395 protein-coding genes, 6 tRNA genes, 2 other RNA genes, 3 pseudogenes and 1 riboswitch (1 of these 407 running past the window's edge) are annotated in these 461,373 nt (G+C 44.5%); of the genes and pseudogenes, 165 read left to right on the top strand and 241 right to left on the bottom strand.

Annotation, left to right across the window (positions count from 1 at the left end):
* From FNC98_RS05275 to FNC98_RS05255, 5 genes are all read right to left on the bottom strand, one after another.
* Positions 1 to 572 carry the 5' portion of an SDR family oxidoreductase gene (locus FNC98_RS05275; RefSeq protein WP_143580276.1) on the bottom strand. The gene continues 190 nt to the left of window position 1, outside the view, so 572 of the gene's 762 nt are visible here — the first part of the coding sequence; its start codon is at positions 570 to 572; the stop codon falls past the left edge of the window.
* A complete protein-coding gene (gene mmsB / locus FNC98_RS05270) occupies positions 572 to 1,462 on the bottom strand; it encodes a 3-hydroxyisobutyrate dehydrogenase (protein ID WP_143580275.1) in 891 nt (296 codons plus the stop codon). The genes FNC98_RS05275 and mmsB overlap by 1 nt, the downstream gene beginning before the upstream one ends.
* 102 nt (positions 1,463 to 1,564) lie before the next feature.
* Positions 1,565 to 2,704, bottom strand: coding sequence for an enoyl-CoA hydratase/isomerase family protein (locus FNC98_RS05265; protein WP_143580274.1), 1,140 nt, complete (start codon positions 2,702 to 2,704; stop codon positions 1,565 to 1,567).
* Entirely contained in the window at positions 2,701 to 3,858 is a 1,158-nt protein-coding gene (locus FNC98_RS05260) for an acyl-CoA dehydrogenase family protein (RefSeq protein WP_143580273.1), read from the bottom strand. Before FNC98_RS05260 ends, FNC98_RS05265 begins: the two co-directional genes overlap by 4 nt.
* A 95-nt stretch (positions 3,859 to 3,953) precedes the next feature.
* Positions 3,954 to 5,138 carry a thiolase family protein gene (locus tag FNC98_RS05255; RefSeq protein WP_143580272.1) on the bottom strand — a complete coding sequence of 395 codons (1,185 nt, stop codon included), beginning with the start codon at positions 5,136 to 5,138 and terminating at the stop codon, positions 3,954 to 3,956.
* A gap of 325 nt (positions 5,139 to 5,463) precedes the next feature.
* Between FNC98_RS05255 and FNC98_RS05250 the strand changes: the two genes are divergently transcribed.
* The 6 genes from FNC98_RS05250 to FNC98_RS05225 are packed head-to-tail and all read left to right on the top strand — an operon-like array spanning position 5,464 to position 12,500.
* Entirely contained in the window at positions 5,464 to 5,907 is a 444-nt protein-coding gene (locus FNC98_RS05250) for a MerR family transcriptional regulator (protein ID WP_143580271.1), read from the top strand.
* A gap of 9 nt (positions 5,908 to 5,916) precedes the next feature.
* Complete coding sequence (locus FNC98_RS05245; RefSeq protein ID WP_143580270.1) at positions 5,917 to 7,086, top strand: isovaleryl-CoA dehydrogenase; 1,170 nt, start codon at positions 5,917 to 5,919, stop codon at positions 7,084 to 7,086.
* Between the two features lie 28 nt (positions 7,087 to 7,114).
* Positions 7,115 to 8,722, top strand: coding sequence for a carboxyl transferase domain-containing protein (locus tag FNC98_RS05240; RefSeq protein WP_143580269.1), 1,608 nt, complete (start codon positions 7,115 to 7,117; stop codon positions 8,720 to 8,722).
* 1 nt (position 8,723) lies between these two features.
* Positions 8,724 to 9,530: an enoyl-CoA hydratase/isomerase family protein gene (locus FNC98_RS05235; RefSeq protein ID WP_143580268.1), complete on the top strand. Its 807-nt coding sequence runs from the start codon at positions 8,724 to 8,726 to the stop codon at positions 9,528 to 9,530.
* Between the two features lie 2 nt (positions 9,531 to 9,532).
* A complete protein-coding gene (locus tag FNC98_RS05230; RefSeq protein WP_143580267.1) occupies positions 9,533 to 11,536 on the top strand; it encodes an acetyl/propionyl/methylcrotonyl-CoA carboxylase subunit alpha in 2,004 nt (667 codons plus the stop codon).
* 40 nt (positions 11,537 to 11,576) lie between these two features.
* Positions 11,577 to 12,500 carry a hydroxymethylglutaryl-CoA lyase gene (locus FNC98_RS05225; protein WP_143580266.1) on the top strand — a complete coding sequence of 308 codons (924 nt, stop codon included), beginning with the start codon at positions 11,577 to 11,579 and terminating at the stop codon, positions 12,498 to 12,500.
* Between the two features lie 100 nt (positions 12,501 to 12,600).
* Here FNC98_RS05225 and FNC98_RS05220 read toward each other — a convergent pair whose 3' ends face one another.
* Positions 12,601 to 13,005 (bottom strand): VanZ family protein, encoded by a 405-nt coding sequence (locus FNC98_RS05220; RefSeq protein ID WP_143580265.1) that lies wholly within the window; start codon positions 13,003 to 13,005, stop codon positions 12,601 to 12,603.
* Between the two features lie 167 nt (positions 13,006 to 13,172).
* Between FNC98_RS05220 and katG the strand changes: the two genes are divergently transcribed.
* From katG to FNC98_RS05195, 5 genes are all read left to right on the top strand, one after another.
* Positions 13,173 to 15,374: a catalase/peroxidase HPI gene (katG, locus tag FNC98_RS05215; RefSeq protein ID WP_143580264.1), complete on the top strand. Its 2,202-nt coding sequence runs from the start codon at positions 13,173 to 13,175 to the stop codon at positions 15,372 to 15,374.
* Positions 15,375 to 15,567: 193 nt separating this feature from the next.
* Complete coding sequence (gene recN / locus FNC98_RS05210; protein ID WP_143580263.1) at positions 15,568 to 17,232, top strand: DNA repair protein RecN; 1,665 nt, start codon at positions 15,568 to 15,570, stop codon at positions 17,230 to 17,232.
* A 119-nt stretch (positions 17,233 to 17,351) separates the two neighbouring features.
* Positions 17,352 to 17,702, top strand: coding sequence for an outer membrane protein assembly factor BamE (locus FNC98_RS05205; RefSeq protein ID WP_143580262.1), 351 nt, complete (start codon positions 17,352 to 17,354; stop codon positions 17,700 to 17,702).
* A gap of 115 nt (positions 17,703 to 17,817) precedes the next feature.
* Entirely contained in the window at positions 17,818 to 18,189 is a 372-nt protein-coding gene (locus FNC98_RS05200; protein WP_143580261.1) for a hypothetical protein, read from the top strand.
* Entirely contained in the window at positions 18,190 to 18,501 is a 312-nt protein-coding gene (locus tag FNC98_RS05195) for a hypothetical protein (RefSeq protein ID WP_143580260.1), read from the top strand. It begins immediately after the preceding gene.
* Between the two features lie 55 nt (positions 18,502 to 18,556).
* Here the strand turns inward: FNC98_RS05195 and FNC98_RS05190 are convergent, their stop codons facing one another.
* The 12 genes from FNC98_RS05190 to ppc form a co-directional block, all read right to left on the bottom strand.
* Positions 18,557 to 19,480: a hypothetical protein gene (locus tag FNC98_RS05190; protein WP_143580259.1), complete on the bottom strand. Its 924-nt coding sequence runs from the start codon at positions 19,478 to 19,480 to the stop codon at positions 18,557 to 18,559.
* Position 19,481: 1 nt separating this feature from the next.
* A complete protein-coding gene (locus tag FNC98_RS05185; protein WP_143580258.1) occupies positions 19,482 to 20,165 on the bottom strand; it encodes an anti-sigma factor family protein in 684 nt (227 codons plus the stop codon).
* Positions 20,158 to 20,706: an RNA polymerase sigma factor gene (locus FNC98_RS05180; protein ID WP_143580257.1), complete on the bottom strand. Its 549-nt coding sequence runs from the start codon at positions 20,704 to 20,706 to the stop codon at positions 20,158 to 20,160. The genes FNC98_RS05185 and FNC98_RS05180 overlap by 8 nt, the downstream gene beginning before the upstream one ends.
* Before the next feature lie 126 nt (positions 20,707 to 20,832).
* The gene (locus FNC98_RS05175) at positions 20,833 to 21,738 is read right to left on the bottom strand and encodes a LysR substrate-binding domain-containing protein (protein ID WP_143580256.1); all 906 of its coding nucleotides are present in this window, start codon (positions 21,736 to 21,738) and stop codon (positions 20,833 to 20,835) included.
* A gap of 15 nt (positions 21,739 to 21,753) precedes the next feature.
* Positions 21,754 to 23,145: a DUF3943 domain-containing protein gene (locus FNC98_RS05170; RefSeq protein WP_185968073.1), complete on the bottom strand. Its 1,392-nt coding sequence runs from the start codon at positions 23,143 to 23,145 to the stop codon at positions 21,754 to 21,756.
* Positions 23,146 to 23,632: 487 nt separating this feature from the next.
* Positions 23,633 to 24,898: an inorganic phosphate transporter gene (locus FNC98_RS05165; protein WP_143580254.1), complete on the bottom strand. Its 1,266-nt coding sequence runs from the start codon at positions 24,896 to 24,898 to the stop codon at positions 23,633 to 23,635.
* 17 nt (positions 24,899 to 24,915) lie between these two features.
* The gene (locus FNC98_RS05160) at positions 24,916 to 25,593 is read right to left on the bottom strand and encodes a TIGR00153 family protein (protein ID WP_143580253.1); all 678 of its coding nucleotides are present in this window, start codon (positions 25,591 to 25,593) and stop codon (positions 24,916 to 24,918) included.
* Positions 25,594 to 26,019: 426 nt separating this feature from the next.
* Positions 26,020 to 26,727 carry a phosphate signaling complex protein PhoU gene (phoU, locus tag FNC98_RS05155; RefSeq protein WP_143580252.1) on the bottom strand — a complete coding sequence of 236 codons (708 nt, stop codon included), beginning with the start codon at positions 26,725 to 26,727 and terminating at the stop codon, positions 26,020 to 26,022.
* Between the two features lie 18 nt (positions 26,728 to 26,745).
* On the bottom strand, positions 26,746 to 27,570 hold the full coding sequence (pstB, locus tag FNC98_RS05150; RefSeq protein WP_143580251.1) for a phosphate ABC transporter ATP-binding protein PstB: 825 nt from the start codon (positions 27,568 to 27,570) through the stop codon (positions 26,746 to 26,748).
* Between the two features lie 37 nt (positions 27,571 to 27,607).
* Complete coding sequence (gene pstA, locus FNC98_RS05145; protein WP_143580250.1) at positions 27,608 to 29,242, bottom strand: phosphate ABC transporter permease PstA; 1,635 nt, start codon at positions 29,240 to 29,242, stop codon at positions 27,608 to 27,610.
* A gap of 24 nt (positions 29,243 to 29,266) precedes the next feature.
* Positions 29,267 to 31,498: an ABC transporter permease subunit gene (locus FNC98_RS05140; protein ID WP_260680473.1), complete on the bottom strand. Its 2,232-nt coding sequence runs from the start codon at positions 31,496 to 31,498 to the stop codon at positions 29,267 to 29,269.
* A gap of 341 nt (positions 31,499 to 31,839) precedes the next feature.
* Positions 31,840 to 34,395, bottom strand: coding sequence for a phosphoenolpyruvate carboxylase (gene ppc, locus FNC98_RS05135; protein ID WP_143580249.1), 2,556 nt, complete (start codon positions 34,393 to 34,395; stop codon positions 31,840 to 31,842).
* Positions 34,396 to 34,766: 371 nt separating this feature from the next.
* On the opposite strand from ppc, the gene FNC98_RS05130 reads away from it, so the two are divergent.
* The 3 genes from FNC98_RS05130 (at position 34,767) to FNC98_RS05120 (ending at position 37,651) form a co-directional block, all read left to right on the top strand.
* Positions 34,767 to 35,864, top strand: coding sequence for a 6-bladed beta-propeller (locus tag FNC98_RS05130; RefSeq protein WP_143580248.1), 1,098 nt, complete (start codon positions 34,767 to 34,769; stop codon positions 35,862 to 35,864).
* Positions 35,865 to 35,876: 12 nt separating this feature from the next.
* Positions 35,877 to 37,328: a decarboxylating NADP(+)-dependent phosphogluconate dehydrogenase gene (gene gnd, locus FNC98_RS05125; protein WP_144035464.1), complete on the top strand. Its 1,452-nt coding sequence runs from the start codon at positions 35,877 to 35,879 to the stop codon at positions 37,326 to 37,328.
* A 137-nt stretch (positions 37,329 to 37,465) separates the two neighbouring features.
* A complete protein-coding gene (locus tag FNC98_RS05120; RefSeq protein WP_143580247.1) occupies positions 37,466 to 37,651 on the top strand; it encodes a DUF2986 domain-containing protein in 186 nt (61 codons plus the stop codon).
* A gap of 45 nt (positions 37,652 to 37,696) precedes the next feature.
* Here the strand turns inward: FNC98_RS05120 and FNC98_RS05115 are convergent, their stop codons facing one another.
* Together FNC98_RS05115 and FNC98_RS16935 are read right to left on the bottom strand one after the other, a co-directional pair.
* Positions 37,697 to 38,005, bottom strand: coding sequence for a 2Fe-2S iron-sulfur cluster-binding protein (locus FNC98_RS05115; protein WP_143580246.1), 309 nt, complete (start codon positions 38,003 to 38,005; stop codon positions 37,697 to 37,699).
* A gap of 88 nt (positions 38,006 to 38,093) precedes the next feature.
* Positions 38,094 to 38,228 carry a hypothetical protein gene (locus FNC98_RS16935; protein WP_260680472.1) on the bottom strand — a complete coding sequence of 45 codons (135 nt, stop codon included), beginning with the start codon at positions 38,226 to 38,228 and terminating at the stop codon, positions 38,094 to 38,096.
* Between the two features lie 104 nt (positions 38,229 to 38,332).
* On the opposite strand from FNC98_RS16935, the gene FNC98_RS05110 reads away from it, so the two are divergent.
* Complete coding sequence (locus FNC98_RS05110) at positions 38,333 to 38,947, top strand: GntR family transcriptional regulator (RefSeq protein ID WP_143580245.1); 615 nt, start codon at positions 38,333 to 38,335, stop codon at positions 38,945 to 38,947.
* Positions 38,948 to 39,032: 85 nt separating this feature from the next.
* Here the strand turns inward: FNC98_RS05110 and galK are convergent, their stop codons facing one another.
* A complete protein-coding gene (gene galK, locus FNC98_RS05105; protein WP_143580244.1) occupies positions 39,033 to 40,178 on the bottom strand; it encodes a galactokinase in 1,146 nt (381 codons plus the stop codon).
* Positions 40,175 to 41,221, bottom strand: a complete 1,047-nt coding sequence (locus FNC98_RS05100) for a UDP-glucose--hexose-1-phosphate uridylyltransferase (RefSeq protein WP_143580243.1) — start codon at positions 41,219 to 41,221, stop codon at positions 40,175 to 40,177. Before FNC98_RS05100 ends, galK begins: the two co-directional genes overlap by 4 nt.
* A 180-nt stretch (positions 41,222 to 41,401) precedes the next feature.
* On the opposite strand from FNC98_RS05100, the gene FNC98_RS05095 reads away from it, so the two are divergent.
* The 3 genes from FNC98_RS05095 to FNC98_RS05085 all read left to right on the top strand — a co-directional run bounded on the left by FNC98_RS05095 (position 41,402) and on the right by FNC98_RS05085 (position 45,065).
* Positions 41,402 to 42,412, top strand: coding sequence for a LacI family DNA-binding transcriptional regulator (locus FNC98_RS05095; RefSeq protein WP_143580242.1), 1,011 nt, complete (start codon positions 41,402 to 41,404; stop codon positions 42,410 to 42,412).
* 80 nt (positions 42,413 to 42,492) lie between these two features.
* A complete protein-coding gene (gene nhaD, locus FNC98_RS05090; protein ID WP_143580241.1) occupies positions 42,493 to 43,743 on the top strand; it encodes a sodium:proton antiporter NhaD in 1,251 nt (416 codons plus the stop codon).
* Positions 43,744 to 43,979: 236 nt separating this feature from the next.
* Positions 43,980 to 45,065: an acyltransferase family protein gene (locus FNC98_RS05085; RefSeq protein WP_185968072.1), complete on the top strand. Its 1,086-nt coding sequence runs from the start codon at positions 43,980 to 43,982 to the stop codon at positions 45,063 to 45,065.
* On the opposite strand, the gene FNC98_RS05080 is transcribed toward FNC98_RS05085, so the two are convergent.
* On the bottom strand, positions 45,034 to 45,684 hold the full coding sequence (locus tag FNC98_RS05080; RefSeq protein ID WP_185968071.1) for a cupin domain-containing protein: 651 nt from the start codon (positions 45,682 to 45,684) through the stop codon (positions 45,034 to 45,036). The two genes, FNC98_RS05085 and FNC98_RS05080, sit on opposite strands and share 32 nt — an antisense overlap.
* 326 nt (positions 45,685 to 46,010) lie before the next feature.
* On the opposite strand from FNC98_RS05080, the gene FNC98_RS05075 reads away from it, so the two are divergent.
* From FNC98_RS05075 to FNC98_RS05065, 3 genes are all read left to right on the top strand, one after another.
* The gene (locus tag FNC98_RS05075; RefSeq protein ID WP_143580239.1) at positions 46,011 to 48,185 is read left to right on the top strand and encodes a M3 family metallopeptidase; all 2,175 of its coding nucleotides are present in this window, start codon (positions 46,011 to 46,013) and stop codon (positions 48,183 to 48,185) included.
* 86 nt (positions 48,186 to 48,271) lie between these two features.
* Entirely contained in the window at positions 48,272 to 48,841 is a 570-nt protein-coding gene (locus FNC98_RS05070; protein ID WP_313904119.1) for a GNAT family N-acetyltransferase, read from the top strand.
* Positions 48,822 to 49,400, top strand: coding sequence for a 3D domain-containing protein (locus tag FNC98_RS05065; RefSeq protein ID WP_185968070.1), 579 nt, complete (start codon positions 48,822 to 48,824; stop codon positions 49,398 to 49,400). Before FNC98_RS05070 ends, FNC98_RS05065 begins: the two co-directional genes overlap by 20 nt.
* A gap of 23 nt (positions 49,401 to 49,423) precedes the next feature.
* Here the strand turns inward: FNC98_RS05065 and FNC98_RS05060 are convergent, their stop codons facing one another.
* Positions 49,424 to 50,041 carry a LysE family translocator gene (locus tag FNC98_RS05060; protein WP_143580237.1) on the bottom strand — a complete coding sequence of 206 codons (618 nt, stop codon included), beginning with the start codon at positions 50,039 to 50,041 and terminating at the stop codon, positions 49,424 to 49,426.
* A gap of 57 nt (positions 50,042 to 50,098) precedes the next feature.
* On the opposite strand from FNC98_RS05060, the gene FNC98_RS17020 reads away from it, so the two are divergent.
* On the top strand, positions 50,099 to 50,323 hold the full coding sequence (locus FNC98_RS17020; RefSeq protein ID WP_313904118.1) for an Lrp/AsnC ligand binding domain-containing protein: 225 nt from the start codon (positions 50,099 to 50,101) through the stop codon (positions 50,321 to 50,323).
* Between the two features lie 22 nt (positions 50,324 to 50,345).
* Here FNC98_RS17020 and FNC98_RS05050 read toward each other — a convergent pair whose 3' ends face one another.
* Positions 50,346 to 53,273 carry a response regulator gene (locus FNC98_RS05050; RefSeq protein WP_143580236.1) on the bottom strand — a complete coding sequence of 976 codons (2,928 nt, stop codon included), beginning with the start codon at positions 53,271 to 53,273 and terminating at the stop codon, positions 50,346 to 50,348.
* Positions 53,274 to 53,746: 473 nt separating this feature from the next.
* Here FNC98_RS05050 and ettA point away from each other — a divergent pair, with 473 nt between their 5' ends.
* From ettA to FNC98_RS05035, 3 genes are all read left to right on the top strand, one after another.
* Complete coding sequence (gene ettA, locus FNC98_RS05045) at positions 53,747 to 55,423, top strand: energy-dependent translational throttle protein EttA (RefSeq protein ID WP_143580235.1); 1,677 nt, start codon at positions 53,747 to 53,749, stop codon at positions 55,421 to 55,423.
* Positions 55,424 to 55,620: 197 nt separating this feature from the next.
* Positions 55,621 to 58,053 (top strand): M13-type metalloendopeptidase, encoded by a 2,433-nt coding sequence (locus FNC98_RS05040; RefSeq protein ID WP_185968069.1) that lies wholly within the window; start codon positions 55,621 to 55,623, stop codon positions 58,051 to 58,053.
* A 350-nt stretch (positions 58,054 to 58,403) separates the two neighbouring features.
* Positions 58,404 to 58,850: a hypothetical protein gene (locus tag FNC98_RS05035; protein ID WP_143580233.1), complete on the top strand. Its 447-nt coding sequence runs from the start codon at positions 58,404 to 58,406 to the stop codon at positions 58,848 to 58,850.
* An 884-nt stretch (positions 58,851 to 59,734) separates the two neighbouring features.
* Here FNC98_RS05035 and FNC98_RS05030 read toward each other — a convergent pair.
* Positions 59,735 to 60,106 (bottom strand): ribosome recycling factor family protein, encoded by a 372-nt coding sequence (locus FNC98_RS05030; protein ID WP_185968068.1) that lies wholly within the window; start codon positions 60,104 to 60,106, stop codon positions 59,735 to 59,737.
* Between the two features lie 340 nt (positions 60,107 to 60,446).
* Here FNC98_RS05030 and FNC98_RS05025 point away from each other — a divergent pair, with 340 nt between their 5' ends.
* From FNC98_RS05025 to FNC98_RS17015, 5 genes are all read left to right on the top strand, one after another.
* Entirely contained in the window at positions 60,447 to 61,352 is a 906-nt protein-coding gene (locus tag FNC98_RS05025; protein WP_143580231.1) for a MipA/OmpV family protein, read from the top strand.
* Between the two features lie 13 nt (positions 61,353 to 61,365).
* The gene (locus tag FNC98_RS05020) at positions 61,366 to 61,749 is read left to right on the top strand and encodes a DUF3019 domain-containing protein (protein WP_185968067.1); all 384 of its coding nucleotides are present in this window, start codon (positions 61,366 to 61,368) and stop codon (positions 61,747 to 61,749) included.
* Entirely contained in the window at positions 61,750 to 62,454 is a 705-nt protein-coding gene (locus tag FNC98_RS05015) for a response regulator transcription factor (RefSeq protein ID WP_143580229.1), read from the top strand.
* Positions 62,455 to 62,457: 3 nt separating this feature from the next.
* A complete protein-coding gene (locus tag FNC98_RS05010) occupies positions 62,458 to 63,762 on the top strand; it encodes an ATP-binding protein (protein WP_143580228.1) in 1,305 nt (434 codons plus the stop codon).
* Between the two features lie 271 nt (positions 63,763 to 64,033).
* Positions 64,034 to 68,956 (top strand): S8 family serine peptidase, encoded by a 4,923-nt coding sequence (locus tag FNC98_RS17015; protein ID WP_143580227.1) that lies wholly within the window; start codon positions 64,034 to 64,036, stop codon positions 68,954 to 68,956.
* A gap of 119 nt (positions 68,957 to 69,075) precedes the next feature.
* Here the strand turns inward: FNC98_RS17015 and rdgC are convergent, their stop codons facing one another.
* Complete coding sequence (gene rdgC, locus FNC98_RS05000; RefSeq protein WP_143580226.1) at positions 69,076 to 69,999, bottom strand: recombination-associated protein RdgC; 924 nt, start codon at positions 69,997 to 69,999, stop codon at positions 69,076 to 69,078.
* A 60-nt stretch (positions 70,000 to 70,059) separates the two neighbouring features.
* On the opposite strand from rdgC, the gene FNC98_RS04995 reads away from it, so the two are divergent.
* Positions 70,060 to 70,404, top strand: a complete 345-nt coding sequence (locus FNC98_RS04995) for a phage holin family protein (protein ID WP_185968066.1) — start codon at positions 70,060 to 70,062, stop codon at positions 70,402 to 70,404.
* Between the two features lie 79 nt (positions 70,405 to 70,483).
* On the opposite strand, the gene FNC98_RS04990 is transcribed toward FNC98_RS04995, so the two are convergent.
* The 4 genes from FNC98_RS04990 to FNC98_RS04975 all read right to left on the bottom strand — a co-directional run bounded on the left by FNC98_RS04990 (position 70,484) and on the right by FNC98_RS04975 (position 74,332).
* Positions 70,484 to 70,777 carry a DUF1428 domain-containing protein gene (locus FNC98_RS04990; protein ID WP_409574575.1) on the bottom strand — a complete coding sequence of 98 codons (294 nt, stop codon included), beginning with the start codon at positions 70,775 to 70,777 and terminating at the stop codon, positions 70,484 to 70,486.
* A 414-nt stretch (positions 70,778 to 71,191) separates the two neighbouring features.
* Positions 71,192 to 72,523, bottom strand: coding sequence for a phosphate regulon sensor histidine kinase PhoR (gene phoR, locus FNC98_RS04985; RefSeq protein ID WP_143580224.1), 1,332 nt, complete (start codon positions 72,521 to 72,523; stop codon positions 71,192 to 71,194).
* 6 nt (positions 72,524 to 72,529) lie between these two features.
* Positions 72,530 to 73,222 carry a phosphate regulon transcriptional regulator PhoB gene (phoB, locus tag FNC98_RS04980; protein WP_143580223.1) on the bottom strand — a complete coding sequence of 231 codons (693 nt, stop codon included), beginning with the start codon at positions 73,220 to 73,222 and terminating at the stop codon, positions 72,530 to 72,532.
* A gap of 168 nt (positions 73,223 to 73,390) precedes the next feature.
* The gene (locus FNC98_RS04975) at positions 73,391 to 74,332 is read right to left on the bottom strand and encodes a porin (protein WP_143580222.1); all 942 of its coding nucleotides are present in this window, start codon (positions 74,330 to 74,332) and stop codon (positions 73,391 to 73,393) included.
* 349 nt (positions 74,333 to 74,681) lie between these two features.
* On the opposite strand from FNC98_RS04975, the gene FNC98_RS04970 reads away from it, so the two are divergent.
* Together FNC98_RS04970 and FNC98_RS04965 are read left to right on the top strand one after the other, a co-directional pair.
* Positions 74,682 to 75,650, top strand: coding sequence for a PstS family phosphate ABC transporter substrate-binding protein (locus FNC98_RS04970; RefSeq protein WP_143580221.1), 969 nt, complete (start codon positions 74,682 to 74,684; stop codon positions 75,648 to 75,650).
* A gap of 166 nt (positions 75,651 to 75,816) precedes the next feature.
* Positions 75,817 to 76,374: a hypothetical protein gene (locus FNC98_RS04965; RefSeq protein WP_143580220.1), complete on the top strand. Its 558-nt coding sequence runs from the start codon at positions 75,817 to 75,819 to the stop codon at positions 76,372 to 76,374.
* Between the two features lie 1,057 nt (positions 76,375 to 77,431).
* Here the strand turns inward: FNC98_RS04965 and FNC98_RS04960 are convergent.
* Positions 77,432 to 77,932, bottom strand: coding sequence for a glycine cleavage system protein R (locus tag FNC98_RS04960; RefSeq protein WP_143580219.1), 501 nt, complete (start codon positions 77,930 to 77,932; stop codon positions 77,432 to 77,434).
* Positions 77,933 to 78,463: 531 nt separating this feature from the next.
* On the opposite strand from FNC98_RS04960, the gene FNC98_RS04955 reads away from it, so the two are divergent.
* Together FNC98_RS04955 and FNC98_RS04950 are read left to right on the top strand one after the other, a co-directional pair.
* A complete protein-coding gene (locus FNC98_RS04955) occupies positions 78,464 to 80,116 on the top strand; it encodes a dipeptidyl-peptidase 3 family protein (RefSeq protein WP_144035459.1) in 1,653 nt (550 codons plus the stop codon).
* 294 nt (positions 80,117 to 80,410) lie between these two features.
* Entirely contained in the window at positions 80,411 to 82,819 is a 2,409-nt protein-coding gene (locus FNC98_RS04950) for a penicillin acylase family protein (protein ID WP_143580218.1), read from the top strand.
* A 122-nt stretch (positions 82,820 to 82,941) separates the two neighbouring features.
* Here the strand turns inward: FNC98_RS04950 and thiI are convergent, their stop codons facing one another.
* Positions 82,942 to 84,405 (bottom strand): tRNA uracil 4-sulfurtransferase ThiI, encoded by a 1,464-nt coding sequence (gene thiI / locus FNC98_RS04945; RefSeq protein WP_143580217.1) that lies wholly within the window; start codon positions 84,403 to 84,405, stop codon positions 82,942 to 82,944.
* Positions 84,406 to 84,656: 251 nt separating this feature from the next.
* On the opposite strand from thiI, the gene xseB reads away from it, so the two are divergent.
* The 5 genes from xseB (at position 84,657) to FNC98_RS04920 (ending at position 90,113) form a co-directional block, all read left to right on the top strand.
* Positions 84,657 to 84,905 (top strand): exodeoxyribonuclease VII small subunit, encoded by a 249-nt coding sequence (gene xseB / locus FNC98_RS04940; RefSeq protein WP_143580216.1) that lies wholly within the window; start codon positions 84,657 to 84,659, stop codon positions 84,903 to 84,905.
* The gene (ispA, locus tag FNC98_RS04935) at positions 84,905 to 85,795 is read left to right on the top strand and encodes a (2E,6E)-farnesyl diphosphate synthase (protein WP_143580215.1); all 891 of its coding nucleotides are present in this window, start codon (positions 84,905 to 84,907) and stop codon (positions 85,793 to 85,795) included. Before xseB ends, ispA begins: the two co-directional genes overlap by 1 nt.
* A 12-nt stretch (positions 85,796 to 85,807) precedes the next feature.
* Positions 85,808 to 87,670 (top strand): 1-deoxy-D-xylulose-5-phosphate synthase, encoded by a 1,863-nt coding sequence (gene dxs, locus FNC98_RS04930; RefSeq protein WP_143580214.1) that lies wholly within the window; start codon positions 85,808 to 85,810, stop codon positions 87,668 to 87,670.
* A gap of 61 nt (positions 87,671 to 87,731) precedes the next feature.
* Complete coding sequence (locus tag FNC98_RS04925) at positions 87,732 to 88,676, top strand: DUF808 domain-containing protein (protein ID WP_143580213.1); 945 nt, start codon at positions 87,732 to 87,734, stop codon at positions 88,674 to 88,676.
* Positions 88,677 to 89,309: 633 nt separating this feature from the next.
* A complete protein-coding gene (locus FNC98_RS04920) occupies positions 89,310 to 90,113 on the top strand; it encodes a vWA domain-containing protein (RefSeq protein ID WP_144035458.1) in 804 nt (267 codons plus the stop codon).
* A gap of 72 nt (positions 90,114 to 90,185) precedes the next feature.
* On the opposite strand, the gene ribBA is transcribed toward FNC98_RS04920, so the two are convergent.
* The 14 genes from ribBA to trmJ form a co-directional block, all read right to left on the bottom strand.
* Complete coding sequence (ribBA, locus tag FNC98_RS04915; protein WP_143580212.1) at positions 90,186 to 91,295, bottom strand: bifunctional 3,4-dihydroxy-2-butanone-4-phosphate synthase/GTP cyclohydrolase II; 1,110 nt, start codon at positions 91,293 to 91,295, stop codon at positions 90,186 to 90,188.
* A 33-nt stretch (positions 91,296 to 91,328) separates the two neighbouring features.
* Positions 91,329 to 91,988: a riboflavin synthase gene (locus tag FNC98_RS04910; RefSeq protein ID WP_143580211.1), complete on the bottom strand. Its 660-nt coding sequence runs from the start codon at positions 91,986 to 91,988 to the stop codon at positions 91,329 to 91,331.
* A gap of 12 nt (positions 91,989 to 92,000) precedes the next feature.
* On the bottom strand, positions 92,001 to 93,131 hold the full coding sequence (gene ribD / locus FNC98_RS04905) for a bifunctional diaminohydroxyphosphoribosylaminopyrimidine deaminase/5-amino-6-(5-phosphoribosylamino)uracil reductase RibD (protein ID WP_313904117.1): 1,131 nt from the start codon (positions 93,129 to 93,131) through the stop codon (positions 92,001 to 92,003).
* A 39-nt stretch (positions 93,132 to 93,170) separates the two neighbouring features.
* On the bottom strand, positions 93,171 to 93,632 hold the full coding sequence (gene nrdR / locus FNC98_RS04900) for a transcriptional regulator NrdR (RefSeq protein ID WP_143580210.1): 462 nt from the start codon (positions 93,630 to 93,632) through the stop codon (positions 93,171 to 93,173).
* Positions 93,633 to 93,749: 117 nt separating this feature from the next.
* Entirely contained in the window at positions 93,750 to 95,006 is a 1,257-nt protein-coding gene (glyA, locus tag FNC98_RS04895; protein WP_143580209.1) for a serine hydroxymethyltransferase, read from the bottom strand.
* Positions 95,007 to 95,147: 141 nt separating this feature from the next.
* Positions 95,148 to 95,486: an ISC system 2Fe-2S type ferredoxin gene (gene fdx / locus FNC98_RS04890; RefSeq protein ID WP_143580208.1), complete on the bottom strand. Its 339-nt coding sequence runs from the start codon at positions 95,484 to 95,486 to the stop codon at positions 95,148 to 95,150.
* Between the two features lie 2 nt (positions 95,487 to 95,488).
* Positions 95,489 to 97,351: a Fe-S protein assembly chaperone HscA gene (hscA, locus tag FNC98_RS04885; protein ID WP_143580207.1), complete on the bottom strand. Its 1,863-nt coding sequence runs from the start codon at positions 97,349 to 97,351 to the stop codon at positions 95,489 to 95,491.
* A gap of 16 nt (positions 97,352 to 97,367) precedes the next feature.
* Positions 97,368 to 97,895: a co-chaperone HscB gene (hscB, locus tag FNC98_RS04880; RefSeq protein WP_143580206.1), complete on the bottom strand. Its 528-nt coding sequence runs from the start codon at positions 97,893 to 97,895 to the stop codon at positions 97,368 to 97,370.
* Between the two features lie 26 nt (positions 97,896 to 97,921).
* Positions 97,922 to 98,245, bottom strand: coding sequence for an iron-sulfur cluster assembly protein IscA (gene iscA, locus FNC98_RS04875; protein ID WP_143580205.1), 324 nt, complete (start codon positions 98,243 to 98,245; stop codon positions 97,922 to 97,924).
* Positions 98,246 to 98,261: 16 nt separating this feature from the next.
* Positions 98,262 to 98,642, bottom strand: a complete 381-nt coding sequence (gene iscU / locus FNC98_RS04870) for a Fe-S cluster assembly scaffold IscU (RefSeq protein ID WP_143580204.1) — start codon at positions 98,640 to 98,642, stop codon at positions 98,262 to 98,264.
* Between the two features lie 25 nt (positions 98,643 to 98,667).
* Positions 98,668 to 99,882, bottom strand: a complete 1,215-nt coding sequence (locus tag FNC98_RS04865) for an IscS subfamily cysteine desulfurase (protein WP_143580203.1) — start codon at positions 99,880 to 99,882, stop codon at positions 98,668 to 98,670.
* A gap of 28 nt (positions 99,883 to 99,910) precedes the next feature.
* Positions 99,911 to 100,417 carry a Fe-S cluster assembly transcriptional regulator IscR gene (iscR, locus tag FNC98_RS04860; RefSeq protein WP_143580202.1) on the bottom strand — a complete coding sequence of 169 codons (507 nt, stop codon included), beginning with the start codon at positions 100,415 to 100,417 and terminating at the stop codon, positions 99,911 to 99,913.
* A gap of 169 nt (positions 100,418 to 100,586) precedes the next feature.
* Positions 100,587 to 101,396 carry a serine O-acetyltransferase gene (gene cysE / locus FNC98_RS04855; protein ID WP_185968065.1) on the bottom strand — a complete coding sequence of 270 codons (810 nt, stop codon included), beginning with the start codon at positions 101,394 to 101,396 and terminating at the stop codon, positions 100,587 to 100,589.
* 27 nt (positions 101,397 to 101,423) lie between these two features.
* Positions 101,424 to 102,200, bottom strand: coding sequence for a tRNA (cytosine(32)/uridine(32)-2'-O)-methyltransferase TrmJ (gene trmJ / locus FNC98_RS04850; protein WP_143580200.1), 777 nt, complete (start codon positions 102,198 to 102,200; stop codon positions 101,424 to 101,426).
* A gap of 368 nt (positions 102,201 to 102,568) precedes the next feature.
* On the opposite strand from trmJ, the gene suhB reads away from it, so the two are divergent.
* A complete protein-coding gene (gene suhB, locus FNC98_RS04845; RefSeq protein WP_143580199.1) occupies positions 102,569 to 103,375 on the top strand; it encodes an inositol-1-monophosphatase in 807 nt (268 codons plus the stop codon).
* Positions 103,376 to 103,453: 78 nt separating this feature from the next.
* Here the strand turns inward: suhB and FNC98_RS04840 are convergent, their stop codons facing one another.
* The gene (locus tag FNC98_RS04840) at positions 103,454 to 104,839 is read right to left on the bottom strand and encodes a M24 family metallopeptidase (protein WP_260680471.1); all 1,386 of its coding nucleotides are present in this window, start codon (positions 104,837 to 104,839) and stop codon (positions 103,454 to 103,456) included.
* A 321-nt stretch (positions 104,840 to 105,160) separates the two neighbouring features.
* Here FNC98_RS04840 and cobA point away from each other — a divergent pair, with 321 nt between their 5' ends.
* Positions 105,161 to 106,003 carry a uroporphyrinogen-III C-methyltransferase gene (gene cobA, locus FNC98_RS04835; RefSeq protein WP_221932919.1) on the top strand — a complete coding sequence of 281 codons (843 nt, stop codon included), beginning with the start codon at positions 105,161 to 105,163 and terminating at the stop codon, positions 106,001 to 106,003.
* Here cobA and FNC98_RS04830 read toward each other — a convergent pair.
* The 7 genes from FNC98_RS04830 to FNC98_RS16775 form a co-directional block, all read right to left on the bottom strand.
* Positions 106,000 to 106,356 (bottom strand): rhodanese-like domain-containing protein, encoded by a 357-nt coding sequence (locus tag FNC98_RS04830; RefSeq protein WP_143580197.1) that lies wholly within the window; start codon positions 106,354 to 106,356, stop codon positions 106,000 to 106,002. The two genes, cobA and FNC98_RS04830, sit on opposite strands and share 4 nt — an antisense overlap.
* Positions 106,357 to 106,671: 315 nt before the next feature.
* Positions 106,672 to 107,619, bottom strand: coding sequence for a protein translocase subunit SecF (secF, locus tag FNC98_RS04825; RefSeq protein WP_143580196.1), 948 nt, complete (start codon positions 107,617 to 107,619; stop codon positions 106,672 to 106,674).
* 14 nt (positions 107,620 to 107,633) lie between these two features.
* Positions 107,634 to 109,484: a protein translocase subunit SecD gene (secD, locus tag FNC98_RS04820; protein WP_143580195.1), complete on the bottom strand. Its 1,851-nt coding sequence runs from the start codon at positions 109,482 to 109,484 to the stop codon at positions 107,634 to 107,636.
* Between the two features lie 10 nt (positions 109,485 to 109,494).
* Positions 109,495 to 109,827 carry a preprotein translocase subunit YajC gene (yajC, locus tag FNC98_RS04815; RefSeq protein ID WP_143580194.1) on the bottom strand — a complete coding sequence of 111 codons (333 nt, stop codon included), beginning with the start codon at positions 109,825 to 109,827 and terminating at the stop codon, positions 109,495 to 109,497.
* A 46-nt stretch (positions 109,828 to 109,873) separates the two neighbouring features.
* On the bottom strand, positions 109,874 to 111,013 hold the full coding sequence (gene tgt / locus FNC98_RS04810; RefSeq protein ID WP_143580193.1) for a tRNA guanosine(34) transglycosylase Tgt: 1,140 nt from the start codon (positions 111,011 to 111,013) through the stop codon (positions 109,874 to 109,876).
* Positions 111,014 to 111,134: 121 nt separating this feature from the next.
* Complete coding sequence (gene queA, locus FNC98_RS04805) at positions 111,135 to 112,190, bottom strand: tRNA preQ1(34) S-adenosylmethionine ribosyltransferase-isomerase QueA (protein WP_143580192.1); 1,056 nt, start codon at positions 112,188 to 112,190, stop codon at positions 111,135 to 111,137.
* Positions 112,191 to 112,381: 191 nt separating this feature from the next.
* Positions 112,382 to 112,552 carry a hypothetical protein gene (locus FNC98_RS16775; protein WP_185968064.1) on the bottom strand — a complete coding sequence of 57 codons (171 nt, stop codon included), beginning with the start codon at positions 112,550 to 112,552 and terminating at the stop codon, positions 112,382 to 112,384.
* Between the two features lie 425 nt (positions 112,553 to 112,977).
* Between FNC98_RS16775 and FNC98_RS04800 the strand changes: the two genes are divergently transcribed.
* A tRNA-Trp gene (locus tag FNC98_RS04800) sits at positions 112,978 to 113,054 on the top strand.
* A gap of 16 nt (positions 113,055 to 113,070) precedes the next feature.
* Here FNC98_RS04800 and FNC98_RS16770 read toward each other — a convergent pair.
* Positions 113,071 to 113,244, bottom strand: a complete 174-nt coding sequence (locus tag FNC98_RS16770) for a hypothetical protein (protein ID WP_185968063.1) — start codon at positions 113,242 to 113,244, stop codon at positions 113,071 to 113,073.
* Between FNC98_RS16770 and FNC98_RS04795 the strand changes: the two genes are divergently transcribed.
* From FNC98_RS04795 to FNC98_RS04770, 6 genes are all read left to right on the top strand, one after another.
* Complete coding sequence (locus FNC98_RS04795) at positions 113,243 to 113,713, top strand: hypothetical protein (protein WP_143580191.1); 471 nt, start codon at positions 113,243 to 113,245, stop codon at positions 113,711 to 113,713. The genes FNC98_RS16770 and FNC98_RS04795 overlap by 2 nt on opposite strands.
* A gap of 26 nt (positions 113,714 to 113,739) precedes the next feature.
* The gene (gene rimI, locus FNC98_RS04790; protein WP_143580190.1) at positions 113,740 to 114,201 is read left to right on the top strand and encodes a ribosomal protein S18-alanine N-acetyltransferase; all 462 of its coding nucleotides are present in this window, start codon (positions 113,740 to 113,742) and stop codon (positions 114,199 to 114,201) included.
* Positions 114,202 to 114,424: 223 nt separating this feature from the next.
* Positions 114,425 to 116,005 carry a peptide chain release factor 3 gene (gene prfC, locus FNC98_RS04785; protein ID WP_143580189.1) on the top strand — a complete coding sequence of 527 codons (1,581 nt, stop codon included), beginning with the start codon at positions 114,425 to 114,427 and terminating at the stop codon, positions 116,003 to 116,005.
* A gap of 2 nt (positions 116,006 to 116,007) precedes the next feature.
* Positions 116,008 to 117,747 (top strand): arginine--tRNA ligase, encoded by a 1,740-nt coding sequence (gene argS, locus FNC98_RS04780; RefSeq protein ID WP_143580188.1) that lies wholly within the window; start codon positions 116,008 to 116,010, stop codon positions 117,745 to 117,747.
* 188 nt (positions 117,748 to 117,935) lie between these two features.
* Positions 117,936 to 118,160 (top strand): hypothetical protein, encoded by a 225-nt coding sequence (locus FNC98_RS04775; protein ID WP_143580187.1) that lies wholly within the window; start codon positions 117,936 to 117,938, stop codon positions 118,158 to 118,160.
* Between the two features lie 128 nt (positions 118,161 to 118,288).
* Positions 118,289 to 119,050: a TatD family hydrolase gene (locus FNC98_RS04770; RefSeq protein WP_185968062.1), complete on the top strand. Its 762-nt coding sequence runs from the start codon at positions 118,289 to 118,291 to the stop codon at positions 119,048 to 119,050.
* Here the strand turns inward: FNC98_RS04770 and FNC98_RS04765 are convergent.
* The gene (locus tag FNC98_RS04765) at positions 119,036 to 119,620 is read right to left on the bottom strand and encodes an AhpA/YtjB family protein (RefSeq protein ID WP_185968061.1); all 585 of its coding nucleotides are present in this window, start codon (positions 119,618 to 119,620) and stop codon (positions 119,036 to 119,038) included. The two genes, FNC98_RS04770 and FNC98_RS04765, sit on opposite strands and share 15 nt — an antisense overlap.
* 139 nt (positions 119,621 to 119,759) lie before the next feature.
* Here FNC98_RS04765 and serB point away from each other — a divergent pair, with 139 nt between their 5' ends.
* The 3 genes from serB (at position 119,760) to FNC98_RS04750 (ending at position 124,684) form a co-directional block, all read left to right on the top strand.
* Complete coding sequence (gene serB / locus FNC98_RS04760; RefSeq protein ID WP_260680470.1) at positions 119,760 to 120,821, top strand: phosphoserine phosphatase SerB; 1,062 nt, start codon at positions 119,760 to 119,762, stop codon at positions 120,819 to 120,821.
* Positions 120,822 to 120,908: 87 nt separating this feature from the next.
* Positions 120,909 to 122,273, top strand: coding sequence for a DNA repair protein RadA (gene radA / locus FNC98_RS04755; RefSeq protein WP_143580184.1), 1,365 nt, complete (start codon positions 120,909 to 120,911; stop codon positions 122,271 to 122,273).
* Between the two features lie 131 nt (positions 122,274 to 122,404).
* Positions 122,405 to 124,684: a S9 family peptidase gene (locus FNC98_RS04750; RefSeq protein ID WP_143580183.1), complete on the top strand. Its 2,280-nt coding sequence runs from the start codon at positions 122,405 to 122,407 to the stop codon at positions 124,682 to 124,684.
* Positions 124,685 to 124,744: 60 nt separating this feature from the next.
* Here FNC98_RS04750 and FNC98_RS04745 read toward each other — a convergent pair whose 3' ends face one another.
* Positions 124,745 to 125,602 (bottom strand): MBL fold metallo-hydrolase, encoded by an 858-nt coding sequence (locus FNC98_RS04745; protein ID WP_143580182.1) that lies wholly within the window; start codon positions 125,600 to 125,602, stop codon positions 124,745 to 124,747.
* A gap of 144 nt (positions 125,603 to 125,746) precedes the next feature.
* The gene (dinB, locus tag FNC98_RS04740; RefSeq protein WP_143580181.1) at positions 125,747 to 126,793 is read right to left on the bottom strand and encodes a DNA polymerase IV; all 1,047 of its coding nucleotides are present in this window, start codon (positions 126,791 to 126,793) and stop codon (positions 125,747 to 125,749) included.
* A gap of 207 nt (positions 126,794 to 127,000) precedes the next feature.
* On the opposite strand from dinB, the gene FNC98_RS04735 reads away from it, so the two are divergent.
* Entirely contained in the window at positions 127,001 to 128,977 is a 1,977-nt protein-coding gene (locus FNC98_RS04735) for a BCCT family transporter (RefSeq protein WP_143580180.1), read from the top strand.
* A 6-nt stretch (positions 128,978 to 128,983) separates the two neighbouring features.
* Here FNC98_RS04735 and FNC98_RS04730 read toward each other — a convergent pair whose 3' ends face one another.
* Positions 128,984 to 129,280: a hypothetical protein gene (locus FNC98_RS04730; RefSeq protein WP_143580179.1), complete on the bottom strand. Its 297-nt coding sequence runs from the start codon at positions 129,278 to 129,280 to the stop codon at positions 128,984 to 128,986.
* 334 nt (positions 129,281 to 129,614) lie between these two features.
* Between FNC98_RS04730 and FNC98_RS04725 the strand changes: the two genes are divergently transcribed.
* Together FNC98_RS04725 and FNC98_RS04720 are read left to right on the top strand one after the other, a co-directional pair.
* Positions 129,615 to 130,397 carry a MaoC/PaaZ C-terminal domain-containing protein gene (locus FNC98_RS04725; RefSeq protein ID WP_143580178.1) on the top strand — a complete coding sequence of 261 codons (783 nt, stop codon included), beginning with the start codon at positions 129,615 to 129,617 and terminating at the stop codon, positions 130,395 to 130,397.
* An 88-nt stretch (positions 130,398 to 130,485) separates the two neighbouring features.
* A complete protein-coding gene (locus tag FNC98_RS04720; RefSeq protein WP_143580177.1) occupies positions 130,486 to 131,067 on the top strand; it encodes a DUF4136 domain-containing protein in 582 nt (193 codons plus the stop codon).
* A 111-nt stretch (positions 131,068 to 131,178) separates the two neighbouring features.
* On the opposite strand, the gene nqrM is transcribed toward FNC98_RS04720, so the two are convergent.
* From nqrM to FNC98_RS04660, 12 genes are all read right to left on the bottom strand, one after another.
* Complete coding sequence (gene nqrM / locus FNC98_RS04715) at positions 131,179 to 131,400, bottom strand: (Na+)-NQR maturation NqrM (RefSeq protein ID WP_143580176.1); 222 nt, start codon at positions 131,398 to 131,400, stop codon at positions 131,179 to 131,181.
* Between the two features lie 13 nt (positions 131,401 to 131,413).
* Positions 131,414 to 132,460: an FAD:protein FMN transferase gene (locus FNC98_RS04710; RefSeq protein WP_260680469.1), complete on the bottom strand. Its 1,047-nt coding sequence runs from the start codon at positions 132,458 to 132,460 to the stop codon at positions 131,414 to 131,416.
* A gap of 433 nt (positions 132,461 to 132,893) precedes the next feature.
* Entirely contained in the window at positions 132,894 to 134,117 is a 1,224-nt protein-coding gene (gene nqrF, locus FNC98_RS04705) for an NADH:ubiquinone reductase (Na(+)-transporting) subunit F (RefSeq protein ID WP_143580175.1), read from the bottom strand.
* 55 nt (positions 134,118 to 134,172) lie between these two features.
* Positions 134,173 to 134,796, bottom strand: coding sequence for an NADH:ubiquinone reductase (Na(+)-transporting) subunit E (gene nqrE, locus FNC98_RS04700; RefSeq protein WP_143580174.1), 624 nt, complete (start codon positions 134,794 to 134,796; stop codon positions 134,173 to 134,175).
* A 6-nt stretch (positions 134,797 to 134,802) separates the two neighbouring features.
* Positions 134,803 to 135,432: an NADH:ubiquinone reductase (Na(+)-transporting) subunit D gene (locus FNC98_RS04695; protein ID WP_143580173.1), complete on the bottom strand. Its 630-nt coding sequence runs from the start codon at positions 135,430 to 135,432 to the stop codon at positions 134,803 to 134,805.
* The gene (locus tag FNC98_RS04690; protein ID WP_143580172.1) at positions 135,432 to 136,202 is read right to left on the bottom strand and encodes a Na(+)-translocating NADH-quinone reductase subunit C; all 771 of its coding nucleotides are present in this window, start codon (positions 136,200 to 136,202) and stop codon (positions 135,432 to 135,434) included. The genes FNC98_RS04695 and FNC98_RS04690 overlap by 1 nt, the downstream gene beginning before the upstream one ends.
* Positions 136,195 to 137,406, bottom strand: coding sequence for an NADH:ubiquinone reductase (Na(+)-transporting) subunit B (locus FNC98_RS04685; protein WP_143580171.1), 1,212 nt, complete (start codon positions 137,404 to 137,406; stop codon positions 136,195 to 136,197). The genes FNC98_RS04690 and FNC98_RS04685 overlap by 8 nt, the downstream gene beginning before the upstream one ends.
* A gap of 2 nt (positions 137,407 to 137,408) precedes the next feature.
* Complete coding sequence (locus tag FNC98_RS04680) at positions 137,409 to 138,746, bottom strand: Na(+)-translocating NADH-quinone reductase subunit A (RefSeq protein WP_143580170.1); 1,338 nt, start codon at positions 138,744 to 138,746, stop codon at positions 137,409 to 137,411.
* A gap of 355 nt (positions 138,747 to 139,101) precedes the next feature.
* Positions 139,102 to 140,295: an enoyl-ACP reductase FabV gene (gene fabV / locus FNC98_RS04675; RefSeq protein WP_143580169.1), complete on the bottom strand. Its 1,194-nt coding sequence runs from the start codon at positions 140,293 to 140,295 to the stop codon at positions 139,102 to 139,104.
* A 130-nt stretch (positions 140,296 to 140,425) separates the two neighbouring features.
* Positions 140,426 to 141,520, bottom strand: coding sequence for a TRAP transporter substrate-binding protein (locus FNC98_RS04670; RefSeq protein ID WP_143580168.1), 1,095 nt, complete (start codon positions 141,518 to 141,520; stop codon positions 140,426 to 140,428).
* Positions 141,521 to 141,571: 51 nt separating this feature from the next.
* Positions 141,572 to 142,939 carry a TRAP transporter large permease subunit gene (locus FNC98_RS04665; protein WP_143580167.1) on the bottom strand — a complete coding sequence of 456 codons (1,368 nt, stop codon included), beginning with the start codon at positions 142,937 to 142,939 and terminating at the stop codon, positions 141,572 to 141,574.
* On the bottom strand, positions 142,939 to 143,484 hold the full coding sequence (locus FNC98_RS04660; RefSeq protein ID WP_143580166.1) for a TRAP transporter small permease subunit: 546 nt from the start codon (positions 143,482 to 143,484) through the stop codon (positions 142,939 to 142,941). Before FNC98_RS04660 ends, FNC98_RS04665 begins: the two co-directional genes overlap by 1 nt.
* A 92-nt stretch (positions 143,485 to 143,576) precedes the next feature.
* Here FNC98_RS04660 and FNC98_RS04655 point away from each other — a divergent pair, with 92 nt between their 5' ends.
* Entirely contained in the window at positions 143,577 to 143,831 is a 255-nt protein-coding gene (locus FNC98_RS04655) for a hypothetical protein (protein ID WP_143580165.1), read from the top strand.
* 5 nt (positions 143,832 to 143,836) lie between these two features.
* On the opposite strand, the gene FNC98_RS04650 is transcribed toward FNC98_RS04655, so the two are convergent.
* Positions 143,837 to 144,148: a BolA family protein gene (locus tag FNC98_RS04650; protein WP_143580164.1), complete on the bottom strand. Its 312-nt coding sequence runs from the start codon at positions 144,146 to 144,148 to the stop codon at positions 143,837 to 143,839.
* Between the two features lie 34 nt (positions 144,149 to 144,182).
* Complete coding sequence (locus FNC98_RS04645) at positions 144,183 to 144,833, bottom strand: alpha-ketoglutarate-dependent dioxygenase AlkB family protein (protein WP_143580163.1); 651 nt, start codon at positions 144,831 to 144,833, stop codon at positions 144,183 to 144,185.
* Positions 144,834 to 145,078: 245 nt separating this feature from the next.
* On the opposite strand from FNC98_RS04645, the gene FNC98_RS04640 reads away from it, so the two are divergent.
* The 3 genes from FNC98_RS04640 (at position 145,079) to FNC98_RS04630 (ending at position 147,486) form a co-directional block, all read left to right on the top strand.
* A complete protein-coding gene (locus FNC98_RS04640; RefSeq protein WP_143580162.1) occupies positions 145,079 to 146,293 on the top strand; it encodes a methyltransferase in 1,215 nt (404 codons plus the stop codon).
* Between the two features lie 65 nt (positions 146,294 to 146,358).
* On the top strand, positions 146,359 to 146,856 hold the full coding sequence (locus FNC98_RS04635; RefSeq protein WP_185968060.1) for a YajG family lipoprotein: 498 nt from the start codon (positions 146,359 to 146,361) through the stop codon (positions 146,854 to 146,856).
* A 3-nt stretch (positions 146,857 to 146,859) separates the two neighbouring features.
* On the top strand, positions 146,860 to 147,486 hold the full coding sequence (locus FNC98_RS04630) for a peptidylprolyl isomerase (RefSeq protein WP_143580160.1): 627 nt from the start codon (positions 146,860 to 146,862) through the stop codon (positions 147,484 to 147,486).
* 423 nt (positions 147,487 to 147,909) lie between these two features.
* Here the strand turns inward: FNC98_RS04630 and FNC98_RS04625 are convergent, their stop codons facing one another.
* The 6 genes from FNC98_RS04625 to FNC98_RS04600 form a co-directional block, all read right to left on the bottom strand.
* Complete coding sequence (locus FNC98_RS04625; protein WP_143580159.1) at positions 147,910 to 148,614, bottom strand: hypothetical protein; 705 nt, start codon at positions 148,612 to 148,614, stop codon at positions 147,910 to 147,912.
* 93 nt (positions 148,615 to 148,707) lie between these two features.
* On the bottom strand, positions 148,708 to 149,097 hold the full coding sequence (locus FNC98_RS04620) for an energy transducer TonB (RefSeq protein ID WP_143580158.1): 390 nt from the start codon (positions 149,095 to 149,097) through the stop codon (positions 148,708 to 148,710).
* 164 nt (positions 149,098 to 149,261) lie between these two features.
* Entirely contained in the window at positions 149,262 to 150,308 is a 1,047-nt protein-coding gene (locus tag FNC98_RS04615) for a tetratricopeptide repeat protein (protein WP_143580157.1), read from the bottom strand.
* A 586-nt stretch (positions 150,309 to 150,894) separates the two neighbouring features.
* Positions 150,895 to 151,359, bottom strand: coding sequence for a hypothetical protein (locus FNC98_RS04610; protein WP_143580156.1), 465 nt, complete (start codon positions 151,357 to 151,359; stop codon positions 150,895 to 150,897).
* A gap of 88 nt (positions 151,360 to 151,447) precedes the next feature.
* Entirely contained in the window at positions 151,448 to 151,801 is a 354-nt protein-coding gene (locus tag FNC98_RS04605) for a hypothetical protein (RefSeq protein WP_143580155.1), read from the bottom strand.
* A gap of 82 nt (positions 151,802 to 151,883) precedes the next feature.
* Positions 151,884 to 152,261, bottom strand: coding sequence for a hypothetical protein (locus FNC98_RS04600; RefSeq protein WP_143580154.1), 378 nt, complete (start codon positions 152,259 to 152,261; stop codon positions 151,884 to 151,886).
* A gap of 79 nt (positions 152,262 to 152,340) precedes the next feature.
* Here FNC98_RS04600 and istA point away from each other — a divergent pair, with 79 nt between their 5' ends.
* The 4 genes from istA (at position 152,341) to FNC98_RS04580 (ending at position 157,283) form a co-directional block, all read left to right on the top strand.
* A complete protein-coding gene (gene istA, locus FNC98_RS04595) occupies positions 152,341 to 153,867 on the top strand; it encodes an IS21 family transposase (protein WP_143580153.1) in 1,527 nt (508 codons plus the stop codon).
* Positions 153,857 to 154,609 (top strand): IS21-like element helper ATPase IstB, encoded by a 753-nt coding sequence (gene istB, locus FNC98_RS04590; protein ID WP_143580152.1) that lies wholly within the window; start codon positions 153,857 to 153,859, stop codon positions 154,607 to 154,609. The genes istA and istB overlap by 11 nt, the downstream gene beginning before the upstream one ends.
* Before the next feature lie 608 nt (positions 154,610 to 155,217).
* Positions 155,218 to 155,550: a hypothetical protein gene (locus FNC98_RS04585; protein ID WP_143580151.1), complete on the top strand. Its 333-nt coding sequence runs from the start codon at positions 155,218 to 155,220 to the stop codon at positions 155,548 to 155,550.
* Between the two features lie 146 nt (positions 155,551 to 155,696).
* A complete protein-coding gene (locus FNC98_RS04580) occupies positions 155,697 to 157,283 on the top strand; it encodes an AmpG family muropeptide MFS transporter (RefSeq protein ID WP_143580150.1) in 1,587 nt (528 codons plus the stop codon).
* Between the two features lie 591 nt (positions 157,284 to 157,874).
* On the opposite strand, the gene FNC98_RS04575 is transcribed toward FNC98_RS04580, so the two are convergent.
* The gene (locus FNC98_RS04575; protein WP_143580149.1) at positions 157,875 to 161,996 is read right to left on the bottom strand and encodes a hypothetical protein; all 4,122 of its coding nucleotides are present in this window, start codon (positions 161,994 to 161,996) and stop codon (positions 157,875 to 157,877) included.
* 217 nt (positions 161,997 to 162,213) lie between these two features.
* On the opposite strand from FNC98_RS04575, the gene FNC98_RS04570 reads away from it, so the two are divergent.
* Positions 162,214 to 163,593 (top strand): DEAD/DEAH box helicase, encoded by a 1,380-nt coding sequence (locus FNC98_RS04570; protein ID WP_143580148.1) that lies wholly within the window; start codon positions 162,214 to 162,216, stop codon positions 163,591 to 163,593.
* A 152-nt stretch (positions 163,594 to 163,745) separates the two neighbouring features.
* Positions 163,746 to 164,474, top strand: a complete 729-nt coding sequence (locus FNC98_RS04565; protein WP_143580147.1) for a ferredoxin--NADP reductase — start codon at positions 163,746 to 163,748, stop codon at positions 164,472 to 164,474.
* 9 nt (positions 164,475 to 164,483) lie between these two features.
* On the opposite strand, the gene FNC98_RS04560 is transcribed toward FNC98_RS04565, so the two are convergent.
* The 13 genes from FNC98_RS04560 to FNC98_RS04500 form a co-directional block, all read right to left on the bottom strand.
* Complete coding sequence (locus tag FNC98_RS04560) at positions 164,484 to 164,879, bottom strand: hypothetical protein (RefSeq protein ID WP_143580146.1); 396 nt, start codon at positions 164,877 to 164,879, stop codon at positions 164,484 to 164,486.
* A gap of 86 nt (positions 164,880 to 164,965) precedes the next feature.
* Entirely contained in the window at positions 164,966 to 165,322 is a 357-nt protein-coding gene (locus tag FNC98_RS04555) for a VOC family protein (RefSeq protein WP_143580145.1), read from the bottom strand.
* Between the two features lie 174 nt (positions 165,323 to 165,496).
* A complete protein-coding gene (locus FNC98_RS04550) occupies positions 165,497 to 166,627 on the bottom strand; it encodes a sodium ion-translocating decarboxylase subunit beta (protein WP_143580144.1) in 1,131 nt (376 codons plus the stop codon).
* 10 nt (positions 166,628 to 166,637) lie between these two features.
* Complete coding sequence (gene oadA / locus FNC98_RS04545) at positions 166,638 to 168,419, bottom strand: sodium-extruding oxaloacetate decarboxylase subunit alpha (RefSeq protein ID WP_143580143.1); 1,782 nt, start codon at positions 168,417 to 168,419, stop codon at positions 166,638 to 166,640.
* 9 nt (positions 168,420 to 168,428) lie between these two features.
* Positions 168,429 to 168,695 carry an OadG family protein gene (locus tag FNC98_RS04540; protein WP_143580142.1) on the bottom strand — a complete coding sequence of 89 codons (267 nt, stop codon included), beginning with the start codon at positions 168,693 to 168,695 and terminating at the stop codon, positions 168,429 to 168,431.
* 282 nt (positions 168,696 to 168,977) lie between these two features.
* Positions 168,978 to 169,054, bottom strand: a tRNA-Arg gene (locus FNC98_RS04535).
* 118 nt (positions 169,055 to 169,172) lie between these two features.
* Positions 169,173 to 169,249: transfer RNA gene (locus tag FNC98_RS04530), tRNA-Arg, on the bottom strand.
* Positions 169,250 to 169,349: 100 nt separating this feature from the next.
* Positions 169,350 to 169,426, bottom strand: a tRNA-Arg gene (locus FNC98_RS04525).
* 33 nt (positions 169,427 to 169,459) lie between these two features.
* A tRNA-Ser gene (locus tag FNC98_RS04520) sits at positions 169,460 to 169,551 on the bottom strand.
* A 136-nt stretch (positions 169,552 to 169,687) separates the two neighbouring features.
* The gene (gene csrA, locus FNC98_RS04515; protein WP_136736177.1) at positions 169,688 to 169,882 is read right to left on the bottom strand and encodes a carbon storage regulator CsrA; all 195 of its coding nucleotides are present in this window, start codon (positions 169,880 to 169,882) and stop codon (positions 169,688 to 169,690) included.
* Between the two features lie 128 nt (positions 169,883 to 170,010).
* Positions 170,011 to 171,231 (bottom strand): aspartate kinase, encoded by a 1,221-nt coding sequence (locus FNC98_RS04510; RefSeq protein ID WP_143580141.1) that lies wholly within the window; start codon positions 171,229 to 171,231, stop codon positions 170,011 to 170,013.
* A gap of 9 nt (positions 171,232 to 171,240) precedes the next feature.
* Positions 171,241 to 173,862, bottom strand: coding sequence for an alanine--tRNA ligase (gene alaS / locus FNC98_RS04505; RefSeq protein ID WP_143580140.1), 2,622 nt, complete (start codon positions 173,860 to 173,862; stop codon positions 171,241 to 171,243).
* Between the two features lie 2 nt (positions 173,863 to 173,864).
* On the bottom strand, positions 173,865 to 174,338 hold the full coding sequence (locus FNC98_RS04500) for a regulatory protein RecX (RefSeq protein ID WP_185968059.1): 474 nt from the start codon (positions 174,336 to 174,338) through the stop codon (positions 173,865 to 173,867).
* A 239-nt stretch (positions 174,339 to 174,577) separates the two neighbouring features.
* On the opposite strand from FNC98_RS04500, the gene FNC98_RS04495 reads away from it, so the two are divergent.
* On the top strand, positions 174,578 to 177,877 hold the full coding sequence (locus FNC98_RS04495) for a S41 family peptidase (protein ID WP_143580138.1): 3,300 nt from the start codon (positions 174,578 to 174,580) through the stop codon (positions 177,875 to 177,877).
* 241 nt (positions 177,878 to 178,118) lie between these two features.
* Here FNC98_RS04495 and metH read toward each other — a convergent pair whose 3' ends face one another.
* Positions 178,119 to 181,796 carry a methionine synthase gene (gene metH, locus FNC98_RS04490; protein WP_143580137.1) on the bottom strand — a complete coding sequence of 1,226 codons (3,678 nt, stop codon included), beginning with the start codon at positions 181,794 to 181,796 and terminating at the stop codon, positions 178,119 to 178,121.
* Positions 181,796 to 182,740, bottom strand: a complete 945-nt coding sequence (gene metA, locus FNC98_RS04485; RefSeq protein ID WP_143580136.1) for a homoserine O-succinyltransferase — start codon at positions 182,738 to 182,740, stop codon at positions 181,796 to 181,798. Before metA ends, metH begins: the two co-directional genes overlap by 1 nt.
* Positions 182,741 to 182,928: 188 nt before the next feature.
* On the opposite strand from metA, the gene FNC98_RS04480 reads away from it, so the two are divergent.
* Positions 182,929 to 184,863 carry an alpha/beta hydrolase family protein gene (locus FNC98_RS04480; RefSeq protein ID WP_143580135.1) on the top strand — a complete coding sequence of 645 codons (1,935 nt, stop codon included), beginning with the start codon at positions 182,929 to 182,931 and terminating at the stop codon, positions 184,861 to 184,863.
* Between the two features lie 329 nt (positions 184,864 to 185,192).
* Here FNC98_RS04480 and recA (FNC98_RS04475) read toward each other — a convergent pair.
* Positions 185,193 to 186,035, bottom strand: a pseudogene (gene recA / locus FNC98_RS04475) (recombinase RecA); the annotation flags it as partial.
* A 193-nt stretch (positions 186,036 to 186,228) separates the two neighbouring features.
* Between recA (FNC98_RS04475) and FNC98_RS04470 the strand changes: the two are divergent.
* From FNC98_RS04470 to FNC98_RS04445, 6 genes are all read left to right on the top strand, one after another.
* Positions 186,229 to 186,792, top strand: a complete 564-nt coding sequence (locus FNC98_RS04470) for a recombinase family protein (protein ID WP_185968058.1) — start codon at positions 186,229 to 186,231, stop codon at positions 186,790 to 186,792.
* Between the two features lie 3 nt (positions 186,793 to 186,795).
* Positions 186,796 to 187,251, top strand: coding sequence for a VPA1267 family protein (locus tag FNC98_RS04465; protein ID WP_185968057.1), 456 nt, complete (start codon positions 186,796 to 186,798; stop codon positions 187,249 to 187,251).
* 71 nt (positions 187,252 to 187,322) lie between these two features.
* Complete coding sequence (locus FNC98_RS04460; RefSeq protein WP_260680467.1) at positions 187,323 to 189,470, top strand: ATP-dependent RecD-like DNA helicase; 2,148 nt, start codon at positions 187,323 to 187,325, stop codon at positions 189,468 to 189,470.
* Between the two features lie 187 nt (positions 189,471 to 189,657).
* Entirely contained in the window at positions 189,658 to 190,398 is a 741-nt protein-coding gene (locus FNC98_RS04455) for an ATP-dependent RecD-like DNA helicase (protein ID WP_143580132.1), read from the top strand.
* 187 nt (positions 190,399 to 190,585) lie between these two features.
* Positions 190,586 to 190,873 carry a hypothetical protein gene (locus FNC98_RS04450; protein WP_143580131.1) on the top strand — a complete coding sequence of 96 codons (288 nt, stop codon included), beginning with the start codon at positions 190,586 to 190,588 and terminating at the stop codon, positions 190,871 to 190,873.
* A gap of 129 nt (positions 190,874 to 191,002) precedes the next feature.
* A complete protein-coding gene (locus FNC98_RS04445) occupies positions 191,003 to 191,587 on the top strand; it encodes a recombinase family protein (RefSeq protein WP_143580130.1) in 585 nt (194 codons plus the stop codon).
* 530 nt (positions 191,588 to 192,117) lie between these two features.
* Here FNC98_RS04445 and FNC98_RS04440 read toward each other — a convergent pair.
* The 10 genes and pseudogenes from FNC98_RS04440 to recA (FNC98_RS04395) form a co-directional block, all read right to left on the bottom strand.
* The gene (locus FNC98_RS04440) at positions 192,118 to 193,047 is read right to left on the bottom strand and encodes a hypothetical protein (protein WP_143580129.1); all 930 of its coding nucleotides are present in this window, start codon (positions 193,045 to 193,047) and stop codon (positions 192,118 to 192,120) included.
* Positions 193,048 to 193,162: 115 nt separating this feature from the next.
* Positions 193,163 to 193,588 (bottom strand): hypothetical protein, encoded by a 426-nt coding sequence (locus tag FNC98_RS04435; RefSeq protein WP_143580128.1) that lies wholly within the window; start codon positions 193,586 to 193,588, stop codon positions 193,163 to 193,165.
* Between the two features lie 262 nt (positions 193,589 to 193,850).
* Positions 193,851 to 194,267 carry a hypothetical protein gene (locus FNC98_RS04430; protein ID WP_143580127.1) on the bottom strand — a complete coding sequence of 139 codons (417 nt, stop codon included), beginning with the start codon at positions 194,265 to 194,267 and terminating at the stop codon, positions 193,851 to 193,853.
* Between the two features lie 100 nt (positions 194,268 to 194,367).
* Complete coding sequence (locus FNC98_RS04425) at positions 194,368 to 194,670, bottom strand: hypothetical protein (protein ID WP_143580126.1); 303 nt, start codon at positions 194,668 to 194,670, stop codon at positions 194,368 to 194,370.
* A gap of 844 nt (positions 194,671 to 195,514) precedes the next feature.
* Positions 195,515 to 196,723, bottom strand: coding sequence for a site-specific integrase (locus FNC98_RS04420; RefSeq protein WP_143580125.1), 1,209 nt, complete (start codon positions 196,721 to 196,723; stop codon positions 195,515 to 195,517).
* On the bottom strand, positions 196,723 to 197,193 hold the full coding sequence (locus FNC98_RS04415) for a hypothetical protein (RefSeq protein WP_143580124.1): 471 nt from the start codon (positions 197,191 to 197,193) through the stop codon (positions 196,723 to 196,725). Before FNC98_RS04415 ends, FNC98_RS04420 begins: the two co-directional genes overlap by 1 nt.
* 3 nt (positions 197,194 to 197,196) lie before the next feature.
* On the bottom strand, positions 197,197 to 199,449 hold the full coding sequence (locus FNC98_RS16765; RefSeq protein ID WP_185968056.1) for a hypothetical protein: 2,253 nt from the start codon (positions 199,447 to 199,449) through the stop codon (positions 197,197 to 197,199).
* A complete protein-coding gene (locus FNC98_RS04405) occupies positions 199,449 to 201,464 on the bottom strand; it encodes a hypothetical protein (protein WP_143580123.1) in 2,016 nt (671 codons plus the stop codon). Before FNC98_RS04405 ends, FNC98_RS16765 begins: the two co-directional genes overlap by 1 nt.
* Positions 201,465 to 201,485: 21 nt before the next feature.
* On the bottom strand, positions 201,486 to 202,517 hold the full coding sequence (gene recA, locus FNC98_RS04400) for a recombinase RecA (protein ID WP_313904127.1): 1,032 nt from the start codon (positions 202,515 to 202,517) through the stop codon (positions 201,486 to 201,488).
* A gap of 121 nt (positions 202,518 to 202,638) precedes the next feature.
* A pseudogene (gene recA / locus FNC98_RS04395) lies at positions 202,639 to 202,827 on the bottom strand (recombinase RecA); the annotation flags it as partial.
* A 355-nt stretch (positions 202,828 to 203,182) separates the two neighbouring features.
* Between recA (FNC98_RS04395) and mutS the strand changes: the two are divergent.
* Positions 203,183 to 205,756, top strand: coding sequence for a DNA mismatch repair protein MutS (gene mutS / locus FNC98_RS04390; RefSeq protein WP_143580121.1), 2,574 nt, complete (start codon positions 203,183 to 203,185; stop codon positions 205,754 to 205,756).
* Positions 205,757 to 205,780: 24 nt separating this feature from the next.
* On the opposite strand, the gene tviB is transcribed toward mutS, so the two are convergent.
* The 25 genes from tviB to FNC98_RS04265 form a co-directional block, all read right to left on the bottom strand.
* Positions 205,781 to 207,055, bottom strand: a complete 1,275-nt coding sequence (gene tviB / locus FNC98_RS04385; protein ID WP_143580120.1) for a Vi polysaccharide biosynthesis UDP-N-acetylglucosamine C-6 dehydrogenase TviB — start codon at positions 207,053 to 207,055, stop codon at positions 205,781 to 205,783.
* 199 nt (positions 207,056 to 207,254) lie between these two features.
* Positions 207,255 to 208,151, bottom strand: a complete 897-nt coding sequence (gene rfbD / locus FNC98_RS04380; RefSeq protein WP_143580119.1) for a dTDP-4-dehydrorhamnose reductase — start codon at positions 208,149 to 208,151, stop codon at positions 207,255 to 207,257.
* A gap of 135 nt (positions 208,152 to 208,286) precedes the next feature.
* Complete coding sequence (gene rfbA / locus FNC98_RS04375; RefSeq protein ID WP_143580118.1) at positions 208,287 to 209,207, bottom strand: glucose-1-phosphate thymidylyltransferase RfbA; 921 nt, start codon at positions 209,205 to 209,207, stop codon at positions 208,287 to 208,289.
* Positions 209,208 to 209,538: 331 nt separating this feature from the next.
* Entirely contained in the window at positions 209,539 to 210,096 is a 558-nt protein-coding gene (locus FNC98_RS04370) for a hypothetical protein (protein ID WP_143580117.1), read from the bottom strand.
* Positions 210,097 to 210,142: 46 nt separating this feature from the next.
* Positions 210,143 to 212,434 carry a GumC family protein gene (locus tag FNC98_RS04365; protein WP_185968055.1) on the bottom strand — a complete coding sequence of 764 codons (2,292 nt, stop codon included), beginning with the start codon at positions 212,432 to 212,434 and terminating at the stop codon, positions 210,143 to 210,145.
* Positions 212,435 to 212,443: 9 nt separating this feature from the next.
* Positions 212,444 to 213,007 (bottom strand): polysaccharide biosynthesis/export family protein, encoded by a 564-nt coding sequence (locus tag FNC98_RS04360; protein ID WP_143580115.1) that lies wholly within the window; start codon positions 213,005 to 213,007, stop codon positions 212,444 to 212,446.
* A 68-nt stretch (positions 213,008 to 213,075) separates the two neighbouring features.
* Positions 213,076 to 214,332 (bottom strand): outer membrane beta-barrel protein, encoded by a 1,257-nt coding sequence (locus tag FNC98_RS04355; protein WP_185968054.1) that lies wholly within the window; start codon positions 214,330 to 214,332, stop codon positions 213,076 to 213,078.
* Positions 214,333 to 214,433: 101 nt separating this feature from the next.
* Complete coding sequence (locus FNC98_RS04350) at positions 214,434 to 215,909, bottom strand: O-antigen ligase family protein (protein ID WP_143580113.1); 1,476 nt, start codon at positions 215,907 to 215,909, stop codon at positions 214,434 to 214,436.
* A gap of 58 nt (positions 215,910 to 215,967) precedes the next feature.
* A complete protein-coding gene (locus FNC98_RS04345; protein ID WP_143580112.1) occupies positions 215,968 to 216,273 on the bottom strand; it encodes a hypothetical protein in 306 nt (101 codons plus the stop codon).
* Positions 216,274 to 216,467: 194 nt separating this feature from the next.
* Positions 216,468 to 217,631 (bottom strand): nucleotidyltransferase family protein, encoded by a 1,164-nt coding sequence (locus FNC98_RS04340; RefSeq protein ID WP_143580111.1) that lies wholly within the window; start codon positions 217,629 to 217,631, stop codon positions 216,468 to 216,470.
* A 146-nt stretch (positions 217,632 to 217,777) separates the two neighbouring features.
* Complete coding sequence (locus FNC98_RS04335) at positions 217,778 to 219,109, bottom strand: hypothetical protein (protein ID WP_143580110.1); 1,332 nt, start codon at positions 219,107 to 219,109, stop codon at positions 217,778 to 217,780.
* 29 nt (positions 219,110 to 219,138) lie between these two features.
* Complete coding sequence (locus FNC98_RS04330; RefSeq protein WP_143580109.1) at positions 219,139 to 219,354, bottom strand: hypothetical protein; 216 nt, start codon at positions 219,352 to 219,354, stop codon at positions 219,139 to 219,141.
* 197 nt (positions 219,355 to 219,551) lie between these two features.
* Positions 219,552 to 221,627 (bottom strand): M13 family metallopeptidase, encoded by a 2,076-nt coding sequence (locus FNC98_RS04325; RefSeq protein ID WP_143580108.1) that lies wholly within the window; start codon positions 221,625 to 221,627, stop codon positions 219,552 to 219,554.
* A gap of 157 nt (positions 221,628 to 221,784) precedes the next feature.
* A complete protein-coding gene (cysC, locus tag FNC98_RS04320) occupies positions 221,785 to 222,384 on the bottom strand; it encodes an adenylyl-sulfate kinase (RefSeq protein WP_143580107.1) in 600 nt (199 codons plus the stop codon).
* A 56-nt stretch (positions 222,385 to 222,440) separates the two neighbouring features.
* Entirely contained in the window at positions 222,441 to 224,171 is a 1,731-nt protein-coding gene (locus FNC98_RS04315; RefSeq protein ID WP_143580106.1) for an SLC13 family permease, read from the bottom strand.
* 168 nt (positions 224,172 to 224,339) lie between these two features.
* Complete coding sequence (cysN, locus tag FNC98_RS04310; RefSeq protein ID WP_144035452.1) at positions 224,340 to 225,746, bottom strand: sulfate adenylyltransferase subunit CysN; 1,407 nt, start codon at positions 225,744 to 225,746, stop codon at positions 224,340 to 224,342.
* A gap of 93 nt (positions 225,747 to 225,839) precedes the next feature.
* A complete protein-coding gene (cysD, locus tag FNC98_RS04305; protein ID WP_143580105.1) occupies positions 225,840 to 226,739 on the bottom strand; it encodes a sulfate adenylyltransferase subunit CysD in 900 nt (299 codons plus the stop codon).
* A 214-nt stretch (positions 226,740 to 226,953) separates the two neighbouring features.
* Positions 226,954 to 228,216: a tetratricopeptide repeat protein gene (locus FNC98_RS04300; RefSeq protein ID WP_143580104.1), complete on the bottom strand. Its 1,263-nt coding sequence runs from the start codon at positions 228,214 to 228,216 to the stop codon at positions 226,954 to 226,956.
* Positions 228,216 to 228,842: an energy transducer TonB gene (locus FNC98_RS04295; RefSeq protein WP_143580103.1), complete on the bottom strand. Its 627-nt coding sequence runs from the start codon at positions 228,840 to 228,842 to the stop codon at positions 228,216 to 228,218. The genes FNC98_RS04300 and FNC98_RS04295 overlap by 1 nt, the downstream gene beginning before the upstream one ends.
* A 1-nt stretch (position 228,843) precedes the next feature.
* On the bottom strand, positions 228,844 to 229,248 hold the full coding sequence (locus FNC98_RS04290; RefSeq protein ID WP_143580102.1) for an ExbD/TolR family protein: 405 nt from the start codon (positions 229,246 to 229,248) through the stop codon (positions 228,844 to 228,846).
* Between the two features lie 12 nt (positions 229,249 to 229,260).
* Complete coding sequence (locus tag FNC98_RS04285; RefSeq protein WP_143580101.1) at positions 229,261 to 229,785, bottom strand: MotA/TolQ/ExbB proton channel family protein; 525 nt, start codon at positions 229,783 to 229,785, stop codon at positions 229,261 to 229,263.
* Positions 229,785 to 231,134, bottom strand: a complete 1,350-nt coding sequence (locus FNC98_RS04280; protein WP_143580100.1) for a MotA/TolQ/ExbB proton channel family protein — start codon at positions 231,132 to 231,134, stop codon at positions 229,785 to 229,787. The genes FNC98_RS04285 and FNC98_RS04280 overlap by 1 nt, the downstream gene beginning before the upstream one ends.
* Entirely contained in the window at positions 231,134 to 231,916 is a 783-nt protein-coding gene (locus FNC98_RS04275; RefSeq protein ID WP_143580099.1) for a DUF3450 domain-containing protein, read from the bottom strand. The genes FNC98_RS04280 and FNC98_RS04275 overlap by 1 nt, the downstream gene beginning before the upstream one ends.
* 1,262 nt (positions 231,917 to 233,178) lie before the next feature.
* Positions 233,179 to 234,102 (bottom strand): class I SAM-dependent methyltransferase, encoded by a 924-nt coding sequence (locus FNC98_RS04270; RefSeq protein ID WP_185968053.1) that lies wholly within the window; start codon positions 234,100 to 234,102, stop codon positions 233,179 to 233,181.
* A 156-nt stretch (positions 234,103 to 234,258) separates the two neighbouring features.
* Positions 234,259 to 236,889: a TonB-dependent receptor gene (locus FNC98_RS04265; protein WP_143580097.1), complete on the bottom strand. Its 2,631-nt coding sequence runs from the start codon at positions 236,887 to 236,889 to the stop codon at positions 234,259 to 234,261.
* Positions 236,890 to 237,459: 570 nt separating this feature from the next.
* Here FNC98_RS04265 and FNC98_RS04260 point away from each other — a divergent pair.
* Together FNC98_RS04260 and priC are read left to right on the top strand one after the other, a co-directional pair.
* On the top strand, positions 237,460 to 238,233 hold the full coding sequence (locus FNC98_RS04260) for a TSUP family transporter (protein WP_143580096.1): 774 nt from the start codon (positions 237,460 to 237,462) through the stop codon (positions 238,231 to 238,233).
* A gap of 14 nt (positions 238,234 to 238,247) precedes the next feature.
* Positions 238,248 to 238,862 (top strand): primosomal replication protein PriC, encoded by a 615-nt coding sequence (priC, locus tag FNC98_RS04255; RefSeq protein WP_143580095.1) that lies wholly within the window; start codon positions 238,248 to 238,250, stop codon positions 238,860 to 238,862.
* A gap of 62 nt (positions 238,863 to 238,924) precedes the next feature.
* Here the strand turns inward: priC and ffs are convergent.
* The 13 genes from ffs to pspA form a co-directional block, all read right to left on the bottom strand.
* Positions 238,925 to 239,021, bottom strand: an RNA gene (ffs, locus tag FNC98_RS04250) — signal recognition particle sRNA small type.
* A 467-nt stretch (positions 239,022 to 239,488) separates the two neighbouring features.
* The gene (locus FNC98_RS04245; protein WP_143580094.1) at positions 239,489 to 240,079 is read right to left on the bottom strand and encodes a lysophospholipid acyltransferase family protein; all 591 of its coding nucleotides are present in this window, start codon (positions 240,077 to 240,079) and stop codon (positions 239,489 to 239,491) included.
* Between the two features lie 24 nt (positions 240,080 to 240,103).
* Positions 240,104 to 240,979, bottom strand: a complete 876-nt coding sequence (locus tag FNC98_RS04240) for a DUF3014 domain-containing protein (RefSeq protein ID WP_143580093.1) — start codon at positions 240,977 to 240,979, stop codon at positions 240,104 to 240,106.
* A 296-nt stretch (positions 240,980 to 241,275) separates the two neighbouring features.
* A complete protein-coding gene (gene maiA, locus FNC98_RS04235; protein WP_143580092.1) occupies positions 241,276 to 241,920 on the bottom strand; it encodes a maleylacetoacetate isomerase in 645 nt (214 codons plus the stop codon).
* Between the two features lie 59 nt (positions 241,921 to 241,979).
* Complete coding sequence (locus FNC98_RS04230) at positions 241,980 to 242,966, bottom strand: fumarylacetoacetate hydrolase family protein (protein ID WP_143580091.1); 987 nt, start codon at positions 242,964 to 242,966, stop codon at positions 241,980 to 241,982.
* Between the two features lie 338 nt (positions 242,967 to 243,304).
* The gene (tyrR, locus tag FNC98_RS04225) at positions 243,305 to 244,855 is read right to left on the bottom strand and encodes a transcriptional regulator TyrR (protein WP_143580090.1); all 1,551 of its coding nucleotides are present in this window, start codon (positions 244,853 to 244,855) and stop codon (positions 243,305 to 243,307) included.
* 108 nt (positions 244,856 to 244,963) lie between these two features.
* Positions 244,964 to 245,305, bottom strand: coding sequence for a 4a-hydroxytetrahydrobiopterin dehydratase (locus FNC98_RS04220; RefSeq protein WP_143580089.1), 342 nt, complete (start codon positions 245,303 to 245,305; stop codon positions 244,964 to 244,966).
* Positions 245,306 to 245,308: 3 nt separating this feature from the next.
* Complete coding sequence (gene phhA, locus FNC98_RS04215) at positions 245,309 to 246,112, bottom strand: phenylalanine 4-monooxygenase (protein WP_143580088.1); 804 nt, start codon at positions 246,110 to 246,112, stop codon at positions 245,309 to 245,311.
* A 391-nt stretch (positions 246,113 to 246,503) separates the two neighbouring features.
* Positions 246,504 to 247,535, bottom strand: a complete 1,032-nt coding sequence (locus FNC98_RS04210) for a YcjF family protein (protein ID WP_143580087.1) — start codon at positions 247,533 to 247,535, stop codon at positions 246,504 to 246,506.
* Positions 247,532 to 248,974, bottom strand: a complete 1,443-nt coding sequence (locus tag FNC98_RS04205; RefSeq protein ID WP_143580086.1) for a YcjX family protein — start codon at positions 248,972 to 248,974, stop codon at positions 247,532 to 247,534. The genes FNC98_RS04210 and FNC98_RS04205 overlap by 4 nt, the downstream gene beginning before the upstream one ends.
* Positions 248,975 to 249,093: 119 nt before the next feature.
* Positions 249,094 to 249,525: an envelope stress response membrane protein PspC gene (gene pspC / locus FNC98_RS04200; RefSeq protein ID WP_143580085.1), complete on the bottom strand. Its 432-nt coding sequence runs from the start codon at positions 249,523 to 249,525 to the stop codon at positions 249,094 to 249,096.
* Entirely contained in the window at positions 249,522 to 249,734 is a 213-nt protein-coding gene (pspB, locus tag FNC98_RS04195) for an envelope stress response membrane protein PspB (RefSeq protein ID WP_144035451.1), read from the bottom strand. The genes pspC and pspB overlap by 4 nt, the downstream gene beginning before the upstream one ends.
* A 41-nt stretch (positions 249,735 to 249,775) precedes the next feature.
* A complete protein-coding gene (gene pspA, locus FNC98_RS04190; protein WP_143580084.1) occupies positions 249,776 to 250,474 on the bottom strand; it encodes a phage shock protein PspA in 699 nt (232 codons plus the stop codon).
* A gap of 221 nt (positions 250,475 to 250,695) precedes the next feature.
* Between pspA and pspF the strand changes: the two genes are divergently transcribed.
* From pspF to FNC98_RS04160, 6 genes are read left to right on the top strand one after another with little or no spacing between them, the layout of a single operon-like run.
* Positions 250,696 to 251,787, top strand: coding sequence for a phage shock protein operon transcriptional activator (pspF, locus tag FNC98_RS04185; protein WP_143580083.1), 1,092 nt, complete (start codon positions 250,696 to 250,698; stop codon positions 251,785 to 251,787).
* On the top strand, positions 251,777 to 253,429 hold the full coding sequence (locus tag FNC98_RS04180; protein WP_143580082.1) for an ABC transporter substrate-binding protein: 1,653 nt from the start codon (positions 251,777 to 251,779) through the stop codon (positions 253,427 to 253,429). The genes pspF and FNC98_RS04180 overlap by 11 nt, the downstream gene beginning before the upstream one ends.
* The gene (locus FNC98_RS04175; RefSeq protein WP_143580081.1) at positions 253,426 to 254,457 is read left to right on the top strand and encodes an ABC transporter permease; all 1,032 of its coding nucleotides are present in this window, start codon (positions 253,426 to 253,428) and stop codon (positions 254,455 to 254,457) included. The genes FNC98_RS04180 and FNC98_RS04175 overlap by 4 nt, the downstream gene beginning before the upstream one ends.
* Positions 254,444 to 255,337, top strand: coding sequence for an ABC transporter permease subunit (locus FNC98_RS04170; protein ID WP_143580080.1), 894 nt, complete (start codon positions 254,444 to 254,446; stop codon positions 255,335 to 255,337). Before FNC98_RS04175 ends, FNC98_RS04170 begins: the two co-directional genes overlap by 14 nt.
* Positions 255,337 to 256,326, top strand: coding sequence for an oligopeptide/dipeptide ABC transporter ATP-binding protein (locus FNC98_RS04165; protein WP_143580079.1), 990 nt, complete (start codon positions 255,337 to 255,339; stop codon positions 256,324 to 256,326). Before FNC98_RS04170 ends, FNC98_RS04165 begins: the two co-directional genes overlap by 1 nt.
* Positions 256,326 to 257,105, top strand: coding sequence for an ATP-binding cassette domain-containing protein (locus FNC98_RS04160; protein ID WP_143580078.1), 780 nt, complete (start codon positions 256,326 to 256,328; stop codon positions 257,103 to 257,105). The genes FNC98_RS04165 and FNC98_RS04160 overlap by 1 nt, the downstream gene beginning before the upstream one ends.
* A 163-nt stretch (positions 257,106 to 257,268) precedes the next feature.
* On the opposite strand, the gene FNC98_RS04155 is transcribed toward FNC98_RS04160, so the two are convergent.
* Together FNC98_RS04155 and FNC98_RS04150 are read right to left on the bottom strand one after the other, a co-directional pair.
* Entirely contained in the window at positions 257,269 to 257,916 is a 648-nt protein-coding gene (locus FNC98_RS04155) for a PEP-CTERM sorting domain-containing protein (RefSeq protein ID WP_143580077.1), read from the bottom strand.
* A 752-nt stretch (positions 257,917 to 258,668) separates the two neighbouring features.
* On the bottom strand, positions 258,669 to 259,328 hold the full coding sequence (locus FNC98_RS04150) for a PEP-CTERM sorting domain-containing protein (RefSeq protein WP_143580076.1): 660 nt from the start codon (positions 259,326 to 259,328) through the stop codon (positions 258,669 to 258,671).
* A 480-nt stretch (positions 259,329 to 259,808) separates the two neighbouring features.
* Between FNC98_RS04150 and FNC98_RS04145 the strand changes: the two genes are divergently transcribed.
* Positions 259,809 to 260,192: a hypothetical protein gene (locus FNC98_RS04145; RefSeq protein WP_143580075.1), complete on the top strand. Its 384-nt coding sequence runs from the start codon at positions 259,809 to 259,811 to the stop codon at positions 260,190 to 260,192.
* A gap of 65 nt (positions 260,193 to 260,257) precedes the next feature.
* Here the strand turns inward: FNC98_RS04145 and FNC98_RS04140 are convergent, their stop codons facing one another.
* Together FNC98_RS04140 and FNC98_RS04135 are read right to left on the bottom strand one after the other, a co-directional pair.
* Positions 260,258 to 260,608 (bottom strand): RnfH family protein, encoded by a 351-nt coding sequence (locus FNC98_RS04140; RefSeq protein ID WP_143580074.1) that lies wholly within the window; start codon positions 260,606 to 260,608, stop codon positions 260,258 to 260,260.
* A gap of 2 nt (positions 260,609 to 260,610) precedes the next feature.
* The gene (locus tag FNC98_RS04135; protein WP_143580073.1) at positions 260,611 to 261,042 is read right to left on the bottom strand and encodes a type II toxin-antitoxin system RatA family toxin; all 432 of its coding nucleotides are present in this window, start codon (positions 261,040 to 261,042) and stop codon (positions 260,611 to 260,613) included.
* A gap of 162 nt (positions 261,043 to 261,204) precedes the next feature.
* Between FNC98_RS04135 and smpB the strand changes: the two genes are divergently transcribed.
* Complete coding sequence (gene smpB / locus FNC98_RS04130; protein ID WP_143580072.1) at positions 261,205 to 261,687, top strand: SsrA-binding protein SmpB; 483 nt, start codon at positions 261,205 to 261,207, stop codon at positions 261,685 to 261,687.
* Positions 261,688 to 261,763: 76 nt separating this feature from the next.
* On the opposite strand, the gene FNC98_RS04125 is transcribed toward smpB, so the two are convergent.
* Positions 261,764 to 262,237 (bottom strand): hotdog fold domain-containing protein, encoded by a 474-nt coding sequence (locus FNC98_RS04125; RefSeq protein WP_143580071.1) that lies wholly within the window; start codon positions 262,235 to 262,237, stop codon positions 261,764 to 261,766.
* A gap of 248 nt (positions 262,238 to 262,485) precedes the next feature.
* Here FNC98_RS04125 and ssrA point away from each other — a divergent pair.
* Positions 262,486 to 262,836, top strand: a transfer-messenger RNA (tmRNA) gene (ssrA, locus tag FNC98_RS04120).
* A gap of 309 nt (positions 262,837 to 263,145) precedes the next feature.
* On the opposite strand, the gene FNC98_RS04115 is transcribed toward ssrA, so the two are convergent.
* The 10 genes from FNC98_RS04115 to FNC98_RS04065 form a co-directional block, all read right to left on the bottom strand.
* Positions 263,146 to 264,612 carry a class II fumarate hydratase gene (locus tag FNC98_RS04115; protein ID WP_143580070.1) on the bottom strand — a complete coding sequence of 489 codons (1,467 nt, stop codon included), beginning with the start codon at positions 264,610 to 264,612 and terminating at the stop codon, positions 263,146 to 263,148.
* Between the two features lie 29 nt (positions 264,613 to 264,641).
* A complete protein-coding gene (acnA, locus tag FNC98_RS04110; protein ID WP_143580069.1) occupies positions 264,642 to 267,392 on the bottom strand; it encodes an aconitate hydratase AcnA in 2,751 nt (916 codons plus the stop codon).
* Positions 267,393 to 267,435: 43 nt separating this feature from the next.
* Positions 267,436 to 268,779, bottom strand: a complete 1,344-nt coding sequence (nhaA, locus tag FNC98_RS04105) for a Na+/H+ antiporter NhaA (protein ID WP_143580068.1) — start codon at positions 268,777 to 268,779, stop codon at positions 267,436 to 267,438.
* 4 nt (positions 268,780 to 268,783) lie between these two features.
* Positions 268,784 to 268,993 carry a hypothetical protein gene (locus FNC98_RS04100; protein ID WP_143580067.1) on the bottom strand — a complete coding sequence of 70 codons (210 nt, stop codon included), beginning with the start codon at positions 268,991 to 268,993 and terminating at the stop codon, positions 268,784 to 268,786.
* Between the two features lie 34 nt (positions 268,994 to 269,027).
* Positions 269,028 to 270,047: a protease modulator HflC gene (gene hflC, locus FNC98_RS04095; protein WP_143580066.1), complete on the bottom strand. Its 1,020-nt coding sequence runs from the start codon at positions 270,045 to 270,047 to the stop codon at positions 269,028 to 269,030.
* Positions 270,044 to 271,099 carry an FtsH protease activity modulator HflK gene (gene hflK, locus FNC98_RS04090; RefSeq protein WP_143580065.1) on the bottom strand — a complete coding sequence of 352 codons (1,056 nt, stop codon included), beginning with the start codon at positions 271,097 to 271,099 and terminating at the stop codon, positions 270,044 to 270,046. Before hflK ends, hflC begins: the two co-directional genes overlap by 4 nt.
* Positions 271,100 to 271,640: 541 nt before the next feature.
* The gene (locus FNC98_RS04080; protein ID WP_143580064.1) at positions 271,641 to 272,396 is read right to left on the bottom strand and encodes a HesA/MoeB/ThiF family protein; all 756 of its coding nucleotides are present in this window, start codon (positions 272,394 to 272,396) and stop codon (positions 271,641 to 271,643) included.
* A gap of 90 nt (positions 272,397 to 272,486) precedes the next feature.
* Positions 272,487 to 273,065, bottom strand: coding sequence for a hypothetical protein (locus FNC98_RS04075; protein ID WP_143580063.1), 579 nt, complete (start codon positions 273,063 to 273,065; stop codon positions 272,487 to 272,489).
* 29 nt (positions 273,066 to 273,094) lie between these two features.
* On the bottom strand, positions 273,095 to 273,445 hold the full coding sequence (locus FNC98_RS04070; protein WP_143580062.1) for a glycosyltransferase family protein: 351 nt from the start codon (positions 273,443 to 273,445) through the stop codon (positions 273,095 to 273,097).
* Positions 273,446 to 273,721: 276 nt separating this feature from the next.
* Positions 273,722 to 274,507, bottom strand: a complete 786-nt coding sequence (locus FNC98_RS04065; protein ID WP_260680460.1) for a DUF3313 domain-containing protein — start codon at positions 274,505 to 274,507, stop codon at positions 273,722 to 273,724.
* A 171-nt stretch (positions 274,508 to 274,678) separates the two neighbouring features.
* Between FNC98_RS04065 and FNC98_RS04060 the strand changes: the two genes are divergently transcribed.
* From FNC98_RS04060 to FNC98_RS04045, 4 genes are all read left to right on the top strand, one after another.
* The gene (locus tag FNC98_RS04060) at positions 274,679 to 274,918 is read left to right on the top strand and encodes a YdcH family protein (RefSeq protein ID WP_143580061.1); all 240 of its coding nucleotides are present in this window, start codon (positions 274,679 to 274,681) and stop codon (positions 274,916 to 274,918) included.
* 379 nt (positions 274,919 to 275,297) lie between these two features.
* The gene (locus FNC98_RS04055; RefSeq protein WP_143580060.1) at positions 275,298 to 275,981 is read left to right on the top strand and encodes a hypothetical protein; all 684 of its coding nucleotides are present in this window, start codon (positions 275,298 to 275,300) and stop codon (positions 275,979 to 275,981) included.
* The gene (locus FNC98_RS04050) at positions 275,978 to 277,459 is read left to right on the top strand and encodes a hypothetical protein (RefSeq protein ID WP_143580059.1); all 1,482 of its coding nucleotides are present in this window, start codon (positions 275,978 to 275,980) and stop codon (positions 277,457 to 277,459) included. The genes FNC98_RS04055 and FNC98_RS04050 overlap by 4 nt, the downstream gene beginning before the upstream one ends.
* A gap of 73 nt (positions 277,460 to 277,532) precedes the next feature.
* Positions 277,533 to 280,997, top strand: coding sequence for a PAS domain-containing hybrid sensor histidine kinase/response regulator (locus FNC98_RS04045; RefSeq protein ID WP_143580058.1), 3,465 nt, complete (start codon positions 277,533 to 277,535; stop codon positions 280,995 to 280,997).
* A gap of 319 nt (positions 280,998 to 281,316) precedes the next feature.
* Here FNC98_RS04045 and FNC98_RS04040 read toward each other — a convergent pair whose 3' ends face one another.
* Entirely contained in the window at positions 281,317 to 283,965 is a 2,649-nt protein-coding gene (locus tag FNC98_RS04040; RefSeq protein WP_143580057.1) for a TonB-dependent receptor plug domain-containing protein, read from the bottom strand.
* 444 nt (positions 283,966 to 284,409) lie between these two features.
* On the opposite strand from FNC98_RS04040, the gene FNC98_RS04035 reads away from it, so the two are divergent.
* Positions 284,410 to 285,912, top strand: coding sequence for a CoA-acylating methylmalonate-semialdehyde dehydrogenase (locus FNC98_RS04035; protein WP_143580056.1), 1,503 nt, complete (start codon positions 284,410 to 284,412; stop codon positions 285,910 to 285,912).
* A gap of 66 nt (positions 285,913 to 285,978) precedes the next feature.
* On the opposite strand, the gene FNC98_RS04030 is transcribed toward FNC98_RS04035, so the two are convergent.
* Positions 285,979 to 288,849 carry a M14 family metallopeptidase gene (locus FNC98_RS04030; RefSeq protein WP_143580055.1) on the bottom strand — a complete coding sequence of 957 codons (2,871 nt, stop codon included), beginning with the start codon at positions 288,847 to 288,849 and terminating at the stop codon, positions 285,979 to 285,981.
* Positions 288,850 to 288,952: 103 nt separating this feature from the next.
* Positions 288,953 to 291,205: a diguanylate cyclase gene (locus FNC98_RS04025; RefSeq protein WP_143580054.1), complete on the bottom strand. Its 2,253-nt coding sequence runs from the start codon at positions 291,203 to 291,205 to the stop codon at positions 288,953 to 288,955.
* A gap of 264 nt (positions 291,206 to 291,469) precedes the next feature.
* Between FNC98_RS04025 and FNC98_RS04020 the strand changes: the two genes are divergently transcribed.
* Together FNC98_RS04020 and FNC98_RS04015 are read left to right on the top strand one after the other, a co-directional pair.
* Positions 291,470 to 293,578 (top strand): cation:dicarboxylate symporter family transporter, encoded by a 2,109-nt coding sequence (locus FNC98_RS04020; RefSeq protein WP_143580053.1) that lies wholly within the window; start codon positions 291,470 to 291,472, stop codon positions 293,576 to 293,578.
* Positions 293,579 to 293,679: 101 nt separating this feature from the next.
* Positions 293,680 to 293,898: an EF-hand domain-containing protein gene (locus tag FNC98_RS04015; RefSeq protein ID WP_143580052.1), complete on the top strand. Its 219-nt coding sequence runs from the start codon at positions 293,680 to 293,682 to the stop codon at positions 293,896 to 293,898.
* Positions 293,899 to 293,993: 95 nt separating this feature from the next.
* Here FNC98_RS04015 and FNC98_RS04010 read toward each other — a convergent pair whose 3' ends face one another.
* Both FNC98_RS04010 and FNC98_RS04005 read right to left on the bottom strand, forming a co-directional pair.
* Positions 293,994 to 294,854, bottom strand: a complete 861-nt coding sequence (locus FNC98_RS04010) for a DUF2189 domain-containing protein (protein ID WP_143580051.1) — start codon at positions 294,852 to 294,854, stop codon at positions 293,994 to 293,996.
* A gap of 79 nt (positions 294,855 to 294,933) precedes the next feature.
* Positions 294,934 to 295,641, bottom strand: coding sequence for an SOS response-associated peptidase family protein (locus FNC98_RS04005; RefSeq protein WP_143580050.1), 708 nt, complete (start codon positions 295,639 to 295,641; stop codon positions 294,934 to 294,936).
* A gap of 163 nt (positions 295,642 to 295,804) precedes the next feature.
* On the opposite strand from FNC98_RS04005, the gene imuA reads away from it, so the two are divergent.
* Genes imuA through FNC98_RS03985 form a run of 4 tightly spaced genes read left to right on the top strand, consistent with a single transcriptional unit; the run spans position 295,805 to position 301,401 of the window.
* A complete protein-coding gene (gene imuA, locus FNC98_RS04000; protein WP_185968052.1) occupies positions 295,805 to 296,482 on the top strand; it encodes a translesion DNA synthesis-associated protein ImuA in 678 nt (225 codons plus the stop codon).
* 4 nt (positions 296,483 to 296,486) lie between these two features.
* On the top strand, positions 296,487 to 297,896 hold the full coding sequence (locus FNC98_RS03995; RefSeq protein WP_143580048.1) for a Y-family DNA polymerase: 1,410 nt from the start codon (positions 296,487 to 296,489) through the stop codon (positions 297,894 to 297,896).
* Between the two features lie 31 nt (positions 297,897 to 297,927).
* Positions 297,928 to 300,996, top strand: coding sequence for an error-prone DNA polymerase (locus FNC98_RS03990; RefSeq protein ID WP_143580047.1), 3,069 nt, complete (start codon positions 297,928 to 297,930; stop codon positions 300,994 to 300,996).
* A gap of 12 nt (positions 300,997 to 301,008) precedes the next feature.
* Positions 301,009 to 301,401: a hypothetical protein gene (locus FNC98_RS03985; protein WP_260680459.1), complete on the top strand. Its 393-nt coding sequence runs from the start codon at positions 301,009 to 301,011 to the stop codon at positions 301,399 to 301,401.
* Between the two features lie 350 nt (positions 301,402 to 301,751).
* Here the strand turns inward: FNC98_RS03985 and FNC98_RS03980 are convergent.
* From FNC98_RS03980 to FNC98_RS03925, 12 genes are all read right to left on the bottom strand, one after another.
* A tRNA-Phe gene (locus FNC98_RS03980) sits at positions 301,752 to 301,827 on the bottom strand.
* Between the two features lie 267 nt (positions 301,828 to 302,094).
* Entirely contained in the window at positions 302,095 to 302,412 is a 318-nt protein-coding gene (locus FNC98_RS03975) for a DUF1289 domain-containing protein (RefSeq protein WP_143580046.1), read from the bottom strand.
* A 148-nt stretch (positions 302,413 to 302,560) separates the two neighbouring features.
* Positions 302,561 to 302,833: a hypothetical protein gene (locus FNC98_RS03970; RefSeq protein ID WP_143580045.1), complete on the bottom strand. Its 273-nt coding sequence runs from the start codon at positions 302,831 to 302,833 to the stop codon at positions 302,561 to 302,563.
* Between the two features lie 90 nt (positions 302,834 to 302,923).
* Complete coding sequence (locus FNC98_RS03965) at positions 302,924 to 304,480, bottom strand: SulP family inorganic anion transporter (RefSeq protein ID WP_143580044.1); 1,557 nt, start codon at positions 304,478 to 304,480, stop codon at positions 302,924 to 302,926.
* A 303-nt stretch (positions 304,481 to 304,783) separates the two neighbouring features.
* A complete protein-coding gene (locus FNC98_RS03960; protein WP_143580043.1) occupies positions 304,784 to 305,521 on the bottom strand; it encodes a hypothetical protein in 738 nt (245 codons plus the stop codon).
* Positions 305,521 to 306,363, bottom strand: coding sequence for a hypothetical protein (locus tag FNC98_RS03955; protein WP_143580042.1), 843 nt, complete (start codon positions 306,361 to 306,363; stop codon positions 305,521 to 305,523). Before FNC98_RS03955 ends, FNC98_RS03960 begins: the two co-directional genes overlap by 1 nt.
* 15 nt (positions 306,364 to 306,378) lie before the next feature.
* On the bottom strand, positions 306,379 to 307,395 hold the full coding sequence (hemH, locus tag FNC98_RS03950; protein ID WP_143580041.1) for a ferrochelatase: 1,017 nt from the start codon (positions 307,393 to 307,395) through the stop codon (positions 306,379 to 306,381).
* A 73-nt stretch (positions 307,396 to 307,468) separates the two neighbouring features.
* A complete protein-coding gene (locus FNC98_RS03945; RefSeq protein ID WP_143580040.1) occupies positions 307,469 to 308,059 on the bottom strand; it encodes a glutathione peroxidase in 591 nt (196 codons plus the stop codon).
* Positions 308,060 to 308,154: 95 nt separating this feature from the next.
* The gene (ccmI, locus tag FNC98_RS03940; protein ID WP_143580039.1) at positions 308,155 to 309,423 is read right to left on the bottom strand and encodes a c-type cytochrome biogenesis protein CcmI; all 1,269 of its coding nucleotides are present in this window, start codon (positions 309,421 to 309,423) and stop codon (positions 308,155 to 308,157) included.
* A 32-nt stretch (positions 309,424 to 309,455) separates the two neighbouring features.
* Positions 309,456 to 309,926: a cytochrome c-type biogenesis protein gene (locus FNC98_RS03935; protein ID WP_260680458.1), complete on the bottom strand. Its 471-nt coding sequence runs from the start codon at positions 309,924 to 309,926 to the stop codon at positions 309,456 to 309,458.
* A gap of 9 nt (positions 309,927 to 309,935) precedes the next feature.
* Positions 309,936 to 310,493, bottom strand: coding sequence for a DsbE family thiol:disulfide interchange protein (locus FNC98_RS03930; protein ID WP_143580038.1), 558 nt, complete (start codon positions 310,491 to 310,493; stop codon positions 309,936 to 309,938).
* Between the two features lie 5 nt (positions 310,494 to 310,498).
* On the bottom strand, positions 310,499 to 312,565 hold the full coding sequence (locus FNC98_RS03925) for a heme lyase CcmF/NrfE family subunit (protein WP_143580037.1): 2,067 nt from the start codon (positions 312,563 to 312,565) through the stop codon (positions 310,499 to 310,501).
* Positions 312,566 to 312,910: 345 nt separating this feature from the next.
* On the opposite strand from FNC98_RS03925, the gene ccmA reads away from it, so the two are divergent.
* The 8 genes from ccmA (at position 312,911) to FNC98_RS03885 (ending at position 321,326) form a co-directional block, all read left to right on the top strand.
* Positions 312,911 to 313,552 (top strand): cytochrome c biogenesis heme-transporting ATPase CcmA, encoded by a 642-nt coding sequence (ccmA, locus tag FNC98_RS03920; protein WP_143580036.1) that lies wholly within the window; start codon positions 312,911 to 312,913, stop codon positions 313,550 to 313,552.
* A complete protein-coding gene (gene ccmB, locus FNC98_RS03915) occupies positions 313,552 to 314,238 on the top strand; it encodes a heme exporter protein CcmB (RefSeq protein WP_143580035.1) in 687 nt (228 codons plus the stop codon). The genes ccmA and ccmB overlap by 1 nt, the downstream gene beginning before the upstream one ends.
* Position 314,239: 1 nt before the next feature.
* A complete protein-coding gene (locus FNC98_RS03910; protein ID WP_143580034.1) occupies positions 314,240 to 314,983 on the top strand; it encodes a heme ABC transporter permease in 744 nt (247 codons plus the stop codon).
* 2 nt (positions 314,984 to 314,985) lie between these two features.
* Positions 314,986 to 315,222: a heme exporter protein CcmD gene (gene ccmD, locus FNC98_RS03905; protein ID WP_143580033.1), complete on the top strand. Its 237-nt coding sequence runs from the start codon at positions 314,986 to 314,988 to the stop codon at positions 315,220 to 315,222.
* Entirely contained in the window at positions 315,219 to 315,680 is a 462-nt protein-coding gene (ccmE, locus tag FNC98_RS03900) for a cytochrome c maturation protein CcmE (protein ID WP_143580032.1), read from the top strand. Before ccmD ends, ccmE begins: the two co-directional genes overlap by 4 nt.
* A 477-nt stretch (positions 315,681 to 316,157) precedes the next feature.
* Entirely contained in the window at positions 316,158 to 317,963 is a 1,806-nt protein-coding gene (locus FNC98_RS03895) for a polysaccharide lyase family 7 protein (RefSeq protein WP_260680457.1), read from the top strand.
* Positions 317,964 to 318,487: 524 nt separating this feature from the next.
* Positions 318,488 to 320,959, top strand: a complete 2,472-nt coding sequence (locus tag FNC98_RS03890) for a TonB-dependent receptor plug domain-containing protein (protein WP_143580031.1) — start codon at positions 318,488 to 318,490, stop codon at positions 320,957 to 320,959.
* An 88-nt stretch (positions 320,960 to 321,047) separates the two neighbouring features.
* Entirely contained in the window at positions 321,048 to 321,326 is a 279-nt protein-coding gene (locus tag FNC98_RS03885) for a hypothetical protein (protein ID WP_143580030.1), read from the top strand.
* 124 nt (positions 321,327 to 321,450) lie between these two features.
* Here FNC98_RS03885 and FNC98_RS03880 read toward each other — a convergent pair whose 3' ends face one another.
* Both FNC98_RS03880 and FNC98_RS03875 read right to left on the bottom strand, forming a co-directional pair.
* A complete protein-coding gene (locus FNC98_RS03880; protein ID WP_143580029.1) occupies positions 321,451 to 321,849 on the bottom strand; it encodes an ExbD/TolR family protein in 399 nt (132 codons plus the stop codon).
* 135 nt (positions 321,850 to 321,984) lie between these two features.
* Positions 321,985 to 322,701: a response regulator transcription factor gene (locus FNC98_RS03875; protein WP_143580028.1), complete on the bottom strand. Its 717-nt coding sequence runs from the start codon at positions 322,699 to 322,701 to the stop codon at positions 321,985 to 321,987.
* 134 nt (positions 322,702 to 322,835) lie between these two features.
* On the opposite strand from FNC98_RS03875, the gene FNC98_RS03870 reads away from it, so the two are divergent.
* The gene (locus FNC98_RS03870) at positions 322,836 to 323,381 is read left to right on the top strand and encodes a DsrE family protein (protein ID WP_143580027.1); all 546 of its coding nucleotides are present in this window, start codon (positions 322,836 to 322,838) and stop codon (positions 323,379 to 323,381) included.
* 9 nt (positions 323,382 to 323,390) lie between these two features.
* Here the strand turns inward: FNC98_RS03870 and FNC98_RS03865 are convergent, their stop codons facing one another.
* The gene (locus FNC98_RS03865; protein ID WP_143580026.1) at positions 323,391 to 324,056 is read right to left on the bottom strand and encodes a response regulator; all 666 of its coding nucleotides are present in this window, start codon (positions 324,054 to 324,056) and stop codon (positions 323,391 to 323,393) included.
* A 119-nt stretch (positions 324,057 to 324,175) separates the two neighbouring features.
* On the bottom strand, positions 324,176 to 326,542 hold the full coding sequence (locus FNC98_RS03860) for a TonB-dependent receptor (protein WP_143580025.1): 2,367 nt from the start codon (positions 326,540 to 326,542) through the stop codon (positions 324,176 to 324,178).
* 298 nt (positions 326,543 to 326,840) lie between these two features.
* On the opposite strand from FNC98_RS03860, the gene FNC98_RS03855 reads away from it, so the two are divergent.
* From FNC98_RS03855 to FNC98_RS03835, 5 genes are all read left to right on the top strand, one after another.
* A complete protein-coding gene (locus FNC98_RS03855) occupies positions 326,841 to 328,136 on the top strand; it encodes a GntP family permease (RefSeq protein ID WP_143580024.1) in 1,296 nt (431 codons plus the stop codon).
* A gap of 65 nt (positions 328,137 to 328,201) precedes the next feature.
* Positions 328,202 to 329,365 carry a homoserine O-acetyltransferase gene (locus FNC98_RS03850; RefSeq protein ID WP_143580023.1) on the top strand — a complete coding sequence of 388 codons (1,164 nt, stop codon included), beginning with the start codon at positions 328,202 to 328,204 and terminating at the stop codon, positions 329,363 to 329,365.
* A 3-nt stretch (positions 329,366 to 329,368) separates the two neighbouring features.
* Positions 329,369 to 330,136: a 3-hydroxybutyrate dehydrogenase gene (locus tag FNC98_RS03845; RefSeq protein WP_143580022.1), complete on the top strand. Its 768-nt coding sequence runs from the start codon at positions 329,369 to 329,371 to the stop codon at positions 330,134 to 330,136.
* A gap of 37 nt (positions 330,137 to 330,173) precedes the next feature.
* On the top strand, positions 330,174 to 330,875 hold the full coding sequence (locus tag FNC98_RS03840; protein WP_143580021.1) for a CoA transferase subunit A: 702 nt from the start codon (positions 330,174 to 330,176) through the stop codon (positions 330,873 to 330,875).
* 8 nt (positions 330,876 to 330,883) lie between these two features.
* On the top strand, positions 330,884 to 331,543 hold the full coding sequence (locus tag FNC98_RS03835; RefSeq protein ID WP_143580020.1) for a CoA transferase subunit B: 660 nt from the start codon (positions 330,884 to 330,886) through the stop codon (positions 331,541 to 331,543).
* 60 nt (positions 331,544 to 331,603) lie between these two features.
* Here the strand turns inward: FNC98_RS03835 and FNC98_RS03830 are convergent, their stop codons facing one another.
* Together FNC98_RS03830 and FNC98_RS03825 are read right to left on the bottom strand one after the other, a co-directional pair.
* Positions 331,604 to 332,083: an NUDIX hydrolase gene (locus tag FNC98_RS03830; RefSeq protein WP_143580019.1), complete on the bottom strand. Its 480-nt coding sequence runs from the start codon at positions 332,081 to 332,083 to the stop codon at positions 331,604 to 331,606.
* A 6-nt stretch (positions 332,084 to 332,089) separates the two neighbouring features.
* Positions 332,090 to 332,977 (bottom strand): polyphosphate kinase, encoded by an 888-nt coding sequence (locus FNC98_RS03825; RefSeq protein WP_143580018.1) that lies wholly within the window; start codon positions 332,975 to 332,977, stop codon positions 332,090 to 332,092.
* A gap of 636 nt (positions 332,978 to 333,613) precedes the next feature.
* On the opposite strand from FNC98_RS03825, the gene pdxH reads away from it, so the two are divergent.
* Entirely contained in the window at positions 333,614 to 334,267 is a 654-nt protein-coding gene (gene pdxH, locus FNC98_RS03815) for a pyridoxamine 5'-phosphate oxidase (protein ID WP_143580017.1), read from the top strand.
* A 332-nt stretch (positions 334,268 to 334,599) separates the two neighbouring features.
* On the opposite strand, the gene FNC98_RS03810 is transcribed toward pdxH, so the two are convergent.
* Positions 334,600 to 336,231, bottom strand: coding sequence for an electron transfer flavoprotein-ubiquinone oxidoreductase (locus FNC98_RS03810; RefSeq protein ID WP_144035445.1), 1,632 nt, complete (start codon positions 336,229 to 336,231; stop codon positions 334,600 to 334,602).
* 364 nt (positions 336,232 to 336,595) lie between these two features.
* Here FNC98_RS03810 and FNC98_RS03805 point away from each other — a divergent pair, with 364 nt between their 5' ends.
* The 3 genes from FNC98_RS03805 to FNC98_RS03795 all read left to right on the top strand — a co-directional run bounded on the left by FNC98_RS03805 (position 336,596) and on the right by FNC98_RS03795 (position 338,713).
* Positions 336,596 to 337,345, top strand: a complete 750-nt coding sequence (locus FNC98_RS03805) for an electron transfer flavoprotein subunit beta/FixA family protein (RefSeq protein ID WP_143580016.1) — start codon at positions 336,596 to 336,598, stop codon at positions 337,343 to 337,345.
* On the top strand, positions 337,345 to 338,271 hold the full coding sequence (locus FNC98_RS03800) for an electron transfer flavoprotein subunit alpha/FixB family protein (RefSeq protein WP_143580015.1): 927 nt from the start codon (positions 337,345 to 337,347) through the stop codon (positions 338,269 to 338,271). Before FNC98_RS03805 ends, FNC98_RS03800 begins: the two co-directional genes overlap by 1 nt.
* A gap of 115 nt (positions 338,272 to 338,386) precedes the next feature.
* Complete coding sequence (locus FNC98_RS03795; protein WP_143580014.1) at positions 338,387 to 338,713, top strand: translation initiation factor; 327 nt, start codon at positions 338,387 to 338,389, stop codon at positions 338,711 to 338,713.
* A gap of 87 nt (positions 338,714 to 338,800) precedes the next feature.
* Here the strand turns inward: FNC98_RS03795 and FNC98_RS03790 are convergent, their stop codons facing one another.
* Entirely contained in the window at positions 338,801 to 339,409 is a 609-nt protein-coding gene (locus FNC98_RS03790; protein ID WP_143580013.1) for a fumarylacetoacetate hydrolase family protein, read from the bottom strand.
* A 114-nt stretch (positions 339,410 to 339,523) separates the two neighbouring features.
* On the opposite strand from FNC98_RS03790, the gene FNC98_RS03785 reads away from it, so the two are divergent.
* Positions 339,524 to 340,333: a class I SAM-dependent methyltransferase gene (locus tag FNC98_RS03785; RefSeq protein WP_143580012.1), complete on the top strand. Its 810-nt coding sequence runs from the start codon at positions 339,524 to 339,526 to the stop codon at positions 340,331 to 340,333.
* Positions 340,320 to 341,444 (top strand): hypothetical protein, encoded by a 1,125-nt coding sequence (locus FNC98_RS03780; RefSeq protein ID WP_143580011.1) that lies wholly within the window; start codon positions 340,320 to 340,322, stop codon positions 341,442 to 341,444. Before FNC98_RS03785 ends, FNC98_RS03780 begins: the two co-directional genes overlap by 14 nt.
* A gap of 3 nt (positions 341,445 to 341,447) precedes the next feature.
* Here the strand turns inward: FNC98_RS03780 and FNC98_RS03775 are convergent, their stop codons facing one another.
* On the bottom strand, positions 341,448 to 343,037 hold the full coding sequence (locus tag FNC98_RS03775; protein ID WP_143580010.1) for a sigma 54-interacting transcriptional regulator: 1,590 nt from the start codon (positions 343,035 to 343,037) through the stop codon (positions 341,448 to 341,450).
* Positions 343,038 to 343,297: 260 nt separating this feature from the next.
* Here FNC98_RS03775 and megL point away from each other — a divergent pair, with 260 nt between their 5' ends.
* A complete protein-coding gene (gene megL / locus FNC98_RS03770) occupies positions 343,298 to 344,530 on the top strand; it encodes a methionine gamma-lyase (RefSeq protein ID WP_143580009.1) in 1,233 nt (410 codons plus the stop codon).
* A 699-nt stretch (positions 344,531 to 345,229) separates the two neighbouring features.
* Here the strand turns inward: megL and FNC98_RS03765 are convergent.
* The 5 genes from FNC98_RS03765 to FNC98_RS03745 form a co-directional block, all read right to left on the bottom strand.
* Complete coding sequence (locus FNC98_RS03765; RefSeq protein WP_143580008.1) at positions 345,230 to 346,075, bottom strand: RluA family pseudouridine synthase; 846 nt, start codon at positions 346,073 to 346,075, stop codon at positions 345,230 to 345,232.
* A gap of 118 nt (positions 346,076 to 346,193) precedes the next feature.
* Positions 346,194 to 346,817 (bottom strand): protein-methionine-sulfoxide reductase heme-binding subunit MsrQ, encoded by a 624-nt coding sequence (msrQ, locus tag FNC98_RS03760; RefSeq protein ID WP_143580007.1) that lies wholly within the window; start codon positions 346,815 to 346,817, stop codon positions 346,194 to 346,196.
* Positions 346,818 to 346,835: 18 nt separating this feature from the next.
* Complete coding sequence (gene msrP / locus FNC98_RS03755) at positions 346,836 to 347,870, bottom strand: protein-methionine-sulfoxide reductase catalytic subunit MsrP (RefSeq protein WP_143580006.1); 1,035 nt, start codon at positions 347,868 to 347,870, stop codon at positions 346,836 to 346,838.
* Positions 347,871 to 348,099: 229 nt separating this feature from the next.
* Positions 348,100 to 348,465, bottom strand: coding sequence for a glutaredoxin family protein (locus FNC98_RS03750; RefSeq protein WP_143580005.1), 366 nt, complete (start codon positions 348,463 to 348,465; stop codon positions 348,100 to 348,102).
* Positions 348,466 to 348,572: 107 nt separating this feature from the next.
* Positions 348,573 to 349,121, bottom strand: coding sequence for a DUF2058 domain-containing protein (locus FNC98_RS03745; protein WP_143580004.1), 549 nt, complete (start codon positions 349,119 to 349,121; stop codon positions 348,573 to 348,575).
* A 344-nt stretch (positions 349,122 to 349,465) separates the two neighbouring features.
* Between FNC98_RS03745 and pheA the strand changes: the two genes are divergently transcribed.
* Both pheA and FNC98_RS03735 read left to right on the top strand, forming a co-directional pair.
* The gene (pheA, locus tag FNC98_RS03740) at positions 349,466 to 350,677 is read left to right on the top strand and encodes a prephenate dehydratase (RefSeq protein WP_260680451.1); all 1,212 of its coding nucleotides are present in this window, start codon (positions 349,466 to 349,468) and stop codon (positions 350,675 to 350,677) included.
* 314 nt (positions 350,678 to 350,991) lie between these two features.
* Positions 350,992 to 353,391 (top strand): TonB-dependent receptor, encoded by a 2,400-nt coding sequence (locus tag FNC98_RS03735; RefSeq protein ID WP_143580003.1) that lies wholly within the window; start codon positions 350,992 to 350,994, stop codon positions 353,389 to 353,391.
* Positions 353,392 to 353,460: 69 nt separating this feature from the next.
* Here the strand turns inward: FNC98_RS03735 and FNC98_RS03730 are convergent, their stop codons facing one another.
* The 3 genes from FNC98_RS03730 to FNC98_RS03720 form a co-directional block, all read right to left on the bottom strand.
* Complete coding sequence (locus FNC98_RS03730; protein WP_143580002.1) at positions 353,461 to 356,256, bottom strand: M16 family metallopeptidase; 2,796 nt, start codon at positions 356,254 to 356,256, stop codon at positions 353,461 to 353,463.
* Positions 356,257 to 356,750: 494 nt separating this feature from the next.
* Entirely contained in the window at positions 356,751 to 359,849 is a 3,099-nt protein-coding gene (locus tag FNC98_RS03725) for an efflux RND transporter permease subunit (protein WP_143580001.1), read from the bottom strand.
* Positions 359,849 to 360,928 carry an efflux RND transporter periplasmic adaptor subunit gene (locus tag FNC98_RS03720; RefSeq protein ID WP_143580000.1) on the bottom strand — a complete coding sequence of 360 codons (1,080 nt, stop codon included), beginning with the start codon at positions 360,926 to 360,928 and terminating at the stop codon, positions 359,849 to 359,851. Before FNC98_RS03720 ends, FNC98_RS03725 begins: the two co-directional genes overlap by 1 nt.
* A 150-nt stretch (positions 360,929 to 361,078) precedes the next feature.
* On the opposite strand from FNC98_RS03720, the gene FNC98_RS03715 reads away from it, so the two are divergent.
* Both FNC98_RS03715 and FNC98_RS03710 read left to right on the top strand, forming a co-directional pair.
* The gene (locus tag FNC98_RS03715) at positions 361,079 to 361,810 is read left to right on the top strand and encodes a hypothetical protein (RefSeq protein ID WP_143579999.1); all 732 of its coding nucleotides are present in this window, start codon (positions 361,079 to 361,081) and stop codon (positions 361,808 to 361,810) included.
* A complete protein-coding gene (locus FNC98_RS03710) occupies positions 361,811 to 361,993 on the top strand; it encodes a hypothetical protein (RefSeq protein WP_143579998.1) in 183 nt (60 codons plus the stop codon).
* A gap of 325 nt (positions 361,994 to 362,318) precedes the next feature.
* On the opposite strand, the gene FNC98_RS03705 is transcribed toward FNC98_RS03710, so the two are convergent.
* Entirely contained in the window at positions 362,319 to 363,359 is a 1,041-nt protein-coding gene (locus FNC98_RS03705) for an IS110 family transposase (RefSeq protein ID WP_260680384.1), read from the bottom strand.
* A 99-nt stretch (positions 363,360 to 363,458) separates the two neighbouring features.
* Here FNC98_RS03705 and FNC98_RS03700 point away from each other — a divergent pair, with 99 nt between their 5' ends.
* Complete coding sequence (locus FNC98_RS03700; protein WP_185968051.1) at positions 363,459 to 363,887, top strand: hypothetical protein; 429 nt, start codon at positions 363,459 to 363,461, stop codon at positions 363,885 to 363,887.
* 82 nt (positions 363,888 to 363,969) lie between these two features.
* Here the strand turns inward: FNC98_RS03700 and FNC98_RS03695 are convergent, their stop codons facing one another.
* The 8 genes from FNC98_RS03695 to rpsP all read right to left on the bottom strand — a co-directional run bounded on the left by FNC98_RS03695 (position 363,970) and on the right by rpsP (position 371,784).
* The gene (locus FNC98_RS03695) at positions 363,970 to 364,470 is read right to left on the bottom strand and encodes a TlpA family protein disulfide reductase (RefSeq protein ID WP_143579997.1); all 501 of its coding nucleotides are present in this window, start codon (positions 364,468 to 364,470) and stop codon (positions 363,970 to 363,972) included.
* Entirely contained in the window at positions 364,470 to 365,606 is a 1,137-nt protein-coding gene (gene tyrA / locus FNC98_RS03690) for a bifunctional chorismate mutase/prephenate dehydrogenase (protein ID WP_143579996.1), read from the bottom strand. The genes FNC98_RS03695 and tyrA overlap by 1 nt, the downstream gene beginning before the upstream one ends.
* 3 nt (positions 365,607 to 365,609) lie before the next feature.
* A complete protein-coding gene (locus tag FNC98_RS03685) occupies positions 365,610 to 366,680 on the bottom strand; it encodes a 3-deoxy-7-phosphoheptulonate synthase (protein ID WP_143579995.1) in 1,071 nt (356 codons plus the stop codon).
* An 868-nt stretch (positions 366,681 to 367,548) separates the two neighbouring features.
* Positions 367,549 to 369,486 carry an acetate--CoA ligase gene (acs, locus tag FNC98_RS03680; RefSeq protein WP_143579994.1) on the bottom strand — a complete coding sequence of 646 codons (1,938 nt, stop codon included), beginning with the start codon at positions 369,484 to 369,486 and terminating at the stop codon, positions 367,549 to 367,551.
* Positions 369,487 to 369,830: 344 nt separating this feature from the next.
* Entirely contained in the window at positions 369,831 to 370,181 is a 351-nt protein-coding gene (rplS, locus tag FNC98_RS03675) for a 50S ribosomal protein L19 (protein ID WP_143579993.1), read from the bottom strand.
* Positions 370,182 to 370,209: 28 nt separating this feature from the next.
* A complete protein-coding gene (gene trmD, locus FNC98_RS03670; RefSeq protein ID WP_144035442.1) occupies positions 370,210 to 370,959 on the bottom strand; it encodes a tRNA (guanosine(37)-N1)-methyltransferase TrmD in 750 nt (249 codons plus the stop codon).
* Between the two features lie 19 nt (positions 370,960 to 370,978).
* Positions 370,979 to 371,500 (bottom strand): ribosome maturation factor RimM, encoded by a 522-nt coding sequence (rimM, locus tag FNC98_RS03665; RefSeq protein WP_143579992.1) that lies wholly within the window; start codon positions 371,498 to 371,500, stop codon positions 370,979 to 370,981.
* Between the two features lie 35 nt (positions 371,501 to 371,535).
* Positions 371,536 to 371,784 (bottom strand): 30S ribosomal protein S16, encoded by a 249-nt coding sequence (gene rpsP, locus FNC98_RS03660; RefSeq protein WP_044835858.1) that lies wholly within the window; start codon positions 371,782 to 371,784, stop codon positions 371,536 to 371,538.
* A 229-nt stretch (positions 371,785 to 372,013) separates the two neighbouring features.
* On the opposite strand from rpsP, the gene FNC98_RS03655 reads away from it, so the two are divergent.
* Positions 372,014 to 372,982 (top strand): DMT family transporter, encoded by a 969-nt coding sequence (locus tag FNC98_RS03655; protein WP_143579991.1) that lies wholly within the window; start codon positions 372,014 to 372,016, stop codon positions 372,980 to 372,982.
* Positions 372,983 to 373,083: 101 nt separating this feature from the next.
* Here the strand turns inward: FNC98_RS03655 and FNC98_RS03650 are convergent, their stop codons facing one another.
* The 3 genes from FNC98_RS03650 to ffh form a co-directional block, all read right to left on the bottom strand.
* The gene (locus tag FNC98_RS03650; protein WP_143579990.1) at positions 373,084 to 373,479 is read right to left on the bottom strand and encodes a nuclear transport factor 2 family protein; all 396 of its coding nucleotides are present in this window, start codon (positions 373,477 to 373,479) and stop codon (positions 373,084 to 373,086) included.
* 178 nt (positions 373,480 to 373,657) lie between these two features.
* Positions 373,658 to 374,773, bottom strand: a complete 1,116-nt coding sequence (locus FNC98_RS03645) for a hypothetical protein (RefSeq protein WP_143579989.1) — start codon at positions 374,771 to 374,773, stop codon at positions 373,658 to 373,660.
* A 177-nt stretch (positions 374,774 to 374,950) separates the two neighbouring features.
* A complete protein-coding gene (ffh, locus tag FNC98_RS03640) occupies positions 374,951 to 376,333 on the bottom strand; it encodes a signal recognition particle protein (RefSeq protein ID WP_143579988.1) in 1,383 nt (460 codons plus the stop codon).
* Between the two features lie 249 nt (positions 376,334 to 376,582).
* Between ffh and FNC98_RS03635 the strand changes: the two genes are divergently transcribed.
* The 4 genes from FNC98_RS03635 to FNC98_RS03620 all read left to right on the top strand — a co-directional run bounded on the left by FNC98_RS03635 (position 376,583) and on the right by FNC98_RS03620 (position 382,005).
* On the top strand, positions 376,583 to 377,794 hold the full coding sequence (locus FNC98_RS03635) for an SO_0444 family Cu/Zn efflux transporter (protein ID WP_143579987.1): 1,212 nt from the start codon (positions 376,583 to 376,585) through the stop codon (positions 377,792 to 377,794).
* Between the two features lie 140 nt (positions 377,795 to 377,934).
* Positions 377,935 to 378,729 carry an inner membrane protein YpjD gene (locus FNC98_RS03630; RefSeq protein ID WP_143579986.1) on the top strand — a complete coding sequence of 265 codons (795 nt, stop codon included), beginning with the start codon at positions 377,935 to 377,937 and terminating at the stop codon, positions 378,727 to 378,729.
* A 73-nt stretch (positions 378,730 to 378,802) separates the two neighbouring features.
* A complete protein-coding gene (locus tag FNC98_RS03625) occupies positions 378,803 to 380,074 on the top strand; it encodes an HlyC/CorC family transporter (protein WP_143579985.1) in 1,272 nt (423 codons plus the stop codon).
* 296 nt (positions 380,075 to 380,370) lie between these two features.
* Complete coding sequence (locus tag FNC98_RS03620) at positions 380,371 to 382,005, top strand: GMC family oxidoreductase (RefSeq protein WP_143579984.1); 1,635 nt, start codon at positions 380,371 to 380,373, stop codon at positions 382,003 to 382,005.
* Positions 382,006 to 382,053: 48 nt separating this feature from the next.
* Here FNC98_RS03620 and FNC98_RS03615 read toward each other — a convergent pair whose 3' ends face one another.
* Positions 382,054 to 382,671, bottom strand: coding sequence for a hypothetical protein (locus tag FNC98_RS03615; protein WP_143579983.1), 618 nt, complete (start codon positions 382,669 to 382,671; stop codon positions 382,054 to 382,056).
* A gap of 516 nt (positions 382,672 to 383,187) precedes the next feature.
* Entirely contained in the window at positions 383,188 to 384,159 is a 972-nt protein-coding gene (locus FNC98_RS03610) for a transposase (RefSeq protein WP_143579982.1), read from the bottom strand.
* A gap of 601 nt (positions 384,160 to 384,760) precedes the next feature.
* On the opposite strand from FNC98_RS03610, the gene FNC98_RS03605 reads away from it, so the two are divergent.
* The gene (locus tag FNC98_RS03605) at positions 384,761 to 385,294 is read left to right on the top strand and encodes a hypothetical protein (RefSeq protein WP_143579981.1); all 534 of its coding nucleotides are present in this window, start codon (positions 384,761 to 384,763) and stop codon (positions 385,292 to 385,294) included.
* Here the strand turns inward: FNC98_RS03605 and FNC98_RS17055 are convergent.
* From FNC98_RS17055 to gshA, 3 genes are all read right to left on the bottom strand, one after another.
* Positions 385,291 to 385,524, bottom strand: coding sequence for a cupin domain-containing protein (locus FNC98_RS17055; protein ID WP_409574574.1), 234 nt, complete (start codon positions 385,522 to 385,524; stop codon positions 385,291 to 385,293). The genes FNC98_RS03605 and FNC98_RS17055 overlap by 4 nt on opposite strands.
* A gap of 210 nt (positions 385,525 to 385,734) precedes the next feature.
* Positions 385,735 to 386,070: a tRNA-binding protein gene (locus tag FNC98_RS03595; protein ID WP_143579980.1), complete on the bottom strand. Its 336-nt coding sequence runs from the start codon at positions 386,068 to 386,070 to the stop codon at positions 385,735 to 385,737.
* A 29-nt stretch (positions 386,071 to 386,099) separates the two neighbouring features.
* A complete protein-coding gene (gshA, locus tag FNC98_RS03590; protein WP_260680446.1) occupies positions 386,100 to 387,671 on the bottom strand; it encodes a glutamate--cysteine ligase in 1,572 nt (523 codons plus the stop codon).
* Positions 387,672 to 387,912: 241 nt separating this feature from the next.
* On the opposite strand from gshA, the gene FNC98_RS03585 reads away from it, so the two are divergent.
* Positions 387,913 to 388,587 carry a pseudouridine synthase gene (locus tag FNC98_RS03585; protein ID WP_260680445.1) on the top strand — a complete coding sequence of 225 codons (675 nt, stop codon included), beginning with the start codon at positions 387,913 to 387,915 and terminating at the stop codon, positions 388,585 to 388,587.
* A gap of 317 nt (positions 388,588 to 388,904) precedes the next feature.
* Here FNC98_RS03585 and FNC98_RS03580 read toward each other — a convergent pair whose 3' ends face one another.
* Positions 388,905 to 390,251, bottom strand: coding sequence for a sodium-dependent transporter (locus tag FNC98_RS03580; protein WP_143579977.1), 1,347 nt, complete (start codon positions 390,249 to 390,251; stop codon positions 388,905 to 388,907).
* A 176-nt stretch (positions 390,252 to 390,427) separates the two neighbouring features.
* Between FNC98_RS03580 and FNC98_RS03575 the strand changes: the two genes are divergently transcribed.
* On the top strand, positions 390,428 to 391,468 hold the full coding sequence (locus tag FNC98_RS03575) for a sulfotransferase family protein (protein ID WP_143579976.1): 1,041 nt from the start codon (positions 390,428 to 390,430) through the stop codon (positions 391,466 to 391,468).
* An 8-nt stretch (positions 391,469 to 391,476) separates the two neighbouring features.
* The gene (locus FNC98_RS03570; RefSeq protein ID WP_143579975.1) at positions 391,477 to 392,631 is read left to right on the top strand and encodes an aspartyl/asparaginyl beta-hydroxylase domain-containing protein; all 1,155 of its coding nucleotides are present in this window, start codon (positions 391,477 to 391,479) and stop codon (positions 392,629 to 392,631) included.
* Positions 392,632 to 392,653: 22 nt separating this feature from the next.
* Here the strand turns inward: FNC98_RS03570 and FNC98_RS03565 are convergent, their stop codons facing one another.
* Positions 392,654 to 394,252 carry a tetratricopeptide repeat-containing sulfotransferase family protein gene (locus tag FNC98_RS03565; protein ID WP_143579974.1) on the bottom strand — a complete coding sequence of 533 codons (1,599 nt, stop codon included), beginning with the start codon at positions 394,250 to 394,252 and terminating at the stop codon, positions 392,654 to 392,656.
* A gap of 59 nt (positions 394,253 to 394,311) precedes the next feature.
* Positions 394,312 to 394,794, bottom strand: a complete 483-nt coding sequence (locus FNC98_RS03560) for a YajQ family cyclic di-GMP-binding protein (RefSeq protein WP_143579973.1) — start codon at positions 394,792 to 394,794, stop codon at positions 394,312 to 394,314.
* 169 nt (positions 394,795 to 394,963) lie between these two features.
* On the opposite strand from FNC98_RS03560, the gene FNC98_RS03555 reads away from it, so the two are divergent.
* Together FNC98_RS03555 and FNC98_RS03550 are read left to right on the top strand one after the other, a co-directional pair.
* Positions 394,964 to 395,362, top strand: a complete 399-nt coding sequence (locus tag FNC98_RS03555; protein WP_143579972.1) for a VanZ family protein — start codon at positions 394,964 to 394,966, stop codon at positions 395,360 to 395,362.
* Positions 395,359 to 396,258 carry a ketopantoate reductase family protein gene (locus FNC98_RS03550; protein WP_143579971.1) on the top strand — a complete coding sequence of 300 codons (900 nt, stop codon included), beginning with the start codon at positions 395,359 to 395,361 and terminating at the stop codon, positions 396,256 to 396,258. The genes FNC98_RS03555 and FNC98_RS03550 overlap by 4 nt, the downstream gene beginning before the upstream one ends.
* 38 nt (positions 396,259 to 396,296) lie before the next feature.
* Here the strand turns inward: FNC98_RS03550 and FNC98_RS03545 are convergent, their stop codons facing one another.
* The 10 genes from FNC98_RS03545 to dsbC all read right to left on the bottom strand — a co-directional run bounded on the left by FNC98_RS03545 (position 396,297) and on the right by dsbC (position 407,154).
* On the bottom strand, positions 396,297 to 396,728 hold the full coding sequence (locus tag FNC98_RS03545; RefSeq protein ID WP_143579970.1) for an HIT domain-containing protein: 432 nt from the start codon (positions 396,726 to 396,728) through the stop codon (positions 396,297 to 396,299).
* Positions 396,729 to 396,762: 34 nt separating this feature from the next.
* A complete protein-coding gene (gene ylqF / locus FNC98_RS03540; RefSeq protein ID WP_143579969.1) occupies positions 396,763 to 397,698 on the bottom strand; it encodes a ribosome biogenesis GTPase YlqF in 936 nt (311 codons plus the stop codon).
* Between the two features lie 87 nt (positions 397,699 to 397,785).
* Positions 397,786 to 398,070 (bottom strand): hypothetical protein, encoded by a 285-nt coding sequence (locus tag FNC98_RS03535; protein WP_143579968.1) that lies wholly within the window; start codon positions 398,068 to 398,070, stop codon positions 397,786 to 397,788.
* A gap of 110 nt (positions 398,071 to 398,180) precedes the next feature.
* Positions 398,181 to 398,465, bottom strand: a complete 285-nt coding sequence (locus tag FNC98_RS03530) for a hypothetical protein (protein ID WP_143579967.1) — start codon at positions 398,463 to 398,465, stop codon at positions 398,181 to 398,183.
* A gap of 113 nt (positions 398,466 to 398,578) precedes the next feature.
* Positions 398,579 to 400,483, bottom strand: coding sequence for a monovalent cation:proton antiporter-2 (CPA2) family protein (locus FNC98_RS03525; RefSeq protein ID WP_143579966.1), 1,905 nt, complete (start codon positions 400,481 to 400,483; stop codon positions 398,579 to 398,581).
* Entirely contained in the window at positions 400,480 to 401,151 is a 672-nt protein-coding gene (locus tag FNC98_RS03520; protein ID WP_143579965.1) for an NAD(P)H-dependent oxidoreductase, read from the bottom strand. Before FNC98_RS03520 ends, FNC98_RS03525 begins: the two co-directional genes overlap by 4 nt.
* A gap of 624 nt (positions 401,152 to 401,775) precedes the next feature.
* The gene (gene lysS / locus FNC98_RS03515; RefSeq protein ID WP_143579964.1) at positions 401,776 to 403,314 is read right to left on the bottom strand and encodes a lysine--tRNA ligase; all 1,539 of its coding nucleotides are present in this window, start codon (positions 403,312 to 403,314) and stop codon (positions 401,776 to 401,778) included.
* Between the two features lie 13 nt (positions 403,315 to 403,327).
* A protein-coding gene (gene prfB / locus FNC98_RS03510) for a peptide chain release factor 2 (RefSeq protein ID WP_143579963.1) occupies positions 403,328 to 404,426 on the bottom strand; the annotation gives its coding sequence in 2 pieces (ribosomal slippage) (positions 403,328 to 404,350 and positions 404,352 to 404,426; 1,098 coding nt in all).
* 145 nt (positions 404,427 to 404,571) lie between these two features.
* On the bottom strand, positions 404,572 to 406,296 hold the full coding sequence (gene recJ / locus FNC98_RS03505; RefSeq protein ID WP_143579962.1) for a single-stranded-DNA-specific exonuclease RecJ: 1,725 nt from the start codon (positions 406,294 to 406,296) through the stop codon (positions 404,572 to 404,574).
* A 93-nt stretch (positions 406,297 to 406,389) separates the two neighbouring features.
* Positions 406,390 to 407,154, bottom strand: a complete 765-nt coding sequence (gene dsbC, locus FNC98_RS03500) for a bifunctional protein-disulfide isomerase/oxidoreductase DsbC (protein ID WP_143579961.1) — start codon at positions 407,152 to 407,154, stop codon at positions 406,390 to 406,392.
* A 268-nt stretch (positions 407,155 to 407,422) separates the two neighbouring features.
* Here dsbC and fldB point away from each other — a divergent pair, with 268 nt between their 5' ends.
* Together fldB and srmB are read left to right on the top strand one after the other, a co-directional pair.
* Positions 407,423 to 407,944 carry a flavodoxin FldB gene (fldB, locus tag FNC98_RS03495; RefSeq protein WP_143579960.1) on the top strand — a complete coding sequence of 174 codons (522 nt, stop codon included), beginning with the start codon at positions 407,423 to 407,425 and terminating at the stop codon, positions 407,942 to 407,944.
* A gap of 121 nt (positions 407,945 to 408,065) precedes the next feature.
* Positions 408,066 to 409,325 carry an ATP-dependent RNA helicase SrmB gene (gene srmB, locus FNC98_RS03490; protein WP_143579959.1) on the top strand — a complete coding sequence of 420 codons (1,260 nt, stop codon included), beginning with the start codon at positions 408,066 to 408,068 and terminating at the stop codon, positions 409,323 to 409,325.
* 1,653 nt (positions 409,326 to 410,978) lie between these two features.
* On the opposite strand, the gene yaaA is transcribed toward srmB, so the two are convergent.
* The gene (gene yaaA, locus FNC98_RS03485; protein ID WP_143579958.1) at positions 410,979 to 411,755 is read right to left on the bottom strand and encodes a peroxide stress protein YaaA; all 777 of its coding nucleotides are present in this window, start codon (positions 411,753 to 411,755) and stop codon (positions 410,979 to 410,981) included.
* A 248-nt stretch (positions 411,756 to 412,003) separates the two neighbouring features.
* On the opposite strand from yaaA, the gene tal reads away from it, so the two are divergent.
* From tal to FNC98_RS03465, 4 genes are all read left to right on the top strand, one after another.
* Complete coding sequence (tal, locus tag FNC98_RS03480; RefSeq protein WP_143579957.1) at positions 412,004 to 412,957, top strand: transaldolase; 954 nt, start codon at positions 412,004 to 412,006, stop codon at positions 412,955 to 412,957.
* A gap of 153 nt (positions 412,958 to 413,110) precedes the next feature.
* Complete coding sequence (locus FNC98_RS03475) at positions 413,111 to 413,278, top strand: DUF3545 family protein (RefSeq protein WP_143579956.1); 168 nt, start codon at positions 413,111 to 413,113, stop codon at positions 413,276 to 413,278.
* 209 nt (positions 413,279 to 413,487) lie between these two features.
* The gene (trhA, locus tag FNC98_RS03470) at positions 413,488 to 414,153 is read left to right on the top strand and encodes a PAQR family membrane homeostasis protein TrhA (RefSeq protein WP_143579955.1); all 666 of its coding nucleotides are present in this window, start codon (positions 413,488 to 413,490) and stop codon (positions 414,151 to 414,153) included.
* Between the two features lie 729 nt (positions 414,154 to 414,882).
* The gene (locus FNC98_RS03465) at positions 414,883 to 415,959 is read left to right on the top strand and encodes a ketoacyl-ACP synthase III (RefSeq protein WP_143579954.1); all 1,077 of its coding nucleotides are present in this window, start codon (positions 414,883 to 414,885) and stop codon (positions 415,957 to 415,959) included.
* A 25-nt stretch (positions 415,960 to 415,984) separates the two neighbouring features.
* Here FNC98_RS03465 and FNC98_RS03460 read toward each other — a convergent pair whose 3' ends face one another.
* The 3 genes from FNC98_RS03460 to FNC98_RS03450 are packed head-to-tail and all read right to left on the bottom strand — an operon-like array spanning position 415,985 to position 420,376.
* Positions 415,985 to 416,992, bottom strand: coding sequence for an ABC transporter permease (locus tag FNC98_RS03460; RefSeq protein WP_143579953.1), 1,008 nt, complete (start codon positions 416,990 to 416,992; stop codon positions 415,985 to 415,987).
* A gap of 2 nt (positions 416,993 to 416,994) precedes the next feature.
* The gene (locus tag FNC98_RS03455) at positions 416,995 to 417,876 is read right to left on the bottom strand and encodes an ABC transporter ATP-binding protein (RefSeq protein ID WP_143579952.1); all 882 of its coding nucleotides are present in this window, start codon (positions 417,874 to 417,876) and stop codon (positions 416,995 to 416,997) included.
* A gap of 16 nt (positions 417,877 to 417,892) precedes the next feature.
* A complete protein-coding gene (locus FNC98_RS03450) occupies positions 417,893 to 420,376 on the bottom strand; it encodes a GNAT family N-acetyltransferase (RefSeq protein WP_143579951.1) in 2,484 nt (827 codons plus the stop codon).
* Between the two features lie 229 nt (positions 420,377 to 420,605).
* On the opposite strand from FNC98_RS03450, the gene napE reads away from it, so the two are divergent.
* Genes napE through FNC98_RS03420 form a run of 6 tightly spaced genes read left to right on the top strand, consistent with a single transcriptional unit; the run spans position 420,606 to position 425,162 of the window.
* Positions 420,606 to 420,800 (top strand): periplasmic nitrate reductase, NapE protein, encoded by a 195-nt coding sequence (gene napE, locus FNC98_RS03445; RefSeq protein WP_143579950.1) that lies wholly within the window; start codon positions 420,606 to 420,608, stop codon positions 420,798 to 420,800.
* Entirely contained in the window at positions 420,800 to 421,327 is a 528-nt protein-coding gene (napF, locus tag FNC98_RS03440) for a ferredoxin-type protein NapF (protein ID WP_143579949.1), read from the top strand. Before napE ends, napF begins: the two co-directional genes overlap by 1 nt.
* Positions 421,324 to 421,575, top strand: a complete 252-nt coding sequence (locus tag FNC98_RS03435; protein ID WP_143579948.1) for a chaperone NapD — start codon at positions 421,324 to 421,326, stop codon at positions 421,573 to 421,575. Before napF ends, FNC98_RS03435 begins: the two co-directional genes overlap by 4 nt.
* 14 nt (positions 421,576 to 421,589) lie before the next feature.
* Positions 421,590 to 424,085, top strand: coding sequence for a nitrate reductase catalytic subunit NapA (gene napA, locus FNC98_RS03430; RefSeq protein WP_143579947.1), 2,496 nt, complete (start codon positions 421,590 to 421,592; stop codon positions 424,083 to 424,085).
* Between the two features lie 11 nt (positions 424,086 to 424,096).
* The gene (locus tag FNC98_RS03425) at positions 424,097 to 424,561 is read left to right on the top strand and encodes a nitrate reductase cytochrome c-type subunit (protein WP_143579946.1); all 465 of its coding nucleotides are present in this window, start codon (positions 424,097 to 424,099) and stop codon (positions 424,559 to 424,561) included.
* Between the two features lie 13 nt (positions 424,562 to 424,574).
* Positions 424,575 to 425,162 (top strand): cytochrome c3 family protein, encoded by a 588-nt coding sequence (locus FNC98_RS03420; protein WP_143579945.1) that lies wholly within the window; start codon positions 424,575 to 424,577, stop codon positions 425,160 to 425,162.
* 607 nt (positions 425,163 to 425,769) lie between these two features.
* Here FNC98_RS03420 and FNC98_RS03415 read toward each other — a convergent pair.
* Both FNC98_RS03415 and glp read right to left on the bottom strand, forming a co-directional pair.
* Positions 425,770 to 426,351, bottom strand: coding sequence for a hypothetical protein (locus tag FNC98_RS03415; protein ID WP_260680438.1), 582 nt, complete (start codon positions 426,349 to 426,351; stop codon positions 425,770 to 425,772).
* A 37-nt stretch (positions 426,352 to 426,388) separates the two neighbouring features.
* Positions 426,389 to 427,633, bottom strand: coding sequence for a gephyrin-like molybdotransferase Glp (gene glp, locus FNC98_RS03410; protein ID WP_143579944.1), 1,245 nt, complete (start codon positions 427,631 to 427,633; stop codon positions 426,389 to 426,391).
* A gap of 243 nt (positions 427,634 to 427,876) precedes the next feature.
* Positions 427,877 to 428,021: riboswitch (molybdenum cofactor riboswitch) on the top strand.
* Between glp and moaA the strand changes: the two genes are divergently transcribed.
* From moaA to modC, 9 genes are all read left to right on the top strand, one after another.
* On the top strand, positions 428,009 to 428,980 hold the full coding sequence (gene moaA, locus FNC98_RS03405) for a GTP 3',8-cyclase MoaA (protein ID WP_143579943.1): 972 nt from the start codon (positions 428,009 to 428,011) through the stop codon (positions 428,978 to 428,980). (Overlaps the previous riboswitch by 13 nt.)
* Before the next feature lies 1 nt (position 428,981).
* Complete coding sequence (locus FNC98_RS03400) at positions 428,982 to 429,668, top strand: molybdenum cofactor guanylyltransferase (protein ID WP_260680437.1); 687 nt, start codon at positions 428,982 to 428,984, stop codon at positions 429,666 to 429,668.
* Positions 429,658 to 430,197, top strand: a complete 540-nt coding sequence (gene moaB / locus FNC98_RS03395; RefSeq protein WP_143579942.1) for a molybdenum cofactor biosynthesis protein B — start codon at positions 429,658 to 429,660, stop codon at positions 430,195 to 430,197. Before FNC98_RS03400 ends, moaB begins: the two co-directional genes overlap by 11 nt.
* Before the next feature lie 2 nt (positions 430,198 to 430,199).
* A complete protein-coding gene (gene moaC / locus FNC98_RS03390) occupies positions 430,200 to 430,670 on the top strand; it encodes a cyclic pyranopterin monophosphate synthase MoaC (protein ID WP_143579941.1) in 471 nt (156 codons plus the stop codon).
* Positions 430,651 to 430,923 (top strand): molybdopterin converting factor subunit 1, encoded by a 273-nt coding sequence (moaD, locus tag FNC98_RS03385; RefSeq protein ID WP_260680434.1) that lies wholly within the window; start codon positions 430,651 to 430,653, stop codon positions 430,921 to 430,923. The genes moaC and moaD overlap by 20 nt, the downstream gene beginning before the upstream one ends.
* Positions 430,924 to 430,956: 33 nt before the next feature.
* Positions 430,957 to 431,409 (top strand): molybdopterin synthase catalytic subunit MoaE, encoded by a 453-nt coding sequence (gene moaE, locus FNC98_RS03380; protein ID WP_143579940.1) that lies wholly within the window; start codon positions 430,957 to 430,959, stop codon positions 431,407 to 431,409.
* Positions 431,403 to 432,176: a molybdate ABC transporter substrate-binding protein gene (gene modA, locus FNC98_RS03375; RefSeq protein WP_185968050.1), complete on the top strand. Its 774-nt coding sequence runs from the start codon at positions 431,403 to 431,405 to the stop codon at positions 432,174 to 432,176. The genes moaE and modA overlap by 7 nt, the downstream gene beginning before the upstream one ends.
* Positions 432,163 to 432,858, top strand: coding sequence for a molybdate ABC transporter permease subunit (gene modB, locus FNC98_RS03370; RefSeq protein WP_143579938.1), 696 nt, complete (start codon positions 432,163 to 432,165; stop codon positions 432,856 to 432,858). The genes modA and modB overlap by 14 nt, the downstream gene beginning before the upstream one ends.
* A 5-nt stretch (positions 432,859 to 432,863) precedes the next feature.
* Entirely contained in the window at positions 432,864 to 433,976 is a 1,113-nt protein-coding gene (gene modC, locus FNC98_RS03365; RefSeq protein WP_185968049.1) for a molybdenum ABC transporter ATP-binding protein, read from the top strand.
* A gap of 323 nt (positions 433,977 to 434,299) precedes the next feature.
* Here the strand turns inward: modC and rmf are convergent, their stop codons facing one another.
* Positions 434,300 to 434,473 carry a ribosome modulation factor gene (gene rmf, locus FNC98_RS03360; RefSeq protein ID WP_143579936.1) on the bottom strand — a complete coding sequence of 58 codons (174 nt, stop codon included), beginning with the start codon at positions 434,471 to 434,473 and terminating at the stop codon, positions 434,300 to 434,302.
* Between the two features lie 339 nt (positions 434,474 to 434,812).
* Entirely contained in the window at positions 434,813 to 435,031 is a 219-nt protein-coding gene (locus FNC98_RS03355; RefSeq protein WP_143579935.1) for a DUF3820 family protein, read from the bottom strand.
* Positions 435,032 to 435,120: 89 nt separating this feature from the next.
* Here FNC98_RS03355 and msrA point away from each other — a divergent pair, with 89 nt between their 5' ends.
* Entirely contained in the window at positions 435,121 to 435,660 is a 540-nt protein-coding gene (msrA, locus tag FNC98_RS03350; RefSeq protein ID WP_143579934.1) for a peptide-methionine (S)-S-oxide reductase MsrA, read from the top strand.
* A 203-nt stretch (positions 435,661 to 435,863) separates the two neighbouring features.
* Here msrA and FNC98_RS03345 read toward each other — a convergent pair whose 3' ends face one another.
* On the bottom strand, positions 435,864 to 436,700 hold the full coding sequence (locus FNC98_RS03345) for a tetratricopeptide repeat protein (RefSeq protein ID WP_143579933.1): 837 nt from the start codon (positions 436,698 to 436,700) through the stop codon (positions 435,864 to 435,866).
* A 261-nt stretch (positions 436,701 to 436,961) separates the two neighbouring features.
* Here FNC98_RS03345 and hmgA point away from each other — a divergent pair, with 261 nt between their 5' ends.
* Complete coding sequence (gene hmgA, locus FNC98_RS03340; protein WP_143579932.1) at positions 436,962 to 438,269, top strand: homogentisate 1,2-dioxygenase; 1,308 nt, start codon at positions 436,962 to 436,964, stop codon at positions 438,267 to 438,269.
* Positions 438,270 to 438,581: 312 nt separating this feature from the next.
* Complete coding sequence (locus FNC98_RS03335; protein ID WP_185968048.1) at positions 438,582 to 439,814, top strand: DUF1254 domain-containing protein; 1,233 nt, start codon at positions 438,582 to 438,584, stop codon at positions 439,812 to 439,814.
* Positions 439,815 to 439,822: 8 nt separating this feature from the next.
* Here FNC98_RS03335 and FNC98_RS03330 read toward each other — a convergent pair whose 3' ends face one another.
* Positions 439,823 to 441,838 (bottom strand): ADP-ribosylglycohydrolase family protein, encoded by a 2,016-nt coding sequence (locus tag FNC98_RS03330; protein WP_143579930.1) that lies wholly within the window; start codon positions 441,836 to 441,838, stop codon positions 439,823 to 439,825.
* Positions 441,839 to 442,480: 642 nt separating this feature from the next.
* Here FNC98_RS03330 and FNC98_RS03325 point away from each other — a divergent pair.
* The 6 genes from FNC98_RS03325 to FNC98_RS03300 all read left to right on the top strand — a co-directional run bounded on the left by FNC98_RS03325 (position 442,481) and on the right by FNC98_RS03300 (position 451,389).
* Complete coding sequence (locus tag FNC98_RS03325) at positions 442,481 to 445,537, top strand: TonB-dependent receptor (protein WP_143579929.1); 3,057 nt, start codon at positions 442,481 to 442,483, stop codon at positions 445,535 to 445,537.
* 245 nt (positions 445,538 to 445,782) lie between these two features.
* On the top strand, positions 445,783 to 447,336 hold the full coding sequence (locus FNC98_RS03320) for a tryptophan halogenase family protein (RefSeq protein WP_143579928.1): 1,554 nt from the start codon (positions 445,783 to 445,785) through the stop codon (positions 447,334 to 447,336).
* Positions 447,337 to 447,384: 48 nt separating this feature from the next.
* Complete coding sequence (locus FNC98_RS03315) at positions 447,385 to 448,125, top strand: SapC family protein (protein WP_143579927.1); 741 nt, start codon at positions 447,385 to 447,387, stop codon at positions 448,123 to 448,125.
* A gap of 12 nt (positions 448,126 to 448,137) precedes the next feature.
* A complete protein-coding gene (locus FNC98_RS03310) occupies positions 448,138 to 449,154 on the top strand; it encodes a cupin-like domain-containing protein (protein ID WP_143579926.1) in 1,017 nt (338 codons plus the stop codon).
* Positions 449,151 to 450,641 carry a tryptophan halogenase family protein gene (locus tag FNC98_RS03305; RefSeq protein ID WP_143579925.1) on the top strand — a complete coding sequence of 497 codons (1,491 nt, stop codon included), beginning with the start codon at positions 449,151 to 449,153 and terminating at the stop codon, positions 450,639 to 450,641. The genes FNC98_RS03310 and FNC98_RS03305 overlap by 4 nt, the downstream gene beginning before the upstream one ends.
* A 40-nt stretch (positions 450,642 to 450,681) precedes the next feature.
* A complete protein-coding gene (locus FNC98_RS03300) occupies positions 450,682 to 451,389 on the top strand; it encodes a DUF6445 family protein (protein ID WP_143579924.1) in 708 nt (235 codons plus the stop codon).
* Positions 451,390 to 451,443: 54 nt separating this feature from the next.
* Here the strand turns inward: FNC98_RS03300 and FNC98_RS03295 are convergent, their stop codons facing one another.
* The 3 genes and pseudogenes from FNC98_RS03295 to FNC98_RS03285 form a co-directional block, all read right to left on the bottom strand.
* The gene (locus tag FNC98_RS03295) at positions 451,444 to 452,553 is read right to left on the bottom strand and encodes a glycoside hydrolase family 16 protein (RefSeq protein WP_260680432.1); all 1,110 of its coding nucleotides are present in this window, start codon (positions 452,551 to 452,553) and stop codon (positions 451,444 to 451,446) included.
* A gap of 138 nt (positions 452,554 to 452,691) precedes the next feature.
* On the bottom strand, positions 452,692 to 455,280 hold the full coding sequence (locus FNC98_RS03290) for a glycoside hydrolase family 3 protein (RefSeq protein ID WP_143579923.1): 2,589 nt from the start codon (positions 455,278 to 455,280) through the stop codon (positions 452,692 to 452,694).
* A 12-nt stretch (positions 455,281 to 455,292) separates the two neighbouring features.
* A pseudogene (locus tag FNC98_RS03285) lies at positions 455,293 to 456,546 on the bottom strand (sugar MFS transporter).
* 280 nt (positions 456,547 to 456,826) lie between these two features.
* Between FNC98_RS03285 and FNC98_RS03280 the strand changes: the two are divergent.
* The gene (locus FNC98_RS03280) at positions 456,827 to 458,158 is read left to right on the top strand and encodes a GH1 family beta-glucosidase (protein ID WP_143579922.1); all 1,332 of its coding nucleotides are present in this window, start codon (positions 456,827 to 456,829) and stop codon (positions 458,156 to 458,158) included.
* A gap of 94 nt (positions 458,159 to 458,252) precedes the next feature.
* Positions 458,253 to 459,257, top strand: coding sequence for a LacI family DNA-binding transcriptional regulator (locus FNC98_RS03275; RefSeq protein ID WP_143579921.1), 1,005 nt, complete (start codon positions 458,253 to 458,255; stop codon positions 459,255 to 459,257).
* Between the two features lies 1 nt (position 459,258).
* Here FNC98_RS03275 and FNC98_RS03270 read toward each other — a convergent pair whose 3' ends face one another.
* From FNC98_RS03270 to FNC98_RS03255, 4 genes are all read right to left on the bottom strand, one after another.
* Positions 459,259 to 459,957, bottom strand: a complete 699-nt coding sequence (locus FNC98_RS03270) for a hypothetical protein (protein ID WP_143579920.1) — start codon at positions 459,955 to 459,957, stop codon at positions 459,259 to 459,261.
* A gap of 111 nt (positions 459,958 to 460,068) precedes the next feature.
* Entirely contained in the window at positions 460,069 to 460,383 is a 315-nt protein-coding gene (locus tag FNC98_RS03265) for a hypothetical protein (RefSeq protein ID WP_143579919.1), read from the bottom strand.
* On the bottom strand, positions 460,383 to 460,931 hold the full coding sequence (locus tag FNC98_RS03260; RefSeq protein WP_143579918.1) for an RNA polymerase sigma factor: 549 nt from the start codon (positions 460,929 to 460,931) through the stop codon (positions 460,383 to 460,385). Before FNC98_RS03260 ends, FNC98_RS03265 begins: the two co-directional genes overlap by 1 nt.
* A 39-nt stretch (positions 460,932 to 460,970) precedes the next feature.
* On the bottom strand, positions 460,971 to 461,321 hold the full coding sequence (locus tag FNC98_RS03255; RefSeq protein ID WP_143579917.1) for a DUF6249 domain-containing protein: 351 nt from the start codon (positions 461,319 to 461,321) through the stop codon (positions 460,971 to 460,973).
* Positions 461,322 to 461,373: the final 52 nt, after the last annotated feature.

Below are 461,373 nucleotides of genomic sequence, written 5' to 3'. Positions count from 1 at the left end.
ATAGCACCGACGCGAATACCGTGGCGTCCAAGTTCACGAGCCCAGGTAACAGTCATCGCAACAACGCCTGCTTTTGAAGCTGAGTAGTTGGTTTGGCCCATATTACCCTGACGCGCAATCGACGACATATTAATGATCACACCCTTGCGATTGTGCTTAATCATTTGCACAGATGCTTCACGACCACACAAGAATACGCCTGTCAGGTTTACATCAATGACTGACTGAAACTGCTGTAACGACATTTTTGCGGTAACTTCACCATCTTTCGCTTTGACAAACATACCATCGCGAAGAATACCGGCGTTATTTACCAGACCATCAATGCCATCAAAGTCACTGGCGATTTGCTCAAAGGTACGCTCGACGTCAGCTTCATCGGTAACATTGGCTCCGTAAGCTTTAACATCAGCGCCACTTTGTTTTAGTTCAGCAACAATATCCTGCAGTGCGTCTTCGGTCATATCGATTAACGCCAGGCGAGCACCGTGATTGGCAAAATCTTTTGCCATTTCGCTACCTAAGCCACCGGCAGCACCAGTGATAACAATTACTTTAGCGGATAAATTCATTAATCTTCCTTTGCGTACATCTTAAAAATACTGGAAAAATCCAGTTTGCCGTTACCCTGGCCAGCATGAAGAGAAAACAGGTTTCTCGATAGTGCGCCCATTGGCGTCGTTGACTGACTCTGCACCGCACAATCCATGGCAAGCCCTAAATCTTTTGCCATCAAATCGACCATAAAGCCGCCTTGATATTCATTACTGGACGGTACATTGTCCATCACATCCGGACATGGATTGTATAGCTCTAAGGTCCAGTTGCGACCAGAGCTTTTTAGCATAATTTCCGATAAGACTTTCGGGTCAAGATCGTTATTGATACCTAGCTGTAGCGCTTCTGCAGTCCCTGCCATCAGGATTGACAACAACATGTTGTTGCATACCTTAGCAACCTGACCGGCGCCGTGACCGCCGGCATGGAATATGTTTTTGCCCATGGCTTCAAGGAACGGCTTCGCGCGATTAAACTCAGCGTCACTGCCGCCTACCATAAAACTCAAGGTGCCAGCAGCAGCTCCCGCGACACCACCGGATACCGGAGCATCGACAAACTCCATCCCTTTTGCCTGCAAGGCCGCGGCGACCTTTACTGCAGTCGCTTTATCGATTGTTGATGAATCAATCGCCAAGGTGCCAGCTTGCATCGAATTGATGATGCCGTTTTCTGACAGGTAGCAAGTTTCCACATGCTTACCCGCTGGCAGCATCGTTACCACAACCTCAGCTAATGCAGCACAATCGCCCGCGTCCTGATGGGCAGTCGCGCCCTGTTCAACCAATGCATTCATCGCATCAGCACTTAAATCAAAAACATGAACCTGGTGTCCGGCTTTAAGTAAGTTAGCGGCCATTGGCCCGCCCATGTTACCTAATCCAATAAACGCGATTGCCGTCATTTATTTTTCCTCTTGTTGTAAGTTAAGCGTCTTTTATTATTAGTTTTAGCTGACGCTTTTATTAACCTTTTGTTCTTTTATTCGTTGCTAGTCGCAACTTAATTATGCGAGTGCTTCTTGTCGCAAACCTAGGCCCGCTAATGGATGGTTAGATACCGTCCAGTTAGGCTCAAAAAACCAATCAACGACTTCGCTTTCTACGTCAGCAATGGTCGCAAACTTCCAGTTAGGTGAATTGTCTTTTTCAATGAGTAAGGCTCTGACACCTTCTTTGAATTCACCAAATTGAGCACATTTGGTTGCCAAGCCCAACTCGAAACGAAAGCAATCAGAAAGCGAATAGGACTTGCTGGTTTGCAGCTGTCGATAAATGATGTGTGCACTTAGCGGACTGCCATTGGCCAAAGTTTTCTGGGCGCGCTGAATCCACTTGTCTTCACTATCAATCAATTGGATCTGCTTTTCTATGGCTTCTAAGGATTCGCCCGTTGTACAGTTTTCAATAAGCTGTTGATGCTGAGCTACATTAGAACGTGGTAGTGAAGATTTCACATCGCCGCTCAATGAAGATAATACCTTGGTCACTTTCTCATGATTTAACGAGATGGTATCGCCCCAATGCACATCAATTAGCTGATCCAGCAGACTTTGCTTTTGAGCATTGGTTAGAAAATGATCGGCAAGATTGACATGCAGCGCATCGGCGGCATTGACACTGGCACCAGTTAAACCAAGAAATAAACCACAACCTTTCGGCATCCGATTTAAGAAGTAACTACCACCAACATCCGGGAATAGTCCGATGGTAATTTCAGGCATGGCAATACGAGAGGTTTCCGTAACCACTCGATGACTCGCACCAGCCATCAAACCAAGGCCACCGCCCATCACAATACCAGCTCCCCAAACAAGAATCGGTTTGGTGTACGCATGAATCAAATAATCAAGCTGATACTCATCGGCAAAATATTGCGAAGCGGCATTAACGCCCTGCTCGCCATCTTGCATGCCTTTATATAAGTGGACGATATCACCGCCAGCACAGAAGGCTTTTTCGCCACTGCCTTGTAGCATCACCATGGCGATATCCGGGTTATTTTGCCATTGCTGCAGTTTTGGCAGCAGCGCATGCACCATATCGTGGCTCAGCGCATTTAAAGACTTTTCAGAGTTTAATGTGGCAATACCAATCTTTTTGCCATGAATGGCGTTTAATTCTTCGAAAATTACGACTTCGGTCATAGGATTTCCCCTGCCCCTTCACTAAGGATCCGGCGAGAAACAATCAGGCGCATAATTTCATTGGTGCCTTCCAGGATCTGGTGAACACGTACGTCTCGGAAATGGCGTTCTAATGGATATTCTTTAATGTAGCCATAACCACCGTGAATTTGCAGGGCAGCGTCACAAACGGCAAAACCTACGTCGGTTGCAAATTGTTTCGCCATCGCACAATAGGCCGTTTTTTCCGGATCGTTATTATCCAGTTTAAATGCCGCTAAGCGCACCATTTGTCTGGCTGCTACTAATTGCGTAGCCATATCCGCCAGCTTAAATTGTAGTCCCTGAAACGATGCCAGAGATTTGCCAAATTGCTTGCGCTCTTGCATATACTCAGTAGCGGTATTTAATGCCTGTTGCGCAGTACCGATGGAACAGGAAGCAATATTGATACGTCCACCATCTAACCCTTTCATGGCAATGGTAAAACCTTCACCTTCAGTGCCAAGTAAATTTTGTTGTGGGATTCGCACATCTTCAAAAGTAATCAAACGGGTTGGCTGGGCGTTCCAGCCTAACTTTTCTTCCGCTTTACCGTAGATGATACCCGGGGTATCTGCAGGAATAACTACAGCAGAAATACCTTTAGCACCTTCACCGCCGGTTCTCACCATAGCGACAAGTACGTCGGTTTCACCGGCACCGGAGATAAACATCTTCGAGCCATTAATGATGTAATCATCACCATCTTTTTTGGCGCTTGTCATCAAGGATGCAGCGTCTGAGCCTGCGCCCGGCTCCGTCAAACAGTAAGAAGCCAGGTATTGACCTGAGACCAGACCGTCGCACCAGCGTTCGCAAACACTGTTGGTGCCCCAACTGGCGATCATCCAGGTAGCCATATTGTGAATGGTGATCATCGCCGTTGTTGCGGTACAACCCATAGATAACTGCTCAAATATGATCGCGGAATCTAAACGACTAAGCGCCATACCGCCTTTATCTTCTGGCGTATAAAGTCCACAAAAGCCCAACTCTCCGGCTTTTTGAATAACGTCTTTTGGAAATATATGTTCAGCGTCCCAGGTACCTGCATGAGGCGCCAGTTCCGCCATGGCAAATTGCTTCGCCATATCTGCAAACATTTGCTGTTCTTCAGATAAGTTAAAATTCATCGGATTATCTCTTCCCCAAATTCATTTTGACCTGTTGTTATTTTCTTTTTAAGGCCAAAAAAAAGCCGCAATCATGCGGCTATTCAGTTTTTGATTTAAAGCATTTCGATAGCAACGGCTGTTGCTTCGCCGCCACCAATACAAAGACTTGCCAGACCTTTCTTAAGGCCTTTATTTTTCAATGCGTGAATCAAAGTCACTAATATACGAGCACCACTTGCACCGATAGGATGACCTAAGGCACATGCACCACCGTTGATATTCACTTTGCTGTGATCCAGCTCTAATTCGTCCATAGCCAACATAGTTACCATGGCAAAGGCTTCGTTAATTTCGAATAAATCAACGTCGCCGATTGACCAGTTGATGTCTTCTAGCAATTTCTTGATGGCTCCAACTGGCGCAGCCGTGAAGGTTTCTGGTGTTTGCGCGTGCGAGCTATGACCAACAACACGACACAATGGCGTTAAACCGCGAGCAGCCGCTTCACTTTCCGTCATCATAACTAATGCTGCAGCGCCATCTGAAATCGAGCTCGAGTTAGCCGCTGTTACGGTGCCATCTTTCTTAAAGGCTGGACGCAGTGACGGGATCTTTTCCGGACGAGCATTACCTGGTTGCTCATCGATTTCAACGGTTACTTCACCGCGACGAGTGCTGTAAGTTACCGGCGTAATTTCATTTTCAAACGCACCACTGGCAATCGCATCATTGGCACGTTTTAACGATTCTAATGCGAACGCGTCCATCTGCTCACGACTGAATTTCTTCTCATCGGCAGTATCTTGGGCAAAACAACCCATGGCTTTACCGTCATACGCATTTTCCAGGCCATCAAACATCATGTGATCTAAGGTTTGTGCATGACCCATACGCATACCCTGGCGCGCTTTCGGCAGCAGGTATGGTGCATTGGACATACTCTCCATACCTCCGGCAACAACAACGCTGTTGTAACCAAGGCGCAAGGTATCAACGCCCTGCATTACCGCTTTCATGCCGGAACCACAAACTTTCGATACTGTCGTACATGGCGTTCCCATGTCGACATCAGCATAAAGTGCTGCCTGACGAGCCGGAGCCTGTTTCATGCCTGCCGTTAATACACATCCCATTAAAACTTCATCAACCTGATCGTTGCCGATATTCGCGCGCTCAAGCGCGGCACGGATTGCGGCTGCGCCCAGCTTAACCGCGGGTTCTGAGCTCAGGCTGCCCATAAAGCCCCCCATAGGCGTACGGGCGGCGGAGACAATTACAATAGATTCGTTGCTAGACATAATGCTTCCATTTTTCATTTTAATTTTATGATTTCAAGGTTAACGCAATTTCAAAGTTTACGCCAAGGTAAACTTTTTCGAGAAATTTACCCAAGCGTAACTAATTATTGCCAATATCAAGCATAGTCTAGCTTAAGTCGCAGAATATATAGTGCTATAGGTCTATATCCAGACCTTTGCTACGCCTTTCCCGGGCCTTTTTCAGGGCATTGTCTGAATTTGTTTACAGCTTTTAGGCTCACCTTTGCCACGCTCAAGGCAAAACAACTTTACCTTTACGTAAACTTCACCTAAGTTAGAGAAAACGTTTTATCGAAACATCCCTATGAGTGATATCAATAATAAACAAGCGACATTCAGCATTAGTGATCTGGCCAAAGAGTTTGATGTGACCACAAGAAGCATCCGGTTCTACGAAGATCAGGGGCTATTAAGTCCTCAACGTCGTGGACAAACCCGCATCTACAATCGTCGTGACCGGGTAAGACTAAAGCTCATCCTAAGGGGTAAAAGGCTTGGCTTTTCACTGGCGGAAACCGGCAGATTGTTTAACCTTTACGATGCCGATAAGACCAGTACCAATCAACTCGACACCATTATGGACTTAATCGCAGAAAAGAAATCTGCATTGCACCAGCAACTGGATGACATCCAGGTTGTATTAATGGAATTGTCGACATTAGAACAACGCTGTAAACAGGCGCGCCAGGAGCTAACGTCAAAAACCACAGCAACTCCAATAAGCGAATTAAGCAAAACTACTAAATAAGGAAACATTATGATCTCCCGTTTCTCTTCACTGAATTTTAATCTTGGCGAAACCGTTGACATGATCCGCGATCAGGTAAACGCATTTGCCCGCGATGAAATCGCTCCACGCGCTGAACAAATTGATATTGATAATGAGTTTCCAAATGACCTGTGGCGCAAATTTGGCGACATGGGCCTGTTAGGTATGACCGTTGATGAGCAATACGGTGGTAGCGGCCTTGGCTACATTGAACACGCTGTGGCAATGGAAGAAATTAGCCGCGCTTCTGCATCTGTAGGCTTGAGCTATGGCGCCCATTCAAACCTGTGCCTGAACCAAATTAACCGCAACGGTACCCATGAGCAGAAGATGAAGTATCTGCCTAAGCTATGCTCGGGTGAACATATTGGTGCTTTAGCGATGAGTGAACCAAACGCGGGTTCTGACGTGGTTAGCATGAAGATTCGCGCCGAGAAAAAAGGCGATAAGTACGTATTAAACGGCAACAAGATGTGGATCACCAATGGTCCTGATGCCAACACTTATGTCATTTACGCAAAAACCGATATTCACGCCGGTTCTAAAGGTATCACCGCCTTTATCGTTGAGCGTGACTACCCTGGTTTTAGCCGTCACCAAAAACTAGACAAGCTGGGTATGCGCGGCTCAAACACCTGTGAGCTGGTATTTGAAGACTGTGAAGTACCAGAAGAGAACATTCTTGGCGAGCTAAACAAAGGTGTGGCGGTACTGATGAGTGGCCTTGATTACGAGCGTGTGGTTCTGTCTGCCGGACCTCTGGGTATTATGTCTGCATGTATGGACAGCGTAGTGCCTTACATTCACGACCGTAAGCAATTCGGTCAGTCAATTGGTGAGTTCCAGCTTATCCAGGGCAAAGTGGCCGATATGTACACGCAAATGAATGCTGCAAGAGCCTATGTCTATATGGTTGCTCAGGCTTGTGATCGCGGTGAGACAACCCGTAAAGATGCCGCCGGTGCGATTTTGTATGCCGCAGAGCTTGCAACCAAAATGTCACTGGATGCGATCCAAATTTTAGGCGGTAATGGTTATATCAACGAATTCCCTACCGGTCGTCTGTTACGTGATGCCAAGCTTTATGAAATCGGTGCAGGTACGTCGGAAATCCGCCGTATGCTGATTGGCCGTGAGCTATTTAACGAGTCTAAATAATTTAAAGAGCAAGCGTTAAGGAATTACCGTGGCCAAACTACACAGTAAAATTAATACGCGAAGTGAAGACTTCGCCAACAACCAGTCCCATATGCAGGAGCAGGTTGACGATTTAACTGCCCTACTCGGAAAAATTAAACAAGGCGGTGGTGAGAAATATCAACAGCGCCATCTTTCCCGTGGAAAGCTACTGCCAAGAGACCGAGTCTATCAGGTACTTGATGCGGGTTCTCCGTTTCTGGAGTTATCACAACTTGCGGCCTTTGAGGTCTATGACGATTACGTGCCAGCAGCCGGTATTATCACAGGTATTGGCCGGGTGAATGGTCAGGAGTGTGTGATTATCGCCAATGATGCAACAGTGAAAGGTGGAACTTATTACCCGCTAACCGTGAAAAAGCATCTACGCGCGCAAACTATTGCCGAAGAGAACAACCTGCCATGTATTTACCTGGTGGATTCTGGGGGTGCTAACCTGCCAAACCAGGATGAGGTCTTCCCGGATAAAGAGCATTTTGGTCGTATCTTCTTTAACCAAGCCAATATGTCTGCCAAGAACATTCCGCAGATTGCCGCAGTAATGGGCTCTTGTACCGCAGGTGGTGCTTATGTACCAGCGATGGCCGATGAGTCAATCATTGTAAAAGAACAAGGTACGATTTTCCTTGCCGGTCCACCGCTGGTAAAAGCAGCTACCGGCGAAGTCGTTTCTGCCGAAGAGCTCGGCGGAGCCGATGTTCATTGTCGTACTTCTGGTGTTGCCGATCACTACGCGCAAAACGATCAACACGCATTGCAACTAGTCCGTCAGGCCGTTGGTAACCTGAACCGGGTCAAACCGGGTCAATTGGATATCAAACCACCGAAAGAACCTCTGTACGACAGCAAAGAAATTTACGGTGTTATTCCAAAAGATGCGAGACAGCCCTATGACGTCCGAGAAGTCATTGCCCGGGTGGTTGATGGCAGTGAATTTGATGAATTCAAAGCCTTATATGGAACCACGCTAGTGTGTGGCTTTGCCCGCATACACGGCTACCCTGTCGGTATTGTTGCCAATAACGGTATTTTGTTTGGTGAGTCCGCACAAAAAGGGGCGCATTTTGTTGAGCTGTGTGCGCAGCGAAAAATCCCACTGGTATTTTTGCAAAACATCACTGGTTTCATGGTTGGTAAACAATATGAATCTGGCGGTATTGCCAAGCATGGCGCGAAGATGGTAACCGCTGTGGCCTGTGCTCAGGTTCCCAAGTTTACAGTGTTAATAGGCGGCAGTTTTGGTGCGGGTAACTATGGTATGTGTGGCCGTGCTTACGATCCTCGCTTTATGTTCATGTGGCCAAACGCACGAATTTCTGTAATGGGCGGCGAACAGGCAGCTGGTGTTCTGGCGCAGGTTAAACGTGACCAGAAAGCGAAACGCGACGAGCAATGGAGCGAGCAAGAAGAACAGGCATTTAAACAGCCGATTATCGACGAATATGAAAAGCAGGGTCACCCTTATTATGCATCTGCGCGTTTGTGGGATGACGGCGTTATTGACCCGGCGGATACTCGTCAGGTCCTAAGCCTTGCCCTATCCAGTGCATTAAATGCCGAGATTAAAGACACTCGCTTCGGCATTTTTAGGATGTAACATGATTAACAATACAAATCCATTACTGGACATTACCTACCCACAAAACGGGGTGATTGATGTCAGTCTGAATAATCCAGACAAGTTTAATGCCTTCGACGATGCCCTGATTGCAGCGATGACCGATGTCTTTGAACAAGTGGCTAAAGAAGACAGCATCCGAGTGTTGATATTATCGGCTAAAGGTAAACATTTCTCTGCCGGTGCCGATCTATCTTGGATGCAGCGCATGGCCGATTACACTCGCGAGCAAAACCAACAGGATGCGATGGCACTCGCAACCATGCTGTACAAGCTAAATCACTTACCACAAGCGACCATCGCTAAGGTTCAGGGTGCGGCTTTTGGTGGCGCCGTTGGCCTGGTGAGTTGCTGTGATATGGCAATTGCCAGTGAAAACGCCAGTTTTTGTTTATCGGAAGTTAAGCTTGGCCTGATCCCGGCAACCATCAGTCCTTATGTCATTCAGGCGATGGGCGCGCGTGCCAGTCGTCGTTACTTTCAGACCGCCGAGCGATTTAATGTTACGACCGCTCATCAAATCGGTTTGGTAGATGAAATCTGTGATATCGAATCCCTTGACGAAACCGTCGCTCGTCGTTGTCAGCTGATTCTTGGCAATGGCCCACAAGCGGTGCAAAAAGCCAAAGCGTTAGTGCTGGATTTTCAACACCGAGAAATCGATGATTCCGTGCTTGAAGATACCAGTGACCGCATCGCCGAAGTCCGTGTCAGTGAAGAAGGTCAGGAAGGCTTGCAGGCCTTTTTCAATAAACGACCAGCCAACTGGTTAAGCGATAAGGAATAATTATGTTTAGTAAAATACTCATCGCCAACCGTGGCGAAATTGCCTGCCGGGTTATCGAAACGGCTCGTCGCATGGGCATTAAAACGGTCGCGGTATATTCAGATGCCGACCGTCATGCCATGCATGTAACCCTTGCCGATGAAGCGGTTTATATTGGTGAAGCACCAGCAAAAGACAGCTACCTGCAAGGTCAGAAGGTTATCGATGCCGCTTTGAAAACCAATGCCCAGGCGATTCACCCGGGATACGGTTTTCTCTCGGAAAACGCTGAATTTTGTCGACTTTGTCAGACCAACAATCTCACCTTTATCGGTCCTCCGGTTCCTGCGATTGAAGCCATGGGCTCAAAGTCTGCCGCCAAAGCGATTATGGAAAAAGCCAATGTGCCTTTGGTACCTGGTTATCATGGCGAAGACCAATCGGAAGCCTTAATCAAACAACATGCCGATGCCATGGGTTATCCGGTACTGTTAAAAGCGGCTGCCGGTGGCGGTGGTAAAGGTATGCGTCAGGTATGGAGCGAGGAAGAGTTTTCCAGTGCCCTTGCCGCCGCAAAACGTGAATCCATGGCTGCCTTTAACGACGATGTTATGTTGGTTGAAAAGTACCTGACACAACCTCGACATGTGGAGATCCAGGTATTTTGCGATAACTTCGACAATGCCGTGTATCTGTTTGAGCGTGATTGCTCGGTCCAGCGTCGTCACCAAAAGGTGATTGAAGAAGCGCCAGCTCCTGGTTTGAGTGAAGAGGTTCGTGAGCAAATGGGCCAGGCAGCGATTGCCGCAGCTAAGGCTATCGGTTATCGCGGTGCGGGTACCGTAGAGTTTTTGTATGAAAACGATGGGTCATTTTACTTTATGGAAATGAATACCCGTTTACAGGTCGAGCATCCGGTTACAGAAATGATCACCGGCCAGGATTTGGTTGAATGGCAATTTCGTGTGGCTTCAGGGGAAACCTTACCGCTGCAACAGGACGATCTGAAAATAAACGGTCATGCCTTCGAAGCGCGAATTTATGCCGAAGACCCGGATCAAGACTTTCTGCCAGCAACCGGTACTCTGAACTTCTTAAAAACACCAACGGAAAACGCCCATGTGCGCGTTGATACCGGTGTTCGTCAAGGCGATGACGTCAGCGTTTACTATGACCCTATGATTGCTAAGCTGATTGTCTGGGATGAAGACAGAAGCAAAGCATTAGCAAGGCTTCGCGGCGCACTAAAGCATTATCAAATCCAGGGTGTCACCACCAATATTGATTTTCTTTACAACGTTGCCAGTAACGATGCTTTCGCTAACGCCGATATCGATACCAGCTTTATTGAGAAACATCAGCAGAGCCTGTTTAATGAACAGTCTGGGGATATCGAAAGCTATCTGCCGCTTGCAGCTACCTATGTCCTGCTTTCTCAAAAGCGCGATAATCAGGCACTCACCAGCGCCAATGATCCTTACTCGCCGTGGCATAACAATAATGCCTGGCGCGCCAATGAGAAGAACCTTCATAAATTTGAACTTAACGCCATGTCTGAGCGCTATGACATTGAAGTTGAAGAGTGTCGTGAAGGTGAACAGCAGTATTATCTGGTGAAATGTCAGGGGCAAACCTATGATGTTCAGGGGCAATTACTCGATGACGGCTTGTTAGTCACTGTCAATGGCCATCGTCAGCAAGTAGTGATTGCCGCTCAACAACATAGCTTTTCCATTTTCACTGACCTTGGCGCCATCACCTTTGCTAAAGTTGTTGAAGATTTTAATGCTAGCGACGACAACGCTGGTGATGCTGGCTTACAGGCGCCAATGAATGGCACCTTAATCGCCACCTTAGTTGAAGTTGGTGATGAGGTTAGTAAAGGGCAGGCATTGATGATCATGGAAGCGATGAAAATGGAACATACTATCGTTGCGCCTGCAAATGGCAAAGTCAGTGAGTTCTATTATCAAAGTGGTGACATGATTGATGGCGGCTCTGCCCTACTCGCCTTTGACGCTGAGTAAGGCTTAAAAGACAAGCCGTTACGACAATGAGAATCGAGTAATGATTAAGTCAAATCCAAGACTACCTTCCAGTGTAAAACTGGTGGAAGTGGGCCCGCGAGATGGCCTGCAAAATGAAGCCAAAGCCATTGATGCTCAGGTGAAAGTTGAACTGGTAAACCGGTTAACCGATACGGGCCTTTCCTATATCGAAACCGGCAGTTTCGTGTCGTCGAAATGGGTACCGCAGATGGCATCATCGGCGGATGTGTTTGCGCAGATAAAGCGTAAAGACAAAGTAACTTATGCAGCCCTGACACCAAACTTAAAAGGCTTGCAGGCCGCGATAGACGCTGGTGCAACCGAAATTGCTATTTTTGGTGCCGCTTCAGAAAGCTTTAGCCAAAAAAACATTAACTGCTCTATCAAAGAGTCGTTAGAACGTTTTTCAGATGTGGTTGAGCTGGCTAAGCAGCACAATTTAAACATTCGCGGCTACGTGTCCTGTGTTTTAGGTTGCCCTTACGAGGGGGAAATTGCGCCAGAAGCGGTGGCTGACGTTGCCCATGAGCTGTTTTCCATGGGTTGTTACGAAATTTCCCTTGGCGATACCATAGGTGTTGGTACCCCGCACAAAGTGCAGGAAATGTTAGTAGCCGTGAATAAGTACGTACCAATGGATAAATTGGCGGTGCACTTTCACGATACCTATGGTCAGGCGCTGGCAAATATTTATGCTGCTCTGAATATGGGCGTTGCGGTTATCGACAGTTCGGTTGCGGGTTTAGGTGGTTGTCCCTATGCAAAAGGCGCATCGGGCAATGTCGCCACCGAAGATGTGGTATACATGCTTGACGGCATGGGCATTGAGCACGGTGTTAATTTGGATTTATTGCTTGCAGCCGGGTGGTTTATCAGTGACGAATTAGGACGAGCTCCGGTATCAAAAGTATCAAACGCGATGCGAGCGAAACAAAGCTCATAATTCAGCTATCGTTATCGAACGCCAACCAAGACTAAAAAGCCAGCATCAACGCTGGCTTTTTCATGCTGACTTTTTTATATCAGTAGCGAAAATCCCTTATCTATTCCCGCTCGATAACTTCCTGTTTAGCACATTCAATGGTCTCAAGACTTGTATCTGGAAATAGGCGATTGATAATTTGACCGACAATAAAACCACAAATCACACCTGAGGTGTTTGCGGTTAAGTCCAGCCACTCGCCATAGCGATTCACAAATGGTTGGAGCAATTCGATGCCGCCACCGATTAATACAAAAGCTAACACCACGACGGGCCAGTATGAAGGCTTACGCAGTGCCATCGGCATCACCAAGGCAAAATACGCGAGAAAATGATGGGTTTTATCGGTTCCGGGTACGGTAGGCAATGCCTGTAACGGGTAAAGCGACAACAACAAAATTATCGTAAGAAGTATCAAAGTAAGCAGGACCCAATAGGTTCTGACCAGGGCTAACAACTGGGTCATGAGTATTCCGAAAATGCTGAGATAGCTATTATTGTGACCGCCATTGGCAAAGTTTTCAATATTCGCGCAGATCAGATAATCAGATTTACCACAATCAGCTCCCCGGCTTAAGTCCCCAGCGTCTATAGTTTACAAGAAGTTTTAATCCTCACTAACTGGAGATTCTGATGGATAACTCAAACGATAACGCTTCCGGAAAGTGTCCTTTTGTGCATGGTAGCATGACGCGCCAGGGTGGCATGGGGACAGACAATATCGATTGGTGGCCAAATCAACTAAACCTGAAAATTCTGCGCCAACACGATTCAAAATCTAACCCGATGTCAGCAGGCTTTTCCTATCAAGAGGGTTTTAATCAGCTTGATTTGAGCGAAGTAAAACAGGATCTTTATGATTTGATGACAGACTCGCAACCTTGGTGGCCTGCCGATTACGGTCATTATGGTCCGTTCTTTATCCGCATGACCTGGCACGCTGCAGGAACCTATCGTATCGGCGATGGTCGCGGTGGTGCTGGTACCGGAGCACAACGCTTCGCCCCTTTAAATTCCTGGCCGGATAACGGCAACCTCGACAAAGCTCGAAGATTATTATGGCCGGTGAAAAAGAAATATGGTGACAAACTGTCCTGGGCCGATTTACTGGTTCTCGCGGGAAATTGCGCACTCGAATCCATGGGTTTTAAAACCTTTGGCTTTGGCGGCGGTCGTGAAGATATCTGGCATCCGGAAGAAGATATTTACTGGGGCGCGGAAACCGAGTGGCTAACCGACAAACGATACAGTGGCGAGCGTGATCTCGACAATCCTCTGGCGGCCGTAGAAATGGGTCTTATCTATGTAAACCCGGAAGGTCCAAATGGCGAGCCCAGCGTGTTGGCTTCAGGTAAAGATATCCGCGAGACCTTTGGCCGCATGGCGATGGACGATGAGGAAACCGTTGCTCTGGTTGCCGGGGGACATACCTTTGGTAAATGTCATGGCGCTGGTGATGCAGCTAATGTTGGGCCGGAACCGGAAGCGGCAAGCGTGGAAAATATGGGACTTGGCTGGATCAATAAATTTGGTGATGGCCATGGCGATGACACTATTACCAGTGGTATTGAAGGCGCATGGACTGCCAAGCCGACAACCTGGGATAACGGTTATTTTGACGTGCTATTTGGCTACGAATGGGATTTGGTAAAAAGCCCCGCAGGAGCCTGGCAGTGGGTACCGGTAAACCCTGCCGATGAGCACCTGGCACCAAGTGCTCAAAACCCATCGAAGAAAGTTACCACGATAATGACAACCGCCGATATGGCGATGCGTATGGATCCTATCTATGGGCCGATTTCAAAACGCTTCCATGAAAATCCAGACCAATTTGCCGATGCATTTGCCCGCGCCTGGTTTAAATTAACCCACAGGGATATGGGGCCGAAGGTGAGATATTTAGGGCCTGAAGTCCCCGACGAAGATCTGATCTGGCAAGATCCTGTGCCTGAGGTTACTCACTCGTTAATCGACAGCAACGATATAAACGACCTGAAAAAACAAATTGGCGACAGCGGACTGTCGGTTGCGGAGCTGGTGTATACCGCATGGTCATCAGCTGCCAGCTACCGGGATTCTGACAAACGCGGTGGTGCAAATGGTGCAAGGATTCGTCTGGCCCCGCAAAGCGGCTGGCAAATGAATCAACCAGCGCAACTAACTAAAGTGCTGGGTACCCTTGAGAAAATCCAAAATGGATTTAACGTGCAAGGTTCCGATAAACAGGTATCAATTGCCGATATGATTGTACTGGCAGGTTCTGTTGGCATTGAACAAGCCGCTAAAGCTGCCGGTAAAACGGTTGAAGTTCCTTTTAGTCCCGGCCGCACAGATGCTCAGCAGGAGCAAACCGATACCGAATCGTTTGCGGTACTCGAAGGTAAAGCCGATGGTTTTCGCAATTATTGTCAATCGGAGTTTGCCAATATGGCTGAGGATCTGCTTATCGATAAAGCCCAGTTGCTTAATCTGACCGCTCCGGAAATGACGGTTTTGGTAGGAGGCTTAAGGGCGATGGGCATTAGTTATGAAAACTCAGATTTAGGTGTCCTTACCGATAACCCGGGACATCTGACTAATGATTTTTTTGTTAACTTACTGGACATGGATACCATCTGGCAGGGTAACGATTCAGGAACCTATTTTGAGGGTCTGAGCCGTTCCAACCGAGTAACCAAGTGGCGCGCATCGCGTGTAGATTTGCTGTTTGGCTCTAACTCCGAGTTAAGAGCACTTTCGGAAGTTTACGCCAGTGATAATGCCAATGATAAATTTGTCGATGACTTTATTAATGCCTGGGTGAAGGTGATGAATGCCGATCGCTTTGATTTGTAAATGACCTGCCATTATGCGGGTTGTTGCTACTAACAATAACCCGCTCTTTTTAGTCTCAACCGCATTCCAATCCTATTAGCTTTTAACCGAAACTACCCCGCCAGAAATACCATTGATCATTTTTCTTGCATCATTTTTTAAACACTGTTAATTTACTGTACAAATAAACAGTATCTTGTACAGGACGTTTGTTATGTTAACCAATCTTAGTATTCGCAACTTCGCGATTGTTAGCCATGTAGAAATTGACTGGCATCATGGAATGACCACGATAACCGGTGAAACCGGTGCAGGTAAATCTATTGCAATCGATGCTCTAGGGTTATGTTTAGGTGAGCGTGCGACAACATCTGTGGTTCGTCCCGGTACCGACAAAGCCGAGTTAATCGCCAGTTTTGATGTCAGTGGTAATAAAAAAGCAAAGCAGTGGTTAACTGAGCAAGAACTGAATGACGAAAACGACTGTATTATTCGCCGGTTAATTAACAGCGAAGGCCGCTCAAAAGCTTATATCAATGGCACCCCGGTTCCCCTTGCACAACTTAAAATGCTCGGCCAGTTATTGATCAACATTCATGGTCAACACGATCACCAATTACTGTTAAAAACCACTGAGCAACGTCAGCTCCTTGACGATTATGCTCAACACCATGGTTTACTTGATGATATTAAGTTTTTCCAAAAGCAATGGCGCACCAAAAATAACGAATTAAATTCATTGCTGGAAAGTCAGCAACAGCGCCAAGCTCAACAACAACTGCTGCAATATCAGGTTAAAGAGCTGGATGAATTTTCACTGCAACAGGGTGAATTTTCGCAACTTGAAGCGGATTTCAAACGCCACGCCAATGCCCAGCAGTTATTGGTTATATCGGGTCAATGCCTGAATCAACTGAGCGATGAAAACGAATATTCGGTCAGCGCTCAGCTTCAGAAAATTGCCGATGATGTGCAGCAGCTAGCGGCATTAGATAAAGGTGCAGAATCTATTGCCAATATGTTGGTTGATGCCAGCATTCAGATTCAGGAAGCGTCTCGCGACTTAAATTATTATCAGCAAAGCATTGATTTGGATCCTGAAGCATTCAACCTAATTGAAGAGCGTTACTCTACAGCGATTACCCTGGCTCGAAAGCATCAGGTAAATCCTGAAGATTTATTCGATTATCATCAAAAGCTTCAGGCCCAGTTATCGCAGCTAAGTGGCGATGAAGAGCGCCATCAGCATTTGCATGATGAGTTAGATACTATCAAAGAGCAATACCATCAGATTGCTGAAAAACTGCGAGTAAGTCGTGAAAAATCTGCGAAGAAGCTTGCTAAACTGATCACCGAATCTATGCGTGAATTAAGTATGCCTGACGCTCGCTTCAATGTGCAAATTGATCACCAGGTAAATGAGCAGCTATCCAGCCATGGCTATGATGATATTGAATTTCTCGTGAGTATGAACCCAGGGCAACCGATGGAAGCATTACACAAAGTTGCCTCTGGCGGTGAGTTGTCACGAATCAGTCTTGCGATTCAAGTTATTCTTGCTGAAAAAGTCATTACCCCAACCTTAATTTTCGATGAAGTAGACGTTGGTATTAGCGGTCCGACCGCGGCGAAAGTTGGCCAGAAGCTGCAGCAACTTGGCAGCAATACCCAGGTGATATGTGTCACTCACCTGCCGCAGGTTGCCAGTAAAGGTCAGCAACAACTATTTGTTGCAAAACTCACTGATGGCAAACATACGCAAACTTCAGTAACACCTTTGGCACAGGATGCGAGGGAGAGAGAAATTGCGCGTTTATTGGCCGGTGATGAAATTACCGATAATGCGATTGCCAATGCCAAAGAACTTTTAGCGAGCTAATCGGTCCGAACAGGGAATATCACTAAAAAATTCATAAAAAGCCTTTAATCTGCACGGCCCCTTGGTTATTATCCTTGGCAGTAAAATTAAAGGCTGTTGTCGTTAAGGAATAAGAATTAATGAGATCCCGAGCTTTATCTCTTAGCATTTTGCTAGGATTAGCCACCACATTTGCTTCAGGGTGTGTTTACCGTATTGATGTCCCGCAAGGAAATTACATCGAACAAAAACAAATCGATAAGCTGCAGGTTGGCATGACCAAAGAACAGGTAAAATTTGTTCTGGGCAACCCTGTCGTAGTTGACGCGTTTGACGATAATCAGTGGTACTACGTTTACGATTTTAAATCAGGTCGTAACGAAGCATTTAATTCTCAAAAGAAATTGGTATTAACTTTTGAAAATAACCTGTTAGCAAAAGCTGAAGGCGATTTTGAAATACCAGAAAGTTTTTACACACCAATTCAGTAATATTGAATCGGCGCCCTGTCCAGGGTGCCGTTACCTGCCCCCAAGATAATTTAGCTGACACTTGCACTATGCAAGCGGGCTTGATTTTGCATATTCAACCATCAGGGTAAAAAAGATGAAATTTAAACAAATTCTAACCAGCGTTGTCGCCTGTCTTTTGTTATGGGGCTGTGGCCATGGCTATGAAGGTGAGTACCAGATAAAAAGTGCTTCGAAAAATGAGTTTGTGAACGCGTTCGCCGATGCGATTGAAGTTCCTAATATCATCATTGGCGATGATTATATCGAAAAAGAAGGTAAGCGAACGTATTATGACGAGGTCAGCGTACGCGAGCGCGGTGGCGACAGTTACCTGGTTTTTCGCCTCGGTAAAGAAGAACAGGTTTGGAAGATTATTGATGACAATACCTTGCAACAAGGCAAAGGTTTACTTGGCATCACATTAAACCGAGTAACGGCTGATAATAACAACACTAAGGAGAGCTAAATGACAAAGTTAACCACAACTATCCTTGGCCTGATGGTGGCTACACTTGCCGTATCTACTTCCGTTCAAGCCAAAAATGAAAAGTCGCAAAAACTGCCCAAGGGACTAGAGAAAAAAGTTAGTCAGGGTAAAGAGCTTCCTCCGGGGTGGCAGAAAAAATTAGCGCCAGGATACATTCTTAGTAAAGATGTATATCGATACAGAGATATTGTCGTACCGGTAGATAAGCACGGCATAGTCACCGTTAAGATTGACGGTAAGATAATCCGCCTTATCGAAGCGTCACGGGAAATTGTAGAAATTCTCAATTAAAAAAAGGCCAGTTTAAAACTGGCCCTTTTTGTACCCAAATAAATTAGCTCAATGGCTACATTTGATAGCGCGCAGCACCTGATAGTAAGGCTTTCGGGTCGATGGACTGGGTCAGACATTTCATAATATCAGCTTTGGTAAACACCAAAACTCTATCCTGATACCCCCTGCCGTTAGTGCTCATCGCGGCATTTTTAATAATTAGCGATACATGCTCATCAGCAGGAAGTGCACGCAAACCACCGCCATAGGTACACAAGGTCTCACTTAAACTCGACTCAAGCGCGGCGAAATACGCCCGCTGTTGCTTTCGTTGCTCGGCTCTGGCTTTATCTTGCTGCGCTTTTAACTTATTTGAGCGCTGCGCCAACTCCTCTTTGGACTTGAGTAATTCCTTTTTACGCTGTTCCAGCTTCGCCGCTTGTTTTTCTAACTGTTTAAGTTCGTCCTTATCTTCACTGCGTCGTTGATAAGCTAAATCTCGCTGCTCGCGTTCCAGATCCCGTAATTCATAGGCCAGTTCACGCTCTTGTTCACGCAATTGCCGCTGACGCTCAATGTCCTCACGCATATGATCCTGAGCCAGTTCCATTGCAACTGCTGCCTCTTCCATGGCTTCATCGATAACATCCTGCAAGTCTTCACCAAACAGCTCGCTATCTTCAAATCCTCTTGGTGCCATCGGCGCAACCGGTGCTACAGGCATAGGCACGCTAAAACCTGAGAATTGATATTTCCTGTGGGCATTGACCGTAAATACTACCCCTTGTTCCGCCAAGTAAAGAGATTCAATGCCGGCCAGTCCCATACTGTCATTACCGTTACTGTTTTTTATGGCGCTGGTAAAAATATCTTCCATGATGCCAATCTGCTTGGTCAGCACCTGATACTGGTTTTCATTAGCCTGGATGGCGTTGCTGGTAACTGTGCTGACGATAGACAACGCCAGAGGCAGTACTGCTTTTTTTAACTTATTCATCTTATTCATCCTCGTCGTTGAATTTGGTTTGTTGAAATTGCTCTCCCATACCCTGCTTTATCGCCTGGGTCTGCAATGCGTATTCTAAGCGTTGATATTTGAGCTTGTTATCTAGTGCATCTTCACTGCGTTGTTCATCGACATACTGAATGAAGTGCGAGATATCTTCCTGACGCTCCTGACGCGTCGCCGTTAACAAGTAGCCAGCAAGTTGCAGGTTATTGGCCTGTTGTTGGTCTTTAAAATCCGAGACATAGTTGGCCAGAACAATTTCCTGCTCCGCCGCAAACTGCTGCAAACATTGATCGAGCAACTGTTCTAGCTTTTGCTCATCAATTGAATTCGATGACGAGCCAAAGGTAATGGCAAAACCATCCTGCTGTGATGTCACCTGAACGTTCAGTAATACCAAGGCGATGGCAAAACACGAACAGGCCAGTGACGCCAAAGACAAGCCCGGCCATTGCCACCAAGGCGCCTGGGCTTCACCCATTATTGAGGCAGGATCCCAGTTTTCAGGGGTGTGCGCTTCATAGCCATGAACTTGCTGTTCGATATAGCGAGCTGCAGCTAGTCGACTTCTGAGCTCCTCATCTTCACTTGCTAAGGCTTCTAATCGTTGACTTTGTTGCTCATTCAAGTTGCCATCGAGCCACGCCTGAAATAATTGTTCTTTCTCAGACATAATCAATCTCCAATTTATCCTTTAATTTATCCAAAGCACTATATAATCGAGACTTCACGGTATTGCTGGAAATGCCAAGCTGGTTGGCTATCTCGTCAAAAGTGAAATGTTGAAAGAATTTTAATTCCACCACCGTACGCTGATTTAAAGGCAGTAAGCGCATCGCTTTTGCCAGTGCCAAAGCCTGTTGGCTTTGTTGCAACTGATGTTCAGGTTGCGAGCAGCCCTCAGCCTCCATTTCCGTCGGTTCATCATCCAGCGATTGATTGGGACGTTTACGACGATAGAATTCAATACAGCGATAGTGGGCGATTCGATAAAGCCAGTTTTTAAATTTGGCATCTCCACGAAAACTGCTGAGATTGCGAAACACCGCGATAAAAATCTCCTGCATAAGGTCCATGGCATCATCGGGATGCCCAACCATGCGCAAGGCATAATTGTATATTCCTTTTTCATAGCGCCTGACTAATTGCACCCAGGCACTCTTTTTGCCTTTTAACGCCTGTTTAATCAGTGTTTCGTCGCTGCGTTCAAACACAAATTTTCCCTGTTATTTCATTTTCACAGATTATTTACCCTCTATAGTCGAAGGACACGTAGAAATAGTTTGAAAAAAATTAATATTTTTATTGAAACAGATAATTAGCGAATAGAAAACATCAGGTTAGACTAATGGCGAGATTATTTTTTGTAGAATATCAAAGGTTTCCTGACGATAGCTGCGTTGCCGGTAAACTAAGGCAATTTCCCGGTAGGCAGATTCGGGCAGCTTTTCACAGGTTAATTCCGATACACCCGCAATGCCTTTTTTAACTGCCATTTGCGGTAAGAAGGTTAGCCCCTGATGGTAGATGGTCATTTGCATCAGGGTGGTAAGGCTGGTGGGGGCAAAGCTGTTGAGCTTCTCTTTTTGCTCGACTTTACAGGAATTCAAAGCATGACGAGTCAGACAATGCTCTTCGCTAAGGACAAATATCTGGCCGTTTTTAACACCCTGGTAATTTCCTTCATCGACCACCGACTCGACCAGTGATTTGTTGCCAGCCAGGTAAAAAGGATCCTTGCCTAAGGAAGCGAATTGAAAAGCCTGGGTAAACTTTTCATCGATTGGTAACGCCAGTATCGCCGCATCGATTTTCCCGCCCTGTAGGGATGCCAGCAGGTTTTCTGTCGTATCTTCAATGACGTACAGTTCCAGGTGCTGGCAATCCTGTTGGGTTTTTTCGATAACATCGGTCATTAAAAAGGGCGCGATAGTCGGAATACAGCCCAAATATAATTTACCTTGGGTTGGGTTACCCTGAGCCAGACAGTAGTCAACCAGCTCATCGGCCTGATGCAATAGCTGTTCAGCCATATGAACCACTTCGATACCCTGGCGGGTGAAGAGAAAGTTCTTATGATCCCTCTCGATGAGCTGACAATTTAATAGCTGCTCCAATTTGATAATGGCGCTGCTTAAGGTTGACTGGCTGACAAAGCAGGATTCTGCAGCCTTATGAAAATGCTGGTGACGGTGCAACGCCAACAGGTATTGTAAGTGTTTTAAATTCGGTAAGTGATTATTCATAACTGCCGTCAGCCACTAGTACCAATTGCCTTTACCTAAACGATATATCACACTGAATCGAAAGATATCTTCCTGGGTATCGAGTCTGGTAGAGAAATAGCGAGCAATATCGGTTTGGATAGCCAGATTATTATTAAGCTTCATATGCAATCCGACCCCACCATGGCTATAGAAAGACTTTAAATCCCGGTCCTGGTCACGAAGCATTTCACCAATGCCCAAGGTTACATACGGGCGAAAGTCGCTTTCAGAACGAAAGTAATACTGACCGCTCAGGCTATAGTTTTCATAAGTTAGATCTTCGCCATTCGATAATTGTTTGTAGTGCGCGCGGGCATAATTTAACCGAGCTGAATAACGATTGGTAAAATACAGACCAATACTGAACTCACCATACGGGTCGTCTTCAACCTGCCAGACATCATCAAGCCAGGCATACCCAGAACCCAGCCCTATCCCCACCATGCTGTAGTCAATTGGGTCTTTACTAAACTGGTAATATTGAGGCACTGGGGTGGAGCGCAATGGTTTACCATCACCAAACTGGAAGTGCATTTGCACCTGCCATTGGTTTTCATGGAGTAACCCGGCCTCGCCTTCCGACTGAATTACATTAGTACGGTAATTCACAAAGCCAGTACCTGCGCGAAAGATTTCCCGGTTGAACAATTGATTGACGCCGCGCCCCAATGAATCGACAGGATCCAGCATCCAAAGTGAGAATGTACCCAGCCCCTCAGAACCCCATACTTTACCGCCACCCAAACGAATCTCACGTTCCTTCTGAAACATCCACTCACCGAGCCCCCAACCGAGAACCGGAGTAACCACTAAATCCTGTATCGATGGGGTCTCGGCAAAAGCTTCGATGCCGTACTCCCAATAGAAAGTCGACATCAAGGCTGAATAAACGAAGGCATCCCATTGGCGATACCCCGACTTTCGGGCAACCTGATAGTAGATTCCTCCCGCATATGGATGACCAATATAATTGATCCAGAATACATCCCTATCCCAAACCGGCCCCTCGGCAACATTGTTCCCCCATTTTTGCAGCAGTTTGCCCTGCTTATCCCAATTGGAAATATCGTCGGGTAACAAGGCGATAAACCCGGCTACTCCAAAACCATAGATAAATACCGATTTGGTTTGTGACCAGAGTCGGTCTTTGTCTTCGCCGTGTTGAGGATTAAAGATGGAAACCTGGAACGGATCATCGTAAAAGCCCTCAAGCGGGACTTTTTCTTCCCAGGCAGAATTAGTGACACGTTCTACATACGTGTCAGAGTGGCTCGCGCCTGAGTCATCGCTTTCGACGCTCAGAACGTCCACCGGTTGGATGGATTTGTCTACAGGACTGTCGGGCGCTGCCCATACATTGACGCTAATGCCCGTCAATAACATCATGGCCACGGTCTGACAAAACCTCGACGGTTTGCGTAACAACATGGACAATCAACTTATTGCTAATCAGTTAGTTAACTGTATGCAGAAATCAACATAGCCGCAAGAAAATGAAGTGTGATGAGGTCGCTAAATTTGCATTTATTGTTTAGCTTCAAAGAGAGCTGATACAAACCCTAACTAGAATCGATTGTACGTTCTCGGCAATTGCTCCATGCATTGCTCTAATAAATTACATCCCTGTAACGACAGACACAATCGATATACCAACATCCTTGTATAAACCCTCCCTTGCTACCTTCCATGGTTCGGGAGGATTAGTAAAGGGATTTACGATATGTCGAGATATCATGGATGGTTATATCTCGACAAGATACATGGACGTATTGAATGTCGAGATATCATGGAGGCAATATCTCGATTAAGTATGTCCATATACAAAAAGCCAGAGCATTTGCTCTGGCTTACAAATCATTCGTCTTACGGATGATTAGGTCAGTGCACCTTTAATCATCCAGAAGAACATGATTGATAAGGTTGCACCAACTGGCAGGGTGATTACCCAGGAAACTACGATATTACGTACCACACCCATGTTGATTGCAGCAATACCACGAGCCATACCTACACCGAGTACCGCACCAACTAAGGTTTGGGTAGTAGAGATAGGAAGACCAGTACCTGATGCAACAACAACGGTACAGGCAGCCGCTAGTTCAGCAGCGAAACCACGGCTCGGTGTTAAGTGAGTGATACCTTTACCGATAGTGGCGATAACGCGATGACCGAAGATAGCAAGACCGGCTACGATACCGAAACCACCAAGTGGAAGAATCCACCACGCCAGAGCGGCTTTAGAAGCGATTTCACCGTTGTTTTCTACGATGCTTACAACCGCAGCTAATGGACCAATCGCGTTAGCAACGTCATTTGAACCGTGGGCAAATGCCATACAACATGCAGTGATTACCATTAGTACCGCAAACACTTTTTCAACGTTGATGTACTGAGCACGGCGGTCAGCTTTCAGGTTTAAATCTAGACGCGAGATGAAGAATTTACCCAAAAGAGCTACCAATAGGGCAACTGCAACGGCATAGATGTAACCTTCTACACTACCGATATCCATACCGATGTGCTTCAGACCTTTTTTGATGGTAACCAAAGAAAGTACGAAACCCGCCAGGAACATATACATCGGCACCCAACGTTTCGCCTGCTCTACCGGCTTGTCGGTATCAAAAATTAGTTTCTGAGCACTGTTAAAAATAACGAAAGCGAAGACACCGGCAATTAATGGCGTTACCACCCAACTACCAACAATGCCTAACACTTTGTCCCAGGCAACGGTATCTACGCTCACACCAACGGCTGAGAAACCGATAATGGCACCAACGATAGAGTGAGTAGTGGATACTGGCCACCCCAGATAAGAGGCAACTAGTAGCCAGGTTGCAGCGGCAAATAGTGCGGCAATCATACCGAACACCAGTTGTTCTGGAATGTCGGTATAGTAGGAGGCATCGATAATACCTTTACGAATGGTAGAGGTAACCTCACCACCGGCCAGGTATGCACCGGCAAATTCGAAAATCATCGCAATGATGATCGCTTGTTTGATTGTTAACGCTTTTGAACCAACGGAAGTACCCATTGCGTTCGCGACGTCATTGGCACCGATACCCCAGGCCATAAAAAAGCCTACTGCGGCGGCTACCAGAACCAGCATGGTTCCATAATTAGCTAAAATATCCATTATTACGAAACCTTACTTTATCTTGCTAACATGATTTCTAAGCGAGCACCTACGCGCTCAGCGATGTCGGCTAAATCGCCAACCCATTCAATGATTTTGTACAGAAACATAACGTCCACTGCGTTCATGTTCTGTTCAATGGCCAATAGGCCCTGACGTAATTCGATTTGCATCAAATCAGTGTCATCTTCGATGGAGTCCAATTCCTGAATCATGGTTTCAACAAAGTCTAATTCACGACCTGAGAAACCTGCTTCTAGCAACTCGTCCATCTCATTAATGGCTTTGTTAGCTTGTTTTACTGCATCCATACAGCGGTGAAGGTACGCATCAAAATCTGTTGATAATTCGCTAGGAATGGTGATTTTACGACCTAGAATACGACCAGCAATGTCTTTGGCTTTGTTAGCAATTTTATCTTGCTGACTGACTAGTTCGAGTAAATCGGTACGCTGAACCGGCATAAAGATACCGCCCGGCATTTCCATACGAATTTTACGTTTTAATTGATCCGCTTCTTTTTCTAATGAAGAAATTTCTTTACGAATATCTTCAGCCTTTGGCCAGTCATCAGCGGCACAAGCAGCAAATAGAGAAGGGAGTAATTGCGCACACTCATGAGCTTTATTGATGTGTGCCTGTAGAGGTTTTAAAGGCGATTTAGCAAATACACCTAGAATGTTATTAGCAGACATATTGTTTCCTGCAACTTCGTTTCTGCGAAATAAAAATCGGGGCAAATATACGCTATTTGCCCCCTATTTCAACCGTTAATTATGGTTTATCTGGGTAAAAACCCCAAAGTTGGTTAATAAACTAACAGTTATTTACCAATATTCAAAATGTTATACCAATCACATTAAGTTTGTGCACAACTCAGAGTTAGGGCAGAGGTTCATTTACAACATAGATTTCATTGATATAGTCATTCTATATTAATGAAATATAGGGCAGTAAATGGGCCTCTCACTAACTCCCTAAGGGTGAGTTTTAAAGGCGTTTGTGCTGCATTACTGATTTTGGCTAATTTTGAAAATGGAATAACCATTCTCTGCAATCAAAGCCTTGTCTAAAAGCCTTTAAATTCTCACTGAGTGAGCAATAATTTAATGGGATTGGTATTATGAGATGAACTCGTCCATATCCTGTTCAGAGATATGACGTACCACTTTACCTTTAACAAAGTAAATTACGTACTCACAAATGTTCTGACAACGATCACCAATTCTTTCCAGTGCTCGAGCCGACCAAATAACACTCATAATGGATGGGATAGAACGTGGATCTTCCATCATGTAGGTCATTAACTGACGCATCATGGCTTCGTATTCACGGTCAATTCGGTCGTCGTTTTGATGCACTTTAAGGGCGGCATCAAAATCCATGCGGGCAAAGGCGTCCAAGGTGTCGTGCAATGTCGACAACACCAGACGGCCTAAATTCTCGAGGTTTAATAAAAAGTCATGCTTTTTACCCGGAAAATGCTCCAAGGTGACTTTCGAGATTTTCTCGGCTTCGTCACCAATACGCTCTAAATCGGCGATGGTTTTGATAATTGCCATGATCAGGCGTAAATCGCTTGCAGCAGGCTGGCGCTTCGCAATAATGCGAGTACACTCTTCATCAATTGACACTTCGAGCTTGTTGATTTTGTAGTCGCTGGTCAGAACTTTCTGCGCCAGGTCTTCATTATGCTCACTGACCGATGTTAATGCGTCTTTTAATTGCTGCTCAACCAATCCGCCCATCGTCATAACGCTGTTGCGAACCGCTTCTAATTCCTGATTGAACTGGCCGGAAATGTGTCTGCCTGTATTAAACTTTTCCATGGGACTGTCTCCTGTCGATTAACCGTAACGGCCGGTAATGTAATCTTCGGTTTTCTTCTTACTAGGCGTAGTAAACAGTGTATTGGTATCTGCATACTCAATCAAATCGCCCATATACATAAATGCGGTCTGGTCACTAACCCGTGCCGCCTGTTGCATGTTATGGGTTACGATAACTACTGTGTATTTTTGCTTTAGATCATTGATTAACTCTTCAATGGTCAATGTAGAAATAGGATCCAATGCTGAGGTCGGCTCATCGAGAAGTAATACTTCAGGCTCAATGGCAATCGCTCGGGCGATAACCAGGCGCTGCTGCTGACCGCCGGATAAGCCTAATGCACTATCATGGATACGATCTTTTACTTCATCCCAAAGGGCTGCTGCACGCAACGAGCGTTCACAGACTTCATCTAAAACCCGGCGATTGTTCTGACCAACCAGACGCATGCCGTAGACTACGTTTTCGTAGATAGATTTAGGGAATGGATTCGGGCGTTGGAATACCATACCGACTTTGCGACGAAGCTGGGCAACGTCAACGTGCTTGGAATAGATATTTTCACCATTTAAATTAATCGCGCCTTCGATAGAACAGCTATCAACCAGATCATTCATACGGTTGATACAGCGCAATAGTGTTGATTTACCACAACCACTTGGGCCGATAAACGCCGTTACCTGACCCTTAGGGATTTTCATGGAAATATTGCTCAGAGCCTGTTTATCACCGTAATGCAGATTCAGGTTCTTAATTTCCAATGCCACTTGCTCAGGACTCAGGTTGTTGATATCCAGCTTGTTGCCTTCGGTTGATAAAACTTGTGGATTTACATTAATCATATCTTTGATTCTCAACTAACTTTTTTTGTGCTTCAGATTAGTGCTCTAAAGCACGGTATTTCTCACGTAGACGGTTACGAATTGATACGGCCGTCATATTCAATGCAACAATGATGGTTACCAATAGCAGCGCGGTTGCATAAACCAGAGGTCTTGCTGCTTCAACGTTCGGGCTCTGGAAGCCTACGTCATAGATGTGGAAACCTAAGTGCATAAACTTACGCTCTAAGTGCAGGAACGGGAAGTTACCGTCAAGTGGCAATGTCGGCGCCATTTTAACCACACCAACCAGCATCAGTGGCGCCACCTCGCCAGCTGCACGGGCGATGGCCAGAATAATACCTGTCATAATCGCCGGACTGGCGATTGGCAAAATAATGCGCCACAAGGTTTCTGCTTTCGTAGCACCAAGCGCCAAAGAACCATGCCGCATTGAAGATGGAATACGAGCTAACCCTTCTTCGGTAGAAACAATAACGACCGGTAGTGTCAGAATTGCCAGTGTAATCGCCGACCACAATACACCTGGAGATCCAAATGTTGGGCTAGGCAGAGATTCTGGGTAGAAGATTTGATCGAGCGAGCCACCTACCATGTAGACGAAGAAGCCAAGACCAAATACCCCGTATACGATTGATGGCACACCGGCGAGGTTGATTACCGCGATTCGTAGCAGCTTAGTGAACGCGTTATTGCCCGCATACTCGTGCAGATAAATGGCCGCAACAACCCCTAATGGCGATACAATTACCGTCATCAACAATACCATCAATACGGTACCGAAGATTGCCGGGAATACCCCACCTTCAGTGTTCGCTTCACGCGGGTCATCACCGATAAAGTTACCGATTTGATGGAAGAACTGACCAAGTTTGGCAAAAAAGCCCATCTGGTTGTTAAAGGTGATTTGTAAAACCTGTTCAAGGTTAATATCAACTCTCTGACCATCCATCGCACGCACTACAATCTTGTCACGCTGCACTTCTTCACGAAGCTTATTCAGGCTTGCCTCTAACCCATTGTACTCTTCGGCAAGTTCAGCACGGCGCTGATCAAAGCCTGCTTGTACCTCGTCGGTTAACTCGCCGTCTAGTTCCGCTTTACGCTCTTTCAGACGGATACGCTCAAGCTCATAGTTAATGGCACCGATATCGGTACTCTGAAGCTGGCCGATGTCGTCCTGTAAATCACTTACGCGGTCGATAAAGGCTTCAAGCTGGTCTAATTCAACCTGTTGACCGTCCATGTATACTTCTTCGATAAAGCCATAGAAGTTACCATTTTTGCGACGTTCAATAACTGCGACATCTTCTGGCTGCGTTTGTTTTTGAACCATAGGCTCTAAAATCCAGCGGAAATCCAGGCTTACCAATTCACGATTACCGGTTTTTACCAGAAATCGTTCTACGGTTTCGGCGTCACCTACATCGACATTTTTGTTATTTAGCTGTCGGGCTGGGATCAGTTCACGGTCATAGATTTCACCGATAACAACTGAAGTTTCACCTTGCACCGTTTGCAATTCAAACTGATGGATTTGTGATGGCCAGAAGTAGGATAAACCTCTTGAGGCAATCAAAAACAACAAACCAACAACAGAGATTAAGCTGATACTTACCCCGGCTGCTGAAAGCCATACCCAAGGTGAGCCTGATTTAAACCATGTTTTCATCGTTATATTAATCCTACTTAAACACTACAGAGAGCTGTACTTTTCACGCAAGCGCTGACGTACAAACTCAGCCAAGGTGTTAAAGACAAAGGTGAAAACAAACAACACAAAGGCTGCAAGGAACAAGATTCGATAGTGAGAACTGCCCACTTCGGACTCTGGCATTTCAACAGCGATATTCGCCGATAAGGTACGCATCCCCTGGAAGATACTCCAGTCGATAACTGGGGTGTTACCCGTTGCCATCAATACAATCATGGTTTCACCAACCGCACGGCCAAGCCCCATCATCACCGCAGAGAAAATGCCCGGGCTGGCAGTAAGCAATACCACTTTAACCAGGGTTTGCCATTGTGTCGCACCAAGTGCCAGTGAACCGGAGGTCAGGTGCTTAGGTACGCTGAAGATAGCATCTTCTGCCATAGAGAAGATGGTTGGGATAACCGCAAAGCCCATAGCGATACCAACAACCAAAGCGTTACGCTGGTCAAAGTCGATACCGAGATCGTTAGTGATGTATTTACGCATATCACCACCAAACATATTGGCTTCAACAATTGGCGATAACTGGAATGCCAGCATGGCGGCAAGAATCAGAATCGGCAGCACAATGATTGGTGCAAAAGCTTCTGGAAGCATTACCTTGATGTTCTTCGGCAACTTGTACCAGGCAAAAGCGGTAATGAAGGTAGCCAATGGCAAAAAGATTAGTAACAGGAATACCGCCGGCAAATACTCTTCAATCAGTGGTGCTAACCAAAGACCCGCAAGGAAACCTAGAATAACGGTCGGCAGTGCTTCCATTAGCTCGATGGTTGGTTTAACCGTACGACGCATCACTGGCGGCATAAAGTAAGCGGTGTAAATAGCCGCTGCTAAGGCAATTGGTACCGCGAACATCATCGCATAGAAAGCCGCTTTCATCGTACCGAAAGAGATCGGCATTAATGAGAACTTAGCTTCAAAGTCATCAGAACCCGAAGTCGATTGCCAGATATAAGCCGGTTCAGGATAACCTTCATACCAGACTTCCTGCCAAAGTGCAGACCAGGTAACTTCTGGGTGTTCGTTGTGAACCGTTAATAATTCAAGTTGGCCGTCAGATGCCAGCATTAAACCATTGGCACGAGGCGCAATTGCCATAATTTGCTGGTCAGAATCCAGCATTTTACCCTGCCAAAGTTCCGCTTCACTGGTGGTGTAGAACAAACCAACCTGGCCAGACGGTGTTGAGGTAAAGAAGCTCTTACGATACAGCTCTGGGTAGATTTTAGTGATGGCTTCATCGTCGCTAGCCTTAAAGCTTCGAATTTGTTGGAATTCGCGACCTTCTTTACCAGCCACTTCAAACCATTGCAATACGTCACCTTCGTCGGTACCAAATAGCACAGAGCTACTGCCCGACAATAGCGCCATCGCCGTGATCTCAGCCTGCTCTTCAATCACTGGGTTAAACTGACCTTTAAGAGGCACATCCCAGTCATCATCAAGTTCAAATACCGAAACCTGATTGTCGACAGCAACAAAGCCTAAGGTCATATCCGGTGTGACTTCCATAAAGTCGATGGCGTCGAAATCTTCCTGAATCAATTGATATTCAGCAGAGAATTCAGGGTCGTAATTAAAGTCGTCTTCGGCAATCAAAGAGGTTTTAATCAATCGATTATCTTCAGTAAGCGCGATAATTACCGCTTTCTCTTCATTCATTACGAAAGAGAAGTCAGTAATTGTCGATTCATCTTCATCAATATAAATCGCATCTTCACCCAAAGGATAACGAACCGCTGGGTTCATGAAACGCTCATCACCTTCAAATGAAACCACAAAAGATGGCTCTACCACTTTAATGGCGCCATCGGTTGTCAGCAGTATGTATTGATTGGACGTTGTCGCCTGAATTTCCTGAAGAGTTTCGCCTTCAGATAAAATCGCTTCAGTTAACAGTTTCTCGCCTACCTCATGCTGCTCAGAAGCCTGCACTTGATAGAAGGACATTTCGCCCTGTTCGTTGATCTGATATCCGATTTCTTTCAGTTCATCGACACCGACGGCAACGGTATTGCCGTTTTCAACCAACTGAATTGTGCTTTCGGGCTCAATGCTTGCGGACTCGAAAATTGGTTTAATTACATAAACCAGGTACATAAAGATAAGCACCAAGGTGAATAATACACTGACACCACCAGCTGATATCAGCCAGCGCGCCAGGGAATTTTTCAACTGCCTTGGCTCAAAAGTTTTAGCGAAAATTGTCACGTTTAAACCTTCAATAGCGACCTAAATTTTTATTGGCTGGGATTATAAGACAGAAATATGACAGTTTTGTTACAGAGCGAATTTTAATGCACGAAAATTAACCTTGATAATTGTGGGTGATTAGTGCTTATTAAAAAATGTTAAAAATACGAGAGGATGGGTAAATACCCATTTTTACTGGCCTTCAATATAATTCAGCCCAGTCTAAATTAACATTGAATTAACAATAAGGTTACACACTTATGGCCACTGTTACAGTGAAATTTTTTGACTAGTCTGCAATAAGAAAAGAGCACCCGAGGTGCTCTTTTAACAAAACAATTAACACGTAGTAAGACTACTTAACCGGTATTACGCATTCCGGTCGCAATTCCTGCCATGGTATGCATCAATAACTGCTCAAAGCCGCAATCATCTGGCGAATTACGCAAACGTTTCAGTGCTTCAATTTGCATTAAGTGCAGTGGCAATAAATACGGTCGCCGCAATTCAAAAGAACTAAGGTTCCACGGATCGTTTTCCATCAATTGCTTATGACCTAAAACTGAAAGTACCGTTTCCTGGTCTTTTGCCAATTGCGCTCGCAAGCCCTCGCCCATGACTTTTAGCTCATCTTCAACAAGCGCCTCGTCATATCGGGTTGCGATCATTGGATTGGATTTTAAATACACCATCTCAATCAAGGACACCCGTGAGCGGAAGTACGGCCACTTCTCCAGCATCTCATCAATCAATGCCTGATACTCGTCTTGATGGTTTGCAATTGCCTGACCAAAGCCTAACCAGCTTGGCAATACCATGCGGTTTTGGCTCCAGGCAAAAATCCACGGGATCGCACGCAAAGATTCGATACCACCATCGGCACGGCGTTTCGCCGGACGCGAGCCAAGAGGTAGCGAAGACAATTCCTGTTCTGGAGTTGCCTGGCGGAAATAACGGACAAAATCTGCCTGCTCCTGCACATAACTGCGATAGGTGTCACAGCTATCCTCGGCCATCTTATCCATCAATTCACGCCATTCAGGCTCTGGAGATTGTGGAGGTGAGATCAAAGATTCCAGTATTGCTGATGCATATAAATGGAAGCTTCGAACCGCAAGGTTAGGTAAACCATATTTATAACGAATAGTTTCACCCTGCTCCGTTACCCGTAAACCACCTTCCAGTGTTCCCGGAGGTTGTGAGGCAACCGCGGCATGCGCTGGCCCGCCGCCGCGACCAATAGTACCGCCGCGGCCATGGAACAACTTCAGTAAGATACCTTTTTCAGCAAACACTTTCGCCAGTGCTTCCTGAGCCTGATACTGAGCCCAGGTAGCAGCAAGTACCCCGGCATCTTTTGCGGAATCACTATAACCAATCATAACCGTTTGTTGGCCCTCACAAGAGCTGACATAGGTATCCATGGACAGTAATTCATTCATTACCGCTGGGGCATGATTCAAATCATCTAAGGTTTCAAATAGCGGCGCGATTGGCATTTGCCAGTTAACGCCACAGATTTTCATAAATAGGCGTACCAGCAACACATCACTGGCAGTACTTGCCATGGAGATAATGTAGATACCCAGAACCTGTTGGGGTTGGGCTGCGATCATCTTGAACGTATCAAGTACTTCCTGGGTATCAGCGCTCCACTGATTATCCGGAAGCAATGGACGATTCGATGCTAGTTCGCTAAGCAAAAATTCCTGGCGTTTGGCCTCATCCCAGGAAAGATAATCTCCAAGGTTCAGGAAGGATAGAATTTCAGCCATTGCCGCATCGTGGCGCTCACTGTGTTGACGAACATCGAGGTTCACCATGGAAATGCCAAAACACTGAACTTTGCGGATCAAATCTAATAATTGCGAATTAGCCGCGCGGGTCATACCATGATTGAGCAGACTCTGGCGACAACGAATTAGCGGCGTTAGAAGCTCATCGGCATCATCAATGGTATTTTCAGTGGTACCATTTTCCAAACTTGCGATGTTATCTTCTAAGCGGGTGATAATCTGCTTTAACTGATGACGATAGGGACCAGAGCCTTTCACATCTTCAGCAATCAAATCTTCGTCGGCTTTATTCATCGACAATTCAAGATAAAGCTCACGAACGTCGCGCCAGTATAATCGTGATGCACGAATTCTGGCATTGCGAATCGCTTCACTACTTAGTTTGGCGGTAACAAATGGGTTACCGTCACGATCGCCTGCCATCCAACTGGCTATATTTACCGGCATAAAGCCATCAGGGAGAGGTTCGCCCAATAATTTTTGTGATGCCTCGTCCAGCTCTCGGATAAACTGTGGCAATGCTGCCCACAAGCTGTCGGATATAACATCAAGTCCCCAACGGGATTCATCAAGCGGCGTTGGTCGCTCCTGACGGATCTCATTGGTAAACCAGGCTTGTTCCACCAGCTCAGCAATGCGAGAAAAATCTTCTTTACCATTATCCAGCTCATCGGCAATCTGGTGATATTTATGGATAAACGTACGGCGATTAATTTCCGTCGGGTGAGCGGTAAGTACTAATTCAATGTTCAGCTTTTGCAACGCATCGCGAATTTTATCGGCATCAGCGTTAGCAATTTTTTCGCTGAGTTCGGTAAGCGGATGAGCAACGTCTAGCTCAGCTAAACCTTGCTCGGAAATGGTGTATTGCTGCTCGGCAATATTGGCCAGATTTAAAAACTGGCTAAAAGCCCGGGCAAGAACCAGCATGTCAGATTCTGACATGTCAGCGAATAGCGCCTGTAATTTGTCCAGGGCTTGTTCATCGCTATTAACTTCTTTTGCCAGTGCACGGATGGCTTCGATACGTTCAACCCACTCCGGCCCTTGCTCAACGGCAATGGTTTCTCCCAAAATTTGCCCGAGTATACGAATATTTTGACGAATAGAATCCAGCATGAATAACCTCAATAAGAATTGCTTTGTTCAATAATTTAACAAAATCAAAGGAATCGGTTTCTAAAGGCTGTTGACGTTAAAATAACCAACAACCTCTAGAGACTAATAGTTTTAATTGATGAAAACCACCTAATTTCAAAAAGTTATCGATATTGAAAACTTTCACTTCAAAACCCATAACTCATAGGTTGCAGCCGCGCACGGCATTACGGGCGCCAATCACAGGTAACTCTGGATTAGCTAACCCCTTTACAGCACATGTCGATAAAGCCTGGTTTAATCTTATACGATTGTTGCTGATTCAATCTCTTGGTTTAACCACCTTTAAATTGTAAAATGTTGACAATTTTTGATTGTGAGAAGAAAAAACGATGAGCGATAGCGTTATATTGCCGAAAAATGGAATCGATCCGCACGGCATGATTATTGGTGAAGGTCAGTTTCAATATCGGGTAAACAACCGTTGGGGGATCTTAGATAAGGAGAAATATCCGGTAGAAAACTGCCATGATTTCGCCATCGATTCACAGCAGCGAATTTATATGGTTACCGATCACCCGGACAATCAGGTCATTGTTTATGACGTAAATGGGAATGTGGTTGATGCCTTTGGCAAAATGTTTCCTGGCGCCCATGCCATTGAAATTGTCAAAGAAGGGAATAAAGAAAACGACAGCGAGCAAGAGTTTATCTATCTGGTGGACAGTGGCTGGATAACCAATCGCAATTGGGATGGGGTATCAACCGATGCCTGGGACTCACCGAAAAATAAAGTTATCGCCCAAGCCGGATTTATTGCCAAGTTAACCTTGGATGGACAACTGCTTTTCACTATCTCGCACCCGCAGACCATAGGTATTTATACCCCAGACATGCCCTACCGGCCCACGGATATTGCCGTTAATAGTAATGGTGATATCTACGTTTGCGATGGTTATGGTTCTGATTATGTCATTCAATACGACAAGCAAGGCAGATACATTCGTCACTTTGGTGGTCATGATAATAAAGACGCTAATCACAATCTGGTCAATGCTCATGGTATCGCTATCGATACACGTAACCCCGAGAAGAAACAGCTGATTATTAGCTCCCGCGCTGAACAATGTCTAAAATTATTTTCCTTAGAAGGGGAATATCAGGGTAAGATAAACACCCCCGGAGCATGGGTACATGGTCCGGTGTTTGCAAAAGATTATTTCGTAACATCAGTATGTTGGTCGGATATCGATGGCAAAAATGTCGATAACTCAGGCTATGTAAGCATATTTGATAACCACGATAAGGTTGTAGTGAATTTAGGTGCAGGAAAACCTGAATACCGAGACAATCAATTGCAACCGATGACGACAACCTGGGATATTTTTAATCATCCCCATGGTATCTGCATCGATAATGACGACAACATATATGTAGGACAATGGCGTGCAGGTCAATCCTACCCGATTAAACTTGAAAAAATTGGATAGATTCCTATGACCTTGAAACAGCAGTCAGATATTGGTGTTATCGGCCTGGCGGTAATGGGCGAAAACCTAATACTGAACATGGCTTCAAAAGGCTTCACGGTAACCGCTTATAACCGTACCACGGAAAAAGTGGATCGTTTTATCAATGGCCGGGCGCAAGGCCAAAGCATTCGCGGCGCTCATAGCGTAGAAGAGTTCGTTAAATCCTTGGCCAGCCCTCGTAAAATCATGCTGATGGTTAAAGCTGGTAGTGCCGTAGACGCAACCATAGAACAGCTTTTACCTTACCTTAGCGAAGGTGACATTCTTATCGACGGTGGCAACAGCCAGTTTGAAGATTCTGACCGTCGTACTAAATATCTTGAAGAGAAAGGCTTTCTTTATATCGGCACGGGTGTTTCCGGCGGCGAAGAAGGTGCTCTTTTAGGCCCATCCATTATGCCTGGCGGTTCAAAAGCAGCCTGGCCACAAGTAAAACCTATCTTCCAGGGCATTGCCGCAAAAGTAAATGGCGATGTACCATGCTGTGACTGGGTTGGTAACGGTGGCGCTGGTCATTTCGTGAAAATGGTCCACAACGGTATCGAATATGGCGATATGCAGTTAATTTGCGAAGCCTATATTTTGATGCGCGATGTGCTTGGTTTGTCAGTCGACGAAATGGCAAAAGTGTTTGCTGACTGGAAGCAAACCGAACTAAGCAGCTACCTGATTGATATCACCGCAGACATCATGGCCTACAAAGAAGATGGCCAGCCACTAATCGATGTAATCTTAGATACTGCAGGCCAAAAAGGTACAGGTAAATGGACGGGTGTTACCGCGTTGCATTTAGGTACGCCGTTAACCTTGATTGGTGAAGCCGTATTTGCCCGTTGTCTGTCGGCATTAAAAGAACAACGTGTTGTTGCCTCAGAGATTATCGATGGCGTTACCACAGAATTTACCGGTGACAAGCAAGCCTTTATCGATGCCCTAAAAGATGCTTTGCTGGCTTCGAAGATGGTCTCCTATGCCCAGGGCTATGCCCTGATGAAACAGGCATCTGAAGATTTTGGCTGGGAATTAGATTATGGCGCAATCGCGCTAATGTGGCGTGGCGGTTGTATTATCCGCAGCGTATTCCTGGATGACATCAAGAACGCTTACGATAAAAACCCAGAGATTGATAACCTGTTGTTGGACGATTACTTTAATCAGGCCATCAAAGCAGCCCAGCCAGGTTGGCGTAAAGTGGTTAGTGAAGCGACATTAGCGGGTATTTCCATTCCATGCCTGGCGTCAGCATTAAGTTATTTTGATGGCTACCGCTGTAAAGATTTACCGGCAAACCTGCTGCAAGCTCAACGGGATTATTTTGGCGCTCACACCTACGAGCGCAAAGACAAACCTCGTGGTGAGTTCTTCCATACCAACTGGACAGGTCGTGGTGGCGATACCTCTTCCACCACCTACGACGTTTAACATTTTCTATTTTGGTATACATAAAGGCAATTGCTGAAAAGCGATTGCCTTTTTTAATTGCCATTTTAAATCACTTTTGAATGCCCTGGGATTCGCGGTAAAATGGCCGAATTCAACGAGCCGGGAACATCCAGCGTATGAACCGCAAAAAGAAAATTAAGTCCATTTTGATGGCCAAAAAGAAAAAGGCCAACAAGAAGCTTCACAACAGCAATAAGCCAAAGTATATTTCGAAGGCCGAACGGGAGGAAATGGCTGAAATTAAGCAACGACCAGCAGAACTTGAAAATCTGAATTCAGAAGATCAGGATGTTAATTCTTAGCCTCTCCAGTATTTTTGCTGCGCAGTGACTATCGCCTCAGTCACTCTAGTTCGCTACCGTTAAGGTAATACCATCGAGTTCTTCAACGATTTCAATCTGACAACTCAAGCGGCTTTGCTCACAAAAATTATCACTAAATTCCAACAGTTCCTGCTCTACCTCACCAGCAGGGCCAACTTTAGCCATATCTTCGCTGGCAACATGCACATGACAGGTTGCACAGGAGCATACGCCGCCGCAATCACCGTCGATACCTTCAACGCCATTCTCAACAGCTAACTCCATTACTGAGCCAGATTCACCTTCAACTTCAATCTTTTCGTTGTCAGAGGTAATAAAGGTTATTTTTGCCATAATGTTGTTCTCACTTATTTGATATCCAAGAGAAATTCAATACCCCAGATAATACGGTTATCCCGATTAACTGGATCGAGCTAATAATTTAACTGAACGAAACGGTTAGCTGTTCAAAACCAACCTTACGCTGAAATTCCTGCCAATCTTCGATATTGTCCTGATGATCGAGAATATCGATATTTTTAACTTTAGCTGATAACGAGCTCTGCAAAATGCTCATAAGCCATTCCAAAGATAGTATTTTTGGGCCTTGCCCAGTCCACGAATTGTCAATAGCGATTTGTATCTTTACAATAAAGCATACGATTGACCAAGGGCAACGACATGGACACATCACGGACTACAAAAATTCTTTCCGTAAAAGACCAAATTGCAGAGCAATTGCGCACAGATATCATCTCTGGTGCATTTCCGCCAAACACTAAGCTAAATGAAACCGAATTGGCGAATCGCTTTGGCTTATCCCGGGGCCCTATTCGTGACGTTATCTTACAGCTAACCAAAGAAGGTTTGCTGATATCCAAAAATAACTGCGGTGCCTCTGTTAATAGCGTGCTCGATCCAAGCATGCAAAAACTGATGATTAAACTTCGTCGTGAAATCGAAGTGTTCGCCATTGAGCAAATCAATGATAGCCTGACTGAGCTGGATATTAGAGATTTGGAAGCGATACTTGCCGATCTGCAAAAAGCTCTGGATGCTGAAGACTACGCAGAAGTTACCAAAATTGATATTTCTTTCCACCGCTACTTAATCAACAAAGCAGGTGGCGACGAATTGGTGAATATCTGGTATCCGTATGTGATGCGTATGCGTTTGAACTACAAGCGTATCAGCAGTAGCTTGCAATGTGTTGATGAGCACAGCCGCATACTTGAGGCGTTGAAAGCTGGTGATATGAAGCTAGCGAGCAAAGCCGTTAAAGCGAATATAAAGTAATAAATATCGCATGAAAGAAATAATCGAGAAACAGCGTCCCGAAAAATCGCAACGCTTCGTTTATAACTGACGAATAATCAGTTGCTTAAACGCGAAATGCGCCCTGCTCAGCGGTGCAGACATAGACATTAGCAACCAGACCAGAGCGTTGCTCGTATTGAGCACTAATCGCCGCTTTTATTGGTTCCACCAATTCATCTGGTGCCAGCGCAACCACACAACCACCAAATCCGCCACCTGTCATTCGGGTGCCACCTTGCTGGCCAATTACCTCAGCAATTATCTCAACCAAGGCATCCATCTGAGGTGTGGTCACTTCAAAGTCGTCTTTTAATGACATGTGAGAGGCCATCATTAACTCGCTCATGGTGGCAATATCATTGCCTTTCAGCGCCTCTAATACCGCCAGCGTTCTATCATTTTCAGAGATAACATGACGGGCACGACGATACTCAACGTCTGATAAGTTCGCCTGTTCAGATTGCAGTTGTTCCAGGGTTAAATCACGTAATGCTTTGACACCGAAATGTTTTGCTACCGCTTCACATTGCTCACGGCGCAAATTGTATTCACTGTCTACCAGGCCGCGTTTAACATTCGAATTTACGATAACGAAAGAGAAGCCTGCCGGAATCGGTGCATCTTCAAAGGTCAATGCCCGACAATCAAGCAACATAGCATTGGACTCCTGCCCCATTGCCGATATCAGTTGATCCATAATGCCGCAGTTACAACCGACGAATTGATTCTCAGCCTGTTGGCCAAGCAATGCTGCCTGAATACCATCAAGTGGCAGCTCATATAAACTGGCGAAGGTCTTTAAAATCGCAATTTCAAAACTGGCAGAAGAACTTAATCCTGCGCCTTGCGGCACATTGCCGGTAACCGCAAGGGTCGCACCGCCAACTTCAGGGAACTTGTTTTGCAGCATGGCAATGGTGCCACGCACATAGTTGCTCCACATCATGTTTTGATCAAATTGAATATCATCTAAAGAGAATTGTGATGTTTGCTGGTCGCAATCATGGGCGTAAACCAAAACCTGGTTATCGTCGCGTTTGGACGCGGCGATAGCGGTACCGTAATTAATTGCCGCCGGCAATACAAAACCATCGTTGTAATCGGTATGATCGCCAATAACGTTCACTCTTCCTGGCGCATAACAAACGATATCGCAAGGCGTCGAAAACTGCTGTTGAAAATGCTGGCTAGCCTGTTGTTTTAAATTCACTTTGATAACTCCTTATAGTGAGTCGCGCTAACACTACGTAAACGCTCGGCGGCTTGTTCGGCGGTAAGATCCCGCTGCGCTTCGGCCATCATTTCATAGCCAACCATAAACTTCTTCACTGTGGCGCTGCGCAATAATGGCGGCAGGAAGCTAGCATGTAAGGTCCATTCTGGATGCTCTTCACCATCGTATGGTGCGCCATGCCACCCCATGGAGTATGGGAATGAACACTGAAACAAATTATCGTAACGAGTGGTAATTTGCTTGAGAATATCGGCAAGGCTTAAGGTCTGCATGGTGGTTAAATCTGTCATGCGCTGCACGTTGAACCTTGGTAATAACAGGGTTTCAAACGGCCATGCCGCCCAGTAAGGAACCACAACGACCCAGTCATCATTGGCAACGACAACTCGCTCCTTCGCTGCAATTTCCCGAGCAACATAGTCCTGCAGCAAACTACTCTTTTGGGTCTGCAAATACTCAAGTTGGGCGTTCTGCTTTTTACTGACTAGTGTTGGTAATTGCGTTTGCGCCCAGATCTGGCCATGCGGGTGCGGGTTAGAACAGCCCATCATTGCGCCCTTATTTTCAAACACCTGTACCGACTGAAACTTTTGTCCCAACTCTGCACATTGCTGTTGCCAGGTTTTTACTACTTGCTGCAGCTTAGTGACGGAAAGCTCAGGCAAAGTTTTGCTGTGATCTTCACTAAAACAAATTACCCGACTTTTGCCCTGCTCTGTCTGCATTTTCAATAACGGATCATCCGTTGCCGTAACCGGGGTGTCTTCTTTTAGCGCCGCAAAATCATTATCAAACACATAGGTGCCCTCGTATTGGTCATTCACTTCACCATTAATTCGAGTATTACCAGCACATAAATAACAGGATTTATCATAAGCCGGACGATCATCTTCAGTAGCAGGCTCAACCTGCCCTTGCCACGGGCGTTTTGCCCGGTGCGGTGAAACCAACACCCATTCACCAGTCAAAGGATTAAAACGACGGTGTGGATGTTCGGTTGGATCAAAAGTATCGGTCATAATTTCTTCCAAATGTGATCATTTCCTGCGAGTGTAAACGTTTTCATATAAAGCTACAATAGCAACTATAAGAATAATAATGAGCATGACAAACAACATTTATCTAGCCATTTAGCTTGTTAATAGCTATGATCCGTTACTATTGAAAAACACTTAAACGTTTACATAACATTCAAAATCATGGCGACAATTAAGGATGTAGCGAAACAAGCAGGGGTTTCCATAGCCACCGTATCCCGGGTCATAAACCTCGGTGAAAAAGTGAATGCGCAAACCCGAGCGAAGGTGACCGCGGCGATGCAGGAATTGGGATATCGTCCTAATGCCAACGCCCGAGCTCTGGTTACCCAGAAAACCGCAACCATCGGTGTTGTCATTCCCGAATTAACAGACCCATTCTTTGCTTCTTTAGCCAGTGGTGTCGATGAGATAGCCAAAGAAAAGCGGTTGCAGTTACTGCTAAGTACCGGTACCGGGAGCGAGGAATCTGAATTACAAGCACTAAATGTTCTGATCGACAGAAACTGTGATGCGATTGTCATCCACAGCAAACATATCGCCAGTGATAAACTAATTGCTTTGGCAAAACAGCACCCGGGGTTAGTACTGATTGACCGCTGTGTTGAAGCAATACAAGAGCGCTGCGTCTGGCTCGATAACCTTGAGGGCGGCAAAATCGCTGCCAGGCATTTTTTGGCCCTTGGCCATAAGCAGTTTGCCTGCATTTCCAGTGAGTATGATATCGAAGATCCACGTCTGCGCTTACAGGGCTTTCAACAATGTCTTATCGAAAACAATATTGACAGTGACAATACGCCGGTTACATTTGCGCCGCCGAATCAACAAGGTGGTGAAATTGCCGTGCAGAAACTGCTCACCGATGGTCATCAATTTACCGCTTTGTTTGTTTATAACGACGCCATGGCCTCTGGTGCTATCAGCACATTGGAAGACAATGGTTTTCGGGTACCTGAAGACATATCGGTCATTGGTTTTGATGATGTCATTCTCGCCAGCTATACCCGGCCAAAACTCACCACCATGCATTACCCGGTAAACGCCATGGCAAAACAAGCAGCGCACCTGGCATTACAGCTAACCGAAACGAATGCGGCACCATTGAAGCAAAAACAAGAATCTGGAAAACACTTACCCCGGCTTGTTAATCGCGCTTCCTGTGTGCGCAGATAATGGTTTAGCAACCGTTTCCTTTAGCAGGAATAGCGATACGCTGCTATGTTTAGGGCATTGATTGATGATTGATTTCGGTTATGCTCGATTACTTTCTGATTTTCCTGGCGATATTGGCATTATTAAGCATCGTTTTTGAAGAAATTACCCACGTCAATAAAGCCAAGACGACATTGTTTTTGGGATGCGTTGCCTGGATGTTGTTATTCATCAACGCCGGTGCCGGATCCGAACGCATCAATCACCAGCTAGAAGAAAACCTATTGGAAATTGCCATACTCTGGTTGTTTCTCATGTCTACCATGACCTTTGTCGCTTATCTCAATGCCCAGGGAATTATCCAGGCGGCGATACAAAAAGTTTTCCCCGCCCGCATCAGTCAGCGCAAATTGATGTTATCCATCGCTGGTTTTGCCCTGGTACTCTCTTCGTTCTGCGATAATGTTACCGCGACTTTAGTATCACTGGCACTGCTGCAATCATTCGACTTACCGCGAGCGGTGAGAATAAAAATGGCGGTACTTGTGGTGTTTGCGGTTAACTCGGGTGGCGTCGCCTTGATAACAGGTGATGTTACGACGTTAATGATTTTTCTTGAAAAACATGTAGAGATCTCGCAACTTTTGATGCTGTTTTTACCTGCCATAATCAGCGTATTATTGCTGGCTTTGGTATTTAGCATTGGCGTAGAAGGTGATGTCGTAACCGAACAGGACGAGCACAATTTCAGCGTCGTTGAACTTGTGATTTCAGCAATTTTCATCAGTACGATATTACTGACGATGGCGTTAAATATCCTTTATGGTGTGCCGCCTGTGCTCACTTTTCTAACTGGCCTGGCAACCATGTTTCTGGCCGGCCGATTTATGCAAAAAGATCGTCAGCGGCCGCCCATGCTCGATTACATTCGCCGTATCGAATACGACACCCTGTTATTCTTTTTAGGCATATTGTTGCTGGTAGGGATGCTCAAAGAGATTGGTATTTTAACCTTGCTTGCCGAGGCCTATGCCCAATATAGCCCCGGCGTTTCCAGCTACTTTGCAGGTATTGGTTCAGCCCTGGTAGATAACGTGCCGCTCACCGCAGCCTTGCTTAAGGCGCAACCAGAACTATCAACGGCCCAGTGGTTGTCCTTAACCTATGCCGTTGGTGTTGGCGGCTCATTGTTAGTCATAGGATCTGCTGCAGGTATTATCGCAATGAGCAAATTATCTGAGCTCACCTTTATGTCCTATTTAAAATATGCGCCGGCACTTCTTATCGCCTACACCGCCGGATATTTAATTACCATGTGGCTAGCTAATGCCCTGTATGCAACTGGCGGGTAATATTTTCCGCCAGCAATAGGATTTTTGCTGACATAATCTATAGTTATACCTATCACTAGTCGTTTCAATGTGCTTGCCCACATTGCCAGTTTTTAGTGTTAAAGGACCCAACACGACTTTCCTTAAGTGTTTATTCATTGCAGTACAGCTTTGTAGACGTTTCGTTTCCCGTGTCTTTATCTAGGTTTCAGGGGCTGAAGGTCGCAAAATTTTAATACATATATTGCGAGAAACACGTGACTAATAAATTAGATTCTTTGCAGGTGCTCCGTGCCCTGGCTGCGTTTGCGGTGGTATTCAGCCATATCCCGATGATTAATCGCGGTGAATTCGGTGTTGATATTTTCTTTATCGTCAGTGGCTTTATCATCTGTTACATCACCGAACGAGACAACGCTAACTTTATGTTAAAGCGTATCTTTCGGGTACTGCCCCTGTACTATGTTGGCACTGTCGGCTTATTTATCATTGCTACCTATGTACCCGCTCTGGTTTCATCGGATCCAGGCAGTTTGCAGGAACTGGCAAAATCCCTGTTTTTTGTCCCCTACCTGAATGCCGATGGTGAAATGGCTCCAGTTTTAAAGCTTGGATGGACACTCAATTATGAAATGTTTTTCTATCTGGCGTTCGCGTTAAGTCTGCGGCTCTCTACAGCCCATGCCAGTTCAATCTGTGCAAGTTTACTGGTGTGTTTGATATGTGCCGGACAATTAGTGGATAACAACAATCTGTTTTTCCGCTTTTACACCGATACCATATTGCTCGAGTTCGTCTATGGCATGGCAATTTATGCCTTGTGGAAAAATACCAACCACTGGCACGTCAACAAAGCCCTTGGTTATTTCTCACTGGTGTTAGCTTTGGTTATTGTTACCTCGATGTTCTTTATCGACAGAGCTGGCATTCGCTTTATTGCCTTTGGGCTACCAGCCATTGCCGTGGTTTGCCTGATGTTGTGGGGAACCAAAAACATACGATTTCCATTTTGGTTGGTGCTGTTAGGTGATGCCAGTTATTCCTTGTATCTGTTCCACCCATATCTGGTCCTTGGCGTAGACCGTCTGCTCTTTAGCATGGACACTTTAACCTTCACCAGCGCAGCGGTCGCGTTTGCGGTAGTCGTCGCCTGTGGTCTGTTTTCCATTGTCTCGTATTACTGGTTAGAGAAACGCAGCAACGAATGGCTTAGAAATCGATTTTTGCCAAAACGTCCAAAGCCGCGTCCAAGAGTACTGCAACCTGCGCCTGCTGCCGAAATCAAACCCATTATTCCGGGAAAGAATATCCCTACCCCATATAACCCGTCTTTACGAAAATAATGCAACCCTGTTCGGAGAAAGGGTTGTGTTTGGAATAAGGCGGGCTGCGTAACCAGGTTCCTTTAGGATACTGACCGAATTCGTCCTCGAATACACCATCGAGGACGAAAATTTCCTCGCCACCGGGATGTACATGGGGCTGAAAATGCGTGCCAGGCTGCCATCTCACCAAAGCGGTATGTTCAGTGCCAAAAGAATGTAGCGGCATTACCGACAGGCCGTCTACTAAGCCAGGTAGCCAGGGCTGCTTGGCGGTTTCGATATGAATTTGCGCATCATCTCCCGGTTGAAATTGATTCAGTTTTACAAATAACTCACACCCCTTGGGGCTTTTTGGGCTATGTTGGCTGCCGGGAGGATTGCGAAAATAAGAACCTTTCGGATATTTGCCATGCTCATCTTCAAACACACCTTCAAGCACAAAAATTTCTTCTCCGTTTGGGTGCGGGTGAGCCGAAAACGCAGTGTTTTTATCATATTTGACGACGCTGGTGGTCAAGCCGCTCTCGACACCTTCGCGTTCCAGTTTTTTGCGAAACACACCTTCGGCTGGAGAATCTTCCCATGCCATCTGCTCAGTATTAATGGCCAAACGAATGTTACGTTCCAAATTTAACAAGGTTTTCTCCTATAACTCTCCGGAAACACTTTAAAGCTCAATGACTCGAGTTAGGTATACCCATGACAATGCGGTATTGATCATTGAGTGGATAATAAACCCGTCGACTTGTCTTTAATTGTAAGCGTTATTTTACACCCAAAGCGCCATCAAAGTACCGACAAATCAATTTACAAACTCTGATGGATGGGATAAAACAGTTGGTTAATTAAATCCCTTGACCTTTTCACCACTCAACGGGTGGTCAATTACCGTCAGATAAAAAGGGATTAAGCACAAGCATATGTGCCCGAAACTGGTTATATGAGAATAGAATAGGAAGAGATATGAAAAAACATCTGTTAACCCCCATTGCTTTGGCAATCGCCCTGGCGGGGTGTCAATCCGAGAATAAAGAACAAGCGGCAAACCAACAGGCTGCTACCGAACAAGTCGCACAAACCAGCGCTAGTGCGGAGCAGTCAAACCCTTTCTATTCCGAGTACGATACGCCATTTGGTATTGCGCCTTTTGAGCAAATCAAAATTGAACACTATATGCCGGCCCTTGAAAAAGGTATCGCTGAGCAAAAAGCCGAAATCCTAGCCATTGCCAACAGTGACGAAGCGCCAACGTTTGAAAACACCATTGAAGCCATGGAAAAAAGCGGTGATCTTCTTACCAAAGTAACCAATGTTTTTTATGGTCTGATCGGCTCTATGTCAACGCCAGAAATGCAGGCGATTTCAAAAGAAGTTTCGCCAAAACTTTCTAAGTTGTCTGATGATGTTTACCTGAATGAAGATTTGTTCAAACGCGTGAAAGCCGTTTATGACCAAAAAGATGAGCTAGAGCTTAATACCGAACAGAATACCCTGTTAGAAAAAACCTACAAAGGTTTTGTTCGCGGTGGCGCTAACTTAAACACCGAAGATAAGGCGACTTTACGTGACCTAAACGAGCAGCTATCGAAGCTAAGTATTCAGTTTGGTGAAAACCTGTTAAATGAAACCAATGATTTCGAATTGGTTATCGACAACGAAGAAGACCTTAATGGTTTACCGGAAGGCATTATTGCGGCGGCAGCGAACACCGCGTCCGAGCGTGGTCACGAAGGTAAGTGGGTATTTACCACACATCGCCCTAGCTTTTATCCGTTTTTAACTTACTCAACGAAACGCGATTTACGTGAGCAGTTGTTCTATGCCTATACCCATCGTGGTGATAATGACAATAAAAACGATAACAAGAAAATTGCCGCTAAAATGGCCTCTCTTCGTTATCAGCGTGCTCAGGTGTTAGGTTATGACACCCATGCCGATTATGTCCTTGAAAATGCGATGGCGAAAACACCCGAAAACGTTTATGGTCTGCTAGATAAAGTATGGCCGGCATCTCTGGCTCGTGCGAAACAGGAAGTTGCCGACATGCAGACCTTCGCCGAATCCGAAGGCGCAGACTTTAAGCTTGAAGCCTGGGACTGGTGGTATTACTCAGAAAAAGTCCGTAAGCAGAAATACGACCTGGATGAAGAAGCAACAAAACCTTACTTCTCATTAGAAAATACCATGCAAGGTGTTTTCTACACCGCAGAAAAGCTGTGGGGCGTGACCTTTAAAGAGCGTGATGATTTACCAAAATATCACCCAGACGTAACCACCTATGAAATGTTCGATAAGGATGGTTCTTCGGTTGGTGTATACATGACGGATTTCTTTGTGCGTCCATCAAAACGTGGCGGCGCCTGGATGAGTTCATTCCGCAAGCAACACAAGATGTATGGTGAAGAGGTTAAGCCAATTATCTACAACGTGCTTAACTACCCGACTCCGGTTGGTGATGAGCCAGTATTACTAACCTTTGATCAGGCATCTACCCTATTCCACGAATTTGGTCATGCAATCCAGGGCTTATTATCTGATGGTTACTATCGTTCATTAACCGGTACGGCGCTGCCTCGTGATTACGTTGAGTATCCGTCTCAGGTAATGGAAAACTGGATGACAGAGCCTGAAGTGCTTGAGCAGTTCGCTAAGCATTACAAAACGGGAGAAGTGATTCCGATGGAAATGGTCGAGAAGATCCAGGCTTCCGGTAAATTCAATCAGGGTTTTGCTACCACCGAATATATGGCAGCAGCCTTGCTAGATTTGAAATGGCATACCTTAAAAACTGCGGAAGAGCAGGATGCTGATAAATTTGAAGCGGACGCGATGGCAGAGATTGGCTTAATTAATGAAATTGCGCCTCGTTATCGTACAACCTACTTCTCGCACATCTTCGCGGGTGGTTACTCTTCTGGTTACTATGGTTATATCTGGTCAAACATTTTCGATGCTGATACCTGGAAAGTGTTTGAAGAAAAAGGTATTTTCGATCAGGACACGGCGACATCTTATCGTAAGAACGTTCTTGAATCGGGCGGTACGGAAGATCCAATGATCATGTACAAACGTTTCCGCGGTCAGGAACCGGATCCAATCCACTTACTTGAGCGCCGGGGTCTGGTAGCTCCTAAGTAGAGTTAAATACATAGGAAAATTTCCTATAATATTAAAAGCCTGCGTTATTCTCCGCAGGCTTTTTTGTTAGAGACGAAAAATAAAAAATGATAACAATTACTGATACTGACCGTCTTACGTTCAGACTCATGGACGAAAACGACAAACAACTGCTTTTTGATTTAGACCAAGACCCTGAGGTGATGCGATTCATCAATGGCGGTACCCCGACATCTTGGGAAGATATTGAGCAACGATTTCTGCCAAGATTGCGAGCTTATCGCAATCCAGAAAACGGTTGGGGCCTGTGGCAAATCAACCTCAAAGACAATGATGCGTTTCTTGGCTGGGTCCTTGTCCGCCCAATGGATTTTTTCTCAGAACAACGCAAAGACAATAACCTGGAAATAGGCTGGCGATTAAAGCAGAAATACTGGGGCAAAGGCTATGCCACTGAAGCTGCAAAAGCGATTATGGAAACGCTTGCTGAGTTGCCAAAAGTCGATAAGATTTCTGCCATCGCCGATCCTGATAATCAAGGTTCAATCAACATCATGAAGAAACTGGGCATGCGTTATCTCAAGACCTATACATACCGAGATGGCGGTCGTGAAGAAGACGTGGTTTATTACCAAATCGATGTCAAAGGAATGGAAAATGGGCAAACCGCAATTTAGCCGACTTTTAGCAGGACTTGCAGGGATAATGTCGTTGGCCGCCTGCCAAACAGTTCCGGAGCGAATTTCCGCTCCGAACAACTATCAATGTCAGGATGGCTGGCGAGTCACCGGTTATTACACGCCCATTGAAAATGATTTTGAGGCTCCGTATCAATCTCTCACCTTGAAAACTCAGGAGAACTATCACTTTAAAAGAAATTTTGTCGATGCGGTGCGCATTGAGGGCTGGGGAAAAACCCGTTTTGGCTGGTATTTAGGCTACTTTTCCGGAAACTGGCATAAAAGCCCGGTACCATTAAATTCAACGGGAAAAATGCTTAATCTCGGGGAAGTTGCTGTCGACAATACCCTTATCGCTAAACAAAGTACGGTGATTATTCCACATACCGCCGAGCACATTCAGCGTTCAACATTTGTGGCTACCGATGTCGGTAGCGCTATCAAACAAAAACATGTGGACGTTTATACCGGAGAGGGAGAGCAAGCTAGGCTGAAAACATACGCCATTACCGGTTATCATCAGGTTTGTTTTGCCGACAGAGCCCCATCAGCCTGATTGATTTACTAACTAATCATTAGTTAATTCGTCACTACTGGGTACAAAGATACAATCAACAGTGCGGCCATCGTCCAGTTAAAAAGCTGCAAACGCCGTGGGTTGGTTAACACCCTCTGCAACTCCTGCCCTAGCATCGCCCAGGCACTGACCGAAGGCAAATTGATTACCCCGAAAATAAACGCGACGAATAACACCGCACTAAACTGTTGAGAAGGTGCATAAGCGCTGATCGAGGTTAACGCCATTGCCCAGGCCTTCGGATTAACCCACTGAAACGCTACGGCCTGCCAAAAACTGATTGGTGTTGGTTTACTTTCGCTCGACTCTTCAGTTGCAGAATCTGAGGTCACCGGATCAGAAGAATGGGCAATTTTATAGGCCAGATACAATAGATAGACAACGCTAATCAGTTTCAGGATTTGGTAACTCAGCGGAAACTGATCAAATAGCTGCATCAGGCCAACGCCGACGAGAATGACCATAACCACAAAACCAATCCCTACGCCTAGCATATGCGGAATGGTGCGACGAAAACCAAAGGTTGCACCTGAAGACATTAACATCAGATTGTTAGGGCCTGGTGTTATTGAGGAGACAAAACAAAATAGCGCTAAGGCGGCAAACATTTCAGCGTTCATTGAAAAATCCGTGAAAATTAATTAGCACAAGTATACGTTGTATGATGAAAAATTATCTTGCAAAGTTTGCCTATACCAATTCCACAGAGTGGGAGAACACTTAGTGGATTTGGTATAAAAGAGTGCCATAACATCACTGGCGCATTTGAGTATCTGTTGTGGGTAGAAACCAGTGACTTAGTTGCCTACAAAGTGTTTTATACCCTTGTGTTGGTTAGCTTGCCGCAGGTACACTCAATTACGACCTATGTGGTTATGGAATCGGTTAAGGAAAACCAGTAGTGGCAATGACCGATTGCGATTATCAGGCGGAGGATGTCTCACTCAAATTGGCAACCAGCATTTTTAACTCCAGCAATAACGGACGTTTTTTATCAAAGCGACGGTTTATCAGGCTTAGTTCCAAACGTCTGCTAGCGTCTGCAAGCTCAACAAAGCCAAACATTTGCGCCGCACCACATAGCTTATGACACAAATCACTCATGGCTTGCCAGTCCTGTTGCTCGTCTGCCAGACAAATACTGTTTATATCGGTTTTCGCACTGGCAACAAAACTCGTTGCTAATATTTCTATCTGAGCATCGCCACTATGTTGCTCTCCATGAGTCTCGGCAGTGAATTTCTCTGCCTCATAAGGTAAATGCTTCTTCAAGGTGTCAATGATATTTTCCCGATTCAAAGGCTTTTCAATATATCCCGAAAAACCAACATTGAGATAATGTTCAATTTCATGGGACATAGCGTTGGCGGTAAACGCATAAACAGGTTTGCTAAATCCAGATTTCGACAAACGTGTCAAGGCGCTAAAGCCATCGAGGTTTGGCATTTGAATATCCATAAACACCAGATCAACCTCGTTGTTTTGTAACCATTGGATTGCCTCAAGGCCGTCACAGACTGTTGATACATCAATACCCAGACGTTGCAGATACAAGCGAATCAAGGCGCGGTTATCGGGGTGATCCTCGGCAACCAGAACACGACCATTAAACTGATAAGCGGTTTTGGCGTGGACGCTGGCACTTAAGGTTTTCTCAACGCCATGATTGCCAACAACGGCAACAGGAAGAGAAACTGAGAATACGCTACCGGTCCCGAGGCGACTATCGACATCGATTTTGGCATCCATTAGCTGACACAAGTTAGAAACTAAATATAAGCCCAGGCCACTACCGCCAAAACGACGGGAAATACTGTTGTCCCCCTGCACAAAACAACCGAACACCTGCTCTACCTGCACCGCGTCCATGCCAATACCAGTATCGGTTACTGTGACCTGCAGTTGCCCATCATGCAGCAACACATCGACCGTCACACTTCCCTGCTCGGTAAATTTGATGGCATTGGAACACAGGTTAAACAATATCTGATTGAATCGCATTGCATCGAGATGAATTCGTACATCATCAGAAAAGTTAAAATTCACTTTGAAGTTCAGACCCTTTTGACGCGCCTGTTCAGCAAACATCGCTTCCAGTTCTGTAAACAAATCAACCAGCAGCACAGGTTTAGGGATGAGCTTAATCTGGTTTGCTTCAATTTTACTCAAATCAAGAATATCGTTGACGATTTCTAATAAGAACAGACTATTAGAATATAACTGTTGATAATGTTTAGGTTTTTCCGAACTTTGAACTTCATCATTTAACAGGGCTTCAGCATTACCGATGACAACAGATAGCGGGGTGCGAATTTCATGGGTTACGTTCGCCAAAAACTGGTTTTTAATACGGTTAGCTTCTTCCAGTTCCTTGGTGGTTTGCAACAACTCTTCAGTACGGGTATCCACCATAGTTTCTAGTTCAGCTTTTGCCTCTCTCGACCGCTTCTTTTGCATCAACAGCAGCAAGATAATGGTGATGAAGATAAGTATAAAAACAATAAAATTGCGCGCCTGATTGGCTTTATCAAATTCTAATTGACTGAGCTTATCCTGTGCTTCTAACTGCGTAATACGTTGTTTTAATTGCTGCGTTTCAAATTCAGCAAGTTTTTCATTTAATTCGTTATTTGATGACTCAACGACACTACGCGCAAACTGTTGCTGAATCAATTGCGCCTGCTGATAATTTCCAACGGCGGCATTTACCAATGCCGACAGCTGCAATATTTCTTCGAGTAAGTCGTTATCATCTACTTTCTTCGCTAGCGTATTGGCCTGCTCAAGGTTTGCAAAGGCTTTGTCGTGCTCGCCAGATACATAATTAACCCTAGCCAGTTCATAATAGCTACCGGCAACCGCGCCATAATGTTGATACTGAGTTCCGTATTCAATTCCTAGCAGGGCAAATGGGCGAGCCTTTTCCGGCTCCCCAAATTCATTGTATAAGCCCGCCAGATTTATGCCCTGAGTCGCTATGTCATAACCCTTATCATTAGCTTTGTAGTGCTCGTAGGCGAGAAGCTGGAATTTTTCTGCTAATTCGAAGTTATCTGCACATTTATAAGCGATACCTAAATCGCTGTGGACCAGGGCAAGACCGTCTAAATCCTGAACCGTTTCACGAAACGCCTTTACTTCCAGGAAAGATTCGATAGCCACATCATAGCGATTCAATTCTACATACAGACCACCAATATTGAAGCGGACATCGATTTGATCGGCTTTATCTCCATATTGAAGGTACAAAGGCTCTGCCTGCTCATAGGCATTTAACGCCAATTCATATCTGGCCATCGCCGTATTGGCTAGACCAATATTATTAAGTAAATTAGCCTGTTGTAAGAAATCAGTTTTAGCGACGTAATACGGTATAGCTTCATTGTAATGCTTAATCGCTAATTTATTGTCGCCGCGATAATAGCGAAACACCCCGAGCATCTTGCTTATTTCAGCTTGTTGTTGCACATCGTCTATCGCCTCGGAAACCAACTTTGCCTGGCCAAATGCGGCAATTGCCATATCAAGGTTGTTAAATTGAAACGCGAACATCCCTTTGCCGCGAAGCACCTGGATTTTGTCTACATCATCAAGCAACGTGTCGGCCAATATTTTATCGTACTCAGCAAGAGCCTTGTTACTATCGGTTTCTGTGGATAAGGTTTGCAGACGTGACGCTAAGCTATCCTCGGACAGAACGCCAGAGGATTGCGATGCTGGTGCTTCAGTTGCGTATGTAAAAGAAGGCGTTGCCGCACTGCAAGTGCACAATATTATCAGCGCCTGAGACACAGATTTCGTTAATCTGCTTGTAGGAGAATCCGGTTGAGATACGATGGCTAATCTTTCCATAACTTTCGCGAGCAATCCTTTATTTATATTTCATACCAATCACATTAAATTATTGCTCACTCAGTGAGAATTTAAAGGCTTTTAGACAAGGCTTTGATTGCAGAGAATGGTTATTCCATTGTCAAAATCAATAACGCAGGATAAACGCCTTTAAAACTCACCCGTAGGGAGTTAGTGAGAGGCCCATTTACGGCCCTATATTTCATTAATATAGAATGACTATATCAATAAAATCTATGTTGTCACTGAACCTCGACCCTAACTCTGAGTTGTGCACAAACTTAGTGTGATTGGTATTACTTCCCTGTGGTTATTTTTATATCATTTAAACGATGCTATGGAAATAAAAAATCACCTTCCAGACCTAATTGCGAAAGAAAGATGACAACTTAGCGCCTCGGGTATTAATAATTGAAATCTTGAGATAAAATATCTGTTTAGAAATCCAGTCCTTAAAGAAAAAGGTTTTATCCATGGCTTTGCCCGATAAATTTATTTACTCCATGCACCGCGTGTCAAAAGTGGTGCCTCCAAAACGTACCATTCTTAAAGATATTTCCCTTTCATTTTTCCCTGGCGCCAAAATCGGTGTTCTCGGTTTAAATGGTGCAGGTAAATCAACATTGCTGCGCATCATGGCCGGCGTTGATACTGAGTTTGAAGGTGAAGCAAAAGCCTTAGCCGGTACCAAAATCGGTTATTTACCGCAGGAGCCAGAGCTTGATGAAGAAGCAACGGTTCGCGAAATTGTCGAGCAAGCAGTAAGTGAAGTTAAAAACGCCCTGACCCGCCTTGACCAGGTTTACATGGAATATGCTGAGGAAGGCGCTGATTTTGACGCTTTGGCGAAAGAACAAGGTGAGCTGGAAGCCATTATTGATTCTCAGGATGGCCACAACATTGATAATGTGTTGGAGCGTGCTGCCGATGCATTGCGTCTTCCTGAGTGGGATCAGAAAGTAAAAGTATTATCTGGTGGTGAGCGTCGTCGTGTCGCCTTATGTCGTTTGCTTTTAGAAAAACCAGACATGCTATTGCTCGACGAACCAACTAACCACCTGGATGCAGAATCGGTCGCCTGGTTAGAGCGCTTCCTACACGATTACAATGGCACTGTTGTCGCCATTACCCACGATCGTTATTTCCTGGATAATGTTGCAGGTTGGATCCTAGAACTTGACCGTGGCCATGGTATTCCATGGGAAGGTAACTACTCATCCTGGCTTGAGCAAAAAGATGCACGCCTTGAACAGGAAAAACGTACTGAAAATGCCCTGCAGAAAACCATCAAGCAAGAGCTTGAATGGGTGCGTTCAAATCCGAAAGCTCGTCAGGCGAAAAGCAAAGCCCGTATGGCGCGCTTTGAAGAATTGTCGAGTCATGAAAATCAAAAGCGTAACGAAACTAATGAGCTTTACATTCCACCTGGCCCGCGTCTAGGTGACAAAGTGCTTGAAGTTGAGAACCTTACCAAGTCATTTAACGACCGCGTATTAATTGATGATTTGAGTTTCTCCATTCCCAAAGGTGCCATCGTTGGGATTATCGGACCAAATGGTGCCGGTAAATCTACCCTGTTTAAAATGCTGAGCGGTACTGAAACCCCGGATTCCGGTAGTGTTACCGTTGGCGAAACGGTCAAACTGGCCAGCGTCGATCAGTTCCGAGACGATATGGATGATAAAAACACCGTATTCCAGGAAATCTCTGAGGGTAATGACATTATCTCTATCGGTGGTTATGAAACTCCGAGCCGTGCTTATGTAAGTCGTTTTAACTTTAAAGGAAATGACCAACAAAAATTTATTGGTGATTTATCCGGTGGTGAGCGTAACCGTGTGCATCTGGCCAAGCTAGTGAAAACCGGTGGTAACTTATTACTGCTCGATGAGCCAACCAATGACCTCGATGTTGAGACCTTGCGTGCTCTTGAAGAGGCGCTGTTGGAATTCCCCGGTTGTGCCATGGTAATTTCCCATGACCGTTGGTTCTTAGACCGAATTGCAACCCATATTATCGATTATCGTGATGAAGGTCAGGTTAATTTCTTTGAAGGTAACTTTACCGAATACGAAGAATGGCTGAAGAAAACCCTTGGGCCACAGGCAGTTGAACCGCACCGTATCAAATACAAGCGCATTACGGCATAGGAATTACCGCACACAACAGCCGACAAACGGGGCATCATTTGCCCCGTTTTCATATCCTTTATTTGACCTGAACAATCACATATCCGATCTCATCCTCTTCAATTCTATTTTTCCAATTCTTGTCTATAGTTAATTCATTACGTAATAACAATGGTTAGCAGTCGGGAAGACTGCAACATAATGAAATGGAAACCTGCATGGTCAAGTATCTGACATCGACCTTTATTTTCTTAACATTAGTGTCCTGCTCCAGCGGCCCCCGGCAAACTGCACCCGTTGCGTATAACTCCGGTATCGCTCTGGAGAACATGTTAATTGAACAAAGCCCAGGTGAAGATTTCCATCGTTACGTAAATGGCCACTGGCAAGACTACGGCATAGTACCGGAAAACCAACATCAATATGATGTCTATGATGAGATCGACCAGCGTGCTCACGAGGCGGTTTTACAAATCATCAAACGCGCCGCCAGAACCCGTTATGGAAACGGCACCGACGAACAGAAAGTTGGCGATTTGTATCAATCATTTCTGGATTTCGAACGTCGGGATAACCTCGGCGTAACCCCTATTCAACCGATATTTGATCGGATCAACAGCATTGAAAGTCGTGCCGATTTTGCTAAATATCTAGCTTATGCCACAAAATACAATTACAACCCACCCTTTGATTTAAGATTCGAAGTCGACTTAGAAGATACCTCGAAATACATGGTAACCACCTGGCAGGCAGGGCTTGGGTTACCAAACAAAGAACACTACCTCAGTACTGAGCAAAAATATCGCGATCTGCGCAGCGCTTATCGCGAGCACATAATGCGCATGTTTGAGCTTGCCGGAATAGCCGATGCGGAACTGGCAGCAAGAAAAGTCGTTTCCCTTGAAACCGAGCTTGCCGGGCATCAGGAAGATAAAGCCGATGATCGCAATATCGACCTGTTATACAACAAGTTTCTTTACCATAACCTGCCGCAAATCATGCCTTATTTCGACTGGAAAGAGTACATGGCGGATGCCGGTATCTTTAATACTGACGGCCTGGTAGTGCCGCAGATAAATTATCTGCGCGGTCTTAACGAAATGCTGGTAACAACTGAGTTAGAGGACTGGAAACTGTATTTCACCTGGCATGCCCTTCATGCCAATGCCACCTATCTGACCCGCAATATCGAGCGCCAGCATTTTGCCTTTTATGGCAAACAGCTCAGACAACAAAAAGGCATGAAACGCGCCGAGTGGCGAGCTGTAGATGCAGTCAATGATGTTCTTGGTGATATTGTCGGCAAGAACTATGTCGCTGAACAAATGACCCGACAAAAACAACAACGTGTTAGTCAAATGTCAACGAACCAAATTCGCGCCCTGACAAATCAGTTAGAAGATATCGAATGGCTTTATGAAAGTACTCAGGAAAACGCTCTCGAAAAATTAGAAGGTTTAAAAGTGCTAGTAGGTGGTCCAACGACCTGGCGTGACTACTCGAATCTCGAGATTAAATTTGGCGACTATTTCGGTAACCGGCAACGTGCAGCTTTGTTTGATTATCAACTACGAAGAATGCGATTGACTCAGGCAGTGAGCGCCAACCAATGGCCCATCCTGCCACAATCGACTCGCATTACTTACCAGCCTGAGGGAAACAAAATTTTTATTCCGGCAGGAAGCATTCAGCCACCATTATTTGATAGCAACGCCGAAGATGCCATTAACTATGGTGCATTTGGAACTGTCCTTGCCGATACGCTTATCGCCAGTATCGATCGTGAAGGCAGAAACTTTAACCGTAAAGGTGTCTATGCCCCATGGTGGCACGGCAGAGATAAGCGCGAATATCGCATTCTTACCGCCAGACTTGGCGACCAATACGACCTGCTTGCCATCAATGAGGAAGATGATGCTGCTATCCATGCCTGGGTATTGCAGGAAAGACAGCGCCAGCAGCTAATCGCCGAACAAAACGCCATTGCTGCCAGCGAAGATAATACTTTAATTGAAGAGGTCCCACAGGCAGAGCCTGCCCCACCAGAAACCGAAACCGCACCTCAGGAACCAGAGAACGAATCCGATGGCAATATCGAAACCATGCCTGCCGTAGCTCCGGAGAATTTACCTGCCAATGATGAGTTACCAGCCAGTAAATCGACAGAAGAAATCAGTACCGATGTTGCTTCCATTCAACCCGATGGTGGAGAAACCGACCAGCAAGCAACCGAGCTTGAAGATCAGAACATTGAGACGGTAGAAGACTCATCCATTGAAGTGCCACAGAGCATGGCTATGCCAGCATTACCTATGGTTAACGGTCGCAAAACCGTGTACAAAGCCATTCGCGATGTTAACGCCCTTCAAGTATCCCTTGACGCTTACCAGTTTTCTTCGGGCAGCAAATCGGCAGCAACAGCCGATGGTTTTACCGGCATACAGCGTTTCTTCATAGGTTATGGTCAACGCTGGCGAGTCCTGTACACGGAAGAAAGACTTCAGGAATTACAACAACAGGATAATTATCTGCCGGTTCGCCATCGCGTTAACGGCGCGGTTCGTAATATCGATGAGTTTTATCAGGCGTTCGATGTAAACGAAAACGATAGAATATACTTGCCAGAGGAGTTACGGGTTAAAGTCTGGTAACCGCCCTCATCGTTAAAAATCCCAAGTTTTTATTGAACGTACTACCTTGTCAAGGGTGTGGTTACCTAACATCAATGAACAGGTTAATTCCTATAAAAACTCGTAAAATGGTTCATTAATTGCACCTTTAAATTTAACAACTTAAATAAATGTTAATCGGCGAATAATGGCAATTTAGATGCGCCAGCAGGATCGATAAAGAAGGTTACATTAACGCCCCATCACATTGAAAAAATTAAGTTTTAATCCGAAAAATCGTCATAAAACACTTTTTACCGTCTCCATGGCGCATCGCACAACCAACATAGTTGGACTATTCTTCACAGAGAGTTGTTAATAAGGAGTTGTCTATGAGACTCAATTTTTTATTCCTGATACCAGTCGCCGTCGTACTGCTCTCACTCAGTGGCTGTAGCAGTAATTCTGATGAAATCGAAGCTCTGGAAAATCGCGTCCAACAGCTTGAGCAAGCTCAGGAAATCAATAACACCCTCGCCCGCGATACCCACACAAAATTGATCGCCACCATGACCGCCGGTCTTGAGGGCCAACAACCCAGTATTTTCCTAACGCCAGAAGCTCGCTTTTTTCTTGCGCCAGAATTCTGGCAAAACAATGTCAGTGATGAATATAGCCAGTGCGTGTATTCCTGTGCGAAAAATGCTTATGCAGGCTATGAAGCCTGTGGACTTAATGATCAAGCCGAGCAAAAAGGCTGTAGTCAGCGGGTTCAGGATGCAGCCAAGGTTTGTCAGCTGACGTGTATCAATCGTTTTCGCCCAGTGACAACGCCCTAGTTGACTCATTATCTAGCATTGATGAGGTAGGTCTTGGAGTTCGCACTTGATCGCAACGTTCAAGATCTATTCTCTTTATTAGTTAATTGCTTTGAGCGATTTTTAAATTAATAAAAGCACCACCACTGCCCACGGCATTAATGGTCCATACGCCAGTGATTTGGTTTTGAATGACTCGACCTTTGAGTTTGTGGACTCCCTCGCCTTCGACATCAACAGAATACCAATCACACTAAGTTTGTGCACAACTCAGAGTTAGGGCCGAGGTTCAGTTACAACATAGATTTTATTGATATAGTCATTCTATATTAATGAAATATAGGGCAGTAAATGGGCCTCTCACTAGCTCCCTCCGGGTGAGTTTTAAAGGCGTTTGAACTGCATTCCTGATTTTGGCTAATTTTGAGAGCGGAATAACCATTCTCTGCAATCAAAGCCTTGTCTAAAAGCCTTTATATTCTCACTGAGTGAGCAATAATTTAATGTGATTGGTATAGCCATCACAAAAATGGTTGGCCGTCAGCTCGAGGTTTTCAACACAGAGAAGGGTTATGGATTTTTCCCCGTCGGGGGCGCGACGTTTTTGCCAGTCGCAATGGATTATTTCAAAATTAAACATGGAGCCACTTTGTACGAATTCGACTGCCAAGTCCAGTAATTTCAATAAGCGGTGAAGTAAGGTTGCGAGTACGCCAATAAAAGGCATTGGCTTCGAGTACACAAAATCAAGATTTTGTTCCTGGTACGGGCAAACGACGCCCTCCGAGTTGCCTTTAATCTGACGCGATAATGTTTATCGCGTACCCGAGATGAATCTTCGATTCATGTACCCGGAGTATCGCTTGAAGCTGTGAAGCGGGGGCACCCATATGTTTTATCTCTGATTAGTCGTCCTGCCACTCATAAATATCAATGGCAGAACGGGCTTCGGCGATGGTACAGTTGGCAAGCACAACAAGCTCTTTAACACTGATCCCCGGGTTTCTGGAAACCAGGTTAACTAATTCTTTTTCGGTAAGCTGACCACGGCTTTCTTTGATTTTTTTCAGCACCCACTGCCAGCTTACTTCTTCGGTTTGCTCTAGAGAATGGATAAGCGTGGTTAACTGATCGCGATTTGCCGATAGCCGCCAATTGCGTGAACGGCCAATACGACTGAGCTCAGCGCCACTGTCACGAATGATGGCTTTGATTTCATACGCCCGCATTACGCGTCGTAAAAATGAAGGAAGCAATATGTGAATTAACTGCGCCATGTCTATTGAATACATTGCAAAAAATTAGCAAACAGAACCGCAGTATATCAGCAGAAAAAGCACATTAACATGATTAGCACACTGCATTTCTAGCACGTTTCACTCCTAGCACACTTCGTTCCTAGCACATTACATTCCTAGCACGCTAGCGCTGCTAATAGCTAAACGCTAGGCGCAATCTTTGATTGCATGCTAGGAACGATTTCCAATCGTGTGCTAGGAACTAAACCCCTGATTTCGTGTGCCAGAATGATACAAAATGATACACAAGAACCATTGACTCAAACCGGAACTGACCATAAAGATACGGGGAGTAGAAGTAAGTTGTTACGAATAATAAATGTGGTCAATAAGTGGCGACAGAATAAAAACAATACTGCGCAACACCTGTGTCTGTGCCCTGATTATTCTGTCTATATCTAAAACGCAAGCCAATCAGAGCTATGAGGATATTTACCAGGCGCAGTCGGGTTGGCATTTGGGTATGGCTGCTGGCTACGGAAAGGTTGATAACCCAGTGTACCAGGGGCGAGACATACCCTTAGTCCTGATACCAAAACTTGAGTTCTACTGGGGTGATTTTGCGATCAATAACAGTCAGTTGATTTATACTCCCTGGCAAAATCACTCCACCACCTTTTCCTTTTTAACCCGGATCAATGAAGATGGCCTCTATTTTATTGATGATTTGTTAGCGGCTTCTGCGGGTGCCGCATTTCTTCAGCGCCCTTTCATGAGTGACGGAGACCCAAACCAGCAAAAAGGTATCACTCCCCCCCTCCTTAGGCGCGGCGATATGGAACGAATCGATGACAGAAAGATATCCGTGCTCGCTGGAATGGAAGTCAATCATGACTGGCAGGACTGGCGTGTCAGTGCCGCCTGGTATCAGGAGATTAGTAATTATCATCATGGTGATGAAGCGTTTCTGAGTATTGCCAAAGCCTGGCATGGACAATCACACTTATGGTTAACCAGCCTGGAGTTGCAATATCAGAGCGAAGATTTACTTCAGTACTACTACGGTACCAGGTTAACCGACTGGATCGCTGGTTTTAGCCGATTTCAGCCTGATTCTGCGCTCAACACCAGTATTAAGATCAGCTACCGTTTCAACATTAATCCGCAATGGGACTTTATCGCCGAAGCTCGAGCCCAGCACCTTGATTCGAGTCTGAATGATAGCCCCTTGCTGGAGCAGCAACATTTATATTCTTTCTTTGCGGGATTTGCCTGGAGCTATTAGGATGGGGGGATTTGTGAAGCAAAGTACAACTTACCTGATAGCCATGTTGATTCTGAGCTCACAATCAGTTTACGGTCAGCAGACGCGACAGTTTTTTGAGATATCGCCAAACCGTTGTCTTAGTGAAGATAATCAATGCCGCCTGACCACAAACCTATCCTGGCACTTTATCGACCACGTTCAGGTTTGCCTCAAAGTTTATGAACGTCAGGTAAAAATCTTTTGCGATTTGCCAGCCAGTATGGAGAAATTCTCGCTAACGCTATTAAGTCATGAGGACGTCCGTATTGACATTACCGACCGAGAGCAAAGCAAATTGTTAGCAAGTCAGCGCATTGAATTTCTGCACGTAAACGAGCGAAAACCCAGACGTCGTATAGCCTGGAGTATCTTTTAAATGAACCAGCATTCCATACTGTATATCGAAGATGATTGTAAGCTGGCCAATCTTGTCAGCCGTTACCTGCAAAGCCAGGGATTTATAGTCACCCATCATGACCAAGGATATCCTGCGGTGTTTGCCGCCCAAACACAAAGCTTTGACATGGTATTGCTCGATATTGGCCTTGCCGATATGGATGGCTTTGAAGTGTTTCATGAACTCAAACAAGTCAGCACTGCGCCAATAATTTTTATGACCGCAAGACAGAGTCAAATTGACCATATCGCGGGATTAGATCTGGGTGCTGAAGATTACCTGACGAAACCGGTAAGCCCTTCGATCCTGTTAGCAAGAATCAACCGCTGTTTACGCCGCAAACACACGATTCCCTCAATACAGAGTCGCTACCCGGCGATGAAATTTGGCTCCCTGCACATTAACAAATCGCAAATGCAGGCATTTATAGATGGTCAATCTTTACAACTTACCAACGCGGAATTCTCCATTTTAGTACAACTTGCCAGTAAACCCGGTGAAATGGTTAGTCGAGAGCAATTATTCGATAAAACCACAAGTCGCCAATATGATGGCATGAATCGCACCATCGATGGCAGGGTCAGTCGTCTTCGAAAAAAACTGGGAGATGATGTCAACGGTCCGGAAAAAATAAAAACCGTTTGGGGTAAAGGTTACATTTTTATGCCAAATGCCTGGCAATAGCCTATGTTCCGCCTTTACCTTTCACTTTATCTGACTTGCGCTTTATGTCTGGGGACCAGTGCCTGGTTCCTGGAGACCTATTACAGTCAGACCGGACGGCTCAGCGACCTGGAAAAACAGCTAATTGAAAGCTACCTCACCAATGGTGAACAGTTTGCTAAAATCAATGCCGATAACCTATTGAATAAAGTGCCGTTAGACAACCTACACTTGTCACAGGAGCTTTATCAGCAACTGCAGACAGGGCAAATATTGACAGTCGAGAATAGTCAGCAGCAATGGTATTTTTATCAGTTAAATGACAATGCAACTGAGGTCATAATATTTGGCCCATTTAAGGGTGCCGGTGAAGATAATGCCTCATTAATTAAGTTTGTCTTTTACCTGAGCATCGCCGTCGCGGTTTTTCTCGGTAGCTGGCCCCTGTTTCGCGATTTAAATCGCCTACAACATGCAACCTACAACATAAGTCGTGGAGTATTAGGAAACAATATCCAATTCTCACGATTTTCAATGATCAAAGATATTGGTGATACCTTCAATCATATGAGTCAACAACTCAGTCGTCGGGTAACGACGCAAAGGGAACTAATTAACGCCGTCTCGCACGATTTTCTGACGCCAATCTCGAGGGCTAAATTTGCGCTTGAGGTGCATGACGACGAACATTGTCAAAGTCTGAAAAATGTTGACTTAATGCAGGATCTGGTAGAACTGGAAATACTGGTCGAAGAGTTTCTCACTTATGCTGAGTTTCAACAATGCAAACCGCAGTTTGTATACCGGCCACATACCAGCGGTGACCTGATTATGCCATGCATCAGCAAATTTTCTGTCTATCACGATCTGGACATTAACCTGATCGATAAGCAGCCAACTATCTTTGTCGATCAGCGAAGTTTTCAACGGATCCTGCAAAACCTGCTTGGCAATGCGGTTCGATTCGCCCGCAAATGTATTATCGTGTCGATTCAACAAACATCGACATACTGGGAGTTGACAGTAAGTGATGATGGACCTGGCATCGCCGAAAATAAAAAGGCCGATCTACTAAAGGCTTTTAACCAGGAAGAAAAAGGTAATGAAGAAATATATCAAGGGGTTGGTTTAGGACTGGCTATCGTCAAGCAGTTATGTATCTGGCAACAAGGTCAGTTACGGGTCGATACCTGCCCCGACCTGAACGGCGCTCGATTTACCGTACGTATTCCACTACCAGACTGCGTAAAGGATGAATACCAGCGACTACAATCTACATCCGTACTATTTTCGGATAATGATTCGCCGCTAGCTCCCGACGCAAGGTAGTGATACTGCTGACCCGTTTTAAGGCCAATCATTAACGCTCAATTACCAATTTTCAACGCTCGACCAACCAAGACTCATCGCCTTAATTCATGCCACTGAATAATCCCCCTTAATTTGTACCAATTTGTATCAAACTGTACTTTAGTTTGCCAATTCATTGATTGAGTTCGCTAACCACAGGAATCTAACAAAGTTAAAAACCGCAGGATTTATGCATTCAATATGACGGCGAAAACCTGTAAATCATTAATTTAAAAGTTAAAGGACTTTTATGTTTAACTTAAAGAAAGTTTCTGTGCTTATCGCCTCTGCGTTGTATGCGTCCGGGGCCGCAGCAAGTGCAGAAGGTGCGCCTCAACAAGCCTGGATGCAAGCTCCGGCAGACTATGTGGCGCCTCAACCCCTTGACCGCAGTGCCTATTCGGGTATTGCCAACCAACAAGTAAAAAAACAACACAAGGTGTTTGTCCCGGAAGAAGGCATCAGCGGCATACAAACTTATATTGTGCAGCTGAGTGATGAACCGGTTGCAACCTATTCTGGTACTATTGACGGTATTTCTGCGACCCGTGATTACGTCCTCAGCGCTCGAGCTAATAAAGGGCAAAAGCTAAACCTGCAGCAAGTAGAGGTTGCCACATACCAGAATTACCTGGCAGGCAAACGTCAACAAGCAGTGACTGCCGCTCGCTCTTTGCAAGGCGTTGATATCAGAATTTTGCGGGAGTTTTCGGTTACCCTAAATGCGTTTACAACCGAATTAACCCAACAAGAAGCGATGCGTCTTGCTAAGGTACCTGGTATTAAGCATATCACTCGCTCAAAAGTGTATCAGCTGCAAACCAGTGGTACCGTCGGACAAACCGGTGCCGATCAAATTTGGCAAAATCCGGTTCACGGTGACAACATGGGGGAAGGCATGGTAGTTGGTATCATAGATACCGGTATCAATACCGATCACCCATCATTTGCTGCGGTTGGCGGTGACGGCTATGTACACACCAATCCATTAGGGAATAGTATCTACCTTGGTGATTGCGTAGATTCTCCCGAGCTTTGTAACGACAAATTAATCGGTGTCTATTCATATCCAGAAATTACCGACACATTCAGTGATCCTGGCTATAGCGAAACACGTCCGGCTAATGGTGAAGATTATCATAGCCATGGCTCGCATGTAGCAGGAACCGCAGCAGGTAATATCCTGTATGATATTCCATATAAGATGACTGAAAACAAGGCCCAAAGTACCGGTCTGGAAACGAATTTGGTATTTCCACAGGTATCGGGAATGGCGCCCCATGCGAATATCATTTCCTATCAGGTATGTTTCCCAGGAGGACGCGGTGATCTGCACGCAGGCTGTCCACAAACGACCTTGCTAGCGGCCATCGAACAAGCGGCTATCGATAATGTCGATGTTATTAACATGTCGATTGGTGGTATGGAAAATGACCCTTGGATCGATCCGGTTGAACAGGCATTTTTTAATACCGCGCAATCGGGTGTATTTATCGCAACGGCTGCCGGTAACAGTGGCGACCACTTATCAACGGCAGACCACTCATCGCCATGGGTTACCACCGTAGGTGCACATTCGCCAGCAACAAAAGTGGTATTTACTGATAAAACCCTGGAAAACTTCAGTGGTGGTGACAACGAAGCACCTATGCCAATTGATGGCGTATCAGTTACGTTTGAAGAAATTAACGGATTATTGGTCACTGCAACAGATTACCCGAACCCGAATGAAACTTACTCGTGGAATCAGGCAAACTGTGATAAACCTTATCCCGCTGGAACATTTGACTTAGCCGACGATCCGGCAACTGTCGATATTGATGAAAGTCAGCAGAATGTAATCGTCGTTTGTAAGCGCAGCTATTCACCTCTTTATAACAAGGCGCTAAATGTCGCTGAAGGTGGTGCTGAAGGTATCGTCATCTACAATTCCTCGAGCTTCCAGGATCGATACCCTATCCCAGCAGTGCCGCATCCATTGCCAGCAATCCACATAAAAAACAGCGATGGTAAGAATCTGCTTAACTGGATGGCAACTGGCACTACTCATATGGCAACGATCACCGGCACGCAAGCGGTCGAAGAAGACGTTGAAGATGAGTTAATGGCGTACTTCTCCAGCCGAGGCCCTTCTTACTGGGGGTTAGATACTCTCGTTGTCGATGTTGCGGCACCAGGGGTTGATGTCTATGCTCCGGGTTCAGACGACCAACCGTTCTCGAATAATCCATTTACGTCAGACTGGATGAACATGTCAGGTACGTCGATGGCCAGCCCACATGTGGCCGGTGCGGCAACCCTGTTGCGTCAATCTCACCCGGAATGGTCGGCCCTGGAAGTACAGTCGGCGTTAATGTTGACAGCGACTAATGGGCTGAAGAACTCCAGGTTCCTGGACAATTACAATCCTTCAGGTTGGGACTCAGCATTACAGGACATGGGTGCCGGACGTATTAACGTACAACTAGCAGATAAAACCGGCTTAATCATGGATGAATCCATGGAAGCCATGCAGGCTGCTAATCCGAATCTGGGTGGACATGAAAAGCGCCTGAATACGGCATATATGGTTGATACCGATTGTGTTGATGAGTGTTCATTTGTGCGTACTTTTAAAGCCACCAAAGATGGCAGCTATCAGGTATCTACAGAAACCTGGCTGGGAGAGTTCGATATTAGTGTTGAGCCTATGTCATTTTCCATCAAAAAAGGCGAAACCCAGTCGATTCTGGTTACTACCAAACAACGTCATTCAGCAGGTGCGGTCAGCTACAACGACCTGACGGGTAATCAGGGCCAGGTTATTCTGACACCTGAAGATCCTGACTCGCCGGTGCTAGAACTGCCAGTATGGACCTATGATGGTGACTCGGGATTACCGGATCATATTATGATCAATGCCCACCGCACATCCGCTACAACCAATATTGGTCCATTTAACACCCGTGAAATAACCGATTTTACTGCTCGCAGTTATGGTTTGGTTAAAGGTGAAGAGCGCAGCGTCCACCTGTATTATGATGATACCAGTTCAGATCCGTATAACCTGACACTAAACTCTGCAGAAGCGACAGAGCCGACCAACATTAACCATGTTGAACTTACTGAAGTTACCGAAGGCACTAAAATGCTGGTTTCCCGCATCGTTGGGGAAAACACTTCAAACGCATTAATGTTCATGGGTCAGGACCTGAATAACGACGGTCTTGCGAGTCACGATGAATTACTGTGTATGTCGACAAGCTATAACTTTGCTAACTTCTGTTCCATCATAGATCCAAATCCAGGAACATACTGGACGTTAATTATGAATACCGATCGTCCGGGCTGGAACCAGGAAGACATGGGCAAACAAATATCCTTTGTCAGCGCTGTCATTAATAGCGATCAAAGTAATTTATCGATCAATGCCGATCAACAAATTGCCGGATACGCAGAATACAATATTCAACTAGGCTATCAATTACCTGAGATGGAAATTGGTGATGTCTATTTTGGTGGATTTGATATAGGTTCAAACCCTAGTGATCCGGGTAATATTGGCTTTGTGCCAGTAACCATTACCCAGGTTGATCAGGACGTTACCTTTACGGCAAGTCAACATACGGCAAAACCTGGCGATTTAGTTGATTTTAATATCAGCGTGATTGCCAACACTGAGCAGGATGCCCGCGACTTTACATTGGCCGCTTCATTACCTGAAAGCCTGCAAATCGTTCCTGATAGTCTTGATGCTTCTAATGCTACGCCTGTAGAGCCTGCACTTGAAAATAACACGCTTTCTCTGGCTGGCGTACAAATGAGTACAAGAGACGTTGAGCGTAATTATAAGGTGACCACTAACTTAACCGATGAGATGTGTTCACTTGCTGCAGCAAAATCGCCGTACCCTGGTTATCTTGATTTAAGACCGCTAGGCTGGCGTACGCTTGAAGGTGTACAAGGCAGATACTATAACGAGCCAGAATATGCCCTGAAAGATCTGATGAACTGGGACGAAGATATCTCTTTCCCATTCTTCAACAAGTATCACTTCACCTCAATTAAGCTTAACCCTGCTGGTCTGGTTACGTTTGGTTCACAAGGTAGAACAACACCGTTTCATGTAGAGTTCCCACGAGCAGCGAGTTATCCGCCACCGCCGCCATATATGATCGCACCTTTCTGGGTAGGTGATAACACCATCCCTGAGCGATTCGATTCCCAATATGGCCAACACCACCTTAATGCCGGTATCACACCTACCTACACCTGGCAACGTGACTGGCTGGTATTGGAATGGGATAACGTAGAACGATCTTATGCGCCTGGACAATTAATTGATTTTGAGATGTTTATGCGAATGAACATCAATTATGAACCGGGTGAATATGAAATGTTGTTTGCTTATGACAATGTGCAGTTGGCTGATGGTCAAGGCTCTATCGGTTTTAAAGCCTCAGACGGCATGCGTCTGATTGATGGTGATATTCCGATGGCGATTAACATTGGTAACTCTGTTGGTTATAACAACATGGACGAAGTTGTCAGCGATGAACTGGTCGTTTGTATGGATTACACAGGTCCGGAAGAATCACAGTTTAATGTCTCCTTCCAGGCCTATGTATCGGAAGCGGCGGCTGGTCAGACTCACACCATCACTCTGGAAAATGGTCTGGTTGGCTCTGAAAATGAGCAGCTGAATCTGCAGCTTGCCGTAACCGGTAATATCCAGCTGGCTGAAATCGCAGACATCAACATCATCGAAGGCGAGCAGGCAAGCTTTAAAGTCTTGTACGCTGATGAGAATGCGGTAAGTAATGTGATTGAAGTTATCGCTGATAATGTTACAAGCGAGATTTCCGGCAATGATTCCGGTAGCCTAGTAACTCTGACGCCAGATTTTGGCTATCACGGCAGCACTCAAGTGACGGTTAAAGTCTCCGACAGTGTTAACTCTGGTGACATGGCTATGACTGCGTTCACCTTGAATGTTGAGTCTGATGGTATTGAGTATGGTTGTACCGATACTGCGGCAACCAACTTTGATGATAACGCCAATACCGATGACGGTAGCTGTGAATATCCGCCGCAGCCGCCAGGACAGGAAAAGAAAAAATCCGGTGGTAGTAACTCTATCCTGGCGCTTCTTGCCTTGATGGTTATGGCTGGAATGCGCAGACGCATTCGTTAATTAAACCTTAAATCCAAAATCGTTATAAAAAAGCCCGGTTTGTATGAACAAACCGGGCTTTTATTGATTTTCGATTCAGTAAGATACTACAAGGGTATAAGCGACTAAAGTCTAAATCCTTATTCCTGTTCCAGGTAACTATCTGTACGCAAACCAAACTGCGCCAGTAAATCGTCGATAAAGCGGTTTAACTCACCCGTCATCAAGGTGAAATCGGCGTCAATTTTCACTAGCATGTCATCTTTAGGGATATCCGCATTTTGCTCATGGATAACGTCAAAGAACTTCACGCGTTTAACACTTAAGTCTTCGGCTAGCACACAAGATAGGGTTTGGTCCCAATCAAACGCAATTTTCACTACCTGCTTGTCGGTGTTTAAATGCGCCAGGATCTCATCGGATAATAAGTCCTGGTTCTTACAACGGATCACCGCAGCATCTTCGCCTAACGCTTTTAGTTCACCTTCAAAACCAATCAGGAATTGCTCTGGTAAGTTCTGCTCTAATAACCAGCTGGTCATTACTGTTTCGGCACCGGTTTCTGGCGCGAATGAGGTTACCGGCAGGCTACCTAATGATTTACGTAACAATGCCAGGAAATCTTCGGCTTTACCGCGAGAAGAGGTATTGATAACGATGATATTTTTCTCAGGACAAATATATCCTTGAGTGTCGCTAATTCTGGAAAATGCGCGTGGCAACAATTCAAAGGTAATATCTTCTTTAAACTGCTCTTTTTCTTTCTTGGTAGCCTTACGGGAGTGTTCTTGCTCCAGCTGCTCTACTTTTTCATCTAAGGCTTCTTTTACCACAGAAGCTGGAAGAATCTTCTCTTCTTTGCGAGCAGATAACAGATAGCAACCATTGGCATGGTGTATCAGGCGCTGGCCATGTTTTCCTAACGCATTGCTCCAGCCAAAATGAGACAATTCGGTTTTACCACAAGGGCGAAACTGATTTTCCTGAAGTTGGCTTTCAAGCTCTTCTTCGTTTATGGTAAATGGACGAGTAAACGCAAAAATATATAAGTTCTTAAACCACATGGACGTATTCCTGTCCCCTTTCATGGAAATACTGGGGATCTTTATTGAGAAGGATTTGAGATGGGCATCATAACCAATATCTTACTGTTGAGTATATCTATTTTTTTAGTTTCGAAGATGATGTCCGGCATTCATTTAAAAAGCTTCTGGACCGCAGTAGTTGTCGCAATTGTTTACTCTATCGCCGATATCCTTTTGTATTGGTTTTTAGTGATCATTTCCATGCCTTTGATCATTCTCACCTTCGGCTTATTTGTATTTGTTTTAAATGCGTTTTTACTCTGGCTAACCGATCAACTGCTCGACGATTTTGAAATAGAAAGCTTCGGCACAACCTTAGTGGCTTCGTTTATTATTACCGTGATCAACCTGGTATTGGGTTGGATATTTTTACCTGGTGCGTAAAAAAATATAACGGTACAGCCGCATAAAGAAACGACTTATGTGCAAACCATTAAATGTGTTTAACACTCACGTTGCTTTACTACACATCAACAATAACTTCGAATCCGCCAAAAATCATTCGGCTACCATCAAATGGCATCGGGTTATTCTCTGGTTGCAGGCGCGGATCGTTCATAATTTTCTCGATATGTTCATCTCTGAATGTTTTTGACGGCCAGGTAAGCCAGGAAAAACAAACGATTTCATCGCACTGACATATTACCGCCATGGGAAACGACGTGAGTTTGCCTTCGGGAACATCATCTCCCCAACATTCAACAACGCGAATTGCGCCATATTCTTTAAATACTTTTGCAGCTTCACTTGCATTTATACCAATCCCATTAAATTATTGCTCACTCAGTGAGAATTTAAAGGCTTTTAGACAAGGCTTTGATTGCAGAGAATGGTTATTTCCATTGTCAAAATCAGTAACGCAGGATAAACGCCTTTAAAACTCACCCGTAGGGAGTTAGTGAGAGGCCCATTTACTGCCCTATATTTCATTAATATAGAATGACTATATCAATAAAATCTATGTTGTACATGAACCTCGGCCCTAACTCTGAGTTGTGCACAAACTTAGTGGGATTGGTATTATATATTCTTGCTTTTTATCGCGCGGTACAGCCAGCACGAATCCATCTACATAGGCCATCGTAAACTCCCTGGGTTGTCGAAAACGTTGATAATAAAATAAATACTTAACCTTTAATTTCAGCATTACCAACATGAAACTTAAGAAGATTTAATAAATACTCTTCTGTTTCGGGTAATTTTCGCCAATGACAAAACTGTCCTGAGCGGGAAACTCAATCGAAAATGTGGAGCCTTTGTGTAAGGTGCTTTGTATCAGCAACTTTGCGTTATGATGTTGGGCGACATGCTTTACGATGGCAAGGCCAAGTCCGGTACCGCCGGTATCTCGGGAACGCGATTTATCAACTCGATAGAAGCGCTCTGTTAACCGGTCTATGTCTTCCTGACGAATACCGATTCCCGAGTCAGTAACCTGATAAACACAATGTTCGCCGACTCGCTGCCAACTCACTTTAATGTCGCCACCTTCTGGGGTGTAATTGATGGCATTTACCAATAAGTTACTGAAAGCACTTTTCAATTCAGACTCATTGCCCATTAGCCCCAGCGAGGGGTCAATATCGAAGGACAAGCGATGTTGCTTATGTTTGTTCAATACCGACGCATCGTCGATTAGTGTATTGATAAGTTCAGGAACATTGACCATAGCCCGGATATCGATATCGGCATTAACCTCAACCCGGGACAAAATCAATAATTGCTGAACCAACCTGTCCATACGGGTAACCTGCTCTTCTATGGTGTCAAAAGAGCGCGACCAGTGGTCGGAAAAATCATTGTCTTCCTGTATCATCTCAACATAGCCGCGAACCACAGTTAATGGCGTTTTCAACTCATGGGAAACATTAGCAACGAAATCGCTTCGCATCTTTTCAACCCGGCGTAGCTGACTGACATCTCGCGCCAGCATCAGGTATTGCTCATCACCGTAGGGCATGAAACGCAGTTCTAGTTGTTGGTCTTCATTGTCAGGAGAAACCAGCGAGCAAGGCGCGGAAAAGTCTTCCTTGCCAATATAGTTTGCTAGTTCTGGTGAACGCACCAGGTTGGTAATTCGCTGACCATTATCCATTGGCCAACGAATGTCCAATAGATAGCTCGCTTTTTTGTTTGACCAGCGTATACAGTATTCAAGATCGAGGACGATAGCTGCATCAGGCAAGGCTTCGGCGCCATCACGAAATTCTCGAATGCGGGCATTGAGATCGCGCTGTTTGCGCCGATATTTTTGAGTCCTACGATAGATGCCATCGTAAATGTGGCCCCAGATACCTGTGGATTCAGGTGGGGATATTAGATTCTTCTGCCATAGCCAATTGATCAGCTTAAGCAGGTGTTTGTAGTTCCAGATTAGAGCGATAACCGCTCCAATCAGCAGAACCAACTGCAGCTGGTCAAGCAGTAAACCAACTACGATAAGACAACTAATGACAGTTAAAACTCGACTAAAAAACTGCTTTAGTGAAAAGCGGTAGATCATATTTGATTAATTTACCCTGCTGGAGAATCGATAACCAGCTCCACGCACTGTCTGGACAAATTCCTCGTGGCCATTGCCAGCGATAGATTTGCGCAAACGTCGGATATGCACATCAACGGTTCGGTCTTCAACATAAACATTAGTACCCCAAACATTATCAAGTAATTGTTCTCGCGAGTAAACTCTTTCGGGGTGGGTCATAAAGAAGTGCAGCATTTTGAACTCAGTCGGCCCCAAATCAATGGGTTTATCATTGATAGCAACACGGTGAGAAACCGGATCTAAGCTCAGGCCTTTGAACTCAATTAGCTCTTCTAACGCAGTCGGCGCAACACGGCGAATCACCGCTTTAATACGGGCGATAAGTTCTTTCGGCGAAAACGGCTTAGTAACATAATCGTCAACACCAATTTCAAAGCCTTTCACTTTATCGTCTTCATCAGAGCGGGCAGTGAGCATTATAATCGGAATATCGCGAGTATATTCCTGTTGCTTAATTTCTTTGGCAATTTTAATGCCGCTGCCACCAGGCAGCATCCAGTCCAGTAATACTAAGTCGGGAAGTGGATCAACTAAACAGGCTTTTGCCTCTTCATAGTCAGCGGCCTCAATGGTATTAAAACCATTTTGCTCCAACACAAAGGTGATCATTTCACGAATTGGAGTTTCATCTTCAACTACTAATATTTGTCGGTTCATATTCCTTCCTGACAAACTCATTCACTAAACACTTAGTACATTTTGCCAACAGAACGTGACACTTTTATGACAGCATTCATAAAAACATCATTATTTATGCAACTAATTTTAGCAAGCAAAAAGCCGCAATTGTTGCGGCTTTTCTTTTGGACTTATATAAAACTTATTTTAGAACTTATATTCGATACCGGTACCGAAGTAGTTGCGGTCAGTCGCATCATCGAACTGGAAGTCCGTGTAGAAAGCCATTAATTTAGCGTTCTTAGCAAGCTTGTAATCAACACCTACGGTGTAGCCAGACGCATCATCAGAAGAGGTAAAACCTGTCTCTTCTAACTCGAAGTTACCGCTTTGGTACTGACCTTTCAATACCAAGTCGTTAATGCTGTATTTCGCAGAAACGAAGTAGCCGTCCATTTCTTCACCAGATTCTAAATCTTCCTGGTTCTGAATCATTGCACCAAGAGTTACACCAGCTAGCTTGGTAGAAACCGTTGCACGATTTACGTCATAACCTTTAACGTCACGGTCCATAGCAACAGAAGCAAACCAGTTGGTTTTCTTAAGTTGGTTGTCACCGTAGAATAATGCCGCACTGATACCTTCATCATCTTCGTTTGCACTACCGTTAGTTACGTAAGTAAGACCTAACTGGAACTCGCCAAACTTAGGCGTTTTATAAGTTACGGTGTCGCGAAGACGGTTTTCACCTTTAAAGATGTTTTTGATATCGCCTTCCATATCGTTGAATAAATCAACTTTACCTTGCGACTGTTTCGTTACAGTATCGTTCTTCCCTAGTACTAGTTTACCGAAGCTTCCTTCTAAACCTACGTATTGGTTACGGCCTGAGATGTTCTCGTCACCTTCACCATCTACATCAACCTGTACTTCAAATTTAACGATAACTTTTAAATCATCATTGATATCATAGTGCGAGTTAACACCTAAACGTGATGCGTTACTCTTAACTTCTGAGAAGCTACCTTCACCTTCATCTGAAAGTTGAACAGTTACATTAGCTTTACCGTAAAATTCGGTCTCAGCCATTGCGGTTGATGAAAGAGCGGTTAGTACAGCAAAAGCTGTAGAAGATTTTACTAAGTTCATTGCGCTACCCTAAAAAGATTTATTAGCAAGGTGGGATGTATTGCACTCGAGAGTTCAACAATCCCTAGTAATTTTTAATTGAGCGCATTGTGACATCGGAATATGACACTTTTGTGACAATGTAGAATTTTTTTTGCATTTTTTGATAGATTTGTGAAGGTTTACTTTTTTTTAACATAAAGCTTTACGACAATGACTCCTGTTGGTCATATATAAAGGAATCTTTGATTTATCCTGCCATACCTGTATAAAAGTTTTTTTAATTTTTTTCCGTTGTCATAAAAGCGTCATATTTCTTTTTTAAGATGATTTTGAAATTTTTAATCGAGATAAGTCTTTGGAGAATACAATGACTATTAAACGAGTATTAACAGCGGTAAGTTTTGCTGTTGCCACTTTTACCAGCCAATCGGTTTTGGCTTTGGACGAAAACCTACCTGAATATAAGAAAGTAAGCGGTATTTCCGGCAACCTTTCTTCTGTTGGTTCTGATACTCTTGCGAACATGATGACGTTCTGGGCAGAAGAGTTTAAGCGCAATTACCCAAGCGTTAACATTCAAATTCAGGCGGCAGGTTCATCTACTGCGCCACCAGCTCTTACCGAAGCCACTTCAAACATTGGCCCAATGAGCCGTAAGATGAAATCAAAAGAAATTGAAGCTTTTGAAAAGAAATTCGGTTACAAACCAACGCCAGTTCGTGTAGCGATTGATGCGCTTGCCGTATTTGTACACAAAGATAACCCAATCGAAGGCCTTAGCATTCAGCAGGTTGACGCGATATTCTCAAGCAACCGTAAATGTAAAGGCGAAAAAGATATCGACCGTTGGGATGACCTTGGTCTGACAGGCGACTGGGAAGGTAAAGACATCCAGTTATATGGTCGTAATTCAGTATCTGGTACTTACGGTTACTTTAAATCAAAAGCCCTTTGTAAAGGTGACTTTAAAAACACCGTAAACGAGCAACCAGGTTCTGCGTCTGTAGTACAGTCAATTTCTGCTTCTTTAAACGGCATCGGTTATTCAGGTATTGGTTATATGACCTCTGGCGTTCGCACCTTACCTCTAAGTAAAAAAGGTACTGATTACGTAGAAGCTAACATGGAAAATGCTACTTCAGGTGATTACCCACTATCTCGTTACCTATACGTTTATGTGAACAAGCACCCTAGCAAGCCACTTGCTCCAAAAGAAGCTGAGTTCTTAAAAATGATTCTTTCTAAATCAGGCCAGAAGATTGTAGAAAAAGATGGTTATATCCCTCTTCCTGCATCAGTATCTGAGAAAGAAATGAAGAAGCTAGGTCTTCTTTAATCGATAACGATTAATGCCTTATATGTTAAAAGCCACCGTCAGGTGGCTTTTTTGTTTGATTTGAAAAATCTTTTTACGGGTTTGCATCATACAAGCTAATTCGGTATTTTGACTAAACGGCCAACGGCCGTGATGAGCGACAAGCAGTCATAAGGAAGAATCTATAATGAATGATTACTTTGATTCGAAGAGATTGTTTATATTAACGGCTCTTTTATCTTGCCTGTCACTGTTTACCTATATGGACGATGAGATAGCATTAGTTACTGTCTTCTTAGCAGGCTTTCTCTACTCGGCCGTTTTATGGTTTTCATTAAAAGTTAAGCCTGAGTTTTGGAGGTTTGAATTAGTAACTTTAGTGCTAGGAGTTTCTAATGTTCTTTCAACTTTCGCATCTGCTCCTTTAGTATTTCTACCTAAACCAGTAAACGATTTTCTTGCAATTGTTTTTGCAAGTATATTTGGTGCTGTCGTGACTTTGCTTTGCTTGTCTAAAGTATGGAAATTAAAGTTTTCTAGAGAAAAAATAATCTTAATAATCGCTCTAATTTCAATTGCTTCAATTGGATTTTCAAGCTTGAATTTATATATTCGAAATAATTTAGGTAATTATGGGGTAACAGCTTTAATAAACTCTATGATGTGGTGGTGGGCTTTTTCTTTAGGACTTTTATTTTCACCAAGAAAGTTTTGGAATACATCTTTTCAAGCGAGAAATAATTAGATTTCATATGACTGCAAATGGCACTTTAGAGACGTTCGGCTCTCGACCTAGATACCGTGTAGTATCACGGTATGACTCAGGGGTTTTTGCTTTTGCTAGGAATAGCGTGTGCTCGGAGCTGATGACATCAGCGTGCTCGAAGTGGCGTTTTCCGTCACGTACCCGGAGTATCGTTTACGATACGTACTCAGGGAGTTTTAACTCCCGCCTTTGGCACACTAAAGTCATTCAGCCACTTTGAAATACCATCCCGAAAAACGAGATTACGGCCTACGCCGCAAAGACGAATTTAAACCTTTTCGACAGCGTCCTCACAGAAAATTGCTCCTGCATTTTCTGCATATAAGCCATCCATGGCCAAAACCGACGCAGTCCTCTTCTAAAGAAAGTGGTAACTTCAGCTATTGACTCAAGGTTTTTGCTTTTCACTCGAAGCGACGTTTTTTGTCGCGTACCCGGAACAATCTTTGATTGTGTACTCGAAGTGGCGCTTTCCGTCACGTACCCGGAGTATCGTTTGCGATACGTACTAAGGGAGTTTTAACTCCCGCCTTTGGCACACTAGAGACATTCGGCCCAGGTCAAGATTCCCTGTAGTATCAGGGAATGACGCAAAGTTTTTTGATGCATTCTTCCACCTTCCTCTTCCACCAGCGAAGCTTACCTCACTCGAAGCGACGTTTTTTTGTCGCGTACCCGGAACAATCTTTGATTGTGTACTCGAAGTGGCGCTTTCCGTCACGTACCCGGAGTATCGTTTACGATACGTACTCAGGGAGTTTCAACTCCCGCTTGTGGCACTTAAGAGACACTCATCTCACGCCTGAGATACCGTGTAGTATCACGGTATGACGCAAGAGTTTTTGCTTTTTCTTCCACCTTCCACCAGCGAAGCTTACCTCACTCGAAGCGACGTTTTTTGTCGCGTACTCGGAACAATCTTTGATTGTGTACCCGAAGTGACGTTTTCCGTCACGCACTCGAAGTATCGTTTACGATACGTACTAAATAAATTTACAAACGGGAACAATTGTTCCCGTTTTGGTTTTATGAAGTGCTAATTCACCACCACATCAACAATGAGATCATCGGCAATGCCTTCCAAAGCGCCGACCAAAGAATCGATATGATCATCGCCAGTAATGGCAATGGTGGCAGTGGCCTTAAATAGCTTTTGGCCAAAATGCGGAGCGTTACCCTGGGTGCTTACTAGTTTGACTAAGTTACCGCCCTGGGCGTGAATCACTGATGAAATTTCACCAATAATACCGATACGATCATTAGCGGTCAGATCAAGGCGAATGGTTTCATCGGCAAGTGATACTGGCTCTGTTACTTCGGTGGAAATAGACAGGCCTTCAATATCTTTTAGCGCTGCCAGTAAATTCTCACTGTGCTCGTTATCGACAGATACTTCCAAAATACCGGCAAAAAATCCCGACAACTTACGCATACTTGAGGTCTGCCAGTTACCGTGATGCAGCTTAATCGTTTTCGCCAGAGTATCAACGATACCGGGCTTATCCTTGCCTAAAAACGAAATCACAATATGTTTCATAGCTTTTCCCTCTTCAATTATCGAAACGTCTACCCACTAGTTTCAGTAGGTCTTAAATAAGTTAACCTAAATATCAGTACTTTGCTCAATTTTATTCAGCCATTTGCAAGGTTCACGCGCGCTAATACCAATCCCATTAAATTATCGCTCACTCAGTGAGAATTTAAAGGCTTTTAGACAAGGCTTTGATTGCAGAGAATGGTTATTCCGCTCTCAAAATAAGCCAAAATCAGTAACGTAGTCCAAATGCCTTTAAAACTCACCCGTAGGGAGTTAGTGAGAGGCCCATTTACTGCCCTATATTTCATTAATATAGAGTGACTATATCAATAAAATCTATGTTGTAACTGAACCTCTGCCCTAACTCTGAGTTGTGCACAAACTTAATGGGATTGGTATAAGTTGCTATTGTGTTAATAATTTTCTAGTCTTTCGCCTTAACAAAAGATGATAACAAGCGGATTTAGCCACAAGACCGAGTCTGAATGTATCGTCACAAGCCGACAATATTTACCATGGAGTTATGTCATGATGGCTTTAAAATCATTATCACGTTTGAGTGCGGCAATCGTATTCGCCAGCGGTATTAGTGCCTTTAGCGCGGGCGCATTTGCGCAACCACTCAATTTAAAACCGGAAGCGAAAGATCGCCTGAATATCTATCAGGAAGTTGAACTCAATGCCGATCTTACTCACTTAAGCGACAACCAACGCAAGATGCTGTCATTGCTTATCGATGCTTCAAAAATTATGGATGAGCTGTTTTGGCTGCAGGCCTACGGTGAAGGTAAAAAAGACTTACTCAAACAAATTAAAGACCCTGAAGTTAAACGGTTTGTAAAAATCAATTACGGCCCCTGGGATCGCCTCGATGGTGATAAGCCATTTTTAACTTCCGTGGAAAGCAAACCGGAAGGTGCGCAATTCTATCCTGCGGATATGAGCAAGGAAGAGTTTGAAAAAGCGGAATTTAACGGAAAAACCTCGTTGTACACGCTGGTGCGCAAAGACAAAGAAGGCAACCTGTTCTCCATCCCCTATTCCGAGGCCTATTCCGATCACATTAACCGCGCTGCCGCGATTTTAGAAAAAGCCGCGACGTTCGCCGATGATGAGTCGTTTGGCAATTACCTGAAAATGCGTGCCGATGCCCTGCGTAGCGACGAATATCAGGCGTCAGATATGGCTTGGATGGATATGAAAACCAACCCCATTGATGTGGTTATCGGCCCTATTGAAACCTATGAAGATTTATTGTTCGGTTATCGCAGCGCCTTTGAATCTTATGTCTTGATAAAAGATATGAGCTGGAGCGAAAAGCTGGCAAAATATGCGGAATATTTACCGAAACTTCAAAAAGACTTACCGGTTAAAAAAGCTTATAAAAAAGAAGTTCCCGGCTCAGATGCAGATTTAAATGCCTATGATGTTATTTATTATGCCGGCCATTCCAACGCTGGTGGTAAAACGATCGCCATTAACTTACCTAATGACGAAGAAGTGCAGCTTGAGAAAGGCACGCGCCGCCTGCAACTGAAAAACGCCATGCGTGCTAAGTTTGATGCCATCATGGTGCCAATTTCCGAGCAACTGATCAGCGAAGCCGATCGCAAGCACGTTACTTTCAATGCTTTCTTTGCCAATACCATGTTCCACGAAGTCGCCCATGGCTTAGGCATTAAAAACACCATTAATGATAAAGGCACGGTGCGCCAGGCTTTGAAAGAACATGCCTCGGCACTGGAAGAAGGCAAAGCCGATATCCTTGGCCTTTACATGGTACGTCAATTACTGGCTGAAGAAGTTATTAGTGAAGGTGAGCTAAAGGATTACTACACCACCTTTATGGCCGGTATATTCCGTTCGGTTCGCTTTGGCGCCACCAGTGCTCATGGTAAAGCGAATATGGTTCGCTTTAATTACTTTGCCGAAAACGGCGCATTTTCACGTGACGAGAATGGCTTATATCGCGTCGATATGGAAAAGATGACCGCTGCTATCGATTCTCTGTCTGAATTGATCCTGACATTACAGGGCGACGGTGACTATGAAGGCGTTGGCAAATTAATGGATGAATCGGGGATGATCAAAGAAGCGCTTGCCGCCGATTTAGCAAAACTGGAAGAAGCTAAAATACCCGTCGACATTGTCTTTAAACAAGGCAAAATGGTGTTAGGATTATAATCTCGAAAAGACGCTTAACGGCGTCTTTTTTTTTTGCAACTCAACGTTGTTTTCACGACCAATTGCTACAATTGCCTGCCAATTAGCCACAATTCGTCATTTTTTACTTCTATTTTTAATCGCTATTCAATACAGTGGTTACCTCAAAGAGTATTCCCATTTCTTACTGCCGCAAAATTCAGGCGGTCGTTGTGATGTTTTATTCTGCACTTCAAATAATAAAGTTAATGGCCTTCCCGGACAGGTACTCATAACGAGGGTAAGACCAAAGACAATAAAATTAAAGGTAACTTGATGGCTAACTTGTTAGTTAAATCGATAAAAATAATCCTCATCCTTTTGTTGGTGGCAATCGCCGCTATCTATCTGTATTTTCGACAAAGCCTGCCTCAACTTGATGGCAAGGTCGCTGGTAAAATCATCCAGCCGGTTACGGTAACCCGAGATGAGCAAGGTATTGCTCAGGTCTCAGGACAAAGCCGCGAAGATGTGAGTTTTGCGCTTGGCTACTTGCACGGCCAGGAACGTTATTTCCAGATGGATCTGCTGCGCAGGAATTCGGCGGGTGAATTATCCGAGCTGTTTGGCGCTCTGGCATTAAACCACGATAAGAAAATTCGCGTCCATCAGTTCAGAAAACGCGTCGGCCAATTTGTAAAACTGCTAACAGATGAGCAGACCGCGATTTTACAACGCTATACCGCGGGTGTTAACCAGGGCTTAAGTGAACTTGGTGCCAGACCTTTTGAATATGCGCTTTTAAGCGCAGAGCCTAAACCCTGGCTCGCCGAAGACAGCTTGCTAGCGTTGTATTCCATGTATATGGATCTGCAATATGAATACGGTGACAGAGAATTGTTACTTGGCGCCATGTCTGATTTGTTATCTGCGGATGCGTTTCAGTTTTTAATTCCTAAAGGTTCTAACTGGGATGCAGCAGTTGATGGCACCACGTTTGCCACCGCCAATATTCCGCAACAGCAAGTATTCACCTCTGCGGCCAACCGTTCTAAAAGCCAACAAGCTCAGGAATTCACTTTATTTCCTGATAACCAGGAAGGCTTTAAAGGCAGTAATAACTGGGCCGTATCCGGTAAGGTATCAAAAACCGGCAGCGCCATTGTTGCCGATGATATGCACTTAGGAATTGGTGTACCAAATATCTGGTATCGAACCAGCCTGCGCTATAACAGTAACGGTAAAGCTGTCGCTATTGATGGCGTTACTCTACCAGGTACTCCTGCGATTGTGGTTGGTAGTAACCACAACATCGCCTGGGGTTTCACCAATAGCTATGGCGACTGGAATGATTTGATCAAACTTGTGGTATCAGAAGATGGTAATCAATATTTAACTCCAGACGGTTACAAGACATTTGTTGTCGAGCAGGAAACCATCAACATAAAAGAGGGTGATGCCGCGTCAATTGATATTAAGTTAACGCAATGGGGCCCGGTTATCGGTGTAGATCATCAAGGTAACTTGCTCGCCATGCGTTGGGTGGCTCACGATCCACAAGGCGTTAACTTCAACCTGTTTGGCCTTGAATATGCGCAAAACGTTGAACAGGCCATTGCCGCCGCACACACCGCAGGTATCCCAGCACAAAATTTGATGGTCGGTGATAAAGATGGAAACATCGCCTGGACTATCGCCGGCGCCATACCAAGAAAGTTCGGTCTCGATAATACCGGTAGTCAGGGTTGGGCAGTGCCTCAAGACTGGAGTACTGGGGATATCGGTTGGTCCGGTTACCTTACATCCGAAGAATACCCTGTGGTATTAAACCCTGAAAATAACCGTCTTTGGACAGGCAACAGCCGCGTTGTTGGTGGTGAAATGTATCAAAAACTAGGTAACGGTGGTTATGCACTCGGTGCTCGTAGCCAGCAAATCCGCGATGGTTTGATGGCCATTGAAGAATTTAGCGAACAAGACTTATTAGACATTCAAAACGATGACAAAGCGGTGTTCTTAGCGCCTTGGCATAACTATTTGATGGAGACGGTATTAACCGAAGCATTTGTAAGCAAGCAAAACTACGCGCCGCTTGTGAAGCACTTGAACGATTGGCAGGCCAGAGCATCGATCGACTCGGTCGGTTATTTGTTTGTCCGTCAATTTCGACTAAATGTAAGGGATGAATTATTTGCGCCATTGCACGAGATGATAAATTCCGCGGGTGATGTAAATGCGATTCCGTTGTCATTCCGCCCTATCAGAAGTCTGGTGGAAGTACCGATGTGGCAAATGCTGATGCAACAGCCAGAACATTTATTGCCAGAGGGCTTTGAGAGCTGGACGGCATTTAGCCAATCAATCGCAGCTTCTACCTATGATGAGCTGGTTGAAAAATATGGTGCTATTGATAACGCAACCTGGGGTGCTCACAACACCACCAACATTCAGCATCCATTATCAAAAGCCATTCCAGCCCTAGGCTGGTTGTTAGATATGCCAAAAGATGCGGTGCGTGGTGATACATTTATGCCGCGTGTACAGGGGGTTGCTTTTGGATCCTCGCAACGTATGGTGGTATCTCCTGGCCATGAAGAGCAGGCAATTTTCCATATGCCTTCTTCGCAATCAGGTCACCCATTATCACCATTTTATGGCAAAGGCCATGAAGACTGGGTGCAAGGTGTCGCCTCGCCGCTATTACCAGGCAAGACAAAGTACACTCTAGAATTTACTCCTGAATAAAAACCTCTCGCTCAGGTGAAAGAGGATCAAAAAAGCCTTCCATCAGGAAGGCTTTTTCATTTGCGTTAATTATTATTATTAGCGTCGCAAATAACGCTTTGTTTATCGGGCGTTAAAATCTCTTACGGACGGTAAACTTTTACGTTATCAAAGCCATTATCGTGCAGATATAAGGCCTGCAGTTTACTCATTACGCCGCGATCGCAATAAAGCAAATAAGTCTTATCAGACGGCAAGTCACCAAACTGAGTCGCTAGCTTGTAAAACGGTATGTGATGGACTTCGATATCGTCGAGTTCCAACGGATTAGCATCTTCTTCTTCCGGAGAACGAATATCGATAACCACGTTATCATGCCCTGCACTATCGACGGTTTCGACTTTATCAACCGTAGCCACTTCTTCTTCCGTTTCCATGGCGATATCGCGCATATCAAGGATCTTGGTACGACTTACCACATCGGTAAGAATATCCATATCAAAGTTGCCTTCTTCGGCTTCGATACGTGACAGAACCGCTTTTACCGTAGGCTTTTGGGAAATTACACCACAGTACTCAGGCATGGTTTTAGCAAAATCTTCGGTACCGATTTCCCGGGCTATATCGATAATTTCCTGCTTATCCATGGCAACTAATGGACGCAAAATCAGAGTTTCCGTTACCCGGTCGATAACATTCAGATTGGTCAACGTTTGCGAAGAGACCTGACCCAGGGCTTCACCGGTGACCAACGACTGAATACCGCGTTTTTCGGCAATCATTGATGCCGCGCGCATCATCATCCGCTTTAACACCACGCCCATTTGGCCGTTATCGATTTTCTCAAGAATTTCGGCAACCACAGGCTCAAAATCAACCGCAAAAAACTTAACCCGATGCGAGGCGCCGTATTTGTTCCACAAATAGTAACTTACCTGCTTAACACCCACTTCATGAGCACTACCGCCAAGGTTAAAGAAACAGAAATGGGTACGCGCGCCCTTGCGGATCATCTGATAACTGGCAACACCAGAATCAAAACCACCTGACATCAGTGACAATACGTCTTCCTGGGTGGCAATTGGGAAACCGCCAAGACCTTCATGACGTTCAGAAATAATGAATAGCTGGTCTTTATTCACTTCAATGCGAATGGTCACATCAGGTTTGCGTAACTGGACTCTTGCTGAATCTACATGCTGATTTAATCCACCACCGACATATTGCTCAATCTGCAATGAGGTAAAGTCATGCTGGCCGGTGCGCTTAGCGCGAACACAAAAGGATTTGTTCTCAATGGTCTGGGCATGAACAGCGAGCGTTTTCTTGAAGATATCGTCAACATCGGTGTAGGTGCTTTGCTGTACTTCAAGAAAATGCGGAATACCCGGCACACACTTTAATGTATCAATTAATAACTGGCGGTTTTCTTCCGAGGTATTTTTACTGGTCACTTCAATGCTGTCCCAGTTAATTTTGGTACGTACCTGCTCGTCCACACGACGTAAAACATTCTTAATATTGGACTCGAGGATTTTGGTAAAACGCTTGCGAACCGGACGCGATTTAATGGTGATTTCCGATTGCAATTTAACAATAAATTTCATTGATAATGCCAGTTAAGCTTTAAATCCCCGTATTATACACAACCGACTGATAATTGCCTGTGAAGATACACTTTTGCAAATGTTTAAGGAATGTTAACTAATGCAAAAAGGTATAAGTTTAACAACGCTCTACACTTCCACCTTATATCTTCCACCTCCCACCTTCCTAAATGCTATAACTTCCTCTTCATCGCTATACAGGTTAGAATGCCGAAAATCCGTAGAAAAGTTAGCAAAGTAACAGGATACCTATGGCCAAGAAGAAGCCGGAAAACTTAAGTTTCGAAGAGTCGATGACCGAGTTAGAAACCATCGTCGCTCAGCTGGAACAAGGGGATCTATCATTAGAAGATTCAATGAAACTATTCGAGCGAGGATTGGCGCTGAGTCAGCATAGTCAGCAAACGTTAGCCAAAGCGGAACAGAAAATTCAAATTTTGATGAGTAGCGACGAAGACGCTGATTTGCAGTCGTTTACGGATACGGAGTCCGATAGCTAGTGGCAACTTTAGCAAACCTGGATAGTTATCAGGCTCGCATTGATTCCTTCCTAAAACAGCAACTCGATCAACTTAAGGTTAATGATCCAACTTTACTGGCAGCGATGAATTATGGCCTGCTAATTGGCGGCAAACGGATGCGCCCTTTTCTTGCCTACACAACCGGTGAAATGTTGGGTGTAGCATTACCGGACATCGATGCGATTGCCGGGGCCCTGGAATGTATCCATGCATATTCGTTATTGCACGATGATTTGCCAGCCATGGATGATGATGATTTGCGCCGCGGACAACCAACCTGCCACCGTAAATTTGATGAAGCTACGGCTATTTTAGCCGGTGACAGTTTACAGACCCTGGCCTTTGAAATTTTATCCAACCACAAATTTATCGGCGTTAATGCTGGGCAACAGATCCAATTGGTGCGAAAACTCGCCTTCGCTTCTGGTTATCAGGGCATGTGCGGTGGTCAGGCGATGGATCTTGCCGCTACCGATAAAAGCGTTGAGCTAGAGCATTTAGAGCAAATACATCGATTAAAGACAGGTTGTTTGTTACAGGCTGCGATTTTAATGCCAGCGCTATGCGTTGAAGATATGGATCCGGCTCACATTGGATTACTTGAACAATATGCGGCTACAACAGGTCTTTTGTATCAGGTACATGACGATATTATTGATATCACCAGCAGCGAAGATATTCTTGGTAAACCTTCGGGGTCAGATATTGAAGCCAACAAATCGACTTACCCAGCCTTGTTGGGGCTTCAGGGGGCACGTCAAAAAGAGCAGGAGTTATATGCTAATTCGCTTCACGCTTTAGACGCTTTGCCCTACAATACACAGAATTTAGCGAATTTTTCCACGTTTATCATTGAACGTGACCATTAATTGAAAGAATCTATGACTATTGATCTAGAAAATTATCCTTTGTTAGCGCAAATTGATAAGCCACAACAATTGCGCGAGTTCCCCCAGGATCAGCTAAAGCAGATCAGTGATGAATTACGTGGATACTTACTTAATTCCGTGAGTAAAAGCAGTGGCCACTTTGCATCAGGCCTCGGCGCTATCGAATTAACCGTTGCCCTGCACTATGTGTACGACACGCCATTTGATCATTTAGTCTGGGACGTAGGTCATCAGGCATATCCCCATAAAATCCTTACTGGTCGTCGCGACCAACTTCATACCATTCGTCAAAAAGACGGATTACATCCGTTTCCCTGGCGAGAAGAAAGTGAGTATGACGTATTAAGCGTCGGACACTCATCGACATCAATTTCTGCGGCATTAGGTATGGCTGTTGCAGCGGAAAAAGAAGGGTTAAACCGTAAAACTGTCGCGGTAATAGGCGATGGTGCGATGACTGCAGGTATGGCGTTTGAAGCCCTAAACCATGGTGGTGATATCCACAAAGACCTGTTAGTTGTACTAAACGATAATGAAATGTCGATTTCTGAAAACGTGGGCGCGCTTAACAATCACCTGGCGAAATTATTATCAGGTAGTTTGTATACTGGCCTGCGTGAAGGTGGTAAACGCATTTTAGGATCCATTCCGCCGATAAAAGAATTGGCATCGAAAGCCGAAGAACACCTAAAGGGCATGGTAGTACCGAGCACCTTCTTTGAAGAGCTTGGCTTTAACTATATTGGACCGATTGATGGTCATGACGTTAACGGCCTGGTAGATACCATTCGCAATATGCGCAGCCTGAAAGGGCCGCAGATTCTGCATGTGGTTACTCGCAAGGGTAAAGGATATGAGCAGGCTGAGCAGGATCCTATTGGCTACCATGCAGTACCTAAATTTGATCCAGCCAGTAACTCATTACCAAAGAGCAAGCCAAGCCTACCGACCTACTCAAAGATATTTGGCGATTGGTTATGTGCAACCGCTGAGCAGGATGAAAAGCTCATGGCAATCACCCCAGCAATGCGCGAAGGCTCTGGCATGGTCGAGTTCAGTCAGCGTTTTCCGAATCAATACTTTGATGTAGCGATTGCCGAACAACATGCAGTAACCTTTGCAGCTGGCCTTGCTATTGGTGGTTACAACCCGGTAGTGGCCATTTACTCTAGCTTTTTACAGCGTGCCTACGATCAATTAATTCACGATGTGGCGATACAGAATCTGCCGGTACTATTTGCCATTGATCGTGCTGGTATTGTCGGTGCCGATGGCCCTACTCATCAGGGCGCTTTTGACTTGTCATTTATGCGCTGTATCCCGAACCTAGTCATTATGACGCCATCGGATGAAGCTGAGTGCCGTTTAATGCTCAACACCGGTCATCAACTGCAACGACCTGCAGCGGTTCGCTACCCTCGAGGCAGTGGCACAGGAGCTGAACTACCTGGTATCGATGAAACCATCGAAATTGGTAAAGCAAAAGACATTTTGCAGGGCGAAAAAGTGGCAATTCTATCCTTTGGCACTATGTTGGCCGAAGCCAAAAAAGTTGCCGAACAAATGAATGCAACCTTGGTTGATATGCGCTTTGTAAAACCATTGGATGAAGATAGAGTGCAGCAACTTGTCGATAATCACGATTATCTGGTAACCATTGAAGATAATGCTATCGCCGGTGGTGCCGGTTCAGCGGTAAATGAATATCTGCAGGCTAAGCGATTAACCACACCCGTGTTAAATATCGGAATTCCCGATGAGTTTATAAAACACGGAACCCAGCCTGAAATTCATCAGGAACTGGGAATCGATGCTCCTGGTATCAAAAGTCGAATCGACGCATTTATGAATTAATACTGAGCCCTTAAGCCAAAACTTAAGGGCTTTTTTTTGCAATGTAAAATGGAAACATATTATGGCAGGTTCAAGTCTGTTCGCCCTTATCGATAAAATTGCGGTAGCGCTGGATGACGTCGCCCTGATGACCAAAGTCGCGGCTAAGAAAACCGCTGGAGTGCTTGGCGACGACCTGGCGCTAAATGCGCAACAGGTAAGCGGAGTAAAGGCTGACAGAGAAATTCCTGTGGTTTGGGCGGTCGCCAAAGGCTCTTTCGTAAACAAGCTGATTTTAGTTCCTGCGGCCCTACTTCTTAGCGCTTTTCTGCCTTCCCTAATTACTCCATTACTCATAATCGGCGGGGCCTACCTTTGCTATGAAGGGGTAGAAAAAATCTATCATAACCTGCAGGGTGACCATGACGATGAACAGCACCAGAAAGATATTAACGCCCTGGTGGATGACAATATCGATTTGGTCGAGTATGAAAAAGACAAAATTAAAGGCGCGATCAGAACGGATTTTATCCTCTCGGCTGAAATCATCATTATTGCCTTGGGCACAGTTCAACACCGCGCGTTTATAGACCAGGCAACCGTTGTATCATTAATCGCGGTATTGATGACCATAGGGGTTTATGGGTTGGTTGCCGGTATCGTTAAAATTGACGATCTCGGGGTCTATTTGCTGCAGAATCCAAAATCTGGTTTTCGAGGGAAAGTCAGGGAGAAGGTTGGTAACGGTTTACTTAGCTTTGCACCAAAGCTAATGAAGAGCTTATCTTTTCTGGGCACCGCAGCCATGTTCTTAGTAGGTGGTGGTATTCTCGTGCACGGTATTGAATATTTTCATCACCTACAAGTTGCCGCCGAAAATGTCGTTAATAGCTGGCCAGCGCATAACTGGTATTCCTGGTTGGTCGGGCCAATATTCACCTTGGTTCTTGGGATGTTCCTCGGCTCAATCGTATTACTCTTAGTGAATATGTTTTCGAAACTGAAAGAAACAGTCCAGTCCTCTTAAACACAGGTAACTCCCAAATTCCTCTTACTTTCGCAATGCATATTAAAAGGATATTTATCATTATAATTTTGCAGTAACCTACCCAACAGTACTACCCTTCTGCCTATCCGAATTCCATTTAAAAAGAATTTTGTTAAACATCAAATCGAAAAGGCATGTGAAAGAATCTAGCAAATCAGAGACTATTTATTATTTGCAATAAAACAATATTGCCTCCCGGGTATCTGAATAATATTTATCCAGCCTTGACTCTATTTTAGATAGTAAAATTTTCTCCCTTTTTCAGAATTTAAATAAGCTAAAAAATATTTCGAAATCATTGCTAAATTAAACCCCGCACAGTCTAGTCATGTCACATATATAAACAGCACCTTTCAAACACAACTCACCAAACAACGCTAACCAACTGTATTTAAATAACTTTTAAATCTTGGCATCGAATTTGCCTTCACACAACTGCTCTGCGCGGAGTTCACTTACATTTCCATGCAATCATTATGATAAAGCTTTTGTAATTAGAGTTTAAGGACAAACGTTTTTAGTCACCAAGGTAGATAAATAGGTAAAAATTATGAAAATAAACCATTCTGGGTTGCATGAATAAACACAATAAATTCTTTGGAGGATATATTAATGTTAAAACGCCTAAAAATTTCATTTTTCCGAACTTGTATCGTGAGTTTAGCTTTCGTAATTTCCACGTTTCAAGTTCAAGCAGCGCAAATCAAATCAGACATAATTATGATCGTGGATGAATCTGGTTCAATGGGACCTGTTCAAGACAACCTGCGAGACAATATTGCATTATTTGCATCAATAATGAGTGCTGGAGGTATTGATGTTCGATTTGCGCTAGTCGGCTATGGAGCAAGTTTTGATCAAATCCGAACTGTCACGGACTTCACTGACGCCGCAGGTTTTGGAGCCGCAGCGGCGACATTAATCAGCTCTGGTTCAGATGAAGATGCGTATGATGCAATCGCTTATGCGTTGAATTCATACGGGCCGGAATCATCATCATTTTCTTTTAGAAATGACGCTGTCAAAAATGTGATAATTTTCACTGATGAGCCCGACGGAAATGGCGAATTAAACTTTTCGGATGCAGATTCGATACTTACAGCAAACAATGCCCTTTTCAATGCCGTGTTGAGTGGATTTCATACAATTTCTTCAATCGGCCCTCTAGCTGATAATCACGGAGGTTCAGTATTCGATTTAAATGGTCTGAATACGACAGATCAGTCGGTAGTACAAACATTCGTGACAAATTTTGCGAACGCTAAACTTCAAGAGACCATTGGTTTTTGCACAGCAAACCCACAGGATCCTGCTTGTAGAAATTCAGATACTCCTAACCCAACTGTTCCAGAACCTACCTCATTATTATTATTCGGTTTAGCAGGACTTGCTCTCAAATTTCGAAGAATCTTCTAGATTTACAACTAAACCGCTATAAACAACTTAGTGGCCAGCCCGTCATTTTAGTGATAGGCTGGCTTTAATCAACTAGTCGTGAATATATTCGACGATTTCTAATCCAAAACCGGATAGTGAGTGGTACTTGGTTTGTGAGCTTAACAGGCGCATTTTACTCACGCCCAGATTGGCAAGAATTTGTGAACCAACACCAACATTGCGAGAGCCAACGTGCTTGGTCACTTCTTTCACATCTTCACCAGCATCCTGCAAGGCAAACTTCTTGACCTGTTGAATCAGGGACTGCGGCGTCTGGTGCTTGCCTAGCAAAACCAACACACCGCCCTCTTTGGCTATTTTCTGCAGCGCACTGGCAATAGGCCAGGAGGTGACGTTACCGCGCTGACAGTACAATAAATCTTTAAAGGTATTTTCCAGATGAACTCGAACCAGAGTTGGCTCTTCTGGCTTGATATCCCCTTTGATTAACGCAAAATGGCTTTGGCCGTCGATAGTATCAGTAAATGCCACTAAATCGAATTCACCAAAAGCGGTTGGGAATTTACACTCGCTAACCCGCTGAATCGTGGTTTCGGTAGCATTGCGATATTCAATCAAATCGGCAATGGTACCAATTTTCAGATCGTGTTTTTTGGCAATCACTTCCAAATCATTACGACGCGCCATGGTGCCATCTTCATTAAGAATTTCAACGATGACCGCCGCTGGCTCTAACCCGGCCAGGCGCGCTAAATCGACACCCGCTTCGGTATGTCCGGCGCGGTTTAATACACCACCGTCTTTGGCGACTAAGGGGAAAATATGACCCGGTTGCACAATGGACGTGTGGTCGGCATCTTTAGCCACTGCCGCTAAAATGGTAGTGGCACGATCCGATGCAGAAATCCCGGTAGTAACGCCACTTGCCGCTTCGATAGAAACGGTAAAGTTAGTGGTAAACTGCGCTTCGTTGTTGTCCACCATCAATGGCAGCTTTAATTGTTGACAACGGCTTTTGCTCATTGGCATACAGATTAGTCCGCGGCCATGTGTTGCCATAAAGTTGATCGCCTCTGGCGTCACTTTTTCTGCTGCCATGATAAAGTCGCCTTCATTTTCGCGATCTTCATCGTCCATCAGGATAACCATTTTGCCTAGGGCAATATCTTCGATTAGTTCCTGGGGAGTATTAAATTTCATAGTTACCTCGGGCTTACATCCCATAATGCTTAATCAGGCTTTGATAAAGCCACTTTTTCGTAATAATGATTCACTAACGCCAGAATCGGTAGTGCCTTGCTTTTGACACTGGAGCAGGCGCTCGACGTAGCGGGCAACCACATCGACCTCTAGATTGACTTCCTGACCAAGAGTATATGTCTCAATAATGGTCTCAGCACGAGTATGAGGCACTATGGTCAGTCGGAATTTATCATCGTCAACACTGTTAACCGTCAGGCTAATGCCATCTATTGTCACTGAGCCTTTTTCAGCAATATAGCCTTTTAACGAGTCATCGACCTGTAACCAGTATTCCCAGGCATTACCACGCTCGGTAATCGCGGTAATAGTAGCAATACCATCAACATGGCCACTAACAATATGGCCACCAAATCTAGACGTTGCTAACATGGCTTTTTCCAGATTAACCCGCTGTCCGGTTTGGTAGTTACCAAAGCCGGTGCGCTCCAGGGTCTCAATCGACACATCGGCGACAAAGCTGGCATTGGTAAAAGACACGACGGTCAGACAAATACCATTGGTGGCAATGGAGTCGCCCAGTTGCACATCACTCATGTCCAGGCTCTGAGTATCTATCTCAATTCTGGCACCTGTTGACTGGCGTTGAATCGCTTTAATTCGTCCAGTCGCTTCAATGATTCCGGTAAACATAATTTTGCTTTCTTATTGCTTGTTAAAACTGGCGCGAATGCGAATATCCGCACCAATTTTACGAATATCGTTAATGGCAAGATGCTGTGCCTGAGCCAGTTTTTCAACCCCAGGTAACGCCAATAAGCTAATTGCTTCAGCGCCCATCAATTTTGGCGCCTGATATAACCATAGCTCATCCACTAATTGCGCCTGAATAAATGCCGATGCCAGCTTACCACCGGCCTCAACTAGCAGATTGTTGACGCCATGTGATGCGAGCTGTTCAAGCATCTTCGCTAAATCAACTTTGCCATTTGCCGCTGCATCTACCTCAACAACGCTTACGTTATCTTGCCATGTTGGCTCTTGCTGAGTTTTTCCGTTAATACGAATCAGGATAATCGGCGACGGCTCATTAAATAAGGCAAGATCGGGATGCAATCGGTATTGGCTATCGATCACGATACGAATGGGTTGACGAAAATATTCCGTCTTTATCGCTTGCTGGGCAAAGCCTAATTGCTGATAGCGAACGGTTAATCTGGCATCGTCGGTAATCACCGTATCGGCCCCGGAAATAACGGCGCAACTTCTGGCACGTAATCGTTGCACATCTTCACGAGACTCTGCTGAGGTGATCCACTTACTCTCTCCGCTTTTCATGGCGATTTTGCCATCCAGAGAGCTGGCGAGTTTACAGATAACCCGAGGTATTCCGGTTTCCATACGTTTAATGAAACCAACATTGACTTGTCTGGCAGAGGCTTCAAGCAAGCCAACTTTGGTTTTAATACCGGCCTCTTCGAGCATGCGGATGCCTCGTCCACTTACCTGCGGATTTGGATCCTGCATGGCAATAACAACTTCTTTGACGCCGGCTTCAATCAAAGCCTTAGAACAAGGAGGTGTGCGACCGAAATGACTACAAGGTTCAAGAGTAACGTAGGCTGTGCTTTGAGAGGCATTACTGCCAGCGATTGCCAGCGCGTTTACTTCAGCATGACCAAGGCCCGCCTTTTGATGCCAGCCTTCACCGACAACGGTACCATCTTTAACCAGCACGCAACCAACCATAGGATTTGGAGAGGTGGTATATTCACCTTTTTTTGCCAACTCAATGGCCCGCTGCATGTATTGGTAATCGTTGTTGCTAAAGTTCAAAACGTAACCTGGTTCAAACGTTAATTAAAAAGGATGGGGTTATGAATCGCCGTTACTACCAAGGCGAGCAATCTCTTCGCCGAATTCACGGATATCTTCAAAAGAGCGATAAACCGAAGCAAAGCGAACATAGGCAACTTTATCGAGCTTTTTCAACTCTTCCATAATGATATTACCTAACATTTCTGAAGAGACTTCTCGCTCTCCCGTTGCCCGCAGCTGTGACATTACATGGTTAATCGAGCCTTCAGTTTGTTCGATACTAACAGGTCGCTTTTCTAATGCCCTGAGTAGGCCACTGCGTAATTTTTCTTCATTAAACGGCTCTCGCGAACCATCACGCTTAATGATGCGCGGCATCACCAGCTCTGCGGTTTCAAAGGTAGTAAAGCGCTCCGAACAGTGTAAGCACTGGCGTCGACGGCGTATCTGATGGCCATCGGCAACTAATCGAGAATCGATTACCTTAGTATCGTTGGCAGAGCAAAACGGGCAATGCATAGACTTCCTCGTAATCTTATTAATAGGCAAAAAAAATGGCCGCTAAGGGCGACCATTTTAATCGAAACATCAACAGATTGCGATGTCTTCGTAACCAGTAAGGTTAATTTAAATCAATTAAGCGTAAACCGGGAATTTAGCACAAAGTGCTTTAACTTTTTCCTGAACGTCACTGATAGTGTTTTCATTACTGATATCATCAAGGATGTCACAAATCCAACCAGTAAGGTCACGAGTTTCTGCTTCACCGAAACCACGACGAGTGATCGCCGGCGTACCCAGGCGAAGGCCTGAAGTTACAAACGGAGAACGCGGATCATTTGGAACAGAGTTTTTGTTCACTGTGATGTGTGCTTTACCTAAAGCGGCATCGGCATCTTTACCGGTGATATCTTTATCAATCAGGTCAAGAAGCAATAAGTGGTTTTCAGTACCATTAGAAACAACTTTGTAACCACGTTCCTGGAGAACCGCTACCATGGTTTTGGCGTTATCTAATACTTTCTGCTGGTAATCTTTAAATTCTGGCTCTAATGCTTCTTTGAAAGCTACCGCTTTAGCAGCAATAACGTGCATCAAAGGACCACCCTGACCACCAGGGAATACCGCGCTGTTAAGTTTCTTGTAGATGGTTTCGTCATCACAACCAGAAATAATTAAACCACCACGAGGACCAGCAAGAGTTTTGTGAGTTGTGGTTGTTACAACGTGTGCGTGAGGTACTGGGTTAGGATAAAGACCCGCAGCAACAAGACCGGCAACGTGAGCCATATCCACCATGAAATAGGCGCCAACTTTATCAGCAATTTCACGCATGCGCGCCCAGTCAACGATACCAGAGTATGCAGAGAAACCACCGATAATCATTTCCGGCTTGTGCTCAAGCGCTAAACGCTCTACTTCTTGGTAATCAATTTCGCCCGTTTCAGGGTGCAGACCGTATTGGATGGCTTCGTATAACTTACCAGAGAAGTTTACGTGAGAACCGTGAGTTAAGTGACCACCGTGAGCAAGGCTCATGCCTAATACTTTTGCCCCCGGCGTTACTAGCGCCTGGAACACTGCCGCATTTGCCTGAGAACCGGCGTGTGGCTGAACGTTTGCATAGGTTGCGCCAAATAGTTCACAAGCACGCTCAATCGCTAATTGCTCAGCCTTATCAACGTACTCACAACCACCGTAATAACGCTTACCCGGGTAACCTTCGGCGTATTTGTTGGTTAGCTGTGAACCTTGTGCTTCAAGAACACGTGGGCTGGTGTAGTTTTCAGATGCGATCAATTCGATATGCTGTTCCTGACGAACAACTTCATCAGACATTGCCTGGTACAATTCAGGATCAAAATCAGCGATATTCATATCACGAGTGAGCATGGCTATTCCTCTGTATTAAAGGTGAATTCTGAGCGTGCAGATTAATTATTAGGCCGCTATTTTGCCTGAACAACGTCAGGATGTATAGCGGCTATTATTGATTGGTAAATAAAATTTAATTAAATTTTATTTACGCCAGAACTAGTGGTTTTCGCTAACCATATTTAGGGTGTATTTGGGGATTTCTACCACCAGATCTTCGTCGGCAATCACCGCCTGGCAACCGAGGCGGGACTCAGGATCTAAGCCCCAGGCTTTATCCAGCATATCATCTTCTAATTCATCACTTTCTTCTAACGAATCGAAACCTTCACGGATGATCACGTGACAGGTAGTACAGGCACAGGATTTCTCACAAGCGTGCTCAATATCAATATCGTTCTTTAAAGCAACATCCAGTACCGTCTGACCTGTGTCACCTTCAAGAACCGCCCCTTCCGGGCATAGCTCTTCGTGAGGAAGAAAAATAATTTTTGGCATGATTAAACCTCGTCTACCGAATGCCCTGCCAGCGCGGTCTTAATGGAAGAATCCATCCGGCGCTCAGCAAAGTTCGCTGTAATTGTATCAACCTCTTTTATCGCCTGCTCAATAGCAGAAATCTCAGAAGTCTGACTGATTTTCGTTAATTCATTAATGGCATTTTCTATCTCTGCCCGCTCTTCTGCCGACAGCAACTTATTGCCATCTTGAGCCAATGCGGCTTCGACGCCTTCAACAACGCGCGAGGCCTCAACCTGTTGCTCTTTCAGCATCCGCGCCTGAATATCATCTTTGGCGTGGGTGACACTTTCCTGCAACATTTTAATGATGTCGCCTTCTTCTAAGCCAAATGATGGCTTAACCTGGATTGATGCTTCCACACCCGTGGATTTTTCCATGGCGCTGACGCTAAGCAAGCCATCAGCATCAACGTTAAAGGTGACGCGAATATGGGCAGCACCTGCCGCCATCGCCGGAATGCCGCGCAATTCAAAACGCGCCAGAGAGCGACAATCTTCTACAAGTTCACGCTCACCCTGCAGCACGTGTACCGCCATCGCCGTCTGACCATCTTTAAAGGTGGTGAACTCCTGTGCTTTCGCCACAGGGATCGTGGAATTTCTTGGAATGACTTTCTCGACCAGGCCACCCATGGTTTCAAGGCCCAGAGATAATGGCGTTACATCTAGCAGTAACATTTCACTATCAGGCTTGTTACCCGCTAATACATCGGCCTGAATAGCGGCACCGATAGCAACAACTTTGTCCGGGTCAATAGAGGTAAGTGGCTGACGTTTAAAGTACTGACCAACCTGTTCGCGCACCAGTGGTACACGAGTGGAACCACCAACCATCACTACTTCGTTAACCTCAGAAACGCTAACGTTGGCATCTTTTAACGCACGACGACAAGCTCGTAAGGTCTTGCTTACCAACGGCGAAATCAGCTCATTAAGCTGTTCTTTACTTAACGTCAGGCTGTGGCTTGTCCCCTGATTATCAAGATTGATTTTAATAATTTCATTTGCCGATAATGCTTCTTTGGCGTTACAGGCCTGTTCCAATAGCTGACGTTCAAGTTGCGGCGATAAAGGACGTTGCAGGTTAAATTCAGCAACCAGGTAATCGACAACAGCATTATCAAAATCATCACCACCAAGAGCAGAATCACCGCCGGTGGAGAGTACTTCGAAAATCCCTTTGTTCAAGCGCAGGATAGAAATATCAAAAGTACCGCCGCCTAAATCATAGACCGCAATAACCCCTTCCTGACCGGAATCAAGACCATAAGCGACCGCCGCGGCCGTCGGCTCGTTCAATAAACGAAGTACATTTACGCCTGCTAATGTGGCCGCATCTTTTGTGCTTTGACGCTGGGCATCATCGAAATAAGCGGGCACGGTAATTACCACGCCTTCAAGCTCGCCGCCTAACGCCTGCTTAGCGCGTTCGACCAGACTTGATAATACCTGTGCAGAAACTTGAACCGGGTTAATATCACCAGCAATGGTGTTGATGCTTGGATGCGCTTCATCGCCACTGAAGGTATAGGGTAAATTAGGATATTTTTGTTGAATGTCTGCTAGCGAGCGACCGATTAAGCGTTTCGCTGAAACTATGGTGTTTTCTGGATCCAGAACCGCAAGTGCCTTGGCAGCATCACCAACTAAAATAGCGTCTTTCTGGTAATTGACGATTGAAGGAAGAATATCTTTGCCTTCAGAATCCGGTAAGGTTTTAGGTAGACCACTTTGGACACTGGCAACCAGTGAGTTGGTGGTACCTAAGTCGATACCCGCAGCCAGTCGATGTTGATGAGGAACCGTACTTTGTCCCGGTTCGGCAATTTGTAATAACGCCATAAACTTTTCTTAATGATTAATCGTCGAATAGCGCATCTTCGATGCGTTCGAGCTCAATGTATAATTTGTGGTAAAACTTGAGTTTTCGAAGTGTTTCACCTGCATGCAGGTTTTCCGCCTCACTGTGGGCATTAACCTGCTGTTCGAATTCCTGCCACAGTTGACCAGCCTGAATATCCAGACTCTCCTGGGCTGACATCAACGCCGCATCAACATCCTTGGCGAACTTTATTTCCGCCAGCATTTCCCTCAGCTCCATTTGCACCATTAAAAAGCTGACATCCTGAAACGAGGATTGCTCACTTGGCAACTGTGAACCTCTTTGCAGTAATAGGTATTCACCGCGTCTTATGGGATCTTTGAGGGTATCGTATGCGTCATTGATTTGCGCAGACTTTTGCACCGCAAGCATTTGTTCCTGACTTGACGAATGTGCAAAACGGTCCGGGTGGACCGTTTTTTGTAATGCCTGGTATGTGGTTGCTAGCGAGGTTAAATCAATCGAAAAATCGGCCTCTAAACCAAATAATTCAAAATAATTCAATAGGGGTCACCGTAGGTTGGGTCAGTTTATACGTTAAAGCTTTCGCCACAACCACACTCGCCTTTAGCGTTCGGGTTGGTAAACTGGAAACCTTCGTTTAAGCCTTCTTTGACAAAATCCAGCTCTGTACCATCCAGATAAGCCAGAGACTTGCTGTCGATGATGATATTCACATCATCGACCTCAAAGACTTCATCATCAGCGTTAAGCTCATCAACGAACTCAAGCACGTAGGCAAGACCAGAACAACCGGTGGTTTTGATACCCAAACGCAGTCCAATCCCTTTGCCACGATTAGCCATAAAAGATTTGACGCGTTCAGACGCCGCCGCCGTCATAGTTACAGCCATGATTTACTCCGAATTACTATTTATTTTTCGCGCGATAGTCGTCGATGGCAGCTTTGATTGCATCTTCCGCCAGAATTGAACAGTGAATTTTCACTGGTGGCAATGCTAGCTCTTCAGCAATCGCAGTATTCTTGATTTCTGCGGCTTCATCAATGGACTTGCCTTTCACCCATTCAGTAACCAATGAGCTGGAAGCGATTGCAGAACCACAACCGTAGGTTTTGAACTTGGCATCTTCGATAATGCCCTGCTCGTCAATTTTAAGTTGTAACTTCATCACGTCACCACAAGCCGGTGCGCCAACCATACCAGTGGCAACCTGAGGATCGTTTTTATCGAACGAACCTACGTTGCGTGGATTTTCATAATGATCGATAACTTTTTCGCTGTAAGCCATAATTAACCCCTTTCAGACACTAAACTTAGTGTGCTACCCACTCTACTTTGTCTAAATCTACACCGTCCTGGAACATTTCCCACAAAGGTGACATATCACGTAAATGTGTGATCGCCTTGCGAATTAGCTCAATGGCATAATCCACTTCTTCAACTGTAGTGAAACGTCCAAAACTAAAACGAATTGAACTGTGTGCCATCTCATCATTCAGGCCTAAAGCACGAAGCACATAAGATGGTTCTAAACTTGCTGATGTACAGGCGGAACCAGAAGATACCGCTAAGTCTTTCAAAGACATGATCAGCGACTCACCTTCAACGAAGTTAAAACTTACGTTCAAGTTGCCTGGATAACGTTGATTAAAATCACCGTTAACAAAAACTTGTTCTAAATCTTTGATGCCAGCCATCAAACGGTCACGCATTGCCGTTACGTGTTCAAGGTCCTGCTGCATCTCTTCTTTAGCGATGCGACACGCTTCACCCATACCGACGATTTGGTGAGTAGGCAAAGTACCACTGCGCATGCCACGCTCATGACCACCACCGTGCATTTGCGCTTCAAGGCGAATACGCGGCTTGCGACGAACGTATAGTGCGCCAATACCTTTCGGGCCGTACATTTTGTGAGCTGAAAACGACATCAAATCAACTTTCATTTCCTGTAAGTCGATTGGAATTTTGCCAGCACTTTGCGCCGCATCAACGTGGAAGACAATCTTACGAGAGCGACATAATTCACCAATCGCTGCGATGTCCTGGATGACGCCAATCTCGTTATTCACATGCATAATGCTAACGACCACAGTGTCATCTCGCATTGCAGCTTCGAGTTTCGCAAGATCAACAAGACCGTTGGATTCTGGATCGAGATAGGTTACTTCAAAACCCTGACGTTCTAGTTCACGACAGGTATCAAGAACCGCTTTGTGCTCAGTCTTACAGGTAATGATGTGTTTACCTTTCTTCTGATAAAAACGAGCCGCACCTTTGATAGCCAGGTTGTTTGACTCTGTGGCACCGGAAGTAAATACGATTTCGCGAGGATCCGCATTGATAAGATCAGCAATTTGATTACGAGCGATGTCTACCGCTTCTTCCGCTTGCCAACCGAATTTGTGAGAGCGACTCGCCGGATTACCATAGGTACCGTCGGTCGTTAAGAATTCCATCATTTTTTCAGCAACGCGCTTATCAACAGGCGTGGTTGCCGAGTAATCAAGATAAATTGGTAATTTCATTAATTTATTGCCTCTAATAACGATGGCGTTACCATTCGCTAATAATACTTCTGGTTGAAATCAAGGTGCCGACTTGCTTGTCTTCGCCATGCATTGCATGTTCGAGATCCTGTCGTTGAGCTACTTTCTGAACATCCCCTTGATTCACCAACTCGGACAAGGTGATGCTACTTAAAAAATCGGCGATTCTATTGCTCAGGTCGCTCCACAGATTGTGGGTAAGACATTGATGTCCGCCCTGGCAGTTGCCTTTGCCTAAACATTTCGTCGCATCGACGCTTTCATCAACCGCGTTAATAACATCGGCAATGGCAATTTCGGCGCTACATCGACCGAGGCGGTAACCACCACCAGGCCCCCTGACGCTGCATACTAAACCGTGTTTACGCAACCGCGAAAATAACTGCTCAAGATACGACAAGGAGATGCCCTGCCTCTCGGAGATATCTGCCAAAGGAACGGGCCCTTGTTCAGCATGAATGGCTACATCAAGCATGGCTGTTACCGCATAGCGGCCTTTGGAAGTTAATTTCATCGTGTTACCTTTGAATCGCTGCAACGTGCTCGAACAATTGATAGCGCCCGAATTTACCGTGGAAAATTAAGCGTTAGCGCGAGCTTTGCAGCGCGCATTTTACTTATCCTAGTAAAATAGTCAACTAAATACCCTAGTATTTTACTCAGGTATTTAGCTTACGGTCAAATTAAATTTTTGGATCAAAGGATTCCTGAGCGGATTTTCGACGTTCGGCGGCGGCTTTTTCATCCTCGCTAAACTCACGGATGTGCAACGGTGGTAATTGATCTTCACTGACTTTACCGCCAACATTATTCACCGCAACGGTAACTTCCTGAAGCTTGCTGTCGAGTAATTGTACGTGATCGAGCAAACGACCGATGGCCTTGGCTACCGGGTCTGGATTGTCACTGGAAACCGCATAAGCATCAAATCCATACTTTTTCGCCATTTCCTGACGTTGCTGCTGCTCTGGATCATTGGTACTGACTATGCGGCCTGGTATTCCGACAACGGTAGCCCCTTCAGGAACGTCTTTTACGACTACAGCGTTTGAGCCAATGCGAGCACCGGCTCCGACATTAAGTGGTCCAAGTACTTTAGCGCCGGCACCGATGACGACATTATTGCCTAGTGTTGGATGGCGTTTACCAGCATTCCAGCTGGTCCCACCTAAGGTAACACCGTGATAAACGGTACAGTCGTCACCAATTTCTGCGGTTTCACCAATAACAATGCCCATCCCGTGGTCGATGAAGAATCGGCGACCAATAGTGGCACCCGGGTGGATTTCAACCCCGGTGAACCAGCGAAACAGGGTTGATAGAAACCGAGCCAACCAGCGGAGTTTATGTTCCCAAAGCCATTTCGTCAGACAGTGTCCCCAAATAGCGTGTAAACCGGGATAATTGAATAAAACCTCAAATGCATTGCGTGCCGCCGGGTCGCGGTCGAATACACTATTGATATCTTCTTTTATTCGCTCAAACATAAACATTCCTGAAACCGACTCTATTTCGGCCTATTAATCCTTTTTGGCTGTCGCTACCGTTTTATCAATGGATGCGAGAATGCCTCTTAACATTTTTAATTCTTTGCCATCCGGGCGAGCACGATTGAACAGGCGACGGACTTTAGTCATGATCATGCCCGGGTGCTTGGGAACAATAAAACCTGTGCCTTGTAAAGACTTTTCAAAGTGCTGGTAAAAACGTTCAGTTTCTTCCACCAATGGGTATTGCTCTTCACCCTCTTCTGAAGCGGTTTCGCTAACCGTTTCTTCAGAGCCGTTTTGACCGCGCGACTTTTCCAGATCTTCAAGATAGTTCATGCGAACTTCATAACTTAATGTCTGTACCGCCATTGCCAGATTAAGTGAGCTATATTCCGGGTTGGCCGGAATCGCTACATGATAATGGCAAAGTTGTAACTCTTCATTGGTCAGGCCACTACTTTCACGACCAAAGACCAGAGCTACCGGATATTGCTTTCCTTCCTGCACCATTTTTTCGCCGCAACTGCGCGGCTCCAACATTGGCCAGGGTAAGGTACGAGAGCGTGCACTGGTGCCAACCACAAGTCCGCAATCAAAAATGGCTTCCTCCAACGTTGATACCACAGTAGCATTCGCCAACACATCGGTAGCACCCGCAGCCAAAGCCTGTGCCTGGCCATTTGGCATTTCAATCGGATCAACAAGAACCAGGTTTTTAAGCCCCATGGTTTTCATTGCTCGCGCAGCTGAGCCCATATTTCGGCAATCAGAGGTGTTTACTAACACAATTTTTACGTTTTCTAACATAGATGTAATCTAAATTTTTGCGATGTTCAAATTTGCCGGCAATAGTATCATAAACCACGGATAGAATAAGGTTTTTAACGCAATACCAGATAGCATAATTCAGCGAGCATTATTCTATCGATACTGGTCAATTTCACTAATAATAGTTCGCTCTTGTTAATCAGATACAGATATAAGCAAAATTCCAGCATCTGCAATCGTAGATTTAGGCAAGCAACAGTAACTTAAACTATAGTTTTGCCAGTCAGGTAAATTCCTATCCATTAGGAATTCTCCACTACCAAACAGTTTTATTCGCAACCGCAGATGCTTTCTGGTATGATGCGCGCCGCTTAAAATTGTTCTTTTAAAAATTGGGGTAGTCATCTATGCATCCGATGCTAAATATCGCTGTGCGCGCGGCGCGCAGTGCCGGTAACGTTATATCTCGCGCTTTTGAACAACTTGATAAAGTTGAAATAGAAGCCAAAGGCAGCAACGATTTCGTTACTAATATTGATAAACAAGCTGAAACTATTATTAAAGATATCATTCTCAAGTCTTATCCAGATCATGCCATCATTGGTGAAGAGAGCGGATTAACGGCTGGTAAAGATAGTGATTATCAGTGGATTATTGACCCTCTGGATGGCACCACCAATTTTGTCCGCGGCATTCCACACTTTGCCGTATCGATTGCCTTAAAAGTTAAAGGTAAATTAGATCAAGCCGTTATTTACGATCCGATTCGCGGTGAATTATTCACTGCCAGTCGTGGTAAAGGCGCACAATTAAATAATGTTCGTATCCGTGTTAAAGGCGGTAAGGAACTTTCTGGCAGCATCTTAGCTACCGGTTTTCCATTCAAGCAAAAACACAACACCGAAGCCTACTTCGCAATGTTCACTGATCTATTCGCTAAGACTGCCGATATTCGTCGTGCTGGTAGTGCCGCGCTGGATTTAGCCTATGTTGCTGCAGGTCGGATGGATGGTTACTGGGAGTTAGGCCTCAAACCTTGGGATACCGCAGCTGGTGAGCTATTGGTTATTGAAGCAGGTGGACTGGTTACTGACTTTGTTGGCGGTCATCAACACGGTAACAGCGGCAACATTGTGGCAGCCAACCCTCGTTTGATTAAAGAAATTCTTACCGATATTCGCCCTCACCTTACCCCGGCGATGAAGGCTAAATAAAATAACTTAAACTGCCTGAATGTTTTAGGCGGTTTGTTAACTCAAAAAAAGGGAACCTCTTGGTTCCCTTTTTTATTTTCATTTCACTAGTATCAAGGTTTCCTGCCTTGGATATAAATATTCAACCTTGTCGCCATCAAACCAGGCATCTTCTTCCAACATAATGCGAATATCGCGCTGCCATTCGGGGATTGGCGTTGTCACATTCAGTTCAATAGCATAAGCGGTATTGGCATGTAATGGCCATTCGCCAGAGCCCTTCAAAAATTTCTGATTGTCCCACATGCCGATACTGGTGCCGGCATTGTGACCAAAAGGTCCGATTGGGTGGGAATATATGGTTGGTTTTAAACCCGCTTCTATGGCCTTTGCACGGGTCATTTTCAATAACGTATTACCATCAATACCGACCTTAAAATTGTCGGTAAGCAAGGTTTGCAATTGGTTTCCTTGCTTTAACGCTAAACGCAAGCCCTGCGGTGCGTTATCTTCTTCCGGTTGCAATACATAGGCATGCTGCTGAATATCGGTATTGAGCCTTAAATAGCTGATGCCAAAATCAACGTGGAGTAAATCTCCGTGTTTGATAACCTGACTTTTATCGGCAATGTCTTTGCGTTGAATCGAAACACTCGGTTGAAACCAGGTCTGCAACCCCAGATCCCTTACCTGTTGTCTGAGCCACCAGACAAGATCTTTAGTTTCAGTTTGTCCGACACGAATCACCTTAGTTGAAAAAGCGTCATTGATAAGCGCTTTGGTCAACCCAACAAGCTTTCGATAAATATCAATTTCATCTGAGGTTCTGGTCTCTAACCAGGAAACAGCAAGCGGCTCTGCGGAAATGACTCTTTGCTTGTATATGTTATCCAAATTTTCTAATAACAAGGATTTATCCGTTGCCACCAGACCATCGGCAAGACCGACATTTATCGACTCATTCACGGCAATAGTCTTAACCTGATACTTTTCAATCAGCGCCGTTAAGGCTTGGTATTGGTTAGCGTACTTTTCCATATCCCAGACATTTTGATAAAACTCGCCAACATCATAACGACCCAATGAAAGGGTCAACACCCGGTTATCTTCTGCCTTTTCGCGGATAAACACCAACATGGTGCGGCGCCGGGCATTTAACCAATCCGCTGGTAACAGGGTTTTTAAAATCGGATCTTCATTATACTCGCGGGAAATAATGAGCCACATATCGATATTTTCCCTGGCCATCAACCCGGGTAAAACCGTATCTAAACGTTGTTGTAGTAACTCATCCTGACGAACTGCCTGTTGCTTAACACTAAGCACTAAATCAGCAGCGATGTTGTCGATGCTGGAATGATTATCCGAAGCTTTTGCGGTGACGCTGACGAGAAGCGACAAACTTACCGCCATGATTAACCCGGAAATAAAACCTGTTATTGGTTTCACCGAACAATCGTCATTGATCAATTTACGCTGGTGCATAGAGGTTTCCTTGACCGTGCACAACATCATTAAGGTTCTGTTTGCAAGGTTCGTTATTATTTTGACCGATTTTATCCTTACGTGTTTTTCATCCAAGCGCAAGTACCAACAGGGCTAATTCGGTAAAAGCACAGCGTTCCTCGATAATCACTCGTTTATTGCCGCAATGCTGGCCGTTGGGAGACCTAAAAAGACATGACAATGCACCTCATAGATAACCAAACGGAATATAAAATAGAAATTAAATCGTTAGTGGTTATTAAAAACACGGTTAAACTAAGCATTAACTATGTATTAAGATAAACTACCGTGATAACGACTATGCAACTTCCAGCATCAAAATCTGTATTTAAACCGGGCGAAATCGCATTGATTGGCGCAGGGCCCGGCGATGCTGAGTTATTAACGATAAAAGCGTTACGTTTTTTGCAACAGGCTGACGTTGTTGTATACGATCGATTGGTATCTAAAGATATCCTCGACTTAATGCCGGTAAGCACTCGCCGCATTTATGTTGGTAAAGAATTAAACCGCCATAGTGTTCCGCAGGATAAAATCAATGAAACCCTGGTCAATCTCGCCAATCAGCAACTTAAAGTTGTGCGGTTAAAAGGTGGCGATAGTTTTATTTTCGGGCGAGGTTCGGAAGAGCTAAATTATTTGCTTGAGCATCAGTTAAGCGCTCATGTGATCCCTGGCATTACCGCCGCGTCAGGTTGCACAACCTACGCAGGTATTCCGCTAACCCATCGCGGTGTTGCTCACAGCTGCAGTTTTATTACCGGCCACTTTTCAAAAAATGGCGAGCTCATCCTTCCTTGGGACAACTATGTCGATGCCGGACAAACCCTGGTGTTTTACATGGGCATTAAAAGCTCAGGTGTCATTGCTGAGCAACTGATCAAACATGGACGTGCGGCAACAACACCGGCGGCGATCATTCAAAGTGGTACTCAAAAAGGACAAAGAGTCTGGCGCACAACCTTGCAGGACTTGCCACAACTGATTGACTCCGAGCAGGTAAAATCACCAAGCTTATTGGTCATTGGCGATGTGGTAAATGCGGTGCAATCGGGTGTTGAACCCGATGCCAAAGAAAACGGCGCCATCACCGAAATACCTGCTTACTTTGCCGCAGCTGCCGCCTTGGAAAAAACCGGTTAATCCTGCTGCCAGCCAGCATCGACGCCAGCTTTGTAACCGCCAATCAGCGAATATACCCGGGTATATCCCATGATCTGCAGGTTATGTGCAGCCAGTATTGAGCGATACCCTCCTCCACAGTAAAGCACTATTTTGGTATCGAAGTCTGGATAGAGCTTTTCGATATCCCGTTCGATGATGCCACGTCCCAAGTGTTTTGCTCCTTGTAAACACCCCTGTTGGTATTCATGATCTTCCCTTACATCAATAAATTCATAAGGGCCTTGCAGTTGCGCTAGCTGTTCCAGGGTCATTTCACAAACCTGATCCTGGACACCTTTTACCAACGCCAGAAATTTTGGAGAATGTTCCATATGTTGAATTACCTAATACCAATCCATTAAATTATTGCTTACTCAGTGAGATTTTAAAGACTTTTAGACAAGGCTTTGATTGCATAGAGAATGGTTATACCAATCACATTAAATTATTGCTCACTCAGTGATATTTTAAAGACTTTTAGACAAGGCTTTGATTGCAGAGAATGGTTATTCCGCTCTCAAAATTAGCCAAAATCAGTAATGCAACACAAACGCCTTTAAGATTTAAAAGTGATTCTAGCCTAAGGTATAAACAAAGAAACCACCTATAAGGTGGTTTCTTTCATTTAAAGCACTTAATGGTCGAGCTTAAGGCATAAACTCTTCCTGATCAGCACCTTCTTTTTCGATAACTTCTGGGATCAGGTCTTCTTTCGAAATACCCAAGCCCAGAGCTACGGTGCTGGCAACATAAATTGATGAGTAGGTACCAACAAAGATACCGAACAACAATGCGGTTGCAAAACCATGGATCAGCGCACCACCTTTAAAGAACAGGGCGAGCAATACTAAGAAGGTCGTTAATGATGTGATTAACGTACGGCTTAGCGTTTGCGTCAGTGAAATATTGATCACTTCTTCTGGCGTACCTTTACGGATTTTTCGGAAGTTCTCACGAATACGGTCGGATACTACGATGGTATCGTTGAGTGAATAACCGATAACCGCAAGGATCGCCGCCAGAACCGTCAAATCAAACTCTAACTGTAAGAAAGAGAACAAGCCAAGCGTTAAGATAACATCATGGGCAAGTGCGGCGACGGAGCCCAGAGCGAATCGCCATTCGAATCGGAAGGCAACGTAGATCAAGATACAAATCAATGCCGTTAGCATCGCAAGGCCGCCCTGCTCCGTTAGCTCTTCACCAACATTGGCGCCAACAAATTCGATACGGCGCATTTCGACATTCTGGCTGGTTCCGTCTTTCAATAAAGAAAGAATTTCGTTACCCAGCATTTCTGCTTTCACGTTTTCGCGTTGGCCTAAACGAATTAATACGTCATTGGCACTACCAAAAAGCTGAACAACGGCATCTTCATGACCACCCTGTTCCATGATTTGGCGAATCTCACCTAAATTTGCAGGCTGTTCAAAGCCAACCTCAATCAGCGTACCGCCAGTAAAATCCAAGCCGAGATTCAGCTTATTTGTCGCCAGCGATGCGATTGACGCAATGATAAGTACCAGGCTGAATATCACCGCAGGCTTGCGGAATGACATGAAGGCCACGGTGTCTTTAAGTTTTAATAATTGCATAATTCTCACCTGACCTATATCGATAACTTATCGAGTTTCTTGCCACCCCAGATGGCGTTAACCACTGCACGGGTACCGATTATCGAGGTAAACATTGACGTTACGATACCGATAGATAGAGTAACAGCGAAACCTTTGATTGGACCTGTACCGACTGCAAACAAAATAATTGCGGCAATCAATGTTGTGATATTGGCATCAAAAATGGTCGAGAATGCTGCATCATATCCGCGATGGATAGATTGCTGAACACTTTGCCCGTCGCGAAGTTCCTCGCGTATCCGTTCAAATATCAGAACATTGGCATCAACCGCCATACCTACGGTCAAAACGATACCTGCCATACCTGGTAAGGTAAGTGTCGCACCAGGAATCAGTGACATAATACCAACGATAAGGATTAGGTTAGCTGCCAGCGCAAGGTTGGCGACCACACCAAACTTACGGTAGTAGATCATCATAAAGGCAAGAACCAAGGCAAAGCCCCACATAATGGCTTGCAGACCTAACTGAACATTTTCAGCACCCAATGATGGACCAACGGTGCGCTCTTCAACGATAGCAATTGGCGCAATCAAAGCACCTGCACGAAGAAGTAATGCCAAATTATGAGCAGACGCCGGACTTCTCTCACCGGTGATCTGGAAGCTGCGTCCAAGACGAGATTGAATGGTAGCAACAGAGATAACTTCCATTTCCTTTCTGAACTTCAGGCTGCCATCTGGGTTTTTCTCTCCCGTTGCCACACTTTCGATAAATACCGTCGCCATTGGCTTACCAACATTGCCGCGGGTTCCACGTGACATTTTGTCACCACCAGTAGCATCCAAGTCCACAAATACCGCAGGCTGCTGGGTTTGTTGATCTCGGCCTGAGTTAGCACCAACAATATGCTCACCAGTTAAGATTGCACGTTTCTTCAGTAGCACTGGCTGGTTGTTTTTATCATTAACAACAAAGGAGCCCGGAGGCACACGACCATTAGCGGCTGATATCGGATCGCCTTGCTGATCTACCATGTGGAAACTCAGGGTTGCCGTTGCACCAAGGATTTCCTTAGCCTTTGCGGTATCCTGAACACCAGGTAATTCAACAACGATGTGCTTTTGTCCCTGGCGCTGAACCAAAGGTTCTGCAACACCTAGCTCATTCACACGATTACGGATGATAGTAATGTTTTGTGAGATTGCATTTTCACGGGTTTCTTTGATTTTCTGGTCTGACATAGTGACTTTCAAAGTCAGGCTGTCTTCGTCATCAACGAACACATATCCCGGATCAATGCGTTTTAAAATAGTCTCAGCTTGCTCTAAATCTTCAATGCTTCGCAATTCCACTTCCACACCATTGCCAACTTCGGCAACGCGCTTATAACGAATCTTCTCTTCACGAAGTTTGGCTTTGAAGGTGTCTGACATGTTGAGCTTGGCACGGTCCATTGCGGTTTTCATATCGACTTCCATCAGGAAGTGAACACCACCGGACAAATCAAGACCAAGTTTCATTGGTACCGCACCCAAGTTATCAAGCCATTCTGGCGTTGCCGGTGTCAGGTTTAATGCAACGGAATATTGATCGCCCAATACTGGAATGAGCTTTTCTTGGGCTTTTTTCTGATTTTCGTAATCTTCGAAGCGAATTAAAATCTGGCCATCTTCGAGGACAACGCTACTGAATTTAATGCTCTGTTTATCAAGTTCGCTTCTGACGGTATCTAACGTCGATGCAGAAACCTCAAGACCACGTTTCCCGGAAATCTGCACAGCATGATCTTCACCGTAATAGTTTGGCAGCGCGTAAAGCGCACCAAACATCAGGATGAAAACCACCATCAAGGATTTCCATAATGGATATTTATTTATCACGAGTCTGTCCTTACAGTGACTTCATAGTTCCCTTAGGAAGTACGGCGGTAACTGCTGCTTTTTGCACGGTAACTTCAGTACCTTCAGCAATCGCGACAACGATGAAGTCTTTCTCATCGCTAACTTTTACGATTTTACCGACAACGCCACCCTGAGTTAGCACTTCGTCGTTTTTCGCCAATGCAGACATTAAATTCTTGTGCTCTTTTACACGCTTAGCTTGAGGACGGTAGATCATGAAATAAAAAATCAAACCAAATACCGCCAGCATGATCAGCATTTCAAATCCGCCACTTTGCTGTGGTTGTTGTGCTGCATAAGCTTTACTAATAAAAAAATCCATAACTTCCTCTTTTTACAATGTTTACCTTGCGGTAATTTATTTTCAATTATTCTTCATTACTGCCTGAATTCGGTTCCAGCGGTGGAACGTCCATACCACGCAAGGCATAGAACTCAGCGACAAAGTCGTCTAATTTACCTTGCTCAATGGCATCACGCAAACCCTGCATGACTCGCTGATAAAATCTCAGGTTATGCATGGTGTTTAATTGCGCTCCCAAAATCTCATTACATTTGTCTAAGTGATGTAAATAAGCTTTTGAATAATTCTTACAGGTATAGCAATCACATTCTGGATCCAAAGGCCCGGTATCTGTTTTGTGCTTGGCGTTACGAATTTTCACCACGCCATTAGTTACAAACAGGTGACCGTTGCGGGCGTTTCGTGTTGGCATCACACAATCAAACATGTCAATGCCGCGGCGCACGCCTTCTACCAGGTCTTCAGGTTTCCCTACTCCCATTAGATATCGGGGCTTTTCTTTGGGGATCAAGTCCGGGGTGTGATCAAGAATTTTTATCATCTCTTCCTTCGGCTCACCAACAGATAAACCACCGATGGCGTAACCGTCAAAATCGATATCAAGCAGGCCCTGTGCAGAGATTTCTCGTAAATCTTCATACATGCCCCCCTGAACAATACCAAACAGGGCTGAAGGGTTGTCACCGTGAGCATCTTTAGAACGCTTTGCCCAGCGTAAAGACAACTCCATCGACGCTTTCGCTTCTTCATGGGTTGCCGGATACGGTGTGCATTCATCAAAGATCATTACAATATCGCTGCCAAGGCTGCGTTGAACTTCCATCGAACGCTCTGGGGTAAGCATGATTTTTTCACCATTTACCGGCGAGCGAAATTCAACACCTTTCTCGGTGATTTTACGCATCTCCCCCAGGCTAAATACCTGGAAGCCACCGGAGTCGGTCAGAATTGGCTTATGCCAGTTCATAAAGTCGTGAAGGTCACCATGCTGCTCGATAATCTCGGTACCTGGACGCAACATTAAGTGAAAAGTATTACCTAATAAGATGTGAGCACCGGTAGCTTCGACTTCATCTGTCGTCATACCCTTTACGGTGCCATAGGTACCTACTGGCATAAAAGCTGGCGTTTCAACCACGCCACGATCGAAAATCAAACGGCCACGACGGGCTTTGCCGTCCTGATTAATTAATTCGTACTTCATCTTTTTTCCTCGCCTAGCAGCGAAACAGGCCACTGGCTTATTGGTTTAAGCTCCGGCTAAGTATATCAAAAGCCCACAGAGCGTGTTTTTAAATAACGGCAACTGCTGTTTGTCGTCATCATTAATCTTTGTTTTGTTTACTCAGGAACATCGCATCACCATAACTAAAAAAGCGATACTGTTCGTCGATGGCCTGTTGATAAGCATTCATAATGTGCTCATAACCTGAGAATGCGCTAACTAGCATCAACAGCGTTGATTCGGATAAATGAAAATTAGTGATCAGGCAATCGACAATTTGAAAGTTAAAACCCGGGGTAATAAAAATATCGGTGTCGCCGTAAAACTCAGCCAGAGGCTGTTTTTTATCCGAGTGATGTTTGGCTGCACTCTCAAGGGAGCGCATCGACGTGGTACCCACGGCAACCACGCGGTTGCCCGCAGCTTTGGTCTGGCGAATCTGCTCAATAACTTCCGGACTTACCTCGACATATTCAGAGTGCATGACATGGTCATCAACATTGTCAACACGAACCGGTTGGAAGGTACCGGCGCCTACGTGCAAAGTCACAAACGCTAGTTGCACGCCTTTTGCCTTTATTTTTTCCAGTAAAGGTTCATCAAAATGCAAACCCGCCGTCGGCGCAGCTACTGCTCCGGGCTTTTCGCTGTATACCGTTTGATACCTTTCTTTATCAGAATCTTCATCAGGACGGTCGATATAAGGCGGCAAAGGCATATGACCGATTTCTTCCAGAACCTCCAATACCGACTGTTCACCCTGCACTTCCAGTTCAAACAAGGCATCATGGCGGCCAACCATGGTCGCATTAACTTTATCTTCCAGCAGTAACTCAGCCCCAGGTTTTGGTGATTTACTGGAGCGTACATGGGCAAGAAACCGATGTTGATCGAGAATTCGCTCGACCAAAACTTCAATCTTACCGCCACTTGCTTTGGTACCAAACATTCTTGCCGGAATCACTCGGGTGTTGTTGAACACCAACAAGTCACCGGGATTGAGTTTATCGATAACATTCGTGAAGGTGTTGTGCTCGATCGCTCCGCTGTTGCCATCCAGTACCATTAAGCGGCTTGCGGTCCGCTCTGGCTGTGGGTAACGGGCAATAAGCTCATCAGGTAAATCAAAGGCATAATCACTGACGCGTCGGGTCATAGTTAGGCACCAAAAAACGAGGTTAAAAAATCCGCGACAGTTTAGTGCCCGAGGCCACGAATAGCAAGAGAAATAGAGGGGTTTAGCTGCGCTTTATAAGCAACTTGAGAGTTTGACTAGTCGAGGAGCATTTCATTGAGCCAATGTACATCCGAAAAGATAGATTTTCGGGAGAATAGTGGAAAAATGAATTAGTCGACCTGAGCGGTATCCTGTTCGATATCAGATTTAGGTTTGAAATCTTCCGGAGTAAGTTGCGATTCCACCATATTGATATCAACGTTTACACGTTGTTGCGCTGGCTCAGTTGAGATTTCATTTTTTTGGCGCGTAAGCTTTCGAAGCATATCGATGAATTTCATACTTAAAGTCCTTTAAGTCATTGAAAACGAGCCGTTGGGGGGGACGAGCCAGGTTACAATACTTGCTTGGTTAAAATGAGTACTGCTTAATTAATCAGCATTCTATGGCCAATCACAATACATTTCAACTACAACCTTATGATTTTTTGAACTTTTATTTTAGCTTTAATATCAGAAGGTTAACTCATTATTATCGTTTATTGTTGAGCTGGTTTCTGTGGTTTATTTGCGCTCAGGTGTTAGCCTTGGGAGTTTTAACCAAAAATCTTCAAAAAAAGATTAACCTGAAGGAGATTACATTTGCTTGCAGAGCCCACCTGGCGTGACGATTGAGTAATTATTCAACACTTGAACCAATCCGATAAAAAAATCATAAATTAGCCCTTTACCTTTAACTTTGGTTGGGTATAATGCACAGCCACTGCAGGGGTGTAGTTCCAATTGGTAGAACGGCGGTCTCCAAAACCGACGGTTGGGAGTTCGAGTCTCTCCACCCCTGCCATTTCTTTCTTATCTCTTTATTTCCCTCGTTGCTTAACAAAATCAAGCAATTGCGTTCCATCACCTAAATCTTGTTCGCGAAAAACGATTAAAATTCCAATAAATTTCACACGACTTTCTAGGTTGTTACGATTTTTTCTGTCATTATTAAGTGATATTTCAATCCCCAGTGCCATTGGAAACTGTTTCATGAGCTTAAACCGAAAACAATTCGACTACCTTCAGGAAATGGGGATCAGCGTATGGTCGGCCAGGGAAGAAAAATTTTCCAGTCTCGAATCAGGTGAAGATAATCCAGTAATCATTGACCAAAGTGACAAGATTCTTGCCCGTTTGAACACGTTAAAGAATTCCCCTGACAAGAAACCCGAAGCAAAGGCAAAGCAAGCATCGAAAGCACGACAGACTGCCGAGCAACATTACCAAAGTTGTATCGACAGTCAGTGGTTTAAAGATTTATTACGCTGGTTAGAAATAGAAGCCGACCAGGTTAGATTAGACGCCGATGGAATCCACTTTGATAAATTTACCTGGCAATTTCATCGCAAGCAAAAAATCGAGTTTGTAGATTTTAATATAAAATCACCAAGTTTTGCCGAAATCGCACCCGACGAAAAACAGAAACGACAATTATTTGTCTGGTTTAAATCGAATCGTTAACCGAGTTCGCCGTATAGATTGACGTTATGAGTAGTATTCAGTCGTTTTCCATTGACCACATCAACCAGATTTATGCGATTGAACTAGCCTGTAATCCCTTCCCCTGGTCGCAGAAAATCCTCGAAGGTTGTTTTGGCCCACGCTATTTGACCCGTGGAGTCACCGATGGCAATTTGTGGTTTGGGTTTTACGTCGCGGACTATGTTATTGATGAGATGACGTTAATGGAAATCGCTGTCCACCCTGATTGGCAGAGAATAGGCTATGGAGCGGCTTTACTCGAAGACTTATTTGCGCAAGCCGAGCAATTAAACATTAACCAGGTGTTTTTGGAAGTCAGAGCCAGTAACATCGCTGCGCAATTGCTTTACATTAATCACGGGTTTGAACAAATTGACCGCCGCGTTGGTTATTACCCGGCAGCAACCGGTCACGAAGACGCGATCATCATGCGAAAAACCATGAACGAATTGGTTCTGGCTAAATAGCCACTCACTCCACAGCGATTTTTCAGCTCTTCGCAATTTCCGTTGTAACCTGCCCCTTCCCGCCAAAATTTACTAAAATTTTCGCCATAAGTACTGCTCATTACCACAGCTTTGGGTATAATAGCGCGTTTTTTAATTACATTGGGCACTCGGTAAGCACTTCTGGTGATAAAGATTTCACCTGGTACCGAAAAGCCTCAAATTGATCGGGCTAAGTTTTAGTATGACGATACAACAGCAGGAAGTTGGCAAACGCCGCACTTTCGCCATTATTTCTCACCCGGATGCGGGTAAGACGACGATAACAGAGAAGGTATTGCTTTTCGGTCAGGCTCTGCAAACTGCAGGTACCGTTAAAGGCAAAAAATCTGGTCAGCATGCCAAGTCTGACTGGATGGAAATGGAAAAAGATCGTGGTATTTCAATCACTACCTCAGTAATGCAATTTCCATATGCTGATTGTCTGGTTAACCTATTGGATACCCCAGGTCACGAAGATTTCTCTGAAGACACCTATCGTACACTTACCGCTGTTGACAGTTGTTTGATGGTCATTGACACCGCCAAAGGTGTAGAGGATCGCACCATTAAATTAATGGAGGTTACTCGCTTACGCGATACCCCGATCATTACCTTCATGAATAAAATGGATCGTGATGTGCGCGACCCAATTGAAGTCATGGATGAAGTGGAAAGCGTCCTTAAGATTAAATGCTCGCCGATTACCTGGCCGATTGGCATGGGTAAGGAGTTTAAGGGTGTCTACAACCTGCTTACCGATGAAACCATTCTTTATCAAACTGGTCAGGGCCACACGATTCAGGAGAAGCGTGTTATCAAAGGGCTGGACAATCCAGAGCTAGATACTGCCATTGGCAATTACGCTGACGATTTACGTGAAGAGCTGGAGCTGGTTCTCGGCGCGTGTCACGAATTTAATTTAGAAGAGTTTCTTGCTGGTGAGTTGACCCCGGTTTATTTTGGTACCGCTCTTGGTAACTTTGGTGTTGACCATATGCTTGATGGTTTAACCGAATGGGCACCAAAACCACAACCTCGCCAAACCGATTTACGTCAAGTCCAGGCCGATGAAGAAAAGTTCTCAGGTTTCGTATTTAAAATTCAGGCTAATATGGACCCGAAACACCGTGACCGTATTGCCTTTATGCGTATCTGCTCGGGCAAATACACTAAGGGCATGAAGATGCGTCAGGTGCGTATCGGTAAAGATGTGAAAATCGCCGATGCGGTTACCTTTATGGCGGGCGACCGTGCCAATGTTGAAGAAGCATTTGCCGGCGACATCATCGGCTTACACAACCATGGTTCAATCCAAATTGGTGACACCTTCACTTCAGGTGAAGAAATGAAATTTAGTGGTATCCCGAATTTCGCTCCGGAAATGTTTCGTCGTATTCGCCTCAGGGATCCGCTAAAAGCCAAGCAGCTGCAAAAGGGCCTGATTCAATTATCCGAAGAAGGTGCTGTACAGGTATTCCGACCTATGGCTAACAATGACATGATTGTTGGCGCTGTTGGTGTGCTGCAATTTGAAGTGGTTGTTCATCGTCTGAAAACCGAATATAACGTTGATGCCATCTATGAACCAATTTCCGTTGCAACTGCCCGCTGGGTGAGTTGTGACGATGAGAAAACCATGGCGCAATTTGAAAAGAAAGCCTATGACAACCTAGCCCTTGATGGTGGTGATAACTTGACGTATATCGCCCCGACTATGGTTAACCTGAATCTGACCCAGGAACGTCATCCCGATATTATTTTCCACAAAACCCGTGAACACTAATTATGAATATTCGTCAATTACTGAATGAAAAAGTCAGTGCGGCTATGGTTGCCGCCGGATTACCTGAAGGCACCAACCCTGCGGTTAGTGTTTCCAATCGCCCGCAATTTGGTGATTACCAGGCAAATGGTGTCATGGGTGCGGCAAAGAAACTAAAAACCAACCCAAGAGAACTGGCGCAGAAAGTTGTTGAGCAACTAAACCTTACCGATATTGCTTCGCAAGTGGAAATCGCAGGCCCTGGTTTTATCAACATCCATCTTAAGCCTGAGTGGTTAGGTCAGCAACTTGTGATTGCCAATCAGGACGCTAAATTAAACGTCAGCCAAAGCGCTCAGCCAAAAAATGTTGTGGTCGATTATTCGGCACCAAACCTGGCCAAAGAAATGCACGTTGGTCACTTGCGCTCCACCATCATCGGTGATGCGGTTGTCCGTGCACTAGAGTTTCGTGGCGAAACGGTAATTCGCCAGAACCATATGGGCGACTGGGGTACTCAGTTCGGTATGTTACTGGCGCACCTTAGTGATAAATTGGCTCACGACGAAGTTGCCGAAACCGCGCTAGCGGATTTGGAAGACTTCTATCGGCAGGCAAAAATACGTTTTGACGAAGAAGATGGTTTTGCCGATCGTGCCCGTGAATATGTGGTTAAGCTGCAAGGCGGCGACAGCGATTGTTTGGCTTTGTGGAAGTTATTTATTGATATCTCGATTCACCACAGTGAAGAGATTTATGACAAGCTAAACGTTACCTTAACGCGCGACGACATTATGGGCGAAAGCGCCTATAACCCGGATTTGCCAAAAATCATCGACACCTTGATGGCGAAGAAGATCGCGGTTGAAGACCAGGGTGCAAAAGTTGTATTCATCGAAGAGATGGCCAACAAAGATGGCGAACCTTCGGTATTTATCGTGCAAAAATCTGGTGGCGGTTATTTATATGCGACCACCGATTTATCCGCTTGCCGCTACCGCAGTTTTGACTTAGACGCGGACCGCATCATCATCTTCACCGATGCTCGTCAGGCGCTGCATTTTAAACAAGTTGAGATTACCGCCCGCAAAGCTGGATTCCTGCCAGAACGCACTACCTACGATCACTGCCCATTTGGGATGATGATGGGCAGCGATGGCAAACCATTTAAAACCCGTACCGGTGGCACCGTTAAACTTGCCGAACTGCTCGATGAAGCAGTAAGTCGCGCTGAAACGTTAATGGCCGATAAAATTGCTGATTTCTCAGAACAAGAGCGTGCCGAAATTGCTCGAAAAGTAGGTATTGGCGCGGTTAAATTTGCGGACTTATCGAAGAATCGTACCAGTGATTACATCTTCAACTGGGATACCATGCTGAGCTTTGAAGGTGCTACAGCACCTTATCTTCAATATGCGTACACGCGAATTCAGAGTATTTTCAAGAAAGCTGGTGTAGAGGCAAATAGCCTTACCGGTGAGATCCTTATCGATGCTCCCCAGGAAAAAGCATTGGCGGTAAAATTACTGCAACTTGAAGAAGTCCTGGATGCAGTCATCAGCGAATGTACCCCGAATCTTCTGTGTAACTACCTTTATGAGCTGGCAAGCCTTTATATGAGCTTTTATGAAGCCTGTCCGATTCTTAAAGACGGTATTGAAGAGCCAGTTAAGCAATCCCGCCTGCAGTTATGCCAGTTGATCGCGAAAACCCTACACCAAGGTTTAGATTTACTCGGCATTGACGTCATGGACCGCATGTAAGGTGTAACTATAACTGGATAAGGTTGCCTACAATCGGGTAACTTAACAAACTGAAATTCCATAATGAAAAGGCTAACGTCTAGTTAGCTTTTTTTTTGCTCAATTTATTTCTTTTGAGGAATAATGTGATTGTTTTTGCATCGACAATTGAGTATATTACACGCTTATTGGGATTTAAGGATAATTCAATGAAAATAAGGGAATATTTTCAGCAAGACGGAATCAGCAAAATTGTCATGTTGTTTGTCGCCCTCTCCTTAACGGCTTTGCTGGTCTTGTTTATCGTATTTAACATTCGCAATACTTTAGCTATCACATTCTCATACACCTTATTGCTTTCTAGCACTGCCCTACTCGCTCAGGGTATTTTGTTCTGGTTCGGATATCGATATATCTGGCAAACGGGCAATTAAAGTCCCCCACTCTTTTGCAAATTGACATCAGACGTGCACCTTCTCGCACTGCATAATCCTCTGAATTACTGACAGCGGAACGAATGTTATTTATATTAACGGCATAACTGTTTAATCAGGCCTGTGTATTGAAATTCACTGATAGCCATTGTCATTTTGATTTTCCTGAATTTGATGACAACCGAGAAACCATTGCCGAAGCATTAATAGTTTCCGGCGTGCATCGCCTTATCGTCCCCGGCGTCAGTGCAGAGCACTGGTCTCGACAACTTAACACCTGTAGTAACTTAAGCTCGTGTTATTTTGCCTTCGGTATTCACCCCTGGTGGATTGAAAATGCCAAGGAAGCGGACTTGGATAAGCTGGAACAAAACCTGAAAAACTCTGAAAAAGTTGTAGCTTTGGGTGAAATCGGCCTCGATGCCAAGGTTGCTAATTTTGATAAACAGCAGCGATTTTTTGAACAACAGTTAGCACTGGCAAAACAGCTACAGTTACCGGTACTCGTTCATCATCGGCAAACCCATTCGCCAATCAGTAAAGCGTTGCGCCATTACCAGCTCAGTCGCGGTGGGATCATCCACGCATTTTCGGGCAGTTATCAGCAGGCAAAGTTGTACATTGATTTGGGATATCGTCTGGGAATTGGTGGAGTGATTACCTACGATAGAGCCAAAAAAACCAGAGAAACCGTTAGTCGGGTACCACTGGACGCTCTGGTATTGGAAACCGACGCACCGGCAATGCCTTTGTCAGGCAGGCAGGGAGAAGCGAACTCTCCCCTTTACCTTACAGAAGTATTTAAAACCTTTTGTGATTTGCGGAACGAGAAAGAACAACTAATTGCCGAGCAATTAGAAAAAAACAACGAAAGCTTATTTTCGTTTTAACCCCGGAATATTAAGATTTGGCGTTGTCGGGTGGTTGTACCAATACAACACCACCATAGCACCCAACATAAGCATTAAAATCAACGCTAAGTTATCACGTTGACGCTCATTAAAATCATCGACGAGACTGTCGGCATTAAAATTAATCCTAAGATATCCCAGCAAGTTACCATCACGGATCTCAGCCACGTAAGGTGCCCGATAAGGGCTGCCATTCATTCCTCTGAGTTCCAATTCCTGTACCATTGTCTGAGCCGATTCAGAATGTGCGATTAACTGACCATTTGTATCATAAATCAGTGCCTGCTCTACCCATTCATTTTGTTCGAGTTGTTCGGCAAACTGGCGAAGACCTTTACGATTATTTTCTCTAAGCAGAATTTTTGCACTGAGCACCGCTTGGTTGATAAAACCGCGGGCAATATCTTCGACATGTTGACTCATGATCTGCTGGTTTTTATAAATGCGAACGATTGAGCTATTAAATATGATAAGAAGTAAGACGATAGCCATAAAAATCGGCAGCAGTCGATTAACCGTATGTTTGAGTCGTGAAATCATTGTCGACATGAAATTTTCCTGTGCAAAATCAGGGATAAAGAAAAATAAAAAGAAAATTAAAAATAAGGTTTTAATCATAGTGCTTTATTTGCGAAGATAGAATCCTTTTTTTAATTCTCATCTACGTTTCAGTATTAAGGTACCTATCGTGGCGACTCAAAGCATGCGCACTTCTTTGGCAAAAATTGCCAATCTGGGCTTAAACCAATTGTTAACTCATCAAGATATTAAAGCTCCTACAGTTTTTACAATTGACCAAGATGTTCTCTGCCTCGATAGCGATCTACAAGTGTTGAATCCGGTCATGTTTGAGCAAGGCCAGCCCATCCTCGAACAAGAGGTTACCAATGGCTGGGAGCTAGTTGTATTAAGTCAGATGACATTAGCGCAACTTAACGAATTATGCACTCAAGCCCACCTTAAACTGGTTTATCTAAATCAGATTAATCATCGCCTGGGGGTTTCCAGTTATCGCTTTTCGGTACAAACCTCAGATCCGCAGCAGTCACGTATCAATGCCAACACATTTGCCATGGCGAACAACCTCGAACTGGCGTTTATTGAAAACGCGCCGTCATTAGCACAACCTGGGTTGTTAGTAATGGACATGGATAGCACCACTATCGAAATTGAGTGTATTGACGAAATCGCGAAACTGGCCGGCGTTGGAGAAGAAGTTGCCGAAGTTACTGAACGGGCGATGCTGGGAGAACTCGATTTTGCCGCAAGCCTTAAACAACGAGTCGCGACGTTAAACGGTGCCAGTGAATCAATTCTTGCTGACGTTGCCAGCACCTTACCTTTGATGCCAGGCCTGCGTCCATTATTAGATCTGCTTAAAGAACATCAATGGCGTATAGCTGTAGCCTCCGGAGGCTTCACCTATTTTACCGATTACCTGCAAAAAGAATTAAACCTTGATGCTACCCAGGCCAATGTTTTGGAAATTACCGATGGCAAACTTACCGGTAAAGTCCTTGGCGACATTACCGACGCACAGGTTAAAGCCGAGACCCTGGGCCGCCTTGCTAATGAGTTTGAAATTGCCGCGGGCCAAACCGTCGCTATGGGCGATGGCGCTAACGATTTACTAATGCTTGCAGCCTCTAACCTTGGGGTGGCATACAAAGCCAAACCTGTGGTTTTACAACAAGCCGATTGCGCCATTAACTTCTCCGGCTTGGACTGTCTGGCTCACTGGTTAAAATAAAGGTTTTGCAGGGCGATAAAATTAAAGTACACTAAACAAACACTGTACATTTATACATACCGACAGAGATAAAAAGAGTTTATTTGCATGGCAAAAAGCAAGACGGCATTTGTTTGTAATGATTGTGGCGCAGACTTCCCTCGCTGGCAGGGGCAATGTTCGGAATGTAAAGCATGGAATACCATATCCGAAGTCCGTCTTGGCGCCGCGCCTAAGCGAACCGACAGTTTTTCTGGCTATGCTGGGCAATCCAATGCTCAGGTGCAGGTACTGAATGCCATTGATTTAAGTGATTTACCACGATTTAGTTCCGGATTCGCTGAATTTGACAGGGTATTAGGTGGTGGTATCGTTCCTGGCAGTGCGATACTCATTGGTGGTGAGCCTGGCGCCGGTAAAAGTACCCTATTACTGCAAACCATGTGTGCTCTAGCCGAGCAAATGAACGCTCTTTACATCACCGGGGAAGAATCCCTGCAACAAGTTGCGATGCGCGCGCACCGATTAGAACTCAAAACCGATAAGCTAAAAATGTTATCGGAAACCAGTGTTGAGAATATCTGCAACATTGCCGATCGGGAAAAGCCGAAAATCATGGTGATTGATTCCATTCAGGTAATGCACATGGCTGATGTGCAATCTGCTCCTGGCAGTGTTTCCCAGGTGAGAGAAAGTGCCGCCTATTTAACCCGATTTGCTAAACAGAACCATGTCGCGATGATAATCGTTGGCCACGTAACCAAAGATGGCTCTTTAGCCGGTCCTAAAGTCCTTGAGCACTGCATCGATTGTTCAATCATGCTTGAAGGTAGCACGGATTCGAGATTTAGAACCTTACGGGGTAATAAAAACCGCTTCGGTGCCGTCAATGAACTCGGTGTGTTCGCAATGACTGGCCAAGGATTAAAAGAAGTCAAAAATCCTAGTGCGATATTTCTCTCCCGACAAGAAGAGCAAACCGCTGGCTCAGTGGTCATGGTGTTATGGGAAGGTACAAGGCCTTTATTGATAGAAGTTCAGGCTTTAGTGGACTATTCCGCACTCGCTAACCCGCGCCGTGTGGCGGTAGGCGCTGAACAAAACCGACTATCAATGCTACTCGCCGTACTGCATCGTCATGGTGGTCTGCAGATGAACGATCAGGATGTATTTATAAACGTCGTTGGCGGTGTCAAAGTCACTGAAACCAGCGTTGATTTAGCCTTATTGCTGGCCATGGTGTCGAGTTTTCGCGATAGAGCCCTGCCCCGGGATCTGGTTGCTTTTGGCGAGATTGGTTTATCTGGCGAAATTCGCCCGGTACCAAGTGGCCAGGAACGTATTAATGAAGCCGCTAAGCACGGTTTTAGAAAAGCCATAGTACCCATGGCAAATAAGCCCAAAGAGCCGATAGAAGGCATGGAAATCATCGGCGTAAATACCCTGGCTCAGGCCCTCGAAGCTATCCTGTAGCTCCTGCTTGGGTAATAGCGTTCACATTTTGTAACGACATAATCGCCAATAGTTTGACACAAACCCTTCGACAGGTTTGGTTTTGGTTAGTAGAATAATCAGTTATTTAATTCTATTGACTCTGGCAAACTATGAAAAAAGCAGTATCCGGTATGCTGATGCTGTTGCTAAGTGCAACACTTCATGCCGAAGAACCTCTGGCACAAGACCAGACAGCCCCGTCGACAACTGTCGAGCCAAAGCCGTTAACCATTGATCGCATCTATAGCGCTCCGGCGTTAACCGGTGAAAAGTCGAAAAACTTACAATACTTCCCAGATGGCAGTAAAGTCTCTTATTTAAAGGCCAAACTCGAAGACCAGAATCGTTATGATCTCTGGCAATATGACATTGCCAGCAACGAACATACCTTGTTAGTGGACTCTGACAGTATATTCAGTGGTAAAGAAGAGCTGAGTGACGAAGAAAAAGCCCGCCGTGAGCGCCAGCGAGTTTACGGTTCCGGTATCATGGAATACGTTATCTCCCCTGATGGTTCGAGTATCGTGTTTCCAATCAATGGTGATTTGTACCTTTACGATACCGAGAGCAAAGATGCGCAACAGCTAACCGCAGACAAGGAATGGGAAACGGATATTAAGTTCTCGCCGAAGGGAAAATACGTTTCTTACATCAAGCGCCAGAACATCTATTTAATCGATGTTACTGCAACTAAGAAAAAAGAAGTGACGTTGACCAAAGATGGCAAAGATACCATCAAAAACGGTATGGCCGAATTCGTTGCTCAGGAAGAAATGGATCGAATGACCGGCTATTGGTGGTCGCCGAATGAGAAACACCTGGCCTACATTCAGGTGGATGAGTCCGGTGTCGATATCGCCATTCGTAATGAAATTTATGCCGAAGAAGTAAAGCTTTACGAACAACGCTACCCGGCCACTGGCACCAACAATGTCAGGGTAAAACTAAAGTCAGTGCAAATCAGCAATGGCAAAGTGAAAAACTTTCCACTTGGTGAGGAAACCGACATCTACCTGGCGCGAGTTAACTGGTTGCCAGACTCTAAAGGGTTAAGCTATCAATGGCAAAGCCGCGATCAACAAACGCTTAAACTTCGTTTCCACCAGCTTAAATCCCGTGTTGGCAAAACTGTGCTAACCGAAGCATCTGATCATTGGATCAACCTTAATCATGATTTGACTTTCCTGAAGAAAAACCGCCAGTTTATCTGGGCCTCTGAACGAGACGGTTTTAAACATCTTTATCTCTACAATTATGAAGGGGAAGTATTAGCCCAGTTAACAAAAGGCAAATGGGTTGTCGACGAGTTGGTTGCTGTCGATGAAGAACAAGGCTGGGTGTACTTCACTGGCCGTGCAGATACGCCATTAGAAAAGCATCTTTATAAAGTCACCTTAGATGGCAAGTCACCTGAGCATGTAACCCGCATTAGCAAACGTAGTGGTTTTCATAAAATTCGCTTTGCTAAAGACAAACAAACCTACCTGGATAACTTCTCTAGTGTCAGCGTTGCTCCACAGTTAAGTTTGCACAAAGCAAATGGCGAACGGGTTACTTATTTGATTGAGAATGCACTGGATAGCAACCATCCGGTGGCGCCATATCTGGATGCATTAGTTACACCTAAGTTCGGTACATTGAAATCCGATGATGGTGAGGTCGATCTTTATTACAAACTCTACACCCCGAAAAACTTAAAACCAGGCAAAAAATACCCGGTGATTGTTCATGTTTACGGCGGTCCGATTGCACAGCGCGTTACGAATCAGTGGGGTGGCGCCGATATGATTCAATACATGGTCAGTCAGGGTTACATCGTATTTCAGCTGGACAATCGCGGTTCCAACTATCGCGGTACTGCGTTTGAGTTTCCAATCTACAAAAACCTTGGTGATGTCGAGCTAACCGACCAAATCACCGGTGTGAAATATTTGCGCACCTTACCGTTTGTTGATGCTAACCGAATTGGCATATACGGCCACAGTTACGGTGGTTACATGGCGTTAATGGCTATGTTTAAAGCACCGGAATATTTCCAGGCGGGTGTTAGTGGTGCACCGGTAACAGACTGGTTGTTATACGATACCCATTACACTGAGCGCTATTTGGGTCATCCAGAAAGCAATGCCCAAGGATATGAGCAAAGCTCGGTATTCCCCTATGTTGAAGGTTTCGAGGGTTCGTTATTCCTGTACCATGGTATGGCGGACGACAACGTGTTGTTTACTAACACGACTAAACTGATTAAAGTCATGCAGGATCAAAACAAAATGTTTGATTTGATGACTTACCCAGGCTCTAAGCACAGCATGCGCGGCAAACCGGTAAAAGTGCATTTAAATAACGCTATCATGCGTTTTTTCAATGACAACTTTGAACCGCAAAACTAAATAAAAAAGCCATTAAAAAAGCCCGCTCTGATAGCGGGCTTTTTGTTAACGATTACGAATCTACTTACCAAGGTCAGTAATTAAGGTCTTTAACCAGCGCTCTTCATTGATAAACTGCCAGCTCCAGTCTTTATACTGCTCACCGATACCAGCTTTTAGAATCTCTTCTTCGGTTTTACCCTCTTCTAAAGCCGTTTCTACTAGGTCGATGGAATAAGTAATCATTTCAATAAAAGATTGCAGGCCTATCATATCGGTAAGCTTACCGTGACCCGGAATAATCTTGATGTCCTGGGCGTAGCTTTCACGAATCTTTTTGATGTTTGCCAGATAGCCTTTGACTGTGCCGCCGTGGGTGATGTCGATATACGGGAAACGTCCCTCAAAAAACAGATCGCCCATGTGCAAGACTTTATGCTTCGAAAAGTACACCACGGTATCACCATCGGTATGCCCAGAAGGCAAATGCATCAACTCAATCACTTCATCATCAAGGTAAATCTTCACACCATCTTTGTAGGTAACCACCGGCAAATGGGCACCGGTTTTCTTATTATCTTCAGCTACGCGCTTGCGCACATTCTCATGGGCAAAAATTGGCGCGTGTTGCGCAAAGTAGGCATTAGCACCTGTGTGGTCGCCATGATAGTGAGTATTAACAACATACTTTAACGGCTGATCTTTAATTTCTTTCATTGCCGTTTCGATCTTCTCAGCCAGGGGCTCAAATTGATCATCGACAAGCAATAAGCCTTCATCGGTTGCCAGTACTCCGATGTTTCCACCAGCGCCCTGCAGCATATAAACATCTCCGGCGACTTTATCGGCGATAATGCTTACATCGGAGAAATCCTGTGCCGCCTGTGCCGGCAGACTTAACATGCCGCTTAACAGCAATAAAATTGATAATTTTTTCATAGTGTTACTCTATTTATTTTTGTTACTTTCAGACTATGGGATATTTCTAGCAGAAAATCCAGTCATCGTAGTTATGGGAAAGCCCGGTCTCTTAGTTGCTTAGTAAGTACTCTGAGAAACGGTATTAAGATCAAAGAACAAAGATCAAAGATTAAAGGAAAGCTGTTGTTTATCTTGTTTGGCAGAGAAACCGACGTGAATACCCAGTAACCGCACTGGCTTACCTTGACCTCGGCTCAGAGCCTCTTTTAATAATGAAGGGAAGAGTTCTGGCGTTAACTGCGCACAACTTTGATCGACGGTGGTTTGAGTAAAATCAGCAAATTTCACTTTAATGCCTTGACGACAGATTGCCTGTTCATCAGCTTTATGCAGACGCTGTTCGAATTTCGGTAATAACGAGGTAAGCACTTGCAGACATTCAGACTCACTATCTATATTTTCTGCCAAAGTTGTCTCAATGCCGAGAGATTTTCGAACCCGGTCAGTTTTTACCTCCCGATTATCGATACCCTGGCAACGCTCATATAAGCTGCCGCCAAACTTACCGAACCATTGCTGAATGTCTTCTAAAGAATGACGACGCACATCGGCGCCGGTTCTGAGCCCCTTTTGATGCAAACGCTCTAACGTTTTTGGTCCAACGCCGGGAATTTTCTTTAAATCTAACTCCGCGACAAAGTCGCGAACCTGCTCCGGTTTAATGACACAGATGCCGTTAGGCTTATTTTCATCGGAAGCAATCTTGGCAACGAATTTACAGGGAGCAACCCCGGCGGAGGCGGTTAGATTCAATTCCTGCTGGATATCTTTACGAATTTGCTCGGCGATTAATGTCGCACTGCCGTGACAATGTGGACTGTCAGTAACGTCAAGATAAGCTTCATCTAAGGAAAGGGGTTCAATCAAATCGGTGTAGCGCTGGAATATTCCACGAATTTGCCCTGACACTTCTTTGTAAACCGACATTCGACCTTTAACCATGGTTAAATCAGGGCAGAGACGCAAAGCATGGGCAACCGGCATGGCCGAGCGCACGCCAAATTCACGAGCCGGATAATTACAGGTGGCAATAACGCCACGTTTGCTGCTGCCACCAATGGCAATAGGAATATCCTGCAGCGCCGGGTTATCCCGCATTTCCACCGCAGCATAGAAGCAATCCATATCAATGTGGATGATCTTTTTGATAATTGCCTCGACAACAACAAACCAATAACTGTATATAAATACAGTCTACCGATTTCATAGCTGTAAAGCAAACCCTGGCGAGTGAGCAAATTCAATCAAATGTTCAAGATATAAAAAGCTTGTCTATACTTAGTTCCAACTTTCCGGTGAGCTGTGCTGGCAAGTCGTTGATATTCTCCACAAAGGCTTTGTGTTAGGAGGTGAGCTTTGCCAAACAAACTGCAACCCGAAGGGCTCAATAGAAAAGTCTTTATCAGCTCATCCGCAATTATCCTCGCACTTCTGCTTTATGCTGTGCTCTGGCCCGATTCCGCAGCCGATAACTTTAATAGCCTGCAGGACATCATAATCAAAGATGCCAGCTGGTTTTATATTCTCAGTGTCGCCATCATTCTCATTTACGTTATCTTTCTGTGTATATCAAAATACGGAGATATTCGCCTCGGTCCTGACCACTCCAAGCCGGCCTATTCGATGATGTCGTGGATATCTATGTTGTTTGCAGCAGGTATGGGCATTGGGTTGATGTTCTTTAGTGTTGCAGAACCCATTATGCATTACTCCTCACCACCGGATGCGGCGCCAGAAACCATAGAAGCCGCAAGAGAAGCAATGCGTACTACCTTTTTCCATTGGGGTTTACATGCCTGGGCAATCTACGCAGTAGTCGCGCTGATCCTTGCCTATTTTGCGTTTCGGATGAACCTGCCGTTAACGTTGCGGTCAGCACTCTACCCGTTTATCGGCAATAAAATATATGGCTGGCCGGGACACCTGGTTGATATCTTTGCGGCGGTTGGTACCGTATTTGGCGTTGCGACTTCACTTGGCCTTGGTGCTTCCCAGGTTAATTCCGGCTTTCACTATCTGTTCGGCATTGAAGTAAACAATTTAAACCAAATCATTTTAATGACGGTGATTATTGGCTTTGCCATAGTTTCTGTGGTCAGCGGTCTGGACAAAGGCATCAAACGATTATCTGAAACCAATATGGGGCTCGCGCTAGGCTTGCTTGCCCTAGTTTTCATCCTCGGCCCTACGGTATTCTTGTTGTCCGCTTACGTGCAAAACATCGGCGATTATTTATCTCATATTGTCCGCTCAACCTTTAACCTTTACGCTTACGAAAAAACCGACTGGATTGGTGGCTGGACCCTATTTTACTGGGGTTGGTGGCTAGCCTGGGCACCGTTTGTGGGTTTATTTATTGCCCGTATTTCCCGTGGCAGAACCATTCGTCAATTTATTGTTGGGGTGCTGTTGATCCCAAGCGCGTTTACCATGTTCTGGATGACAATTTTCGGTAATAGCGCTATTGAGATGGTAGGCAGCGGTAATGCTGATGATTTAGTACAGATGGTTTCCGAAAATACGTCTGTCGCCCTGTTTGTCTTCCTCGAGCATTTTCCGTTTACGGAAATACTAGCCGGGCTCACGGTGCTAATGATTGTGATATTTTTTGTCACCAGCTGTGATTCCGGAGCCATGGTCATCGATATGCTGTGCTCCTACGGTAACAACAATACACCGGTTTGGCAGCGTATCTATTGGGCGATTTGTGTTGGCCTGGTTGCTGGTATTTTACTGCTTGCTGGTGGCCTAAACTCGTTACAAACCATGACCATTGCCAGTGCCCTACCCTTTACCATAGTACTGTTGATGTCGATGGGAGGCTTGCTCAAAGCACTGCGGGTGGAAACCTTCAAACAGGAAAGTTTTTTGCTAACCTCGTTCCCTCATACAGGAGCCGAGAATAAATCCTGGCGAGAACGGCTCACTAAGATTAATCATTACCCCACAAAAGATAATATCGACAATTTTATTGAAAACACCATCCTTCCATCGCTAACGGAGATAACCGAAGAATTTATCACATTGGGAGAGAATGCTCACTTAGGTGAAACTGAACTGGGCTGGCAGTTACAAATAAAACTCGAGGATTCTCCGGATTTTGTCTACGCCGTTTACCGCCAGAAAAACGTGCAACCTAATTTAACCGAAGAACAACTCGAATCGCTGGCACAAGACCCGGATGACGATGATCTACATTATTACCGGGCTGTCGTGCACCTAACCGAAGGTGGTCAGGATTACGATGTCATGGGTTGGTCAAAGCTTGGCGTCATTAACGATGTAATCGACCAATATTACAAACATCGTTATTTCATCTATTTACTTAATTAGCCAGTATTAGCCGTTTTCTGATTCAATTTCGACTTCGAAGCCGCCGATCATCGGCGCCAGTAAATTATAGAAAAAGCACATAATGGCGGTACTGATATAAGTGAAGATAAAGTAGATAATCGGCACTACCAGTAATGTCCAGCCGCTAAATTGCTGCATATCCGGGTCCTGGTTGGCAACCTCAGGAGCCATAAATGACAATAGCATCACAGGGATTAAAAAAGGCAAAAATGCTACTGCCATCAAGATACCGGCCATCAATGCGTTTTGATGAATACTTAGTCGGGTCACACGTTTTTTCATAACATCACCTTTTGTCGAATTAGAAAAATTATAGGTGGTTATGAATAAATGCGGATAAATACAGGCTATCATTCAGCCCTTTTTTAAGAAACGACAAACCCAAATCAGAGATTAATCACAGAGACCCCGACATTAACAACCCCTGATGCAATTAAGTTGCGAAATCAAAGAGATCCGTTAAAGTAATACCAATTCCACTAAGTTTTTGCACAACTCAGAGTTAGGGCAGAGGTTCATTTACGACATAGATTTCATTGATATAGCCATTCTATATTAATGAATGGTATAAAAAGATTGATGACTAATAACGTGTTGTCAAAACATCGGTATATTCATGTTGACCTATTTAAATTTATTAGCGAAAAAATCTCTTCCCAGTACCCAGGTTGCCGATTTTCAATGCCACTATTCTCATTGCCAGGCTAATCTGAAGCAGCAACAGGAATTTCGCAAAGCCATGCAGATAGCTCCAGGCCAGGAGTTACCAATCAGTTATGAGTTTTTAACCGCCTTTCCTTACATCCTTAAGGTTTTCGCTGACAAACGATTTGCCTATAAAGCCATTGGCCTGGTACATCTTTCCAGTGAATTCCAACAATTCAACAATTTTGATCGCGCTTTACCCTTTGATTTAGAGATTAATATTTATCAGGGCATTGAGCACCCTAAAGGTAAAGAAGTTAAGATTGTTATCGAATTCCATCAGCAAGGACAGCATTGCCTTAGCAATACTAATGTGATGCTTAAACGCGACAAAACCGATAAACCGACGGCTAAGAAAACTCAGCAAATGCGCCAGTTCCAGCAGGAATACTTTCTGCTAATCAGTCATAAATTGGCCCGTCGTTATGCTAAGGTCAGTGGCGATTACAACCCAATTCATCTTTATGATGTCAGTGCTAAATTGTTTGGCTTTGATCGAGCTATCATCCACGGAATGTACATGTGTCACCGTCTACTGCTCGATAAACAAATCGAAGTTACACATTGCAAAGCCAACTTTAAGATGCCTTGTAAGCTGCCAGCCAAAGTTGGTGTTTGTCAGCAAGAGCAACATTTAATTGCCTTTAGTGACTCAGATAGATTACATATGGATATCGAACTATTTGAGAGTTAAGCGCTTCGTCCATTACACCCGCATCTGGTTGATAAAACAGGTGCAGGAGTCTATAAGCTAATAATAAACAAAAAACGAGGACGCCCTTATGAACCCGCTAAAACGGCAATTTTCCAGCCACTATCAACTGTTGTTAATGAGTCTGCTTGTGCTGCTAATTCAAGGGTGTCAGTCCTCTTCCGCGGTCAGCGATTATGATACCCGAAAAGACTTCAGCGCCATTTCCGAGTTCCAGCAAGGGCCTAGCAAACAGGGGATAAAACCCGATGATCTAACCGAAGAGCGGCTTACAAAATCCATCGAACAGCAACTATTGGCTAAGGGCTTTAGCGTAACTAACAATACCGGCAGCGACCAACACATCATTGTCAGTCATTTCATTACGACCCAGACTAAACAAAACAACTCATCAATTAATATTGGACTTGGTACGGGTCGTCATAGCAGCAATAGTTCTGTAGGGGTTGGGGTAAATACTTCGATTCCAGTTTCCGGCAGGGAAACCGTGGAAATGCGGGTAACCATAGATTTTCATCAAGGTGGAAAGTTAATCTGGCGTGGTTTTGACAGCTTCAATGCCAAAGGAAATGACAAGCCAGAAAAACGCCAACAGGATATTGATAAAGCCGTGGCCAATATCCTTGCACAGTATCCGCCAGGCAAGAAATAATCGGAATAGAATTACTTAATTCTTACTGTCCATTCAAGCGCGATGTATTCGTCAACAGCAATAAAAAAGGGGACGCAAGAGCCAACTTGCATCACCTTATAAAATGGGATACTAAATGTTTTTAATATCGATTTGCTCGCCTTTAAGTTTGGCCTGACGTTCTCTTTCCAGGCGTTTCTCACAAGGATTGTCACAATTACAGGCTTTATCAATACCTAAGGTAGATAAACCGCCACAGCTACCAGCCAAACTTTTCTGTTGAATGATATAGCCTACTGCCATCGCCGCAACGATAATCAGGAAGAAAGCAAACGTTAATAAAAATATCGACATAAGTCTTAACCCATTACTCAGCAATCAATTGCTTAAACGAATCGGTTGCCTGTTCAGCGAAACCGTCATCGGTTTTTGAAATTAAATACACGGCCAAACGATGTTGTTTGGCAAACTTAAAGCCTTTTTCAGGCCCCATCACTTCGATGGCGGTAGCCAGGCCATCAGCAGTCATCGCTGATGGGTGAACGACAGTAACCGAAACCAGTTTATGATCTATCGGCCACCCCGTTGCAGGATCTATGGTGTGTGAATACCTGACCCCATCGACTTCAAAATAATTGCGGTAATCGCCAGAAGTAGCTACCGCGTTATCGCCGGGGATTATAACCTTTTGTACAGCTCTTGTCCCTGATATTGGCTTTTCAACGGCGATTCTCCAGGGTTTGTTATCAATTTTGTTACCTTTGATTCGCATCTCGCCGCCAATATCGACAAGATAGTTCAAATGACCACGTTGTTCTAACAGCTCGGCAACCTTGTCAACCGCATAACCTTTAGCGATAGCGGACAAATCGATATAGATCTCATCCTGCTGTTTACGAAGAACATTCCCCTGCAAAGCGATTTTACCAATACCAATACGCGCCTTGGCATCATTGATGTCCTGCTCCGTAGGGATCGCTTCAGGACGATTCTCCGGGCCGAAACTCCATAAGTTAACTAAAGGGCCCACGGTTACATCTAAACTGCCGTTAGTAAGCTTAGCGAGACGCACAGACTCGCCCATAACCATCAACAGTTCATCGGATATATCGTAACTCTGTTCGGCACTGCCTTGATTTATCAGGGATAGCTCTGAGGATTTATCCCAGGTCGACATCTTTCTATTTAATGACACTAACAAGTCATCAACTTCACCGGCAAGATTGGACTCCTCAACCGCTTGTTTGTCGGCAATTAACTTCACCGTATAAACAATAGGTCCCATGGTGTAACCACTTAGCTGCAACTCCTGGAGTTTTTCAGTGTCAGTGGCGGCGGGCTGTTGTGGCTCGGTACAAGCCAGAAGTAAGGTAGAAATAAAAACTACCAGATAAGGATTTTTCAATAAACGCAAGTTGATTCCTTAACGAGTGACATCGGTAATTGCTGGTAATTATACCAAGTCCATTGAGTTTTTACACAACTCAGAGTTAGGGCAGAGGTTCATATACAACATAGATTTTGTTGATATAGTTATTCTATATTAACGAAATATAGGGCCGTAAATGTGCCTCTGATAAACTCCCTACGGGTGAGTTTTAAAGGCGTTTACCCTGCATTACTGATTTTGACTGACTTTAAAAATGGAGCGACCATTCTCCGCAACCAGAACCTTGCCTAAAGCCTTTAAGTACTCACTGAGTGGGAAAACACTTAGTGGAATTGGTATCCAGATTATACGGGCACTGACACTACCCCATATCTGCCATCAGCACTAAAACACAGGGCTTTAAAAGTAAAAAAGCCGCTAACAAGCGGCTTTTTAAAGAATGCATTTTTAGCGGAAATTAACCACCAAAATCATCCAACATGATGTTTTCATCTTCAACACCTAAGTCTTTTAGCATACCGATAACAGCAGCGTTCATCATAGGTGGACCACACATGTAGAATTCACAATCTTCTGGTGCTTCATGATCACGTAGATAGTTTTCATAAAGAACGTTGTGGATGAAGCCTGTGTAACCTTCCCAGTTATCTTCTGGTTGTGGATCAGACAGAGCAACATGCCAGTCAAAGTTTTCGTTTTCAGCGGCAAGGCCATTGAAATCATCTTCATAGAACATTTCACGTAAAGAACGTGCACCGTACCAGAAGCTGATCTTACGTTGTGATTTAAGGCGCTTTAACTGATCGAAAATGTGTGAACGCATTGGCGCCATACCAGCACCACCACCAACAAATACCATTTCTGCATCAGTTTCTTTAGCGAAGAACTCACCAAACGGACCAGAGATAGTAACTTTATCACCGGCCTTCAGGCTCCAGATGTACGAAGACATCTTACCGGCAGGCAGAGACAGGTTATTAGGTGGCGGCGTAGCGATACGCACGTTCAACATAATAATGCCTTCTTCTTCCGGGTAGTTCGCCATTGAATAAGCACGAAGGGTATCAGTATCAACTTTCGATTCGATATCGAAGAAGCCGAAACGCTCCCAGTCACCACGATATTCTTCAGGAATATCGAAGTCTTTGTATTTAACATGATGCGCAGGCGCTTCAATCTGGATGTAACCACCAGCACGGAACGGTACTGATTCACCATCAGGGATAGCAAGTTTCAATTCTTTGATGAAGGTAGCTTTGTTATCGTTAGAGATAACTTCACACTCCCACTGCTGAACACCGAAGATTTCATCTTCAAGTTCAATATCCATGTCCTGCTTCACGTTTACCTGACAAGATAAACGACAGCCTTCTTTTGCTTCGCGCTTAGTGATGTGACCAAGTTCCGTTGGCAGAATGTCACCGCCGCCTGAATGCACGTGTACACGACACTGACCACAAGTACCACCGCCGCCACAGGCAGATGGAACGAAGATGCCCTGGTTTGCTAATACACCCAGTAGCTTGCCGCCCGCAGCAGTAGTTACCGCTTTTTCCGGGTCGCCATTAATTGCAATGGTAACGTCACCGCTGGCAACAAGTTTGGATTTGGCAAAAAGAATTACCAGTACCAATGCCAGTACGATTGCGGTAAACATCGTTACGCCGAGAATAATTTCCATCGACTTTTCCTTTAAACTTTATGTTGGGCCGGATGATATCCGGCCCGTCTAAACCTTATAACGAGATACCACCGAAGGATAGAAAGCCGAAAGCCATCAAACCTGCAGTAATAAACGTAATTCCTAAACCTTTCAAACCATCTGGAATGTCAGAGTACTTCATTTTCTCGCGCAAACCGGCAAGCAATACGATAGCTAATGCCCAGCCAACACCAGAACCCAGACCGTAAACCACACTCTCACCCAATGTCAGGTTCTTAGCGACCATGAAGGAAACCGCACCAAAGATTGCACAGTTAACGGTGATTAGTGGTAAGAAAATACCCAAAGCGTTATAAAGCGGTGGGAAGTACTTATCTAAAGCCATCTCCAGAATTTGAACCAGTGCCGCGATGACACCGATGAAGGTGATGAACGACAAAAAGCTCAGGTCTACAGACTCTTTCGGGTCAGTAACACCCAAAAGACCGTCTAATGCGCCTGGTGCCAGGATGCCTTGATAGATGATTTGGTTAACAGGAACCGCGATACCAAGTACAACGATAACTGCAACACCAAGACCAATCGCGGTGCTTACTTTCTTCGATACTGCCAGGAATGTACACATCCCCAGGAAGAAGCTCAGCGCGAGGTTCTCGATGAAAATCGTTTTAATAAAAAGACTTAAATAATGTTCCATGAGTTCCTAGTCCTTCTCTACTTGCTCTGGCTTGAATTGACGAATCGCCCAGATGATCAAACCAATGATGAAGAATGAACTGAATGGTAGTACCAACAAACCGTTCGCCTGATACCAGCCACCGTTTTGGATTAGCGGCAGGATTTCAAAACCAAGCAAGGTACCAAAACCAAGTAATTCACGCACTGTAGCAACCAGAATTAGGATTAGACCGTAACCTAAACCGTTACCGATACCGTCAAGGAAAGAAACCACAGGTTTTTCTTTCATTGCGAATGCTTCAGCACGACCCATTACGATACAGTTGGTAATAATCAGACCAACGAATACCGCCAGTTCTTTAGAAAGCGCATAAGAGAAGGCTTTCAGAACCTGGTCAACCACGATTACCAAAGACGCGATAATCGCCATTTGCACGATGATACGTACGCTGGATGGAATGTGGTTACGAATAATTGAGATAAACAGGTTAGAGAACGCCGTTACAAATACTACCGCAGCGGTCATTACTAACGCGTTAACCAAAGAACTTGTTACCGCCAGGGCAGAACAAATACCAAGAACCTGTAAAGCAATCGGATTATTGTCTACGATTGGAGACGTTAATACCTTCTTGCCTGAATTAGCGTCACTCATTAGTTCAGCCCTCCGTTACGGTAGTTAGCGATGAACGGACCGTAGCCCTCGTCACCAAACCAGAATACAAATGTTTTCTCAACACCAACGCTGGTTAGCGTCGCACCAGATAATGCGTCAACGCCGTGGATGTCGCCTTTTTTAGCGCCACCTTTAACGATCTCGATAGCCACATCACCTTGTTCGTCGTAAATCTTTTTGCCCGGCCACAACGCTTTCCAGTTAGGGTTCAGGATTTCTGCGCCCAGGCCCGGAGTTTCCTTGTGGTCAGAGTAAATTACACTCTTAACCGTGTTTAAATCTTTCTCAAGACCAACGTAACCGTGCATTAGATCCCAAAGGCCAGAACCAACAATTGGTAGCACAACCGATTCAACATCACCGGCTTCGTTTTTGATTAGGTAAACCACTGAGTTGTTCGCACGACGGTTAATACCGGCGATATCGTCTTCAGGCTTTGATGATTTGGTTAAATCACGAGCATCACGACGCTCGTCAAAACCATCCGCATCACCTTCAATGAACTCACCAGTGTCTAGGTCAATTAGTTTTGCTTCTACGTAGTTGTTGTAAGTACCAACAATATCGTTGCCAGCCAGTTCTAACAAACCTGAGGCTTCAAGAATTTTGGTTTGCTTATCAAGCAATTTGTTTGCTGCCTGTAATGGCTTTAACTGTACCGCAGAAAAGGATACAAGTGCCGCACACACCAAACATACGGCAACAACGAAACCAACCGTTTTGCCAAAAGATTCTTTATTACTAGACATTACGTGCAAGTCTCCGTTTCACATTGGCTTGAACTACGAAGTAGTCAAACAGTGGTGCAAACAAGTTCGCGAATAGGATTGCCAACATCATACCTTCTGGGAATGCCGGGTTAACAACACGGATAAGAACAACCATGATACCTACCAGCGCACCGAAGAAGTATTTACCAGTGTTGGTGAATGACATGGTTACCGGATCGGTTGCCATGAACATCATACCGAAGGCAAAACCACCTACGACTAAGTGCCAGTACCAAGGCATAGCAAACATTGCATTGGTGTCACTACCGATAGTATTGAACAACCAGGCAGTTGCCACCATACCTAAGAACACGCTCAGAACGATGCGCCATGAGGCGATGCCTTTATAAAGGATGTAAGCGCCACCAAGGAAAATCATTGCCGTTGAAACTTCACCCACAGAACCTGGGATCAGACCCCAGAATGCGTTCCACCAGTCTTGGTTAAGGGCATAAGAAATCTCGCCAGGAGCGGCTGATGCGCCAGCTGCAAGCGCTGTTGCGCCGGTGTAACCATCTACTGCAACCCAAACTGCGTCGCCTGAAATCTCTGCTGGATATGCGAAGAACAGGAACGCACGACCGGCTAGAGCCGGGTTAAGGAAGTTTTTACCTGTACCACCAAAGATCTCTTTAGCAATTACCACACCGAAGGTAATACCCAAGGCTACTTGCCATAGAGGAATCGAAGCGGGAAGAATCAATGCGAAAAGAATTGAGGTTACGAAGAAACCTTCGTTAACTTCGTGCTTACGTACTGCTGCGAATAGTACTTCCCAGAAACCGCCAACGATAAAGGTTGTGGCGTAAATAGGTAGGAAGAACATCGCACCGTAAAGCATCATCTGGAACCAGGTCGCATCCGCGCCTAAGCTACCACCTAATGCTTCAAACAAGCCAACCTGCCATACGTCAGGTAGTGCAAAGCCTGCTGCTAGCGCTTCGTTAGCCTGAAAACCGATATTGTACATACCCCAGAACATTGCTGGGAATACTGCCAACCAAACGGTGATCATGATACGTTTTAAATCGATGCTATCACGAATGTGGGTTTTACCCTTGGTTACATAACCTGGAGTAAATAAACCCGTAGCAACGGCTTCGTATAATGCGAACCATTTCTCGTGTTTACCGCCTTTCTCAAAATGCGGCTCGATATCTTCAATAAAAGTTTTTATACCCATGTCTAACCTTCCTTCTCAATCGTGGTTAGGCAATCACGCAGTAGTACGCCGTAGTCAGTCTTACCCGGACATACGAAAGTACATAGTGCCAAATCTTCTTCATCCAGCTCTAACGCGCCCAGAGACTGAGCACCGTCAGTATCACCTGCGCATAGGTCGCGAAGTAATAAAGTCGGCAGGATATCTAACGGCATTACACGCTCATAGTTGCCAATTGGCACCATAGCACGGGCACTACCATTGGTAGTCGTGGTCATGTTGAACACTTTGTTACGGAAGAAGTGACTCATATAAGCACGAGTAACGGAGAATTTGTTCGGGCCTGGATACATGTAACCAATGAACTCTTTCTCACGACCTTCAAGCAATGCGCTCACCTGTACATGATAACGACCCAGATAAGCGTGAACTGCTTTCGCCTGAGTACCGTTTAACAGAGAACCAGAAACCACGCGAACTTCACCGTCAACTAACTGACCAGCAGTTAGCTCTTCTGTGCTTGCACCTAAAACGGTGCGCACAAGGCGTGGTTCTTTTACTGCAGGACCGGCAACAGCAACAACGCGCTCAGCGTTTAATTTTCCGGTAGTAAATAGCTGACCGAAAGAGATAACGTCCTGATAGCCAAGGTGCCATACGACTTTATCGGCAGAAACCGGGCACAAGTGGTGAATGTGTGTGCCAACAAGGCCAGCCGGGTGCTTACCACCAAACTCATTCACTTCCACACCGTCAGCTACCGCAACATTGGCATTTGGTGCTTTCGAAACGAAAACCTTACCAGAGGTAAGGCGGGCAAGAACCTGTAAACCGTATTTAAAATCTTCAGCCTGCTCGTTGATGATAACAGCAGGGTCTGCAGCTAACGGGTTGGTATCCATTGCGCTCACGAAAATGGCCACTGGCTCAGAACCCAACGCTGGGATCTTGCTGAATGGACGGGTTCTTAAAGCCGTCCACAAACCTGAGTTCACAAGGTTTGCTGCAACATCTTCACGAGACAAAGACGATAATTGATCAACGGAATAGGCGTTGAAGGTTTCTTCTTCGTCACCCTCTACTGCAATCACTACGGACTGAAGAACACGCTTTTCACCGCGATTAATTTCTTTAACAACACCAGCGGCAGAAGCTGTGAACTTAACGCCAGGGTTCTTTTTGTCTTCAAAAAGTACCTGACCTTTTTTAACGCGATCACCTACCCGAACATACATGGTAGGGCGCATGCCCACAAACTCTTCACCAAGCGTTGCGACGGTTTTGATGGCCGGACCATCTGAGATTACTTGCTGGGGAGCTCCACTAACAGGAACATCCAGACCCTTTTTTATTGGAATCATAACCACTTGCACTACTTTAATAGGAGTTTAAAACCAGAGGCGATAAGCCGTCTGGCCCAGTGTTTCCTGAAACAACTGCGTTGAAAATCAACCAGTTGATAAACAGGGGATTTAACTAAAATTTTTTCGGCGCGAATTTTAGCATGAAACGGCCTTCAAAAGCCATTACCGAAGCGTGATTTAATCGTAAATATTCGGTATATATTATTGTCGTTCGAAGATGGAACTGCGAACTGGTGGGTGCAAACAGAGAATTTGACTAATAAGGTATCATACTAAAGTGCTATTCTCTAAAAAAATAAAAAAAGGCAGATAAACATCTGCCTTTTAACGATTTGTAAAAAATTAACCGCAACTAATCCTGAAGCTGGTTAATGGCAACGACAGGGCTAACATCCTGATCGTAATCAACCTGATCCAGACCAAAGCCGAACAAACGTAAAAACTCGTTGTGATAACCTTGATAATCGGTCATCTCATCAATGGTTTCTGTGGTGACATCATCCCAAAGGGTCTGAACACGATCCTGAACCGAATCTTCAAGCTCTTTGACGTTTTGACGCAGACGACCTACTTCATCCAGAGTCGGATTTTCACCATACAGGTTGTCACGGAAAAGCCCTTGAATCTGTTCAATACAGCCTTCGTAGGTGCCATCCTCCTTCATCACTTTAAACAATGCCGAGATATAAAGAGGCATGATTGGAATTGCCGAGCTTGCCTGAGTAACAACGGCGTTAAGGGAGGTAACAAATGCACTGCCGTGTAAATCCTGGTTGGCTTCGTTAATTGCCGCAGCGGCTCTGTCTAAGTCTTCTTTGGCACGACCAATAGTGGCTTTACCATAGATTGGCCAGGTTAACTTTTTACCGATATAGGTGTAAGCGACGGTTTTAAAACTTTTCGCTAGTACGCCTGCTTCTCTCAACGCGTTTAACCACAATTCCCAATCTTCGCCGCCCATTACTTTGATAGTGCCTGCGATTTCTTCTTCATTTGCCGCTTCAACGGAAACTTCATCGATAATGCGCTTGCTGGTATTCAGGTTTTTGGTGGTGACATCCTGGCCAATAGGCTTAAGGGTGGAAGAATAAACTTCACCAGAATCAGGATCGGTACGACGAGGAGATGCTAGTGAATAAACCACCAAATCAATCTGACCTAAGTCTTCTTTGATGACATCAATGGTCTTTTGTTTAATTTCGTGAGAAAACGCATCGCCATTAATATTTTTCGACCACAGGCCTTCTTTTTCAGCGGCTTGTTGAAATGCTGCTGTGTTGTACCAGCCAGCAGATGCGGTGCGTTTTTCCGAAGGTTCCTTTTCAAAGAAAACCCCCAAGGTTTTAGCACCATTACCGAATGCAGCGGTAATACGAGATGCCAGACCGTAACCAGTCGATGCGCCGATAACCAATACGTTCTTGGGTTTTTCGCTCGCCTGAGGCTGAGCTTTTACATATTCAATCTGCTCGTTGACATGGGCAGCACAACCGGTTGGATGGGCGTTAGTACAAATAAATCCACGGATTTTCGGTTGAATAATCATATTCGGGTTAACCTTGTTTTGTTAAATTCATTTATCAAAATTGCGCTTATGATACCTAAGCTTGGCGGGTAATGAGGTCAGAGCAGACAAAAATGCCTGCCCTTTTCTGATTTAAACTATCAATTGGCGCCTATTGGCGATTGATGTAGTAAGCTTGCTCAGACAGCTTGTGATATTCACGAATGTCCTGATAGAAGCTCTGGTACGACTCCCAGACTTTCGCCACCATAGGATCCTGTTTGGCCATATCCTGGATCACTTCTTCACTCAGGGTTTTCAGCTCCTGCATCACCGGCTCAGGGAAGGTTCGAACCTCGACATTATGCTTATTAACTAAGGTTTTCAACGCATTGGCATTGCGGGCTGTGTACTCATCAAGCATATCCTGATTTACCGCTCTGGCTGCGACTGTCACGATTTCCTGCAAATCTGCCGGCAATTCATTGAAGGCTTTTTCATTAATTAAAAATTCTAAGGTTGCCTGCGGCTCTTGCCAGCCAGAAGAGTAGTAAAACTTAGCGGCTTTATAAAAACCAAACGCATTATCGTTGTAAGGCCCTACCCACTCAGACGCATCGAGGGCGCCGCTCTGTAAAGAAGAGAAGATTTCACCGCCCGGCATGTTCACCGGAACACCGCCAGCACGTTTAAAGACTTCACCGCCGATACCACCGATGCGCATTTTCAATCCTTGCAGATCATCAATGGATTTGATTTCTTTATTGAACCAACCGGCAAACTGAACCCCGGAATTACCGCCAGCCATGGGAATAATACCAAACGGTTTGTATAGCTCACGCCATAACTCCAAACCACCGCCGTAGTGCAACCAGGCATTGGTTTCCTGAGCGTTCATACCAAATGGAACCGCAGCAAAGAAGGATGCCGCTGGCGCTTTACCTTTCCAGTAATAGGCTCCGCTGTGGCCCATCTGGGCACCACCAGTTGAGACTTCATCAAATACCTGAAAACCCGGAACCAACTGCCCTGCCCCGAATACTTCGATGGTCAACCGGCCGTTACTCATTGCATTGACATACTTAGCAAATTTCTCGGGGCCCATACCCAAGCCTGGGAAGTTCTTCGGCCAGGACGTAACCAGTTTCCACTTGTAGGTTTTCTGCGGCGCAGCTTCGCTGCCAGATTGTATGTCTTTCTCACCACAGGCCGATAATGCCAGTGTCAGGCAGGCAACAAACAATGCCTTAATCGTTTGGTTCTTCATTATTGTCCTTATTATTTTTAACTACATGACCTTTTAAAATGGCCAATTGCATCAGGAATACAGATTATCAGGTAGCCAGGTTGCGAGTTCCGGGAAAAACGCCAGGGCTAGCAGCAATATCAGCTGAATTACGATAAACGGCAATACACCTTTGTAAATTTGTAGGGTTTTTATACTCTTATCTGCAACACCACGCAAATAAAATAGCGCGAAGCCGAACGGCGGCGTTAAGAATGAGGTTTGCAGGTTTACCGCGATCATGATCCCAAGCCATACCGGGTCTAATCCCATCATTAACAAAATGGGAGCCACAATCGGGATCACCACAAAGGTAATTTCAATAAAGTCGAGAATAAAGCCAAGTAAGAAAATCACCACCATGACCAGGATCGTCGCCGAGAGAACACCACCGGGTAAATCGCTGAAGATACCATGAATCAGGGTTTCACCGCCTAAACCACGAAACACCAGGGAAAACAGGCTAGCGCCAATTAAGATCATGAACACCATCGACGAGATTTTTAAGGTCGATTGCATCACCGCTTTCAGAGCATCAAGGCTTAATTGCTTTTGTATGGTGGCCAGCACCAAAGCGCCAAAAGCGCCAACACCTGCAGCTTCTGTAGGCGTGGCGAAACCAGCTAGAATCGAACCAAGTACGACTACCATCAGAATAAGAGGCGGTAGCAAAGCGCCAAGTAAACTGGACCAGTTGACGGTTTCTTTATCTTCTTCGCGACCAGGCGCCATCTCAGGCTTTAACCAGGTAACCACCACGATATATACGATATACATGGCAACCAGCAATAATCCCGGAATAACCGCGCCGGCAAACAAGTCACCAACACTGACCGTATCCGGATTAAAGTTGCCCATGTCCAATTGCGCGCGCTGATAGGCATTGCTAAGTACATCACCGAGCAATACTAACGCGATAGATGGAGGGATAATTTGTCCTAGTGTACCCGTTGCACAGATAATACCTGTTGAAAACGAGGTGTTGTAACCACGCTTTAACATGGTTGGCAAAGATAACAGCCCCATGGTTACTACGGTTGCACCAACGATGCCGGTACTAGCGGCGAGTAGCATACCAACCAGAGTCACGGAAATCGCCAGACCGCCAGGGAATCTTGAGAACAACTGCGCCATCGACGTTAACAGTTTTTCCGCAATTTGTGCTTTCTCAAGCACCGCCCCCATAAACACAAATAAAGGCACCGCCAATAAGGTCTGGTTATTTAAAATTCCGTAGACGCGACTTGGAAAAGCCGATAAATAAGAGGTATCAAAGGCACCGAAAAAGGCAGCGATTCCGGCAAATAACAAGGATGTTCCAGCTAAGGTCAGCGCTACCGGATAACCGATAAGCAGCATCAGACAGATACAGGCGAACATTAATAACGCTAAATATTCCATTACACCTGCTCCATCTCTTCATTGTCAGCAACGAGCTTACCTTGCAGGATTAACACATTGCGACAAACTTCGCTGATGCCTTGCAAACCCATGGTAAAAGCCAGGGCGTAAATCAGAGATTTATTTAGATAAACAAAGGGTAATCCGCCTGGTTCGCGGGATTTTTCAAGAATGTTCCAGGATGCGGCAATAAAATCGCTGCTGATCCATGCGGTAAAAATCATTACCGGAAAAAGCAGGAATACCGTGCCAAATAGATTGATCCAAGCTTGTGTTTTTGCACTGCAACGATGGTAAAACACATCGACCCGCACATGACCATTATGTTTTAGGGTGTAAGCCGCGCCCAACATGAAAATAGTTGCATGGGCATAGAGTACCGATTCCTGAAGCGCGATAGAGCCAATATTAAAACCATAACGCAACACCACGATTAAAAACGTAAGCACTACGATTATCAGGGTAAGCCAGGCAATTAGCCTTCCAAGAACTTCATTGACCTTATCAATGAATGTAACGACTTTTTCAAGCCACGAGCTGAACATTCAATCCCCCAGTGAAGACACCCGCAAATCCTTGCTGGTGTTTGATTATTATTTTTTAGCTATAGATACCAGAATTGGAGGGAAATAGGAAGATGAAGAAAGAAGGTGGAATCGAATCAAAAAACGATTCGAGGGTGGAGTTGAAGTCAATCTTCAAAGTTGGAGTCAAGGCAAGCCTTGAAGGTGGAGTTTCAACAAAGCTGAAATGGTGGGAGGTGGAAGTTGTGCTTTTTCTCCCACCAGCTTTAGCTTACCTCTTCCACCAGCGAAGCTTACTTCAAAATAAGAACCATGATGGAAGGTGGGAATTGCAAGTAATCTTGGCAATACTCCCACTTGTTCTTTAAAGGCGTTATTTTTTACTTGCGCAATCCGGCGAGCTTGGTACCTGGTCGGCAGACATCTTTTGCCATTGCTCTGGGTCGTAGGCATGTATTGCCAGGGCATGAATATGATTGGCTAACTCATCCGCAAGTACTGCGTTAATTGCACGGTGACGCTGCAATAAGCGCTGGCCAGCAAACTGGTCGCTCACCACGACCACCTTGAAATGCGACTCACTGCCTTCAGGCACATTATGCATGTAGCTTTCATTGATAACCTGCAAGTGAGAAGGTGCTAACTCAGACATTAACTTTTGTTCGATTTGTGCGGCAATTGTCATTTGAAGAACTCTTATTTGATTTGGCAAATTGAAATTAGCTAGATTCGGGCACTACCGGATACTTAATGATGCGATAGGTTAAATTAATACGACCCTGCATGGGTTTGGCGGATTTAGGCAAGCTGTGTTGCCAGTTTTGTTGTAACTCACCATACATGAGTATTAAGCTTCCAGATTTTAATAAGATTGACTGTTTTTCGCCACTGCTTTTGTGTCTTAATGAAAATCGCCGTTCCTGCCCAAACGAGGTACTGGCAATAACCGGATGCTCGCCGAGTGCCTTTTCATCGTCACTGTGCCAGCCCATGGAATCCTGACCATCCCGATACCAATTACCGAGAACGGAATTAAATGGCGTTTGCGCAACAGCATTGAGATCTTCGCGAACCTGCGTTAGCGCTGGTGTCCATGGTTCGGGAATGAGATCCAAACCGGAATAGCGATAGATACATTCTGAGTCACCATGCCAGGCCTGCAATCTGGGGATCAATACCCGTTTTCCAAACATGGCAATTTTTTCCTGTCGCCAGCTCATTTCCTGCGCTAATTTGCTATAAATAATATCTGCCTGCTGCGCCGTATAAAAATCCGGTAAATACAGCAGGTTATCGTCGCAGAAAAATGTAGCATTTCTGCCTCTTTGATCTGAGCGTAAAAAACCTTGTAACTTTTTATGAATCGCCATGGATTGCCTGTGGCATATAGCCTTGAATAATGCGACAATAGCGCCATTGACTAAATATTTAAAGAAAATTTAACACATGGCTAACAGCCAAAGTGTTATACCTAATCTACTAAGTATTTAATCTAAAAATTTAAATTAACAATAATAGTTCGCTGAGTCAGCCTTGTTAAATACCCAGTCTAACTTTAGGTTTCCAGGTATTTATTAGACTTAGCCTTGTAATCACGACGAGACAATAACAACAAATGCTCAGCCCCTGTCTGAATCCGAAAAAAGCGGATGGCTTACTTATTGACCAAGCTCTGGATAGCATAGATAGTGCTCGCCAGAGCGATTTGCTGGTGCTCGAACGTTTTCCTCCAGCACAGGTTACCCGTAGCCTTCAGGCCTGGGATAGCGCCGATGAGTATTTGTTAAAGACCCTGGTTGAGCAATCACTTCTCTATGATGCATCGACTCCAGAAATCGCCATATTCAATGACAGCTTCGGCGCCCTGAGTTGCAGCCTGAGTAATCACAAGGTTAGTGTAATTACCGATTCCTATGTCGCGACTCAGGGGATAAAACACAATCTTGCCAATAATCTAATCGAGCCAGATAATCTTACCTTTTTCGACAGCCTTCATCTTCCTGACAAGAAAGTCGATTTGATCCTGATAAAACTGCCGAAGATCAAAGCCTATTTCCAGCACCAGCTGCAGCAAATCCACCGACTTTGCCATGCCGACACGAAAATTATCATTGCCGGCAAAGCCAAAGAGATACATACCTCAACATTAAAGTTAGTGGAGCAGCAACTCGGGGATTGTAAAACCTCTCTGGCCTGGAAAAAATCACGCCTTATTTTCGTTAACAGAAATGCAAAACTCGAGACAGAATTGATTGCGCCGAACCAGTGGTCAGTCGATGTTCCGGCGCTAAAAGGCGTGCAAGTGAGTAATCACAGCAATGTGTTTTCCAGAGACAGTCTCGATATTGGTGCGCGCTTCATGCTTGAGCACTTACCTAACGTTAAAGCCGGTGCCAAGGTCGCCGACTTAGGCTGTGGTAATGGCGTTTTAGGTATGGCGCTTTTACAGCAACAAGCTGATTTAAATCTACATTTTTTCGACGAATCGTACATGGCGGTGGAATCTGCCCGCGCTAATGTCGCTAAAAACTTTTCCAAACAATTGTCGCAATGTGAGTTTCACTGGAACGATTGTTTAAGCCAGGTCCAGGCGTCCAGTCTCGACCTGGTTTTATGTAATCCCCCATTTCACCAGCAACAGGCGGTTACCGATCATATCGCCTGGCAAATGTTTCAAGATTGTTATCAAGTCTTGGATGCGGGTGGTGAAGTCAGGATAATAGGCAACAGACAATTGGGATACCATATCAAATTAAAAAGATTGTTTGGTAATGCCCGCGTTGTCTCGAGTAATAAGAAATTTGTTGTGTTATCTGCGGTAAAATTATGAAACTAAAAAATCTCTTTGTTATAGGAACATTAGCTCTAACATCTGCCTGCGCTGAGAAGACAGGTATGATTGAGCTACAACCGGATCTAATCAATACTCCGGCGAAAATCTATCAACAGAAAAGCGCTAAAATCTCGGTAACTGATAGCCGTGACAAGGGGCATATTGTTGAAGTGTTAAATATCGATCGTCCGTCAACGACTATCGACTCGTCCGCAGCATTGTCGCAAGTATTAAATCGCCAGTTTACCAACCAGCTTTCTAATCAGGGTCTGAACCTGAATGAAGAAAGTGATCTGAAAGTAATCTTTGATGTCGAGCGCGCGCGTACTTATGTTAACCAGGACGTACTGGATTATCGTGCCAATACCATCATCAAGTTGCAGGTGAAAATGGAAAACTCGGCACAAACCATGTCGAAGACGTTTACCCTTCGTGCAACCAGCCGCGGTCCATTAAATGCTAATATTGAAACCTTACAACGTGACTTCAACACCCAGCTGTCAAAATTGATTGACCAGGTGTTGGAAGATGAACAGTTACAAGAGTTTATCAAAGGGTAATTTATGTCTCTGTTTCAGAGGGTTTTATTCGCAACGTTAATTACGCTTGCCTTTAGTGGGCAAGCGTTTTCACATCCACAGCCGCAAGGTAAGATCATTGCCGCCAATAATTTGTACCCGCAAATTAAAATGGAAACCAACAAAGGCGTGATTATTGTTGAGCTTAATCGTGTTAAAGCGCCTATCGCGGTTAATAACTTTATCAATTACGTAATTTCGGGTGAGTACAACAACACCATATTCCACCGCGTTATCATCGACTTTGTTGTCCAGGGTGGAGGTTACGACCCCAATCATATTCCTCGTAAAAATGGCGACGAGATCTACAACGAATCAGGCAATGGCCTGAAAAATGAGATTGGCACCATTGCTATGGCTCGCCAAAACGATCCTCACTCAGCAACCCGACAGTTCTATTTTAACGTTGGCGATAACACCAGCTTAGATCCAGGCCGTAACTGGGGCTATACCGTGTTTGGCCATGTCACATTTGGTGAAGAATTGTTGATGCAGATGTCAGAAGTTGAAACCGACTTTAATGAAGATTTGAATCTTGATGACGTTCCGGTCGAGCCGTTAATCCTGATCAAGGCAACCTTAATGCCTGAAGATTATGTTCACGAAGGCTAGAGCCTTCGTGAGCACGTGGTGGAAACACCACTCCTAGCACGTATCGCAAGCGATATTCCGAGCATACAATTAAAGATTGTTCCTAGCACGCGACAAAAAAACGTCGCTTCGAGTAAAAGCAAAAACCCTTGAGTCATTCCCTGAAACTACAGGGAATCTTGGCAAGAGCCGAATGTCTCTAGTGTGCCAATAACGGGAATTGAAATTCCCTCAAGGTGGAGAAAGAAACACGTTTCTTTGGGTGGAGATTACGATAAATCGTAATGGAGGGATAATGCGCAAAACGCATTAGGTGGATAACGTTTCATTTTATGAAACGTTGGTAAAAGCCACAAAAACTGCGTCATTCCCTGCCACGACAGGGAATCTACCACCACAACACTGAACGGCGGCTATGTGCCATTAGCCGTCATTGGAGACTTATTATTTTTCGTAACAATTAACTCTTTTCAGATCCCCTTCTACGGTCAATAGTTGGCTACCCTTTGGGTAACTATTGATAATCAAATCTCCATTCTCTAAAAGCCAGGAAGTACGGGGCATACCAATTAACCCAAAATATTTTTCCAACGTTAAATCTTGATGAAGAATGTATATATAACCGTAGTTATCTGATAGATGAGCCAACCCTGAAGTAATAACAATACCAATAGGCATCCGGTAAATATCTTCAACATTAATTGCCTTTAATGATTTGACTTCGTCATTAGAATCGATGAGCAATAGGTTGCCACCAAACTCCCCATTGTTGTAACTAATGATTAAATTATCTTCAAACGATAAAACAATATGAGGTTGAATTTTTTGATGTTCTACAACGACTTCACTTCCAAACTGTTCGGTTTCTGTTTCTGTTGAACGCCTTAAAAATGACTTTTTAATTTTTGCAGTAGAACGATCTAACAAGGTATAAATTTCTTGAGGACGAGAGGTAGGCTCTTCACCAAAGACTCTAAAAAATCTTTCTAAAGCCTCTTTACCTGCTTCAACTTCTGTCTCAATAGTAAATTTATACCTCGATTTATTGGTATCAAGAGCTTCGTTATATTCTCCACAATCAATATCGATTATGTTTGAAGCGTGAGCATTGAGAGTTATTACTGAAAGTAAGATGAGAATTTTATTCAAAATCATATCCATTTAGGTGGCATTGACTCGTGGAAGCTGAAGGTCTGTAAATTGATCGCTCAAATCAGCCGATCACGACTGCCTATAAATATCTTATGAACTTAGTTCAAATTTGCATGTGGTAATTAGCCCCTTAAGAGACTCGGTTTCACTTGTGGCAATGAAGAACCACTTTTTCACAGCATTTATGCAGCTCTGTTCGAATACGCCTTTTGGCGAGCATTCTAAAACTTTTATATTATGCGGTTTACTCGATTCATTAAGCTTAATATCGAAAGAGACACGGCAATATCCTTCTATGTTTTGTTCAAAAGCATCTTTCGGATACATTGCTTCAATATGTACGACTGGCTTTATTTCATCTCTATTCTCAATTGCGTTCGCAATCACAGGAGAAACACTGCCTGTTTTCTCAGATGTTGTTTGACACCCTGAGAGGAGTATAAAGGCTGAAAGCAACCCTGTTTTTATAATTATTTTCACAACTTATTCCTATTCATTTTACGTCTGCTTGTCGCTCTTCTCAGCCGCTCACGGCTAACAACTTTTCAATAACTTACGCTATTTAAGGAGACGTCGCAATCGTGTCATTAGCTGCCCGTTAGCAATTGCTAATATACGCTGGTTTCGAGGTGATAACGCCGCATTCAGCGGCTTGTCCGCTGCAATGCTTTGTTAGCAGCTACTATTTCTACTTGTGGCTTGATAACTTCTTGATATCCCAAAAGACCAAATGATACAGCATGATCTGGTTCAAAAAGCATTGACTGATTATGCAAGAATGAGCCAACCAATTCTCTTTCACTATCATGATTAAATCTGTGAGCAGCTTTTGCTTTTGCTAGAGTACGAATATCTTCAAGCCATGGAAAATCGTTGTTCGAAAGCTCAACGGAATTAATTTTATCCAATGCCTCTTGAAAGGTTTTCGATGAAAAAGATTCGAACAATGCAATTTTAAAATCATTATATGAAGTTGATCCATTATATTTTCTTATCCGATCTTGCCTAGAGTGTAAAAGCTCTATCATTTTTCTAAAGTCATTATCAAGAATTGCTTCAAGCTCTGTTTTCAAAAAGTCAAAATCATAGTCACGGCAGCAGTTACTAATGTCCGAGGTTACCAACTTAAGGGTTTCTTTATTATCAGATAAAACGCAATGTGCAGCTAAGTGAGACCAGGCAGTACCAAAAAATGGCAACCCTCGTACATATAAAAAGTGATCATCTAATATTTTTACTTCCTTATATATTTCGAAAAATCTATTTAGATACTTAATGCCTCTCTCATATTCTGAAAAAAGATATGCATACCTACTCATAGCCAATGTAAATTCACGAGACACTGTGGGAAATAGACATTCATCGAACAAGGGGAAGGCTTTCTCGGGCTGTCCGAGAAATATATATTCTTGAGCTAAAGAAAATCTGAACTGACTACTTTCAGGGCAAGCATCAAGTCCCTCTTTGAACCTCTCTGAGGCCACTTCATGCTCACCCCTTTGAAAAGCACATATTCCATATAAATGATGCCAAGACTCAGTCTCTTTCTCATTGAGAGGATCTTTTTTAATTTGTAAAAGGCCATCTTCAAGTTTATCGATTTGGCCTTTGTCTTGAAGGTCATTAGCCAACTCATCTACGATATTTCTATCGGGATCAATTGTTTTTTTCCGAAATAGATTCCAAATCACTCTCAACTTTCCTTGTAGCTACTAACAATTTAATAGTGCGCAAGTTGCTCACTTTTCTGATTACTACGTTTTATCAAATTTACTAAGTTTCTGCTAGGTAGGAAAATAATAGATAGTTTGACGAGTGGTATAAGGACAAAAATGCGCAAATTGCTCATATTCCTGAATATGGAGGAAAGCTCGTAGTTCAGAAGCTAAAAAGAACAACTTTACAAAACATCAACGGCTGCAGATCGCTCTTTAGAGTCGTCTGATTTTATACTTTGATTCAAACCAGAGAATACCATGAAAACAAACACCAAGTATGGGTAAACCAATAACCCACAAAGAAATTACAAACAATAATGGAGTTGAATAATATGACGTTACAGAAAATATTAATGAGGCTATAAAAGCTATTAAATGAAAACGCACTTTTTGGCTTTGTGCTCTCATTCTATTTATCCACCAGCTTTTATCTTGCTCTGTCCTAGGCATTTTGATCTTCTTATTCTTCAACGACTGCTACTCGCTGTGAGTTCAAGCGTTGCACTCACCGCTTGAACTCACAGCTCATTAGAGCCTTACACAATTTTGTTAAGCCAGATTAAAACATGTCAAAACAAGAATCGCTATCTCCGTTAATCCACTTAAACACTGATTCAGTAGCAGTTTCCCATTTAGTTGAATCGTTGAGTTGGTACACTTTTATGTATGTTGGGCAAGCTTCTGTACTCTCAATTTCGATGAGCTGTAGAAAACCACCTGCAACCGGATTAATGTGCTCGACTGAAACTTTCGCATAAGTTTGGTCTTTGGATATAAAACCCTCAATGCGATCTTCAGTTGATAAGGCCATATAACCGCCCGAAGCTGGAACAATTGTACCTTCCGACCCACCATGACATCTCGCCGTATGTTTGGCTATAGCTTGATAGGTTTCCGACAAATCATTTTCAACGCACCTCGCTACGATTTGATAATGGTTGGTTTTCAACTCTTTTTCAGATTTTGGGAGTGATATACATCCTACCAACAGGATAACCAGAATCCCGATGCCTAATTTTTTCATAAAAATCTTTAAATCTTCAATTTTGGAAAATGGGGTAAGTCGACACAACAGCCTGTGAATCATTGGTTATATCATCAACTGTAGCAAGCTATTTCTTTTTACGTATTGCTTCAAATATATACTTTATGTTATCAAATGAAACACCAATTGCTTGGAGTAATTGAACAGATATAACCCCATACGTCAAAGCTACCCCTAATGTATAAAACAAACCCACTTTTAGACCATAACTTAAGCATATCAAGAAGCCTGAAATTAAAGTTGCAGGTAAGGCATATAAATTAGGTCTGCTAGAAATTGTTATAACTGTAACTGCGCCTGCAATCAGGCATGCAACCAACGAAACAAGCATTCCAACTATCGACGAATCTACTCTTGAAACAGCTATGACAATCCCAAGTGCTGAACCTATAGCTAGAGATTTAACCAGGTTGTGGTACATGATTTCCTACTCTCATAACAGCTTGAATGAGTCGATAATTAGAACTTACCACCGTCTGCTGTTCGCTCAAAGCAGCCCATTATTAGGCTTTTGATTTTCCCCAAGGAAGTGACTTAGATATTTTCAATCCTTCGTAATTACAATTGATAAAAAACTCAAACTTTATAAGTTTGTCGTCAAAGTTAATCTTGCCAATTGCCTCATTACAGTCGTTTGTAAAAAACGTATATCGCAAAACATCATCAACAGTAATTTTTGTTCCCTCGGATAAATTTGCTATTAACCTTCCCTGGTGACAACAATCGCTTTGCCTCACTAATGAGACATTATAAAAGCTAAAATTACCCTCGGACTTTTCATATAAAGCCATATCTTCAGTCAACTCAAATTCGCCGCCAACATAATTCGAATAATGGCTAGATAAGCTTTGGGTGTTAATTTGCATCGAAAATTGATCCACTTCAACCCCTAATTTGCATCCAAAATTGATCCACTTCTTTAATTAGTTCTCGCACTCAAATTGCGGGAGAAATATTGGAGTGATTGATGTGTCATTACTAAGCGTTATCCGGCGTTGGCATTTTCGGGAGGGGATGTCCCAACGTGAAATAGCCAGAAGAACCGGACTTTCAAGAAATACCGTTAAAAAATACCTGGCCAAGGAATGCGTTGAACCTGCGTATCCCAAACGAACATCGATTAGCAAGCTTGATGGCTACAAAGAGCTGCTATCTGCCTGGTTGCTACGGGAATCGAAGCGTCGGCGCAAAGAAAGAAAATCAGCCAGGAGGCTCCACAAAGAACTCGTTGAGCTGGGCTTTAGTGGCTCTTATGATCGCGTTGCGGCATTCGCTCGGCAATGGCGGGAAGAGCAAAAAATTGCGGCTCACGGTCTGAACAAAAAAGCCTATGTCCCATTAGTGTTTGCACCAGGTGAAGCGTTTCAGTTTGACTGGGGTGAGAATTATTCTTATGTCGGTACTCGCAAGGTAAAGCTTCAGGTTGCTCACTTTGTGTTATCCCATTCCAGAGCGTTCTATCTGCGTGCCTACTGGACTCAGACTCATGAAATGCTATTCGATGCACACAATCATGCCTTTCGCGTATTTCAAGGCGCCGCTGAGCGCGGTATCTACGACAATATGAAAACCGCTGTCGATAGAGTTGGTAAAGGAAAAAGACGTGATGTAAATCGTCGCTTTCAAGCCATGGTTGGCCACTATTTGTTTGAATCGGAGTTTTGTAACCCTGCCGCAGGCTGGGAAAAGGGCCAAGTGGAAAAGATGGTCAGAGATACTCGTCAAAGCATTTGGCACGATGCCCCCAAATGCAAAACGCTCGATGAATTAAATGACTGGCTTGAGCAAAAATGCATGTCACTGTGGCAATCAACCACGCATCCAAATTATGGTGACCGGACGATTGAACAAGTCTGGCTCGACGAGAGGAAACACCTGATGAAGGTCCAGGCACCATTTGATGGATTCATTGAACACACTAAGAAAGTGTCATCGACTTGCCTGGTGAACTTTGAACGCAATAAATACAGTGTCCCTGCCAGTTTTGCTAATCGCTTAGTAAGCCTTCGAGTGTACCCTGATCGCATTCTGTTTATTGCCGAAGGCAATAAAGTCGCAGAGCATGTAAGACAATTCAGCCGAGATCACAATTCAAAAGGGGTTGTGACTTATGACTGGCGTCACTACCTGCTTGTTGCTCAGCGTAAACCTGGCTCACTCCGTAACGGTGCCCCGTTTAAAGAACTCCCCGAGTGCTTCCAGCACCTTCAGGATACCCTGTTGAGATATGAAGGTGGTGATCGAGATATGGTAGATATCTTGTCATTGGTGCTGCATCACGATGAGCAACTGGTTAAAGAAGCCATTGAGCAAAGCCTGAACGTTGGTCTAACGTCAAAACAGCATGTGATCAATTGCCTGCATCGACTGATGGACATACCAACACCGGATCCATTACCCATCAAAAAAGCGTTACAGCTTGAGCAAGAGCCAACGGCAGACACAAGTATCTATGAGCAATTGAAAGGACAACGCCATGCACATTGAAGCCTTATTAAACACCTTAAAAACCCTGAAACTGCATGGTATGAAGGCCAGCGTGAACGATTTATCGATTCAGAGTTCACCAGCGTTCAAACAAGCATTACCCGTTCTCGAAACCCTGCTTAAAGCCGAGGTCGCAGACCGAGAAGTTCGTTCAATCGCTTATCAGATGAAAGTTGCAAAATTCCCTGCCTATCGAGACTTATTCGGCTTCGAATTCCAGTACAGTGCGGTTAACGAAACGGTGATACGGGGCTTACATCGATGTGAGTTTGTCGAAGACAGTCAAAACATCGTATTCATCGGTGGCCCAGGCACAGGCAAGACGCACTTGGCAACGGCCATTGCCGTCCAAGCGGTACAACATCATCACCTCAGAGTACGGTTCTTCTCGACTGTAGAGCTTATCAACGCGCTTGAAAAGGAAAAGTTAGATGGCAAGAGCGGCCGCATTGCCAATCGGCTTAGCAGCGTTGATTTGGTGGTTCTAGATGAGCTTGGCTATGTACCTTTCAGCCAAAATGGCGGTGCACTGCTATTTCATCTTCTAAGTAAGCTCTATGAAAAGACCAGCATCATCATTACGACTAACTTGTCATTTTCTGAATGGGCGAAAGTCTTTGGTGATGCAAAAATGACAACAGCACTGCTCGACAGACTAACTCATCATTGCCATATCATCGAAACTGGCAACGACAGTTATCGATTCAAAGAATCATCGGCTGCAAAAAATAAGGAAAAATAACTGGAGATATTTTCAAGATATTGGTCATAATAAGACCAACTTAGGCGGATCAGTTTTCAATGCAAATCGTGGATCAGTTTTAAGTGCAAATTAACAAGCTTTGGGTATTTGCAGTGCAAGAAATACATAAACTCGAAAACAATAATGTGATTATTATTCGCATTAAATCCCTCGACCTATCTTTACACGTCCGTTTAGCTCATTAGAGACATTAACCTTTTCAGGCAGTTAAGGTCAATTCAAGGAATGCCAGAGATAGTCAACCAAGCCCTAAACTGACAACTTGCATCCGGCGAGACATAAAGTCGCAGCCCCATCAGACGAGAGCAAGGCTCGCAGTTGTCAGCTGATCAGACCTAAAGTCGCAATCTCACCCTACGAGAGTAACACTCGCAGTTGTCACCCGGTGAGACGAAGGTCGCAACCCCACCCGGTGAGACTTTAGGTCGCAACCCCACCTGGTGAGGCCTAAAGTCGCAACCCCTTCCCTTTTCCCCCTAAATACGGTAGGTTAAGTTTTGACTAAAAAGGGATCAGCAAACAGGACGTTATTGGGCGGCCGAACGCTGACATAAAAAATAAATTCGCGCTAAATTATCGAGGTTGCCGTGCCAGTCGACCATTTTATCAACGAAAAAATCTCGCAGTTGATGTACTACCTTAATGCGCTGTTAAAAAATGAAGTACATCCGACCGAACTCAATCTGTTCATCTGGGACTGTTTTGAGGAATGGAATGTATTGCAGGTTACAGACGACACTCCAAACAACGCCAGAGAACGTGTATTCTGGCATTTACTTCATGAGTTAAAACTTGGCTCTGGCTCGTTAAACGATCTGGATAACGACTGGAATCTGAAATTCGAGATTGAAAGCTGCATGGAGTTTTTGCAAGGTCAGGGCCGATACCCAATTCATTGTGTGGGCTGGCGACCGGTATAACCCACCCCTGGTGATCAATAAATTTTAATTTCTCTGCTATTTATACCAATCACATTAAATTATTGCTCACTCAGTGAGAATTTAATGTGATTGATATTATAATTTGCTAGTCTCAGGTCAGTGCTAATAATAAAGAAAATTCTTACGTGCAATCATTTCGAGATACGCTAACTTACTTCTCCAACCCGAAACTTCTTACTATCTTTTGTTTTGGCATCGCCAGTGGTTTTCCCTGGGTATTGATTGGCTCGGCAATGACTGCCTGGCTTACTGATGAAGGGCTCAGTCGTTCATCCGTTGGTTTGTTCGGTCTTATCTTTGTTTCCTATTCGATAAACTTTCTCTGGTCGCCTCTGGTGGATCGATTGCGGTTACCCTTTATTGGCGAAAAATTAGGGCAACGACGCAGTTGGATATTTTTGACTCAAATCATCATTATCGCCTGTGCCTTTTCGCTTTCTTTGTTTGATGCAACTTCGCAATTGGCAACGATGGCGGTGATAGGTATGTGCCTGGCCATTAGCTCGGCAACCCAAGACATAGCTATCGACGCCTATCGTATAGATATTCTCGATAATGATGACGCCAGCATGGCCGCGGGCTCCGCCATGGCAACCTCTGGCTGGTGGACTGGATACGCCGGGCTCGGCGCCATACCGTTTTTATTAGTCGATCATTCCGAGCTTTACTGGCCACAGGTTTACCTGGTACTCACCGTGATCATGGCCGTATTGCTGATAACCGTATTGGTGGTATCTGAGCCGCAAACCAACCGTCAGCAACAACAGGATAAAATTCAACAGGGCTTTTTACAGCTTGTCCCCAGCCACCCGTTACTCAGCTCAGGGATTATTGCCTGTATCAGTTTACTGATCGCCATCATCGCTTATGCTGGCTTTAGTTTCCCCCTTTGGCCTGAACAATTAATCGAACGAAGCAACGCCGCTACTTACAGCAGCGTTTTTGGGATTGCCTTGCTGGGGCTAATGTTTTATTTGTTAAAGTCGCTGCACAGACAACCAATAAATAGCATGGCTACATCATCCGCTATTCACGCCAATGGTTTTCATCGCTTGATCGCCTGGTTGTTAACCACCCTGGTGGCGCCATTGCATGAATTTTTTACCCGCAACGGCACCCGCTTTGCCTTGTCGGTATTGATGTTTATTTTCCTGTTTAAACTTGGCGAAGCTTACCTTGGCCGCATGAGCCTGGTGTTCTACAAAGAGGTGGGCTACTCCAATACCGATATCGCGGTATTTTCAAAATTAATGAACTGGTGGGTAACCATATTATTTTCCTTAATTGGTAGTGTGTTCACTATACGTTTCGGGATTATCAAAGGATTGTTTATTGGTGGTATCGCCATGGCGGTATCGAATCTGTTTTTCTCGATCATTGCCCTGACCGGTCCAAGTCAGTGGTTGTTGGCGGTCGCGGTATTAATTGATGGCTTTACCGGTGCCTGGGGGAGCGTGGCATTCGTAGCATTGTTGTCAGTACTGTGTAACCGAACCTTTACCGCCAGTCAGTATGCGTTGATGGCGTCCATCGGTACCTTTGGCCGGGTAGCTCTCGGTTCTTATTCAGGGGTCATTGTTGATAGCCTGGATGGCAACTGGGCATTATTTTTCGTTTTAACGGCGCTGATGGTGATCCCAAGCCTGTTATTTCTGTATAGCATTAGAAAGCCTTTAGCGAAGATAATTGCAAGCAACAAACAAGCGAGTTAAGCTTAAATACCAAGTCCACTAAGTGTTTTCCCACTCAGTGAGCCTTTAAAGACGTTTAGGCAAGGATTTGATCACAGAGAATGGTCGTTCCATCGTCCAAATAGCCCAAAGTCAGTAACGCAAGAAAAACGCCTTTAAAACTCACCCTTTGGGAGTTTATCAGAGGCCCATTTACTGCCCTAAATTTCAATAATATAGATTAACTATATCAATGAAATTTATGTTGTAACTGAACCTCTGCCATAACTCTGAGCAGTGCAAAAACTTAATGGAATTGATATAACAACCAAAACAAATAAATCAACAACAATCAGATAATTAACATCACTATGATTCGATTATTTTTCCTAATACCAGTTATCATGTGCCTGATTTGGTGGTGGTACCTAAAAACCCATAATTACACGGCCAAACAGGGCTTTAAAGGGTTTATGTATATCGCTGCTTTTAACCTGATCATCATTGGCTTTTTCACCTTAATGATTCATATCACCTCAGAGTGAATAAAACCTTAATCTAAAAAAACCGGAGCTTCAGCTCCGGTTTTTCGTTTATTACAACAAACCAGGTTTATGTCTTTGGTTTTTGCGTTTACTTGGACGTTGGCGCTTTCGCCTCTGGATTGACAATAACCGGTTTTGCCATCCAAAAACCATCATCAGTGAGACGCTTCCACCCCCATTTCACCCAGCCAATAAAGGTAAAGCTTAACCACATCACCCAAAGCAACATTACGGCTTTGTACACTAAGATTGGCAAGCTTAATATCCAAATACTTGAAGTTTCTCCATCACTTCGATCAGCAAACCAGTTTAAGCCATAGCTACCCGAGTTATTACCCGCTATGCCCATATCCGGTGCCGACAGCAATGCCATCGGGATAACAGCCAGCAACGCCAGCATACTGAATAACGCAAACAGGCTGATGGTTAATTTGCCTAGGTTATAGATACGCCAATGCTTGTTATCTTCTGGCTTTTGATAAAAACGGATAGCGGCAAACGTTAGCGCCAGCATCACGATGACCGACCAATTATTGGTACTAATACCAACGCCAAGCAATAACCATTGCCACAGTGATAATGGCGCGATATTGGCTTTAGTGAGGATCAAAGCAACAAAAATAAATACCAGTAATTCGCCCCAATACACCACTGCTGGGCCAACGGCAGGACCGGACGTGGCGAGCAACCAGCGTTCACTCGTTAACGGCATTTGGTTTCTGATATTGCTGATGGGTGCATTGAGATTGAATACCGGGAAGTCGTTACTGACTTCTACCCCCTGGTTGCTTGAAAACGCTAATTGATAGTGATGTTCACCAGGTGTTATCGGCAGCATCAACTCCTGCTCGTTCGATTGCAATTGCAGACGCTTTTCATCAACTATCACTTCGCTCACCTGATAGCCTTCAGGTACAAAAATTTTATGTTGTTGCGCCTGAGTCGCACGATAATCAAACGCTAAATTAAGCTTCGACAAGCGCTTACCTGATTGCCATTCCACGGTCACATTATCTATCGCTAATGACTCGCCAGGGACTGGCGCAGGGCGAGTTACCTGAAATAAGAGTTGTTCGTTGTCCTGAGGGAAAAAGTTATACTCATAGTAATCTTCACGTTCAAAATCGAAGATTGCACTCGGCACACCCGACAATTGCACGTGCCAGCTAGGGCTGACTAAAACCTGCCAGTGCTGATAAAAGCTTTCAGAAGATGGATTATTCCAGCTAAATTCCTCAAGGCGGGGAATATTCGACCGCCAGGTAACAATATCGTCGTCTGCTGACATCGACAGAGTGACATTATCATCCTTTATAACGATATCGGCGGTATAAACCTTTTCACCCGGTAATAGCGGAATATCAAGATTGATAGCGCCTTTAGCCGGGGCTTTTCGGGTAACCGTTGTAAATAAATACCAGTCCTGATCAAAAGCAAGCTTTCGCTGAATTTCCACAAATGGTTTGATCGATTGTTTAAAACTTTCGCCATCGGTTTGCTCACTATCGGCTTTTGGGACTAACTCCAGGGTTCGGTTCTGCATTTTACCGCGATGCAGGCCAGATATTTCCCAATCTCGAATATCGTGAGTAATCGCTTGCGGCCTATCCTGGAAATTAAGGCTGATGGTGTCTTGTTGAAAGACTTTACCTAACAGGCGTATATTCGAGGAGCCAGCAGGCAACAACAAATAGTTATGTGCTCCTTTCTTTATCATTACGCCTGCGGGTTTACCATTGAGTTCAACCGATTGCGGCTGCCATTGCTCCGAATGCGGTAGCGCCATTGCTACGGATTGTTGTGCATGGATACTGATATCTAAGGTCAAGTGCTGACGCTCGGCACTGACTTTAACCCATTGCGTGGTTGCACAATCTGGATGACAGGCTGGAGGTTGAAGAAGCTTTTGTTGCAACTGTTGCAAAAGCTCTTGTTGTGGAAATGTCTGCGCCTGAACCTGCCCTGCTCCACCACTGGTAAATATCATCACCAGTGGTAGTAGCAACGCTGCACTTGTAGAGCCTTTTGCCTTGCTAGCAGAAGATAACAATCGCGTTAAAGTCTGAAGGCCTGAAGAGGGATTACTGGAATTGTTCAAACTACTCTTCCCTAACGTTAACCAAAACAATATTAACAATAAAATCAAACCGGTAATGCGAATTAGGTTATAAACTACCGGATTCAAAATTACCGTGGTCATTTGTTGTCCAGAGGATACCGGGCTATTCCATCTTGCTCCATAGCGGTTCCAGGCCCAATCAGGTCGGCCAGAGCCTGCCTGAATTGGTGCATCAGCCTGATAGCGTGAAATTAAGTCTGAGCGCTTAATTCTCGAACCAGTCACTTCGATACGCTCTGCGTCTTCAAATCCTCGAACTTCCTCAACTGTTGCTCGGGCTTTACGCTCTCTTGCCACATCTTCCAATATCTCAGATGCATCTTGTTGTGGCGCAAAGTGACTTGTCGCGTAGCTGTCCTGTTGGTTTACATACCTGTGTTCGAGTTGCGGATACACCACTAAACGTAACTGCGTTGCGACAAAATAAACACTGACCAATGCTGCAATTATCAGCGTTATTTTACTAAGCCATGATGACAAGGAGCTGACGCGGGTACCATTAAGCTGCCGGTAAAGCGCGATACACAACAGGGCAATACCAATAGCAATGATTGGCGAGCCGGGCTCATGGTATACAAGTACCATAGTGAATAAGCCCAATAGTGCTAACGGTTTGTTATATAAAGACGCAATTAATCCGGTAATGAGCAATACGATAAAACTGTTCCACAAATTCCATTTATCTATCCAGGTATTGGAGGTTTTATCGGCGCCAAATATTGCGAAAAGTCGATATCCAGGAGGTAATTGCAGGTCATATTGAATGGTATCAAACTCCTGCTGCCAGCCGCCGATATCGAAATTTGATAGTTGCTGAAGTTGCCCCTGAGCCTCGATATGAGTTGCAGGGTAACGATTTTCGATACCTCGTATGGCTGAAATTTCACTAACCAGCAACGGGCCATCCTGATCTTGCGCAGATTCAAGAATATAAGGGGCCGGCATCGTTAAACGCCAGTCCTTAATCATATTCCCGGTAATCGAATCACTAAACGTAAACGCTTCGCCATCGAAATTCAGCCAAAGCTTTCGGTTTAACCTAAGTTCATTTCGTATTTGTAAAGGTATGCCTCGATGGCTCACTTCAATGTCCATTACCGCATCGGGCGTCATCATATAGCCCGGTAATTGCTCCCACTCATCCGATAAATAAACTTGTGAGGTATCAATGGCTGGTAAGCCAGTCACCCGAGCTATGCGTGTTTCCGGCGCAGCGGCAAATAGCCACACTTCCTGCTCTGGCCAGGGCGATTTAGATTCAGGGCGACTAATGCTTAACCGTTCCGGCTTGGCTCGGGCGGTTAAATTGATTTCCCAATCACCGGGTAAAGCTTTGAGCCGTAACTCGCCTTTGGAGTCAACATAACTGGCAAGTTCAGAATCAATATCGGTTAAGGTAAACCCTTCAGGAAGTACCTGGCCCAGACTTTCTTCCCGGGCCTGGCCATAAATCTCAATGTCGATTTGTGTCGTTAACGTCAGATACGGACCGTCCTGTAAATGTCTGATCACTTCAATCGACATTTCGTTGGCTTCGACAGACGCGGTTTGTTGCGCCGCTAACCAAAGCTCTCCGTCTTCAACCCGATAATTGGCGGTTTGCTCGTCATTAATGGTCAGAGCGATAAGTGGTGTTTGATGGTCAATTGCCAGTTGTTTGGGTAGTTGCTGCCAGGTAAATTTGCCATTTATCTGGTGTGTTCCTGCCGGTAATAATAGTTGCGGACGCTGATTTTTAACGATCACCGAAGCCGCTTTGTCATTGACGGTTACTTGTGTAGGCCAGTTCCACTTTCCGCCCGGCAAGGTAACCCAGGTTTGAGAAAATAGCTGCCATTGTTGGGAAAATGTGCCTTGAGTTGCGGTTAAATCCAGAACAAGCGGAGAGCCAAAAGCACAGATGTGATTTTTTTCGTTTGCATAGGCTTTGTTATTGATTACCGGACAATCAATGTATGGATAATCCTCCAGCACCCAGCTCTTCCATGGTTCAAGGGACTCAGGAACATAAACTTTGGTATCATCCTGAGCATCCACACTATCTGTTGCAACGACCAGTAACAATCCCAGGATAAACAACAAAAATCGCATAAACATCCTTTTAATTTGTCAATAAAGACATCTGTAATTTCACTAAATTAACAAGTTAATCAATGATTAACAACTTGTTAACTAGCATAGTTAAGCTTTTGTTTTTGCTATCAGATACGCATTCGTATTGCGTATCTGACTGCTATACTGTACCCTGCAGCACCGCTGTCAAAGGGCAAACATTGAAGCCCTTCCCTTATCCCATAATGAGAGTTCTATGAGTTTTGACACGCTGGGTTTGAGCCCAACGATTATCGCTAACCTGCAACGCCAGAATTACCAAAAACCTACCCCAATACAAGAACAGGCTATCCCTGCTGTGCTAAGTGGTCAGGATGTCATGGCTGCGGCACAAACCGGTACAGGAAAAACCGCAGGGTTTACCCTGCCGATATTAGAACGTCTGGCAAAAGGAGAAAGGGTTAAAAGCAACCACATCCGTGCCTTAATACTCACCCCGACCCGTGAGCTGGCAGCGCAAGTTGGTGACAGCGTGCAAACCTATAGCGAAGGTCTAAGTTTATCATCGGCCGTTGTTTTCGGTGGCGTAAAAATTAACCCACAAATGATGCGCCTTCGAAAAGGCGTAGACATTTTAGTGGCGACACCTGGACGCTTGTTAGATTTACACCAGCAAAATGCGGTTAAATTTTCTCAGGTTGAAGTTCTGGTGCTTGATGAAGCGGATCGGATGCTGGACATGGGCTTTATCCGGGACATCAATAAGATCCTCGATTTACTGCCGAAGAAACGTCAGAACCTGTTATTTTCTGCCACCTTCTCAGAGGACATCAAAGCTCTGGCCAAAAAGCTGGTGCGAAACCCGGTGGAAATTTCCGTAAATCCGGCGAATGCCACAGCAGTGACGGTTGAACAATGGGTTTATCCAACCGATAAAAACAAAAAGCCGAAATTGCTTTCCTATTTGATTGGTCATCACAATTGGCAGCAAGTGCTGATCTTCTGTAAAACCAAACATGGTGCTAACCGTTTAACTCGCCATTTGGAAGCTGATGGCATCAGTGCCTTAGCCATTCACGGTAATAAGAGTCAGGGCGCGAGAACCAAAGCGTTGGCACAGTTTAAAGAAGGCAAAATCCGCGCACTTGTTGCCACCGATATTGCCGCCCGCGGTCTTGACATCGACCAGTTACCACAAGTGGTGAACTTTGAGCTACCGCATGTGGCTGAAGATTATGTACACCGAATCGGCCGCACCGGTCGTGCCGGTAGCACTGGCCAGGCAATTTCCCTGGTTTGCGCCGATGAGTTTAAGCTGTTGGTAGCGATTGAACGTTTAAGTCAAAAGTTGATCCCTCGACAGGAGATTGAAGGCTTTGAAGCATCAAACCCAGTGCCGAAATCTCATGATGTACGTCCATTTAAGGCGAAAAAACCGAAGAAGCCGAAAACGCCAAAAGTTGAGCATCAAGATGGGCAACGCAGCGGCGAGGTAGCTCAAGGCCATAAACCTCCTGCGAAAAAACGACCAACTCGCAGCGATAACCCTTACGCGAAGAATACATCTAATCGCCGTCGTGGTAAGCCGACAGGCGGTAATCGAGGGAAACCGATAGGCAAATCACTAAACAAATAGAGTGATCAAGTCACTAAGCCGATAGAGTGCTGTAACTGCCTAATTTCATTAGCAGAGTTATCGTCGAATTGTCTAAGTAAGTTATCTTGGTGTTGCTTAAGTAGGTGAACTTGACTATAAACGAGACATAGCTCTAACTATGGGATAAGCGCATGCAAGACAGGTTCGTCAGCGGAAAAGTTATTGAAATGACACATTTTAATGGGGGCTGTTTCGCTGTAAAGGTGCAAGCCCCCATCCCTCCTTTCTTTGCCGGGCAGTTCTCGAAACTTGGTCTGATGATTGATGACAAACTTATCAGTCGCGCCTATTCGTTTATCAGTCATCCGGATGATAATTTTCAGGAATTTTATCTGGTCGAAGTTGAAGATGGGTTGCTGTCGCCTCGTCTGAAAGCACTGGAAGTTGGTGATGAGGTATTTCTCTACAAAAACGCCAATGGCCTGATCACCCACCAACGCCTGCCAGAAGCCAAAAACCTTTGGTTCTGGGTCACTGGCACTGGCGTCGGATTAGCGTTATCGCTACTAAAAGATCCCGTCATTCGTAACAAGTATCAGGATTTCGTGGTGCTGCATGGTGTTACTGACAGCAGTAAAATCCATTATCAGCAAGAGCTCCGCGAGCTCGGCGATAATGTACACTACTACCCTGTGGTTAGTCGGGAACCACAATCGTCTTTGCTTCAGGGCCGCATCACTCACTTTTACCAGGGGTTAGAAGCACAAATACCGCAACCATTGAGGCCGGAACATTCCCATATCATTCTCTGTGGTAATCCGGCAATGATAACCGACGCCAACACCCTGCTCGGCGAACATGGATTTCGCAAACATCGAATGCGCGAGCCCGGTCATATCACCATGGAGCGATACTGGTAGACTAAACGATTAGAAACGCTTCTTTTTAAGTTTGACGTCCAAGCCATGAAGGTTGCTGTCGTCAATCGTCAGTTTGAATTTTTCAGCGCCGATACGAGTCCGAAACTGCACTTCCTCACCATCTTCTTTATCCACATCATAGCCTTTGACTTCACCATCGAGTTGACGACGGGTGATACGAGCCGCCTGATTCTCGCGGGTACCTTTTTCGATTTCCACCACGGCAGTTAACACTTCATCGCTGCCCTCCTGCTGAAAGGTCAAGGTATAGGATCCATCTTCTTTGGCTTTCCCATCGAAATAAATGCGCCATTTATCCGAGTAATCATCGGCAATGGCATTAAAGCTAAACATGCTGCAGACGATGAGAATTAGGGTGGCAAAATTGCGTTGCTGTAATTTCATAACTACCTCAAAGTAAACTTAAATTACAGCTTAAAACTATAGCAGAGATATTCAATTCAACACCCGAGTGGGCTCAATTAAAACCGTTAATCCTTATCAGTCCATACCGCTAATTCATTACCGTTTGGGTCTTTGAAATGAAAGCGTTTGCCGCCAGGAAACGGGAATACTGGTGTGCTGATTTCACCACCTGCAGCCAAAACCTTTTGTTCGGTGTCGCTAATATCACTGGTATAAATGACCACTAACACGCCACCAGATTGCTGCGTCGACTTAGCCTCAGCTTGATAAAAGCCACCGTCAAAAATCCCGTCATTAAATGCCAGATAGGTATCGCCATACTCGGTAAATTGCCAGGCAAATGCCTGTTCATAGAATGCTCGTACCTTATTTAAATCTTTAGCGGGAAATTCCAGATAGTTAATTTTTTCGTGATTCGCCATGACATTAATCCTTTAAAATTTTTCCTAAATCTAGTTCAGAGGTACCAGATTACTGAATAATTGCTTTTTTAGGCAACAAAAAGGGCAGAAAAATTCTGCCCCTCAATATCTTAATACCTGATGTTGGTAGTTATATTTTGTTACTCGTTTTTTGCGACTTAAGTCTGGTTAAGGTTAGCCAACAAGCGCAAGCAACACACCCGCTGCAACGGCTGAACCAAGTACACCGGCAACGTTTGGACCCATTGCATGCATCAACAGGAAGTTATGACCATTGGATTCAAGGCCTACTTTGTTTACAACACGCGCCGCCATTGGCACCGCTGATACACCTGCTGCACCGATTAATGGGTTAATCGGCTCTTTCGAAACCTTACTCATTAATTTCGCCATCAGAACACCGGCCGCAGTACCGATTGAGAAGGCCACCGCACCTAAGGCTAAAATACCTAAGGTTTCCGCATTCAGGAACATTTCAGCACTCAACTTCGAACCAACACCAAGACCAAGGAAAATGGTAACGATGTTAATCAATTCGTTTTGCGCGGTAGAGCTTAAACGATCAACGACGCCACATTCACGCATCAGGTTACCCAAACAGAACATACCAACCAGAGGTGTTGCCGCAGGCAAGAACAATGCGGTCATCAACAATACGGCAAGTGGGAAAATGATCTTTTCAAACTTGCTAACATGACGCAATTGCTTCATTTCAATCTTACGTTCTTTTTCATTAGTCAGTGCCTTCATAATCGGCGGCTGAATAATAGGAACTAAAGCCATGTAAGAATAAGCGGCTACCGCAATGGCGCCGAGTAAATCTGGTGCCAGTTTCGAGGCTAGGAATATCGCCGTCGGCCCGTCTGCACCACCTATAATGGCAATAGCCGAGGCATCTTTAAGGGTAAACTCAATGCCCGGGATCAGGTTCAATCCGATAGCGCCAAACAAAGTGGCAAAAATACCAAATTGGGCGGCTGCGCCAAGTAGTAACATTCTCGGGTTAGCGATCAATGCGCCGAAATCGGTCATTGCGCCAACGCCCATGAATATTAGTAGCGGGAAGATACCAGTATCGATACCGGCATCGTAGACGTATTTCAATAAGCCGCCAGCTTCGGTGAATCCAGCCAGCGGAATATTGGTAAGGATGGCACCAAAACCAATAGGCAATAACAGTAATGGTTCAAATTTTCGGGCAATCGCCAGATATAATAAGCCAAGGCCCACAGCCATCATGATCAGCTGCTTATAGTGAAAATTCGCCAGCCCCGTTGATTCCCAAAGGGTGATTATCGACTCCATAATAACTACCCTATCCCAGATTCAACAACGGATCGCCAACGGCGACAGAATCACCTTCCTTGACCAGAATTCCTGAAACGGTACCTGGAGAAACGGCGCGAATTTCAGTTTCCATCTTCATCGCTTCCATGATCATCACCACGTCACCCGATTCTACAGATTGCCCTTCACTGACCAATACTTTAAAGATATTACCGGCTAACGGCGCATTTAAGGTATCTGAACAATCCACTGATGCTGATTGCTTGATGGCATCATCACCCGCAGGCGCAATATTCTCAATCGTACCACCTGCAGCAACGACAACATCATAAACCTTGCCATCAACGCGAACCGAGTAACTTTCCGGACCAGCAGCAGTCGAGCTGGCAGCGACAGGAACTGCGGCAGGTTTGACATCATCTTTGCTCGGCGCAGGTTCAAATGCATCTGGATTATTACGATTTTCAAGGAACTTCAAACCAATTTGTGGGAATAACGCATAGGTTAATACGTCGTCAATTTTTTCGTCGGCCAGCTCAATACCTTTTTCAGCCGCTAAACCTTCTAACTCTTCTGACAGTTTATCCATTTCCGGCGTTAATAAATCCGCAGGACGACAGGTCACCGCATCTTCACCTGCTAGCACTCGTTCTTGCAATTCAGCATTCACGGCATCTGGTGTTGCACCGTATTCACCTTTTAAGACACCCGCGGTTTCTTTGGTAATCGACTTATAACGCTCACCGGTTAATACATTAAGCACCGATTGCGTTCCGACGATTTGCGAGGTCGGTGTCACTAATGGGATATAACCTAAATCCTTGCGAACTTTCGGGATCTCAGTCAATACTTCATCAAGCTTATCGGCAGCGCCCTGCTCTTTAAGCTGGTTTTCCATGTTGGTTAACATGCCACCAGGAACCTGAGCAAGTAAGATACGCGCATCAACGCCTTTCAGGCTGCCTTCAAATTTGGCGTATTTTTCGCGAACGTCTCTAAAGTATGCGGCCACTTCGGCAAGCTTAACCATATCAAGGCCTGTATCGCGCTCACGGCCTTCAACGATAGATACAATAGATTCTGTTGGCGAATGACCATAGGTCATACTCATGGAAGAAATTGAGGTATCAATAACATCAACACCGGCATCAATCGCTTTCATGTGAGTGGCAACACTCAAACCTGTCGTTGCATGACAGTGTAAAGAGATTGGCAATGATACCGATTCTTTAATGCCAGTAATTAACGCTTCGGCATCGTAAGGATTCAGCAAGCCAGACATATCTTTGATACACAAAGAATGGGCGCCCATATCTTCTAGCTTACGGGCCATGGTCAACCAACCCTCTAAGGTATGTACCGGGCTTTCGGTGTAAGACAGTGTGCCTTGCGCATGGGCGCCGACTTTAACCGCAGCTTTGATTGCCGTTTCCAGGTTACGGGTATCGTTCATCGCATCGAAGATACGAAATACATCAATACCGTTAACATGAGCACGCTCAACAAATTTTTCTACCACATCGTCGGCATAGTGGCGATAGCCTAAAATATTCTGACCGCGGAACAACATTTGTTGTTTGGTTTTTGGCATTGCCGCTTTTAGCGCACGAATACGATGCCAGGGATCTTCGCCTAAATAACGAATGCATGAATCGAATGTTGCTCCTCCCCAGGATTCAATCGACCAAAATCCTACTTCATCAAGTTTTGGTGCAATCGGCAACATATCTTCCAAACGCATCCGGGTAGCCAACAATGATTGGTGGCCATCCCTTAGCACGAGTTCCGTAATACCTAGTGGATTAGTCATGCAATGCTCCTATTTATTTGTTCTATTTTTTCTATATTGGCTGATGGCCGACGTAATCGCGGCAACCACAGTGGCTGGTACTTCACCGTCACGGGTGGTGTTTGTTGGTACATGTCTTGGTAATTTTTGCGCGACTTTGGCGTCAGGAAAGTTCGTCGCAACTTTTGCCAAAAGGTTGATGGCAATAATAAGCAAACTTAAAAAGGCAAAGACAAACACCATCCCAACTACCATCAATGTGCCGGCTTCAATAAACGTTTCAGCGATATTTTCCATACTGCATACCCGTGCTTAAAAGAAATAGAATAATCACTCCAATTTTTTTAATCAATGAACAATTGTCAATTATATGTAAAAAAAGTGAATAAAAAATAACGATATGTTGGAAAAACGTTCACTAACCGTAAGAAAAACATACGATTTTCATGGGTGAATGAATTTGAATTAAATATGTGAATTATTTTCAGCGACGTAGAAAAGCTTGATCTAAAGGATAGTAGAATTTTGATCTGGGTATAAAAAAAGGCAGAGTTAAAACTCTGCCTTTTAACAAAGAAGTGGCGGACACGGCAGGAGTCGAACCTGCGACCGCCTGGTTCGTAGCCAGGTACTCTATCCAGCTGAGCTACGTGTCCGCAAAAAACTAGCGCTATAAATATAGCTATCTATCGATTAAAAGCGAGTTCTGGATTGTCTGCTTTTAATCTTGGAAGTAAAAAGGCAGAGTATAAACTCTGCCTTTTCTGGAATAAGTGGCGGACACGGCAGGAGTCGAACCTGCGACCGCCTGGTTCGTAGCCAGGTACTCTATCCAGCTGAGCTACGTGTCCGCAATCAAGTGTCACAGTACTTGAGACTGCCCATTTATCTACACGTTAGGATTCGTGCCAACAGAACTGTTGGACTCTATTATTTTACCACTTAGAGAAGTGGCGGACACGGCAGGAGTCGAACCTGCGACCGCCTGGTTCGTAGCCAGGTACTCTATCCAGCTGAGCTACGTGTCCGCAATCGAATCGCCATCTAATCAAACGATTAAATGGCGGTGAGGGAGGGATTCGAACCCTCGATAGGGTATAAAGCCTATACTCCCTTAGCAGGGGAGCGCCTTCAGCCTCTCGGCCACCTCACCGATGGCGTGCATATTAATAGATTCGAAAAATAAGTCAAACGATTTTTTCGGATTTATTTCCGTTTGCTGAATAATCAAACAACCTGATGAATTTTCATGCCAAACAGCACTGAGGGGCTAGGCCTGACTGCCTTTTTTACTGATTACCGACGTTGTCTTCATCCCCTTTTTCAGCTTGTATTCGCATATAAATTTCTTCGCGATGAACTGAAACTTCTTTCGGGGCATTTACGCCGATACGAACCTGGTTACCTTTTACTCCCAAAACTGTGACAGTGACGTCGTCGCCAACCATCAGAGTCTCTCCAACCCGTCTTGTTAAAATAAGCATCCTTCATGCTCTCCTTTAAATTAGAAATCACGCTAATGTTATCAGACTACTGATTTATAAAAAATAAATTAACCGAAAATTTACTTAACGCTTTACCAAAATTTAGCAAACAATATGGAAAATAGTTATTAAATATCTAATTTAATCAAAAACTTTTTATGAAGTGCCTGAACTGCGCGTGATAAATCATTCTCAACGACCAATACCGAAATCTTAATTTCTGATGTACTGACCAAAAACACTTTGTTCCCGGCTTCCGCGAGTGTTGCAAAAATCTGTGCGGTTATCCCGGTATGACAGCGCATGCCGTTACCAATTACCGAGACTTTGGCTAACTGTTGGTTGCCTTCGATATTCATTAGACCCAGTTCCGCCTCTAAAGTTTGCAGAACCTGCTGAGTCTTTACAAAGTCTTTACGATGTACGGTAAAATTAAGATTAGTTTCACCCGGGCTGGCGAAAGACTGAACTATCATATCCACTTCGATATCGTGTTCAGCCAATTCGGAGAAAATTCTCGCATTTAACGCCACTAGATCGCCCCTGCTTTGCAATGAAAACATGGCTTCGTCTTTATGGGCAGTAACAGCGCTAACCGGGTGAGTGGCAGCCGCTTCCTGTTGAAAATCAATCATAGTGCCCTCCCCGGGCATAAAACTGGATAATACACGAAGGGGTACTTTAAACTTTCCGGCGTATTGTACTGATCGGGTTTGCAATACTTTCGCACCGGCACTGGCCATTTCCAGCATTTCTTCAAAGGTAATGGCGCTTATTTTCCGTGCGCTTGGATCAATTCTAGGATCCGTCGTATAAACCCCGTCAACGTCGGTGTAAATTTGACATTCTTTGGCTTGTAAGGCTGCGGCAATGGCAACCGCAGAGGTATCCGAACCGCCGCGCCCAAGCGTTGTAATGTTGTTTTCATAATCAACCCCCTGGAAGCCGGCGATGATAACGATGTGGCCTTGTTCCAGTTCCGATTTAAGACGCTTGTTATCTACATCAATAATACGGGCGTTATTAAAGCGATTATTGGTGCGAATACCGATTTGATGGCCAAGAAAAGAAACCGCCGAAAAACCCTGCTTGATTAACGACATGGCTAATAAAGATATGGATACCTGTTCGCCACTGGCAAGCAACATATCCAGTTCCCGGCCGCTGGCTGCACTATCAATAGAGCGGGCTAAATCCATTAAACGATTGGTTTCGCCAGACATGGCGGAGAGAACAACAACGACCTGATGCCCTTGTTGACGGGTTGCAATGACCTGAGATGCCACAGCTTCGATACGTTCAGGGGAACCGACTGAGGTTCCCCCGAATTTTTGCACTATGATGGCCATCGATGAAGGTTAAAGCTTAGCTTCTAACCAGGCCTGAACGGAAGCTAATGCAGTATCCAGATTTTCAGGTTGGCTACCGCCAGCCTGAGCCATATCAGGACGACCACCGCCTTTACCACCAACTTGTTGAGCAACCATATTAACCAGTTCACCGGCTTTCACCTGTGCGGTTAAATCTTTGGTTACACCGGCAATTAGGTTGACCTTAGGACCATTAGCAAGGCCAAGCATAACGATGCCGCTACCTAGCTTGTTTTTCAGGTCATCGACCATATCACGCAAGGCTTTCGGATCGCTGCCCTCAACGTTGGCAATCAAGGCTTTCACGCCATTAATGTCAATCGCATTGCTCACTAAGTCAGAGCCGGCTTGTGCCGCCATCTTCTGCTTAAGCTGGGTAATTTCTTTTTCCAGCTGCTTGGCTTTTTGGATCATTTGCTCCACTTTACCAAGGGCATTGCTGCTATCACTTTTCACTAATGCAGAAATAGCATCAAGGGTGTCAGCCTGAGCGTCAACAAACGCCAGCGCTGCTTCACCCGTTACCGCTTCGATACGACGGACACCAGCAGCGATACCCGCTTCAGAGGTGATCTTAAACAAACCAATTTCACCGGTTTGGTCAACGTGAACGCCACCACAAAGCTCAGTAGAAAAATCCCCAAGGGTTACGACGCGAACTTCATCATCATATTTTTCGCCAAAGAGCGCCATCGCGCCTTTAGCTTTCGCTTCATCAATCTGCATGAGAGCTGTTTCACGGGCACTGTTGTTGCGAATTTGCTGGTTCACCAGCTGTTCAATAGTGCGCAGCTCCTCGGCAGTTACACCTTCAAAGTGAGAAAAGTCGAAACGCAGTTTTTCATTGTCGACCAATGAACCTTTCTGGGTTACATGCTCCCCCAACACCTGACGCAAAGCGGCATGTAATAGGTGGGTAGCAGTATGATTTTTAATGATTGCAGAACGACGTTCGGTATCAATGCTGGCTTTAACGCGAGCATTAAGCTGAATATCGCCACGGGCAATACCATGGTGAGCAAAAGCATTACCTAACTTAACCGTATCGGTTACTTCAAATTCGGCATTCGGGGTACTAATTACACCGGTATCACCAACCTGACCACCGGATTCCGCATAGAAAGGTGTATTATCGAGAACCACCACACCTTTTTGGCCGGCACTTAATGTCGATACCTGACCTTCTTCGTTGAATAGCTCAACCACTGTCGCTGAGTAATCACTATTGGTGTAGCCCCTAAAGTTAGTGTGCTGCTCAGACTTTAACTGCTCATTATAATCGGTACCGAACTGGCTCGCCTGCTGCGCACGCTCGCGCTGTGCCTGCATGTGCTGTTCAAAACCAGATTCATCAATGGTCAATTCACGCTCACGGGCGATATCGGCGGTTAAATCGGCCGGGAAGCCATATGTGTCATACAGCTTGAATACATCGGCGCCAGCAATCTGCTTGCTGTCCAAGCCGGAAATAATATCCTCAAGCAACGCCATACCACGGTCTAGGGTGCGGCCAAACTGCTCTTCTTCAATACGTAGGATTTTCTCCAGAACCGCTTGTTGTTTAACAAGCTCTGGGTAAGCTTCACCCATTTGCTCGGCCAACGCAGCCACTAGCTTGTGGAAGAAATGAGATTTCGCTTCGAGTTTGTGACCATGGCGGATTGCACGGCGAATAATACGGCGCAGTACATAGCCACGACCTTCATTTGACGGCATTACCCCGTCGGCAATCATAAAGCTACAGGAGCGAATGTGATCTGCAATAACTTTTAACGAGTTATGAGACAGGTCTTTTACGTCAAGTAAATCTGCAGCCGCTTTAATCAAGCCCTGGAAGATATCAATTTCATAGTTGGAATGAACGCCCTGCATGATTGCCGCAATACGCTCAAGGCCCATACCGGTATCAACGGAAGGCTTAGGCAGTTTATCCATGGTACCGTCGGCCTGACGGTTGAACTGCATAAATACCAGGTTCCAGATCTCGATGAAGCGATCGCCGTCTTCTTCCGGGCTACCTGGAGGACCACCCCAGATGTGCTCGCCGTGATCATAAAAAATTTCAGTACAAGGACCACATGGGCCAGTATCACCCATCGACCAGAAGTTATCGGATTCAAACTTCTTGCCGCCTGGTTTGTCACCGATGCGAACAATTTTGTCTGCCGGCACGCCAATTTCTTCATTCCAGATAGCAAAGGCTTCATCATCAGTTTCATAAACCGTGACCATCAACTTCTCAACGGGCAGCTGCAATGTTTCGGTTAAGAATGACCAGGCAAAGCGAATCGCATCCTGTTTAAAGTAATCACCGAAGCTGAAGTTACCCAGCATTTCAAAAAATGTGTGGTGACGAGCCGTATAACCGACGTTTTCTAAATCATTGTGCTTACCGCCAGCACGAACACAGCGCTGCGACGATGTGGCGCGGGTGTAACTGCGTTGCTCCTGACCCAGGAATGCTTCTTTAAACTGCACCATGCCCGCATTGGTAAATAACAAGGTGGCGTCATTTCCAGGAACCAGCGAACTACTGGCAACTATCTGGTGTTGCTCTTTTGCAAAATGGTCTAAAAATGCCTGTCTAATCTGGGCACTGGATTTAATCATTGTCATTGTCCAACTTCGTCTATTGTCATTGCGGCGGATATTTGTTCAAAATCGAAACCCCGGGATTGTAAAAATCGCACGCGTTTAGCTTTGTCTTTCTGGTCAGCGATGCAGGTTTCACCATAACGTTTTTGATAAACCATTTTCGCCAGTTCAAACCAATCTGTCGGTTCGCTAACCATAGCCTCATGTATTGTAATTGAGGCGAGTCCTTTATGTTTCAACTCATTATTGATATAGGAACGACCATAGCCTTTTACAATACGCTGGCGAATCAAGCTTTGCGCGTAACGCAGGTCACTTTGGATATCCTGCTCAACCAGTTTTTCCAACACCAACTCAATGTCGTCGCTGGAAAACTCTCTGGCTTTTAACTTTTGCCGTAATTCCTGCAAGGAATGTTCTCGCCGAGCTAAAAAGTTATAGGCAGCTTTCTTCACTTCCTTGTTTATGGTTTGCGCTGGTTCGTCCGACACGGGCTTCCTGAATCGATTTATGAAAACTGGCCTATTTTACCTACATAAAAATAAAAATACAGGTGGCAGGCGACGTTTTTACCAGCAACAAACAAATCGGAAACAAAAATGTAAAAAAGCATGAATAGTTCACATATGATAAGTCATCCAAGCTACAATCGATTGCGTATCAAACAATTGCATTCAAATCCTAAGCAACACTAGGGTTTGGCCATAACAAAAACAATAAAGAGATAATGATGAAAATAAAAAAATCCATTGCTCTGTGCCTGTTAGCACTAACCTCCGGCGCCAGTGTCGCTGCCGCAGCGGATCAAAAACTGGGTTATTTCAGCTCCCCTAGCCTGCACAACGATGCCATCGTATTTACTGCCGAAGGCGACCTTTGGCAATCAAACATTAACGAGGGTGTAGCGAAACGCTTAACCACCCACGAAAGTCCGGAACTGATGGCAAGCATCTCTCCAGATGGCAAATATATCGCCTATACCGCTAACTACGCCGGCACCTATGAAGCCTATCTAATGCCAATCAATGGTGGTACACCTACACGTTTAACCTATGAAAATGCAAGGGTGCGCGTGCAGGGCTGGACTCAGGATGGTGAAGTTATTTACGCCACAGATTCAGGTTTTGGTCCGGCGAATTACTGGACCTTAAAAACCGTTAATCCCGAAACATTAAACGTTACCAAGCTGCCATTGTCCGATGCCATTGAAGCGGCAGTAAGTGACAATGGTAAGTATGTCTTTTTCACTCGCTTTGGATTGCAGGTAACTGGCGACAACTCGCGGGTATATCGCGGTGGTGCTCAGGGTCAAATCTGGCGCTGGCGACTGGACTCGTCCAAAGAAGCCGAGCCGTTAACTGAAGATCATCAGGCCTCGGTTCGTGAACCTATGGTCTACAAAGATAAAGTTATCTTCATCTCCGATAAGAGTGGCAGTGCCAATCTTTGGTCGATGAACTTCGACGGTAGCAATAAAAAGCAATTAACCTTCCACAAAGACTGGGAAATTCGTCTTGCCTCAAATCATGCCAATAAAGTGGTTTATCAACTCGGCGCCGATATTCATCAATTCGATTTAAACAGCAATCAGGATTCGGTCTTAGATTTGACCTTAACGTCGGATTTTGCTGAACGTCAGGAGCGCTGGTTAAACAAGCCAATGACGTATTTTAACCATGCAGCAATTGCCGGTAATGGTAAGCAAGTGGTGATCACCGCCCGTGGCAAGCTTGCGGTTGGGGGCTTGAACAAAACTCGCCTGGTTGAGATAGAAACCCCGGCACAAAGCCGCACTCGCGCCGCAGTGTTATCGGTCAAAGGCAAATACGTTTATGCCATTAATGATGCCAGCGGCGAGCAGGAGATCTGGCGCTTTAACGCCGATGGTAGCGGAAAAGGCGAGCAATTAACCAAAGATGGTAAGTCTTTCCGCTGGAACCTATACCCATCTCCAGATGGTAAGTATCTTGCCCATGATGACCGTGACGGCAATCTTTGGCTACTTGATTTAAAAACCCTGAAAAACAAAAAAATTGCCGATCAAGGCGTTGGCTTTTCTGGATTCGATTCCGTTGTCTGGTCGGCTGATAGTCAGTTGCTCGCAATTGCCGGATCGCACAGCGATCGCGAACGCAGCAGCATTCGCTTATATTCTCTGGAGCTCGACAAAGAACAATTTATTGGCAGTGATAAATATGAAGATTTCGCTCCGGCGTTTTCCGCTGATGGTAACTGGATTTACTTTATCTCACAGCGTCATTTCTCTTCCAACCCTCGCTCGCCATGGGGAGATCGAAATATGGGGCCGGCATTTGATAAGCGCTCTTTAGTCTTCGCTTATCCGCTTACCAAAGATGCTAAGTTTGCGTTCGCCAAACCTAATGAGTTAGATAATGAGCTGGATAATGATTTAAGTAAAGAAGATAAAGAGGCCGAGGAAGAAGATGCCAAAGACCAGAAATCATCATTAAACTGGCAGGGAATTACCGATACCCTGTATCAGGTTCCGCTCAAAAATGGTAATTACTCATCGCTAGGCGCAGCAAAATCTGGCCTGTATTTGCTAGAAAGAAATGATCGAAAGCAAGACATCAAGTTTATTAAATTCGATAAACTAGAGGCCAAAGCCGATACCTTCGTAAAAGACGTGGTTGGATTTCAATTAGCTAGTAATGGCGAACAAATACTACTAGCAAAGAAAGCCGGTCAGCAAGTCGATGTATATATCACAGACGCGTTGCCGAAAGCGCCAGCAGATCTTAGCAAAGCGAAAGTGAACAGCAGTGACTGGCAAGTCTCGTTTTCTCCGGTAGATGAATGGCAGCAGCTATTTCAGGATGCCTGGTTAATGCATCGCGAGTTTTTATTCGACCAAAATATGCGCGGTCTGGACTGGCCGGCAACCAAAGAAAAGTATCAGCCTTTGGTAGATAGAATTACCGCACGCAGCGAGCTCAATGATATTTTTGCGCAAATGATGGGTGAGCTTAATGCCCTGCACTCTCAGGTTCGTGGCGGCGATATGCCAGTCGATAAAGAGGCGGCAAAAGGCAGCACCCTGGGTGGCCGATTTGTCGAAGTCAGAAGTGGCATTGAAATAGAAACTATCTATCAAACCGACCCGGAACTGCCTTCTGTAGCTTCACCTTTAGCAAAAGCTGAGGTTGATGCGAAGGTAGGCGATATCATCACCCATATCAACAACAAGCCGGTGGGCACGCTAGTTGGTATGCACAAAGCATTGCGCAACAAAGCAGGTAAGCAGGTACTTCTCACCATCAAACGTGGCAAAAAGTCACACCAGACAGTTATTGTTCCTGGTGATGTTCGCAAAGACGCGTCACTTAGATACCTCGATTGGGTAAATCATAACCAGCAAACGGTTACCAAAGCGGATAACAACATTGGCTATTTGCATATGAATGCGATGACCAGCAATGATATCAATAACTTTGCCCGTGAGTTTTATGCAAACTACGACAAAGATGCTTTGATTATCGATGTGCGTCGCAACCGTGGCGGGAATATTGATAGCTGGTTAATTGAAAAGCTATTGCGTCAGGCGTGGATGTTCTGGCAAGAGCGAGACAACAAGCCGGGCACCAATATGCAGCAAACCTTCCGAGGACATCTAGTGGTGCTGACTGACCAGCTTACCTACTCCGACGGAGAGACCTTCTCTGCCGCAATTAAATCATTGGGCCTTGCACCACTTATTGGCAAGCAAACCTCTGGGGCTGGTGTATGGCTTACCGGCCGTAACCGCCTTAGCGACAATGGTATGGCACGAGTAGCCGAGCTTCCGCAATATTCATTAGATGGTGAATGGGTGGTAGAAGGTACTGGTGTATCTCCGGATATCGAAGTGGATAACCTACCTTACGCGACGTTTATGGGTAAAGATGCGCAGTTAGAAGCGGGCATCGAATATCTGCAGAATAAGATGAAGCAGGAGCCGATGAAAAAGCTTCAGGCTAAGCCAATGCCACAAACCGGACCTGCGGCTGACATCACCAGAATCGAAAACTAGTTCGCGAGCAGCAGATTTCGGAGTTAATCCTAAACAACAAAAAAGGGCATCAATTGATGCCCTTTTCTATTATCTAACTCTGAAATATAAAGTGAGGCCCCGTTTAGAACAATTGCCTAGCTTACAGGCTAAATCTGCGGCTGAAGATAAAGTCATCTTCCACCTTCCTCTTCCACCACAAATGGTTTTCAGAATGAATGTTGCTCAACAGCCATGCATTTCTGAAATACCAATTAGGTAATTAATAATCGAGGTTCGGTGCCAGCCATTTCTCAGCTTCGTCAAGGTTCATGCCTTTACGTTCGGCGTAATCGCTTGCCTGGGTTTTATCGACTTTCGCTACCGCAAAATATTTACTATCCGGGTGTGCGAAATACCAGCCACTAACCGCAGCGCCTGGCCACATTGCATAGCTTGATGTTAGCTCCATGCCAATGTTTTCTTCGACGTTAAGCAATGACCAAAGCTTGCCTTTCTCTGTGTGCTCTGGGCAGGCTGGGTAACCCGGTGCGGGACGAATTCCCTGATACTGTTCACGAATCAAAGCTTCATTATCAAAGCTTTCATCTGCAGCGTAACCCCAGAACTCGGTGCGAACCTGCTCGTGCAGATATTCAGCACTGGCTTCAGCTAAGCGATCGGCCACCGCCTTCAATAAAATGCTGTTATAGGTATCATGCTCGTCATCATAAGCTTTAACCAGTTCGTCAGCACCAAAACCGGCAGAGACCGCAAACGCACCAACATAATCGTTGATCTCCTGATCCTTATCCGCCAGGTAATCACTTAAGCAACGGTTGTATTGCCCGGCTTTCTTCTCAGTTTGCTGACGCAGCTGACAAAGGGTCATTAACGAATCCTGCTTCTCTTCATCAGCGAATACCTCAATATCATCACCGTTGCGATGCGCCGGAAACAGACCAATAACAGCTTTCGCCTGAATTCGTTGATTGGCAATAATGTCATCAATCATCGCATTGGCATCATCAAACAACTTCTGAGCTTCTTCACCAATCAGCGGATGTTCGAGAATTTTCGGGTACTTACCAGACAGCTGCCAGGTTAAGAAAAACGGCGTCCAGTCGATATAGTTGCGAATAACGGTTAAATCCAGATTATCAACAACCGTCACGCCAAGTTTATTGGGTGTTTTTGGTGTGTATTGGTCAAAAGACAAAGGAAAACGGTTAGCTCTGGCAGCTTCAAGGCTTACCAGATTAGAACGAGGTCCTTTCTTGTTATGGCGTTCGCGAATGGTTTCGTATTCGCGGCTCATTCTTTCTAATAGCGGCGTTTTTAACTCTTTTGATAATAACGAACCAACCACGGAAACACTGCGAGATGCATTTGGCACATACACCACACCATGATCATAGTTTTGTTCAATTTTAACAGCGGTATGGGCTTTCGATGTAGTCGCACCACCAATAAGTAGTGGGATATCGAATTCCTGGCGCTGCATTTCAGAGGCTACATGAACCATTTCATCAAGGCTTGGGGTGATCAGCCCCGATAATCCTATGACATCAACATTTTCCTGTCTGGCCACCTGCAGAATCTGCTCACATGGCACCATTACCCCAAGGTCGATAACCTCAAAGTTATTACATTGCAGCACCACCCCAACAATGTTTTTACCGATATCATGAACATCACCCTTCACCGTTGCCAATAGCACCTTACCGTTCGAGCTGGCTTCGGTTTTTTCCAACTCAATAAAAGGTTGTAAGTGCGCAACCGCCTGTTTCATCACCCGCGCCGATTTTACTACCTGCGGCAGGAACATCTGGCCTTCACCGAAAAGATCACCAACCACGTTCATACCATCCATTAATGGACCTTCGATCACATCTAACGGTCTGGATGTATTGACTCTGGCTTCTTCGGTATCTGCAACGATAAATTCGTTGATACCTTTTACCAAAGCATGCTCAAGACGTTTATTTACCGGCAGTTCTCGCCAGGCTAAATCGGCTTTGTTATTGCCGCCAGATTTTTGACCACGATATTGTTCGGCAATGTCGAGTAGGCGCTCGGTCGCACCGTCATCCTTGTTTTGAACCACATCTTCGACGGCCTCTAATAAGTCCGTAGGAATGTCCTGGTAAATTGCCAGCTGGCCGGCATTAACAATCCCCATGTCCATACCATTTTTAATCGCGTGGTATAAAAACACGGCATGAATCGCTTCCCGCACAGGATTGTTACCGCGGAACGAAAAGGAGACGTTAGACACACCACCAGATACCATGGCATGGGGTAAGGTCTTCTTAATATCTTCCGTTGCCTGAATGAAATCTACGGCATAGTTGTCATGCTCTTCGATGCCTGTTGCAATGGCGAAGATGTTCGGGTCAAAGATAATGTCTTCTGGGGGAAAACCAATCTCATCAACAAGAATATGATAGGCACGCTGACAGATTTCTACCTTACGGGCGCGCGTATCTGCCTGTCCCACCTCATCAAAGGCCATAACGATAACGGCAGCACCGTAACGTCTGACAATATTGGCCTGTTCACGAAATGCTTCTTCGCCTTCTTTTAACGATATTGAGTTAACAATACCTTTACCCTGAATGCACTTTAATCCCGCTTCGAGAATATCCCATTTCGATGAGTCCAGCATGATTGGTACTTTAGCAATATCCGGTTCGCCGGCAATCAAATTCAAGAACTGAATCATCGCCGCTTTTGAATCCAGCATGCCTTCATCCATATTGATATCGATGATTTGTGCACCATTTTCTACCTGTTGCAAAGCAACGGCGATGGCTTCGTCGTATTTCTCTTCAGTGATCAAACGTCTGAATATCGCCGAGCCGGTGACATTGGTTCGCTCACCAACGTTTACAAACAAACTGTCTTCATTGATGTTCAGCGCTTCAAGGCCTGATAAGCGACAGGCGACCGGCTTGTCTTCAATCTTACGCGGAGTAATTGCAGCTACGGTATCGGCGATACCTTTAATATGAGCAGGCGTGGTTCCGCAACAACCACCAACGATGTTTAGAAATCCTGATTCTGCCCATTCCTTAATATGGCCATTCATATCGTCAACGGTAAAATCGTACTCACCGAACGCATTAGGTAATCCGGCGTTTGGATGGGCACTAACGGCGCATTCACTGATGCGTGATAACTCCTCGACATATTGGCGAAGCTCTACCGGACCAAGGGCACAGTTCAAACCAAACGAAACTGGGTTTGAATGACGAAGTGAGTTATAAAATGCTTCCGTGGTTTGTCCGGATAGGGTTCGTCCGGACGCGTCGGTAATGGTTCCGGAAATCATAATCGGCAGGCATTTGCCTGAAGATTCGAAAACCTCTTCAATTGCAACAATTGCAGCTTTGGCATTCAGGGTATCGAATATGGTTTCCACCATAATCAAATCCGCACCACCCTCTATCAAAGCCGCGGTTGATTCAATGTAGGCATCTTTTAACTGGTCAAACTCGATGTTTCGAAACGCAGGATTATTTACATCGGGTGATATCGAACAAGTACGGTTAGTTGGCCCTAACACACCGGCTACAAATCGAGGTTTATCTGGTTGCTCGGCAGTCACCTCATCGGCAACTTTTCTCGCTATTTGCGCAGCAACTAAATTGATTTCCCGGCTAATCGATTGCATTTCATAATCGGCCATGGCAATCGTCGTGGCATTAAAGGTGTTGGTTTCAATAATATCAGCACCAGCCAACAAGTACTCGCGGTGGATATCCGCGATGATTTTAGGTTGCGTTAATACCAGAAGATCATTATTCCCCTTTAAGTCACACGGCCAGTCTTTGAATCGCTCACCACGAAAATCCTGCTCATTCAGCTTATGATCTTGGATCATGGTGCCCATAGCGCCATCTAATACCAGAATGCGTTCATTAAGTTGTTGTTGAAATGTTGTATTTGCGTCGGACATTACTGCTGACTTCCTGCATTAGCTTCGGGACTATCCTGTTCAAGGATATAAGGGGTAATTTGATAAACGTAATAATTTAACCAGTTACTGAACAACAGACTACCATGACTGCGCCAATTATTCGCTGGCTCTTGTTCAGGGTTATCTTCCGGAAAATAATCTACCGGTATCGACGGCGATAACTTAGCGTCGATATCTCGATAGTATTCGTCTTTCAACGTGGTGGCATCGTATTCAGGGTGGCCGGTAACAAATACCAGTTTTTTATCCTTGCTTGCTACCAGATAAGCGCCAGCATCCGGTGAATCGGCAAGAATGGTTAATTCATCGATACTCGCATATACCTCAGGCTTGACCTCACCAAATCGAGAATGCGGAACCTGAAAAGAATGATCAAAGCCTCGGGTTAATTCTTCATTATGTTTTCTTGTCAAGTGTTGATAAACCCCGGATAGTTTTTCTTTTCGCAACTCACGGTTGATGCCATAAAAGTGATAAAGGGCAGCATGAGCCGCCCAACAGGAAAACATGGTGGAGGTTACATTGGTGCGTGCCCAATCAAACATTTCAGAAATTTTATCCCAGTAAAGAACCTGCTCGTAATCAATTTGACCAAGCGGCGCTCCGGTAATAATTAAACCGTCATAATGCTTATGTTTGATGTCATCAAAAAGACGATAGAACTGATCGAGATGGGCTTTCGGCGTATTTTTCGACTCATTCAAATGCAGACGCACCAATTCAATATTTATCTGCAGCGGCGTGTTGGAGAGCATCCGCAGTATCTGAATTTCTGCTTCAATTTTATTCGGCATTAAATTCAAAATTGCCACCTGCATTGGACGAATATCCTGAGTATTTGCGCGATTTTGAGACATCACGAAGATATTCTCATTACCGAGAACTTCCAGGGCCGGTAACTGATCAGGAATTTTAATGGGCATGGGAATCTCCAGAGGCAAGCGAAGCGTCCATACTACTGAATCAATAAAGACATTTCAACATCTAAACGTATAGACGTCTAAAACATAATTTTTATTCGTTTTGTAAACAAATGTAAAAAAATATGTAAAACTGGAATCCTGTATTGAGTAATCACCCCCAGAAAAAACAACAATAGTAAGGCAACATCATGAAGTACATCTCTATATTCTTTTGTTTCCTGTTAAGCATATCTAGCGCATCGGCTCTGGAATTGTCGGACTTTACCCGACATATGCAAAATGAACAGGCAAAAATCTCTCCCGATGGTAAACATATAGCAATTCGGACATTACACGAAGGAAAGTACATTCTCGCTTTTGTTCGTACCGATGATAAAAAGCTGACATTTACCTTTAAAATGTCAGGTAAACAGCAAGTAGGGAATTATCGCTGGGTCAATAACGAACGCGTAGTTATCGATGTATTGTCGACTTACGGTGCACTTGGACAAACTTATGACACTGGTCGCTTGTTCGCCATCAACTATGATGGAAGTCGACCTAAGGCTATTTTTGGTACAAGTCAAGGTGTCAGTGAAGGTAAAATTACTCGTAAGAAAAAGGTTGGCAACGGTTGGGCCAGCGTTCTTTCTCTTTATGAGAAAAATGACAAAGAAATTATTATCAGCATTCAACCGTGGAAGCGACGTCACCTCGAACCAAGTCCAGCAGAAGTAATAAAGTTAAATGTATATAACGGTCATCAGAAGAAAATCATGCGTTCGCCTGGCCGCGGTAACAACATTTTACTCGACCATAATGATGAGGTTCGCTTTGCAACTGGTATCGAAGGGTATGGAGAAACCCGACTTTATTACCGTGAACCTAAAGGCGAATGGCAGGATTTTGACACAGGCATAAAAGCCGATGAAACCATCGTACAGGGTTTCAGTGCTGATAATAAAAACGTGTATTTCATCGCCTACAAAGATGGCGACACCGGAACACTTTATTCATTTAATCTGGAAACGAAAAAAGCTAGCAAAATATATAACAATGAGTTTGTTGTTCCAACTTATGTTTTAACCAATTATAAGAATGTTCCCTATGGGATTCGCATCGACGAAGACTATTCTAACTATCTAATATTCAATAAAAAGGTTGAACACGCAAAGCTGCATCAGGATCTATACAAGGCGTTTAAAGGTGACTCTGTAGATATTGCAAGCTCCACAAAGGATGGAGAAAATCTCATTGTCTTCGTACGTGGCGATCGTAATCCTGGAGCTTATTATCTATACAATACCGATAAAAATCAGGCTCGATTTCTATTTAATCGAGCCGACTGGTTGAAAAAAGAGGACCTTGCGGTTGTTGAACCGTTCAAGTTTAAAACCCGTGATGGCATAACATTAAACGGCTATCTGACTCTTCCGAACGGTAAGGAAGTGAAAGATTTACCATTAGTGGTAATGCCGCATGGTGGACCTCGCGCGCGAGATTACTGGAGCTATGATTTTAGAAGTCAGTACTTAGCAGCGAAAGGTTACGCGGTGTTAAAGGTTAACTTCAGAGGCTCTAATGGGTTCGGTGATAAGATCATGCACATGGGTGATAAGCATTGGGGTACCAAAGTTCAATACGACATTATTGATGCCACCAAATGGGCAATCAAGTCTGGTATCGCTGACGCCGATCGAGTTTGTATTTCTGGTGGCAGTTTTGGTGCTTATTCGGCTTTACAAAGCAGCGCAATAGAGCCGGACATGTTCAAATGTACAATTGGCTCATCAGGCGTTTATGATTTGAAAATGATGCATAGTAAAGGCGATATACCTGGTGGCCTCTATGGTCCAACGTACCTGAATGAAGCCGTGGGACAGAGCCCAGAAGTCCTCAAAAATCAATCACCGGTCAACTTAGTGTCGCAGTTAAAGGCGCCGGTATTACTGATTCATGGTAGCGCCGACGTGCGAACGCCAATTGAGCAGGCTGAAGCTTTGGAGGATAAGCTAAATGAGCATAATCATCCATACGAGAAGCTCTATATCGATAACGAATATCATGGCTTTATCGTCGAAGAAAACCGTTTAAAAGCGGCGGAAGCGATTGTAAACTTCCTTGATAAACACATCGGTAGCTAAGGCTCACCGAAATAATAAATGCGCTACGCTTCTCCTTGTGGGTGTGGCGCATTTTCTTCCCTCTCCCAGCAATAAGCTGGATATATTCCCCCCTACTCTTTCCCACCACGCGATTATCAATGCTGGTTTTACATCTTATAGCTTATAGCTGTTACACAGCACTGACTTAATTTTACGAGCCTGTAATTCATAGTCTTGTATTCCAATCTTATATCCATAAACGACTAGGCAAAGTTCATTTTTCAGTTAGATATATTTTTGAATAGTAAAAGCAAAAAGCCGCTCATTTGAGCGGCTTTTTATTATTTTGCAGAAGCTTTGGGGAGAAGTTATTCTTCGGCTTCAGCTTCTTGTTCTTCGCTAGCTTGGTTTACGGTAAGCAACATAGCACGTAGTTTGGTGTCGATGTCCTTCGCCATTGCCGGGTTTTCCGCCAGGTATTTACAAGCATTTGCTTTACCCTGGCCAATACGTTCGCCATTACAGCTGTACCAAGCACCTGCCTTTTCTACCAACTTGTGCTTAACACCTAAATCGATTAGCTCGCCTAGGTTGTTAACACCTTCACCGTAAAGAATTTGGAACTCAGCCTGCTTAAACGGAGGTGCAATTTTGTTCTTAACGACTTTCACGCGGGTTTCGTTACCGGTGATTTCATCACCTTCTTTAACCGCGCCAATACGGCGGATATCAAGACGAACAGATGCGTAGAACTTCAGTGCGTTACCACCAGTTGTGGTTTCAGGGTTACCAAACATAACACCAATCTTCATACGAATCTGGTTAATGAAAATAAGCATGGTGTTAGATTGCTTAAGGTTACCCGTTAATTTACGCATCGCCTGAGATAGCATACGTGCTTGCAGACCCATGTGGCTATCGCCCATGTCGCCTTCAATCTCGGCTTTTGGTGTAAGTGCAGCTACGGAGTCAACAACGATAACATCGACAGCGCCAGAGCGAGTCAGCATGTCACAAATTTCCAACGCCTGCTCACCGGTGTCTGGCTGGGAAACTAATAGGTCATTAATGTTAACACCAAGTTTTTCCGCATAGATTGGGTCAAGCGCGTGCTCAGCATCTACGAACGCACAAACCTTACCGTTGCGTTGTGCTTCAGCAATAACTTCCAATGTCAGGGTTGTTTTACCACTGGATTCCGGACCGTAAATTAATAACGGGGGTCTAAAAAGGGGGTGTTTTGGTCCATTCCGAAGTTGTTTTGTTTTTGATGCGAGTCATTTTCAAATTCCTATTTACTTAAAATTACGATACTACGGTGGAGTATGCAAACACTTGACAAATCTTTTTCGCTCGCTAGAATGTAGATAATTCTCGATTTTATTTACACTTTAAGGTTTGAAATTGTCAAAGATTGGCTTCGCAAGAGTTAGCTCAGAACAAAAGTACTTAACAGACCAGTTGTCTGTTCTCGAAACATATGATTGTGAGAGAGTCTTTTATGCTCAACCTAACTCGACAACACCTTCCAATGAAGACGCCGTCAGCGCTCTCCTTGAGTATCTGCGCAAAGATGACGTTGTTGTGATCACCAGTCTCGACAAGTTGGGTGTGTCTCTATCTTCTGTGTTGTCTTCAATGACAAGCATTCATAAGAAAAGGGCCTCACTCAAAGTTCTCGATAATTCTTTTGATAGCTCTACCAGCAAAATACCGCTCAGCACTTTTGTTGAGTTGTTATCTGTTTTCTCTGAACTTGAATTAACTCTCCTAAATAGGCGCACCGCAGAAGGTAGAGTCAAAGCAAGGGAGCAAGGTAAGCACATGGGGAGGCCGAAAACGATAAAAAAAGAGGTCATCAACAATGTTATGAAGCAACTGCGCCAAGGGGATATGACTGTATCCGAGATTGCGCGAGAAAATAATATTTCTAGACCTACTGTGTACGATATTAAGAAGAAAGGATAATAAGTGAACGGAAAGACAAATTATTACGAATTGTTCGTCGCCTGGGCTGCATCACTGTCTAACCAAGACTTTATCGATATCGCGAATAGCAATGGCGAATTAAATCGAACCGCAATAGCAAAAGCGCTTGGCTGCGGCAGGAGGGTGGTTAACGGTCAGAACGCCCGGATTACTGAAGCCTTAGGGGCATTAGAAGAAAGGTTGCGCAAGGAAGGTGTATTACCGCCACTTGCAGACGAAGACTCCGTAAAGCCGGGAAATGAGCCCAAAGAGTATGATCACACTGAACGTCGTCGCAACTTAGATAGTGCTCGTGCGTCGAAGCTAGAAGTCGAGAACACAGAGCTTAAAGCGCGAGTTAACGAACTAGAGCGCGAGTTGGAGAAAGCCCAAAGTGATCTACGTCGATTTAAAGAGCAACGGGAAGCCTTCGATGAATTGGGGGTTATATTGCGATGAATACGGCTTACTTTCGCATAACTTCGATCCCATGCTTGAAAGATAAGTATGCGATACTACGTGGTATCCCTTTGCTTGAAGAAAATGATCGTATTGCAAGTGCACGACATCAAGTGATGATTGAGTACGATCCCTCTCAGCACATAATCGCGCCCAGCGTTGGTCAGCACTGGAGAGTGACAGGTAAGCACACTGTTGAAAAAGAAGAGCGCAACGGATTTAAATTCGACCTTCATCGATACAAAGATATTGAGCACATGTATTGTGCACTGCCAGAAACTGGAGATCAATTAAAAGACTTTATCGCCAAAAGCCCTGAATTTAAAGGAATTGGGATCGCTAAAATCAGTCAGTTGTGGAGTAAGCACGGTAAACGCCTCATGGATCTTGCTATGAATGACAACGAAGCGACCGACGCAATACTTATTGAAGATTTGACGGCCGCAGCGCTCAAGGGGCTCCGCGAAGGCTTCTCACAGTACAAGAACCTCAAGGACTATCAGTGGATGACAGAGCATGACATCCCAGGATCTGTTCAACAACGCTTACTCAAGCACCACGAGGATAGCGCACTAAAAGCTATCAAAGCCGACCCGTATATTTTGACAGTTTTTGGCATGAGCTTTGAAAAAGTGGATGCGGTGGCGCTGAGTTGCGCTAAAGTAGACTACAAGCCATCTTCCTCCCTGTCACCAGAGGCTTTACCCTTGGAAGATTTTCATGCCGATGAGCGACGTTTAAGAGCCGCCATTGAAGTGGCAATCCGTAAGGAAGTAGACAAAGGCCATACGTACACAGTTCGGGATGACATTATCCCACACCTTAGAGTACTGCTAAAAGACTCTGAATTAATCAAGCAAGCATTAATGACAGCACAAGACGTTCGTCAATTTGTCATTGACCCAACGCGAGGCTCGTATCATCCGACAGCACAACTGGTGATGGAGGCAACCGTTTCAAAGCGCTTGCTAGCCCTTTCACAACTAGAGTCACAGTCTAATGAAGAGGCTGAGTTTGCTTTGGCGCGTGCCTTTGCAGACTTACCTTACCCCTTAATGGATAAGCAAAAAGAGGCTGTACGAACGTCAATACTAAATCATGTCAGTTGTATCACTGGAGGCGCAGGAACAGGCAAAACAACCGTGTTACGGACAGTTCTGAGAACCTATTCAAACATGGGGGCAACGATACATGCGGTTGCCCTGAGTGGCCGAGCAGCAATGCGCCTACATGAGTCGATTGGCTTTGGGACATTGACCATAGCGGCCTTCTTGCGTCAAGAACCAGTCCAGCCGTTACCGGATGATCCATTGCATGTACTAGTTATCGATGAAGCATCAATGATAGACCTACCAACAATGTACAAGCTAGTGACACATATCGATCCTTCAGTGCGTATCATTTTTACGGGCGATCCTAATCAACTCCCGCCAATCGGTTGCGGCAAAGTGTTGTCTGATATTGTTGAAAGCAAGACCATTAAGAACACGACATTAGACATTGTAAAACGTCAAAGCGGTGCTACAGGCATTCCAGAGTATTCATATCTCATAAATCTAGGAGAAGTCCCGACTAACTTAACATCGGGCAACATCACGTTTCATGAGACTTCTGGGGATTTGATTGCGCAAACATGTGCTGAGTTATTCATTGATTCACCGTCGGATAGTCGCGTAATTGCACCTACAAAAGTCCTGGTCGCCGATATTAACAACCTTGTTCAATCACGCACGAATAAAGGCGGGGATAGAATGGAGTTCGCGGGCGCAGATGGATACAACTACTATCGCAACCTACGAAATGGTGATCAGATTCTGTTTACGCAAAATAACTATGAGGCGGGCATTCAAAACGGCTCACTGGGTAAGCTGATTGACGTGACCGCCAGCGATGGATGCTACGGTGTCGTTGAACTAGATACAGGCGAGAGAGTTGAGGTAAATGATTCAATACTCGATTGCATGGAACTTGGCTATGCCATCACCTTACACAAAGCGCAAGGCTCGCAGTTTCCTCGGATAATTATTGCTCTGAAGAAAGGTCGTATCGTAGATAGAGCGTGGCTTTACACCGCAATTACCCGTGCCGAAACTGAAATTCATATCGTTGGCTCTGAGCGTGATTTCAAGCACATTACGATGAATCCTAGCCATTCGCATAAACGAAACAGCTTCTTAATGCAGTTGCTCTCGAATGCAAACGATACGGTTACCTTGTAACCGTAATCGTTCATTACATTTTTGTTAGTGCGGCAGGCAATCTCTCGCTGCAAAAGAAACGTACATTTATTTAACATTTCTGGTTGACTTTTCATCGCCCATCATTACTGTACTTATATACAGCATCCGGGTTGCTTCCAAATCCGCTAACGCTGATCTTCACATTAAACATGAACAAGGAAAAACAATGAAGGAAACTAAGAAGAAAATTGTAAAACGTCAAAGCGGTGCTACAGGCATTCCAGAGTATTCATATCTCATAAATCTAGAAGAAGTCCCGACTAACTTAACATCGGGCAACATCACGTTTCATGAGACTTCTGGGGATTTGATTGCGCAAACATGTGCTGAGTTATTCATTGATTCACCGTCGGATAGTCGCGTAATTGCACCTACAAAAGTCCTGGTCGCCGATATTAACAACCTTGTTCAATCACGCACGAATAAAGACGGGGATAGAATGGAGTTCGCGGGCGCAGATGGATACAACTACTATCGCAACCTACGAAATGGTGATCAGATTCTGTTTACGCAAAATAACTATGAGGCGGGCATTCAAAACGGCTCACTGGGTAAGCTGATTGACGTGACCGCCAGCGATGGATGCTACGGTGTCGTTGAACTAGATACAGGCGAGAGAGTTGAGGTAAATGATTCAATACTCGATTGCATGGAACTTGGCTATGCCATCACCTTACACAAAGCGCAAGGCTCGCAGTTTCCTCGGATAATTATTGCTCTGAAGAAAGGTCGTATCGTAGATAGAGCGTGGCTTTACACCGCAATTACCCGTGCCGAAACTGAAATTCATATCGTTGGCTCTGAGCGTGATTTCAAGCACATTACGATGAATCCTAGCCATTCGCATAAACGAAACAGCTTCTTAATGCAGTTGCTCTCGAATGCAAACGATACGGTTACCTTGTAACCGTAATCGTTCATTACATTTTTGTTAGTGCGGCAGGCAATCTCTCGCTGCAAAAGAAACGTACATTTATTTAACATTTCTGGTTGACTTTTCATCGCCCATCATTACTGTACTTATATACAGCATCCGGGTTGCTTCCAAATCCGCTAACGCTGATCTTCACATTAAACATGAACAAGGAAAAACAATGAAGGAAACTAAGAAGAAAGTTGTCGCCGTAGTTGAGCAGGAATCAGGAAAGGTCTATCCAAACTTAGAGCGGGCTGGCGATGCCTTAGTATTGGAATCATCTTTACGCCGAGCAAAGCAATGCTACGAGTCACAGCAAGCCGATAAGCGCTTAACATATGACGAAGAGGCGCTGTCCTCACTATACAAAGAGTTTGTCCTTAAACGTAAGCTACACAAAGAGCGCACGATGACGTCAGAGTATAGTAAATCTGCTAATTCCGTTGAAGAGGTCGCCGAGACGTAAATTAAACGAAGGTTTAATTTACATCTTTAGTTTGCGTAGTTTCTATGTATCTTTTGCTCGAATCCTTGTAAAGAAACAAGTAAAGAAAACTACGTAAACTTCACCCCCTTTTAATTTACAGGAGTAATTATGAAGATTGGGTATATCCGCGTTTCTACCGACGATCAACTAACAGATCTTCAAAGTGATGCTTTAAGCGAGTTCGGTTGTGACAAGATTTATACTGACAAAATAACAGGTAAGAGTCTTAAACGTCCGGAACTAGAGAAGATGCTTGATACCCTTCGCCCTGGTGACGTAGTTGTGGTGTGGCGTTTAGATAGGCTTGGAAGAAGCCTGAAAGACCTGATCGAGTTGATGGAGAGCTTCAAGCAACAGAATATTCAGTTCGTGAGCCTACAAGAGAACATCGACACGACAAACGCAATGGGTGAGCTTGTCTTCCATTTATTCGCGTCAATCGCACAATTTGAACGTCAGCTTATTAGTGAACGTACAAAGGCTGGATTGAAGGCAGCTCGTGCCCGAGGCCGCAAAGGTGGCCGCAAACCTGCACTATCCAAGCAACAGATACAACTTGCGCATTCCATGTTGTTAGATCCGAACGTTACGAAAGTCACAGTGGCCAAACACCTCGGTGTAAGCAGACCTACGCTAGACAAGGCGTTATCTGACACCGCACATGATGGCCAGCAGTCTATTTTTCAAAAATAAGGAAGTTATGAGCGATTTACGGCCATTGAGTTTTTACTGCGAATTACTAAAGAAAATAGTAATTACTAAATTTCATAGTAATTCATAGTAAAACGACTTTACTGCTGCATAAGAGGTGACTGATTTGTGATGACTATATTATAGTTAATACAGTGTTTTAAAGGAGGTGCATATGAGTTCCGAATATTTATGGATCATTCCCGCAGCCATTATCACTGCCGGCTTATTCATTACCATCTGGAAACAACGTAACGCGAAATAATCGCGCAAGACTTATACAATTTAATGTGTATAAGCCTCAACTTGAACTGTCAGACATGAATAATAGGTCTTAACCAAATCTGACAATCACAATAATCGTAAAGCTGATAAATAGGCTATGACCGCTTTGTGCCATAAGCGGAAATCAGCTCTCCTCGATTCATTCCTATTTTTATTGAAAAGTAGACGTTCGATATTAATAACTTTTCGTAAAAAGCCGCAATACGAATTATTACGGCCTTAATATTCTTGAATCGAGTTGACAATTATTAGTTAAAAATCAATTCTTCAATCCAATCAATGGTATTTAAGTACGCAATAGTTTGATCCGACAGCGGGTTCGCAATTAATCGAGCGTATTCAAGTTTAGTGTTCATATCCAAATTAATATTTGTAAGATTGTTTTCAGCTAAATTGAGATATTCGATGTTCGGGACGAGGCTAAGGTCAATAGCTTCCAACTTATTTGATATTAGCTCTAACCTTTCCAGATTCTTTAAATTTAAATCAACAAACTGTAAGTCAGTACCAACCACGAATAAATGGGTTAGATTGTCTAGACCATCTAACAACAAAGTTTCTAAAGATATATAGGACAGATTCAACTCTTTTAAATTAACGTGCGTAGTCAGATCGATATAATCAATAGGACTTGTAACGTTCCTAATATTTGCTGTAGCTGCATCCGTAGCGACTTCGAGATATTCCAAAGAATCTATTGCTGCTATATCTAATACTTCAATACGAGCATCACGGATACTTAAATCAGACATGTTTGGTAACTGCTCTAATGCTACGTGGCTTAGATTGTTAGAGTTTAGGAATTTGATAATTTTGAGATTTGGTGAGTTTGAAGCCCTAAATGTACTCAGGTTTTCAGCGGATACAACCCAAAGCTCTTCAATATAGAGGTTATCGGCAATCTCAACATTCGTCGTTTCAATTGAATGAAGCGCCACCCCCGTTAAGTTAGGGAACTGATTGAAATCTTCAAAGTTTCCAAAATCAAGACCACTGCCTTTGCAAAGCACTTCTGTCATCTCTTCTACTTTAGTAAATCCTTCAATCTCTGCGCGTTCTTTAATGCAAGTTTCGATTGTATAGCTACTAAAAGATACATCCTTTATCAGTAACTCTTTTTCTGACTCTCCACACCCCCACAGTAAAAACGGCAAAGAGATCGAGTATAGGTACTTCATTTTTATTTCCTTATATTTATTATTCAATATTATATTTAAATGGCTGCAACTCGCTCAACTCGGCCGTTGGCCGCTAAGTAAAATTACCGAATCACATCGGCTGAAGCAAATGTTTTTAGGATTCGGAACCGTGAACAATCAGCTGCAATTCTTTGTTTTTAATTACTTTAAAAGCCATCCAATTTTCTATTTCCTGGAACATTTCCATGGAAGTGAAATCCCAATCCCAAAGTTCCATTACAGATTGGCTCATCTGAGAAATACAGTCCTCACTCAACCTAAATTCACAGTAGACCCACTCGCTATAACTAGATTCATCATCTACCAAGTAATGAATCGAAAAGTAGAAAATAGGTGAAGTATTCGTGCCACCAAAATTGACCTCAGCCATGATTCCCGCATTAGAAACAAATTGAGGTTTGTTCAATTCGAATTCGAGAAATGTCTCCTTAAAAATTGTCCAAACCTCAGCAACGGATTTAGCGTTTCTTGCGGAAATATTAATTTTTAATTTTTCTACTATTGGTGGGTAAATGCTCAATTGAAATCCTTGTTAAACCTAATCCAGAAGTTAAATTTCAGAGCTGTTTCAAGATGAAATTTAGATTTTTGATTTTCCTTGTGAATGACTGCTGCTCGCTCTCAGCGGCCGCTCGCGACTATCAAACTTTCAATAACTTACGTTATTTAAGGCGACGTCGCAAATGTGCCAGCAACGCTTCGTGAACAGTCGCTTAATATAGGGTTATTTAGAGGCTTTGCTGCTAAAATTTTACGTATGTTTATATTGGCAACTTGATTTACTAAGACCAGTACACCTCTATAGAAACGGTAGAAGCTTGCTCGTTTACAACAACTTTTGCGTACTCTGCACCATTCATTGCAGGTCTAATTTCGTAAATCGTTACACCACTCTCTGTGGTAGTCCCATTAGACAAATTAGAATTGGCTAACCAGTCAACCAAATTTACTTTTGAGGTTGTGAAATCCAGTTTAAAACCGCGAGAGAAAGCACTTCCTGTAACTTCTAGCTTAGTTATCTCAGCGTCTTTAGGAAGTGATGGTGTTCCCGACCACTCTAAGGTAGTTTTTACCGCTTCGTTTCTATCCCATGGGAGCAAAACATTATTGAGGTAGGCCAATGAACACAACACAAGTAATAAGACAGCAGTAGAAACTGCAAAGATAAATATCTTTATATTTCGACGTGCAATATTCAAAGTGTGTCACCAAATATTTTGTTAAGCGGTTTATTAACTAAATCTGAACCGAGCGGCTGCTGTTCGCTCTATATAGTCATCCCAACCTGGATCAGACCATTTATTTGCTGTAAGCAGAATAAAATGGCCCTTTTAGTTTCACTACTCCTGACTCAGTGTATGAAATTACAATGGTTATTTCATCGGAGTGCAAGAAAAGCTCGTATTGTTTTCCTTGATATGTTGTATCACAGCTATCAAAGAAAATTTCTTTATCTAATTTTTTGTCGTATAAATTAGCGGTTGGCTCTAACTCTCCTTTTTCAGAAAGTATCTTAACCAAATTATTAAGAGCTGGGTCACATTCTGCTGCGAATAAGGAGGGCGTTAAAAATATTAACGTAAAAGCTAAAATAGATCTCACTTTAGTTGCTCCCTGACTGTCTCTAAATCGCTCATTACAGCCCCTGGCTGCTTATCCAAATTACCGGATTAAGCCTACTTAGGCAATCAACCAAATTCAGTCCTTGAGTAAAAAGGCTTAAATCACATACCTAGACGAACACGGTTGCCTATCGGTTATTACGGTAAGCAATGGAGAACTCTGTTGCATATGTTTTCATATCGAAACCTGGGCAACGTTTCTTAATTTCAGCCAAGAGAAAGGGATTATCTAGCACAGGCTTATTTTTAACCTCAGGATGTTCAGCGTATTGTCCCGAAAATACCTCACAAACAAACCTTTCCAGTTCGTTCCGAAGAGTATTTATCGTCGCTTGCTTCTTTGTACCCATAATAAACTTTAGATCTTCTATGACCGCTGTTCGCTCATTGGAGTCTGTCAGATTACACCTAATCCTGTCAATTACAAGTGTCGGATTAGGTATGAGCTACTACAATTTATGGTTGTGTGAAAACCGCAAACAATATCCCTGAAATAGTAAAAACTGCATATATACTTTGCGGGAACGCTACCTATCACGTTTTCATGCGCCTGATGCCGCTTTAGCGGCATGCAGCGAGGAGTATACGACGAAGCGGTTACTTTACTGACGCTTCGCTCCGGCCTTGGCCAGAACCGCGCTGCGCCATCTCATCACAAACACAAGTTCCGTTGCGTGCCCTGCTGAACCCACGTTCCACAAGGGTTAAGGCTTGTAGAAAGGTATTTACATGCGGAGAGTTGGGCGAAAGCTCCTTCGAAGGAAACTATCTAGGCATAAAATGCACGTAGTTTCTGAACTACCCATCCCCCTCTTCGGGCTAGGTTAAACCGCGATTAACATGCCCTTGTGAGCCTCTTTTTGTGCTTTTATCTCTGCCAACTCAGAGCGTAATGCTCTCTCTCTATCCTCTAGGCATTCTAGAGCGTTATCATCCAGGGTTAAAACTCTGGCTAAATCAATGTAAAACTGTGTTGTAGTAGAAGCATCTGCATGACCAGCAAATTGTGCCACCTTATCTAAGACGGCTTTTTCATCTATCTGATAACGTTCATTACTTTTCGCCTTAGCCCTTTCGATTCGATAGAGTATGCATGCCTTGCGAGTCAATGAGTATCTTCTGCAACCGTGAGGCGGTACATCTTCGCATACATCTGTCAGTAAGTCTGTGAGGGTCGAGGGTTTGAGGGAGCCATTACCATTTGTGTTTGATGATACAAATACAGTAGGAGGATCAAGTTTCGTAATTTCTTCTCTGTCGAAGTCAATGAAGTTATGCGTTTCTTTGATTAAGCTCGCTTCAACTTCAATTGTTCTTGTTTTGCCGTATTTAGTTCCATGCTTTAGGGTAACCTTGTATAAACGGTCCTCGTTTCCATCTCTAATGAATTTAGGGATGTCATCTTTGCGCAATTCAACTACCTCTTCACGACGCAAGGCACCTTCACACATCCAACGAACCATGAGTTGGTTTCGTGCATTTAACTCCTCTTTGTGAAGAATAGCACTCGAAGATGTTGATTCATATAACGCTTCTTTCAATTTTGCGATGTCATCTGACGTAGGGACATGTTGTTTCTCGCGTCTTGGAACCTTCAAAAGAAATGGCATATGAAACTCGGTCAAATGTGAAGTAGGCTTGCGAACTACGATCCGATAACTCCTACCTTTTATCATGTTATTGATCCCAATAACGCCAGAGCACCACCCTTTATCATTCTGTGCGAACCAGTAAAAATGACAGGCATCAGACATTCTAAGGTTGTTAGAACTTTCACTCATATCATCTTCCTGGTTTTTCTTACGATATTCTAAGATGGTTCTGCGAGTAACGGAATATAGCTCTATTCCATTATCGTCCAGGAAGTTAAGCCAATGAACCAAACGGCTTGCTTGAAAGTACACAGTTGATAGCTCAAGAACCCTAACGTCATACAAATACATCAAGTAACGGCTAATATGCTCATGCAACCTACCATCTTGATCAATCACAAGCGGGAAGCCATCTTCTGTTCTAATCATTGAATATGGCATTAATTGCTCCGCCCTAAGCGTGCGACTGTCGCTTTCTCTCGGAACGCAGCCTGCGACAGGCTAATCTTGTCTTCTAAATCTTCGATTTTTTTTAAATACTCCTTTAAATCGCTTGCCAGCCCTCTGTTTTGAGTCTTCAATATATTGTTCTCAGCTTTTAGCCTTTTAATAACGTCCTTCGGTGAGTTGTCGGATTTAAATCGCTGTTTTGCGTTCTCTATGGCGCCTTTAACTCGACGTTGCAGATCTTTGTCCTCTGTGTAGCCCTTTGCAGACTTACTGAAACGCTTATAATCTCCAGACTCCAAATTCGCTAGCCAATTAATCCCAAACTTACCGTTATCTGGCAAGTCAAAATCTGCATCACCAGTTCGTGCATAAGTTTCAAGCGCTAGGATCTTTACTTCGATCTTCTGCTTTAACTCTTGCAAAGACCTTTCGTTATTAATAATTGCTTGCGTTTTTTTCATGTCTTAACACTCCGTCGCGGCTTCTCTACACTTCAAATGATCAGATTTCGCTGCTTTCAAAATAGGGGATTCGGAAGGGATAACGATGTCATCTATGTCGCTTACGGCCACATCACCCTTAATGCTTAAAAGGTTCGCGCAACCTAAGCAGGTTCCTCTAGACGCACTGGATAGCTGTACCGCGCCTTCAAACAAGCACTGACTACGCTCTTCTAAATTCGGTGTTAAACCAAAGCACATACCATCAGGGACCATGTGCAACATAAATCCAGATGACTCGCCTTCTCTGGCAATAATTTTCTTTGCGCGTTTCTCATTTTGGATTTCAATGCTACCGACAAGTTCTGTCAATTCATCCTTCATGCCACCAGAGTAACCATCTGAACCAGCGACATCTTGAGCAAATAGAAGTCCAATTTCGTTCATAGCAGCTTGGAAATCGGCATCGGTAATATACTTTCGTGTCATATTAAAATCGGTGTGTCTGAGATGCCACGAAAGCGTTGATAAATCCGGATTTTCATAACGGTAGTAATACATCATTGCGAATAGCCGACGGAACTGGTGCTCGCTAAACTGAAATGGCTCTTCGTCTTCTGGGGTTACGTCGCAAAATTCTGCAAATTCATTTAAGTGATTTGATCCAATCTCATCCGTCTTTTCACCCACATCATAAAGTGTTGGGAACTCCAGGATCGAGTCACTCCCGGTTTCTCGACGCAATGGTTCGGACAATTGCTCCAATATTTCGATAGCCCTAGCCACTAAATGCGTCGTAGGGAAGGTTTGCGACGCTTGATAAACTTTTGCTGAGTAGGTCGTCAGTACTGGGCCGTTCGGCGTCATCGAACAACAACCGTATTTCATGGCTTGAATTTCACTCTCGCGTCTAGCCGTGAATGTGTATATTATCAGTAAGCAAGCTGCCGGTAGAAAGTGATACACGGCCTTCCCCAAAGCGATACCATTTGTTTCATCTGCACGCTTCGCTTTAATTAAACGAGTTAGACTTCCCTTAGGCACACCAGTCTTTTCTGTTATTTCTTTATAACTCAAACCCTCTTCATGAAGCTTTCGAATGTGCTCCACTGTTTCTAAGGAGATTGAACTTCTTTGATTATAATTAGAGTCAAGCTTTCTAAAGGCTACGAAAGGAAAAGGTGACGCTGGCATATCGTCAAACGGTGTGGTTTGTTCAAGCAGCCATTGACGAACTTGCTTTGAAACATAATGCCTATTTTCTGTTTTTTGATTCGATAGTATTTCTGCCTCTTTTGCACGCGCAGCATCTGCGAGTTCAAGCATAACTGGGGCGTAATCTAGCACCCAGCGTATAGAGCGATCCATCAGAGTTAAGAAAGGCTTAACCGGAATGTTTTTGGTTCTGCCGTTAGGTTTTCCCTGTTTCTTAGCCCATTTCGTTGATTCAGGAACCAACTGTCCCAAATAGTTTTCGGACGGGATATGTTCTTCTGCAAATAAACCGGGAAATGCTCTAAGTAACATGAAAAACGTTTTCAACATATTCATTTGTTTGATGAGTGTGTCAATCGCTTTTCTGTTGCCCTTTTGGGGTTCTGCACGGTTTTTATAACGCTTTCTAATGTCCGGCTTTACTAGGAAACCATTTTCTACCTGGAAGGCGACAATCTTATGAACACACTTAGATTTTTGAGTCGTGATTGCACGCACAGGCATGCCTACTATTTCGGCAAGCTTCTCAGTTTTAAAACCTCCGTCAGGTTTTGTAAAATCGCTCAGTGAGGCACTGGCAGTTTTTAAGCCGGCTTCAACGCGCTTTAAGACTTCAGGCCGATCGCAATCGAACAACGCGAAGTTTTCAAGAAACATCTTGCACACCGATTTATTTACGGATGATATGTGTTGCAGTTCGAGACTGTTAAAGCAAAATCTGATGAACGTTAAGACTACAGACTTAAACTTTTCTTGAGAGGAGCCCGTTATGGTTGAGGTTGTTCTTGCTGAAGCTATATGAGTCTGACGATAAAGTAATGTTGCCCATTTCACAGTCTCCATAAGGTGAGGGTGATCCGATAATCGAGTATGTGGAGCAATAAAATTGTCAAAATGTATGGTTTTGTAGTCACCATTAGGCTCCATCACTTCCCATGTGTCATCAGCGAAGGTGCAATCCTTATGCAGCCATTTGGGGTGTATCTCGTGACCTGAAAGTTCTTCATACTCTTTGGGTTCGAAATGCTTGCGATAACGAGAAAAATCGATAGCAACACTCATTATGACTCCTTGTAGGTTGTTGGGATGATAAGCTCTTGATACGGATTTTTACTACTTTCAGCGATACTTTTCGCTTCCTGCATCAACCTTCGATGTTCACGGGCGCCCTCAAACTTTTCCACCATGAGGCGAGCGAATGCGATCCAAAATGACCATTTCAAAATTTGTTGATCATGAACGCCTTCCCTAAGATCATCTAATGCGTTTTTCAGTAATAACACGTTAGCCAGGTTTTCTTTCGAAGCTAGAAATATATTCCGTCTGTTTACACAAGTCGGACATTTGTGAGGAACAGTGCAAGCCTCACCTTCATTGGTTCCTGGCTGGACACCGGCATAAGGGTCAACACAGTGTATTCCCCCAAACTGTGAATTGATGATCTGTTTTCTTCTTTTTTCATACGCGACTGGGTCGATGCCAACCTTTTCTGCGAAATCATCGATGTTGACTGCCAGTAGAGCTTCATACCAGTCGAGAAAGTCTCGAATATTTTCTTCTCTTCGGAGAACTTCAGGAAGATGACGTGTGTACTTTTCAGCCATCTTAGAGCCTTCATTCCACCGCCCCTTCTCCTGAACAGCAAAAGCATCGCGAGTCACAAGCGCATGAAGAAGCAGCACGCTTCCCCGTATCGCTTTAGGAGTTGACTGCCATTTGCCATTACTGGCTTCGCGGCATAACTGCTTGAACCATTCGTTAAATGTTTTCATAGCAGGGGTTGTTGGGGTGTAATCCACACCTCGCACATTATTCTTGTATCTCTTAATGAATACATTTTGCTCGTCACGAATGCAAAACGAACTGCAAAATGCTAATGATTTTTTTAAGGTCGATAGTGCATCTAAACATGCTTTCTGCTCAGGGGATGGTGATGAATTGCTGATGATTTCACGTTGCCATATTTCAGAACGCGCCTTAAACCACTCAATGGTGGTTACCTCACCATTGTCTCTAATATTGTTCCAACTTAAGCACCGTATAGGATCAGCGTTTGCACTTAAGTTAATTAGAAGCAAGGCATACACCGCAATCATTAAGTCGCTGCTTCCGTTAAGTAGCTCTCTCAATTCATCGGGGCTAGCCTTATATTTCTTTAGGCGAGTGCGAACCTGGTTGTCATCTGAATACAGTGCTTTTTTCACCCGCGACATATATACGTACATGACCGCCAGGGCTCTACCCTCAAAAATTCGATCGTATTCTCGCGATAGATGGTGTGATGAATGTTGGCTTGCTTCACTCGTTAATCGATGGTATTGCCTTGCTAGCTTTAAGAGTTTGGGGTCGGATTCCCACTTTTCGACTTGCTCATGCTTGGCCTTCCATGCTGAAATTCGTTTTAGACTCTCAGCACGCAACAGTTCTATACGCGCATCCAACACTTGAGTAGCACGGTCGATGATATTTACATCATCATTATCATCGTCGGAATCAGTAACAATATTTTCTATGAGAGCAGTTAGGCCATCGGCATCGTCACGTTGATATTCATCATCAGGATCTAACTGTTCTAATAAACGCTTTATTTGTTCTGGGTTGGGGGATGTTAGCAAGTTGACGTCTAGTAGAGTACTGCCCTCGCCAATCACGCTCTTGTCAAAGACGAATCCCTTCATCATGCGACTTGATCCCTGTGGCATTACACCAAAACTTTCGCAGATATTTACGAACTTGCGAGCAGCGGCAATATCATTGTTCTTCGTTACGTTCTTATTCTCATTGCATTGCTGCAGGTGAAGTCGAAAGTCTGATGCGAGTGAGAAAAAGAGTAGCTCTATACGGCTTGGATCTTCATCTAAGTTAGGGTGTTTCATGCAAAGCACACGAAGTTCCTCTTGGGACTCATCATATGCAAAAAAATCTAGAAACTTAAAAACCCTATTTTTAATGGTCAGTCGAGAATCGTGTGAGCTTAACGAATCTTCATAGATGTAAGACGTGAAGCACTCATTGAGCGCTTCGTTGTATGAGGAACCAAATACTTCCCTGTAGTCGAAATGTAGGCTTGCTAGCATCCTTGCACCTTTATTAATTACTTATTCAGATGTCTGAGATTCATCTTCTGACTTTGTCGTTTTAGGCAGAAGGATGTCTCGAAGTTTAACTTCAAGTTCTTCAGCTAATTCTGAGTTTTCATGCAAGTATTTAGTGGCATTAGCTTTGCCCTGGCCAATACGCTCCCCATTACAGCTATACCAAGCACCTGCTTTTTCAATTAATTTGTTCTGAACACCCAGGTCAATCAGTTCGGCAAGCTTATCAACACCTTGACCATATCTGATTTGGAATTCAGCTTGCTTAAAAGGCGGTGCAACTTTGTTTTTAACAACTTTGACGCGAGTCTCATTACCCACTACCTCGTCTCCTTCTTTAACCGCACCAGTGCGACGAATGTCCATACGTACAGACGAGTAGAATTTCAGAGCATTACCACCCGTGGTCGTTTCAGGGTTACCAAACATGACCCCGATCTTCATACGGATCTGGTTAACAAACATCATCATACAATTGGTTTGCTTAACGTTACCGGTTAACTTTCGAAGAGCCTGAGACATGAGGCGTGCTTGTAAGCCCATGTGCGAATCACCCATTTCCCCCTCAATTTCAGCCTTAGGAGTAAGAGCAGCTACAGAGTCAACAATAATAAGATCTACGGATCCGGATCGTACAAGCATATCTGCAATTTCTAACGCTTGCTCGCCTGTATCAGGCTGTGAAATTAAAAGTTCATCAAGGCTAACACCAAGTTTTTGCGCATAGATTGGATCAAGTGCGTGTTCAGCATCAATAAATGCAGCTACTAATCCTTTCTTTTGAGCTTCTGCTACCACCTGTAAACAAAGTGTGGACTTACCGGCACTTTCTGGGCCATATACCTCTACTATTCTGCCTCGCGGCAATCCCCCGACACCAAGTGCGACATCAAGTGTCAAAGAGCCAGTAGAAATGGTATCTACAGCCAATGCGTTTTGGTCGCCCATCTTCATTATCGAGCCTTTACCGAACTGACGCTCAATTTGACTAAGTGCTGATGCTAATGCTGCTTCTTTTTTATTTTCCATCGTAATATTCCTTTTGATTTTTGATTGGTTTTTCGGAATGGACTGGTTCGTGCCGTATTGATGGGCTACAACCCCCTCACTCACTCACTCACTTCGGAGTGGACTGTTTTTTCATCCGTTATTAAAAAATTTCAATTACACGGCCCATCGGTAAACCACCAGCACCCAATGCGATATCCAATCCCAACGAACCTGTTGAAATGGTTTCTACATCCATGCTACGGTTCTCACCCAGCTTCATAATCGAACCTTTACCGAACTGACGCTCAATCTGGCTTAGCGCCGCTGATAAGGCCTTTTCTTTGTTCGTATCCATTAGTTTCTCCAATCGTATTCTTATTTATACAGTAACTTTGCCCAGTATACTGTATAATCGTACAGTATCAATAGTTTATTTGAAAAAACTTTAAAAAAGCTCCTCATGGAAAATATAAACCAATAAAAACAACAACATAAACCAACCTCTTCAAGTCTTACTATGTTTTTACAACTGATTTACGGCACTTTATACAGTAATTAACATACAGTACTTTCACTGATTTTAATTAACCCCGTTGTTGATATAGCCCTTTCTATCCTGGAGCAAATCTTTTAACATCAATTTCAGTAATGCTAATACCGACTGACGGCGAGCTAAGCCAGCGGTCAGCGCCATATAAACAGAATAATTAATGACTCAAAATCCAGACCAATTTTCTAACCATACCCCTATGATGCGTCAATATCTCACCATAAAAAGTGAGTTTGAGCACATTCTGTTGTTTTATCGCATGGGCGATTTTTATGAGTTGTTTTTCGATGATGCAAAAAAGGCAGCGGATCTGCTTGATATCTCGTTAACAGCGCGCGGTAAAACCGGTGGTAATGCCATTCCAATGGCCGGTGTCCCCTATCATGCGGTAGAAAATTATCTGGCACGATTAGTTGCGCTTGGCGAATCCGTCGCCATTTGCGAACAGGTTGGCGATCCTGCGACCAGTAAGGGTCCGGTAGAAAGAAAAGTTGTCAGAATCGTAACGCCGGGAACCCTGAGTGACGAAGCACTATTAAATGATCGTAAAGACAACCTGCTTGTCAGTGTATGTGAAGCTGGTAATAAGTTTGGTGTCTCCTATCTTGATATGAGTTCAGGAAAGTTTCACCTATGTGAGCCACAAACCCCGGAACAACTCAGTGCTGAATTACAACGTTTGTCGCCGGCAGAAATTCTGTACCCAGAATCATTTTCATATAGCGAGCTGCTTAGCGCTTATAAAGGGCTGAGACGTCGCCCGGACTGGGAATTTGATCAACAAACCAGTTATAAGCTTTTAACCAGTCAATTTGCGACCAAAGACTTAAAGGGCTTTGGCGTTGAGCAATATGCACTTGGCATATGTGCCAGTGGCTGTTTATTGCAATACGTAAACGATACGCAAAGAACAGCGTTACCTCATATCCGTAATATCACCGCTCAATCCTATCAGGAAGCGGTAATCTTAGATGCCGCAACCAGACGTAACCTAGAATTAACGGAAAACCTAAGTGGTGGTGTAGAAAATACCTTAGCAAGTGTTCTTGATAGAACGTCCTCACCAATGGGGTCGCGTTTATTTAAGCGCTGGTTACACAGCCCGCTAACCGATATCAATAAGCTGCAACAAAGACAAGAAGCTATCAGTACTCTGATTAATGACGACCTATATCCGGATTTGCAGGATGTCCTTAAAGGCGTTGGTGATATCGAACGCATTATCGCCAGGATCGCTCTTCGAAGTGCTCGTCCAAGAGATCTTGCTCGGCTTAGAAATGCGTTAGGCCTGTTGCCAGAATTACAGCAAATTCTGGAAAACCCGTTACCACCATTACTGGCGTCATTGAAGTCCGACAGTCAGCCTATCGATGATATTTATGGTTTATTGTCGCGAGCGGTAATTGATAATCCACCGGTATTAATTCGCGATGGTGGTGTTATTCGCGACGGGTATCATCAGGAACTTGATGAGCTTCGCGATCTGAGCCAGGGGGCCAGCCAGTTCCTTGCGGATCTAGAAGAACAAGAGCGTGAGCGAACCGGCATCAGCAGCCTTAAAGTCGGTTATAACAAGGTTCATGGTTTCTTTATCGAGATCAGCCGTGCCTCTTCTGATTTGGTGCCAGCGGAGTATATTCGTCGCCAGACATTGAAAAACAACGAGCGTTACATAACCGAAGAGCTCAAAGCTCATGAAGAGAAAGTGCTAAGTTCACAAAGTCGCTTTTTAGCCCTTGAAAAACGCCTTTACGATGAATTGTTTGACCAGCTGTTACCACAGATAGAGGTGCTGCAACGTTGTGCAGATGCACTGGCAACTCTGGATGTCCTTGCCAACCTAAGTGAAAGAGCTGTTTCGCTAAATTATCAGGCGCCAACACTATGTGAAGATCGCATTATCGATATTAAAGATGGCCGCCACCCTGTGGTTGAACAGGTTAGCGAACAGCCATTTATTGCGAATCCGGTTACTCTTAACGAAGCTCAACAAATGCTAATAATTACCGGTCCTAACATGGGCGGTAAATCCACGTATATGCGCCAAACCGCATTGATTGTATTACTAGCACATATCGGCAGTTATGTTCCGGCCCAAAGTGCAGACATCGGTATTGTTGACCGGATCTTTACCCGCATTGGTGCTTCGGACGATTTAGCATCCGGTCGCTCAACATTTATGGTTGAAATGACCGAAACCGCCAATATCCTTCATAACGCCAGTAATAAAAGTCTGGTTCTACTGGATGAGATTGGTCGCGGTACCAGTACCTATGATGGTTTATCTCTGGCCTGGGCCTGTGCAGAATACCTGGCGCAAAAGACTCAAGCCTTTACGTTGTTTGCGACCCATTATTTTGAGTTAACACAATTAGCTGAGCAATTAGATACGCTGGCGAACATTCACTTAGATGCCGTTGAGCACGATGACAATATTGTGTTTATGCACGCGGTTCAACAAGGAGCCGCGAGCAAGAGCTTTGGATTGCAAGTGGCGCAATTAGCAGGTGTACCGAAAGCGGTAGTAAAACGCGCTAAACAACGATTAAAAGAGTTAGAAGCGGTTGATCAAAGCCAGACAGTGAGTGTCGAGAAACAAGTTACTCCTCCACAGGCATCATTCAGTTTTAATGAAGACCATCCGGTGATTGATAAATTGCAGGGTCTTGATGTCGATGCGTTAAGTCCTCGACAAGCATTACAGTATTTGTACGAGCTAAAAGAAACGCTCTAAATAAAAGGTGAGAAACCTCAGGCATTAGAGCCTGAGGTCAACTTCTTCTTTGGGTAATACATATTTAAGATCATAGATGAAATGACCACGCCTTCCCCACTCACGGATTTCATCCGTGGTTAATTCCATATATTCACGGTGGGCAACCGCAAGAATAATCGCATCGTAATGATCCGCTTTCGGGCGTGATATAACATCAATGCCATACAGAGCTTTTGCCTCGTCTTTATTACACCATGGGTCGGTAACATCAACATTCATATTGTATTCATGAAGCTCATTGACGATATCAATAACTTTGGTATTACGAAGATCCGGACAATTTTCTTTGAAGGTTAGCCCCATCACTAACACATTGGCGTGCTCCACCTTGGCATGCTGTTTCATCATATTCTTAACGAGCTGGCTGACAACATATTCGCCCATACCATCATTAAGATGGCGACCGGCCAGGATCATTTGTGGATGATAGCCAATATCCTGAGCTTTCTGGGTAAGATAGTAAGGGTCGACACCGATACAATGACCGCCAACCAGACCTGGACGGAAAGGGAGAAAATTCCACTTAGTACCTGCCGCCTGCAGCACTTCAAGCGTATCAATATTTAGTTTGTTGAAGATAATCGCCAGCTCGTTAATCAAGGCGATATTGACATCACGCTGGGTATTTTCAATCACCTTGGCCGCCTCAGCGACTTTTATCGATGACGCTTTATGGGTACCAGCGCTGATAACCGACTGGTAAACTTCATCAACTTTGTCAGCAATTTCCGGGGTAGATCCTGATGTTACTTTGAGGATTTGCGTAACCGTATGCTGTTTGTCGCCCGGGTTAATGCGTTCAGGAGAATATCCGGCAAAGAAGTCCTCATTGTATTTAAGGCCAGAAACCTTCTCGATTACCGGTATGCAATCGTCTTCAGTGGCGCCTGGATATACGGTTGATTCATAAACTACAATATCGCCCTTCTCCACTACTTTACCCAGCATCTCACTGGCTTTGATTAATGGGGTTAAATCGGGTTGTTTGTGTTTATCGATTGGGGTGGGCACGGTAACGACATAAAAATTACAGGCTCTTATGTCTTCGACATCTGAGGTAAAGGTTAATCGCGACGCGCTTTTCAAATTATCGGCATTAACTTCAAGGGTACTATCTTCGCCATTGTTCAGTTCATCGATACGTGACTGATTGATGTCGAACCCTTTGGTAAGGTACTTTTTACCAAATTCCACAGCAAGGGGAAGACCTACATAACCGAGGCCGATAACTGCGATTTTTGTTGTTGTAAAAGGCATAACACTCTCTTGATGTTACTGTTTGTTTTTATTAATGAAGAGTATAGAAGAGAAACCACAAGCTGCCATTTTATCGTCAGGATTTTTAACGCTTGAAATATCCCTGTTTTCAACAGGAAAATATGGTGCTACCTTCTATAAGTTGTATCTCTTCGCTCATTCACACGCTCTGCAATTTGTATTAATTGCTCTGATTAACTTAGCTCGATTGTTGATGGCGGATTACTTTCAATAATCCCCGCTTCCAGTCACTGGGTCTTACCCGCCAGCGCTCAAAGATTTTGTCATTGCACATCGCTGAAAAGTTTGGTCGCTTTGCTAGCGTTGGGTAATCTTCCGTTCCTATAGGGGAAATATCAGGGTATTCGTCAATCACCGCATTTTGTTCAGCCAGAGCAAAAATTTCCTTCGCAAATTCATACCAGGAAACGGATGTGGCGCCGTTATAGTGAAAGATCCCCCATTTTTTGGTTCCTGAGCTGATAGCATCGACAATATCGACAATACTTAATGCCAAGTCACCGGCATAGGTTGGGTTGCCAATTTGATCATTGACAACGCCAAACTGACGTTTTTGTTGCGCCAGATTAATCATCGAGCGAACAAAGTTATTGCCATATTCGCTAAATACCCAGGCGGTTCGAATAATGACAAACTGACTCAGGTAAGTCATGACTTCCTGCTCTCCCAGATATTTACTCAAACCATATACGTTTTTCGGACACGTCTTATCACCCGGAGAGTATGGTGATTGATTGTCTCCGGAAAAGACGTAGTCCGTAGATATGTGGATCAGGGGGATGTTGAGATTGGCACAAGCAATGGCTACATTTTTACAGCCGAGTTGATTGACCGCAATTGCCTGTTCAATTTCTTCTTCGGCCTTATCAACCTGCGTATAAGCCGCCGTGTTTACGACGATATCCGGTGAAAACTTTGCAAAAGCCTGTTGCACGGATTTGCGTTCTGAAATATTCAATTCCTTTGAAGGAGCAAAATGCCAGACATGCTTATCCGTGATCTCAGTTTGCATAGAGATTACATCTCTGAGGCAAGATGCTAGTTGTCCGTATTTGCCGATGACAAGTATATTCATATATCATTAGTCCATTAACTTATTCGACGATAGACCCATAATAAAATAGGCCGTTGTACCGATATGACGTCATTCAGGATTCATCCGGTGCCATTCTGAAAAAGCCTTAACGCGCTCAATTGTCAGCTCTGAAAATCAGAGATTTTTGTATACATAGACATTGTCGTAGTCTTTACTTAATTCCACTGGCATTAACGATGCCAGGTATTGCCCATACTCGGTTTTTTGGTATCTTTCGATGGAGGTTTGTAATTGTTGCGACGATAACCAACCATTGCGAAAACCAATTTCCTCCAGACAGGCCACTTTCAACCCCTGACGCTTCTCTACCGCCTGCACAAAGTTTCCGGCTTCGGCTAAAGAATCATGGGTGCCCGTATCTAACCAGGCACAACCTCGGCCGAGGATAGTGACATTCAACTCCCCCAGGCGCAGGTATTCGTTATTCACTTCGGTTATTTCCAGCTCGCCGCGGGAGGAAGGTTTAATTTTTTTGGCAATATCAACGACCCGGTTGTCATAAAAATAGAGTCCGGTTACCGCATAGTTCGATTTAGGAATTTTGGGTTTTTCTTCGATACCTGTTGCCTTGCCTTCGGCGTTAAATTCGACGACTCCGAACCTTTCAGGATCTTTTACGTGATAACCGAAAACCATAGCTCCGGTTTCAAATTCCGTCGCAAGTTTCAGTTTTTCAGTAAAGTGCTGGCCATAGAAAATATTGTCTCCCAATACCAGACAGACATTTGAATCAGCGATAAATTCTTCGCCAATGATAAAAGCCTGGGCCAGACCATCTGGAGAGGGTTGCTCGGCGTATTGCAGCTCTAAGCCAAAGCGATTACCGTCTCCCAGTAAGCGCTTAAAACCAGGCAAGTCCTCAGGCGTCGAGATAATTAAAACCTCTTTAATACCGGCCAGCATGAGCACAGAGAGCGGGTAATAAATCATTGGTTTGTCGTAGACGGGTAACAGCTGTTTAGAAACACCCATGGTTATCGGGTGCAAACGGCTGCCCGAACCACCAGCAAGAATAATTCCTTTATAGGGCTTCATGAACTCACATCTCCTGATTAATTTGTGTGAGATTATCGTCGCTGCACAATTAACAGTGATATGGGCTTTCCATAAGATTGCAGCAACATCGAAATAGATTACATTAACCGTCCATTGACGGATTTACGGATAAAGGCGAGCGATACTGCTACAAGGGAATTGATGCGCGAGCTTAGCGCTACTGCAGAATACTAGACTAATCCCTTTAGCCCGGTTTTTGTTATCAATTTTGAGTATAGAAGACAACGAAGAACGTGCCACTTAAAGCGAAACGAACAGGCAGATAAAACTTAGATATTTGAATAAAAGGAGTTTTTAGGAATGATACCGACTACAACCCAGTCTGATAATAGTTAATATTCGCTTCGATTTGCTTATATAAATCGGGATAGAATTGTTTCAAAACTTCGCCGAGACTCTGATATGCCAGCTTTACTTCTTTAGCGTTTTTTCCGGTATTAAAAGCGTTATTCAAATACATCAACATTTCGCCGTCAAATTCCTGCATTCGCCACTTAAGCATGGCTAGTGCCGCCCAGGTATTCGGCCAGGTAGGACGAGATGCTGTCGATTGCAGATAAAGCGCTTTGGCTTGTTGCAACGCTGTTGATCTGGATGACTCGAAACCTTCATCAGCGCCCCACTCCAGAATCTGCGCTTTAATTTCGAGATATTGGTTGTGGCCAGGGTGAAACAGTAACGCATCATTGACATAGGCCATGGCCTGTCGATAGTCCTCGTTACTGGCTATTTGCCCCATCAGTTGCCAACTTTTCACTCGAACTTCAGCCTGTTTAAAGTAAATGTTGGCAAGCCCGAATGAACCTCCTGCCAATAAAAGAATCAGGAGTATCGCTATCAATAATATTTTCTTTAACTGATTCATCATTTACTTAAGCTCGAACCGCTTTGGCTATTGCCCTTGAATGGCCAATTTAACTGCTATAACCATACTGGTCGTAATAGCCTTCAAAAGCCTGATAAGAAATAGCTTTATCCATATCCACCTGATTTAATACAACGCCAGATATGTCTACACCTGAGGTCTTGAGTCGTTTTAGGCCGGCCTTAATTTGTTGCTCTTTAGTATCTTCAGCCTTAACAACGTAAATCAGCGCATCGCTGACGCCGGCAATAAGAATCGTATCGCTGACCGCCAGTATCGGCGGAGTATCGATAATGATGCGATCATAATGTTGTTTTAAATCAGATATCAGAGCTTTAAATCTCGCTGAAGACAATAATTCCTGAGGGTTAGGAGCCATATCCCCTGCAACAATAATATCCATATTATTGTGAACATCCTTAACAATACAGTCGCTCAGCGAATGCGTATCGGCGATATAATTTGCCAATCCGGGTTGAGATTTATCGATAGAAAAGTTTTTCGCAATACTCGGACGGCGCATATCTGCATCGATAATAATGGTTTTTTGTAGCTGACCAATTGCGTAAAACAGGTTTGCACTTAATTGTGTTTTTCCTTCGCCCGGTAATGTCGACGTTATCGCAATGGTTTTTGCATGTGATTCAATGTTTAACATCTGCAAACTAGTGCGAATCGTTCTTACTGCTTCACTAAATCCATATTCTTTATCCTGTAGGTAATAATTTGCTGGTAAGGCTTCCATATTATTGTTTGCAGACCTTAACCCAAATTTCCAACGAGACGAAGATCCTTGATGTGAACCTTTACCCTTCACCAGAGGAATAATTCCCAGTAATGTTTGACCAAGCTTTTGCTCAATGTCATCAGCGCTGCGGATACTCGAATTCAGAGCCTCAAGTAAAAGTACGCTAGCGACACCAAGCATTGAGGACAACATCAGTGCCAACACAATAACCAATTTTTTTCTTGGTTTTGACGGGGTAAATGGAACGGTAGCTGGATCAATAATCCGGCCAACAGAGGTTTCGAAGCCCTCTAGCTGAGCAGTTTCTTTTAATCTTGAAAAAAATGCTTCGTACAAACTTCTGTTGGTTTCGACATCTTGTAGTAAATCGCGATGCTGATTTTCAATTCGGGTTAGTCTTTGAAATTTTGCTTTCGCCTGTTCAATCGCGTTTGCCAGCTGTTTAACCCGCTCCTTGGCCTGGCGGGTATCTGTGCCAAGATTATTTATCAAGCGATTAATCTGTTGTTCAATATTCGCTTCAGCCTTGTTTAATTCAGCGTTTACAACAATCATCTTCGGATGCTTAGGGCCGTAAACAATGGCAAGCTCCTGCTTTTTGTTTTCTATCAATAATTTTTGCTGGTACAAATTCTGTACCGATGGATGATTGAAGATTTCCGGTACGCTATTTATGTATTCAATAGATAAGGCGCCATTTGCTTTGTTATAAGCAATTAGTGAGCTTATCAATTCACTTTGATCAACTTCCTGCTGAGCCTGGGTTAGTTGCGCGGATAAGTCTTCCAACTCTCTCGCTGCCAAGCTTTTAATGCCTCGCACATCGACCAAAGATTCACGCTCTTCAAATGCCGCCAATCGCTCTTCTGCAGTCTCTAACTTTTGTTTCAACCCTGACATACTGGAATTTAACCAGGTCGCGGATTTTTCTATGCGCTCAAGGTTAACTTCCATATGATTGTCTAAATATGCCTGACCAATCGCATTGCTTATCAGCGCTGCTAATTCTGGGGACTCCGATTCAAATCCAATATTAACGACCTGAGTTTTCGAAATAGGTGAGGCCGACATCCCTCCCCACACATAGCCAATTACCGCTTCACGTTTGAGAATAGCTTTTTCCTGTTCCGATAATACTGGAGCCGGAGGCTGCGGGTTAACGATGTCGCGCAACGTTTGAAGTAGACCTGGAGATTGATGATTAGCACGATTGAAGAAAGGGTGAGCAGCTAAATTCAAGTCGTCGACAACTTTTTCTGCGACTCTTCGAGAGCGGATAATTTCTAACTGCGAATAATAATACTCCTGGACACTCGTCGACTCTCCGTAAACATCGTCCAGCTGTAACACCCGTTTTTGTTCTGCTTCCAGCAGTAAACTAGCCGATGCGCTATAAACAGGAGTCTTTGAGGACATAACCATCGCGGTGATCATAGTAACAATCGCAGAAAAACTTAGGATCACTAATTTGTGGCGCCAGATGATTCGAAATAACTTACTCAAATCAATTTCATCATTTCCAAGATTGTGTGTAAGTTCAGATTCCAATGGCGTTCGCACCGGTTCTGATAGCCCTTTATTATTCGAAACCACGGGCACTCCTTAAAAGAAACTTTGTTTAATGGAAATAATGTCGCCAGGACCAATCAGGGTATGAAGGTCGATCGGTTGCGGCGTTTTATCGCTAAGGCCGCTTTTGACGATGAAAATTTTCTCCAGAGACGCCCGCTCAGTAAAACCTCCGGCAACGGCAGCAGCTTTGGCGACAGTCAATCCAGGTTGATAAGGATACCCTCCAGGCTTTTTGACTTCACCATCAATAAAAAATGGCCGATAGGTGATAATACTCACCGATACATTTGGATTAATTAAATAATCACCTTTTAACCCTTGATGAATCTTTTGCTCTACCTGATAAAGGGTTAACCCCTGAATCGTGATCTCACCAAGAAATGGATAGTTTATTTTACCGCTATCATTGAGCAACATTTCTCTGGAAAGCTCAGGTTCGCCATATACTTCAATTGCAATTTTATCGCCACTATCGATCCGGTATTCTCCGGCTTCTTGAGCAAACAGATTGGAAGAAAACGCCAATAGAACAATAAGAAAAATAGTTGAGTATGCAAAGGATGAAAAAGTGTTGAAAGATTGGTTTGCTCGCATGATATTGGTTTACCCGATTCTAAGTTACTTCTCGAGCAATGCGAAGCATTGCCCATCCGGCAAAAAATTTACAATGATACCAGAACAGACAGATTTACCCGCATTCCTGAATAATCGAAGATTTCTTGATTACTGTCTCGGTCGGTGTAATTAATCGCAGCAACAATATCCAGATTACGGCGCATGTGATAATGGGCTTTCGCCTCATACAATCCATTATCATCCTCTCGGGCGGTACCACTATATTTGTCATTACTCGACGCGACATTTAGCGTTGTTGATAATCGATTTAACCATTTGTGATGCCAACTCAAACCAACATAGGTGTTATCAATGGCATTACCCAATCCTTTTTGCTCCGTCGTTTGCCGCGACGTCGAAAAATCGAAATTGGAGTAAGTAAGAGGTGTCCACAATACGCCAACGAGCCAACGGACTCCTGAAGCATCACCGCGATTTTGAGAATCAAATTCTTTGCGCTCATAACCGAATTTTGCGTAACCAGTGGTCAAGCCGGTGGATTCCCACTCAACACCTAAATAGAAAGCATCCTGCTTACTATCAAGGTTATCGATTTGAAAAGGATCATCGGCATAATTGAAATTGCGAATAGTTAGATCTGCGGTTAGCTGAGTTTTCCCGGTAAGGCGACGGAAAAAAGTAGCTCCGATTTCATTCATTGAGTATTCCCGCCAACGGGTGTAATCAATTTCGTCCGGATTTAAACCATTGCCAACGTCGAGAATATCAACATTGAGGTCACTTTCATAAAGGCTTTCCCAGGAAACGTCTTGAACTTTAGCCTTCAAATCAATGCGCGCGAGGGCTGACAATGCCCCGTAACTATACACGGCTCCCGCCTGAGTCACTGTAAACTGGGTAGGCTGTTTGTAATATTCGCCAAAGCCAATGGAATAACCGTCTCCACGTTGTTCATGGTCGATGGTGTAATCTCCGGAGATGCGTAAACGATTGTAGCGATCCAGCACCCATTGGATATCACCTTTTAGCGCCTGATTGGTATAGTTATCATCGGAACTTGAATAATACAGGGCGCTATCAATCTCATATGAAAATCGGTACAGATCACCACCATAGTCCTTCTCTAACAAAAATTTTGGAGAAAATTCGGTGATCCAGGAGTCGATTTCCTCTTTATTCGAACTGGCATTGAGAATATTAGAATCGAAGCTTTGTTTCACTTGCAAGCTTGGAACAAAATCGAAACCACCAAACTTCATCGTTTGAGGTTCAATTGCGACGGATGAGACCGAATAAAGTGCAAGGGTAGCCAGAAAAATTTTATTCTTTTTCGCAAACATCATTGAGGGTGACATTATTGTTATTAGCGCTTGTGACTATGTTAATTAATTAACTGCGCAATCGCAACGACTAAAAATCGACCAGCAATTATTTCATAGAGCTATTAGCTATAGCCATGTAGAAAAACGTCTTGATTAGGTTGTTTTTCAACCCGGCGCGAGGTTTTCGTATGCAAACCAAATCGGCAAATCCAGGCAATACAGAGTATGATAATAAAATAAACAGAGTTGCTCGGTATCTGCAGGTTAAAGTCAACGCTAATATGCAATAGCATCGCAATTATCGCCATTAGACAACCAATCGCCGCTCCTCGAATAAAACTTCGATTTCGCCACCTCATCGCGTTGTAAGCGTGAATTAATGAGATTAAAACGAGAGCTGCAATAGTAATAGTCGCGAAAACGCCATACTCAGTTAGAAATTGTAAATAGTCATTGTGGGCATGGTCGTAAAACCCATTGATTCCCTGCTGAGTAACACGGACATAAGTTCCGTAAAATCCGCCGCCGCCCACTCCGGTTACAGGAAAATCAGCAATCAGCTCCAGAGTATCAATGGCAACATTGTCACGAGTTTCTGTGACTATATTCGTGCTCTCTATCCGTTGCTTAACTTTGTCAATACCAAACCAGCTGCCAACGATTAAAGCATCAATGACCAGCACACTAACAAAAAGTACCGCAATTTTATTGCGGTGCGCCAATGATTTTTTCCAGTAAACCGCCAAACAAATAGCAACCGTTAATGTTAAGGCGATAAAAAATGCTGTATTCCCCATTCTGGAATGAGACAGCACTAAAGCGATCACAAAACACGCTAAAGTCAGGCGTAACGTAAATTTACCTGAAATAAAACCGGTTAAAAAATTTCTCAATGCTTGAGAACGGTTGTCACTGGAACGCTTTAACAACAACCCAATTATCCACCCTGTAGCGAGGCTCGCACAAAGTAAAATAAAGTTTGCGAAGTGATTCCTGTAAACAAATGATCCCGTAGCATTCGATGTGACATCCAGAGCTAAAAAGGCGCTTTTGGCATTTAATTCAAACAGGGATAAGCTGCCATAAACAGCTTGAAATACTCCGGCACAAAGCATTACCAGAATTAACTGTTTCAGTCTTTTCAAACAATTGATGTGCCAGAAAACTAGGCATGTGAACGCTAAATATGAGCAGGATTTAATAAACATGATTAAACCTTGCGTAGGATCCAGTGAAATAGGCAACCAATGATATATCGAATCATCTGCTAAAGGTGCAGACACACTTTCATGCAACTCTAAGACTTTGGGAGAGACGATTGACAGGACAGTTTCCGGCAGAGGAATGATTTGTATTAATTGCCACAATACAAAAGATGTTAATAAATACAGAAATAATCGGTATGGTTTCAACCGTGCGGTAAATTGATGCCAGTTACATGAAGTTAAGCACCAAAACATCAAGGTGAAGCTGACTATCTCCATGATAGCCCACGCCCAGGGCCGGTTAGAACCGAGTGGAATCGGTATCCAGAACAGCAAAGCTAGGAACAGGTAAAACTGCACAGGATGAGACGAATTACTCGCACCTCTCATCATTACAACTCCAGCGGAATAAACCGTTAGATCAACAAACTAAACAGAAACAAAGCAATTCTTAGTTGGAAGAAACGCTAATCTGCCCAGAGCCTAAGCCACCATTGCCGTTACCACCACCCAGAGATTTAGGTGCTTTAGGAGGAGCCAAGTTTAATACTCGACGATTTTCAGCAATTTTTTCCTGAGCGGTGCGTTCATCGTCCTTCTTTTCCTTCGCATCAACCGCTTCGGAATCTACCGTATCCGCAGCCACAGCCTCGGAGTTGGCAGGGGCAGTATTTGCTGGCAAAGACGTTGTTTGTTCAGCTTCACTATTGTTAACTTGCTCTTCGCTCGCCTCGGCGGATAGAGGGGCTAATGCCAAACATGCAGCTGTATACAGGAACGCTAATTTTTTATTTTTAATAACTGACATAATTTGCGGGGGCTTTGTTGTTATTGATTATTTTTCAGTCTAACAAGAAAATGGCTAAATGAAAACTCAGGTTAACTGACGTCTATTCGAATAGTTCATTAGGTGTAACTTCAACGTAAAGGTTGATTGCTACCAACTCAGGCTCAACTGCCCGCCCAAAAATCCTGACGACTATCTTTATTGAAAAGCATTTTCAGGTGTCGGGAAAAGTGCTTTAGCCTTCCTTGAAGAACACCAGTAAAACCGCTGACATCGTAGGTAAAGGCAATTTGACCTGCGCTATAACCGGATAACAAGCGACGTAGCTTATACCAAAAACTGCGTAACCAGGATTGATTACAAAACAATTGCATACGTCGCTCGATATGCTGGTTACTTTTGCTGTAGTTACGAGTTATCGCCGTTTCACTATTAAACAATAACAGGACTCCCTGCAGAGCCGCGTGTAATACTTTTTCTTGATCAGCCAATTGAAAATGTTTTTCGACTAATCGCCAATCAATATCTTCGTCGAAATGAGCTATCAAGCAGTGCAAATGGTAAAACTGACGCAGATCTAATTGTTTTTCCGAATAGCCTGAATGAGATATTTCACTGTGAGCGATGCACATGATAATTTGCTGGGTAGGATTCAACTGAGCAACATTAAGTTGCTTATCTAACGTCAGTGGTTGTAAAGATTTAAATATCTGCTCATCAGTCAATACGTTGCTAGCCGGGTATTTCAAGGCATTTTTATGGATTTCTATGCGGCACAAACTGTTCGGCAAACACAGTGAGGGCGCATGGTGATGATTTACGGAATGGATTGCGAATGGGTTTTCATCCGTTTGATATCCGTTACCTAACAGCAACTCGAATGCTTGCTGTTGCTGCTCTTCCGATACCAGAATATCTATATCGCACATATACCTCATCCCCGGAGAAGGATAAGTAGAATTGAACAAGCTGGCAGCGCCCTTAAGTAAAACTTGCTTGATACCGTGGTCATTTAATAGCTGACAAACAGATTTGGCTTCGTTTTTAATATCGACATTACGCTGGCGGTATAGACTGCTTACCTCATTTAGGTATTGTTGAAGAATATGAGGTAACTGAGCAAAGACCTTAAGTTTTTTTAATCGATAACATAAGGAGCTGGTCAGCCAATACTGATTAGATAATTCGATGATGGGAAGATACAGTTCTTCGGTTTGAAGTTTAATAATCAAATCATGATCAATATCGGTAGGCTTGGTATTAGATGACAGCAGTAAACCGAGTTCGAGAAATGTCTGTCGAGTAATTTTTGCCTGTTTGGTGCCCATAAGTTGTTGCCTGTATTATAAAATTTTAATTTTGATGGTTTAGGGGCTAATAAATGGGGGGCATGCTTGCATTATTCTTACTAACGCCAACGCTTATAACATACCTCGCCATGCACTATTTTTAAAGGCTTATCAGGATTTTTTCGTTATTTGTTGAATAGATTTTCAATCCATGAGTAGGCTTGTTCAGAACTCGAGTAAGTCAAAATTTCCCGGCTTGCATTTTGTATATACGAAGATAACTCCGCGACATCCTTAAATAACAGTTCCTTTCCAACCTGGTAACCACCTTTTGTCACCGTTTCAATGGTATCTATTACCGTCAGTGGCTGTGAATTCACATCGCTTTGGTTTACAGCGTCTGCAGAAACCCCAAGACGATAATTGGGAGCAATGAAATGTACGTGTTGATGTTGTGAAAAAACACTTTCAACAGATAGGTCAGCCTGCAGTTGAGAATCCGTCCAAATGTACTTTACTTCCCTGCCATCTAATAATTGCCACACTGGAGCATCCAACAATTGTGGGTATTGTTTGGTAACGGTTTCCCACGCCCCTGATTTAATCGCCACGGGCATGCGAATAGACAGCACTCTAAAATCCTCATCTAAGGTAATCATTTCATCGGAATGAACTGTGAACCCTCGGTTAGCCAGATATGCCGTTAACGTTGACTTACCCACTCCAGACTTGCCGGGTAATAGAAATAAATGCTTGTCTTTAGACAATGCAGCGCCATGAAAACAAAATCGAAACCCGGATATCTGAAAGGTGATTATCTGCATTCGCTCTATCAAAACCGCAGCGATATGTTCGAATAGTAAATCAGTTAAAACCAAGTGTCCGTTTGAATAAAAATCAAATGTGGTATCACCCGGTTGGCTCTCAAAGCGGTTGGTTTCTGTGTGAGTTCTTTTTTTAATCTCAAATGAAAACCGAGGCAAGTTGCTATTGTTGGCTGTGGTATTTATCAATGGCTTGAATAAAGATCTAAGATCCGCCGCCAATTTTGGCTGTTGGCAGTCAATCTGAAATATGCATTGTCCGGTGTCAATATTGAGTAGATTTCTCTTCAAATCAGGCCGCAAATCACCCTGATGAAAATTTTCTGAGTGAAGATTTTTAGTTTCAATAGATTGTAATTGCTGAACCTCTAAATAAATACCATCTCCATAGCGAGTATGGGTATTTACGCTGGTACTCATTGAATCGGTTGATTCGGATAAATCCGAAGTGGAGTGGTAGATATCAAAAAGCGTTCGATAGAGTTTCTGGATGTCGTCTTTGCGGGTTTGGTTCAACGCGATAATATCTTCACAGCATTGATGCTCGTCTAATCCGAGATCGATTGCCAGTAATAAAGAAACGCCTATGGGTTCAAGTTTTCGCAATGAATGGGTAGTTGCGCAATATAACAGGCCGTACTCTGCTTCCAGCAATAAACGAAGCTTAGAGTTATTAAGGCTAACCTGTTGCACTTAAATAGGAATGCTCGCGGCGTTAGTGATTAAAAGCCGCCACCTGGCGGACAATGTTTGTTATCCTGATTTGGCTTGCACGATTTAGGAGCGGCCGATGTTTTTGGTGTCATCAACGCCGTTACCGCTAAAGGAGTTACCGCCGCTAACTTACCGTATTTTTTCATGAACTGACGACGCGCCTGCTCTGGCGTTAACTCATCAATATTGTTCTGATTATTGGTTTTATCTTTATTATCCATCACTGCACACTCGTTATAAGCTTAACTCGTTGAAACTTATGGGGGTTAACCTCATGCCCCACCATAGTAAAAAGGATCCTCACTAAAAGCAAGCAGATTGAGGCTAGAGCCCAAAATCAAAAGATCCGCGAAGCATAAACGAACCGAGCAAGCTGTATTGAACATCGCACAAAAAAGGGAGCTGAAGCTCCCTTTCTCAGTTACCAGATTTTCACCCGTTTGTCCGGAGCGATATACATGTTATCGCCCTCTTTCACACCATAAGTTTCAATAAACTCAGGCATATTGGCAAGCGAACCAATCGCCCTGAAGTGTCCGGGAGAGTGTGGATCGGTTGCTACACGCTCACGCAACGCTTTTTCGGTACGTTTTCCGCGCCAAATCTGGGCATAGCCCATAAAGAACCTTTGATCACCGGTTAAGCCATCAATAACCGGTGCTTCTTCGCCATTTAATGAATTGCGATATGCTCGATATGCGATCGTTAAACCCGAAAGGTCACCAATGTTTTCACCCAGGGTTAACTCGCCGTTCACGTGTAGGTCATCGAATACCTGATAACCATTGTATTGTTCAACAAGCTTGCTAGCGCGCTTTTTAAATTCTGCCAGATCTTCTTCGGTCCACCAGTTGCGAAGATTACCTTCGGCATCATAGCGGCTACCCTGGTCATCAAATCCATGTCCCATTTCATGACCAATAACCGCGCCAATACCGCCATAGTTTACCGCATCATCTGCTTCCATATTAAAAAATGGTGGTTGTAATATCGCCGCTGGAAATACAATTTCATTCACCGTTGGGTTGTAGTAAGCGTTCACCGTTTGTGGAGTCATATGCCATTCCCACTTGCGAATCGGGCCATCAAGCTTTTCCAACTGCTTGCTATAGCTCACCTTATCTGCACTCTGCAAGTTGGCAATTAAGGTGTCTGCATTAATTTCAATGGCAGAATAGTCTTCCCACTTGTCCGGATAACCAATTTTTGGCGTAAAGGCCGCCAGCTTTACCCGGGCAGCTTTTTTGGTTTCATCAGACATCCACTCTAAAGAGTCGATGCTCTCACCGTAAGCATCACGAAGGTTTTCAACAAGTTCATTCATCCGCGCTTTCGCTTCAGGCTTAAAATGACGTTTTACATAAACCTGAGAAATGATCTCTCCCAGATTGCCATTTACCAGACTTACACCACGCTTCCATCGTGGTTTTTGTTGCTGCTGGCCATTAATGTTTTTGCCGTAAAAAGCAAAATTCTGTTGGTCTAACTCTGCAGTCAGGTAAGATGCATAACCATTGATCACTTGCCAGTTAAGGTAGGTCTTCCAGTCTTCTAACGAGACTTTCGCCACCAGTTCACCGAAGCCTTTCACAAAATCAGGCTGGTTAATGATAATATCCTGCTGTTGTTCTGCACCAAGAGTGGTTAGCCAGACATTCCAGTTAAAATTATCCGAAACTGTATTCAAATCAGCAACGGCAAACTTATTGTATCTTGCTTCACTATTTCGGGTTTGAACACGTGTCCAGTGTAACTTAGCCAACTTAGTTTCTAGTGCCATAATACGTTCGGCGGCTTGTTTGCCGTTACTCTGGCCTGCCAGTGTAAACATCTTTTCAATGTGTGCTACGTAGTCATTGCGCATATTCTCAAAGCGTTGTTCTTCTTTGAAGTAGTAGTCTCTATCCGGGAGACCCAGGCCGGAATGCCATACATGACCCGCATATCGTGATGACTGTTTCGCATCAATGCTGACATAGAAATATAACGGCGAATCCAATCCTGTAATCTGTGCTTTCGCGAAGAATGCGGCTAAATCATCAGTACTCTTAATTGCGGAGATCTCGGCAAACAGCGGCTGAACTGGCGTCATACCTAACTCATTAAGCTTGGCCTCATCCATGTAGGAATTAAAAAGGTCGGCAACTTTTTGCTCATCACTGCCTTTTTGCAGGTTCTCAGTAGCCGCAAGCTCCTCAATAATCGCCTTAACATCTTCATCTGCTTTATCACGCAAGTCATAGAAAGAACCGATCGCAGTTTTATCTGCAGGCATCGGATGAGAATCTAACCAACCGCCATTAACATAAAGGTAAAAATCATCTTGTGGTCGAATTGATTGGTCCATATTGGCTTTTTCGATACCCGAAGCCAATGTTGTTTTTTGCGAGGTAATTTCAGCTTTAGCTGGCGCTTCGTTAGTGCTCGCGGGTTCACTATTACATGCACTAAGAAGTAGCAAGGACGAGCAGACCGCGCCCGTTACAATTGTTTTCATTTTGTTTTCCAGTCTTTTGCGTGGATATATTCGCCATTGATACTACGTTGAACGAAATGTCAGATCTAGCAGTACACATGATTTGTTACAAAAGAAAGGCCGGCACCTCAATGAAACGCCGGCCTTGACCTGAAATGAGTTAATCCGTAAATAAAATTTAGTTGATATAACCTTGCGTTTTGAGGTGATCGACAATTTGTTGTGCACAGGCCAGAATATCCTTTTCCGCGGTTTGCACATGAATTTCCGGTTTTACCGGAATATCGTATCCCGAGTCGATACCGGTAAAATCTTTGATCTCACCTGCCCTGGCCTTTTTGTATAGACCTTTTGGATCACGTTGCTCACAGATTTCAATCGGGGTATCGATAAATACTTCGATAAACTCGCCCTGCTCCAGTAGCTCTCTGGCCATATCGCGATCGGACTGAAATGGAGAAATAAACGCGGTAGAAACAATCAGGCCAGAATCAACGAATAACTTGCCAACCTGACTGATGCGGCGGATATTTTCAACTCGGTCTTCGTCTGAAAATCCAAGGTCTCCATTCAGGCCATGGCGAACATTATCGCCATCAAGCAGATAAGTGTGACATTGACGCTCAAATAACAGGTCATCGACAGCATTAGCGATGGTCGACTTACCAGAGCCACTTAACCCTGTATACCAAAGTAAACAAGGACGTTGTTTTTTTAGTCTGGCTCGGTCTGATTTGCTAATTTGTGTTGGGTGCCAAACCGTATTTTCAGTTTTCATTGTTGTTCCTTTCAGTAAGGTTTGCCTCTGTAATATCTTCTGTTTAGATCATTTATTTAAAACGGAAATACTTGCGGAATCATAAACAGAACCACAGCGATATATGTGAGTGATACTGGGATCCCGGCTTTGACGAAATCTTTCAAATGGTAATTTCCAGCATTAAATACCATAACATTGGTCTGATAACCATAAGGGCTGATAAAGCTGCCACTAGCACCAAAGGCGACAGCCATGATAAATGGCACAGGGTTTACGCCGAGACCTATCGCGATGTTATATGCTATCGGGAAAATAAGTGCAGCAGCTGCATTGTTGGTTATCAACTCGGTCATCAACAAGGTAATAATAAATACCGCAGCAAATGCAAATATAGCGCTTTGTCCTGATAGAAAGTTATGAACGTGTAAAGCGATAACTTGCGACAGTCCAGTAGACTCCAGTGCCGTAGCCAGAGTTAATGCACTCACTACGATAACCCAGATTTCTAACGGGAAACGGCGTTTGATCTCATTGATACTCAAACATTTGGTCGCAAATAATGCCGCCGAATAGAAAATAAGACATTTTAGTAACGGCACTTCGAAAATAACCGACGTAGAAATCGAGCCGATAAAACCAAATAAGGTAAGTTTGTCGCGCCAACCCGTCAACATATTGTCTGGCTTAACACCGGTAATGATATAAAAATTCTTACTCAGGTTGGTGCGGGTTATGAAATCTTTACCCACTGCTAGTACCAGGAAATCTCCCGATTGAATCACCAACTCTCCAAGTTTTCCCGATAACGTTGCCCCTTCTCGGCGAATGGCTACAACTGCGGCGTCAAATCTTGCCCTAAAGCCGGCCTGCTTTAAAGTCATTCCAATTATCGCGCTACCGGGTTTAATCAATACTTGGGTCAGGTTATCTCGTAATAAACCATCTTGCTCTGCAAATAGCTTCAGGCCATCGAATTGCTGGAGTACAAAAACCTTGGAAATATCACCGGTAAATATCAGCTTGTCACCGGGACGCAAAAACTCCTCAGGGGTAACCGGTGAGATTAAGTGACCGTGACGAATGATCTCGACAAGAAACAGAGAATCGATATTCCTTAAGCCATTTTCTTCAATCGATTTGCCAATTAAACGGGAATCCTCAGTAACTTCCGCTTCAACGAAATAGTGCTTTTCACTCTTTGTTGTTGCTTCAGTAAAAGGCAGGGTTTTTAATCGAATAAATAGCACGCACAAGCACGCGATTAAGGCAGAAAAACCAATAAGGGTAAAGTCAAAAAACTTCAGGCCGGGGAGTCCTTGGTCAATTAACATCGAATTGACAATCAAGTTAGTCGACGTACCCACTAAGGTTAATGTTCCACCTAATATCGCCGCATAAGAAACCGGTAGCAGCAATTTACCCGGGTTAATAAACTTATTATTCTTAATAGGTGAAATCAGGGTAGCAACAACCGCGGTGTTGTTTAATATTGCAGAGGCAAATGCTGTACCCAGCAAGGTTCTGACGTAAGACTTAAATCGGTGTTTCGAGATCATCCGATTGGCAAGAATACGAAGAAAGCTGGTTCGCTCCAGAGCAAAAGAGCAGGTAATAAGCAGGATTAGGGTGATTAAGCCGGGGTTAACCGCATTAGTAAAGATCTGCTTGGTGCTTACAAAAGAAAAACTCAGACACACCAATGTTGAGACGGCAAAAACGCGCTCAGGAACATTTTGGAATTTAATCAATCCTGCAAAGGTAGCAATAAATACACCTACCATGAACCATTGATCAATGTTTAGCATGAATCGCCTATGACTCTTTGTCAGACCTGCATCCAGAGACGATAGTGGTTTCTATCCGCAGTTCTAACTTATTGTAATAATTCGTTAAAGATAACGTATGAGTTTACGACTAGCAAGTAGATAAAAGCCGGTAATTCAACCGGCTTTTTAACAAGAGCTGTAGCTAAATTAGATAGCCTTACAGTCCCATTCAGGGAAGGTATTACGAATAAAGGCATTGAGATCTTTCTCAGCCTGAGTATATTCGCGCTCAACTATCTGGCCATCGTCAGCAACAACGGTGTCGGTAATCATGCCCGCACCAACGGTGATGTTGGTTAAGCGATCGATAATAACAAAAGAGCCAGTACCTTGAATCTTGCTATATTCATCGATAACCACAGGGCTATTGGTTTGTACCACGCAAGAGGCAATTTCATTGAGTTGCATTTCGCTTTCTTCGGTGTGCTCCATGGTATTCACATCGATTCGATAATCAATGGAATTTACCCGGCCGTACGTGTTCTTGGCACCTACCTTAAACTCATATTCTTTACCAGGTTGCATTGCCGCATCACTCATCCACACAATGGTTGCGCGGAATTTTTCAGAAGCCGTAGAAAGCTTATTTGACTTCACCAAAACATCACCGCGAGAAATGTCAATCTCATCGTTCAAGGTAATGGTTACAGCCTGGCCAACGGATGCAGATTCTAAATCACCATCTGCGGTAACGATACTTTTTACCGTAGAAGTTTTGCCAGAAGGCATCGCGGTGATTACATCACCAATGTGAATAATACCACCGGCAATAGTTCCACAAAAACCGCGGAAATCCAGATTCGGACGAGTTACATACTGAACTGGAAAACGAAAATCATCGGTATTCTTGTCAGTATCAACTTTGACGGTGTCCAGAAGAGCCATTAGTGTGGCACCAGGATACCAATCCATTGCTTCAGATTTATTAACGACATTATCGCCTTTCAACGCCGAAATTGGCACAAAGCGAACGTCAGGTATATTTAACTGCTCTGCGAATGTTTTGTAATCTTCTTTGATTTTACGATATGCATCTTGCGAATAATCCACTAAATCCATCTTGTTTACAGCAACAATCACGTGCTTAATACCAAGGAGTGAGCAGATATAGCTGTGACGTTTGGTTTGAGTCTGGACGCCGTAACGCGCATCGATCATCACGATGGCTAGGTCACAGTTTGATGCACCTGTTGCCATGTTACGGGTGTACTGTTCATGGCCCGGGCAGTCAGCGATGATAAATTTGCGCTTGTCTGTGGCAAAGTAACGATATGCCACATCAATCGTAATCCCCTGCTCACGTTCCGATTGCAAGCCATCAACGAGTAGGGCTAAATCAAATTCCTGGTCGGTAGTGTTGAATTTTTTTGAATCCGACTTAATTGCCGCCATATGATCTTCAAAAATTAATTTTGAGTCATGTAGCAAACGGCCAATCAAAGTAGATTTACCATCATCAACATTACCGCAGGTTAAAAATCGAAGCATGTCTTTGTTCTCATGCACTTTAAGGTACGCTTCGATATCAGTTTCTAATAAAGTTTGTTCGTTCATTGCGTTCATTGTGTTATCCGTGAAATCTTGGGCTTTTCTCTTTAGCCCCATACTCGGGGCATTAAGCTCGTGCTAAACAGGCAGGTTTACACTCTAGAAATAGCCTTCCATTTTTTTCTTCTCCATCGAGCCCGAAGAATCGTGATCAATGACTCGTCCCTGACGTTCAGACGTTTTTGTCAGCAACATTTCCTGAATAACTTCAGGTAAGGTCGTAGCTTCTGATTCCACAGCGCCAGTTAGTGGGTAACAACCCAGGGTACGGAAACGAACCATTTTCTGTTCAGGCACCTCACCTTCATGTAATGGCATACGATCATCATCCACCATGATCAAGGTACCATCTCTTTCTACCACAGGACGTTCTGCAGAGAGGTATAAAGGTACAATCTCGATATTTTCCAGGTAGATATACTGCCAGATATCTAATTCAGTCCAGTTAGATAATGGAAATACGCGGATACTTTCGCCTTTGTTTACTTTACCATTGTAGGTATTCCAAAGCTCTGGGCGTTGGCTTTTCGGATCCCAACGGTGGTTTTTATCCCGGAACGAATAAACGCGTTCTTTCGCTCGAGATTTTTCTTCGTCACGACGTGCTCCACCAAAGGCAGCATCAAACTGATACTTATCAAGGGCCTGTTTAAGAGCCTGGGTCTTCATGATGTCGGTATATTTAGCACTACCATAATCGAATGGGTTTACATTAGCTGCTCGCCCCTCTTCATTAGTGTGCTTAATGAGTTCCATACCGTATTTCTCAGCCATGCGATCACGAAATTCAATCATTTCTCTGAATTTCCATGTTGTATCAACATGCATTAACGGAAACGGTGGCTTGGCAGGGTAAAAAGCTTTCATCGCTAGGTGAAGCATTACCGCAGAGTCTTTACCTACAGAGTACAACATCACAGGGTTATCAAATTCAGCGGCGACTTCCCTGATTATGTGAATAGATTCAGCTTCCAGCTGTTTTAGATGTGTTAAGTTCATGGGTAACCGATATTGTTATTGACGTCAATTTATAGGGTTAGAATTATTCCACAGCAGCGAAACTTATACTACTACCGTGTGTAAACAAATTACATCATTCGTGTATAACTTATAGCTTAAAAATAATGTTAGAGCGAATGCTTTAAAGAAATATTATCAAGAAATAAAAAACCAGCCATGCGGCTGGTTTTTAGTTTAAATCGAAAAGATAACGTTAAATCTTAACGTTTTTACGATCAGCAGTATCTTTAATGTACTGAGCCCAGCTGCGTGCAGCTCGTCTTGATTTTGGATCTTCCTGAGCTTTTTTGATTGCAGCATATGCCTGCTTAAACTTCTCTTGATAGAAGTAAGCTTCAGCCATTGTCATATACACAGCACCTTTGTTGTCTATGTCTAGGTCAATCGCTTTTTGCAAAGCTTTAGTCGCAGCATCATATTGCTCAGATTGTTGCAATAACATGCCTTGACGACGGTAATGCTTAGGGTCGTTAGACAACTTAGCTGTATCACCGAAGTATTTCGCGGCTGTTTTTACTTCCTGAGCTGCGTGGAACGAGTTCGCCATAGTGAACATGTTCTCGCTGGTACGAGGAATTAATCCGTTATCAATGTACTTTTCCATCAGCTTCGCTGACTTAATTGGTACATCGTTGTTAGCGTATAGGTTTGCTAACATTTTGATTTCAGATTCCTTCTCAAGGAAGCCTTGCTTGTAAGCCAGGTCAAGTGTGTAAAGCGCACGGTCATAATCTTCAACCAGGGTATAGAACATACCTAATTGCGTCCACCATGTTTTGTTCTCAGGGAACAATTGCAATACATCTTCCAGAACCTTGACAGACTCAGGATACTTTTTACGCTCATAGAAAGACGTAAGTTTCAAGATATATGGGTTCTGATTTGGCTCTTCGTATAAAGCGATTGCTTTATCGGCAGGCTCAATCATTTTATCCAATTCTTTTAACTCATAATGAGCTTGAGCAATCTTGACGTAAGTATTTGCATCTTCTTCGCCAGTGTATTTCATCCAAGCGTCATAATTGGTTAACGCTTCGCGATACATCTTTTGTTGAATTTGCAGATCCGCAAGAAGTTTGATCGAATCTGAGTGCTCTTTGTCATTCAGAACATCGTCTTTCGTCGCTTTCTCAAGATACTCAATCGCTTTGACGCTGTTGGCATCGCCGCCTTTCGTCGCATACATATTCGCAATAAAGCGATCGACATAAGCTCTGTCGTACTCTTTGGTGGTTTCAATATCAAGAAGAATTGCTAACGCATCATCGATACGGTCTTCAGAATAGGCTTCAAACGCTTTCTGAACCTTTTTACCGACCGACTGACCAACGATCTTGGTCTTTTTCTTCTTCTTTTGTTGCTGTTGCTCAGCAGCAGCGACTTGCGTCGCTAGCGGCAGAGTTGCAGTGGCTACAAAAGCAACCAGCATGGATGAGCCAATGATTTTTTTAAGCATTATTGAGCACCTCCGTCCTGATTCATCTTGAAGTCAAGTTGAACCGTCATACCTGGTTGTTTGATAGGCTTACCATCAACGATTTTCGGCTTGTACTTCCACTTACGTAGAGCACGTTTTGCCTCTTTGTCGAAAATACGCTTAGGCTCGGCTGCGATAACGGTAACGTCTTCAACGCCACCTACTTCGTTAATGGTGAAGCTAAGCTGTACCCAGCCTTCTTTACCATCACGAGCAGCCTGAATCGGGTATTTAGGCTCGATTCGAACGATAGGCGTTGCTTCACCATCTCGGCCAAAGCCTGCACCTGGGGCATCCATACCGGCAGATGTACCGGATAACTCTACGCCAGGGACGTTAAACGCCAAACCATTGTTGTTATTACTCGTATCTGGCTCCGGAGCCTGAGGCTTCGGTGGAACTTTTGGTGGCGGTGGCGGTGGCGGTGGCACACGTTTACGTTCCTGAACATTTGATTTAGGCGGCGTAGACACGATGTCAATAATCACTTGTTCCTGATTATCAGCGTTACGCTTGGCGCCACCAGAGATCAAAAATGCCATAAACACAAACAGACCAAAGGTTACAGCCACGCCCAATAGTATTGATACTAGAAAGCGAACCATATTAAGCACCTGTTGCTGCAGCAATAGAAATCTTATCGATTCCTGCATCCTTAATTGCATCCATAACTTTAACAACGACACCGTGACGAGCGCCTTTATCTGCCTGGATGATTACAATATCAGTTGGTTGTTCAGCGAGTAGTTTTTCAAGGTTTGCAGAAACTCGTTCTACATCAACTACACGCTTGTCCATCCAAATCTCACCGTTTTCACGAATAGCTATGAAGATGTTCGCTGACGGTTTCTTAATCGCATTAGCCGCTGCCGGCTTTTGCACATCGATACCAGCTTCCTTCACGAAGGAAGTGGTTACAATGAAGAAGATAAGCATGATGAATACGATGTCGAGCATCGGCGTCATATCTATCGCTGCTTCTTCCCCTTCACGAATACGTTTACGTGCCATTAGAAACTCTCTCTAGTGATGAGGCAAGCTGTCAACAAGCTTCGCCTTGGCCATTTTCACCTTTGCATCCAAACGAGAGCTGAAAAATACTCCCGATAAGGCTGCAACCATACCGGCCATGGTCGGAATTGTTGCCATCGAAATACCTGCGGCCATCAGGCGCGGGTTACCTGTACCTTGTACAGCCATAATTTCGAATACTGCAATCATACCAGTAACGGTACCCAACAAACCGATAAGGGGACACATAGCTACCAAAGTTTTAATGGTAATCATACGTGCATCTAATATCTCTGCCGCTTCAGAAATCCATGCATCTCTAATTCGATGTGCATACCATGACGTTGTGTCAGTACGGGCGTCCCAACGCGCGATAATATCACGCTTCATTTTTGGGTAGACCGAAGTCAGAAACCAGTACTTCTCAATCATCAAAATCCACATTAAGAAGAGTGCCAAGGCGACGAAGTATAATACGAAGCCGCCTGTCGCAATAAATTCCCTGACAGATTCCCAAAGTTCTATCAGGAACAACATTATTGTTTCTCCTTCTCGGCGATTGAAGCTACGATGCCCGCGCTTTGCTCGTCAAGGATGTGGAAAATAGTTTTAGCACGACCAGCTACGATGCTGTGTACAAGGATTAGAGGCAATGCAGCGATTAGACCCATAGCAGTTGTTACAAGAGCCATAGAGATATCACCAGCCATGATTTTCGGGTCACCCGTACCGTAAAGCGTGATTGATTGGAACGTACCGATCATACCAACAACTGTACCTAGTAGACCTAATAGAGGCGCGATTGCAGCGAAAATCTTGATGATGTTGATACCACGCTCAACCTTCGGTGTCTCACGTAAGATAGCTTCATCCAGTTTCAGTTCAAGAGACTCTGCATCGATGTCTTTGTTTTCTTCGTAAACCGTTAACATACGACCTAGAGGGTTGTTAGTTTTAGGTTGTGAAGTGTTCTTAAGCTGCGCTTTGATCTTCGCACCAACAGCGCCCAAGAATACCATACGCTCGATAGCGATTAGGAAACCCAGGATAAGTACTGCAGTGATTACATAACCAACGGTACCACCTTGGTGATAACGCTCAGACCACGTAGCTTTTTGCGTCTCTAGCTTAAGAATCTGACCTTTTGAAGGGTCAATGAATAGAGGCGCATACCCAGAAGTGTTATCCAGGAAAGGAGCAACATCGCCTACAGCAGTGTCAGGTTGCTTACCTAGAGGTTGGATTTGCTTCTGTACGTCGTTGTAGTTCAGGTAACCCTGGTCTGAAAGAAGGTTGAATGAACCAACACGAGTAACAGACTGGTTAGCTTTACCACCGTCAAGCATAGTAACTTCGGCGTCAAACGTAGAAACTTTGCCTGACTCAGTCATTTCAGTTTGCAGTGCAAACCATAGTTCTTCTAGTTCAGAAAGAACCGGAATTTCTTTGGCGTTTGCAAGCTTGTCAAGAACCGCTTCGCGACCCGGGTATTCAGCACTTACGATTGAAGTAGCGATACGGCCGTATGCGTTACCTGATGCACGACGAACAACACCGAACATCTCACCTAAGTCACCTTTAGCAGCTTCAAGTTCAGCTTCTTTGGTGGTTAGCATAGTTTCGTTATCAGCAAACTGTTTGGTTAAACGAGCGTTGCGATCTTTCTCAGCTTTTAACTCAGCTTGCGCTTTGTTTAGTAGAGCTTGTTTGTCAGCACGAGCAGACAAGAATTCTTGTTCACGCGCTTTATCGATTTTAGCTTCCGACACACGGTCAGCTTTAACTTGCTTTAACAGGTCGTCAAGAGTGTTCGCAGAAGCTACAGACATACCCGCTGTTAATGCTAGAGTTGCAGTGATTACTGCGCTTTTAATAATCGTTTTCATTATTCACCAGCCCCCGCTGCATATACTGGTAGTTTAACTAGATCAGGAGCAGTTTGTTTACGCGCCATACGAATTGCTTTTGTGATTGGGCTTAGGTATTCATCTTCCAAAGCTTTCCACTCACGGTTGCTGTGATCCCAGATCCAAGCGTTTTTCAAATCAAGAGATTGAGCGACAAGAACGGTACGCCCCATGTGAACGAAGTCGACAGTGATGTTAGTACCTTCAAATTCAAGGTCGCCCTGGTAAGCAGAGAACATTGAACCGTAATCGGTTTCAATTTCGTAAGCTTCAAGAACCAAACGGAATTGCTCAGCGACAGAGATACCCTGACGGCTCATCACGTCTTTAAGACGTTCTAAACGCTCAGTACGGTCTTTCAGGTTAACCGGGATGTCTAGTTCGATGAATTGCTCAAGAGATTCGATCATCTTGTACATTAGAGGAACAACACCTTTCTTGGTTTCCTCGATTGTACCAATTTGACGCTCCAGAGAGTCGATACCAGCTTGCTGGTCGTTAACCAAACGCTGAACGTGATCGTTATAAACTTTCAAGTTTTCAGTTTCGTCAACAACAGTGCGGTACTCAGCTAGTAATTCCTGAGTTTGCTCATAGATGCCGTTGATCTTTTTCTGAGAGTTAGCAGAAGCTTTAATAATTGCAGCTTCACCGTTTTGAAGTTCGTTCAGGCTGGCAGCGGAAGCGAAATTGCTACCTGCCAAAGCCATGGCGCCAACAATCGACGAAGCGATTAGGCTTTTCTTGCTTATTTTGGACATAGTTCCCAACCAATTGCTATTTAACTTTATCACTACCAATAAATGGCGGTGCTGAATATCGGAATTCAGTGCTCAGTTGTTTTAAAAATAGAAACACAATCTTGTTAACCTCATTGCAACAAACGCGACAACCAAGTTCCCAAAATTGTTATTTCTATTCTGCTTTTTTTAAAAATACAGCTGTATATAAGACAATAGCTTGACGTTAAAGTCAAACATTTTGCTTTGCTCACACTTAGCGCTTAAAAAATAACCTTTTTTTGCGTTTTTTTTATTAATATCTGTCAATAAATACACAAAAACTTTAATGACATAAACCTTTTTTACTAAGTTGTTCGTAGTAAGTCAAATTTAAATAGAACTGTGTCTGTGGGATTTATACAGATTTATCTGAAAATATCCGTCAAAAGGTGCCCATATATGCACTCACTGCTGGTTAACTCTAGTTTAACAAACAGCCTTTTGCTAAACAGATTTGGCGGAAAATAGATTAAAGATTGGGATTATTATGAAGTGTTGTTTACGAGTCTGAATCGTTCTTAACCTGATTGGATTTTTAAATTGAAATAAAGCTCTACGTTAATAGCAATCACGCCCCCTGCAGGTAAACATATCGATTAACTCTTAAACACCACCAAAAATGTTAAACATACAAGGTTCATTTTAGCATGATATTGAACCAGATGAGATGCGGCACAACGGCAATTTCAGTAAACTCATCTTCTCTGGAAATAAAAAAGCGCCGGAAAATCCGACGCTACTAATACAATATCCAGAATTAGAATTTCATCGTTAAACTAAACTGGAAGTATTGACCGATAACGTCATAAGCTTCTGATACGGTGTTAATACCCGTACCACCACTTGCGAAACCCTGACCCGCGAAAGGCGGCTCTTTGTCAAACAGGTTCTTACATTAATCGTCAGACTTCTGGCCTTTATCGTCATCGTAACCTGTTGCCATGGTAACGCTACGCATATCCCAGCTTATTACCAACGCTCATGTTGCCAACGATTGGCCATACACTATTGAATATAAAACTAGGTTATACCAATCCCATTAAATTATTGCTCACTCAGTGAGAATTTAAAGGCTTTTAGACAAGGCATTGATTGCAGAGAATGGTTATTCCGCTCTTAAAATGAGCCAAAATCAGTAACGTAGTCCAAACGCCTTTGAAACTAACCCGTAGGGAGTTAGTGAGAGACCCATTTACGGCCCTAACTCTGAGTTGTGCACAAACTTAGTGGGATTGGTATTATCAGTCAGAGACTTTGCTACCCGCAATCCTCCAGGCGAGTAACTGACCATTGTTGTCATAAACTTCACTAAAAGTAGAAAGTACCAGGTTGTGTTGTTCACAGGCTGAAATAATTTCTGATTTTCGTTTATCGGAAATTGCTGCCTGAGATAAATCGGCAAGCCGCATCATTGAGCCGGCTAATTCCTCTTTAAACTTGGCAAAATAGCGTTTTTGCAACGTGCTGTCCGAAGTCGATAGCACCGCCTTTGAAAACATTGGAAAATAGGTTGCAATGAATGCGGTTTGATCTTCGGTTAACAATGCCTCTATTTTCTTATTAAGCTTCAGGCGGATAGACTCCGATTTTGGGCTACCTCTACCACTTCGAATAAGCTCTTTTGTAAGGTTTTCTAGCAATGACAATGCACCTTTATTTTCGTTAAGCTTTCTCGACATGTCTAAAATCTGAGTATTGGGCTTAACTATAATCGAATCCGGGTGATGACAAATAAATTGAAACTTTCCGCTACTCGACAGAATGCGTGACACTTCCGAGAACACTTTTTTAATCGCACAGTATTCAATACCAAATTGCGAGATCACCCAGGATTTGGATTCTGAAGTAAAAGGCATATTGGTAGCGTCTATTTTCCCCTGAATGGAAATTTTACCTGAATAATCGTTAATCGAACCAGGTAACGCCACGTCAGCCAGATCGATTCCCACCATTTCGGGCATGTCATCGCTGTTTATGCCTTGGCAAGCCAGTTCAAGCAGTGCACCGTTTCCGGTGCCAATATCAACGAAAGAATCTTGGTTATTCGCCTGTTGAAAAACGTCCTTCCAGACATTTTTTAATGGCCCTTCATAATTGTGTGCGAGGTCCTGTCCAAAAGAAGTTAAATGCCCCTGCTGCCAGTATTGGCTCCAGTAATTGCTCATGATGTTTCCTGAAATTTTAACGCTGCGTTGACCAAACATAAAAATATTAGATCAAGCTTTATGGAATTGTGATGTAGATAGTAGTCGTAGATACGGGTCACAGAGATAAAAAAGGCCGCATAATGCGGCCTTTTATTAGCTTAAACTAAGCAGTTCTTAGAACTTGATAGAGTAGCTTGCACGGTAGTCACGACCAAAGTTGTTGTACAAGTTTTGGTCGGTCCACTGACCGATTGAGTTAAGTACTGGATCTTCGTCAGTTAAGTTAGCAACTTGAAGAGTTAATGCACCCCACTCACCCGCATCGTAGGTGAATGTAACGTTGTGGATTAACCAGCTGTCTAGCTTACCGTCTTTAGTTAGCTTGTTATCAACTACACGAGAAGACTCAGAAGTAGAATCCGTGTAGTTAGCAGTCCAAGCTGCTGAGAAGTCGCCTAAAGACCAACCTAGCGTAGTAACAGACTTGTACTCTGGAGCACCTTCAGTACCAGCAAAGTTGAACTCATCACCGTAATCAAAGATGAAAGAGTTAACCGTGTTGAAACGGAAGTCACCGAAACCAGTTTCGAAACCTGCGTTGAATGTTACGTCAAGACCTTCGACGTTAAGTGTACCACCGTTGAAGTAACCAGTACCCGCTTCGATTAGAGCACCACCTTCAGAACGGATTAGGTAGAAAGTTTCGTCAGAAACGTCTGTACCTACTGGAAGTGCAGTGATTTCACCCTGATCTTCGTCAGTTAGTAGACCTTGAACAGTCTTAGTCGCGATTACGTCATCGATTGACAAGTTGAAGTAATCGAACTTAAGACCCATGTCATCAGTAATATCCCAAGCAAGACCAACGTTAGTGTACTCAGAAGTTTCAGCACCTAAGTCTGGGTTAGACTTATAGTATGTATCGAACTGACGTGAAGGACAATTGTCAGGAGCAACACCGTTTTGCTCACACAGACGGTAATCTGTAGCGGCTTCCGCAGAGAAAGTCGTTGCTGCGTTTAGTTCGTCAAGACCTGGTGCACGGAACGCTTCAGAGTAAGAAGCACGTAGTACAAGACCGTCTAGAAGTTCCCAACGTACAGACGCTTTAGGAGCAAGGTTGTCACCGAAGTCAGAGTAGTCATCGTAACGAGCTGCTACGTTAACTTCGATAGAGTCAGTTACTGGGATAGCTGCTTCGTAGAAGAATGCAGTGATATCACGCTCACCGGCAGCAGAGTTACCTGCAGAACCACCGATTAGACCAGCTTCAGACTGACCGTCATAAGTATCAGCATAAGTCTGCTCCATGTACTCAGCACCAAAGTAGTGGGCAATTGCACCAGCTGGAAGTTCGAATAAGTCGAAACCGATACCAGCGTTGTACTGATCAAATGAAGAGAAAGAATTCTGTAGAGTCGTTGCTTTCATGTTAGCAACACCTTGCTCAGAACCTAGGTCGATGCCGTTAGCTTCGTTGTAAGCTAGACCACCGTATGATAAGTAGTACTCACCAACAGATTTGTTGTCAGCGATATTTTTGTGGTAGTAAGCTTCCCAAGTAGCGTTACCCCAGTCTAGTTCACCACGTAGACCAGTTAGGTAATCTTGGCTGTAATCGTCAACGTTACCGTCACGAGTACCGATACCAACCCAACGGAACAGACCGTATGCACCATCAACACCGTAAGGGTTATTAGGGTTGTCAGCAGACATACCAGGCCATGGAGCCGCTGGTGGAGCGTAACGACCGAAAGAAGAGTTTTGTACGAACATTGCACGGCCGAACCATTCTACGCTGTCAGCAACTTCATAGTTAGCGTCAACGAATAGAGTGTTACGGTCGATAGAAGCAGTGTTGTAAGAAACGTTTGCGTATGCGAATGCACAAACTTCACCTGGGTAACCAGTACCATTTTCAGCGGCCATTTTCTTGAATACGTCATCACCGTACTCAGCGATTAAGTCATCACAAAGAGGAGACGCTTGGATTTCAGAGAAATCAGGTGCTAGTACAGAAGCACCGTACCAAGACCAACCATCAGTATCTGCAGTGTAGATATCGATTTGACCGTTACCGTCAGTATCTTCTGCGCGAGCAGCAGTGTAAGGACGAGCACCGTCTGAAATACCTAAACGCTTCTGGTGATCGAATGCAAAGGTGATGTTACCTTTGTCAGTTGAGTAACCACCTAGGATTGAGAATTCACTTGAAGTAGTGCCTTCGTCCTGATCACGTTGACCAACACCAACGTTGAACTCTAGACCTTCGTAGTTCTTCTTAAGAATGATGTTAACAACACCGGCAATCGCGTCAGAACCGTAAGTAGAAGATGCACCGTCAGTTAGGATTTCGATACGCTCTACAGCAGCGAAAGGAATCGCGTTAAGGTTAGCTGCTTGACCACCAAGCGTTGGAGAACCAGGCATACGCTTACCGTCTAGAAGAACTAGAGTACGGTTAGAACCAGCACCACGTAGGTTAACTGTAGCTTGAGACTGAGCAGAGCTACCAGAACGCTCAGAGAAAGAACCGAAAGAGTTGAATGAGCTACCACGTAGAGCATCAGCTACAGTGAAGTTACCTTCAACTTTGATGTCTTCTGCAGTCATAACGGTTACAGGAGAAGCACCTTCAAGGTCTGTACGCTTGATGCGTGAACCGGTAACTTCAATACGCTCTACTTCATCTTCTTCAACTACTTCGTCAGCTGCAAAAGCATTTGCAGAGATAGCAGCAGTTGCGCTTGCACCAAACATAAGGGCAAGACGAACTGATTTAGCAAGTTTATTATTGCTATACATGTTTACTCCCTGGACCACTTTAAGTGATTCGATTGTTAGAAATCAAAGCTATATTGCTTTGTATTTATTTTTATAATTAGGCCTTACGACCTGATCTGTCGGTCTCGATATTAAACCGATCAACTCAAACAGGTCAACTAGTTAAATCACAATCTGATAAGATTTTTTACAAATTGTCGCCAATTAAAAACATTTTCACTCACTAAAACTGCATAAAATCCACCCGAAACTAGATTTTTATTGACTAATAGCGATGTTAACGAATGTTTACAGAACCCCCTAAAAACCTAACAACTGTATTTAACACGTTGATAAGCAGTAATAAAATGAGCACCTGTTACTCATGAATGTGTCAGATTAATATATTTCAACTGTTACCTCATATTCACTGTAAGAAATATGTTAAAACGTGCAAATTTGTACAATAACCCCTTAACTTTGTAATTAGTTTTGGTGCTTAAAGGTGAAACTGATACAATTTTACTTTGTTTTTTATCACCCACGAAAAACACAGTGCAGCTTAAGCTTCGCGGTAACATTGTCGGGTTCATCATTAACTAAGGTAGTTTTTTGGAACTTTTTTCAGACCCGACATTGTTGATTACTTTATCCATCGTCGGCTTACTCGCCGGATTTATTGACGCGGTCGCTGGCGGCGGCGGGTTACTGACCGTCCCTGCCCTGTTAACTTCGGGTTTGCCTCCGCATGTTGTGCTGGGCACCAACAAGCTGTCAGCGAGCTTTGCATCTTTTACAGCATCGTTGACATTTTTCAAGAAACGGCTTTTTAACCCGCTATTTTGGGTTCAGGCAGCAATAGCAACAGCCATTGGCGCCATTTTAGGAACATTAGTAGTAAACATGATAAGTGCCGATATGCTTGAAAAAGTGCTCCCCCTGATCATTTTACTTTGTGCCCTCTACACCCTCATCGTAAAAAGTACCGCCGAACAGATAAATCAATTACCCGAAAACACCAGGGCATTGAAAATTAAGCAGTGGCTACAGGGTTCGATATTAGGGTTTTATGATGGTGTAGCTGGACCTGGAACCGGAACATTCTGGACGGTATCTTCACTGGCGCTATATAAGATGAATATCCTTCTCAGTTCGGGTTTGGCCCGTTCGATGAACTTTGTCAGCAATTTTACCTCCCTTATCACCTTCATTTATCTGGCTCAGGTAAACTATGCCATCGGCTTGTCTATGGGGCTGTTTATGATTTTAGGAAGTTGGTTGGGGGCGCATTCAGCGATTCGATTCGGCAACCGGTTTATTAGACCCATTTTTATCATTGTGGTAATCATAATGGCTGTTAAGCTGGCATATGACGCCTGGATATAAATAAAGAGTAAGCGATGCAATCCCAGATCAAGCGATTACAACAACTGGTTGAACAGTTGATAATTGATGCCAAAGCGGCCGACCAAAAAAACAAACAACGCAAATCCCATTACTATCTGCAACGCCAAGCTCTATTTGACGACAGGTTATTTACTAAATCCTTTGATACCTACAGCGGCTATATTCCGGGCATTCAACAAAAACTAATTCATCTGGACAAATTACTCGCCAAGGGCCAGCAATCATTGAGTTATACCTTGCTAGAGCAATTGCAACAGCAAATATCGGCGTTAATTACCGCTATCAAAGCCAATGATTCAAGGCACCAAGATAGCGACTATCGGTTAAATCGAAGGCACCGTATCAGCCAGAAACGGATGAAAAACTTCACCGAGCGGGTAATGCAACCAACCAGAGCGTTATATGAAAAGCTTTCCGAGTATCAGGGGTTTGAAAAACGCCTCGAACAAATGCTTTTTGATGAGCAAGCAAAACTTAATAAAGCTGCGACCCAGGATAGCGAGCTACAGCAGAAAGTGCTCACCTTGCACCAGCGTCTTGGTAGGTGTCGTCAGGCCATCGCTAAAATAGAAACGCAAATTGAACAACAAGAAAAGCGCTCTGTTTAATAGATGACATTAGCGGGGAGATATTAACTGCGTTGTAAAACCAGAGAGGAAATTGGTGGCCCCTCCCCCAGCCGCATCCCGGCACATGAGTCGTCTGCTGCGGTTGCTTCCTTCCGGACCTGGCCGAGTTCACAGAGTATCATTGCGGGAGGACCGAGAGAGGCACCTCAGAAGCCGCCTAAAGTGTTAAGCAGCGACGCGCATTATCCGCAATCAAGGCCTGCCATGCAAGCCTTAATCGATAAATTGAGAGAAAAAATTAACGCGGCTAAAGTGCCACAGATTTATTGTCCAATCCGGCAGCTATGTATCGGTGAGATATGGTTAGTTAGCCACTGTGGCGAGTCTTATACCAATCCCATTAAATTATTGCTCACTCAGTGAGAATTTAAAGGCTTTTAGACAAGGCTTTGATTGCAGAGAATGGTTATTCCGCTCTTAAAATGAGCCAAAATCAGTAACGTAGTCCAAACGCCTTTAAAACTCACCCGTAGGGAGTTAGTGAGAGGCCCATTTACGGCCCTATATTTCATTAACATAGAATGACTATATCAATAAAATCTATGTTGTAAATGAACCTCGGCCCTAACTCTGAGTTGTGCACAAACTTAATGGGATTGGTATTATCAGAAGCAGTGAGGACGCCTGGCGTTTTCGGCATTAAACAAAGCTTTTATATCTTTCAATTGCCCTTCTACATCTTCACCGATGTGGTAAGTTGGGTGGAAAATAATGCGTTTGCGCTTAAAATCGAATTCTACCGGAAGTACCGGAATTTTCGCGTCTCTGGCGATAAACATGAAGCCTTTCTTCCATTCCTTGACTTTCTTTCGCGTACCTTCCGGGGCAATAACCAGCATAAGTTGTTCACGACTGGAAAATTCATCGACCATTTGCCCGACCACACCATGTGGGGCGCTGCGATCAATGGCGATACCACCAAGCTTGCGCATCCACCAACCTAACGGCCCTTTGAATAACGCATCTTTACCCAGGAAACTGACTTTAAGATTAAGAGCCCATTTTACCGCCAGGCCTACCATGAAATCCCAGTTCGAGGTATGCGGTGCAACAATAACCATTAACTTGCTCTCGTTAGGAAATGACCCCTTGAGTTGCCAACCGGCGAGATCCAACGACTTTTTGCCAAGCCATTGGCTAAGGCCGCCTCGGGTTTGTGGAACATTTTCGGGAATAACCGGGAAGGAGGTACTCATAAGTCCATTTCTCCTTAAAACATACTAAAGGTTCAGACTATTCTTAAGCTGAAGCACAGCAGATTGCAACTGTAACAGGTTTTCTTCGCCCATTCGAAGCAACAGCTTATCTGCATCCGTCAATGACTCCAGTGCCTCGTCTTCGAATTTATAGACCACGTCTAGTTGTTTCAGCACAGGGCTTTCAAGGGGGTATTCAATCGCCAGTATACGAGCAAACACCTCTTCGGTAACGTCCTCGAAGTTTCGTTCCGGATACCCAAGTTCTTGATAGGCTTCTTCAAAGAGTGGTAACAATTGTTGATAGATGGTGGTTAAATCTTCCGGTTCAAAACTGTTAAGAAGTTCGATATAACCAGTGTACCTGGCATAATTTTCCGGACTGATTACAAATTCGTTTTCTTTAATTTGCGAGGCCTGGAATTTTCCTTCCGGCGGATATACCGGAGCATCCCTAAGTGCGAGATCGCCGCGAGAAAAATTATCTGCGAAGACCACAGTCCGGCGAATGATATCGCTTGGTACCAAAACATCGAGAAGCTCAGGGGTGGTAGTAACTTCACGAATCAGCGAAACCGTTAATTCATCGCTGTTATCTAATTCCGGCAGGACATTAGATTCACTATTTTCCGCCTCTACCTGAGGTTCAGGTGTTGGAACCGGTTCGCTTGGCTCTTCAACAGGCTGTACCTCAATTTCATCTAGCTCCTGTATTTTCGGTTCAGGCTGGAGCTTTTCATCTTTTAAGTCGACGATTTCCGGCTGTGGGCGGCTGGTTGGATTATCGATGTACAGCATGTAATAAGCAGCGCCGATAATCACCAGGACGATGATAAATACAATAATGCCTACCGGTGCAGATTGCTGCTCTGGCTCGTTTTGTTGTTGTTCTGTGCTCATTTATACCAATCCACTTAACGATGAGATCGATGAACTGATTTGTGAATGTTACCCTTCCGAGAATTTGCTAAGTGAGCAGAAATTAATGTGGAATGGCATTACCCCACCGATCAGAATTCGATGATACTGATAAATTACTTACGGTTTATAAAATACTACCCTATTTTATTAGCTTAGTTAACGGTGGAAAAAAGGAAAATGAAAAACGACAGATAACCATCAAATCAATGAGTTATACCAATCACACTAAGTGAGCAATAATTTAATTTGATTGGTATTAACTATCTAAAGATAATCTAAACCGTTGCGTCCGGCTGATTTTCAGGAATGGCTTTAATAAAAGCGTCTAGTTGCAGACAATTATCATTTATCTGTTGGATATGCGGGAAAGGTGATAAATCGACGTTAAAGCGATTGGCATTGTAAACCTGTGGAATCAAACATAAATCGGCCACAGTAATTTGATCGCCATAGCAATACTTACCTGCGGTCTCAGCCAATCGTTTTTCCAGACTCCGAAAACCGACTTCTATCCAATGCTTATACCAGGCTGATTTTTGCTCTGCTTCAGCCGATAATTCCTCGCTTAAATAATTTAACACCCGAAGATTATTTAATGGGTGCAGATCACAGGCGATGTCCAAAGCAAGTGCCTGCACTTCAGCTTTTTGCTCTCGCCCTTTGGGGTATAACGGTGATTGTGGGTATTTATCGTCAAGATAGTCGAGGATCGCCATTGATTGGTTGAGCTTGAAATCTCCATCGATTAACGTCGGCACCAACTCATTTGGATTTAGTGAAATGTAGTCAGGGCTATGTTGTTCGCCGCCATTTTTTACCAGATGAACCGAAATCAGTTGATGTTCAAGCTCTTTAAGATTGAGAGCAATGCGCACACGATATGCTGCCGATGAACGCCAATATCCGTATAAAGAAAGCATGTGTCACTCCTCGTTAAGAGACCAGAGTTTGCGCTCTGGTCCTTGGTGTGTTTTAGATATTACTTCTTATATTCAACGACCGTCTGATCAATGGAACCAAAAATTGAGTCGCCATTAGCATCGAACATTTCAATGCGGACTTTATCACCAAATTGCATGAACGGCGTTGATGCCTGACCGTCGGCAATAATCTCAAGCATGCGTTTTTCTGCTAGACAGCTCGAACCTGCACTGCGGTCATAATTAGAAATAGTGCCTGAACCGACAATACAGCCAGCACCCAAAGGACGAGTTTTTGCGGCATGGGCAACGATAGTTGGAAAGTCAAAGGTCATATCAACGCCGGCATTTGGCTTACCAAATAGCTCATCGTTTAAATGCGTAACTAGTGGCAAGGCCAGTTTTTTACCGTTCCATGCATCACCAAGTTCATCAGGTGTTACTGCAACCGGAGAAAACGCGCTGGATGGTTTTGACTGGAAAAAACCAAAGCCTTTTGCTAACTCACCCGGGATCAGGTTCCTTAACGATACGTCATTTACTAACATCAACAATTTAATGTGTTGCTCTGCTTCATCCGGGGTTGCGCCCATCGGCACGTCATCGGTAATAACAGCGATTTCTGATTCAAAGTCGATGCCCCACTCGGTGGAACCCATTTCAATATTGTCACGTGGGCCAATGAATGCATCGGAACCACCTTGATACATCAACGGATCGGTCCAGAAAGTTTCTGGCATTTCGGCATTTCGCGCTTTACGAACCAATTCAACGTGGTTCACATAGGCACTTCCGTCAGCCCATTGATAGGCACGTGGTAACGGCGATTCACAATCTGCCTCAACAAAGTCAAAACCATCCGCACGGTTTCCAGAATTAAGATCTGCATATACAGACTCTAATTTTGGCGATAATTCTGCCCAGTTATCGATAAGTGCCTGCATAGTAGCGGCAACATCCGCAACGCTTACTGCTTTGCTTAAATCACGAGAAACGACGACTAACTGGCCGTCACGCGTATTGTTTTTTAATGTTGCAAGTTTCATTTAGATATCTCTTCCACAGATTACGGATTATCAAAGATATAGGGATAAACCCGACGATAATCGTTAGTTATGATAATTGAATATATTGGGGCAAAGTGTACGTGAAAACACTAGCTTGACCAAAATAGCTGAGGTGCGGTTGTAGCCGATAATGTGCCTATATGTTTACGATTCAAAACGGCATTTCGTAAACCAAAGTATACAAAAAAGGGAGCAAAAACTTTCGAAAACGTCCTCGTCGATGTTAATCATCCCCGATAACCTGTTAGTGACAGGGTTATCTCCCTCGACGGAGTCTCCCTCTAAAAAAATAACGAGGCATCAGCCTCGTTACTTAACTAGATTTTAACCGTCTTCTTATTGATATTATATTCACGCAGCTTATTGGCAATGGCGGTATGGCTCAAGCTGAGTTTTTTCGCCAATTGCCTTGTACTTGGGTATGCAGGATAAAGCTTTCTAAGCAGGTCGGCTTCGAAACCTTTCACCGCATCTTCCAGGGTGCCAGTAAATTCTTGTTCCAGATACCCATGATCACGGGTAAAGTTTGGCAGTTGTAAATGCTCGATACTGATCGTGTCCCCTTCCACCAATGACGCAGCCCGAAGAATGACATTCTCTAATTGGCGAACGTTACCCGGCCAAGGATAGTGTTCCAAAAATTCCCGGCACTCTTCGTCAATAAACATTTCACCACGATGGTTAAGCTTTGCTGATTTACTCAAAAACGTCTCTGCCAGAGGGATAATATCCGCTCGGCGATCACGTAATGCCGGAATCGTGACTCCAAGAACGTTTAATCGATAATACAAATCTTCGCGGAATTCACCTTTTTGTACCAGTTCCAGTAAATCCTTATTGGTTGCACAGATGATACGAACATTGACTTTGATTTCGTTTTCATCGTCAATGCGACGGAAGCTGCCGTCCTGGAGAACACGAATCAGTTTGGTTTGAAGTTTAGGTGACATTTCCGCGACTTCATCGAGGAAAACACTACCGCCATCAGCCAAATCAAAAAGACCTTTCTTATTCTGGCCGTCACTAAGGTATTTACCAAATAACTCGGTTTCTGCCGCATCATCGGGCAATGCTGCACAGTTAAGCACCATAAATGGACGATCACTGCGATCGCTGGCATTGTGGCAACAACGAGCCAAAAGCTCTTTACCGGTTCCGGTTTCCCCCTGAATTAGCATTGCCGAATCGAGGCCTGCCATACGGCGCGCTTCGCGAATAACTTTGCGCATTTGCGAGGAGCTTGCCTGAATACCAACAAAGTCATTACCCTTAGGATGCTTAAACGCGCTTATTTGCTGACCAAGTCGCGCTTCCGATTTCAGCATTAACAAGGCACCGGTAAATACCTCTTCACGGTCTTCCCCTGGCACATAAATCGGTAGGATATCGGCAACATAATCTTCATCATGCAAACGCAATTTTCGGGTATGGGGAAGGATCTCACCACTATCGAGATATTTGGAGAAGTTAAAGCCTTTAATAAAATGGCTGATCGGCTGACCAACAATTTCCGCTTCGCTTTGACCAAGTTTTTGCTCCGCTAATTCGTTCAGACCATAAACATTGGCGCGAACATCAATAGAGATCAGAGGATCGGGCAGGGTTCGAACGATGGTTTCCAGCAGGTTATGCTCTCGCTCTGAAGGCATGTGAGTGGTGGTTTTGACATCAACGACACCATCAACCAATCGCAATTGCGGCATGAAATCCTGCAACTGCGAAAACTCCAGATCCGGTATATGAACATAAATCTCACCAGACTCAGTGATGGCATCAATGCCTTTTAAATTAATTTCTCTTTCGACAAGAATGGCTAAGACTTCCTGAGCGATACCTACACGGTCCTGACACGTAATTTGTAAGCGCACGTTGCGATTCCTAAAGGGGGCTTTGACTGTAAACCAAATTTTACAAAAAAAAAGCTCCACATGGGAGCTTTTTCTTTCGATTGCTTAAAATTGTCGTGGTAACGGTATTTAGGACAGTAATTCGTCGGTTTTAGCGGCACAAATAAAATCGTTTTTGTGCAGACCATGAATCGCGTGTGTCCACCAGGTAATTGTCACCTTGCCCCACTCTAATAAAATCGAGGGGTGATGGAATTCTGCTTCAGCAAGCTCTGCCACTTGATTGGCAAATGCCAATGCCAGCTTGAAGTTTTTAAACTTGTATTCACGCTCTAACATCATTACGTCGTCACGAACGACCGGAACCCAATCTGGAATTTGTTTGATTAATTGTGCTAATTCTTCTTCGCTTACTTTCGGCGCATCCGCGCGACAGGCTTCACAAACCTGAGTTTTTAATTGTTCTGTCATGAGTTAACTCGCTTGTTGAATAATTTTTGGGGCAAATAATGGTTCGTGTAAGCCAAGCTGTTTGGCTTGTTCTACGAGCGCCATTAAGTCCAGATTACTGATATCGTCCAATTGATTAATATTTTCCAGGAGGAAATAAATTGGCTGCATGATGTCAATGCGATACGGAGTCCGCAATACATCAAGCACATCGAGAGGTTTGCGCAACGGGCTTTCATCATGCATCGCGTATTGTGTCTCGCCGGGAGAGGACAAAATACCGCCGCCATAAATTTTTAAACCGTTCTCGGTTTGCAATAACCCAAACTCTACCGTAAACCAGTATAGACGGGCTAAAAATACCCGGTCTTCTTTACTGGCATTCAGGCCTAACTGGCCATATGTCTGGGTAAAGTTGGCAAACGCCGGATTAGTTAATAAAGGACAATGGCCAAATATCTCATGAAAAATATCTGGTTCTTGTAAGTAATCGAATTCCTCTTCACTACGAATAAAGGTGGCGACCGGAAATTTTTTCTCGGAAAGTAGTTTAAAAAACTCGCCAAATCCTATTAACGCCGGAACCTGGGCACACTGCCAGCCGGTCGTTTGTCTCAATACCTTACTAACTTCCTCAAGTTGTGGTACGCGGTCGGTGGGTAAATCCAGTAATGCCAAGCCGTCCAGGTATTCCTGACAAGCTTTGTCCTGGATACAGTCTATTTGTCGCGCATAAAGCTTTTGCCAGATCCGATTTTCTTGTTCGGTCCAGCTAATAATGCCATTCTCGTCGGCTGCTTTTGACACATATTTTGTGTTCTTAGCCATATTAAACTTCTATTCCTATCTTGTTGCCCTGATGTTTCAGGTTTATTGGCAAACCTCCTGAGGTATCGAATTATTTTGTTTATAACTGAGATCTAAGGATCTCAGCAGATACAGGGGGTTTGCGACTTTATGCTTTAATAGTAAGAAATGTCCGATTAGAAGAGAAACGAATTGGGTTTGATGATTTTTATAGGCTGTAAGGAATTAGATACACCACACTGAAGCGCCTGTAAAACCAGCAGTTATCAGGTTTCTGGATTTGCAAGCATGCGCGAGTTTTCGATAATTTATTAACCCGGTTTAGGCCTGATTGTTGATATTCCTGCCTGGTTAATGAATTCGCCTTCAACCAATTTATCAACCAAGTAGGTAAGACTACCGCACACCGATATTATTTTGCAGCCGCTTTGCTCATTAGTTGCCTGACTTGCCCGACTATCTGGCGACGAACTTGCTTTATGCCCGGAGGATTTTCCACAAAGGGAACCGGACGGCATAATTTAATGGTGCGAATACCGAGTTTCGCGGTAAGCATACCGGCCCCCAGACCTTGTGCTAAGCGGGTCGAAAGTTTACCTAACGTTTCTACCCCCAGCATGTCTACACCGATATCAGCAATGATTTCACTGGCACCGGCATAAACCATATTGACGAATACCTGCTTAATCAGGCTAATTCGACTCCAATAACCAAGGCGAATTCCGTATAACCCGGCAACTTTATCGAGCATTCGCAGATTACGCCACAATAGTACCATCATATCGACGAGGGCAATGGGGCTAATGGCGACCAGCACAACCGCTTCGCTAGAGAATTTAGCTACCTGCTCCATCGCCTGTTTATCTACTTCCGATAAAACCTGCCTTGAATAAAGGGTAACGACTTCTTCATCATTTAAATGCTCACTGAGGCTATCCAGCCACTGTTGATGCAAGGTCTCAACACTATCGATTGGCAGTCGTTGCGTAACGCTCTGGCAAAACTTGCGACTATCACCCTGCCCCTGGTGCTGTAAAAATGCTTCGGCCTGATGTTGATAGTTTTGTTGACGGCGATATTGACGCAAGCCTTTGAGTTCTTTGAATAGGGTTAACAATGCGATAGTGCCAATGGAACCGGCAAGTAACGCATATACACCGGTGATCAAAGGTGAAGAGGCAAAACCGGATATAAAAAAATCCACTAGTTCATAAGTCACAACGCCGGCAAAACTGACACCGGCAATGCGCCATAGCCAATTCGGTCGTTTTTTCGGCAGCTCTTGTTCGTGGTCTTCAAAGATTTCATCCACCGCCTGCCAGGCTTCTTCCGGTAAGATCACAGGAGTGTCAGGTTGCTCAGATTCGGGCGATTTTGTATCGCTATTGGAAAATAATATCTGTTGCTGAAAATCAGGTTGTTTAAATTTATCGGACTGGCTCATTTCAGTTTATCTCCCAATAAAAACTGCAATACCTGATCAAGGCGAATGTGAGGCAACGCCTGATGCTCATCAACCGCTTGCATCGGCTTAAACTGAATATAGTTAAAGGTATTCTGACTGAAGAAACTTGGTTGCGGTAACTTTGCCGGTACTGAACCTGGAAACAAAGTGATAACTTGGTTGTTATCAAGACGCTTGCCTTTTAATACCGGCAGCTCTTTACCCTGATATTCACTCTTGCCTTGCTCAGTGCATTGTATCGAGGCAATCGATAAGGTTTTCATTTTGATACCATCAAAACTGAGTAATTTTTTCGCCTTGATAATCACCTGTTCAAGCAGTGTCGTCATATTCTGGTGTTGATCACTGGTAACATGATCGGCCTTTGTCGCCGCAAACAGAATACGATCTATCTTAGGTGCAAATAAGCGTCTGAGAATATTCGATTTGCCATAAGAAAAACTTTCCATGATTAAGGCAATAGCCTGTTGTAAATCGTTAAACGCCATTGGACCATTGGTTAACGGTGTCAGGCAGTCAGCGAGAATAATCTGGCGGTCAAAATTCACAAAATGCTGTTTGTAGAATTTGCCAACAATGGCATCCCGATATTCCTGATACCTTGCCTCACACATTTTCACCAGGCTTTGCTGATCAGCATTGCTTATGTCCTGTTCGGACAAGCGGTCGAAAAATGGAAAAGGTACAAATTGCAAAATTGGTGCCCCTTGATGCTCTCCCGGCAGAATAAAGCGCCCCGGTTGAATCACCGACAGCCCAAGTTCGTGACGGTATCTCAACAACAATGCGGTGTACTCTTGTGCCAATTCCGCCAACTTTTTTTCGCCCAAAGCCGCGAGAGGGTCTATCTGCTCAACCTTTTTCAAAAATGCTTCAGCAAATGCAAAGCGGGGTTCAGAGGTCAAAAGCTCAGTCATATATTCTGACCATTGACGGTAATTTTGCTTGAGCATGGGTAAATCTAATAACCACTCACCCGGGTAGTCGGTAATATCTAAATATAAGGTCGACATTTGCGACGCATATTTAAGCATGGAATCTTGAGGTGTATAGCGAATCGCTAAACGAATTTGTGAAATACTGCGAGTAGGCTCAGGCCATAGCGGTTCTTCCTCACCAAGTTTTGCCATACCCGCATCATAATCAAAGCGGCTGATTTGTAAGTTTGGTTGTGGTACGCGTTTCGCGGCGATAAACCGGCCCTCATGGACGGCATTGAAAAAACTTAACGGTTTACCATGCCCTTCATTCACTAGTTGATTCACTAACGAGGTGATGAAAGCGGTTTTCCCACTTTGACTCAAACCCGTCACGGCAAGATTAACGTGCTGATCCAGACTGCGGTTTAACAGGTCACTGGCGGTGGACTGCACTTTATGTTTCAGCGCAGACAGTTTTTTTCGATTAATGATTGCCATGGAATAATTTTGAGCTTAGGGACTAACTATTTAATGTATGTGAAAAAAATAGTGTTGAAAAGAAATGCTAGCGTAGTTGTGAAATCACAAAGCCAGGAACTTGTTCCTGGCTTTTTACATTATAACTTATTGATTTCGCGTGAAACGGTGAATTCCGCAGAAGTCACGTATCGCTCCATGCTCTGCAGTTGTGTTTCCAGAGTATGGAACTTGGTACGGATGTCACGAAACGCCTGCTTTGGTGGTTCACCAGATTGCCAGATTCTCGACTTAACCTTAATGTGTTCATTAACGATTTCGTCTTCTTCAATCTTTTGCTTAAAGTTTTCGTGAATCTCACTGGCAGATTTGCGGTTTGGTTTTTTATCCAGGATAAACCAACCTGCAATATACAAAATTACAAACCAGCCCATTCCTAAAAGTACACCAGAGACCACTAAAATCCGCACTAACCAGGTTTCCCAGCCAAAATAGTCAGCAATACCGGCACATACGCCACCTAGCTTGCCTTTTTGCGGATCGCGAAATAATTCGCCTCTGCCCTTACTCATACCTTATCCCTCCAATCAGGGGTTTCAGCATCTAAAATCGCTTCCAGAGTTTTGATTCTCGCCGCCATTTTGTCGGCTAGATCAGAAAGCTCTGATAATTGCTGATACTCGTCCTCTGTTAACCCCTGACTAATTTGCCGCTTTGAGCGATAGTGCAGAACCAACCAGATAGGCGCGACAATAGCCATAAACAGGATGATTGGTACCATTAATAACTCTTCCACGATAATTCTCCTTTTCTAAAACCAGATTACTTCTTAGTGGTGCTTGGTTTTTTCGCCGCCGGTTTCTTTTTCGGACTAAGTTTCGCTTTCAGTGCTTCCAGTTCACTATCTACACTTTCGTCTTTTTCCAGCTCTGCGATTTCGTCCGCCAGTGATTTTGAACCTAAGTCGTAAGATTCAACCTGAGCTTCTAAGTCATCAATTTTACGCTCATAGCGATCGAAACGTGACAGCGCATCATCTACCTTGCCAGAATCGAGTTTGCTCTTCACTTTAAGACGTGAAGATGCGGTTTTACCGCGCAGTACGATAGCTTTCTGACGCGCTTTCGCATCGGCAAGTTTTTCCTGTAACTGAGCAATTTCATCCTGAAGCTTTGCGATGTGATCATCAAAGTGACCGAGCTCATCGCTTAAAGACGCTGCCGCCTCTTCACACTTCTTGCGTTCTACCAGAGCCGACCTTGCAAGATCTTCACGACCTTTGCTTAATGCTAACTCAGCTTTTTGTTGCCATTGCTCAGCATCGGCCTGCAGTTTAGATAGTTGACGAGTCAGCTCTTTTTTGTCTGCTAACGTTTTCGCTGATGAGGAACGAACTTCAACCAGGGTATCTTCCATTTCCTGAATGATTAAGCGCACCATTTTTTCTGGATCTTCAGCCTTGTCCAACAGACTATTGATGTTAGAGTTGATAATATCTGTAAATCTTGAAAAAACACCCATAATGATTACCTCATTTTATTGATTTAGTTGTTTCAATTTCGCCATTTATGACATAAATAACGAATGACTGGGTATTATTATTCATGATTGATGCCAACTTTAAAAAACTCTGCAACCCCCTGTTTTTCATAGGGTTAAAGAAAAGATAAAAAAAACTTCTCTGTGACGCTTTAATAAAATACACTATTTGTTAGTGAAATAAACTAATAATTAGGACGATCATGAGTCGCTTTAAACAACAGGACAATTTAATTGGCCAGTCCAATAGTTTTCTCGAAGTACTTGAGCACATATCTCAAGTTGCACCTTTGTCGAAACCGGTTCTGTTAATTGGCGAGCGCGGAACCGGTAAAGAGCTGGTTGCGGCGCGTTTGCATTACCTGTCTAAGCGCTGGGATCAAAACTACCTTAAGCTTAATTGTGCTGCGCTTAATGAAAACCTGTTAGAAAGTGAATTGTTTGGTTACGAGAGCGGCGCGTTTACTGGCGCCAGCAAACGCCATGAAGGACGGTTTGAAAAAGCCGATGGCGGTACCATGTTTCTTGATGAGCTTGCCAATACATCCGGCTTAATCCAGGAAAAGTTATTAAGGGTTGTCGAATACGGAGAATTTGAACGGGTTGGTGGCTCACGTACCATTAAAACCGACGTACGGTTAATTGCCGCAACCAATGAAGATTTACCAACACTTGCCGATAAAGGTGAATTTCGGGCTGACTTATTGGACCGTCTTGCCTTCGACGTAATTACCCTGCCACCGCTTCGAGAACGCCAGGAAGACATTCTCATTCTTGCTGAACATTTTGCGATTAATATGGCCCGGGAATTAGAATTCGAACTTTTCTCCGGCTTCAATGAGAAAGTCAAACGTGCGCTGTTAGAATACCATTGGCCTGGTAATATCCGGGAATTGAAGAATGTGGTTGAGCGCAGCGTTTATCGTCACAATAATCCGCATATTCCTGTCAATACGTTAGTTATCGATCCGTTTGAGTCGCCCTACCGTCCAGCCGCCAGGGTGAAAACCGCAGACCGTCAGGTTAGCGCGCCACCGGCTCAGGAAAGCGCGGCATTAACAAGCGTCAATGATACCAAGCCTGCACCTCATGAGGTTGCAGAAACTGTCGAATATCCGGTTTCTTTGAAAAGCCTTTCTCAACATTACGAAATCAAATTAATTAAAGATGCATTGGCAGCAAATCAGTTCAATCAGAAAAAAACAGCTCAGGCCCTGGAATTAACGTATCATCAACTACGTGGGTATTTGAAAAAGTACAATTTGTTGGATAGTAGTGACAGTGATGAGTCATAACCTGTTAACAATTCGTTCTGCCGGTTTTATGGTGCTGATGATAGTTCTCATCAGCGCATGCGAACCCGTAGATTATGAAAAATCAATTTTTGCCGATGGTCTCGTGTATTGTTCGGAGGGATCACCTACATCCTTTAACCCACAATTAGTCACTTCCGGTACCACCATAGATGCAACAACCCGGCAACTCTATAACCGACTCATCGAATTTAATCCAGATAATTACCAATTAGAAGCATCACTCGCCAGGTCCTGGCACGTTACCAATGACGGGACCATGGTCACCTTTTATTTGCGTAAAGACGTGCAATTCCATGACACCCGCTATTTTACCCCGACTCGTAATCTCAATGCTGATGACGTCATTTTCAGTTTTCAGCGCATTCTCGATAAAGACAATCCATTTCATAAATCTGTACGTGGCAACTTCCCTTTCTTCCAAAGCATTAATTTCTCACAGCTTGTTGGGGATATCGAAAAGATAGATGACTACACGGTTCGCTTTAAACTGACCCGACCAAATTCGTCATTTTTATCGAATGTTGGCGCCCCGTTTGCGGTGATACTCTCCAAAGAATACGCCGACCAGCTACTCGCCGAAGATTACCCTGGCATGCTACCTATGTTAGATTCACTGCCAATCGGCACCGGTCCGTTCATGTATCGAGAATATCGCAGTAACGCTTTGATTCGTTTTCAACGTAATGACAATTACTGGGCTCATGACGTAGCAATCGAAAAGTTAATCTACAACATTACCCCGAATAACACTGGCCGCCTGACCAAACTATTGACCCATGAATGCGATGTTATTTCGTACCCAATCGCACCACAGGAAATACGCAGCCGCGATGATTTACGGTTAGAAGAAGTCACCTCATTTAATGTGGCATTTATGGCGTTTAATACCGCCAAGCCACCATTCGATAATCCGGTAGTTCGAAAAGCGGTATCTTTAGCGATAAACCGCCAGGCGATAATCAATGCCGTGTATTATGACCAGGCTGAGATTGCTCATTCACTCTTGCCTAGCGCTTCCTGGGCATATCAAAAACCCAGTGAACTATTACCCTACTCGCCCGAACAAGCCAGAGGACTGCTCGACGATGCCGGACTCAGCCAGGGCTTTACCCTGGATCTTTGGGCAATGCCGGTACAACGCGCCTATAACCCTAATGCCATGAAAATGGCAAAGCTTATCCGCTCAGATCTCGCGAAAGTCGGCATCAATGTCAATATCATTACTTATGAGTGGGCAACCTTTTTAAGAAAATTAGCCGATGGAGAACATCAATCGGTACTAATCGGCTGGGCCGCAGATCATCCCGATCCTGACAACTTCTTTTCGCCATTGTTGAGTTGCTCCAGTGCTCGCTCTGGTAGTAATCGTAGTTTTTGGTGTAACCAGGAATTTGATGAATTGCTTGCTAAAGCCCTGTTAACCCGAGATAACCGCAAACGTCGTCAGTTTTACTTACAGGCTCAGGAGTTGCTTGCTGAAGAGCTGCCGCTATTAACCATTGCCCATGCGAAAAGGGCACAGGCTAAAATTGAGACCGTACAAGGGAATATTCTGGCGCCATTTGGTGGCATCAGTTTTGCCGATGCCAGTAAGCAGCCAAAAGAAGGTGAAGAGCAATGATGAATTTTGCCCTGCGCCGCCTCAACCTGCTGTTTTTTACGTTGCTAATGCTAACCCTGGTAGCCTTTAGCCTGAACTACTTCTTCCCGGGTTCGCCGATCGTTAACATCACCGGTCTGGTCAATGCCAACGAAGCACAACTTGCGGAATATGAGCAGGTTTATCGCATGGACCAATCGGTATTCTTTCAGTACCTTGCGTACTTAAGAGAGCTGTTCAACGGAAATCTGGGCGTTTCCATGTCCACCCAAAACCCGATTAGCTCGGAACTAGTTACCTATTTACCCGCCACCATTGAACTGAGCCTGGCGGCATTGTTTCTGGCCATGTTGTTCGGTATACCGCTAGGGTTTATCGCCGCTATTTTCCATAATAAACTTGCGGACAAAAGCATTCTGGTTCTGGCGATGGTCGGTTATTCACTACCGGTATTCTGGCTGTCTCTGATCCTAATTCTGGTATTTTCGATTATCCTGCCCTGGTTTCCATCATCAGGCCAACTCAATCTGCTATTTGAAATTGAACAGGTTACCGGCTTTAAAATTATCGATATCCTAATCAGCGATTCCCCGTATCGCTGGCAGGCATTTTCAGATGCCCTGCAACACCTGGTGCTGCCAGCCATCGCCGTTGCGGTAGCTCCCATGACCATCTTTATTCGCCTGTCGCGTACCTCAATGCTGGAGGTATTGGATTCAAATTACATCAAAGCGGCAAAAGCCAAAGGCTTATCCACCACAAAAATCATTTATCATCACGGAATTCGTAATGCCTTAGTAAAAATTATTCGTGATATGGGATTACAGTTCGCTAACTTAATGACATTAGCGATGATTGCCGAGGTTATTTTTGACTGGCAAGGGGCTGGCAGTTGGTTAATCGACAGTATTTTCCAGCGGGATTATACCGCTATCCAGGGAGGCTTAATCGCGCTCGCCAGTTTCACTTTCTTTATCAATATCCTTGCCGACTTTATTTATGCCGGCTTAAATCCAGTAGAAAGGTATACCCGCCATGGCACGCGATAAGATTTATCTCGAAGAAGAGTTTCCGTCGCCAATCAAGCAACTCTGGCTGACCTTTAAATCTACGCCCGTAGCTATTTGGGCTTTAGGGTGCTATGTGCTGTTAGTATTGTTAGCAATATTCGGCACCTTTATTACCCCGCATTCAGCGATGGAAAACAATCTCGATATGCTGTTAATGCCACCGGCCTGGAATGAAAATGGCGATATCAGTTATTTGCTTGGCACCGATGATTTGGGACGTGACATGTTGTCTCGCCTGGTGCAAGGTACCGCGCTAACCTTCGGATTGAGTATCATCGTCGTTATTCTGGCTTTGGTAATTGGGGTGGTTATTGGTTCCATATCCGCCCTAACCCGTGGTCTCAAAGCGAGCCTTCTTACTCATTTTCTTGATGTTGTGTTATCCATGCCATCATTACTGCTGGCAATTATTATCGTCGCCATTCTTGGGCCTGGATTAACCAACGTGCTCTGGGCAATTGGACTGGTGTTAATTCCGCAATTTATTCACATTACCCGCAATGCGATCAAGGAAGAACAGCAAAAAGGCTATGTACTAATCCCCATTTTGGATGGTGCATCAGAGCTGAGGGTATTAGTCACATCCATATACCCGAATATTATTGACAAAATTATTATTCAGGCGACACTCGCCCAATCAGCAGCCATTCTCGATATTGCCGCGCTAGGCTTTTTAGGGCTTGGTGCTCCTGTTGCATTGCCTGAATGGGGCTCGATGCTAGCCAATAGCCTGGATCGATTTTATACCGCTCCCTGGACCACCTATTTACCGGGGCTGGCAATTTTAATCGCGGTAGTCGTAACCAACTTGGTTGGTGAAGGATTGCGCCATTCATTAAAGCTGCAAAAAGAGAACTAATGAACTTACTGGACATTAAAAACCTAAGTATCACCCTACAGAATGTCGCCGAACCGATTCAGGCGGTAGACCGGGTCAGTTTGTCACTAAAAGAAGGTGAGTTCAGAGGTTTGGTTGGCGAATCCGGCAGCGGTAAATCCCTCTTGGCTAAGGCGATCATGGGGGTATTAGATGACAAATGGAAAGTAGAAGCGGATCGTTTTCACTGGCAGGGGACCGATTTATTGAGGCTCAGCCTCGAAGAGCGCAAGAAAATTATCACCCGTGATATCGCAATAATTTTCCAGGAACCAATGAGTTGTCTGGATCCTACCAACACCATTGGCGAACAAATTGAAGAAGCAATAGATAGTAAGCAACTTTCAGGGTATTTCTGGCAAAAAGCGCAGCAACGCCGAATCGCAGCCATCAAGTTGTTACACAAGGTCGGCATTAAAAAACACACGCTGGTTGCAAAATCCTATCCTCACCAACTTACGACCACCCTTTGTCAGCGGGTAATGATCGCAATGGCACTAGCACGCCAGCCAAAACTGCTTATTGCCGATGAACCAACAGCATCTATGGAATCGGCGAATCAAGCGCAAATATTTCGCTTGTTAGCAAGCTTAAACCAGCTAAAAAACATGTCGGTTCTGCTAATTAGTCATGAGCTGGATAAAATCAGTCACTGGACAGACTATCTGACGGTGATGTATTCGGGACAGTTTGTAGAAGCCGGCACAACATCACAGATTTTCAGAACGCCATTCCATCCATATACCAAGGCATTGATCGCCAGTACGCCAAAACCGCAATTGCAGTGGCAAAAAAAGGCGCATCTGGAAACATTGCCGGGATCAATCCCGGTATTACAGCACTTACCGATTGGCTGTCGCTTGGGGCCAAGATGCCCAAATGCCCGAAAAAAGTGTGTAACGGCACCGCAGATTCGTTCTTTTCATGGTCACCAGGTTAGTTGCCATTTTTCTCACAAGGATGATTATTAATGCCAAGCCTGATTGAAGTTAACAACCTTAGTAAACGCTACAAGGTAAATACAACCTGGTGGAAAAAAGAGTGGAATACGGTTTTAAAGCCGTTGTCCTTTAAGCTTGAAGCGAAAGAAACACTCGCGGTTATCGGCGGTATAGCCTCAGGAAAATCGGTATTGGCCAAACTTTTGGTCGGTGCTGCCCGCCCCACAACCGGCGAAATCACCTTAAATGGCCAACATTTACAAACCGGTAATTTTAAGCAACGTTGTCAGCATGTAAGAATGATATTTCAGGATGCTGGCAATACCTTAAACCCCAGCCTGACCATCAAACAGCAACTGGAAGAACCTTTGTTGTTAAATACCCGCATGGATCCTCAGGAGCGAACATTACATATTCGCCAGACTTTGCAAAAAGTTGGAATGCTTGCCGATCATATGCATTTCTACCCGCACATGTTCTCAGGTGGTCAAAAGCAACGAATCTCCCTTGCCAGAGCCATAATTCTTGAGCCACAGCTGGTAATACTCGATGAGGCACTTGCCGCCTTAGATCTTTCCCTAAGGGCGCAGATGATGAATTTGCTGCTCGATTTGCAGGAACAGATGGGACTGGCCTATCTGCTGATTTCGCACGATTTGGATATCGTCGAACACTTGAGCGATAAAATCATTGTGTTACGAGATGGCGAAGTGGTTGAATCCGGTGCAACCGAGCAAGTTTTAAAAAACCCACGTGACAAATACACGAAAAAGCTGATCATGAGCCAGAGAAAGCGCCCCGCTGTGTAGACCAACCAACAAAAAAGCGAAGCTAATGCTTCGCTTTTTTAACCTTTCACAATCATCAAAAACAATACCAATCCTGCAAGGTGCTTTCATTCTCTTTTCAAGAGGTGTTTGGGTGTCAATGTAAATTGACTACAACCTAAAATGGTATTCCTTTTAAAGACTCTTACTTAAATTTTTTGCGAGACACAACTAAGCCAATTAATGCCAAAGACATCAATAAAATGTTAGTTGGCTCTGGGATACCCTGAGGTGGTAAGCTGCCATCATCAAACCAGATAGAAGACAGATAAATCTCACCCGCAGTAACCACTAAAGAGAATGATTCACTTGGTTCACTCCAGGTATAAACTGGCGAATCATTGGTTGGCATAAACTCACCACCATCACTCATTGAAACCACGGTTCCTTCCATAATGCCGCCTTCAAAATCATGGCCAATGACCAAAATTGAGAAGCCTTCTGGAAGGAAAGCAACACCGTCTAATGCAAATTCAAAGATGAAACCTTCACCAACGTTAGCGTTATCGCTTGGATCGGCGACACAACCTTCTAGGGTGTCACAAATACCAAGGCCTGCGCCTTCATCTAGGTAGTGATAGTTTTCTTCAGGAGTTGCAGTAATGGTTACGGTTAGACCTTCGGCAAAAGCGCTTAGATCAAACGTTGCGGGGTTATCAGGGATAACAGTATCCCCAAGTTCATTAGCAAGGTCGGTAAAATCAATTAACTTAACGAGTTCAGCGTTGGCTGCGCCGCTAATTGATAATATCGCCGCTAAAGCAGTGGCTTTTAACACATTCAGGATTTTCATTAAAAATTACCTCCAAACGTCGAATGAAATCCGATGTAGAAGGAGCAAGTAACAGGCCAACCTGACACTTTTTTTATTTTACTATTGATTTCATAAACATAGCTAAACCCATTGATTTTAATGGGCCGAGACACAGCAGACGGTGTAAAAAATAGCGACATTGAGAGATACGCATAAAGTCGATATCTCTTTCAAAATTGAGATGACTTAGCAGCTTTGCCGACGTTTTTGTAAGTAACAACGCCTGTACCGGAGGATTAGTAAAGGGATTTACGATATTTCGATATATCAGGGATGACAATATATCGACAAGATACAAGGACGTATTGAATGTCGAAATATCATGGATGGCAATATTTCGACGAAGTAAATGGACTTACTGAATGTCGAAATATCAGGGATGACAATATTTCGACGATGTAAAGGGACTTACTGAATGTCGAAATATCATGGATGACAATATTTCGACGATGTAAAGGGACTTACTGAATGTCGAAATATCATGGATGACAATATTTCGACGATGTAAAGGGACTTACTGAATGTCGAAATATCATGGATGACAATATTTCGACGATGTAAAGGGACTTACTGAATGTCGAAATATCATGGATGACAATATTTCGACGATGTAAAGGGACTTACTGAATGTCGAAATATCATGGATGACAATATTTCGACCAAGCACATCCATGTGCAAAAAAAAGTCAGCATAAATGCTGACTTTTTTAACATTGAGCACAGCTCAATAATTAGCGAAGAAGCTTACGACGTGATGCCACAAGTCCTAGTAAGCCTAACGCCATTAATGCAAGGTTAGCTGGCTCTGGAATGCCTTGCGGTGGCAAGCTACCATCGTCAATCCAAATAGAGCCGAGATAAATTTCCCCGGTTGATACTTCAAACGAGAACGTATCTCCACCTTCAGCGTAGGTATAGACAGGCATATCATTGGTTGGTGAGAACGTCATACCGTCACTCATCATAACCATAGTGCCTTCCATAATGCCGCCTTCGTTTTCATGGCCAACAACCAGAATTGAGAAGTCTTCGACACCCAAAGCAACACCATCGAGCATAAACTCAAAGATAAAGCCTTCACCTACGTTTGCATTGTCTTCCGGATCTTTCGCACAACCTTCCTCAAATGGACAAACCCCTAAACCGGAGCCTTTATCCAGATAATGGAATACACCTTCACCAGAACCATCTTTTGTCGCGGTAATGGTTACGTCAAACCCACTAATACCAAGTAAATCTTCAAACGTGAATGGATTTGGAACATTACCTTCACCGATAACATCAGCCAATTCACCAAAGTCCAACAACTTGACCAATGCTGCATTAGCAACGGAGCTGAAGGACAGCACACTTGCCAATGTTACAACTTTTACCAAATTAAGCAGTTTCATTTAATAAAACCTCCGCAATACAAATGAAGTGCAGGCAGGGAACTGCAATCTTCACGCCATTTATGAAATCTTTCGTATTTCCTACGAAAAAACAGGTAGATAAACAAAGGGAGTTAGATGATTCGAGAAGCAGCATCAAGCAAGGTGTAAAAAATTCCTACAAAAACTTCTTTGAAAATAGAGGAATCATCATAAAAGTTTCATTTGCACTGACTACTCAAGCGCCATAAAATAGCGTCAGGATTTTAGAGGCTATCAACTTTCAAGCAGCAATTTGTAACCTATTATGTCGTTTAACCTGCGATAAAGTGGGTTCACCTTATACGATTGGTATTCTCTGAAATTATTTCATACCTTATTATGGCGAATTAGCTATATGACAATAAGATCAACTGGAACAAGTTCAGTAGTACAGGAAAGGGCAGTCAAACAGCTAATAGCGTTGTTAACTTACGGCAAGACTTCCAACGAGGGGGAAGCATGAAAAGGACACAAAACGCGATCTCGTTAACGTTAGCATCCTTGCTAACGTTTTCTGTTTCAACATCGGTGTTCGGTGTTGAAGATTCGAAAGTGCATTTTACCAAAGACATGCACGTAAACATCACCACAGTAACTGGTAACCATTTCACTGCTTACGATGCCTTGATTAATAAGCCATTGGTACAATTAATTGAAGTGCCAAGCTACCGCGTCGTTAGCCAAAGTGCGAGCAAGCCTAACAGTTTTTTTGAAACGGCAATGAAAGCCCAGGATCGGGTGCAATACTTTTTTGCTCTGGTTGAGGAAACATTCAACGGTAAATCTCACGAAGACGATGAACAGTGTCAGTCTTCGAAACTGGCCAAACTTTTCTCTTTCTAAACACTACCCAAAAACTTAGAAAAATTCAGCTGCACATCTTCGCTCAATGTGAAGATGCGCCTCTCTTAAGACTTTCCGCCGCGCAGCGGATTAACTCTGCCACCGGTCACCTTGTCGGCACGACCTTCTTCCTTGGCCTTTTCAGCTCGGCGTTTGCGAACCTCTTTCGGATCGGCAATGAGTGGGCGATAAATTTCAATACGGTCACCATCTTCGAGAATATCGGTCAATTTAGCCGCCTTGTTCCAAACCCCTACCTTATTCTTTTGCAGATCAATTTGTGGATACTGTTCCAAAATACCTGAACACTTAATTGCCTGCTCTATGCTGGAGTTTTCATCCACATGCAATGAAAGCAGGGTCTGTTTATCCGGTAAGGCATACACAACTTCAATTAATAATTGTTCAACACTCATAATTACGAATAAACCTCTTTCGCGCGTTGTGTAAATGCATTAACCATATTATTGGTGAGCGTATTAAATACTTTGCCTATCGCTAATTCGATAAGTTTACTGGAAAATTCATATTCTAACTGCAATGACACTTTACAGGCCGTGTCACTTAACGGCGTGATGATCCAGTCGCCGGTTAATTGTTTGAATGGCCCATCGAGCAAGCTCATACTCACCCGCTCATTAACGACAAGATCATTTTTAGTTGTGAACCACTTTTCGACACCAGCTTTGGAGACCAACAAAGATGCGGTCATGCTATTGCCTTCTTCCGCCAATACCTTAGCGTCTTTACAACCGGGTAAAAATTGTGGATAGGACGGGATATCGTTAATCAACTTAAACATATCCGCGGCACTATACATTACCAGCGCACTTCGATTAATTGCAGGCATTCAACCCCCTAAAAAAATATTGCGCTATGATAACAAAGCCTTGATTAAACCTCATTAAAAATCAATTGCCTGAAAAATGGTACCTGAGCCTGAAGAATTAACCATGAAAAATCGGGATTTTGAGTATCATTCAATATTTGTTTACGTATAATATCCGCCGTTATGGGAAAGAAAAAATCGAAACAATCAAATAGCAACACTATCGCTTTAAACAAAAAGGCAAGGCACAACTATACCCTTACCGACAAATTTGAAGCTGGTATGAGTCTGCAAGGCTGGGAAATCAAGAGCATTCGCAGCGGCAAAGTCAATATCTCCGATTGCTACGTCATGATGAAAGATGGCGAAGCGTATCTGGTAGGTGCCGAGATACTGCCTCTCAATGCCGCATCATCTCATGTGGTGTGCGATCCAACCCGCAGCCGTAAACTATTATTGAACCGCCGTGAATTAGACCGGCTAACCGGTAGCGTCGAGCGCGATGGTTACTCGTTAATTGCAACCGCAATGTACTGGAAGAAGTGTTGGGTAAAACTGGAGTTTTATCTGGGTAAAGGTAAGAAGACTCATGATAAGCGAGCTGATATTAAAGAGCGCGAGTGGAAAGTTGATCAGGGTCGCCTGATGAAGAAAAACTTACAGTAAGCTTTATCAGGAAATAATAGTTACTCATAAAAAAGCTCCGATATCCGGAGCTTTTTTATTTCGTCACCCTTGGGTTTTACTTTTTGGCAGGTTTCAGGCTTACCCATAGTTTGATATGGCCTTGAACAACAACCACATCATTTTCATCATATGCAGTAACCGGCATCAGAAAATCCCCTTCTTCCCAGGTCATATCTCGACAATCTGCAACACAACGGATATCACTGCCCGCTTTGGCGGTATAATCTAAGGTCATACCTTTTGGGATCCAACGTAAATGGTTTGGAATGGTCGCCTCAGCACAAGCACCCATCGCCATTTCCAGACCATTGCAAATAGCAATGACATGGACGGTACCAATATGGTTTTGCACCGCTTTCTTTTTCTTGATCAGAACTTCACATTTACCCGGTTCTAAATCCAACACCAACGGCTTAATGGTTTTAAAATACGGTGCCCACTGGGCGAAAAACCAGGAAAACAATCGCTTGCCAAATGAGAACTTAGTCCACTTGTTGTATACATCGAGAACCTTAGGAGGCTGTGCCATAAAACACCCTTACTTAATTTTTTATCTTTGCTATTTTCATTGTATTGCCGCATCTGGTACGACCACCTAGCATCAATAATACGCTGAACTTGTCGGTTATTACAAGATTAGCGATTGTTTTGATGAATTTACAATCAGTTATTGGCGAAATTACTCTCACGTTGTCTGCGCGCCCAAGAACGGCTACAATAGCGGTTCGGTTGTAGAACTTAATAGCAAATTAAGAGTCTAAACAACCAGCTTACTTTGGGGCGGATTTAGGATTCGACGGGATTCACGAAACCCAAGGTGCATGCCCAGGGGCGGTTGGCCTGGTAAAAAGCCGCAAAACTATAGTTGCAAACGACGAAACGTTCGCACTAGCAGCTTAATGCTAGCCATCCTCACATAGCCTCACCTATTGGCTAGTGATGCGATGGTCATACTAAATGGGTTAGCGAGGGAACTGTGTCTGACGGTGAACCGCGAAACAGTATCAGACTCACCAGAAAGTAGCCTGTCGCTCGGCGACTGACTGGTTAAATAAAAGAGTGACTAAGCATGTAGGACCGAGGATGTAGGTTTTTCGGACGGGGGTTCAACTCCCCCCCGCTCCACCACTTTTAAAACAACTCAAGCCCACCTAGCACGTGGGTTTGCGACCATAAACCCACTACAAAACAACAGCAAGCGCCCCTACATAGGCACTTGCTGGGCACTTGTCAGTATTTATAGCGCTTTCAGAAGAATTGTTAATAATATAAATGAGCAGCGTTTAGAGCCTACTGACACTTAACGGACACTCAGATTAGTGTTGATATAACGAAAATAAAATCTCATTGTGAATTTAAAAACTGGAGATTTTAGTTCGTTAGTCTTAGCAGAATAAGTCTTTCTTGGTTATTTAACCATACGCTATTTTTCATATCCTACTCATTATTCATTTCTGGATTCAATAACAGGATTTTCAACTGCTCGTCTATTAAGCACTTGAATTCAGCCTGAGTAAACAGATGTAAAGCTTCCGCCGCCTGCGCCAACGTTTCATTTTTTTTATCTGCTCGATGAACAATAGTGGACGCTACGTCATAACCAATTTTAGGTGCAAGCAATGTAATAACTGACAAGTTGTTACGCATATTGACATCAATTTGAGCATGATTGAGCTTTAATCCTCGAATGGTATTTTTCGAAAATGACGTCATTGCATCAGCGAGCAATTCGATGCTCTCCAAAATATTGTGAATAATCACTGGCCGATAAGTGTTTAGTTGTAGCTGCCCATTGGAGGCGGCTAACGACACGGTAAGATCATTACCAAACACCTGTAAGCAAACCATGCTTAACGCTTCGCATTGAGTCGGGTTTACCTTACCAGGCATAATGGAGCTACCCGGCTCATTGGCGGGCAATTTCCATTCATTCAAACCACAGCGCGGCCCACTTCCCAGCAATCGAAAATCATTGGCGATTTTAAATAAGGTCGTTGCAAGTTGTTTAAGTGAACTGCTTAACCGTACTAACGCATCTTCTCCCGAAACCGCCGCATACAGGTTTGGGTGTTGAATAAATGGCAACTGGTACTGCTCAGCCAACAGCGCTATCGCGTGCTGACCGAATAACTCTGGGGCATTAGCACCCGAACCTACTGCAGTTCCACCAAGGGCTAACTGATACACCGGGAAGAGACTCTCTTGTATCGCCCTTTTAGCAGCTGTCACCTGCTGTTCGTGAGCTAACAATAGAACTCCAGCTTTGATGGGTAATGCATCCATTAAGTGAGTGCGTCCTACGGTATAGAAGCTATCAAATTCTGATTGCTTTTGAGATAACTCTCGCGCCATCTGCTCTAATGATGGCACCAGTCGCTCCAATGTCTGCTGAGCTACAACGATATGCATCGCCGTAGGAAAGACATCATTGGACGATTGCGACATATTAATGTGGTCATTGGGATGTAAGCGCGCAACGTCGCTGGAAATACCCTTTGGACTGTTATCGCGCACAAAGGCATTGGCCAGTGACGCAACGACCTCATTGATATTCATGTTGGTTTGTGTGCCCGATCCCGTTTGCCAAACTCGTAATGGAAATTGATCGTAGTGCTCACCATTAAGAATCGCGTCACAGGCATGAATAATCGCTTCAAGCTGCTCGTTGCTAATCAGTTCTAACCCATGATTGACTTGTGCGCAGGCGCGCTTTATTGAAACCAGGGCATCAATAAATTGGTTTTCGAAGGTGTGCTTTCCGATAGCAAAATACTTTAGCGAGAGCTGAGTTTGCTTACCCCAAAGCTCGCCATTTTTATTGACAAAGATATTTTCAGCACTATCGCCCTGTTGGTTTCCCAATGGAGCTTCTTTGCTTTTTTCCTTCGAATTTTTTGTGCTCATGATATCGCTCACCTGTCTCGATTTATTGATTACTTGCCGATAAATTGTTGAGCAACGTAGGGCAGAACGCCTCCAGCAAAAAAGTAGTCAAGTTCTCGAGAATTATCGATTCTTAGAATAACGGAAATAGTCTGACTTGCAGGCGCTGAGCTCTTGCTGGATGATGGATGAACGCTTGTGATTACCAATGACAACCTTTGCTTGGGTTCCAGTTTTTTTTCATCTAAATCAACCGGCCATTGAATGGTAATGCTCTCGTCACCAATCAATTTTAAATCTTTTAGCGTAACTTCAGGTAGGAGTAGCAATGGCATGATACCCATCCCCACCAAATTGCTGCGATGAATGCGTTCAAAGCTTTCTGCGATGACAGCTTTTACATTCAATAGTAAGCATCCTTTGGCTGCCCAGTCCCGGCTTGACCCCGTGCCATATTCTTTACCGGCAAAAATAACCACAGGAATATTATTGTCTGTGTAATACTGACTAGCCGAAAAAATGGAAACAGGCTCAGCCAAATTCAACCCTCTAGAAAAATCATTCGACTGGCGTGTAAACCCGCCTTCCAAGGGCGTCACCATGTTATTTTTTAGGCGCTTATTCGCAAAGGTGCCTCGCACCATCACTTCATGATTACCACGACGTGAGCCATAGCTGTTAAATTGCTCACGTAAAATGTTTTGTTTAGATAAATAGTCACCTGCGGGGCTATCAACACTAATTTCACCGGCGGGAGAAATATGATCCGTTGTAATGGAGTCACCCAGTATCGCTAATATTTTTGCCCCAAAAACGGCGCCAGGTTTATCCTTCCTATCTAAAAAAGGTGGCTTTCGGATATAAGTCGACGCCGAGTCCCATGGGAAGCAGACTGTTTGTTCTACCTGCAAGTCATTCCAAAGCTGATCACCTTGCAATATATTTTTATAAGACTGAGCGTAAAGCGTTTGATTGACCGCTACCATCGCATGCTCTAATTGGGAGTTTTGTGGCCATATATCGCGTAAAAAAACAGGCTGGTTTTCTTTATCAAGGCCTAAAGGCTCGATGTCAAAATTGATGCGAGTATGTCCTACCAATGCAAAAGCGATCACCAACGGCGGCGAAGCCAGCCAGTTGAGCCGAACAGCTGGATGAACTCTGCCTTCAAAATTACGGTTCCCTGACAGCACAGCACTGACTTGCAAATTACCCTGCTTAATCACTGATTCAAGATCGTCGTTTAAAGGGCCTGAGTTGCCAATACAGGTTGTGCAGCCAAAGCCGACCCGCTGAAACCCCAATTGATCAAGATAGGCTTGCAACCCTGACGAATCAAGGTACCGAGCAACTACCTGAGAGCCTGGTGCAAGCGATGTTTTAACATGAGGGTTAACGGTGAGGCCTTTCTCGACTGCTGACTTGGCCAGCAAGCCGGCAAGCAACATAACGCTGGGGTTAGATGTATTGGTGCACGAGGTGATCGCGGCAATCACGAGATCACCATCTATTAACTGTGACTGGCCTTGATTGGATTCTGACTGTCTTTGTTTAGTTTCAACAGGCAAAGCATGCCCGGACAGCTCAATTTCTTCCAGAGTTTTGCGTTTGATGGCCGCTAGTGGCAACCGATCTTGTGGACGCTTGGGGCCCGCAACACTCGGAACAATGTCATTCAAATTAATTGCTAAGCATTCAATATAAATGGGCGATTTTGTTTCATGATCTGTGTCGTAAAACAATCCCTGGGCAACAGCATAGTCATAAACTCGTTTAACTAATGACGCAGGGCGATTCGTTAAGGTTAAATACTCGATCACTTTTGCATCAATTGGAAACAGCGCACAAGTGGCGCCATATTCTGGCGCCATGTTGGCGATGGTAGCGCGATCAGCAACATTCAGAGCGCTAACACCAGCGCCATGAAATTCGACAAACTTACCGACCACACCGTAATTTCTTAAAATTTCAGTAATACTGAGCACTAAGTCGGTCGCTGTCACTCCGGGGGTTAATTCACCCTCTAACTTTACGCCAACAATAATGGGAGCGTTTAAGCTAAGCGGTTGCCCCAACATAACCGCTTCAGCCTCAATGCCGCCCACTCCCCAACCAAGCACACCAAGCCCGTTGATCATTGTTGTATGACTGTCAGTTCCTACTAAGGTATCAGGAAAAAGCACGCCGTCTTTTTCGTTTACCACCTGAGCAAAATATTCGAGGTTAACTTGATGGCAAATGCCATTGCCTGGCGGAACAACGGTAAGATTATCGAAAGAGCCTTGGGCCCATTTTAGAAATTGATAACGTTCTTGATTACGTTCCATTTCACGTTGACGATTATGCTCCAGCGCACCGGCATAACCAGCTTCATCGACTATAACAGAGTGATCGATCACTAGATCCACGGAGCACATAGGATTGATCTTTTCTGCATCGCCTCCTGCAGCAAGTAGAGTGTCGCGCATCGCCGCCAAGTCTGCCAAGGCGGGCACGCCCGTGTAATCCTGCATAAGTACTCGGCCAGGATAGAATTGAAATTCAAAATCACTTGAGTAATCACCGGAGCTCAACGCCTTAATCAAAGTCTGTAAGGATGCTATGTTTGCCTTGTCTGCGAGACTTTCAAAGTTCCGCATGACGTTTTCTAAAAATAGCCTCGTAACAAAAGGCTGTTCACCCAGTACAAAGCCATAATCCTGAGCCAATTTTTTTAAAGACCAAAACCTATTTTCACTGCCGCTTTCGCCCAACGTAGTTAAGTAGCGTTCCCGCCATTGTTTTTTCGTTGTAGGCATCATGTCAATGCTCCTAAATTTTAGGCACCCGCTGATCCTGTTTATGTCAGGAAACGTGCGTCACATCTGCGTTGTTAGTCGACACGGAAAAATACCGTATCACCAGGTAACCCAATAAAGCGGAGAAAACAGACGCCGAGAGGATACCAAGTTTCACGGCATTAATTTGTTCCGAGGAATAAGCCAGGTTGGCAATAAATAGCGCCATAGTGAAACCGATACCCGCCAACATGCCGCCACCGAGGATCATTCGCCAACTTAAATTAGAAGGCAAAACAGCGAATCGCAGTTGCACCGCAACCCAACTGAACAAGAAGACACCGAAGGGTTTGCCTATCACAAAACCAAGAAATACCGCCATGGTGATTGGAGAATTGATGTTTATTCCTGCGAATGATATCCCCGCGTTAGCAAGGGCAAACAAGGGCATCACAACAAATCCTACCCAAGGGTGAAGCATCATCTCTAAACGCTCTACCGGTGACAGTGCTTCACGAGCAGCCGCCTCAGCCGTTTTCAATGCTTTGCGATCGGGGGTATCACCACTCCAATGCTCACCCGGCGGATAAGCCACCACGCAATCCATAATAGTGTGCAGGCGGTCATCGCTTATCCATTTTGTTGTTGGCGTCATTAACCCCAGAATGACGCCAGTGACAGTTGGGTGGATACCTGATGCGTCAACCGCCAACCAGATCAGAATCCCCACTATAAAGAACAAGACCATACTGCGGATTCCGATAAATGCCATGACTTTAACAACGATGAATCCGAGTAACGCGAATCCAATGGCTAGCCAATTAATGTCACTACCATAACCCACGGCGACGACGATAATGGCACCGATGTCATCAACTACAGCTAGTGATAACATGAATATTCTCAAGCTCTTAGGAATTCGCGTGCCCAACAGTGCTAAGCAACCAATCACAAACGCCGTGTCCGTCGCCATAACGGTTCCCCACCCGCTTTGGCCAAGCTCTCCATATTGGAAAAACAGGTAAATCAGTGCGGGCACTAACATTCCGCCTACCGCAGCGGAAATAGATAACATAGCAAGGCGTGGATTACGCAATTCTCCAAGCACTAGCTCTCGCTTGAGTTCTAACGCAATTAAAAAGAAAAACAGCGTCATCACCGCATCATTTATCCAGCCATGCAACGAGCGCTCAAAAGCAATAGTGCCGATGTTTATTCCAAGCGATACATGCCACAAGCTATTAAACGATTCTCGCAGCGGTGAGTTTGCTAGCGATAATGCCAATAGGGTGGATAGCAGCAATACTACTCCTGCAGCTGCTTCAACTTTAATAAAACGAGTGATGGGTTGGACGACCCAATCAATATGCTCTTTTGGCAATTGCGTTGGATGGCCCCGCTTATCGTTCATTAATTCACGATTCATCTTTCCCACTTTGAGATAGTGGCGTTCTTTCCTCGCCATTCAATGTAAAATTGACATCGGGATTAGATTGATCATGCCTTGCATAATTGATGGCATCTTCAAGTTTTCCATATTGATACTGTTTATAGTGGTAAATGTTTACCTGCTCACAAGTAATGTCATATTTTTTCATCTTGACTAAATTATCGTTTTTCATCATCGCTGAATCCGTTTATTTAAAGAGGATCGGATCGTTACTGCTTCCGCTTAGATCCATTCTGACTTTGCATAGTGTTTTGCTGTTTAAGATTTTTGGCTTGAATCCCATTTAGAAATTTAAATAAGTCACTGTTTGTCGATAAAACCAATGTTGTGTTTTCTGAGATAACCGTAGAATAAGATTGCATGGTTCTAGTGAACTCATAGAGATTCGCAGCCTCAGGACTTCGACTGTAAGCGAGCGCATAAATCTCTGTTGCCTTCGCATCTGCCAAGCCACGAATCTCTTCTACTTGTTGATAAGCTTCTGATTGAATTTTGTCGAGTTCTCTGACTCGGTCACCTCTAATCCTCGCCGCCTCGCCATTGCCTTCTGATAAGAAACGTTCAGCAATCTGCCGGCGTTCGCTAATCATTCGTTCGTAAATTTTTGGCCTGACACTCGCGTTGTAATTGATGCGCTTGAACCGAATATCAAGCAGCTCTATACCAAATACCTTGACCTTTTCTGAGGCTGCTGAAAATATCTCTTGTTCAACAAGCTTTCGCCCTTTATGAATTGGCACCAACAGCCCGACATTCAAGTCAGCATCGGCACTATCCAAAATCCCAGCCAGCAATGGTTCTCGATCTTTGGTTGTTCGAATAATTTCTATCAACTCATGTTTTGCTACTGCATTGCGCGTTTCACTGCCTAGAATATCATCGAGCCGAGACTGTGCACTTCGCTCATCTCTCAACCTTAGGAAGTACTGCAATGGGTCAACAATTCTCCAACGAGCAAACAAATCAACGGAAATATAGAGCTTATCTTTGGTTGGCATATCGGACGGATCGCCATCCCATTCCAACACCCGTTTATCGATCGCATTCACCGCTTGTATAAAAGGCATTTTTATATTGAGACCGGCATCGACAACGGGATCTCCTACGGGTTTACCAAACTGGGTAATAATGACTTGTTCAACCTCACTTACAGTATAAAGAGCACTTTTCAAACTCCCCCCAACAAGCACAGTGAGTCCGATTAATAAAGATATATTTAACGTTTTCATTGTTTTCCTCCTGTCTTGCCATCCAGATTAAGCAGAGGTAAAACATTGCTGGTTTGCTCATCAATAATAATTTTGGAACGAACCTTCGGTAACACTTCCTGCATGGTTTCGATGTAAATACGACGCTTGGTCACTTCAGGGGCCTTTATATATTCCGCATAGAGCGCATTGAATCTAGCCGCATCGCCTTCGGCTTCGTTTATCCGCTTTAATCGATAACCATCGGCTTCACGGATCCGCTGATCTTTTTCACCGAGTGCCAGTGGGATAACCTTGTTGTAGTCTCGGCGAGCCTCATTAATCAGTTTTTCTTTTTCCTGTTGCGCCTGGTTAACTTCATTAAACGACTCTTGAACCGGCTTTGGTGGATTAATATTTTTCAACTGAACCTGATCAATACTGAGACGCATCGCATACTTAGTCGACAATTCCTGCATCTTGGTTAACGCTTCAGATTCTATGTCTTGGCGACCAACGGTGATCACCTCATCAACAGTGCGATCACCCACGACTTCACGCATAACCGACTCTGAAACATATCGTAGTGTTTCACTCGGTTCCCTCACCTCGAACAAGAACTTTATTGGATTTGATATTCGGTATTGCACGACCCACTCAACAAGCGCCGCGTTTAGATCGCCAGTCACCATTTGCGTTTCCCGGCTGTGATCATAGGTTCGAGAGGTTTGATAAGGGTCTGTCGCACCGGGCGTGGAAAATCCAAACTCTTGCTTGAGCTGGCGTTTAACGGGAACAATGGTTGCGGCATCAATGCCTAAGGGAAATTTAAGATGTAGACCAGGTGGCACATCGTGCACATACTTACCAAAACGCTGCACGACCGCCACGGAATCACTTGGCACGGTATAAATTGCAGTCCAGACTGAAAAGCCTGACAAAATTAGCACAATGATTATGAAGAAACTGGCGGGGCTTCCACCGGGAAGAAGCTTTTTAAAATGATCGAATGTTTGGATTAAGAGCCGATTTAGGTCTGGAGGAGGTTTATTACCTCCCCAAGGGTCTCCTGGAGGGTCATTATTCTGGGACATGGTATATGCCTCCTTAAGCCGGATGAAAAAGTTTTCACCCGATTATATGAGTATTGGGGCATAAGTAATATTTACAAGGGGAAATCGTTTATTCTAAACAAATATTTTTACCAACCTAAATAGTGATTATTTCTATAGAATCCAATCCAATAGAAGAATTCTAGACATATTTGAACCGCCACCGAGAGTTTCAGGGGAAAGGTCATCATTATCTACGATTATGTCGATTGCTCGCTCCCTATGTTGCAACGAATACTCAACAAACGGAAAAAAGCTATACGGCAATGGGATATCAAATTCCATTCAATAGCGAAGCTCCAGAGCACAGCCAATTTGTCAACCGAGTTTTTGCTAGCTTCTGACAAACGGGGCTCCGAAGCTCCTGCGTAAGCATAAACCCGCATTAGCTTACTAAAGTAATTGAGAGACCAATTCAGTTTCTATAGTGGGAACCAAACCGGCGTCCCACAGCACCACCAATTCATCATAAAAAAAGACGCTCAATTGAGCGTCTTTTTTCGTTTTAGTTTCACTAAAACGGTTACTTTGAACAGCGGGGACAGTCGCTTGCCTTATTCAACTGAAACGCATTAAAGCTCATCTGCCAGGCATCGAACATGGTTAGTTTGCCAAGATGCTCGGTTTTACCGAGCAGCAGGCGTATTGCTTCGGTCGCCTGCAAACTTCCCATAACTCCCAATAATGGCCCTAAAACCCCGGCCGTAGAGCAGTTTTGCGGTAAATTGACCGGCTCAGGATAAAGGCAAGCGTAACATGGGGATTGTTCATTGCTTAAGTCGAAACTCAGTAAATGTCCCTGGCCGTTTATCGCCGCCGCAGACACCAGTTTCAATCCATGTTTTACGCAAAGCTGGTTAATAAAATATCTGGAATCACTGTTATCCGTGCAATCGAGGATCATCGGTTTTGACGCCAAGAGCGGCGAAAGATCTACCTTTAGTACCGACTTATCAATCGCTTCTATGGCAATATCGGGATTGGCAGCGAGTAATTGGTTGGCGGCTACCTGGGCTTTGCTTTTACCAAGATGATTAACTTTGAATAAAATTTGTCGGTGTAAATTGCTACGCTCAACCCTGTCGTGGTCGATTAAGGTAAGGCGCCCTACTCCAGCCGCTGCTAAATACTGAGCTGCCGCACAACCTAAACCGCCAACCCCTACAATAATAATGTGGCTTTGCTTTAACGTCAGTTGTCCGGTTTCGCCTACCTGATCGAGCATGATATGGCGCGAATAGCGTAATTGCTCTTTGTCTGATAATTTCCCGCCATTCATTCAAAAACGTCCTTATTTCATTTCGTTAAGTGGCAAAGATTATATCGTTTACAACCGTTTGCCAACGCCAGTTTGGTCGTTATCACCCGTTTAAGTCTTCGACTTTATATCCCCTTGGTCAGTCGATTTGACCCCTTTCGCCATAATGGCGCCGCCAATTAAGATGGCGCTAAATTCATAAAAAGCAGTCCATAAAGTCCAGCCTTTCGGAATTCCCCACCAAATCAATTCACTACCATGGCTAAAAATTACCATCACGGTTGCTGCGAAGACCGTAAGCGCAAATTTTGAGGAAAAACTATCAAGCTGATTAGGTAGAAGTTTAAACATGGCTAAACCCAGAATCATGGCGATAGCAAAATAATGGAGTAGACCGTTAACAAATATCATCGGATCGAATGCAGGCCTTCCAGGGCTGACCTGAGCGATAACAATAGGGCCTTGCTCATACATGGCCATCACCGCATCCATATCCGCATCGGGAACCATGACCGACGGTAAAACATAGGTACCTGAATTCGGCAAGGTTTGTTCGAGCTGCTGCAATACCTGGCGCTGGTCACTAACCATTTCTGTAGCAGAGTATGGCAATGGACTTTGCCAGAATAGAGCGCCCCAGATGAACATCACAACCGAAGCGATCAAACTTGAGATCAATAATCTTTTCATCGTGTTACCTTATGGTTTTTTACACTATTTTAGATTACGACCTTTGTGCTCTTGTGTACAGTCAGGGCATTATTATTGCGACAGTTCGACTTCCACAAAGATTGTGACAGGGCCTTAATTGACTGCCTGTCGACACCTAAGATCCACTCTACTACTGCAAGCGCAACATCGGGCAATGGTTGAGCTTCAAGTTCCTCGGAGGCAAACACATTTAAAAGCCAGTCGCCGATCATTTGCTTGTCCAGGTGATTCATAACCGTGGCTTTGCCTAATTGTCGCAGCGCTAAAGCATTTGAGACCTGTTCCATTTGCCCCAAAGTCGGCTTAGTCAATATCGGCAGCCCTAAATGTAAACACTCACTAACAAGCTCAAAATACAAATAACACCACTAGATTTTGATAAAGGCTGCATAAATCGATGGTAGCAAGCCTTGCTTAAAAGCCTTTAAATTCTCACTGAGTGAGTAATAATTTAATGTGATTGGTATTATCCAATAATTGCGGCGAATACTGGACGAACTTGTATTGTCTAAATTGATATAAATATGCCCCCAAGAATAAGGGGGCATTATGACAATGACGTGACAGGCTGTTTGCGATTTGATGAAACTTTAATCGCCAGAAAATTCCGCAATCAGCAAACGATTAACCGCGTTTTATTGCTGTTGATGATCCGCTGAAGCGCGAATCAATCCATTTTTAAAGGTGGTAAGCCAGTTACGATAAATGGTTCGCATATCCCCCCAGTTGAAGACTTTGGTGTTTTGCTTCCATTGGTTGATTGCGGCGCCGCGATCCAGTGCCTGAGCCAGGATTTCACCGGTTCCACCGTCTTTAACGCCAGCAGCAATAACCAGGCTACCGGAAGATTCTGTATAGGTGGTACCACCAATGGAATTGTAGCTGCGCCGTGAAGATTCCACCGGAGCGGCCAGACGAATATCAGTAATTTCGACCGCCACAACTAAGGTATTAGCATCTGCCTGTTTGACGATTTGAAAAGGCTGTTCTTCATCGAACACAGTGTGAGCAACCTTTAAGAATTCTTCACCCATTTTCCTTAGCGCGTCGTCATCCAACTCATACGTAGCGTTGGGTCCGTCAGTTCTTGGATCAATGCTTGGCGGGCGGTAATCTTCGGGATGGTTATTATTGACGTTAACCTCCGAAAACATGATTTTGTGATACTTACTCCAATCGACGTTTTCACGGGCATAGGACAAGTCCATAGATGAATTATCAATTCGAGTCAGGCCCGCTTCATTCACTTCTTTATCCGGGCCGGTTTGGAATGATGGTGGTTCAGACGAACATGCCAACAGCATCAATGACAGGCTCATTACAACGGTACTTCGCACCATTCTTGATGTCGAAATTAACGACCGACGAGTAGTGGTTAGTAAGTGCTGGCTGGCAGCAGTTAGTAATTGATTTATAGCCATTAATTTACTCCCAAACAAAAGTTAAGCATATACCAAAAAAGGAAAATGCAAGGATGAAAGCCATACAAATTCGACCGAGAAAATAACAACATGCTTTCGTGCTATGAAAAATCTTGCCTATACTTTCTTTCAGCTATGACTTTTATCCGTACGAATTGACGAAGGTTGCCTATGCCCATTGAAAATCACGCCCTCGATTTAGACTTTCCTGAATACGCAGAAAAAATTCAAACCCTGAAGACTAGCGATGACGCTTTTAAAACTCAAAGTGACGAATATCATCAACTCGACAAACAAATTCGGACGCTGGAACAAAACAATGTGCCCACCGATGACGAGCATTTCAACGAAATGAAAAAACACCGGGCAGCTTTGAAAGACGTGCTCTATGCACGCTTAAAAGCAGAATAAGCAAACCTAATTGATGCCTCACCGGCAGCAAACGTAAACGTGCTGTCGGTTTTGTAATCCTCAGATAATTCTCGTAAGGCAATATTATTAATTGCTAGCGATCACTTTCCTGCCTTTGAGCTAAACTAATACCAATCAAGTTAAATTAATAACAAATCGGAAATCACCGCGGGCTTGACTGCGGCAACTCTACCGATTTGTCCATAACAGGAATAACCCTGGCAAGCATTGCCGACGGGTCTTTTGATATCAACGGAAGATAAACATTTCAGTAATCTTTCTTTGTCCTGACAGGCAAGTTCTGCCAAATGCATTCTGACAAAGCGTTTTAAAGTGCAGCTACTGAGTAATTTTTTGTTCGATAACGAGATTTGACTCTATGATGCATCGCCGACTTATTTCTCTGTTTATTGTTTTTATCACCAGCATCCTGGCCTGCAATCATGTTCAGGCAACAGCGGTGAAATATCGCTCATTCAGCGACCTCATGCACAACGCCGATGCGATTTTAAAGGGACAGGTTTCAGAAATTAGCAGTCGTAGAATGGAAAACGGCACTATTGTCAGCTTTGTCACCTTGAGCGATTTAGAACTGCTGAAAGGTGAGTATGCTGGCGCTGAGTTTACCCTTGCTTTCCATGGCGGTGAAGTAAACGGACTGGTACAGAAAATTCAGGGTTCTCCTGAATTTCATCTCTCGCAACAACTGATTCTGTTTTTGCAGGGCAATGGCAAACGCATGGTGCCATTGAGCGGGTGGGGCCAGGGAATGTTTATTATTAAAGAAAACCGGATCCTCGATTACCAGACAAACCCCGTTGTCGATATCGTTAACGACCAGATTGTAGTCAATCGATTGGTTACGCCAAATATGATAGTTGTTGGTGCCCCACAACCCGAGACCTTTGATGCAAATTCACCGCCTTTGCTGGCATCTTCATTTATCGAACAAATTAAAGCCTTTCCGACGGCAAAATCACAACAACCGCTGGAAAGTGTCGAGCCTCGCAGCTTTTCTCTCCCTAATCGTCAGACAAGTGAAGCAATAATGAGAGGGCAATGAAGTACAATATCTTAACAATCGTTTGTTTTATCCTATTACCACTGACCTCCGTACAGGCCAGCCAGTATTATACCTGCAACAATGGTCAAGGTGCTTTACATTGGCCAAATGGAACAACCACCATCAGCCTATCGGATATCTCCTTTCCCGCAGACTCCGCCTTCAGACAAACGGCGATTGACTCGATCCAAGCCTGGAACCGGATCATTGGCAGTAATCTTGAATATGCCATAACCAGCGATAGCTTCACCTCTTCGTCTTTGGGCGACGGTATAAATAAAATCTATTTCAGCGATGATTTAGACTCAGATACCTTAGGGATAACTCAATTCGAATATTTCCAGAGCCGTTGTGAATTTTCCGAGGCCGATATCAGCCTGAACAGCAGCTATGGATGGTTGACGGAAGATAAAAACCCGGCTTTAACTCAGCAGGATCTGAACGCCAGACGCCATAATCTGCAATCCGTACTTATCCATGAGCTTGGCCACATGTCAGGCCTGGATCACGAAACCGGTAATTTGCCTGCCCCTTCAAATCTGAGACCTAGCTCACCAGGACCAAGCGTAGGTTATTTATATGAGCGCATTCCCGTTGCCGATGAAGTTGCCGGCATCCGCGATTTATACACCTCATCAGAGCAAGCTCTGGATTTAGCCATTTCGTTATATCAAAGCAGCAGTAACGGTCGTTTCAATACGCCTCTTCCCCGACCGCCATCGACTCGAATCCGACAAGGGAAAAGTATAGAAATCAGCTTTGTATATCTGGATTTGGGTTCAATCAAAACTAATGCGACAGCATCTTTTTACTTAGTTAATGCCGATGAATATGACTTACAAGGCTTTAATGCCGACCTACAACTTCCCATAGGCGAACATTTTATCAGCCCTACGGTTAACCATTCTGAAAGCCAGTTATTAAGTAAACGCTTAGTGATGCCTTTTAGTGACGAGTATCCGCCGGGCGAAGAATATCGGATCATTATCGATATTCAGGCCAACTCCAATGATATTGACGTTAATCCTCAGAATAACTTCACCCCCTTCCACTACAGTATCGGTTTACTCGAAGGCGATCCCAATGATATCGATCCACCGGATGAACAGGTTCCGCCAGCCACATCGGATGATTTTGATAACGACGGTCTGGAAAATACCATTGATGATGACGACGACAACGACTCCTACCCGGATAACGAAGATGCGTTTCCGTTAAACCCGTTAGAATGGTTTGATAGTGACAACGATGGTGTGGGCGATAACAGCGATGCGTTTCCGCTGGATAGTTCTGAATCGAAAGACTCTGACAACGACGGTATCGGTGATAATCAGGATGCGTTTCCATTTGATGCCAGCAAGAGCACGACCAGTGATGATGGCGGGGCGAGTATTACGTTTAACCTACTTAGTTTTCTCATACTTATATTGATGTATCGACAAGCCTCGTATCGCAGTAGCCGGGGCGGACATTGTTAATTGAGAGTAATAGATGACATCTTAAAATATTTCGCTAGTATGGGTATAAAAATAAAACCAAGAAGTCGTAGTGATGTTGCCCATTTCCCTGCTGATCACGGTGACAGTTTGTTATCTGTCGCTGTTATTCTTTATCGCATTTATTGGCGATAAGTACCAATTACCCAAGCGTTTTAAGCCTGTCGTATACAGTCTCGGGCTCGGCGTTTATTGTACGTCCTGGGCATTTTTCGGGGTTACCGGACAAGCAGCCACTACCGGATGGTGGTTAACACCGACTTACGCAGGCGCTATTATCGCCTTTATCTTTGCCTGGCCTCTGGTATTAAAAGTCGCAAAAATTTGCCGCCAGCAATCGCTAACATCACTCGCCGATTTCATCTCCTCCCGATACGGAAAATCCACCCGCCTGGCGGGCTTAATCACCCTGGTTTCGGTATGCGCTATCATCCCCTACATCGCTCTGCAATTACGGGCGATGACAGATAGTTTTACCGCGGTAACCCAATATCAATCGATATCCGGGTGGGTTGATATTTCACTAGTGTTCACCGTCATGCTGGCAATATTTGCCATTCTCTTCGGTACTCGTCGTATTCGACCATCGGAGCAAAACCCTGGTCTGTTGCTAGCCATTGGTTTTGAATCCATCGTCAAACTATTTACCTTTTTATTGGTTGGCATATTTGTCTGTTTCTGGATATTTTCTTCACCTGCCGAACTCCTTGATGCGGCTTATGAGCACCAGGCTATCAAATCGATTTCACCACCTCCAGGTTACGTGTACCTGACGCAAACCCTGCTGGGGGTATTAATGATGTTCTGTCTGCCAAGGCAGTTCCATATGGCGTTTATCGAACAAAAAAGTGAGTCAGAGCTAAACAGTGCCCGCTGGTTGTTTCCGGTATTTTTAATTGCCTTAAATATATTTGCGTTGCCAATTGCTTTTGCCGGCCTTATCACCTTTGCCGATCAAAGTGTCGGTAGTGATTCATTCATGCTGCAACTCCCCATCTATGCCAACAATGATTTTATGATTTTGGTGTCTTACCTTGGCGGTTTTTCGGCGGCTACATCCATGGTGATCGTTGCCACTATCGTATTAAGTATCATGGTTTCTAATGACCTGATCACTCCTAAGCTTCTCGCCCGAGAACAAGGAAGCCGGCGCACCTTGCTCGGTAGTCAGCAATTAAGTCCTGACAGACTGCTGATCATCAGGCGTATTACCATCGCCATCATTCTTATTGCCGCCTGGGCCTACTATCAATCGATATCCAATTCCGAATTATTGGCAGTAACGGGATTAATGGCGATGACCTTAGTCGCTCAGTTTGCACCGGCCATGATCCTTGGCCTGGTTTGGTCAAAGGCAAATCATAAGGCGGCTTATCGCAGTATCGTTGTCGGCACCTTGATTTGGGCCTACACCTTGCTATTGCCATCAATGTTTCAGGATACACAATTCTATCAATATTATTTTGCCCACGGTTTATTTGCTCAGGAGTGGTTAACACCGACAGCATTATTTGGGATACAAATCGATTTTATCTCTCACGGCGTATTGATGAGTCTTGGTCTGAATATTCTGGTGTTCATCTATTTCAGCCTGACATCGTCTCCTTCGATGAGTGAGCAGGTTCAGGCTCGAAATTACATCAGCACTAAGCTGGACGCAGACAACTTATCCTACGGCGGCGTTACCCCGCTTACCCTTGGTGATGTGCGTGCCGTTCTCGGACGGTTCTTTGGTAAAGCCTATGCCAATCGCTTGCTTAATAAACATTACCCGCATAAACAGCTACACGACGAATACACCATAACCGGTGAATTAGAGGCTATTGTCGAGCAGGAACTTGCAGGGGTAATCGGTGGTCCATCGGCGAGATTGCTGCTCAATTCCGCCAAAAGTCAGCGTCAGGCCTTGGTTAATGATGTGGTTGATATCGTTGATGAAGCCAGTGAATTATTGCGTTTCAATCGTTCCTTGTTGCAGGCCACCATTCAAAATGTCAATCAGGGTATCTCCGTGGTCGATAAAGAGCTGCGGCTTGTTGCCTGGAATCGACGCTATATCGAAATGTTCAATTACCCGGAGCAGGAGATCTATGTCGGCCGCCCGGTGGAGGAAATTATCCGCTTTAATGCTAACCGTGGTTTCTTTGGCGATAGCCCTAAACAGCAGGAAGTGGAAAAACGTATTACCTTTTTGCGCCAGGGCATTCACTATAAATTCCAGCGGATACAAAAGTCTGGCAAGGTATATGAGATGAACGGTAATCCGTTACCTGGTGGCGGCTTCGTTACTACCTACGCCGACATTACCGAGTTTGTTAATACCCAAAAAGCCCTGGAAGAAATCAATGCGCATCTGGAAAGCCGCGTAGAACAACGCACCGAAGATTTGCAACGACTCAACAAAGCCTTAGGGGAAGCCAAGCAGGATGCCGAGCAGGCAAATATTAATAAATCCCGCTACTTTGCTGCGTTGAGCCATGACTTGTTGCAGCCCTTTAATGCCGCCAATCTATTTTCGTCAATATTGCAGGAAAAGAGTGATAATGAAGAAACCCGGGAACTGAGCAAGAATATCAGCCACTCTCTGGAAAATGCCGAACAATTATTATCCTCAATTCTAGAATTGACCAAACTCGATGCCGGCACCATAAGCCCGCACATCGATGATTTTTATCTGGGCACATTCTTATCCCCTATTTGTGAAGAATTTAACGTACTGGCCGAGGAAAAAGGCCTGCAGTTCAAGGCTGATTTTGATAATGTCGGGACACGTAGCGATAAAAACTTATTACGACGGGTCATTCAAAACCTATTGACCAATGCCATTCGTTACACAGAAAAAGGTAAAGTCGAACTAACACTAAAACGTCAGGATGCCAGTATATTTTTGAGTATCAAAGACAGTGGTATTGGTATCCGGGAAGAAGACCAGCAACGTATTTTTAATGACTTTGAACAAATCAATCAAAATAAAGAACAAGGGTTGGGACTGGGTCTGGCGATCACCTCAAGGATCTGTAAAATTCTTGGTATCGAACTGACCTTAAACTCCACCTATGGCATCGGCAGTGAATTTACCATTCAGCTTCCGATTATTACTCTTACCGAACAGCCAAGCGCCAGTGAATCGATAACCCCGGTTAACCGTCAGGACCTACAATCGCTGAAGGTATTAGTTATCGATAATGATGATGCGGTGTTAGGCGCCATGGATAAGCGTTTGAGTGAATGGGGCTGTCAGGCATGGCAGGCGAAAGATCAGCAAACGGCGTTGCAGGTGACCGAGCAACAACAACCCAACCTGATTATCGCCGACTACCACCTCGACGATGGTGTTACCGGGCTTGACGTGGTGAAATTTATCCACCAAGAATTGGATACCGATATCCCAATCATCATGAATAGTGCCGATCACAGTGAAGAAATTCGTGAAGAAATTCGCTCCCAGGGATTCCAGTTTTTAAATAAACCGGTAAAACCCGCGGCATTGAAGCGTACGATTAAGCAGTTGGTGAAGTAGAAAACTAGAAGAGGTAAGCTGCGCTGGTGGAAGAGGAAGGTGGAAAGAAGAAGTCATTTCCAACCATCGGTTGTTTCAAGTATCCAGCGCAACGCGCCATTCCTCGAGATTGTTATCTCGAATCCACCATTGACGTCTTACGTCAACTCCACCATCGAAGCGCTTTTTGCTTCGACTCCACCCTCAAGACGTTTACTGTCTTGACTCCACCTTCAAGACGTTTACTGTCTTGACTCTACCTTCAAGACGTTTACTGTCTTGACTCCACCTTCTTAAAGCAAAAAAGGACCCGAAGGTCCTTTTTTAAACACCAGCTTGCTTAGAAGCTGTAAGTGACTTTACCGTAGTAGAAACCGCCGTTGTAATCGAACGGACCACTTTCGTAGTACTTACCACCAACACCGTTGAACTCGTCAGGAATACGCTCTGCTTCCTGATCAAATAGGTTATTTGCACCAATAGTAAAGGTGAAGTGCTCAGTCATGAAGTAGCTAACTTCAGCATCGAAAGTGATAGCTGCGTCAGCATCCTGGTTCCAACCACCCGGGCCAGCGTCATCGGCGTGAACCGCCCAGTACTCGCCAAAGTAGTTAGCACGTACGAACATGCCGAACGAATCCCAGCTTTGGCTAACCGTAAAGGTCGCACGATGCTCTGGCATACCTTCTTCAAGGCGACGGACTTTATCTGCGCCAGTGCGCACTGAACCATCTTCCTGAACATCTACGCGATCGACTTCGGTTTTGTTGTAGTTGTATGCAAGACTAAAGCCTGTATCACCACCAAACATTTCCATGTTGTAGTTAGCAACGATATCTAAACCAGTGGTTGTAGTATCAAAGTCATTCGCAAAGTAAGTAACCGCTGAAATAAGCTCTGGATTCGTTACACCTGCTGCACGAAGAGCGTCATAATCTTCGGCCAATACGTCAATTTGACTGGTTTGTGCTAAACGATCTTCAACTTCAATGCTGTAGATATCGGCAGTGATGAATAACTCACCAAACTGCAATACGGTACCAAAGGTATAACTGGTAGATTCTTCAGGCGTTAGCACTTCTGCTCCATAGTAAGCAGAAAGAGGATCGGTTGCTGGTGCCAGGAAGGTCTGAATCAACTCACCATTAATAAGCGAGGTTTGGGTATTAACTACGTTAGCCTGACCAACCGTAGGTGCACGGAAACCGGTACTGTGAGAAGCTCGGATTGACCAGTCATCGGTAATTGAGAACTGACCGCTTAGTTTATAATCAAAGGTGCTACCAAATGAGTCATAATCTTCCCAACGTAGTGCGGCTCCAACCATAAAGGCTTCGCTGAAGTAGAATTCAGTATCAAGGTAAGCAGCTACGTTACGACGAACATTTACGCCTTGCGATTCAGGACCGAAACCTTTAAAACCGTGCGAACCAATGTTGAAACCCTGATCTGCGTAAGGACCTGCTTTCCAGGATGCTTCTTCACCAGATACGATTTCAAAGCTCTCTTCACGCCATTCCAGACCACCGGCAATGTTTACTGGCTCATATAAGCCCCAGTCAAAGCCTTTACTTAAATCAAAGTTAATGGTTTTCTCTAACTGGATGTATTTACCAGTATCAAACTCTGTTGGAGTCGACAGACCTAGTGAAGGGTTAAGGGTATTTTTCAGGTTGAAGTCTGATTCGTTACGACCAACGGACGCGCTTAAATCAAAGTAGAAACCATCCATAAAACCAGACTTAAAATCACCGCGTACACCACCTGTTAGTGAGGTATCTGTGATATTACCACCAAATGCCGGTGTGTAACCGCCAGGGAAGATTTGGTTCATTGAGAAACAGTTTGGATCGGCAACCATGTCTTGGTAAGCCTGCGTATTCAGAACATTTGGAACATTTGACTGAACAAGAGAAGATGAACCATCTCCGCCTAACATTGCTTCAACATAGGCATTGGAAACCGAACAGGTCGGAATTCCATTCGTTGCAAAACCCACATCACCGACAAGAAGTGAGTCGTAATCTTCATTATCGTCGCCACTATCAATAGAGTAGACGTTACCGCGGTTATGTGGGTTACGATAGTAGAAACCACCGGTTACATCGCGCTCAGAGTAGTTACCAAATAAGTACACTTCTTTGTCATCGCCGATATCTAAACCTACATTACCGAATAAGGTAATGTCATCTTCGATTTCTGGCAGACCCCAGATTTGCGCAGGATCGCCAACATCGGTATTACCAGCTTCGATTAGACCGGCTGCATCTGGACGTTGAACACTGCGAGACGTCGGATCGGCATTTTTCAACTGGAAGCTAAAGTTAGCAAAGCCATCATCGCCTAAAGGAAGACCGATGTTACCATCAACGGTTGTTGTGCCGCCGTCGCCTTCATAGTACTCGCCATATTTTGCAGAGATTGAACCACCGTCGGCATCATCTTTAAGAACAAAGTTCATAACACCTGCGATGGCATCAGAACCGTATTGTGCAGAGGCACCGTCACGAAGCACTTCTACTTGCTTTAACGCCACAGAAGGAATTACTGAGATATCCGGACCTTGTGCACCATCGTTCACACCACCACCCTGGAAGGCGATTACCGAAGCACGATGACGGCGCTTGCCGTTTAATAGGATCAAGGTTGAATCGGATGACAAACCACGAAGGTTGACCGGACGGATTAGTGTTGCCGCGTCACTGATAGGCTGTGCACGAGCGGCAAATGAAGGTACCGATGCAACAAGCAAATCAAGCATATCTGAAGAACCAGACTTTCTTAACTCATCGCCATCAACCACATCAACAGGTACCGGTGAATCGGCTACTGAACGAGGTGCTGCACGGCTACCTACAACAACGATTTGCTCGATATCTTCCTCGGCAACCGCTTCTTGTGCAGCTTCTTCTGCTGCCAGTGTTGACTGGCTTGCTAACGCCACCGACACTGCCAACGCTAAACTGCGCTTGCTAAATTTTACTGACATATTAACTCCCTGAATTTTTTATTATTATCACCCGTAACACTGTGACTTGTATGTTGTTGTTTACAACCAGGTGACATCGACGTTTATATAATACTAACAGCCTATTTACAACAGCTTTACCATATGTTCTAGGAAGTTTTTAGTAGAAAAGCGCTAAACGCCTGTTGGTCTCGGGGATGAATTATTTTAATCCTAGGGAAGATTGAAATTGCTTTGTTCAGCAAAATTTACATATTGGTCGCTATTTTATTTCGCGCCTGCGCCATATCCTTGAATCACAGCCCCCTTCTCCCTAATCTAGGTCTCAAACAACAAAGAACAGATACCGACTATTCTTTAGATATCGACGCTAAGATCGATAAAACATCAGTCGGTGTAACAACAACAAAATTACTGGTACGTGCTTAAACGCATATCATGAGGCCAGAAAACAAAGGTTAAATTATGACAATTCGCGAAATTGAATTGCTGATAGATGGTAAAAAAGTCCCTTCAAAATCTCAGCAATATTTAGATGTTCTTAACCCGGCAACCCAGGAAGTTGTGGCCAAGGTGCCAATGGCGACCCTTGATGAAGTAGACGCTGCCGTTGAAAGCGCTCATCGTGCGTTTAAAACCTGGAGCAAGACGTCTTTGACCAAGCGCATGCGCATTATGCTGAAGTTCCAGCAATTGCTTGAAGAGCACACCGAACAGATTGCAGCGCTAATTACCGAAGAGCACGGTAAAACCCTGCCAGATGCAGAGGGTGAAGTAGGTCGCGCATTAGAAGCGGTAGAAAATGCCTGTTCAATTACCCGTTTGCAACTTGGCGAAATGGCCAACAATGCAGCATCAAATGTCGATGTTTATACGTTAAACCAACCGCTTGGTGTTGGCGCCGGTATTACGGCCTTTAACTTCCCGGTAATGCTACCAGCATTTATGTTTCCAGCGGCTATCGCCTGCGGTAACACTTTCGTTTTAAAACCTTCGGAACAAGACCCTTCTGCCTCTATGTTAATGGTAGAGTTGGCGCTTCAGGCTGGTGTTCCGGCAGGCGTTATCAATGTTGTTCATGGTGGTCCGGATGTGGTTAATCGCATCTGTGAGCACCCATTAGTAAAAGCGGTTTCCTTTATCGGTTCCACACCGGTTGGTACCCACATATACAATCACGCCAGCCAACATGGCAAGCGTGCTCAATGTATGATGGGCGCGAAAAACCACATGGTAGTCATGCCAGATGCCAACAAAGAGCGTGCGATTAATGATGTAATCGGTTCAGCATTTGGTGCAGCGGGTCAGCGTTGTATGGCCAATCCGGTGACCATTTTGGTAGGTAAGAGCCAGGAGTGGTTAGATGAGATCGTTGAGAAAACTAAAACCTTAATCATCGATGCCGGTACTAACCGTCGAGCTGATTTAGGCCCTGTCGTATCGCCACAAGCGAAACAACGCATCATCAACATCCTTAATACTGGCGAAGAGCAAGGTGCTAAATTACTGGTTGATGGTCGTGATATTACCGTTCCGGGTTATCCAAACGGCAACTTTGTTGGTCCAACGCTGTTTACTGATGTAACCCCGGACATGGATATTTACCAACAGGAAATTTTCGGACCGGCTCTATGTATCCTGCAGGTAGAAACCCTGGATGAAGCGATTGAGATTATCAATAACAATCCAAACGGTAATGGTACCTCTATCTTTACCTCCTCTGGTTACGTGGCCCGCAAATTCGAAAACGATATCGATGTAGGCCAGGTTGGTATCAATGTGCCAATTCCAGTACCGGTTGCTTATTTCTCGTTTACCGGTTCACGAGGTTCGAAACTGGGCGATCTGGGGCCAAACGGTAAGCAGGTAACGCAATTCTGGACACAGACTAAAACCGTTACTGCCCGTTGGTTTGAGCCAGACCATCAGGAAGGTGATGAGATCCACACGACGATTAGCCTTAAATAATCGAAACGAATAATAACCAAAGGGGAGCTGAAGCTCCCCTTTTCATTGTCTGCAATAAGATTCAGCTTAAAGTTGAATTGGTGCCCGGCTACCTAAGCCCGGTCCGTACACCATAGCGTTAAGCAACAATCTGGCTGTGCCTTTGGTAGCGCCACGGAAGTTTGGTGAGTTGGCGAATAAAATCACCTGGCCATTACCTTTACGCTCTTGGGTCAGGTAAGCAGCATTGGCTATGCGCTGCGCCGCTTCTGGCCATAACAGACCACTCATGCGCAATGATACATCTTTACCTTCAGGGATTGTCGACCATCCAATCATTCGCTCCTTAGCCTCTTTGTTATCGGTATAAACGCCATAACGAGCTACCGCAGAAGTCACTGATTTGGTCATCAACAACGGCGCATCATCCGTTAATACCGGTAACACTCTATCAACACCATAGGTCAACCAATGCTTTTGATCGGTTCGTGTTGCCAGCAAAGCGCCAGACGGCATAAATGCCTGAGTCCATTTATCCCATTGGCTTAACTGTTTCTTATCCATGGGTTTTAAATCTTTAGTATTTTGCCACGGATACCAGACGCTATCGCTTACCTTATGCTGACCAAGCTGTTTAGCGTTATTGATGTTCGCTTGCTCCGATAACCATTGCCGAGTCAAAGCCAGATTGTATTCCTGGATATCTTCAAAGCTGTCACTCAGCAGTTTGGTCTGAATAAAGTCTTCGGCTTTGGCGAATTGACCGACCGAATTCCCGGACACAATCAAGGTGCCGCCAGCACTAACCCAGGTATTAATATTGGCTAAGGTTGCCTTCGACAATTGTCCATACCAACGTCCTGGGATCACGAGCACGTTGTATGCGCGTAGATCTGATCTGGCGATTAGCTCTTGCGCCAAATGCGAGTGACGTACCCCTAATTGCGTGTCAATTAAGTGCCAGATATGACCGTAGTCATAAGGACTAATACCATTTTGAGTGAGCAGCGCAATTTGAGGTTTTCTTAGTAACTGAAAGTGCTCGGAACCAATATCCGGAAGATCTTCATCGCCAAGCCCCTGGCTAATTGCCTGGACATTTACCTGAGTCTCATTAGCAATACGCTTGAGAGTTTCTAACCAGCCCGATTTATGCTGATTATCGGCAACGCTTATCGCCACCGTACCGCGGGCAAATTTTATGTCGTTATATAAGCCCGGTTTATCTAAAACCCGAACATTTAAATTCTGCTCTAATAATCTCGCCGCTGCGGAAACTGACGCATCGTCGTCTCCATCAATCAAATAAGCAATGGCATTATCACGATCGCTAAACTGACCTGATTTTATCTGGTGCTCACCAAGACCACCAGATAAATGCTGGCCCACCTGCCAGGCTTCTAGGCCATACATCATGGTCAGATTCCAGGCGGTAGCGTCATACATCACTGAACTACCATCCCGTAAAGTTTTCTGGCGCTCTTCTAATAACACCGAATCTTTGATGTTGGCATCGAATTCGAGAATGGCTGCAATTAGCGGGGCATTATATTGACGGTTAGGAATGATAATACTGTTTTTCGGAATGGTTTTACGCTTACTGACTTCTCCAAGCTGGTTGGTCACATCACGAACATTCAGCGTTTGCTCATTGCGATAATATTTAATTCCCTGCAGATCCATCAGGTCTAGAAATTCTTGGGTTCGGCTGTGGTTATTATTGGCTAAAACTACAAATGACTGGTCGGCATATTTACCATCTTTGGCAATGTGACTTTTACGATTCTCAACATAGTCGGCAAAAATTGCTTCACGGTTATCCTGTAAGGTTTTTAGATTAGCCAATGCCGAATAGTACTGATGGTGTACCGATTGCTTATAGCTGCGGATAGTACCATTGCGAAGTTTGACACCGTCTTCGGCGGTACGAGCCTGCTCATAAAGAATATGAATGGCGCCTCGATATTCCGCATAATTCGAATACCCTGGGTATAGGTTTTCAAACCATTCCCCGGTGTAATACGGCCAGTTCTGTTTATCAAACGCCGCGGCCTGATCTTCCGAGAACACTTTGCTCCAACGATTGATACTGTCGGCGATATGCTCATTGATGGGCTCGCGAGGTGGACCAAACAGGAAGTTATCCAGTGCCCCCATTTCATGACCATCGATCATTAATAGTGGGTTCCACTGGTTAATGGCCTTGATGCGGCCACGAGATTCCGGGTTCACCGCATAGTAAAAATCACGATTTAGATCGAAATGATAATGGTTGGTGCGACCAAATGGCCAGACTCCGGAATGCAGTAAAGACTGAACATCAAAATTCGGAGCCGTACTGCGGTTCTGCTCAAGCTGCTTGGTAAAGCGAGCGCGACCATCGGGGTTCATCATTGGATCAACAATAACCAGAAGCTGGCCAAGCATTGCCTGAGTTTCGTCATCTTTACTGGCAATCAGATGATAAATCAGTGCCAGCGCCGAATCGGCACCAGAAGATTCATTACCATGGATGCTATAAGCCATCCAGGCGGTTGCCGGTGTATCTTTAAGCAACTGCTTTTGCTGATTGGCCGTTAAAGAATCTGGGGCACTTAAAGCCTGAATGTTTTCTTTGATGCTATCGAGGTTGTTAATATTCTCTTTGCTGGAAATCACCAGATAATGTAAAGACCGTCCCTCATAACTTTTGGCATACTCAACCAGTTTTACCTTATCGCTTTCGCTAGCCCACAGCCTCACTAGTTGATTAATTTGTTCTGGAGTCGCGGTTTTCTGACCGACATCAAACCCCAAAAACGATTCTGGTGTAGTGATATCGGAAACATAATTTCCTTGCAACAAGGCTGGATATTCAGCGCCTGGAACCGGATTTGGCTTCATCAGCACGCTGGCACTGGCGAGTGGTGACAAGCTTGCCAGGCTTAACACTAAAAGCCCTTTTAAAAACAATTTCATAGCTACCCTTTTTGTTGTTTTTTTCCACTATAAGATTGCTTGGAGCAAAGATAAAGAACAAACCCGAATTTAGACCAATCACATTAAGTTTGTGTAATTGAAATTACTCACTCACTTCCGTTGCAAGCGCCTCTGCGTCAGTTTCTGCCTGCTTTTCATCAAGGATTTCGATAATTACCTGATTTCGTCCTTCGCGTTTGGCCTGGTAAAGCTTGTGATCCGCAAGCTTTATCCAGTCCTGAGCATCGTCACTGAACGTCGCCGGCGCCAATAATGCGCCAATACTGGCAGTCACATGGAAAGGCTGATTACTTTCGTTGTATATCACCGTGGCGGCAATTGTGCGCCGTAAGCGCTCAAGTTTATAGGACAGATTCTGTTCGGTTATCTGGGTAACCATCAACACGAACTCTTCACCACCAAAACGGGCGATAAGATCCGTTTCCCGACTAAACTCCTCGCACATGATTTCCGAGACCACTCGTAAGCACTCATCACCAGATAAATGTCCATGTTTATCATTAACCTGTTTAAAGTGATCTAAATCGATTATCACCACGGCCATATTGCCCTGATTACGATAGGAAAGCTTACGGTGCAAGCCAAAATGCTCGTCAAAATAGCGACGATTAAAGACACCTGTCAGGCCATCTTTCTGGGCTAATTGAGTAAGCTTTTCATTGGCTTTTTCCAATTCATCCGTGCGCTCTGCAACTTTATTTTCCAGCTCGGTCTGGTACTCAAAAATCTCGGTCTTATTTCGCTGTAGCTCATCATAAAGCAAGATAACTTCCTGCGGTGCACCTTTAAACAATGGCGCAAATTCGAGCTTATTACTGCGGTCGAATTTCTTCAGCTGTTTGAGAATAAATACCATAGGCTGGGTTAATTCGGTGCCAATCCTTTGAGCCAGGGAAACGGCAATTAAAAATGCCAGGATCAATAACGCAAAAACCAGAATATATTCCCGTTCAACCTGCTTAACGACAGAGCTGGAATCGACTAACACGTATGCTTGCCAACCGTTCTTGAGATGTCCCTGGGAGAGAAAATACTCTGCGGAGTCGCCCTGTTCGGTTCTAAAGCGCACCAACTTAGTCTGAGCAAAGGCATAATCACGTTCGGCAGCAAACTGAAACGGTTTAAGCGGTTCGATGTCAAGCTCTTGCGATGCAAAGACAACATTACCGACGCGATCGGTGATGATATAAGACATCTTATTCATCAAATTGGCGCTCACCAATTTGGAAAATTTATTGCTATCCAAAGCTCCTGCTAACACCGGCTGATAACCTGTTTGTGTCACTTCAGCCGTTGGCAACTCGAGCCTTTGGCTAATCGCAATTATCGGCTTGGCTCCCAGGTATTTGGAATTAAAAACCTTGGAAATATAGCTACTGGAAGTTACCTGCGCACCGATAAAGAATTCATCACCATTAACTTCAACACTGCCCTGTTCATTTTCTAATTTCGTCAACAAACTGCCAGGGCTACTATAAATGAACTTCTTGCTATCAGACACTACGGCGATGCCAAGAAAATCGGGATACTTGCTATGAAATCTTTCGATGATTTTAAGTGGCTCCCTCTCCCCTGCGTCGTTATGTAACAGCGCTGAATGACTATTAAGCATCATCGCCAGATTTTCGATTGCCGAGCGATAGGTGTGCAGATAATTATTGGTGGTATGCACAAAGTAATGTTTTCGCTCAATAATGTTTTGTTGAATGATATCGTGTTGCGATTTTATAACTTTGTGGCTGACAAAAATCGAGATAGTAATAATGGAGAAACTGATAACCAGGGATGATGCATATACCAGTTGATTCTGCAGGGTACGCACCGTCCTTGGCTGCTGCTGATAAGTAATATCGAAAAGCGCTGGAAAAAAATAAACAATTAGGCCAGCCAGACACGCATATACCAATCCATTAAATGCCTGCTTGATCGTCGTTAAAAACCAGAGCTGTTGTGGCATATCGATTTGGTAGAACAGCAAGAATGCGGTAATTGGCATTCCCAGAACAAACCAGAACAGTAGGTCTGCATATAAAATATACCAGCCGCGACGCCGCAACCAGGCGATGAATACCGCTTCTAAACCAAACAGGAAAAAGCCGAAAGGGTGTCCGGTGGATTCAGTCAGAGAGATACAGACGATCAATGCACACAGTAGCGAATAAAGCATACCAAAGCGCATGGCAACAATAACGAAGGCGACATTCCCCAGTACCAGCTCGATATTATTAAACAAAGGGATCGGGTAAAAGTTCAGAGCGTAGCCGAATAACGAAATCAGGGCTACGAACAGAATTGGCTTATACTGCTCTTTAATTTTAACACTAAGCTTTTTCATTTTTTATTTTTAGCTACAACCACTTAAGCCTGGAGCCTGGGGGAAGCTCAGCAATGAACATTTATTGCAATGATAAATCTGTCATAACAATGCAATTGTCAGTCAGTTATCTATAATTTTTTAATCTTGTTTACTTTATTTTAATCATAATCAGATTGCTAGTCGTCGATGATAATTGCGCAGGTAAATGCCCAAAAATCCGACATATATGCACAATAGCAGCAAACTGCGAGGAGTTATCACCAGGGACGGTTAGGAATTCAAATGTCCCAAGCTAATAAAATCATCTTAGCTATGATTGCTGGCCTCGTCATTGGCTTTGCCTCTGGCTATACCAATGATGTCATCAATTATATCGGCCAGGGCTTCGTTATGCTATTACAAATGACGGCTCTGCCCTATATTGCCGTGTCATTGGTTTTCGGCATTGGTTCGATGAGCCGTCAACAGGCCAAACGCCTGGCTAAATACGGCGCTGTTTCCTTTATTATCCTGTTATTTGTAGTTGTCGGGATTATTTTACTTGCCCCCATAGCTTTCCCCGACTGGAGCTCAGCCGCATTTTATTCAGCAAGTATTATTCGCGAGAAAGAAACTTATAATCCACTTGAGTACTTTTTACCTGCAAATCCTTTTTACTCTATGGCCAATGGTGTCGTACCAGCTGTCGTAGTATTCAGCGTGTTTATCGGTATTGGCTTTATTGGTATTCACAATAAGCGTCGCAGCTTATACGTCTTTAAAGACATTCGTCAGGCTTTAACCCGGGTTACTAACACGGTAATGAAAATGGCACCTTATGGGGTGTTAGCCATCGCCTGGAACGCCAGCGCTACTCTGGCGGAAGATGAAATGGATGGCTTGCTGGTGTATTTCGTCACCGCAGCTTCAATGACGCTATTGTTAACCTTTGTGATCCTGCCTTTGATAGTAGCGATATTTACCCCTTTAACCATTAGCCAGGTGTTTCTTGCCTGCCGTTCAGCACTGATAACAGGCTTTGCCACCGGTAGTATATTCGTGGTGATCCCTGTCATTGCCGAAGATGTGAAAAAGCAATTGGTTGTGCATTCTCACAACCATAATTCCAGCACCCGGTTACCTTCAATCATTGCGCCGATTTCCTACAGCCTGCCCATGGGTGGTAAGTTGCTAGTGCTGCTTTTCATTCTTTTTGCAGCCTGGTTCAATGGTGAAGAAATCGCTATATACGATTATCCCAAATTAGTCCTAAATGGGGTTTTGCAACTATTCGGTTCGCAAATGATTGCAGTCCCTAATATCCTCGAACGATTCGCTATTTCCGCATCAATGTTTGAACTTTACGTCGTCGCAGAACAACTATTGGTTAGTCGGTTAGCGGCGCTATTATCGGTAATGTTTATGACCGTACTTTGTATGCTGATACCTATGGTAATCATGCACAAAGTTAAATTTTATACACGGCCATTTATTATCTTCATGATTTCAGTGCCGCTTTGTACATCATTGATTCTGGCGTCCCTTTCATTCACTTTTAATTCCATTAGTCATCAATATGAAGGCTATCAAAAATTCATCGACCGAGATCTGTTGCTCCCTGCCGCCAAGGCCCGGGTATTGAAAGAGCCAGCACCTGATGAAACTCCGGAAATTGATGCCATTGAAAATACCATGGAAAGAATCAATGTCAGGGGGATCTTACGTATGGGTTATTATGCCGATGCCCTGCCATATGCATTCCACAATAAAGACGGGGAATTGGTCGGTTTGGACATTGAAATCGGGCATTTATTAGCACAGGAACTGGAAGTTGATGTTGAATTTGTGCGTATTAAACGAAGAAATATCGAAGAATATCTGAATCGTGGTTACCTGGATATTGTTGCCTCAGTGCCGGTAACACCAGGTAACCTGATTAACCACAACCTTACCAACCCCCATATTCAGGAAACCCTGGCATTGTTAGTTAAAGATAAGGAGCGCAGCAAATATGCCGACTGGCAACGAATTGTCGATGATCCGAGTATTGTCCTGGGTATGCCAGAAACTCATTTTTACGAAAAAACCGTGAAAAAAAATATGCCAAATAATGTAGTACACGAATTATCGTCGCCGCGGCAATTTTTCATCAGTGACGAGTTAGGTATCGATGCAATGATATACGGCGCTGCTGGGGCTTCGGCGTGGACCTTATTGTATCCCGATTACACCGTCGTCATCCCTGAACCCAGATTGCCAGAAATAGGAATGGCTTTCCCGGTACAAAAACAGGACTACGAGTTTGAGCAATTTATGAACAACTGGATAGCAATGAAGGAAAGCGGCAAAACTATTGACGCCCTATTTACCTTCTGGATTGAAGGTAAACGCCCTATTGGCTTTGTGCGATAACCCTGCATGACATTTTAGGAAAATCTGATTACAGAATACCGCTTCACAAATTGATTATAAGGGGGTAGAGTGACGGTAAGTCAATTAATTGGAAGACTATCATGCAAATTACCGAATGGGTCGATGAACTATTTGAAATTTTTGACGAAAATAAAGACGGTGCGATCAGTCGTAGTGAATTTGTCGAATTAATCCATTGCTTGTTGCAGGAAAAAGGCCTGCGCATGTGCGAAAGCATTTTCAAAAAATTTGATGCCAATCATGACAATAGCATTTCCAAAGAAGAATTAACGGAAATGATTATTGATTTAGCACTGTAATTATTTCAAATTCAAAAAAGGGCCTTGGGAAGCTTTCCTACAGGCCCTTTTTGTATGTTTGACGGTGATAAAACCTAGATAGGCTTTATATCCTATTACTCATATTTTCTTGGACGAATTGTTTTTATGGTCGCGATATATGCATGCCAGCTCGCATAGCTTAATAACGGCATAATAATAATAAAACCCACCGCGGAAGTGGCAAAGCCAATTAACACCGAAATAATAATAATCGCCGCCCAAACCACCATGGCGGCAAGGTTTTCCATCACCGCATTATAGGACGTGGCAACGGCAGTAAAAATATCGACCCGACGCTCCATCATAATTTGTGGCGTAAATACCGAGAAAGTAAAGACTACCGCCAATAATGCAGCACCTGCGAGGGTGCCTAGTGTCAGGAATCCCATCATTTCTTCTAAACCAGGATTCAATGTGGTGGGATACAATGCATGAATCAATGCAGCGATACGCATCCAGGCAAGCATCATCAGCATTAATAGAATGGCAAACCCCCACTCGCCGACTGGATTTCGGAACATAGATTTAAGACTGTGCCTAAAGGTGGGTTTGTGACCTTTTTCCAACTCCCATGCGACATCATATAAGCCGGTAGCAAATACCGGACCGATTAGGGCAAAGGCAACAGAAGCCGGTAATATCACCAAATGGGTATCGGTAGCTAACACCAGAACTATTAACGCAGCAGGGATCAGGCTGAATATCAGCCCATACACTAAAGATATTAGCGGTGCTTTGATAAAATCCTGCACCGCCAGAGCTAACCAGTGAAACGGCGCAGATTGATCAATCTTGTGACAGTCGATAGCTTTGGCAAACTTACGTTGTACAAAATAATCATCCGGCCTGTCTTTAAGTGCATCACTGAATTCCGATTCCGCTTTTTTATCTGCGTCTTTTTCGGTTTTCGAACCGGCGGTATGATCTACTGGCATAGAGCCTCCTGACGATATCTACTTGTTTCTCATTACTGTACGTAAACCTGTGCCGTAAAGTTTAGACCATATGTTTTGGCTACGCTCTTTGCTGGTCAGCTTGAATTCGCTCAGACTGACCAATCGCCTGATGCAGGCTCGGTTTATCGATAGGATAAGCGTTAAGATCCTGAGGCAGGTGCGGATTTAGCAAAAACTGGAAATTTTCCACCTGCTGGTAATTCGGATCAAGCCAGGCGGTTAATAAGCCTTCATGCCTGGGGAGAATTAAAGGCATAGCTTTAGAGTGGATGTGGCGTAGTCTATCGTGGGGTGGCAAGGTTATTACCGAGCAGGATAAGCGAACTTCACCGGTATTCGGATGTACCCATTGCCGATACAGGCCCCCAAACGCAATGGCTTCACCATCAAGGGCTTCCAAATCGTAATAATGAACCGGCTTTTTATTCTGAAACTCAGTCTCCCCAAAACCTTTTGCCGGAATAATGCAGCGACTCTGGCGAAAAGGCACGTATCCGGCACTTCGCGGCACATCAAGCTTATCGTAACGAGTATTAAAGCTGGTATATCGAGATGGCTTAAACCCGGTATCGGTTTTATCTAGTAACAACCACCAGGTAGCATCATTGATAACTCTTTGTCCCTGCTCCTCACGAATAATTGAAATTGGATCCGTGGCTCGCTTAAAGCGCCCCCAATTAACTTTTTCTCTCGGGTTTTCAACACCTAACCAGTTGATCAACTCCATTACAAAAGGATCATCACTGATATTTAATCGTCCACACATAGGATCATTGCCTTGCTTTAATAAAAAGATCGAATATACTGTACAAATATACAGGTATTTATACCATTCATTAATATAGAAGACTATACCAATGAAATCTATGTTGTAACTTAACCTCTGCCCTAACTCTGAGTTGTGCAAAAACTCAATGGAATTGGTATTAATGAATAAGTTAATTAAAGATCTCCAGCATCGTCATTTAGTGTGGCACGGCGGCATCAAAACACCAGAACCAAACCTGGAATCTTCAGGTTATTTAGAGCTTGATCAACACCTTAACGGAGGGTTAATCAAAGCTGGCGCTATTGAAATATTAACCGAAACCAGTATCGGCGAGCTACGACTATTATTACCAACCCTAACCGCGGATCCAGAGAGGTTACTGATCTTCATTAACCCACCAGGAAACGTCAGTGCCACTATGCTGGCTTCTCAAGGTATCGATTTACAGCAGGTCATTGTTATCAATCCTGATAAGGAAAAAGATGCCCTGTGGTCAGCAGAAGAGTGTCTGAAAAGCGGCACCTGTGGTTCGGTACTTATCTGGTTAGATCAGGCCATTGAAATTCATCAGGTCAAACGCCTGCAGCTAGCTGCCGAAAAAGGCGCGAGCCGAGTATTTATGCTCAGACAAAAACGTTATGAAACCCTGTCGCTTCCTCTGGATTTAAGCATGTCTTTAACGGCTAGTCCGTCAGGTATCGATGCACAAATTAATAAACGTAAACGAGGCTGGCCATCAAAAGCTTTTCATATTGATATGCAGCATCACTGGCCGACATTAACCCTAGGGAAAATCCCCGATAACCTGGTGTATTTCCCTACTACCAAAGTCAGTTAACATCATGCTGTGGTTATATCTACACTTCCCTTCCCTACAGCTGGATAGCCTATATCAGGCCGATGAGCAATTACCCATCGCTATTGTTCATGGCCGTAACAGCGAAGTATTGCAACTCAATCAAAGTGCCGAAAGTGCTGGGATAAAACAGGGCATGGGCCTGGGCTCTGCGGCAGCGTTGTGCCATAACCTGCAGGTATTGGCATACGATGAAAAACAGGAAAAAACCAAACTTACTTATATTGCCCAATGGCTATATATGGTGACTGCCGATATCAGCTTATTTCCGCCTAACGGCCTGTTGCTACGGGTCAGTCATATGCTGAGCCTGTATCAGGGGCTGGAAAACTACTGGCAGCTGCTGCAACAGCATTTACAGAAACTGGCTCTGAATTATCAGTTTTCCTCGGGCTATTCTCCCTACGCTGCCAGGTTACTGGCCATCGGTGGCTGTAATCAGGTTACCGATGACAAGCAAACGCTAAATCGTTTGTTGAGTCCTTTACCATTACAGGTTAGCGAGCTATCCAACAAAATGATTAACCATCTTAACCGGGTTGGTGTGCAATCGATTGGCGATCTTTTACGTTTACCACTTACCGATATTGCCAAGCGCTTTGATATCGAGCTGGTCACTTACATGGGTCGCCTGCAGGGACAGCTAAAACATCCCGTAGAGTTTTACCATCCGTCGGAGCGATTTAAACACTATCTTGAGCTCATGTTTGAAATATCGAATCTCGAGTACTTACAAAAACCTTTGCTTAAAGTTTTCCATTTGCTCGAACAGTTTTTACGATTTCGCGATAAGCGCTGTAGTCAGCTCAATATCGAACTACATCTTCGCGATACCGACAGCGTGCATTTCCAGGTGCATAGCGCTGAAGGTGCTTATCAGGCAAAACAATGGCTTGGGTTAAGTCAGTTAACCCTGGAATCCATTAAGGTCACGGCTCCTGTTATTGCCATTAGTGTCGAAGCCCGACAGGTCCGTGGTAATGATTTTCAAATGATGGATATGTTTAGCAAGCACTGCGGCGCTATCTCTGCCAACGAGCTGGTATCACGTTTACAGGCCAAACTTGGCAAACAAAACGTGCATGGCATTCGGGTGGTTGATGATCACCGCCCGGAAATAGCTAACGCTAGCTGCCCACCTTTGCAGAAAGTGTCAAAAGCGGCAACCCCTGATGCTGCCCATACTTCATTGCGACCTAGCTTTATCTTACCAAGGCCAATGCCAGTGAAAGAAAAGATAAACATTCAACATGGTCCCGAGCGAATTGTTGCTGGTTGGTGGGATAAGCAACCTGTGGTCCGGGATTACTTTATTGCCAGAAACCCTACAGGTCAATGGTTGTGGGTGTATCGTACACCAGCCCAGAAATGGTTCGTCCATGGCTTGTTTAGCTAATATACCGGGGCTATAACATGAGTAAAATAACATGAGTTACGCCGAGTTATTTTGTCAAAGTAATTTTTCTTTTCTGCAAGGGGCATCCCACCCGGAAGAGCTCATTCATCAGGCGGAATTTTTAGGGTATCAGGCTCTGGCTATTACCGATGAATGTTCGGTGGCGGGTGTTGTCCGTGCCCATACCGCCATAAAGGACCACCAGTTAGGGGTGCGCCTGATCATTGGCAGTATGTTCCACTTAGAGCAACAGCTTCAGGTAATTTTACTATGCCCAAACCGGAAGGCTTATGGGGAGTTATGCCGGATAATTTCCAATGCCAGAAGGCGAAGCGGTAAAGGTGAATATCAATTGGCCGAATGGGATCTGATGTCGATCAAACACTGCTTGGTAATTTGGCTACCATCCGGCGAGAAAACCGACACCAGCTGGGCGGAATGGCTTTGTAAATATCACTATCAACGCCTGTGGATAGGTTACCAACGCCATTTAAGTGCCGATGATGAAAAAGCCAGGCAGCATTGCCAGCAATTGTCGGAGCATTTTGAATTACCGATTACTGTATGCGGCGGCGTACTTATGCATAATGCTAATCGCCTGGCGGTACAACACACATTAACATCGATTCGTAATGGCACACCAATTCAAAAACTTGGTAAAGATTTACTCCCCAATGCTGAACGAGCATTACGCAGCCTGGAAAAACTCAAACGTTTATTTCCACTGCCCTGGTTGCAGGAAACCCAGCGCATTAGTGAATTATGCAATTTTAATTTGCAGGAGTTGCGCTATGAATATCCGGCAGAGCTGGTACCGGAAGGTTTGTCGGCAATGACGTACTTGCGCCAGCTGGTTAAAGAAGGCAGTCAGCGTCGCTTTCCTGAAGGTGTCCCATCGGCTATTCAAAAAGTCATCGACAAAGAGCTAACCCTGATTGAAGAGCTTAATTACCCGTTTTATTTCATTACCATTCACGACATTGTTGTTTTTGCACAACAACAGAAAATCCTTTATCAGGGCCGCGGCTCTGCGGCCAATTCTATCGTCTGTTATTGCCTGGAAATTACCTCCGTTGACCCCAGGCAAATCTCGGTATTATTCGAGCGCTTTATTTCTAAGGAGCGTAATGAGCCACCGGATATTGATGTCGACTTTGAACACCAACGCCGCGAAGAAGTGATTCAATACATTTATCAAAAATATGGTCGTAAGCGCACCGCCATTGCCGCAACCGTGATTACTTATCGCTTAAAGAGTGCTATCCGCGAAGTCGGTAAGGCCTTAGGCATTGCCCTGCCGCAGCTGGAATTCTTTATAAAAAACATTAATCGCCGCGATAAGAGCCTGGGCTGGCAGGGACAGATTATCGAATTAGGGTTACAACCAGACTCGGATCAAGGCCAGCATTTTATTAACCTGGTTAACGAGCTGATGGGCTTTCCAAGGCATTTATCTCAACATGTCGGCGGTTTTGTCATATCCGCAGGCCCATTGTATGAATTGGTTGCCGTGGAAAATGCAGCGATGGAAGATCGTACTGTGATCCAATGGGATAAAGACGACCTCGAGTCGTTAGGGTTACTCAAAGTCGATGTGTTGGCGCTGGGCATGCTAAGCGCCATAAGAAAGTGTTTCGCTTTGGTAGAGCAACTAGAAAAACGGTCACTAACCATCGCTGATATCACCCGGATGCAGGATGACCAAAACGTCTATTCGATGATTCAACAGGCCGATACTGTCGGTGTTTTTCAAATCGAATCCCGGGCGCAAATGAGCATGTTACCGAGATTAAAACCTGCCAGCTATTACGATCTGGTTATTCAGATTGCGATCGTCAGGCCAGGACCAATTCAGGGCGATATGGTGCATCCGTTTTTAAAACGTCGAAATGGTATCGAAGCTATTGATTACCCCTCAGAAGAAGTCAAAGAAGTCCTGGCGCGAACCCTTGGGGTGCCGATATTTCAGGAACAAGTGATTAAACTGGCGATGGTTGCCGCCGGCTTTAGTGGTGGCGAGGCCGATCAATTACGAAGAGCCATGGCCAGCTGGAAAAAAAATGGCCAGTTAGCCAGATTCAAAACCAAACTTATCAGCGGTATGCAACAACGAGGCTACCCAACCGAGTTTGCCGAACGCTTATTTGAGCAAATCTGCGGCTTTGGGGAATATGGTTTTCCGGAAAGTCATTCGGCTTCCTTTGCCGTGCTCGCCTATGTATCCGCCTGGTTAAAGTATTACTACCCGGCAATGTTTTACACCAGTGTATTAAATAGTCTGCCTATGGGGTTTTATAGCGCTTCACAACTGGTTCAGGATGCAAGGCGTCATAATATTCAGGTACTAGCGGTTTGTGTCAATGAGTCTGAGTATGACCATAGTGTGGTGCGTGTTAATCAACAGCATGCCATTCGTTTAGGGCTTCGTATTATCAAAGGTCTCTCTGAGAAAGCCGGGAAAACTATCATCAAGCATAGGCCGACTGAGGGCTATCAACGCTTAAACCAATTACGCCAGCTAAACATCAATAGCAAAGACCTGCAAAACCTCGCCAGTGCCAATGCCCTTCAGGCGATAACCGGTAATCGCTATCAAAGCCGCTGGGCATTAATGAACAATGAAAGTGAGTTACCTTTATTTAAGGAAGCAAGGATAAATGAGCCTCATGAGTTTTCGCCAAATGATGTCGACACCCTCAATGAAGATTATGCGGCAACCGGCCTGACACTTAACAAGCACCCTATCCGTTTATTGGAACAAGCTGGTCGTTTATCCGGTTTTACCCGTATGAAAGAGTTAATGGCTAAGTCCCATAAAAGTATGGTTACAGTTGTTGGTGTTGTCACCGGACGCCAGTCGCCCGGCACCGCATCTGGGGTAACCTTCATGACTCTGGAAGATGATACCGGCAATATTAATGTGGTAGTCTGGGCCGGTACCGCCAGAGCCCAAAAGCAGGCATTTTTGTCTTCACGAGTGCTCGAAGTAAAAGGCATATTGGAGCGTGAAGGTGAAGTTATCCATGTTATTGCCGGTAAGTTAATTGATCGCAGCGATGAGCTGGCAAGGCTAAATACCCAATCCAGGGATTTTCATTAGGTCCTAAAGGTAATGCGAAGTTCAAACAGAAAAAATCGACCTTACCAGGTTAAGAAAACCGGCATAAAAGACGAGTATATTGACCGTCAGGTACTGGCCATTCACGCCGCCATTGCCGATAAGATGCTACACCATCCAGAGCTGGTACCTCAGGTGAGAGAAACCCTTGAGCAACGCCGCGACGTTGGTCGAATGGGGTATGGCGAATACATCACTTGGGATAGCATTCTCGATATCATTGATGATGCTAAAGATTTTCGCAAAGCCATACTGGAAGACACACCGAAAATGCGTCGATTGCGCCGCAAAACCCCATTCGTGAATATCCTTACCGAGGAAGAGCGCCAACAGGCATTAATGGATAATGCCGCGGGAGTCCTCACTAGCCTGGATAATTTGTTTTAGGCTGAGAGCTAGCATACAGAAAAGGCTAGGCCAGAAAGCAAAAAACTAGCCAAAAGGCTGGTTTTTCTAAATGATGGTGCCCTGACGGACTAATTTGTCTGGAACAAATTAGAAACAGCTTTGCTGCCCTTGGGTGAAATACACGGATGTATTTCATTAATCGAACTTGTTCGATTACGCCGTCCTAAAACGACAAAACCCAGCGTAATGCTGGGTTTTGGTAGAATATGGTACCCACGACTACATGGGTGTAGGAGGTAGAGCAACGCCGGGAGCAGTTGCCGAGAGGCGGCTCCGCCGAAGGGCCCAGAAAGCAAAAAACCAGCCATAAGGCTGGTTTTTCTAAATGATGGTGCCCAGAGGCGGAATCGAACCACCGACACGGGGATTTTCAATCCCCTGCTCTACCGACTGAGCTATCTGGGCAAATTATGTTTAAGGGCAATCCCCTGCTCATTCCGGAAACGAATAAATCCGTTTCGTTCGACGGCGCATGAATCAGTGATTCATATAAAACGCTTGTCTCACCCAACTGAGCTATCTGGGCAATATGTTTATAGGGCAATCCCCTAGCAACGCTGTGTTGCTGAATGAGGCCGTATAATAAAGGGTGTTTTGGGGCTTAGCAACCCCTTTTTTCGCAATTTTGTTTAACCGTCTAATATTTACTCGAATTTACCCGAATTTGTTTAATTAGAGTTCAAAGTCGTCGAAATCACTGGCGCTAAGATCTTTATCCAACAGATCATTCTTTGGCGTATCTAACAATGAGGGTTGCACAGGCGCAGGTGTAGCGGATTCATTTTCGATTTTTTTCGGCTGATTTCTTCGTTTCTCTCGCTGCTGGCACAACTTAATCACCCGTTGTTTTTCCGCGGCGCTGAAATTTAACCAACCGAAACGCTCATCCCGGGTACGAAAACACCCTTGACAATAACCACGATTATCCGATTTACAAACCCCGCGACAGGGGCTTGGAATATCAAAAAATTCCAGCTGCAAATCTTTCATTTCAAATCGTCAGTTTAATTAGTGAGCAATTTTTTAACTATAACATGGAATCGATTCGGGAGACGACCCCAAGCGTTAGTCTCTTATAGAACACCTCGATAACCACAACCACGGGTGTCTTGATAAATAACTATGGGTGTCTTGATAATTAACCATGGGTGTCTTGATAAATAACCAATGGGTGTCTTGATAAATAACTATGGGTGTCTTGATAAATAACCATGGGTGTCTTGATAAATAACCATGGGTGTCTTGATAAATAACCATGGGTGTCTTGATAAATAACCATGGGTGTCTTGATAAATAACCATGGGTGTCTTGATAAATAACCATGGGTGCCTTGATAAATAACCATGGGTGTCTTGATAAATAACCATGGGTGTCTTGATAAATAACCATGGGTGTCTTGATAAATAACCATGGGTGTCTTGATAAATAACCATGGGTGTCTTGATAGACACCCACAAAAAAACCGCACGTGTGCGGCTTTTTACTAAATCAAAATTAACGATTAAGCAAGCTTATCGGTTGCTACATGATAATTTGGATCTTCAATATAATTCACTTCAACCAGGTCGCCAGCTTTTTTAAGCAATAGCTTACATTCAGGGCTTAAGTGACGAAGGTGTAAGGTTTTACCTTTAGCAATATAACGCTCAGCTAATGTATCGATAGCTTCAATGGCTGAGTGGTCAGCTACGCGTGAATTTTTAAATTCAACAATAACGTCTTGTGAATCATTGCTGATATCAAACTGGTCAAGGAATGAAGAAATCGCACCAAAGAATAACGGGCCATTCACTTCATATACGGTCCAACCGTTTTCATCGGTAGAGCGATTAACCACAACGTGCTTGGCGTGCTCCCAGGCAAATACCAGAGCCGATACGATAACACCCACCACCACAGCTACTGCCAAATCGGAAATTACCGTAACCCCGGAAACTAATACCAGAACAAAGGCATCGGTCTTAGGGATCTTGCCAATGATACGGAATGATGACCATTCAAACGTACCGATAACAACAATAAACATAACCCCGACCAGAGCGGCTAGAGGGATCATTTCAATCAGGCCGGACGCGAATAAAATAAAGCCTAATAGCGCAAGGGCTGCGGTGATACCCGACATACGACCACGACCACCGGAGTTAACGTTTATCATTGACTGGCCAATCATCGCACAGCCACCCATACCACCGAAGAAACCATTAACGGTATTCGCAGCACCTTGGGCAACACACTCACGGTTACCCTGACCACGGGTCTCAGTTAACTCATCAATCAATGTCAGAGTTAATAAAGATTCAATCAAACCGATTGCTGCAAGTACAAGTGCAAATGGGAAGATGATTTTTAAGGTTTCCCAGGTAAATGGTACTTCTGGGATAGCAAAGCTTGGCAATGAACCGGCAATGGTTGCGTTCGGGTCGTTGGTCATATCACGAACGTAATCAACAACGGTGCGCGCGTCTAAATCCAGGCCTAAAACAATCAAGGTGATCACCACAATCGCAACTAGCGATGATGGTACAGCACGAGTAAGTTTTGGCAGGAAGTGAATAATAGCCATGGTTAAAGCTACCAGACCAAGCATGGTGTACATGGCGTCGCCGCTCATCCATTGCAATTCGCCACTTTCGTCGAATACTTTGAATTGTCCAAGCTGAGCCAGGAATATGACGATAGCCAGACCGTTAACGAAGCCCAACATAACGGGATGCGGCACTAAGCGAATGAACTTACCGAGCTTAAATATACCGGCAAGGATTTGCAAAATACCGGTCAATACCACAGTCGCAAACAGGTACTGTACACCGTGCAAAGCAACCAGGGAAACCATGACAACCGCCATCGCGCCAGTCGCACCAGAAATCATACCTGGGCGGCCACCAAAAGCAGCTGTGATCAAACCAACCATAAATGCGGCATATAAACCTACTAAAGGTTCAACACCAGCAACGAATGCAAAGGCGACCGCTTCCGGTACCAATGCCAGAGCAACCGTCAGACCCGACAGAACGTCATTCTTCAGGCTGGTCACTTTACTTGCGTGTAATTCAAACATAATAAACTCATCTTGCCGGACAAAACATCAGACAAAAACAACCAGAGCCCCGGCCTTTATGGCCAAAGCATTAATAGATAATAAATATAGTAGCTATACCAACCACGCGGCGGCGTTGGCATATGTGGCAGCACACCACGGGTATTGAAGGCTTAACGCCTAAAGCCCTGAGAGCTTGATAAAGGTCTAATAAAGCCCTAAAAGTCGCGGCGAAATATACAGGTTATGTAAGAAATTTTCAATCCAAGATTCGAAGTTAGTGTCGACAAATCAATCAATTTCCCGACCTAACCATGCAGTTTATCAGCCTCTGCGTCTGGCAATTTTTTGTCGAAATAACGTCAAGAGGTAATAAACACCAGTGAATGAAAGGAGCAGATACACCAAGGCTAACAGGATATTCCACCAGTGGTTAAAACCGATAGCTCCGACATAATCGCTAAAATGGATACGCAAAAACAGCGCCTTGGTGCGGGTATAATCATTGAACGGTCCAAACAAGCGTCCACTTTTCTCATCCACATAAAATCTTGAATCGACTTCATCACCTAATGCCAGCTGCCAAAGCTTACCTTGATATTCCGGCAAATCTTCGGTTGCAGCGATATAGGTTGGAGAAAGTGTATCTTCAGCCAAATCATATTTGGCGGTTAGTATCGATGTTGCCAGACTTTCATCCACTGCTATCGGCTGCAAGGTATTAGCACTTGCAAGCCAGCTCGCATCAGCGCTATTAAGGCGTAACAGGGGTTCAATTGAAACCTTTTCTGGGAAAGGGTGAAATTCAATTTCAATAACCCCTGGATTATTAGCCATTAAAAGCTTAAACCTTTCGCTATCCATATCTTGCACGGCATTGTTTGTAGCTAACGATTGTCCAGAGGTTTCCACTTTTGGATAGTCAACGTCTGGTAGTGGCTCAATGAGGTTAAAATACCCGGCACTTACTAACCACAGCAGCAAAGCTAAGATAATAATGCTCGCTAATAGCCGATGAGCATTACGGGTTTGTCGTTTAAGCGAGGAAGACAGATAACTCATCAGTTTCTCCCTTTGCCTTGCTCAGCAACTGTCAGTGACACATGATTCGACTGTTCCGGATCACCATGTTCCTTTCGGCGATGCTTTCTTCTCGAGCGCTGGATATGCCCAAACAATAGCATTACTCCAGATAAAAGCGCCGCTAAGGTAGATAAAATGAAAAGGGTAAGCATAGGGTTATCAACATCTGCGCCATCATCATAATCCATGATATGCAGTTGCCACATCAAATCGAATAGACGCCAGTATTGATGGCGAACCGAACGGATATCTCCGGTGCTAGCGTCGATATAGAATCGGGTATTGGCGTTATCGCCAAACTGTATTTGCCAGGCAGGTAGCAGACGCGCAGGAAAATCACTTGGCGCCGATTCAACAAACAAGGTTGCAGATAAGATTTCAGGTTTCGGACCATCAGATTGGTAACCAGTCGCCGCTATCTCACGTGCTAATGCCTCATCAATCCCATTAATCAACTCGCCACTTGAGGCATTTATCAGATAAGTGCGTTCGTTATCACTGGCGCCATTACTGATGTAATTGCTGACACAAGAATTAACACAAGTGCTGACATGGTACACAGGCGTATTGGCAAGTGAGGATAAGCGTAGATTCGAAGTCTTAGGAAATCTTAGATAAATGTCTTTGACTGAAACCGTAACGGCCTCAGGGGTTAGCTCAGATTTTGCCGCTTTGAATGGCGTTCCACGGATATAGTCAATATCCATCAACACCATATATAAGCCAGATATTCCCCAAAGCAACAGCTGGATGAATGTTATCGACAATATTATCTTGTGGAAGCGTCGCCATTGTTTATCGGTTAACCATTTGACTTCCACTGTCTGCCACCAGGGTTACTTGAGGTAAGGGGTTAACATCCCCATCAAGGCATTGATGTGATCATCACGGTCATTGAGTGCGGCGATATACCGGAACTTGTCACCACCTGCCTCCATGAATACTTCGCGACTTTCCACTTCTAATTCTTCCAACGTTTCCAGACAATCGACGCTAAAAGCAGGGCTTATCACCGCCACATCTTTTACGCCTTTGCCCGGCAATTCTGCCAGAACATCGTCAGTATATGGTTTGAGCCACTCGGCTTTACCAAAACGCGACTGGAAGGTCATTTCATACTGCTCTTTTACAAGGCCGAGCTTTTCAGCTACCAACCGAGCGGTTTTATGGCAGAAACAGTAATAGGGATCGCCACGTTCTAAAAACAGGCGCGGCATGCCATGGAACGACATAATCAGTTTGTCTGGGGTACCATTAGCGGCGAAATTTTCGCTAATACTGTTTGCCAGCGCATCAATGTAATCCGGGTTATCGTGATACGAGCTTAAAAAGTGTAAGGAAGGCACGTAGCGCCACTGCTTAACCTCAGCGACAACCTTGTCGAAGGTCGAGCCGGTAGTTGGCCCTGCATATTGGGGATAGAGTGGCAAGACGATAATGCGTTTGACCCCAAGTTGCTGAAATTTTTTCAGCGCCGGGACGATACCCGGATTACCGTAACGCATAGCAATATCGACAACCACGTTATCGCCATAGGCTTGTTTGATTTTCTCAGTGACTTTAGCTTTCTGAGCCAGAGAGTGGACCAATAACGGCGATCCTTCTTCGGTCCAGATGCTTTCGTATAACTTTGCCGATTTCGCCGGACGAATACGCAGAATAATCCCGTGTAGAATGATCATCCATACGAGCCGCGGAATTTCCACAACTCGGGGATCTGACAGGAATTCGCGTAAGTATGTTCTTAACGCGCCTTTAGTGGGCGCATCGGGTGTCCCAAGGTTGGTAAGCAAAACGCCAGTGTCTACCTGAACGTCATGCAATTTTTTCCCCGCTGATACAAAACGCGACATAACTTACTCTTATTATTCCTAAAGTAGCTGAGGTTAAAGTTTTTGTTAGAGCTCTTGTACTCGAGCTCTTGTATTAAAGCTCTTGTTGAATAGCCGCAACCAACTCTTCAGACTGAGGCTCAACTTTTGATGAAAAACGTTGCACGTTTTGGCCATCATTGCTCACTAAGTACTTATAAAAGTTCCAGTAAGGTGCTGCCGTTTTCTCTTCCAACTCTTTAAAGATTGGATGGGCATCATCACCGCGAACAACAGTAGTGGCGAACATAGGGAAGGTCACACCGTAATTAACGTAGCAGACTTCCGCAGTATCTTTTTCTTCATCCTCTTCCTGAAAGAAGTTATCAGAAGGGAATCCTAAAATCACCAGGCCTTCGTCTTTGTAGTCCTGATATAATGCTTCCAACGCCTTAAATTGCGGCGTGTAGCCACAGTTACTGGCGGTATTGACGATTAACAGTGTCTTACCCTGATATGCTTTACACAGGTCGACCTGCTCGCTGGAGTGCAGTTTACGCACTGTGTGCTGCAAAATAGCAGGGCACGCCTGCTGTTCAACTTCTGTCGCTGCGCTCTGTTGCGAATCATCTTTCGCGAAAGCGATAGAGCTTGAAAACATTGCCAGAGTTGCGGTCAACGGCAGAATAAGTCCTTGTTTTAACATAATGTCTCTCTTATCTAGATTCTGTAAAAATCGGAGCAAAGCGCCAGGATTATATAACCCATTATCCTTTGATAAACGCCCTACTCTGTATCCTGCTATTTTACGACGCTATCAATGATCAGGTTCATTTGTTGTTGACCTTCGACATTGATGTTGGCGATTTCCCCTTTAAAATCGCCAGGGTTCATGCCCGGCGTTCCCTGCATCGACAATACCGCATAAATTGTCACTTGCTCTGCACTGCTTAATTGCATTTGCGGGTTCATTGCTTTGCTATCATCCAATATCAGGGTCATGGGTAAGTCGCTGGCTTTGATTTTCACCGCCGCCAATGGAATGCGTGGTCCCTGGCTATTCACCGCGTAGACAAAAATGTTTTTGTCATCTTTATCAGCCATCGCATTAATGATGTCATCGCTCATTGATACATCGAGGGTAAATGATGGTCCATCAGCAACACCGCTAGCATCACCGGCAGCCGAACCCGAATTACCCGCCACAGCAGAATCCGTTGGCGCCGTTTCGGCGGCCGCTAACGCTTCATCAATCGCTTCTTGTAACGCATCGGTGTTAACACCGGCCCGGCCTGAATCAATAATTTTCTGCCAGTTAACGGCTGCTTGCTTAAATCGACCATTCACATAATGGTCCATACCGATAAACATCAACGTTGATGCATCTTCAGGATCCAAAGCTTTGGCTTTATCAATTAAGGCATTGATTTCAGGATTACGCTGTTGATTGTTCTGATAGTATTTGACTTGCGCCTGCAGGGCTAAAATATCCGCCTGTTCCCCTTCCACATCAATCACTTTCTGGTAAGCGATAAAAGCACTTTCATACTGGCCAACCGTGGTGAGAATTTGACCTAACTGGAACCAGGCATCGGTATTTTCCGGGTTGGCTTTAACTTCCTCATGCAAAGCTTTTAATCGATTAATGATCACGTCAGCCTGTGAGCCAGCACCGTGCTCGGCGACCGCAACCGGGTTCATCGCCTGAGGCCAGGCACCAAATTGATAATACCCCAGGCCAGAAAAGCCAATCACAAAGACACTGATCAATACCGGCCATAATTTTGACGTCTGCTTATCACGACTTTGCTGTTCTTTCTCAGTCGCCTGCATGTCTGCCAACAAGCTGCGGTCCAATTCGGATTTCAGATAATCGAAACTTTCCAGATCAATTCGCCCTTTGTCCAGGTCCAGTTGAATTTCCGCCAGATGCTCGTGATATAAATCTTTGTTGGTCTGGCCGCGGTAATTTTGCACACGGTCTTTTAACGAACTGCGCAGGAAATGGCGCCAGATAAACACCATAGCAAGCGCCAGTAGAACTAAAGAGATGATGATGAATGTGGTCATAAAACTTCTTGTTTTCCTGAAATTACCAACGATTAGTCTTTTAAGATATCTTCGAGCTGTTGCTTTTGCTCGGCACTTAAAGGTTGTGCTTTGGTGCTCGATTTACGAACAAAAACCGCAATAATAATGCCGCCGATGATGATAAAAACGATTGGTCCATACCATAATAGATACGTTGCAGCCGTCACTTTGGGCTTGTACAGGACATAGTCGCCGTAGCGCTCCACCATAAAATTCACAATTTCCATGTCCGAACGACCATCCATCAACATGTCATAAATTTGCTTACGCAAATCCACGGCGATCATCGAATTCGAATCGGCAAGGTTCTGATTCTGACATTTTGGGCAACGCAACTCATAGACCAATTGCTGGAATCGTTTTTTGGTTACTTCATCGGGAAACTGATAAGTATCGATTGGGCCTGCATTTACTATGGTGGCTACACCAAGGGTTATCAGCATTGTGGTTAGCGTTTTAAACATCCGCGTTATTATCTTCATTCTCATCCCCTAGGAATCGTTAGCCGCGCTGCGCATTTCCTGTTGCAATTGCAATAGCAAAGGTTCGAACTGTTGCTGCCAAACGGCTTCGTCGAGAATACCGGCAAAGCGTTTACGAATACGGTTATTGTGATCAACAACAAAGGTTTCAGGTGCGCCGTACACGCCAAGATCCATACCTAACTTGCCATCATTATCAAACACGGTAAAAGCAAATGGGTCTTGGTATTGTTGCAGCCATTTCAGCGCATCTTCGCGGCCATCTTTGTAATTTACGCCATACAATGCAAATCGTTTATCGTTGGCAATTTTTAATAAAAACGGGTGCTCATATTTACAGCCCGGACACCAGGTAGCCCAGACATTAACCAGTTTAATACCCTCACCTAAATCGTCTTTGGTCAGGGTTTTACTGTCATCTTGCAACTGAGCTAGCTGGAACTCTGGAAAATCTTTACCTTCCAACGCCGATGGCATGGCGTTTGGGTCCAATGACAAGCCGCGAAACAGCAAGATTGCCAGCAAAATAAACAGGATCAGCGGTAAAAATCGAATCACCTTATTCATTACTCTTATCCTTTATTATTGTTCAGTTGTGGTTCTTCGGCTGCCGTTGCAGACGCGCTGGTATCAGTACTGACAGTCGAAGACACAGTAGCCGCTTGTTCTGCAACTAGGTTGTCCTTAGCCACATTCGCGACAGTTTTTTGTTTGCGCTGACGATAGCGTTTATCCGCCATTGCAAATAAGCCACCTAGACCCATGAAAATCGCGCCTAACCAAATCCAACGCACGAATGGTTTGTAATGCACTCGCACTGCCCAGGCATTTCCTGGAAGTGGGTCGCCAAGTGCTACATATAAATCGCGGAACAGACCTGGATCAATGCCAGCTTCCGTCATTCCCATGGTTTGCACCCGATAAGTCCGACGCTCCGGTTGCAACAACGCAATGACGTCGCCATCCTGACTCACCAGGATTTGGCCCTGTTCAGCGGAGTAATTTGGACCTTCAACGTTTTTAACGCCATCAAAGGTAAACTGATAACCAGCAATGTCAGCGGTCGTGCCTACTTCCATGCGCACATTGTGCTCTTGCTCGTAGTTAGACACTATAGTGACACCGACGATGGACACAGCAACACCGATGTGCGCTATCGCCATACCTAAATGGCTCAGGCTAATACGTTTAAACTGCCAATTACCGTTGCCTAAATAAATCTGATTGTATAAATCACGGCCAGCAACCAGAGCAACCCAAATCGCCAATGTCATCCCAAAGGCAACCAGCAGGTTAAATTCACCGCCATATAGGAATGGGAATGCAATACCCAATACTAAAGCGATCAGAGAGAGCTTGCTAACCTGACGTTGTAAATCCCCTTTTTTCGCCTTCTTCCAGCGAATTAGCGGCCCTAAGCCCATGGCGATAAACAATGGTGTGGTACAGATAATAAATACCAGGTTGAAATACGGAGGACCAACCGAGATTTTGCCTAATCCCAATGCGTCAAACAGCAGTGGATACAAGGTACCCATCAATACCGTTAAACACGAGATAACAAGCAGCACGTTACATACGAGCAGCGCCGTTTCCCGGGAAAACAGGCTAAATCTTGAAAAACTGCCAACTTTCGAGGCGCGAAACGCGAATAACGTCAATGACGCCATCACGGCAATCGCAAGGAGTAACAGGATAAATAAACCGCGAGTTGGATCCGCGGCAAACGAATGAACCGAGGTAATCACGCCAGAACGCACTAAGAAGGTACCGAGCAAACTCAGGCTGAAGGTAAAGATTGCCAGTAACACCGTCCAGTTTCGAAAAGCGCCACGCTTTTCGGTAACCGCTAATGAATGCAGTAAGGCGGTACCGACAAGCCAAGGCATAAATGAAGCGTTTTCTACCGGATCCCAGAACCACCAGCCACCCCAGCCAAGCTCGTAATAAGCCCACCAGCTACCTAACATGATACCTAAGGTTAGAAATATCCAGGCAGCCAATGTCCACGGGCGCGACCAACGAGCCCAGGCTGCATCCATTTTGCCACACATTAATGCCGCCACAGCAAAGGCAAACGCCACGGAAAAGCCAACATATCCCATGTACAACATCGGCGGATGAATAATCAGGCCGATATCCTGCAACAATGGATTTAAGTCGCGACCTTCAAGCGGCGGCGTTGGTAAAATTCGGTCAAATGGATTTGAGGTAAATAAGGTGAACGCCAGAAAGCCTACAGTTATCATCCCCATGATAGCCAGTACCCTTGAGACAAATGCCTGGTCTACGTGGCGGCTAAAGGTGGCAACAGCGATGGTCCAGGCGGTTAATACCCAAACCCAGAGTAATAGTGAGCCTTCGTGGCCACCCCAGACGGCGCTGATTTTAAAATAATACGGTAATTGCGAATTGGAGTGAGAGGCGACATAAGCTACTGAGAAATCATCGCTGACGAAACTATGGCCAAGGAGTATAAGGGAAATGGAAACGAAGACGAACATTCCCGCACTCAACGGCTTGGCCAGCGTGGTTAAACGCTGATTTTGTAAACTAACACCAATTAACGGGATAATGCTTAAAGAAATGGCCAGGGCAAGTGCCACGAAAAGAGAAAAGTGTCCTAACTCAGGGATCATTGATTACTCCAGAATTTAGCAAGGTCAACTTGCAAAACGATGTTAGCGTCCTTGGGGTTCATTTATTTGCATTTCAGTACCCCGCAGATGATTGCAAGTATTATACCCAGTGTTCCCACGAAAACTAGATACTGGGCCTTAAAGTTAAAGAAAATTGCACAATAAATGTAAACATTTCATGCAACTTCATTTTCAACCGTCTCCCTACAGTTGACCTGACAAGGAGGAAAAGACTTGCTAAGCAATCGCCACACATGAGCCATGCCGCCATCTTTTTCTTCTTATTTTTCTGCCAAACTTGTAGAATGGCAAAAACTTAAATAAACCTGTTTCACTTAACAACAATTGAACACATCATCATCACCTGTCTTAAAAGCTGACAACCTCACCTGCATTCGTGAAGAGCGCATTTTATTTGATGCTTTGGATATCGAATTTAACGCCGGTGATATCTGGCAAATTGCTGGCGCCAACGGTACCGGTAAAACCAGTTTATTGCGCATACTTGCAGGATTGATGGAACCAGAAAATGGTGAGGTTTATTACCAGCAAACGGCAATTAACAAATGCGGCGAAGAGTATCATCAGGATTTGTTGTATCTTGGCCATTCTCCGGGGGTGAAATCTGAGCTGACGGTGATGGAAAACCTTAAGTTTAATCTGCAGTTGTGCTCACAGGACACCGAGCAGTGCGAACAATTGCTTGAACAGGTAGATTTATTCGGATTTTCCGATACCCTGGCGGCCCACTTAAGCGCAGGTCAACATCGTCGAATCGCACTGGCAAGACTTTGGCTTACCGACGCGAAAATCTGGATCCTCGATGAACCTTTCACCGCCATCGATAAGTTAGGGGTGAAAAGGCTCGAGCAACGTATGCTTGAGCACGCCGACCAAGGCGGTGTGGTTATCTTAACCACTCATCAGGACTTGTCTTTACCTCCGTCACGATACAACACCCTGACCCTGGAAAGGATATTTGCCTAATGAATCCTGCTCTATCTTATCGCCAGGCGTTTAAAACCATATTACTAAGAGATTTGAAAATCGCGCTTCGCCACCGCGATGATATTCTCAACCCGCTACTGTTTTTTATTATCGTCATTACCTTATTTGCAATCGGTGTTGGCGCCATGCCCAACATACTGATGAAGATAGCCCCCGGCGTTATCTGGGTCGCCGCCTTATTATCGACATTGCTATCACTTGAGCGGTTATTCAAGAATGACTATCAAGACGGTTCACTCGAGCAGTTATTATTAAGCCCTTGTCCGGTCTTTATCTTAGTATTGGCGAAAATATTTGCGCATTGGCTGGGCACTAGCGTGCCCTTGATTCTGCTCGCACCTTTGCTGGCGATGATGATGAATCTGCATCCCGATGGTTATATGGCGTTGTTTTTAACCTTGTTGCTCGGCACCCCGATACTCAGTTTGCTGGGTGCGATTGGCGTTGCCTTAACGGTTTCTCTGAAAAAAGGTGGGGTGTTATTGAGCCTGTTGATCCTGCCGTTGTACATTCCGGTATTGATCTTAGCGACTGCCGCAGTTGAGGCGGCGGCATCGAGCTACCCTTATCAAGGCCACCTTGCTATAATTGCAGCCCTGTTTTTTGCCTCGTTAATCACCGCGCCTTTTGCAGTTGGCGCCGCTTTAAAAGTGAGTACAAACTAACATGTGGAAATGGTTACACCCTTATGCCAACCCAGAAGTGGCATATCAGTTTACCGAGAAACTTATTCCCTGGTTTAATGTCATTGCCGCTATCCTGCTTAGCGTGGGCCTGTTCATGGGCTTAGCCTACTCACCAGCCGATTATCAACAAGGCGAAACCGTTCGTATTTTCTACATTCACGTGCCAGCGGCAATTTTATCCATGGGACTTTACTTCTCTATGGCTATCGCCGGTTTCTGTGCTCTGGTCTGGCAATTGAAACTCGCCCATGCCGCCATTGCTGCAATCGCGCCAGTCGGTGCCGCATTTACCGCCATTGCCTTAATCACAGGCGCTGCCTGGGGCAAGCCGATGTGGGGTACCTGGTGGATTTGGGATGCCCGCTTAACCAGCGAACTGATTCTGTTATTTTTATACCTAGGGGTTATTGCCTTAGATAATGCTTTTGATGATAAAAGTCAGGGCGCAAAAGCGGTCAGTGTTCTAGCCCTGGTTGGGGTGATAAATCTACCGATAATTCACTATTCCGTAGAGTGGTGGAATACCCTGCATCAAGGGGCAACGGTCACCAAATTTGCTGCGCCTTCAATGGCGATGAGCATGTATATTCCATTTGTCATATGCTTTTTCGGGTTTGCTTTTTTAGCCTCAAGCATGATTTGCAAACGATTCCTGGGTCAGGTGTTAGCGCGTAATAGCCTGCGCCCCTGGGTGAAACAATTAGCAACAGCGAAGGAGGGATAATCATGGCATTTGAATCTTTTGCAGAATTTTTAGCGATGGGAAAACACGGATTTTATATCTGGTTATCCTATGGCTGTAGCTTTGTTATCCTCTTGGTAATGGCCATTAACAGCTTTCGCCAGCCGAAAGTTCAGCTTGAAAAAATTCGCCAGAGAATGCAAAGACAACAACAACTGAAAGCCTATCAACAGAAAAAAGCGGCACAGAGCTCAGAAGCTAATTCCGGGGAGGTAGTATGAACCCAAGACGCAAAAAACGTTTAACCATCATCAGCCTAATATTGTTTGGTGTGGCCACAGTAGCCGGCCTTTCTCTTTATGGTTTGAGCAACTTCGTTGATGTTTTTTATACTCCATCCGAAGTCCACAACGGCAAAGAAGATGGAACCTTAAAACCTGAGGTCGGCCAAAATATCCGAGTCGGTGGCCTGGTTGTTGTCGGCAGCGTCAAACGTGATCCTGAAACCTTGAAGGTGTCTTTTGACTTGATTGATTCTGGCCCGATGATCACCGTACAGTACGAAGGCATTTTGCCAGATCTGTTCCGAGAAGGTCAGGGTATCGTCGCTCAGGGCGAATTAATCGAACCAACTACGCTGTTAGCCACCGAAGTTCTGGCAAAGCATGATGAAGAATACATGCCAAAAGAAATTGCCGACGCGGTAGGTAAACACCACAATCCTGATAAATACAATTAGTTTGCACTCGCACGGAAACTACAAGCATCCAAGCATGATTTAAATGGCAAGCTGGTAATCTGGCTTGCCAACCCCTTCCCCTCTATACTGTTAGTCCACCTCCGACAGAAGCTTTCTATTTCTGAATCAACCAAAGACCGGATTCGCCGGCGTCTAACAGCACTTTGCCCCCACAACTAAACACAACAATCTGATTCAAATATATTAGTCACAAAACGTCGTTCAAAAATCTATTAAAAATTTCATTAAAAAACAAAATTGGCCTGACCAAAAATAAAAACACTTAGTACTTAGTGATCGCTCACTTTTTCTTGACCGTCGATAAAATACGCAAGAATTCGATAAAACTCTAAGAAAACCACAAAAAACACGCGGTTAATTACAAAATTTGATCTTTGGTATTACATGGTGCACCATCATACAGTTACCAAAAATTAACAATTTGGTAATACAAATAATAAATATAAAAAAGGTCAAATGATGAAAAACTATAACAAGAGCTATTTATCTAGCTTACTACTGGGGAGCCTGGCGCTTAGCGCTATAGGCTTTACGGCACAGGCAAGCGCCGTAACTATCGAAAATTCAGGGTTTGAAAACAACTGGGATGGCTGGGCTGATACCGATCCATCCGCTATCTCATCGGATTCCTACACTGGCAATCGTGCCGCGAAGATTACCGGCAGCTCCGGAGCATTTGAGCAAACGGTTGCGGTAACGGCCAACACCCAATATGAGCTGCAAGCTTATATCAAAGGTAGCGGAACCATAGGCGCTATCGTCGCTGGTACCAGCCATTCGGCAAGCGGCGGTGGAAGTAGCTATGAAGCGGTAACCGTTTCCTTTAATTCCGGTTCCGCTACACAAATCACTTTGTTTGGTCAATATGGATCTGGTGAAGGTCGTTTCGACGATTTTAGCCTGACAGAAACTTCAGAGCCGGTCGATCCAGGCGATGGCGGCACTACCCCACCAGCAGGCGGCCAGTGTTCGACGAGTGCAGAGCTCACCATCGTCAGTGCCAGTGATAATGGCACCAATGACGGGCATGGGCCTGCCAATACTATCGATGGCGACCTAAGTAATGAATCACGCTGGTCATCGAATGGTTCAGGTAAACAAATTACCTTTGATTTAGGTGCAGAGGCGACCGTCGATGCCGCTCAAATCGTATGGTTCAAAGGCAATACTCGCGTTTCCTACTTTGACATTGATACCTCTGTCGATGGCAGTAGCTGGGATTCAGCGGTAGTAAGTGGCCAGTCTTCTGGTACTAGCAGCAGCTATGAAACCGTAGATGGATTTAATGCTCAGGCTCGTTATGTGCGAATCACAGGTTATGGTAATTCTTCAAATACCTGGAACAGCATTATCGAAGCCAAACTACTTGGTTGCGATCAGGGTGATATAGACGGTGGCACTAATCCACCGGTAGAGCCGCCAACACAACCACCTGTAACAGGCATTGATTTAAGCGACTGGTATCTAGGTGTTCCGGTGGACAATAATGGCGACGGGAAATCTGACTCTATCAGTGAAAATGATCTGGTAGCAGGCTATGAGCATCCACAATGGTTCTATTATGCCGCCGATGGTGGATTGGTATTTAAAGCGCCGATTGATGCACCGAAAACCTCTACCAATACCAGCTATACCCGTTCTGAGTTGCGTGAGATGCTGCGTCGTGGCGACGAGAGTATTTCTACCCAAGGCATTAATAAAAACAACTGGGTATTCTCTACCTATTCATCTGGGGATAAGTCAGCCGCTGGCGGTATTGATGGCGAATTAGTATCTACATTAAAAGTCGATTACGTCACAACGACAGGTAGCAGCAGTCAGGTAGGCCGGGTAATTATCGGTCAAATCCACGCCAAAAACGATGAGCCTGCGCGTTTGTACTATCGAAAATTACCGGGTAACAGTTTAGGTTCCATCTATCTTGCCCACGAACCAAATGGTGGTAGTGACCAGAGATACGATATGATCGGCAGCAGTTCAAGCTCGGCATCAAATCCAAGTGATGGTATCGCCTTAGGTGAAGTGTTTAGTTACTCAATCAAAGTGGTTGGTCACCAACTCACCGTTACCATTATGCGTGATGGCAAAGCCGACGTAGTTCAGACGGTTGATATGAGCAACAGTGGTTATCACGATGGCAGCGACCAGTATATGTACTTTAAAGCTGGCGTTTACAACCAGAACAATACCGGTGATGCCGATGACTACGTGCAAGCGACTTTCTATAGCATCGTAAACACCCACGACGGTTATAACTACTAATCGTTATAAAATCAGAGTTGAGCTGCTCCCTGGCTCAACTCTGTTTATTCAACAGACAGTAATTTCGTTTAAGCTCAGCTAAATTGCAGGTTTTGGACAACCCAGGGTTAAGGTGTTATTGGCAAGCCTGGAACTTTACCTAAAGTTACAAAAATACTGTGATCAGTTGTTGCAACAATGCAACAGTAAGTAATTACGACTTTTCTTTGCGCACCCATCCTCATCAAAACAACAAAACTCATAAAATCAGTAAGTTAAAAACATTCTACCTTGGTGCAAATTTATCCATTTATAAATAAAGCTAACGCTTTGATTACCTTTACAACCACCGTTTTAATCTTCTATCGAGGTTTTACTTTAATAGTTAAAACAGACGGTTAATATCCATAGTTAACATACTGGCAACACGTCTAGCGCAACTGTTACAGACTATTCTCTAAAATTACATTTTCCTCCTAATATGGCCACAAGTCGTTACGAATCTGTTCCTTGGATGATTTGAACGATTATTTTAGGAGTTAAATATGTTCAAAAAAAATTCAATCGTTAAAGCTTTTCTCTTTGGTACCTCCTCGGTATCTGCGCTTTCTGTTACGGCAGTTAATGCCCAGGCACAACAAGATGCTCAACAGATGCAAGATGTAGAACGCATTGAAATCACAGGTTCAAGGATCAACCGCACCGATATGGAAACTGCCAGTCCTGTCGCAATTATCGGCGCAGAGCAAATCGCGAAAAGTGGTTTTACCTCAGTACAGGAAATTTTAAATGTCCAGCCTACCGCAGCAGGTATGAGCCTGGGCGCAACCTCGAATAACGGTTCCGGTGGTAGTGCTACCGTAAACCTTCGCGGCATGGGTTCACAACGTACCCTGGTATTATTGAATGGCCGACGCATGGTGTCTTCAGGCACAGGTGCAGATTCATCTGTAGATTTAAATACCATTCCGGTATCGATGATCCAATCTATCGAGATCCTAAAAGACGGCGCATCTGCCGTTTATGGTTCTGACGCGATTGCCGGTGTTGTTAACATTATCACCAAGAAAGACTTTCAAGGCGCGGAACTGAAGGTCGAAGCAAGTCAAACCGATAAAGGTGATGGCACCAGCTCTGGCTTTAGTGGTTTAACTGGCTTTGAATTCGCCGGTGGTAACCTGGTGTTAGGGGCGCAATATTCAAACCGCGGTGAAATCATCCAGTCAGATCGAGATTTCGTTTCCCCTGGTCAATCGTCATTTGTCCCGGAAGGCACACTTGGCGGCCTGGTTCCAGATGGTGAAGGTGGTTTTAAAGAGCGTGATTATGGTTATGACTATACGCAACAAAGTTATGCCCAAACGCCAAATGACATCTACAGCCTATTCTCAAGTTTTAACCGAGAAATTGACGCTGATACCGAGTTTAATGCCGATGTAATGTATACCCGTCGTGATTCGAAGCAGCAAATGGCGCCGCAGCCAGCAGCAATCGATCTGGATACTTCATTACTCGATAGTAAGTGGACTGAGCAATTTGCCGACGAAAATGGCAATATTCCTGAGGAATTGTTGTACAAGCGTCGTATGACCGATGCTGGACCACGTATCTTTAAACAGCAAACCGACACATTCCGTGCCTCGTTAGGTGTTAAAGGCTATCTGGAAAATGATGCAAGCTGGGACTTTTCAGCCACTTATGGCCGTAACGATTCAAAAGACCAGGTAGAAAACTCGATCCACGCCGGCAATATGGCAAAAAGCATCTATGCCAATCAGGATTTATGGTTCAGCCCAGACCCAATTGCTAACTCACAATTAGTGCAGGACGGTATCTCTTATGTAGAAGAGAACGAAGGTGGTAATGAACAATTTACCCTGGCAGCTGGATACAGCGGTGTTACCGAATCGGATATTGGCTATGCCTTAGGTGTAGAAAGTCGTTACGAAAGTGGCTATTACACACCGGATATCATCACCCAACTTGGGGAAAGTACAGCAGCCCAGCAAGACCCTACCTCAGGTAATTATTCAGTAAGCTCAGCTTATGCCGAAGTTTCGGTACCGCTTAGTGATGCATTTACCGTTGAAGGTGCGGCTCGTTATGATGATTATTCGACCTTTGGTGGCGCAACGACCTGGAAACTTGGTGCGACCTATCGCTTTACCGATGCGTTTATGTTGCGTTCGGTGTTAGCAACGGGCTTCCGCGCACCATCCGTTGCTGAGCTTTATGCGGGTAATTCTGGATCTTATGACTATCTGTCAGATCCCTGGGGTAATGCGCCAGATCCACAAATCCTGGTAAATTACACTGGTGATGAAAACCTGCAGCCAGAGGAAAGTGACTCTTTCACCCTAGGTGCGGTTTGGGAGATCACCGATGGTCTGTCAACCACCTTAGATTACTGGAAGTTCGATATCAGCGATGCAATTTCACGGGTTGATGTACAAAATGAACTGAATCAGTGTTTCGCCGGCGTTCAGGCCTCCTGTGACACCATTAATGTCACACCGGAGGGCGGCCTGTCGAACCTGACTTCTGCACTGACCAACATTGGTTCACAGAACACCTCAGGTATCGACTGGAACGTATCTTATGCGTTCGATCGTTATCGTTTTACCTGGGATACCACATACCTGCTTGAATTTGAACAAGACGGCGTCGACTATACCGGTACAATCGACGGTAATATCGGTGGCTATTCGGAAATTAAATCCACCTTTATGGTGAATGCCGATATCACCGATAACATAAGTGCTCAGTACTATGCACAATACATCAAAGGCATGGAAGGTAATGCCTGGGGTGAAGCGTTCAAAACCGATGATGTGATTTATCACAACCTATCAGCCAGTTACTACCTGGGTGATGAATGGACCTTCAATGCGGGTGTAAAAAACCTGTTGGATACTGAGCCAGAAAATGTACCAAATGGTAACGACATGGATACAGTACCAAGTGTTTATGATGTAATTGGCCGTACATTCTTTGTCAGTACGACCTTTAACTTCTAATTGAGTTGAAGAGATAAAGCGATGGCAACGCCGTCGCTTTTTTTTAAGCACTACTACCGATTACATAAGGTCCAGGGAATTGCAGTTGATGAGCCTTAAAAAATTAATACAACAAGAAAAACAACATATCAGCGTTGCACCAACGTCATATTTCATTTTAATTTTTCTGTCTTTAACCGGGGTATTCACCAGCATTATCGAGCTATCGTTAATGTTTGTAGAAGATGCCACGTTTATCGCGTTACAGGTTTCTATCGTCGCCAGTCTAATCGTTACTGCAGGTGTTTTTATCCTCCTGTTTCAGGCGAATAACGATTTATTAGAAGAAGAAATCGTTGAACAGGATTCGCAAGTAAATCAATCCTGATAACTCGGGTTGAAGTGAATTTACGCAATGTAAGCCAGTCAGAAACTAAGCAATAAAAAAAGGTGTCAGATTACTCTGACACCTTTTTTTCTGTTCGTAACAGGAGGCTTATCGCCTCAGCGGATTATGACTTAGACACAACCGCGATATTCAAACCAAGAGATTTCGCCTGGTCAGCAACGATAACGATAGTTTCGTGAGCCGCATCTTCGTGCGCGTCTAAAACCAACGTTTCAGTCGGGTTTTCCGCTAGCAATGATTCAACATAAGCTGAAACACGCTCAGGGTCTACCTGACGGTTGTTAATGATGATATTACCGTACTCATTAACACGAACTAAAATCGATTTTTTCTTTGGATTTGGCTCAGACTTAGACGCCTTTGGTCTATTTACATCTAAACCAGACTCTTTCACGAAAGAGGTAGTTACAATGAAGAAAATCAACATGATGAAAACGATATCAAGCATCGGTGTCATGTCTACTTCAGCTTCATCCGTTTCGTGGGCACGTTTAATTGCCATTACAGGCCTCCACTAAGGCTATTACTTTTAAAATTATTCCCTACATGATTACGAAAAAAGCGGTAAATTGCAACGCCTAAGTCGGATATCTTGGGAATAAATCGAGAATTTTTTAAGAATTACTGAAATTAGCGGTTAATCCTCACTTAACAGGTAACCTTTACCCCATATGGTTTTAATGTGCGCCTTCTCTGCTCCCTGGCTCATCAACTTGTCTCTAAGCCGCGAAACACGGACATCAACGGAGCGTTCAGAGCCATCATATTCACGTCCTAACAGCAGTTTATAGATGTTATCCCGGGTAATAACTTTACCAACGTTGTACATAAGTAAGGTAAGCAGTTCGAATTCAAAATTAGATAAGGCTACCTCTTCCCCGTTAATGGCACAGCGCTGCTCTGCCGGTGTTAACGAGATTTCCCCAACTTCCAATGTCTGGCGCTTACCGGAATTAATCTGTTCTTTATAGCGGCGCATTAACGCATCAACGTGGGCAAGCACAACCTGCGGACTTGCAGGTTTTACTAAATAATCATCGGCGCCAACATTAAACGCAGCAAGATGCTCGGCTTCACTGGCGTGGGAGGTTAAAAATAATATCGGGCCTTTGTAGGTGCTGCGTAATTCGTGGCAGACCTTGTAGCCGTCTTTACCTGGCAAACCAATATCGAGTATTACTAAGTCAGGCTGAGTTTTGATCTGGGTGCGATACGCCTGATCGCCGCGAAACACCTGCTCAACCACATAGGAGGATTTTTCCAGATAGGTCTTCATCAAAGACGAAAAAACCTGATCATCCTCGACCAACATAATGGTGGAAAACTGGCTGATGTTCCCTTTTTGCTGATTCATTACCCTACCCTAACTGACGCACTTTCGTTTTCGACATGGACTCAAAAAACTGAGACCTTATCGCTGGCGATATACTTTCCAGTTACACATTTTTGTGTAACAGTTTAAAATTCCAGACAAACGGAAATTAACCTATGTTCAAGAATCTAATATTAGCAGTTAGTTTATTATTCACCTTATTTAGCGGTGAGGTGAGCGCGAAAGTGCCGGAATTTAGTAACGGACCGGTAATTGCAGAGTATGGTCCAAAAGTACAAATACCCGGCGCCCTGGAAAATCCAAAGCAGCAGAGCTTCAAAATTTTTTTTGATATCAGCGAACCTTCTGAAGATGGAACAATAAATCGCAATTACAACACCGTAGCCAGATTCATCAATATGCATGTGGCGGCGGGAGTACCAAAAGAAAACCTGAAAATCGCGATGGTTATTCATGGCAAGGCAACTGAAGAAATGTTGCTGAATGAGTTTTATCAAAAGCGCATGGAGATGGATAATGTCAATGATGACCTGCTGGCCGCCTTACTTGATAATGGTGTAGAAATCTATGTCTGTGGTCAGTCAGCGAGTTATTATCAGATAGGTCCGGCGCAGCTAAAACCCGGTATCAATATGGCCTTATCGGCAATGACTGCGAATCTATTGCTACAACAACAAGGCTACATTCTTAACCCTTTTTAACAAGGGAAATTACACCAAAGATTCCGTTTGCTGTTCAACGGATTTCAGTTGCTGATAAATAAGTCCAGCCTGGGTCCGGTTATTAACGTTGAGTTTTTGTAAAATAGCTGACACATGGTTTTTGACGGTGGTTTCCTGAATATTCATTTCATAAGCGATTTGTTTATTCAACAGACCATCGCAAATCATTTGCAGTACATTGAACTGCGCTGGTGTCAGAGATTCCAGCTTTTCAGCTAACTGCTTTTCAGGGCCGTTTACGTCATCCACGGCAATGCCTTCCGGTATCCAGGTTTCGCCGTTTAAAACCGTGGCAATGGCTCTGGATATCTGCTCCAGTGACGATGATTTAGGAATGTAGCCACTTGCACCTAAATCAATTGCCCGACTAATCACTTTGCCATCTTCTATCGCCGAAACCATGATCACCTGAATATCAGGAAAGCCATTTTTGATCCGCGACAAGCCAGAAAATCCATCATTACCTGGCATATTAATATCAAGAAATATCAGCTCCAGATCATCATGTTCCTGCAACAGAGTCTGCAACTGCGCAAAGGATTCTGCTTCAAGAATTTTACTATTAGCTAAGGTTTTCGATGCTGCCTGGATCAACGCAGTACGAAATAATGGATGATCATCGGCGATGGCAATTTTCACAACATCATAACTCATTGGGAAACACGCCTTATTAATAACATAATTTTGAAAATTTCACACCAGTCTTCCCTGGGTGTGAACTGGTACCAGAAAGTGGGAGTAACTTCCTGATACCAGATTTACCAGAAAGGCTCTTAGAATTGATAACCTACTGTTAGTGATACCGTTTGCGGGTCGCCATAATAACCAATCAAGGTATTATCGCCACCGGTGCCTGGCACGTAGTCACCATTTTCATCAACAGTAACAAACTGATAACCACCAACCAGATACTCTTCATCGGTTAAGTTTTTGGCGTGTAGACCAGCGTACCAGTTTCCATCATTACTGAACCAATTAACACTGAAATTTAGCAGACCATAGCCGTCTTGAGACAACAGGTTATCGATTTCATTAATGCCGTAATCATCGCGATAGTAATAATTACCATTAAAGATGAAATCACCAATACCTGTTTCCAGAGTATAATTAGCAGCAAAATTAAAGGTGTACTTAGGGGTATTGGCTACCGTATAGCGGTCTGATAAATCGATCTGAACGATTTCGCCGTTTGTGTCTTCCTCGTAACCAACAACTTCGTTAAATTCGGTATCGATGTAACCAAAGGCAACGTCAAAACGTAGATCTTCCATCACTTGATAGGAAATTTCCGCTTCAATACCTTGCGACTCCGATGAACCAACGTTAGCAAGAATTTGGTTCAAGTCTACGCCACTTTCTACTGGCAATGCCGATACATACTGACGATCTTTGTGATCAAGACTAAACGCTGTGATATTTGTTCTCAGAGAATTTTCAAACCACTCAGCCTTCATACCAATTTCATACGAATCAACATCTTCTGGATCAGCAGCCGGCTCAGCAAAAGTTGCACGCGGATTAAAGGTACCTGATTTGAAGCCCTGAGCAAAACTTGCGAAGAACATCATGTCATCGTTTGCCTGATACTCTACGCCAATACGCGGAGTAAATTTCGACCAATCTTCCGAATCATCGAGTACACTAGGTACTGGAAATCCTACAGGAAGTACAGGATCTGAATCACTTGGGCGCTGATAACCTTCTACCCAACCAGATTCTGGATAAACCGTATCCCACACCAGGCCATTATTTACCGTCGCACGTTTTTCATCTTTGGTGTATCGACCACCGGCGGTTACCGATAGACTATCAGTGAAATCATAACTTAACTGAGCGTATGCTGCCTGCGATTTACCGTTTGAACAGCCACTGACTTCACGGGTTACCGAGGATGCGAATCCTCCGTTCACTAAATCAGGAATGCCAAACGCAGGGCCCAATGCAGCACCGAGGCCTTCCAATATTGCTTCGAATTGACCACATGATTCCGCATCATAGTAATACAAACCAGCGACTAATTTGTGGCGATCACCAACGTTATTCAGTTGCAGTTCGTGGGTTGTTTGTTGATCATCGTAAATCGCTGGAACATCGAAGTTTCTCTGAGTGGTGTTGTCAAAGTCGATGTTTGTCGGAGAATAGCTATCTCGATCTGAGAACGTATATTTAATGCTTGTTGTGTCTGAAAAATTCCAATTAGCCGTTAAGCTGTAACCTTCAAGCTCTACCTTATTCCAGGTAGGAAGCGACGTGTAAGAATCGTATACACTATCCGGAACTGGAGCACTTGGGTCTAATAGACTTGGTAATAATCGATAGCCACCTTTAGAATTTGATTCATCTTCAGTCTTATCGTAGTTGAAACGAATAAACAAATCGTCAATCGGACGGAATTCCACGGTTACCCGGCCGGCCACAACATCTTTGTTGTAGTTTTCCTTGTCCTGCTTCCCTAATTCTGGTGCAATTTCAAGATACTCTCCGAAGCCATCCCTTTGCAAAGAGGCAATGCCAAAACCAACGTAAAGCATATCGTCAATTATTGGAAACTGACCGGTAGCTTTCAAATCTGTCTGACTATATGAACCGATAGTACCCTGAATATTCAATTCAGCATCACCACTCATTTCTTTGGTTACGTACTTGATAGCACCACCGATGGTGTTTTTACCGTAAAGCGTACCTTGTGGACCGCGAAGTACCTCGATGCGCTCGACGTCTAAAAGATCCAGAACCGCACCTTGAGGACGAGCAATGTAAACGTCATCAACATAAATACCGACACCCGGTTCATAGCCCCAAAGAGGATCCTGCTGACCAACACCACGGATAAACGCGGTAATGGTAGAGTTGGTACCGCGGCTGCGCTGTAATGTGGTGTTTGGAGAAAATTGCTGTACTTCGGTTAGTACCTCAATACCATTGGTTGCCAGCTCTTCAGCACCAATCGATGTTACCGCGACCGGAACTTCCTGAAGATTTTCTACCGTTTTACGGGCAGTAACTTCGATGCGCTCCAGACCTTTACTGTCCAGGGCTTCCTGTTCTTCTTCCGCGACAGCTGTGACCGGGCCGAAAATAGCGGCACTGACTGCCAGTGCGCAGAGTGTTTTGCGTGAATTACTATAGGTTGACTTCATATCTCCCCCAATTTATTTGGAATTATTCTTGTTATGTTTCTGTGATTTGTAGCAGCGAGAGGCGCTGATACTTATCATTTGGTTTGCAGTATTTTATTCAATCAAGACACAATCTAGCCGATGACTGAAAAAAAGTAACTCATACTTAAGTACTATACCCATGGCCAGAATTCTGGCGCACAATTTAGCACGGGGTTTAGCTTGGATGCGATAACAAATTTTCCACTAACCCTCTTATGCAGCTCAGTTTATTTCAATCACAAAACAATAATAATTATCACCAACTCAGGAAATACCTATGTTAAGTATGCTGGGCCTGGTCGGCGGATTAGTTTTACTGATTGTGCTGACTATGCGAGGAATGAACCTCTTTATCAGTGCACCTTTGTGTGCATTGATCGTTGCCGTATCTAACCAGATGGCAATACTTACCGGTGACGAATATTTCGTTGCCACTTATATGTCTGGTTTCACCAGCTTTATTGCCTCCTGGTTTTTTATGTTTTTGCTTGGCTCGTTGTTTGGCAAATTCATGGAAGATACCGGAGCTGCCGACAGCGTTGCCCGCTGGATTGTCGATCGCCTGGGAATGAAAAAAGCAGTATTCGCGGTTGTTGCTGCCTGTGCCATTCTCACCTATGGTGGCGTTAACCTTTTCGTAGTGGCGTTCTCCGTATATCCGATGGCATTGAGTTTGTTTAAAGATGCCAACCTGCCGCGTCGTTTTATTCCTGCAGCTTTAGCCTTTGGTTCAGTGACCTTTACCATGACCTCTGCAGGCTCACCGGAAATTCAAAACTGGATCCCAATCAAATATCTGGGTACCTCGCCATATGCTGGCTGGGAAGTAAGCCTGGTTGTTGCGGTATTCATGGCGATGTTCGGTTATTGGTGGTTAAAGAAAATGATCGCCAAAGCGGTAGCCAATGGCGAGCAATTTGAAGGCCGAGATGACGACCCGCATATCCCGGAACGTGACTATCCTCATCCAATCACTGGTTTACTCCCGCTTATCGTTGTACTGGCGTTGTCTTTTAGTTTTCACGATATATTCGGTCACAATGCCCTGATACTTGCCCTTGGTGGCGGTGTACTTAGCATCATGCTGATTAACGGCCGTCATTTTCATAACATCAGTAATGCAGTAACGGAAGGCACAACCGGAGCCCTAATCGCGATTGGTAATACAGCCGCGGTTGTTGGATTTGGAGCGGTGGCAAAATCCACAGCCGCTTTCGGTATGGCCGTAGATGTAATGACACAAATACCGGGTAACGAGTTAATTGGTGCTGCCGTCGCGGTAAGTGTCATTGCCGGCTTAACCGGTTCGGCATCTGGCGGCCAGGCGATTGCCCTGCCGTTAATTGCACCTCACTACATTGATCAGGGAGTCAATCCGGAAGAATTACATCGGGTTGTCGCTATCAGTTCTGGTGCTTTAGATACCTTGCCTCATAACGGTTATGTGGTAACAACCATTCGTGCTATCTGTAAAGAGACCCATGCGAGTGCGTATTGGTCGATGTTTGCGATGACCGGGGTCGTGCCATTAATCGGCTTGGCTTTAGCTATTGGCTTATTTATTCTGTTCTAAACTATGAAGAACCTAAGTTATTAATAAGTCGCAAGAATAAGTACAAGAATAGGAACGTTATAACAATGAAAATCTTGAAACTGCTTTGTCTTACCGTTTGCCTGATTGGCAACCTGGCATTCGCAGAAACCTTGTTGGTACAAAAGCAAAAGTTTACCACTAAAGATTTTAGAACTTTTAATGGTTCGGTAATCGATACCGTAAATATTGGCTGGGAAGCCTATGGAGAACTTAATGAAGATAAGTCGAATGCGATATTAATTACCCATTACTTTACCGGTAACAGTCATGCTGCCGGTAAATACAATGAATCCGACCCACTCCCAGGATACTGGGACGCTATCATTGGACCCGGTAAGGCGATTGATACCAACAAATACTACGTGATCAGTTCCGATACCCTGGTTAATGCCAGTGTTTACGACCCAAATGTCATTACCACTGGCCCGGCAACAATCAACCCGCGCACCGGCAAGCACTACGGTTTGAGTTTTCCAGTAGTGACCATTCGTGATTTTGTTAATGTGCAAAAGGCATTAATCGACAGCCTCGGGATTACTAAGCTACATGCCGTTGTGGGCCCCTCCATGGGTTCGATGCAAGCCATTGACTGGGCGGTTGCCTATCCCGATATGGTAGAGCGAATGGTATCGGTAATTGGCACAGCGCAAGTCGATGCCTGGTTGGTTGCGGGTCTAGAGAAATGGGCATATCCAATCAAGCAGGATCCAAACTGGAAACTTGGCAATTATTACGATGGCGAAAAGCCGATTCAAGGCCTGACGCAATCATTGGCACTAATCACTCAAGAAGCGATGCATCCAATCATCTTTAACGCCTCAAACCCTAATCATAACCCGTTGTCAGAAGGCCCATTGAACGATATTTATACCAGCTATCCCGTGGTTGACTGGCTGTACAATGCGGCCAAAGCCCGTACCGAGGTGATAGATGCGAATCACATCTTATATTTGGTGCGTGCTAATCAAACCTTTATTGCTGGCTACAACAACGACCTTGCCGCGGCGATGAATCAGATAAAAGCAAAAACCCTGTTTCTGCCGGCGACTAATGATTTGCTGTTGTATCCGCAAATGGCTCAACAAGCCCATGAGTTAATTGGTGAGGGTTCTCAATACGAAGAAATCGACGGCATGTGGGGTCATCTCGATGGCATTTTTTCAATTCAAAGCAAAGCAGAAGCATTGACGACATTTTTGGAGCAGTAATTTATGACTTCGCAAACCATGTTAATAACCGGTGCCGCCAGTGGCATTGGTTATGGTGTAGCAAAATCTATGGGCTTGAAAGGCCATGACATTATCATTACCGATATTAATCAGCAGCGGGTTGACGAAGCGCTTAGTCTGTTAGCAAAAGATGGCGTCACCGCGACCGGTTATCCGTTAGATGTTACCAGCAGTGAAGACCTCGACAACCTGATGGCAAATCTCGATGGCGTACGTATCGATGTATTAATTAACAATGCCGGTATCCAGCATGTTTCACGTCTCGAAGATTTTCCAATGGATAAATGGCAACTGATCCTGGATGTTTTATTAGTTGGGCCAACCAGAAGCTGTCAGAAGATATTACCAAAAATGCGTGCCCAGGGTTTTGGCCGCATTATCAATATCGGTTCCATTCATGGCTTGGTTGCTTCTCCTTTCAAATCCGCCTATGTGGCAGCGAAACACGGCCTTATCGGCTTTTCCAAAGTAATCGCCCTGGAAACCGCGGATACCGATATCACCATCAATACAATTTGTCCGGCTTATGTAAAAACGGCTTTAGTAGAAAAGCAAATCGCTGATCAGGCAAAACAGCATGGCATGAGTGAAGCCGATGTGATCGATAAAATTATGCTTGAGCCGATGCCGAAAAAGTCTTTTATCGATATTGAAGAGATTGCCCATACGGTTGAATTTCTCGCTTCAAAGCAGGCTCGCAATATGACTGGCCAGGCATTGGTACTTGATGGTGGCTGGACGGTGAAGTAACCGTTTAACATCTCTATAAATATAATCAGGAGTTAATATGTCAGGGTTTAATAAAGTGGTTAGCAGCTATCAGGAAGCGCTAGCCGGTCTGACCGACAATATGACGGTTATTGCCGGAGGTTTCGGCCTCTGTGGTATCCCCGAAAACCTAATCAAAGAAATCCAGCGTCAGAAAATTAAAGGCCTGACTCTGGTCTCGAATAACTGTGGTGTTGATGACTTTGGTCTTGGCCTGTTGCTGGGCGAAAGACAAATCAAGAAAATCGTTGCCTCTTATGTCGGTGAAAATGCCGAATTTGAGCGCCAGATGATGAATGGCGAATTGGAAGTTGAGCTTACTCCGCAGGGAACATTGGCGGAGAAAATGCGCGCTGGCGGTGCTGGTATTCCAGCATTCTATACCGCAACAGGTTATGGTACCCCGGTGGGCGAAGGTAAAGAAGTTCGCGAATTTGATGGCCGTAAATACATTCTCGAAGAAAGCATCCGCGGCGATTTTGCCATCGTAAAAGCCTACAAAGCCGATACCTACGGTAACCTGGTATTTCGAAAAACAGCCAGAAACTTTAACCCAATGGCCGCGACCGCCGGTAAAATCACCGTTGTTGAGGTTGAAGAAATCGTTCCTGTCGGTAGCCTGGATCCCGATGAGATTCACACCCCAGGCATTTATGTCGATCGTTTAATTCAAGGTACGTTCGAAAAACGTATCGAACAACGCACACTAGCAAAAGGTTAGGAGATCCCATGGCATTATCAAGAGAACAATTGGCCATGCGGGTGGCTCAGGAACTTCAGGATGGGTATTACGTAAATCTAGGCATTGGTATTCCGACATTGGTGGCAAACTATATCCCTGAGGGGATGGAAGTGATGCTGCAATCGGAAAATGGTCTGCTTGGCATGGGCGCTTTTCCAACCGAAGAAGAATTAGATGCGGATTTAATCAATGCCGGTAAACAAACGGTCACTATGATCAAAGGCGCGTCGTTATTCGACAGTGCCGAATCTTTTGCGATGATCCGCGGCGGCCATGTAGATTTAACGGTTTTGGGGGCATTTGAAGTGGACGTTGAAGGCAATATCGCTTCCTACATGATCCCAGGCAAGCTTATCAAAGGTATGGGCGGCGCCATGGATTTGGTGGCTGGTGCCGATAACATTATCGTTACCATGACCCACGCCTCAAAGCATGGTCAGTCAAAGCTTTTAAAGCAATGTACACTGCCATTGACCGGTAAAGGCTGCATTAAGAAAGTCCTGACCGATCTTGCATTTATCGAAATCAAAGACGGTAAATTTCACCTACTTGAAAGAGCACCGGGCGTAAGTGTTGAAGAGATCCAACGCCTTACCGAAGGCGAATTAGTCATTAGTGGTGATGTGCCTGAAATGACCTTTGCTTAATCTGTGGACGGTATTTACCAAACGTGGCGCTAACGATAACCGTTTGCGCCATTTTTTATGCTATTTTCTCGGGTAGTAAGCAAGGTTTTGATGCCAGAAATCGACTACATAATTTACCCTGGCAGTTAACAATTCTCGATATTCCGGCAAATCGCTCAAATGCACCCAGCGGCATTCAATAATGCCCTCTTCAACCTGAGGATCAGTTTGATCGTCATCACCACTATATTTCATCAAAAACCAATGGGTTTTCTTTAAATACTTCGTATTGCCATGACGCGTAGTATGCCAGGTGGAGACTAATTTCCCGGTGATATGCAATTTATCAATATCAAGGCCGGTTTCTTCGTTAACTTCCCGAAGTGCAGTAATCTCAACCTTTTGGTCTTCCTCAATCCGGCCTTTGGGCATATCCCATTTACCGCGCTTGAACATTAATAAGATATGATGGGAATCGTTATAAACAAGGCCCCCGGCAGAGGCAATGGTGGGCAGACCTATGGTGTCCTTCAAGGTCGTTTTTTTGGATGCTGACGTCATATATCGCTACTCAGTATTACTGGCTTGAAAGTTTTCTGCTTTATTGGTCTGGAAGTTATCTGCCTGTTCCTGCAGCTCTTCAAGCACAGCAATTTGTCGTAAACTTAAGCCTTTGAATTTCACTCCGGCAAGCTCAATCTCCTGATTTTTGACGATTCTTTCTCCGGTCATTGGAATAAAATCATCTTCGCCGAGCAGTCTGACTAAATGTAGCATACATGTTAACCGAGCCTCACGTTTTTTATTTCCCTGAACAATTACCCAGGGAGATTTTACCGACGAGGTGCTTGCCAGCATTTGCAGTTTATAATCGGTATAGAGCTTCCATTTTTTTCTGGCTTTTAAATCGTTATCGGAAAACTTCCAATAAGTAAGAGGGTTACGGATCCTGTCTTCAAAGCGCAATAACTGGGTTTCAGCATCCACCGATAAATAAAATTTAACCAGTAATAAACCTTTATCTATTTGCTTGTGCTCCCAGTTTAAAACTTTTTTCATAAAGTACTTGTACTGACTTTCGGTACAATATCCCATCACCGGTTCAATGAGTGCGCGGTTGTACCAGGAGCGATCGAAAAAGGATATATGACCTGCTTCAGGTAAGTGTTTTTCATAACGGCGGAACCAGTATTTAGACTCCGAAGGAGTTGGAATACCAAGGGCAACAATGTCGAAAAAACTGGGAATTAAGAATTCAGTAAAACGCTTTATGGTTGAACCTTTACCTGCAGCATCGCGACCGTCAAAAGTGACGGCTAAACGCTGATTTTCACGTATCAAACGCTGTTGAATCTTCAATAATTCAACCTGTAATCGTTTTTTTTCTATTAGATAATCGGCTTCATTGATACCCTCATAGGGTGTATCAATGTAATGCACACTGTTTAATTTCATGATAGATAACGGGGGCACTAAAAAGTTCTCAGTTTATTATTCTTTTATGACACTTTAATTACAGTACAGATTTTCATAATTGCCAAACTGCATTAGAAAAATACAACGATGTTAGTAAGTTATAGAAATAACAATTGAGTAAAATTCACTCGACGCGTTTGCAGAGGTGACAAACGGTGAAAAAGGTGACGGGTTACGCGACATTGCTAAGCGGTGCTTGCTGTTTCGCTTCGGTGACGAGTTACGCGACATTGCTAAGCAGTGCTTGCCGTTTTCGCTTCGGTGACGAGTTACGCGACATTGCTAAGCGGTGCTTGCTGTTTTCGCTTCAGTGACGAGTTACGCGACATTGCTAAGCGGTGCTTGCCGTTTTCGCTTCGGTGACAAGCCTAAGGCGATTCGTTGACACCTGCTTGAAAGCTTTTCTTTCAAGCTGACACCTCTGACACCTTTGACACCTCTGACACCTTTGACACCTCTGACACCTTTGACACCTTTGACATCTCTGACACCTTTGACACCTTTGACACCTCTGACACCTTTGCTACCTAGTCATTGTCGTTTACTTCCTTCTCTTCACCTATTACTGTTAAAATAAATCTTATTTGCCCTATTTATCGCACTGAACCTAAACCTATGACACTGTTAGAAAAACTACGCTGCTTATTAACCTTTGGCCAGGGGGTTGCTCTGCCGATGGCTGAAATCCCTGAGGACAAATCACCATTTTCAATCTTTGACACCTGGTTTGAAGACGCTAATAAATCGGGATTGTTGTTACCAGAAGCGATGTCGGTCAGTAGTTGCAACAGCGAAGGCCAGCCATCATCAAGAATGGTACTGTTGAAATCCTTCGATGAGCGCGGATTTGTGTTTTATACCAACTACGGTAGTCGCAAGAGCGAAGAGCTAATCGCCAATAATCAGGTCGCATTGTTATTTCACTGGTCTGTATTGCAGCGTCAGGTTCGTATCGAAGGCCGGGTGGAAAAAATCAGTAAACAAGAATCTGAGGCCTATTTCCATAGCCGTGGGCGCGGTAGCCAGATTGGTGCCTGGGCATCGAACCAAAGCAAAAAAATAATTAGCAAACACGAATTGCACCAAAAAGAAAAGCAATATGAGCAAGAGTTTGCCGGTAAGCAAGTGCCATTGCCGGAGTTTTGGGGTGGTTATCGTGTCGTGCCTCATTACATTGAGTTCTGGCAAGGCCGGGCCAATCGCTTACACGATAGACTCTGTTTTGAACGGGTTGATGGAGAATGGCAAACGTATTTGTTGCAACCGTAAAACATCGAGTTGGGTGTCATTTCTAAATCAAAGAGTTAGAAAAGGTGACCAGTTACGTGAATATTCTCAGCATTGCTATTTTATTCACTTCGGTGACAGACTCCAAGGCACTTCGTTGTCACCTGTTTGAAAGGCCTCCCTTTCAAACTGTCACCGTCGTCACCCTTTGACACCTTAAAGGCATTAAAGACCGCAGAAGGCAGAGTGCAGAAAATCTGAGCGTCATTTCCTGAAACTACAGGAAATCAGAGAAATTCGTTGTCACCGTCGTCACCCTTTGACACCTTCCCCGAAGAGCAAAAAAGGCGCTAACAGCGCCTTTTTTGTTTACCTTACATATTCGGGTAATTCGGACCACCGGTCCCTTCTGGGGTAACCCAGGTAATGTTCTGGCTCGGGTCTTTGATATCACAGGTTTTACAGTGAATGCAGTTTTGTGAGTTGATCACAAATTTTGCACCTTCATCACTTTCTTCTACTTCATAAACCCCTGCCGGACAATAACGCTGTGCTGGCTCACCGTATTTTGGCCAGTTGACGGTAATTGGGATTTCCGGGTCTTTAAGTTTTAAGTGACACGGTTGCTCTTCTTCATGGTTGGTATTGGATAAAAATACCGAACTCAGTTTGTCAAAGCTCAATTCACCATCCGGTTTTGGATAGTTAATCATTGGCGCTTCGTTTGCCAGTTTGAGCTGAGCGTAATCTAACGTTTCATCTTGGAAGTTAAATGGCAATTTACCGCCGAAGAAGTTTTGATCGAGCGTGTTATAGGCCCCCCCCATAAAGGTACCGAGCTTGTGCATTGCCGGACCAAAGTTACGAGTGTTGTATAACTCATCATACAACCAGGACGACTCAAATTTGTCTGCAAATGCGGTTAAATCACTACCACCTTCATCACCGCCGGAGATAGCTTCAAAGATAGTTTCCGCAGCCAAAATGCCCGACTTCATTGCCGTATGATTACCTTTGATTTTGGCGTAATTAATGGTACCAGCATCGCAACCAACTAACAGACCACCCGGCATGGTCATTTTAACCAAGGAATTATAACCGCCTTTGGCCAAAGCCCTGGCGCCGTAGGAAACACGCTTGCCGCCTTCCAGGTACTGTTTATAGATTGGATGATGTTTCATGCGTTGAAATTCATCAAACGGGCTTAAGTGCGGGTTCGAATAATTTAAATCGATAATCAACCCAACAAATACCTGGTTGTTTTCAGCATGATAAAGATAACCACCACCGGTAGTATCACTCGTTAACGGCCAACCGGCACTGTGGACCACCAGGCCTTCCTGATGTTTTTCCGGGTCAATATCCCAGATTTCTTTAAAACCAATACCGTAATGCTGCGGCGACTTGCCTTCGTCTAAAGCGAATTTAGCGATTAACTCTTTGCCCAAATGACCACGACAGCCTTCGGCAAAAATCGTATATTTGGCTCTTAGCTCCATCCCCGGCATGTAAGAATCTTTCGGGTTGCCGTCAACGTCCAGGCCCATATCCTGGGTGATCACACCGGCGACTTTGCCGTCTTCGTAAATCACTTGTTGTGCTGGGAAACCCGGGAAAATTTCCACACCTAAAGCTTCGGCCTGCTCGGCTAGCCAGCGACACATGTTGCCCATCGAGACAATATAATTACCTTCATTGTGCATGGTTTTCGGTGTTGCAAAGCCTGGTAGCTTAGTACCTTTTTCTTCACCGGTTAGGTAATAAATATCATCACCGGTAACTTTGGTAGTTACCGGCGCACCCAGCTCTTCATAGTTTGGAAATAATTCGGCGAGCGAACGAGGTTCAAACACAGCACCAGATAAAATATGCGCGCCCACTTCCGAGCCTTTCTCAACCACACAGACCATCAATTCCTGATCTTTTTCCTGGGCTTGTTGCATCAATTTTATTGCTGCTGATAAACCGGACGGTCCGGCCCCTACAATAACGACATCAAAGTCCATCGATTCACGTTCCACGTAAACCCCCTCTTGCTCTAATACTTGCTGTAATAACTTTAGTTTGATTTACCGGCATTAGCTTTTTGTTATCTTGCTCAGTAAATACTTATGTATGTTGTTGTGTACGTTATATCACAGATACCACTCGGAAACCTATCTGAACACTTCAGGCGATTGCTAAAAATCAGTTTCTACCCCCGATTTCATTGATCTTTTGATGAGGGCTGAGTAATCTTTCATGCACACAACAAGAAATTTCAAACGATAATTTAAAACACTTGATTGAATTTAGCCAGCAAGTGCAGTAAGTTATTTGCAAAAATTTCGAACAAATAACGATTCGTGCCACAGGCACCATGGGGTTCATATGAAAATTTTAGTGCCAATCAAACGAGTGATTGACTACAACGTTAAGGTTAGGGTGAAAGCCGATAACAGTAACGTTGATCTAACCAATACCAAAATGGCGATCAACCCATTTTGTGAAATTGCCGTAGAAGAAGCGGTTCGCTTAAAAGAGAAAGGCGTGGCGACAGAAATCGTTGCAGTATCCATTGGCGACAAGAGCTGTCAGGAACAATTACGCACCGCATTAGCACTTGGTGCTGACCGTGCAATCCAGGTTGAAGCCGACGGTGAACTGGACGCGTTGAACATTGCCAAGTTACTACAAAAGGTTGTTGAAGAAGAGCAGCCGCAAATCGTATTAATGGGTAAGCAGGCAATCGATAGCGATAACAATCAGACTGGTCAGATGCTTGCTGCACTAACTGGGTTAGCGCAAGGTACTTTCGCTTCAGAAGTCGTTGTTGATGGCGATAAAGTGTCGGTTACCCGTGAGGTTGACGGAGGTTTGCAAACCCTAAGTTTGAACCTACCTGCAATTATCACTACCGACTTACGTCTGAACGAACCTCGTTATGCATCTTTGCCTAACATTATGAAAGCAAAACGTAAGCCTCTAGATGTAAAATCTGCTGCGGATTTCGGTATCGATTTATCGCCTCGTACTAAATTGTTAAAGGTTACGCCGCCAGCACAGCGTGAAGCCGGTATCGTCGTAGAAACGGTCGATGAGTTAGTCGAAAAATTAAAAAATGAAGCGAAGGTGATCTAATGGCTATATTAGTAATTGCAGAACATGATAATAACAGCCTGAAAGCTGAAACGCTGAAAACGTTAAGCGCGGCGCAACAACTTGGCAGCGATATCGACGTATTAGTTGCAGGTAGCGATTGCCAGGCCGTTGCCGAGCAGGCAGCAAAAGCCAACGGCGTACGCAAAGTACTCGTGGCAGACAATGCCGCTTACGCAGAACAACTGGCAGAAAACGTAAGCTTGTTAGTAAACGAAATCAGCGGTGATTACGACTACCTTCTAGGCTGTGCAACTACCACTGGTAAAAACTTCATGCCACGAGTGGCAGCGCTTTTAGATGTCGCGCAAATCTCTGACATCATCGGCGTAGAATCGGCTGATACCTTTGTTCGTCCAATTTACGCGGGTAATGCCATTGCTACCGTGCAAAGCCTGGATAGCAAAAAGGTTATCACCGTTCGTGCAACAGCATTCGATGCGGTTGCAACCGATGGCGATGCCGCAATTGAAGCGTTAGGCCAGGCAACTGATGCCGGTATCTCCAGCCACGTTAAAGATGAATTCACAGAATCTGAACGCCCTGATTTAGGCGCTGCTTCTGTCGTTATCTCTGGTGGCCGTGGTATGCAAAACGGTGACAACTTCCAGCTACTTGAAGGTATCGCCGATAAGCTAGGCGCTGCGATTGGTGCATCTCGTGCCGCCGTTGATGCTGGCTTCGTACCAAACGATATGCAGGTTGGTCAAACCGGTAAAATCGTGGCTCCTGATTTGTACATTGCAGTGGGTATTTCCGGCGCGATTCAACACCTTGCTGGTATGAAAGATTCCAAAGTCATCGTTGCTATCAACAAAGACGCTGAAGCACCTATCTTCCAGGTTGCTGACTACGGTTTAGTTGCCGACTTATTTGAAGTACTGCCTGAGCTGGAAGGCAAGCTATAAGCTAAAGCTTAGATAAAACACCCGCACATGCGGGTGTTTTTGTTTCTGGGCAGTGAAAAATATAATCGGTATAATCAGGCAACTAGGTTGTCGAAATGTATTAAGTGAGAACGCGATGCGCGATCAATTATCAAAATTAGTCTTCTCTACCGATGGTGGCCGTATCAAAGACGAACCGCAGGAGCCAGAAGTCACTCCCTCTGACGGATTTGCCAGAGTCAGACGTGAAACTAAGGGCCGAAAAGGTAAAGGCGTCGTCACTATTACCGGCTTAGGATTAGCACCCAAAGAGCTGAAAGCATTGGCTAAAACCTTAAAGCAAAAATGTGGCACCGGCGGTACCGTTATCGATGAAACCATCGAAATTCAGGGCGATAAGCGCGATATCATCAAAGCTGAATTAGAAAAAGCCGGCTTTAAAGTAAAGTTCATCGGTGGCTAGTCAAAAGCTGGTTCCGGTTCAGTCATACGATCAAGGAGTCAGAGGTGTTGAAAATTAAATAACTCTGACCCTTTGCATTTTTTCTCCTTATTGAGCTTGCCATTTTTGACTGGTCAGCAATTTACCATCTTGCTTAACCCTGGCCTCGAACACCGACCCGGCGACCACCTCTCCGACACCTTTGGGCGTCCCTGTCATCACAATATCGCCGTCCTCTAGTGTTATAAATTCCCGCAGTTGCTCCAAAATGAAAGCTGGTGAGTACATCATCATGGCTACACTGCCCTGCTGACGTCGCTGCCCATCAATATCCAATTCAATTGATAAATCGTCAACCGAGTCAATTTCGACAAATTCACTAAACAGCGCCGAACCGTCAAAAGCTTTTGCCCGCTCCCATGGCAGACCTTTCTCTTTTAGTTTGCTTTGCAGACCTCGTTTGGTGAGGTCTAACCCGGCTGCTACTGCGCTAAAACGGCCTTGCTGATAAACAAAAGCTAATTCTGCTTCAAAATGCAGGGGCTCTTGATGCACCGCTCGCAGTTGCTGCCTTATCGCTGAGTTTGGCTTTAAAAACACCACCATTTCATCTGGAATCGAATTACCTAACTCCTCGATATGCTCAACATAATTACGCCCAATACAGACGATTTTTGACGGACAAATGGACCTGTTATTGCACAAAATGGATTGCATGAAACCTACCTAACACCTTAATTGCCGCTTAGTTTTCCGGCAACAAAGCAGCTTTAATAATGTCAACTATACTAATCATTATCGAATGAACATCAACAATAAAAACAACGGACTATGAACCTTTCGTATCAAGGGATATTTGAGCAGCGCGGTAAACTCTATCAACAGGCAATGAATCGTTGCCCGCATGCCCGTGATGAAGAGTTTGCAAATTTATTGAAACAATTGCCAGCAAATCGTTCTCAGGTCATTGCCGACCTACCAGCAGGTGGTGGTTACCTGAGCCATTACTTATCCGAGCAGGATATTTCCTACACCGCCATTGAAACCAGCCAGACATTTTTCGACTTTTGTCATGAATCGGATAGCCACCATAAAGTATTGTGTCCATTAAATAAGATTTCTTTGGCTGATCAAAGTCAGGATCTACTATATTCGCTCGCAGGAATGCACCACACATTCGATAGGTTTCCGGTTTATCGGGAAATCTATCGTGTTTTAAGGCCCGGAGGAAAGGCAGTTATTGCCGACGTTCCCGAAGGCTGCAAAGTCGATAAGTTTTTAAACAAGTTCGTTGATAAGTTTAATTCGCTCGGACATCAGGGGATGTTTCTGAATCGCCAGGATCTTCAGGCGATGGAAGCTACCGGATTAATTATCCAATCCCAGGTAAAGGAAGATTACTACTGGCATTTTGATAGTATCGAAGACATGGCAAATTATTGTCAGCTGCTATTTGGCCTGGATTTGGCCAACTTAGATGAAATCGTTTCAGGCATTGATAAATACCTTGGTTATCGTCTGATTGACGGTGAAATTCTAATGAACTGGTCCTTACTTTTCATTACCGTGCAACGCCCTAAAGCATCGAATTCATCAGACAAAGTGACACGTTTCAAGACATTCGGTCATGATCATTTCTGAAATCAGCCACGAAAGCCAAGGCGACAAGCACACGATAAGTGCATACCTAGACAACTTTAAACTGTGGTTTACCTTACCCAAAGATATTGGCCGTACCGACGTTATCGACGCATTCGTTGCTGCGGCGTTACTGCCAGCCATGCAAACTGGCCAACCCATTATTGTGCAATCGAAAAAACCTGTTTCCAGAACCCTTTATTTGGGGCTGATCCAACTTCAGCGGATCTATTGTCAATGGTGGCCTCACCTAAGTATGGTAGATATCGTCGCCGAACAGGACATCAGTGAAATCACCTTAAAATCCAATGCCTGTTTCTTCTCAGGTGGCGTCGATAGTATCTATAGCTTCGTCAAAAACCGCAAACAGCTCGATGCGTTATTATTTGTTGAAGGCATTGATATTCAGCTTGATAACCAAGAACTTCTCGAAGAAGTAAAACGAAAAAATCAGGCCTTTGCCAATACCTTCAGTATTCCACTGATTAATATTCGTTCCAATATTCGCTACCTCCCCCATGCTTTTGGGCTAAGTTGGAAAAAGTATTTTTGCGGAGCTGGCCTTGCTGCAACCGGGCTTTTAAGTGGTTTTCAAATGGTGTTGATCCCTTCCAGTCAACCGTTGATTGATGTTTACCCCGATGGAACTACGCCGGTCACCGACCCTCTTTATGCCAGTGAAGCGACCCGTTTTTTCTACGATACCCCCTTGGTGCGTTATCAAAAGCTTAAGTTTTTAAAAAAGCATCGACTGGCAATGCAAACGCTCAGAGTTTGCTGGATGGACAAAGAATACAACTGTGGTGAATGCGAAAAATGCGTTCGAACCCGCTTGATTCTTAGGTTGCTCAGTACCGATTGTCCGACATTGGAACCACTTGATAGTTTGAAACCGGTGTTAAACTGGCGGCTAAGAACTCTGGAAGATTTTAAAATCGTCGAGAACCTTTTGCGCGCAGCAAAACACCAAAAGGATCGAAAGGTGATAAAAGCGTTACGCTATCTGGTTCGACGAGAAAAGCTTAAAAATCGTTTGGCCAGGATTGAGAAAAACCTGTTCCGCGGTTATTTAAAAACCGGCGTTTACCGTATGTTTCGCATAAACAATCCGTAAGTATCATCGTTTCGTCGATAACCCGTGTTGCCTTAATTTAAGCGCAATGGTGTTGTGCGACACACCAAGTCGTTCTGCCAGTTTTCGCGTGCTTGGATACAGTGGCAGCATGCGTTCAAATAGCTGTTTTTCAAAAACACGATGAGCCTGTCCAAGGTTATCGAAATCCGATTCGCTCCTACCTTTTAGCGAAGTGTTTTCTGCGCTTGCTTTAGTCTCACCAATGCCTACAACCATCTCGTTAGTGGAAAGTGTCGGCTGTGGAATATCTCCATCCAACTCCAATTGATTAACTAGCCCATCCTCAGCCAGAGCTACCGCCCGGAACAAGGTGTTTTGCAACTGACGAACATTTCCTGGCCATCGATAATTTAGCAGTTGTTGTTGGACTCCTGGGGCGATTTCAGGAACAGGTAGATTTATCTGAGTTGCGGCATTTTTTACAAAATGTTCGACCAGCAACGGAATATCGCTCTGGCGTTCACGAAGACCTGGCAGTGAAAGATTCAAGACATTTAAGCGGTAAAACAAATCTTCACGAAAGGATTTACTCTCCACCAACGCCGATAAATTTTCATGGGTAGCACTGATGATCCGCACATCGACATGCTTTTCCTTTAGGCCGCCGACGCGTCGAAAACGATAGTCCTGTAAAAAACGTAACAACTTGGCTTGCAAGTAGACCGACATTTCCGCGATTTCATCTAGAAATACCGTGCCACCATCGGCAAGCTCGAATAGCCCGGGTTTACCGCCACTCTTGGCGCCAGTAAACGCCCCCGCGGCGTAACCAAATAATTCACTTTCCAATAAATGCTCGGCAAGAGACGCACAGTTAATCGCCAAAAATGGCTTACGCGTTCGCCCACTGTTGTCATGAATCGCTCGCGCTAACAGCTCTTTGCCGGTACCAGTTTCTCCCTGAATCAAAACAGGAAGCTCTAAATTCGCAAATTTGCGCGCTTGTTCCAGCGCCTGCATAAGTTTCACAGATTTTCCGATAATGGTATCAAATCCCCCCCGTTCATTGGTTTGCGTTGCCGCCAGGTGGCGCCCTACATCGGTCAATGACCGAAGTACTAAAATTGCCCCCTGAACCTTTCCCCCAACTTTAACTGGAGTAATGTCGCAGAAATATTGAATGCCGGAAAAAGTAATTTCCTGAGTAACCGATTGCTCGGTTAAAAATACCCGCAATTTCTGCTCAACGCAGTTTGAAATCATCGAGCCAATTAGTGGTGATTGCTCGGTATTACCAGAAAAGCTTTTCCAGGCTTGCTGCGCCGAGCGATTCGCCATCAGTATCTGGCCATTGCGATCTATATCTAAAATCGGCTCTGGTATTTTCGCCAACATGGCTTCTAATTGTTTCGCGGTCCGTTCACCGGGCAATAAATCGATCTCGTAAACCTGGTTTACCCCGGCTATCGATAATAATTGGGTTATCAGAGCTGAGCTTACCGTATCAAGATGCAGATACGTATGATAACGCGTCACCTCCATTGCAATGAGGTTCACTTTAAGCACAGCAACTTTCGCCAGGATTTCCTGGGTTATTCCGACTCTATCTTCTGATTCAACCGTTAAACGCATAACACCATATCTTAATTCGAACGCCCAAATGTATCATTTTCATTACGAGCGTAACAAAAATAATACAAAAAATAACAAATAGCAATAATCGTCAGAATTTGTAACAAAATTATTACAATAAAGAACAGAAACAATGAAAACCAACCCCGTAAACAGCTGATATATATAGATTTAAAAACTTTGGCTCACGGTTTGCTATGTAGTTCAGTAGTAATACCCCTTTTAATCAGAAGAATAACAACCGCTATTGGTAAAAGATCATGAAAAATAAGTTTAAGCATTTAGAAACCGCTGCAATTCATGCAGGCAAAGTTAAAGACGAACAGTATGGTTCGCTCACCACGCCTATCTATCAGACATCAACGTTCGTTTTCGACAGCGCTGAACAAGGTGGTGAACGCTTTGCTGGAGAGGCTTCGGGGTATATTTATTCGCGTCTGGGTAATCCAACAGTCAGACAGTTAGAACAGAAAGTAGCGCAGCTTGAAGGTATGGAAGATGCTGCGGCCACGGCAACCGGTATGGGCGCAGTATCTGCGGCGTTACTAACGAATCTGTCAGCGGGTGATCATTTAATCGCTTCAAAAGCCCTATACGGATGCAGCTACTCGTTGATTCGTCACCAGCTTACGCGTTTTGGCATTGATGTAACGTTTGTGGATATGAGAGTTCCTGGCAGCATAGAAAAAGCTGTTCGGGCTAACACTAAAGTCATATTTGCCGAAACGCCGATTAATCCCACTCTCGATGTAATTAATTTGGATATGCTAGGCAAAGTAGCTAAACAACATCAGCTAATATCCATTGTCGATAACACTTTCTTAAGCCCTATTTTGCAACAGCCGGCAAAATTTGGCATCGACATTGTTATCCATAGCGCAACTAAATATTTAAATGGGCACGGTGACGTTGTTGCAGGTATCGTTTGCGGTAGCAAAACCATGATTGAACAAATCAAGCTGACCGTTTTAAAAGACATCGGTGCTACCATCAGCCCACACGATGCCTGGTTAATTCTTCGCGGTCTGAAAACATTGCCAATTCGGGTTAAACAACATTGCGAATCCGCGCAAGTCGTTGCTGAGTACCTGCAATCTCACCCTAAAGTAAAACACGTCTATTATCCCGGTCTTAGCAGCCACCCCGGCAATCCTTACATGGGAACACAAATGCTTGGCGCTGGCGGAGTGATAGGGTTTGAGATAAAAGGTGGAATAGAAGATGGCAAGAAACTCATCAATTCGACCCAGCTGTTCTCCATTGCCGTTAGCCTCGGTGATGCCGAATCGTTGATTCAGCATCCTGCTTCGATGACGCATTCTCCTTACTCTGAGGAAGAGCGACTGGAGGCCGGCATCAGCAATGGTTTAATTCGAATTGCCGTAGGTCTGGAACACGTCGACGATATCATCGCCGATTTAAAACACGCCCTATCCGTAATCCCAGAACCAAAAGACACCGTCGGCTCACAAACCATCGCCGATTGCGCATAAGCATTAAGCCCAACAACCAAGCTTTGCGCATTGCTGACTCCCTCTCCAGACAGCGATGCGCCTTTTCCACCGATCGAAATATGCCCCTTGAGTTATCAAGACACCCACCGTTATAGCCATTCCCCCTTTTATCAAGACACCCACCGTAACAAGTTTTGTTAACAAACCGATATAAAATTTATTCCAGGCAAGTGGAGGAGGAGGAAACCACAATGGCACTTCGAAAATATCAAACCCAAAGCACAGTCAGCTCCCTCACGGTAAATATCAAGTTCGACTCTAAGATTCTTGAAATCCATTGCAGCTAAAGGCTTAAAAGAGAAAGACGGTATAGCGCTATCAAGACACCCACTGTAACCTAGCAATGGATGTATTTAACAATGAAGCTATCAGGAGAATTGATTTCGAATCATTCTTCTAAGTTCTCCAGCATTGAAGTTCATCATTAATGGTAAACAATTCATTTTTGGGACGTTCAATTAGCATGGGTGTCTTGATAATTGCCCTGAACTTACAGTGGATTCCAGGCAATACTCGAGGGTTACAGTGGCTATCTAAGTAATTGGGTCTTAGTAATTTAGTTTTGTTGAATCCGGGTGGCTACGATGGGTGTCTTGTTAAATATTCTTCAAAACTCTATCGCTGTAGTTGGGGTAGAATTTTTGCCAGAAGCTTCTGGCAATGCATTTAGTTTTTAAGTTAAATCTGATATTCGATTGGAAGAACAAATTGCAGAAGCGTTTCATCGATTGGGGATGGGAAGGAAAGGTAGACGGAGCAAAGTTGTAGATCTTCTTCTAACTGCCAGCCGTCTTCAGGTTTAGAGTACAGGCGATCACCGACAATAGGAAAACCAAGCTCAGATAGATGACGGCGAATCTGATGCTTTCTGCCGGTTTCAATCGCAACTTCCACTTTACTGCGCCCAAGCTCTTGGTTGAATTCGAGACAAGTTACACGGCTAATCGCATTTTTACCATCGAGTTCATTGTCAATTTTATAATCTTGTAAAGCCCTCGCATCACCACAGACAATGGCCATGTATCGTTTACCGGTTTGGCGATTTTCAAAGGCTGCCGTCAGCTTGCGAACCGTACCTTTACTGTGCGCAATAACCATCAGACCGGATGTTGCTCTATCCAGGCGATGCACAAGAAAACAAGGGCGCTGTGGCTCTAAATGCTGCTCAGCAAATCGGGTAATGGTGGTGTGATCGCTCCATTTAGAGCCTTGAGACAACATGCCATAGGGCTTATACCAAACGCTGTAATCGCCGCCATCTTCAATCAGAACCGCGGGCGTTACCTGTTGCGAAAGAATGTCTGGATTGTAATAAAGATGCAGTGTTTGACCTTTTGTTAAGGTTCGATTAGCGCGTCGCAATCGATTGGTCTTTTTACCTACGGTCAACCAGACACAACCTTTTTGCATCGCTTGTTTTACCTTCCCTGCCGACAACATCGTTACTGCAGTCAAGATATCAATCGCGGTTACATTATCTGCTGATACTCGATGATGCAGTTCTATTACCTCAGGCTGGCTCATAACTATCCATTATTAAATCACTTGCGGGTAGTTTAATAAGTTGCCAATAGTTTTGCACTTTTTACTAAGCTCAAACAGAGAAACGAGCCGAGAAAAACTCGAGAAAAAAACAAAAAAATTAACGATTCGCCCGCCGCCCGAATACACCTGGGAGTAGTTTTTTACGACGTAGCATTAATAAGCCCACAAGAATTAAGACATAAACCGAAGGCTCGATAATGTCAGATTTAACCGACCAGTAAAAATGTATCACCACCAGAACCGTTGCCAAGTAAACATAGTTATGTAGTTTTTGCCATTTAGGGCCCATCTTGCGTTGCAGATATTTAAAAGAGGTTATTGCCAGCGCCAGCAATACCGCAAAAGCAGCCATGCCAAGACTGATATAAGGACGTTCAATCACTTCATCGACGAATAACGCCATATCGAACTGTAATTCAAAAAAGATAAAGTTGAGCAAGTGCAGGCAAGCAAAGAAAAATGCATAGAGCCCAAGCAAGCGTCGAAACCGCAATAACCAGGGCAATTTAAAGCGTTTGGCCAAGGGACTTATGGCAAGCGCAATTAGCAACATGTTCAGAGCCGACATCCCAGTAAAATGAATAATACCTTTTACCGGGTCACTACCTAACTGATCATTAATGGCGAGAAAATAGTAGTACCCCACCCACACTAATGCGGTGAGATGGACGACAGTTTTTAGCGCAACGATGGTCGCATTAGACGGTCTGAAACTTTGCATCTAATAATATTCTTGCATCTAGTAATATTTTCTCAAATCCATGCCACGATATAGTTCTGATACCTGTTCGCCATAACCGTTAAACATCTGAGTTTCGATACGATTACGGGTGAACAAACCACCAGTGGTGATCCTTCTTTCACTCGCCTGGCTCCAGCGCGGATGATCAACTTCAGGATTTACATTGGCATAAAAGCCGTATTCATTAGGGGCAAGGATATTCCAGGTGGTCGGCGGCATTTTTTCTGTTAGCTTGATCTCAACAATGGATTTAATGCTTTTAAAGCCATATTTCCACGGTACCACCAAACGAATTGGAGCACCATTTTGCGGCGGTAAGGTTTTACCATACAAGCCCACAGACAGCAGTGATAACGAGTTCATCGCCTCATCGATTCTCAAGCCCTCCACATAAGGATAATCAATGCCGCCCCCTAAAAATCGGCTGCGCTGACCGGGCATTTGTTCGGGATCGTATAAGGTTTTAAACGCTACATATTTAGCTTTGCTGGTAGGTTGCGCTTTTTTAATCAATTTGCCCAGCTCAAAACCGAGCCAGGGAATAACCATCGACCATGCCTCGACACAACGCAACCGATAGATTCGCTCTTCTAAATCGAACATACTAAACAGCTGGTCGAAATCGAGCGTAAAGGGTTTTTCAACCTCCCCGGTTACTTCTAGCTGCCATGGGTCAACTTTAAACTCCTGGGCATTTTCCGCGGGTTCATGTTTCTGTGCGCCAAACTCGTAGAAGTTATTATGGCTTATCACTTTCGCCTCAGGAGTGAGGGTTTCATCGACGCTGTTAGCATTGGTTTTAACCACATCCAACGCTTTGGTTTTAAAGGTTGCCGCCTGTGCCTGAGTTACAACACCTGAAGGGTTGATACCGTTTGCCCACAACAAACCACTGGCGCCAACATAACCCATGCCCTTGAGAAGCTTTCGACGTCCCTGATACACCGACTCATCAGTCACATCCGCTTCTGTCAGGTTCCGGGTGCGACCGTTTTCGAAAACCTTAAATTTGTTATCGCGCTTTATGAACATGAGATTTGTCCTGAAATTTCGTTACAGACAAAGACAGAGTATCTGAGCATAATCTTTCTAAACGATTATCAACAGTGGAAATTTTAAACAATGGTATTTGCCCCCATAGCCCTTAAATCCTGTATTCCTCAGCATTACTCCTGTTTTGAGTTTCCAAAAACCACTTATCGCGGATACAAAAAAAGCAGCCCGAAAGCTGCCTTTACTTCATTAAACCTGTTCAGGGTTATTAAGCTGGTTGCGCAACCTGCTTTAAATAATTAACGATATCCGTCGATTCATACAACCACTTGGAAGAACCATCTTCGTTATCGATACGCAAACATGGAACGGTACGTTTACCACCCTGCTCTACCAGCTCGCTCAACCGCTGCTCCTGCTTGATATCACGAAGTTCTATGTTTAGGTTCTCACGACGAATGGTACGACGAACTTTCACACAAAACGGACAGGCGTTGAGCTGATATAAACTAAAATTCTCGGTTTTCGCATCCAGGGCCTGCTGCTCTGCAACTTCTCGCTTTGCCTTTTTCGGGGCAAAAACAAAGTTAAACAATAGAATGAGTCGGCCAAGAATAAATCGAATTAGCGCCATGATAGCTCCTGTAGTTATTTGCTAATGGCCTGATTAACAAGGTTGAATCAGGCCTACTCTGTTCGAGTAAATTGAATATATTGATACGGATAATGGTTAGCGAACGGCTACCACATTAAATCATCAGGAATTTGGTAATCCGCATATGGATCGTCTTCATCAATATCTTGCTGCTGATTCTCATAATTTACCAACACTACCTGTTCATCCAAGGTGGCAATTTTGTCAGCAGTCTGCGATGTCACCACAAACGTCTTTTCATCCAACGCACACAATGCAAGCACACCTTTACTTAACGCCGAGTGAGTTTTCTCGTCAATAAACAGGCTTTTCACTTTGTTGTCCTGAGTGAAGTTGAACTTCACCTCACCATCGATATTTTTCAGGCTATGGTGCTGAAGAATTTGCGCAATACGTTGCTTGAGCTCTTTTTCTGCCTGGGCTTTTTGACGCTCAGCATTTAGCTCCTGATCTTTTTTAGCCTTTTCCTGACGAGCAACTTCCAGCTCCTGTTTTACCTGCTCCTGTAAGCTGGCATCCACCTGAGCACCGCTTCGCTGTTGCTTATTGCGCTTGCGCTTATCGCTATTTGCCTGACGGGCTTTTTGTTTAGTGGTTAAACCCGCTTTTAACAATTGATCTTGTAATGACGCCATCGTGAGTATCAGTTCCTGTGTACAAATCTGGCGCTATTCTACCAAATTTTCAGACAATACCAATGAGTAGCAAAACACTTGTAACAACTGAACCGCGATAGCTAACTACAATGGAATAAAATATGGGTAATTTAAGAGTTGACAGTTTTTAACCACTCCCCTACTGTAAGCATTAAAGTATTAACTCAAATTTTACATCCCTAGAAATAATGGGATCCGAAAGAATCGAGCAAACTAATGACAAGTTTTATCGCTGTGTTTCACTTTATTTTCTTTATTCGGCGTTAGCCGGAGGATTTCTCGTGAGACAGCAACGATGAAAACCTCCTAATGGAGGTTTTTTTATGCAAGCAACACCTGGTGAGTGGCAAATGGAAGAAAAACTGGATTTATTAAAAATACGCGAACAGATCTCGACATTGGATCAGCAATTATTGGGGCTGGCAGCAAAACGCAGAGAACTAACCCTTAATGTCGCGAAAAGCAAAGCTCACATTGTACGCCCGGTCAGGGATCAACAACGCGAGCAAGAGCTGTTAGTCAAACTGATTCAGAAAGGTAAAGAGCTTGGCCTCGATGCCCATTACGTCACCCGTTTGTTTCAGCTGATCATTGAAGATTCGGTGCTCAATCAACAAGCCTATTTGCAGCAGCTAAAAAATCCAAATACGAAAGCGCCAACAGTAAGTGTGGCTTTTTTAGGTGATAAAGGTTCTTATAGTTATCTTGCCAGCTACCGTTATTTCTCGCGTCGCGCCGAAGAAATCATCGAATACGGCTGTGCCAGTTTTACAGATATTCTCAATGAAGTTGAGTCGGGTAATGTCGATTACGGTATGCTGCCAATTGAAAACACCAGCTCAGGCAGTATCAATGAGGTTTACGATTTGTTGCAGCACACCAACTTATCCATTGTTGGCGAACTATCCCAGCCTATCGAACATTGCTTACTATCTGCGGTTAATACCTCACTGGAACAGATCGATACCATCTATGCCCACGCGCAACCGGTTCAACAATGTAGTAACTTCTTGAATAAACAAAGCAATATCCGTATCGAGTATTGTGAGAGCAGCGCTGATGCCATGCAAATGGTAGAAAAGTTTAAGCAGCCAAACGTTGCAGTTATTGGCTCTGAAGAAGGCGGACAATTGTATGGTTTGCAGGCCTTTCAAAAAGGAATCGCCAATCAGGATGAAAATCACTCACGCTTTATTTTAGTGGCGCGCAAACCCGTAGATGTTGCTGAGCAAATCCCTGCAAAAACCACACTGATTCTTGCCACCGGTCAGACACCTGGTGCTCTGGTTGATTGTTTGGTTATCTTAAAGCAATACGACATTAACATGACCAAACTGGAATCTCGCCCGATTCAAGGCCGTCCTTGGGAAGAGATGTTCTACATTGATTTGGAGGCAAATCTTAAGTCGGTGGCGATGCAGGAGTGTTTAACCCAGCTTACCGAGCTGACCCGCTTTATAAAAGTTCTCGGTTGTTATCCGAGCGAGCAGGTAAATCCAACCAGCGTGCCTTTTGCCGCGTTAAATGAAAAATAAGACGGAAAGTTCCGGGCAAAACGACTTTAAACAATTCTTAATGGCCAGTATTCACTGGCCATTTTTTTAATAACAATTGGCGCTAACCCTCACAGCTAACCGATCACAATTACATTTCTTTCCCATACTTTCACCGGCAAACAAAAAATGGCAGCTTCAGCAACTTGCACTTATCCTTAAGAAATTCAAGAAAGTTAATATTAACAGTGATCTAGGCCAAACATTCTGAAGTAAATTTTGCATTGGTCACAAAAATTTTACACACTGTTTTATATCCTAACCTTGGATAACAATAACAAGGGTGCTCTCGTCTTATGACATTAACTCGCAATTTAAATAAATTTAACGCCATTGCCTTGGCAGTCACCCTCTCATTCTCCAGTAACCAGGTATTCGCTGCTGAAGATGCTGGGTCATTAAAAATTTCCGTAAAGACCCAGGCATTTTCAAGGGCAATTAACGATGTAAACCTGTTTCTTAGTGATCGCTCTGGCAACAATTACGAGCTGCAATCTACAGAAAATGGTCTGGCCTTATTTAAGCAATTACCGCCGGGACTATACGATTTGAAAGCTGAAAAAGATGGCTATGTTACTGTTGTTGAGAACAGTATTCGGATTACCCGGGATAAAATTACGTCGGTAAACCTGTTGCTGCCAAAAGGTGATGATATTGAGGTAATAAGCGTTATCGCCACTCAAACCGCGAATGCCCCATCAGAGCCCGTATCTACCTCTTATATGAATAGAGAAGCGCTGCGCAGTGCCATTGGTGGTGGTAGTGATGTGCTAAGAGCCTTGGATGGAATGCCAGGTTTAACCTCAACTGGCGAGTTTGCCAGTTTCAGCGTTCGCGGCCGCGGCCCGAGAGACAACCTCATATATGTCGATAACATGCCATTTGATAAGGTTGTGCATTTCGATGCATCCCTTGGCGAACTTGAAGATGTCGACGGCGGTGGACGATTCTCGATATTCGCACCGAATATGATTGAGGGCGCATACTTTTCTCCAGGTGGCTGGGGCGCCGCTTATGGCGGTAAAGCCGGTTCTTTATTAAGGCTGGATGTTATCGAAGGCGGGGCAACACCGACCGCTTCCATACGGTTTGATATCGCCGGATTTGAGGTAGGTTATGAAGGGCCTAGCGGGTTTGATGATGATACACAATTAGTCTTTAACGCCAGGCAGCTGGATTTTGGTCGATTATTTGAGGTAATTGGCGAAGAGGATATTGGCGAGCCGGTACTTTCCGACGTCCTGTTAAAAACCACGACTGAGGTAAATCCCGATAACAGTATCGAATTTTTATTTCTCTATTCACCTGAGGAGTATCGTCGCGATCTCGAGCACGTTGCGGCATCAGTAAATTTCGAAGAAGTTGAAGTCAGTTACAATGAACAGGACTCGACTTTGGTGGGCTTTACCTGGAATACGTTATTGGGTGAAGATAGTGAGCTACGCAGCAATGTCTACTATCGCAACAGCGACAAATTTACTAGTCAGGGAGAATCGTATCCCGATTTAGTACCTGAAGGCACCCCTTTTGAAGATTTCCCGGTTCGCCGTGATATCCTCACCTTTTCAGAAAAAGAAACCGAACTGGGCTTACGATTTGACTTCACCACCTTAAATCGCTTCGGCGAATTCAGTGCCGGTGCTGAAGCCCGCAGATTTGATCTGGATTTTTTCAAGGAATTATCCGACCCGTGGATTCGCTATATCTACGAGCAAGACGATTTTCGTCCCGATCCTTCACAAAAGTATATCGTCCTGCAACCGGAATTTATCGATTCACAGTATGCCATTAAAGCGACCTCATATGCGGCATACGCAGAGCAGGAATTTCAATATAATGATTGGCAGTTTAATACCGGCCTTCGTTACGACAGAGACGAATTGTCCGACGAAAACCTGTTATCTCCACGCCTGAATATCAGCTGGTCGCCTGTGGTTGGTAGCCAATATACATTTACCTCTGGCATTTTCTATCAAGCACCAAGTTTTGTCGACAGAGCCTCAAGTGAAGCAAACCGTTCTTTGCAAAACGAGCGTATCGCCCACTTCTCCGTTGGTGGTAACTGGCGATTAACCGACACTTATAACTTGTTGGCAGAAGTCTACTATCAACAACTTGATAAGTTAGTGGTTGATGGCAATCGCACCGATGGTGATTTAAGCAATAATGGTGAAGGAACCACTTACGGATTAGATACCGTTCTCACCCGATATTTCGACAATGGCTGGTCGGCAATTGCCACCTATTCTTACAATGATGCGCGCTTAGATGACATGGATGGCGAAGGCGAGTATGACGCCGATTTTAACCGCCCCCATGTGTTTACCTTGGGTGCTCAGTGGGAAATTAACAAAAACTGGAAAGTCGGTGCTCGCTGGAAATACTTTACCGGAACACCAACGGATGAGTTTACCGTTAATGAAAATGTTTTGGGTGATGGAAATCCGTTGCGTTTTTCCCAGGAATACACGACTAACAACACCATCAGAGAAAATAATTTCCACCAATTAAATGTGCGTGTTGATTACTTTAAAACCCTGGGTCCTGTTAACGTTATTGCCTTTTTGGATATCGTTAACGTTCTCGCCACCCCATCGACTGGTGAGGAAGATTTCATTCCAACTACCGGTTTGTCCGAAGAGGATGACGGCGATGTATTCCCGCAAATCGGTTTGAAATTTGAAACCACGTTTTAATCTTTGCTAGCAATAAAAACGCAAAAAGCGCTTACCAGGTAAGCGCTTTTTTAATATTGAAACCGCCGATTATTTTGCTAGTTTCGCAAAGTCTCCGGCTTTAAATACATTCGGCTGCTGCGAAGCAATGTACTTTTTAAATGCGGCGTTCACATCTTCTGTGGTCAGCTGCTTGTATTCAGCCGCTCGCTCATCGTAATAACTTAAATCACGCTGCTCTTCACTGGCATCAATAAGAACACCGGCGACATAGGCATCACTTGCCCATTGACGCTTGCGAGAGCTTAGGTAACCATCGATAGCGGTTTGCACTTCTTCATCGGTGAAGCCTTCATTAACCACCTTGGCAATTTCTTCCTGATAAGCCTTGATAACGTTTTCCATATTTTCCGGTGCCGATATCGCTGTGGCATAAAACACGCCAGTGTCATCCTGGGTGGAGGCTTGTAGCCCAGAACCTACAGAATAGCTGTAGCCTTCTTTCACCCGAATTCGGGCTCCGATTCTTGAGGTAAACGGGTCACCACCGAAAATAGAATTGGCTATATAAAGCGCAGGGTAATCATCATCGGTTGATTTGATCTTAATAGGATTAATCATATAAACCGACGCATTGGCTTTATCTGGCGTTTCTGAACTTACCACCAGGCCTTGCTCATCTTTTAAATTAATTGGAATATATTGGTAATCCATATCCGACGTATATGGGTTTAATACCGCCAGCAGATGCTCAGATACCGCTTCGCTGTTAACATCGCCAACAACCGCAATATGACCATGGTTGATAGCGAAGAATTGCTTATACAGTTTTTCAAGTTTTGCGCTGTCGATAGCCCGAATGGCTTCAATTTGCTCATCAATGGTCATGTAAGCTTTTGGATGTCCTTTAGGATAATCAAACAATGACTCGCGATAACTGTTTAACGCAACCGTGCCTGGCTCGGTACGGCTTTGGTTTAAACCGGCAATCATACCTTTTTTGGTGATATTCAGCTCTTTTTCCGGGAAGCTTGGCTCGGCTAGTAGCTCTCCCATAAAATCAATAACTGCCGGCATATTGTTTACATCGGTTTTGATATTGATACTGAACTCACCCACTGCATTTGAACCAAACGATAAAGAAGATTTCAGTTGATCTAGTCGGTCAGCAATTTCCGACTTGGTATATTTAGCATTGCCCGCTTTAATCTGTGAGCCAATCAACCCCATGGCTGTCGCCTGGCCGGTCAGAGCATCTGCATCGGCATTTGGGAAAAACATTCTGATTAACACTTCTTCACCGCGAAGCTTTTTCGGATAGACGCTGACTTTGGTGCCGGACTCCCAGGTTTGGGTGTAAAGGCGAGCTTTAATGTTTTCGACGCTATTATCGTAAACTTCGCCAGCAACGACGGCTTCGCGGCCAACATAATCGCCAAGGATTTCGCTGGCTACGGGGACTTTAGCAATTTCTGCTCGTTGTGGGTTTTCCGTTGGCAGGAATCGACCTAGGGTTCGGTTTGAACTGATCAGGTATTTTTCCGCAACTGCCTGAACCTGCTCTACAGTAACCTGCTCGACTAAATCGCGGAAATAGAACATATAGCGATAATCACCTTTGGCGATATATTCAGCCAATGCCATACCCACACCGGTTGCGTTGCGCATATCCTGCTCAACCTGTTTCGCAAGTAAAGCTTTTGCAAAATCCACCTCTTCCTGAGTAATCGGCTTGTTTTCGATATTTTCAGCAAGTTTTATCAAACCATTTTCCAGCGGTTTTAATTTCTCGATATTCTGACCTTTCTCACCCTGGACCAGGAACAGGATCTGTGAGCCTTCTTTTAAGAAGAAAGATACCTGAGTACCGCCAGATGTTAGTCCGGTATCAACCAGATCTTTCTTAATTCGGCCTCGACTGCCATCGGCAAGAATTACCTGTAGAACCTGCAATGGCGCGGCATCTGGATCTAATCCGGATGGACCGTGATAGTAAAGGCCAAGAAATGGCACATCGCCGGTACGACGAAGATTTACCACACGCTCACCGTCTTGAGTTGGCTCACGGGTATAAAGTTCTTCAACGGGCTTCTCCGGCTGGTCAATAGCGCCAAAGGTTTCCTCAATCCGGGCTTTGGTTTTGTCGGTGTCGAAACGACCAGCAACAATCAAGGTTGCATTGTCGATACGATAATGGGTTTTGTAGAACTCGCGTAATTTAGGAAATGGGAAGTTTTCTACGTCGGAGCGGGCGCCAATCGTGGAATTGGCATAGTTATGCCAAAGGTTAGCAACCGATGCCAGACGTGCCATCAGGATGCGGCTTGGAGAATTTTCATTACGTTCCATTTCATTGCGAACAACCGTCATTTCGCTCTTTAACTGCTCTTCAGTGAAGGTCGCGTTGATCATCCGATCCGCTTCCATACCCAATGCCCAGTTTAGTGAGTCTTCATTGGCTTCAAATGACTCAAAATAGCTGGTTCTGTCATACCAGGTATTGGCATTCGACGCCATGCCCCGCTTTTTGAATTCTTTATCGATTTGCTGATAATTCGTAGAGCCCTTAAACAGCATATGCTCGAGCAAATGCGCCATACCAGTTTCGCCATACTTTTCATGGACAGAGCCAACACGGTAGGTAATATTTACCAAAGTTTTCGGCTGCGAATCGTCTTTAAACAATAGGACTTTCAAGCCATTGCTTAGCATATACTCATCGATACCTTCGACATTACGCACATATTCTAGGGTGTGCTTGGGAAGATTCTGGGTTTGATTTACTGATGGAGATGTTTGAGTCGAAGCCTTGTCATCAACACTGGAGCAACCAAAAACTACCGTTGAAAAAGCCAGACAAAAATAAAAATTCTTTTTAAAGATCATTAAGATCACCAATCCTGTGGAATTTCATTTAGTTAAATCATTATGGATAAAAGTGCGAATAATTAAAAGAATATCCAAGGTATAGAAGCAATTAAAATGTAAAGATTTATTGAGTCTGGATTTAATACTTTCTCTACACCAAATCCTAATCACTTTCCTCCTCCTCCGACTCCATTGGCCTGTTCCTGCAGAAAATCGGTGTTCGCCAATCAATAACAGTGGGTGTCTTGTTAACAGTGGATGTCTTGGTAACGGTGGGTATCTTGATAACAGTGGGTGAGTGGGTGTCTTGATAACAGTGGGTGTCTTGTTAACAGTGGGTGTCTTGTTAACAGTGGATGTCTTCGTAACGGTGGGTGTCTTGTTAACGGTGGGTGTCTTGTTAACGGTGGGTGTCTTGTTAACGGTGGGTGTCTTGATAGTGATTAACAAACGCCGGTGATGGATATGAAAAAGCCGACTCACGCCGGCTTGGTTTATCGTTGCAACGGTAACTAGTTGGTAGATATCTGAGTTTCCTGCTTAACAATCTGCTGACTGATGTACTCAGGAGAGTGGGTGTTTCGACACAACCAGTAATATGCGCCCGGTACGATAAACAAGGTGAAGATAGTTGCCAAAGCAACACCACAGAAAATAACCACACCAATCACCATTCGGCTTTCAGAGCCTGGGCCTGAGGCCAATACCAATGGAATCGAGCTCATAATGGTGGTGAAAGACGTCATCACGATTGGACGCAGACGCTGTTTTGAAGCATGAATTAACGCCTGCTCAAACGCTTCGCCTTTATCACGCAACTGGTTGGCAAATTCAACGATAAGGATACCGTTTTTCGCCGCCAGACCAATGAGCATGACGATACCGATTTGACTGTATACGTTGAGGCTCATGCCAGACAAATACAGTCCTGCCAATGCACCTACCAATGCCAATGGTACGGTTATCATGATAACTAGTGGATGAATAAAGCTTTCAAACTGCGCCGCCAGCACAAAGTAAGTGATTAGCAACGCCAGACAGAAAATCAGTAGCATCGAGTTACCGGTTTCTTTAAATTTTTGCGACTGACCGGTGTAATCCACCGCCGCTTCTACTGGCAATTCACTTTTCACGATATCGTTCAAGTAATCCAGGGCTTCGCCCAAGGTGTAATCGTCGGCAACATTACCAGTTAAGGTAATCGAGCGCAGACGGTTATAGCGATTTAATCGCGACGACGTTGCATTTTCTTTGATGGTTACCAGGTTAGAAAGTGCAACTAACTGCCCCGTTGACGACGAGCGAACATACAGATTGTCGATAGAACTTGGGCTACGATAATCGTTTTCATCACCTTCCAGCATGACGTTATATTCTTCGCCACGCTCAAGATAGGTAGTCACCCGGCGATTACCCAACATAGTTTCCAACGTGGCTCCGATATCTCCCACCGAAACCCCAAGGTCAGCGGCACGGGCACGATCGATGTTTACCATTAATTGCGGATAGGTTTCTTTGTAGTCACTGTCGAGGCCAATGATTTTCGGGTTTTCCTGAGCTTTGGCCATGACAATGTCACGCCAGCGCGCCAGTTCTTCGTAATTATTACCTTGAAGCACAAACCCGATCGACTGGCCACCACCGCTGCGACCACCAAGGCCGCCTCGCATCATCACGAACGCGCGAACGTCCGTAAGCTGCGCTAAATCGCGATTAAACATGTTCATAAAATCAAAAGAAGAAACCTTACGCTCTTCCCAATCAGGCAATCCGATAATGGCAATACCGCCAGTACCGCCAAAGCCGGGGACGCGAACTAAAACCCGCTCAAGGATGCCATCGTCGTAATAGTCCATGAGTTTCGATTCGATTTTGGTCATATTCTCAGCGTTACGCTCAAAGCTCGCACCTTCAGCCCCCGACATGATCATAAAGGCACTACCGCGATCTTCTTTTGGCGCATATTCGGAAGGTAATTTATCGAACAATACCCAAAGACTGGCAAAGGCTAACCCCATAACGACAACGATCATGAACGGCTGCTTTACAACCGAAACCAGGCTATTGCCATAACGGGCTTCTAGTTTTGCAAAGCCTTTATCAAGCAGCTGACCTAACGATGAGCTGCGTTGTCTGTGTTTCAATAACTTAGAACACATCATCGGCGTCAGTGATAACGCGGTTACCGAAGAGAAAATTACCGCCGCGGCAATTGCCAAAGCGAATTCGGTAAACAGGCGCCCAATGTCACCGGACAAGAACACTAGCGGTACGAATACCGCAACCAAAACCAATGTGGTCGCGACAACCGCAAAGGCTACTTCACGACCACCGTTGTATGCCGCCATCAGCGGCGTTTCTCCTTCTTCAATGCGGCGGTAAATGTTTTCCAGAACAACAATGGAATCATCCACCACCAGGCCGATAGCCAGCACTAACGCCAATAGTGTTAACAAGTTTATCGAAAACCCGAGCGCCGAAAGGATGATCATTGAGCCAATCAGAGCGACCGGTACAGTAACTGCCGGAATAAAGGTTGCGCGAACATTGCCGAGGAAAATGAATATCACCAGCACCACCATTAACATGGCGATGCCTAGGGTGTTATATACCTCATCGATGGATTGTTTAATGAAAATCGAAGAATCGTAGCTTGGGATGATGGTAGTTCCTGCCGGCAAGTTATCTTTGATCACTGCCATCTCATCACGAGCGGCTTGCACGACTTCGATGGTATTGGCTGTGGACTGCTTGATAATGCCCAGTCCAACCATATTTTCGCCATAACCACGGAACATGGACTCATCATCCTCGGCGGTTACGCTCACGTCAGCGATGTCGCCAAGACGAACCAATGAATTGTTGTCGCCTCGGGCGATAACCATCTGGGCAAAATCTTCTGGGGTGTTGTAACTTCGGGCAACGCGAACGTTAAAGTTACGATCAATTGATTTCACTTCACCCGCTGGCAGTTCGATGTTTTCTTTACGCAACGTGTTTTCAATATCCGCCACGGTGATGCCACGAGCCGCCATTGCCTGGCGATTTAACACAATTTTCATCGCATAGGTGCGGCCGCCGCCAACCATTACCTCGGCAACGCCATTGACCACCGCGAACCGGTCAACAATATAGCGATTCGCATAATCGGTTAATTCCAGCGTATTAAAGACTTCTGACTGCAGGGTGAACCAGACAATAACATCTTCATCATCATTGGCCTTTTGAATTTCAGGTGCTTCAGCCTGCTCAGGCAATCGACCAATTTCCGAAGAAATTTTGTCGCGAACGTCGTTCGCGGCGCCATCAATATCACGGTCGATATTAAATTCGATGGATATTCTCGAACGACCATCACGGGACGATGAGGTGATATTTTTGACCCCTTCAATACCGCTGATCCTGTCCTCGAGAACCTGAGTAATTTTGGTTTCGACAATGGCCGCAGACGCACCATTGTATTTGGTTGACACTGTGATAATTGGCGTATCCGTATCCGGATATTCGCGCAGCGGCAGCATTAAGAAGGCAACGATACCGAAGGTAACAATCAACAGGTTGATTACGGTCGCAAAAACCGGACGTTTTACCGATAAATCAGAAAGGATCATTATTTGCCTCCTTTCACCGTAGCCTGGTTATCATTGACAATTTTGACCTTGGCGCCATCACGGAGCTTCAGAGCCCCTTCAACCACGACATCCTCGGCTAAATCCAGGCCACTGATAATTTCAACAATGCCTGGCTTACGACGACCGATAACTACCGGCTTGCGTTTTGCAACCCCTTGGTCTGCTACAAATACGAAATGACTATCTTCGAATGGGATCACGGCACTTTCAGGCAGCTGCATAATCTCTTCGACTTTGCGCTTAATTGTAATCCCCATCAGCATTCCCGGGCGCAATTTCCCTTCATAATTAGGGAGCTGTGCACGTATCTTTACCGTGCGGGTCAGAGCGTCGATACGCGATGCGATACTGGTTACCGTGCCGCGAAATAATTCGTCTGGGTAGGCAACATTACGCGCTTTAATCGTCTGGCCAACAGACACGGTAGGTAAGAACCGTTCCGGAACTGAAAAATCGACTTTAATCATATCCAGATCATCCAACGAGGTAATGGCCTCACCATTGCTGACCAGAGCGCCGACACTAACCTGACGAAACCCAAGCTGGCCACTAAAAGGCGCCCTGATAGTCAGGTTATCTAATACCGCCTGGGCACTTTTTAGCTGCGCCCGGATTGACTGAGTTTTTGATAATTGCTCATCACGCTGAGAAATACTGCCCACGTTGCGGGCAAGAAGATCATTAAAGCGCCGAAGTTGCGACTCTGCTTCAGCAAGGTCAGACTCAAGTTCTTTGACTTTCGCCACTTCTTCTGTATTGGCAAGCTGTACCAATATATCGCCTTTCTCTACCTTGTCGCCATCATCGAAGTGAATACTCTCAACGATGTCTGAATACTGAGCGGTGATAATCACCTGCTCATTCGCATTTGCGGTACCCAGTGCTTCAAACTCGTCGCTAAATTCAGCGCGAATTACCGGAGACGTTTTGACGGTGACGGTGTGAGCGCGGCGCTCTCGCTCAGAACTTTGTTCTGGCCATTGCAGATATACAATTAATGCTGTTAAAACAACAGCTAATAAGATTAAAGGAAGACGTGAAACGGATTTATTTTCCATAGCAGAAATTCTTGATATAAAAATTGGCGTTAATATAGCTTAGATTGTGAATTAACACGATAATCGAGTAAGCTAAAATCTATGATTTACAGTATTTTTACGATTAACTGCATACGTAAGCGTTGAAGATAAGGTTCAAAAGGAAAACTTATGAAAAAATTAGGCATTGTAGCCCTTATTATTTTACTGATTTGTGGTGGCGCACTTTGGTATCTGGCTTCCCAGGATTGGAACGGATTTATCAAGTCACAAATGGAAATTCGTGGTACCGCGTTAATGGGAGAACCGGTGACGGTGCAGGAAGTCGACCTTAAGTTATTTGAAGGTTACGGCGCTATAAAAGGCTTTAAAGTTGCCAGCCCCAATGGTTACGAAGCCAAGCATGCCATCGATTTTGGTGAAATGGCGCTAAAAATTGATATCAACAGTTTACGTGGCGAGCCGTTGGTGATTGAAGAGGTAACCATCAAAGATCCAAAAGCCTTTATCGAATTTACCGGTACTGGCGGCTCCAATATTCAGGAGCTGATCAGTAACGTTAAAAAGCATCTGCCAAAGGGGCAGGCGCAACCAGAACCAAAACAGGGAGACACAAAAGAAACTCTGATTTCCATTAAAAAAATTACCCTGACGGGTATGGCGGTTCAGGCCGATGTTCGTAAACTCAATTCCAAAGTTTATGATCTGAACGTACCGACTGTGGAGTTAGGTGGCATTGGTGGCGAGAAAGGCCTGCCAGCGGATCAAATTGGCGCTGAGCTCGCGAATCGCGTGCTGAAAGTGGTTCAGGATCAGGCTGAAGATTTGACCAAACAAACCATAAAAGATAAAGCTGAAAAAGAAGGTAAGAAGCTACTCGATAAGTTGTTTAAGAAAGACTAATTGAATAGCGTTATTGAAGAGGCGAGCGTCAAGCTCGCCTTTTTTATGGATGCTAGAATTTGGGGTCACCCATTAGAAAGCTCCGGTCAAGAACGCAGCCGTGTTTTCTTACTCTTTTTAATGGCAAGTACAGGGTTAAAGCTTCAACTCATTGATATTAGTGAATATGCACCTAATTTATGACAATTATTTGGTGTAAATATGCACCAGTCACCCATCTGAATTTAGGCGATTTAGGCAAGCATCAATGATGTTTGCCTAAGGCCCTTAACTTGCGTTTCAGTCATCGTTTAGTACCAACCCCTGGTCCAGTTCCTGGCAAAGCCTTAAGCTCTGCTCAATAACAAATCTTTGGTTATGTAATGGCATCCAACCCTAAATGGCTCCCGGCGTTGGGCATATTTAACAAATCAATATTGAGCGGTTGATGCGAAGGCCTAATCAGATCTTATGGTTTTTCCAACCCCAGTATTAACTCAACGCATCAACCTAAATCATCATAATGTCATTAACTGAATGCTTTGTTATCCTCGAATGCTACGTTACTTTTAAGTACGTGGTAACAAGCTCTCGCGAGCTTATGAGCAACCGTTTTAAGGGCGATGTTGCGATTCGTTCTAGCCAGTTTTCGCTGATAGTACTTTTTTATTGCCGGGTTGTATCGCATAGCAAAATTGGCCGCTTCTATAAACGCCCACGCTAGATAACGGTTACCATTTTTTATATTCGTGGAGCCTTTTTTCTTACCGTTACTTGTCCTGCTGCCATTTACGCAGCGACAATACGAGGCGAAGTTACCCGCACTTGCAAACCGTTCTATCGTTCCTGTTTCTAACATGATGGTCAGCGCAAGCACCTTGCCGATACCATCAATGCTGGTCAGTAAACGAAATTCAGGAGACAGCGATACTTGCTTTAAAACCTGTGATTCTATGTGCTTAATCTGTTGCTGTGCACAGCGCAATAACGCTAGGTTTGAATAGACGGCAGTACTGGTATGTGCCGAAGAGAATGTTTGGTTGATATCATCGATATTCGTCTCTTCAAAGCACTGGGCCATTTGCTTAATTTTATTGCTGCTTGGTTTATAACCCAGGTGGCGCATATAGCAACTTTGGATGGATAACAAATTCTTTGTCGATTGCTGTACGATATCCATTCGCTTGCGCATCAGGTCTCGCACGCTTCGCATTTCTTTTGGGTATATATAGCCTTCAGGCAACACATCAAGCCGTAGCATTTCAGCAAGCCATCGGGCATCCGTTTTATCGTCAGCGTGCTTGAGTCCTGAATATTGTTGAATCGCACTGGGATTAGCTAAGTGCATTTGGAAACCATCTTCCATCAAAGCATCGACAAGCCAGTACCAGTTAAAGGTCGACTCCACAACGAGTCCGGTCAAATCATTTTTGTAGGGTTTTAAGAATGATTGAATAACCGTTAAATCGTTATCTAGCCTTTTGGTCAACAACTTTTCACCGTTACCATTTACAATAGCAATAACACAATTGTTTGAATGCAAATCAATTCCACCATATAGTTTCATCATAAGCTCCTCTCGATACTGTTTATGTTTTGGTCAACACAACTGTATCGATTACAAGAGGAGCTTTCTATATGATTATCAGATCTTGAATTGGAACCCTGTATGGCGAAAACCGTTAGCTTCAAGCGACAAATAAAGAACAATCTAATCGCCCTTATTTCGATATTTATCGCAATATCGTCGCTGGCTTATAACACCTGGCGCAACGAGCAGACGGAATATAATCGCAATATCCGCACTTCTTCCTTTGAAATCATTAAATCTCTCGCACAGCTGCAATTGCTGGTTGATTATGCCCATTACGATGCAACCGACCATGATTCGATAAAGGGCTGGTCACATGTACTCTATATCCGAGATTTGACCACCGCCATGTCTGAGCCAAGTCAGGAATCCGCACAGCAGTTATTTGCAGTATGGCAACGACATTTCTCGAATGTGGAAACCGAAAAGCAAAGTATCGAAGCGATTACCGTAGCGATAACAGATTGTCGCGAGCAGGTATTGTTAGAATTGCGGGAATTAAAATAAAGTGAAAATATCACGAGGTCAGAACCATTGAAATTTCAACCGATTCTGCCCCTTGATTTATGCGTTAAGTAATATTTGCAAACTAACGCTCTGCAGCAAACTTGGCGATATCCTCGCCAATGGAGATTTGTGGACGTTCGATGATACGGCCAATTTCCTGGCCATTCTTAAACACAATAAACGTCGGCGTATACTTCACCTGGTATTTCTCTGCTTTACCATCGGGATCTGATTTTTGATAATCCAAAGAGATAAGTTGAAATTCCAAATCAGGTAGCTGCTCAGCCAGTTTTAGAAAACGCGGTACTTCTCGCTGCGAGTCATGACACCAGGTACCAAATAGCACTTTAACCTTAATCTGGTTTGCATAAGGCTTAAGGGCATCAACCTCTTTTTCTGACAGATTGTAGTTTTCATACGACAAGGTAAATTTTGGATTGCCCGCCAATAATTCATCCGCCTGCATCGGCCCGTAGGACGATTGCACGCTGCCTGGCGATGTCGCTTCACAGGCGAACAGGGTAAACATCGAAACTAATAGAATCGATTTTTTAACGATGGCAATAAGGTTAGACAGCACCATTAGCTCTCCTTGGTTTTGTTAAGTAATTGCTGGCTCTCTTGCAAAAAGCTTTGGGCGTAATCACCGAACCACTCAGATACTTCCGTAAAGGTTTGCAAAAACAGGGCCTTATCCTGACACTCAACAGCGCTAAGCAAGGTCAGGAATCTTTGCGCATATCGTTTCATAACCGCCACATTATTGCTATTAGAAAATATAATATCGGCGTAAAGTTGTTTATCCTGAGCGAATAATCGTCCGACCATGGCCAGCTCTAACCGATATATGGGTGAGCTCATATCTAAAAGTCTCTGTAAATCAGAACCTTCCTGCATCAGGTGATAACCATAGCTGATGGTTGAAAAATGACGCATCACCTGCACCATCGCCATCGTTTCATCATGCTCAGCGGCAGAATAGTATTTTAACTCTGCGCCCCAAACCTGAAGCTGTTGCATGAACCATTCACAAGCAAGCAAATCCCGGCCTTCACAAACAATGACGGTTTGCTTAATCATGCCGGTGACACCTGGACCAAACATCGGGTGTAACCCCACCACAGGACCTTTATGGGCATTTAACATCGCCGTCATCGGCTCAGATTTAATCGAGGTGATATCGGCAAGAATGGACTTAGCATCAAGGAAGGTAAGTTTACTGATAACCTGTTCAGTAACGTTAATTGGTACCGCGACGATAACCAGATTGGCGCCGCTTAAAATGTCTTCTGCCTGTTGCCAGTCATCTTCTTCTAATGTTTCGACTTGATAACCAGAACGCTGAAACAAATCGACAAAAATCGCACCCAACTGCCCTGCACCACCGATTACAACGACTTTATTTATATCAGGGTTCACTTTCTGATAACCCTTTTCATCTTGCGATGAGTATGAGTCGCGCATAATGCGCTTGAATAAATCCTGGATTAACTCTGTCGATACTTCGTAGCTTTTGCATTTATCCCGCAAGCTAGCAAGCAGCGCTTTTTCCCGCACGGGATCAAATATCGCCACGCCCGCTTTACTTTTTAATGCGCCAACCTGACTGGTGACCTTGCGTCTTTTTGCCAGTAAAGAGAGTAACTGATGATCGATTTCATCAATTTGCTCCCGAAGCGCCGAAAGGTCGGCGCTAAATTTTCCATCTGTGGTTGCCATCAATTAACGAATCCGCTCGCTCAACACGACACCGAGTTTATCATTCATCGAGGATAATAGAGTTTCTGTGGTTTGCCAATCAATACAGGCATCGGTCACGGAGACACCATAGGTCAATTCGTCTTTTGGCGTATCGGCACTTTGATTGCCTTCATGCAAATGACTTTCCAGCATCACACCAATGATCGATTTGTTGCCTTCGCAAATTTGATTAACGACATTGTCGGCAACCAGCGGTTGACGATTGTGATCTTTACTTGAATTTGCATGGGAGCAATCAATAACCAACGCCGGGCTTAAGCCTTTAACTTCCAACTGTTCTTCACACAGGGCAACATTTACTGAATCATAGTTAGGCTGTTTACCGCCACGTAAAATAACATGACCATCTGGGTTTCCAGAGGTTTTAATCAATGCCACCTGGCCTTGACGGTTTATCCCCATAAAGCGGTGCGAGGAGGCTGCAGATTGTAGCGCATTGATAGCGACATCTAGGCTGCCATTGGTACCATTTTTAAAACCAATCGGCATCGATAAACCACTCGCCATTTCCCGGTGCGTTTGCGATTCTGTTGTCCGCGCCCCGATCGCTGACCAGCTAAATAGCTCAGCCAAATACTGCGGAGATATTGGATCAAGTGCCTCGGTTGCTAATGGCAAACCAAGCTCGGTGAGATACAACAATAACTCGCGAGCGGTTTTCAAGCCGGTGGTGACATCAAAGGTATTATCCATATGCGGATCGTTTATCAGACCTTTCCAGCCCACTGTAGTACGAGGCTTTTCAAAGTAAACGCGCATGACGATATACAAAGTATCCTTGTACTGATCATGTAGTGCTTTTAAACGTCGACCGTATTCTTTGGCAGCTTCCACATCATGCACCGAGCATGGTCCGGAAATCACCAAAAGTCTTGGATCGCGTTTGTGAATAATGTCCGCAATGATATCCCGGGATTGCATAATTGACTGGCGATGATGCTCAGCCAATGGGAATTGCTTGCGCAATTCTTGTGGGGTAATAAGGACTTCTTCTGAATTGACGTGAACGTCATTGAGTTTAGTGCTGTGCATGTTAACTACTTCCGATCAAAAAATATGAGTAAAACAAAAAATAAATTAAAAAAACGAAAAACGAGGGCTTGGTAAAGGATTACCAATAAAGATAGGTATGGCGGTAATATCGGAAATGTAGATAAAAGTTTTGCATTGCTATGTATTGTTTGTGTTTTCGTTGTTTTATGAGAAACATACTCGCCTGAGTGAAACCTTTTTAACAAGCATTGTTTCAAGTGGCAAGTATTTTTTGCACTTTTTGGCAATTAAATTGTACAAAGGCAAAAATCTAATGATTTTTGGGAAGAGGACTTCGTCGGTTTTGGCCATGGATTGGCCTTTATGCCGAAAATGCACTAATACATGGAAGTATGTAGTTAGAATAACGCAGGAGCAGTTATCGAGGAGCAATTTTCTGTGAGGACGCTGTCGAAAGTTTGAAATTAGTCATCCCGGCGTATGCCGGGATCTCGCTTTTCGAGCTAAAACCTGAATTTGGCTGAATAACTCTAAAGTGCCAGCCAGAGTCATACGCTATCCCGTTTATTTACTCCGTCTTCCCAGCATGTTGTTGGCTGGGATCTCCCTTCGACTTCCAGAGATTTGTTTACTTATCTTTTTGAAAAGTAAAAATAAATGAAACCACAGCACGCGACACGAGATCCCACTCAAAGACATAGTGGGATGACGGCGCATAATAAAAAGAAAGTGAGAGGTTCACTGACTCTAAATCGCTCAAAGCCGCCTGATTGAAAATCAGTAAAGTTACGACAGCGTCCCCAACGACGTCAGTCTGTCACCCGGAAACCTGCCCAAGTAAAGGTTTTCTCACCGACGTAGTCTCCCTCTAAAGCAAAAAGGCAGAGCGTATGCTCTGCCTTTTAAGCTATCGAATTAACCGATTTTCAATCAACTCATCCACCGCACTCGGATCGGCGAGGGTTGAGGTATCACCAAGGTTATCCAACTCGTTCTCAGCAATCTTACGCAAAATACGGCGCATGATTTTACCGGAGCGGGTTTTTGGCAGGCTTGGCGACCATTGCAGTAAATCCGGCTTTGAAAAGCTTCCCAGCTCTTTTGCGACCAGTGCTTTTAACTCGGTATCTAAGGCGTCACCGCCCTCTTCGCCCTTCATCAAGGTAACGTAGGCATAAACCCCTTGTCCTTTGATATCGTGCGGATAACCAACAACGGCAGCTTCTGAGACTTTAGGATGCAGTACCAATGCGCTTTCAATTTCAGCGGTGCCTAAGCGGTGCCCTGAAACATTTAACACATCATCAATACGACCGATGATCCAATAGTAGCCATCTTTATCACGCTTGGCGCCGTCGCCGGCAAAGTAATAACCAGGATATTGCGAGAAATAGGTATCATAAAAGCGTTGCTGATCGCCATAGACAGTGCGCATTTGCCCCGGCCAGCTTCCGGTTAGCACTAAACGACCGCGACACTCGCCTTCAAGCTCGTTACCATCGGCATCTAAAATAGCCGGTTTAATACCAAAGAAAGGCAGACCAGCAGCGCCAGGTTTTGACCCGGCAGAACCCGGAAGGGAGGTAATTAACACACCACCGGTTTCGGTTTGCCACCAGGTATCAACGATAGGACAATTGTTCTTACCAACTACCTCGTAATACCAATGCCAGGCTTCTGGGTTAATTGGCTCACCAACGGTACCAAGAAGACGTAGCGATGATAAGTCCTGTTTATTGACCAGTTCATCCCCTAAGCCCATAAGTGCGCGAATTGCGGTTGGCGCGGTATAAAACACATTTACTTTGTGCTCTTCAATCACCTGCCAGAAACGCGATGCATCAGGATATGTTGGTACCCCTTCAAAGACTAAAGTCGTCGCACCATTTGCTAACGGACCATAGAAGATATAGCTGTGACCGGTGATCCACCCTGCATCTGCGGTACACCAGTAAATTTCGCCGTCACGGTAATCGAAAACATACTTGTGAGTCATTGCCGCATAGAGAATATAACCACCACAGGTGTGCAATACGCCTTTCGGTTTGCCGGTAGAACCTGAGGTATAAAGGATAAATAACGGGTCTTCAGCGTCCATCACTTCCGGCTCGCAATAGTCATCCGCTGCCGCCATTGCCTTTTCATAGTTAACATCAATGGCATCGTTCCAGTTAACGTCACCACCGGTACGTTCCACAACAATAACCGAGTGAACGTTAGGACAATCGGCAACCGCAGCATCGACATTGTTCTTCAATGGAATAATTTTACCGCCACGAACACCCTGGTCGGCAGTGATAACCACTTTACAGTCGGCGTCTAAAATACGGGTTTTGATCGATTCTGTAGAGAAACCTCCAAAGACCACCGAATGCACCGCACCGATACGAGCACAGGCCAACATGGCATAACCAACTTCGACAATCATTGGCATGTAAATACAAACCCGATCGCCTTTTTGCACGCCGCGGCTTTTCAGGACATTGGCAAACTTGTTTACCTGATCGGATAATTCCTGATAACTAACATGGCGGCTATTGCCTGGCTCATCACCTTCAAAAATTAATGCCGTTTGCTCAGCACGTTCTGGCAAGTGACGATCGATACAGTTGTAGCTAACGTTCAGTTTCGCCCCGGCAAACCATTGAATTTGCGCCTGATGATAATCGACTTTGGAAACCTCGTCCCAAGGCTTGTACCAATCGATAAACGTATTGGCTTGCTCAGACCAGAATGCATCAGGCTGTTCAATCGACTGCTGATACATCTGTTTGTATTCTTGTTCACTTAAATGCGAATGGGCTTTGGCGGCATCACTTACCGGATAGAAAGGTTTTAATTCCATGGTCTTCCTGCTCAAAATCATTTGTTTTTTTAAATTATCATCAACAGCACTCTAGTATGTCGCTACTGATTTTCCCTAGGTTTCAGTCACTGAAAACCTGAGGTTTAATGTTGTTTTGTTATGAATTAACTAATAAAGGATAATCAGTATAAACACAAGATGACAACGCTGTCATTAAAAATTAAACAAAGTTATTTTGAAAATCGGGCAAGACTTTGGAATAGATTATTCGTTTAAAAGCTGAATTGTTTTCGACCGAAGCGCGAGATTGAACAGGGATAAAACGTTTCAAAAATGAAAAAAGCCGGCGACTGCCGGCTTTTTCAAAGCAATTAAGTAATGAATTACTTAGCCAACTTTTCCTTGATACGCGCTTTCTTACCAGAAAGTTCACGTAGATAGTAAAGCTTAGCTTGACGTACATCACCGCGACGCTTAACAGCGATTTCTGCTACTAGCGGGCTATGTGTCTGGAATACACGCTCTACGCCTTCACCGTTAGAAATCTTACGAACGGTGAAAGATGAATGCAAACCACGGTTTTTCTTAGCGATTACTACACCTTCGAAGGCTTGAAGACGTTCTTTGTCACCTTCTTTTACTTTAACTTTAACAATTACAGTATCACCAGGTGCGAACGCTGGTACGTCAGTTTTCATTTGCTCGTCTTCGAGCTGCTTAATAATATTGCTCATAATTATACCTTTTGCCTAGAATACACTGCTAGTTATTGCCGGAATCATGTTTCGCTTTGATTTCGCTTAACATTTTTTCCTGCTCATCAGTCAGAGCTAGATCTGTTAATAATTCAGGACGTCGTAACCAGGTTCTTTCTAAAGACTGCTGTAATCGCCACTTGCGTATCCGCTCATGATCGCCGCTTAATAAGACTTTCGGAACCGATTTGCCGTCCAGAACTTCTGGTCGGGTGTAATGTGGACAATCGAGTAAGCCGTCAGAAAATGAATCCTGCTCAGCTGACTGATTGTGTCCCAATACACCGGGAACAAATCGCGCCAGGGCATCGATTACCGTCATCGCCGGAATTTCTCCGCCGCTTAATACGTAATCGCCGATTGACCATTCTTCATCGATTTCCGATTCGATTAGTCGCTCGTCTATGCCTTCATATCGTCCTGCGATGAGAACAATATTCTTATGCTGCGATAATTCACGTACGCCTGTTTGATCCAGTTTACGTCCCTGCGGTGACATATATATCACATGAGCATCGCCACCGGCGGCTTCTCTAGCTGCCTGAATTGCGTCACGTAATGGTTGCACCATCATCAACATTCCCGGACCACCGCCATAAGGTCGGTCATCAACGGTAGAGTGTTTATCATGGGCGAAGTCTCTTGGATTCCGGGTATGGAATTCAATCAACCCATTACGTATTGCCCTGCCTGTCACCCCAAACTCAGTAATAGCGTTAAACATTTCTGGAAAAAGGCTTATCACCTCTAACCGCATCGTGTCGTTAGCCATTGAGTTAGAAACCTGGGTCCCAGTCCACGTCAATTTGTTTATTATCAAGTGATACAGATTTGATCACCTGATCTTCTAAATAAGGAATTAACCTTTCTTTTTTGCCAAACGCATCATTGCGATTAGCTTTAACAACCAAAACGTCATTGGAGCCGGTTTCCATGATGTCGGTCACTTTACCAAAGTTATAACCTTGTTCGTTGACCACATCCATACCAATCAAATCACGCCAGTAAAACTCACCTTCCGGTAATTCTGGTAATTGCTCATCGGCTACGATTATTTCGGCACCGGTGCGCAATTGCGCGTCATTTCTGTCATTGATATCGGAAAACTTGGCAATCAGACCATTATTATGGCGTCGCCACTCACTTACTTCGACATTCAGCTTGTTACCACCCAGATTCAAAATCCAGGGGCTATAATCGAAAATTGCTTCTGGCTCTTCAGTATAAGAATGAATTTTCAACCACCCTTTAATGCCGTAAACAGCACCGATTTTTCCGAGGATGATTTCTTTTTCCATAACCTGATACCCAGTAACAATCGTTGAAAAATCAATTAAGCCGCTGCTTGAGCGTCTTTAACCAATTTAGCAACACGATCAGATAAACCTGCACCTTGACCAACCCAGTGGTTGATACGATCTAGGTCTAAACGAAGCTTTTCCGCTTGACCTTGTGCAGTTGGGTTGAAGAAGCCAACTTTCTCGATGAAACGACCATCGCGAGAGTTGCGGCTGTCAGCAACAACTACTTGGTAAAATGGGCGCTTTTTGGCGCCGCCACGTGCTAAACGAATGGTAACCATACCGTCCTCTATTTAATAAGTTGTAAAACGATTTCCAGACACTTTCCCACCACAGGGGTAAGAAAAGCTCGCAGATTTTACGCTTTTACAGGGAAAAAGCAACCTTAATGCACATATTCGAACAAATTTGTGACGAAACACAAGCTATTGCGACGCATCTGCGCTAGAATCTTCGCCTCGATTTTTAGGGCTGCTACATAAATGCAGTTCTCACTCAAGATTTTAGAGCATGACTGGCAATTCACCACAGAACCTCAAAGGATTAGTTTTAGCCCTTACCACAGCCATTATGTGGGGCTTGTTGCCGCTTGCATTAGTTTCTGTACTACAGCTGATGGATTCTTACACCATTACCTGGTATCGCTTTTTATTCGCAGCGGTACTGGTAGGTATAGGTTTAAAAAACAAGAATCAAATCCCTAAGCTGTTCACCACTGACAGGCAATGGCTAAAACCTTTAGCCATTGCCGCGGTATTTTTGAGCCTTAATTACATCCTTTATTTGTCATCGTTATACTTTGTACCGGCTGAAACCGCACAAATGTTAATACAGATGGCGCCGCTGATGATGCTGATTGGTAGTGTGATCTTTTTAAAAGAATCCTTTAGCCGCGGGCAAATGGTTGGCTCTGTGGTTTTGGTGGTTGGGCTTGCGCTGTTTTTTAATCAACAGTTTACGCAATCGGCAAGCTTAAACCGTGACGATTTTTTAATCGGATTTGTGATTATGCTTGGCGCTTCTGTTACCTGGGCGATTTACGCCATTATGCAAAAGCAGATGCTGCAGAAATTCACCGCCAATCAAATCATGTGGGTAATCTACGTATTCAGTAGTTTGTTCTTTTTGCCGGTATCCAGCCCGGCGCAGGTGATGAGTTTTGACTGGATTGCGGTGTTGTTATTACTATTTTGCTGCGCCAATACACTTATCGCCTACGGCAGCTTTGCAAAGTCACTAGAGTTCTGGCCGGCTTCTAAGGTTAGTGCCGTATTAGCAATCACGCCGCTGTTAACCGTACTGTTCGCAACCATAGCGCAACAATTTTTTCCAGAACATGTAAGTGCGCAACAGTTAAATGCACTGGCATATTTTGGGGCGATATTGGTCGTAACGGGTTCCGTGCTTACCGCTCTTGGTAATAAAATTTTATCAAAACAGGCCATGCAAAAAGTTAAGGTTAAGTTCGGTAAAAGTTAATTTTCGGCACTCTCTGCCAGCCCAAATTCTGCCTGACAATCGTCTGTCAATGTCTGAGCGCGGTATTTATTAAAAGTGCCTTTTCCAACCTTTTCATTAGATCAATACATGGTATTGGGGTTATTTGAAGTTTCCGGGATACGTTGAATCGCGTCCCAGTGCTCAACGATTTTTCCGTTTTCATCAAAGCGGAAAAAATCCATGGTGACGTATTCTTCCGTCTTGTCGTTTTCCGCTGGCCAGGTTTGATGAGTATGCAGTGCCACTAAATCTCCTTCGGCTATCGCCCGGACAAACTCAATGGTTTTGCCGGGGTACGCTTGCTGCATCCGCTGGAAATAATCGATAAATGGTTGTTTACCATCATCGACTAGCGGGTTGTGCTGAATATACTCATCACCTACGTATAGCTCAACCGCGCTAACTGGGTCGCCAAGATAGGCTAGGCGATAAAAAGCGATAGCATTTTGCTTGTTGGTTTCGAGATCGTTGAGCATGGCCATTCCTTAATGTTACGCGGATATCTATTAAGGACAGTCAGGGAATGAAAAGCAGTTTCAAAATTCATCTAAATAGGGACACTGTCGTTGTGTTAACGCCATAACCCATTGATAAATAGGAGGAGGGTCAGAAGTTAATTGACTCTAACCCCTCAGACGGAAATAGAAATATCGATTAGTCGGTAAGCTCGATGTATACCGGATGTGAGTGCAGCGCTTTTTGTGAGCCTTTCAGGGAAAAGTTATAACCACAAAGGCCAAAGTTGCCGCGTTTTGCTAGCGAGTTGACGAGCAAAGAAGTATCCAGTGGCGAGAAGTTAGCGTAGTAATCGCCGCCGTTTTCTACCGAAACATTGAATGGGCGAATTTTATCGCCGTTATTAAACTCGATGAACTGGCAGGTATCATCGCCTTTTGCCGATAGTAATGACCAGATTTCACCATCACGCTGAATATCAGCTTTCCAGTGGATAACCAAGCCATCATGCTCACTCATCATCAGATAAAAATCATCTGGCATTTCCAAACGATGATTACGTTCGGTGGTAGTGCTGGCAAGAACTGGCATCATTAATTGCGTTGCTTCGCTTGGTTGTTGGTCTGCCGTTGGCAAATATGGCCAGGCCATTAACGTAACAACCACAAGGCTCATGGCACTAGCTAGAGACCCGGATAATTTCTTGTGCTGGCTAAACCAGGCATGAAGTTCCTGACGCCATTTGGCAAATTCTGATAATTGCGCCTGTTCGTTGGCCTTGCGATTTGCATACTCATCGCCATGAGCACTGTACGGCGCATCGTTGTATGGATTAGCGCTAGCGTTAGCGCCACCAAACAATACCGGCTCTACCCGGGCATTTAGGGGTTTAGTTGTCACTTTAACGGGTTTAGCAAAGGTCGATAAATCTACTGGCCCTTTGTAACCTAAGGTATAAAACTGGTGATCTTTTGCCGGCAAACTGAACACATACAGCCCCATAAATACCACTAACATTAGTGGTGTGTAGGCGCTCCAGTGTGGCAGAAAAATGGGGAGTAGTAACGACAGACCGCTCAGGCTAACAAAAGTCCAGGCAAGCCCTGCTTTTTGCCCGGCATCACGAACCCGACGAATTGTGGTGTAGAAAACCACAAGAACGCTAGGGACCAGCCATATCAGTTGCGCCCACCAAGAAGTAAATAGATTACTGGTGAGAACAAAGAACAACAGCATCACGGTGACAAAAATTGCCAGAAAACGTTCGCCGTTGTCACGACCTAATAAACAGATTAAAGATTTAAACAATTGCACGGTTCGCCACGCCTTTATTATTCAGGTTATTTGTTGCTATTTGTTCCCATTGTCGGGGAACAACACCCTGAATATACCCTAAACATTACCAATAAAAAACCGAAGTTATGCACCTCGGTTTTTGTCTGCCAGATGGAAACGGATTTCTACCCGGCAGTAATTTTGCTAACCCCTTGATTAGCGACGGAACATACCGCCTGTACCACCCATTCCTGGAGGCATCATGCCTTGCATTGAGCGCATCATTTTTTGCATGCCCCCCTTGCCTGACATCTTCTTCATCATTTTCTGCATTTGCGTAAATTGCTTAAGCAATTTGTTCACATCCTGAATCTGAGTACCAGAACCGGCAGCGATGCGACGCTTTCGAGAACCTTTGATAATTTCCGGACGCTGACGCTCAGCCGGAGTCATTGAGTTGATGATGGCTTCCATACGGACGGTCATTTTATCATCGAGCTGACCTTTAACCTGATCCGACATATTACCCATACCCGGCAATTTATCGAGCAGACCCATCATCCCGCCCATGCTTTTCATTTGTACCAGTTGCTCGCGAAAATCTTCTAAGTCAAAGCCTTTACCGCTTTTTACTTTCTTAGCAAGTTGCTGGGCTTTTTGCTTATCGACCTTTTGTTCAACTTCTTCGATAAGTGACAATACGTCACCCATACCAAGAATTCTTGAAGCGACACGGTCTGGATGAAAAGGCTCTAGTGCGTCGGTTTTCTCGCCGACACCTAAAAATTTGATTGGTTTGCCGGTAATGTGACGGATTGATAACGCGGCACCACCACGGGCATCACCATCGGTTTTGGTCAGAATCACCCCCGTAAGCGGTAACGCATCGTTAAAGGCTTTCGCGGTATTTGCCGCATCCTGACCTGTCATTGCATCAACAACAAATAACGTCTCTACCGGATCAACTTTTTTGTGAAGCTGCTGGATTTCATCCATCATCTCGCCGTCTACGTGTAAACGACCAGCGGTATCAACTAATACAACGTCAATGAATTGCTTTTTCGCATGCGCAATAGCTGCATCGGCAATGGCTACAGGCTTTTGCGAGATATCACTTGGGAAGAACTCGACACCAATTTCATCTGCAAGCGTTTCTAACTGCTTGATTGCCGCAGGACGATAAACGTCGGCACTGACAACCAATACTTTTTTCTTCTCACGTTCTTTTAAGAACTTAGCCAGCTTACCAACAGAGGTGGTTTTACCCGCACCCTGCAAACCTGCCATTAGTACGACGGCTGGAGGGGTTGCTTTGAGATCCAGGGCTTCGTTGGCGCTGCCCATCGCCGCTTCTAATTCACTGCGAACGATTTTTACAAAGATTTGCCCCGGAGTAAGGCTTTTAGTAACTTCCTGGCCTACCGCACGTTCTTTAACGTTGGCGATAAATTCGCGAATAACCGGTAAAGCGACGTCAGCTTCCAATAAAGCCATACGCACTTCACGTAACGTGTCTTTGATGTTGTCTTCAGTAAGACGACCACGACCACTGATATTTTTTAGCGACCGGGTTAAGCGATCGGAGAGATTTTCGAACATGGATTACCCAGAAAAATATATGTCATTACTCTATTACGCCCTATTATACCCGCACAAAACAGAAGCGAAAGCATATATTTTGGCCATGGCGCAGTAATTTTCTCGATTTCGCTCAGGATACGGTAATCCGCAGCCGAGTTGCAGCATTATTACAATTCCCTTACGATTTACTGATAATTTATTAAGAAAATTGCGGTACAATCAACCTATGTGTCATTAAGGTAAGTGTAATCGAGGTACTATTTGTATATGGATTCATTGCTCGCATTAATCAACAATTTTATTGCCATTATCAACGAAGCCAGCCCCTGGTTGTTGTTAGGCCTGATTATTGCCGGACTAATGAAATCCATGGTACCAACCCAAGTGTTAAGTCAACATCTTGGTGAAGGCAAAATCGCTATCGTCAAAGCCGCTTTTATTGGCGCACCTTTACCCCTGTGTTCCTGTGGAGTAATTCCGGTAGCAACCCAACTGCACCGCTCCGGCGCCTCTTCTCCTGCCACCTCCGCATTTTTAGTGGCAACCCCCGAAACCGGAGTAGATTCCGTTTCCGTATCCTACGCCTTGCTCGGCCCTGTCATGGCTGTTTACCGCCCAATCTCCGCCATCACATCGGCAATATTTACCGGGTTGTTAGTAGACCGTGGCACTAAATCCGACAATGCTCGAATTAACGAGACACCCACTGTAACTTCCACTGAAGTGAATACTGGGTTTAACAAGACACCCACTCTAACGTCTTCGGAAAAAGCAGAGCATCAGCACGGGCAAACTAGCTGTTGCGCCAGCCATTCAGAAGCCGACCCTATTCACCAAACGGTAAAAGAAATAGAAACTGAACAAGCATTAGAGGTAAAGGAAAGCAGTTGTTGTGCATCTACCGCAACCGCTGTTGCAGACGATAGGCCGTCGTTATTGAGTAAATTCAGCACAGGGCTGCGCTATGCTTTTACCAAACTATTAGATGACCTGATTCTTTGGTTATTAATCGGATTGGTATTCGCAACATTGATTCGCACTTTTTTACCGGCCGATTTCCTTTTACAATACGGCAGCGGCATCTCAGCAATGCTATTGATGATTTTGATATCTGTACCCATGTACATCTGTGCAACCGCATCAACGCCGCTTGCAGCGGGATTAATCATGGCCGGTATATCTCCTGGAACCGCACTGGTGTTTATGATGGCGGGCCCTGCTACCAATATTTCTACACTTGGGGTAATTCGCAATGAAATGGGTGGTCGGGTATTAACTCTCTACCTAGCTGGTATCGTAGTTTCATCCATCGCCTTTGGATTAGGGTTAGATTACGCTTTAGGCTATTTTGATATCAGTATTCATGAGCAAATGAGTCATAGTCACGAATTATTACCAATCTGGTTTGCCGGCACCTGCTCTGTCTTGCTATTGCTCTGTGCGATAAAACCGCTACGCAAACGCATCTTAAATGCGTGAATCTCGACGATTGAAAATATTAGTAACATGATTTCGTAGTATTGAGAGTCGTTTCTGATATGATGTCAGCAATTATGTTTTCGAAATAATTCTCAATCACAACGTTAATAACAATAACTGGCTTTGGAGCTACGAAGACCATGACAACGGTCCTTGCAATTATTACAGCCCTGCTATATCTAACCGCTGCATTTTCAGTGTATACAAGATTATTCAAAGCAAAAGGTCCAAACCCGAAACTATTTTTTTCACTGGGTTGTGCCGCTTGTTTCAGCCATTGTTTGCTGATCAGCCATTTAATTTTCTCCGACGCAAAAGTCAACTTTAGCCTGTTAAACGTAACCTCTTTAGTAGCCTTAATCATCGCCTTGTCGGTAACAGCTCTCTCGTTGCGCGCAAAAATCAATTTAATATTGCCCGGGGTATATACCTTTGCCGGTTCATTTTTGCTGATAGCGTTACTCATCCCCGATTCCGGAACTCTGGCCATCGACCCATCCCAAGTAGTACTGGTATTACATATCAGCCTGGCATTGTTGGCATTTGGGGTTTTGGTAATAAGTACCTTGTTTGCGATTCAAGTAAACTTCATTAACTACAAATTGAAAACCAAGAATATTTCTGCGGTAAATCATTTACCGCCATTAATGCAGGTAGAAACCCAGCTGTTTCGCTTACTAATAACCGGAGTGTTATTGCTTATCGCCTCGCAGTTTCTTGGTGGGTTATTTATTGATAGCTTTTTCGCTAAGGATAATCTTCACAAAACCGTATTGTCTTTAATTGCTCTTGTCATCTACCTGGTGATCATCTGGGGACATTATCATCTGGGCTGGCGTGGTCATAGAATCATGATTTTATCAACGATCGCCACAGCGTTTCTTACATTATCCTATTTTGGTAGTAGATTTGTCCGAGAGATTCTTTTATCTTAGACCTCCGGGCTGTCGATATCACAAAGATACATTCACAGACCTGATTATTTGTTAGGCAACTTAGGACCCTTTTTTGGACGCTATCTCTACAAGTATGCTATTTGCGATACTTGCTGTACTTATTTTACTTTCCGCTTATTTCTCTAGCTCCGAAACCGGTATGATGTCGATTAATCGGTACCGCCTGAAACATCTGGAAGAAAACGACCATAAAGGGGCGAAGCGCGTCAGCGACATGCTGAAACGACCTGATCAGCTCATTGGTCTAATTCTTATCGGCAATAATCTGGTTAACGTTTTTGCATCGATTATCGCCGGTCAAATTGGTGCTCGATTATTAGGTCAAGGTGGTGAATTTACCGCTGGTTTAGTGCTGACGATGATCATTCTTATCTTCGCAGAAGTGACACCGAAAACACTGGCAGCATTGCACCCGGAAAAGATCGCTTTTCCAAGTTCAATTATTTTAAAAGCCCTTTTAAAGATCCTTTATCCTGTTGTTGCCGCCGTAAATTGGATAACCAATGGTATCTTGGTATTGTTTCGCGTTAGCCAGGAAGACAGAGAACAGCACAGTTTGAGTTCCGAAGAACTTCGCACCGTTGTGAATGAATCCGCAGCGCTGTTACCTTCACGAGATCAGGATATGCTGGTAAGTATTCTTGATTTAGAAAAGGTCACGGTAGAAGATATCATGATCCCACGTAGTGACATTCAGGGCATAGATATCAACGATGACTGGAAGGTTATCCAAAAACAATTAACTCAGGCCAACCACACCCGTGTCATTTTGTATCGAGATAACATAGACGATGTTGTCGGTTACGTGCACATGCGTGATGCCGTTAAACTGTTGTCTAAAAAACAGTTTACCAAAGCCACCTTGCTCCGCGCGGTAAAAGAGATGTACTTCATCCCTGAAGGTACACAGCTGAATGTTCAGCTTTTGAAATTTCAAAGAGCAAAAGAACGGCTTGGGCTTGTTGTCGATGAATACGGTGATATTCAGGGTCTAGTGACATTAGAAGATATCCTCGAGGAAATCGTTGGCGATTTCACCACTACCATGGAGCCGGCGCCGAGTGAAGAGGTGCAAAAGCAACCAGATGGTAGCTACCTGGTGGATGGCAGCGCCAATATTCGTGATATCAACAAAGAAATGGACTGGCAGTTTCCTACCGATGGACCAAAAACCTTAAATGGCCTGATACTTGAGTACTTAGAAGAAATTCCTGAGCCGAATATCAGTATGCGCATTTCAGGTTACCCAATCGAAATCATTGAAGTCGATGGTAATATGATCAAAACCGTCCGCGTCATGACCGAACATTTCCAGGAACAATAAATCAGATGAGATTCCGTTTATTCTGAATCTCATCTTCTCGCCTTTGCTTTTTTTTAGCTAGACACTCACTGTTATTCCGCCATCCAACCCCCTACAAAGATATTTAGATATATAGTTAATAAGACACCCACCGTAACTTTTCTTCAAACTCTTGCCGAGAAATCAGCAACTGCTAAGGATTTAAATTGAGAATTCAAAAATAACGAATAACCGCCGTATGTCAGGAGTTCATCGCAAGTATTATTTATCCAACCCCTTTGCTAAACTAATTGATTAATGGGGAGAAAAATAACCAAATGACATATGACTTTATAATTGTAGGTGGCGGTTCTTCTGGCTGTGTGCTGGCGAATCGATTATCTGCTAATCCAAACTTTTCTGTATGTTTACTTGAGACGGGTGGCCGAAATCAAAGCAATTTGGTTAAAACTCCTATCGCTATTCCTCTGCTTTTTCGAATCCCAAAATACAACTATGGTTACGAGACTCCGGTACAAATCAATCAGGCCAACCGCCAGATTTATAATCCTAGGGGCCGAGGACTCGGAGGCTCTAGCGCTATCAATGCCATGCTTTATGTTCGCGGAGATAGAAAAGACTACGACGACTGGGCAGCTCAAGGCAATGAAGGCTGGAGCTATGATCAAATACTTCCCTACTTTAAAGAGATTGAACATCAAGAGAGAATTCACGACCAATACCATGGAACCACAGGCGAACTTAATGTCACGGACTCCCGTTCAAACCACCCTATCGGCAAGGAGTTCATAGACGCCGCGACTTCCTTAGGGTACCCATTTAATCCCGATTTCAACGGAGAGAAACAAACTGGAGTTGGCTATTATCAGGTTACCCAGAAAGGTGGGCAGCGGCACAGCGCAGCAGACGCCTTTATTCACCCGTTGCAAAACTCCAAATCTCGAAAAAACTTAACCGTATTGTCTTACAGTCGCGTTGAAAAAATTATATTTGAAGGCGAGAGGGCCGTTGCAGTTCGCTTTCAACAAAGCCAGCTTTTGGAAGCTGATAAAGATAGTTTCAAAACTGTTGAGTTAAGAGCCAGCAAAGAAGTGCTGTTATGCGCCGGTGCAATACATAGCCCACAGCTCTTAATGCTCAGTGGCATCGGTCCAAAAGAGCAACTAGATGCATTGCAAATTCCGGTGGTAAAAGAAATACAGGGCGTTGGTAAAAATTTGCAGGATCATGTTGACGTTTGTTTAGTGAATCAACAAAAGCGAAGCGATTTAATATCCATATTACCTTCCTCTCTTTGGTGGCTAGGCACGCAAGCCGTAGAATATTTCAAATCAAAACGAGGGGCATTCACCACATCGTTAGTCGAAACCGGGGGATTTATTTCAAGCAAAGGTCTTGACCAAAGGCCAGATATACAATGGCAATTTATCGCAGGCGCGATGGATGACCATGGTCGCAACTTGAAAATGTATGGTATTCAGGGGACGACCCTCCACACGTGCATATTACGCCCTAAAAGTCGCGGTGAAATCAGATTAATGTCCGCTGACATAGCGACGCCTCCTGTTATCGATTCCAACATGCTTAGCCACCCAGATGATATAAGGTTAATGGTCGAGGCGGTAAAGCTTTCCCGGCAGGTGCTGCAGCAACCGCCATTATCCCTTGGAAATATAAAAGAAATTTTCCCTGGTGAGCAAGTACAAAGTGATGAACAAATTGCCGCTTTTATCAGAGAGAAAAGCAACAATATTTACCATCCCGTTGGAACTTGTAAAATGGGAATAGACGATATGTCGGTAGTAGATCCGACGCTAAAAATTAGAGGATTAACAGGTATTCGAGTGATTGATGCCTCGATTATGCCTAACTTAGTCAGTGGTAATACCAACGCACCAACAATGATGATTGCCGCGAAGGGTGCGGATTTAATTTTATCCGATTACACCTAGGGCCCGATAGATTTCAAGCCCTATATCAGTCTCTTTTTTGATTAAAGTTTAATAAAACAACACTCGCCATAACCAGCTACTGTCCAATTCGTCTTTGCAGGTTTTCAATTGGGATGAATAGGTAATCGCGCGACTCTCAACCTTTTTTGCTACCGGAATCAACCAGGATTTCTTGGCATAAGTTTTTCGCTTAAAGCCTCCCCAACCTTCATGATAATTCAAGTATTGGTTGTAAGGATCCCACTTAGAAACTCCATTAACTTTTTGGGTTTTGGCAATAAACCACCCCATAAAATCGATTGCGTCGGCAAAATCATCTCTGTCGGCACCCCTATTATCAGTCTCGCGCATGTAATCTTCCCAAGTTAGAGTTTTAGCCTGGGAAAAGCCATACGCCGTGCTCACGCGTCCCCAAGGAATAATCCCCAACAAGTAGTCTCTAGGAGGTAAAGCGTCACTGCGAAAAGAACTTTCCTGATACATCATACTCATTGGCACATGGATAGGAACCCCCCAACGCGACTGCATGTCTCTTGCTCCCTCGTACCAATGATGATGCTCGCGAAAGATCTCGCAAATATTTTCAGGGTTTTGCGGTGGAGGTGTCGCACAGGCCGACAACAAGGTTAAAAAACTAGCGTAAAAACACACTTTTAGAGTTTTCATTGCTTCTCTGAAGTTATTATTTTCAAATTAGTTTGCCAGAAAAATATTTTTTTTTTAGTTATTTTTTAACTTTTTTCAAATTTTTTATAAATAATTTGAACTTTTCCAAATTTTCACGCTCTTACTCTATGAAATGAATATTTCTCCTTGGGTTTTATAGTTTTTTTAGCACCTCTTCTGAGGTGCTTTTTTTTGCCTAGCAAAACTCTCAAGCTCAATTCGACCATGTTTTATCGGCATTTAACGAGACATCCACCTGAATTCTTATCAAGGCTGCTAATCAAGACAGTCACTGGTATTAAAAATGTGTGCGCATTTACATAGACACCCAATGCAAAAGAGTTGGTTTATTGAATTAATCACGAAAGACTCGTAAGCAATGAGTCCGCCCTATATTGTTATTTTGATTTTGAGTTACTAAACAGAGAAAGGTTTCGACTAATGATGCGCTAAAGCGCAAGGGAAGGCTCAGCAATTGCTATGAAACAAGCATTTTTGACGGTCTGATCAAAAAAGTTAACGAAATAGCTTCCGGCAGTTAGAAAGATTTGAACGTCTATTTTTATTACTCGCCATACAATATTTCGCGAGTGAAGAACTCTGCCCCACACAACCTTTAAAGTAATACTCAAATTTAGTCGTTAAACTTAGCCAGTTATGAGGAGATATATTCAATCTTGCAAGAATGACTATTGCTTGATTAGATATTGGTCCGGAGTTGTTTTCACGAATGGATTGCCCAGTTAGCGCAACCAGTTGAAAATAGTCTTCTACCGAGAAAGACATCTCTGGCTCACTTTTCACTGAATCACATTTCAGCGGTAAAAGCGTCTGCGGTTGCTTGCATAAAGTGGCCGCTTCTACACGTTGTTTGAGGCTAGTATATGCAGAATCCTCGGGCTTCACAGCCAAACCCGCTCGAATCGGGTTTAAATCTACGTAGGCCATACACGCAGCTAACGCTGCATCATCCAATAATGCCTGGCATTTAAACCTTCCTTCCCAAAACCGTCCCGTGCATTCATCTTCAGCGTTTGCCATTCTGGCGATGGGTTCATTTAGCAACCGCATAAACCAACTGATATCAAACAAGCGTTTTCGATAAACATTAACCGTTTCTTTAAGCGTTTGCTCTAAATACCCCTCGACTTCGCCAGTTTTTTCAAATTGTTTGGTGACCATGGTGCCCTTACATAGCTTGTGCCATCTGTTAATGACTTCTCTATCAGACAACGACTTGGCGTGTTCAACATCGACACGGAGTACGATATGGCAATGATTGCTCATAACCGCATATGCACATACATCAATGCTAAAAATTTGTGCGAGATAAAGTATCCGGTTCTCCACCCACTGACGACGATGGTTGTAGCATCGATTGGTAGTTGAATCAGTACCGCACAAATACGCTTTTCTAACGCACCGACTGATGCAATGGTAGTATCTGGTAGCTTCCAGACAAATCTGGTTTTTTCTCGGGGTAGGCATTTTCCGCTCCATGGAAAAGACAATGAATTTTTATCTTAGTTAATAATTTTCTGATCGCCAGAACCGATTTTAAGAGAATAGTTTAAACAAAATGATGAAGGTTCATCCTCGAAAGAAAAATAAATAACGATTCCCATCGCTGAACTAAAAATTAGGATTGTTAACGGTGGGTGTCTTATTAAACACATTTACGATGGATGTCTCGCGAACTGGATTCGAAATTAACTGTTGGTATGGTTTATGACCAAATCGGGATGTGTCGTTTACCCGACATAAAAAAATGGCGCGATAAACATCGCGCCGGAATCTTAAGGAAAGTCGTCCAGGGAATAAACGCTTTCAAATTATAAGAGTGGAGAAATCATAAAAAGTTCACCACAAATGTTAAAAAAATGTTTAATTTTTAATCAGAGATGATTTTTTCAATTTCAAATACCTGTTAGTTGATGATTCATATAGTTTTTTTTAAATATTCTCTTATTTGCAAAAAAGTGTAATCAATCGTGCCAATCTTTGAGCGTTCAACAATTAGCCAAACAAAACCCAAAGCCTTGCTGTATAACGGTTCTCGCGTTATATTCTGAAAAAAGTTAATAAAACCATGTCAAAAATATCCACCCTCCCTGCCGATAAATCTATTTTCGAAGAAGCTGATTTACAGCAAGAAAAATCACTCGAACTCGACCAGCAAATGATCTGGGTACAAATTCGCAAAACGGTTCCTGCAACTTGGTTATTAGTTACAGTGGCTGTCTGGTTAACCAGCTGTTTTGCTTATTTTTGGGAATCAATGATCGTTAATACAATCGCAATTAATGCCAACGTGCTGTGGCTAGTCAGTGGCTTTTTTCTACCCTTGATGCATTATGTAGCTATGGGTGTCTTGCCATTTACGGCAAAACGATTAGGTCGCTCATTGGCAACACCAATCAACATCGCAAAACTATCCTGGCGGTTTTATGGATTTGTAATTTTGGCTAGTTGTATTTTTTTAGCGATGTGGAGCGCGTTGCTCGCCTTTAATGTTGGAGTAGATATTAGAGCAGTAGGTTACCTGTTGATGTCGGCAATAATTTCTCTAATTCTTGTGGGGTTCCGGAGACATTACCAGCAGAGCATTCAACTGGATTACTAAACCTGAACTTCCCCTTGGATATGAATAACTAACCAAATCGTCTCAGGGTTGCCTGAGGCACTGATGACTTTGTGTCTTACCATCGACGAAATGAGCACATAGTCGCCAGCCGACAAAGCTAATTCATTTTCAAATCCTAGTACTGCATTTCCCCGTACGACTAATACCCACTCGTCTTGGCTTTGCTCGTACCATCCCTCATCAGGTGAAGACTGGCCGGTGGAGACTATCCTCTCAATGGTAATATTTCATTAATATAGAATGACTATATCAATAAAATCTATGTGGTAAATGAACCTCGGCCCTAACTCTGAGTTGTGCACAAACTTAGTGGGATTGGTATAATTCCTGTCTTTTGGAAGAGTGTTTCAAAAATCTCTTCCTTTTGATTGACTAGCAGGTTGTCAAAAAGATTATTTTTATCACCTGAATCGTCCCAGTTATGCCAATCGCGATCCGTTTGGCACTTTACCATCAGGTACCGCCAGGCAAACCTTGCCATCATCGTTATAAAAACCTGTGATTAGACATTGTGATATAAAGGGGCCTATTTGTTTTTCCGGGAAGTTAATGACACCGACAACTTGCTTACCGAGCAAATCTTCCAACTCATATAACTCGGTAATCTGTGCACTCGATTTTCGAATACCATGCTCACCAAAATCAACGGTTAACTTGTAAGCAGGTTTACGAGCCTCGGGAAAATCCTGTACATCAACGACCGTGCCAACACACAGCTGTACCTTTGAAAAATCCTGCCAATTTATCTCTTCCATAGACACCTCTTAATTAGGCAAGTAAATCACTAACGAGAAAAATAATTATCTAAAAATTCATCGAAACCCACCGTATCTTCGGCTTCAATTTGTGACTGATCCGCGAGCGATTGTGTCGCCAACTCTTGCAAATACTTCTCGTCAAATTCTTGATATTGCCACTGTTCAAGCTCTTTTTGATATTTCCCAGCGTGTATCAGAGACCAACCGATTATACCTCGGCCTTTGGTCAGTAAATCATTAAGAATCTGCCCTGAAGGAGTTAACTCTGGTTGGCTGATTTTCATTTTTTCCTGATCCACGACTTTACTATACATATTCGTTTCATAGGCCTCATCCAAGAGTTTCGCGATTGCCACTAACTCTCCAAAAATCTCTTGTCCCCATTCGGGAATCGACTTCAGCGTGCTTCCATCTAGCAAACGTAACTTAGGATCGCGTCCAGATAAAATGACGTTGTCGGTGTTTTCTGTCGCTACTTGAAACTCTTGAGGACTCATTTGGGGAGAATCTTTAAGATACAAATACGTTAGGAGAACATCCATAAAGTACATTTGTTCACGGCTTATACCCGTGCTGACATAAGGATTCACATCCATCGCCCGAACTTCGATATATTGAACACCACCTTGTGCCAATGCTTCCGACGGTTTTTGACCGGATTTTGCAACGCGCTTAGGCCTTATGGGTGCGTACAACTCATTCTCAATTTGTAATATGTTGGCATTTAACTGCTGATACTCACCGTTCTCTTTCACACCGATAGACGCGAATTTTTCGGAAGGCAAGGTAATCGCTTTTTGTACACTTGCAACATAACTATCAATGTTGTTGTAACAAATATTTAAGGTGGACTGCTCGGAGTTGGTATACCCCAAATCACTCATTCGCAACGAGGTAGCATACTCCATGTAATAACAGCCAGTCGGAGCCTTCTTGAATTCAAAGTTATGCTCTCGCCCTTGCAAAAAGGTAGGACATAATGCCGGAGAACTGCCGAATAAATAGGGAATGAGCCAACCAAATCTTTTATAGTTTCGAATAAGCGCAAAGTATTTGTCAGAGACAAAGTCCTGTAAAGGTCTCTCATCACCTGTAATTGTTTGTACTGTTTGGTGGAAATCATCACTAAAACTAAAGTTAAAGTGGATGCCAGAGATCACCTGCATCATCGAGCCATAGCGGTTTTTCAGGCCCTGACGATAAACCGTTTTCATTTTACCGATGTTGGATGTTCCATACTGAGCAATCTTGATATCATCCTCTTTTTCGACGACACATGGCATGCTCATCGGCCAAAAATGATCGCCACCGATATTCGATAGCGTAAACTTTTGAATGTCCTTTAACTGCGCTATAGACTGCTCAATCGATTGACTAACCGGGGTGATGAACTCAAGTAAACTTTCAGAGTAATCTGTTGTAATCAATGGATTTGTTAGCGCAGACCCCAGTGCTTCGTTGTGCCCCTGATTTGATAAATGACCATCAGCCTTAATACGTAACGTTTCCCGCTCGAGTCCTCGGTTTATGCCCGCCAGCGCTGAAATATTTGAAGGTTTTGAAAATTCAGCAATAAATTCAGAAATAGAAAAAGTCAATTTTGCTCCGAAATCCGCAACATCCGCGAATTTAGTTATGCACCACATTCTGGCAATTTGTCTATTATGTGGGGGAAGATATTGATTTTACAACGACAATATCAACAAAATAAACAAATGAAGAATTTTCTTACACCCAAAAATAGACTAACTTGGGGCAGAAACCAACAAACACTTTGGGGTCATCGAATTTTCCCTTTATAATTTTTTCTTGTTCTCAATTACCTTGGCTCCTTAAATTGTGTCTAAATCTTCTGGTCTCATCTTTGAAAATGATAAATTCATCGTCGCTTATAAACCCGCAGGCGAGAGCTTTCATGACGAAGAAATTGCCGGTAGCGGTTTTTTCAATCAATGGAAACGAGCGTACCAAGAGCTTTATCCTGTTCATAGGCTTGATAAAATGACTTCCGGGTTGATGCTAATGGCTAAAGATTCGAATACTGCTTCGCAACTATCTGCATTGTTTGCCGAGCGAAATGTTTCAAAACTCTATATTGCTCTTGCTTGCGGTAAGCCTAAGAAGAAACAAGGGATCATCAAAGGAGATATGGTTAAATCACGTCGCGGTACTTTCAAACTTGAGAGAACAACCAATAACCCGGCGATTACCCACTTCCAATCGTTTAGTTTAGAGCCCGGCCTGCGACTATATAAGCTGATGCCGAAAACCGGAAAAACCCATCAGTTGCGAGTCGCGATGAATAGTTTAGGCACCGCTATTTTGGGCGATCCAAATTATTCTTTTACGAAAACTGATTCAGCAATTGTAGATAGGGGCTATCTTCATGCCTACCAATTGGCATTTACTCTGGATGGTCATCCTTATGCTTTCAAGGCAGATTTAGCTATGGTCGATGGTGAAATGTTTGAACGTCACCGTGAAGCGATTACCGAACTTATCGACCCTATCTAAAACATTGCTAGTTTTTCTCCGCAACAATTACCGGTAACTAGCCTGCTAGCAAATTGATACCCTAGTTAAGCTTATCAATATTGCTGTGTGTCTTTGCAACTTTTTCTGGTTACAGTGGGTGTCTTTGTAACTTCCTCTAATTACAAAAGGTGTTTTTTGTTAATTTCTCTATTTGCAATGGGTGTCTTGGTAAGCTTTTCGAAATTACGGTGGGTGTCTTTGTAAAAAGACTCAACAGAAACTGAGGAAAATATCCGAGAAATAAAAAATGCGCTGCTGGTATTCCAGCGGCGCACTAGCAACAAAATCGCTGTTGATTACAGCGAATTAATAAACACGGCGGCGATGGCAATCGGGCACACGAATTTGGTGTACCATGGCCAGATTTTCCAGAAGAACGAATGTTCAACACTGTCGTTGCCTTGTTTTAGTTCCTCTAAAATCGAGCTACGGTGCCAAATCCAACCCACGAAGATACAGCACAACATGGCAATGATCGGTTGCCCATACTGCGTAGATAATGTCGCTACGAAGTCCAGACCGGTTTCGATATTAAATACGATAACCACGCTGATACATAAGATCACCAAGCCAATGATGGTTGTCGCTTTTGATCGTGGCACGTCATGGCGCTCAACGGTGTATGACACAGGCCCTTCTAACATCGAAATGGATGACGTTAATGCTGCGATGCTCATCAATACGAAGAACGCCAGACCAATGAAGGTGCCAATCACCCCCATGTCTTCGAACAACTTAGGCAATACATCAAACACCATACCTGGCCCTGAAATCAGCCTGCCATCATCGGCGAAAATCGCAACCCCTTGAGTTTGCGCTACATACATCGCAGGAATGATTAACAGACCCGCTAAGAAAGCGATACTCACATCGATAAGAGTCACCTGAGCGCCCAGACTCACCAAGTTTTCTTTTTTAGAAATATACGAACCATAGATAACCATCACACTGGTACCCAAAGATAACGAGAAGAATGCCTGGCCCAATGCACTAACGATAAGGGATGGGTCTTTAAGCTGTTCAATGTCCGGATTCAGATAGGCGTTTAAACCTTCCATCGCTCCATCCAGGGTCATTACGTAGATGATCAACAACACTAACAGACCAAGCATCATTGGCATTAAGCGCTTCGACCACTTCTCGATGCCGTTTTCAACACCTTTACGAATAATAAAAACGGTCAATACCATAAAGGCTACGGTGAACAATAGGTTGCGTTCTAAACTATTGCCTACGACCCACTCTGCGACAGCATTCATACCGACGATGTTCGCTGCACTTTCAATGGCATAGGACATCATCCAACCGGCGATAATACCATAAAAACTTAAGATCAAGGCAGCACAGATAATACCGCCAAAACCAACGATAAAACCAAAATGTTTTTGCCAGGGGCGGGAGGACATTTTTTGCAGTGAAGTTACAGCGTTAGCCTGACCATATCTACCAATTAGCAATTCAGCCATAAATGCCGGGTAGGCAAGGCAGAAGGCCAATACCAGATACACGAGAACAAAAGCCGCACCGCCATTGGATGCTGTTTGCGTAGGGAATCCCCATATATTCCCAAGACCAACAGCGGAACCGGCCGCCGCCATAATAAAACCGAGTCGTGAACTAAATTCACCGCGAGACGATGCCATAACTACTCTTCTATCATTGTTGTTGTAATTTTATGCGAACCGGCATTGTAAGGGATTAAAGCGATTAAAGTAAAACCCTGCGATTAAAAAATAAGGCTTATGGCTCCCCGCCATCCGTGGTAGAGTGTGACCAGCGAAATTGATTAAAAATCCAGTGACAACGCTCAAGCCGTACCATGCAAAACAAGTTTTCTAAACCAATCATCATCTTATCTGCACCTCGTTCGGGCAGCACCTTGCTGTTTGATACGCTGTCGAAGGCTCCGGACTTGTGGACAATTGGCGATGAAAGTCATGCGGTCATAGAGCATATCCCCGAACTTAGCACTGTCCAGCGAGGGTTTGTGAGTAATGCCCTTGCGGCTGAAGATGCAACTGAGGCTACAAAGACTAAACTGCTCACCAGATTCCAACAGTTACTGCGCGACAGGGATGGTGACACCCAGGCCCAACATTCTCAACAACCTGTGCGTTTTCTAGAAAAAACACCCAAGAACTCGTTACGTGTAGAGTTTCTCAAGCAACTGTTTCCTGATGCATTGTTTATTTACCTGGTGCGCGATCCGAAAGAGAACATCAATAGCATCATCGAAGCCTGGCTTTCAGGTCGCTTTCTGACTTACCCTAACCTTCCAGGGTTTAATGGACGCTGGTCGCTGTTATTAACGCCAAACTGGCAGTCTTTAAAGGACAAACCTTTACCCAATATCGCTGCCAACCAGTGGGCTATCAGCAATCAGGCTATTGTCGATGGCTTGAAGGATATTGCCGATGAACGAAAACTAATCATCAATTATCGTCAACTGGTCGATACACCAGAGGCAGTACTAAAACAGATTTGTCAATTTGCCGACTTATCCTTTGATCACCAACTTAGCGAAAAATGCCGTGACGGACTGCCATTATCGCAATATACGTTAAGAGCGCCGAATCCTGACAAATGGGTACCAAAAGCCCATGTGATAGCACCAGAGCTTGAAGCGTATACGTCCTTGGTTGCAGAAATTAATCAATGGCTTGAAAAGGATGGCAAGCTCAAGTTAAGTACTGACATTAGTGCAGAGCAGATAGAAAATGCCCGACAACATGCTGCCGCGGTAAATACGATTAACACGCCAGCACCGGTAAGCAATCCACAACCCGGTACGACGTCCAGAAATGCGCTCTGCCCTTGTGGCTCGGGCAAACGATTTAAACATTGTCATGGTGCAATGTAGGATACTTTATGAAGCTAACTCACGAATTTTATCGCTTACCATTACGCTTTGATGTTGCCCGAATGCAGCAGGAAATCAGCCAGTTTGCAGAGCCGCAATGGTTACCCCATCACGAGGGGTTTAAGGGCAATTTAGCGATACCGTTAATTAGCGTCAATGGTAAGATAAATAACGATTTCAAAGGACCAATGCAAACTACTGAAGCACTTGAAAAGTGTGAATATCTGCAACAGGTCATTGCTTCGTTTGGAGAAGTGTTTGGTCGCTCAAGGTTGATGGCCTTAGAGCCTGGTTGTGAAGTGCCGTTGCATTCGGATATCAATTACCATTGGTATAAGCGGGTTCGTATTCACATCCCGATAACCACCACTGAGGATGTCATTTTTCATTGTGGCGATAAACAGGTAAACATGCAGCAGGGCGAATGTTGGATTTTCGATTCCTGGAAAAATCACAAGGTTGTAAACCATTCCAATAAGCGCCGGGTCCATTTGGTCATCGACACCACTGGCTCGTCCAAGTTCTGGCGCACCGTTGCCAATTCATTCATCCCAGGTGTTCAGGAACAACAGGCTACAGACTCTTTGCTCGAGTTTCAACCGGAACAACGGCCACAAATCTTAACGGAAAAATTCAATGCCCCCCTGGTCATGTCTCCAGGGGAAGTTGACTGGCTGGTGGCTGAATTATTTTCAGAGCTTGATAGTAACCAGCAAAATGATGAAGGGATAAAACAGGAATTTATGCAAAAGGTAAAAGCGTTTGCCGATGATTGGCGCCAGGCGTTTTCGCAATTTGCCACTGAGGAATCAGGCTGGCCTGTTTATCACAAGCTGCGCGACACCCTCTATCAGCAAACTAGAGAATATAGTAACAACTTGCATCTGGCTAATCACGGTGGCGCAACGCAAATGTTGATTCACTGTCTGATTGACCCATGTTTTAATCCTGAGATTGCTAAATTCAATGTTGCCGCCAATCACGTACCGGCAACCGCTGAACCTTCAAAGGTGGCAGGTAATCAACAACAACCTGTGTCGAAAGCTCAACCGTTACCCGCAAATAGTGAAGGAACTCCATCAGCAACGCCGATAAGTCGCAACGCACCATGCAGCTGCGGCTCAGGCAAAAAGTTTAAGCAATGTTGTGGGCGCCTTGGTTAAAACAATTATCCAAACATTAGCCTCAATTGTTTAACAGCTGCTCTTTCACTTGCCGAAGTTGGGCGAATTTGGGCATCCAGGGCGTTAATTGCGACTGAAAACGAGCGGCGGCGCCCACCGCATTTTTGTTAATTGGTCGCCTAACCTGAGAAACACTGGGGGTTAAAACCGCCCTATCGCTTTTATAAAACTCAAGACAATCAGGTTCGAATTCCAGGCCACAATAGTCGAGGATTTGACGAATTATCGCTTCGCTATCATCCGTTAGTTGCTCGTATCCCACATTCAAAAGTTGATCACCGAACAGGCGTTTCCAGAATGTCATTAATTGCAAATAGCCCTGCCAGTAAAAAATAGTGGCATCTAAGTGGTAGGAATGCTCGTGGCCACGGCTGAAATACTGCTTAAACACGCTCATCGCGTTATCCATCGGGTCCCGTAACAGATTAATGATCCTGGCATTCGGGAAAATAGCCTTAATCAAGCCGATGTGGAGAAAGTTATTGGGGTTCTTATCGATAAAATACCCCCCCTGCTGATGTAGGTAAGGATTAGCCGACTTGAGGTATGCCTTAGCTAATTGTGCACGTTTTTCTTCGGTAAGCTTCACCAATTCCTGACCATAGTTACCCTGCTGACTTACCTCAATTGCCAATCGTTCCATAAACGGCAATTCATCGGTTGCCTGGACATCGGAATGAGCCGTCAGTATCTGTTCAACCAAAGTCGTTCCTGATCTTGGCATACCGACAATAAAAATAGGGGTCAATTCGTTGGGTTCAGGCGATTGCCAACGGGCTGTAACTTGTGGCGTTAACGCCTGCATCAAAGACGTAATGAGCGCATGATAAGGCTGGGCTTTAAACGGGCGATACTTTGCAAGAATCTCATTCGCCTGTTGCCAGCAAGCAAAGGCTTTTTGATAGTCTTTTTGCTGCTCATAATATTTTCCCTGAGCAAAATGAATCAGCGCCTTGTTGCCAACATTTAATGTCGATGAAGCAAGCAACGCCTCCATCGCAGAAAATTCGTCAAGGCTTATCGATTGATCCTTGAGATCGGCAATACTCCAATATCCAACACCGGCTTCTGAGGGGTGCTCATCGATAAACGTCAGATAAGCCTGTTTGGCCTTATCTGAATGCCCCTGGGCTTTATACACATGCCCAAGGTTCAGCATCACAAACGTTAATAATCCGCTTTCCTGACCGGTTCGATGTTCTAAGCAATATTCAAACTGCTCATGTGCCAAGGTAACTTGGCCAGAGCTCAGCGCATTTAGCGCCAATTTACAGGACCAAAGTAAATTTTCGGGTTGCTGTTTATTTAGTAATTTAAGTACCTCAACCGCCTGAAAATAATCCATTTGCTGTTCCAGCAAAGAGAGTTTGGCCTCAAGGGCAATGACATTCATTGCATCGACCCGCAATAGCAACTCAATCAGATTATTGGGAATTGGCTTTTGATGTTCCTTTAACAAGGTTAACTTTTGCGTTAGCGCTTCAATATTTTCCGGCTGCTGGGCAAGAATATTGTCCAACAGTGCTTGGGCCTGGCTAAAATTTTGTTGTTTAATCGCATGCTGAACCTGCGAAAACCTGATATCAGATTCAAAAGACACAGAAACTACCTTTGTTCAAAAAGAGAGAGGCGACAAAAGATTTTTTGTCGCCGAAGTGATTAGTCACGGAAGTTGGTAAATTGGAAAGATTGTTCCAGCTCAGCATCACGTACAATTCGCATCACTGATTGCAAATCATCGCGCTTTTTACCCGTAACCCGAATCTGCTCGCCTTGAATACTGGCCTGAACTTTTAACTTACTGTCTTTAATAAGCTTTACAACTTTCTTCGCCATCGGCTGCTCAATCCCTTCTTTAAAAGTCAGGGTTTGCTGATACGTTTTACCGGTGTGCTCTTCAGCACCAACGGTCATGGCTTTGGCATCAACATTACGCTTAGAAAGCTGCACCCGCAGCATATCTCGTAACTGCTTTAATTGAAAATCGCCTTCGGCTTTGATCTTTACATTTGGTTTAACGAACTCAAAAGAAGCTTCGACACCGCGAAAGTCAAACCGGGTGTCCAGTTCACGGCTGGCATTGTCAACGGCGTTGCGAACTTCTTCGATATTAATTTCAGACACTATATCCATCGATGGCATAACGAAATCTCTCAGTAATTAAGCATTTTTAATGGGGCTAAGGTTATCAGACTGGCCTTTTGCATTGCAATACATTCTCTTTTTCCGCAAACTTATTAACTGGGTTCTGTTGGTGCCTATTTCTCGCCCGATGCGGACAATGGTGTGCTGCTAAACATAGGTTATTTTGTTGGTTTTTTCTGCGTTTTTTTCGACATTGGTTGTTATCTTAGGCGGTGCGTTTGCCTACCTATTCTGGTTTGATGGTATGCAGGCTTTGCATCAGCTAAACCTGTTAGATAAAGCTGCCCATTTTCTTAGCTTCTTTTTACTAAATGGCATTATTTTTGGGTTACTGCGCTTGCAGCAGATTGTGTTACTGCCAGGATTAGTGGCATATGCCGCTTTGACCGAGCTAGGCCAGGGGCTGTTGGATTTTAGAGCTGCGCAATGGCATGATTTTTATGCCGATGTCGCTGGGTGCCTGACGTTTACCCTGATATATGTAGCGTTTACCAAGTTAATCCAGCAGTATCGGATGATAAGAAAGCAAGCTGTCCTGGCAGCATTGGAGCGGAGTAACGGATGAATATTGTCATCATCGGCGCTGGCGCTATGGGAAGCCTGTTATACCAGCAGTTGCAAGGTAACCATCAGGTCAGTTTTTTGCTAAAACCAGACTCGATTCAACAAGGATTACCAAAGTCTTTATCCTTTATCGGCCTGGATAAACAAACCCAGCGTTTGCCATTGCACTATGTCAGTAAACAGCAACTGCCAGATGCCGATCTAATTATTTGCGCACTTAAAGCCTACCAATTCAAAGATGCCATAGCCTACATCGCAGAATATCTGCCACCCCGATGTCCGCTGATCTTACAGCACAATGGCATGGGAGTTTATCAGCAGATACGTCCATTGCTCGATAGTCAACAACCTATCGGTGTCATGCTAAGCACGCAGGCAGCAAGGCGCCTTAACCGCAATCAAATTCAACATACCGGCCAAGGGCAATGGCAATTGGGTAACTATCAAAATCTACACCCGGATCTAGCTTCGATAAAAGCACTGCTGTCACAGTTACAGGATTGTCAGTGGTATGACGAAATCCGAACCATGCAGTGGACAAAATTAGCGATAAATTGCGTCATTAACCCGTTAACAGCAATTCATGATGTGTTAAACGGCGAGCTTTCTCAGGACAAATACAACAGCGACGTTGAGGTATTGCTCCAAGAAGTGATTGGCCAGGCCGAGCTTCGGCAAATACCACTTCAATCTAAAACTCTTCGTGATGTGGTGTATCAGGTGGTGGAAAACACCGCCGAAAACAGCTCTTCTATGCGTGAAGATATTCGCGGACAAAGACTAAGCGAAATCGATTATATCAATGGCTACATCGTAAAATGTGCTCAACAGATGGGAATGTCGGCGCCACATAATGAGCAGTGTGTGACACGAATAAAACGGCTGCAACCCCATTAGCGATTAGCGGGTTCTGCAGCCTTTATAATTTTCTAAACCTATTGCGATAAAATCTCGTCAATTTTCGCTTTTAACACGTTTTTAATCTTTACGATTTCCTCTTCAGGGTATGGCGTTAACGGCAATTGCCCCCAAATAGGTTTTGGCCAGCAAGCATCGTTTTTGAAACGCACAACATGATGGATATGTAGTTGTGGGGTAACGTTGCCAAGCGCCGCGACATTCATTTTGTCGCCATTAAATTCCTGCATTAGCAATTCGCTTACCATGCTCGATTCATTCATAAACTGTTGCAAGTCCTGCCAATCCAATTGATGCAAATCACTGATATCCTGGCGTCTTGGCACCATGATAAACCAAGGATATTTGCTGTCATTACAAAGCAAAAGTTCACACAAAGGTAAGGACACAACTAACACGCAATCGCGCTGTAAATCGGCGTGCAGGGTAAAATCTTGGGTGTCACTCATAATTATCGTTAGCTCCTTTTAGCTCCTCACTCGACTATTTTCTCTTGTTTTTTCGACCGCGGCCTCGAGCCGCTTTGCGCGCCTCTCGCTCCGCCTCTCTTTGGGCTTGCAATTGGGTAAAGTAAACTTGTTCTTTTTCCACCATCTGCGGCGTTTCAAAGGTGATAGGACCCAGGGTTTTATCGCGAATTTCATTAACCAAAATTTGTGAAGCTTTATGAAAATCAACATGACCGCCAGCTCTGACACAACCACGTTTACGCCCCATCTCCTCGATAAATTCCACTTCCTGTTCTGGAAGGGGATCGATTTGATAGCGCTGCTGTACACGTTCCGGGTAGGCTTGCAATAAATACTCCGCAGCAAAACAGGCAATTTCATCATGATCAAACGCGGTATCTTTCACTGCTCCGGAAACCGCCAGACGATAACCGCTATTTTCATTAGCAATCTTTGGCCACAACATACCCGGAGTATCAAAAAGATATAAACCATCTTCAAGGCGGATACGCTGTTGCGCTTTTGTCACCGCAGGTTCATTTCCTACTTTGGCTTTAACCTTACCCACGAGAGTATTTAATAATGTCGATTTTCCAACGTTAGGGATCCCCATGATCATTGCATTAATCTGCTTACCGGTTTCATCTTTGTTAGGCACTAGTTTGCGGATAAGACCGGCGATTTGTTTAGCACCTGATGGTTCTTCGGTAGTTAAAGCCAACGCTCTTACATTGTGTTGAGACTGGAAGTAGTCGAGCCAGACCTGAGTTAATTCGGCATCCGCTAAATCCGCTTTGTTAAGGATTTTAATCAGTGGCTTTTCACCGCGGATACTGGTGATCATAGGGTTTTCGCTGCTAAATGGCAGACGAGCGTCGCACACTTCAATCACCACATCAATCTGATGGATGATTTCTTTAATTTCTTTCTGGGCTTTGTGCATGTGCCCAGGGAACCAGTTAATAGCCATATATGAAGGTCTTGGGGAAAATGGTTATGTTAACAAATAATTGAGTGTTGAGTAAGAAAGTGTGAATCCTCAGGATCAATTGTCTGACTATCTGCCAATTAACGACCGCAAAAATGCGATTAACAGCATCAGTAAGCCGCCGCCAAGACAGCCACTGATCAGATCGCTGACAATACTGCCATGATCCAGACCGCTACCATTGAGTGTTACATTGAACTCCAGCAAGATTCGATTGGTCATGCCGCCGCCAATAATACCGACTAAGGAATTACCTAAAAAGCCAAAAGATTGCGCCTGAAGAATACTGCCAGCAATATTGCCACCCACAGCTCCCGCCGCCATTTGAATAATAATTGGTAAATACTCTTCCATCAGCGACTCTCATGAAACGCTGTGACTTGAACAAAAACAACATTCTCAGACTTCATTACAGCAAACTAATTAGTTAAACGAACTTGGGTGTTAAATTGAATTAATCAGGTTTATTTACCAAACAGAGCGCGAACCATGCCAAAAATCGTCATTAACACGCCACCGCCAACCGCGCCACTTGCGACGCTGCCGATTATGCTAGCCAAATCCATACCGCTATCCCCACCCATTGATACGCCAATCATTGACAACAACTGACCACCGAGGCCACCTCCGAGGATACCAACAATAGAATTGCCGAGTGTTCCTAAAGAAAAGTTTTGAAAAATTGAACCCGCAAGATTACCGCCTAAGGCGCCACTGACCAGCTGAATGATTAATGGAATAAACTCCATAAACGTATCCTCGCCCTGTTTTGTGCCCCCTTCGAGGCATGATTAGACGCTGTTAAGTATATATCAGTTCTCTGATTTGGTTGGGGCACCGGCTGACTGCTGGTGCCTGAAGGTTATAATTTTTTGGTGTAACCTTTCGGGGGCGGCGTCCAACCGCGTTCAGAGTCACTGTGCTTATCTAATCTATCTCTGCCCATTTCCGCCTTAATCATTTCTTCTAACCGGATAAACAGCTGTTGATAATCGGTGCCATATTGCTCTTCTTCCGTTTTTGACCATTTCTCATAAAGATCGTCGGACGCATCCTGCTCGACTTTTTCAAATACCGACTTTTTATGTTCAACGAAAAATGGGTGCAACCCAGATTGTCGCATGACCTCGGAGCCTAACTCTAAGGCGGAGTAATAGGTTTCGTTAATGGTATAATCGGCACCAGCCTCACGAAGCTGATAACTGTGGCCCTTATCGAATGCTCGGGCTAGTACTTTTAAATCTGGATGAGAATGCTTGAGGTGTTTCGTTAGCTCCACGGAACTTTCTTTGTTGTCGATTGCGATAACGAACATCATGGCTTCATCAATACCTGCGGTGTGAAGCAGTTCAGGCCGGGTTGCATCACCAAAGTAGCTTTTGATATTTATCTTGCGCATATTATCGATTTGCGTGGCTTCGAGATCTAACAAGATGGTGTTAAAGCCATTGGCAACTAACAGACGGTTGACGATTTGTCCGAACCGGCCGGCACCAGCAATGAGAACCGAGCCCCTATCTTCTATCTCATCGAACTCCTGTTCATTACTGAATTGTTGATATCTTGGGAGAATAACTTTGTCGAATAGGATGAACAACACAGGCGTTAGGAACATTGACAAGGCCACAACCAGCTGAAGTATGGCTGCCATTTGCAGCTCGATGACGTGTTGTTGAATAGTAAAACTCAGCAATACAAAACCAAATTCACCAGCCTGGGCAAGGCTTAACGCAAACAACCAACGATCACTGTTTTTGATCTTAAAGATAATTGCCAGGAGCCAGAGAATTGCGGCTTTAATCAGCATCACCAACAAGGTCAGCCCGACTATCGCCACTATGTTATCGGCGAGGATTGTAAAATTAATCCCGGCGCCAACTGTAATAAAAAATAATCCCAGTAGCAGCCCCTTAAATGGTTCAATATTGGATTCCAACTCGTGTTTAAATTCACTGTTGGCAAGCACGACACCGGCGAGAAATGTACCAAGTGCTGGTGATAAGCCTACCAGACTCATCAGAGCGGCAATGCCCACGACAAGAACCAAGGCCGTTGCGACGAAAATCTCTCGAAGATGAGAACTGGCGACATATTGAAAAAGCGGCCGCGATAGGTAATGGCCAATAACAATGACACCGACAATGCTCGATAAAATCGCCAACGCATATGCCCAATTCGGTAATCCCGCGACCAGGCTGAGCTCCTCATGATGTTCGGTGGCCTCTTTTACCGAAGCCGCTGCTTCTGCAATCTCAGGCAGTGCCAGCATTGGCAAAAATGCCAGCATCGGGATCACGGCAATATCCTGCATCAACAATACCGAAAAAGCGTTTTGCCCCCCTTGGGTTTTCGTCAGGCCTTTTTCATTGAAGGTTTGCAGCACGATAGCGGTCGATGATAGAGAAAAGATGAGTCCGATAGCTAAAGCGGTCTGCCAGGGTAAGCCGAAAAACATAGCAATCAAGGTGATTGCCCCCGTGGTTAAACTGACTTGCAATCCACCAAGCCCGAGTAACCGATGCCGCATTTGCCAAAGCATTTTCGGCTCCAGCTCAAGGCCAACCAAAAACAACATCATTACCACACCAAATTCAGCGAAATGTTGAATGGTTACCGTTTCTTTTCCAACCAATCCTGTCATCGGCCCAATGATCACGCCGGCAATCAGATAACCAAGCACAGAGCCTAAGCCAAGTTTTTTGGCCAGAGGTACGGCGATTACCGCGGCGATAAGATAGATGAATGCCTGAACAAAATAGACAGTCATAGCATTTCCCCCTTATCAGGATTCGCGGCAGGGTTTTGTTGTCCTGTGTTTTCGCTACCACACCAGCCTTGCTGAGCAAGGTATTCATTCAACGTATCGAAGTGCTCCGCGTCTTCTGGATTGATAGCTCCTTGATGTAATTTCTCCAACGCTATTTGCCAGTAATTTAAATGTTGGTTTAAGCGATCATCATCTGCAGCCGTGCGACTGCCAAACAGGGTTAATGGCGGTAAATAATGCATGCCAGTCATAATGGCGGTTTGCTCTAATGGTCGAAAAAGCTCACGAACCGTAAAATTGTTGTGTCCGCCTCTTCGATAGGCATCATTGCTACCGCCTGCGGTAACGGTACATAAGAAGGTTTTGCCCTCAAGCTCTTTGCCATGGTGGCCATAGGCAAAGCCATATTCGAGTACCAAATCCTGCCACTCTTTTAAAATGGCGGGAGTGGAATACCAATAAATAGGGAACTGGAAAATTACTATGTCATGGGCGAGCAATCGCTGTTGCTCTTTATCGATATCGATATTGAGGCGAGGATATTCTGCATATAAATCGACAGCGGTAACATAATCCCTGGTATTGGCCAACTTGAATATTGGCGCATTGACTTCAGAACGGTGTTGAGACGGATGGGCAAAAAGAACAAGGATATTAGCTTGGCTCATCTTATAAAATTCAGGATATCTGCTGGTACAAATTGAATTTATTAAGAATAGTCGTGATTCCGATTAAGGACACGCAATTCATTTTCCCTTCCTTGCTTCGATACAGGCCGTTGAATGCTTGGTAACCGAAGGTGTCTTAATGTTCAAGACCTAGTTTCGATGGGTGTCTTGATAATTCCAAAGCCTGATTAGGGTGGGTGTCTTGATAATTCCAAAGCCTGATTAGGGTGGGTGTCTTGTTAAATCCAAAGTCCGATTACAGTGGGTGTCTTGTTAAATCCAAAGTCCGATTACAGTGGGTGTCTTGTTAAAACCAAAGTTTGGTTACAGTGGGTGTCTTGTTAAATCCAGAGCCTGATTAGGGTGGGTGTCTTGATAATTCCAAAGCCTGATTAGGGTGGGTGTCTTGTTAAATCCAAAGTCCGATTACAGTGGGTGTCTTGTTAAAACCAAAGTTTGGTTACGGTGGGGGTCTTGTTAAATCCAGAGCCTGATTAGGGTGGGTGTCTTGTTAAAACCAAAGCCTGATTACGGTGGGTGTCTTGATAAAATTTTATTGAAGGCATTGGGAAAACAAAAAGGGAGCCGACAGGCTCCCTTTTAGGTGTTGGGTATTGGTGATGCTTATTCGGCTAGCGGGCGCATGTGCGGGAATAAGATCACGTCTTTGATGCTTGGTGAATCGGTGAAAAGCATCACGAGGCGGTCGATACCGATACCTTCACCAGCTGTCGGTGGTAAACCGTACTCTAGTGCGGTGATGTAATCTTCATCGAAGTGCATTGCTTCATCGTCACCTGCGTCTTTTTCTTCAACCTGCTTTTTGAAACGAGCAGCCTGATCTTCAGCATCGTTTAGCTCCGAGAAACCATTTGCCAGTTCACGACCGCCAACGAAGAATTCGAAGCGGTCAGTAATGAACGGGTTGTCGTCGTTACGGCGTGCCAGTGGTGAAACTTCCCATGGGTATTCTGTAATGAAGGTCGGCTGATCTAACTTGTGCTCGGCCACTTCTTCAAAGATTTCACACAGATACTTACCAGCGCCCCAAACGTTTTCACCAGTTGGCTCTTTAACGCCAACTTGCTTAGCAATCGCTTTAAGCTCGTCAAAGCGCTCTTCCGGGTTGCGAATAACGGCTTCGTCCAGCTCTGGAGCATGGGTTAAAATCGCATCCATCATCGACAAACGCACGAAAGGCTTACCGAAGTCATAGAACTTCTCTTCAGTCACTTCGCCTTCAGCATTTTTTACTGTGTTGCGAATTACTGTCGTACCCATCACGTCCTCTGCCAGGGTACGTAACATTTCTTCGGTCAGATTCATCAGATCTTCGTAATCGGCATAGGCCTGATAGAATTCAATCATGGTGAATTCCGGGTTGTGACGAGTCGACAAACCTTCGTTACGGAAGTTACGGTTGATTTCAAAAACTCGCTCAAAACCACCAACTACCAAACGTTTCAGATATAACTCAGGCGCAATACGCAAGAACATTTCAATATCCAAAGCATTGTGGAAGGTTTCAAATGGCTTAGCCGTTGCACCACCTGGAATGGTTTGCAACATCGGCGTTTCCACTTCCATGAAGTTACGCTCGGTTAAGAACTTACGGATACCATTAACGATTTGCGAACGAACCTGGAAAGTGTCGCGGGTTTCCTGATTGATGATTAAATCAACGTAACGCTGACGATACTTGGTTTCCTGATCAGAAAGACCGTGGAATTTTTCTGGAAGCGGACGCAATGATTTAGTCAGTAACGCATACTCTTCCATGTTGACGTACAAATCGCCTTTACCGGATTTGTGTAGCTTACCTTTAACGCCAACGATATCGCCAATATCTAACATGCCGTAGCGCTGCTTGATATCTTTTTGAACGGTCTTATCAGCATAAGCCTGGATGCGACCAGACATATCCTGCAAAACCAGGAATGGACCACGTTTGGCCATAATTCGGCCAGCAACGGCGTACTCTAAGTCCGCTTGCTCCAACGCTTCTTTATCCATATCACCATGCGCTTCCTGAATATCGGCAGCATAGTGCTCACGGTCAAAATCATTTGGGTGTCCATTGGCTGGACAGTTTTCGCGAATCGCCGCTAACTTGGCACGACGTTCAGCAATTAATTTGTTTTCGTCTTTGGCAATTTCAGTCATTGTCACTTCTCAGTTACAGGCCAGACTTAAGGCTGGCTTCAATAAATTGGTCTAATCCACCGTCAAGAACAGCCTGTGTATTTCGACTTTCCACTCCGGTGCGTAAATCTTTAATCCGACTATCGTCCAATACGTAAGAGCGAATCTGGCTACCCCAGCCAATATCGGATTTGCCCTCTTCAAGGACCTGCTTGTCTTCGTTTTGCTTTTGTATTTCCAGCTCGTACAACTTAGCTTTCAACAGCTTCATCGCCTGAGCTTTATTTTTATGTTGTGAGCGATCGCTTTGACACTGAACCACAGTGTTGGTTGGCTCGTGAGTAATACGTATCGCCGAATCGGTTTTGTTTACGTGCTGTCCACCGGCACCAGAGGCCCGGAAGGTATCAATACGCAAATCCGCCGGATTGATATCAATCTCGATACTGTCGTCAATTTCCGGATAAATAAATGCCGATGCAAATGACGTATGACGACGGGCATTGGAATCAAACGGAGATTTTCGAACCAGCCGATGTACGCCCGTTTCGGTGCGCAACCAACCGTAGGCATATTCGCCAGCAAACTTCAGGGTACAGCCTTTGATACCGGCCACATCGCCATCGGTTTCTTCGATAACTTCAACTTTAAAGCCGTGGGCTTCCCCCCAACGCAGATACATACGCATCAGCATGCTCGCCCAGTCCTGAGCTTCGGTACCACCGGAACCTGCCTGAATATCAAGATAACAATCATTGCCATCCTGAGGGCCAGAGAACATCCGACGAAATTCCAGCTTTGCTAACTGCTTTTCCAGCTCTTCAACTTCGGCTTCGGCATCGGTGAAGGTCTCTTCGTCGTCTTCTTCAACTGCAAGCTCCACCAGACCTTCAACGTCTTCACAACCGGTAACCATGTCGTCGATGGTTTTTACCACCAACTCCAGCGATGAGCGTTCCTTGCCTAAAGCCTGGGCTCGCTCTGGTTCATTCCAGACGTCCGGCAGCTCCAGTTCACGATTTACTTCGACCAGACGTTCTGATTTCTGATCGTAGTCAAAGGTACCCCCGAAGCAAATCAGTGCGCTCGCGGATATCTTTTAATTTGTTCAATATCGGATTGGTTTCAAACATTGCTTTTTAAAAAATCTCGTTTTGTTCACATATAAAGCAAAATAGTCGGGCATTGTAGCGCATCCCCTAAGCGGAATACACCGCTAAGACAGGTTAATCCTTAAAAAATAGCAGATTTTTCACCCTCGGTTACCCATGCGATAAATCAGCCAATGGGTTCGAGATGCTCGACCATAAGTTGTAAGTTGCGTTTGCCGCGAAATTCGTTGATATCCAGTTTATATGCCAGTTGTACGTGACGAACCTGATCGTCTGGCCAGACTGTGGTATCGACATTAAAGGCGATTGCATCGAATACCTGATTCTCAAAACGAACCACCATCTTCAAATGCTTTTGAGCCAACAATCGTTGCTGCACGAGTTCAAACTCATTATCAAACACTGGCTCTGGAAAATTCTGCCCCCAGGGACCGGCTTGCTCTATGGTTTCGCATTGTTGCTCTGTCATTTGCAGGATGGTTAAAGGACCATCCGTTATTACGCTGTTTTCCAGCATATCCTGAGTCAGCCAAGCATGAGCAATTTGATTAAACAGGGTTTGAAATTGGGCGAAGCTCGATTCCTCAATGGTTAATCCGGCTGCCATCGCATGACCACCAAATTTCAGTATCAGCCCCGGGTGTTGGGAATCGATGTGTTCGAGTAAATCGCGAATATGCAATCCAGGAATGGAGCGGGCAGAGCCTTTTATTTCTCCTTCGTCGCCACCGGCAAATACTACGGTCGGACGATGATATTTTTCTTTAATACGACCGGCGACAATACCGATCACCCCCTGATGCCAGTCATCCTGATACAAGGCGATTCCGGATGGTAAAGATTGGCCGACAAAATCTAATTTTGTGAGTACTTTCTCAGCCTCTTGCTGCATGCCCTGCTCTATCTCTCGGCGAGCTTTATTTAGCTGATCCAGTTGCATGGCAATGACTCTTGCCTGATTTAAATCCCGGGCAAGTAAACATTGAATGCCAAGCGCCATATCATCAAGGCGCCCTGCCGCATTCAACCTTGGACCTATGGCAAAACCAAAATCGCTGGCCTGCAGACGCTGCGGGTTTTTCTTCGCCACTTCCAATAACGCCAAAATGCCAGGACGGGTGTAACCCGAGCGGATGCGTTTAATACCTTGAGATACCAAGACCCGGTTATTGTGATCAAGACTTACAACGTCAGCTACAGTACCTAGAGCGACTAAATCCAATAATTGCGCCAAATTCGGTTCCGCCAGGCCTTGTTGTTGCAGCCAATTATTCTCCCGCATCACTTTACGAACAGCGAGTAGTAAATAGAAGGCCACACCCACACCGGCAATAGATTTACTGACAAATTCACAACCGCGTTGATTAGGGTTTACAATCGCATCGGCGTCCGGCATCGATTGACCAGGTAAATGGTGATCGGTGACAATGACTTTGGCACCACCTTTTTTAGCGGTTTCAACACCTTGAATACAACTGATACCGTTATCAACGGTAATTAACAGTTGCGCCCCTTTAGCCAGTGCCATTTCTGCAATTTCCGGGGTCAGGCCATAACCATACTCAAAGCGATTTGGCACCAAAAAATCATGATTTTGACTGCCGAGCAGCGCCAGGCCCTCCATCATCACCGCGGTACTGGTGGCACCATCTGCATCAAAATCACCAACGACAATAATGCGCTGTTTAGTTTCAATAGCATTGAACAATATCGCGCCGGCATTTTCCAGGTCCTTCATGGTGGCAGGGCTTAGCAAGGATTTAAGTTCCATATCTAGCTCACCTTGATGCTCAATACCGCGGCTCAGATAAAGACGTGCAATTAAGGGATCAACGCTAAGTTGCAGTGGGTTGTTTTCAGGCAGATCGCGCCTGCGAATGGTTTTGGACATGAATTAGGGAATGTTGTTGGCCTTAGTGATAGCCAGAATATCATGGAACGCCGCCAGAGTTAACGGTCATTCCATGATAAGTGATTACCGATATTAACCGGCTTTCGCTGTAGGGATACTACGCAGAATTTGCTGCAATTGTTCTGGCGTTTTGTAGCCAGGTAGCATGTTGCCGTCTTCAAGCATGATCGCAGGCGTACCATTTACGCCAATTTTGCGTCCAAACTCATACTGCTCTGCAACCGGTTGGGCGCAAATTTTTTGCTGAACCTGTTCCCCGCCTTTAGCATCTGTCATCGCCTGTTGTTGGTCATCACTACACCAAACACTTCTGATATCCACAAAGGATTGACTACCGATACCACCGCGAGGGAATGCAAGATATCTAACTGTAATACCTAAATCGTTGTATTCGGACATCTGCTGGTGCAGCTTACGGCAATAACCACAGGTCAAATCGGTAAATACGGTGATCTCATATTTTTCCTCTTCCGCAGGAAACACGATCATCGATTCTTCGAATTCAGTCATCCCCTGAACTCGCACTTTGGCAAGCGACGATTCGGTTAGGCTGGAAATTTGTGCACCACCGATATCGTAAACTTTGCCCTGAATCAGAAAATTACCATCGCTGCTAGTATAGAAAAGCCCCTGGTCGGTTAACACTTCTACCAGACCTTCCATTTTCGACGCTTGCACCGAATCTGCATTCAAACCAAGTTTGCTCAGTTTGGATTTAATCTTGGACACCTGTTCTACAGTTAAGTCCTGCGCCATTGCTGTGTTGGCTACTACAAGGCTCGCAGACATCAAAGTCACGGCGATTGCCTTTTTCCATACACGAGTTAAATAAGTCATATTAAGCTTCACTTTTATCTTCCTAAACTAACCTTCGGTTTACGCTTTTTGTCCTAAATCTAATTGTTTGTTAGACAGCCATTAGACCGAATTAGGGGCAACTAAATTACTGGCTATACTTAAAAATTACAAGCCTTTTGCGCTTGCCCCAAAAAAGTGTTTCATTCATAAGCATAGCGTTTTATCGTACTGGCAACATAAAACATGGCATGACACCGGTGATCTTGTTAAAATCGCCGCAGTTTTTTTCCATCAATCGTTTCTAACCATGAAAATCGGCTTATTTTACGGCTCAACAACCTGCTACACCGAGATGGCCGCTGAAAAGATTCAGGCCACAATGGGTGCTGAACTGGTAGAAATTTTCAATATAAAAGACGTAGCCCTGGCTGAATGCGAAGCCTTCGATATCATTATTTTTGGTATCTCAACCTGGGATTTTGGCGAATTACAGGAAGACTGGGAATCGAGCTGGGATGATATCGAGTCATTAAATCTAACCGATAAGGTTGTTGCCCTTTATGGATTGGGCGATCAACAGGGTTATGGTGAATGGTTTCAGGATGCCTTAGGCATGTTGCACGAGCAGGTCATACTGCGCGGCCCCGCTATCATTGGCTACTGGCCAAATCAGGGCTATGAATTCAGTGCGTCAAAGGCGCTGACAGAAGATCAGCAATATTTTGTAGGTCTTGCCCTGGATGACGAATGCCAGTACGACCTATCGGAGCAACGTATTGATCAATGGTGTCAGCAAATCCTGCAAGAAATTATTGATCTGCAAGCATAATTAACTCCTATATCGAAACTCTCAGAGATGCCCATTGCGTGGATTAACAACGCGTAACCACCTATAATGAGTCCTCGCTGAACACGAAACACATATTTACTTTCTAAGGTACCTTCTTACCATGTTTGAACAGTTTGATCTCGACGATAAACTCGTTGCTGCCACCCAATCAGCCGGGTATAAAAAACCAACCTCTATCCAAGAGCTGGTATTGCCGGAAGCAATGGCAGGTAAAGACGTACTCGCCAGTGCGCCAACAGGTACCGGAAAAACCGCTGCATTTTTACTGCCGTGTCTTCAGCACCTACTCGACTACCCGCGCACCAAACCGGGTTTTCCTCGAGTATTGATTCTCGCGCCTACTCGCGAGCTAGCAACGCAAATATTTGAACAGGCTGAGCAGCTAAGCGAAAACACCAATATCAAAAGCGGTTTAATTACTGGTGGGGTGAATTATGGTTCCCACAAAGAAATTCTAACCAGTACTACCGATGTATTGATCGCCACCCCTGGCCGATTACTCGAGTACATTGATAACGAACAGTTCGATGCCAGAGAAATTGAAATTCTGGTACTCGATGAAGCCGACCGCATGTTAGATATGGGTTTTGCTGACAATATTAACCGTATCGCTGGTGAAGCCAGATGGCGTAAACAGACCTTTTTATTCAGCGCAACCTTAGCAGGCGCTGGCATTATCCGCTTTTCAAAAGACATTCTTAACGAACCTGTATTTCTAGAATCGCATCCGTCTCGTAAAGAAAAAGCCAAAACTCATCAATGGATCCACCTTGCCGACAGCAAGGAGCATAAAATTCAGCTGCTGTTGAACATCCTGCAGCAAGAGGAAGTGAAACGAGCGGTTGTTTTCGCTAATAAACGCGAAACGGTGCAGTTTTTAGCAGGAAAACTACAAAGCCATGATTTAGCGAATGTCTGGCTTGAAGGGGAAATGCCGCAGGACAAACGCAACGCTGCGGTTGCCCGAGTGAAGAACAATCGAGTCAATATTTTGGTGGCTACTGATATCGCGGCCCGTGGTTTAGACATCGATGAAATCACCCATGTGATTAACTTCGATATGCCACGCAAAGCTGATATTTACGTGCACCGTATCGGCCGTACTGGCCGCGCCGGTAAAAAAGGGACGGCGATTTCTTTGGTAGAAGCCCATGACATGGCGTCCCTTGGTAAAATTGAGCGCTACATCGACGAGCGCCTGCGCCGCCGCGTTATCGAAGAGCTTCGCCCACAACACAAAGAAGCCCGAGTACCACAGAAAAAGCCAAAAACCACAGCGAAGAAAAACGCCGGCCTGAGCAAAAAGCAAAAAGCAGCGAAGAAGGCGAAGAAAGCGAAAAAAGCGGCCAAGAAGAAGTAAGGCGGGAGTTTAAATCTCTAGGTAGAGGACTGCGTCGGTGAGGACGCTGTCGTAGAGGACTTCGTCGGTGAGGATTACATCGGATTTGGCCATGGATTTGCCAGTATGCTGAACATGTCGAAAACGTCACTTCGAGTACACAATCAAAGATTGTTCCGAGTACGTGACGGAAAACGTCACTCCGAGCAAGCTGATTTAATCAGCTCCGGGCACACGTTGTTCCTAGCAAAAGCATCCCCTTGAGTCATTCCCTGCCACGACAGGGAATCTTGACTTACTGATAAATGGGTCAAAAAGTGCCAAATTCGGCCCGTTAGCAAATTCTAATATAAAAGTTTTTAGGCGCTAATTAATTGGGGGGGGACTACGTTAGCGATGCAATGAATTAGAGTCTCTCTATGGCTTCATTATATATTGTATACATTCAATAATGTTGGCTTTATGGATTTTTTCTCTCATACGATTAGAGATCTCATTCTTCAATCCGCTATCGTATTCATTTAGGAAAATTGTGAGCTCCTTATCATTTTGCCTAAGGAAGAGATCTTTATTTCCTGCTATGTTAAATAACTTAATCTCATCAAGAAGTTGTAGATCCAGTTCGATATCATTATTGAGGTAGCTATATGATAATTTCGAGCCTGAAATTTCGATAAATCCTACATTGCTATTGGAATAACAATTCCACGCTGCTAAACCAAATCTGTATAGAACGATAAATAAAACGAAAGCTGCAAATAAATAGTGAAAAGTACCTATAATCAATTTCTTATCGATAAGCCAATAAAATAATAAGCCGACGATCATAAAAGATGTAAAAGCTAAGGTAAGTACAAAAAAATATCTTAATTGAATTACCATACATGACTTGAGGCTTTTCTGTATTGATTGATAAATCAATTTGATACCTCCTCAAAATCAATTTGCGAGCATAAATTTGTGTAAGTTTTTAAATGCATCGATAAAATCCATTTATTCAACTGAGCTTTTTAAGTTAGGAAAACGCACTCCCTTAACATAGAGAGAGTGCTATTTTCGAGGTTAGGAACGTTTACGTCCTTTCTTTTCCTCACATAATTCAAAAAATGGTTTAATGAAAAACTTCAATAACACGGGCAACAAACAAAAAAGTATTACAAATGTTATTAATTCCTCATGGTTAGGAAATTTTTCAATTAAGAATTTTTGAAAAATAGAAAAACCGGAGATAATGACGAACGCCAATAATATATATCCGAAATATTTCCAGTAAAAAAAAGAATGATTTTCCACGGTTACAACCCTTAAGGCCTCGATATATCGTTTTAACGACTACTTGACAGCTTCACCATTTAGGCAATCCATAAAGCCTACAACAGTCTCTGAAAAACAATATTTTCGATACACAATAATACTGTTTCTTGTATTTACCGGATATAGCGTGTTTATTTACGCTCATGTATAAGCAATTGTTGGGTGCATTAATGTATGTCGTCGTGTAATTGAATGACTATAGATCGCTCACTATAGTTATCCCAACCTAAATTAGCCTCAACAACAATCAAGGCCCTTCGTTGTCACCGCGTTAGCTGCCACCCGAAGACCTGAACAACTCAGGTCTTCTCTCGACGTTAGTCTGTCGTCGATGACAGAACGCAAACGCAGTGAGCGTTCTTAGTCTACTTGCTTCCGGGTAAACACCGGCACCGCATCGGTAGATAGCGCCTGATTATACCCATAACCGTCAAGGTCAAAGTTTTTCAACTGCTCAACCTCAGTAATTTGGTTCTGGATGATATAACGAGCCATCAAGCCACGAGCTTTTTTGGCAAAAAAGCTGATCATCTTATATTCGCCGTTTTTCCAGTCTTTAAAGGCAGGAGTGATAATTTCAGCATTGAGCTTTTTCTTTTTCACCACTTTGAAATATTCATTCGAGGCAAGGTTAATCAACACTGGATCAGATTCATCAGCCAGGGTTTCATTAAGCTTATCGGTAACAATCTCGCCCCAGAACTGATACAAGTTGCTGCCGCGATTGTTATCCAGCTTAGTACCCATCTCTAAACGGTAGGCCTGCATTAAATCCAATGGACGCAGAACGCCATATAGGCCAGAAAGAATTCGTAGGTTTTGCTGAGCAAAATCGAAATCGTCATCGCTGAATGTTTTTGCATCCAATCCTGTATAAACATCACCGTTGAACGCTAATACCGCAGGTCTGGCATTGTCCTGATTAAACGGCAGGCTCCACTCGCCGAATCTTGCCGCATTTAGCCCGGCAAGTTTATCGCTGATAGACATCAATGATGCTAAATCGGCAGGGGTTAGCTGACGACAACGCTCAATAAGCTCCTGACTGTCATCTAGTAATTCTGGTTGGCTGTACGCTTGGGTATTGAGAGGCGATTCATAATCAAGATTTTTTGCAGGTGATACAACAATAAGCATTCGCTAAGTTCCATTAATTCTTAGATATCGACAGACTATATCACGATCGGTTTAAAAAAGGATCGCCCAAGAAGTGCAACGTTAACGTCGCCAATAAGCCTTAGCTGTAAATACCAAGCAAATGTAACTTTTGATCCGTCACATTTGGCAATTATCATAATATATTCGATTATTTACTCTATTAGCGCTTGTAAAGGCATACGTTTTTCGTTTCAATGGCTGCAGCTACATTCATTAAGGACAGTACAATGACCGATCAGTTATCTCAATTAAAGGCAATGACCACCGTTGTTGCTGATACAGGCGACGTAGACGCGATCGCCCGTTTTCAACCTCAGGATGCGACGACCAATCCATCACTTCTTCTTAAAGCATCGGATCTAGAGGGTTATCAAAGCCTTTTGGCACAGGCAATCGAGTTTGGTAAAAGCCAGGCTCAGAACGAAGCCGAGCAGATTTCTGAAGCTGCAGATATGTTTTCGGTATTAACTGGTGTTGAAATTCTAAAAATTGTCCCTGGCCGAATCTCCACCGAAGTGGACTCACGTTTATCGTTTGATACCGAAGCCACCGTTGCCAAAGCGCAAAAGCTCATTGGTTTGTATGAACAACATGGTATCAGCAAAGACAAAATCCTGATTAAGATTGCATCTACCTGGGAAGGTATTCGCGCCGCAGAAATTCTTGAGCAGCAAGGTATCAATTGTAACCTTACCTTACTGTTTAGCTTTGCTCAGGCTCAGGCTTGCGCTGAAGCCGGAGTATTTTTGATTTCACCGTTCGTGGGCCGCATTCTTGACTGGTATAAAAAATCTACCGGTAAAGATTCCTACCCGGCAGCTGAAGATCCAGGCGTGGTGTCGGTAACCAGCATTTATAACTATTACAAACAGCATGGTTACAACACCATTGTGATGGGTGCAAGTTTCAGAAACAAAGATGAGATTTTAGAGCTTGCCGGTTGTGATCGCCTAACTATCAGTCCAGCCTTGTTAGCAGAGCTGGAAGAATCAACAGAGACTGTGACTCAAAAACTTAATGATAATGACTCTCCGGTAGCTCCTGGAGAAAAACTATCTGAGAAACAGTTCCGTTGGTTAATGAATGAAGATGCGATGGCAACGGAAAAGCTTGCGGAAGGTATTCGAGGTTTTACCGCCGACCAAATTAAACTTGAAGAAAAATTGCGCAACTTGTTGTAAAACAAAACATTAGAATAATTTATGGTCAAAAAAAGCGGTTTTTAACCGCTTTTTTTGTTTAATTTTTTTGCAATTAATAGTTTTCTTCATTTTTTTTTTGTGATATTAACGAAGTGTCATTGTAATCAATTGTAATCAGCAGGAGCTAATATTATGGATCCAATTGAGAGCTTAATGGAAATTGTCGAAGGTAAAACTAAAACTAAAACTAGCAAGAAGCGAAAATGGCGCGAGATAGAACAATTTAAGGAAAAACTTGCTCTGGAAAAAGAACTTCTAAGCTACGAAAACTCGCTTGAGTATCTGCTGGAAGAGTCCTAAATCTATATCCTAGCTAACAGATAGTTAAACATCCCAAATCACGTCTTGTGAATAGCGTTGGGTTTCCGGGAGCTCGAATGAGGTTAGCTTCCGGTAGCCCTTCTATCCGCTGACCTCGGTATTCACCGAAACTTCATTTGAAATCCCCTGCACATGACTGCATAATTTAATGTGATTGGTATTATTCTCGGAAATTCTCAGGCGCGTTTATGTCAACACAAAGCATTCAAAAAAATCTCCAGCAGAACCTGCGTCAAGGCTATTCATTAGTCGAAGAGCTGGTTAATTCAATCACCCATGGTGTTGGTGCGCTACTAAGTGTTGCTGCTCTTACATTAATGATTATTGTCGCTACCAATGCCGCACAATTGACCAGTGCGATCATCTACGGCACGTCGATGATCCTGTTATTTCTGGCATCAACCCTTTATCACAGCATTACCCATACGTCGGTGAAATCGGTGTTAAAGTTAGTGGATCATTGTGCTATTTATTTATTGATCGCCGGCACCTATACCCCATTTATGTTAATCTCCTTGGAAGGTGCCTGGGGCTACGCTATTTTATCCATCGTTTGGACGCTGGCCATCGCTGGCATTTTCTTCAAACTGATATTCAAACAACGATTCCCGAAGGTATCGTTGGCAACTTACCTGGCTATGGGCTGGCTGGTCGTTATCGCGATGCCGGAAATGATTGCCAATGTCGCAACCGGCGGTTTGATTCTTCTCGCCAGCGGCGGCGCAGCTTATACCCTAGGCGCGGTATTCTACGCCATTAAGAAGATCCCATTTAATCATGCGATTTGGCATGTGTTTGTGCTGGCCGGTAGTGTTTGTCACTTTTTGGCTGTGTATATTTATTTGATGGGATAAGGCTCCTGCTAGTCGCCTTATCCCCAGAATACAGTGCACAGATGGCAGACGGCAGAAAAAGCAAGATCACCCTAAACATCTAAACTCTGTTGCCTGCAGTCCGCTGTCTGTTGTTTACTAGGATAAGGCTCCTGCTAGTCGCCTTATCCGAGAATACAGTGCACAGATGGCAGACTGCAGAAAAAACAACTTCATCCTAAACATTTAATCCTCTGAACTCTGCTATCTGAAATCTATTTGAATGAGGCTCCTGCTAGTCGCCTTATCCCCAGAATACAGTGCACAGATGGCAGACGGCAGAAAAAGCAAGCTCACCCTAAACATCTAAACTCTGTTGTCTGCAGTCCACTGTCTGTTGTTTACTAGGATAAGGCTCCTGCTAGTCGCCTTATCCCCAGAATACAGTGCACAGATGGCAGACTACAGAAAAAGCTAACTCACCCTAACCATCTAAACTCTGTTGTCTGAAATTTATTCGGATAAGGGTTTAGTTAGTCGCCTTATCCGAGAGTACAGTGCACATACGGCAGACGGCAGAAAAAGCAAACTCGCCTTAAACATCGAAACTCTGTAGTCTGTTGTCTGTTGTCTGTTGTCTAATCCGTTGTCTGTTGTCTGATATTTGTCTTTCTTTTCCTTTAACTTGTCGACATTTGTCATTAAACTATCAAATTATTCGTAGTTTTGTTTACCTGATGTCTGGACACAGGTAATTTCCAGGATGCTGTTATGCAATATGCAGAAATCACAGGTTGGGGTAAATATACGCCACCTGCCACGCTAACCAATGACGATTTAGCCACCTTTATCGAAACCTCCGATGAATGGATCACAACCCGTACTGGCATCAAAGAACGTCGCATTTCCCACATTAATACTGCTGAAATGTCTGCCCTGGCAGCAAAGCATGCATTAGCAAGCGCCGGTATTGAAGCCGATGAACTGGATCTAATTATTGTCGCAACGTCCTGTCCAGATACCTTAGTGCCAAATACCGCCTCGAGAGTACAGCAAATTCTCGGCTCTAATAATGCTGCCTGTTTCGATTTAAGTTCAGCGTGTACCGGCTTTTTATATGCCCTGCAAAATGCTACGGCGCAGATCCGCTTTGGCGCGGCGAAAAAGGCATTGGTTATCGGTGCCGAGCGCATGAGCTGGTTTATTAACTGGGCAAAGCGCGATACCGCTGTATTGTTTGGAGATGGTGCTGGAGCCGTTATCCTTGAAGCTACCGATAAAGAATGTGGTTTGCTTAATGCCAAATTAGGTTGTGATTCTAACGCTCGCGATATCTTATCGATTAACAATTTCGGTACCGATATGGATCGCTACGTAAATCCTCCTTCGGCATTAGATATTTCCTTTGAAGGTCCGGATATTTTTAAACGCGCCGTTCGAGGTATGGGACAGGCAACGGAAACCGTGCTTCAACAAACCGGTATCAATGTGGAAGACGTTGATTTGCTGGTTCCGCACCAGGCCAATGTTCGCATTATCGAAACCTTACAAAAGCAGCTTAAACTTCGTGATGACCAGGTGATGGTCAATATTCAACATTACGGTAACACCTCAGCGGCGACGGTTCCTATCGCTCTATGTGAGGCATTGGAGCAAGGCAAGGTGAAACCAGGTGATAACATTATGAGTGCGGCATTCGGTGCCGGTTTAACCTGGGGAGCCGCTTTCATTAAGTGGGGCGATAAAGTAACGCCGACCAATGAATATGTGCAGGAAGCTCAAGAGCCACAAAACGCGAAGGAATTATTGGCGGTATCTATTGAGCATTGCTTGAGCAAAGCTCAATAGTCCTGATTAGAATTGGGATGGTGAACTACCTGTCGCCATCCCAGCTAAATAAATAAGCGCTCATCACCAAAAACACTAACGTCATCCCTAACATTATCCAAAGCTCCATCTGAATATCGACCAGGGTTGCCCCCTCGGTAATTATCTTTCGTCCGGCTGAGACTAAATGTGTCAGTGGAAATACCGCAGCAATGGATTTTACGATTTGCGGTGCCCCTTCTAACGAAAACCAAACACCTGATAACAGCATCATTGGCCAGGTGGCCATATTTAATAAGCCGCCAACCAATTCCTCACTTTTACTTCGCGTAGAAATCACCAAGCCTAAGGATATCAGGCTCATGGCGCCAATCAGAGCGACAATAAACAAATCGACGTAACTGCCCAACATGTAAAAATCGAAAACGAAATCGCAGCCGATATACACAATGCTTGCCATGAATAAAACGATAAACAAACGGGAAATGAGCTGTGCGGCAACAAATTCAAGCGCCGATAATGGTGTCGCTTTTAATCGTTTAAGCACGGAATTTTTCCGGTAACGAACAATCACATAGCCAACACCGAATAAACAGGAGAACATGATGTTCATGCCAAGGATCCCTGGCAACACCCAATCGATGTAGCGAATGGCTCGTCCCTGGGTAACCTGCCTGGTGAAGCCTTGCTCTTCACTTAGCAACATCTTCTCCACCAGATAGCCTTTCGGGGATTCTTCATTAACCCAATATTCAGATTTTCGCTGATCAATAACTAAATCAATTTCATGTTGCTGAAGCTTAATTTTCGCCTTATCCAATTGTTGGTAGTCAATAAAATCAATGTATCGGGTCTCCAGAAACGTTAAGGTTTGGGGATCTTTATCAAGCACGCCGATTTTATAAACCGAGCGGCCATCACCGGAAAATACCAATGCAAATATCGCCAGCAACAATACCGGAAACAGCAAATTCCAACCAAGTGAAGACTTGTCGCGAAAGAATTCGAGATTTCTTGCTTTAACTACCGCCCAGAATCGATGTAAATCAAACACAATTAACCTCGCAAACTATGGCCGGTAAGTTTCAAAAATAAATCATCGAGATTAGCAGATTTAACATGTAAACCGGTTAATGGGATCTGTGCCGATATCAAACGTTTAACGGTACTTTCGACATGTTCGGTGACAATCTCGACACGCTGTTGGCTAATATGCCATTCGTCATCATCGAGAATCTTGTTGAGCTCTCCGATATCAATATCAACCGCCGGCAGGGTCAGGAATACCCGATTAAAATGTCGGTCTAATAAATCCTTCGGGGCCCCCTGTTCAATCACTTTACCGTGATCCATGATCACTATCTGATCACAGAGCCGCTCTGCTTCGTCCATATAATGGGTAGTAAGGATCACGGTTTTTTGTTGCTCTTTAATATTATCAATCAGCTGCCAGAAGTGCCGCCGCGATTGCGGATCCAGACCGGTTGTCGGCTCATCCAAAAATACGATTTGCGGATCGTTAATTAATGCCAGAGCCAATAATAATCGCTGCCGTTGGCCGCCGGATAGTAAACGGTTGTCTCGATCGATGATGTCTTCGAGGTCACACCATTCAATTAAGGTGTCGACGTCCAGAGAATGTTTATAAAAGGCTTTAAACAAAGCCAGCGTTTCTTTAACCGTTAAATAATCCTGAAGTGCCGTATGTTGAAACTGAATACCAATATACTGATTCACTTCACCGGCGCTCAGCCCCTGAAAATCAACGGTTCCGGAAGTAGGGGTCAATATGCCTTCCATGATTTCAATGGTTGTCGTTTTGCCCGCGCCGTTAGGACCCAGCAAACCAAAACAATGGCCTTTTTCAACATTAAAACTCACGTCGTCGACGGCTTTTAGCTGTTTGTAATGTTTTGATAATTGCCTGACCTGAATCACTGGTACCCGTTACCCCTTATTCTGAAGATTTTTCATGTCGCGCTAAAAGTTGCTGGCAACCCTGTTGTAAAACTTTCGTCAAAGCTTTTTGACCGCTTACTCCAGATAATTTAGCTAGTTCAGCAACTGACCAGTTTTGCAATGTTTTAGCGATAACTACGAAAAGTGGCGTTATCTCCGACTCTTGTTCGCCTTGCAGGTTTTTAACATAACTATAGTCAGCTTTATCAAGGGCGAGTAACAATCGATAGATGGCGGGCTTACAATTGCTGTACTGCCGGGAACCATCAATAAACCTGGTAACAACAGAGATATCCGAATCTCTTATTTGGGTTTGGCGCAGTGTTTCCTCAGTCAATTCAGCCGTTGCGCAAAGCAGCATAGTCATTAACCTTGTTGAAAGCTCAGCATATTCATCACTCAGATAAATGGCAGAATCCTGTCGCCACTGGCTTTGTAACTCTTTAGCTTTGGTTTTTGCGTCCGTCGAAACCCCATGTAGTAACAATATCGAATGTTCACCACTGGCCTTATCTTTGTTAAAACCAAGGCGAGCCACCTTAAACCCGGCCGCCTGCCAAAAATGAAATAACTGAGGATTTACCCCGAAACTGGTGGCCAGAAAATCCAGTTGCTGATGGTCGGCATAGTCCTTACATTCGCGCAAAAAAGCGTTTCCAAGCCCAAGGTTTTGTAGCTTTGGATGCACGGCAATACGTACGATTCGTCCATATCGATAGGAAAATGCCCAATCGACATTGGCCTGAGTAAGCAAAGACTGTGGTGTAAACTGGCCGCGAATTCGCCGCTTCCCTTGACTAATATCTTCCACCAACTGTTCTGACAATCGCCCTTCTTTGACCAGCAAACAAACTGATGCCAGAACTGGTTGCGATCCTCTTGTATCACTCGTCTGTTTAGCATCAACATCGAAAAACTGCAGACCGAGAGTAATTTGTTCATCGTCCAACAGTAGCGCCAGGTCTGAGGGCTCGGTCTGATAGTGAGCACTGACCAGCAAAGCAAAAGCATCCGATAACAAAGCCGGCTCTTGCAAAAGCTCATAGCCCTGAAGCCAACGATAGTGCATAGCTTTTGAGGCAATATCAGGCAATTCATCTGCAACTTGGTTGCTAAGTTCAGGAAGCTCAGCGTTTAAATAAAAGCGTTCAAACAACAGCTTTTCTAGCTGATCGTCAGCCGACCAACGTATTGGCTCATCGAGATGCAAGTGAGAACCTTGCGGGTATAGCCGATTAATAAATGGTAAAAACTTGTAGGTAAAGCCCCTGCCCGCGCCTTCATAACCATGCACCGTTGATGCAAGCACCAATCGATGATTTGTTTGACTGATGGCCATTAACTGCGGCGCAGGTATGGCTGCAGCTTCATCAACCAATAATAAGTTGCAAGCAGGTTTTGCTCGTAACAACTCATCGACGGCGATAAAGCGAATTTGGTGTTGCTGATAGCGAGCATTTAATCCATCTATCTCTATGCCTTCAAGGGTTTTCAGATGCTTGAAATAGGTATTAATCGAAGCCGGTGATGGCGCGGTAATCAAGATAAGTTGTTTACGTTCCGCCTCAGTGATTATTTTGATGGTTGCCAATGCCAGGGCGGTGGTTTTTCCCCTACCGCGATCAGCGGTGATAACTAGAGGTTTATTGCGTTTTCCCAAAGCAACGTTAACAACCTGTTCAATAACCTGTTGCTGAGCAGGATTTGTCGCACCAAAAGAGCGAGGTGCATCAAAGGCATGTTCCGAGTCATCAGGGTTAAAACCTAACGGTTTTGAATCAGGAAAGTCATTAGCCTCAATTTTTAGAGCATCGCCGAACAATAACAACTCAGCGGCTCTACTATCTTCACTCGCGTTGCTGTCAGTACCGATGTTATTAAGTAGCTGGATATGATGGCAGCAATCTCGTGACGAAAACCCGCCGAAAAGGTGCTGCAAGGTATTGGAACTATGCAATTGTTGTGGCTTTAAAAACAACAATAACAGGCCACCACCGACGACAGTACCCGCCAATGCGGTAAAAACATCGGCATTAAAATCGGCCCTGGCATCAATCATCACTAAACGGTTTTCCCGACCTAATTGCGATCGGTATTGCTGGCCTGTCAGGCTGGCAACAGTAAACCCAGGGGATGGATTTTCAGGATCCACCGATTGAATTTCTTGCAGGTAGGAAACGAGAGGCTTAAGGCTACTAGCATCCGAACGATTAAACCCAGAAAATTTGTCAGGATTACCGGCTCGAGGGCTGGCCTCAAAAAACACCGAATTGACAGTATTTAGAGCTTCTGAGTCAGGATCCGACTTACTGTCGAATAATTCCCAATATGCACTATTCTGACGCTGAAAGTAATTAGACAAATCATCGGCAAGACGCGTCGATATCAAAGAAACATTTTCATCATCCGTTTCGATACACAACAATCGACGTTGTAATTTCGCTGACCATTGCAGCCATTGATATGCTGGCTCGCCCATGCACTCACTTCTAACCTATTAATATTTATGCTTTAGTCTAACAGAATTGCAGCGTCGGATAACAACTCTTATGCCGTCAATAAGCGGCTGACCAAGGTAAAAAAGAAATTATGCTAATTCTGCTATTTTCCGGTTCCTCTGCTAACTTTAAGTTAAGACCACCCCGAATTTATTTGCGTTCCGCAAAACAATCCGCGGAACCCCGTACAAAAGTTGTGAGCACCCGTATATGTCAGATCCTGATTCTGTGGGCAGGGATGAAAACTTGGGGCCGGATGCCGAAAGTAAAAAGTCTGTTGAACGAAATACGTTTATCTTTTTAACCGTATTTTTGTTCCCGATCCTATCGGTGATTATCGTCGGCAGCTATGGTTTTATCGTTTGGATGAGCCACATTATATACGGCCCTCCCGGGGGACATTAATGGCAACACTGCGACACGTAGATTTGTCACGCAGACGTTTCCTGCGGGTTCAGGCTCGTCAGGCCGTTACTCATTTCCGTTTGCCTTGGAGCATAAGCGAGCAGCACTTTGTGTCCCATTGCACCCAGTGCCAACAATGCCTGGATGTTTGCGAAACTAACATCATTGAGCTCGACAGCGATGGCCTGCCGTATCTCAATTTCAGTAAAAATGAATGCACCTTTTGCGGCGCTTGCTTTGACAAGTGTCCTGAACCTTTGTTTCGCGATAAAAGCGAACCAGCATTTTTTGGTCAGCTTAATATCAAAACATCCTGTCTTGCCCAACAGCAAATTTTTTGTCAAAGCTGTGCCGACAGCTGCGATCAACAGGCTATCCGCTTTGCCTACAAGCAGGCAGTACCGACGCCGGAAATTGACCAACAAGCCTGCAACCAATGTGGCGCCTGCATTAGCGTATGTCCGAATCAATCGACTGAATTGATTAACACCGAGAATATTGACTTAAACCGAAGGAGCCGTTTATGAGCACCGGTGATGAATATCATGTTGCCAGTTTTGTTGCTTTGGTAGACCACGATGAAGTCAGCAACGTCAGATCCCATATTGAAACCTTGCCGGGTGGCGAGGTGCATATTCAGTCGGAGACGGGAAAGCTGGTGTTTACCATCGAGGCACCAACACACAATCATATAGCCAAACAAATGGATTTACTCAAAGACCTGCAGGGGATGTTGTCTCTTGCCCCGGTTTATCACCAATATATCAGCGAGTAGCGGAGAGTTAACCCATGAAATTAGATCGCCGAGCGTTTATCAAAGCCAATGCGGTAGCAGCTGCAGCCACAGCCGCTGGCTTGAGTATTCCAGCAAGCGCTTCAAACTTAATCACCGCAAAAGATATTACCAAGCTCAAATGGGACAAGGCGCCTTGTCGCTTTTGTGGCACCGGTTGCAGCGTTAATGTCGCCACATTAGACGGCAAAGTGGTCGCTACCCATGGCGATATCAAATCGCCAGTCAACAGGGGACTGAACTGTATCAAAGGCTATTTCCTGTCGAAAATTATGTACGGCAAAGACCGATTACAAAAACCATTGCTGAGAATGAGCAATGGTCAATACGACAAAAACGGTGAATTCACTGAAGTTAGTTGGGATCAGGCTTTCGATATCATGGCAGAGAAAGCCAAGAAAGCGCTAAAAGACATAGGCCCGGAAGGGGTCGGTATGTTTGGCTCTGGTCAGTGGACAGTGCAGGAAGGCTACGCCGCGGTTAAGCTGATTAAAGCCGGATTTCGCAGCAACAACATCGACCCAAACGCCCGCCATTGTATGGCATCCGCAGTCGTTGGCTTTATGCGCACTTTTGGTATCGATGAGCCGATGGGGTGTTATGACGATATCGAGGCAGCCGATGCTTTCGTGCTCTGGGGTTCTAATATGGCGGAAATGCACCCGATTCTCTGGACCCGGGTAACGGACCGACGTTTAAGCGCGCCGCATGTGAAAGTTGCCGTACTTTCAACCTTCACCCATCGCAGTTTCGATTTGGCCGACAACGGCATGATTTTCACCCCGCAAACGGATCTGGCAATTCTCAACTACATTGCCAACTACATCATCGAAAATGACAAGGTGAACAAAGACTTTGTTAACAAGCACACCAATTTCCGCATGGGTACTACCGATATTGGTTATGGCATGCGTCCAGAAACCAAACAGGAACAGGATGCCAAGCATAATGACGACACCTCAGGCGATTCGGTAGAAATCGATTTTGACCAGTACGCAAAATTTGTCAGCAAATACACCTTAGACTACGTATCGAAACTATCCGGAGTAGGCAAGAAGAAATTAATAGAGCTTGCCAAGTTGTATGCGGACCCGGACATTAAGGTAACATCATTCTGGACCATGGGCTTTAACCAGCATACTCGAGGTGTATGGGCCAATAATCTGGTTTATAACATTCATCTGTTAACCGGTAAAATTTCCACTCCCGGCAATAGCCCGTTCTCATTAACCGGACAACCGTCCGCTTGTGGTACCGCTCGAGAAGTTGGTACCTTCGCGCATCGTTTACCCGCCGACATGGTGGTTAACAAACCTGAGCACAGAGCCAAGGCGGAAAAAGTCTGGAAGCTTCCAAAAGACACCATTAATCCAGTGCCTGGATACCATGCGGTTTTGCAAAACCGAATGTTAAAAGATGGCAAACTCAATTTCTACTGGGTGCAATGTAACAACAACATGCAGGCCGCCGCCAACATCAATGAAGAGGGCTTACCGGGTTACCGCAACCCGAAAAACTTTATCGTGGTTTCCGATGTTTACCCAACGGTAACGGCTCAGGCTGCGGACTTGATTCTACCGACCGCAATGTGGGTAGAAAAAGAAGGAGTTTATGGTAATGCCGAGCGCCGAACCCAGTCCTGGTATCAACAAGTGCCACCGCCTGAAGGCTGCCATTCAGATTTATGGCAGGTCGTTGAATTTAGTAAACGCTTCAAAATTGAAGAGGTTTGGCCAAAAGAGCTGATTGCTCAAGGCGATTATGCCGGCAAGACGATGTATGAGGTGTTATTTAAAAACGGTAGCGTTGATAAATATCCGTTGTCAGAGGTTGCTCAAGACCAACTCAATGACGATGCCCGTCATTTCAATTTCTACATCCAAAAAGGCTTGTTTGAAGAATACGCACAATTTGGTCGCGGCCATGGTCACGATCTGGCGCCTTATGACAGATACCATCAAGAACGCGGTTTGCGCTGGCCGGTAGTAGACGGTAAAGAAACCCTGCGCCGCTTCAAAGAAGGTTCAGACCCATATGTGGAAGAAGGCAAAGACTGGCAGTTTTACGGGCAACCGGATGACCGTGCGATTATCTTCGCCCTGCCCTATGAGCCGCCTGCCGAGTCTCCTGATGATGAATACGATTTATGGCTGTCAACTGGCCGGGTTCTTGAGCATTGGCATAGTGGTTCCATGACCCAACGTGTACCGGAACTATATCGTTCAATACCCGACGCACTGTTATATATGCATCCGGATGATGCGAAAAAACGAAATATTCGTCGCGGTGAGCGGGTCAAAATAATATCAAGGCGCGGCGAAATGCTCACTCGCCTTGAAACCAGAGGTCGGAATAAACCTCCTAAAGGCTTAGTTTTCGTCCCTTGGTTTGATGCCAGTCGGCTGATCAACAAAGTAACGTTAGACGCAACGGATCCCCTTTCAAAACAAACGGACTTTAAAAAGTGTGCCGTTAAAGTTGAGAAAGCGTAAGGAGCTGTGTGATGAAATATCTTAAGGTTATCCTCTTGCCTGTGCTGGTCTTATGCTTCGCCGCATTTGCCGATGAAATTGCCACACTTCGTAATAACACGGCTATCGACCAGGAAGGCAACCCTGAATACATACCGAAAATTACCAATGATGACATCAAGCAGGGTCGCAACTACCCGATGCAGCCGCCGTTGATCCCTCATACCGACCGGGATTATGAGGTCAATCTGAACGTCAACAAGTGCATGGCTTGTCACGCCCGTAACCGCACGGATGATTCTCAGGCGCCTATGGTAAGTGTCACTCACTATATGGACCGTGATGGTAATTTTCTCGCCGAAATTTCACCACGGCGATATTTTTGTAATCAGTGCCACGTCCCACAACTGTCAACGGAGCCGAAAGTCGGTAACGACTTCGTAGACATGCACAGCATTCTGTCGAAGAAAGCCGCTGAAAAGGCGAAAAGCGAATAATTCAGGAGTACCTATGAAAGCATTCATTCTCCGCATATGGCACACCCTAACCCGACCCAGCGTTCATTATTCGCTGGGCTTTCTCACCCTGGGTGGATTTATTGCCGGGATAATCTTCTGGGGCGGATTCAACACCGCGATGGAGCTGACTAACACAGAAGAGTTCTGTACGGGTTGCCATGAAATGTCTGCAAACCCCTACGAAGAAATGAAAACTACGATTCACTTCAGTAACCGCTCCGGCGTTCGTGCTACCTGCCCTGATTGTCATGTACCCCACGAGTGGACCGATAAAATTGCCCGAAAAATGCAAGCCTCCAAAGAAGTCTGGGGTAAGGTTTTCGGTACCATTAATACCCGCGAAAAGTTTCTGGCCAAACGCCGTGAACTTGCCGAACACGAGTGGGCACGGTTAAAAGCTAATGATTCGCTAGAGTGTCGAAACTGTCACGACTTCAGTTATATGGATTTTACGTCACAAAGTATTCGCGCTGCGAAGCAGCACAGCACATCTCTGGCATCTGGAGAAAAAACCTGTATCGATTGCCATAAAGGTATTGCGCACCATTTACCGGATATGGAAGGGGTAAGCGGGTGGTAGAAAAACGGGCCTCTGGCAGAAAAACGGGCCGTACGGCCCGTTTTTGTTTTGAGAGGGAGACTGCGTCGGCGAGGACGTTGTCGTAGAGGATTTCATCGGTTTTGGCCATGGATTGGCCTATATGCCGAAAATGCACAAGGACATGGATGTGCGCAGGTAGAATAACGCAGGAGCAGTTATCGAGGAGCAATTTTCGGTTTTGGCCATGGATTGGCCTATATGCAGAAAATGCAGGAGCAATTTTCTGTGAGGACTCCGTCGCGACAGGTTGTTTGTTAAAGATTCCCACCGACGTTAGTCTGTCACCCGAACACCTTTCTAACAAAAAGGTGTTCTCGCCCGGCGGATGCCTGTCACCGTATAACAAGCAACGATATTGATTGCGTTGCGTAGGGTTATTGCTCCAAGTTCCCACCGACGTTAGTCTGTCACAGTATAACAAGCAACGATATTGATTGCTTTGCCTAGGGTTATTGCTCCAAGTTCCCACCGACGTTAGTCTGTCACCCGAACACCTTTCTAACAAAAAGGTGTTCTCTCTCGACGGATGTTTCCCACCCTACAACAAGTAACGATACGTCAGTTTCGTTACTTGAAGTTCGTATCGTTACTTAAACTTCACCGCCTTTTCGCTGCGCACATAAACCCGCATCTGCGGCTTTGTCCATTCGCCATTTTTCAGATAACTGGTCGATACAGTAATTTTATTCTCAGACAATTCGCTCGTGGATTTAACCTGAGTAATGCCTTGCTCCGAACCGCTAACATCTTCGTAGGCCGTAAATTCATTATCACCGGTTATTTCCATCCAGCCAGAGGTATAAAAACTTGCAGTTGTGAAATAATAAAACTTCACCTTTTTCTCAGACTCATCCCAAAAGATCAGCGATTCGCCACCGTAGGCACCATCATTGATAGAATGCAATGTCCGCAAGGCATTGCCATTGAGTGCCCGCTGCCAAACCGATACATCGGTCATTTGCTCGCCCTGCTGATTTTTTCCCATATCCGATTGCCAGCCCCCTAGATAGGGTTTAAACATGGCAAGTTTTGGGTGCAGTTCGCCTTGTTGATTGCTATCAGGAATATAAACTTCATCATCAGAAAAAGCCTGAAAAGACAAGACTAATGTACTCATTACCAATAACAAAGATGCCAATGTATTTTTCAATTTGCCCGTTAAAAACATAATCTTCCCCATTTTACTTTCGTTAACTAACCCCATGCTAATTTAGCCATGCCGGAAAGGGCTCAACCCAAACCGACTCACCAGCCTTGACGCTGCTCTGCTCTGCCGCCAAAACGATAAAGCAATTGGCTTTTGCCAAACTGGTTAAAATACCTGACCCTTGGGCACCGGTGGATGTTACCTTTGGCAAACCGGTTTCAGAAAACTCATAAATTCCACGCTGAAAATCACGTCTACCGATGGATTTTCGTAAATTCGATGTTGCCTCAGCCCAAAAGCCAATTCGTTTTTGCTTGCTCTTACCTTGCATGGTCTCAATCCCCGGCACGGCTAATTGCATGAAGGTTACCAATGCCGATACCGGATTTCCCGGCAAACCGAAAAACACACTGTCGCTAAGTTTGCCACAGGCGAAAGGCTTTCCTGGCTTCATCGCGATTTTGTAAAAATCAATTTCGCCGATGTCATCCAAAACCTGCTTGGTGTAATCGGCTTCCCCGACAGAAACGCCGCCCGAAGAAATCACGATATCGCATTCCTGGTTAGCTTTTGAGAAAGCGTCTGTAAGTGCTTTTGGATCATCGGGAATTATGCCTAAGTCCAGCACTTCACAGCCGAGCTTAGTCAACATGGTTGCAATGGAAATTCGGTTACTCTCATAAATCTCACCGCTCGCTAATGGCTCTCCCGGAGATTTAAGCTCATCGCCACTGGCCAACACCGCGACTTTAACCTGTCGAGTCACTTCAACGTGACTAACGCCCAGTGACGATAACAGTCCAATATCGACGGCATTAATAATTTTGCCTTTGGCGACGACCTCGCTGCCAAGGTTAATATCTTCACCACGACAACGAATGCTGTTGCCAGGCTTTGGCAAGCGATTTATTGTTATTTTTCCATCATTAACTGCGCAATCTTCCTGCATTAGTACGGTGTCGCAGCCATCGGGAACCAGTCCACCTGTCATGATCCGAACACTTTGTCCAGGTTGCACGGTCCCTGCAAATGGGTGGCCTGCAAAACTTTCGCCGATAAGCTCAAAGCTAACCGTGGTGACATCAACGTCGCCAGGATGGACAAAAGCAAAACCATCCATCGCCGAATTGTCAGCAGGTGGTACGTAAACCGGAGACAATACCGGGCTTGCGCAGATACGGCCAATGGCATCTTCGATGGCGACTTTTTCAGTTTGTTGAACCGGTGAAACTAAAGAATGAATGCGTTCGACGGCCTGGTCGAAAGATAAGAGTTTTGGTGCGGCGCAGACATCAGAGGGCATGAATTGGGTTTCCAGTTACGGGCAATGATATACAGATTTGTGCATATCGAGTCGGACATTGTTTTAATAATAAGAGCCTTTCGCATCTAAAACAATAAGTTGGGATCAGATCTTGAATTTTGCATCATCAATGCACAATTCAGGTTCTGACCCCATATTTTTGATCCACGGATTAAAAAAACTCGTTCAACTATTTGCCTCTGAAAGTTGGTTGTTTGTGACGCAAGTGTTAATCTTAAGGCTACAACTAATTATCGCCGAGCTTTGTATTCTACGGGGTTGTGAACAACGCAATTCTATGAATGCTCAGCCGTGGCTGCGGCCACCAGGGTTAACCGGGAAACGGGTTAGCCTCCCGAATTTGGAAAGGTGAACATGCTTCAAGATGCGTTTGGTCGTAAGTTTTATTATTTACGGCTCTCCATAACCGACGTCTGCAACTTCCGTTGCAACTACTGCCTGCCTGATGGTTATCAATGTGACCATGATCGGGATTTTTTGTCGTTGTCTGAAATAACCCGTCTGGCGAATGGTTTTTCCCAACTAGGAACCGAAAAAATCCGTATCACCGGAGGCGAACCAGCGCTTCGTAAAGACCTGCCTGAAATTATTCAAGCCTGTAAAGGCACCGATGGTATCGAGCACGTGGCGATGACCAGCAATGGTTTTAATCTTTTACAAAAAGCCAAAGACTGGATTGATGCCGGATTAGATAGCTTAAACATCAGTATCGATTCCCTCGACCCGCGTCAGTTCGAAGCCATTACCGGTAAAAATAAGCTTGATGACATTCTTGCGGGTATTGATAAATGCCTGACGCTTGGGTTAACCAACATCAAGATTAACTCGGTGTTAATGCGGGAATTTAATCAACACGACCTCAATCAGTTTTTTGATTTTGTCAGCAAAACCCCGATTACCCTGCGCTTTATCGAGTTAATGCAAACCGGCAATAACCTCGAATTTTATAATGCCCAGCATGTCAGCGGTCAACAAATCGAAAACACCCTGCTCGAAAAAGGCTGGCGTTTAACGACGCGGCCGAAAACAGCCGGCCCGGCACTGGAATATCAACATGACAACTTCGCCGGAAAAATCGGTTTGATTCGCCCTTACAGCAAAGACTTTTGCAGTACCTGTAATCGCCTGAGAGTAAGCGCGCTCGGAAAATTACACCTTTGTCTTTTTGCTGACGAGGGTTTGTCCATTCGCGAATATCTCGATAGCGATAACTCACTGGCACTGCAAAACGCGATTCGCGAGATGCTAGCCGAGAAAAAACCAACCCATTATCTGCAGCAAGGTCACACTGGCGCTACCACCCAATTATCCATGCTGGGAGGTTAACGTGACGCCGATATCAACGACTGCATCTAAGCCTGCACAAGTTTCAGCGCCGCTCCTTGGTGTAGTGCTCGCTGGTGGTAGATCGCAACGCATGGGACAAGACAAGGCTTTATTGCCAGCCCTGCAGCAAATAAGCGCAAAAAACCAAGCTGCCAATACCGCATCGCAATCCATGCTGCAGTTCAGCCAAAACCTATTAGTTAAATCTGGTATCAACCAGGTGGTTATCAGTGGCCGTGCGGATACGCCATCGGTTATCGACGATATTGCTTACGCAGGACCATTGATGGGCTTGTATTCGGTGATTCAAGCCCTGCGCCCGAAGGCGATTTTAGCGCTACCTGTGGATATGCCACTGCTTAATAGTGACGATCTGAATCAGCTGAAAATAGCAGGCGAGTTAAGTGGAAAATGCACATGTTTTAGCGATAACCCATTACCTTTGTATCTGCCGGTAAACGCCATTGTCGTCGAATTTCTGAATCAGCAATACCAACAGTTGCAAGCAAACCCGAATTCCAAAGGTCCCTCTTTCAAGCAACTGTTTGCACAAGCCGGGGTTAACCGGATTTCATCTCAATCGCAACAAAGATTGCAAAATACCAATACGCCCCAAGAGTGGCAACAAGCCCAGCGCCATGCTCGGCAATTAGAACAACAACGAGGTTTTCACCGTTATGTCGACTAAACCCGCGCGCCCATTTGCGCCATTAAATATTGCCGTTTTAACCGTTTCCGACACTCGGGATATGGACACAGACACGTCCGGTCAGGTACTGGTGGATAGGTTAACTGAGGCCGGCCACACGCTGGCGGCCCGCGGTATTTGTAAAGACGATATCTATCAATTGCGCAGCCAGGTTTCACAATGGATTGCTGATAGCGATATTCACGCAATCCTGCTTACCGGCGGAACCGGGTTTTCCGAGCGTGACAATACCCCACAAGCTATCAGCCCGTTATTTGATAAAGAAATCGAAGGCTTTGGTGAATTGTTTCGCAACATTTCCTATGGCGAGATTGGTACTTCAACCATTCAATCCCGTGCCATCGGTGGCATGGCCAATCATACGGTAATTTTCTGTCTGCCAGGCTCTACCAATGCTTGTCGTACCGGCTGGGACAAAATCATTAAAGAACAGTTAGATGCGACTCACAAACCATGTAACTTTATTTGTCACTTAAAAGTGGCGGCGCCTTGCGAGCCAAGAGGCTAACCATGGGATTGAGTCATATTAATCAGGCCGGTGAAGCCAACATGGTAGATGTTAGCGAAAAAGCGGTGACCGCCAGGGAAGCCAAAGCTGAAGGCTTTGTAAAAATGCAGCCTGAAACCTTAAAGCTAATTGTTGAAGGTAAGCATCATAAAGGTGATGTTTTCTCTGTCGCTCGTATCGCCGGCATTCAAGGCGCAAAGAAATGCAGTGATCTGATCCCCCTTTGTCATCCGTTAATGCTTTCTAAAGTTCAGGTGGATTTTGATATTGATGAAGCCAACAGCCAGGTAAGGATATCCAGCTTATGCAAGCTTGCCGGTCAAACCGGCGTTGAAATGGAAGCACTGACAGCAGTTTCGGTAGCAGCATTAACCTTATTTGATATGTGCAAAGCGGTTGACCCATCGATGGTGTTAAGCGACATCAGGGTATTAGAAAAACGTGGAGGCAAAAGTGGCCATTGGCAAAACTAAACAAAATATTAAGGTGTTGTTTTTCGCCCAGTTTCGTGAGCAGCTTGGGTGCGAACAGATCGCCTTGAGTGCGAGCGAAGCCGGTTCAATTGAAGAGATAAAAGCGAACCTGATAAGTCGCGGCGGCCAGTTTGAAAAGGTTTTCTCCAGCGCTAACCTTCTGGTTGCAGTAAACCAACAAATGGTATCGAGTAACTCAACCATCCAAGGTGGTGATGAAGTTGCCTTTTTTCCGCCGGTAACTGGTGGTTAAGTTAACGCCCGGAATACAAGCTTAGTTATTGTTATGAATACAAAAATCACCATACAGACCAAAGACTTTTCTCCAGGGGACGAAATTAACTGGCTGGAACAGGAGACTTCGGGAGATGGTGCGCTGGTTACCTTCATCGGCAAGGTTCGTGACCACAATCAGGGTCAAGAGGTTGCGAACTTGTTTCTCGAGCATTATGCTGGCATGGCTGAACGTTGTCTGGAAAATATTGCCGATCAAGCCAGAGCCCGTTGGCAGGTTGGAAAAATTTGTATCATCCACCGTGTCGGTGAACTCAACATTAATGATAATATTGTTTTTGTTGGTGTCACCAGTGCTCACAGACAAGATGCATTTTACGCCAGTCAATTTATAATGGACTATCTGAAAATAAACGCCCCCTTTTGGAAAAAAGAGCAAACCCCACGCGGTAGCCGCTGGGTAGAAGCTAAACAACAAGATCAATCCGAGGCGCAAAAGTGGTAAATATTCTCCGTTCCCTGACAATTCTTCTTACCTTATGTTTATCATATCTTGCTAATGCTAATGAACAACCGTTAAAAATTGGTGTTGCTGCAAATTTTGCTGAGCCTTTAAGAAAACTGATTGAAACCTACAATCAACAAAACGATACCAAAATTGACGTTAAGATATCCGTCGCCGCTACCGCGGTGCTTTACCAACAGGTCCGCCATGGTGCCCCATTTGATATGGTGTTTGCCGCCGATAAGAAACGCCCTAGATTGATTGAAGAAGAGGGACTTGGCCTTGCTGACACTCGTTTTACTTATGCTATCGGCCAGCTAGCCTTGTGGTCTGCCATCAATGACAAGACAAGTATTGACCTGTTGCAAGAACACGACAGAAGAATAGCGATTGCGGCCCCGCATTTAGCGCCATACGGGAAAGCAGCGAAAGAGGCGTTATTGTCCCTTGGACTATGGCGCAAATATCACAACCGGGTGATAACCGGTAATAACATTAATCAAACCTATCAGCATACCCGCACCGGCGCCGTCGAATTTGGTATTATCTCTCATTCGCAATTTTTACTTTCCGATATCGGTAGTGGTGTGTTGATTGATAGTTCTTTACACGAACCTATTGAACAGCAAATGATCATCTTAAGTTCTTCGAACCAGATTGAGTTAGCACGAAAATTTCAGCAATTCATTCTCAGTGACAGTAGTCAGAAAATGATCATTAAAATGGGATACGCCGACTCAGGGATCAGTGTCGATGATAAGCAATGACGAATGGCTGGCGCTGTACACCACAATAAAACTGGCGGGACTAACAACGCTTATTCTATTGTTGATAGGTACGCCTCTTGCCTGGTATCTGAGCAAGCTTAAAAGTCGCTATAAAGTTATCCTCGAGGCAATCGTCGCCTTGCCGTTGGTATTGCCACCAACGGTATTAGGGTTTTACTTGTTAGTACTTTTTTCACCAACCAACTCGCCTGGCAAGCTATGGATGGAAACTACTGGTTATTCTCTGGCATTCAGCTTTACCGGTATCCTTATTGGTTCAGTGATATATTCCCTACCTTTCGTTGTGCAACCATTACAAAAAGCCTTTGAACAGCTTGGTGATCATTTATTAGAAGCCGGAGCCATGCTTTCGGCAAATAGCGTTGATCGTTTTTTTACCATTGTGATGCCAATGACCAAGGCCAGTTTTATAACTGCTGCCAGTCTGGGTTTTGCCCATACGGTAGGTGAATTTGGCGTGGTATTAATGATTGGTGGCAATATTCCGGGGGAAACCCGCGTACTCTCCATTGCACTATTCGACCATGTGGAAGCCTTAAATTACGGTACCGCACACTGGATAGCCGCATTGTTGCTAATTGGTTCCATGGTCTTGCTAGCACTTATCTATCTACTCAACTTCAACCATGAACGCAGTATTCAGGTTCGTTCGGAGCACTAATTACTGTGGAATTAGCCAATACGCACGACCATGAACACCAACATTTGAGTATCGATGTAGAGCTGGATTTCGACAGTTTTCATCTGCAATGCCAGTTTGATTTTAACGTTAACGGTATCACCGGTATTCTCGGCCATTCTGGCTCGGGAAAAACCAGCTTGCTGCGAGTCATCGCTGGCCTGAACAGTGACGCCAGAGGCCGGGTTATACTGAATAGCCGTGCATTGCAGAGCAATAAAACCTTTATAAAACCAGAGCACCGCAGAATCGGATTTGTGTTTCAGGATGCGAGATTATTCCCGCACCTGTCCGTTGCCGGAAACCTGCAATATGCACGAAAACGCTGTAAACCCACCAGTTTAAATTTCGATGAAATCGTTCAGCTTACGCAAATAGAAAAGTTGTTAAATCGCGATGTCTTAAAATTGTCAGCCGGTGAAAAACAACGGGTTGCTATCGCCAGGGCATTGTTAGCAGAACCGGAATTGCTATTAATGGACGAGCCGTTATCGAATCTTGATAATCGTGCCCGTGGCAAAATGGTGCAACTATTACGACATATCCACCAGCAATTAGATCTACCGATTTTATATGTCAGTCACAACATAATCGAAATCCAGCAATTGGCAGATGATGTGGTAGTGATGGAAAACGGCCGGATCATTCAACATGGCCATGTTCATCAAGTGTTGAACAACCTTAATGAGCGCATGGCTACCGAGTTTAGCAGCCCGACGTCGCTCACCCTAAAAGTAAAGCAACATCTGGTTAATTTTGGTCTGACGCAACTGGACTTCTTACCACCGAACAATAATCAGGTGAAGTTGTTTGCGCCACTGATGAATCAGCCCTTAGGAGAAGAGCTCAGGTGCTACATACTTGCGGACGATCTGAGCATTAGCCTTAACAAACCAGAAGCAAGTTCCATCATTAATTGTCTGCCCGGGAAAATCAGCCAGTTACACCGATTAAGTCGAAACGGCATGCTGATTAAAGTGCAGGTAATGGATTTCACCTTCGCGATAAATACCTCACGTTATGCGGTGGAGTTTTTACAGCTTAAGCACGGTACCGAGGTATTTATTCAGTTTCAGGCTGACGCGGTGCGCTGTTATTAATACCAATCCCATTAAATTATTGCTCACTCAGTGAGAATTTAAAGGCTTTTAGACAAGGCTTTGATTGCAGAGAATGGTCATTCCATTGTCAAAATCAGTAACGCAGGATAAACGCCTTTAAAACTCACCCGTAGGGAGTTAGTGAGAGGCCCATTTACGGCCCTATACTTCAGTGATATAGAATGACTATACCAATGAAATCTATGTTGTAACTGAACCTCTGCCCTAACTCTGAGTTGTGCACAAACTTAGTGGGATTGGTATAAAGGCTTTATAAAAACCAACGCCCAGGCTTGCTGAGCGTTTTTTCATTGGCTTAAGCGTTATTTAAATAACCCCATACTTCGATCGGACATTGCTTCGCGCCAACCACCGAGCCATTCGGATTTTGCATCGAGATTCTGGTAGGGACATTCCTCTTTGTTTTTGCCGTGTAAACCGGCTTGATAACCATGGGAATGTGCTCGTTGCAGACGGTCGCGCTTTTGTCTCTTCATTGAAAACTCCTAATGATTAATACATTTTTTGCGGGGATGGGCCACTCTTGTCAGATCGCAAGTGAACCTGTAAAGAAACCTGACCCTAACTCCTAATTTAAGTCCACAATTGCCGAGCTAGCAACCAAAAAGCGGCGCAAAAAAGCGTTTTTTGTCATTTTCATGACAGTTTTTTGACAAGCCTAATTTGGCAAAAAATCAAGAAAGAAGTATCGAGTGTCAACAACTGTTGCGTTGGCTGTTACAGGGGCGTGAAACGGAATGTTAAATCCCCTATATAGAGATAAATACAGCAGTGAGTTGCAACACGCCATGACCATATACTGACTCATCCAGAGGTTAGTAGTCATCCCTAAGTAAAGGCATAAGCATGGCTTCCAATCCATTAAGCTTCACTTCATAAATTAACGCTAGTTGTCGGCCTAATTTAGAATCTGGAAAGCCTTTGGTTTTAAACCACACCAGATAAGGTTCAGGAAGTTTAAGCAATGGTCGCCCCTGATATTTGCCAAACGGCATTTTCTGGTTAACGGCGTCGATTAATTCTTGTTGATCCATAGTGCTACTGCTGCGTGTATGAATATTTGATGGTAACTTTAAGTATTCTGGGTTTAAAGTAATATTTGATGCTTGATACGGGAAGGTTGATGATGTCTGAACAAAATGTACAAACCGCAACCATCGCGGGCGGCTGTTTTTGGTGCCTGGAAGCACCCTATCAGCGCGTGCCGGGTGTGATTAGCGCAATCAGCGGTTATATGGGTGGTGAAATTGAAAACCCAACCTACGCACAAGTTTGTTCCGGCACCACAGGACATGCGGAAGTCGTACAAGTTACGTTTAACCCGGACAAGATAAGCTTTGAAGAGATCCTGGATATCTTTTTTATTCTTCACGACCCAACCCAGTTAAATCGGCAGGGAAATGATACCGGTACTCAGTATCGAAGTGCGATTTTCCCCCATAACGATGAACAGTTACAACAAGCTAAAGCAAAAATCGACGCGCTAAACCAAGAAGGTGAATACACTTTGGAGATTGTCACCACCATTGAACCACTGGCCACCTTTTATCGCGCCGAAGATTATCACCAGGATTATTACGATACCAACCCACACCAATCCTATTGCCAGGTGATCGTTGCTCCGAAACTGGAAAAGTTGAAGCGTTATTTGCAGGGCAAATAGAAAGTGGAAGAGGAAGGTGGGAGGTGGAAGACGAATTTGCTGTTACCAATCGAGCGCAAAGCGCTCGATTATCCCTCATCGAAACGTCATTCGTTTCGACTCCACCCAATCGAGTGTCGTTTACTCGATTCTCCACCATCGAAATATCTTATATTTCGAATCCACCTTTAATAAAATACAATTCACAGAGTATTTTGTGAAAGTTAATACATCAATGTGTATAGCTTGCGTCGATACTTACCAGCCAAAGCGTCACCTGCCGGCAGTGCGGTTAGAATATCTAACAGCATTTTTCTCGATTCACTGTCGCCCATATCTTTTTGCAGAAGCTTAAACAGCATTTCCAATGCTTCTTCCTGACGATTGTTCTGGCTGTATTGCGCTGCTAACTGGCGCTGGATATCAATGTTCTCAGGATCGGCGGTAAGCTTTTCTTCCAATGCGGTTATTTCCGGAGACTGACTTGCCTCGCGCGCCAGTTCCAGTTTCGAAACCAGACTCTGATAGTAACTATCCTGATCGACCATTTTAATGGTGGCTAACAAGACATCGGCATCATCAAGTTTGCCCAGTTGGATATAACAATCGATTAAAGCAAGAGCGATATCGGCTCGCTGGTCATCAAGGTTTCGAGCCTGCTGTAAGAAGTTTAAGGCGTCGCCCGGTTGCTGTTGTTGCAACGCATCCATACCTTGTCTAAGCATTTCATCTTCTGGCTTAGGTAAGTGCTTATCAAGAAATTGATTCAAGGTTTCATCGGTTTGTGGCCCGGCGATACCATCAATCGGCTGACCATCTTTAACCACAATCGCGGTTGGCAGCGATTGAATACCAAATTGCGCGGCTATTTGTTGCTGTTGCTGACAATCAACGCCGGCAAAAATAATTGCCTGCTCTTTACCGGCTAAACTGCTTGCTAAGGCGTCTCGCAATTGCACACTTTCCGGGATTTGGTCGGCCCAAAACGCGACAACGACCAATTTCTCTTTCGAGTCCTCAAACATTAACTGTTGAAAATTTTCCGGGGTAACTTGAATCATATATCCTGCTGTTCAAAAAGATTTATTAGTTGCTACAAGCTAATTTAAGGGCTATTTGAAAAATAACAAGTAATCGTTGCAATTGCTTGGGTATCGGCATCAAATTCAACGGCTTTACAAAAGTTGTAAAGTTGAAGTTACGCTTGATGATACAAATCGCTATCGATGAAACCACAAATTTATTGGGGTCATTAATTCTCCAGACTTTTTACGTTAAGATTTAGTTATCCATCGCAATGATAATAAATAAAGGAAGTCATAATGTCGGTCGCTGATTCATTAACCTACATGACTGGATTTGGAAACGAGTTTGAAACCGAAGCACTGCCAGGGGCTTTGCCAAAGGGGCAATTTAACCCGCAACGTGTAAGCTACGATTTATACACGGAGCAATTCAGTACCACCGCTTTTACCGCGCCTCGCGATAGCAACCGACGCACCTGGTTTTATCGAATTCGTCCAAGCGCCATTCAAGGTGAATACCAGCTTATGGACAATGGCTTGATTCGCACCGCACCAATTACCGAAGCGATTACGCCACCAAGTATGCTGCGCTGGGATCCGATTGCCATTCCCGAACAAAAAACCGATTTTATCGATGGTTTAATCACCATGGCAGCCAATGGTTCTGCCAATGGCCAAACAGGCATGGCGGTGCATCATTACGCTTTCAATGCCGATATGGACAGCCGATATTTTTGTAATGCCGATGGTGAACTGTTGTTCGTACCACAACAAGGTGAATTATTACTTGCCACTGAATGTGGAAAGCTCACCGTAAAAGCCGGTGAAATTGCGGTAATTCCTCGCGGTATCAAGTTCCAGGTAAGTTTATTATCAGACGATGCTCGCGGTTATCTTTGTGAAAACTACGGTGACCCGCTGCATTTGCCTGAGCGAGGACCAGTAGGCGCCAACGGTTATAGCAATGATCGTGATTTCCAATACCCGGTAGCGGCCTATGAAGATAAAGAAGGTGACTTTACCTTAATCACCAAATTCAACGGCAATATGTTCCAGTGTGATATTGGCCATTCACCATTGGATGTGGTTGCCTGGACCGGTAATTCGGCGCCATACAAATACGATTTATCCAACTTTAATGTCATCAACACCGTAAGTTACGATCACCCGGATCCGTCAATTTTCACGGTATTAACCTCGCAAACTGCAACTGCAGGTGTCGCCAATCTCGATTTCGTCATCTTCCCGCCGCGCTGGATGGTTGCCGAAAATACTTTCCGTCCGCCATGGTATCACCGTAACCTGATGAGCGAATACATGGGTCTTATCGAAGGCGTATATGATGCGAAAGAACATGGTTTTGTACCAGGTGGTGCAAGCCTGCATAACTGCATGTCGCCGCACGGACCGGAAGCGGATGTGTTTGAAAAAGCCAGTACGGTGGAATTAAAGCCGCAGCGCTACCAGAACACCCTGGCATTTATGTTTGAATCTCGCTATATCATTTCTCCAACCGCCTATGCGTTAAATGGTAAAGAGCGTCAAACAAACTACATCGATTGCTGGCAGACAATTGAGAAAAAATTCAATCCAAACAAACCGTGATACCAATCACATTAAATTATTGCTCACTCAGTGAGAATTTAAAGGCTTTAGACAAGGCTTTGATTGCAGAGAATGGTTATTCCGCTCTCAAAATGAGCCAAAACCAGTAACGTAGTCCAAATGCCTTTAAAACTCACCCGTAGGGAGTTAGTGAGAGGCCCATTTACTGCCCTATATTTCATTAATATAGAATGACTATATCAATAAAATCTATGTTGTAACTGAACCTCGGCCCTAACTCTGAGTTGTGCACAAACTTAGTGTGATTGGTATGATGGCGAAACAATGTGATCATGCCCTATGCTAAAGGGCATGATTGCATCTGCCTGTCACCGCTATATAATCTCCATCCTGCTCCTGTGTGGCTTGTTATCAGGCCTGCTCAGCTTTTCGATTTACGGGCAAAATCAACCGCAGCAAATTGACGATAGTGAGTATTTCACTTTTACTCGTATTTACCATGGCGAAAGAGTGATTCAGCACTTGCGCCAGTTTGGCGCCAATCGTTTCGCCACACCAGTATCGTTAAAACCTGTTGATTTTACCGTACCGGGTACCCATCACCTTGTCGCCATAGCCGATTTAAATGTAGTCCCGGCGGTCATTACCTTACCGGAACAGTTCGGCCCCTACCGTAGCCTGCAAATTATCGATCTTAACTATCAACAGATTTTTTATCAGCTGGTTACCGAAGGTAGTCATAAATTCGTGCTTAGCCATCAAAACCACAGGCGACAAACGCCCCAGGGAAAAACGATTATCAGCAAATCCCGTTATGTTATGGTCGTTCTCAGAACTCTGTCAGGTTATCCAAAAGCCACCTATTCTGAGCGGGAAGTTCGCAGGCAAATCAGTCTGTCGGGGTTTAGTGAAGGGATAATAAGGCCGAGCGAACAAAAACAAAGAGTATCGTCTGTATTAAAACCTCAGGAGACAATTCAATGGCTGCGTGAACATCATGATTTTGGCGCTCTTGAAGATATCTGGCTGGAAATGCAGCAACAAACCTTTAACGACAACAGCAAAGTTCGGGTCTTAAACCGGCTTCAGTCCACCCTGGCTACCAGGGCTCATTGGCATAACGTCGGGCTGATGACGAGTGTCAGTGATAGCGAACAAGTGCCACACTCAGAAGAAGCGTTGAGCCTGTTAATTAACTACCCTTCTGTTAACGCGAGTAATCGTTTAGAAACGGCTTCAAGAATTGAAATGGATGAGAGGACATCGCTGGTCCAAGAATCGATATTGTCTGTCGACCCAGCGGCTATCGCGGCATTGTTCTGGGGAATAGATGCGCTACCGAAAAGCAGTGAACAACACCAACCGGGCTATCATAGCTACAACACCAGCAAAGACTACCAGGGTCAGGTAAATTTTGCCCTAATCAATTATCAGTCGAACCAGCACATTTCCCAGCACTACCGAAATCCTGGCTATCCAATTGTGTTTTCCCCTGAACAACCGTTTATCCGCAGTTATTACTACCAACCGCAAGTCTCATTGGTAATGACGAATAAACAGCGCAATACCTCGCCCCAAAAATAGCGAGCTAACTAGCGCTGATGAACGCTTAACTCGGCAATCGCTGAGAAATACTCTCTTTTTGCAGAACTGTCATCGGGTTGGGTACCACCGGGAACCCCAATAATTCGAATCGCCTGACTGGTAACCGGCTTAAACTGAATAATATGGTCGATGACTTTCCCTTGCAGGTATTTGTTGTTGTGAAGGCTAAGCATGGGGGTAATAGCAAGTTGTTCGACATTCTGCCATTGTTGCTGGGCATTTAGATATTGAACTTCAATGCTGGTAAACCAGCCACCATCTTCTTTTACATAGCCAGGATTGAATAATAACACTGACATTTCCTTAGGCTCCGCAAAGCGATATCCGTAGGAATCGGCCGTAGCCGGAGCTCTGTCCTGCGGCTTTGAGTAGAAGGTGTCGCCATTGGTATAGCCATCAATTAAGCCACGCTTACCATCACGAATCAGATTGATTGTCGCCTCTGGTGCATCAAACTCATCATCATTGTGAATAATGGCAACCGCCTCGGGGGCCAGATTTTTACTGTGTACCGACAACAGGTATTGTTGACGATTAATCATCCCAGGGGTTACGCCCTGAATGGTAAATGAATATTCACCCACTTTATCGACACTACCGGTTAAGGCATTACCTTTTAAGGTAAGGCCTTCAGGTAAAGCCCCTTCACCCTCAACGATGGAAAACTTCAGGTAATCCAGAGACTGATGATTAAGAAGTGGATAGAACTCAAATCTATAATCGGTATTGGCTTCGATAAACTGAGCAGGCGCTTTTGGTAATTCCATCGGCGCAATAAAATCCGCATCTTGTTTGATAACATAAACCTCCTTGCCATCAACAAGTTGCTTTTTACCGCCATTGGCGATAATAATTTTCTCCCCCAATAACGCCATGCGTCTGGCCATATCGCGGATACTGGCGTCAGGTAAATCTTCACGGGTGACGTTGATGTACTTATCGTTTAACGGCTGCTGCCAGGTATCTTTACCGAATGGAAATAATAAAGATTCGGGGATAGCATCAAGGCCACCGATGATCCCTAATAATCCAGCCAGAGTTGCCGCCTGATTATCGGCGTCATAACCAAGTGCTGCAGACATATCCATGGTTCGTTGAAAATCCCCTTCCCCATAGAGCAAAGCCAAAATGGCGCAGGCACCATTTAGGGTAGCGTCAATGGGATACCAGGAATTCGGATTGTAATCGAAATTCTTGGCGTAGGTAGCGGCCATTTCCTGACGTGCCTGCTGCCAGTTTTGTGGATATTTTTCATGAAGCGATTGCATATGCGCCACAACTTTCGAAAACTTCGAGTCTCTTGGCAGAGCTTTGACACCTATTTCAATCAAGGTAGGGATATCTGTTTCATAAAAAGCAGCACTATACATAGCCGCGTAGTGCATTGCCGGTTCAACGCCAAAACTATCATTGGTCACTCGTGCCGCCCAATCGGTTTTTTGTACCGCATAATTGACCATACCCGGCGATGTCACCGACCAGATTTCATTAACCAGTTGCGGGTCAATCTGAAACCATTCGCTGTTAAAGTTCCGATGTCCTGTTAATGGTGGCGTATAGCCGGCTCGCATTAATGTCAGGGCCTGGCGATTTGCCGCCCAAACCCGTTGGCGCACCTGATGTTGCCATTCATCGGCAAGTTGGTAGTAATAAGGCGTAGTGCCATACTTTTCCATTGCCAGCAGATACATATATTCAATATCGGTATCATCATCGGAAAACGCGCCATCGACCTCTTTTAAGCGTTCAAGACTGGAATCATAACCATAGGGAAATGCATCCGGGCCCGGCTGCTCAATGTATTTAAATTCGTAAGGTAGCCCATAGAAGTTGCCGACCATTTGCCCTAGCCAGGACGCATAAACTTTTTGATGGTAATCATCCACGGATATGGAAATGGTATCGTGCTTATCTTTAGCGTAGGTAGGGATATAACATGAAAGGGCCAAAACGCAGGTGATCGCACCTGACAACATTCGTGAGCGAATAAACGAGCTATTCATAACAACCACCTAATTTTTTAAATCTGTTTATTTAGTGTTGCCTGAAGACTATCGCATGAGTCACTACCTATCAGGGATACCATTTAGTGTAATTAACAGCATGGGATAAGCCAAGCTTCTAAAATTATGCGCCAAAGACTGTTTAATAAAATCACCAAAAAAGTTGTTAGGGCCAAACAAAAAAACTCATAAAAACAAAAACGTTCACCTCAAAACGGCACAAACACCACAAGCCCAAACCACAAAAGCAATATTTCATCTTAATTAACTTTTAATTTACCTTAATGATAACGCCAACACACAAACCATGATTAATTCTTAAAAAAGCGGCAAAATGGCGATCAGGGTCGGTTCCGCATCACGTGATGAAAACAAGAAAAACCCAAACGAAAACAATATGAAAAAACATCAAAACTTAAGAAAAAATTGGCGGAAAAACCATTTCTAGGCGAGCAGTTTCCCCTAACTGAAGACCACGAAATGGTTAATTTTCAATCAACTTTACATTAACAATTAATGTTGACCTAATGTAAATAACGTATTAGTTTATAAATAACCGCATTTTTTCGACGTACAAGAACTAAAAATGTAAGCGGTTACAAAACAAAAACAACAGGGATTAATTTCCCAGGGGAGAATCAGATGACGAACTTGACGTTCAAGAAGTCTAAGTTAGCAACCACGCTGTCGATAGTGCTGGGTGCAACCACCATGGCCAGTGCCGGTGCTGAAGAGAACACTGCTTCTGTTGAAGAAGAAGTAGAAGTTATTGAAGTTACTGGTATTCGCGGCAGTTTAACGAAATCAATGGATATCAAACGCAGCGCGAAAGGTATCGTTGAGGCCATCAACGCCGAAGACATCGGTAAATTTCCAGATACTAACCTTGCAGAATCCTTACAACGTATCACCGGTGTAGCTATTGACCGTGATAACGGTGAAGGTAGCCGGGTAACGGTTCGTGGTTTTGGCCCTGACCGTAACCTAGTTTTATTAAACGGTCGTCAGATGCCAACTTCTACCGGTGGACGTTCGTTCGATTTTGACAACATCGCATCTGAACTGGTTACTGGTGCAGAGATTTATAAATCCAGCGACGCTACCATCGCAACAGGTGGTATCGGTGCAACCATTAACATCCTTACTCATCGTCCTCTTAACACCCCGGGTCTGAAGGCCACCGTTGGTGTAAAAGCAATGGATGATAGTTCAACCCTAGAAGGTGGTGTTACTCCTGAATTATCAGGCTTGTACTCAAACACTTTCCTGGACGACAAGTTTGGTATTTCAATTTCTGGTAGTTACGCTGAGCGTGAAAGTGGTAGCCAGCAAGCTGAAGTTGGCACCGGCTGGCGTTCATTCCCAGCAAGAATTAACCAGGACTGGTCCGGCGGTAATGCTGACTGGGGTGGGGTTCCTTATGAGAACCAAATCGACCGTCCTGACCCGTCATTAGATGACAGCAATATTTACTCGGTTCCGCAAACAACCGCGTATCGTTTTGAAGAGCAACAACGTACCCGTATTAATGGTCAGTTGGTATTACAATATGAAATCACTGAAGATTTCGTAGCTACCGTTGATTACACCTACATGACTAACGAGATTGATCGTCAGTTTAACGATGTATCGGCCTGGTATCAGTTCTTCCCTTCAGAAAACGTTTGGACCGAAGCTGAACCTGGCGTGTTCTCACCGCTTTATTACTCAGAAGATTATGGTGATGCAATTCAGGATTTCTCAATGGGTGGTAGTGTTTCTGGCGTAAAAGCTGAATCAAACTCCATTGGTCTTAACTTAGCATGGCAAGTTAATGAAAACTTAAGCCTTGAATTTGACTATCACTCTTCTGACGCCGAAGAAACACCAAATAGCCCATATGGTAGCTCAAACGTATTGTCTACTGCAGCATTCATTCGTGAAGCTTCAGCCACAGACTTTACTGGTACCATTCCAACATTAGCGGTACGCGGCTCAGCAGGCTTAACTCCTGCGGATATGCAACTTACCGGTGGTTTCTTCCGAAATGATGACAACCGTTCTGAAATCGATCAGGCGCAATTAAGCGGTACCTACGAGCTAGATGAGTTTGGTAGCATTGATTTTGGTATCAACATGATGACCGCTAACAAGACCAACCTAGCAGTTCAGGTACAGCGTGATGAGTGGGGTGGTGTTGGTAATGCTGGCGATATTCCTGCAGAATTCTTCCCTGAGCAAAGCATTCAGGATAAGTTCGATGACGTAAGTGGCGGTAACTTCGAAAACCACCCTACTATGTCTGCGGATGAGTTTGAAATCGTAGATACCTTCTACATGTGGGACTTCGAATCAGTCTTGCAATATGCCCGTGACAACTATGCGATGATGGTAGACCCTGCCATTGCTGGTGACTGTGGCACTTTGTACTGCCCTTCAACCAATTATGCCCGTGATACCAACCGCTTTGTTGAAGAAGAAATCATGTCTTACTACGTACAGTGGAACTATGACGGTGAAATTGGCGACATGCCATTTGACGTGCATATCGGTCTTCGTTACGAAGAAACGGAAATCTTCGCGGAATCTGCGGTATTGGATTACACGGGTGCGACAGCTAGATGGGTCGGTTCGAATGAAACCGTTTTTGCTCAGCCTGAAGGTAATAGCCAGATATTCCTGAGCCAGAAAGGTGATTACGATCATTTACTTCCGAACTTTAACTTTAACCTTGAAGTAACAGACGACATTATCTTACGTGCTGCTTATAGCGAAACTATCGGTCGTGCCGATTACTCGCAATTACAAGGTGGTACTACTGTTGCCACGCTTTATAGCGCCGCTGGTGCCGACGGTAATTCCGGTAACCCAGATTTACTACCTCTTGAGTCAACCAACTACGATTTATCCGCAGAATGGTACTACGATGAGTCCAGCTATGTTGCTTTGGGCTGGTTCCAGAAAGATGTGAAAAACTGGATTGGACAGGATCGTGGAACTGCTGAGCTATTCGGTATTTACGACCCGCGTAATGGTCCTAAAGTAGACGCAGCCCGTGCTGCCGGTGCAGGTGATGATGCGGCAATTCGTCAATATATCTTCGATAACTTTAGCGACAACCCAGAAGTTTACATGGATGGTGGACAAATCGTCATTGAAGGTGTTCCTGGCGATGATCTGTTAACCTTTAATACTACAACCCCAGGTAACAGTGATTTTGAAAACACCTTCGACGGTTGGGAATTCGCAATTCAGCACGTATTCTGGGATACCGGTTTCGGTGCGTTTGCTAACTTCACCATTGTTGATGCCGGTGATGACTACAACAACCGCATCCTGGTAAACCCTCCTTACGACAACACTGCTGTGGTTGGTGATACTAATGACGGTGTACAAGAAGGTATTTCTGATACTGCTAACTTCGTACTTTTCTATGAAAAATATGGCATTTCAGCACGTTTAGCCTATAACTGGCGTGATGACTACCTAGAGGCTACTGGTAACGGTGCGGGTGCTCACCCGGTATATGTTGAAGAATACGAGCAGTTCGACTTCAACGTAAGCTACACGTTCCAGGATCTTGAAGGTTTGTCTATCTTCGTAGAAGGTATCAACATTACAGAAGAGTACCGTCGTAAGCACGGTCGTTCTGAGTACCAGGTACTTAATGTGTATCAACAAGGAGCGCGTTACAGCATTGGTGCACGCTACGTGTTCTAAACCAGCGTTTACTCCCCGTAGACGTAATAAAAAAGCCGCCTCGTGCGGCTTTTTATTTTGCATTTTCAGCTTGTTAAAAATTGACCAAAAATTAATTCTCAGATATTGAATTTTCCTGTAGATAGATGACAAAAACCCAGATATAGTAAGGGTTGTCGTCACATTTGCACTATCAAAAACAACGTTAAAAAAAGTGCATTGTTGGCTTAAATAAAGATAGAAGTTTTACAACAATTCAAAGCCGAATGAATCAACCCGTTAAAAGAATAATTATCGTTGGCGGCGGTTCCGCAGGATGGCTCAGTGCCGGATTGATTGCCGCTGAACACGAAACCAAAAATTCCAATAGTATTGAAGTAGTACTTATTGAATCAGCCAATATACCAACCGTCGGTGTCGGTGAAGGTACCTGGCCGTCAATGCGTGCCAGTCTGAAAAAAATGGGGATCAGTGAAACCCAGTTTTTAACGGAATGCGACGCCAGTTTCAAGCAAGGCTCAAAGTTCAGTAATTGGCTGCATGGTGATGGTGACAGCTACTATCATCCATTTACGCCACCGGTCGGTTTTTTCGAAACCAATATCGCCCAACACTGGTATCCTCATCGTGACAAAGTATCCTTTGCCGATGCGGTCACGTGCCAGGGACAACTATGCGATAACAACCTGGCACCTAAGCAAATCGCAACACCGGAATATGCGTTCCACGCCAACTATGGTTATCATTTGGATGCTGCAAAATTCAGTAAGCTTTTGCAGCAGCACTGTACCCAAGCGCTTGGTGTTAAACATATTCTTGACGATGTAACCGATATCAATTCCTGCCCTCAGTCTAATGATATCGCCAGTGTATCGACACTAGAACATGGCGATATCGAGGGCGATTTATTCATTGATTGTACCGGTAGCAAATCTTTGTTACTTGGCGGCTATTATGGCGTTGAGTTTATCGATCAATCGGCAGTGTTATTCAATGATTCAGCACTTGCAGTGCATGTACCGTATCAAACGCCTGATGCTGAAATTGCCTCGCACACCCTGTCGACTGCCCAAACGAGTGGCTGGATTTGGGATATAGGCCTACCCTCTCGCCGGGGCGTCGGCCACGTATATGCCAGTGATTACATTAGTGACGAGCAGGCTGAGCAACAATTAAGGGATTATATCCGTGCCGATATTGGCGATCAGGCCGACACCCTTGATATTCGCAAAATATCAATAAAACCAGGACACCGTAAAACCTTCTGGCATCAAAACTGTGTCGCCGTTGGCATGTCTGCAGGTTTCATAGAACCCCTTGAAGCATCCGCGCTGGCGCTTATCGAACAATCGGCAAAAATGATAGCCGAACAGCTTCCGGCGAACCGTCAGATCATGGATATTACCGCGAAACGGTTTAACCAACGCTTCAGCCATCACTGGCAACGCATAATCGAATTTTTGAAATTACATTACGTACTATCAAAACGCAGCGAGCCATATTGGCAAGATAACCGTGCCCAACATTCGATTCCTGAACCACTTCAGGAATTGTTGACCCTATGGCAATACCAAACGCCATTCACGTTCGACAGTTCACGCACAGAAGAATTATTTCCAGCAGCAAGCTTTCAGTATGTCCTCTATGGGATGGGGTTTGATACTGATTTGAGCTGGTTACAAAAACGCCATGTTCCGATGCAATCGGTGCAGCAGTACTTTAATGAAAACAACAAGAAAACGCAGCATTTACTGCGAACATTACCGAGCAATCGGGAATTACTAAACAAGATTAGACAATTCGGATTGAACAAAGTGTAGCGCTCACTGCCTACCGTATTGTCAATAAAACCGAAAAGGGAGAACACCATGGCTAAACACGTCATCGTCAATAACGAAGAACATAAAGACATAAAGATCATTACCAAACGCAGTGCAGAGCTTGGCGATAACATTTGGTACGCGCAAACCTTTCCACAGGAGTTTCGTGCGGTACAGGCCCACTATCCAATCTTTTTCAGCAAGAATCCGGAAACTGGTCAGTTCCTACCGGTTGCCCTATTCGGCTTTAAACATCAGGAAAACCTGTTTTTAGACGACCAGGGCTGGCACGCCAGTTACATTCCGGCGGCGGTAATGCGCCAGCCTTTCTTAATTGCTCAGCAAACTATCACTGAAAATGGTGAAGAAAAACAACAGCGTATGCTAAGCATGGATATGGATAATCCACGCGTCAGCACCGAAGAAGGTGAACCTCTGTTCTTGCCTTATGGTGGCAACAGTGAATTTTTGGATAAAGTTGCCAACATGTTAGAAGCCCTGCACTTTGGGGTCAGTGACGGTACCCAGTTTTGTCAGGCATTATCTGACATGGAATTGTTAGAGCCTTTCACCCTGGATGTGCAGTTACAGACCGGTGAAAAGCATCAAATGATTGGTTTTTACACCATTAATGAAGACAAGCTGGCAGCCCTTAGCAACGAACAACTTGAACGTTTACACAAGGACAATTATTTACAAGCGATATATATGGCATTGGCTTCGCAAAGCAATGTTCGTACCTTGTTAAACAAGAAAAATACCTTAGAAGCGGCGGCACAACCGGCTTAAAGAGCAAATACTATGTTGGATATCAACTCGCAAGTAAAAGAAATTGAAGGTATCACCCTGGATGATATCCCAGAGGCAGTGTTTGCTTCTGAGCAACCTTTAATTTTAAAAGGCGCCGCTCGCCACTGGCCTTTAGTCGAGGCGGGAATGCAGTCAGCGGCCGATGCTTGCGATTATCTGCGAACACTTTACACCGGCAATCCGGTGATTGCCTGTTATGGTGATCCTGAGATTAACGGTCGGGTGTTTTACAACGATACCTTTGACGGTTTTAATTATCGCGCCTCGAAAATCGATTTAAATCCGGTACTCGACAAACTGTTAAGCCATGCGGATGAATCTGAATCGCCCACTATGTATGTGGGCTCAACGGAAGTAACCCGCTTTCTGCCTGGGTTTAAAGAAGCGCACAGTATCGATTTAGAAGGTCATCAGGCACTAACCAGTATCTGGATTGGTAATCAAAGTCGAATCGCCGCGCATTTTGATTTTCCACATAATATTGCCGTATCGGCTGTCGGCAGACGCCGCTTTACCCTATTCCCACCGGATCAAATTCATAATTTGTACGTGGGGCCAATGGACTTTGCTCCGGGTGGCCAGGATATTTCTCTGGTCGATTTCGCAGCGCCGGATCTACAAAAATATCCAAAGTTTGCCGATGCCATTGAAGCCGCGCAGGTGGCCGAACTTGATGCTGGTGACGCATTATATTTACCGAGCATGTGGTGGCACCATGTGGAAGCCCTTGATCCGATAAATATGTTAGTCACCCATTGGTGGCGAGATAGTCCAGGGTTTATGGGCCGTCCCAACAATGCCTTGTTATTAGCAATTCTTTCGATAAGAAGCTTACCAAAAGCACAGCGAAAAGCCTGGCAGCAACTGTTCAATCACTATATTTTTGAACACGATGAAGTGGGTCCAGAGCATTTCCCAACCGAGAAGCATGAACGGTTAGAATTACCGTTACAGGAATCAACCGCAAGAAGAATCCGTGCAGAATTAATAGAGAAGCTGAAAAGATGACAGATAAAAAAATTCAAAATGTGGTTATTGCAGGTGGTGGCACCGCCGGCTGGATGGCAGCTGCAGCATTAACCAAACTACTTGGCAAAACCATTTCAGTCACTCTTGTGGAGTCCGATGAGATCCCAACCGTTGGCGTTGGCGAAGCCACGATCCCAACCCTGCATATATTCCATCGTATGCTCGGCATCAATGAAGCGGAAGTGATGGCGGCTACCAATGCCACCTTCAAGCTTGGTATCTCCTTTGAAAACTGGCGCGATGTTAACAAGGACTACATCCATTCATTTGGTTTTCTAGGCCAGGATTGCTGGGCCTGCGGTTTCCATCACTTTTGGTTAAAAGGCCTGCAAAAAGGCTTAGTTGGTGACATCGGCGATTATTGTCCAGAGCATCTAGCTTCCAGAGAGGGCAAATTCGCGGTGATGGCAAACCAGGATCTTAATCATGCTTATCACCTGGACGCCGGCCTGTACGCTAAATTCTTGCGCAATATCGCTGAGCAACATGGTTGCCAGCGAGTTGAAGGAAAAATTCAGGACGTGGTTCTCAATTCCGATAATGGTTACATTGAAAAGTTACATCTTGCCAATGGCAAAACCGTAGAAGGTGATTTGTACCTCGACTGTACCGGTTTTCGAGGACTGCTGATCGAGCAGGCCTTGCACAGTGGTTACGACGACTGGAGTCATTATCTGCCCTGTGATAGCGCGATTGCGGTGCAGACCAAATCCACAGAACGTCCGGTTCCATATACCCGCTCTATCGCTCGCGATGCGGGTTGGCAGTGGCGTATCCCGTTACAAAACCGTACCGGTAATGGCTTGGTTTTCTGCAGTAAATACATGAGTGATGAAGAGGCTAAGCAAACCCTGCTTGATAACATTGATGGCGAATTATTGAATGAGCCAAGAGTGATCAAATACAAAACTGGTGCCCGTCGCACTCACTGGAAAAAGAACTGTATTGCTGTGGGTCTCGCATCCGGTTTTATCGAGCCGCTGGAATCAACCGGTATCCACCTTTTCCAGAAAGCCATTGTGCGCCTGATGCAATTGTTCCCTCACCATGGCATTCAGCAGTCAGATGTTGATGAGTACAATGCTCAAACCCGCGAAGAGGCTAACAATATTCGCGATTTCATTATCCTCCATTACCATCTGACCGATCGCCGTGATACTCCATTCTGGCGTTATTGTGCAAACATGGATATTCCAGAGTCTTTGCAACACCGAATGAAGCTATTTAAAGAGTCAGGTCGCAATTTCAAAAAACAAGATGATTTATTTGGTGAGTCATCCTGGGTGCAAGTGATGCTAGGTCAGGGATTGATGCCTGAACAGTATCACCCAATTGTCGACATGATGGGCGATAAGGAACTGGAAGCGTTTCTTAACAAGATAAAAAATGGGGTTCGCAAGAAAGTCGATAGCTGGCCGGATCACAATGATTTTATCCAGCACTATTGTCGGGCAGCAAATACTTAACTGAGCAACAGATACGCGAATCACTGATGGGTAACGATAAATGCAACCGATAGCCGACATCAATGCTGATTTTACGCCAGAGGTGATTCGGGTTGGTAATGAGCAGACCCCGGTGATTATTATCGATGATTTTCTTTCATCATCGACCGTATTGGAGGAGCTTGCTCAGCAAATCAGCTTTGAACCGGATAAATTTTCGTTATACCCCGGGGTTCGGGCGAAAATTCCGCCCGAGTATTATGTACCGCTGTTACAGGCGGTATATCAAGGTATATACAAGGTTTATCAGGTGCCGAGAACGCTCAGATTAAAACCTATGGATGCTTACCTGTCGCTGTTAAGTACTGAGCAGGAAAACCTACAACTTTTGCAGAGAATGCCGCATTTTGATACCGAACGTCCCTTTTATTTCGCGGTATTGATTTACTTAAATAACGGTGTTCATGGCGATACAGGCCTGTTTCGACACAAACCCAGTGGCTTCGAACGTATCCATCAAAACCGTTTCCAGACCTACCAAAACTATCGGCAACAACATTTGCAGCAATTTGGTGAGCCTGAAAGTCAGTACATTACCGCCAGCAATGACCAATACGAGTTATATCAACGCCTCGAATACAAGCCGAATCGGTTAGTGATTTATCCGGGAAATTTATTACATTCTACGATCGTCGATATCGACAGGGATATTGACGCGAATCCACAAACAGGAAGACTCACCTGCAACCTGTTTGTAGAATTCGTCTAAAGATTCAAACCAGAGGTTAACCGCTGAAAAGCAAGTGTTTGGGTAGGGTTAAGATTACGGTTTTGCTACAATTGGCGCTTCCTCTGAAATCGCTTCACAGCCTTTACCCGTTGCTACATCTTTCGAACATTGATAGACGCGAACGTAATCAACGACCATACGAGCTTCTGTTATAGAACTATCAACGCCTTTTTCATTCACATTTTCAGCCCAGCTACCACCGATAGCTACGTTAAGTAATAAATGAAAATCCTGGTTAAAAGGTGCGGTGTCCTCTGCAATCACAACCACACCACTATCATTAGTGTATTGACTGTACCAACCGTCACTGGTTTGCGTTGCATAGTGAATATCATCCATATACCAACGGATTTCACCTTCTTGCCATTCCAAGGCGTAGGTGTGGAAATCTTCCCAGGGTTTTACCCCATTCTGAAGAAAGTCCTGCCCCGAATAAACATTATTTGGCCAGCTTCCACCATAATGCAACGTGCCATGGACACGCGTTTCAATATCGCCAGGTTGCGCCCAGCTAGCATCGCTTGCGGCACCTAAATTGACTGCTTCCATGATATCGATTTCGCCAGATGCTGCCCAGCCACCATAAACATAATCCGTGGGCAACATCCAGATAGCTGGCCACGTTCCCTGTCCGTGTGGCAATTTTGCTCGGATTTCGACTCGTCCATAGCGCCAGTCTTTAAGACCTTTCGAGCGCAAGCGTGCCGAGGTATAGGGTAATGTTTTAGTGATATTGTCATTGTAATCTGGCGAATCATCTTGCTCAGCCGGTCCGGTAAAGGTTTCCTTGCGAGCAATGATATGCAGACTGCCCTGCTCGATAACCGCGTTATCTACTCGATTGGTATAACACTGTTTTTCGTTATTGCCGCCACCCCAGCAGTTTTGTTCAAACTGCCAGTTTTGTGCATTGATTTCAGGACCATCAAATTCGTCCTGCCACAATAACTGCCAATCAGTACTTTTGGTAACGACTTTGGTTGGGAAATCGGGTTGAGATGGTTGAGGAGGTGCAGGTGTCGGTGTAGAAGAGTTATTGTCTGACAAGTCATTTTCACTCCCTCCTCCTCCGCATCCTGACATTGTCAGCATAAATACTACCGTCACTAACAAGCTGTATTGTCGGGCTTGGTGATTAATCATTTGGTATTCCTCTTACTTATGATTAAAGGTTAGGGTATGAAATAGGTTTACCTCATACCCTCGAACATTAAAGGTAAGTAGTTACAGCGATTGTTTTTTACAAAATACTCACCTATAAATTTACCTGCCGACAAACAATTATCGACAGGTAATTTTTGCTGTTTCCCCTTGGTTTGGCACCATTCTAATTTTGGCAAATGACACCACACCGCTACCTTGCGTTGCAATACCAAACGGCACGGTCACCCGGGCGAAATTTAGCCCTTGTTGAGAAAAACACTGCAGATCAACCGTTAATTCTTGCCATTCATGGATAGTAAAGCCTTTTATCGCTGAGGTGATATCTACCTGCTTGTTACAATCACTTTCGTCACAGCGCATTTCCAGGAAGACCGAGTCGCTAAACTCCTGATCCTTGCGCACTAACAAGGTTAACGCAGAATCGTTCTCGGTATAATTACGCAAGTCTTCAACAAAGTTACTGCGCAAAGCAACCGCCGCCGTCTCTTTACCTGCAAAGGTGATGGTACGAGCATCTTCCTGCACATCTTTATCCATGGTTTGTAGCTTTATGCTATCAAGCTCAACAATTGAACTATTTACCCCGGATGTGTTATTCCCTGAAACAAGCGTTAATGCCCAAGGGGCTTTTGCTGCATGTTCAAATAACACCAGAGGTTGATCCGCATCGGCAAATTTTGCAACCGTCTCATCCAAATCATCAGCTAATACATTGTTATCGCCATACTTCAGGCCAAAACCGTAAGGTAGTAACGGATCATAATTTTCATCGTTGCGGTTTACTGTGGTTTGCGTCGCAGATTTCGGCCACGAGAACGACAGCTTACCAACGAAATCGTGCTGAGCATTACCGTCAGCATCGGTTAGCAATACATCGGCAACACCCTGACCTTCACTACCTGGTAACCAGACAGCGACAAAAGCATCGGAGGCATTTAACTCAGCGTTAACCCACATTGGGCGACCGGAAATAAATACAGAAACGACTGGAATACCTTCCGCTTTAAATTTTTGCAGTAATGCCAAATCTTTTTTATTTCCGCGCTGATATTCAAGGTTATCGATATCACCAATACCTTCTGCATATGGCTCTTCACCGAAGACCACAACGGCGACGTCTGGCTTAGCTTTGTAGTTACCATCAGCGGCTAATTCAATTTCACCGCCAGCAGCATTAACCGCTTGTTCAAAACCGCCATAGATTGAAGTGCCGCCAGGGAAGTCTGCGTTGGTATTTCCCGTACCTTGCCAGGTAATAGTCCAGCCACCAGACTGCTTACCAATATTGTCGGCGCCGTCACCAGCTAATAAAATTTTCTTAGTCGGATTAAGCGGCAATAGATTGTCTTTGTTCTTTAACAGAACTAACGATTCTCTTACTGCCTGACGGGCAACGGCTCTGTGCTCAGCGGCGCCGATTAGCTCAAGCTTGCCGGAAACCGGGCGGTTAGCCGGGCTCGGTTTATCGAACAGACCGGCACGAAGTTTAACGCGAAGAATACGAGATACCGCGTCATCGATACGAGACATTGGAATTTCGCCGGATTTCACCTGAGCAATGGTATTCTCATATAACGGCTTCCAGGCATCGGTTGGTACCATAAAGATATCGAGGCCAGCATTGATGGTCTGGCTACAGTTGTCATTAGTACACCCTGGGATCTGACCATGACCATTCCAGTCACCAACTACGAAGCCATCAAAGCCCATTTTGTCTTTTAATACATCTGTTAACAGGTATCTATTACCGTGGTTTTTCTCGCCGTGCCAGCTATTAAACGAAGCCATTACACTTTGCGAGCCGGCACTTAAACCGCCAACATAACCTTGAGCATGAATATCGAATAGCTCTTGTTCTGAGGCAATATTGTTACCCTGGTCATCACCGTCGATGGTTCCACCATCACCCACGAAATGTTTAACGGTTGAAATCACCCGGCTATCGCCCAGAAAATCTTTATCGGCAGCGCCCTGCAAACCACGGACAATGGCCGCTGAATATTCGCGAACAATCTCCGGATCTTCGGAATAACCTTCATAGGTTCGACCCCAGCGATCATCGCGAACAACCGCTACGGTAGGAGCAAATACCCAATCGATACCGGTAACCATAACTTCGGTTGCGGTAATTGCAGCAATCTCTTCAAGCAACTCGGCGTTGTTGGCCGCACCTAAGCCGATATTGTGTGGAAATAAGGTTGCACCAATGACATTGTTGTGACCATGCACCGCATCGGTACCCCACATAGTAGGAATCGCGATACCATCTGCACTGTCATCAACAGATGCCTGATACATATCCTCTGCTAATTTGATCCAATCCGCAGGTGTCGCGTGCTTGTCATTATTTGGAAATGCGCCACCACCATTTAGGAATGAACCGAAGCCATATTTGCGCATATCTTCGACGGTAATATCACGAATTTCCGGTTGGATCATCTGCGCAACTTTCTGCTCCAGGGTCATTTTTGCCAGATACTCAGAGATTTTTTGCTCTATCTCTGGATCCTTTTTCACTGGCAAATCCAGCTCTGGCCAGACGTCGATATTGTGTTCCATGGCCGCAGGTTTTGATTGCGGAACTTGCTGCTCGGCAACGGCTTGTTTATCAGCCTGGTTACAACCGACCATTAAGGTAGACGTGGCGCCAAGTACTAACAAAGAGGCTAGCCGAGATTTATTCTCATGTTTTTTCAATGTAGTCATAATATTTCTCAATTAAACGCTTGCCTGATCAGGCTTTGAACCCTTCAAGCCGTAGTAACAAATATAGGCATAGCAGAAAATCGGTAAAATAAACGATAATTGGATGCCAATAGTATCAGCAAGTACGCCCTGCAGGAGCGGCACAATAGCACCACCAACAATTGCCAGACAAAGAATACCCGAGCCTTGTGCGGTATGAGCACCGAGACCATTTAATGCCAGAGAGAAAATGGTCGGGAACATAATCGAGTTAAATAAACCCACTAATAAAATGGCCCACATTGCTACTTCGCCTGAGCTTATAACCGTAACCACAATCAATACACATGCCATCAACGCATTAAACGCCAGCACTTTACCGGCGGCAATTTTTTGCATCACGCCGGCACCAACAAATCGACCGACCATGGCACCCCCCCAATAATAGGCCAGGTATTTCGCCGCTTCCGCTTCTTCAAGACCAGCAATATTAGCTTAACCAAAAAAGTTAACCATAAAGCTGCCGATCGCCACTTCAGCGCCGACATAAACAAAAATACCTAAAGCACCTAACACTAAGTGTTGATAATTCCATGCACTGCCTGATAAGGGCTCTGAAGTTTCATTCTGTTGCTCTACTTTCGGTAGCTTTAACCAGGCGAAAACCGCTGCAAGAACTAATAAGGTGGCCGCAAGACCTACGTAAGGCATTTGCACAGACGCTGCTTTTTCGGCCGCCGTTGCCATCGAAGAAGCAACGTTATCGAGGATCAGGTAAGCACCAAAATATGGCGCAATAGTGGTACCAAAGGAATTAAACGCCTGGGTTAAGGTAAGGCGTGACGACGCCGTTTCGCTTTTTCCCAGTAAGGTAACGTAAGGGTTGGCTGAAACCTGTAACAGGGTGATGCCCGATGCAAGAATAAACAAAGCTAACAAAAATACCGGATAGCTGTGCATCGACGCTGCGGGATAAAAGGCTAAACAGCCGAGGGCAGCAATAATAAGACCAACCACAATACCTTTTTGATAGCCTATTTTCTTAACCAGTGCGCCACTAGGCAGTGAACAAATGAAATATGCACCAAAGAAACAAAACTGTACCAGCATTGCCTGGGTATAACTTAAATCAAAAACCGCTTTTAAATGCGGTATCAAAATATCGTTAAGACAGGTAATAAAACCCCACATAAAAAACAGTGTGGTTAACGATGTCAGTGCAAAAAGATAATTGCCGCCACTATGAGCCGCTTGCACAGGTGGATTAGCCGTGCTCGTTGAATTCATGTTAATTCCCCAGATGTTTTATTAGCCGCAATTTTGTGATTTTTTGACTGCTTAACTAATTATTTTTTCGGACTATTTACAGCAAAGAGTATTGACCTTTGATAATGAAAGCTCTAATCTTTGTGCAAATGTAAGCGGTTTCATTTATAGCATGATTTTGAATTTACGAGCAATGCTTTTATTATGCAGCAGCAATTTTTGCATTCAACTGGTCAAGTAATGAGCACAGTGATTACTTACTAGCAATGAAACCACAGCGGTAACTGTAGCAAGAGAAAACATGAAACTATCTTTACCTGAAAATTCCAGAATGCTGGAGAAAGATTTTACGTTTGGTGTGGCAACGGCGTCGTTCCAAATTGAAGGCGGCATTGACCATCGCCAACCATGTATTTGGGATACGTTTTGTGCAAAATCTGGCACCATCGCCGACAAATCCGATGGCAGTGTCGCATGCAATCACTTCAACCTCTGGCAACAGGATGTGCAATTAATTGCCGATATGGGCGTTGATGCCTATCGCTTATCCATCGCCTGGGGTCGGGTTTTAAACGAAGATGGCAGCAAGAATTCTGCAGGTGTCGAATTTTACCGCAATTTGCTCCGTGGATTAAAAACCAAAAATATCAAAACCTTCGTAACTCTGTATCACTGGGATCTGCCGCAACACCTGGAAGATAATGGCGGTTGGTTAAACCGCCAGACGGCGTATGCATTCCGAGACTATGCCGACCTTATCAGTCGCGAGCTTGGCGATTTAGTTGATTCCTGGGCAACCCTGAACGAACCATTTTGTAGCTCCTACCTGGGTTACGAAGCGGGAATTCATGCACCAGGCAAGGGCCAACAATCTTATGGGCGAAAATCGGCCCATCACCTGCTGCTAGCCCACGGTCTGGCAATGCAGGTTTTACAGAAAAACTGTCCAGATAGCATGAATGGTATTGTCCTGAATTTCACTCCTGGCTACTCGGTATCTGATAGTGCTGAGGACATGCAGGCAACCGCCTATGCCAATGATTATTTTAACTGGTGGTACAGTCGTCCTATTTTCGAAGGTAAATATCCAGACATCATCGATAGCTTCGATGACAGCATTAAGCCAGATATTGAATCGGGAGATATGGAAATCATTGCGACACCAATCGATTTTCTCGGTGTCAACTTTTATACCCGTGCGGTATACAAAGCCCACCCAACGAGTATTTTTGAAGAAATTCCACCATCGGATGTACCACTAACCGATATGGGCTGGGAGATCTATCCGCAAGCATTTACCCAGTTATTATCGGAATTGCATAGTCGCTATTCATTGCCGCCGATTTACATTACCGAGAATGGCGCCGCCATGCCGGATCAGTTAACTGCAGGTGTCGTAAACGACTTGGGCCGAATCCAGTATTATCAGGATCATATGAATGCCGTGAATGCCGCCATAGATGTAGGGGTAAATGTTCAGGGATATTTTGGCTGGAGCCTGATGGATAACTTTGAGTGGGCCTTAGGCTATACCAAACGCTTTGGTCTGGTTTACGTTGACTACGACACACAACAGCGTTACGTCAAAGAAAGTGGCAAAGCTTATACCAAGTTGATCACCAGCAGAAGCTGATTTGGTATTTGCCAAATTACAAAACTAGCTGATGCTAAACCTTTTTCTGTGTTAACTTAACACTTCATTTTATCTTTAGCCTATTTAAAAACGCATGAGTACCATCTACGAAGTATCAAAGTTAGCCGGAGTATCTTCGGCTACCGTATCCCGGGTAATGAACGACAGTTCCAGAGTCAGCCCGAAAACCCGGGATAAGGTACTCAAAGCGATGGAAGAATTGGGCTTTCGACCGAATTCCATCGCCCAATCACTGGCCTCAAAACGCTCTAACTCAATAGGTGTGGTTATTTCTGAGCTCCAGGGCTCCTATTACGGTATGCTTCTAAACGAAATTGAGATAACCCTGAGAAATGCCAAAAAGCATGTGATGATAGCCGCGGGTCATGCCGATGCTGCTATCGAAGAGGATTCTATTGAATTCCTTCTACAGCGAAATTGTGATGCGTTAATATTGTTTGTTGAGGCGGTCAGTGATCAATATCTGCGTGATCTGAAAAAACGTGGCGTGTTATTTACCCTGATCAATCGCCAGGTGGAAGGTTTGCAAACTCAATGTATTTCTATCGACAATTACCAGGGTGGCTACCTTGCCTGTCAGAAAATGATCGACGCAGGACACACAAGCATTGCCTATATTTCCGGCCCTGATTGGAAACTCGACGCCATGGAGCGTTTGCGTGGCCATCGTCAGGCACTACTTGATAACGGTTTGACCTTTGCCGATGAATTATATTACCTCGGTGATTACAGTGAACAAAGCGGGGAACAAGGGTTAGCCCACATTCATAAATCCGGCGTTGAGTTTACCGGAGTTATTTGCGGTAATGATGAGATGGCAGCGGGTGCGATTGTTACCGCAAGAAGTCTTGGCATTACCATGCCGCAACAACTTTCTATTATCGGTTTCGATGACGCGTATTTTTCAAGATTTATTTATCCGCGTCTGACCACCATCAAAAACCCTATCAAGGAAATCGGTGCGGTTTCTGCCAACCGAGTACTGAATTCGACTTACGGTTTAAAATCAAAGAACCTCGAATACGATAACAAACCTGTGTTAATCGAACGAGATTCACTGACGACCCCGCAAGCCTGATTCAGAACTGATAATTTACTGATTGCGGATTAAACCGAGACGTAATCTTTCGAGCAACAATAACGTAACGGATTTCCGTTGTACTTCCTGAATATGGGCTATGTAAAATTAGCCAGGAAAATTTATCCCGTTCGGCCATACTTTGCTGTCTGTCAAACCACTCCCTCAGGGCCGATTCGCTCAACAACATAATATTAACGATTTGATACCTTCCAGGGCCGAATAACTCATCCTGTAAATACACGGTTTCTGAAGGATTCAGGTAACGTAAGCTTTTCTGGTAGGCGTCGAGATCCAGTGTTAAAGATACACCTCCTGACCAGCGATAAAGGTTGCTCTGATGCATTGGTTCCGGACCGGCAATTGTCGAGTTATCGATATAACCCGATGTAGTGCTGGAGCCATCGGCATGGTTATCATTGTTATTCCCGATAAAAGAGTCGGTATAAAAAAACGCTCTGGCCTCACTTTCGCTCTGTTCATTAACGGCCGTAGCGAACTTTTGAACGGCTAGTTGAGCCACTGTCGAGGAATCGTTGATTAGATGAGAAGGCTGGCTCAGGCGATTCAACACCGTTACCGCTGAAGTTGTATTGGCAACCGCCACCCAATGCGTCAAAATGCCAGTGACAATAAATATATACAATGCCCACCATAAAAAATGGCTGGCAAAGCGGGCGATTACAGGTAATTTCATCATCATTTCTCTTGTCTGAACTTAAGTTCATTTAACAACAGAAATATGTCGTTATTGGGTAGCGATTGCTGATAAATTAACAACAATCATGATCAATTATGACACCCGGAATTGCTAACGCGTCCCTTCAATCAATACCAGTACATAGGCACAAACCAGCGCTGGTAACGACACCAAAACAATGGTCGAAATCGAAAATTCCTTACTGGTAATTGCGTGTGCTAAATCAAACATTGCAGAAAATGGAAAAGATATAAGCAATGCAAAAATAGCAATCAAGGTACATATGGTGAGCACCCAGAACCGCTGTTTAACTCGGCTTTGATAACTGGCTGATGCTCGCTGCAAAAACGCTTGTCTTTGTACAGGCGAATCGGCAACAAAATCACGCTGTAATTGCTGTAATAAGTTGTCAGGTGAAGGATTCATCAAGCCGCTCCTCGTTGTTGACGCAGGGAAAAAGCGATGAGCTTATCTTTACCACGTTTGCCATGGGATTTTACCGTTCCCAGTGGCATATCTAATAATGCGGCAATCTGTGGCTGGGAATAGCCCAAGGTATGATTCAAAGTGATGACGGCCCTTTCTTCACTGTTCAATAATGCCATTAATTGCATAATGTAACGCTCATCAAGGCAAGGGTTATTGCTGTCACCGACTTGCTCTCCTTGTAAAAGCACTTCAAGTTCATCTTCTTCAAGGCATTGCCAGCGTTTTTCCGTTTGCTGAAGTCGCAAAAAGTGTCGATAGGCAATTCGGTATAACCAGGACTTAAATGCATCGAGATTCTGTAACTGACCAAACTGCTGGTAAACACTTATCAAGGTTTCCTGGGCAATGTCATCGGCCATATCGAAATCGCCGGCAGTAAGACGTCGGCAATAACCTTGTAATTGTGTCTGGCACTGGCTGACAACCTGAGCGAACGACTGACTATCACCCTGACGGCGAAATTGCTGCAACCAGTCTTTTAGCATGTCAATGTCACTGCCCTGAAATTACGACCCATAGAGAAATTATGACGCTTGCTGATCGAATTTCCAAACTAACAGGTAACCGGCACCTAAGGCCAATGGGAAAAGGCTCAAGCCAATAATGGTGGTATCAAACCCTTCAAGCATACCGAACAGACCGATTGCCACGGCGAGGCTTACCAATAAGATGCCGCGTTTAAAATCCTTCTGTGGCGCCGCCTGGCTTTGTAATATCTGTTCGATACTTTCTGGCGACAGGTTCTGGCCTTTTTCCATGGCCAGGCGAATGGTTTCTTGTAAAGCCATTTTGTTGCGATAGGCAAAATATAAAAATGAAAATGCGACCGCCGCAAAACTAAAAAATATGATTCCAACAATAATACCGTCTTGCATGTTTTTTTCCCTCAATAAATAAAGTAGTTAATAGTAAGAGAGCGGTAGCGAT

The organism is Thalassotalea sp. PS06, from assembly GCF_007197775.1.
GTDB lineage: Bacteria > Pseudomonadota > Gammaproteobacteria > Enterobacterales > Alteromonadaceae > Thalassotalea_A.
This window is presented reverse-complemented; position numbering and strand designations above follow the sequence as displayed.

Coding starts and splice junctions, on each gene's coding strand:
- mmsB (WP_143580275.1), bottom strand. CDS start 1,462: ATGACGGCAATCGCGTTTATTGGATTAGGTAACATGGGCGGGCCAATG.
- ppc (WP_143580249.1), bottom strand. CDS start 34,395: ATGCTGGATTCTATTCGTCAAAATATTCGTATACTCGGGCAAATTTTG.
- FNC98_RS05250 (WP_143580271.1), top strand. CDS start 5,464: ATGAGTGATATCAATAATAAACAAGCGACATTCAGCATTAGTGATCTG.
- pspB (WP_144035451.1), bottom strand. CDS start 249,734: ATGGTACCAATCATCCTGTTTATGGCTATTGTCGCGCCTATCTGGTTG.
- srmB (WP_143579959.1), top strand. CDS start 408,066: ATGTTTGAACAGTTTGATCTCGACGATAAACTCGTTGCTGCCACCCAA.
- FNC98_RS03745 (WP_143580004.1), bottom strand. CDS start 349,121: ATGGCGTCATTACAAGATCAATTGTTAAAAGCGGGTTTAACCACTAAA.
- FNC98_RS04065 (WP_260680460.1), bottom strand. CDS start 274,507: ATGGCTATAAATCAATTACTAACTGCTGCCAGCCAGCACTTACTAACC.
- FNC98_RS03850 (WP_143580023.1), top strand. CDS start 328,202: ATGAAAATCTTGAAACTGCTTTGTCTTACCGTTTGCCTGATTGGCAAC.
- FNC98_RS05265 (WP_143580274.1), bottom strand. CDS start 2,704: ATGACCGAAGTCGTAATTTTCGAAGAATTAAACGCCATTCATGGCAAA.
- FNC98_RS04245 (WP_143580094.1), bottom strand. CDS start 240,079: ATGAGTACCTCCTTCCCGGTTATTCCCGAAAATGTTCCACAAACCCGA.
- FNC98_RS05205 (WP_143580262.1), top strand. CDS start 17,352: ATGAGATCCCGAGCTTTATCTCTTAGCATTTTGCTAGGATTAGCCACC.
- pdxH (WP_143580017.1), top strand. CDS start 333,614: ATGACACTGTTAGAAAAACTACGCTGCTTATTAACCTTTGGCCAGGGG.
- FNC98_RS03635 (WP_143579987.1), top strand. CDS start 376,583: ATGGATTCATTGCTCGCATTAATCAACAATTTTATTGCCATTATCAAC.
- FNC98_RS03715 (WP_143579999.1), top strand. CDS start 361,079: ATGAAAAAATTAGGCATTGTAGCCCTTATTATTTTACTGATTTGTGGT.
- ffh (WP_143579988.1), bottom strand. CDS start 376,333: ATGTTCGAAAATCTCTCCGATCGCTTAACCCGGTCGCTAAAAAATATC.
- FNC98_RS03975 (WP_143580046.1), bottom strand. CDS start 302,412: ATGAAAGATTTGCAGCTGGAATTTTTTGATATTCCAAGCCCCTGTCGC.
- FNC98_RS05025 (WP_143580231.1), top strand. CDS start 60,447: ATGTGGTCAATAAGTGGCGACAGAATAAAAACAATACTGCGCAACACC.
- FNC98_RS03255 (WP_143579917.1), bottom strand. CDS start 461,321: ATGCAAGACGGTATTATTGTTGGAATCATATTTTTTAGTTTTGCGGCG.
- dxs (WP_143580214.1), top strand. CDS start 85,808: ATGACTATTGATCTAGAAAATTATCCTTTGTTAGCGCAAATTGATAAG.
- ccmI (WP_143580039.1), bottom strand. CDS start 309,423: ATGACCACATTCATCATCATCTCTTTAGTTCTACTGGCGCTTGCTATG.
- nqrE (WP_143580174.1), bottom strand. CDS start 134,796: ATGGAACATTATTTAAGTCTTTTTATTAAAACGATTTTCATCGAGAAC.
- FNC98_RS05165 (WP_143580254.1), bottom strand. CDS start 24,898: ATGGATATTTTAGCTAATTATGGAACCATGCTGGTTCTGGTAGCCGCC.
- cysD (WP_143580105.1), bottom strand. CDS start 226,739: ATGAACTTAACACATCTAAAACAGCTGGAAGCTGAATCTATTCACATA.
- FNC98_RS16775 (WP_185968064.1), bottom strand. CDS start 112,552: ATGAAATTCATCGATATGCTTCGAAAGCTTACGCGCCAAAAAAATGAA.
- FNC98_RS04960 (WP_143580219.1), bottom strand. CDS start 77,932: ATGAAACATATTGTGATTTCGTTTTTAGGCAAGGATAAGCCCGGTATC.
- istB (WP_143580152.1), top strand. CDS start 153,857: ATGCACATTGAAGCCTTATTAAACACCTTAAAAACCCTGAAACTGCAT.
- cysN (WP_144035452.1), bottom strand. CDS start 225,746: ATGAACGAACAAACTTTATTAGAAACTGATATCGAAGCGTACCTTAAA.
- thiI (WP_143580217.1), bottom strand. CDS start 84,405: ATGAAATTTATTGTTAAATTGCAATCGGAAATCACCATTAAATCGCGT.
- dsbC (WP_143579961.1), bottom strand. CDS start 407,154: ATGACTTATTTAACTCGTGTATGGAAAAAGGCAATCGCCGTGACTTTG.
- FNC98_RS03725 (WP_143580001.1), bottom strand. CDS start 359,849: ATGATCCTTTCTGATTTATCGGTAAAACGTCCGGTTTTTGCGACCGTA.
- fabV (WP_143580169.1), bottom strand. CDS start 140,295: ATGATTATTCAACCGAAAATCCGTGGATTTATTTGTACTAACGCCCAT.
- FNC98_RS03910 (WP_143580034.1), top strand. CDS start 314,240: ATGTGGAAATGGTTACACCCTTATGCCAACCCAGAAGTGGCATATCAG.
- pstA (WP_143580250.1), bottom strand. CDS start 29,242: ATGAAAACATGGTTTAAATCAGGCTCACCTTGGGTATGGCTTTCAGCA.
- FNC98_RS03810 (WP_144035445.1), bottom strand. CDS start 336,231: ATGGACTTTGATGTCGTTATTGTAGGGGCCGGACCGTCCGGTTTATCA.
- FNC98_RS04670 (WP_143580168.1), bottom strand. CDS start 141,520: ATGAAGAACCAAACGATTAAGGCATTGTTTGTTGCCTGCCTGACACTG.
- FNC98_RS03860 (WP_143580025.1), bottom strand. CDS start 326,542: ATGAAGTCAACCTATAGTAATTCACGCAAAACACTCTGCGCACTGGCA.
- hemH (WP_143580041.1), bottom strand. CDS start 307,395: ATGTCGCGTTTTGTATCAGCGGGGAAAAAATTGCATGACGTTCAGGTA.
- fdx (WP_143580208.1), bottom strand. CDS start 95,486: ATGCCAAAAATTATTTTTCTTCCTCACGAAGAGCTATGCCCGGAAGGG.
- FNC98_RS04690 (WP_143580172.1), bottom strand. CDS start 136,202: ATGTCTAGTAATAAAGAATCTTTTGGCAAAACGGTTGGTTTCGTTGTT.
- FNC98_RS04210 (WP_143580087.1), bottom strand. CDS start 247,535: ATGAGCCAGTCCGATAAATTTAAACAACCTGATTTTCAGCAACAGATA.
- FNC98_RS03785 (WP_143580012.1), top strand. CDS start 339,524: ATGAACCTTTCGTATCAAGGGATATTTGAGCAGCGCGGTAAACTCTAT.
- csrA (WP_136736177.1), bottom strand. CDS start 169,882: ATGCTTATTTTAACAAGACGGGTTGGAGAGACTCTGATGGTTGGCGAC.
- FNC98_RS05160 (WP_143580253.1), bottom strand. CDS start 25,593: ATGTCTGCTAATAACATTCTAGGTGTATTTGCTAAATCGCCTTTAAAA.
- modB (WP_143579938.1), top strand. CDS start 432,163: ATGATAAGCAATGACGAATGGCTGGCGCTGTACACCACAATAAAACTG.
- FNC98_RS04910 (WP_143580211.1), bottom strand. CDS start 91,988: ATGTTTACCGGAATCATTGAAGCGACTGGACGAATTAAAGCGATTCAA.
- FNC98_RS03825 (WP_143580018.1), bottom strand. CDS start 332,977: ATGAAATTAAACAGTGTGCATTACATTGATACACCCTATGAGGGTATC.
- FNC98_RS04420 (WP_143580125.1), bottom strand. CDS start 196,723: ATGCCATATTCAATGATTAGAACAGAAGATGGCTTCCCGCTTGTGATT.
- FNC98_RS05260 (WP_143580273.1), bottom strand. CDS start 3,858: ATGAATTTTAACTTATCTGAAGAACAGCAAATGTTTGCAGATATGGCG.
- FNC98_RS04050 (WP_143580059.1), top strand. CDS start 275,978: ATGAAGTACAATATCTTAACAATCGTTTGTTTTATCCTATTACCACTG.
- FNC98_RS04300 (WP_143580104.1), bottom strand. CDS start 228,216: ATGCTTAAAAAAATCATTGGCTCATCCATGCTGGTTGCTTTTGTAGCC.
- mutS (WP_143580121.1), top strand. CDS start 203,183: ATGACTCAAAATCCAGACCAATTTTCTAACCATACCCCTATGATGCGT.
- FNC98_RS04285 (WP_143580101.1), bottom strand. CDS start 229,785: ATGTTGTTCCTGATAGAACTTTGGGAATCTGTCAGGGAATTTATTGCG.
- FNC98_RS04170 (WP_143580080.1), top strand. CDS start 254,444: ATGGCACGCGATAAGATTTATCTCGAAGAAGAGTTTCCGTCGCCAATC.
- lysS (WP_143579964.1), bottom strand. CDS start 403,314: ATGACTGAAATTGCCAAAGACGAAAACAAATTAATTGCTGAACGTCGT.
- FNC98_RS03570 (WP_143579975.1), top strand. CDS start 391,477: ATGAAGCTAACTCACGAATTTTATCGCTTACCATTACGCTTTGATGTT.
- FNC98_RS04205 (WP_143580086.1), bottom strand. CDS start 248,974: ATGGCAATCATTAATCGAAAAAAACTGTCTGCGCTGAAACATAAAGTG.
- pheA (WP_260680451.1), top strand. CDS start 349,466: ATGCAAGCAACACCTGGTGAGTGGCAAATGGAAGAAAAACTGGATTTA.
- tviB (WP_143580120.1), bottom strand. CDS start 207,055: ATGCCTTTTACAACAACAAAAATCGCAGTTATCGGCCTCGGTTATGTA.
- FNC98_RS04370 (WP_143580117.1), bottom strand. CDS start 210,096: ATGATGAATCAGTTAAAGAAAATATTATTGATAGCGATACTCCTGATT.
- FNC98_RS04150 (WP_143580076.1), bottom strand. CDS start 259,328: ATGAAACTGCTTAATTTGGTAAAAGTTGTAACATTGGCAAGTGTGCTG.
- smpB (WP_143580072.1), top strand. CDS start 261,205: ATGGGAAAGAAAAAATCGAAACAATCAAATAGCAACACTATCGCTTTA.
- acs (WP_143579994.1), bottom strand. CDS start 369,486: ATGGAATTAAAACCTTTCTATCCGGTAAGTGATGCCGCCAAAGCCCAT.
- acnA (WP_143580069.1), bottom strand. CDS start 267,392: ATGATGCCTACAACGAAAAAACAATGGCGGGAACGCTACTTAACTACG.
- FNC98_RS03575 (WP_143579976.1), top strand. CDS start 390,428: ATGCAAAACAAGTTTTCTAAACCAATCATCATCTTATCTGCACCTCGT.
- FNC98_RS04480 (WP_143580135.1), top strand. CDS start 182,929: ATGAAGTACATCTCTATATTCTTTTGTTTCCTGTTAAGCATATCTAGC.
- FNC98_RS04750 (WP_143580183.1), top strand. CDS start 122,405: ATGAAAAAAGCAGTATCCGGTATGCTGATGCTGTTGCTAAGTGCAACA.
- FNC98_RS04605 (WP_143580155.1), bottom strand. CDS start 151,801: ATGTACCACAACCTGGTTAAATCTCTAGCTATAGGTTCAGCACTTGGG.
- FNC98_RS03310 (WP_143579926.1), top strand. CDS start 448,138: ATGTTGGATATCAACTCGCAAGTAAAAGAAATTGAAGGTATCACCCTG.
- priC (WP_143580095.1), top strand. CDS start 238,248: ATGCAATCCCAGATCAAGCGATTACAACAACTGGTTGAACAGTTGATA.
- secF (WP_143580196.1), bottom strand. CDS start 107,619: ATGCAATTATTAAAACTTAAAGACACCGTGGCCTTCATGTCATTCCGC.
- FNC98_RS04155 (WP_143580077.1), bottom strand. CDS start 257,916: ATGAAAATCCTGAATGTGTTAAAAGCCACTGCTTTAGCGGCGATATTA.
- FNC98_RS04350 (WP_143580113.1), bottom strand. CDS start 215,909: ATGATGAGAGGTGCGAGTAATTCGTCTCATCCTGTGCAGTTTTACCTG.
- prfC (WP_143580189.1), top strand. CDS start 114,425: ATGACGATACAACAGCAGGAAGTTGGCAAACGCCGCACTTTCGCCATT.
- FNC98_RS03525 (WP_143579966.1), bottom strand. CDS start 400,483: ATGACTGTCTATTTTGTTCAGGCATTCATCTATCTTATCGCCGCGGTA.
- FNC98_RS04830 (WP_143580197.1), bottom strand. CDS start 106,356: ATGGAACATTCTCCAAAATTTCTGGCGTTGGTAAAAGGTGTCCAGGAT.
- rfbD (WP_143580119.1), bottom strand. CDS start 208,151: ATGAATATACTTGTCATCGGCAAATACGGACAACTAGCATCTTGCCTC.
- ettA (WP_143580235.1), top strand. CDS start 53,747: ATGGCTTTGCCCGATAAATTTATTTACTCCATGCACCGCGTGTCAAAA.
- FNC98_RS04540 (WP_143580142.1), bottom strand. CDS start 168,695: ATGGAAAATATCGCTGAAACGTTTATTGAAGCCGGCACATTGATGGTA.
- FNC98_RS04220 (WP_143580089.1), bottom strand. CDS start 245,305: ATGACAGAACAATTAAAAACTCAGGTTTGTGAAGCCTGTCGCGCGGAT.
- FNC98_RS03865 (WP_143580026.1), bottom strand. CDS start 324,056: ATGAGTTATGATGTTGTGAAAATTGCCATCGCCGATGATCATCCATTA.
- FNC98_RS03925 (WP_143580037.1), bottom strand. CDS start 312,565: ATGATCCCTGAGTTAGGACACTTTTCTCTTTTCGTGGCACTTGCCCTG.
- FNC98_RS03960 (WP_143580043.1), bottom strand. CDS start 305,521: ATGAGTTATCTGTCTTCCTCGCTTAAACGACAAACCCGTAATGCTCAT.
- FNC98_RS05230 (WP_143580267.1), top strand. CDS start 9,533: ATGTTTAGTAAAATACTCATCGCCAACCGTGGCGAAATTGCCTGCCGG.
- FNC98_RS05130 (WP_143580248.1), top strand. CDS start 34,767: ATGAGCGATAGCGTTATATTGCCGAAAAATGGAATCGATCCGCACGGC.
- ccmE (WP_143580032.1), top strand. CDS start 315,219: ATGAACCCAAGACGCAAAAAACGTTTAACCATCATCAGCCTAATATTG.
- FNC98_RS16765 (WP_185968056.1), bottom strand. CDS start 199,449: ATGAGTGTTGCTATCGATTTTTCTCGTTATCGCAAGCATTTCGAACCC.
- FNC98_RS04080 (WP_143580064.1), bottom strand. CDS start 272,396: ATGAATGGCGGGAAATTATCAGACAAAGAGCAATTACGCTATTCGCGC.
- FNC98_RS04640 (WP_143580162.1), top strand. CDS start 145,079: ATGCTCAGCCCCTGTCTGAATCCGAAAAAAGCGGATGGCTTACTTATT.
- FNC98_RS04995 (WP_185968066.1), top strand. CDS start 70,060: ATGGGCATCATAACCAATATCTTACTGTTGAGTATATCTATTTTTTTA.
- FNC98_RS03885 (WP_143580030.1), top strand. CDS start 321,048: ATGAGCCTTAAAAAATTAATACAACAAGAAAAACAACATATCAGCGTT.
- recN (WP_143580263.1), top strand. CDS start 15,568: ATGTTAACCAATCTTAGTATTCGCAACTTCGCGATTGTTAGCCATGTA.
- FNC98_RS05070 (WP_313904119.1), top strand. CDS start 48,272: ATGATAACAATTACTGATACTGACCGTCTTACGTTCAGACTCATGGAC.
- suhB (WP_143580199.1), top strand. CDS start 102,569: ATGCATCCGATGCTAAATATCGCTGTGCGCGCGGCGCGCAGTGCCGGT.
- FNC98_RS03650 (WP_143579990.1), bottom strand. CDS start 373,479: ATGCTCAACGATCTCGAAACCAACAAGCAAAATGCTATCGCTTTTTAT.
- FNC98_RS16770 (WP_185968063.1), bottom strand. CDS start 113,244: ATGAAACAGTTTCCAATGGCACTGGGGATTGAAATATCACTTAATAAT.
- FNC98_RS04015 (WP_143580052.1), top strand. CDS start 293,680: ATGCAAATTACCGAATGGGTCGATGAACTATTTGAAATTTTTGACGAA.
- pspC (WP_143580085.1), bottom strand. CDS start 249,525: ATGAGTAAGGGCAGAGGCGAATTATTTCGCGATCCGCAAAAAGGCAAG.
- FNC98_RS05015 (WP_143580229.1), top strand. CDS start 61,750: ATGAACCAGCATTCCATACTGTATATCGAAGATGATTGTAAGCTGGCC.
- FNC98_RS03325 (WP_143579929.1), top strand. CDS start 442,481: ATGACGAACTTGACGTTCAAGAAGTCTAAGTTAGCAACCACGCTGTCG.
- FNC98_RS05115 (WP_143580246.1), bottom strand. CDS start 38,005: ATGGCAAAAATAACCTTTATTACCTCTGACAACGAAAAGATTGAAGTT.
- FNC98_RS04655 (WP_143580165.1), top strand. CDS start 143,577: ATGAAGAAAGAAGGTGGAATCGAATCAAAAAACGATTCGAGGGTGGAG.
- FNC98_RS03425 (WP_143579946.1), top strand. CDS start 424,097: ATGAAATATCTTAAGGTTATCCTCTTGCCTGTGCTGGTCTTATGCTTC.
- ribBA (WP_143580212.1), bottom strand. CDS start 91,295: ATGAAATTTAATACTCCCCAGGAACTAATCGAAGATATTGCCCTAGGC.
- FNC98_RS03595 (WP_143579980.1), bottom strand. CDS start 386,070: ATGGAAGAGATAAATTGGCAGGATTTTTCAAAGGTACAGCTGTGTGTT.
- FNC98_RS05060 (WP_143580237.1), bottom strand. CDS start 50,041: ATGAACGCTGAAATGTTTGCCGCCTTAGCGCTATTTTGTTTTGTCTCC.
- glyA (WP_143580209.1), bottom strand. CDS start 95,006: ATGCTCACTCGTGATATGAATATCGCTGATTTTGATCCTGAATTGTAC.
- FNC98_RS04765 (WP_185968061.1), bottom strand. CDS start 119,620: ATGTCGACAATGATTTCACGACTCAAACATACGGTTAATCGACTGCTG.
- moaC (WP_143579941.1), top strand. CDS start 430,200: ATGGGATTGAGTCATATTAATCAGGCCGGTGAAGCCAACATGGTAGAT.
- fldB (WP_143579960.1), top strand. CDS start 407,423: ATGAAAATCGGCTTATTTTACGGCTCAACAACCTGCTACACCGAGATG.
- FNC98_RS16935 (WP_260680472.1), bottom strand. CDS start 38,228: ATGAGCATTTTGCAGAGCTCGTTATCAGCTAAAGTTAAAAATATCGAT.
- FNC98_RS04730 (WP_143580179.1), bottom strand. CDS start 129,280: ATGAAAAAACGTGTGACCCGACTAAGTATTCATCAAAACGCATTGATG.
- FNC98_RS04270 (WP_185968053.1), bottom strand. CDS start 234,102: ATGAGCAATTACTGGAGCCAATACTGGCAGCAGGGGCATTTAACTTCT.
- FNC98_RS04555 (WP_143580145.1), bottom strand. CDS start 165,322: ATGGCGAATCACGAAAAAATTAACTATCTGGAATTTCCCGCTAAAGAT.
- phoB (WP_143580223.1), bottom strand. CDS start 73,222: ATGAACCGACAAATATTAGTAGTTGAAGATGAAACTCCAATTCGTGAA.
- FNC98_RS04840 (WP_260680471.1), bottom strand. CDS start 104,839: ATGCACCAGCGTAAATTGATCAATGACGATTGTTCGGTGAAACCAATA.
- FNC98_RS03685 (WP_143579995.1), bottom strand. CDS start 366,680: ATGCACAGCACTAAACTCAATGACGTTCACGTCAATTCAGAAGAAGTC.
- imuA (WP_185968052.1), top strand. CDS start 295,805: ATGAATAAGTTAATTAAAGATCTCCAGCATCGTCATTTAGTGTGGCAC.
- trmJ (WP_143580200.1), bottom strand. CDS start 102,200: ATGTTAGAAAACGTAAAAATTGTGTTAGTAAACACCTCTGATTGCCGA.
- pspF (WP_143580083.1), top strand. CDS start 250,696: ATGAGTCGCTTTAAACAACAGGACAATTTAATTGGCCAGTCCAATAGT.
- FNC98_RS03700 (WP_185968051.1), top strand. CDS start 363,459: ATGGCGAAAACCGTTAGCTTCAAGCGACAAATAAAGAACAATCTAATC.
- FNC98_RS04145 (WP_143580075.1), top strand. CDS start 259,809: ATGAAAAGGACACAAAACGCGATCTCGTTAACGTTAGCATCCTTGCTA.
- FNC98_RS05235 (WP_143580268.1), top strand. CDS start 8,724: ATGATTAACAATACAAATCCATTACTGGACATTACCTACCCACAAAAC.
- FNC98_RS03545 (WP_143579970.1), bottom strand. CDS start 396,728: ATGAGTGACACCCAAGATTTTACCCTGCACGCCGATTTACAGCGCGAT.
- FNC98_RS04055 (WP_143580060.1), top strand. CDS start 275,298: ATGATGCATCGCCGACTTATTTCTCTGTTTATTGTTTTTATCACCAGC.
- FNC98_RS05245 (WP_143580270.1), top strand. CDS start 5,917: ATGATCTCCCGTTTCTCTTCACTGAATTTTAATCTTGGCGAAACCGTT.
- FNC98_RS03300 (WP_143579924.1), top strand. CDS start 450,682: ATGCAACCGATAGCCGACATCAATGCTGATTTTACGCCAGAGGTGATT.
- FNC98_RS04265 (WP_143580097.1), bottom strand. CDS start 236,889: ATGTATAGCAATAATAAACTTGCTAAATCAGTTCGTCTTGCCCTTATG.
- FNC98_RS04795 (WP_143580191.1), top strand. CDS start 113,243: ATGAGCTTAAACCGAAAACAATTCGACTACCTTCAGGAAATGGGGATC.
- FNC98_RS03945 (WP_143580040.1), bottom strand. CDS start 308,059: ATGTTAAAACAAGGACTTATTCTGCCGTTGACCGCAACTCTGGCAATG.
- metA (WP_143580136.1), bottom strand. CDS start 182,740: ATGCCCATTAAAATTCCTGATCAGTTACCGGCCCTGGAAGTTCTCGGT.
- FNC98_RS04495 (WP_143580138.1), top strand. CDS start 174,578: ATGAAAATAAAAAAATCCATTGCTCTGTGCCTGTTAGCACTAACCTCC.
- FNC98_RS04100 (WP_143580067.1), bottom strand. CDS start 268,993: ATGATGAAAAACGATAATTTAGTCAAGATGAAAAAATATGACATTACT.
- FNC98_RS04955 (WP_144035459.1), top strand. CDS start 78,464: ATGGCTTTAAAATCATTATCACGTTTGAGTGCGGCAATCGTATTCGCC.
- FNC98_RS03435 (WP_143579948.1), top strand. CDS start 421,324: ATGAGCACCGGTGATGAATATCATGTTGCCAGTTTTGTTGCTTTGGTA.
- phoU (WP_143580252.1), bottom strand. CDS start 26,727: ATGGAAAAGTTTAATACAGGCAGACACATTTCCGGCCAGTTCAATCAG.
- FNC98_RS03800 (WP_143580015.1), top strand. CDS start 337,345: ATGGCTATATTAGTAATTGCAGAACATGATAATAACAGCCTGAAAGCT.
- FNC98_RS03280 (WP_143579922.1), top strand. CDS start 456,827: ATGAAACTATCTTTACCTGAAAATTCCAGAATGCTGGAGAAAGATTTT.
- FNC98_RS03895 (WP_260680457.1), top strand. CDS start 316,158: ATGATGAAAAACTATAACAAGAGCTATTTATCTAGCTTACTACTGGGG.
- FNC98_RS03295 (WP_260680432.1), bottom strand. CDS start 452,553: ATGATTAATCACCAAGCCCGACAATACAGCTTGTTAGTGACGGTAGTA.
- FNC98_RS03875 (WP_143580028.1), bottom strand. CDS start 322,701: ATGAATCAGCAAAAAGGGAACATCAGCCAGTTTTCCACCATTATGTTG.
- alaS (WP_143580140.1), bottom strand. CDS start 173,862: ATGATTAAATCCAGTGCCCAGATTAGACAGGCATTTTTAGACCATTTT.
- FNC98_RS04045 (WP_143580058.1), top strand. CDS start 277,533: ATGTTGCCCATTTCCCTGCTGATCACGGTGACAGTTTGTTATCTGTCG.
- phhA (WP_143580088.1), bottom strand. CDS start 246,112: ATGGCTAAGAACACAAAATATGTGTCAAAAGCAGCCGACGAGAATGGC.
- FNC98_RS03315 (WP_143579927.1), top strand. CDS start 447,385: ATGGCTAAACACGTCATCGTCAATAACGAAGAACATAAAGACATAAAG.
- FNC98_RS03720 (WP_143580000.1), bottom strand. CDS start 360,928: ATGGAAAATAAATCCGTTTCACGTCTTCCTTTAATCTTATTAGCTGTT.
- FNC98_RS03735 (WP_143580003.1), top strand. CDS start 350,992: ATGACATTAACTCGCAATTTAAATAAATTTAACGCCATTGCCTTGGCA.
- FNC98_RS04180 (WP_143580082.1), top strand. CDS start 251,777: ATGAGTCATAACCTGTTAACAATTCGTTCTGCCGGTTTTATGGTGCTG.
- FNC98_RS05010 (WP_143580228.1), top strand. CDS start 62,458: ATGTTCCGCCTTTACCTTTCACTTTATCTGACTTGCGCTTTATGTCTG.
- FNC98_RS03830 (WP_143580019.1), bottom strand. CDS start 332,083: ATGACGTCAGCATCCAAAAAAACGACCTTGAAGGACACCATAGGTCTG.
- FNC98_RS04290 (WP_143580102.1), bottom strand. CDS start 229,248: ATGGCACGTAAACGTATTCGTGAAGGGGAAGAAGCAGCGATAGATATG.
- FNC98_RS04005 (WP_143580050.1), bottom strand. CDS start 295,641: ATGTGTGGACGATTAAATATCAGTGATGATCCTTTTGTAATGGAGTTG.
- FNC98_RS04685 (WP_143580171.1), bottom strand. CDS start 137,406: ATGGGTATAAAAACTTTTATTGAAGATATCGAGCCGCATTTTGAGAAA.
- FNC98_RS03935 (WP_260680458.1), bottom strand. CDS start 309,926: ATGAAGATAATAACGCGGATGTTTAAAACGCTAACCACAATGCTGATA.
- FNC98_RS05050 (WP_143580236.1), bottom strand. CDS start 53,273: ATGGAAAGATTAGCCATCGTATCTCAACCGGATTCTCCTACAAGCAGA.
- FNC98_RS05030 (WP_185968068.1), bottom strand. CDS start 60,106: ATGGCGCAGTTAATTCACATATTGCTTCCTTCATTTTTACGACGCGTA.
- FNC98_RS04575 (WP_143580149.1), bottom strand. CDS start 161,996: ATGCGATTTTTGTTGTTTATCCTGGGATTGTTACTGGTCGTTGCAACA.
- FNC98_RS03965 (WP_143580044.1), bottom strand. CDS start 304,480: ATGTTTGAATTACACGCAAGTAAAGTGACCAGCCTGAAGAATGACGTT.
- FNC98_RS04975 (WP_143580222.1), bottom strand. CDS start 74,332: ATGAACTTAGTAAAATCTTCTACAGCTTTTGCTGTACTAACCGCTCTT.
- FNC98_RS05255 (WP_143580272.1), bottom strand. CDS start 5,138: ATGTCTAGCAACGAATCTATTGTAATTGTCTCCGCCGCCCGTACGCCT.
- FNC98_RS04560 (WP_143580146.1), bottom strand. CDS start 164,879: ATGAAATTACAGCAACGCAATTTTGCCACCCTAATTCTCATCGTCTGC.
- FNC98_RS17015 (WP_143580227.1), top strand. CDS start 64,034: ATGTTTAACTTAAAGAAAGTTTCTGTGCTTATCGCCTCTGCGTTGTAT.
- FNC98_RS04695 (WP_143580173.1), bottom strand. CDS start 135,432: ATGAGTGACGCTAATTCAGGCAAGAAGGTATTAACGTCTCCAATCGTA.
- FNC98_RS04565 (WP_143580147.1), top strand. CDS start 163,746: ATGCAAGACAGGTTCGTCAGCGGAAAAGTTATTGAAATGACACATTTT.
- FNC98_RS03835 (WP_143580020.1), top strand. CDS start 330,884: ATGGCATTATCAAGAGAACAATTGGCCATGCGGGTGGCTCAGGAACTT.
- FNC98_RS03805 (WP_143580016.1), top strand. CDS start 336,596: ATGAAAATTTTAGTGCCAATCAAACGAGTGATTGACTACAACGTTAAG.
- FNC98_RS05065 (WP_185968070.1), top strand. CDS start 48,822: ATGGGCAAACCGCAATTTAGCCGACTTTTAGCAGGACTTGCAGGGATA.
- FNC98_RS04140 (WP_143580074.1), bottom strand. CDS start 260,608: ATGAGTGTTGAACAATTATTAATTGAAGTTGTGTATGCCTTACCGGAT.
- rpsP (WP_044835858.1), bottom strand. CDS start 371,784: ATGGTTACCATTCGTTTAGCACGTGGCGGCGCCAAAAAGCGCCCATTT.
- FNC98_RS03620 (WP_143579984.1), top strand. CDS start 380,371: ATGACATATGACTTTATAATTGTAGGTGGCGGTTCTTCTGGCTGTGTG.
- FNC98_RS04035 (WP_143580056.1), top strand. CDS start 284,410: ATGACAATTCGCGAAATTGAATTGCTGATAGATGGTAAAAAAGTCCCT.
- hmgA (WP_143579932.1), top strand. CDS start 436,962: ATGTCGGTCGCTGATTCATTAACCTACATGACTGGATTTGGAAACGAG.
- oadA (WP_143580143.1), bottom strand. CDS start 168,419: ATGACTAATCCACTAGGTATTACGGAACTCGTGCTAAGGGATGGCCAC.
- rmf (WP_143579936.1), bottom strand. CDS start 434,473: ATGAAGAGACAAAAGCGCGACCGTCTGCAACGAGCACATTCCCATGGT.
- FNC98_RS04010 (WP_143580051.1), bottom strand. CDS start 294,854: ATGCCAGTAGATCATACCGCCGGTTCGAAAACCGAAAAAGACGCAGAT.
- moaB (WP_143579942.1), top strand. CDS start 429,658: ATGTCGACTAAACCCGCGCGCCCATTTGCGCCATTAAATATTGCCGTT.
- iscA (WP_143580205.1), bottom strand. CDS start 98,245: ATGGCTGTAACTATGACGGCGGCGGCGTCTGAACGCGTCAAATCTTTT.
- FNC98_RS04720 (WP_143580177.1), top strand. CDS start 130,486: ATGAACCCGCTAAAACGGCAATTTTCCAGCCACTATCAACTGTTGTTA.
- hscA (WP_143580207.1), bottom strand. CDS start 97,351: ATGGCGTTATTACAAATTGCCGAACCGGGACAAAGTACGGTTCCTCAT.
- FNC98_RS04280 (WP_143580100.1), bottom strand. CDS start 231,134: ATGAAAACGATTATTAAAAGCGCAGTAATCACTGCAACTCTAGCATTA.
- FNC98_RS04135 (WP_143580073.1), bottom strand. CDS start 261,042: ATGCCTGCAATTAATCGAAGTGCGCTGGTAATGTATAGTGCCGCGGAT.
- cobA (WP_221932919.1), top strand. CDS start 105,161: ATGCAACTTCCAGCATCAAAATCTGTATTTAAACCGGGCGAAATCGCA.
- moaE (WP_143579940.1), top strand. CDS start 430,957: ATGAATACAAAAATCACCATACAGACCAAAGACTTTTCTCCAGGGGAC.
- FNC98_RS04550 (WP_143580144.1), bottom strand. CDS start 166,627: ATGGAGTCGATAATCACCCTTTGGGAATCAACGGGGCTGGCGAATTTT.
- FNC98_RS05175 (WP_143580256.1), bottom strand. CDS start 21,738: ATGAATAATCACTTACCGAATTTAAAACACTTACAATACCTGTTGGCG.
- FNC98_RS05110 (WP_143580245.1), top strand. CDS start 38,333: ATGGACACATCACGGACTACAAAAATTCTTTCCGTAAAAGACCAAATT.
- FNC98_RS05200 (WP_143580261.1), top strand. CDS start 17,818: ATGAAATTTAAACAAATTCTAACCAGCGTTGTCGCCTGTCTTTTGTTA.
- FNC98_RS04680 (WP_143580170.1), bottom strand. CDS start 138,746: ATGATTCCAATAAAAAAGGGTCTGGATGTTCCTGTTAGTGGAGCTCCC.
- FNC98_RS03520 (WP_143579965.1), bottom strand. CDS start 401,151: ATGAGCCAAGCTAATATCCTTGTTCTTTTTGCCCATCCGTCTCAACAC.
- ccmB (WP_143580035.1), top strand. CDS start 313,552: ATGAATCCTGCTCTATCTTATCGCCAGGCGTTTAAAACCATATTACTA.
- napF (WP_143579949.1), top strand. CDS start 420,800: ATGGCAACACTGCGACACGTAGATTTGTCACGCAGACGTTTCCTGCGG.
- FNC98_RS03560 (WP_143579973.1), bottom strand. CDS start 394,794: ATGCCATCGATGGATATAGTGTCTGAAATTAATATCGAAGAAGTTCGC.
- napA (WP_143579947.1), top strand. CDS start 421,590: ATGAAATTAGATCGCCGAGCGTTTATCAAAGCCAATGCGGTAGCAGCT.
- FNC98_RS05225 (WP_143580266.1), top strand. CDS start 11,577: ATGATTAAGTCAAATCCAAGACTACCTTCCAGTGTAAAACTGGTGGAA.
- FNC98_RS04920 (WP_144035458.1), top strand. CDS start 89,310: ATGTTAAAACGCCTAAAAATTTCATTTTTCCGAACTTGTATCGTGAGT.
- megL (WP_143580009.1), top strand. CDS start 343,298: ATGAAAAATAAGTTTAAGCATTTAGAAACCGCTGCAATTCATGCAGGC.
- FNC98_RS04510 (WP_143580141.1), bottom strand. CDS start 171,231: ATGGCCATCATAGTGCAAAAATTCGGGGGAACCTCAGTCGGTTCCCCT.
- FNC98_RS03750 (WP_143580005.1), bottom strand. CDS start 348,465: ATGGCGCTAATTCGATTTATTCTTGGCCGACTCATTCTATTGTTTAAC.
- FNC98_RS03985 (WP_260680459.1), top strand. CDS start 301,009: ATGCGAAGTTCAAACAGAAAAAATCGACCTTACCAGGTTAAGAAAACC.
- pspA (WP_143580084.1), bottom strand. CDS start 250,474: ATGGGTGTTTTTTCAAGATTTACAGATATTATCAACTCTAACATCAAT.
- FNC98_RS03550 (WP_143579971.1), top strand. CDS start 395,359: ATGAATATTGTCATCATCGGCGCTGGCGCTATGGGAAGCCTGTTATAC.
- FNC98_RS04325 (WP_143580108.1), bottom strand. CDS start 221,627: ATGAAAACAATTGTAACGGGCGCGGTCTGCTCGTCCTTGCTACTTCTT.
- FNC98_RS03970 (WP_143580045.1), bottom strand. CDS start 302,833: ATGGTTATTTATCAAGACACCCATGGTTATTTATCAAGACACCCATGG.
- FNC98_RS04030 (WP_143580055.1), bottom strand. CDS start 288,849: ATGAAATTGTTTTTAAAAGGGCTTTTAGTGTTAAGCCTGGCAAGCTTG.
- rimI (WP_143580190.1), top strand. CDS start 113,740: ATGAGTAGTATTCAGTCGTTTTCCATTGACCACATCAACCAGATTTAT.
- argS (WP_143580188.1), top strand. CDS start 116,008: ATGAATATTCGTCAATTACTGAATGAAAAAGTCAGTGCGGCTATGGTT.
- FNC98_RS03730 (WP_143580002.1), bottom strand. CDS start 356,256: ATGATCTTTAAAAAGAATTTTTATTTTTGTCTGGCTTTTTCAACGGTA.
- glp (WP_143579944.1), bottom strand. CDS start 427,633: ATGCCCTCTGATGTCTGCGCCGCACCAAAACTCTTATCTTTCGACCAG.
- cysC (WP_143580107.1), bottom strand. CDS start 222,384: ATGAAAACTGAAAATACGGTTTGGCACCCAACACAAATTAGCAAATCA.
- FNC98_RS03880 (WP_143580029.1), bottom strand. CDS start 321,849: ATGGCAATTAAACGTGCCCACGAAACGGATGAAGCTGAAGTAGACATG.
- yajC (WP_143580194.1), bottom strand. CDS start 109,827: ATGGATTTTTTTATTAGTAAAGCTTATGCAGCACAACAACCACAGCAA.
- FNC98_RS03260 (WP_143579918.1), bottom strand. CDS start 460,931: ATGCTAAAAGACTGGTTGCAGCAATTTCGCCGTCAGGGTGATAGTCAG.
- FNC98_RS05190 (WP_143580259.1), bottom strand. CDS start 19,480: ATGAATAAGTTAAAAAAAGCAGTACTGCCTCTGGCGTTGTCTATCGTC.
- yaaA (WP_143579958.1), bottom strand. CDS start 411,755: ATGCTTATTGTTGTATCACCTGCAAAAAATCTTGATTATGAATCGCCT.
- FNC98_RS03655 (WP_143579991.1), top strand. CDS start 372,014: ATGACTGGCAATTCACCACAGAACCTCAAAGGATTAGTTTTAGCCCTT.
- FNC98_RS03630 (WP_143579986.1), top strand. CDS start 377,935: ATGACAACGGTCCTTGCAATTATTACAGCCCTGCTATATCTAACCGCT.
- FNC98_RS04060 (WP_143580061.1), top strand. CDS start 274,679: ATGCCCATTGAAAATCACGCCCTCGATTTAGACTTTCCTGAATACGCA.
- nqrM (WP_143580176.1), bottom strand. CDS start 131,400: ATGTCGATATTTTTATTAACGTTTGCTTTCTTCCTGATTATCGTTGCG.
- FNC98_RS05195 (WP_143580260.1), top strand. CDS start 18,190: ATGACAAAGTTAACCACAACTATCCTTGGCCTGATGGTGGCTACACTT.
- FNC98_RS03305 (WP_143579925.1), top strand. CDS start 449,151: ATGACAGATAAAAAAATTCAAAATGTGGTTATTGCAGGTGGTGGCACC.
- FNC98_RS05040 (WP_185968069.1), top strand. CDS start 55,621: ATGGTCAAGTATCTGACATCGACCTTTATTTTCTTAACATTAGTGTCC.
- FNC98_RS03265 (WP_143579919.1), bottom strand. CDS start 460,383: ATGAATCCTTCACCTGACAACTTATTACAGCAATTACAGCGTGATTTT.
- FNC98_RS04745 (WP_143580182.1), bottom strand. CDS start 125,602: ATGAAAAAATTATCAATTTTATTGCTGTTAAGCGGCATGTTAAGTCTG.
- FNC98_RS03580 (WP_143579977.1), bottom strand. CDS start 390,251: ATGGCATCGTCTCGCGGTGAATTTAGTTCACGACTCGGTTTTATTATG.
- FNC98_RS05220 (WP_143580265.1), bottom strand. CDS start 13,005: ATGACCCAGTTGTTAGCCCTGGTCAGAACCTATTGGGTCCTGCTTACT.
- phoR (WP_143580224.1), bottom strand. CDS start 72,523: ATGATCTACCGCTTTTCACTAAAGCAGTTTTTTAGTCGAGTTTTAACT.
- FNC98_RS03605 (WP_143579981.1), top strand. CDS start 384,761: ATGTCAAAAATATCCACCCTCCCTGCCGATAAATCTATTTTCGAAGAA.
- FNC98_RS03765 (WP_143580008.1), bottom strand. CDS start 346,075: ATGAGCCAGCCTGAGGTAATAGAACTGCATCATCGAGTATCAGCAGAT.
- FNC98_RS04950 (WP_143580218.1), top strand. CDS start 80,411: ATGGCTAACTTGTTAGTTAAATCGATAAAAATAATCCTCATCCTTTTG.
- FNC98_RS04660 (WP_143580166.1), bottom strand. CDS start 143,484: ATGTTCAGCTCGTGGCTTGAAAAAGTCGTTACATTCATTGATAAGGTC.
- FNC98_RS04240 (WP_143580093.1), bottom strand. CDS start 240,979: ATGAGCACAGAACAACAACAAAACGAGCCAGAGCAGCAATCTGCACCG.
- katG (WP_143580264.1), top strand. CDS start 13,173: ATGGATAACTCAAACGATAACGCTTCCGGAAAGTGTCCTTTTGTGCAT.
- FNC98_RS04630 (WP_143580160.1), top strand. CDS start 146,860: ATGTCTCTGTTTCAGAGGGTTTTATTCGCAACGTTAATTACGCTTGCC.
- FNC98_RS04925 (WP_143580213.1), top strand. CDS start 87,732: ATGGCAGGTTCAAGTCTGTTCGCCCTTATCGATAAAATTGCGGTAGCG.
- queA (WP_143580192.1), bottom strand. CDS start 112,190: ATGACCCGACGCGTCAGTGATTATGCCTTTGATTTACCTGATGAGCTT.
- FNC98_RS04645 (WP_143580163.1), bottom strand. CDS start 144,833: ATGGCGATTCATAAAAAGTTACAAGGTTTTTTACGCTCAGATCAAAGA.
- FNC98_RS03780 (WP_143580011.1), top strand. CDS start 340,320: ATGATCATTTCTGAAATCAGCCACGAAAGCCAAGGCGACAAGCACACG.
- FNC98_RS03705 (WP_260680384.1), bottom strand. CDS start 363,359: ATGATGAAACTATATGGTGGAATTGATTTGCATTCAAACAATTGTGTT.
- FNC98_RS03290 (WP_143579923.1), bottom strand. CDS start 455,280: ATGACTACATTGAAAAAACATGAGAATAAATCTCGGCTAGCCTCTTTG.
- FNC98_RS04865 (WP_143580203.1), bottom strand. CDS start 99,882: ATGAAATTACCAATTTATCTTGATTACTCGGCAACCACGCCTGTTGAT.
- FNC98_RS04295 (WP_143580103.1), bottom strand. CDS start 228,842: ATGGTTCGCTTTCTAGTATCAATACTATTGGGCGTGGCTGTAACCTTT.
- FNC98_RS04650 (WP_143580164.1), bottom strand. CDS start 144,148: ATGACAATTGCCGCACAAATCGAACAAAAGTTAATGTCTGAGTTAGCA.
- FNC98_RS04025 (WP_143580054.1), bottom strand. CDS start 291,205: ATGAAAAAGCTTAGTGTTAAAATTAAAGAGCAGTATAAGCCAATTCTG.
- nhaA (WP_143580068.1), bottom strand. CDS start 268,779: ATGAACGATAAGCGGGGCCATCCAACGCAATTGCCAAAAGAGCATATT.
- trhA (WP_143579955.1), top strand. CDS start 413,488: ATGTCAACACAAAGCATTCAAAAAAATCTCCAGCAGAACCTGCGTCAA.
- FNC98_RS04450 (WP_143580131.1), top strand. CDS start 190,586: ATGAAGGAAACTAAGAAGAAAGTTGTCGCCGTAGTTGAGCAGGAATCA.
- FNC98_RS04275 (WP_143580099.1), bottom strand. CDS start 231,916: ATGTCCAAAATAAGCAAGAAAAGCCTAATCGCTTCGTCGATTGTTGGC.
- FNC98_RS04635 (WP_185968060.1), top strand. CDS start 146,359: ATGATTGAGCTACAACCGGATCTAATCAATACTCCGGCGAAAATCTAT.
- hflC (WP_143580066.1), bottom strand. CDS start 270,047: ATGAAAACGTTAAATATATCTTTATTAATCGGACTCACTGTGCTTGTT.
- FNC98_RS05170 (WP_185968073.1), bottom strand. CDS start 23,145: ATGATGTTATTGACGGGCATTAGCGTCAATGTATGGGCAGCGCCCGAC.
- rfbA (WP_143580118.1), bottom strand. CDS start 209,207: ATGAAGCCCTATAAAGGAATTATTCTTGCTGGTGGTTCGGGCAGCCGT.
- moaA (WP_143579943.1), top strand. CDS start 428,009: ATGCTTCAAGATGCGTTTGGTCGTAAGTTTTATTATTTACGGCTCTCC.
- napE (WP_143579950.1), top strand. CDS start 420,606: ATGTCAGATCCTGATTCTGTGGGCAGGGATGAAAACTTGGGGCCGGAT.
- FNC98_RS03475 (WP_143579956.1), top strand. CDS start 413,111: ATGGATCCAATTGAGAGCTTAATGGAAATTGTCGAAGGTAAAACTAAA.
- FNC98_RS04115 (WP_143580070.1), bottom strand. CDS start 264,612: ATGAGCACAAAAAATTCGAAGGAAAAAAGCAAAGAAGCTCCATTGGGA.
- FNC98_RS04415 (WP_143580124.1), bottom strand. CDS start 197,193: ATGAAAAAAACGCAAGCAATTATTAATAACGAAAGGTCTTTGCAAGAG.
- FNC98_RS03330 (WP_143579930.1), bottom strand. CDS start 441,838: ATGAATAGCTCGTTTATTCGCTCACGAATGTTGTCAGGTGCGATCACC.
- iscR (WP_143580202.1), bottom strand. CDS start 100,417: ATGAAATTAACTTCCAAAGGCCGCTATGCGGTAACAGCCATGCTTGAT.
- FNC98_RS03790 (WP_143580013.1), bottom strand. CDS start 339,409: ATGCAATCCATTTTGTGCAATAACAGGTCCATTTGTCCGTCAAAAATC.
- pstB (WP_143580251.1), bottom strand. CDS start 27,570: ATGATTAATGTAAATCCACAAGTTTTATCAACCGAAGGCAACAAGCTG.
- FNC98_RS04075 (WP_143580063.1), bottom strand. CDS start 273,065: ATGAAAAGATTATTGATCTCAAGTTTGATCGCTTCGGTTGTGATGTTC.
- recJ (WP_143579962.1), bottom strand. CDS start 406,296: ATGTCCAAAACCATTCGCAGGCGCGATCTGCCTGAAAACAACCCACTG.
- FNC98_RS05100 (WP_143580243.1), bottom strand. CDS start 41,221: ATGACCGATACTTTTGATCCAACCGAACATCCACACCGTCGTTTTAAT.
- nrdR (WP_143580210.1), bottom strand. CDS start 93,632: ATGCATTGCCCGTTTTGCTCTGCCAACGATACTAAGGTAATCGATTCT.
- FNC98_RS04440 (WP_143580129.1), bottom strand. CDS start 193,047: ATGAAGTACCTATACTCGATCTCTTTGCCGTTTTTACTGTGGGGGTGT.
- FNC98_RS05095 (WP_143580242.1), top strand. CDS start 41,402: ATGGCGACAATTAAGGATGTAGCGAAACAAGCAGGGGTTTCCATAGCC.
- FNC98_RS03450 (WP_143579951.1), bottom strand. CDS start 420,376: ATGGGCGAGCCAGCATATCAATGGCTGCAATGGTCAGCGAAATTACAA.
- FNC98_RS03990 (WP_143580047.1), top strand. CDS start 297,928: ATGAGTTACGCCGAGTTATTTTGTCAAAGTAATTTTTCTTTTCTGCAA.
- FNC98_RS03420 (WP_143579945.1), top strand. CDS start 424,575: ATGAAAGCATTCATTCTCCGCATATGGCACACCCTAACCCGACCCAGC.
- FNC98_RS03695 (WP_143579997.1), bottom strand. CDS start 364,470: ATGGTGCTGTCTAACCTTATTGCCATCGTTAAAAAATCGATTCTATTA.
- msrQ (WP_143580007.1), bottom strand. CDS start 346,817: ATGCAAAGTTTCAGACCGTCTAATGCGACCATCGTTGCGCTAAAAACT.
- FNC98_RS04610 (WP_143580156.1), bottom strand. CDS start 151,359: ATGAAAAAATTAGGCATCGGGATTCTGGTTATCCTGTTGGTAGGATGT.
- metH (WP_143580137.1), bottom strand. CDS start 181,796: ATGTCCGACGCAAATACAACATTTCAACAACAACTTAATGAACGCATT.
- FNC98_RS03615 (WP_143579983.1), bottom strand. CDS start 382,671: ATGAAAACTCTAAAAGTGTGTTTTTACGCTAGTTTTTTAACCTTGTTG.
- FNC98_RS03855 (WP_143580024.1), top strand. CDS start 326,841: ATGTTAAGTATGCTGGGCCTGGTCGGCGGATTAGTTTTACTGATTGTG.
- msrA (WP_143579934.1), top strand. CDS start 435,121: ATGATGTCTGAACAAAATGTACAAACCGCAACCATCGCGGGCGGCTGT.
- FNC98_RS03530 (WP_143579967.1), bottom strand. CDS start 398,465: ATGGAGTTTATTCCATTAATCATTCAGCTGGTCAGTGGCGCCTTAGGC.
- FNC98_RS05120 (WP_143580247.1), top strand. CDS start 37,466: ATGAACCGCAAAAAGAAAATTAAGTCCATTTTGATGGCCAAAAAGAAA.
- FNC98_RS04175 (WP_143580081.1), top strand. CDS start 253,426: ATGATGAATTTTGCCCTGCGCCGCCTCAACCTGCTGTTTTTTACGTTG.
- FNC98_RS04165 (WP_143580079.1), top strand. CDS start 255,337: ATGAACTTACTGGACATTAAAAACCTAAGTATCACCCTACAGAATGTC.
- cysE (WP_185968065.1), bottom strand. CDS start 101,396: ATGTTTATGTTTGAGCGAATAAAAGAAGATATCAATAGTGTATTCGAC.
- FNC98_RS03320 (WP_143579928.1), top strand. CDS start 445,783: ATGAATCAACCCGTTAAAAGAATAATTATCGTTGGCGGCGGTTCCGCA.
- FNC98_RS05075 (WP_143580239.1), top strand. CDS start 46,011: ATGAAAAAACATCTGTTAACCCCCATTGCTTTGGCAATCGCCCTGGCG.
- tgt (WP_143580193.1), bottom strand. CDS start 111,013: ATGAAGTACGAATTAATTAATCAGGACGGCAAAGCCCGTCGTGGCCGT.
- FNC98_RS03415 (WP_260680438.1), bottom strand. CDS start 426,351: ATGTTTTTAACGGGCAAATTGAAAAATACATTGGCATCTTTGTTATTG.
- FNC98_RS03890 (WP_143580031.1), top strand. CDS start 318,488: ATGTTCAAAAAAAATTCAATCGTTAAAGCTTTTCTCTTTGGTACCTCC.
- FNC98_RS03995 (WP_143580048.1), top strand. CDS start 296,487: ATGCTGTGGTTATATCTACACTTCCCTTCCCTACAGCTGGATAGCCTA.
- FNC98_RS04970 (WP_143580221.1), top strand. CDS start 74,682: ATGACTATTAAACGAGTATTAACAGCGGTAAGTTTTGCTGTTGCCACT.
- FNC98_RS04020 (WP_143580053.1), top strand. CDS start 291,470: ATGTCCCAAGCTAATAAAATCATCTTAGCTATGATTGCTGGCCTCGTC.
- FNC98_RS03535 (WP_143579968.1), bottom strand. CDS start 398,070: ATGGAAGAGTATTTACCAATTATTATTCAAATGGCGGCGGGAGCTGTG.
- FNC98_RS03355 (WP_143579935.1), bottom strand. CDS start 435,031: ATGGATCAACAAGAATTAATCGACGCCGTTAACCAGAAAATGCCGTTT.
- hflK (WP_143580065.1), bottom strand. CDS start 271,099: ATGTCCCAGAATAATGACCCTCCAGGAGACCCTTGGGGAGGTAATAAA.
- FNC98_RS04405 (WP_143580123.1), bottom strand. CDS start 201,464: ATGCTAGCAAGCCTACATTTCGACTACAGGGAAGTATTTGGTTCCTCA.
- FNC98_RS04230 (WP_143580091.1), bottom strand. CDS start 242,966: ATGAAACTTGCAACATTAAAAAACAATACGCGTGACGGCCAGTTAGTC.
- ccmD (WP_143580033.1), top strand. CDS start 314,986: ATGGCATTTGAATCTTTTGCAGAATTTTTAGCGATGGGAAAACACGGA.
- FNC98_RS04445 (WP_143580130.1), top strand. CDS start 191,003: ATGAAGATTGGGTATATCCGCGTTTCTACCGACGATCAACTAACAGAT.
- ylqF (WP_143579969.1), bottom strand. CDS start 397,698: ATGGCTATTAACTGGTTCCCTGGGCACATGCACAAAGCCCAGAAAGAA.
- FNC98_RS04570 (WP_143580148.1), top strand. CDS start 162,214: ATGAGTTTTGACACGCTGGGTTTGAGCCCAACGATTATCGCTAACCTG.
- FNC98_RS04340 (WP_143580111.1), bottom strand. CDS start 217,631: ATGGGCACCAAACAGGCAAAAATTACTCGACAGACATTTCTCGAACTC.
- FNC98_RS03775 (WP_143580010.1), bottom strand. CDS start 343,037: ATGCGTTTAACGGTTGAATCAGAAGATAGAGTCGGAATAACCCAGGAA.
- FNC98_RS03345 (WP_143579933.1), bottom strand. CDS start 436,700: ATGATTCAAGTTACCCCGGAAAATTTTCAACAGTTAATGTTTGAGGAC.
- trmD (WP_144035442.1), bottom strand. CDS start 370,959: ATGCGGTTAGAGGTGATAAGCCTTTTTCCAGAAATGTTTAACGCTATT.
- tyrA (WP_143579996.1), bottom strand. CDS start 365,606: ATGGCAACCACAGATGGAAAATTTAGCGCCGACCTTTCGGCGCTTCGG.
- FNC98_RS04360 (WP_143580115.1), bottom strand. CDS start 213,007: ATGCGAGCAAACCAATCTTTCAACACTTTTTCATCCTTTGCATACTCA.
- FNC98_RS03845 (WP_143580022.1), top strand. CDS start 329,369: ATGACTTCGCAAACCATGTTAATAACCGGTGCCGCCAGTGGCATTGGT.
- FNC98_RS04125 (WP_143580071.1), bottom strand. CDS start 262,237: ATGGCACAGCCTCCTAAGGTTCTCGATGTATACAACAAGTGGACTAAG.
- FNC98_RS04665 (WP_143580167.1), bottom strand. CDS start 142,939: ATGGAATATTTAGCGTTATTAATGTTCGCCTGTATCTGTCTGATGCTG.
- FNC98_RS05035 (WP_143580233.1), top strand. CDS start 58,404: ATGAGACTCAATTTTTTATTCCTGATACCAGTCGCCGTCGTACTGCTC.
- rplS (WP_143579993.1), bottom strand. CDS start 370,181: ATGAGCAATATTATTAAGCAGCTCGAAGACGAGCAAATGAAAACTGAC.
- nqrF (WP_143580175.1), bottom strand. CDS start 134,117: ATGGAAATTATTCTCGGCGTAACGATGTTTACCGCAATCGTACTGGCA.
- rimM (WP_143579992.1), bottom strand. CDS start 371,500: ATGGAAAAAGAAATCATCCTCGGAAAAATCGGTGCTGTTTACGGCATT.
- FNC98_RS04725 (WP_143580178.1), top strand. CDS start 129,615: ATGTTGACCTATTTAAATTTATTAGCGAAAAAATCTCTTCCCAGTACC.
- FNC98_RS03275 (WP_143579921.1), top strand. CDS start 458,253: ATGAGTACCATCTACGAAGTATCAAAGTTAGCCGGAGTATCTTCGGCT.
- FNC98_RS03840 (WP_143580021.1), top strand. CDS start 330,174: ATGTCAGGGTTTAATAAAGTGGTTAGCAGCTATCAGGAAGCGCTAGCC.
- FNC98_RS03335 (WP_185968048.1), top strand. CDS start 438,582: ATGATTGCATCTGCCTGTCACCGCTATATAATCTCCATCCTGCTCCTG.
- FNC98_RS04775 (WP_143580187.1), top strand. CDS start 117,936: ATGAAAATAAGGGAATATTTTCAGCAAGACGGAATCAGCAAAATTGTC.
- FNC98_RS04455 (WP_143580132.1), top strand. CDS start 189,658: ATGAAGGAAACTAAGAAGAAAATTGTAAAACGTCAAAGCGGTGCTACA.
- FNC98_RS04315 (WP_143580106.1), bottom strand. CDS start 224,171: ATGCTAAACATTGATCAATGGTTCATGGTAGGTGTATTTATTGCTACC.
- FNC98_RS03795 (WP_143580014.1), top strand. CDS start 338,387: ATGCGCGATCAATTATCAAAATTAGTCTTCTCTACCGATGGTGGCCGT.
- FNC98_RS04355 (WP_185968054.1), bottom strand. CDS start 214,332: ATGATGTTTGCGAAAAAGAATAAAATTTTTCTGGCTACCCTTGCACTT.
- FNC98_RS03270 (WP_143579920.1), bottom strand. CDS start 459,957: ATGATGAAATTACCTGTAATCGCCCGCTTTGCCAGCCATTTTTTATGG.
- nhaD (WP_143580241.1), top strand. CDS start 42,493: ATGCTCGATTACTTTCTGATTTTCCTGGCGATATTGGCATTATTAAGC.
- msrP (WP_143580006.1), bottom strand. CDS start 347,870: ATGTTCATAAAGCGCGATAACAAATTTAAGGTTTTCGAAAACGGTCGC.
- FNC98_RS03610 (WP_143579982.1), bottom strand. CDS start 384,159: ATGCCTACCCCGAGAAAAAACCAGATTTGTCTGGAAGCTACCAGATAC.
- iscU (WP_143580204.1), bottom strand. CDS start 98,642: ATGGCTTACAGCGAAAAAGTTATCGATCATTATGAAAATCCACGCAAC.
- FNC98_RS04160 (WP_143580078.1), top strand. CDS start 256,326: ATGCCAAGCCTGATTGAAGTTAACAACCTTAGTAAACGCTACAAGGTA.
- FNC98_RS03930 (WP_143580038.1), bottom strand. CDS start 310,493: ATGAATAAGGTGATTCGATTTTTACCGCTGATCCTGTTTATTTTGCTG.
- radA (WP_143580184.1), top strand. CDS start 120,909: ATGGCAAAAAGCAAGACGGCATTTGTTTGTAATGATTGTGGCGCAGAC.
- FNC98_RS03465 (WP_143579954.1), top strand. CDS start 414,883: ATGCAATATGCAGAAATCACAGGTTGGGGTAAATATACGCCACCTGCC.
- maiA (WP_143580092.1), bottom strand. CDS start 241,920: ATGCTTTCTTTATACGGATATTGGCGTTCATCGGCAGCATATCGTGTG.
- FNC98_RS05185 (WP_143580258.1), bottom strand. CDS start 20,165: ATGTCTGAGAAAGAACAATTATTTCAGGCGTGGCTCGATGGCAACTTG.
- xseB (WP_143580216.1), top strand. CDS start 84,657: ATGGCCAAGAAGAAGCCGGAAAACTTAAGTTTCGAAGAGTCGATGACC.
- tal (WP_143579957.1), top strand. CDS start 412,004: ATGACCGATCAGTTATCTCAATTAAAGGCAATGACCACCGTTGTTGCT.
- FNC98_RS04965 (WP_143580220.1), top strand. CDS start 75,817: ATGAATGATTACTTTGATTCGAAGAGATTGTTTATATTAACGGCTCTT.
- rdgC (WP_143580226.1), bottom strand. CDS start 69,999: ATGTGGTTTAAGAACTTATATATTTTTGCGTTTACTCGTCCATTTACC.
- FNC98_RS03870 (WP_143580027.1), top strand. CDS start 322,836: ATGTTCAAGAATCTAATATTAGCAGTTAGTTTATTATTCACCTTATTT.
- FNC98_RS04040 (WP_143580057.1), bottom strand. CDS start 283,965: ATGTCAGTAAAATTTAGCAAGCGCAGTTTAGCGTTGGCAGTGTCGGTG.